This window comes from Undibacterium sp. KW1, assembly GCF_009937955.1.
Taxonomy (GTDB): domain Bacteria; phylum Pseudomonadota; class Gammaproteobacteria; order Burkholderiales; family Burkholderiaceae_D; genus Undibacterium.
On the sequence record NZ_AP018439.1, the window covers coordinates 5,995,088 to 6,456,460 of the forward strand.

Consider the following 461,373-nt stretch of genomic DNA (forward strand, 5'->3'; position numbering starts at 1 on the left):
GTCGGTGCAGGGTCCAGAGCAACATAGGCAGCTTCAAACTGGTTACACAACTCCTGCGCTCTTTCCTGCGCACCAAATATCCCGCCCAGCAATTGGTATAAGGCCAGATTATCGCGTGGCACCAGTGGGTGAGTGACGATGACATGGGGAATGAATTTTGCCAGCGCTTCTACTGTTGGCTTTTCATTTTCATCAATATTGACGATGAGGTGGGTAGGCGCCAGCTTGCGGATTTTTTCTATATTCACATCCTTGGTGCCACCTATCTTGGGAATAGTTTGCACTACAGACTTGGGATGTATGCAAAAACCGGTGCGACCAACCAGATAAGGCGACAGCCCCAGCTCACAAACCAGTTCAGTGATGGAAGGCACCAGGCTGACGATGCGCGGCTCAGCCGCAGCCCCAGCATTGACTACGTATGGCTGATACACCGTACCTAGCGCATCAATCAGCATGCTCATGTCTGGTCTGCGGCACGCGGTTTGCGGCGCGCCCTGGCGAAAACTGCGTCGTACAGCCAGTTAGGCAAGATACGCATTATCTTGGCGACCACACCCATTTGCCAGGGGATCACGCGGTAAGTATTGCCAGCATCAATGGTCCTTAAGGCAGAGGTGCAAAAGGCCTTGACCGGCATCAGGAAAGGCATGGGGTAAGGGTTACCCTTGGTCATGGGCGTATCAATATAGCCCGGTGCAATTGTCACGACGCGTATGCCGCTATCACGTAATTCTACCCGCAGCGATTCGCAATAACTGATGACTGCCGCCTTGGATGCGCAATACGCACCCGCTCCCGGCAAGCCTCGTATGCCGGCCACGCTGCCTATGCCGACCAGACGGCAATCAACATTGTGCGCGTAAGTTTTCATGGCATTGATGAAAGGTGAAAAAGTCGCCACTGTTGCTATCAGATTGGTTTGCAAGACGCTGTCAAACACCTTGATGTCGCCTGCATATTCACTGAGCGTGCCAACTGAAATACCGGCATTGGCGATGACGATATTGACTTGCCCAACGGCTTGCATGAAATCATTGGCAGCCTTTGCCAGGGCCTCATGATCGGTGACATCCACGGCATAGATATGATGCTGGCCGGGATTAGGCAGGCTCTGCCGCAGTTCTTCCAGCACTTCCTGGCGGCGTGCCAGCAAGCCTAGGGTAACGCCTTGCTCGGCATACGCTCTGGCAAGCGCGGCACCTATGCCAGAAGATGCACCAGTGATGAAGACTGTTTTCATGATATCCAATGAAAAAGTCCGCCGGGATGGCGGACTATCTATAACTCTATTGCTACTTATTTCTTTTTGGCTGCTGCCTTGGCTGAAGCCGCTGAACTGGCCGAAGCTGCAGAACTGGCTGAGGCTGCAGCAGGTGCCGCTGCTGGTGCGCCACTCTTCTCTTTTTGTATTTTGGCGATCAGACTATCGAGCACCTGTATGACTGCGTGGTTTTGTATTTCTTCTGTCACCCTGGTCATGGTCGAGACGGCCAGCACTGGTGAAGTCACAAAGCGGCCATCAATGGCAATCGACGGTACACCGTCAATCTGGTAGGCACTTGCCAGCTGGGTCGCGCGGCTGAGCTTGCTGGTGATAGAGAAAGAATTGTAGATATCAGAGAATTTTTGCTTGTCCAGGCCAGACTTGGCAACGAATTCCATGATGTTGGCATCTGTTTGCAAACGGTTGTGATCGACGTGGTAAGCATTGAACGCCTTCATATGGTATTCATCTGCCTTGCCCATTGCTTCCATGGCGAAGTAGAGTTTTTGCTGTGGCACCAGATCGTGGAAATTCACGTGGATGCGCTTGAAGGAAATATTGTCGCCCTGCTTCTTCACCCATTCTGCCAGCAAAGGTTCCAGCGCATAGCAATGCGGGCAAAAATAGCCAAAGAATTCAATGACTTCAATTTTCTTGCCACTATCAACAGGTTGAGGGCGTTTCAAAACCTGATATTCGACACCAGGCTGCGGGGCAGTCGGGCTGGCATTGACGGCACCAACCACGAGAGACAGGCCAGCCAGCATGAACATGCGGCGTTTGATTTGACTGAAGAATTGCATCACGTTTCCTTTATTAATCGCTTTTTGTACGCTTATTGCACGCTCATTGCACGTTGATTATTTACCGGTCTGTTATTTGACTGTGCGAACCACGGCCACATCCACACTATTCTCAGACAAGCGGGAACGGGTACGGTTCATTGTTTCGAGTTGAGTGTATGGGCCAAGGCGCACATGGTACATGGTGCCGGCGTCTGAATTTTTTTCCACAATACGTGCTTCAAAACCAATCAGTGCCAGCTTGGCACGGCTGTTTTCTGCTGCCACCTGTTCCTTGAACGCACCAACCTGCAAAAAGTAGATATATTTTTCGTCAGTATTGTCCGCCTTGGCTGCAGCGGCAGCTTCTGCCCTCTCTGCTTTTTCGGCAGCTTTTTCTGCTGCCGTTTTTTCTGGCGGTTTGACTTCTGCGGGTTTGACTGGCGGCGCTACTGTTTCTGCCGGTTTGCTGGCAGTCAGTTCCTTATTGGCCTCTTTGGCAGCATCCTTGTTGCCATACAGCGGCTTGTTGGGGTCCTGCAATTGCGTCAGGGGAATGTCTGCCTTGTCCGATTTACCATTTTTATTGGTGAATGGCGTCGATGACTTGGTAATCACCATGGCCACGCCCACTGCAATAGCCAGACCGATTACCAGGCCGATGATGATGCCAGTCAGGGTGCTGCCGCGCTGGCTATTCTTTTGTTTTGGGGCGTTCTGTTGAGATTTCATGCGTCTCCGACGTGTTTTATGAGCTTGTTTGATTAGCTGAATATCTACTGACTTACATTTTGTTAGGCGCGGATACACCTATCAATGCCAGACCATTACGCAAGACCTGGCGGGTTGCCAGCATCAGTGCCAACCTGGCCAGTTTGGTTGCTTCGTCATCCACCAATACCCGTTCGGCATTGTAATAACTATGCAATTCACCTGCCAGGTCACGCAGGTAAAAGGCAACCTGATGCGGGCCCAGTTCATCCAGGGCCTTTTCCAAAGCTTCAGGATACTCTGCCAGCTTGGCCAGCAAACTGGCTTCGCGCGGTGCGGTCAATGGTGACAGATCGACATTGGCCAGCGGTGTAAAAGCGGCTTCGTCCGTCGCATATTGCGCCAGTACCGAGCAGATACGGGCATGGGCATACTGTACGTAATACACCGGATTCTCATCTGAACGAGCGAGAGCGACATCGACATCGAACACGAATTCAGTATCCGCCTTGCGCGAAATCAGGAAAAAGCGCACGGCATCACGGCCACGCTGCTCATCGCCACCACCTGACCATTCAATCAGGTCGCGCACGGTCACATAAGAACCGGCACGCTTGGAGATCTTGACCTCGGCACCATCCTTCATGACGGTAACCATCTTGTGCAAGATGTAGTCGGGATAGCCTTGCGGTATGCCTACATTCAAAGCCTGCAGGCCGCCACGTACCCGGGCTATGGTGCCATGATGGTCACTGCCCTGGATATTGATGGCCTTGCGGTAACCACGTTCCCATTTGGTGACGTGATAAGCCACATCCGGCACGAAATAGGTGTAAGTACCATCTGACTTTTTCATGACGCGGTCTTTGTCGTCACCATAGTCGGTCGTACGCAGCCACAGCGCGCCTTCCTGCTCATAGGTTTTGCCTGCGGCCTTCAGGGCGGCAACTGTGGTCTCGACCTTGTTGTCTTTGTACAGCGAAGACTCAAGATAGTAATTATTGAATTTGACGCCAAAGGCCAGCAAGTCTGCATCCTGCTCACGGCGCAGATAGGTCACGCTGAAATGCCGTATGGATTCAATATCATCGACATCACCACTGGCTGTGACAGGTGCACAATCACCGGCAGAAACGGTTTGTTTCGCCAGGAAATCCCTGGCGATATCGGCGATGTAGTCGCCGTTATAGGCAGACTCTGGCCAGCCAGCTTCGCCGGGCGCAGAACCCTTGGCACGCGCCTGTACGGACAGGGCCAGATTATTGATCTGCACACCAGCATCGTTATAGTAAAACTCGCGGCTGACATCGTAGCCTTGTGCATCCAGCAAGGCAGACAGGGCATCGCCCAGAGCACCCTGGCGGCCATGGCCTACATGCAGAGGGCCAGTAGGGTTGGCAGAAACAAATTCAACCACCACTTTTTCACCAGCACCACGCTGGCTTTTGCCGAATTCTGCGCCTTTTTGCAAAACTGTCGTGACCACTGCCTGCTTGGCCGCAGCAGCAAGACGGATATTGATAAAGCCAGGACCAGCGATTTCCACACTGGCAACCAGCGGACTATCTTGTGCTTCTACTGCTGCAACGATGGCCTGTGCCAGTTCGCGCGGATTCTTGCGCAGCGGCTTGGCGATCTGCATGGCGATATTGCAAGCTGCATCGCCATGGGACGGATCACGCGGGCGCTCCAGTGCTATCGTGGGCTTGAGCTCGGAGCCGACCAAGATAGGTTCAACTGCGTTCTGGAATAGTTTCAGTAATTCTTGTTTTTGTTCAGCTAGCATGGCACGCAATTTTTATTGTATTTTGACAATAAATAAAATAAGGACAGGGGACATTATACTGTCTCACCCTGCCCCTGTCTGAGATGCCGCAAGCGAATCTTGCATCTTCTTGTTACGAATTACTACTCATCCTCCTGCTTTTGCCAGACGATTGCGTTTTAAACCGTAGCAGAGCGGGTAAATACTGCGTTGGAAGACATTGCTTGTTTGTACATGATCAGGACACGCAGCATTTTGCCAAGGAACAAACCGTTGAACAGGCCGAACAAGGCAGTGCTGATAACAGCGAACAACATGTTGCTGTGCAGGGCAGGATTCACGTGCAAAGCCACATTGACAACATACTTCATGACAAAGATGGACATCATCATGACCAGCGGACCCCAGCTACCACGGTAAAACACGGTGCCCTTGTCAGCCAGGATGCGGACGTTCTTGTCACTGACCATGTTCCAGGACACTGCCGCACCGGCTGTCATGGTTGCCAGCCATGCTGCCATTACCACAGGATCAGCGCCGAAACCGGACAGTATGCCTTGTACCGACAAGGCCAGCATGACCAGGGGAATGATGACCACTGCCCTGACTGTCAGTTCGCGATCGACGCTGGACTTGATGCCGCGGTAAGCCAGAAAGCCGAGGATTGCCCATACATACATTGGTGTGCCGCTGATGATTTGGTTCAACATGATGATCTCCTTGAATACTGTTTAGTGGGGTTTAGCGTTATTTCGCCGGTTTGTTTTGCTGCGATGGAAGAAGTATTGCAAAGCTGATCTGCTCTGTATGCCAGAAAGCGACGAAGCGTTGGTTCTTGCCGCGAAAGAGGTGTTTTTGGTCGTGAGTGGCCCAGCGCAGACGTGTAGAATGCTAGGTTTTCTTCGTCTGGATACGCTATGTGGTTCAAGAATCTGCAAGTTTTTCGTCTGACAACTCCCTGGAAGATCACTGCCGAGGAGTTGCATGCCCAATTGTCACGCATTGCGTTTTCACAATGCGCCTCGAACGAGATGCAAAGCCAGGGCTGGGCATCGCCTCGCAATAATGACCAACTGGTACATAGCGTCAATCAACAATTCCTGATTTCGCTGGCAACAGAAAAAAAACTGCTGCCTTCCAGTGTCATTAACCAGGTCACCAAGGCCCGAGCGCTGGAAATAGAAGAAGAACAAGGCTTTGCACCTGGCCGCAAAGCCATGAAAGACCTGAAAGAACGCATCACTGAAGAATTGCTGCCACGCGCCTTTGGCGTCAAGCGCAATACCAATGTGTGGATAGACCCTGTGAACCGCTGGCTGGTCATCGATGCTTCGAGCCCATCCAAGGCGGATGAAGTCATCAAGCTCTTGCTGAAGTGCTGCGACAAGCTGCCACTGGAAGGCTTGCGTACCAAGACTTCTCCACAGGCAGCCATGACAGGCTGGTTGGCCGGCAATGAAGCCCCCAAGGGTTTCACGATAGACCAGGATACTGAACTGAAGTCTTCTACCGAAGACAAGGCCACCGTACGCTATGTACGCTACACACTGGAACCGGATGATATCCAGAAGCATATTACCGCTGGCAAACAATGCACCAAGCTGGCGCTGACCTGGGATGACAAAGTCAGCTTTGTCCTGACCGACACATTGACAATCAAGCGCATCAAACCGCTGGATGTACTCGATGAAAGCAAGGATAAGGGTAGTAATGAAGAAGAACGCTTTGATGCAGACTTTGTTCTCATGACTGCCGAACTGGCCAGTTTGCTCAGTGATGTGGTGTTTGCTTTAGATGGTGAAATGGATAGCGCTCAGGCTGCTTGATGAGCTGACGCTTCTTGCCCTACAAAACCCCCGCTCAGGTAATTGGGCGGGGGTTTTGTTTTGTGCGCAGCATTTACTATAGGCCGAAGACCTATCAACACAGAGGTACGGGCGCAGGAAAAACTGCTTGCAAGCAGACTTCGTTACGCAAATGAACGGAAATAGAACGACACGTGCTCTCTGCTCTTACTCTGTTGTTTGGGTTTCTTATTTTATTTCTAGATCGCAGCGCTTCCTCGCTGTAGTAGGGTGCGCCGTGCGCACCGTTTTACCATCGCTCAATCGTTCTCTTAGTCACGCCACACGGTGCATCAACCAACGACTCTAGGCTCCAGCCTGCGCTGGAGCGACGAAGTTTCGGCTAATTCTTTCATAACCTCGACGGCTAGCTACTAGCATTCCCGTTGCTGTTGATGAAGTATTGGAGCAGTAGCTGGAGGCTACCGTGCTGGCGCATACAGCGGTGTTCATGGATCAAGGTAGATGCTTGCCTGGATTGCAGGAAAATGCGGACGAAAAAAAAGACAAGCGATGCTTGTCTTTTTTCTTGAAACTGGCGGAGCGGACGGGGCACTGTAAAAATCTCACCCTCCGAATTTTTCCACCAATAGAATCAAGGACTTAGCAACATTATTAATAAAAGGAAACAGAAAAACTCTTACCATTTCTGTTACCACTGCTAAACGAGGAAGAATTTTAGCAGTGTTTCTACAATTATTGTATCTATCAAATAAAAAATGCACTTACTCACTTTTTCATAGGGCATTCCCTATTGTGCTAAATTTCCAACTCAGCATGATAATTTTGAAGGGTTGTGTGCCTATACTCAATGCTATTAAGAATATTTGAATCAGGCTTCCTTACCGCACTTATGTATTTCTCAACATATTTCTCAAACTTCTGTGCAATATAAGGCTGCTTCGCCACCAGTTTATTATGCTCTTCAGCAGGAATCTTAAATACTTCTGTCGAAATGTAGGCGGGATCTGAAATGAGAAGTGCTTTTGAAAAATCTAACCCTTTGCCATATGGAGGAGCATTACCGACTGAGGGATTTTTTTTTGTTAAGTATGCAGCCTTATGCCTAATATTGCTTCTGAGTGGTATTCCAAAAGTCAAATTTTTTATAGAAATGAGAACTATTCCATACCCTCTAATTTTGCCAGCTTCCCATACTCCACCAATATTATCAAGAACCTGAACCAAATGGGTATGATCTGCATAAAAAGTTGAATCAAGTTTAAGAAGCTGCATGAATATGCTTTCGATAGACCAAAAAAAACCCCTTTCGGGGCATTTTTTGGCAGTTATTTCTGTTTGAATATTTTTACTATTTTACGTGGGGCTATTCTACCGCCACAATAATTCTGTTTGGAGACTTATATATTTTACGTGGGGCGTTCCTACCTCCACAAACTGCAAGAGAACTATGCCACATAAACAAAACATTGTCAAGTCTAATTGGCATACCAAGTTATAACGAACTCTCGAAAAAAAAAGCACTATTGAAAAGTAATGAATTCCTATTATTTTTTGTTCCTTGTAAAAAACCAGTCATTTTGACTGGCTTTTTATTTATATCACATACTTGACAATCTAAAGATTTTCAATATAAATATGATAACAGTTTCCCTACTGGTGATTCAATCATAATTGAAAATCGTAGATTGTCAAGACAGAATAAAGATTAAATTGCCTTAACGAAAATTGTTAAGGCAATTTTTTTATTCGTCAATTAAGTTTCTCGGTTCGGAATATTGCCAATGTAGATGGTGGACAATAGATAGCCCAGGTTAAAAATATTCAGTAAATACTGATAACTGCAAATGGTGAACCTCCACAATAAGCGACATTATTTTTTTAATGAAGTGGCTAGAACGGTAATCAAGCAAAGCCACAGGGAAGTCAATCAGAGGAACCCCGCTTGAGCAGTATTAAGACTGTGAATCCTCGAAACTGGAAAGCTTAATAAATTTCAGTCTGGTGCTATGTGGTTAGCCCCAGTAAAGACCTCAAGTTCAAATTTTTAAAATTTGTCCTTTGGGTAAGTCTTTGCTGGAACCGTGTGATAGCACGGTGAACAGCAAAGACACAAACAAGACCGATAGGTCTTGTTTACAGCATTTATATTATTATTTTTATATTTATTTATATTAATACCATATCAGCAAAGAAGAACTCGTTAGAGATTTACGATAGTAAATAAAAAGGGAACGGCTAAAAAATTACATTATTTTTTGTATTTTTGGGAATTATCAGGGGTTTTACCAAACTTTTTTTCATACCATTTCAAAGTATCAGCAAGGTCCTGAACTCTTTCCCTTTCCTTATCTAATTCTTTATTCAATTCTTCAGTTTTAGCCTTTTGTTCTGTAATCTGGTTACTCACATTCGCAACTCGTTTATCAGCCCATTCCTTCGCTTGTTTTTTATATTCTTCAGCTTTCTTTTTTTCTTTTTCAGCAGATTTTTTAATCTGCTCCAATTCTTCGGTCACTTCAACACTTGGCTTATGCCAAGCAGATAAAACACCCGTCATTACACTACCAATTTTTGAACCGAAACTTAGAGCATTTTTTTCTGCTAATTCTATTATTTCATTCGCTTTATTTTCTGCTTTGGCAATTCCTGCTTTATAACCCTTTTTCATATATTGTTTTGCTACTGCCTTGGCATCTGCAAAAAATCTAGCTTGTGCTTTTTCTGCTTGCCACTCACCGCGAGTTAATCTTCTACGACCTGGGCCTAACCTGGTTAATCCGTGTTTCAATGCTACCTTATTAGAATAATCGTCTTGAATATGTCGCATTGATTCAATATAGGCAAGATTTTGAGCACCAGCATTTTTACCTTCTTTTTTAGCTACATTTTTGGCTTTAATACCTTCGTGTATATCGTCAAATCGTTCCCCAATTCTGGGCACTACTGTGAAATGTAAATGTGGGTGTGATTCGTCCTCATGAACAACAACACTTTTTAATCTGTCACCATATTTATTTTTTAACCATTTCAAAGTATCTTCTGCAAATTCTGGGAAACTATCTTCCATTTCACGAGGAAGACTTGCCACCCCGACCAGAGCAACCATACCGTCTTTTCTTAATTTTCTGCCAATAGAATCGGTTGCACTTTCTGCCCACTCTTCTGCCATAGGCAACACTTCCATAGGTGGAACACCGTAAAGTATTCCTGGTTTTCGTGGTTCTTGGATATGGGGACAAGCTTCTTCTATACGAGCTTGCTCCTCCAGAATTTGACGAAGACTTTTAACTTGTTTTGTTGTGGTTATTTTGTTACCGTTCTTTTTGGTAACTGTTTTAGTTTGCTTTGAACCTTCACGAGCATAAGCATCAAAATGGATAAATTGATAGGACATATTATTATATTTTTGTTATTATTTAATATATCTTTTTCTATCTCCTTGTCAACGAATCGGCTTTTAATTTTGCTTGTATAGTGAACCGACTATACTTATTGCATAAGTGTCGGTCCTGCGGAGCTAAAACCAAATCAAAACCAACAGCCAAACCTTAAGGGTTTCACCCTTAAAATCCCGTTCCGAATAAAAAAATCCAGCTCAAGGCTGGATAATTTTTTAATCGGTTTGAGGTAATTTTTTCATCATTTCACTTTCAGGAATGAGCTTTACCGTTCGCAATAATTTAAGTTGTTGCTGGAGAATAATTTCAGCCAATTTATCCACACTAAATTTATTTGAGTAAGTTGCTACATTCACCGATTCAATTTCGTGCCCAAAAAATTGGCACCGTGGTTCATAAGCAATTTCATTTTTCATAAAATAATCATTCAGAAATTTTCTGAGTGAATGAAAAACCAACTTACCCCGATTAATTTTTAATTCAGCCAAATGTCGAGCAAATTTTTTACCGACTGCATTTCCTGAGCCCTTACCTTCACGACTCACATATCTGAAAATAAAATCCTCTTTTGAATCAAGGTAATTTTTGAAATCATTATCAAAAATCTGACTCGGTAAAGGAATCTCTCTTTTTCCTGCTGAAGTTTTAGAATCGCGAATTACAATAAAATTATTATAGTGTTCCGAAATTTGAAATTGCGATTTTGTCAGTGTCGTTATTTCTGAAATTCTGCACCCAGTAATTAACCCTAACAGCAACACATAATAATAATCAGGGTCAGATTGTTTCTGCTCCTTATAATAATCACTGGTAAAAATCTGTTTAATTTCCTCTACTTCAAAAATCAAATAACCGTCTGACAATTTTTGTCTTTTCGTCATTAATGACATATTTTCAGCAGGATTTTTCTGATTCAAGAGATACCCCTGTTTAATTGCAAAATTTAATAATGCTTTAATGTAGCCAATTTTCCCGTCAATGGTCCGAGGAACATTTCCCTTACTTGCTAAATATTCTTGAAATCGGGTTATATCTCCAACCTGAATTTCAGAGATATAACATTTCAATTTAAAGAAAGCTTCAAATTCTTTTACGGTATTTTTGTGAGCCAATATCGTGGCAGGTTTGACTTTTTTCAGTAAAAAATATTTGTCTAATAATTCCAACAGAGTCAGGGATTTCGTAGAAGGAAATGGACTGGCTCGCCCAGGTCCTTCCGATATATGGGGTTGCTTTTGACTTTGATTTTGACTTTCTCGCATAAATGCCATTGCTTCTAATAATCGCTGGTGGTCTTCAGGACCATCCGATTTAGCAATACCCCTAGACAGGTCCAGTTCGTATTTTTTTATGTTTTTGAAGTCAATATCCATTTGAATGCATTCAAGTAGCCTAGAGGCTCTTATGATAGCAATTTGACGGTCTGCTGTATGTAATGACCGTTTAAATTGCTTACCGTGAATACGGGTATGGAAATAATAAGAAGAATTTCGGAAATAAACTGGCAAATTGAGCATAGATTGCTACCAAATTTGCTACCAGCCCAAAATGAAAAGGTCTTATAACTCATTGAATTATAAGACCTTCTTAATACTGGCGGAGCGGACGGGGCTCGAACCCGCGACCCCCGGCGTGACAGGCCGGTATTCTAACCAACTGAACTACCACTCCGAAACTACTTAACCGTTCTTGCTGTTTATCTGTGGTGGGTGCTGAGAGGCTCGAACTCCCGACCTACGCCTTGTAAGGGCGCCGCTCTACCAACTGAGCTAAGCACCCATATTCTTGCCTAGTCAGATAAACTTGATGTGTGTCACCACATCAACAGAAGCAAAATTATACTTCATCTTTATGCTTCTTGTCTAGTCTTTTTCCTGGCTATTTCACTAAAATCTGCGTAACCGCTTACAAAATCGACTATTCTCACTTAAAAGCAAAACCCCCACACAATAGCTTGTGTGGGGGTATGCGGAATAAAAGCCTGACGATAACCTACTTTCACACTGGTTGCAGCACTATCATTGGCGCGTAATCGTTTCACGGTCCTGTTCGGGATGGGAAGGGGTGGTACCGATTAGCTATGGTCATCAGGCATAACTTGTTGATTCGTTGATCGCTACGTTGTTTTGTAGCTGGCAACAAATCCAATTCAGAAGAAGTTAAGTAGAGTGTGCGATCTTATTCGCACTAATCAAATTTGTTTTGTTACCCCAAGCGAGACCATCGCTTGAGGTAGTGGTTGTGACTGCTGTCGAACTTGCCTGCTGTTTCCACAGCTAGCACATTTCGCAAACGCTTCACAATACTTGTCGTAGCCTATTACCTGCTAAGGTTATAGGGACAAGCCTTACGGGCAATTAGTACTGGTTAGCTTAATGCATTACTGCACTTCCACACCCAGCCTATCAACGTCCTGGTCTCGAACGACCCTTTAAAGAGATCAAGTCTCTGGGAAGTCTCATCTTAAGGCGAGTTTCCCGCTTAGATGCTTTCAGCGGTTATCTCTTCCGAACATAGCTACTCGGCAATGCCACTGGCGTGACAACCGATACACCAGAGGTTCGTCCACTCCGGTCCTCTCGTACTAGGAGCAGCCCCCTTCAAACTTCCAACGCCCACGGCAGATAGGGACCAAACTGTCTCACGACGTTTTAAACCCAGCTCACGTACCACTTTAAATGGCGAACAGCCATACCCTTGGGACCGGCTACAGCCCCAGGATGTGATGAGCCGACATCGAGGTGCCAAACTCCCCCGTCGATATGAACTCTTGGGAGGAATCAGCCTGTTATCCCCAGAGTACCTTTTATCCGTTGAGCGATGGCCCTTCCATACAGAACCACCGGATCACTATGTCCTACTTTCGTACCTGCTCGACTTGTCAGTCTCGCAGTTAAGCACGCTTATGCCATTGCACTATTAGCACGATGTCCGACCGTACCTAGCGTACCTTCGAACTCCTCCGTTACACTTTGGGAGGAGACCGCCCCAGTCAAACTGCCTACCATGCACTGTCCCCGACCCGGATAACGGGCCAAGGTTAGAACCTCAAATAAACCAGGGTGGTATTTCAAGGATGGCTCCACGCAAACTGGCGTCCACGCTTCAAAGCCTCCCACCTATCCTACACAGATCGATTCAAAGTCCAATGCAAAGCTACAGTAAAGGTTCATGGGGTCTTTCCGTCTAGCCGCGGGTAGATTGCATCATCACAAACATTTCAACTTCGCTGAGTCTCGGGAGGAGACAGTGTGGCCATCGTTACGCCATTCGTGCAGGTCGGAACTTACCCGACAAGGAATTTCGCTACCTTAGGACCGTTATAGTTACGGCCGCCGTTTACTGGGACTTCAATCAAGAGCTTGCACCCCATCATTTAATCTTCCAGCACCGGGCAGGCGTCACACCCTATACGTCCACTTTCGTGTTTGCAGAGTGCTGTGTTTTTATTAAACAGTCGCAGCCACCAGTTTATTGCAACCCCTTCGTCCTTCTGCCGCAGGGCAGTCAAACTACAAGGGCGTACCTTATCCCGAAGTTACGGTACCAATTTGCCGAGTTCCTTCTCCCGAGTTCTCTCAAGCGCCTTAGAATACTCATCTCGCCCACCTGTGTCGGTTTGCGGTACGGTCTCGTATGACTGAAGCTTAGAGGCTTTTCTTGGAACCACTTCCGATTGCTTCGTGAATTAATTCACTCGTCTCAACCCCTTGAATTACGCTGCCGGATTTGCCTAACAGCCTTCTCCAGGTTAAAAACCGACTATTCCAACAGTCGGACAACCTTCCGCGATCCGTCCCCCCATCGCATCATACGACGGTGCAGGAATATTAACCTGCTTCCCATCAGCTACGCATCTCTGCCTCGCCTTAGGGGCCGACTCACCCTGCTCCGATGAACGTTGAACAGGAAACCTTGGGCTTACGGCGTGGAGGCTTTTCACCCCCATTATCGCTACTCATGTCAGCATTCGCACTTCTGATACCTCCAGCAACCTTTACAAGTCACCTTCGCAGGCTTACAGAACGCTCTCCTACCATATCCATAAGGATATCCGCAGCTTCGGTGTATAGCTTAGCCCCGTTACATCTTCCGCGCAGGACGACTCGATCAGTGAGCTATTACGCTTTCTTTAAAGGGTGGCTGCTTCTAAGCCAACCTCCTGACTGTTTTAGCCTTCCCACTTCGTTTTCCACTTAGCTATACTTTGGGACCTTAGCTGGCGGTCTGGGTTGTTTCCCTCTTGACACCGGACGTTAGCACCCGATGTCTGTCTCCCAAGCTCGCACTCAACGGTATTCGGAGTTTGCAATGGTTTGGTAAGTCGCGATGACCCCTAGCCATAACAGTGCTCTACCCCCGTCGGTGATACTTGAGGCACTACCTAAATAGTTTTCGGAGAGAACCAGCTATTTCCAAGTTTGTTTAGCCTTTCACCCCTACCCACAGCTCATCCCCTAATTTTTCAACATTAGTGGGTTCGGTCCTCCAGTGCGTGTTACCGCACCTTCAACCTGGCCATGAGTAGATCACTTGGTTTCGGGTCTACACCCAGCGACTGATTCGCCCTATTCGGACTCGATTTCTCTACGGCTTCCCTATGCGGTTAACCTTGCCACTGAATGTAAGTCGCTGACCCATTATACAAAAGGTACGCAGTCACGGAACAAGTCCGCTCCTACTGTTTGTATGCACACGGTTTCAGGTTCTATTTCACTCCCCTCCCGGGGTTCTTTTCGCCTTTCCCTCACGGTACTGGTTCACTATCGGTCGATATCGAGTATTTAGCCTTGGAGGATGGTCCCCCATGTTCAGACAGGATTTCTCGTGTCCCGCCCTACTTGTCGCAAACTTAGTTCCACACCGATGATTTCATATACGGGGCTATCACCCTCTATGGCCGGAGTTTCCAATCCGTTTTATTATCAAAGATGCTAAATCTTGCAGGCTCTTCCCATTTCGCTCGCCACTACTTTGGGAATCTCGGTTGATTTCTTTTCCTGTAGCTACTTAGATGTTTCAGTTCGCCACGTTCGCTTTGCAACCCTATGTATTCAGGTTGCAATGACCTTACGGCCGGGTTTCCCCATTCGGAAATCTGCGGATCAATGTGTGTTTGCTCACTCCCCGCAGCTTATCGCAAGCTACTACGTCCTTCATCGCCTGATATCGCCAAGGCATCCACCATGTGCACTTAGTCACTTGTCCCTATAACGTTAGCTTCTGGTGTCTGTTATCGAATCTCTTCAATCCCAGGTTCATCACCAAAAACCGGTTATAGTTCTTTACTACTTATGAGTATTACTTTAGCGTTTGCCGTATCTCAAGGAATTTGATTTTTTCTAAAACTTGTCTTTCGACAGCTTTTTCAAACTCGCTTTTTAATACTATGTTTGTTCGATACAATCACAACCCTTCCATAAATTCGATTAGCTCGTCATTGCTGACTCACCAACCTCTCTTTACAGAAATAATTTTGATTATTTCTACTTTACTTCTTCTAAATTGTTAAAGAACGAGAACTACTTATTACTATGTCTTTCGCTTTGAAAGTACAAACCTAAATCTCTGTGCTCTATTCTTACTATGCACTGACTTACGTTTGCACTGTCGAGATCTTGTGGTGGGTCTGGTTGGGCTCGAACCAACGACCCCCGCGTTATCAACACGGTGCTCTAACCAACTGAGCTACAGACCCGATTCCTATTACTTCTACCAGAATCTTGGTGGAGGATGACGGGATCGAACCGACGACCCCCTGCTTGCAAAGCAGGTGCTCTCCCAGCTGAGCTAATCCCCCTTTTCGGGAACATGATCTCTTACCTGTGTTCTCTGTTCATTATCATTAACAGTCAATAAGTGTGGACACTTAACTACGCGCTACTCTAGAAAGGAGGTGATCCAGCCGCACCTTCCGATACGGCTACCTTGTTACGACTTCACCCCAGTCACGAACCCTGCCGTGGTAATCGCCCTCCTTGCGGTTAAGCTAACTACTTCTGGCAGAACCCGCTCCCATGGTGTGACGGGCGGTGTGTACAAGACCCGGGAACGTATTCACCGCGACATGCTGATCCGCGATTACTAGCGATTCCAACTTCATGTAGTCGAGTTGCAGACTACAATCCGGACTACGATACACTTTCTGGGATTAGCTCCCCCTCGCGGGTTGGCGGCCCTCTGTATGTACCATTGTATGACGTGTGAAGCCCTACCCATAAGGGCCATGAGGACTTGACGTCATCCCCACCTTCCTCCGGTTTGTCACCGGCAGTCTCATTAGAGTGCCCTTTCGTAGCAACTAATGACAAGGGTTGCGCTCGTTGCGGGACTTAACCCAACATCTCACGACACGAGCTGACGACAGCCATGCAGCACCTGTGTAAAGGTTCTCTTTCGAGCACTCCCAAATCTCTTCGGGATTCCTTCCATGTCAAGGGTAGGTAAGGTTTTTCGCGTTGCATCGAATTAATCCACATCATCCACCGCTTGTGCGGGTCCCCGTCAATTCCTTTGAGTTTTAATCTTGCGACCGTACTCCCCAGGCGGTCTACTTCACGCGTTAGCTGCGTTACCAAGTCAATTAAGACCCGACAACTAGTAGACATCGTTTAGGGCGTGGACTACCAGGGTATCTAATCCTGTTTGCTCCCCACGCTTTCGTGCATGAGCGTCAGTGTTATCCCAGGGGGCTGCCTTCGCCATCGGTATTCCTCCACATATCTACGCATTTCACTGCTACACGTGGAATTCTACCCCCCTCTGACACACTCTAGCCTTACAGTCTCCAATGCAGTTCCCAGGTTGAGCCCGGGGATTTCACATCAGACTTATAAAACCGCCTGCGCACGCTTTACGCCCAGTAATTCCGATTAACGCTTGCACCCTACGTATTACCGCGGCTGCTGGCACGTAGTTAGCCGGTGCTTATTCTTCAGGTACCGTCATTAGCATTCCGTATTAGGAAACACCGTTTCTTCCCTGACAAAAGAGCTTTACAACCCGAGGGCCTTCTTCACTCACGCGGCATTGCTGGATCAGGGTTGCCCCCATTGTCCAAAATTCCCCACTGCTGCCTCCCGTAGGAGTCTGGACCGTGTCTCAGTTCCAGTGTGGCTGGTCGTTCTCTCAAACCAGCTACTGATCGTCGCCTTGGTAGGCTTTTACCCTACCAACTAGCTAATCAGATATCGGCCACTCCATGAGCACGAGGTCTTGCGATCCCCCGCTTTCATCCTTAGATCGTATGCGGTATTAGCGTAACTTTCGCTACGTTATCCCCCACTCTAGGGTATGTTCCGATATATTACTCACCCGTTCGCCACTCGCCGCCAGGTTGCCCCGCGCTGCCGTTCGACTTGCATGTGTAAGGCATGCCGCCAGCGTTCAATCTGAGCCAGGATCAAACTCTTCAGTTTAATCTCTGTTTTGTGTTCATTTCTGAACTGTGTCATGTGACTGACACATCGCTCACTCAAAATACTGACAGTTCAATGACTCATCTCTGAATCATCGTCTTGCTTTGTTATTTCTTGTGAACACTTGCTATATTATTTAAGCATTCCATTCAACCTAGATCGAATGGTGCGCTTCACCAAGTGCCCACATTTATTGACTGTTAATTGTTAAAGAACCTAAATCTTTTCTACCTAACCGGACTACTTATTCATCCAGTTTTGCGTCGCAGCGTTGTGTGCGTCAGCAGCAGAGAAACGAGATTATGAAGCACTTATTCGCCGCTGTCAACACCTGCAACTCATTTCGTTTTGTTTCGTTCTTGCGAACTAGCTAAACTGTTGCAAACTATTCACAGCAACCAGATCTTTCCGCAGCTTTTAACTTCTCCGCTCAATCTCCAGCTTTGCTTCATTTCTCACCCGCTCTTCAGCGGGAGGCGAACTATAGCAAACTTCCCCTCCCCTTTGCAAGACCCTGGCGTAAATTATTTAGGCCGTTTATAGAAAGGCAAAATCAATAGGTGCGCTGCGCGCACCTATTGATTTTTTGAGGGGGGCGTATTGCTTCGTAATGCGCTTTACGGATTAGCACCGGGCGACGCTGGGCTCCTGCTTGCGCAGGAGCGACGGGTTCGAGGGCTATCTATATAGCGTTGATTTCGCTGATCGACCGGAACTCATCCTCACCCTAAGCCCTCCACTGCGCCGCTCACAGGCGGCTTGGATTCTGTCGGCGCAAAGCAGGCTTTGTGAAACCCCGACGCCATCTCCTTGAAAGGGAAGGAGTTTTACGGCTTCGCGACATATCTGCATCGCCTCATGGCTGAAAGAATTTATCGGGACAAACAGCCCTCTATATATGTATCCACCAAAAACAAATTCTGCAAAGGCAAACATTCAGAATACCTGATTGATTATTTGCAGAGAAATCAAGTAAGGTTAGGTTTTTCTCACTTTTAATTATTCTCATGTCTGCGAATTCAGAAGGTTCTACCAAGGCGATTTTTTATGCGCTGGGTGCCAATGGCGGTATTGCCCTGGCTAAGTTTGGCGCGGCCATCTTTACGGCATCGGGGGCCATGCTCGCAGAGGCGATCCATTCCACGGCTGACTGTATCAACCAGATCTTCTTGCTGGTGGGTTTGAAGGAGGCCAAGCGGGCACCAGATGCATCTCACCCCATGGGCTATGGGCGTGTCGTTTATTTCTGGGCAATGATGGTGGCTTTGTTGTTGTTCTTTTTGGGTGGTGCGTTTTCTGTTCTGGAGGGCGTGGAGCGCCTGAAACATCCTGAGCCACTGAAGAACCCTATTGTTGCTCTGGTGGTGCTGGGTATTTCTGTCGCCCTGGAAGCCTTTTCACTGTATGGGGCAATGCTGGAGATACGCAAGATAGCCGGTGGCAAGTCTTTCTTTCGCTGGTTCCGCGAGACCCGTCAGTCTGAATTGATGGTGGTGGCGGGTGAAGATATCGCTGCCCTGGCTGGCCTGGCTGTGGCTTTTGTTGCGGTGGTGCTGTCAGTAGTAACCGGCAACCCGATCTGGGATGCGATAGGCTCTATCGTCGTGGGTGTACTCTTGATGGCGGTGGCATTCTTTGTCATCAGGGAAGTCAAGGCCATGATTACCGGTGAGTCTGCTGCGCCAGAAGTCAATGAGGCAATACGTGCTCATATAGAAAGCCATCCGCATGTTGATCACGTCATCAATTTGATTACCTTGCAATGGGGTGAACAGTTGATGATCGCAGTACAGGCAAAAATGCGCCCCCAGGGTTCTGACCAGGCGTTGATTACTGCCATCAATGAAGTGGAAGACGGCATACAAAGCAACTGGCCGCAGGCGAAGTGGTGTTTCTTTGAGCCGGACATCGATAGTACCGACGACTAAGAACATGTTTGCGATCTTACTGCGCGAGCGTGATCGGGCCTCATGCGCTGCTCTTCAACCCGCTGACGCTCGCTCGCTACAGATCGTAAACACGTTCTAAGCAAAACGATCAGTCTGAAATGTGCGGGTCTTATACCCGCACATTATCAACTTCATCAGCAGATCTGAGCAGTGTGTGGATGGCGCGTTCAAACAAGGGCTCGTCTTCAACAAATCGCAGTCTGGCTGTATCCAGCAATTGACACAGGACGCGTATGCTGAGTACCGCAGGGAAGTCCTCCCCTTTGAGACTCAGCACGACATACATCAGATTCGGATCTACCCAGCGCAAACAGGCTTTGGCATTGAGCTTCTCGGTTTTGATATCGATCAGAGCACCGCAGACTATACGCTCAAGATAGGCTGGATTGAGCTCAGGCTCAGCAGGTGCATCAGCAACAATCGCCGTTTCAGTTGGCAGCTCAGGCCTCTGCACTTCCTTGTCCAGCATCCTGGTATGCAAACCCAGTTCCGCGAACACGCCTTGCTGATAAATCTCCCTGGCAAATTCATAATGATGAACTTCGGAATGCTCTATCGTATCTGGTTGATTGGTAAATTGTTCAAAGCGTTCATGCATGGCAGGCAGGCTCAGACCTTGCGGTTTTTTGCTGTCTGCTGCCGGGCGCAGGGCCTGGGCATGGGCTTCTGCCAGCCAGTTCAATAGCTTTTGTTGCCTGGATTTTTCCAGTTCCATCAGGTCCATGCCATGGCGCAGTGTACCCACCATGGTAGGCAGCATGGACGAGAGCAGGTTGCGGTCGTCGTTATCGAGTTTGGGGGAAACACTCCACAACAAGTCCGGTACCAACAGGCGATAACGCCTGGCCAGCAGAGCATCGGTTCTTTCAGCCGCTTCTATCGCCCTGACCCATTCTTTCCTGAGGAAGCTGCGGAACGACATCTCCACATTCACTTTGGGCATGGCCTTGTTGATCGCCACAGCGATGCAGGCGAAGCGCATGAAACGGATCTCGGCTTCACCCAGGGCTTTTACGGTGCGGTGTATGTGCTGGTTATTGGTACGCAATTCACGGGAAATAAAGGTTTCAAACCTGTTCTGTATGCGTGAAAACAATTCTGGTACATCACTGTCATGCCGCATCAGGGTCTTGATGATGCGGGCAATTTCTTCTGTTACGTGGTTATCGACATCACCGATTTGCTGGGCACTATAGGCGATCGAGCAAATCCGGTTCAATAAAAGACGGGCCGGATGTTTGCCATCACTGAGCAGATTTTTTTCTTTCAGGGCCAGTTGCAGGATCAGGAATTGCAGACGTCCCAGGCTGATACGTATATTAAAGGGCACCAGTTCATCACAGAGCATGACTTCAAACAGCATGGCAACCAGGTCTATGCACATCTGTTCTTCAGTATCCTTGGCCAGACTGTACAAGGCGTCCTTGTGTTCGCGTATCAGATTACGGATTTCGCCCTTTTCATCCTTCATGGCTGAACTGTCAGGCACCATGACCTTGTGCATTTGCCCCAGGACCTTTGACAAACCCATGCTCATTTCTGGCGGCAGGGCTTGTGCTTCCACCCTTTGCTTTAACTGGCTTTCTATATTCTGCAGATGCGAGGCGACCAGGGCAGCTGGCACCTGTATAAGATCATTGCTACGCGGGCCTGCCGAAGCTGCTAAACCAGAATGGGCAAATTGGCCAGTGCGTGCCTGAGCACCTGCCTGGGGTGAACTGCTCTGGGGATTCTCCCTGGCAGTAAACGGAATGGCGCCTTCGCTATGTTTATCCCTGTGCTGGCTGACGGGAGAGACTTCGCCAAAAGCCTGTCTCAATACACCACCCAGTGCCCTGTCGCCACTCAGCCAGGCTGGCCCGGCATTGGCGGGGGGACTGCCTGGCGATGGCATGTCAGCATAGGGATTGGGTACTGCCGCCTGCATGCCGCCTGCATGTTGTGCAAGTACGGGAGTCGCGGCAGGCAGTGACAGCGGTTTGCCGCGTACGGTCTGGAATAATTGCTCAAGGCGCACGCCGGGGCTGGCCATGGATGTTTGTTGCGCCGCTGGGAATGCGCCCTGGTTCTGTACCTGGGCCTGTCCCTGACCTGCCTGCGCACCAGGGAACACACCGGCCTGCATGGTGGAGTAAGCACCTTGCCCGCCCCCAGCTCCGGCACCGCCGGGGCCACCTGTACCACCGTAGCCACCTTGCCCGCCAGCGGCCGGGCTGCGAGTCTGCAGTGATTCAGGTGCCTTGCTGATCTTGAGTGCCAGGTTGGCACTGATACCTTGGCGTTCGAGTGCAGAATTGGCCGCTTCATAGATGCCAGCCATGGTGGAGGCAAAGGTTTCACCGAGCTGCTCGATGAGGATGGCTTCGTTTTCTTGCGATAATTTCTGTTCTTCTACCGCCAGGAAAATACAGCGTGCCAGCAAATAAGGCCGGAAGGGGTTTTCCCTCTCGCGTATGTCATCTTGCCCAAACAAGACCGCAATACGTATATTCAAATCCAGCAAGGCTTGTCCTGCCTTGTCGCGGAAATTCTGCGTCATTTCATTAAAGCGCAGCGTGGTCTCGAAGGTGGAAGAATCGAGCAAGGCCAGCTCAGTCGCTTTGCCCAAGGCAGAGGCGGGCCGGAAAGTGCTATAAGCCGTAGTGATACTGCGATCCAGCAATTGCACCAGATGGACAGGCATGGCACGGGAAATGGCATCCCATTTTTCTGGCAGGATGGCACGTGCATTGACAATGCGGCTTTTGTCAGCCGATGAAGTACCGCTGTAATTCGCCTTGGTCAGCAATGCTTCCAAAGCTTCGGGCAGAATGCCGGGTACTGCATGATTAAATGCATGAGTAAATTCAGCGCGAGCACTGGATAAGGACTCGTTTGCGGCCATGTGCACCCTATATCTAGAAAATCACCTTTTAACAATACGCGAAAATGACGGACTCTGCCAGGAAAGTGCCAGGTCAGGCACTTTCGGCGTGGCACTTACTCTGATTCAGGCAAGATCAAAGTTCAGGCTGCCTTCTTTTTCCTGACTACGGCTTTTTTTGCCGGGGCTGCCTTGGCTTTCACTGCAACTGCGGCTTCTGCATCTGGCTCGGCCTTGGCCTTGGATTTGCCAGCAGCCGGGGCCTTGGCCTTGCGCTCTTCAAATTCAAAACTGACCTTGCCATCCTTGCCGCGCACGAGGAAAGCCTTGAACGGGCGGCGGGTACGTTGTGAAATAAAGCCTGGCAACAAGTCTGTCTTGCCATCATTCAACAATTTACCCATTTGCTCAGGCAGTATCTCTTGTTGCAGGATAATACGGCCACTGCGGAAATCGCAAGCCTTGGGTTTGGCCATGGTTTTTTCACAGACATAGGCCAGGCCCATTTCATAAACTCCGCTACCACATTTTGGACAAGGTCCGAGCGAAGTTTGTTCGGAAAAATCGACCGATTCTCCATCTTCACCTTCGTCCTGGTTTTGGCCAAAATCAAATTCCAGCTTCAAATTACTGTGTTCAGTGTCTGGTACGATCTTCAGGATGGCTGCAAATGGGCGTCCCATCTTGGAACGGAAGCCTTGCAGCGGGCCTATTTCACGCTTGGCCAGTAATTCTTCCACTTCAGCCACTTCAAACTGGCGGCTGCCTGGTGTCTTGCTCATCGAGAATTCGCACTTGGTACAGGCGAAACGACGGTAATTCTCTTTGACCACGCCGCCACAGTTGGGGCAAGGTGTATGCAGGGTCGCATAATCACCAGGGATGGTGTCGTTATCGTATTCCTTGGCGCGCTTGACGATGATCTGGGTCATCTGGGCAATTTCGCGCATGAATTCTTCACGGCTGATCTTGCCTTTTTCCATTTGCGACAATTTATATTCCCACTCGCCGGTCAGTTCAGGCGAGGTCAATTCATCGACCCCCAAACCGCGCAGCAAGGTCATCAACTGGAAGGCTTTGGCGGTAGGCATCATTTCACGGCCTTCGCGCAGCAGATACTTCTCGTTCAGCAAACCCTCGATGATGGCAGCACGAGTGGCTGGTGTGCCCAGGCCCTTGCCTGCCATGGCTTCACGCAAGTCACCATCATCGACCAGTTTGCCAGCGCCTTCCATGGCAGACAACAAAGTCGCCTCGCTATAGCGTGCAGGCGGTTTGGTGACCAGGCCATTCGCAGTAATCTGCTCTGTCAGGACCTTCTCACCTTTGGCCACTGGTACCAAGGTGCCCTTGCTTTCGCCGTCTTTTTCTTCCAGGCCATCCTTGCCGTAAATCGCCAGCCAGCCAGCGCTGGTCATGACCTTGCCTTCAGTCTTGAACTGATGGCCAGATACTTCAGTGATACGGGTCGTTACCTGGAATTCTGCCGCCGGGAAGAACACCGCAAGGAAACGGCGCGTTACCAGGTCATACAGCTTTTGCTCAGGTTCAGACAAATTCTTTGGTGCCAGGCCAGTGGGGATAATCGCAAAGTGATCACTGATCTTGGTATTATCAAAGATGCGTTTGTTCGGCTTGACCCAGTTGTTTTTCAATATCTGCGAAGCGAACTGATGATAATTATTGGTCTCAGAGATGGTGCTCAGAGTCTCTTTCACCGTAGGCAGATAATCTTCTGGCAAATGGCGGGAATCAGTACGCGGGTAAGTCAGTACCTTGTGCTTTTCATACAAGGCCTGGGCCAGACCCAGGGTATTCTTGGCAGAAAAGCCGAAACGGGCATTGGCCTCGCGCTGCAAACTGGTCAGGTCAAACAGGGCTGGCGCGATTTGCGTCGCTGGTTTGGATTCTTCGGTGACACTGCCCTGGCGGTTACGGCAGGCGGCCACAATGGATTCGGCAGCGGCCTTGCTCCACAGGCGCTCAGCCTTTTTCTCAGGATCGTGTTCGTCTTTCTTGAACTGGTGGTCTTGCCAGCGGCCTTCATAAATTCCGGCAGCACAGACAAATTCTGCTTTTACTTCCCAATAATCGCGGGAAACAAATTTTTTGATCTTTTCTTCGCGCTCTACCACGATGGACAAGGTTGGCGTCTGCACGCGGCCAACGGTAGTCAGGTAAAAGCCACCTTCCTTGGAATTGAAGGCCGTCATGGCGCGGGTACCATTGATGCCGATCAGCCAGTCTGCCTCGGAACGGCAACGGGCTGCATCGGCCAGAGGCATCATTTCTGCATCGCTGCGCAATTTCTGGAAGCCATCGCGTATCGCACCAGTGGTCATGGATTGCAGCCACAGACGGCTGATTGGCTGCTTGGCCTTGGCATTCTGGGCAATCAGACGGAAAATCAACTCACCTTCGCGGCCCGCGTCACATGCGTTAATCAGGCCAGTGACATCCTTGCGCTTGATCAGCTTGTTCAATACCTTCAGGCGTGATTCAGTCTTGGCAATCGGGTTCAGGGCAAAATGCGGAGGGATCATCGGCAGATGGGTAAAGCTCCATTTGCCACGCTTGACATCGTATTCTTCTGGGACGGTGATTTCCAGCAAATGGCCTACGGCTGACGACAGTACATAATTGTCTGATTCAAAATAATCATCATGCTTGGTGAAGCCACCCAGCGCTTTCGCTATGTCATTAGCGACAGAGGGTTTTTCGGCAATGATGAGCGTTTTTGTCATTTCGGGATTCTCGAATAGTGTAAAGCGTGGTTGCCAATGTCTAATAGGCAACATTTCGCAAAATAAGCGTAAGACTAACCTAAATTTGCGGGGAATGTTAAACGTGATAGACGAAAAACCGCAATCTATGCGCGATTTTTGTCATAAAAATTCCATTTAGGAAATGATTAGTGCAAAAGCCTGCCTGTGTTGTCGTCATCTGACAACAATAACTCATCAAACATCAGCATGTCAGGCTCGGCGCCCTGGCTCCACAGCATCATCAGTACGATGATGCGCAGCTTATCCAGAGGCAGGGGTGATTCATTGACAACTAATGCCCTCTCAATCACGATTTCGCGTTGATTGGCATTCAGCAGCCCGGCAGATTCAAGAAATTGTATAAAACCCAGGGCTGGCGTACCCAGGGCAACAATTTCTTGCTCGGCATAAATCCTGAAGCCCTTGGAAACGGGGGCAGCCGCAGTTGGCTCTGCCGTATTCACGGCCAGACCAGTGAGCCAGCTCAGGGCTTCGGAAATTTCATCCTCAGGAAAGCCAACAGCGGACAATTTTTTAGTCAGCGCGGCCGTGTCAGGACAGGCATCCGGACGGTAATAGGTTTCGTAGAGGTAAACAAGTATATCAAACATACTGCTACTGTAGCCTTTGCAGCGATTTCAAACAAGCCCCTGCCAATTTGTCATCAAATATCAATCAGGCAAGTCGGCGGTAATAGCCACCCGGCAAAGCTTCCAGCTGTCCGCTTAGTTCCAGCGTTAACAACTCTGTCGTCAGACTGGAAATATCTATACCTGTGCGGCTGGCCAGCATATCCATATGGACAGGATCAAAGCTGATTTCTTTTAAAAGGCCAGTCTCAGATGTATCCATGTGCACAGCGACAGGCTTTGCCAGTGTATGCGGTGCAGGTAATGGCACCGACTGCAATTGCAATTCTTCCAATATATCCTGCGCGGATTCCACCAACTTGGCACCTTGACGGATTAACTGATGGCACCCCCTGGACAAAGGTGAGTGGATAGACCCCGGAATGGCAAATACTTCCCGCCCTTGTTCCGCTGCCATACGGGCAGTGATCAGTGAACCGGATTGCGCAGCAGCCTCAACCACCAATACTCCCTTGGCCAAGCCTGAGATGATACGGTTGCGGCGAGGAAAATTAGGCGCCAATGCCGGTGTGCTAAGTGAGTATTCACTGACGACGCAGCCACCTTCTGCAATCAGGTGTGCCAGATTACGGTTGCGTGCAGGGTAAACAATATCGGCACCTGTACCTATGACTGCAATAGTCGAGCCTGGGCCGCGCAAAGCCCCCTGATGAGCGGCGGCATCAATGCCAGCAGCCAGACCGGAGCTGATACACAGACCAGCATTACTTAAAGATTCGGAAAATTGCTCAGCATTGCGTATGCCTTGCACGGTGGCATTACGGCTACCAACAACGGCGACCGTGGCAGCCTCCAGCAAGGCAGCACGGCCTTTGACGTACAACATCAGTGGTGGATCGGGTATTTCCAGCAAGGCACGTGGATACCCTGCGTCCGCCAGTGTCAATATCAGATTACCTGGCTGTTCTTGCCAAGCCAGGGTCTTGTCCAGTTGCTGCTGAAACTCAGGTGGACTGGCCAGCAGGGCCTTGGCCAGTCTTGGTGTGACTACTTCACTGAGGGCGGCATGACTCGCAGCAAAGATCTGCTCAGGCAGACCAAATACAGCGAGCAAACGGCGTGCGGACTCATTGCCAACTCCTGGCGTTTGTTCCAGCCTTAACCAGGCACTTAAATCCTGGTGTACATCCAAACCAAGCGCCATCAGCAAGCGGAATTATCTTGGCGATTTAGCTGAGTCACCCACTTTGACGATATCTTTCACCTGCATGATAAGGCCGTAGGAGACATTATTGAATACACGGAAAATAAACAAATCACCAATAGGTTCATCTGGCAGTTTGACTGATTTATTGGCATCGGTTTTATCCTGTATCACTCTGCCATAGTTATACAAAGTGAGGACAGTACCTATATTCAAGCCATCATTCTTGCCGCGATTGATAGAAACGATCTGGTTCTGACCTGCCGAACCGACACCGCCATAGACGGATACGATACGGGCATCCACGTCTTCTTTAGGTGGATGTGGTACATAATTCAAAATCGGGGAAGGAGGAATAGGCATCAGACGATCACCCACTGCCATCTCTTGTTTTGACCTGACGACAGAGAAAGTATGCACGTCACTCTCGTCATTGCCTTCGCGTTCAAGCTTGACCGTACCGAGGTACACGGCCTCATAGGCGATGATGGCCTTGGTGACGGGGTCGCGCAAAGGCACGCCCGGACGGAAAACCTGGAACGAGGTGCTGCCATCCAGTTCACCCCGGACATAAGCCTGTTCATTCAGACCCAGGTTGACGCGACCTTCCTTGGTGGCAATAATGCGCGGCGCTACTGCCAGGTCATTATCTTCCAGTATCAGGGGCTGGGACAGGAAAGGCTCAATCACGGAAGCAGGGATAGCCGGGATCGCGTTCTCGCCCAGACCCTGAACACGCGATTTTGGATTCCACTTGACTGTTGGCACACCGCCGGGGTTGCCAAGGCGCAAACGGCCATTGACGCGGTCAAAATAAACGATCTGGCCAGGATAAATCCAGTGCGGGTTCTTGATGTCTTCCTGGTTCATGCCCCAGACTACTGGCCAGCACCAGGGGTTTTTCAGGAACATGCTGGAGATTCCCCACAGCGTATCGCCCTTGACGACGACATGCTTGTCCGGCGCTTCTGCCAAGAATTCGCACTTGGTTTTGCTGGCAACAGCTTGAGCCTGTGCGGTGGTTGCCTGTCCACCAGCAGCAAACGCCCCGGTAGAAATCAGGGGAAGACTGACAGCGAAGATGGAAGCGATTGTGCTAAACTTTTTCATGAATAATATCCGATGCAAAATACTGCAATACCGCAAGTGAAGGCGCGCAGGCAGGCGCAATCTTGCAAAACTTGCCAAATTGAATCAAATTCTGCCCATAAATCCTTGAACTAGCAAGAAAAACTGCGCAATAAGCATCAAAGCTTGTTGTGAAAAGTCTTATGACGATACTAAATATACTGCGCTACCCAGATGCGCGCCTCCATAAAGTGGCAAAACCGGTAACACAATTTGATGAACGCCTGAAAACCCTGGTGGCCGATATGGCAGCCACCATGTATGACGCGCCCGGCGTTGGCCTGGCGGCTTCCCAGGTCGATGTACACGAGCAACTGGTGGTCATCGACGTGTCAGAAACCAATGACCAGCTCCAGGTCTTCATTAATCCTGAAATACTCTGGGAAAGCGAAGAACGCAAGGTGTATGACGAAGGCTGCCTGTCGGTACCTGGCATTTATGATGGCGTAGAGCGCCCGGCCGAAGTCAAGGTGCGCGCCCTGGATGCCGATGGCAAGCCTTTTGAAATCCATGCAACCGACTTGCTGGCAGTCTGCATACAGCATGAAATGGATCACCTCAAGGGCAAGGTATTTGTCGAATACCTGTCGCCCATGAAGCGTAACCGTATCAAGACCAAGATGCTCAAAGAAGAACGCGAAGAGCAACGCAGACGGGCTGAACGTTAATGCGCGTCATCTTCGCCGGTACGCCGGAATTCGCGGCCACTGCCTTGCAAGCCATCCATGCGGCCGGTTTTGAAGTACCACTCGTACTGACACAGCCAGACCGGCCAGCTGGCCGCGGCATGCAATTACATGCTTCTGCTGTCAAGCAATTTGCCCTGCTACACGGTATCCCTGTGGCACAGCCACAATCGCTGCGCCTGGATGGCAAGTATCCCGATGTTGCCAAAGAAGCACACGATTTGCTTAATAACACGCCACACGATGTCATGGTAGTGGCGGCCTATGGCCTGATCCTGCCGCTATCGGTATTAAATATACCGCGCCTGGGCTGCCTGAACATCCACGGCTCACTGTTGCCGCGCTGGCGCGGAGCCGCGCCTATCCACAGGGCGATAGAAGCAGGCGACACTGAGACTGGCATCACCATCATGCAAATGGAAGAAGGCCTCGATACTGGCCCCATGTTGCTGAAGCAAAGTATTGCTATTAAAGACACAGATACCACAGGCATCCTGCATGACAAACTGGCTGCCATGGGTGGTGAAATGATTGTTGCTACATTGCAACAACTAGAAGACGGCAAGCTCTCGCCTGTCGTTCAGCCCGAGGCTGGTGTCAACTACGCATCCAAAATCAGCAAGGAAGAAGCTGCACTGGATTTCAGCTTGCCTGCAGAAGTACTTGCAAGAAAGATACGTGCCTTCAACCCTTTTCCCGGCACCCATGCTCAATATGCGGAAACCACCCTGAAAATCTGGGGGGCGAAGCTGTTTGAAACAACTGGTAACCATAAACCTGGGCAAATACTATCGGCGAATGCAGAGCAAGGTGTTATTGTTGCCTGTGGCCAAGGCTCGCTCAGCTTGACCGAATTGCAAAAACCCGGCGGTAAACGACTTTCGGTAGCAGATTTCCTGCAAGGCCATGCTTTAAATGAAGGAAATTTTTTCAGTTAGCTGAAAAAATGAAGCAAAAAAGCTACAACTTTCCTTAATAAACAGTGGTCTGTGCACGATATCTGCGGGAATAGTTCAATTAATGCCTTGATGCAAGCAAAATCTTTGTTGCCTGCGGCTACTTGTTGTATTCTCTTACACTGAATTATTGCCATTTTCGTTTTCGATAACAAAAACTCTGACTAAGACCTAAAAAAAGGTGAGCTCATGAAGAAATTTCTTCCCATTGCCCTGGCAGCCGCGCTGTTGGCAGGTTGTGCAACTCCATACAGTGAAACGCCATTAGCAGGCAATTTCCCGACGACGACGCAAAATAAATTGCAAGCGGCGTCGCACTGGCTCGTCATCGCAAAAGATGTAGCAGAGCAGATCAAACTCGGAACCGACAAGATAGGCGCACCGGTTTATGTCGTACCACCAGAGAAAGACAGCCAGTTCACCCAGGCTTTCTACACGCAGATCATTACTTCCCTGGTCAATCAGGGCGTTGTCGTACGGAAAATCAATGACGGCACAGCACAGGTGATCAATATTGAAACACAGCTGGTACGTTTTTCTCCTGACCGCCATCAAAACAAACGCTTCACCAGCGTGACTGCGATAGGTGCTGGTATTGCTGCCGTGCATGGCCTGGGCATACCGGTCAAGACAGATGCAGTCCTTGGCGGCCTCGCTCTGGCAGGTGCTTATGACTGGACCAGCTGGGTCAATCAGGAATATGCCAGAGGCCGTACGCCTCAGCACGAGTTGATCGTAACGACATCTTTGGTAAAGAATTCACAATATATCGCCCGTCGTACTGACGCGTACTATGTTTCGGATTACGACTGGACGCTTTACAATAAAGACACTGATTTCAACTTCCGTGTCGTTGGGGGCCAATAATGATGAAAAGTGCAGCTCTCGTTATCGCTTCAGCTATTGCACTCAGTGCTTGTGCCAATCTGGGCTTGGGCAATACGCCGCCGCCAGCAGCAGCATCACCAGTACCAACCTGGAAAGATGCTGAATCCAATGAATTCATTCCGGCCAACCAGCGTGCAGCAGATGCACTGATCAACAATGCTGGTTTGAAGCTTGATCCTTCGCGTCCATTGATTATTGCTACTCTTGCCAATATCAACTTCCTCGAAGAGTCTTCTACCTTTGGCCGCATCATTGCTGAACAACTTTCGGGTCAGTTCACCCGTCGTGACTACAAAATGGTGGAAATGAAATTCCGCGACAAAGTATTCATGAAACAAAATGTTGGTGAATTGCTGTTGACGCGTGAAATCAAGGATGTAGCGCAAAACCACAGTGCCCAGGCAGTCATCGTCGGTACCTACGCTGAAGGCGACAAACTGGTTTATGTGAACCTGAAACTGGTCAGGCCTAGTGATAATACCGTGATCAGCTCTGTTGATTACGCTATTCCTATGGATAAAAACGTCAAGACTCTGCTGGGTCGCCGTTAATCCGGGCAAGCTTCTTCAAGCATAAAAAAACGACAGCATTGCTGTCGTTTTTTTTATTTCCAGCGCATTGCTGTCAACATGGGGTACCTCATTCTTCCCCCATGGCAAACAGGTCAATACGCGCCGCGCGGCTAATTGCCAGTACGGCAGGGTGGGTCAGCTTGCGCTGTACTGAAATGGCATAAAACTGTTCCCTGATTTCATCCGTCTGCCCCAGCAACTGCAGGTCATACTGGCGCATGATCATGTCGGCAACCACGGTTGGTGCGGCAAAAATCCCTGCCCCGGCCTGGCCAAAGGCGCTCATGAGCGCACTGTCATCAAATTCACCGGCTATGCGTGGATGCAAACCCTGCTGATCAAACCATTGCAGCAAACGGGAGCGCAAGGCCGCATCCTCACCCGGCAATAAAAACGGCGCGGCGTCCAGGTTTGCAGGAAAAGCCTGCGGATATTGCAGCAACAAAGTCCCGGTGGCAAAAAAACTGATGCCGCACTCCCCCAATTGATGGCTATAGCCGCGCACATTGGCACTGGCGGGCATGGGGCGGTCTGACATGACGACATCGAGCTTATGAGTAGCCAGGTCGGCCAGCAAGACTTCCAGCTTGCCCTCACGGCAATTGATGCGCAGGGTTTGCTCCAGCTTCAGGGCGGGTTCGAGCAAGCGGTAAGCCAGAGGCTTGGGCAAAGCGTCGGAGACCCCCACCCTTAACTGTACGGTGCGCGCGGTGGGCCTGTGATGCAAAACTTCTTCCAGTTCCTGTCCCAGTGCAAAGATATCATCGGCATAGCTCAAGACCAGTTGCCCGGCCTCGGTCAGTTCCAGATTGCGCCCGCTCTTGCGGAACAAGGCTTCCCCCTGGATTTCTTCAAACAGGCTCAACTGACCACTGATGGTTTGCGGCGTCAGATGTAATTGCTCACTGGCGCGGGAAATACTGCCAGTCTTGGCAACCATCCAGAAATAATGCAAATGCTTGTAGTTGAGCTTGGACATATGAATTCGTTCTTTATGACAATACATCGATTTTTACGAACATATCTTCAATTATATTCGACTTTTCTTGTTTATCAGCAAGACCTACACTATCTCTACCTTCTGTTGAGAAGGTGCAGCCAATTTGCACATATGCATGGCTTCAACATTTCAGGAGAAAAGCATGAAAATCTTGAGTCGCTCTGCCACAGACGCACAAACCGTCGCCTATAGAGACAGTAATGTCAGCTCTGGCCATAAAGTCTTGCGCAACACTTATATGTTGTTGTCCATGACGCTCTTGTTTTCCGCATTGACTGCGGCAGCAACGGTTGCCTTCAATATTCCCGGCCCTGGCATCTTGCTGACACTGGTCGGCTACTTTGGCCTGCTGTTTGCCACGACTAAACTGCAAAACAGTGGCTGGGGTATTGCCTCGGTATTCGCCCTGACAGGCTTTATGGGTTACACCCTTGGCCCTATCCTGACACGTTACCTGGGCATGCCTGGCGGTACCGGTATCGTCATGACGGCGATGGCCATGACAGGTCTGATCTTCATGGGCTTGTCTGCTTACGTACTGATCAGCAAACGTGATTTCAGTTTCATGGCGGGCTTTTTGATGGTGGGTATGCTGGTGGCTTTTGTAGCCAGCCTGGGCGCGATTTTCTTCCAGATCCCTGCCCTGTCGCTGACAATTTCTGCCGTCATGGTCTTGCTGATGTCGGGCATGATCCTGTTTGAAACCAGCAACATCATTCATGGTGGTGAAACCAATTACATCATGGCGACTGTCAGCCTGTACGTCACCATCTTCAACCTGTTCACCAGCCTCTTGCAGTTGCTGGGCTTTATAGAGAAAGAATAAGAAATGATCCATTCCGTCGCTCAGCCCTGGATGTGGGCAGTATTTATCGCTTTTGTTCTACTCATGCTGGCAATTGACGTGTTGGCCCTCGGTGGGTCGCGCGCCCATAAAGTCAGCGTCAGGGAAGCAGCGGCGTGGTCATTGGTCTGGGTCAGCCTGGCCCTGATATTCGATGTTGGTTTGTGGATTTATTTGTCTGACACGGTAGGCCGGGAAGTGGCGACCGCCAAGGCCATGGAATTCCTGACCGGCTATGTCATAGAAAAGTCCCTGTCGGTAGATAATGTGTTCGTCTTCCTGCTGATCTTTGGTCACTTTGCCGTACCGCCGCAGTATCAGCGCAAGGTCTTGCTGTACGGCGTACTGGGTGCCATCGTCATGCGCATCATCATGATACTGGCTGGCAGCTGGGTGGTTACGCAGTTCTCCTGGGTACTGTATCTGTTCGGTATTTTCTTGCTGGTCACAGGTTTTCGTATGCTGGTCGCGGCTGAAAAGGAACCTGACCTGGAAGCCAACCCGGTCTTGCGCCTGGCAAAAAAACTGCTGCCATTTACAAATGAATTTCACAAAGAAAAATTCACGATCAAGGAAAATGGCAAACGCCTGTTCACGCCACTGTTCCTGGTGCTGATCCTGGTAGAAATATCCGACGTCGTGTTCGCAGTGGATTCAATACCGGCGATTTTCGCGGTGACGACAGACCCGTTCATCGTCTTCACCTCAAACATCTTCGCCATCATGGGCTTGCGTGCACTGTACTTCTTGCTGGCAGACATGGCTGACCGCTTCCACCTGCTGAAGTTTGGCCTGGCATTTGTGTTGATGTTTGTCGGTATCAAGATGCTCATCGTGAAGTGGATGCATGTACCGACCAGTGTTTCACTGATTGTTATTGGCACCCTGCTCGGCAGCTCGATTATTGCCAGCCTGCTCACCAGCCGCAAAAAGGCTGACTGAACACTAAACCACTTCACTTAATTACGATTCCCCTTGGCACATCACAGCAAGACCGTGATGTGCTTTTTTTAGTTCATGGCCATATCGATATGCTGCATTTGCTTTGGCTGGCCGATAATGGCAAGTGATATGTGCTCAGGCGTTTCGGCTAAAGTTGCCAGCTTTGTATCATGGGAGGCAAAGGCTGATGTGAAATTGGTCACAAGATAAGGGTTGGAAGAGCTTTCCACCACCTTCCCATTCATGTCAATCATCACGACTGAAACTGAACCACCGTTTCTTACTATGCTTTGCAAATCAACATTATTGGTCGTACCCAGATCAAAATCAACCGTTGTATCGTAGCTTAAGATGTAGTCATCTTTAGCTACAATTTGGCCATTGATTTCGAGGTAAGCCCGGCAACTGGCATATAAATAACCATTGATCGTTGCGCTAACCAATAAATTAGTATTTGAGTTGTTTAGGCTGTTTGCGACAATATTGCCACCAATAGGTTTCAAGCTAATGTTCGTTGCTGGTGTCCCCTCTTTCGAGACTAAATCCATATATATCTGGTAATCGGAGAATTTGCTGATGACCGTATTCCCTGATGAGCTGGTCAAAGCAAGACTCAGGTTACGATTCGTAAAATAGTCGTCATAGACTCGCCTTCCCAGGGGCTGGTCAAAAATGAAATCAAGCATCGTATCGTTGGCGCCGATGTTGGTAATTTTCGCAATGACGGTCCCATTTTCCATCAAGGCTGCGGAGCCACCCGTATTTTGTCCAGATATCATCGAGAACTGGATTTCACTCATACCGACATAACCAGCGTCAATCGTGGTGAATAACTTTCCTCTAGTTGGCAATGCAGGCGTGTCCAGAATAGAATTCAATGTCGCCTTACTACCAAACTGGTTAGGTCCAAGAGTCGCACTATTAATGCTGTCGACCAGCTTGCCATTCATGTCCACCATCGTGACAGAAACCACACCACCCGCATTGACCAGATTGCGCAATTGCTGGCTAGCCAAACTTGAAAGGCTGAAGTCTACCGATATGTCGTTCGCATTGACGGAAGAGTCGACTGCAACAACTTGTCCGTTGATTTTCAAATAGGCCTTTGAGTTGAGGTATTCCATACCATTGATGCTAGCCTTGACAGTCAGTCCATTGCCATCTGCATAGATATTGATATTGGATGCTGGAGTTCCATCCTTATACTTATATACAGCGGGGATCGAGTAATCAATTTTGCTGGTAGTCACATTACCAGCAGCGTCTGTCAAGACCAGGGTGAGATTTTTATCTTTAAAATGGTCGTTATATACCTGTTTGCCAATTTTGGGGTCAATGACAAAATCCAATACGGTATCTTTACTGCCTATGGATGTAATTTTCCCTATTGCTGTACCGTTGTCCAGCAAGGTTGCACTCCCGCCAGCCATTTGGCCCGGAAGAATGGCGTAACGAATATCCCCAAGAACGAAGTCAACATAACCGCCCCCGGTTGGAACCCACCATGTTTCATAAGTAGCATTCGCAGGAGAAATTGGCGGCGTTGTATCCAGCAGAACGGATAATTGCCCCCCTGCCTTGCCGGTATTTCCAAAAATATCACTGACTCGTACACCTATGTTTTTTAAGCCATCTGGCCCCAGGTTTGCACCACTGGGAATATGGATGACAGCCTTGTGGGTAATCACCTCGTCCATTGTCAAAACATGGGTAATGGGTATAGTGAATGGACTATCACCATTCATCAATTCGATTTGAAAACCAGTAGCGGCTTGCATACCTGTCAAATCAACCAGCACGTCCATGCCGGCTGCTTTTTCCAACATATTGATGCCATTACTTGCTGCAGCAATTTTTACTGCCGCAATTGGTTTCAAAGCAGGTAAAGGCCCGGTACCTGTCACGGTTAAAAGTATGCTGCGCATAAGCTCGAAGGTATAGGGGGAGCTATACAGATTGGCTTTTTCTACCGTGTTCAGGCTGGCCGTGAAGTTGGCTGAGAAATTAAGTTTATTCTGTATCGTGATACCGTCAAGACTGTCAGGCGTCGCGCCATTCAGGATGGCCAATGCTGCCGTACCCATATTGACGGCGCGCGTATCAATTTGGGTTGCCCAGTATGTCAGACCAGCCGCATCTGGTGCCCGGCCAAACAGGTTTTTGTACAAGGCAGTGACAACATCTGCAGTGCTTTTCCCGCCATAAGTTGCTACGTACTCGACTTGCTCACTGAATGACTGGGCCAGCCCGGCAAGAGAAATCTTGTTGCCATCCAATTGCCCTTCCCAGTAAGTTAAACCAGCCACATCGGCTGGACGGTTGAAGTAAGCGATATACAGTTTTTGTATGGTGCTGGCATTGATGCCCATGAGACGGCCTTTTCGACAAAAGATAAAAATACGGAAACGTGCTTGTGTCAGTTCCTGAGTGTGTGGTCTCTGGCTTTGCAAGGCGCGCAAAATCCCTGCCGCTTGGTGAATACGGCCAGAACGGAGGCAACAACGGAGAGCCAGGCTATGAACATCAGCCAGGATAGACAATGGCTTTGCCAAGCAGGTAGGACCAAATCAGCAATACCCTACATCTTGTTACTTACATATTGTAACAACTTTTGAAACAGTTGTAAGTAAGTACTCAGTTTTGATCTGGCGTGTATAAGCCAAGGCTGCGGGCGGCCAGTACGGCCTGGGTGCGGTTGACGACATTCAGTACCCGGAATATCGAGGTCACATGCATTTTCACGGTGATTTCTGCCAGATCCAGGCGCAGGCCTATCTCTTTATTGGACAGGCCCTGGCAAAGCAGGATCAGGGTTTCTTGCTGCCTGGGTGTCAAAGCCAGCAGGGGTTCTTCCTTGTTGGCCTGCTTACCACGCAAAGTGATCCAGGGATTATCCAGCACTTCATTGGCCAGTATCTTGCGCACCACTTCTATCATCAGATCCGTGGAGACCGCTTTGGAAATAAAGGCCTTGGCTCCGGCACGCAGAGCGGCATCGACCTCGCGCCTGTCTTCAGATGCGGAAACCACGACGATAGCAGCGTCTGCATAATGTTTACGTAGCGAACAGATGGCTTCTACCCCATTCATGCCTGGCAGACGCAAATCCAGCAAAATCAGGCGCAAGCTGGTGTGAGTGGCCGACTGTGCCAGGGCCTCTTCTGTAGAAGTGACCGCCGCCACTTGTGCTTCCCCCAGCAGGTGACGCATGAATAGCAGCAAGGCATCACGATAAATCGGGTGGTCTTCAATAATCAGGGCAGAAATTTTCATCTGATTTATTGGCAGGAAGGCAAAAAGTAAACATCGTACACAGGTATTACCTTTAATTAATAGTGCAGACAGAATATTGATGCCGTCACTGCAATTCGGCAAGTAAAAACTGTTAGTTCAGATACGGTGTGGCTTGCAGACACGCTTCAATCAGTCGCCAGCCTTGGCCTCCGTGGTCTTTTTACCATCTCAATTGGCTTTTACCGGGTCGTTTGTATTGACAAAAAACCGACAGCGCCATGACCCGCCATACCCAAGCCCTTGATTTGACGTATAATTTACGCTTTCTTGCGCCGATTTGAGATTCAGATTGCGGGCGCGTAATAAGTGCTGCTAAAAGGACGTCGCCCGATCCGCCTGCACACACAAGCTGATCGGGTTTTGTTTTATTGCGAGTAAACATCATGACTACGACCCTGCCTGTATCTGCCCTCGAAACCCGTTTGCGCGAGATTTTGCAAAAGCGCATCCTGATACTCGATGGTGCCATGGGTACCATGATACAACGCTATAAACTGACGGAAGAAGATTATCGTGGCGAGCGTTTCAAGGACTTTACCGGTCCTGAAACCGTGCGTGAACTCTTCGTCAAGGGTAATAATGAATTGCTGTCGCTGACACAGCCGCATGTCATTGCCGAAATCCATGAGCAATACCTGGCTGCCGGTGCCGACCTCATAGAAACGAATACCTTTGGTGCGACGACCGTCGCACAGGACGATTACCACATGGCGCACCTGGCCTATGAGATGAATGTCGCCTCAGCCAAAATTGCGCGCGCTGCCTGCGATAAATATTCAACGCCGGACAAACCACGCTATGTGGCAGGCGCCCTGGGTCCTACGCCCAAGACCGCATCGATTTCACCAGACGTCAATGATCCAGCGGCACGTAATGTCACCTTCGACCAGCTGGTGGCAGCTTACCTCGAGCAAACCCGTGGCCTGGTGGAAGGCGGTGCCGATGTGCTGCTGGTCGAAACCATTTTCGATACGCTGAACTGTAAAGCAGCGCTGTTTGCCATCGACCAGTTTTTCGAAGAAACCGGCACCCGCCTGCCCATCATGATTTCAGGCACGGTAACCGATGCGTCTGGCCGTATCCTGTCGGGCCAGACGGTACCAGCATTCTGGAATTCGGTGCGCCATGCAAAACCGCTGACCATAGGTCTGAATTGTGCACTTGGCGCTGCCCTGATGCGCCCGTATGCAGAAGAATTGTCGAAGATTGCTGACACCTTTGTCTGTATTTACCCGAATGCCGGTTTGCCCAATCCCATGAGTGACACCGGCTTTGATGAATTGCCAGCCGATACCTCAGCCCTGCTGAAAGAATTTGCCGAAGCCGGTTTTATCAATATCGCCGGTGGCTGCTGCGGTACCACGCCTGACCATATCAAGGCGATTGCCGACATCCTGCAAAGCAAAACCCCACGCGTCATCCCGACTGTACCGGCAGCGATGCGCCTGTCTGGCCTGGAGCCGTTCACGATTGATGAAAGCTCATTGTTCGTCAACGTGGGTGAGCGTACCAATGTCACCGGCTCAAAAGCTTTCGCCCGCCTGATCCTGAATGAACAATACGACGAAGCCCTGGCAGTGGCACGTCAACAGGTAGAAAACGGCGCGCAAGTCATCGATATCAATATGGATGAAGCCATGCTGGATTCGCTAGCGGCGATGACACGCTTCCTGAACCTGATTGCATCTGAACCTGATATCGCCCGTGTGCCTATCATGATCGACTCGTCGAAATGGACAGTCATCGAAGCGGGCTTGAAATGCGTGCAGGGCAAGGCTATCGTCAATTCGATTTCCATGAAAGAAGGCGAAGCAGAATTCCTGCGCCAGGCCACATTGTGCAAGCGTTATGGCGCGGCTGTCATCGTCATGGCCTTTGATGAAAAAGGCCAGGCCGATACCTACGCGCGCAAGGTGGAAATTTGCGAACGTGCTTATCGCCTGCTGGTCGATAAGCTGGATTTTGATCCGCAAGACATTATCTTTGACCCGAATATTTTCGCGGTCGCGACAGGCATAGAAGAACACAATAATTATGCTGTCGACTTTATCGAAGCCACGGCCTGGATACACAAGAACCTGCCCGGTGCCAAGATCAGCGGCGGTGTCTCGAACGTGAGTTTCTCTTTCCGCGGCAATGACCCGGCACGTGAAGCAATACACACGGTATTCCTGTACCACGCCATCAAGGCGGGCATGACCATGGGTATCGTCAACGCCGGTATGGTCGGTGTATATAGCGAGCTTGATGCGGAATTGCGCGAGCGTGTCGAAGACGTGGTGCTGAACCGTCGTGAAGACGCGACTGAGCGCATGATAGAATTTGCCGCCACGCTGAAAGCTGGTGGAAAGAAAGAGGAAGCCACGCTGGAATGGCGCAATGACCCGGTAGAAAAACGCCTGGCCCATGCGATGGTGCACGGCATCACCAACTGGATCGTCGAAGATACGGAAGAAGCCCGCGCTGCCATCATGGCCGACGGTGGCCGCCCTATCCAGGTCATCGAAGGCCCGCTGATGGCGGGCATGAATATCGTCGGTGACCTGTTTGGCCAGGGCAAGATGTTCTTGCCGCAGGTGGTCAAATCTGCCCGCGTCATGAAGCAAGCTGTGGCCCATCTTATCCCCTTCATCGAAGAAGAAAAGAAACGCAGCGGTGACAACAAGCCCAAGGGCAAGATCGTCATCGCTACCGTCAAAGGCGATGTGCATGACATAGGCAAGAACATTGTTACCGTGGTCTTGCAGTGTAATAATTTTGAAGTGGTCAACATGGGCGTGATGGTGCCCTGCTCAGAAATCCTGGCGAAAGCCAAAGCAGAAAATGCCGACATCATAGGCCTGTCCGGGCTGATCACACCTTCGCTGGAAGAAATGGCTTACGTCGCCAAAGAGATGCAGCGCGACCCGCATTTCCGCATGCTTAAAATCCCGCTGCTGATCGGTGGTGCGACTACCAGCCGCGCCCATACTGCGGTCAAGATTGCGCCCAACTATGAAGGGCCTGTCGTGTATGTCGCCGATGCTTCACGCTCAGTGTCGGTTGCACAATCGCTGCTGACACCAGAAAGTCGTGACCAGTACATCGCCGAACTCGGTAGCGATTACGACCGCATCCGTACCCAGCATGCGAATAAAAAAGCCACGCCCATGGTCACGTTGGCGCAGGCACGTGCCAACAAGATGAAAGTGGATTTCACGGGCAGCAATGCGCCGGTCAAACCAAAATTCATAGGCCGTCGCCTGTTCAAGAATATTGATCTGGCGACGATTGCCAATTACATAGACTGGGGCCCGTTCTTCCAGACCTGGGACCTGGCTGGTCCTTTCCCGGCAATATTGACTGATGAAGTCGTCGGCGAGGCTGCAACGAAGGTATTTGCCGAAGGCCAGGCCATGTTGAAGAAAATCATCGAAGGCCGCTGGCTGACGGCGAATGGTGTGGTATCCCTGCTGCCTGCCAATACCGTCAATGATGACGACATAGAAATCTATACCGACGACACCCGCAGCCAGGTGGCGCTGACTTACTACGGCACCCGCCAGCAAACCGAGAAACCCATCATTGATGGCGTACAAAGACCCAACCAGTGCCTGTCAGACTTTATCGCGCCAAAAGACAGCGGTATCAAGGACTATATAGGCATGTTTGCTGTGACCGCTGGCCTGGGCATAGAAAAGTATGAAAAACGCTTTGAAGATGCTCATGATGACTACAGCAGCATCATGCTGAAATCACTGGCCGACCGTCTGGCTGAAGCCTTTGCCGAATACCTGCATGAACGCGTGCGTAAAGACCTGTGGGGTTATGTCGCTGATGAAGCCTTGAGCAATGAAGACCTGATCAAGGAAAACTATAAAGGCATACGCCCTGCTCCCGGCTACCCGGCATGCCCGGAACATACGGTCAAGACCGAGATGTTCAGGCAGATGCAGTGTGAAGAAATCGAGATGTACATTACCGAATCATGGGCCATGATACCGGGCGCGGCAGTATCGGGTTTTTACTTTGCCCACCCTGAATCAAAGTATTTTAGCGTGGGCAAGATTGCCGATGATCAGGTCACCGATATGGCAGCACGCCGTGGCGTGCCCAAGGAGGAAGTAGAACGCTGGCTGGCACCGAATTTGTAAGCGCCCGGGGGACCGGGGTCTGGCCCTGATTCCCTCTAGTGAACTGTAGCCTGCTGCAGGATGCTGTATAAAACTTAGCCCATTTCCCTGACGATGATCGTAGTCAGTTCGCTGGCAACCTCGGGGTCAAAGCCCTCTTCCAGCAAGCGCCACTTGAAACTGTTGCCGAGCTGCGCTTTCTTATAGACGTTCAAACGGTGATCCCGTTTAAATTCCAGTACTTTGATTGCCGCCTGCTGCATGACTTTCTGGCGTTTGGCCACGGTCTTGTCTTGCTTTTTTTTGGCCATTTCCAAGGGTATTTCCTTGATGACAAATTCAGCAAGCTGCAGACCGAACGCTTTTTCTTCTTTTGTACTGAACCAACTAAACATGGCGTGCTTTCTACTTGTATCAAAAATCCAGCCCATCCTCACAATGCCATGATGCCTTATCTGCATGTGTGAGCTGACTTACCAGAGACAGATGTCTTAAATGCCCTGATTATACTGAAACTTTGTCAGGCTTAATAAAAAACAGGGGCCTAGGCCCCTGTTCTTATACTACGTCTTGCACTATTGCAGATTATTTGAATACATAACCTACGTTCAGACGGAATGCACGGCCATAAGCATTGTGCAGGCTGTCGTTGTAACCACTGGTTGTGTAGCTGGAGCTTGGATCATAAGGTGCTTTGGAATCCAGGGCATTCAATACACGCAGACCGATAGTCAGGTCTTTGATACCTTTGTAGGTGTAACCCAGATCCACTGTAGTCCAGCTGGCAACTGCGCATTCAGGTACATAAGTCAGGTATTTCGCAACGCCACCCAGGGATGTCGCTGTGGAAGGCTGGCCAGTACCATAGTGGCAATAAGACACTGGGTAAGTTTCAGCAGCATTGGTGTAACGCATCAGGGATACGCCGCCAGTGAAGTTGATTGCACCATTGACTGTGTGCGCTGCCTTGGTCCAGGAAGAAGACAGGCTTGCACGCAGACGTGGAATGTCGCCAACGCTGGTAGAGAAGTTGGAGATGCCGCCACGTGTACCAACCAGGTTAGTTTCTGGATCACCCGGTTTTTCTGCACGACGGAATTCTATTGTGTAGGAAGTACGGAAACGTGTATCCAGTTTGCCATTGTCGCCGAGGTTATTGCGCAATGCCATTTCGACGTCAACACCACTGACTACTGTACTGCCCTGGTTGACGTAGTTACGCAACAGGGAGATCAGCGGGCCAGAGTTAGGAACGACATTGCCGTTCTTGTCTTTGACAAAGTTGACAGGATTGGTATCACGCACCACTGTGCCTGGATATGCATCTTGATTATTCAGGATCAGCGTGGAAGACAGGGCTGCCACTTCATCTTCCTTACGGATGTTGTAGTAGTCAACCAGGATGTCGAAATCACGTGTAGGCGACAGAACCATGCCCAGCGAGAAGCTGCGTGAAGTTTCTGGCTTCAGGTTAGGATTCTGACGGATCAGGGTAGAAATGCTTCTGGAGCAATCTGTATTGTCTGCGCCTGTCAAAGGTGTCTTACCATCCGGGCAACGGATAGGATCAGCCAGGCCGTTCAGGAAAGTCTGCGTGCCGCCTGCTGTAACCTGTACCAGTGCTGGAGCACGGAAACCTTGTGCATAAGTGGAACGGAAAGCCAGAGAATCATTGACTGTCCATTTTGCACCAATTTTTGGTACGAAATTGGTTTTGAAGCTAGGGTATTTATCGATACGGCCAGCAAAGTCCATTTCGAAGTTTTTCAGGAATGGCGTACGTACTTCAACAAAAGCGGAAGTGACGTTGCGTTGCCCCTGGATAAACTGGTTAGCCAGACCCAGAACCTGACCAGAGCTGGTCAGGTTGTCTGGTGTCAGTGTCATTTTTTCCTGACGGAATTCAACACCGGATGCAAAACCAATAGCGCCGCCTGGCAAGTTGCCGAATTCTGTACTTGCCTTGAAATCAGCCTGGGCGATTTCAGCTACGCCAACACTCTTCAGTGGACGGCTCAGGTTAGGCTGTTTGGCAACATCAGCCAGAGACATGTTCTGGTTAATCAGTTTTTGCACTTCTGGCAGCAACAGGAAGCCATTAGCGATATCTGTACGCTCGGAACGGTTCCACAGAACGCCAGTTTCCCAATCCCAGGTCTTGTAAGTGCCTTTCAGGCCAGATGCGAAACGCAGGGCTTCATTGGTGGTATTGCTGCCACCAGCGACGTTTTCAAAGCGGTAAACCACCGCTGCACGGCTGGTCGGGAAAGGATTGTCAGGATGACCTACCGGCAGAATAGCCTGGAATGGCGTACCTGCGCCAGACAGGGCGAATGCTGTAGATGGTGTGCGGCCATCGATAGTACGTGAACCACCTGTGTAGTCACGGTCAGTTTTGGTGTAGGCTACTTCAGCAAAAGCGGACAGCGTGTCATTGATCTGGTAAATACCACGTGACATCGCGCTGATGTCCTGGCCTGCGCCTTGTACTTCAGCAAAGTCGTCGAGGTTGTAGTTACAGAACTGACGGCCATACAGAGCACTTGTCGTAGCGATATTGTATTGGGAACCACCAGTGATCAAACGGGAAGGATCGCAATTGGTACGGTTAACCACGTTGGCGTCATTGGCAGAGAAAAACGTGTTACTGCCTGGTGTACGTTCACGGTAAAAGAATGGCTGGTTACTCGCGAAGCTGGAGTAAGGCGACAGACGGCTGTTGAGTATGCTGTACAGGTTTTTTTCTACGTCGTTGGCATCCTTGATGGCAACGCGGTCACGCTTGGATACTTCAGCACTGACAGTGATGTTGTAACCGTCTTGTGCGTAGTTACCAAAACCGGCAAAACCACTGATGCTTTTTTTCTTGAACTGGTTGTCGTCATTGGCACCAATGCTGGCATTCATTTGTATGCCTTGGTAATCACTCTTGGTGATGAAGTTGATAACACCGGCGATAGCGTCAGAGCCGTAAACTGCAGATGCACCATCCTTGAAGATCTCTACGCGTTCCAGCATGGACAAAGGAATGCTGTTGATATCGTACAGTGTCGATTGACCTTGATTAGGATTGGCATAAGCCGATGGTGTCATGCGACGGCCATTCAACAAAATCAGCGTGGAGCTGGACCCCAGGCCACGCAGGGATGCTGTCGCTACGCCGCGGGAAAAGCCGCCATCAACTGCATCGAATGCGCTGCCGCTGCCCAGGGCAGGGATAGTGCGCAGCAATTCAGCAACAGATGTTGCACCGCTCTGGCTGATATCTTTTGCCGTCAGAGTCTGAATAGGAGAAGTACCTTCTTTATCAATACGCTTGATATGGGAACCAGTGACTTCAATTTTTTGAATTTTTTCTGCTGGCTCTGTCTGCGCGTGAGCATTGACGAGCATACTGCCAGACAACATTGCCAGTGCCAGCTTGACAGCATAAGCACATTTCTTCTCTTGATAAAACATCCAGAATCTCCTTGGTGGAACATGAACAGGTATAGCCTGCAAAGACGGCAACAATCGCTTAAGTCTCTTGAACTGACTTGAGGTTTCGCGGTCGAACCTAAACGTTGCTTAAACAATGTGCATATCGTCTTGTTTTTACGCGACAGGGTTTTGCAAAAAGCCTGTGGTTTTCCACAGTCCGCGCAACACTAGCAATTCGATACACTTTGTTGCATTTCAGAATGATCCCATTACAATTTCATTACCGTCCAATGAGAATTTCACAAAAACGTATATAATTATCGTTATGATTGATACCTTACCCATAGAAAAGTACTTCGCCCGGCAACTCAAGATCAAGCATCTTCGCCTGCTGGTAGAACTGGCTGACAAGCAGACGGTTGCTCAGGTTGCGGCGACTTTGCATGTCAGCCAGCCGGCTGTTTCCAAGATGCTGGGTGAAATGGAAGAAGGAATAGGTGTCAAATTATTTGAGCGTGCTGGCCGTGGTATAAAACCAACACCCTCGGGCGAATGTCTTATCAGACATGCCAGAGAAGTTTTATTTAATTTACAAAAAGCACATCAGGAGATGCGTTCTCTGGCTACCGGCACCGTCGGCAAAGTCACGGTCGGCATCCTGAGTGTGGTCTCAACCACCATTATTCCCAAGGCCGTCAAGATACTCAAGGCCAGCTGGCCAAACGTCACTTTATGCATCATGGACGGTACAGTCGATCAGCTCTTGCATGAACTGCGCGAAGGCAAGATAGATATGGTCATAGGCCGGGTGTTTTCTGAACGTGCGGCAGAACACCTGCAGGAAGAAGTCTTGTATGACGATCCCCTGGTCATCGTCACCTCCAGCAAGAACCCGCTGGCAAGACGCGATAACCTGACCTGGATGGATTTGAATAACCTGCCCTGGATTTTGTCGGTAGAAGAATCACCGACCCACCAGCGCATGATCAACCTGCTGGCCAAGAACGGTTTGAACAAACCTACCGACGTCATTGAATCGGTATCGCGCTCAGTCAACGTGCCTTTGCTGATGGAGCCACCACGCCTGGGCTTGTTGTCGCTGTCAGCGGCCCGTCAACTGGTGGCGGAAGGTGTCTTGCAAATCCTGCCCCTGAACCTGGGCCACCTGCCCAGCCCGGTAGGCATGATATGGAACAAGACCCGGCCTTTGTCACATGCCGCCCTGACCTTCCAGGATTGCATACGCCAAGCTTCGCAATCCTACAAAAACATGCTGGTAGGCTAAGCATGAACATGCTTGGCTGATTTACAATGTGTCCAGTTTCTTCGCCTGGACAGCAAATGCAAACAGATCACTTGTCGTATGGTTCAGATCAGTCGGGGCTGATTTGTGGCTATGTTTTTGCACATGAACAGCCAGGCAAGCTCCTGGACACCAAAGAGGCAGTCGAATGGCTGCAATCGCGGCACAGCAGCCGCGATGATTCTTTCATCTGGCTGCATTTCAATTTATCCAATGTCGCTGCGGAAAAATGGCTGCGCGAACATGCGTCCCTGCCGGACGAGTTTTTCGAAACCCTGCATGAAGGCTCACGTTCTACCCGCATAGAACACGCTGACCATAGCCTGATCGCGGTCGTCAATGATGTCTTGCATGATTTTGCCTTTGAAGCCTCGGACATCGCCACCTTGTGGCTGAATGTCAGCAGCAATGTCATGATCAGCGCCAGGCGCAAACCCCTGAAGTCGGTAGACCGGTTGCGCAATGCGGTGAACCAGGGTGAACATTTCAGCTCACCGACAGAATTACTGACCCATTTATTGCGTGACCAGGCTGATGTGCTGATAGGCATAGTGCGCAATGTCATCAAGAAAATCGATGATATCGAAGATCACCTGCTGGCTGACCGCCTGAATCACAAGCGTGCCAATCTCGGCGAGTTGCGCCGCGTACTGGTGCGCCTGCAAAGATTGCTGGCACCTGAGCCTGCCGCCCTGTTCCGCCTGCTGCAAAGACCACCAGTCTGGGTGGCAGAGCGCGATGTACAGGAGTTGCGGCAATCGACAGAAGAATTTGCCGTGGTCTTGAGCGATATGGCCTCTCTGCAGGAACGCATCAAACTCTTGCAGGAAGAAATTGCTGCCAGCGTCAATGAGCAGAATAACCGCTCGCTGTTCGTGCTGACGATCGTCACCGTACTGGCCCTCCCCATCAATATCATCGCCGGCCTGCTCGGCATGAATGTGGGTGGCGTGCCCTTAGCGCAACATGAAAATGGTTTCTGGATCGTCGTTGCCATCGTGGCGACGTTTACTGCGATTGCCGGTTGGCTGGCATTCAGGAAAAATCGTAACGATTAAAGCTTCGCATCCCTTCCACCAGTATTGCAAGGAAAAGCCATGAGCAAACTGTCATTCAATCAGGGATCGCCACAGTTCATTCAGCTATCAACTTACCAGTCCTACCCTGAAAGCGAAATGCTGGCACGTGCGCAAAGCTTTTACGAGGGCATGAAAAGACGCAAGACCATACGCGAATTTTCTGACCGTCCCGTACCACGCGCAGTCATAGAGACCTGTTTGCTGACAGCAGGTACAGCACCATCAGGTGCCAATCACCAGCCCTGGCATTTTGCCGTGGTCACCGACCCCGCCCTGAAGCACAAGATACGCATAGAGGCAGAGATAGAAGAGCGCGAGTTTTATGACAGACGTGCCCCGCAGGAGTGGAAAGATGCCCTGGCACCACTGGGCACGGACGCGGACAAACCTTTCCTGGAAACTGCCCCTTATCTGATCGCCATCTTTGGGCAAAAAGCCACACTCATGGATGACGGCAGCGCTGTCAAAAATTATTATGTGCCTGAGTCTGTATCGATTGCGACTGGCTTTTTGATTTCAGCCCTGCATCAGGCTGGCCTGGCAACACTGACCCATACCCCCAGCCCCATGGGATTTTTGAACCAGTTGCTGCACAGACCAGACAATGAAAAACCGTATATTTTGCTGGTAGTTGGTTACCCGGCAGAGCATTGCCTGGTGCCGAATATACAAAAGAAGCCACTGGAGCAAATTGCCAGCTTCTTTTAACCCTGTAAGCTGATGTCCATCTGAAGGGATTTCTTATGACTGCCATTTATTCACGCCTGCTGCTGGCCGCTAGTCTGCTTGCCGGCATGATTATCAGCCTGGATACCCATGCCGCTGATGATCATGCAGAACTGGTCAGACAGGTCATGCAAACTGAAGCCGCCTTCGCCAGGACCATGGAAGTACGTGACCACAAGGCTTTCACTGAATTCCTGGCAGATGAAACCATCTTTTTTTCGACCAAAAAAGTCTTGCACGGCAAACAGGAGGTGGCAGCCGCCTGGAAACGCTTTTATGAAGGCCCTGCCGCCCCTTTTTCCTGGGCACCGGAAACAGTAGAAGTGCTGGAATCGGGCAAGCTGGCACTCAGCAGCGGGCCGGTACGTGACCCGCAAGGCAAACTGGTGGCGAGCTTTACTTCCATCTGGCGGCAAGAAAGCCCTGGCGTCTGGCGTATCATTTTCGACAAGGGAAATGATGTCTGTGATTGTGCCAAGCCTTGAACATGGCAAGACCCCTGTTTTTGCATCAAAACCAGCACAATTTGAGCATAAAACCCACATTCAAGCCGGAATTGTAGGCAGACACACAAAAAGGTGATGTAACATGCAGAATAGTGCTGCGCGGAATGCATGCCGCGCCCAGGCAGCATATAGGCTAAAAAACGAGCTCAAGCGTCACATTTCCGGACACCGGTGTCATGACTGATATTCATACACAGTTTATTGAGCTTGGCCAGCTGCGCATAGGCATGTTTGTCTATCTGGACGTGGGCTGGATGGACCATCCCTTCCCGGTTTCGAACTTCAAGATCAGCAATCAGTCGCAAATCGATACCATACGTTCGCTGGGGCTGGAGCGCATACGCTATGCGCCGGACAAGAGCACGCCCGAAGCAAGCAACACTGAGGAACAGCAGCCCGCCCAGCAGGAAATCAAGGCCACCGAAAGTCCGGCGGCCTTTGCCGCCCGGCAAAGAAGGGAATTGCTGGCCAGCCAGCAAGCCAGCCTGCAAGTCTGTGAACGCCAGTTTGCCCATGCGGCGCAAACCTTCAAGCAGGTCACGGACCTGCTCCATTCCAAGCCGTCCCAGGCCAAAGAACTGGCCGAACAATTGATACAAGGTTTCTTGGGCCAGATACTCGGTGAAGATGAGGCAGCAATACGCCTGCTGTCAGAAAAAGCCGGGGAAAAAACCTCGCTGCATTCCATCAATGTGACTGTCATTTCACTCTTGCTGGGACGGGCCCTGCATTTGAGCAAGGCCGAGATGCTGGACCTGGGTGTAGCCACCATCCTGCATGACATAGGCAAGATGGAATTGCCAGACCGCCTGCGCTGGCAGGATGAGCATTTCAATCATGCCGAGCGTGAGCTTTACCACGAGCACGTCGTGCACAGCCTGGCGATGGCGCGCAAGATGGGCTTGTCGGCGAATGTCATGCTGGCCATCGCCCAACATCATGAACATGCTGATGGCACGGGTTACCCCAGCAAGGTACAGGGTGACAAGCTGAGTACCATCAGCCGCATTGTTGCCCTTGTAAATCATTACGATAATCTGTGTAATCCGGCCAACCCGGCATTTGCAGTCACCCCGCATGAAGCCCTGTCGCAGATTTTTACCCAGCACAAGCCGCGCTTTCACGCCCCTACCCTGACCGCCTTCATCCGCATGATGGGCATTTACCCGCCGGGCTCAGTCGTGCAACTGACCGATGAGCGCTATGCCATGGTGGTTTCTGTCAATTCTGCGCGACCCATCAAACCCAAGGTTGTCATCCACAACTCTGCAGTGCCGCGCGAAGAAGCACTGGTCATCAATCTGGAGCATGAAAGCACGCTGTGCATACACCGCAGCTTAAAGCCACTGCAACTGCCTAAGGCGGCTTATGATTATTTGTCACCGCGCAAACGCCTGTGCTATTTCTTTGAACGCGGCCTGGAGGCCGAGGCACGTAGCGAAGACGGGGCAGCCACATGAAAGCCCATCCCTGGCAATCACTGATAGAAGGCTTGCTGGAAGCAGTGATACTGGTCGATCCCATACAGCTACGCATAGTCGCTGCCAACCGGGCCATCCATCAATTGCTGCAAGTCCCGTCTGGCAGCCTGTTTGGCAGGGGTATAGTTGATCTGGCCGCCGCACCTGAAGATGTGTTCTTCTGGGAGGATGTGGCGGCTGGCCTGTCAGAAAACATCCATTCCGAAACCCTGCTGAAACGCGCTGATGGCAGCATAGTCCAGATAGAAAGACGGGTGACCCTGCTCAGGATGGGCCTGGACAGCTCAGTCTATGTGGTCGCCATCAATGACCATTCCAGTCAGCGCCAGGTCGAGAATGAGCTTGAAAAACTGATTGCCGAACTGCGTGCCACACTGGAATCCACGGCAGACGGCATACTGGTCACCGATCTTGATGGCGCCATACGCAGTTACAACCATTTGTTCGCTGAGCTGTGGGGACTGCCGGACGACTTGATGACCCAGCGTAATGACAGAGCCATCTATGCCTGGATGGATAAAAGCATGCTCGATGCCAGGCAGTATGAAGAGCGACTGGGCACCATCACCCGCTCGCCGTTGATGGAAGCGACTGATGTACTGACCCTGCGCTCTGGCAAGATACTGGAGAGAGTGACCTTGCCGCAGTATGCACGGGGACGCCCGATAGGCCGGGTTTATTCTTACCGCGATATCACCCAGCGTCTGGCAGACGAGGCACGCCTGCGCCTTGCCGCCAAGGTATTTGAGTCAAGTACCGATGCAATTTTCATTACCGATGCAGAACAGAAAATAGTCACCACCAACCCCAGTTTCGAGCGCCTCAGCAGTTATACCGAACAGGAAATGCTGGGCAAGACTCCCAGAGAATTTTTTTCCATGGAAGGCAATGCCAGCCAGGTGGAGAACCTGCTCAAGGAGCTGGAAAACCTGGGCTTCTGGGAAGGAGAATTGTGGAACCGCCGCAAGAATGGCAATGCCTATCTGTGCATGATTTCCCTGGTCAGGGTCCCGGATGCCAAGGGTGGTGCGTTGAACTACATAGGCTTTTTCAAGGACAGGACAGAAACCCATACGGCAAAACAAAAGATAGAAGAACTGGCATTTTCTGACGTATTGACAGGCTTGCCCAACCGGCTGCTGCTGGATGAGCGCATACGCCAGGCGATCACGATTTCCAGCCGCAATCATTCGACCTTTTCCCTGCTATTTCTCGACCTTGATCATTTCAAGCAAATCAATGATGCCCTCGGTCATCCCTTTGGCGACCGCGTACTGTTGCAAGTCACTGAGCGTCTGAAGAAATGCATACGCCAGGTGGATACTGCTGCCCGCCTGGGCGGGGATGAATTTGTCTTGCTCCTGCATGAAGCTGATGCCGAAGGTGCAGAGATTTGTGCCAGGAGGGTGCTGGAAGAATTGTCAGCGCCGTTTTCACTCGACAGCATGAATTTCACCGTCACTGCCAGCATAGGCATTGCGCTCTATCCGGCAGACGGACAAAGCATGGCTGACCTGATCAAGAATGCCGACAGTGCCATGTACCATGTCAAGGAACGCGGGCGTTCAGACTTCCGTTTTTACCAGCGCCAGATGAATATCGGCCTGTTGTCACGCATGAAGCTCGACCATGCCATGCGGCAGGCACTGGAACATGAGTTATTCCGCTTGCATTACCAGCCTCAGATAGAGCTGGCTACCGGCAAGTTGCTGGGTGTCGAGGCCTTATTGCGCTGGACAGACAAAGACCTGGGCGAAGTCAGCCCGTCACAATTCATACCGGTGGCCGAAGAATCGGGCGTCATCGTCCCCATAGGTAACTGGGTCATGCAAACGGCGATACGGCAGGCCGCCTTATGGAACCGTGATGGCAAGTCCATGCGGGTGGCGATCAATGTCTCTGCACTGCAATTCCAGCAAACCAATTTTGTCGATAGCATTGCAGCAGCCTTGCAGGAACATAGCTTGCAACCGCAATGCATAGAACTGGAATTGACAGAATCGATACTCATCAAAGATGCCGAAGATGCACTGAGAAAACTGGAAGCCCTGGCAGCCCTTGGCGTCAAACTGGCGATTGACGACTTTGGTACCGGCTATTCCAGCCTCAGCTACCTGAAACGTTTCCCTATCTACAAACTCAAGATAGACCGTTCATTCATTGATGACTTGCCGGGCAATGAAAGTGATATCGCGATAGTCACTGCCATCATCAGCCTGGCCCATGCCCTGAAATTACGCGTGATTGCCGAAGGCGTCGAAACCCGGGAGCAAAGAGATTTTCTGCAGCAACTGCAATGCGAGGAAATGCAGGGCTATCTGTTTGCGCATGCGATGTCGGCACAGGAATTTGAACAACAATATTTGCGCTGAGATTTGCGCTGAAAATAAGCTAAATTGCCGGACACATAGAAAAATGCCGCTAAAAAAATGAGCGGCATTTTTTCATTTGAGCATCAGGGCAAATCAAAGATGCGTTTTCCAATAGCGCGAATCATCGCGAATCTCTGCAATCTGTTCGCTGGTCAGCTCATTGCTGACCAGTTCACGGCTATCCATCGCCATACTGCCAACCTTGACACTGGCTTTCAGCAAATAGCGATAGCCTGTCATCATGTCACGCTCTACCCCATCACCATGCAGGTAGCGCAAGCCCATCTGGAACTGGGCGCTTGACAGGCCCTGCTCGGCCGCCAGCATCTCCCAGTGGGCTGCCTGGACTACATTTTTTTCTACGCCCTCACCTTCCTGCAAAGCCAATGCCAGATGATGTTGGGCACTGGCATTGCCCTGCTGGGCGGCCTGTTGATACCAGAAAACTGCTTCTTCATCGTTTTCTTCTACACCCTTGCCGTTCGCATACATATAACCAAGAGCAAGCTGGGCAGAAGTCAGCCCCTGCAGTGCAGCGCGGCGGAACAGGCGGAAAGCCTGACCCTCATCCGTTTCCACGCCCTCACCGGTCAGGTACATGACACCGAGATTAGCCTGGGCACCGGCATGACCCTGGTCTGCCGCCTGCTCCAGCCAGTAAGCAGCTTCCTGCGCATTTTGCAAGTTATCACTGGGTTCAAGATAGAGCAGGCCCAACATATTCTGTGCCTGGGTGTCCCCTAGCAGGGCCCAGCGCCGGACTTGCATTTCATCATCAAAATCATCATCACCCAAAGCCGAGGCACAGGTCGTCATGATCATGAGCACCATCAGCAGATGCCGCCATTTTTTCATTTTATCCTCACCTGTTTTACTTCATGTACAGAATGCTACGCCTGTCCTGCCTTTTTCGTGTGTCTCGACTGTTGGATTAGGTAACAAAATGTAGCCCCCAGTCAGCAAGTGTAGCCACTCTGAGAGTAAACTATGGGAACAGACAGTTTTCCCACCCGCCATGAAAGCAGATGCCGTGACCTCAGCAAAAAAGCTACGCATAGGATTGATTGCCAACCGATCTCACCAGGACGCCCCCAATTCTGCACTGGTGCAGCTACTACATGGTGGCGGGCCCGCGCTACAGCATCTGCAGGCAGAACTCGTGATAGTCGGACGTACCCTGGATGCCATTATTTCACATGGGTTGCTGGAAAGCTGCCCTGCGGTCGAGCGTTTTCCCTATGGCCGCGAAGGTGGCCTCATGAAACTGGTATCAAGAGTGGTCGATAAAGACCCGGCCAGGGCAGTCGGTGCGGTGATCTACCTGATAGATCCGGTCGATCCTTCTTCGGTTTTCCCGGAAGCCCATGCACTCAAGCGCCAGTGTGTCATACACCGCAAACCTTTTTTGGCGACGCTGGCCAGCGCCAGGGAATGGCTGGAACTCGAAGCCACCGCAAGCGGTGCAGCAACAGACCTCAAACTGAACCCGACTTTTGAATTGCAAAATGAAGGCATCGCCCTGATCGCCCATGATGCGATGAAAGACAGCATGCTGCTCATGGCAGAGAAACACTTTGCGCTGCTCGACAGCTTTGGCCAGCGCTATGCAACCGGCACGACAGGTGGCCTGCTGAACAAGCTGGCACAAAAAATCAAGGGAGAAGAAGCCGGCAAGAATTGGGTCACCCCTTATCTTTCCGGCCCCCTCGGTGGAGACGCACAACTGGCAGAGCTGGTACTCGACAGACAGATACGCCGCATCCTGTTCCTCGAAGACCCGCATGTGGCACGCCAGCATGAAGCGGACATACAGTTACTCGAAAGAGCGGCCCGCACCGTCTGTGACTTTTCACAAGTCATCAGCGAAGTCACTGGCGCAGACCGCTGGCTGACACTACTGACCCAGAGGGTCAGCAGCCAGGCTTAAGCCGCAGTTGCGGTCTGGCTGGAAAGGCGCTTGAGTCTTTCCAGCGTGCTCTCACCTGAAGTATCTGCCTGCGCCACCGATTTGCGGATGGCGTCAATCTCTGCCGCCTGGTCCAGCGGTTTTTGCGCGATATCGGCAACGATGCGCAAACCCGCCGCTTCGTTACTGACTGTCTGTGCGCGGCGTGTCAGGGCATTCAAGGCACTTGAATGGCTGGCCATGCTGGACAGGCTGCTAAGTTGCTCCTGGCGGTCCATGCGCAATTGCTGCAAGTCTTTTTGTGCCTTGGCCGCAGCCAGGCTTTGCAGGGCTTTTTTCGCAGCAGCATCAAAGTCCGCCAGTTGTCTGGAGAAGGCATCGACGATCTTCTGCAATTCATCCATGTATTCTCTGGCATCTGCTTCTTCCTGAATTTCCAGTGGCAGGCGTGCCTTGTTGGCTTCAAGCTCATCACAGAACAGGCTGACGGTTGCTTCAGAAATCTTGCCTGCCGCAAGACGGTCTGCCAGTGTCGCCGAGGCTTTTTCATCGTTCGCAATCAGCTCACGCAGGCGCACCACATCATTATGTTCCTTGTCGAAAGAAGCGCGGGCTGCGGCCAGTTTTTGTGCCGTATCGCGCAAGGCGGCTGCCAGACGATCACGGTCAGCTTCGGTCGCTGTCTCAGGATCAAAATTGGCGATCGCCTCAGATATCTTGTCGCCGAGTGCGCCAAAGTGTTTGGAAATCAAACGTGCGGTCAAGCCCCAGCCATTCATATTGCTCATGGTAATCCTCTCAATGTGTGATGCGGTAATGGTCAAATACAGTATTACGGGTACTACATCAAAACGGTGCTATTGCACCAGCAGCCTTTCCGCTTCCAGGGGTAAGGCAATCATAAAATCAACATGGATGTCGCGCTTGCTGCTGCCATCCTTGCTGCGTAAAATCTCAGTGCTGATCAACAGTAATTCAGACTGCTCACCGGCCTCATTCAAACTCCTGCGGTAAGGCATGAAGACCACATCCTGCTGCAAACCAAGTTTGCCTGCTGCATCATCAATGCGGGTTTCGACACCTTTAAAAGGAGCAACGAATTCCTGCGCCGGGTCACCGGCATCGCGTTCATATTGCAGACTGTCAGCATCAGAAAATACACTGTCAAGGCTGGCCTCATCCCAGCCTATGCTCACCAGTTGCTCGCGCCACAGGCTGTAATTACGGTCACCCAGCCCAGCACCGTTTTCACCGAGAAAGGCTTGCTGGTCTTCGACGGTTTCCGGTATCAGCCTTGTCAGGTGGCTGCAATACAAGAGCTCTTGCAATTCACCGCTGGCATCGCAATACAACTGCAGGAATTTCTCGCCGCCATTGTTACCATCGGCATCGCGGTTCAGGTAATAGCGGTACATCTTGCCGCTGATCGGCAGTTGCATACGGCTGATGGCGACGATGCGGGTCTCCGCTTCATCCGGCATGGCGATCAACGAACCCTGGCTGATGGCGCGTATCAACGGTGTCTTTTGCAGATTGACGACACTGCCTATACGCGCGCCCAGCGGCAGGGAAGCATCCTGCCTGCCACTCTCTGCATGCATGTCATCTGCGACAAGTTCATCCTTGTCGTGCTTGTTGAACAGTTTGCCTACATACTGATATGCATCTTTCCAGGCCATGATATTAATTTCCTCCTAAACTGTAATGAAATGCACTGTCTTGTTTGTTGCGCCTGCTGCGTCTGCTAAGCAGGAATTGCCAGCCTGCCCATGCCAGCGCAGCAAACAGCAAGATGACGAGAACGGTGCGCAGCAATTTAAAATCACCGTTCTCCTGTGCCACTTTGGTCGCTGTTACTGTTGCCGCTGCGTTTTCTGCATCTGAACTGCTCAATGCAGGCGCCTTGTCATCCACTGCGGCAGCGCTGCTTGCGACCTCATCCTTGCTACTGCCTGTCCCTGTATTGGCAATCGGTTCCAGTTGCTGCGACTGACGGTTTTCTGCTGCCTGAGGGTGGCTCATCACACTACCAAGTATCACGCCACCAACGACAGCAGGCAAAATGCCACTACCTCTCTGCGCTACCTGCGGCTGCATCATGACCGGTGCAGATTGCGTCACAGGTGGTGTTGTATATGCTGGCTGGTTGGCAGACTGGTTAGCGGCTTGTTGATTGCCGCTGTTATTAACACCGTTTTTGCCACTGGCACTATTGCCAAAGCCCCGCTGGCTTTGCTGCGCTGTCTGCTGGCGTGCATCCATGCTCTTTTGTGCATTCGCCTGTGCCTGGTTTTTTTCCAGGTCACGGTTCAGTGCAGAATCAGACTTCTTGCTTGTATACGCAGGCTTGCTGGTATTGAAGCTGCCAAATCCTGTCTTTGACGGTGCCGATGGCGCAGGCTTGCTGACACTTCTTTGCGAAGAGAAGCCACCGCGAAAACCGCCGGAAGACCCGGATGAACGCCCGGCAGCATGCGCCAGGCTGGCCGAGAGTGGCAAGACCAGCGCCAGCATGATTGCTATTAATTTGTTATTAAAACTGTTCATGGTTCTCATCTATAGAAATATGGTTAAGCTATCTGTACAATCCCTCAACGCTCAATGGATGTCATCATAGTGAGCAAAAACACAAAGATCATCGGTAATAAATTAGGGAATTCACCATGACACGAAAATATTCAGACATGAACCAGCACGACGCCTTGTACAAGATTGCGCGCGCCTATCCTGGTGGCCTGGAAGCCCTGGCGGGCCGCATGGAAGTCTCGGTGAATGTCTTGCGCAACAAGCTGGCACCGGGCATAGAGTCACACTACCCTTCGTTTGAAGAACTCTCGCTGATCGTTGAGCTCTGTCATGACGCGGGCGTCAAGGATGCCCATCTGCCGCTGCATGCGCTGTTAAGCCGTCATGGCATGGCAGCGTTTGTGATACCTGAGCCTGACCAGGTCAGTGAAGATGATTTGTCGCAAACGGTCTGCCGCGTCATGAGCCGCGTTGGCGATGTGGCAGAGGCAGTATCAACTGCCTTGATCGATGGTGTGATTACGGATGCAGAAGCCGACCTGATAGAAAAAGAATTTCAGAGTGCACTGACCGTGCTGGGTGAATGGCGTGCGCGCATACGCGCACACCATAAACAAAGAGAATCGTGATTTTTCGTGAAGTAAAAAAACTGCTTAATGGAATTTTTTTTCGAGCAAGGCAACTATCCGCGGCCAGCCCATCTTGCGCGCCAGATCCAGTGCTGACTCGCCTTTGGGATTGAGCGCGCCGGGATCAGCACCATGTTTGACCAGCAAACTCACCGGTGCGAGATTACCTGCCAGTGCGTCTCTCTGCAACAGAGTCCAGCCATCTGCATCGACGCTGCGGGCAAATGCCGGTTCGTCCCGCAGACCCTGGTCCATTTTCTCTGCCATGTTTTCACTCATGGGATGTTCAGGCAGATCTTCTGTACTGAGGATAATGGGCTGTTCTTTTTTGCCGAACAAGCCGGATAAAAATCCCTGTTTTTCTTGCGTAGCGGCGGGCACGATCATGACTTCACCGGGCTTGCCAAAATCCAGGCCCCAGGCCTGGTCATGTTCTTCGCGTTCGGCTTTTGACATGTCGCTGCGCATGACATCAATACTGTAACCGCCATATACTTTACCGTTGATGGTGTACATCCAGTCACCGATCTCCGCCAGCGGGACACTGACAGGATCGCCAGCGCCAATGCTGTCCAGCCATTGCGGATTGTTCAACAAGACACCTGAGACGGTGTCGCCATCGAACTGTATTTCATTGATCCACATGTGCTCAACTTCTGGCCCTTCACTATCCGGGTCAGTCGCAAACGCCACTTTGACCGCAGCCAGACCCAGACCGGGAATAATGCGTCGGTACTCCCATGACAGCTCGCGCCAGAAATACTTGAAAGTCTTGCGCGCCTGTTCAGCCGCCGCCTGCATTGCCGAGCTGGCACCTTCAACCATGACTATCTTGTCTTCACTCATGATCTTGACCAGTAAAATAAAAACACTGTAGCGCAAAGCTGGCTGACAATTAAGCATGTGCATGACTTCGTTTCAATTGATACAAGTCCTTACTTTTTATGCATCAGGTGCTTCGCTGGGCATAGCGACATCTGTGGAAATTTGAATAGATGAAATATTTGCCCAGCAGCATTTTCACTCCTGCTTTACAATGTAAGCCTGCCCTATGCCAAGCCGCCAGGCTGCCATCATCATGTCCATAGAACTTACCAGCCAGCGCCCTACCTCCCTTGCGGATTTGTATATTTCATTTACCTTATTGGCATTGCAAGGATTTGGTGGCGTACTCGCGGTTGTACAGCGTGAGCTGGTGGAAAAGAAACGCTGGATGACGATGGAAGAATTCGTCGAAGACTGGGCCGTTGCACAGATTTTGCCGGGGCCGAATGTAGTGAATCTGTCGCTGATGATAGGCCACCGTCATTTCGGTTTTGCCGGTGCCATGACGGCGCTGGCTGGCATGTTGTCAGTCCCCTTGCTGATCGTCGTCATGCTGGCGGTGGTGTATGCGCAATTTTCCCAGTATCCCCAGGTTGTCGGCGCGCTGCGTGGCATGAGTGCGGTGACGGCAGGGCTGATCATTGCGACAGCGCTCAAGCTGGTGCCGGCCCTCAAAAATAATCCTGTTGGCAGGCTTACTGCGCTGATCTTCAGCGCCCTGTGTTTTGCTGGCATCGCTCTCTTGCGCCTGCCGCTGGCCTATGTCTTGTTCACCCTCGGCACCATCACCTGCGCACTGGTTTACCGGAGGCTGAAATAATGCTTGATACTCTGCATGGTGCCCTGCACATCACGATGAACTGGCATGACTGGTTGCAACTGTTCCTGCATTACATGATGCTGTCACTGTTGTCGATAGGCGGAGCGATTTCCACCCTGCCTGACATGCACCGTTACCTGGTGACGCAACAGGGCTGGCTTAGTGACGCACAGTTCAATGCCTCGGTGTCGATTGCCCAGGCTGCACCCGGCCCGAATGTCTTGTTCATTGCGCTCATGGGCTGGAATGTGGGCATGAATGCCGGTGGCATGTGGACAGCATTGATAGGTGTTTTCGTCGCCATGACAGGCATACTCTTGCCCAGCACCACCCTGACTTATGTGGCAGCAAGCTGGGGCCATGCCAACCGTGAACTGCGCAGCGTGCGCGCCTTCAAGCTTGGCATGGCACCGATAGTCATCGGCCTTTTGCTTGCTACCGGCTGGATCATGGCGGCATCGCACGACCAGGCCAGCAGGGACTGGCCTTTATGGCTGATGACCGTAGTCTGCACCGTCGTGGTCTGGCGCACCCGCCTGCATTTGCTATGGCTGCTGGCGGGTGGTGCTGCACTGGGCTGGTTTGGCCTGATCTGAAGACAAAGAAGTTAGAACCTGTTGACAATCTGTAGCGAGCGAGCGTCAGCGGGGTGAAGAGCAGCGCAAAAAGCGGAATGTACTTGTAGTACATGAGCATTTTGAGCAGCGCATGAGGCCCGATCATGCTTGCGCAGTAAGATTGTCAACAGGTTCTCAGACGAAACCAAGGTAGCGCTGACCGGCATCGTAATACTTGAGGTTGGGCAGCAAATCCAGCATGTCCGTATCTGATACACCCAGCCATTTGCCCAGCGTGGCGGCATACTGATCGACCGAAGTGGTCGGCAGCAGGCGCCCCTGCCCTACATCATCATCACTGTCGGTCGCCACCAGCGGTGCGGTACCGTAATAACGCTTGCCGTTGACTGCGCCGCCGAGCATGAAATGCATGCTGCCCCAGCCATGGTCAGAGCCGTCATTATTACCGGTCAGGGTGCGGCCAAAATCAGAAGCAGTGAATGCGGTGACCTTGTTATCGACTTTCAATTCCCTGGTCGCTTCATAAAATGAGTTGAGGGCTTCGGCAACACTGGCCAGCAAACCCGGATGAGTGCTGACCAGGCCATCATGGGTATCAAAGCCACCCATCGAAACAAAAAATACCTGGCGTTTTGCGCCCAGCGCACCTGCACAGGAAATCATGCGCGCCACCATCTTCAATTGCATGGCCAGGTTATTCGCTTCATTGAATGGTGTGTTGATTGCTGGTGCCCCCGCCAGTGAGGTGGTCAGGACATCATTGGCATCTATCGAGCGCTTGCTGACGCGGGTATATTCATTTTCAAACAGATGCGTGCGGGCCTGCGTGACGAGGTTTTGCAAGGCCGTGGAACAAGCCGCAGAACCAAACAGCGGTGCCTGCAAACCTGCGAGTGGCACGGAACCAGTGGTCGAGACCTGGTATTGAACGGCAGTATTGCCAGACAAGTAAACTGCATTGCCGGAGACATTCACGCATGTGAAAGTCGCATTGCCATTTCCCGCCACAAAGCGGTCCCCCATACGCCCACCCCAGCCCGATGTCGCCCCTTCGGCTGCAGATGATTGCCATACCGATTGCTGGTCATTGTGCGAAAACAGCTTGGGCGGCAACATGGCGGTTTTGTTCGTATATTCCAGCTTGGTAGTAGGCCGTATCAGGGTGCCGACATTGAGCATGATGCCCATCTTCCCTGTATTGAAGATAGGCAGCAGCGGTGCCAGCTCAGGTGCCAGCGCATACTGATGGCTGACACCGTTTCTATCGACCGGCACATTCAGGCCCTGCAAGGCAGTCGCATCAAGTTTGTCGCGGCCATAGGCCAGCGTTGGGCGCAGACGCGAATACACGGCGTAGTTGGCGCTGTCGTAAGGCACCAGCGTATTGGCGTAATCATTACCGCCATATAAAAATACACAGACGATGGCTTTGTAATCGTCTGCCGTGGCGGCGGAGGCTTCGGCCATAGCCGCGAGATTCAATGCCCATGGGGTGGCGACGCCGGCGATGGAGAGTGCAGAAGCACGTTGCAAGAATGCGCGGCGTGAGGCATTCATCGTGTTTGAATTTTTCATGATGCTTTCCTGTAGTGATGGCAGCAGATTATTTTTGCAATAGCAAGATTTATTAGGACTTACGCAAAACCGTCCCAGCAAGGCTATCGCTTTGGAAAACATCCCTTGCAGGGGATGTTTGTTTCGCTGGCAGACAACATGTTGTCTGAAACCCCAACTACACCGTAGCGACGAAGACAGTACTTTAGTACGCGGCTCCTAGGAGAGGCGCTGCAACGCAGCTGGGGCGATTTTGCGTATGTCCTCCTCATTTGAGAACGATGAATTCGGGAGCAGCCAGCACCAGAGTCAGCGCCGCATAGATTCTTTGCTTGCGACGGTTGTCATTCCCTTTGGGCATGCTATCGACAGCAGTGCTGAGGTTTTGCAAAGTTGCCGCACTTAACTGCCCGGCTGCCAGCACCAGGTTGATTTCGTCGAGCATGGCTGGCGCGGTGTCTGCCAGCGGCATCAGGCTGCTGTAGTCAGGCACGAGATCACTGATACCGCTACTGATAGCGCGCTGCATGTAATTCACATAGCCAACGACTGAAGATTCATTGGTGATCTGGAACTCGGGCGCGACCAGGCTGGCCGCTGCGATAGCAGTATTGGGCGGCACATAACCGGGACGGAAGTAATTGAACACCGAGGGTGAACGCAAAGGGCTTTGCCCCAGCCTGGTAGCAGGATCACTGGTGTTGCCCAGGTTCCAGACATCATTGATTGCCGTGACATTGTAGGCGCGCGCCCAAGCCAGGAAGCGCAGCATGGGTTCACGCAATTTGCCAAACTGCGGGTCACTGAGATTAGCTGGCTTGCGCGCCTCGTCATCGAGCAAGATGGCTGTCAATACAGCTTTCAGATTGCCTTTCTTGCTGGCTGTGCCGCTGCCATCATCATTGAATACCGTAGCGACCCTGGACACATAAGCGTTTGAGGGATTGCTGGTCACCAGTCTTTGTATGAGCTGGCGGCTGATGAAGGGTGCCACATTGTCATGAGCAAAAATGATGTCGAGTGCGGCACTCAGTGCATCGGCTCCATTGAGCCCTTCGCCTACGGTTTTATCAAGAAAAGTGGAAGGACCGGTTTCATGCCTGACCGGTACCTGTGTCATGGGCCTGTGCAAGAAGTCAGGCTTGTCCGCCTTGCCACCAGCGAGGTCAAAATCCCAGCCTGTGAAGATACGTGCCAGACCTGTGATATCGGTCAGGTCATAGGTTTCTATGTTCTTGCCATCTTGCTGGCGCGGCGTGCCATTGAGCTTGAGTTCCAGCAAACCTATGCTGAACAACTGCATCAGTTCCCGCGCATAGTTTTCATCCGGCATGGCACCGGTTTGCGCATTGTATTTGGCATTGCCACGGAAGGTCAGGTATTGCCCCATAGCAGGACTGGTCGAGACCATTTGCAGCAAGCCGCGGTAATTGCCAAAACAATTTGCTTCCAGCATGTCCAGCCAGGCCGCTGCACCAAATGCCTTCCAGCCACCACCGATGAGGCCATCGATGGAAACCACGATAATTTCTGACAAGGCCAGGGTGAAGCGCTGGCGCAGGGTATCGGGCGAGCTGATCAGTTTGCGCCAGGCGGTAGAATCAAAACCTGCCTGACTGTTGCGGTAGCTGATATCGTTAAAACCCTTGGCTACCAGCCAGTCCCAGCGTGTACCATTGCCAGGCAGGCTCAGTTGTTCATCTATCCAGCCCGCATAACCGAGGGCCTGTACCCTGGCGATCTGGGCGCGGCTGGCACCCATGCTGGCCTGGGCCAGGAAACGCGCCGCCTCAGGGGCAGTAATTGCTGCTGCACTGGGGTCAGGTGCCGGTGCTGGCGGTGCAGCCATTGCTGTATTGCCACCGGTTTCATTTTGCGCCGTCGTATTGCTGCCACCGCAGGCGGCCAGCAAGGCCGTCGATGCCAGTAACGCCGCTGCCTTCAATTCTGCCTGTTGATTGAACGTATCCTGATCCACTGCGGTCTGAGTATTCAAGTCCTCGACGCTTGGCTGGTCTTCCATGTCCTGTCTCCCTAGATTTGGTATGTGATATGAATTGTTCATTCTTGCGACCCAGGCTTGCAGAGTAGGACAGCCATGTAAATTTTTTATTACCTATTTGTAAGCAGTTGTCAGGAGTTAGGCTAATTTTCTATATAGTTTGTTACTTGCAAATGTAAATAGCATTAAAGATTCAAAAACCGGGCGCGTCATTTGTTACACTTTCGTTTTTTATCAGCATGCGCCGGTTTGCCGATTCAGCGACAGACAATCTTTGTTACAGGGAGAGACATAGTTTGAGGTATCCTTGCCACCTTGAAATTCTGCACACCGGTTCATATAGTCCATGAAGTTGAGCATAGAAGCGCCTGAGGATGAAGTTGCCCTGCCGGGCGAGATTCATTTGCATATCCGGTTTCGCCCTGCGAATATGTTCGGCATCTTGCTGGCTTTGCTGGTCCACGGGCTCTTGCTGTACTTCCTGCTGCACATGAATGTGCTCAAGAAGAAGCTTGACAAGGCTGGCTCCAGTGAACCCATGGTCTTTATCATGGACAAGGTGGCGAAAGCCCCCAAACAGGCGACTGCGCCACAAAAGCAAAAAGCTGAATCCAAGCCGGTGCGGGTGCCACCATCCAAAAACGCAATCACCCGGCCCAAGATACCGCCACCGCCAGTAACAGACTCGCCGGTAGCACAACCACCGCCGCCACAAGCCAAAGAGACCCCGCCAGAAATGGACATGATGGCCCTGGCGAATGCTGCGCGTGAACGCCGCCGTGCTGCAGAGCAGGCCGCCGCCCAGGAAAATGACGGTGCGCGTCAGGCAGGCCGCGGCATGACCCCGCAGGAAGTGGCAGAAGCCAATGTCAAACGCAGCATGCAGCAAGCAGCCAACCGTGGTGGTGGCAGCGGTGTGTTTGAACTGGGGACAGTAGGCACGCGGGTAGCCAGCTTCACTTTCCGTGGCTGGAACACCCGTGTGATTGCTTCGAATGGCAAGCAGTCCTTTGAAGTAGATGCCGGCCTTGGTGGTGACGTACGTCTGGCAGTAGTGCGCCGCATGATAGAAATCATACGTATGGAATACAAGGGCGACTTCAACTGGGAATCCCGCCGGCTGGGCCGCGTCATAGTCAAGTCAGCCCGGCCAGAAGATTCTGCCGAACTGGAAAACTTCTTGCTGAAGGAATTTTTCCCTTAATTTCCTTAATGCGGCTGGTGCCCAAGCCAGCCCGCCCGTAACGATTGCCAAGCTTGCACCAGAGCGTGCCGCCAATGTGCAGGTTCTGGTTTTTGCAGCAGAACATCGCTAGCCTGCAGTGCACGTAATTCTACCCAGCCATCATTTGACACCTGATACACACAGCCTGTGTCCAATACCGTGTCCGCCTGCCATGCCAGCCCCTCGACAAATTGCGGCCAGGCGATTAAACGCAGCTTCCCTGTCTTTACAAATAAAGTGCTGCCTGCCGCCAACAGGCAGTACATGCTCTGGTCTTGCCTGATGCTATTGCTATGCATGGTAATGCTCCTGAAAATGATCCAAAAGGAGGTTTGGATACAGGCATCAGGATAGACTTGGCCTGCAGACCTGCACAGGCACAGAAAATACACATCTGTATCGCATCAGACAGCAAATTCATAATCTGTTATTGTATCGTTAGCCCTGAACTGTATCTGTGCAGGCCCTGAGCATCTTTACATCGTCAAGCTATGCAAACCCTACCTCTCTACAGGCAACTGGCCGACCATTATCTGAATGCCATCCGTTGTGGCACGCTCAAGCTCGGTGACCGCATGCCTTCGGTGCGCAAACTCATGCATGTACATGGTGTCAGTCTATCGACGGCCTTGCAGCTCTGTCGCCAGCTGGAAACCGAGGGCTGGCTGGAAGCGCGCCCGCGTTCCGGTTATTTTGTGCGGCAACCACGCCGTGTGCGCCTGATACCGGCGCAGGAGCCAACGATAGGCAAGATCATCGACCCGGCACAATTTGTCGGTATTCATGAAAAAGTGTCTGAAATCATCGCCCAGGGCCAGCGCCAGGTGAAATGCAATCTGGCGCGGGCAACTGGCGGCCCTGCTCTGTACCCGCACCAGCAATTGCGCAGCCTGACCGTCAGCACCTTGCGCCGTTATCCTGAATTGCTGACCAAGGCGATATCGCCGGGTGGCAACCGTGAACTCAAGGCAGCGCTGGCCAAACGTGCGCTTGATTCTGGCATCAGCACCTCGGCTGACCAAGTCATCATCACCAATGGCTGTATCGAAGCCCTGAACCTGGCCTTGCGTGCGGTGGCGCAAGCGGGCGATGTCATCGCCGTCGAATCGCCAACTTTCTATGGCCTATTGCAGGTGCTGGAAAGCCTGGGCATGAAGGCGCTGGAAATACCGACAAGCCCAAGCACCGGCATTTCTGTCGAAGCGCTGGAGCTGGCCATGCAGACCTATGACAATATCAAGGCGGTCGTGGTGGTACCGCATTTGCAAAATCCGCTGGGCAGCATGATGCCTGACCAGCACAAGCAAAAACTGGTGGCACTGTGCGAAAAGCAAGGCATACCGCTGATAGAAGATGACTCATACAGCGCCCTCGCCGATGGCGACAAGATACCAACTGCACTCAAGCAATGGGACCATAGCGGCAACGTAATTTACTGCGCATCAGTACACAAGATACTTGCTCCCGGCATGCGCGTAGGCTGGATACTGGCAGGCCGCTGGCAAGAACGCGTGAACATGCTGAAGTATGCACACACCCGTTATAACGAAGAATTGTCACAGATAGTCACAGCAACTTTTTTGCTGTCATCAGCTTATGACAGGCACCTGCGGAAACTACGTAGCAACCTCGCCGTGCAAAGAGAAAAAATGGCTGAAGCAATTGCCACTTACTTCCCGGAAGGCACGCGCGTGACCATGCCGGCAGGTGGTGTTTCCTTGTGGGTGGAGATGCCAACAGGCACCTCATCGCGCGCTGTTTTTGATGCTGCGCTAGAGGAGAGTATCCTGGTTTCGCCAGGTTTGATGTATTCCAATTCAAATCGTTTTGATCATTTTTTGCGTCTCAATTGCGGCATGCCATATACCCAGGATCTGGATGATGCGATGCGTTTATTAGGTCGCATTATTCAACATCAGGCAACGCATTCTTCTGCATCAAGACAACATATTGCTGCATAAAAATTAGTCACTGTGGAAAGCCACAATTGTGGCTGCCACTGGGATTTTCCATAATGCGTGCACTGAAGGGAAAAAATATCCCTCAACGTGCTCGCCACCGGATTACATGATGTGCGAGACTTTCTACCATCCCAAGGAGACCAAGGATGAAAGCTCAAGCCTTCTACAAATCCCTGTATTTTCAAGTCATCACCGCCATCATTCTGGGTGTGATGCTTGGCCATTTTTATCCTGAATCCGGCGCTGCCATGAAGCCTCTTGGTGACGGTTTCATCAAGCTCATCAAGATGATGATAGCCCCGATTATTTTCTGTACCGTAGTCGTCGGTATCGCCGGCATGGAAGATATGAAAAAAGTCGGCAAGACCGGTGGCATGGCACTGCTGTATTTTGAAGTTGTCAGCACCCTGGCACTGATCATCGGCCTCATCATCGTCAATCTCGTGCAACCTGGTGCTGGCATGCATATCGATGTGCATACGCTCGATACCAAGGGCATCGCTGCCTTTGCCGGTCCTGGCAAAATGCAGACCACGACAGAATTTTTGATGGCCATCATCCCTACTACGTTCACCGATGCTTTTGCCAAGGGTGAGATACTGCAGGTTTTGCTGATCTCTATCTTCTTTGGCTTTGCCCTGCATCGTTTTGGTGGTCGCGGCACGCTGGTATTTGACCTGGTCGAAAAGTTCTCGCACGTGCTGTTTGTCATCGTTGGCTACATCATGAAAGTTGCTCCCATCGGTGCCTTTGGCGCGATGGCTTTCACGATAGGTAAATATGGTGTCGGCTCGCTGGTGCAACTCGGCTTCCTGATGGCGACTTTCTACGCAACCTGCCTGATTTTCATCTTCGGGGTACTTGGTGCTATCGCTAAAGTACATGGTTTCAGCATCTGGAAATTCGTCAAATACATCAAGGAAGAATTACTCATCGTTCTCGGTACTTCTTCTTCAGAATCAGTGTTGCCACGCATGATGGCCAAGCTGGAAAACCTGGGTGTGAAAAAATCCGTGGTTGGCTTGGTGATCCCTACCGGTTACTCTTTCAATCTGGACGGCACGTCTATCTACCTGACCATGGCTGCGGTGTTCATCGCCCAGGCCACAGACACACCGATGACCCTGATGCAGCAAGTCACTTTGCTGGCAGTCCTGTTGCTGACATCCAAAGGCGCGGCAGGTATCACGGGCAGTGGTTTCATCGTACTGGCAGCGACATTGTCTGCGGTTGGCGGCGTACCGGTTGCTGGCCTGGCGCTGATACTCGGCATAGACCGCTTCATGTCTGAAGCACGTGCACTGACGAACCTGATCGGCAACGGTGTCGCCACTGTCGTGGTCGCAAAATGGGGTAATGATGTGGATACCGTCAAGATGCAAAGACGTTTGAATAATGAGACCGTGGAAGAGGCAGAAGACCCAGAACTCTTGATGGATACGGCATCCATGCATACAGCAGTGCGTTAAGCTTAATGCAGGCTGCAGGCTGCAGGCAAAACAAAAAGCGGACCGTGAGTCCGCTTTTTGCATTCCGACTACCACTACTTTTTCAGATGCCGCAGTGCCAGAGTCAGCGCCATCAACTGTATGGTCGCCGCCAAAAAGAAAGGTGCCCCAGCAAGATACTGCCTTTAGGGAAATGACTGACTTGCCCAACGATGGATGTACCTATCAGCGTGGCAAACACGCTCATGATACTGGCCAGCGCTGTCAGCGAACCCATGGCCAGGCCTTGCGAACGCGCATCGACGGCACGTGAAAAAAAGCCTTGCAAGGCAGGCCCGGCAGCAAAGGCCAGCACATTGCACAGTATCAGTACATACATCATCCAGCCCTGGTTCGCCAGGCCATAGCAAGTCAGTGCCAGTGTCGATGAGGCCAGGCCTATCAGGACTGCATTCGCATCCCCCACCCGCTTGATATAAGATCCCAGGAAAACGCCCTGCATGAGTACGCTGGAAACACCAACCATGAACAGTGAAAAACCATTTTGCATGGGTGTCCAGCCAAAGCGCAACTCTGTTGATAAAACCCAGGTGGTTTGCAGCGTGAACTGGGCGAACATGGTCAGGGCATACACCCACACCAGCGCGCCGACGCCACGCAAATGCGCCAGCCCCCGCAAACCGGCAAAGGGATTGGCGGCAGAAATATGAAAGTCCTTGCGGTGATCCGCAGGCAGGGATTCTGGCAGCGAAAAATAGCCATACACCACGTTGCCCAGCGATACAGCGGCAGCCAGATAAAACGGGTAATGGATATGCGCCTCACCCAGCAAGCCGCCAATGACGGGGCCACAGATAAAACCCAGGCCAAACATGGCGCCTATCTTGCCCAGCGCCTTGGCACGGTTTTCCGGGCTGGAGACATCAGCGATATAGGCATTTGCCACGGATAAATTACCTGCGGTAACGCCACCGATAGCACGCACCAGCAGCATCCAGTAAATAGTCGTGACCTGGGTCAGCAAGAGGAAATTCAGGCCCAGGCCAAATACACATATCAGCAAGACCGGGCGGCGGCCATAACGGTCACTAAGTGCGCCTATCATCGGTGCAAAGATGAATTGCATGACGCCATAAATGGCGACTATCGCGCCATACCAGTAAGCCTGGCTGTCTGCCTGCAAGGTATAACTCGCCACCAGCCGTGGCAAGACCGGGATGATGAGACCTATGCCAAGGATGTCGAGGAATACCGTGATCAATACAAAACGTACATTGGTCGGCAGCGGCTTGGCAGCATCTGCCTGTTCAGAACTTGTCATACAAGACATCCTTTTAGCGAAATCTTCAAAGCCTAATAGTATATGATTACTATTAAGTACATTCGCATAGAGGCCATTATGGCTTTGTTTGATCATTTCCTTATCATTGCCTTGCTGGTCGCCATCAGCGCCTTTTTTTCCATGTCAGAGATTTCGCTGGCGGCTGCGCGCAAGGTCAAATTGCAGATACTGCATGCCGAGGGCGAGCAACGTGCAGGCAAGGTACTGGCCTTGCAGCAAGAGCCTGGGCATTTTTTCACAGTGGTACAAATCGCCCTGAATGCGGTGGCCATACTAGGCGGTATCCTCGGTGAACAGGCTTTGACGCCGTATATCCAGAAAGCCCTGGTCGCTGTGTTTGGTCTGGTGAGCTGGGTAGAAACAGTCAGCTTCGTGACATCCTTTTTATTCGTGACCTCGATCTTCATTTTGTTTGCTGACCTGCTGCCGAAGAAGATCGCCATGATTTCGCCAGAAACCGTGGCCATGCTGGTCGTCAGCCCCATACTCTTGTGCGTGCGCCTGTTCAAACCCCTGGTCTGGGTCTTCAATGGACTGGCCAACCTGCTCCTGCGGCTGTTCAATTTGCCAACGACACGTAATGAACAAATCACTTCTGATGAAATTTATGCGATGTTTGATGCAGGTGCCGAAGCCGGGGTAGTGCTGGAAAGCGAGCATCACATGATAGGTAATGTGTTCGAGCTGGAAAGCCGCACCGTGCCATCAGCCATGTCGCAACGCGACAGCATCGTGTATTTCACCCTGCAGGACAGCGATGTGGTGATACGCCAGAAGATCGCCGAGCACCCGCATACCAAGTTCCTGGTATGTGATGGCAATATCGACAATGTGGTCGGCTATGTCGAGTCCAAGGATATCTTGAAGCGCGTGCTGACCAACCAGGCATTTACCAAGGTACAGGAGTTGTCGATACGCACAGCCCTGGCCGTGCCTGATTCGCTGACCCTGTCTGAAATGCTGGAGCAATTCAAGGGCACGCGCGAAGACTTTGCCGTCATCTTCAATGAATATGCGCTGGTCGTAGGTGTCATCACCCTCAATGATGTGCTGAGTACTCTGATGGGCAACCTGGTTCACCCTTTCCTCGAAGACCAGATCGTCCAGCGTGATGCCAATTCCTGGCTGATTGACGGTGCGACAACAATCGAGGATGTCTGCCGTGCGCTCGACATCGATAGCTTGCCTGAGCAGGGAAGCTATGAGACCATTGCCGGTTTCATGATGACGATGCTGAAAAGGATACCCAAGCGCACTGATTTTGTCATGCTGGGGACTTACAAGTTCGAAGTCGTCGATATTGACCACTACCGCATAGATCAATTGCTGGTCGTCAGACTCGATGATGCGGCCGATACCAGCAAATCACCATAATTATTACTGTTTTGCCATCTGGTTTCTTCAGCATCAGGTCTTAACCCATTTTTATCACCTTCGACAGCAGCTTCAGCAAAGCTGCTGGCTTACCCGTTTTTATCAGGATTTTCATGTCGCACGCTTGTGGAGTAGATTTTGGCACCTCGAATTCAACTGTTGGCTGGCACAGGCCGGGCCAGCCTGCGCTGTTAGCGCTGGAAGAGGACAAAGTCACGCTGCCATCGGTAGTATTTTTTGATGTCGAGGATGACCAGGTCAGTTATGGACGGGCGGCACTCGGCAATTACCTGGCTGGCCATGAAGGCCGCCTGATGCGCTCAATGAAGAGCTTGCTGGGCACCAGCCTCATGGATGGCCAGACTGAAGTACAGGGCAAGGCCGTGTCTTTTCGCCATTTGCTGGCGCAATTTATCCGTGAACTCAAAGTACGCGCAGAAAAATCTGCAGGCACACAATTCACCCAGGCTGTCATGGGCCGCCCTGTGCATTTTATCGATGATGACAGCAAGGCCGACAAACTGGCACAAGACACCTTGGAAGAAATTGCCCGTGCTGCCGGTTACAAGGAAGTGCAATTCCAGTATGAACCGATTGCTGCCGCCTTTGATTATGAATCACGCATCAATAAGGAAGAACTGGTACTGATTGCCGACATAGGCGGTGGTACCTCAGACTTTTCACTGGTGCGCCTGGCACCGCAACGTGCTCATAAAATAGACAGGAAAGACGATATCCTCGCCAATGGCGGTGTGCACATAGGTGGTACAGACTTTGACAAATACCTGAGTCTGAACCATGTCATGCCGCTGCTGGGCCTGGGTGGCCGCCTCGGTAGCCAGATCGAAGTACCTTCGAGTTATTATTTCAACCTGGCGACCTGGCACACGATTAACCTGACGTATACCCAAAAAGTCTGGCGTGAATTGCAAGAAGTTTATCGTGATATCAATACGCCGGAATTGCGCCTGCGCTTTGAACGCCTGCTGAAGCTGGTCGAAGAACGCGATGGTCACTGGCTGGCCATCAAGTCAGAAGAAGCCAAGATTTTATTATCAGATCAACAAGGGATAGACTTGCCACTGGAACGTTTGCGCAGCAAACAAGCAAGCCCCGTCTGCCATCTGGTACTGGACCAGCAAGGTTTGCAAGCCTCGATTGCCCACCTGACCAGCAATATCGGTGACACCGTCAATACCGTACTGAACATGGCAAACCTGAAACCGGAACAGGTAGATACTGTGTTTTTCACCGGTGGCTCCAGCGGTGTACGCGGCTTACGCCAGCAAATCGCCAGCATCGTACCGAATGCTACGAAGGTCGAAGGTGATCTTTTTGGCAGCATAGGATCTGGCCTGGGCCTGGATGCCGCCCGCCGCTTTGCATGAAAATTGCCCTTGCAAGGTCGGCGTCAGCTTCGACAAATATATTTCACTTAAAGTCACAATATCGGTGAGCCACGGCTGCGCCCAGCGACAAAACTTAAACTATACTTGTCGCATCAATTAGCAGGCTTTTCTACCCGGAGAAGGCATGTCGAACGAACAAGACGATGATGATGAGCTGTTCCTGGTTGAGGATGCGGAAGAAGAAGCCGCAACTCAGCAAGCTGGGCGCAGCTGGAAAATCGCTATCGTCGATGATGATGAAGACGTACACCGCACCACCTGCTTTGCACTGCAATATGTGCATATCCTGAACCGCCCCCTGGAATTCATCCATACTTACTCCAAGAGTGAAACCCGCAGGGTATTCGCCACTGAAAGCGATATCGCCGTGGTATTGCTTGATGTGGTCATGGAAACCGAGCATGCAGGGCTGGAACTGGTCAGCTTTATCCGCGATGAACTGGGCTGGAGCGATACCCGCATCATCCTGCGTACCGGCCAACCCGGTTATGCGCCGGAAGAAGAAGCCATACGCGACTATGACATCAATGACTATAAAACCAAGAATGAGCTGACCCGCAAAAAGCTGCTGACATCTTTGACGGCAGCCGTACGCTCGTATGAACAGATACGTACCATTGATGCCAGCAGGCGCGGCCTGCATCAGATCATCAGCTCCAGCGCCGCCTTCACTTTCGAGCATGGCATACAGTCCTTTGCCAGCGGCGTGATTACCCAGATCGCCGCCTTGTGTGGCGTACCACCTGAAGGTCTGTTGTGCGCCCAGGGTGAGCTCAATGAGCTTGACGAAGAAATCCCTGAGACCTTCAACGTCATCGCTTCTGCCGGGCATTACAGCAACCTGATGAATTGTCCGATTGATGATATCCACAATGCCCGCGTGCGCGACGCCTTGCGGCATGTGTTGACAAACCGAGAGTCATTATTCACCGATCACAGCATGACGCTGTATTTTTCTGGCCGTGGCAACCGCCCTCTGGCTGCCTTTATCGACTTGCCGTTTTCACTGTCAGAAATCAACCAGCATTTACTCGAAGTATTTTGTTCCAATCTAGGCGTTTGCCTTGATAACCTGAGCCTGGTCAACCAGCTCAAGAACCATGCTTACCGCGACCAGTTGCTGAAATTACCTAACCGCCTGAAGTTCATTGAGCAGATCAGTGCTACCCTGGCCAATGAACTGCCGGGGCAAATGGTGGCGCTCATGGACATTGATGATTTTGCCGAAATCAATGATGTACTCGGTCACCATTATGGCGACCTGATACTCAAGGCCGTGGCCGACAGACTGCGTGAAAAGCTCGGTGCCCCCATCTTCCTGGCGCGCATTTCTGGTGATGTATTTGGTCTGCTCGGCAGCAGGGAATTGCTTGAACCGGAAACCCTGAAGCTGATGTTTGTACAGCCATTCACGATAGCAGAAACTGCCCATGCAGTATCGATGTCGATAGGCATGGTAGCACTCGAAGGTTATATCGGTGATGGTGCCGAACCGCTGAAAGATGCGAGTATCGCCTTGAAGCGTACCAAGATACACCAGCGCGGCAGTTGCACCTTGTTTACCCGCTCGATGGGTATAGAAATACGCGAACGCGCCACCCTGATGCAGCATTTGCACAAGGCCTTTGATGCCGAGCGCCTGTTCCTCATGTATCAGCCGCAAATCGATCTGGAGACTGGCAAATTCACCGGGCTGGAAGCACTGATACGCTGGCGCAATGATGATGGCGTGCTGATACCACCGAATGATTTTATTCCGCTCGCAGAATATTCCGGCCTCATCATCAGCCTCGGTGCCTGGGTATTGCGTACCGCCTGTTTCATGATGGTCAGGCTGCAAAAGGCCGGGATTGCGCCGCAACGCATGGGAGTGAATGTCTCGGTCGTGCAATTCCGCCAGGACGAATTTATCGCCATCGTTGAGTCAGCATTGAAGGATACTGGCTTGCAGCCAGAAAACCTGGAACTGGAAATTACGGAATCAGTCACGATGGCCAGCGCCATCCTGTTTGAAAGCAAACTCGCCAGTTTGAAAAAACTGGGCATCAAAATTGCCATTGACGATTTTGGCACCGGCTTTTCTTCGCTGAGTTACCTGGACAAATTACCGGTCGACAGGCTGAAGATAGACCGCGCCTTCGTCAACCAGATCGACACGCCCGAAGGGCCGCGTATCGCCGAACTGATTACCCAGCTAGGTAAGAAACTCGGCCTGCAAGTGATTGCAGAAGGGGTGGAGCATGAGGCTCACTGGAAGACATTGGCAGCGATGGGTTGCCATGAAGGACAGGGCTTTTACATAGGCCGCCCTATGCTGGAAGAAAATCTCATCAGCTGGATCAATCTCAGAAAATAAAAGGCTGTCACAAAACGGGCAAGATGCTTCACTCCCCGTCTCGCAACAGCCTTCTATCACAACATGTTAGCCAGATACTGCATACGGCATCTGGCTGCATCTGGCTTTTTTACAGCTTACTTCTTGTCCATCATTGCCGGACGATCGCCCATTTTATGCTCAGGGCCATGTTCACCCATGGACTTACCCATGCGTTCACGCATATGCGATGCCATACGGCGGTGGCTTTCATCAAAAATCTTTTGCTGCTCAGGTGTCAGCACGGCATAGAAAGTTTTCAGGGCGGTCAGGCGCGTTTGCATTTTCGCCAGATGCTCTTTCATTTTTTCCAGGCCTTTTTCCATACGCTCTGGCGTCGTCAGTTTTTCCATTTCCTTGCGGTCAGGACGGGCTGGCATGGTGCCTGGATTCATGGCATCAATGAAGGTTTTCCAGGCTGGTTCTTGCGCAGCAGTGATCTTCAATTTGTCATGCAGTTCAGCCTGGTGCTTGGCCATGCGCTCTTTCATTTTTTCTGCCCATTTGGCAGGATCACCAGGTGGCTGGCCATGGCCAGCATGGGCAGAGGCAGGAGCCGGTGCAGAAGATTGCGCCAGGGCGCTGCCTGCACTGACAACACCGAGACTGATTACTGCCAGAGCCATGCAGAATTTTCTTTGTAAGGTTTTCATATTTTTTCTCTTTCTGAACACTAGAACAAGCTCACACATCTGCTACATGCATTCCACAAAATGGTGGGCTAACCTGGCTGATTGCTTTTTTTGGACTTTCATCAAGCCCCGTATTGCTGTCTCAGACATGGGTCGTATCTTGCAGCAGGCTTGTAACGTCGAAATGTCCGTCTGCTCTCGCTTTGTATCGACGTGTAACAGTAGAGAATGATAAGGTGGTATGTTACGGTTTAAGATAACAAGACGATACAAAATCAGAGTTTTTATAGACTGGATCGGGCTCATAATGAAGAACATGGACACACCAAATAAAATTCTCATCGTTGATGATGATCGCGACATCCGCAACTTGTTGGCTGATTATCTGGATAATAATGGCTATAGCACCATCATGGCTGCCGAAGGCAATGCCATGTGGGCTGCGCTGCAAAATCACCAGGTTGATCTGGTCGTACTGGACCTGAACCTGCCCGGTGACGATGGCCTGACGCTCTGTCGCACGCTGCGCAGCAAATCGACTTTGCCGGTCATCATGCTGACTGCGCGTGGCGAGCCGCTGGACCGCATCCTGGGCCTGGAGATGGGCGCAGATGATTACCTGCCCAAGCCTTTTGAGCCACGCGAATTGCTGGCCCGCATACGCAGCGTATTGCGCCGCACCCAGACCAATGCCAACACACATTCTGGTGAGGCCTTGCAAAAACTTAAATTTGCGGGCTGGACCCTGGACCTAACGGCACGCCACCTGATCAGCCCTGACGGCATGGTGGTGTCCTTGTCGGGTGCAGAATTCCGCATGCTGAATATCTTCCTCGAGCACCCCAACCGCGTACTGAACCGTGACCAGTTGCTGAACATGACGCATGGCCGCGATGCCGACCCGTTTGACCGCTCCATTGATATTCAGATCAGCCGCTTGCGGCAAAAACTGCGCGAAGATGCGCGTTCACCTCAGATTATCAAAACCGTCAGGAACGGTGGCTATGTACTGGCCGTGACTGTCGTCGTGGAGCAAGATGCATGAAAATCCTATCGTCGATGTGGGGCAGAGTATTTGCCATCCTGCTGTTAGGCGTCATCGCATCGGCGGTACTGACCTGGTCACTGGCTTTTGGCGAAAGACAGAAAACCATATCGCAATACCGGGATTCTCATGCCGTTGAGCGGGCTGAACAACTGGTGCTGGCGCTCGATGCCCTGCCAGCAGAGAACCGCGAAAAATTCCTGGCGACAGCACCGCGCCTGGGTTTGAAAGTAGCTACCCTGCCTGCCGAAACCACCGACCAGGCCCCCCGTTCAGAATATGCCGCTGCCGTCAGCGAGAGACTGGGCAAGACTTTTCGTGTGATGTCATTGGCACAGGACCCGGCATCCTGCCCGCGCAACCCGCAAAACATACAGACCAACCGCCTGCCCTGCGAGGCTTTGGGCATCACCCTGCATGATGGCACTGCCCTGCGCCTGACGGTCTTGCCACCGCGCAACCCCGCACCACCATTGCGCCCTGACTTTTTGCAATACCTGTTCCTGTTCCTGGCCAGCATCGCTGTACTGGCTTTCCTGATCGCCCGCATGACCATGCGCCCCTTGCGGCAAATGGCGCAGGCTGCCACCGCACTGGGCCAGGATATCAACCGCCCGCCCCTGCCGGAAAAAGGCGCGACAGAAATTTTGCAGGCCACCCGTGCCTTCAATGCCATGCAGGCCAGGATACGCCAGCATATTGCCCAGCGCACCCACATGCTGGCGGCCATTACCCATGACCTGCAAACCCCGCTGACGCGCCTGCGCCTGCGCCTGGAAAAGGTCAGGGATGAAGAATTGCGCGACAAGCTCATTGAAGATTTGTCCGGCATGCAAATGATGATACGCGAAGGCCTGGACCTGGCGCGCAGCATGGACAGTAATGAAGCCCTGAAACCACTGGACCTCGATTCCCTGCTAGACAGCGTCTGCGCCGACGCCGCTGATGCCGGACAGAATGTCAGCTTTGAAGGCAAACCCGGTTTGACCGTCATGGCCAGGCCACAGGCCCTGCGCCGCTGCCTGACCAATCTCATCGACAATGCCGTCAAATATGGTCAGTATGCGACGGTCAGCCTGGTGTCGGGCAAGGACGCCGCCAAGGATGTCTTGCATGTGCTGATACGTGACGGTGGTCATGGCATACCGCCCGAATTTCAAAGCAAGGTGTTTGAACCCTTCTTTCGTATGGAAACTTCGCGCTCGCGGGAGTCTGGCGGCACTGGCCTGGGCCTGACAATAGCGCAGAATATCGCCCAGCAACATGGCGGTAAATTGCAGTTAAGCAATCTGCCCGAAGGTGGCCTGGAAGTGCGCCTGACCCTGCCCCTGCAAACGGCCTGAGTCCTTTTTCCGTTTTCCCCCTCACTGCCCGCAGGCTATGCCAGCCCTGCCGGGCAGTGATGCAGCCTGTTTTGCACAACTCTGCACGATACTGAGCTGCTGTTGTCATCAGCAATATTCAAAAAGTCTGCCACCCCCTGTCCAGGCAAGCCCGCGTCCCTGTAAAATCCGGGGAAAACCTGAGGACTTGCCCATGATTAATCTACAACTAAGTGATGTCAGTCACATCATACAACTCTCTATCGCCCCGGTATTCCTGCTGACCGGCGTCGGTACCACGCTCTCTGTGCTGACCAGCCGCCTGGCACGCATCATAGACCGTTCCAGAGTAGTGGAAGACCTGTTGCACGGCGAGAACAGCCCCGCCGTCAGCCCTCCCGGCGTCGAAGAAGAATTACATGAACTGTATGAGCGTTCGCACCTGATCAACCGCGCCATCACCCTCAGCACCTCTTGTGGTCTGCTGATCTGTTTGGTGATTGCTACCCTGTTCATGGGGGATGCGACCAGCCTGAACCTCGACAAGCTGATCGCCTCGCTGTTTGTAGGTGGGGTGTTTTCCCTGATAGGCAGCTTCATTTATTTCATGCGCGAGATTTTTGTAGCGACCAAGACCCTGACGCGCCAGCGCAAACTGGGCAGACGCAAAATCATAGAACGCGAATAAATCCGTGCATCCAGCAAAAAGCCCCGTTATCTTGTGATACGGGGCTTTTTGCTGGCTGGCTGCTTTATTCCAGGCCGTTATTTCAAGACCTTATTTCAAGCTGTTATTTCAGGATATTACTTAGCTACCGCCGGTGCCTGTACCGTAACAATGACATCAATCGAAGCAGTACCTGGATTGGCCACCGTAATTGGCTGGTAACTGCCCGTAGCACGGAAAATCAGGGTACCCGGTGTGGCTGGCGCGATGAACCCGGCATTGCTGGTACCTGCACCAGCTAATGCAACAGTAGGTCCGGCAATCTGCGTCCAGCTGTAATAGATGATATTGCTGGTGTTCGAGGGTGCATCGACTTTAAGGGTCACGGCACTATTGGTCAGCACTAACTGCACCGGTGTATACGACACCAGCGAGATAGGTGGCAGCGGATCGACATAAAACACCACGTCCAGTTGCACCAGCGGGTCCAGCGAAAAGCCACCGGGCTGGATGACGGAATTGGATGCATTAAGGGTAAATACAAAAGGCGTACGGGTATCGACAAACTTGGGCAGGGCTGCGCTGGCGACACTGCTGAAGGCATTGAAGATTTCTACCGAAGGACCGGATTTTTGCTTCCAGTAATAATAGATAGGCGTGCTGCTATCGACCTTGCCATTCGCATCGTATTTGACTGACTTGCTGCCATCAAGCGTGATAGTGGAACCAGCCGCCACCACACCACCACTGTAAGAGATAGGCACGACTGTAGGTTTGACAATCGGCGTTACTGTCACGGTCTGGGTTGCGGTACCGACTTTTTGCTTGTCATCAGTCACGCGGCACTGGATTTTCAAAGCCGTGGATTCTTTCACCACCGGCGCGGTAAAGCTGGTCGCGGCAGCATCTGTCGGTGCCAGGGTGATAGTGGTACCGGCAGCATCGCTGACTACCCATTGATAAGAGTAGGGCTCGCCTGTTGCCGCTGGTGTGCCGCCACTACCGGCACAACTCAAGCTGACCTTGTCACCTGACGCAGCTGTTGTGTTACCGCTGACCTTGGCTACCGGATTGGCCGTGGCAGAGGCTTCCTGCTTGACCAGCAAAGTTGTGGATGCCTTGACAGTATTGCCTTTGGCATCAACCGCATTGAGCGTGAATTTATAGGTGTAGTCCGCCGTCAACAAGGTAGGCGGCGTCACTTGCAGCACGCAACTCGCGTCCGCCCCTGTGCTGCTCTTGCTGATGGTCTTGCAGTCAGCATTTGTCACCGCTGCCAGCGGGTTGGCCGACAAGGTCAGGTTTTCTACCTGCCAGTACATATTCGTGATGATACCGGCGGTACTGCTGGCCTGACCGTTGAGGCTCAGAGGATTGCCATTGATCACAGTCAGGGCATCTGGGACGGCAATTGCCATGGGATTGGCCGTAGGAGTGCCTGTACCCGCGGTACCACCACTACCGCCACTGCCTCCACCACAGGCCACCATAGCCAGGCTGGAAAAAACGATTAGGGCTGTTTTGATTTGCTGAACCACGCTGACTCCGATGTCTTGCTGAATAGGGGAATGCTTAACATTGTAGCTTCATGCCAGCGTTTGCAATACCTTTCAGCTAAATGTTGACAAAATGTTTCAAGTTTCTGAAAAACTTGAATTTTTTACGAACGACCGTGCAAAAAATAATTAGGTATGGCACTCTAATCAAAAAAATTCCAAACAGCCTGGAGACTGACGATGAATACCCTGCACTATGCCCATTGGCCGCAAGGCTTGCCGCATCACCTGATCGCGCCGGAAGCCAGCGTGTATACAAATCTGCAAGTATCTGCCCTGCGTTACCCGGACAAGGCGGCGATCATCTTTTATGACACCGTCATCACTTACCGCCAACTGCATGAAGAAGTGCTGGCCCTGGCGGGCTATCTGCAAGAAGTATGCGGGGTGCAAAAAGGCGACCGGGTCTTGCTGAACATGCAGAACAGCCCGCAATTTGTCATCGGCTTCTATGCCATCATGCGTGCCGATGCCATGGTCGTGCCGGTCAACCCCATGCTGATGACCGATGAACTCGCGCATTACATCGATGACAGCGGTGCCAAAACCGCCCTGGTCTCACAGGAAATTTTCCCGCGCATGCAACCCCTGCTGGGCCACAGCATCTTGCAACATGCGGTAGTAGCCACTTACTCCGATCATCTGACTGCGGCGACGACGCTGACCATACCCGACTTCGTGAAGGCAGAACGCCAGGTGCCAGAACAAGCTGGTGTCAGCAGCTGGCAAGCCGCCATCACCGCAGGCCATCAGCCGCGTCCCCATGCCGCCGGACCAGATGACCTGGCCTGCATGCCCTATACCTCGGGCACGACCGGCAAACCCAAGGGTTGCATACATAATCACCGCTCGGTCATGTTCAATATCATCGGCAGCCCGACCTGGTCAGGCGCCATCGTCGCCACCCATGTGGCACTGGCAGTACTGCCCTTCTTCCATGTCACCGGCATGCAGTCGGTCATGAATGCCATGATTTATTGCGGCGGTACCCTGGTCATCCTGCCACGCTGGGACCGTGATGCCGCCGGACAACTGATCACCCGTTATGCCGTCAGCAACTGGACCCTGGTGCCATCGATGATGATCGATTTTTTGTCGAATCCACGACTGGCCGAATACGATATTTCCAGGCTGACCCGGGTATCTGGTGGTGGCGCGGCCATGCCCGCCGCGATTGCACAAAAGCTGCTGGAGTTGTCAGGACAGGTGTATATGGAAGGCTATGGCCTGTCAGAAACCATGGCCCCTTCCCACCTGAACCCACCACAACGCATGAAGCAGCAATGCCTGGGCATGCCCTACTTCAACGTCGATTCCCGCATCGTCGATCCAACCACACTGCAAGAAGTCAAACAGGGTGAGACTGGCGAAATCTGGATACACGGCCCACAAGTCTTCCAGGGTTACTGGAATGACCCGCAAAAAACCGCCGACTCTTTTGCTGAACTCGACGGCAAAAAATTCTTCCGCTCAGGCGACCTCGGCTACATGGACCCGGAAGGTTTCTTCTTCTTCACTGACCGCCTGAAACGCATGATCAATGCCAGCGGCTTTAAGGTCTGGCCCGCCGAAGTAGAATCCATGATGTACCAGCACCCGGCAATACAAGAATGCTGCATCATCGCCGCCCACGATGCCTACCGAGGCGAAACCGTCAAAGCCGTGGTCGTCAAAAAACCTGGCAGTGACGTAACTGCCGAAGACATCATGACCTGGGCGCATGAAAAAATGGCCGCTTACAAGGTGCCAAAGTTTGTCGAGTTTGTGGATAGTCTGCCGAAATCAGGGACGGGGAAAGTGATGTGGCGGACACTGCAGGAGAAGGAAGCTGCGAAGAAATAGGTTTAAAAATAGCTAAGCTTCAAGCAATTTTATAATGGTCGTAGGGCTGCTTTTGATTTTGACTTTTGCAGTTCCCATGTGTAGCAGCCATTTGTGCTGTGCAGAAAATGGATTAGAAATGCCCGTGTTTGAGGTGTAGCAGGGGTTTCGTGCAGCATGCTGCACGCCTGCGAAACGGCAATCGCTTGCAAGCGATTGTGCGCCCTGCAAGGGCAGCGAGTTTCGGGCATTTCCCATTTTTTGTACCGCACAAATGGGAACCCCCTTTAGGGGGCGGCTACGCCTGGGTCGCCTTTCTTTGAATTCTTTCTTTGGCGACGCAAAGAAAGAATTTCGGCCGCCGGGCCGAGACCCGGCTTGTGTCCATGAAGGGTAATCGCTTTAATCAAAGTACGACAATGCAACAAACGACGCTAGGCTCCTGCCTGCGCAGGAGCGACGAATCTGAGATTGCCGCGTATCGTATGACTACCGTTCATCGACAGAACCCCATCCTCATCCCAACCTTCTCCACCGCGCCGCTTGCAAGCGGCTTAGAGATTCATGGCACAAAGCTACGCTTTGCGAATTCCCACGAATCTCCTTGAAGGAGAAGGAGCAAAACCGATGCTGCCAATAGAAATTGAACTTGCCTTAATTCAATTAAAGGTTGACCTCGACCAGTGCAATGAGCCTTGGCTCAAGGCAAAGGAAAAATCAAACAGGTCGTCGTTGCATGCGCATAAACCTTCCCCGCCGCATCCACAATACGCCCCTCAGCAGTACCCACCTGCTTGCCCACCTGTATGACCTTGCCCTCAGCACGCACAGGCCCGGTCTTGGCATTCATCGCGCGGATCAGATTCACCTTGATTTCCAGCGTGGTATAACCCACGCCGGCAGGCAGCATTGATTGCACGGCGCAACCAACGGCAGAATCAAGCAGGGTACAGAAATAGCCACCATGCACACTGCCCAGCGGGTTGTAATGCTGCAAACCTGGTGTACCCTGGAACACGATGCGGCCAGCTTCACCCTCTACGGGGATGAAATCCAGGGTCTTGCCTATGTGGGCGACCGGGTATTTTCCTTCGAGGATGCCACGCAAGAAATCGATACCGCTGACTGCTTTCAATTGATCCAGACCCAGCACGCCTGGTTCTGCCATGCGGGCGCGGACTGCGGCTTCCTGTTCCTGCCATTGTTTTAAAATTACAGCTGCGTCATTCTTTGCATCACTCATCATGCATCCTTCCGGGGGAATAAAATCATTTGGGTGCAACGGAACAGGGCAATCGTCTTGCCCTCGTAACTGACTACGGCATCCCAGACCTGAGTCGTGCGGCCCAGGTGCACGGCAGTGGCGACCACGCTGATGGTGCCGACGCGGGCGGTGCCCAGGTGATTGGATTTCAGTTCTATGGTCGTAAAGCTCTGCGCCCCTTCAGGCAGGCTGGCGACGCAACCATAACCACAGGCAGTATCGGCCAGGGTCACGACGCTACCGGCATGCAGATAGCCATTTGGGGCCAGCAGATGTGGCAGCACTGGCAATTCTGCCGTGACTTTGCCTTTTTCTACCGTCAGGATATTGATGCCCAGGTGACCGGGCAAAAATTTGGCACCAAACTGGTTCAGGCGTTGTGCCTGCTCTTCTGCTGCTGCATTAGTCGCAGTATCTGCTGAGGACATCATTTTTCCTTTACTCATATAAACTACTTTCCAGGCTACATTCTAGTTATTGCAGGAAAGCGCTGACAGTGTCAGTATTGACTCTTTTGATGCAGATTACGACAAATGGCACATATCGAAGTCTGGCTTTACCCTCAATGCATGGCATCTGCGGTCACTGGCCCGCTGGATGTGTTTGCGGTCGCCAATGCCATCTGGTCGCTGAAGAATGTCGATGATGTAGACCCGCTGTTCACCTGGAGCACTCATTCCATCGATGGCAAGCCTGTCATGACACCTGCCAGGGTCAGTCTGGGTGCCGATGCCTGCATACGTGCTGACAGCAAGGCTGACATCATTTTATTACCCGGTCTGTACATGGAAAACGGTGTTACCGGCCTGACCAGCAGCATGCATGCGATGCGGGAGCTGTTCCCTATCTTAAGAACCAGACACGCCCAGGGTTGTGTGCTGGCCGCCAATTGCAGCGCCACGTTTTTGCTGGCAGAGGCTGGTTTGCTGGATGGCGGCCATGCAACAACAACCTGGTGGCTGGAAAGGGCATTCAAGACCCGTTATCCTGAAGTCAGCCTGCGCCTGTCCGAGGTGCTGGATGAATATGAAAATATCCTGACCAGCGGTGCAGCCACCAGCTTTTTGAATCTTGCCTATCACCTGGTGGAGCGCTTTGGTGGCCAGGATATCGCCAGCGGTGTCGCCAAGACTTTGCTGATAGATGCCAACCGCACTTCGCAAATGCCGTATATGCAAATGCTGAGCCTGACCCAGCAAGATACCCACCAGCATGAAAACATCCTGGTGCAGCGTGCGCAAAAATGGCTGAGCCTGCATCATCACCTGCCTTTTCGCCTGCCTGCACTGGCCCGGCATCTGGCAGTCAGTGAACGCACTGTGATACGCCACTTCCATCAGACTCTCGACACAACACCAGCCAGCTATGCCCAGCAAGTCAAGATGGACATCGCCAAACGGCTGTTGGAAACTACTACCCTGACACTGGAACAAGTGGCAGAACGCACAGGTTATAGCGACCCCAGCTCATTCCGCCGTCTATTTAAAAAACATTCTGGCCTGTCACCTGCCAGTTATCGCGAGCAATTCAGACCAGCAAGACGCCTGGCAACCAGCACCTGAGAATCAGGCTACAAATTTCATACAAAAAAGTTAAGGAAATTCGCTTTAATTTCCATAGGGAAATTATTACTGAGGCTTTTCTGGATATAATCTTTGCATGCACAAGCTACCCGGAAAAAGAAAAGTCTCATATGGCGCTGAAACGACAGCGCCAGAAGCGCCCGCTTCTTTGAAGGATGCGGCCCCTGAAGCAGGCCTATTGACACCACCCCTGACACCACCCCTGACCGCTCCGGATTTGGCTGATACCATCCTGGTGCAGGATACTCCCCCATCAGAAAACCCGGTCATCTCGGAGACGCTGGCCAAGTTCAATGTCGTCAGAACACAGCTATTACGTTCGCACACCCGCTACCTGGTCAAATGGGAAGTGACGCTGACGCATGAACTGGGCGGTAAAAAACTGAGCTATTACGGCAGGGTCAATGATATTTCCGAGAATGGTCTCAGCATGTTCTGCGACTACAATGTCTTCTTCAACGGGAAAGTGAAGCTGGTCATGACGCTGCCACCGCTGAACGTGGGCATGCAGGCGCAGAAAATAGAAGTCGAGAGCAAGATGGTTTACACCATACTCTCGCAATTCTCATTCCGCATCGGCCTGGAGTTCCTGAACTTCCATGCCGGTGAAAAGAAAATCCTGATGGACAGGCTGGAAAGCAGCAATGCCGCGCTCAGACCCGGCAATGCTTAAATAGCAAAACACAAACGCTAATCGCCTCCACCACCACAACCGCCGCCGCAACCTCCGCTACAGCCCGAACTGTCACCGCCGCTGTCGCCACCACCACTATCTGCATGACTGCCATGGCTGCTGTGATGGCTGGAATCACCAAAATAATAGACCGGGTCGCTGCTACTGCCGCCATCACTGCCTGCATAAAAGTCACCACCGCAATACACCGTGCCATCCCCGTTCTTGCGCAAGGCGCTGCAATCGGGTGCGTAGCGGAAGCCATCGGCGATATTCCACTTGGCATCCAGTGCAAACAGTAGCGGCAAACGTGTCGCCCGGCGCGGGTTGATATTTTCTTCGAGACAGGCAAACCACCAGGTGCGACGCAAGCCTTCGTTACCACGCCGGTTGGCACCCAGAACTGCAGCGGGGGTGTGATGCATGTAGCGGCCAAAAGCTTTGTTACAGAATTGCTCGTAGTTTTTTGTATAAAGTATAAATTCATGCCATAGATCATCGACCACTTGCGATGGCATGGAAATATGCTTGAAACCGGATTTCAGATACACCAGGAAAAACTGTCTCAAGGCACGTGCGACCAGTTGCTGGTCTTTGACGTTCAGATCGGGACGTTGTTTGTGTAGTCTTTCCAACAGTCCGGGCGGAAACATATACGTGCGAATATAGTCAGCCTGCGCTGCCCGGCGCCAGCGCATCCAGACGTAAATCAGACTAGCAGTCAACAACAGTACTACAAGACCTAGTAAGAAGTGCATATTAAGCTTACTCACAATCAATAGAATTTAACAAAATCTTGTACTTTGCGTGCTTTGCGGCAAAGCAATTTTGGCATAGTATGGAATCAAGGGTATACCGTAACTGCCATGTGACCAGCACCGTAGCTTATTCCAAGACAGCTACCAGATACCAGATTTTCTCTTCCCCGGACTCTGATATGTTGTTATATGAAAATGTTTTTTTCTTAGGGGCCAATCTGAAATCTTGCACATCATTTAAATGATCATCTGGAGCGATGCATCAACGTCGCGCAATAAGTTCATGAATAGCGCTGGCATGCAGCTTGCATGTCGTGGCATATCAGGATTGTTGATGTCAGCAAAGCCAGATAAAGATTTCAAATAGGCACCACCTCGTAGTAGCAGAACTTCTTTATGGGAGATTCACTATGAATTTGCGTCACTTGCGCATAGGTACCCGACTCGCTGTGGGCTTTGGTGTGATACTGGCTAGTCTGGTACTCATACTGGTCATTGATGGCATCTTCAGCGCCAATAACCGCAAGGAAATGGTTGCAGGTCTCGAACTCTCTCATAGCAAAAGCGAACTTGCCGCTACCATGAAAAGCAGCATGCTGGAAGGCGGTATCGCAATCCGCAATATAGGCTTGCAAACTGACCTCGGCGAAAGCGACAAACAGAATGTCATCTCGAAAAAGCAGCAAGCCCGCTTTGCTGAAGCCAGGAGCAAACTCATCGCCCTGGGCCTGAGTGCGGAAGAGAAAAAAATCATCGATGCAGTTTCTGAACTCGACAAGCAAATCGATTTCCCTATCAAGGAAGCGATGAAGATGTTGTTGGCCTTCAACGGTGAAGATGCCGTCAAACTGATCGCCACCCAAGTCGATCCATTGCAACAAAAAGCCATTTTGGAAATCAACAAGCTCGTGGAAATCCAGAACAAGGCGGCCTCTGAACTGTCTGCCACGGCAGAGAGCAAGGGCAAGCAACTGACCGTTACCCTGTTCGCCATTGGTGCGGTCATCCTGTTATTTGGTGCAGGCTTTTCCATCTTCATGACACGCAGTATCACCACCCCCTTGCGCGATGCAGTTTCCATCGCCAAGCGTGTGGCTGCAGGCGAACTGTCTTTCCGTGAAGCGGCTGACGGTACCGATGAAATCAGCGAGTTGCTCAATGCCCTGAAAGAAATGAGTGATAACCTGCATAACATCGTCAGTGAAGTCAGGCAGGGTACCGACGCTATCGCCATTGCTGCGGTAGAAATCTCTACTGGCAATTCCGACCTGTCTTCCCGTACGGAAACTCAGGCAGGAGCACTCGAAGAAACCGCCAGCTCCATGGAAGAAATCACGGCCACCGTAAGACACAATGCCGACAATGCCAGGCAGGCGAATGGCCTGGTCACCTCAGCGTCAAACTTTGCCATCAAGGGTGGTGAAGAAGTCGGCAAGGTGGTGCATACCATGAACTCCATCAAGGAAAGCTCACGCAAGATTGTCGATATTATCAGCGTGATTGATGGTATTGCCTTCCAGACCAATATCCTGGCACTGAATGCAGCGGTAGAAGCTGCCCGCGCCGGTGAGCAGGGCCGTGGCTTTGCGGTGGTGGCCTCAGAAGTGCGCAATCTCGCGCAGCGCAGCGCCAGTGCCGCCAAAGAGATCAAGACCCTGATAGGTGACTCGGTAGAAAAAGTTGATGCCGGTGGCAAGCTCGTTGATGCAGCGGGCAAGACCATGAATGAAATCGTCAGCTCGGTCAAACATGTGGCCGACATCATGTCCGAAATCACCGCAGCCGGGCTGGAACAAAGCTCAGGCATAGAAGAAGTCAACCGTGCCATAACCCAGATGGATGAAATGACACAACAGAATGCCGCCCTGGTAGAACAGGCAGCCGCAGCGGCAGAGAGCATGGAAGAACAGGCAAATATCCTTGCCAGGGCAGTATCTGCCTTCAAACTCGATAATTCCAGCAATACCGTGCGCAGGGTACAGCAAGTGCAAGCGACTCCCGTGCGTAACGGCTATACTGAAGACGAACCCTCCTTAATCAAGGCAACTGCTGGTAAACTAGTGAGGGCGCTGGGTTTCAATAAAAATTAGCGGATAGTGGGGAGCAGCGCCCTGCCTGAGGTCTGCTCCAACAAACACATTATGAATAAGACGGCAGCATTAAAGAGTATTGTTGAACAAGCCAGCAAGGGTGACCTGGTCTTCCCGACCAATGTCAACGCCTCTCTAAAGATACAACAGGCTCTGGACGACCCGGACTGCGGTATAGAAACAGCCGCAAAACTGGTCATGACTGAACCCCTGATGTCAGCCCGTGTGGTTGCCATTGCCAATTCTGTAGCCTATAACCGCTTTGGCGGTGGCGTCACGAATATTCGCACTGCCATCACCATTTTAGGTTTCAATACCCTGCGCTCAGTCACCGCTGCGGTCGTCATGCGCCAGCTCAGTGCTGCTGTCTCTGACCCAGCCATCCGCAACAAGATGGAAGCCCTGTGGCGGCATTCTGCCTATGTCGCCGCACTGTCCCACCTGATTGCGCGCAAGGTCAGCAAGGTCGATGCCGAGACGGCCCTGTTTGCTGGCATCGTGCATGAAGTCGGTAGTTTTTACCTGTTGTCACGCGCGCAGGAATTCCCGGCCCTGCTGGAAATCGATCCCAGCCCGCCCCCGTCAGATGCGCTGGCAGAAACAGATGAAACCTTCATAGGCCGCGCTGTGCTGAATAAATTGCTGGTACCCAAACGCGTGGTCTCGGCCGTAGAAGCCCTGTGGTATGGCATGCGCGTCATGCCACCAGAAACCCTGGGCGACACCCTGTTGCTGGCGAATGAACTGGCGGCAGTACCATCACCGCTGGACCCGCGCTCACCTGAGAGCATACGGCAGTCAGCCTCGGAAATTGATTTTGCGGTGGGCGAAGGTACCCTGACTTCCATCCTGTCAGAATCGGCAGAAGAAGTTGATGCACTGACTGCGTCCCTGATCAGCTAGCACTCACTTATCTCCTCATTTTTGGTTTCTAAGAACCTGTTCGAGATCTTATTGTAAACAAAAGGAATATTGCGTAAACTCGGTTAGATGAGAAAAATCTACCCAAGCGACATAAGTCGAGAACAGTTTGCAAAGATAGAAGATATTCTGCTGAGCGCACGCAAGAAAACCAAGCCGCGCCAAGTGGATTTATATGATGTTTTTTGCGCGGTATTGTACGTGTTAAAAAGTGGCTGCCAGTGGGACATGATACCGAGCGACTTTCCTCCTAAAAGTACGGTGTACACGTACTTTAAGCAATGGAAAGAGAAGCCGTTGGGAAGTGAGTTAAGCCTGCTGGAGCAGGCTTTAAAAAAATCAGGTTGGCGCGGCCCGTACCAAACATGGTCGGAACGTACACAGCACCTTTTTGATTGTTGACGCCCAGAGTGTCAAAAACACGGATACGGCAAAACACAAAGGCTACGATGCAGGGAAGAAAATATCAGGAATCAAGCGCCATATTGCCGTTGACACAGAGGGGCTACCTCATGCCATTGCCGTGACAACAGCCGACATCACGGATAGAAAGGGAGCACTGGAAGCGTTTGAGCAGCACAAGCATTCCTTGGGCAAGGTTGCCAGCGTGCTCGTCGATGGTGGTTATACGGGACGCCCTTTTGCTGAGGGTGTCCATCAAATTCTGGGGGCGTCCGTACAAGTTGCCAAGCGCAATGAACTCCACACCTTTAGTGTCATGCCTCAGCGGTGGGTGGTGGAACGCTCTTTTGCCTGGCTTGAGAAATGCCATCGCCTTTGGAAAAACTGTGAGCGACAATTAAATACCAGCTTGCAATTCGTTAATTTGGCATTTCTCACTTTGCTCTTGCGGCGCGGGTGATCAAAAAAGATCTCGAACAGGTTCTAACGAAGTTGGCAGAAATTCGGCATAATAGCTGTCGTATTTGCACTGTCGTCCATCACAGTAGCTGACATGGCGAAATCGCCAGCCTGCTGTATCCTCTGCCATCTTCCAAGGAAAAACCATGCAATTGAAAAATTTGCTCCGTTCCGGCCTGTTCAGTTCTTCCATCCTCGCTGGCATTGCCGTGTTTGGCATTCCCGCCATCAGCGCTCACGCTGCTGCACCGATGGCGAAAACCAGCGCACCCGGCTTTTACCGCACCATGCTCGGTGATTTTGAAGTCACTGTCCTGTCTGATGGCACAGTATCCCTGCCTGTCGATAAGTTGCTGACCAATACTACGCCAGAAAAAGTTGGCAAGGCACTCGCCAAATACCATCAACAGAGCCCACTCGTAACTTCGGTGAATGCATATCTGATCAACACCGGCAGCAAGCTGGTATTGATAGATAGCGGCGCCGGTGTCTTCTTTGGCCCTACCCTGGGTAAACTGCAGTCCAGCCTCAAAGCATCCGGCTACCAGCCTGAGCAAATCGACGAAATTTACATCACCCACATGCACGCCGACCACATCGGTGGCCTCGTAGATGGTGACAAGGCAGCGTTCCCAAATGCTATCGTGCGCATAGACCAGCATGACACCGATTACTGGTTGAGCCAGGCCAACCTGGACAAGGCCACTGGTGATGCCAAGGGTAGCTTTGAAAAGTCCATCGCCATCCTGAAGCCCTATGTGCAGACTGGCAAGCTGAAATCTTTCGAAGGTGACACCGGACTGGTACCCGGCGTCAAGGCAGTAGCCTCCCATGGTCATACCCCTGGCCACAGCATCTACAAGGTAGAGAGCAAAGGCCAGACCCTGGTTTTGTGGGGTGACCTCATGCACGTCGCTGCAGTGCAGTTTGCAGATCCGTCTGTCACCATACAATTCGATAGCGATAGCAAGGCAGCCTATGCGCAAAGACAAAAAGCCTATGCTGATGCAGCGCAGCATGGCTATCTCATCGGTGCCGCTCACCTGTCCTTCCCTGCCCTGGGTTATGTACACAAAGAAGGCAAGGGTTATGCCTGGACACCACTGAATTACGCACCCCTGCCATAATTTGAATTGTCATCTGCCTGATTGACAGTACCCGGCAAATCGGACACAGTGCAAACTCTGTCCTTTGCCGGGATTTTTATGCCTTCTCAGTATCAGAATACCGTCACATCAGCGCCGCTTATCACTGATGATTTTGACCTGCGCCACCTGCCCGCAGACTTTTACCAGAATCCCTATCCGTACTACCATGCCTTGCGTGAACAGACACCCGTGCGCAAGATGCCGGATGACTCTTACCTGCTGACACGCTATGCCGACCTGGTGCATGTCTATAAGGATGCCAAGACTTTCAGTTCAGACAAGAAGCAGGAATTCAAACCCCGCTATGGTGATTCGCTGCTGTATGAACATCACACCAATAGCCTGGTCTTCAATGACCCGCCACTGCACACAAGAGTACGTCGCCTCATCATGGGTGGCCTGACACCTGCAGCCATGGCCGAAACCGAACCCGGCCTCATCAAACTGGTGGATGGCTTGCTGGATAAGATGGAGAACAAAAACGAAGTCGATCTCATCAGAGATTTCGCCTCCGCCATACCGGTAGAAATCATCGGTAATCTGCTGGCCGTGCCGCATGATGAACGCGAACCCTTGCGTGAATGGTCACTCGCCATCCTCGGTGCACTGGAGCCAGCCATCACACCAGAATTTTTTGCCTATGCCAATCAATGTGTCGCTGAATTTTTGGACTATCTAAAACAATTGGTGGCACAACGCCGCCTGCATCCCGGTGACCCCAAAACCGATATGCTGACCCGCCTCATAGAAGGCGAAGCCAATGGTGAGAAACTGACTGAAACCGAGCTCTTGCAAAACTGTGTCTTCCTGCTCAATGCCGGGCATGAAACCACCACCAACCTGATAGGCAATGGCCTGGTGGCCCTGCAGGAATGGCCAGAACAAAAAGCCCGCCTGATCGCCCAGCCAGAAATGATCAACACCGCCATAGAAGAATTCCTGCGCTTTGAAAGTTCCAACCAGTTGGGCAACCGCATGACGACGGTGGATACGCAGATCGGCGATGTCGCTATCGCCGCTGGCAGCCGCATCAGTCTATGCATAGGTGCGGCCAACCGCGATCCCTTGCAATTCCCTGATCCTGACCAGCTCGACCTCAGCCGCAGCCCGAACCGTCATCTGGCTTTCGCCTCCGGCATACACCAGTGCGCGGGCATGTTTTTGGCTCGGCTGGAAGGCAGGGTAGCAATTTCCCGTCTGCTGGCACGCTTCCCGAATTACCAATTAAGCGCAGCACCTGTCAGAGGTGGACGCGCACGCTTCCGCGGTTTTTTATCTGTACCCTGCAAACTATAAAACGACTCACAACAAAAAATACGGAGACAAAATGAAGACAATTACCCTCATCAAAAAAAACCTGCTCGCGACAGCAGCGATCATGCTCTGCGCCAGCCTCAGTATCAATGCCCAGGCACAGATCAAGATAGGCGTCACAATTTCATCGACGGGCCCGGCTGCCTCTCTGGGCATCCCCGAGAAAAATGCGATCGCCATGCTGCCCAAGGAAATCGCGGGTAAAAAAGTCGACTACATCGTCCTCGACGATGCCTCCGATACCACGCAAACCGTGACCAATACCCGCAAGTTGATTTCGGAAGAAAAAGTCGATGCCATCATAGGCTCGACCACCACGCCAAACTCCCTCGCCATGCTCGGTGTCATCGGTGAAGGCAAGACCCCGACCATCAGCCTAGCATCCAGCAACCGCATCATAGAACCTATGGATGCGAATAAATCCTGGATGTTCAAGACTCCACAAACCGACACCATGATGGCGATTGCGATTGCTGAAGACATGAGCAAAAAAGGCGCCAAGACCATGGGCTTCATCGGTTTCTCAGATGCCCTCGGTGAAGCCTTCCTGGTCGAAGTGACGAAGTATGCCGAGCTCAAAAAGATCAAGGTCGTGGCGACAGAACGCTTCAGCCGCAATGACAACAGCGTCGTCGGCCAGGTCTTGAAATTGATGTCCAGTAATCCCGACGCCATCGTCGTCGGCGCCTCCGGCACACCCGCCGCCCTGCCACCAAAAACCCTGGCAGAACGCGGTTACAAAGGCCGCATCTACCACAACCACGGCGTCGCCAACAGCGACTTCCTGCGCGTCTGCGGCAAAGACTGCGACGGCACCTTCCTGCCAACTGGCCCGGTCATGGTCGCCAAACAACTGGCCGACAACAACCCTGTCAAAAAAGCGGCTCTGGATTTCTCCAACAAGTTTGAAACCACCTATGGCGCTGGCAGCCTGGCCGCGTTTGCCTCCTATGCCTGGGACGCTGGCCTGCTGCTACAACAAGCCATCCCCACCGCCTTGAAAAAAGCAGCGCCCGGCACAGCAGAATTCCGCGCAGCCTTGCGCGATGCCCTGGAAGCGACCCAGGGTCTGGCGACTACCAACGGCGTTGTCAACATGAGCAAATCCGATCACCTGGGCCTAGATCAAAGAGCGCGTGTCATGGTGCAGATCAAGGGTGGGAAGTGGGTTTATCAGGCGGAGTAAAGGTTAAGAAATTTGAGTTAGATTAATCAGTAGCAATTACGGCAATAGTCGCACTGACGTTGCGGTTGTTATTGAATTTGACGTTGCTTTTGACGTTTGCAGTTCCCATGTGTAGCCGCCGCTTGTGCGGTACAGAAAATGGAAAAAGAAGAGCCGCTGTTTGAGCGAAGCGAGTTTCGGATCTTCCCATTTTTGTACCGCACAAACGGGAACCCCGCAGGGGCGGCTACGCCTGGGTCGCATTTCTTTGAATACTTTCTTTGGCGACGCAAAGAAAGAATTTCGGCCGCCGGGCCGAGACCCGGCCTGTGTCCACGAAGGGCAATCGTTTTAATAACGACCCAAATACACGACGAACGCCACTGGACTCCAGCCTGCGCTGGAGCGACGTTAATACGGTAGCAATTTGTCGCCCTCAATTCATATAGCGCATCGCAAAAAACCAACCGCAACTAACACAAGCCCCCTCCCCCACTATCCCCCAAACCCATATCCAATATTACCCTCAACCCTCTGAAAAAATACAATCTTCCTCCAAGATAAAACCTCATGCTGACCCCGAAGCCAGCAGAAAAATACCTGGAGGACGACCATGCAAACCCGCATCCGCAACACCACAATCATCAGGGCAGTGCTACTGATGATCACCTTCATGCTCAGCATGACAAACAGCCCAGCCACTGCCGCAGAAGCACAAAAAATCTTCTACGTACGCCCAGCCCCCGACAACGATGACCCTTACCTGCAACAAGGCAGCGATGGCATCAAACAGGCAGCGCAGATGTACCAGATGCAGGCAACTACCCTGGCCAGCCAGGCCGACCGTGCAGGCAGACAAAAGCAGCTGAAAAATGCCATCAGGCTGGGAGCGAATATCGTCGTCATGATAGGGTATGAATTCAGGGAATTGCTTGATACCGTGCCACACACTGCACCTAACGTTCGCTTCGTCATGCTGGAACAGTGCATTGCTAATCCACCACCGAATCTACTTTGCATCAGTTTTCGCGAAAGCGAAGCCAGCTATCTGGCGGGCATGGAGGCAGCGCTGGTATCAGCTAGCGGCAAGATAGGTGTCATAGGTGCAGTGAAAACGCCATTGAAACAAAAGCCTGTTGATGCCTTCATCGCTGGTGCGAAGTCAATCAGGCCGGATGCTGACCTGAACCATGTTGTCTGGATAGAAGGCAACCAGCCCTTCAATGACACAGGGCGTGCCGAAGTGTTGGCGAAGAGCATGCTGGCTGATGGTGTGGATATGATCTATGCCGCTGCTGGTAGCAGCAATAATGGGGTGTTCAAAGCACTTGCTGGCAACAGCAAGGCGCGGGCCATAGGCAATTATGTGAATCAATGCCCGAAGAATGCGGGCAAGGTTATCGACAATATGCAGGTACATGGTGATACGGCCATCAGCCTGGCAGTTGCGGCCATTTTGGGCGGATCAACAGCGACCAGAATTGAATATGGTTTGAAAGAAGGCGCAGTATCTTTGACCGGTATCAGCACCGATGCAGCATATTCCGATTGCGATATCCTGCGCCAGCGGCCTGTGCTGCAAAAACTGCGTGAAGCCAGTCAGGCGATTATCAAGGGCAAGTTGAAAGTGGAATAAGAAGGTGTAGCGCAAAGTGCGTGTGCAAGAGGCGCGGTAGGGTGCGCATGGCGCACCCTACCAAGACTTCTTGACTTGAATTTATTCAGATTCTATTTCTTGTCCGACCACAAAGTCCCGCCAGACGCCCAGTCTTCACGCTTGATTTCCTGAATGATGATATCCACAGCGTCAAGAGAACAACCCAGAGTCTGGGCGCTGGCTTCGGTGACGGCTTTGACGAAAGCACGTTTTTGCTCGAGCGTGCGGCCCTCAAACATTTGCACATTGATGGTGGGCATGGTTTTTCCTTGAAAGGTGTTGAACAATACCCACCATCATAAATCAGTCAGACAAGATTTTCACAACTGACGCTGATGGACCAGTTTGCCAGCTGCATATGTTGCAGCCACTGTCCTGTCATCCCCCAGCAAGGCCAGGGCAAACAGCAATTCATCCAGGCTCTCGGTGTGCCCGGTACGGCGTGCCAGCAAGGGCGTGGCTTGCGGGTCGAGCACAATGAAATCGGCTTCTGCCTCCTTGACGAAATTGCCTATCGTGCCTTCAAGCTGCATGCTGCGTGCACCACCCAGCGTCGCCAGGTAAAACATGCGCAATGCTGGCAGGTAAGTGCCACCTAGGCGTGCCATCTTGTAGGCTTCATTCATGGTGCGCAACATCGAGAATGAAGTGCCGCCACCAACATCGGTAGCCAGTGACAGACTGACTTGCTGGGCGTCGGCACGTTCAAAATTGAACAGGCCACTGCCGAGGAAGAGATTGGAAGTCGGGCACATCGCCACTGCTGATTGCGTTTCTGCCATGCGCGTACGGTCGGCATCGTCAAGCCAGATGCAGTGGCCGTACATGGCACGCGGGCGCAGCATGCCGTACTGGTCATACACATCGAGATAGCTGCGTGCTTTTGGATACAGGGACTTGACCCAGGCCACTTCGTCGATATTTTCTGCGACGTGGGTCTGCAGGAAGGTATCGGGATAAGCCTGCGCCAGTTCGCCTGCCAGCTGCATTTGTGCGTCGCTGGAGGTAGGTGCAAAGCGTGGGGTGATTGCATACAACTGGCGGCCACGTTTATGCCATTTCTTAATCAGGGTTTCGCTGTCGCGTATGCCACCTTCTGCGGTATCGCGCAAGAATTCAGGACAATTCCTGTCCATCAAGACCTTGCCTGCCACCATACGCAGATTGCGTGCTTCACTCTCGGCGAAAAAGGCTTCGACGGATTCAGGATGGACGGTGCAATACACCATGGCTGTGGTCGTGCCTGAGCGCAGCAATTCATCAATGAAGAAATGCGCGACCTGGGCACTGTGGTTGATGTCAGCAAACTGGCGTTCAGTCGGGAAGGTATAAGTCTCCAGCCAGGGCAGCAAACCGGGCGCTGGCGAGGCGATCATGTCGGTCTGGGGGTAGTGGATGTGGGTGTCGATAAAACCCGGCACAATGAGTTTGCCGCGGTAATCGATGACTTCTGTCCCTTCGGGCAGGCCCGCGTGCAATTGTGCATACTCGCCGGCGGCGGCGATCTTGCCGTCTTCAACAATCAACAGGCCGTCTTCATGCCAGGCATAAGCCTGCGCATGAAAAGCAGGGTCTTGCTGGAAATGCAGCACACTGGCGCGGTAGGCTTGCAGCGTGTTTTTACTTGAAATATTGCTCATCGTGGTCTTTCTGAATTCTGTCTTGCAGGCGCAATCAAGCCAGACCACGACTTGTTCATCAAGTCTGCCGGTCTGGCATCACATTCGCATTGATCTGGTGGGTGCTAAGCGCTAACAGCGAGAGTTTAACGCTTAGCCAGCGAGTGCCGTTTGTCTGGGGCCTGTTTTTCTGCATTTGAGCTAAAAACATGCTGACCTGCCTCAGCACCAATACGAGCTAATACGCGGCTAAGTTCTTTTTGCTGATGGATTTCTTGCTCTTCCCAAACCTGCAAGAGCTGGGCTACGACAGAGGCGGCAATCACTGCCGGTTGCTTGCCGTGTATGCCGGGCAAACCTATGGGGCAGACCATGTCATTGAGACGGGTAGCCGGTATGCCACGTTCACGCAGGCGGCGTTCAAACTGCACGCGCTTGGTTTGCGAGCCTATGAGGCCAAACCAGCCCACATCCGGCAGGCGCAAGATATGTTCAGACAGTTTCTGGTCCAGTGCATGACTATGCGTGAGCACCAGGAAGGATGTGCCTGGTGCTGCCTTGGCTATCAGAGCTTCCGGCGTATCAGTCGCTTCTACCGTGACATTCGCGGCCAGCCTGGTGGGGAACATATCTTCGCGTTCATCGACCCAGGTGATACGGCAAGGCAAGTCCGCCATGGCACGGACGATGGCAGCACCGACATGCCCAGCGCCAAACAGCATCAGGTGGGCGCGGTAAGCGAGGCAGGAATCGAGCAGCCAGCGCTGGCCTGCTGCATCAGTCAGGACCTGGCAAGGATTACTGGTATCAATTTGCACTGGCAAACCCGCAGGCCAGGCCGGGCCTGTCAGGTGCGTGCCATTGGCATCGCACAGCGTTGGTGCCGCATTGCTATCGAGCGCCAGCAAACGCCAGCTATCTTGCCCCAGACGCCAGCGCTGGTTCAGGCAATTCAGATAAGCCAGGCTGTCAGCCTGCACACGTTCAAAGGCCAGGTGCACGACACCACCACAGCATTGGCCCAGGCTGGGGCCTAGCGGGAAGCGTTCAAGGCGACGCTGGGCAGCAAGCTGGCTTTCTGGTATGGCCAGCATGCTGCGAGCGATTTCTGTCGCCTTCATTTCGAGATGGCCGCCACCTATCGTGTCGAATAATTCATCTGCCGTGACCAGCATCTTGGCACCCGGCTCACGCGGGCCGGAACCCAATACCGTGGCAACCGTCACCAGTATCTTGGGAACGGATTGTGTGGCAATTGCATTTAACCAAAGCTTCATGATGAACTCGCTTGTCTGACTTTATGTCTGACTTTATGTCTGACTTTATCTTAGCTGGCAGCAGCCATGGCTGCTACGCCATTAATGGCCGACAGGATCGCTTCGCTGGTCGCCGGTGCATTCAGTGGCGGGTTATAGCGGTAATCTGCCACGCTGGCAATCGCATCACGTATCGCAAAGAAAACCGAAAATGGCAGCAGCAGAGGTGGCTCACCCACAGCCTTGGACCTGTGTATGCTGTCTTGTACATTGCGGTTCTTGAACAGGCTGACGCGGAAGTCTTCCGGGCAATCAGAAATCGCTGGTATCTTGTAGGTTGAAGGCGCATGCGTCATCAGCTTGCCGCCCTTGTTCCACCATAATTCTTCTGTCGTCAGCCAGCCCATACCTTGTATGAAAGCACCTTCTACCTGGCCAATATCGATGGCGGGGTTCAAAGAATTACCGGCATCGTAAAGAGCATCGGCACGCAAGAGTTTCCATTCACCAGTCAGGGTATCGACGATGACTTCAGATACCGAGGCGCCGTAAGCATAGTAAGAGAAGGGATTGCCGCTCATGGTTTTCGGGTCCCAGTGCAAACCGGGTGTCGCATAAAAACCGTCAGACCATAATTGCACCCGCGCCAGATAGGCTTTTTGCACCAGGGCTTCAAACGGGATATCCAGGCCATTGATACTGACCAGGCCCGCCGCAAAGCGGATGTCTGCCAATTCGCCACCATAAGTTTTTACTGCAAATTCAGCCAGGCGCTGGCGCAGGGTATGCGCGGCGTTTTGCGCAGCCTTACCGTTTAAATCAGCACCTGTAGAAGCGGCAGTAGCCGAGGTATTGGCAACCTTGCTGGTGTCAGTGGCAGTAGCGCGTACCTTGTCCAGGTTCAGGCCCAGTTCATGCGCAACGACCTGGCAAACCTTGGTATTGACGCCCTGCCCCATTTCACAACCACCGTGATTGACCAGTACCGAGCCATCGGTATAGATGTGCACCAAAGCACCAGCCTGGTTCAGGTGGGTGACGTTAAAGGCGATACCAAATTTAACCGGCGTCAGTGCCAGACCTTTTTTGAGAACGGGGCTGCTGGCATTGAATGCCTTGATGTCAGCACGGCGTTGCTGGTATTCACTACTGGTTTCAAGTTCTGCCACCAGTTCATGGATGACGTTATCGACAACCTTCTGGCCGTACTGTGTAACGTTGCGTCCCTCTTCGTCATTGCGGCCATAGAAATTGATCTTGCGTATCTCAAGCGCATCCTTGTTCAGGTCGCGGGCGATATTATCGACGATGTATTCAATCGCAATCGCTCCTTGCGGGCCACCAAAGCCACGGAAGGCGGTATTCGACTGGGTATTGGTCTTGCCGCACATGGCGCGGATATCGACATCACCAAGGTAGTAGGTATTATCGAAATGGCAGACGGCACGGGTTGCTACCGGGGCTGACAGATCGGCAGAAAAACCGGCACGCGAGACCATCTCTACGCGGGCGGCGATGATGCGGCCTTCATCGTCGTAACCGACTTCATAATCATAATGGAAGCAATGGCGCTTGCCAGTGACCATCATGTCGTCATCACGGTCGGCACGCAGTTTGACCGGGCGCTTCAGATGCACCGCAGAGATCGCTGCCGCGGCTGCCCACAAAGCCGATTGTGACTCCTTGCCACCAAAACCACCACCCATGCGGCGGCATTCAACCACGATGTTGTGGCTGTGTACGCCGAGCGCGTGGGCAACCACATGCTGCATTTCGCTGGGGTGCTGGGTAGAACACAGTACCAGCATGCCACGGTCTTCTTTGGGTATGGCGTAAGAAATCTGGCCTTCGAGGTAGAACTGCTCCTGCCCGCCTACATACAATTCACCCTTGACGCGGCGCGGTGAGCGCTCGAACGCAGCCTGGGCATCGCCGCGCTGCAAGCGCATAGGCGGCAAGACGAAGGACTGGGCTTTTTTTGCTTCTTGCGGTGTCAGTATCGCGGGCAATTCTTCATAGGTAATTTCAGCTTTGCGCACGGCGCGACGTGCATTGTCATGCGTATCGGCAACGACGATGAAGATGGGCTGGCCCACGTATTCAACCAGGCCTTCTGACAGGATAGGGTCATCATGGATGATGGGGCCGCAGTCATTGGTGCCGGGGATATCCTTGGCGGTGTATACAGCCACGACGCCACGCGCGCTTCTTACTGCATCAAAATTCATGGCCACAATATTCGCATGCGCCTTGGACGACAGCCCAAGTGCCGCGTGCAAGGTGCCCTGTACTTCGGGGATATCGTCGGTATAACGCGCCTCACCCAGCACATGCAGGACTGCTGATTCATGCGGATGCGATTTGCCGACCTCTGCCCAGTCTGCATGGTCTTTGGCGAGGTTTTTGTCGGTCAGGAAAGCGTCAGTTTGGGTATTCATGTTTTCTCCTGAGCTCAAGCTGTGACGGTGACGGGGGCAAAGACATTGATGGCTTGCAGTTTGAGCGGAGCATCGGTGCGCGTCTCCAGCCAGAAACGGCGCAAAAGATTTTGTGCTGTCTGCATGCGGTAGGTATTGCTGGCACGCATATCGGTCAGTGGTGTGTAATCCTGTGCCAACAAGGCCATGGCATTTTTCACTGTCGCTTCATTCCATGGCTGGCCGTTCAAGGCTGCTTCTGCCAGAGGTGCGCGGCGTGAGGTAGCGGCCATACCACCGAAGGCGATATGCGCATCACGCACGATTCCTCCGTCTAGGCTGATCGCAAAAGCAGCGCAGACGGCAGAAATGTCCTGGTCATAACGCTTGGCGAGTTTATAGGTGCGGAATTGCTGCCCGGCTTTGGGCAAGGGTATGCGCACGGCAGCGACAAATTCACCGGGCTGCATATCCTTTTTCATATAGTCGAGGTAAAAACTCTCCAGCAACAACACGCGTTGGCCGCGCACGCTGTGCAAGACGATCTCAGCACCCAAGGCAATCATCCACGGTGCTGAATCACCAATCGGCGAGCCATTGGCGACACTGCCACCGAGCGTGCCGGTATTGCGTATGGGTTGCGAAGCAAAGCGCTGCCACATCTCGGTCAGTTCATCCGGGTAATGCTTGCAGACTGCGCCGTAGGCATCATTCAGGGACACGGCAGCACCTATCTCCAGCATGCCATCCACGGTCTTGATATGTTTTAACTCATCAACTTCACGCACATAAATGATATTGCCCAGGTCGCGCATTTGCTTGGTGACCCACAGGCCGACGTCGGTAGAACCTGCCAGTATGGTGGCCTTGGGGTTGGCTTCACGCACTTCAGCCAGTTGTTGCAAGGTGCGCGGTGCATAGAAAGTCTGGTTATATGCCGTATAGCTGAACATCTCTCCACGCTGCAGGTCTTGCAAGCCGCTGATGACAGCCGCACGGTCAAACTCAGCCGCAGGCAATTCACCCATGCGCTTTGCGGCATCGATGATGGGGCGGTAACCTGTACAACGGCAGAGGTTGCCGGACAGGGTTTCGTCTATTTCTTTGCGGCACGGAGGAACGGAATCCCCTTCTTTTTTCAGGTACAGGCTCCACAGGGACATGGCAAACCCCGGGGTGCAAAAGCCGCATTGCGAACCATGGCATTCCACCAGTGCCTGTTGCACAGGATGCAATTCACCATTCTTTTGTTGCAAATCTTCTACCGTAAACACCGCCTTGCCATCGAGGGTGGGCAGGAACTGTATGCAGGAATTAACTGACTGCAATTCCAGCTGACCATGTTTCATTTCACCAACGACGACCGTACATGCCCCGCAATCGCCCTCTGCACAACCCTCCTTGGTGCCGGTGCAATGCAGGTCTTCACGCAGATGCTGCAACAGCGTGCGCGTAGGCGCAGCATTGCTGACTTGCTGGATTTGGCCTTGGTAATAGAAACGTATAGGGTCAGACATGAATGCTCCGGTATGAAATTCTTATGGGGCGAGGTTAGCATCCACGGCGCTGACATCTATATGCATAAAATGATGTAGCTTATCTGCAGCTCAAAATATAAAACACCAGACAAACACCCTCGCAGGCTGCAAAGCCTTGTCAGTATTCAGTATAGACAGTACAGCGGAAAACGCAGGCCAGCGCTTGTATGGGGAATATCACGGTTTTTATATACCGGCTTGAGCAAACGATATGCTTTGCTCTGCGCTTAAGTCCCGACGTCTGGTATAGGCTCCAGCCTTGCCCGGAGCCAAGGTCAATATCCAGACCATGATCAACCATGAATTAAAAGCTCAAAAAAGCTACAAATTTATGTATGATTTGCAACTCATTTAATCAGCCGGGCTTGCACATGTACACCTCTACGTTCACTTTCAAGAAAAAACAGTACGACGATGTTTTTTATGCGCTGGATGAGCAAATTGCCTCTCTGGCGAAAGCCACGCCCGGTTATCTCGGTGAAGAGACCTGGGAAAATGCGGCTACGGGCCAGATTTCCAATGTGTATTACTGGGACAGCCTGGAAGCCTTGCAGGCCCTGATTGCCAATCCCGTACACCAGCAGGCCAAGGCAGCCCAGGCCAACTGGCTGGATGGTTACCAGGTCGTCGTGGCAGAAGTCTTGCGTACCTATGGTGATGGCAAGCTGGAACATCCCTGTGTTGAAATTCACAGGGCGTAAATTGACTAAGCATCCGAGTAAACTCTGATCATTTCTGAAAGCATAAGCATATGAAAACCGGTCTCAGCATAGTTCTGGTTGTCGCGTTATTGAGCAATGCACCAATGGGCAAGGCAAGCAGCCAGGATGAACAGGCATTGATGGCTGGCGTGCAGGGTTTTTATGGCTGGGTGCTGAAGAAAGGCAAACAGGTCTCGGCCTTGCAGCCGCAAATCAAGGATATTGCTGGCAGCAAGAAATTTCAGCTTGATACCAAAAACCTCAAGGCTTTCAGTGGCAAGTTCATGGCTTCCGGCTATTTTGCACCAGACTTTCCGGCAGTGCTGGAGCGTTACTATGGCAAGTACCAGCAGCAATTCAAGGCTTATACCGATGCCGAGTTTGCCCAGATGGCCAAGGATGGCCGTGGGCCGCTGATGGAAACAGAAGATATGGATATTTTCTTTTGCGCCCAGGAATATGAGTACAAGACGTCTTTCATCAAGAAAATCAAGGCCAAGACGATCAAGCTGGGTGGTGACAAAGCCAGCGTCACCGTAGTCTCGCCTTATCAGTGGGAAGCTGAATTCAAGTTCGTCAAAGTCGATCAGCGCTGGCTGATTGCTGGTTACTGTGTGTTCCAATAAGCCTGCGGCCCATGGCTAGGGTCTTCTTGTGCATGCTATATTATGTTTTCTTGCAACTTCCTGAACAGGGCTTATGAGCGGTCCTACCACCGTTTTAACCAGAGCCGATGCGATGCGGGTTTTGCTGTCAGCAGCAGGCATACGTGCTGCCATGGCTGTCAAGCAGGCGCATCAGGATGCCGGCCTATTGCGCACGCAACAGAATGAGCAGCAAGCCATTCTGCAAGAACGCCTGCGTGCTGCAACTGGCTTGAGTCAACAGGCTTTGCAGCAGCAATTGCAAACGACAGAGCAAGACTATGCCGATTTATTGCTATTGGCTGAAAAAATAGGCTACAGTGATCAGGTACAGGCAATTCGTCCGCCGTCTCCACAAGGAGCGGATGAGCAGGAAATCATTACTTACCTGCGTAACTTGCATGCACTGGTGTATGAGCTCAGACCTGTGCTTTTGCAAGAGTCTGCCAGACGGGCCGATTCCCTCTTTGATCAGACAGATTTTGATGTGGCAACGGCCAGCAGTGCAACTCTGCCGCAAGACCGGCTGGCGCGCCTGCTGAAACGCGTCGCCCACCTGCCACAATTACCAGAAGATATCGCAGGGCTGGCAAGAGAGCTGGAAATATCCCTGCCCGGCGAGCGGGCTGATCTGCTTGCCAGCGATTTGCGCCTGCACATCCAGAACCTGCTGGAAGCCGAGAAAAAACGCCAGGTAGGTGAAGCCCAGGCCCTGATACTAGAGCAGACTTTGAAAGACCTTGGCTACCAGGTCGAAGAGATATCCCACACCCTGTTTGTAGAAGGTGGCACCGTTCATTTTCGCCGCAACAGCTGGGACAAGTACATGGTGCGCATGCGCATGGATGCCAAGACCGGGCAAGCCAATTTCAATGTCATCCGTGCCGTCAAACAGGGTGAAAATGAACGCAGCGTACTTGACCATCTGGCAGAAGACCGCTGGTGCAGTGAATTCCCGACTCTGATGGCAGCACTGGAAGCGCGTGGCATACACATGCAGGTGACACGGCTATTGCAGGCAGGTGAACTGCCAGTGCAACTGGTCGTGGAAGACAAACTGCCGCGATTTGCAGAAGAAGAGCAAATCGAAAGCCGCAAACAACAACGTAGCAATAAATTGCCATGAATGTACCTGACATACGCTGGCTGCAAGACTTGCAGCGCCTGCTGCCCATACGATCCCAGTATGTGGTTTCTGGCAGCATACGCGACAGTTTTCTGTTGCCACTTGACGCTGCTTCTGGCAGTGCCACCCTGGTGCCTTTCAACCGTGCCTTGTGGGAGTTTTTAAAAAGCCAGGACTACAGTCTTTTACTTGCGTTTGACCCTGTCGATGGCTTGCGCGTCTATCCTGACGAAGCAGCGCAGCGTGATCTGGCCGCCCGCCTGTTCGATGTGAAGCTGGCAGATGGTTGTCAGCAAATGAGCCTGGAAAGCCTGAGCAAGCTGATGAAAAAAATCAGTGCTGAACGCGAAGTACGTTGCGCTCTGGTGCTGGATTTTGCCTCACGCATCAGCCGCAAGCCTGAGCAGTTGAGTGAGGCTGAACACCGCTTCTTTGTCGCCGCAGAAAAAATCTCGCTGAATGCCTCTGCCATAGTCCCGCGTCAGAAAGGTGGACCACCGCTATACAATCCCATACTGTGGCTGGTGAACCGGGCGCAGGATTTGCCATCCTGGTTCACGCTCGATAGCGAGCGGATTGCGACCCTGCATATCGGCAAACCCGACTTTGAAATGCGCCAGGCTGCGGCACAACAACTGGCACCCTTGTTTGCCGGGTTTGCTGATGCGCAAGCGGATGTCCGCACCCAATTCGTCAAAGCTTTTACTGAAGGAACGGATGGCATGTCCCTGTCTGCCCTGGCAGATATCACTGAGCTGGCGGACCGGCAAAAACTCGCTATCAGTGATATAGATGATGCAGTACGCTGCTATAAAGTTGGGGTGCTGGATAATCCCTGGCGCAAGGAATACCTGCGCGACAAGATACGCGATGCTGAAAATTTTATCGAAGACCGTGTCAAGGGCCAACGCCCTGCGGTCATCAAGACCCTCGATATTCTGAAGCGCTCGGTTATGAGCCTGACAGGGGCGCAAACTCGCTCGGTCGGCAGCAGGCCACGCGGCGTCTTGTTTTTTGCCGGTCCAACCGGTGTGGGTAAGACCGAACTGGCCAAGACCCTGACAAAACTGGTGTTTGGTGATGAAGCGGCTTATTCACGTTTTGACATGAGTGAATTTGCAGAAGAGCATACCAGCGCCAGGTTGCTCGGTGCCCAACTGGGTTTCGTCGATTCTGAAGCTGGTGGCGAACTCACCAACGCCGTCAGGCAAAAACCTTTTTCTGTCGTGCTGTTTGATGAAATCGAAAAAGCCCATCCGCGCATACTCGATAAATTCTTGCAGATACTGGAAGATGGCCGCCTGACCGATGGCCGTGGCGACACCGCGTATTTTTCTGAAACCATTTTGATCTTCACTTCCAACCTGGGTATCTATGTAGAAGACAATCACGGGCAACGCCACGAAAATGTCAAACCAGGTGACAGCTATGAAACCGTGGAATTCAAGGTGCGTGCAGCCATAGGTAATTATTTCAAATTCAATTTGTCACGACCAGAATTATTGAACCGCATCGGTGACAATATCGTGGTCTTTGATTTTATTTCTGCTGAAGTCGCCGCCAAGATTTTTGATGGCATGCTGCGCAATGTCGCGCGTCGTTTGCAGGAAGAACTCAAGCTGCAACTGGCCATGCCAGCGGCAGTGCGCGATGACTTGCTGGCACGTTGCATACGTGACCTCAGCAACGGTGGCCGTGGCATAGGCAACCAGCTGGAATCAAATTTCATCAACCCCTTGTCGCGCGCCTTGTTTGAACAGGAACTGACAGGCAAGCAGCGCCTCACTGTAACGGCGATTACCGAAGCCGATAAAGTCATCAGCCTGAGCCTGCAATTAGCATGAAGATAGCGATCAATAAAGCGCATTTCCCGGTCACTGTACTCGGGCCGGGGAGGCGCATCGGCATCTGGGTACAGGGTTGCAGCATAGGCTGCAAGGGCTGTGTTTCGCAAGATACCTGGGCCAGGGATAGCAGCAAGGAAATGACAGTGGCGGGTTTAGTGAGCTGGTGCCGCGAAGTCAGCGCCGGGCAATTTGATGGCATTACCATTTCAGGTGGTGAACCATTCGAGCAACCCAAGGCCCTGCATGCCTTGCTTGATGGTTTGCATTACTGGCGCAATAGTGCAGGGATGGATTTCGACATCCTTTGCTATAGCGGTTATCCACTCGCAACTCTGCAAAAAAGGCATGCAGACTTGCTGCAGAAACTTGATGCCCTGATCCCTGAGCCTTTTATCGTCAATAAGCCGCTGACCCAGGCCTGGCGTGGCTCAGCCAATCAACCGCTGGTACTCTTGTCAGACCGTGCAAGGGCGCGCATGCAGACTTATGTGGATGCCCCCATCGATGAACAGGACAAACGCATACAAACCATGATAGACGGCCAGCATGTCTGGTATGTAGGCATACCGGCGCGTGGTGACATGCAGGCACTCGAGCAATTATGTGCCAGTCGTGGTCTGAGCTTTGATAGCGTCAGCTGGAGGCCCTGAGTGAGTCAGATTTACATACGCCGCTGCCCCGCCTGTGAAACCGACAACGCGCCTGAAGTCATGCGCTGTGTTTGCGGCACTTTGCTGTCTGGTGTGGACTTGATGGAAAAACGCGAGCAAACAGAACCATCCATTGAGATAACGCAGCCAGCAACCACAGTCACAGCAACAGAATTATTTTGCAGTTATGAGGATTGCGAACAAAGCAATCCGCCAAATAGTGATCTTTGCCTGTATTGCAATCGCCCACTGAGCAAGGAACCAACAACTCAAGATAGCAGCCAAATTCATAGCCTGTTATCGTTGCCGCAAGCCCTGCGCGATCGCTACAAAATACTACATCACCTGCCAACCCTGGGAGCAGAGGCCGAACTGCTAGTGGTAGCAGAAAATACCTCTGCTATACAACGTGTCGCCAAGATTTATCGACATGGCATACATGGCAAATCTGAAGTCAGTGAAAGGCTGCAAGCGGTACCAGCCGAGCACCGCGTCGTCGTGCTGGAAGCTGGCGTATCTGACGGCCATGCCTATGAGCTCATGGAATACTGTGAGCTTGGCTCATTAAAAAAATTCGTACAAGACAGTCGGCCAGATCCTGCCATGCTGGAAAGCATAGTGCGTGAACTGGCAACAGCCATCGCCAGTGTGCATAAAGCCGGACTTATCCACCGCGACCTGAAGCCCGAGAATATTCTGGTGCGCACGCTGCAACCGCTGGATTTAATACTCACTGACTTTGGCATTTCATCTGTGCTGGATGCCACACAAAGGCTGACTGGCACAGCGCGCACCTTGCCGTATGCCTCACCAGAAAGCCTGTCTGGCGTCATCGATGCCAAGGCAGATTACTGGGCGCTGGGCATGATCATGCTGGAACTGGCTATGGGCCAGCATCCATTTGCCGGTTTGTCAGAAGCTGTGATCCTGCACCACCTGACTACGCGCGAGCTGGAACTCAATGCCGTGCCGGATGCCTATCTGCGCAAGCTGCTGCGTGGCCTGCTGTTGCGTGACCCTAAAAAACGCTGGGGTAAGGATCAGATCATGCGCTGGCTGGCGCGTGACACCAGCCTGCCAGAGGCCGTGGAAACCATGGCCATGGGCGGTTTTCGTGAGCCCTATCATATAGGTCAATATCTCTGCCACACCCGCGAACAACTGGCAGTGGCACTGGCCCGTAACTGGGATGATGGCGTCAGGGATATCTCGAATGCGCAATTGCTGGCCTGGTTCCGCGATGTACAAAAAGACCAGAATGCGGTGCGGGTCTTGCTCGATATGCGCCAGGATAAAAAGCTCTCGGTCGATGTACAGCTATTGCGACTGATATTGCATCTGGCACCCGGCATACCACCGGTATGGCGCGGTGAAACCATAGAACTGCCAGCGATACTCGGCTATGCCAATAGCTCATTGAAAGGTGATGAAACCGCCAGCAACTGGCTGAAACAGCTGTACAACTACGGCGTGCTGGAAGCCTATGCCGATGCGGGCAACAAAGAAGTCGCCAGCATAGTGCAAAAATGGCAGGCTTGCTGCAAACAAATCGAGCAGGCCTGGCAAGAAGCTTTTGGTCTCGTGAAAAACTATGCCAGCAAGCAATTGCCGGGAGAACATAGCAATATCGACAAACTCATGTACGGCCTTGAGACAGATGACAGCGCACCGCTGCATAGATTGCATGCACGGGTGCTGGCGCTGGTCTATGATGAACGCTGGCCTGAGCGCCTGCGCAAGCGCCTGCAGGTCGCCTATGCCGGCCTGCAAGCTTATTGCCCCTGGTTATCTGCATTGGGTGAGATAGAAAAAATGCCGGTCGCCTCGCTGCTGGTGCTTGAAGCCCTGTTGCCGGAGGCGCAAAAAGCAGTTGAACGCCAGCAAAAAGCCGATGCCTGGCTGCGCAGCACAGAGCAGGATGCCGCCGCCGCAATAAAGCAGGAAGTCTTGCAAAGTATCAGAAGCTTGCGCACGGCTGCCACTGACAGTCTCTTGCCTGACAGCGCCGTAGAAGACTTGCAAAAGGCGCTGGAAGAGTATTATGTGTTGCTGGAAAAACTGCGCGCCTCAGCCAGCACCGAAGCAGCATGGCAGGAAGCAAAGAAGAGCGCATCGCGGGTAGAACATATTGCCGCAGGAATATCCCGCGAGCTCAATCAACTGCTGGCAAGACGCACAGAAAACCAGGGCTGGGCGGGGCAGGAAATGCAGGTTTTTCTGGCCATTGCCATCATCGTCATACTTATCTTTTTCAGAAAGAGTAATTTTTACTGGATATTGCTGCTGGTCTCAGGCCTTGCCGCCTGGCGCTTCTTGCCTAATTTTTTGAGCATGCGCAAAATCCGCGAGTTGGGTGAGCAACTATAAATTCTGGAGTATCCATGTCTGCCATTTTTAACAAATTGAATTTGAAAGATCAGAGTGAAATACTGGTCTTGCATGCACCCGCATCATTTGAGCCTGAAATCGCGGCCTTGACCAAGGTCAAGGTACACAAGAAATTGTCTGGCATCAAAAAACTGAATTTTGCTTTGGTATTCGTCAGCAAGCAGCAAGAGCTTGATGAAATCTCACTGGCCCTGAGCAAGCTGGTAGAGGGAGATGCCCTACTGTGGTTTGCTTATCCCAAGGGAAGCTCGAAAAAATATCAATGTGAATTCAACCGTGATACTGGCTGGGATGTGATCAAAGCGGCTGGGTTTGATACGGTGAGGATGGTGGCGATTGATGAAGACTGGTCAGCATTACGGTTCAGGCATGGCGACTTTATCAAAAATTCTAGCAGGAAGGCTGCTGGCTGAAGGCCTGATTATTTTACAGATAAATAGAACTCAATTCGGGCTCAATCCAGTTAGCCCTTAGCTGGATTGAGCTTCATAGTAGCCTGGCAAGGCAAGACCTCAAACTTGTCCACTGCCGAACCAGCCCGTCATCTTATCCCTGGCACTCTGCTTCACATCGTCAGTAATATAAAAACTGACGGTCACCAGAGCGCCCGCAATGACACCGAGATCATCACTGTAACCGACCACTGGCAACATATCCGGCACTGCATCCAGCGGGAAAATGAAGTAACCCAATGTACCAAAGATGACAGTCTTGGCCCAGGCTGGTGTCTCCGGCCTCTGAGCCGCATAGTACAGGCACAGCACTTTTTCTATGACTTCACTGCCTGCCGCTTGTGCATATTTCTTGAGCTTGTCCCAAAAACCTTTTTCACTATACGCTTTGCCATGTGACATGACACTGCTCCTCAGTCATTCGCTTTTTTCACGGTGGCCAGCAAACCCGCCGCTGCCACGAATACGCCGCCAGAAAACTGGTTGAACATTTTTGCCTTGCCTTTGGACCGCAGCCAGGGTCCCATGCGTTCGGCAAATACCGCATACAGCATCAGCACACTGAATTCAAAAAATACAAAGGTGCTGCACAGGACTAAAAATTGCGGCAGCTTGGCGGCAGCCGGATTGATGAATTGCGGGAAGAAGGCGGTAAAGAACAGCAAGGCCTTGGGATTGCTGGCGCCGACCAGCATGCCTTTGACATACAGGCGCAGGCGGGTGCCGCGCAACTCGGTTTCTGTCGGCAAGATAAAATCACTGCTCTTGGCACGCAAGCTGCTGATGCCGAGATACAAGAGATAAGCCACACCGAGGTATTTGATGATGGTAAATACCAGCGCCGAGGTCGCCAGAATCGCACCTATGCCTATTGCCGAACAAGTCATGATGGCAATCAGGGAAGTAATATTCCCCAGCGCCGGAAACAGGGTCATGCGCGCACCGAAATTGATGCTGTTGGTGATGCACATCAAAACGGCGGGACCGGGGTGATGGTCAGTACCAATACGGCGATAACATACAGCAACCAGGTTTCTATAGACATACGGGCTCCCCATGAGTTAAATATCCTGTTACAGATATCTTAGTCGATTTCAGGGGCAGCCATCATATTTGCTTTTTTATGCTGGTTTCACCACTTTGCGTGGTGCTAGCGGCGGCGGTGTATAAGCGGCCCATTCTGGTTTTTGCTCTTTACCGCTATCGATGATGACCATATAGCGCCCAGCCCAGGGATTGTCCTGGCGGTTTTTGTCGAGCACCCAAAATTTCTTGCCCTCTGCCACGCCTTGCAAATAGTCCGCATCCAGCACCGAGTAGCGGTCTAGCAAGAGATTCAAAGTACCTGGTATCCGTACACAGCCCTTGGATTGCACTGTGCCCAGACGTGATTCGAGTACGCCAGGGTCAGTCGCATGCATTTGCAGACGCATGTCGGCGATAATTTTATCGCCCCAGCCTTTTTTGGCCTTTTGCCAGCCAAAATCAAAGACGCGCCGGCCTTTGATGCCATAACCGCGTATGCCCTTGCTGTTTTTGCTGCCCTCGGCACGGTAATCCGGATTGGCCAGGCTATGCGCATACACCCCGATAGGGGTTTCAAAATGCTCAAAACCAAGAGAGCGCCCTGTAGAAACAGGTGAAGCACCAATGAACTGGTATTGCCCTTCCTGGTCTAACCAAAACAACATGGCAACCTGGACCTTGGGATTGCGATCGACCAGCATAATATATTGAGAAGGCAGGCTGGTGATGCTGTTAGTGCTGAGGGCGGTAGCCATCTGCTCTATATAAAATTGCAAATCTTCTGGTGGCGGTTGTACCTGCTGCACTACAGTGGTGGCGTAAATGTCCTTAAGACTAAGGGCAGACTCCAGTGCTTGCGAGGGTGCGGCAAAGGCAAGTGCCACCGTGATGGCTATGGCAGGTTTAAGCAGGGATGAAAGCATCTTGAATGAGAAAAAGGAATCTGTAGTCTATGCAATGAGGCCCCGGGGCCTGTCCCTTTCAATATGCCGCAGTTTGATGGTCACAGACAAGTATAAACATCATGCTGGTATGCAAGGTGTTGCAACTTTGACTCATCGCAAACACCTTCATATCACAAATACTATATTGCATGTTTTACACAGGAGGACTCAGCCGTGAAACTTATGAAATTAGCCTCACTCTTGCCCTTGTCGCTATCGCTCTGTCTGAGCATGCCTGCATTGGCCGCGGGCAGCAATTGTTCAAACAAGGATATCGCTTGTGTCACTGGCGGTATAGGCAGTACGGAAAGGGAAGAATTACAACAGCAGGCAGGGCAATACAATCTGTGGCTGCGCACTGCTGCCAATAAATCTGGCGCTTATCTGGCGGATATCAAAGTTATTGTGAGAGACGACAAAACCAAAGCCGTGCTGCTGACAACGACGCTGGATGGTCCCTGGCTATTCTTGAATCTGCCCGAAGGCCGCTATGAAGTGGAGACGCAATACCATGACAAGACTAAACGATCTGATCAGATCGTCAAAAAAATCACCGAGATCAAAAAAGGCAGCCAGCGCCAGATGATGATGTATTTCGAAGCCAGCAATGTCGGTGAACTGAATTACCAGCCTGCTCAATAAAACGCCGGGGCGTCAGTCCAGGTAAATCCTGGGCTTGTACACTTCCATGAAATTGTCCGGTTTGCTCAGTGGAGTAAAACCAAACTTTTCATACAGGCCAGCGGCGGTGCTGGTCGATAGCGTAAAGCGGCGCAGCTTGCTGACTACCGGGTGAGCCATGACTTCTTCCATCAGTAATCTGGAGATGCCCTTGCCGCGCATGTCGGTCACGACAAACACATCGACGAGGTTACCAAAGGTCGCCATGTCGGTGATGATGCGGCAAAAGCCCACCATGCGCTGTTGCTGGAAGATACTGAAACACAGGGAATTGCGCAGAGATTCCTCTACCACAGGTCGTGAAATGCCGGTGGCCCAACCACTTTCGGTCGTCAAGAATTGATGGACGAGGTCGATATCGATCTTGTCCTTGTCTGTCGTGATCCAGTATTCGCCAGCCTGTGTTGCGTTCATGCCGTTCTGTCCTTGTGCTTAGGTGCTAAGGTGATTAGGTGCGTGGTTGCTTGGGAATCTTTCAAAAATGCATTGCCAGGTTCAGACCACAAAGTAGTTTTCAAGTTTATTCAGATGGCTGGGCTACAACGGTGGCCAGGTAATTATTCTTGATACGAACATAGTGCTCTGCCGAGTATTTGAAATAGCTGATTTCTTCTGGGGTCAAGGCGCGGACTTTGACCGCCGGGCGGCCTACATATAAAAAGCCGCTTTCCAGTACCTTGCCCGGTGGCACCAGGCTGCCTGCACCGAGCATGACATGCTTGTGGATAATGACATCATCCATGACGATGCTGCCCATGCCTATCAGGCATTCATCACCGATATTGCAGCCATGCAGGATGACGGAATGGGCTATCGTCACATAATCACCAATAATCAAAGGTGAGCCAGCTGGCTTGCTGGCATTCTTGTGTGAGACATGGCCCATGGCCAGATCCTGGAAATTACTGCTATGGCCTATGCGTATGTGATTGACGTCGCCACGCAAGACGGCATTGCACCAGACCGAACTATCCGGCCCGATTTGTACATCACCGATGATCTGGGCGCTGGGGTGGAGGTAGCAATTTTCAGATATTTCAGGGAAGGTGGTCAGGTAGGGACTGAGTGGCATGGTGCAATCTTTGCGTTCATTGGAAGGTTTGAGCACTGATTTTAACTGATCGACATCATCAAGCACATGTGGACAGATACTTAGATATCCACAGGATCAATTTCCACCGACCACCGGACCCGGCTTTTCATGGCACGCAGATCAGCGATCCAGGCTTTGACAAAGGCTTGCAGAGCTGGGCGTGAAACTGATTCGACCAGCAACTGTGCCCTATCGACGTTAGCCACCCGCGTCATGGTCATGGGGATGGGGTCGTTGATCATGATGCCCTGATGCTCGGTACAGAGCGCGGCTTCTTTCAAAAAGGCGATGGCAGTTTCCAGCTCTTTGGCTTCTGCCCGCAATAAAGCCTGGTACATGAAAGGTGGCATATGGGCTTGCTGGCGTTCATCCAGCAAGTCTTTGGCAAAGTCGGGGTAATTGTGTGACATCAGCGCATGGTAGAGAGGATGATCGGGGTAGCGGGTTTGTACCAGTACCTCGGATGCATTGCCGCCTTCTTTTTGCGCGGCCCGCCCAGCCCGGCCTGCTACCTGCATGAGCTGGGCAAACAGGCGTTCACTGGCGCGGTAATCTTGCGAGAACAGAGCAGCGTCCGGGTTCAGCGCTGCCACCAGGGTCAGGCGTTTGAAGTCATGCCCCTTGGCCACCATTTGGGTGCCAATCAGTATATCGACTTCACCGGCATGCACACGTTCAAAAGCAGCGGCAGCACTGCCTTTGAGACGGGTGGAGTCGGCATCAATGCGGAAAACCCTGGCCTCCGGGAAAAGCAGGGCCAGGCTTTCTTCCATGCGCTGGGTACCGCGACCCAGCGGTTGCAGGTCTATATTGCCGCAAGTAGGGCATGAGCGCGGTATGCGTTGTTCCAGGCCGCAGTGATGACAGCGCAATCTATGGTCACCTTTATGCAAGACCAGATGGGCAGTACAGCGCGTGCAATTGCTGATCCAGCCACAGGCGTCGCAAGCCAGTACCGGTGCATAACCACGCCGATTGAGGAACAGTAGTGATTGCTCACCTTTCTCCAGACGTAGCTTGATTGCGCCTATCAATCTTTGCGTCAGGCCTTCGCTGGGTTTTTCTCTTTCCAGGTTGATGATGCGTATGATGGGCAGGACGGCGTGCTGGACTGCCCGCTCACGCAATTCCAGCAAGCGGTAACGGCCAGTCTGCGCACCCTGCCAGCTTTCCAGCGAGGGCGTGGCTGAACCCAGCAAGATGGGTATCGAGAGCTGGCGCGCCCGCCATACAGCAAGGTCACGGGCAGAGTAACGCAGGCCTTCCTGTTGCTTGTAGGAAGGGTCATGCTCTTCATCGATGATGATCAGCTTCAACCTAGGCAGGGATGCCAGCATGGCCAGGCGTGTACCGAGCACGATGCGGGCACGACCGGTATGCGCAGCCAGCCAGTTCAACATGCGTTCACCTTCTGCCATGCCACTGTGCAGGGTAGATAGCATCAGGCCAGGGAAACGGGCGCGGATATGCGATTCAAGCTGTGGCGTCAGGTTAATTTCTGGCACCAGGATCAGGATCTGGGCATCCGGCGCCTTTGCCAGTATTTTGGCGGCAGTCTGCAAATACACTTCCGTCTTCCCGCTGCCGGTCACACCAAACAAGAGATGCGGCGCATAGCCCTCGGCGTTGGCAACTGCATCCACCGCAGCTTGTTGCTCGGGATTTAATTGCGGTTCGCCTACCGGGCTGACATCAGCCTGCTCAGGCAATTTGGCCAGCTTCTTGATGGAGCGCTGCAAGGATACTGTCTTGATGGCTTTCAGGTTCTTGGGCAAGGCGGGTACAGCCACCTCGCCTATGGGGCGCTGATAATACTCGGCGGCAAACTGGCATAGCGCTAGCCATTCCTTGTTCATGGGTGGCAGCTCATGCCTGACAGCGATTGCGTCGCGCAGCTTGGCGGGTGGGACATCGGTCTCATTCACCACATCCATGATCAGACCGACGACTTCCTGGCGGCCAAAGGGCACAGCAGCCAGTTGCCCGGGTTGAGGCAAGTCGGCAACTGCCCCTCCCTCTTCCTGTGTTGCCCACCGATAATCGAAGGTGCTGTCAAGTGGGGTATCGAGGGCTACGCGTAAATAAACTTGTTTCACGATCTAAGCCTGAACATGAAAATCGGCGCTAACTATTGATTTCATAAGGCTTTTTGACATATCCACAGTTTCTGTGGATAACTTTGTGGAGAAAGGTCTATTGACATCGGTTTTCGCTAGCGTTTACGGGGGTTTCCACAAAATGCCCTGTCTCAGAGCCAAGAATTTAGTCGTTTAAAATCAATGACTTATAAAAAATGCCGGGAGACAAAAAAATATTTTTGAAAATATTTTTTGCCGCCCCGATTTTGTGCATAAGTGACAGAAAATGTGCATAGAAATGCAAAATTTTTCTGCGGCGTATCCATTGGTTTTCCACAGCTTTCAGGCTGGAAAAGCACGCCAGTTCTATGTTTTGCAGAGCAACATGATGCAAAGACAAGCGTCTCAGCCACTTGTTGTTTTGCCAGTGCCTGAATATACATACTTTACCAGCGGCCTGAGCAGAAACACTGGCTGGACCAGCCACACTACTGTCAATCCGTGGCAGAAAATCATGCTTATTTTATAAATAAATACCAGTTTTTATGCAGACTGACGTTGCTGGCGGCTATATTCATGCACCGTTTCGACCAGCACGCTGACCGACTCAACCGGGGTAAATTGCGAAATGCCATGACCAAGGTTAAATACATGGCCATGACCAGCAGCAGGCTTGCCATAACTGTCGAGCGCAGCAATGACTTGCTTGCGGATTTGTTCTGGTTCGGCAAACAGTACTGCCGGATCAAGATTACCCTGCAAGGCGACCTTGTCACCCACTTTGGCGCGTGCCTGACCCAAATTCATGGTCCAGTCCAGTCCCAGGGCATCCGCACCGATATCGGCCAGTTGTTCCAGCCACAGACCACCGCCCTTGGTAAAGACAATGGCAGGAATGCGCTTGCCATCTTTTTCTTTTTGCAGTTGGCTGACGATATCGCGCATATAAGACAGCGAAAACTCTTGATAAGCACCATCTGCCAGCGCCCCACCCCAGCTGTCAAAAATCATCACGGCCTGGGCACCGGCATCGATTTGCGCGTTCAGGTAAGCAGCGACAGCATCGGCATTCGTGCGCAGGATATGGTGCATGAGGTCCGGCCGCTTATACATCATGCTCTTGACGGTATGAAAGTCGCGCGAGCCCTGGCCTTCCACCATATAACAGGCCAGCGTCCATGGGCTGCCGGAAAAACCGATCAGCGGCACACGGCCATCCAATGCCGTGCGGATTTGCGTTACGGCATCAAATACATATTGCAGGCTGCCTGCTTCGGGCACTTTGAGTGCCATGACGTCTTTTTCGTCTTTCAGCGGACGTTCAAACTTGGGGCCTTCGCCTTCTTCAAAATACAGGCCCAGACCCATCGCATCCGGCACGGTCAGAATGTCGGAAAACAGGATCGCAGCATCGAGGCCATAACGGTCTATAGGCTGCAAGGTTACTTCAGTCGCGAAACCAGGGTTCTTGGCCAGGCTCAGAAAAGAACCCGCACCTTTGCGGGTAGCGCGGTATTCTGGCAAATAACGGCCAGCCTGGCGCATCAACCATAAAGGTGTGTAATCAGTTTCCTGGCGCAACAAGGCTCTGAGGAAGGTGTCGTTTTTGAGTGGGGCAAAATTCATGGACATAAGTGCTTTCGGTGACGCTGCGTGCATCTGCTTATCTACTGACATGGTCAAACTACGCAGACTATTGCTGTATAAGCGACATTATCGCCTATGCGCGCAGGATAGGCATCTGATCTGCAGCAAGTGGCGCAATTTTCAGCAAAATTTCCGGTAATAAACTGTGGATAACTTTGTGGATAGAAATGACAGAATGCCAGTTTACTGATTTATTTTAAATTCGGTTAACAGGATTATTCTGTAAGTCATTGATTTTATTGGGAAGGAATACCAGTTTATGAAGAATTCCCATTTTTTAGCATAAATCGCGTGCAAACGAAATTGTGCATAAGTACCAAAGCTTTATTATTTTTCTTGACGATTTTGCAGAAATGTTTTCGCTAATTCTTCTGCCCAAATACTGACGCCAAGTGCTGACGGATGGTAGCCATCTTCGGCCATCTGGCGCGCATCTTGAAGATTTGCGGTAAACGGCAAATGCAAAACCCGGGCCCTGCTCATCGCCATCTCGCGGTTTATTTGATCCAGGGCATGCGCCTTCATGCCCAAAACCTGGCGCAAAGGAGCTGGCAAAGCAAGAAAAACCTGCATGGGAGGTACGCCAGCCAGAACGATAAGACCAGTTGTTTTTAGCATCAACTGCAATTCATCCAGCAGGCTCTGCAACTCTGCCCGGTAACTGTTGGCCGGGCAAAAGCTGGTTGTATCATTGACTCCAAAAGCGACCAGAATGAGATCCCACGCTGGCGATGCATGGCCTTGTGCCTGACGAAATGCTGGCAAAGCTTGCCTGGCCCAGGACAGGCGTGCGCCGTTTTGCCCCAAAGCCTGCCATTCCACAGCAGTATCAAGTTTGCCAGCCAGGGTTTTGGCCATTTGTGCGGTAATGGCTTCTTGATAATTCGCCACGCCCACACCCGCAACCGGTGACTCCCCTATACCCAGCACCCTTAAGTTATCCACAGGCCGACTCGCATGAGTCCACAGCCCATGTGCCTGGTCAATGGCTTCGGGCAGGCGTGGTGTGGCTGCGCGGGTACGCCTCCCCTGCCATGCCAGCAAGGGATACAGCGGTGCTGCCAGCAGCTCAGGCCAGTAGCTAAATTTCATTTACTGAACTTCATGCATTGAGTTTGATGAACTGAGCTTCACTCTACCTTGAGCTTGCTGTAATCAGGATTACCCGGTGGATATGTGAGCTTCAGGCTCAGCATTTTTTCTTGCACGATGCTGGCTATCACGAGGTTGCGCTGGGTCTTGGAGTCTGATGGCACGGCATACCATGGCGCGTGATCGGCATCTGTTGCCTGCAAGGCATCTTCATACGCCTCTTGATACGCGTCCCAGTATTGACGCTCGACCAGATCCTGGGGATCAAACTTCCAGTGTTTTTCAGGATCAGCCAGACGCTCTTCCAGCCTGGCTTTTTGTTCGGCCTTGGAAATGTGCAGGAAGAATTTCAGTATCACGGTGCCAGTTTCGGCCAACATACGTTCAAAATCGCGTATCTGTGCATAGCGGCGCTTGCATTCAGCCTGGTCTATCCACCCATGAACGCGGGTAATCAGCACGTCTTCATAATGGCTGCGGTTGAAGATGGTGACTTCACCCTTGCCTGGCACTTCTTTATGCACGCGCCACAGATAATCATGATTTTTTTCATCAGTACTGGGGGCTTTAAAGGCGACCGTGCGTGCTCCCAGAGGATTGATTTGCCCGAACACGCCGTTGACCGTACCGTCTTTACCGGAAGTATCCATGCCCTGCAGGATGATCAATAGCTTGCGTTCACGACCAGCATACAAGACATTTTGGAGGTTAGAAATTTCTTCTGCCAGCTTTAGTGTCGCCAGTTTGTCGGCGGCCTTGTCTGCATTCTTTTCAGTGGCTGCCGTACCCAGCAGTTTTTTATTGGCATTAGCATCCTTGACCTGAAAACCTTTACCTACCCGAAACAAGTCCGCAACTGTCATTCAAGTCCCCAATCAATATTGTTAGCTTACAAAAAATATATCTCACAATTAGAGATAATGTTTTGATGATAATATGAAAAGTGCAGCATACCCTAGCAAGACTACAAATGTGTTCACCAGAATTGCATTTTTCGGGTGGCATACATCACCAACTCATTGCACATGATACGAAAGAAAACCTATTACCTGGCCGCATTGTTATTGCCCATAGCCCTGAGCTTGCTCAGTGTCGCATGCGCACAATTTGGCGTGCTGCGTGACTTTTCGCGCTTTCTGCTTGGGTCTCTGTTCATTGGTGGCATACCGTATTTACTGACGCTACTGGTGTTCAGCATTGCTTTTTTTCGTCTGGATGAAAACAAGTTTGTTTTCTACTGCCATTTTGCGCCATTCGTCATGGCGCTGGCATTTGGTGTTAGTGCTGCGGTCATTATGATGATCAACGAAAGGCGCATCTATATCGCTGACCTGTTCCATCTGTTTATCATCGGCGGCTTATACAGCCTGCTGGTAGGGTATTTCTATGTATTGCTGGCAGCGATCATTTTCAAACTGCTCCAGTCGATAAAGTTGATTTACGTTGAACCACACCGGGCTTTTTATGAATAATCACCTTACCATGAACATGACTGTTTTTTTTATTCCACATCGAATAATGAGTGTCCGCAAATGGATAGCTGCTTTTGCATTGGCGGCGGCCTTGCCTGCTTGCGCTATGGCTGACGACAAGATTATTACGATTACCACCCATACCAATTTAGTCGCGGACAGTGCCAAGGGAGTGGAATTCTCAGCTGCATCAAATGCATTGAATCTGCTGATCAAGGAGGGCAAATTTGAAGAAGCAGACAGAAAAGCAAAAGAAAATTGCCGGTCTTATGAATCCATCTTTGACAGCAGCAAAAAGCAATTCTCTTTTCAGACGACTCAAGAATTTGAGGAATTCAGCAAATCCAGCAAGCTGAATTTTGAATGGATAGAATGGGGTTATAAAAACTGCCTGCAAGTCCAGGCCTTTGTTGCGGTTGAAAGAAGGGATTTGCAACAGGCCTTGTCCATGCTCAGGAAATTGGAATATCTGGCCCCGGTTTCTGCCGGCACTTCGGTAGAAATTGGCTATGTCTTGAACCAGCTGGCCAAACCCACAGAAGCCTTGCAAACCTATCGTCACGCCCATGAATTGAGCAAACAATATTCCTCACAACGTCCTTACCTGGCGATGTCCCTGCGCGGCATAGGATTTTCTTTGATAGAGCTTAAGCAGCTTGATGAGGCAGAAAGAGCTTTTCAGGAATCCTTGCAAATCGAACCTGAGAATAAACTGGCGCAAAACGAACTTGCCTACATACAGCAATTGCGCTCAGCAAAGCAAACTCAGACACGGTAAAGATGTTCTATCTTGATGCACCTGTCCATCACTACTCTGATGCCTGCTGCCTCTGCCCTGGCGGCAGCTTCTGTATTTACGATGCCTGATTGCATCCATAGATAAGGCACAGCTATTTGTATCGCTTCTTCGACGATGGGCGGAATATCAGCCGCGTTGCGGAAGCAATCGACGATATCGATACGGTGTTCTGCCGCAGCAGTAATCAGATCAGGATAGCAATGCTCGCCCAGTATGATGTTTCCTGCCTCACGCGGGTTGACCGGGATAATGCGATAGCCATGCGCCTGCATATAGGCGGACACTCCGTAACTGGGACGTGAGGTTTTTGAGGACAGGCCGACGACGGCGATGGTTTTACTTTTGCTCAGTATCTCGGCAATCAAGTCTTGTTCCATAGGCATGGGCAGTTCCAGTATTGGTCCAGTTTGACAGCTTGGAAAAACAAAAAGGCAGCCTGAGCTGCCTTTCCATTGTACTGCTTTCGTCGCGAAAAATTTTCGCAGCGAAATTAACGCTTTTGACGCAATTTTTGTATCGCTGCCAATTGGGCGATCGCTGAAGCCAATTCTGCCTGTGCTTGCGCATAGTCAATTTTGGAATCACGATTAACCAAAGCTTGTTCTGCCAGTTTCTTGGCTTCATTGGCTTTGGCTTCGTCCAGGTCGTGACCGCGAATCGCGGTATCGGCCAAAACTGTCACTGCATTCGGTTGCACTTCAAGCAGGCCACCGGCAACGAATACGAATTCGTCTTCCGCTTTGCCTGGAACCTTGATGCGCACCGCACCCGGCTTGATGCGGGTAATCAGTGGTGTATGTTTCGGATAGATACCCAATTCACCAGCCTCACCCGGCAACGCGACGAATTCGGCTTCACCGGAGAAGATCAACTCTTCTGCGGAAACCACGTCAACGTGAATAGTGTGTGCCATGTTGGACCCTTATTATTCGCTCAAAAAAGCTATGGTGCAGTCAATGATTCAACTGCACCGCCAGTGCGCTTGATTAATTAAGCAGCAGCCAGTTTTTTCGCTTTTTCGATTGCTTCATCGATAGTACCTACCATGTAGAACGCTTGTTCTGGCAGGTGATCGAGTTCGCCGGAAGCGATCATTTTGAAACCACGGATCGTTTCTTTCAAGGAAACGTATTTACCTGGGGAACCGGTAAATACTTCAGCAACGTGGAAAGGCTGAGACAGGAAACGCTGCATCTTACGTGCGCGTGCGACCAGCAGTTTGTCTTCAGGAGCCAATTCATCCATACCCAGAATCGCGATAATGTCACGCAATTCTTTGTAGCGCTGCAAAGTACCTTGAACAGCGCGGGCTGTTTCATAGTGCTCTACACCAACCACTTGTGGGTCCAGCTGACGGGATGTTGAATCCAGTGGATCAACCGCAGGGTAGATACCCAGGGAAGCGATGTCACGAGACAGAACAACGGTGGAATCCAAGTGAGCAAATGTGGTTGCTGGAGATGGATCGGTCAAGTCATCCGCTGGAACATATACGGCCTGGATGGACGTAATGGAACCAGTTTTAGTGGAGGTAATACGCTCTTGCAGACGGCCCATTTCTTCAGCCAGAGTAGGTTGATAACCCACGGCGGAAGGCATACGACCCAGCAAAGCGGATACTTCAGTACCGGCCAGTGTGTAACGGTAGATGTTATCCACGAAGAACAGAACGTCTTTGCCTTCGTCACGGAAACCTTCAGCGATAGTCAGACCTGTCAGAGCAACGCGCAGACGGTTACCTGGTGGTTCATTCATCTGACCGTACACCATCGCAACTTTGGAGTTTTCTGGATTTTCCAGATCAACCACTTTTGCGTCAGCCATTTCGTGGTAGAAGTCATTACCCTCACGAGTACGCTCACCAACACCGGCAAACACGGACAAACCGCTGTGTGCCTTGGCGATGTTGTTGATCAGTTCCATCATGTTCACGGTCTTGCCCACACCCGCACCACCGAACAGACCAACCTTACCACCTTTAGCGAATGGGCAAACCAGATCAATAACCTTGATACCGGTTTCCAGCAATTCCTGGGATGGGGACAGTTCGTCGTAGGCAGGGGCTTTACGGTGGATGGATGCTGTCTGCTCGTGGCTGACAGGACCGCATTCATCGATAGGGTTACCCAGTACGTCCATGATGCGGCCCAGCGTTGCTTTGCCGGTTGGTACCATGATAGGGTTGCCAGTGTTGCTGATAGTCATGCCACGACGCAGACCGTCAGAAGTACCCAGCGCAATGGTACGGACGATGCCGTCACCCAATTGCTGCTGAACTTCCAGAGTCAGCTCGGAGCCTTCCATTTTCAAGGCATCGTAAACCTTAGGCATCGCATTGCGTGGAAATTCAACGTCCACAACAGCGCCGATACACTGAACGATTTTGCCATTAGCCATGTTCGTTCCTTCAATAATTTTAAATTCAGTTTAGACCGCTGCCGCGCCGGCGACGATCTCGGAGAGCTCTTTGGTAATGGCAGCCTGACGGGTCTTGTTATAAACCAGTTTCAGTTCGCCAATCACGTTACCTGCGTTATCTGTTGCCGCTTTCATCGCCACCATACGGGCCGATTGTTCAGAAGCCATGTTTTCCGCTACCGCCTGGAAAATCAGTGCTTCTACATAGCGTATCAACAGTTCATCAATGACCGTTGCTGCATCTGGCTCATACAGATAATCCCAGGAATGGGCATTCTTGTCTGTCGTCAGCCTGTCCGCTGTCAGGGGCAACAACTGCTCCATCACCGGCTCTTGCTTCATGGTGTTGATGAACTTGGTATAACTCAGGTAAACCGCGTCCAGCTTGCCTTCCTGATACGCGTCCAGCAAAACTTTGACTGGACCTATCAGTTTGTCGAGGTGAGGAGTGTCGCCCAATTGTGTAACATGGGAAACCACTTGCGCACCTACGCGATTCAGGAAGCCGAGACCTTTATTACCAATTGCGACCGCTTCTATCTTTGAACCCTTGCCTTCGAGTTCACGCATTTTGCTGGTGACCAAACGCAACACGTTCGTGTTGAGACCACCACACAAACCTTTATCTGTCGTTACAACAATCACGCCAACTTTCTTGGACAGATCTTGTTGCACCATAAAAGGATGCGTGTACTCTGGGTTGGCCTGTGACAAGTTAGCCGTAATCGTACGAATCTTTTCACTGTAAGGACGAGCCGCACGCATCCGGTCTTGCGCTTTACGCATTTTGGATGCAGCGACCATTTCCATCGCCTTCGTGATCTTCTTCGTATTTTCTACGCTTTTGATCTTGCCACGTATCTCTTTGCCTGCAGCCATGAGTATTGACTCCTTCTAGCTACAGTAAATTAATAGGAACCGGTTTTTTTGAAATCAGCAATTGCGGCAGCCATGGCAGCTTCACCATCTTTGTCGAGTTGCTTGGTTTCTTCGATTTTCTGCAGCAATGCTGCATGGTTCGTTTTCATGTAGCCATGTACGCCTGCTTCGAATGCCAGCACTTGCTTGACCGCTACATCATCCAGGAAGCCTTTGTTCACGGAGAACAGAGTAACGGCCATCAGGGAGATAGACAGTGGAGCATATTGAGCTTGCTTCAACAATTCAGTCACGCGGGCACCACGATCGAGCTGCTTGCGTGTTACTTCATCGAGGTCAGAAGCGAACTGGGCAAACGCTGCCAGTTCACGGTACTGTGCCAAGTCATTACGGATACCGCCGGACAGGTTTTTGATTACCTTGGTCTGAGCAGCACCACCAACGCGGGAAACCGAGATACCAGCGTTAATCGCTGGACGGATACCTGCATTGAACAAGGATGTTTCCAGGAAGATCTGACCGTCAGTAATCGAAATTACGTTGGTAGGAACGAAAGCGGAAACGTCACCAGCCTGAGTTTCAATGATAGGCAATGCTGTCAAAGAACCTGTTTTACCTTTAACTTCACCTTTGGTGAAAGCTTCAACGTAGTCTGGGTTAACGCGTGCTGCACGTTCCAGCAAACGGCTGTGCAAATAGAATACGTCACCTGGGTAAGCTTCACGGCCTGGTGGGCGGCGCAGCAACAGGGAAACCTGACGGTAAGCAACAGCTTGTTTGGACAGATCATCATAAATGATCAGTGCATCTTGACCGCGGTCACGGAAGTATTCACCCATCGCGCAACCGGAGTATGCGGATACGTATTGCATCGCTGCAGATTCAGCAGCAGTAGCAGCAACAACGATGGTGTATTCCATGGCGCCGTGGGCTTCGAGAGCGCGCACAACGTTTTTAACGGAAGAAGCTTTTTGACCAATCGCTACATAGATACAGGTAACGTTTTGACCTTTTTGATTGATCACGGCATCGATCGCAACAGCTGTTTTACCAGTTTGACGATCGCCAATGATCAATTCGCGCTGACCACGGCCAACCGGTACCATGGAGTCGATAGACTTCAGGCCAGTTTGCATAGGTTCAGAAACGGATTGACGTGCAATAACGCCAGGCGCAATCTTTTCGATAGGCGCGGACAGTTTTGCATTGATAGGACCTTTGCCGTCGATAGGCTGACCCAGCGCGTTAACTACACGACCACGCAGTTCAGGACCGATAGGCACTTCCAGAATACGGCCGGTACATTTGACTGTATCGCCTTCGGAGATGTGTTCGTAGTCACCCAGGATAACGGCACCAACGGAATCACGTTCCAGGTTCAGCGCCAGACCAAATGTATTGCCTGGGAATTCCAGCATCTCGCCTTGCATCGCGTCAGACAGACCGTGAATGCGGCAGATACCGTCGGTAACGGAGATAACCGTACCTTGATTGCGAATCTCAGCTGTGTCGCCAAGGCCTTGAATCCGGCTCTTGATCAGCTCGCTGATTTCAGATGGGTTGAGTTGCATACTAACTCCTAATATTTATTACGTTCTTACGCGGTCAGGGCGACGTGCATTTTCTGCAGCTTCGCGCGTACCGACGTGTCGAGCACCTGATCACCAACCACGATGCGTACACCACCGATCAAAGAGGAATCCACTTTGACTGTAGGGTGCAACTTGCGGCCAAATTTCTTTTCCAATGTCACTGCCAGTTCGCTCAACTGAGCTGCCGTCAATTCAAATGCGCTAGTCACTTCTGCATCTGCTGCGCCTTCGAAGGCGTTTTTCAGAGCATGAAACTGGAAAGCGATTTCCGGCAACAGAGTCAGGCGGTCATAGTCAGCAAGTGTGTTGATGAAGTTTTTCGCTTCAGCAGTCACTGGAGATTTGATCGCAGACAAGAAAATCTCAGCTTTTTGATCAGCCGAGACTTTGGGGTTGTGTGCAAGAGCTTGTACATCGGGATGCGCACCTACCTGTGCCATCTCGGTAACCAGTTCCGACCAGGCGGACAGGTTACCGGTTTGGGCAACACGAAACAGCGCTTCTGCGTAAGGACGAGCGATCGTTGCGATTTCGGCCATGATTACAGCTCGGTTTTCAGTTGGTTCAACAGATCAGCATGAGCAGATGCGTTGACTTCACGTTTCAGAATTTGTTCTGCGCCTTTGACTGCCAGAGTGGCAACCTGGTCGCGCAATTCTTCGCGTGCTTTGGTCACTTGATTTTCAGCATCGGCGTTTGCAGCAGCAAGAATGCGTGCAGCTTCAACAGCGGCTGTGTTTTTGGCTTCGTCAACAATCTTGGCAGCGCGTTGTTCTGCGTTGAGGATCTGTTTTTGGCCTTCTTCACGAGCAGCATTCAATGCGTCTTGAGCCGCTTTGGCACCGTCTTGCAATGTTTTTTGCGCTTTATCGGAGGCAGCCAGTCCGTCTGCGATTTTCTTCGCACGCTCGTCGAGCGCGTTCATCAGTGGCGGCCACACAAATTTCATTGTGAACATTGCCAAGATGAAGAAAACCCCAAACTGAACGAACAATGTTGCGTTTAAGTTCACGGTAATTCCTTATCTAAATGGATCAAGCCGGAAGCAAATGCTCCCGGCAGTAGAAGGAAGAACTGATTATTTAAATGGGTTAGCGAATGCAAACAGCATAGCGATACCAACACCGATCAGGAACGCAGCATCGATCAGACCAGCCAGCAAGAACATCTTAGTTTGCAATGTGTTCATCAATTCTGGTTGACGAGCAGATGCTTCCAGGTATTTACCACCCATGATAGCGATACCGATACAAGCACCGATAGCGCCCAAGCCGATGATCAAACCGCAAGCCAAAGCAACAAAAGATAAATCAGTCATGACATTTCCTTAAAAGTTAAAAATAATAAAAAGCTAAAACCAAAAAACCAAAACTGTTACTACTACAAAAACTTCGCAAAACTTAGTGAGACTCGTGCGCCTGGCCGATATATACCAGTGTCAGCATCATGAAAATGAAGGCTTGCAAGAATACGATCAAAATGTGGAAGATTGCCCAAATGGAACCTGCAACCAAATGACCAAACACGCCAAATACTGTTGCCATCGAACCCAGCAAAGCGATCAACAGGAACAACAATTCACCCGCAAACATGTTACCGAACAGTCGCATACCCAGGGATACAGTTTTTGCAGCAAATTCAATCAATTGCAAGATCAGGTTGAATGGTGCCATCTTAATACCGAAAGGCGCAGAAACCAATTCATGCAGGAAGCCACCCAGACCTTTGATCTTGATACTGTAATACAGCATCAGTGCCAGCACGCCCAGAGATATGCCCAGGGTGCCATTCAAGTCAGCAGTCGGCACTACGCGATGGTGGGTGAATATATGCTCAACACCCAACAATGCAAACAAACCGGAAAACAGATCCACTGGCAGGAAATCCAGTGAGTTCATCAGGGCAACCCAGACAAATACAGTCAAGGCCAACGGAGCGATAAAGCTACGGTCACCGTGGACAATACCCTTGGATTGTTCTTCCACCATTTCTACCAGGATTTCTACAGCCGCCTGGAAGCGGCCTGGAACTCCAGAAGTGGCTTTACGTGCAGCCAGGAACAAAATCAGGCTGCCAAGTACACCTGCAAAAATGGACCAAAAAATGGTATCCATATTGAAGATGGAAAAATCAACGATCTTGTCTTGATGTTTGGTCGAAAAATGTCCAAGGTGATGGACAATATATTCTGACGCGGTTGGGGCGTGCTCGGTTGCGCTCATGGTCGTTGTCTAAATAGTAAAATAAAATAACTTTTCAGCACTACGATGAAGGCGATCAGAAAAGCCGGCCAGTTGACATCGCGGTACCAGAAGACAACTGCAGCCATCAGCGCAATTGTCAATGCAATCTTGATAAATTCACCGATGAAAAAACTCACCGGGTTGGCTCCTCCAGGCTTCCGGGCGCTGATACTCAAGCGCAACGCAAAAAAAGCATTTGGAATCGCACAACACAATCCACCTACCAGGGCAGAAAGTGCGAGGGAAAAACCACCTATGATACCGGCCAGCACGGTCACGACCACGGCTGCCAGCATTTGCAGCAGTACGATACGTGCCATGCTTCCCTCACTATTTAGGACTTACGCAAAATTGCCTCTGGGACATTGCGGCTTGTAATGTATAGCAGCGCTATACGTTGCCGGATAATTTTGCGTAAAGCCTATTTTTACGGTCAGGCATTGAATTTGTTTGTCTTGCCACGATATAACCGGGCAGCGCAAATCCTCGCCTATCAAAACCACGGAATTATACGTGGTTGTGCGTAATAACGTCAAACGTTTGATGTATATCGTCAAACGTTTGGTGCACAGCACCAAAATGCAACATTTTGGTGCTTTTTTATTATTGTACTGGCTTTGCCGTTTTTGTGATTAATGTGTTGAGCCAGTCCTGGCCTTGCTTCCAGCTACCCAGTCCAGAATCGCCATTGATATGGCCTTTCGCACCGATCAGGTGCAGCACCGCCCCCCAGCTTTTCGCCCAGGCTTGTGCAATTGACAGGTCACACCAGGGGTCGTCGCTGGATGCTACCACGACAACCGGAAACGGAAACCGGATCTGCGGCATGGGATTAAATGTGGGTGCGGGGAAATTTTCCCTGCCCACATTTGGTGGAGCCACCAGGAATGCCGCCCTGACTTTGCTTTTATCCACAACGCCGGGCATATCTGACGCCAGCCACCAGGCCGTCAGCGCACAACCCATACTATGCGCAACCAGCACTACTTCGTCAGGCACTGCATTGACAGCCGCTGATAAAGTGGCGACCCACACATCCTTGACTGGATTATCCCAGTCTTGTTGCTCTACTCTTTTTACATTCGGTAATTCGGCTTCCCAGCGTGTTTGCCAGTGGCCGGGGCCGGAGCTATACAGGCCGGGTAAAGTCAGTATCTGCATGGGTCAAATCTTTTTACTGTCCACGTATCTTTAAAATGATGCCATCCAGACTATCAAGGTCGGCAAAATCGATCAGCATTTGCCCCCTGCCCTTGCTGCCTAATTTAAGGGCAACCTGGGTTGCCAGCAAATCAGACAGTTCTTCTTCAAGGCGGGTGATGTCACGGGATTTTTCTGCCTTGTCGCGCGGCTTGCCATTGGCGCTCATCTCAGCCGTGGTCTTGGCGACCAGCTTTTCTGCTTCACGGACAGACATGCGTTTGGCGACGATCTGGTTGGCCAGTTGTATCTGGGTGGCGGCGTCGGTCACCAGCAGCGAACGGGCATGGCCCATGTCGATGTCACCGGCCATCAGCATGGTTTGCACCGGCTTGGCCAGGTTCAGCAGACGCAACAGGTTAGACACTGCACTGCGTGAGCGCCCTACTGCATTGGCTGCCTGCTCATGGGTAAATGAGAAATCCGTGATCAGCCTGTGTATGCCCTGGGCTTCCTCAAGAGGATTCAGGTCTTCACGCTGCATGTTCTCGATGAGAGCCATGGCGGCGGCGGCCTGGTCATCGACATCCTTGACCAGTACCGGCACTTCATCCATGCCTGCCATTTGCGAAGCGCGGAAACGGCGTTCACCGGCAATGATTTCGTAACGGGTTACGCCATTATTTTGTCCTATCGGGCGAACCAGGATGGGTTGCATCAAACCCTGGGCCTTGATGGAGGCTGCCAGCTCGGCCAATGCGCCCTCGTCCATACGGGTACGGGGTTGGTACTTACCAGCTTGCATTTGTGCAACGTTGAGGCTGGTAGGGGCACCAGTGACGGTAGGTACGGCTTCGGCAAAGTCGGCGGCACCGCCGAGCAAGGCGTCCAGGCCACGGCCCAGACCTTTTTGTTTTTTGATCGACATACTTATTTTTCCAGTTGTTTAATTCTTTCCACCATCTCTGCACCAAAGGCGATATAGGCTTGCGCCCCTTTGGATGCAGGATCAAACACCACGCCGGGGATACCGTAAGATGGTGCTTCTGCCAGACGCACATTGCGCGGGATCAGGGTCTTGAAGACCTTGTCGCCAAAATGCTGCTCGAGCTGGTCAGAGACTTGTTGCGACAGCGTCATGCGCGGGTCAAACATCACGCGCAGCAGACCGACTATCTTCAGGTCAGGATTCAGGTTGGCCGAGACTTTCTTGATGGTATTGGCAAGATCGGACAAACCTTCCAGCGCATAGTATTCGCACTGCATGGGGATGATCACGCCATGGGCGGCGCACAGGCCATTCAGAGTCAGCAGCGACAAGGCTGGCGGACAGTCGATGAGAATGAAGTCATAGTCAGCATCGACCTTGGCCAGAGCTTCACGCAGGCGTTTGTCGCGGTTATCCAGCGAGACCATTTCCACTTCTGCACCTGCAAGTTCACGGTTGGCCGGGAGAACATCAAAGCGCCCAGATTCTGAACGCTGCTTGGCGGTCGCAACGTCCGACATACCAAGCAGAACTTCATAGATGGAAGCAGTCAGCTTGGCCTTGTTGATACCAGCGCCCATGGTGGCATTACCCTGGGGGTCGAGATCAACCAGTAAGACACGTTGATCGAGTTTCGCCAGGCCTGCGGCGAGATTGACGGTAGTGGTGGTTTTACCCACGCCACCTTTTTGATTTGCTACACAAAAGATTTTTGCCATAGAGGTTTCCGTGAGATCAGGCCTGGGTTTTCTTGATAAAGACGAGGTGACGTTCTGCCTGTAAACCAGGCACCGTCAAGGCTTGCAACTTATCCACATGCCAGCCAGCAGGCAGGCTATCTATTTCCTGCTTCGGTTCCACGCCTTTCATGGCGATGAACTGGCCACCATCCGCCAGCAGGTGACCGGACCAATTGACGAAATTGGCCAGCTCAGAAAATGCGCGTGAAGTGATGACGTCAAATGCTTCTTTGACCTGCAGAGCTTCTACCCTGCCAGTATGGACGGTGACATTCTTCAAACCCAGCTCAGTCTTGGCCTGGGTCAGGAAGGCAGTCTTTTTACTGACCGTATCTATCATGGACACTTTTGCCTGTGGATAAGTAATGGCCAGCATCATACCGGGCAAACCACCACCGGCACCTACATCCAGTATATTTTTTGCATCCTTGAATGCCGGAGCCGCAGAAAGCGAATCCAGCAAATGTTGCCTGACCATTTCTTTGGGGTCGCGGATAGCCGTCAGGTTATAAACAGAGTTCCATTTTGACAATAATGACAAATAAGCAATCATGTTATCAATTTGATCATTATTTAGATCCAGCGCCAATTCCTCAACACCGCTCTGTAACATCGATCTTAACTGTGCTTGTTCCACGTGAATCATACGGCCCCACCCTCGATTAACTTCTTGTTTTTCATTTCAGTTTTATTTTTCGTTTTAATTTATTGTGCTTGGCAGGCATACTCATGCCAATGCGCTTGCAAAAACACGCCTGCAATCTGATGTTCCACGTGAATCAATCTACTGGGGTGTCAGCAACCGTCTCAGGCATTACATCTGCATTCGCCATGAACTCTTTAAAACCACGCTTCTTCAGATGTACCAAAAGCAGGGAAATCGCGGCAGGCGTCACGCCAGAAATACGGCCACACTGGCCAAGGCTTTCAGGCTGATGCTTGTTCAGTTTTTGCCTGACTTCGATAGAAAGCCCATTGACTTCCATATAGTCAAAGCCAACTGGCATTTTGAGATTTTCAAAATGCGCATGGCGTTCAACCTCTTTGGCCTGCCTGTCGATATAACCGGCATACTTGACCTGTATCTCCACCTGCTCGCGCACATGTGGATCAAGCACACCTGGCCCGGCCAGTTCCTGCCCTTCCACACCTTGCAGACTCATGAGGCTTTCATAAGTCACTTGTGGACGACGCAATAAATCAGCCAGGGAATATTCACGCTCCAAAGCCTTGCCAACGACACGCTCAGCTTCTACATCTGCAAGGATGCGCGGATTGACCCAGGTCGAGCGCAGCCTCTCCATTTCACGTGAAACACTTTCACGCTTTTCTTCAAACTGCTGCCACTGCGCATCGCTGACGCAACCGAGTTGACGTCCTATCTCAGTCAGGCGCATATCGGCATTATCTTCACGCAGACTGAGGCGGAATTCGGCACGGCTGGTGAACATGCGGTAAGGTTCTTGCACGCCCTTGGTAATCAGGTCATCCACCAGCACACCGAGATAAGCTTCATCACGGCGCGGCACCCAGGCTTCTTTACCCTGGGTTTTCAGTGCTGCATTCAAGCCTGCCAACATACCTTGAGCTGCTGCTTCTTCGTAACCTGTCGTGCCGTTAATCTGCCCGGCAAAGAACAAGCCCTCAATTTGGCGAGTCTCCAGCGACGATTTCAAACCACGCGGGTCAAAATAATCATACTCAATCGCATAGCCAGGACGCAGGATGTAAGCGTTTTCCATACCGCGCATGGAACGCACGAGGTCCAGCTGCACATCAAAAGGCAGGCTGGTAGAGATACCATTAGGGTAAAACTCATTGGTCGTCAGGCCTTCAGGCTCCAGGAAAATCTGGTGCGACTCTTTGCTGGCGAAGCGGTGTATTTTGTCTTCTATCGATGGGCAATAGCGTGGCCCTACCCCTTCAATAACCCCCGTGTACATGGGGCTGCGGTCCAGACCGGCCCGGATAATGTCGTGGGTTTTTTCATTGGTATGGGTAATCCAGCATGGCAACTGCCTTGGATGCATGCTGGAATTGCCCATATAAGAGAACACTGGCACAGGATCAAGATCACCCGGCTGTTCTTGCATCAGTGAAAAATCGATGCTGCGACCATCTATACGTGGTGGCGTACCAGTCTTCAAACGACCTTGTGGCAGCGCCAGCTCTTTCAAACGAACAGACAAAGATATCGCTGGCGGGTCACCGGCACGGCCTGCCGAGTAGTTATTCAAGCCCACGTGAATCTTCCCATCAAGGAAAGTACCTGCTGTCAGCACGACGGCGCGGGCGCGGAACCTGATGCCAACCTGGGTCACGGCACCGACAACACGGTTACCTTCGACCAGCAAATCATCGACAGCCTGCTGGAACAACCACAGATTAGGCTGATTTTCCAGGCGACTACGTATCGCCTGCTTGTACAAAATACGGTCCGCCTGGGCACGGGTGGCACGCACTGCTGGGCCTTTGGATGAATTCAGGATACGGAATTGTATGCCTGCCTCATCAGTGGCAATCGCCATGGCACCGCCCATGGCATCGACCTCCTTCACCAGATGACCCTTACCTATCCCACCTATGGATGGGTTGCAAGACATCTGACCCAGGGTCTCGATATTATGGGTCAACAACAGTGTAGATTGCCCCATACGAGCAGAGGCAAGTGCAGCTTCGGTACCGGCGTGACCGCCGCCGACGACGATAACATCGAATTCTTTTGGATAAAACATGGTGGATTTCTGAGAAACTTGGGACGGGAGGCACGATTATAGTTTGTTTTGCGCGTAAACTTTTGCAGAACTAAAGATTCTCTTTTTATTTAGAACCATGTTTCACGTGAAACATGAGCATCTGGACATAAAAAATGGGACCAAAGTCCCATTATCACTAACTGATTGTTTCACGTGAAACACTACTATTTGAGAAAGCCATCGTAAGTCGTCTTGCATATCAGCGCCACCACCACGCCAAGGAACATCTTGCGAACAAACGAGGTACCACGCTTTATTGCCAAATGACTACCTAAAATAGAACCGCCAACACCACATACCGCCATCGTCAAACCCAGCATCCAGAGTACGTGGCCGCTATAACCAAACCAGATAAGTGCCGCAGTATTGCAGGCAACATTCAATACCTTGGCTGCAGCAGAGGCACGCAGGAAGTCATAACCAAAGATACGCACGAACAAAAACATGAAGAAACTGCCTGTACCCGGCCCAAAGAAACCATCGTAAAACCCTATGCCTGCACCCACCAGCATAGCCATATAGGTTTCTTTTGACCCCGAGAATACAGGTCTATTGTCTGCACCAAACTCTTTCTTCATGAAGGTATAGACAGCCACAGCCACCAGGATAAAGGGTAAAGCCTTGCGCAAATAGGTGGGCGGAATATGTGTCACAAGGAAAGCCCCGGCAAAAGAAAACGCAAATGCCATGAATGCGGCTGGTGCCACCATGCTCCAGCGCAGGCTGACTGTCTTCATATAGCGAGTCGCTGCGACTGTCGTTCCCCAGATACCTGCCATCTTATTGGTACCCAGCAAGGTAGCAGGAGCCGTCCCTGGCATGAAAGAGAACAAGGCGGGAACCTGTATCAAACCACCGCCACCGACGATGGAATCAACAAAACCAGCAAAGAAGGCAGCCAGGGCTAAAAGAAAAATATCCATATTGAGCACGTTTGATTTGTAATGAGGGGTCATCATGTTGCCTCAAGAAAACACCTGAAGAAGCAAACATGGCACAAATAACTTATACAGAAGCAAGCTGTGGGCAACAAGGTACAGGCCGTGCCATAACAGTTGCAGCAGTAGCTTGCCTGTTTGACTGGCTGTGACAAATCAGACAAGATGCAAATCCGGTGTAATCAACCTGTCGCTATGTGTCTTTCACAAGGATCAACGCAATGAAGATATCCCTGTCTCTGATGTTTGCAGCATGCATCTTGTTCAGCACCGGCAGTAAGGCGCAAGCAGAAATCGAAATCCCCTTATGGCAAAACGGCGCACCCGGCCTGCAACATCAACAGGCAGAGGCAGCAGAAGACAGGCATGAAACTGGCCGCCTCGACAGATACCTCAGCTATGTCAGCAAACCTACGCTGACCATTTATCCGGCCCCAGCCGACAAGGCCACTGGGACGGCGGTGCTGGTCGTACCAGGCGGTGGCTTCCGTTATGTCTGCATAGACAAGGAAGGCATAGAAGCCGCGCACTGGCTGAATGCCCAGGGGATCACCGCCGCCGTACTCAAATACCGCACCCCGGCACTGGATACCGAGCGCAAATGGAAAGCCATACAGCCTCTGACAGCAGACACCAGCCGCGCCATGCGGGTTCTGCGGCAACATGCAGCAGACTGGAAAATCGACAGCAAGAAGATAGGCGTACTCGGTTTCTCTGCTGGCGGCGTCATGGCCTTGCAACTGTTGATGAATCAGGATTAAGGCGACTCAGGCGCTGCGGACGCCACAGAAAAATTGGGCAACCGCGCAGACTTTATCGCCCTGGTATATACCGGGGTCCCCGGTGGAAAAATCCCAAAGGCCGGCAAGAACACCCCGCCCGTATTCATAGTCCATGCCTCGGACGATCCCAAAGCCCCACCGGTGGTTGCCGCAAAAATCTATCAACAATTACTGGAAGGCGGTGCCCAGGCAGAACTGCATGCCTTCCGCCGTGGCGACCATGGCTTTGGCATGACACCCGCCAGCGGCAGCGTGCGCAACTGGACCAGCCTGTATGCCGACTGGATGCGCGATTTGAAACTGTTGGACAAATAACATTGCTCGCGAAGTCCTTAAGGCCAGCATGTGCTAAGGTAGATATCCCTACAACGAGCTAAGAACCTGTTTACGATCTGTAGCGAGCGTGCGTCAGCGGGGTCAGGGTAACCAAGCGCAGCGCAAAAAGCGGAATGTACTCTAGTACATGAGCATTTTGAGCAGCACATGAGCCCCGCGCAGACTCCGATTGCGCTCGCGCAGTAAGATCGAAAACAGGTTCTAAATGAAAATGAGATAAAGATGAACGACTTTGAATTCAGAACCGTCCCCAGCCTGATCAGCCAAACCGGTGCAGCAACGCGCCTGGGCAAAATCATACGCCAGGAATTTCCAGCGATTAGCCATGTACTGCTGGTGACCGATGCCGGTTTCCTGCGTACCGGCCTGGTCCAACCTGCAATTGACAGCCTGGAAACGGAACAACTCAAAGTCAGCATTTTCTCCGATGTGATTGCCGATCCGCCAGAGTCCATCGTCTTGCAGGCAGTAGCCAATGCCCGTGACCTGCAAGTCGAACTGGTGGTCGGTCTGGGTGGTGGCAGCTCCATGGACGTGGCCAAACTCATCGCCATCCTGGCAGGCAGTGATCAAAGCCTGTCCACCATGTATGGCATAGGCAATGTCAAAGGTAAGCGCCTGCCATTGATACAAATCCCGACCACGGCAGGCACAGGTTCTGAAGTCACCCCTATCTCCATCGTCACCACCGGTGCCACCACCAAGATGGGTGTGGTCGCGCCGCAACTGTATGCCGACATCGCCATCCTCGATGCGCACCTAACGACAGGCTTGCCAGCCAAGGTCACCGCTGCCACCGGCATTGATGCCATGGTGCATGCGATTGAAGCCTACACGACCAAGCACAAAAAGAACCCGCTGTCCGACATGCTGGCGGTACAGGCATTGAAATTACTCTGGAACAACATCGATGAAGCCTGCACCAATGGCGGCAACCTGGCGGCAAGGCAGGCCATGTTGCTGGGTGCCATGCTGGCCGGGCAGTCCTTTGCCAATGCGCCCTGCGCCGCAGTGCATGCGCTGGCCTATCCGGTGGGCGGCATCTTCCATGTGCCGCATGGTTTGTCGAACTCCCTGGTCTTGCCACACGTGCTGCGTTTCAATGCGAGCCACGCGGCTGAACTGTACGCAGAGCTGGCCGCCATCATCGCACCAGCAGCCACAGGAACGGCAGAGCAGCGTTGCCACGCCATGATCAAGGCCATGGAAGACCTGGCAGTGCGGGTAGGGATAGAAACCCGCCTGAGCCAGGTAGGCATCACAGAGAAAGACCTGGACCAGCTCGCCAGCGACGCCATGTTGCAAACGCGCCTGCTGGGTAATAATCCACGTGAAGTAACGAAGGAAGATGCCAGGGCAATTTACGCAGCGGCTTTGTAAGTAGAAGGATAGTAGTTGAGGACGGCGCATGGAGCGGTAGCTATGCACCGTCCTTGCAAGCCTTGGCACATCACATCTCCCCCGCATCACGCACCTCCTCAGTAGCCTGAAGGACGATTCCAGACATGGTGAACTTTGCGCATGAAGTCTCCGGTAATTCCATACTGCCCATCATCATGGCTTGTGCGGCAACCCGCAATGCCGATGACTTCAGCCTGATCGCCCAGGGGATTTTGCGCGAAGTCTTGCCGCATGAAATGATGGTCTGCGGCATAGGCGGCGTGAGCCCGCAGGGCAACTATGTACATAAGCTGCTGCAGTTCAACTGTCCGGTTGAAACATATCAATACTATCAATCCCTGCTAGACAGCAAAGGCCGGGCCAATAGCCCCCTGATGCAAAAATGGCGCGAAACCCAGGAACCAGTTTTCTTCCAGGCCGGACGTGATGATCATGCAGTTCCTGCTGACTGGTTGGCTTCATTCAGGAAGCAGAAAATGCATAACACCGTCGCCCACGGCATGCTGGACCTGAACGGACATTTCTCCAGTTATTTCATCTTTACAAATCTACCCTTTGAAGTCAGCCATCAACACGCATATCTGCTGAGCCTGTTGACACCTCATCTGCACCTGGCACTTGCCCATGCCCTGACAAACGTAGAAGAATTTCCCGTCAAGCCCGGTATCAGCAACAAGACCCTCAGTAAACGGCAAAGAGAAATCCTGCACTGGCTGCATGAAGGCAAAACCAACTGGGAAATCGCCACCATCCTCGGGCTCACCGAAGTCAACGTCAAATACCACATAGACCAGATCTTCGCCAAACTGGATGTACGCAGCCGCGTACATGCCGTCGCCAAAGCCTATGAACTGGGCTTGCTGTTACCAAACCATAAAAACTGACATACACCTCAACTACTATCTGAATGGATAGTGGTGCTCCTGCCGACTTGCTCCTACCCTGTTTTTTCCCGCGAACCAAAGCGCGGGATTACATAAAAAAACCACTGGAGACAACACCATGCAACATCGCACACTCGCCCGGGTGCTCATTGCCATGAGCCTCAGCTTTATCGCCTGCGTCAGCCAGGCCGCCTGCCTCGACAATGTGGTACTGGTACACGGCAATGCCGGTTCACCGTCGGACTGGAATGCCACCGTCAGCACCCTCAAAAGCCAGGGGTATACCGATGCCCAGTTGTACCGCCCCAACTGGGGTTCCAAGACCAACCCCTCCATCAATGACCATAGTGCCGCCAACACCAATCCCGTCAAAACATCCATGCAGGCAGCCAAGGCTGCATCATGCACTGGCAGGATCGACGTCATCAGTCATTCCATGGGCGTGACGCTGGCGATGAAAGCCATCAATGAGCTGGCCTACTCTACGTCCGTGAATTCCTTCATCGGCATCGCCGGTGCTCAGCATGGGCTGGAGTCTTGCGGCGTTTATCCCTTCAATGTCTGGACTCCAACCTGCGGCAGTAATGGCCTGTCCATAGACAGCCCGCTGATACTCTCAGTCAAGAACAAGCGCTACGGTAGCAAGATGTATTCGATCAAAAGCTATATCGATGAAGTGGTCTGTTACGGCAGTTGCTATGTGTATGGTTCGCACACCAGCAATATCGATGGCCAGAATGCGACGTATGACTTTGCCCTTGGCCATTTTGGTTTGAAGGACTATACGACGAATACCCAGGCCAGCCTGGTATTTCAATAAAACAGTATCTTTGAAAAAAGTGCCAGACTCTCGCTCATGGACTAACGCAACAACATCCGTCCATGGGCAGTACTAACCAGGATTAAGACCGTGAAAAAATTCCTGCCTCTGCTTGCCCTGCCCGTCCTGGTTTTACTGGCGACCATGATCATATCGTCCAGTCAGGACAGCGCAGACCAGCCAGCATTGCAAGATGCCGCGTTGACACAAAACCCGCCCGCAGCACCTGCCAAAAACAGCCTCGCCCAATTCACCAGTCTGTGGCGCAATGCAGGCAGCACTGAAGCCGAAAAGAGCGATCCCTTCGATATGCTATGGGCACGCGTCATCGCGGCAACAGACCAAGGCAACACGGGCGACGATGCGGAGGATCAGTTAAGAATACTCATGCAAGAGCGGCCCTATTATCTGAAACGCATCATCAGTCTGTATGAAAAAGAACCGTCAGCTCGGGTCAAAGAAATCATCAGGAATCTGTTGTCAGGCATCCGCAGTCCAGAAGTATTCGCGCTGTCCAGACAACTTGCCAGCAGTGCCGATAGAGAGCAGAGAATCGCTGGCCTGATCATGCTGCGCAACCTGCATATCTATCCCCAGGAAGAGCGATTACTGATCAGCCTGTCACTCAATAATGAACAAGAACCCGCCGTCATCCTGCAGGCACTTTCTGCTTTGAAGCCGCCAGCACCAGCAGCGTCTGATGCACCAGCCAGCAGTGCTGCGGTGGACAACATCGATGCCAAAAGCCACCATGCCATCATCAACCTGCTACAAAGCCTGACGCACAACACCGACCCGGCTGTACGTAGCCAGAGTGTATTGCAACTTGCCTTATGGGATAAAAACGAGAGCAGCCTCAGCTATTTTTCCGCAGCCTTGAATGACCCAGCAGCCAGTGTGCGCCAGACGGCCATCTTTGCCCTTGCCCAGTCAGGCAGCAATGCAGATAACGTGAAACAATTACTGGGTGGTGTCATCAGCAACGAAAACGAAAGTGCCCAGATCAAAGCGAGCGCCAGGCAGGTACTGCAAGCGCTGCATACATCGTGAGCTATCAATCAGGGATAGACATCATGCACAAAACTCAAACCCAGCCCGGCACAGCGCTGCATGAATTGCGGGCTCAGTTCCAGTGCATAATTGCGCTTGCCATAGGAACTCGCTTTCAAATGCAGGCGTGCATTCTGTTCTCTCAGCATCAACAGGAATTGCGCATGCGATGTCAGTTCCTCCATCACTTCTGCCAGAGCATCCTCCAGAATAATATCGGTGGAAAGAGATTCACCTCGCTCAAATGGATCGGCCCACCAATAACTTTCGGCATAAACACCGTCCAATAATTGCCCCTTAGGCGTTTGCCTTTGCGTACCAAACATCCATGAGCGTCTGGGCGTCATACCCAGGCGTTTGGTAATAAAGGAAGGATCGATATTGGGATGCCAGATTTGTAAAGAAAGGGAAAAGGAATAATTTTGCAATACAGGCTTTCCATGAAAAATTTCAACAACAAACAAGTTACTTTGTTACGCAAAGAAACTGAGAACTTTTAAACCGGCTCGCCAAGCTGCAGACCGCATTTGCCATACTTGTTTTCAGAGGTAATAGAACAGCAACAGGCTCAAACCTGAGCCAATGCCAAGCAAAAAAAAGCAGCGCTGATGCTTCTTGATATCGCTTGCCGGGAGATTGCCAGAGCCATCGCTGATGACAAACAGCATTCCCCATAAAGCATAGGCGAGACACAAGACAGCTTCAACAATGATATTCCCAAAGAAAAAGCCCATACAGGCAAAGACTAGCGCCGTATAAGGTATCAGCACCAAATGTGCTTTGTGCGTAAAAGCAAAGATCAACAGGCAGATGACGACGGCATAGGCTGCCCCTGTCAAACCACCAAGCATTGCAAAGGCAATCCTGTCCCATAAACTGGAATCAAGGTTCGGCGTGGCTGGCGTATACGGTGTTTTGGGTTTCATGCAAGCCCGAGAGAGAAATCCCTATATTTTTAATAAAATAATAACTGTACTTGTTGTTATCGCTTTTTATTAAAACTCGCCGTTCTTGCAAAAATTTTAAGCACCTCGTTGGTGCTTTCACACTTTGCAAGTTCGATGGATAGATCATGATCACTTGCCAAAGACTGCGCAACCTGTTTGAGCACTTTAAGATCCATATCACGTAAACTTTCTGCTGCCCCTAAAGTTACCTGTTTGTCTGCCAGACAAAACATGTTGATCAACAAGCTTGCTTCGCGCTCTACAGCGCCATCTCCCAAGATATAGGCGAGCCTCTCTTGCCATTCCATGCTTTGCGAACTCCAAAGGACTGAGAGTTCTTGCCATTCATAATCATCAAATTTTTTCAACTTACGAACAGAAAATTCGAAGCCATGGTCATACCAATAGTCGACGCTATGCCCATCTATAAAACCTGGGTCTATCATAGAAAAGAATATCAATCAAAAAATAATATCTATATCTGCATTCTTGCATAAACTGATTATCTAGCAAAAAATAAAGCCCCGTGAATTTCTTCACGAGGCCTCACTTGAAACAAGCAATTCACAATTTCAACTTGCCCGGGCTTTGCCATTCCTTTCCACATAAGCCATCAACTCACCAACAATACCGCGCCTGAAAGCCAGTACGCAGACAATGAAAATCAGGCCAGTGACGATGGTGACTGAATCGCCTATGGTGCGGAACCATTCTATCGTTGTCACGTTTGCCAGCAGGTTGCCGAGGTCACCCAGTTTGTTTTCCAGCGCGATGATGATGATGGCACCAACTATCGGGCCCACCAGCGTGCCCAAACCGCCCACCAGGGTCATCAACACCACCAGGCCAGACATAGACCAGTGTACGTCCGTCAGCGTCTCAAAACCCAGTACCAGGGTTTTGGTGGCACCGGCCAGGCCAGCCAGGGCAGCTGACAAAACGAAGGCCATGAGCTTGTAGCGATCTACGTCATAACCCAGCGAAATGGCACGTGGCTCGTTTTCCTTGACGGCTTTCAGGACCTGGCCGAACGGTGAATGCACGGTGCGCATGACGATAGCGAATCCAGCAATCGCCACCACCAGCACAAAGTAATACAGCGTCAGGTCAGAACTCAGATCCACCATGCCCAGCAGTTTGCCGCGTGGCACACCTTGCAAACCATCTTCACCGCCGGTGAACTTGGCCTGCAGGAAAACGAAGTAGAGCATTTGCGCCAGCGCCAGCGTAATCATGGTGAAGTAAATACCCTGGCGGCGTATCGCCAGTGCGCCCATCACCAGGCCTATCAGGGCGGCTGCCCCTACTCCCAGCAAAATCCCCAGCTCAGTCGGCAAACCGGCATCACGCAAGGCCCAGCCTGCGATATAACCGGCGGCGCCAAAAAAGGCAGCATGGCCAAAGGACAGCAAGCCGGTAAAGCCGATCAGCAAATTAAAGGCACAGGCAAACAGGGCGAAGCACAAGAGCTTCATCAGGAACACCGGATAGATAATAAACGGTGCCGCCAGTAACAGGGCAAAAGCAATGCCGTAACTGATTTTCTTATTCATGGTGGCTCCGTTCATTTTTCTTTACCGAACAAACCGGCAGGGCGGATCATCAGGACGATGGCCATGACGATGAACACAACAGTCGCCGACAGCTCAGGATAAAACACCCGCGTCAGGCCTTCGATAATGCCCAGGCCCAGACCTGTCAAAATCGAACCCAGAATAGAACCCATGCCACCGATCACCACCACCGCAAACACCGTGATAATCAGATTGGAACCCATCAGCGGCGACACCTGTATGACAGGTGCAGCCAGCACACCGGCAAAGGCGGCCAATGCTACACCGAAGCCGTAAGTCAGGGTCACCATCAGCGGCACGTTGACACCAAAAGCTTCGACCAGTTTGGGGTTTTCAGTACCGGCACGCAGGTAGGCACCGAGCTTGGTTTTTTCGATGACGAACCAGGTGGCAAAGCACACCACCAGTGAAGCTACCACTACCCATGCACGGTAATTAGGCAGGATCATGAAGCCAAGATTGGTCGCCCCTGTCAGTGCTTCCGGCACCTGATAAGGCTGGCCGGATACGCCATAGATGGAACGGAACACCCCTTCCAGCATCAGCGTGATACCAAAGGTCAGCAGCAGGCCATACAGATGATCAAGCTTGTACAGCCAGCGCAGCATGGTCTTTTCTATGATGATGCCAAACAGCCCTACCAGCAAAGGCGCAGCAAGCAACATGACCCAGTAATTGATACCAAAATAATTCATGCCCATCCATGCGAGGAAGGCACCCATCATATACAGGGCACCATGGGCAAAATTGATTACATTGAGCAAGCCAAAAATCACAGCCAGACCCAGAGACAGCATCGCGTAAAACGAGCCGTTGACCAAGCCCAGCAACAGCTGGCTCAGCATCGCTTGCAGCGGAATACCAAATATTTCCATGGCACGCTAAATAAAAAATGGATGGAAAGGGGAAGACCTCTCAACACAGAGGCACGGAGACACAGAGAAAATCAGGAGAAAAGCCGCATCTTTCTGGCTGATCAGTAAGCAATTTTTCTGTGAAAGACTCTGAGAGAAACGGTTTCGTTTTTAACATTGGAAGCATCGCGACGAAGTCCGCGACGCTTCCATTTCAAATTACAGGCACGGCATAAAATTCAATTCCCGGGATGCAGAGCAAGGCGCAAAACACAGCAATACTTTAGTATTGCGAGGCTTTGCAACGCAGCTATGCGCCCGGAAATTGGATTTTATTTCCAGAGGGAGCACTTGGATTCTGATTTAGTCGTGAAGGCTTGTTCACCCGGAATAGTCTGCGCCACCTTGTAATAATCCCAAGGTTCTTTCGACTCAGCGCTGGTCTTTACCTGCATGAGATACATGTCATGGATCATGCTGCCGTCGCCACGGATGTAACCATTTTTCGCATAGATGTCATTGACCTTGGCAGCCTTCAGTTTTTCCATGACCTTGGCTGTGTCATCCGTACCGGCTGCCTTGACGGCATTCAGGTAAGTCAGGGTCGCTGAGTAATCAGCGGCTTGCAGACTGGAGGGCATTTTCTTCATTTTTTCAAAATAGCGGCGCGACCATTTGCGCGCTTCTTCGTTCTGGTTCCAGTACCAGCTATCAGTCAGGTACATACCTTGCGTGGCATTCAGACCCAGCGAGTGGATGTCATTGATAAACATCAGCAAGCCAGCCAGTTTCATGGTCTTGGTAATGCCAAATTCATTCGCCGCTTTTACGGCATTGATGGTATCGCCACCAGCATTTGCCAGGCCCAGGATTTGCGCCTTGGAAGCCTGTGCCTGCAACAGGAAAGAAGAAAAGTCAGATGCTGACAAAGGATGTTTGACCGAGCCCGCCACCGTACCGCCATTGGCTTTGACAACATTGGCAGTGTCGCTTTCCAGTGAAGCACCAAAGGCATAATCGGCAGTCAGGAAATACCAGCTCTTGCCACCCTGTTTGACAACAGCAGAACCCGTGCCCTTGGCCAGTGCCACGGTGTCGTAGGCATAATGGATGGTATTGGCTGTACATTCTTCATTCGTCAGGCGGGCTGTGCCGGCGCCGATGGAAATGAAGATACGTTTCTTTTCAGCAGCCACTTTGGACATGGACAAAGAAGTACCGGAATTGGTACCGCCTATCAGCATATCGACGCCATCGCGGTCAAACCATTCACGGGCACGACTGGCTGCAATATCGGCCTTGTTTTGATGGTCGGCTGTGACCAGTTCGATTTTCTTGCCCAGTACTGTGCCGCCAAAATCGGCAATCGCCATCTTGATAGCTTCTGCACCGCCCTGACCATCGATATCAGAATACAGACCGGAAATATCGGTGATAAAACCTATCTTGACCGTGTCACCAGACACTTGCGCATTTGCATTCAGCGCCAGGCCAGCCAGTGCAGCGGAAACAGCGAGACTTGCTACTTTTAATTTCGTGAATGTTGCTTTCATGCGTCTTCTCCAATCATATTTTTATTCAAACCTGCTTCACCAAGACAGCGAGGCAGTTACTTAACCATGCCAACCAAACACACTTACATTACACGCCCAATAATTCATTCAGGACCGGCATTTTTTCCTGCAATTGCGCAGACGCAAAACTCTCGACGATCTGCCCATGCTCCATGACATAAAACCTGTCCGCCAGCGGAGCAGCAAAGCGGAAATTCTGTTCAACCATGACGATGGTATAACCCTTGGATTTGAGCATCGTGATCATGCGCGCCAAAGCCTGCACGATGACCGGTGCCAGGCCTTCGGAAATTTCATCTAGCAGCAACAGGCGGGCACCCGTGCGCAAGATACGAGCAACTGCCAGCATCTGTTGTTCACCGCCAGACAGGCGTGTGCCCTGGCTGTTTTTACGTTCTGCCAGATTGGGGAACATCTCGTAAATCTCGGCAACCGACATACCCTGGTCATCTTTCGATACCGAGGGTGGCAGCATCAGATTTTCTTCTGTGGATAAGGATGAAAATATCCCCCGCTCTTCCGGGCAATAACCTACGCCCAGATGAGCAACCTTATAAGTTGGCAGGTGGATAGCCTCTTGTCCATTGATCTTGATCGAGCCTTTGCGTGCACCAGTCAGGCCCATGATGGCGCGCATGGTCGTGGTACGCCCGGCACCGTTACGACCGAGTATGGTCACGACTTCGCCCTGGTTCACTTTCAGGTTCACGTCATGCAGGATATGCGATTCACCATACCAGGCTTGCAGGCCGGTAATTTCCAGTGCCGGATTTGTACTCGTATTTTTACTCGTGGCACTCATGCATGCGCCCCTTCCAGCTCGCCGCTGGTACTGCCCATATAGGCTTCCATGACTTTGGGATTGGTGGATACTTCCTTGTACGTGCCTTCAGCCAGCATGGCACCGCGCTGCAAGACCGAGATCTTGTCGCAAATACCTGACACCACGTTCATATTATGTTCCACCATGAGGATGGTGCGGCCCGCCGACACCTTCTTGATCAGCTCGGTCACGCGATGCACATCTTCATGGCCCATGCCTTGCGTGGGTTCATCGAGCAACATCATTTCTGGTTCCATCGCCAGGGTGGTGGCTATTTCCAGCGCACGCTTGCGGCCATAGGGCAGATCGACGGTGACCGTGTCAGCGAACGAAGTCAGATCGACTTCGGCCAGCAATTCCATGGCACGTGCATTGAGCTGGTTCAGCGATTGTTCGCTTTTCCAGAAATGAAAGGATGTGCCGAGTTTTCTTTGCAAGCCTATGCGTACGTTTTCCATGACAGTCAGGTGCGGGAACACTGCTGAAATCTGGAATGAACGTATGATGCCCTGACGCGCAATCTGGGCCGGTTTGGCCGAGGTGATGTCGCGGCCATTGAACAGGATTTGTCCCGAAGTCGGAACAAGAAATTTGGTCAGCAAATTAAAACAGGTCGTCTTGCCGGCACCGTTAGGGCCGATCAGGGCGTGGATATGCCCACGCTGCACCTGCAAATTCACATCGCTTACAGCTGTGAAGCCCTTGAACTCTTTGGTCAAGCGCTTTGTCTCCAGGATGACGTCGGTCATCTCTTCTCCTTATTGTCTGGCTTATGGTTATTACTCCAACGCGACAACACTTCCTTTATTTTTTGGAAGTTTTTTATATTAGCTTTTTATAATACCCAGCAAACCGATTTCTAAACAATACGGTATAACTACCATAAGTAGTACCACGCAAGATTTGGAAGTTTTTATTTTCCCAATATACTCCTTGCCGCCTTCTCTGCAATCATCACAGTAGGTGAGTTGGTATTACCTGAGGTTATAGTCGGCATAATAGAAGCATCAGCCACGCGCAGGCCATTTATGCCTATGACGCGCAAGTTGCTATCGACTACCGCCTGGGCATCGTCTGCACGACCCATCTTGCAGGTACCTACCGGGTGGAAGATTGTTGTACCTATATCCCCTGCTGCTCTGGCCAGTTCTTCTTCCGTCTGGAACTGTACACCAGGCTTCATTTCCTCTGGCTGGTATTTTTGCAGGGAGGGTGCTGCGATGATCTTGCGCGTCAGCTTGAGAGAGTCGGCAGCGATCTTGCGGTCTTCAGGTGTCGTCAGGTAGTTGGGCACTATCTTCGGTGCTGCTGAAGCATCGTTGCTGGCGATGCGCACATGGCCACGCGAAGTAGGGCGCAAGTTACAGACGCTGGCCGTGAACGCCGGGAAATCATGCAGGGGGTCACCAAATTTCTCCAGCGACAAGGGCTGTACATGGTATTGCAGATTGGGTGTCGCCTGGCTGGCATCCGAGCGGGTAAATGCACCCAGTTGCGATGGTGCCATCGACATAGGGCCACTCTGGAACATCGCATATTCCAGCCCTATGCGTGCCTTGCCTATGAGGCTGTTGGCCATCTTGTTGAGTGTTTTGGCACCGGTAATCTTGAATGCAGAACGTATCTGCAAATGGTCTTGCAAGTTGCTGCCAACGCCAGGCAATTCATGCACAACATCAACTCCAGCCTGTTGCAAATGTGCCGCATCACCTATGCCGGATAATTGCAAAATCTGTGGAGAACCTATCGCTCCTGCGGCCAGCACAGTTTCTTTCATGGACTCGGCAAACCAGCTGCGGCCACCACCGATGAATTCCACACCCGTACAACGCTTGCCTTGCTCATCATTCTTGATGACGAGTTTTTGCACCTGGCAACCGGTCATGATGGTCAGGTTCGGCCTGTTTGCTGCCGGTTTCAGGAAAGCCTTGGCAGCGTTCCAGCGCACACCGCGTTTCTGGTTCACATCAAAATAGCCGCAGCCTTCATTATTGCCACGGTTAAAGTCATCACTTTTGGGAATGCCCACTTCGGCTGCTGCATTGCGGAAAGCATCCAGGATTTCCCATGACAGTCTTTGTTTTTCCACCCGCCATTCACCGCCCTTGCCGTGGAATTCTGCATCACCGCCGTGGTGGTCTTCGCTCTTCTTGAACAGTGGCAAGACATGCTCCCAGCGCCAGCTATCGTCACCTGTCAGCTCTGCCCAATGCTGGTAATCCCTTTCCTGGCCACGCATATAAATCATGCCATTGATGGATGAACTGCCACCCAGCACCTTGCCACGCGGATAAATCAGGCTACGGCCATTCAGGCCCGCCTCTGCCTCGGTACGGAACATCCAGTCTGTGCGTGGATTATTGATGCAGTACAGGTAACCAACGGGGATATGTATCCACACATAATCATCCTTGCCACCAGCTTCTATCAGCAAAACCCTGTTATCAGGATTCTTGCTGAGGCGGTTCGCCAATACACAACCTGCAGTACCTGCACCTACAACGATGTAATCAAACTGTCCTGCTGCTTCCATACCGTTTCCTTATTTTAATTTAAGCCTGCATTTCCGCGACCAGCGCAGCCATCAGTTCTGCCACGCTCATATCCCTGGTCGCTGCCATACCCTGCCCGGCCCACATCGACATCAGTTCAGTATTGGCTGCCTTGCCCGCCGCTGCACGTATGGAACCAGTCAGTGCATTCTGTATCGGGTAGGCAGGCACTTTGTCAGCCACGGCATCCATGGTTTGCATGAAATGATTGTCGAGGCCACGTGCAATACGGCCAGAAAAAGCGCGGGTCTGGCGTGTGGTGTCCTTACTACTTTCCAGCAGGCGTTGTTTATAGGCCGGGTGTATCGCTGATTCCTTAGTCGTCAGGAAGGCCGTGCCCATCTGCACCAGTTGCGCGCCCGCCTGCAGCATTTGTTTGATCTGCCTGCCATCCATGATGCCGCCAGCGGCAATGATGGGCACCTGCATATGCGGCTTGCAGGTCTCCAGCAAGACAGACAGGCCCAGGTTCGACTCTTTTTGTGCGCCGATGAAAGTCCCACGGTGACCACCCGCTTCTACCCCTTGCAGGCAGACAGCATCCGCCCCCATGGCTTGCCAGACGATGGCTTCCTGCAAGTTGGTGGCAGTACCCACCACTTTTATTCCCGCGTCATGCAGGCGTTGCAACTGGCTGCCGTGCAGCACATCAAAGGTAAAACTGGCGACCGCAGGGCGGGCTGTGATCAAAGCATCAAGCTGGGCCTCAAAGTCTTCACACCAGCGGGTTGGGGTCGGCAAGTTGTCCCAGCCCAGTTCTGCACAAACTGGCTGCAGCAAGAGCTTGGCCGCTTCCAGGGCGGCGAAATCGACTTGTGGGCGGGTTTGTACGAACAGGTTGATGGCGAAGGGTTTGTCCGTCAGTCTTCTGATGTGTTCAGCCTGCTCTATGATGGCGAGCGGGGTCAGCAAAGGGGCCGCGAGAGAGCCAAGGCCGCCTGCATTGGACACTGCGGCCACCAGTTCCGGGGTGGTGGCGCCACCAGCCATGGGGGCTTGGATGATGGGATGGGGGCAGAGGGTTTGCAGGCTGGGCATTTGGGGCTCCGGGTTTATTTAAGTGAGTTGTTGGAAACAGGTAAATCAGGCTTTCATCAATTTTCGTGTTTGTACGCTAACTCATTTACTTACTTCTGTCACTGTATTGCGATTGCAGGTCGGGGGTAGCCCGACAGCTACTCACTTTTCTTGTCTCGCCAAGAAAAGTAAGCCAAAGAAGGCGACCCAGGCGTAGTCGCCCCCTAAAGGGGGTTCCCATTTGTGCAGTACAAAAAATGGGAAGGCCCGAAACTCGCTTCCCATTTTTTGCTTCGCACAAACGGGCACTCCCGAAGGGAGCGAGTCTGCGGTCGCCTTTCTTTGAATACTTTCTTTGGCGAAGCAAAGAAAGTATTTCGGTCGCCGGGCCGAGACCCGGCTTGTATCCACAGAGAGCGATCGTTTTAATCAAAGTATTGCATGTCACGAACGTCGCTGGGGCCAAGCACAAAATAACAAATACGTACTTGAAAAGCCCAGTGTTGGGCTGATAAAGCGTAGCCCAACCTACGCGACAATATGATGGTCGCTTATCGACAACTCGCAATACCAATTTTCTCCTTGAAGGAGAAGGAGCCCGCTCGCCGTTACTTCGCCACCGGCATCGTAAACTCCGCCCCTTTATCTATGCTATCCGGCCACCTCTGCATGATGGATTTATAACGCGTATAAAACCGTATGCCCTCTTCGCCATAAGCATGCACATCGCCAAATAAAGAGCGCTTCCAGCCGCCAAAAGAATGCCAGGCCATGGGCACAGGAATAGGCACATTGATGCCCACCATGCCGACCTGGATGCGGCGTGAGAATTCGCGCGCGGTGTTTCCATCCGAGGTAAACAAGGACACGCCATTGCCAAATTCATGACGGTTGATCAGTTCAACAGCAGACGCAAAATCAGGGACGCGGACTACGCACAGGACCGGACCAAAAATTTCTTCGCGATGTATTTTCATGCCCTCTTTGGCATGGTCAAACAAACAGCCGCCAAGGAAGAAACCGGACTCATGGCCAGGCACTTTCAGGCCACGACCATCGACCAGCAGTTGTGCGCCTTCGGCTATGCCTTCAGCGATATAAGACTCAATTTTTGCCTTGTGCTGAGCTGTCACTACCGGGCCCATTTCGGCATCAGATTCCATGCCATTTTTGATCTTCAGGGCCTGCACGCGTGGTACTAAAGCTTCGACAAGTTTGTCAGCGACATTGCCAACGGCAACAGCGACCGAGATCGCCATGCAGCGTTCACCGGCAGAGCCGTAAGCTGCACCCATCAGGGCATCGACGGCTTGTTCGAGGTTGGCGTCAGGCATGACGACCAGGTGGTTTTTTGCACCGCCCAAAGCCTGCACGCGCTTGCCCATGCGCGTGCCTTCGCTGTAGATGTATTCAGCAATCGGGGTAGAGCCGACGAAGGAAATCGCCGACACATCTGGGTGCTGCAGTAGTGCATCGACAGCCACTTTATCGCCTTGCACGACGTTGAATACCCCGTCCGGCAAACCGGCTTTTTTGAGCAAGTCGGCAATCAGCAAGGAACAGGAAGGATCACGCTCAGACGGTTTCAAAATGAAGGTATTGCCGGTCGCAATCGCCAGCGGTGCCATCCACATCGGTACCATGAAGGGGAAGTTGAAAGGCGTAATGCCAGCTGTTACACCCAGCGGCTGGCGCAGGTTGTAATTGTCTATGCCGCCGCCGATATTGTCCGAGAATTGTGATTTCAACAGTTGCGGCATGCCGCAGGCGAACTCGACGATTTCTATGCCGCGTGTGACTTCACCCATGGCGTCCGACAAGACCTTGCCATGTTCGCGGGTGATCAGGGTGGCCATTTCCTTGTGATGCTGGTCCAGCAATTCCTTGAACTTGAACATCACACGGGCGCGCTTCAGCGGAGCGGTTTCTGCCCAGGCCGGTGCGGCAGCCTTGGCAGCGGCAATGACGGCATGTACTTCCGCTATGCTGGCGAGGGCAACACTGCCAGTCACTTCGCCAGTAGCAGGGTTGAATACATCTTGCTGGCGGCCGCTGGCAGAAGCATAAGCCTGACCATTCATATAATGCGCGATTGTGGATGTCATAAGTAAACCTTAGGGGTAATGTGAAGTTTTTTCTGCGGTGACACAGAGATTAATTCACTCGCTCTGCTAAATCCAATGAGTTATTATCAATAGCAATATAAGGATTGCTGATAATGGACTTGACACAACTACGTGCCTTTGTCGCCGTGGCGAAAGAAGGCAACCTGACACGGGCGGCAGAGCAATTACATGTAACCCAGCCCGCCGTGAGCCTGCAGATCAAGTCCCTGCAAGATACTCTGCAACTTGCATTATTCACACGCAGCGCCAGCGGCATGCGCCTCACCAACGATGGTGCGAAACTCCTGCCTTATGCCGAAAAAGTCATTGCCAGCATGGGTGAATTTCGCCAGGCCGCCCATAGCATGCACAGCACCATTTCTGGCGAGCTGGCGATAGGCACAATACTGGACCCGGAGTTCACCCGACTGGGGCTATTTTTGAAACGTCTGGTCGAGACTTATCCACAGTTATCCACAAAGTTGCAGCAATGCATGTCAGGCACAGTCTTGCAACAAATCCGTGCCGGTACGCTGGATGTGGGCTTTTATCTGGGGCAGCCGCCTTACGATGGCAAGACACCCTGCCACAGCCAGGTGCTGACGCCATTTACTTACCGGGTAGTGGCACCCAAGGGCTGGAAAAACCGGGTTGCTGGCCAGGACTGGGCCAGCCTGGCCAAATTGCCGTGGTTGTGGACGCCGGCTGAATCCGCACATCACCGGCTGCTCAGCCAGATTTTCTCCGGACTGGGTGTCACCCCCAACAAGGTCGCCCTGGTAGATCAAGAGCCAACCATGCTGGATCTGGTCAAGTCTGGAGTTGGCCTGAGCCTGATACGGGATGCCATCGCCATACGCGAAGCCCATGCCCATGGACTGGTGATTGCCGATGCCGTCAGTGTCACGACGGAACTGAGCTTCATCTGCCAGGAAAAGCGCCAGCATGAAGCCATGATCGCAGCGAGTTTTGTCTTGTTGAAAACGATCTGGGTATAGATGTTTGCAAGAGTGTATCCTCCGCCGCACACCAGAGCTCAAAACCAGAAAATTTCTGCCTTTATTGGAAATTCAGCGGTATATTCGCACCACTTATCTATTTCGGAAAATCGTTCGTGAAACTCCTGTTATCCAGTTTGCTTGTATCTCTGGCCATCGTTCCTGCCATCAGCCAGGCAGAAACGATCAAACTGCTTATTCAGGAATTTGCGCCTTTCACGCACACTGACATTAAAACCGGTGAAATCCAGGGTGCGCTGACCGAAAAGATCGCAGAGATACTCAGGCGTGCAGGCGATAACTACAGCATCAGCAGCACATCCCTCGCACGCGGTTTGAATTCCACGCTCAATGATGACAATACCTGCCTGTTTGGCTTTCGCCGCACGCCCGACAGAGAACATCTTTATAAATGGGTGGGCCCGCTGGTCAACGACAATTGGGTTTTGTATGGCCGCAAAAATGATAGCCGCGTGCTAAAAAGTTTTGAAGATGCCAAAGCTTATTCGATAGGTTCGTACAAAAATGCAGCCACAGGCGTGCAACTCAGCGAACAAGGCTACAAAATAGAGTTTGCGAGCCAGGATGATGACAATCCACGTCTGCTGGTGAATGGCAGGCTGAACTACTGGATAGTCTCAGAGTCACACGGCATGTTCCTTGCCCAGCAGCAAGGCTATGCCAATGATATTGTGCGTGCCATCAAATGGAAAAGCATAGAGCTCAACATGCTGTGCAATGTCCGCATGGACAAGCAACGTATAGAGCTCTACAACAAGATTAATAAAGAACTGGATAATGACGGCACCATGGAAAAAATCATGCGCAAATACGGGATCAAATAATGGCCAGATCGACCAAGGCCGCCCATGCAGTCAACCGCCTGCGTGAACGCAGCAATAATGCTCCCTATTCCATGGTCAGCCTCGCGGATGGCCGGTTTTCCCTGACCCTGGCCAATCTGGAACAGCCAGACGAATTGCCTGTCAGCGTCAGCGATGCCATGGAAATCGATGAATTTGTCGTTTATGTTAACAACCTGCATAAACAGGCTCCCAAAAAAGCCAGCAAACTGGACGTGGCTTTTGAGAAAAAAATCGCGGCAGCCAAACAGAAATAAAAGTCTTCAGAAGTAAATCTATAAGGAAAATTCTATGAAATACCATTGTCTTACTGCCCTGCTCGCCACCAGCCTGTTCACTGGCATCCTGCCCGCCGCATCGGCCCAGGCACAAGCCGCTGACAGCGTGGTCATCAGCAGGCTCACTAAAATCGATGAAAAAGTCGGCAGTGGCAAAGAAGCCCTGCCTGGCAATACCGTGTTTGTCCATTACACAGGCTGGCTGCATGATCCTTTTGCCAGCAGGGAACGTGGCACCAAGTTTGACAGTTCCGTAGGCCAGCAGGCCTTCTCCTTCACCATAGGCTCAGGCCGCGTCATCAAAGGCTGGGAACAAGGTGTAGCAGGGATGAAGGTTGGTGGCAAGCGCACCCTGATCATACCGCCAGAGCTGGGCTATGGTGCCGCAGGTGCAGGCAACGGGATGATACCGCCGAACGCCTATCTGATCTTTGATATTGAATTGCTGGAAGTGAAATAATATCTTGTACTCGCAGGAGACTAGCCTTCAGGGCAACTGACTGGCTTTGATTTCCTGCAAGTCTGTCCAGACAGACTCATAAGAATAAATGGCATAAAAGAATACCGAGATCGCCAGCACCGTTGCCAGGGTTCCTGCATAAAACAGCAGGCTAAGGCCAGCAGGGAAAATATACTGGTACCAGCCCAGCAGGCTGGCAGCGACCATGGCAAAAAAAGACAGGTTGATCAGGCGGCGGCTTTTACGCATGGTGCCAAAAGCAAAAAACACCAGCACCAGTAAAGACAAAGAAAAATTGAGTAAACCCGCCACAGAATTGCCTTTCTTGCTTAATATTAAATCAATAAACTACTATATCAAATTCAATCCTGTTTGCCATTGCAGGAATGGCTAAAATTGTAACCAGACGTCAGCATCAGGCTGAAAATTTTTCATTCTGCATTTTCTGTCTCTCTTCCACAGGGATCAGATACATCAGGAATTTCTATGACATATCTGCTTGCACTAGACCAGGGCACTTCCAGCTCACGCAGCATCATCTTCAATGAAGTAGGTGAATTGATTGCCACCTCTCAGCAGGAATTCCGCCAGATTTTCCCGCAGCCAGGCTGGGTAGAACATGATGCCCAGGAAATCTGGCAAAGCCAGTTTGCCACCTGCAAGCAAGTCATGAGCAAAGCGGGTTTGCAGGCAAAAGACATCGCCGCCATAGGCATTACCAACCAGCGCGAAACCACGGTGTTATGGGAAAGGAAAACTGGCCAGCCGCTATACCATGCCATCGTCTGGCAAGACCGCCGCACAGAAGCCTATTGCGATGAATTACGCCAACAAGGCTATGCCCTACGCATACAGGCCAAGACTGGCCTGATACTTGACCCGTATTTTTCTGCCACCAAACTCAAGTGGCTGCTAGATCATGTTCCCGACGCGCGCCGCCGTGCAAATGCCGGTGAACTGGCTTTTGGTACCGTCGACAGCTGGCTGGCCTGGCAACTCAGCGAAGGAAGCTTGCATGTCACCGATGTCAGCAATGCCTCGCGCACCATGCTGTACAACATCCACGATAACCAGTGGGATGAAGAATTACTGAGCTGGTTTGACATACCCAAAAAACTGCTGCCAGAAGTTTTGCCATCGAGTCACCAATTCGGTCACAGCAAACTGCTGGGCACCGCCATTCCCATCGGCGGTATCGCTGGCGACCAGCAGGCTGCCTTGTTTGGCCAGGCCTGTTTTACACCGGGCATGGCCAAAAATACCTATGGCACGGGTTGCTTCATGCTCATGCATACCGGTGATCAATGTCCAGATTCGCAAAATGGCCTGATCAGCACCGCAGCCTGCCAGACCGATACTCACGCCCAATATGCCCTGGAGGGCAGTGTCTTCATCGGCGGAGCAGTCGTGCAATGGCTCAGGGATGGTCTGAAAGCTATACAGCATTCGACCGATGTAGAACAACTGGCGGCCACCGTGCCAGATTCTGGTGGCGTGGTGTTTGTCCCTTCCTTCACTGGGCTTGGTGCACCTTACTGGGTACCTTCAGCCAAGGGTGCCATCCTCGGTCTGAGCCGTGGTACGACCGTCGCCCATATCGCCCGGGCTGCGTTGGAATCAATCGCCTTTCAAAGTACCGCCCTGCTGCAAGCCATGGTCAGGGACGCCGTTTTCCCTATCAGGGAATTACGTGTCGATGGCGGTGCAGCGGCGAATAATATGTTGTTGCAATTCCAGGCAGATTTGCTGGGCATACCGGTGATACGCCCCAAAGTCACAGAAACCACGGCCCTGGGTGCAGCTTATCTGGCAGGTTTGGGAGCTGGTGTATATAAAAGTATGGAAGAATGCGCGAGCCAGTGGCAAATGGAGACGCAATTTACTCCAGCCATGAGCCGCGATGAAGCCGCCAGCCTCATGCAAAACTGGGAAATCGCCATAGGGAAAGTAAGATAAAACAATTAAGATAAAACAAGTAAAATCGCCCAAAGACGAGATATCCACAGTCTGTTTTACAGTCAGCTTTGTAGTCTATAGCTGGCATTTTTACCAAAAAGAGAGAAAAAATGAAAATCATCAAATGGTCTGCTGGCATACTGATAATTGCCATCGCCCTGATACTGGCAATCGCCTATGCCTTGCCGAATGAATACAAAGTCAGCCGCAGTGTCCAGATACATTCCACCCCGGCCAAGATTTTCCCCCTGATCGCCACACCCAAGGAATGGAAAAACTGGTCCGTCTGGAACCAGCGTGACCCGAATATGAAAATGGAGTTTTCTGGCCCCGAATCAGGCACGAATGCCGCCTGGGAATGGAAAAGTGCTTCACAAGGCAATGGCGGCATGAAACTCAGCCACGCCAGCCCTTTCCGTGAAATTGATTATGAGCTGCATTTTGAAGGCATGGGCAAACCATCGACAGGCAGTTTCCTGCTGGAAGCCCAGCCTGATGGAACTAAAGTCACCTGGAAAATGGAAGGCAGCAGCGAAGGAAATTTCATGATGAAGCTATTTGCCCCATTTATGGATAAAATGGTGGGTCCCGATTTTGAAGCTGGCTTAAGTAATCTTAAAAAGTTCGCTGAGAAAAATTAAAGCCCACCGTAGCTAAAACTACATCGCATTTCGACTGATTGCATCAATGAAACTCAAGTATGTCCTGATACTGGCATTGCAGATGCTGACCGCATTGCCAGCCTCCCCTGTTTTCGCTGCCGCAACTGGCAATACTCCTGCCCCGGCGAGCGCCAAGCCAGGCACGCAGGCGGTATTTGTCGTTGCACCAGAAGATTTGCCCAGGCAAAATACTGGTGTACAGATAGATACACCCAAGCAAGCCTCCATTGAGAAAAGCAATAAACCTGATGTACCTATCCTGGTATGGTCAGGCCCGGTCCCCCTGGCAGGCGGCCTGTGGATACTGGTCGCCTCCATGCCAGTACTGGCCTCCCTGTATTTTGCTTATCAGTTACTCATGTTCATCAAAGCCAGACGGCGGCGTTTATCCACAGAGCGGGGTAGTTGAGCGCTGAATTTAAATAAAAAAAGACTACAAAAGGGGACTTATACAAACTAGTCCCAGCAAGGCCTTGCTGAGGAAAGCATCCTTGCAAGGATGCTTCGTTTCGGCGGCGGACAACATACTGTCCGAAACCCCGCCCACACCGTAGCGACGAAGACAGTACTTTAGTACCTAATTTGCAAACTACCGGAGCTGCAACGCAGCTGGGGCGAGTTTTTATAAGTCCTTATACGTTTTTCACATAATCTTCATCAATCTGTCACCAGCCTGTCACCTCTGCATCCTAAAGTCTTCCTTATCCAAAACATAAGCGGAGACCAGCATGTCCAGCAAAGCCCTGATAGACAGCGCAGTTTTCAATTCCACCACGTCTGGCCGCAAGGGCCTGGCAGACAAACTGTTTGCCCACTGGTTCAGCCGCCTTGTGTATGCGCAGATCTGGGAAGATCCCCAAGCTGACCTGAATGCCCTGCAACTCAAACCAGGCGCGAATATCCTGACCATCTCTTCCGGTGGCTGCAATGCCCTCGCTTATCTGTCCGCTGAACCGGCTGCCGTCCATGCCGTGGATTTGAATGCAGCCCACCTGGCTATGCTCAATATCAAGCAAACTGCCATCAGGCACTTGCCGGACTATGATGCGGTGCTGGCATTTTTGGGTAATGCCGACAAGCCAGATAACCTGAAACGCTACAAGCGTCATATACGCAGTCAATTGTCAGACGATGCCAGCAACTTCTGGGAAAGTCGCTCTTTGTCAGGCAAACCGCGCTACCATTATTTTACCAACCAGGCTTATCAGCATGGCTTGCTGGGTAACTTCATCGGCTTTGCGCATTTCTTTGTGCGCATGATGGGTGGCGACATGAGCAAGCTCATGCAGGCTAACAACCTGCAGGAACAAGCCCAGCTATTTGAACAATATGTCGCCCCGGTATTTGAGACCCGCCTGTTCCGCCTGATCGCCAGTCAGCCGCTGGCCCTGTATAGCCTCGGTATACCACCGTCTCAATTTGCTGAACTGAAGCACGATGCCAAAAACGGCCTGCATCTCTTGTTCAAGGAAAGAATGCGTCACCTGGCCTGTGATTTCCCTCTGGCAGAAAACTGTTTTGCCCAACAGGCATTTGGCCGCCGTTATGACACCAAAAAACAGGCAGCCCTGCCCATGTATCTGCAACAAGAACATTTCCATACCCTGCGCCGCAATATAGACAGGCTGCATCCGCATCATCAAACCCTGACTGATTTTTTGCGTGGACAGCCACGTGCATCCATGGACGCTTATCTCTTTCTTGATGCGCAAGACTGGATGGATCAACAACAATTGACAGGACTCTGGCAAGAAGTAACGCGCACTGCAGCACCTGGAGCCAAGGTAGTATTCCGCACCGGTGGCAGTGAGTCACCGCTGGAAGCCAAGTTACCGGCAGACATACTGGCCACCTGGCATACCGATGTTGACCATAACCGTGCCCTGTATGCAACTGACCGCTCTGCCATCTATGGCGGCATGCACCTGTACACCAAGATGTAATCGCCAAATTGCATACCTCTTTACCACCACGCGTGGTGGCAGATGCCCTTTGGCTGTTGACAGCGCGTTCACGCGGTGGCCAGCACTGGCTGCACAATGCCACTTGCGACATTCAGACCGTAGAAATTGCAGGGCAAAGCCAACCCGTCAGTTTATTGGACGGCAGCAACTGGCAAGAAAGCTATGTCGCCAGTCCACGTTCAACCTGGCTGCGTTATCCGCGCCAGGAGATGCTGCGCGGCGCAAGTCCAGCCAAGGCACAAGCGATCAAACTACTCAGCTGTCCCATTCTCGGTCCTCTTTCTACTCTGTTCAAAGCCAGTAAACTGGACCAGGCAGCGATTATTGCGAATCACCTGGTTTCCACCAATTTGTACGCAGACTGGTCAGCAGGCGAAATCAGTAAGACCACCGACAAGCTGCTAAGCACTTATCCACAGCGCCCGCTGATGATGCGCAATATCTGTCCACAGGTGAACCCCGAACTGGCAGCCAGCCTGCTCGCTACCGGCTGGCAATTACTACCCAGCCGCATGATCTATCTCTGCGATCCACAACAAACCAGCGTCTGGAAACACAATCATGTGAAACAGGATGCCCGCCTGCTCGACCATCCTGAAGTAGAAGTACTGACACATGAACAACTGCAAATGCAAGACATTGCAGCATTGCAACAGCTCTACCGCCAGCTCTTCATCGATAAACACTCTTATCTTAATCCCGACTTCACAGCCGCCTTCTTTGAGCTTTGTCTGGAAACCCAGTTCCTGGAAATGCATGCCCTGCGCTGGCGAGGCCGTCTGGTCGGTGTGCTTGGTATTTATGTACATCATGAGAATGGCTGGCTGACCACACCCCTTATAGGTTATGACACCAGCCTGCCCAAAGAACTGGGTTTATACCGGCGATTGATGGCTTTATTACTCAAAACAGCCAGAGACAAGAAGCTGAAACTGCATTACAGCTCTGGCGCCAGCCAGTTCAAACGTGCACGCGGTGGCATTCCCCAACTGGAATATACCGCCATCCAAAACCGCCACTTATCCACAACTGCAGTACAAAGTACTGCGCTTTTTGCCCGCTTACTCAGGACTTTTGCGCCAGCAATCCTAAAAAAAGCGGACGGGATTTAAATAAAAAATATAAAAACAACTATGTTTTTCCTGTGGATAAGCCTATGCATATCCACAGGACGAACTGTGTAAAACCACAAAAAGCCTGACTGAGGTTTTTCTTATCCCAAAACCGTCCTTTTTTCATACAGGACTTATCAGTGCATCTATACATGAACTAAGTACTTGTTTCTGTGGACAAATTAAGACTTATCCACAAAAAATCGCGACGTTAACTACTATTACTATGTATATATAAACTAATTATTTAATTAAACCCTTTTCGGAAAGCCCTGGAAACTTTTTCTGAAAGACCTGGTTTTGATGCAAATAAAAACGTCTGACTAAAAAATTTGAAATTTGATATTCACAATTAGATCTTTAAAAAAAAGCACCTGATCAGCATCAGACACTTTTCATAAAAAAACGGGCTTCCTAAAACTAGGGCATCACATTTTTTTAATTAAAGAGAAATTCAAGTTTTGAAAACTGCCTTGCGTCAAAAAAAGCTCAGTCCATGACTTTGCAAGAGATCATCAATCTCCTTTTTTTTCTGAAATCCTTCCCTGGAGCGCGATAAATCAGCCTTTTTCTGAAAATTCACGTTGAAAAACAACATTTTTAAAAAAATCTTTGTGGATAAGTCAGCTGATATCCACTGCATCTATTGTGTGTAACTCCAAATTCATTGATCTGCAGGTTTACTGTTCAGATTTTGTCCTGTGGATATACAGACTTTTATCACCGCCTTATCATTTGCCTAAACTCTTGATCCTGTGGATGTTTACCGACTTATCCACAGCAACATGCCTGTGTTAACAACTACTACTATTTTTATATAAAGTTATTCAAATTAAAGGTATCCACAGCTCAAGAAAGGCAAAAAAACAAAAGCAAAAAACTGTCGTAGAATCCGTTACTCATTAAATCCTCAGGGACAAAACACCATGAAACTATGGTCAGGTTTACTATTTTCAGCCGTGCTGGCTTGCTCTGCTGCCCATGCAGAAAAACCGACTGAAGCCTCAGTCAAGGAATTGCTGGTATTGACGAATAGTCAGCAAATACTGAAAAGTACAGAGGCACAGATGGATGTCGTCATGAAAAACATGATGAAAGCTGCCCTGAAAGACCAGACTATCAATGCTGACCAGCAAAAAATCCTGGATAAGTTCCGGGATAAAGTCATAGATATCCACAAGGCAGAAATGACTTGGGACAAACTCGAACCCATTTTTATTGAAATCTATTCAAATTCCCTGACTCAGGAAGAAGTCGATGGGATAGCTGTTTTCTACAGATCCCCGGCAGGTAAAGCTTATGTCAGCAAAATTCCAGTCATCGTTCAGCAAAGCATGGGAGCAATGCAAAAAGTGGTCACTCCCATGATGGACAAAATGATGGAAGCGTCCAAAAAAATGGCAGATGAATTACGTGACCTGGAGAAAAATAAATAAATTGCCGAAAAATTTTTTAGGTTTTAGATATAAATAAGAGAAATTAACGGATTTTAGTAATTTTTATGAAATGTCTCCTGCTTACAGAAATAAAACAGCACGAGCAAGGGCATAATGACTGACACCAAGCATTTCATCTTTTTGGGTATGGGTATGCTTGGGGACATCTTCCCTTTTCTGAGTCTGGCTACTGAAATGCAGAGACGCGGGCACAGAGTCACCATGCTTTTGTCGCCGGTACATGCCAGGCATGCAGAAATGGCCGGGATTGCCTATGAAGTACTGGGCAGGCAAGAAGACTATGACGCTGCCTTGCGTAATCCAGATATGTGGAATACACGGACAGGCATGGCCGTGGTACTTGCCTCATGCAAATGCGTATTTACAGAAATACCTGATTACTTTGCTAACCTGCCACCCGATCAGGATTGCGTATTGATCAGCCATCCTCTGGGTCTGGCAGCAGCAGATCTGGTGCGCAGCTTCCGTCCGGATATTCCCATCGTCGCGGCTTATCTCGCGCCATCTAATTTAAGAACGGTGCATGATCCCCTGGTCATGGGGGATTTATTCATACCGCGCTGGTTACCGGTATGGATGCGTCACTGGCTTTGGACTTATGCAGATAAAAATTTTGTTGATCCGGTAGCTGTACCGATGGTCAATCAGGCCAGGCTGGCCAGGAATCTGCCACCGATTACCAGCCTCGCACCGTATATGTATGCAGTACCAGACCTGAGTATCAGTTTTTTCCCGGCATGGTTTGCCGCAGTACAGCCAGACTGGCCGACAACTATGGCCATGGGAGAATTCCAGCTCTATGACAGCAGCAAGGCTACAGACTTATCCACAGAACTCGAAGGATTTCTGGCCTCAGGGCCTGCACCTGTGATATTTACCCCAGGTTCAGGGAATATACAGGCTCGTCATTATTTTGAATGTGCACAGCAGGCAGTGCAAAAACTGGGTTTGCGGGCGATATTCCTGAGTACTCACCGTGAGCAGATCGCCTCTGCTCTACCGGCTGACATACTCTGGCAAAGTTATCTGCCACTGCGCAGCATCTTGCCGCGTGCATCAGCACTGATACACCATGGGGGCATAGGTACGACAGCAGAAGCGCTAAGAGCGGGCATACCGCAGTTGCTGACGCCACTGGCTTTTGACCAGTTCGACAATGCTGCGCGTGTAAAAAATCTGGGTGCAGGTGATTTTCTACGCATGTCACGTCTGACTGCTGGAAAATTGACGCGCAGCCTGTCACAACTGCTGCGCTCTGCATCCATCAACACCAATTGCGCAATCCTTGCACAGAAATTTAAAAAAACTGGTCATGCAGAATCTTTATGTGATGCGATTGAAGCGGTAGAATTAAAACAGAAACTATAAATTTCGGCCCTAGATTCAATTTTTAAATTGAGTTAAATTTAAATAGCCAAACTTATCCACAGCTTATTATTTTCTCCAGATTCTAATGTAAAAATTATTGATCTGAAGATAATGAGTACTCGCCTCACATTGAATTTTAAGTACAGGCAACACCGTCTGCATTTGCCATTTAAAACGCGAATATTTCGCGTCGCCTGCAAAAAAACAAGTATCCAAAAAAATCGCAAAGCCACGTCCTGCCTGGCTCGCAAGACAGTTTCATGCTCTCCGTATTACGCGACTATTCGCCCAGGACTAAGACTTTTATCATATCCAGCATCAATCACACGATTATGTCTGGAGTTTTTTATGTCTTTATCTTCTCAATCTTCGCCACCATTGTCTGCAGCACCCGCAGCCGCTGGTGGCAGTGTTTTTCTGAAATTGCTGCCGCTGACACTGGCTGTTTTTATCGGCTTTCTGACCATGGGTATGCAACTACCCGTATTGCCCTTATACCTGCATAACAGCCTGGGCATGAGTACCCTGGTCGTAGGACTGGTCATCGGTGCACAATTTACCGTCGCCCTGCTGTCACGCGCCTGGGCTGGCAATTTTGCTGACATGCGTGGTACCAAACGGGCCGTACTCACGGGTGCCGTGACTATTGCCAGCTCAGGCCTGGTGTATCTGGCATCGCTGCCATTTGTTGCTACACCTGTGGTATCGGTGTGGATATTGCTGGCTGGCCGTGTCTTGCTGGCGATAGGTGAGAGCCTGATGGTTACAGGAGCCCTGGGCTGGGGCATAGGCCTGGTCGGGCCACAAAATGCAGGCAAGGTCATGGCCTGGGTAGGCATCGCCATTTATGGAGCATTTGCCTTCGGTGCGCCGGCTGGTGTCGCCATCCATGCACAATTGGGATTTGCCGGTATAGGCATTGCGACTATCTGCATGCCGGTAGTGGCGTTGCTGGTCGCTTTATACATACCTGCCATCGCACCGACAGCTACTACCCGCATGCCTTTTTACAAGGTATTGAGTACCGTCATGATACCTGGCCTGGGCTTGGCTCTGGCCAGTATAGGTTTTGGTGTGATCACGGCTTTTTCTGCCTTGTTGTTTGCAGCAAAAAACTGGGGTAATTCTTCGCTCGCATTTACCTTCTTTGGCGTAGCTTTCATTGGGGCCAGGATATTATTTGGTCATTTGCCAGACAAGCTCGGTGGAGCCAGGGTAGCACTCGTCAATGTGGTAATAGAAGCTGCAGGCCTACTGTTGATCTGGTGGGCTGATACTGCCAGCTTGGCTTATATAGGTGTTGCCCTGACGGGCTTTGGCTATTCACTGGCCTTCCCCGGTTTCGGTGTAGAAGCTACGCGCCGTGCCCCACCGCAAAGCCGCAGCGTCGCCATGGGTGCCTATGTCGCTTTTCTCGACATGTCGCTGGGCATAGTCAGTCCATTGGCAGGTTTTATCGCCGGGCATTGGGGAGTTGATGCTGTTTTTCTGGCAGCCAGCGTGGCAGTTGCTTTGTCTTTACTGGTGGCTGTGCGTTTGCTGGGAAAAGCATCTGCAAGCGTATAAGGTATTTAAATTTTGTAGGGCGCACCATTTGCACCCCACAAAATAGGTACTACATCAATTGATCAGGTTTTCATGAAGCCTGATCAATTTACTTTTTGCTTTTGACGCTGCTCAGGTAAACACAAAACATATCTGCCATGGCATCCGCATAGTCATCTATCCTGTCAGTTGGATAGCCATTTGCCGACACATGTTCACCAGCACTGCTGAGCGTGGTGGAAATCAGTTCTTCAACGATGGAACGTGTCGCTGCTGTTGCCGTGGGCAGCAATTCCTCAATAAATACCTGCACGGTCTGATCCCAGTATTGCCATGCTTCCTGCGCTTCAGGATCATCGTTATACTGCGGGGCGATATCGGTCAGGGCACTACGCATCTGGGCTTCTTCACATTCTGAACGAATGAAAGCATGGACCAGGCTACGTAAGCGCTCCAGCGGTGCCTGCTGGGTATCCTGCAATATCTCGCGCAACATGCCGCCAGTCTGCCGCCATTCATCACTTTGCAGACGGAACAGGATGGCCGCCTTGTTGGGAAAATACTGATACACAGAACCCACGCTAACGCCCGCTCTTTCGGCCACCCGCGCCGTAGTAAATTTTTGTGCGCCTTCACGCTGCAAAACCTGGAGAGCAGCTTCCAATATGGTGGCCACCAGGTCAGCCGAGCGACTTTGCTGGGGCCGCTTTCTTGAAGAAATAAAAGGGGTTTGAGGTTTACTCATGAGTATAAGAAAGGAGATCCAAACCAATACTTGAGATGATACGCGCTATATCTTCCCGCCATGAAAAAAGCTCCTGGCCTCAGGAGCTTTTTTTACTTGCGACAGAACAAAAAACGATCAGGTCGCCAATGTCATCAAACTCGCATTGCCACCTGCAGCGGTGGTATTCACACACAGCGCCCGTTCAGCCATCAGACGCCACAAAGGAATTTCTGCATGGTCCTGGGTTTCGACAACGGAAACAATAGCGTCATCCAGACCCGCAAACAAGAGCTTGTAATGCGACAGCAAGCCACCTTCCACCAGGGCGAGCTGGGCACCACATTGTTCTGCTTCGGCATTAATGATGAGTTTGCTGACTTCGGCTGGCAAACCGGCAGGCAGGATAGCCATGGTTTGTGCTGGCAGTACCGGCAGGTTGCCGGTGGCCAGCGTTGCTGCCAGTTGGTTGATGATGCAGTTGACTGTCGTTGCTGCGCAAAATATACGGCCACGCGGCGCAAACGACAGGGTATTGCGTTCGCCCGTCGGGCCAGGCAAGACCTGGGTTACTTTGTATGGGCTGTTGTGGGCATAATGTTCACCCAGTTCGGCAATTTTTTGATGCCCCTGTTTTTGTGCCCAGACCAGTAAGGCTTCCAGTGCTGGTGGTGACTGGCGTTCATATACGGTATGTCCGCCCAGGCCAGTGACAGGCGTGCGTTGCAGGCGTTTCAGGTACAGCGGGCCGCCAGCTTTGGGGCCGGTACCGGATTTGCCTTCACCACCAAAGGGTTGTACACCCACTACCGCACCAACGATATTGCGGTTCACATAGATATTACCGACATGGGCGCGGGAGATGATGAAATCGATGGTTTCATCAATGCGGGTATGGATACCCAGGGTCAGGCCAAAACCAGTAGCATTGATCTGGTCTATCAATGCAGGCAAGTCATTGCGCTTGTAACGCAAGACATGCAATACCGGGCCGAAGACTTCTTTTTTCAAATCAGCCAGGTTGGCGATTTCCATGACGGTAGGGGCGACAAAAGTACCTGCGCGGCAAGCGGCTGCCAGGTCCAGCGTGTAGAAGGACTTGGCTTTACCACGCATGCCATTGATATGGCTCATCAGATTATTCTGGGCCTCTGCATCGATGACTGGGCCAATATCGATGGATAGGCGGTCAGGCTGGCCTATACGCAATTCCTGCATGGCACCGTGCAGCATTTCTATGGTCTTGTCGGCGATATCTTCTTGCAGGCATAGCACGCGCAGGGCTGAACAGCGCTGGCCCGCACTGTCAAAAGCAGAGGACAAGACATCATTGACGACTTGCTCAGGCAAGGCGCTGCTATCAACGATCATGGCATTCTGGCCACCGGTTTCTGCAATCAGCGGTATATCGATGCCCTCTGCCACAGCGCGTTTTGCCAGCGTGCGGTTGATGATTTGTGCGACTTCAGTTGAGCCAGTAAAAATCACACCCTTGACGCGGTGATCTGCCACCAACTGCGCACCAACGACTTCACCCGTGCCTGGCAAGAATTGCAGGGCACCACGCGGCACGCCCGCTTCATGCATCAGTTGAATGGCGCGATAAGCGATCAGCGGGGTTTGCTCTGCCGGCTTGGCCAGCACGACGTTACCAGCAGCCAGCGCGGCACTGACTTCACCAATGAAGATGGCCAGCGGGAAATTCCATGGGCTGATACAGACGACCGGCCCCAAAGCCTGGGTATTTGCCTGGCTCTCTACCTGGGCGGCGTAATAGCGCAAAAAATCAACCGCTTCGCGCACTTCTGCCAGTGCATTTGGCAGGGATTTACCGGCTTCACGTATTGCCAGCGCCATAAAATCCAGGGTTTGCGTTTCCAGCAAATCAGCGGCTTTCTTCAGAACAGCAGCGCGTTCTACCGGCGCTGTGGTTTGCCAGTCCATCGCATATTGTTCTGCTGCATGCAGGGCGGTTTGCACATCCTGGGCATCGGCTTCGATGACTTCGCCAACGACATCCAACTGGTTTGCCGGGTTATTCACAGGACGGGTTTGCGTGGCAGAGACCTGACCATGCAGGATGGGTGCCGCTGTCAAACTTTGCTGGCTGCTCTCGGCAAAGTGAGCGCTGATTTTTTGCAGTTCCAGCTCATTCGAAAAATCCAGGCCAGCAGAATTTTTTCTTTCCTTGCCAAACAAATCCTTGGGCAAGGCAATGGCTGCATGCGGTGCACCACCGAGCTCACGCGAGACGGCTATCGGGTCGGCCAGCATGGATTCTATCGATACGCTCTCATCAACGATCTGGTTGACGAAGGAGGAGTTCGCGCCATTTTCCAGCAGGCGGCGTACCAGGTAAGCCAGCAAGGTCTGGTGTGAGCCTACCGGGGCATAGATACGGCAAGGTTTGTCCAGCTTGTCTTTACCTACCACCTGGTCATACAGGGTCTCGCCCATGCCATGCAGGCACTGGAATTCATAATCAGTAATACCGGCTTTTTGTGCCCAGGTATAAATGGTCGATAAGGTCAGAGCATTGTGGGTGGCAAACTGTGGATAAATCACATCAGTCGCAGCCAGCAGTTTTTGCGCACAGGTCAGGTAAGACAAATCGGTATACACCTTGCGAGTATAGACCGGGAAACCGCTCATGCCATCGACTTGCGAGCGCTTGATTTCTGCATCCCAGTAAGCCCCCTTGACCAGGCGTATCATGAACTTGCTGCCGCTACGGCGTGCCAGATCGACCAGGTAATCGATGACGAAGGGGCAACGTTTTTGATAGCCCTGCACGACAAAACCTATGCCTTCAAAACCTTTGAGGTCAGCATCAAAAGCCAGCGCTTCCATCAGGTCCAGCGACAATTCCAGTCTGTCGGTTTCTTCTGCATCAATATTCAGGCCTATGTTGTATTGCTTGGCCAGCAACAGCAGTTTTTTCAGCAGCGGCAGCAATTCATTCATCGTGCGCTCACGCTGGGCGCGTGAATAGCGTGGGTGCAGGGCAGACAGTTTGACTGAAATGCCAGGGCCATTCTTGATGCCACGGCCATTCGAGGCCCTGCCTATCGCATGGATCGCAGTCTCATAGGCTTTGTAGTAAAAGGCAGCATCCTTGGCGGTCAGCGCGGCTTCGCCCAGCATGTCATAAGAATAGCGGTAGCCGCGTTTTTCATTGTCCTGGCTGTTTTTCAGCGCTTCTTCTATGGTCTGGCCAGTGACGAACTGGTTGCCCAGCATGCGCATGGCCATATCGACGCCTTTGCGTATCAAGGGCTCACCACCCCTGGCGATCAAACGTGTCAGGGCAGAACCCAGGCTTTGTTCGCTATTCGTGCTGACCAGCTTGCCAGTCACCAGCAAGCCCCATGTGGCGGCATTCACAAACAGCGAAGGTGATTCACCCAGGTGCTTGCGCCAGTCGCCTTTGCTGATCTTGTCGGCAATCAGACGGTCAGCGGTTTGATGATCGGGGATGCGCAGCAGCGCCTCGGCCAGACACATCAGGGCCACACCTTCTTCTGACGACAGTGAAAATTCATGCATCAGGGCATCAACACCAGAAGCGCGGGTGCGTTGCTGGCGTACATTGCTGACCAGGCGGTGTGCCAGTTCTGCAACACTCTTTTGCTGGTCCTCATGGGCATTTACATTGCCGAGCAGCCATTGCACCGCATCTGGCTCGGATCGGCGGTATGCTTCGGTAATGGCAGTTCTGAGAGGGCTGGCAGTGGGAAGTAGCTCTGCTTGCAGGGCAGAAAAAGGCTGGTTATTGGCTGGCACGGTTATCGCAATCATATAAAAATAATCAAAACAAATATGATTTCATTGTATAGATGCTCTTCGATGATTAATTCTGGAAATCAGAACATATATCGAAATTTTCTTTTTTGTGAGAAAATTATGCCGAATATTATTAATCACCACACTGACGATTTTTGACTTCTTATGCTCGACAAAATCAGTAAAAGAATTCTGGCCGAATTGCAAAACGATGGCCGTATCAGTAATGTAGAATTGGCAACAAGGGTAAACCTCTCTCCTGCTGCCTGTCTGGAACGCGTGCGCAAGCTGCAAGAATCCGGCTACATACTTGGATACACAGCCCAGCTCAATCCACATCTGCTAGATGTGGCCCTGTTGGTGTTCATAGAAGTTGTGCTCGACCGCACGACCCCAGACGTGTTCGACGCTTTCCGGCGTGGCGTACAAGCCATCCCTGAAGTGCTGGAATGCCATATGGTGGCGGGTGGTTTTGACTACCTCGTCAAGGCACGTGTCAAAGACATGAATGCCTACCGCGACTTTTTGGGCAAATCCCTGCTGCAATTAAACGGTGTGCGTGAAACGCATACCTATGCAGTGATGGAAGAAGTTAAAAATACCAGTTGCTTGCCGATTAAATAGGCATTTGATTACTGGCGTTTTTCAGGCACTTTGGGATTTATCCAGAGCCTGGCATTCATGCCGCATTTCTCAAGGATGCGGCATGTTTTCATTTGCGCGCCTGATTCCTGATCAATGCTTGCCCGACAGCGCCAGCTTGATACCAAAAGAAACAAACATCAAACCAATGAAGCGGTTCAGCCACAGCGTGACAGCCTGATTGACACGCATGCGCTGTCTCGCAAATGCAGTCGAGATAGCGAGGAAATGGCACCACAGCATGCCATTGAAATTGAAGATGCAACCCAGCACGATCAAGGCTAGTGGCTTGTTGCTGGCATCAGCAGCGATAAATTGCGGCACGAAAGCCAAAAAGAAAATCGCCACTTTCGGGTTCAGGATATTCGTCAAAAACCCCTGCATGAAAATCTTGCGGTGGCTGAGTACCGGCAGGCTGGCTTTGGCCTCGGTATTGATTTCAGCAGATTTTGCCTTGCTAAACAGCATGGATGCACCTATATACAAAAGATAAGCCGCACCAGCCAGTTTAACGATAGTGAAGGCTGTGGCAGAAGTCGCCAGCAAAGCCGACAAACCCAGTGCCGCCGCCATGATATGTACCAGAGTACCCGCACCTATGCCCAGCGCTGCCGCCGAACCCGCACGCCAACCCTGCGTCGCGCTGCGTGTCATGATGAGGATGGAATCGGGGCCGGGGGCGATATTGAGCAAGATACCGGCAATGATGAACTGGACGAGGTCTTGTGTGCCTAACATGGATATTCCTGTATGGGATGGGCGGACAAGGGCTTTATTATAATCGGCAATGAAGACCAGACTGATTTTCTGTATAGCGAATTCATCAAATATCTTTCACTACATTTATGCCTGTTCATCCCAGCGTCAAAAAACTTTTGCTGAATATCATGAGAACATTTCCTGATGTGGCCAGGCACATGATGCTCATTGCAAAGCGACATCGTAGTATCGCCATTTGCACGACAGAGATGATGGGGGAATTCGCCAGGCTAACTACACAGGCCATGCGTGAAGATAACCGGCAAGTCGTGCAGTCGCATCTGTTGCTAATGTCTGAATTGTTGAGAACAGCCGACGAGATAAGCAGGGAATATATTGATGTATATTATGTAGAAGAATTGTTTTATGGCCTGACTCCTAAGCAAAAGAAACATGCCTGGTCATGGCTGCCGGCTAACTTAAAACAACTCTATGTTGCCATGTGGGGTGATATCGCCTGACTTCTATCGCAGGGTGCGGCATGCGCACCGGTTTTTTTATCGTGATCCAAAAGCATGGTGCGCATGGCGCACCCTACTGGTGGAAACTGGAATTGATCATATTTTAAAAGACAGCAATGATGAAAAAGCAGCTTGACTATGACTGGGTTTGCCATGCATGTGTCGCAGAAAACGGCAAATCTTTAAGGCGGTGCCAGGCTTGTGGCTGCGCTGCTTTTGCCAGTGTGAGCGAGATGGAAGTGCATGCAAAGGGCCAGCGTAAAATTGAGTTGCAGATATCGCGTGAACTGGCGATGACCGTGCTGTTTTGGTCTTTTATAGGCGGCATAGTGTTTTTCTTCAAATTGACGGCATAAATTTGAAATGGGTGTTTTGAGCTTAGGCAATAAGCTTTGATCCAAAATGTTGCATAATGACGCTTTTGGTGTGCATTTTCGTTCAAATAGCGAAAAATAAGCGTTTTCACCGGGGCCGGTGAAGGCTGACCGCCAATTTGTTCAATTTCTCAGCATTTCATGTCTACCTCATTGCAAACAGCAACAACTCCCGACTTATCCACAGTACAAACCCTGGCAGAATTATTTGCCTGGCGGGTAGCTAAAACTCCTGATGCCGAAGCCTACCGGCAATTCGATGATGCACAGGGCCTGTGGATATCTTATTCATGGCGACAAACGCAAGAGCGGGTACAGGGTTTTATCAAGGCCTTGTCACCGCTGGCACTCGAGCATGGTTCCCGCATTGCCATCCTGTTGCCAAATGGCTTGCATGCAGTTTGCATGGACCAGGCCGTGCAGGCTTGTGGCTTTGTACCTGTGCCCATGCATGCGCTGGATAACCCGGCCAGTATTGCCTATATCCTTAGTGACAGCGATGCTGCATTTTTAATCGCCGCAAGCGACAGGCAATGGAAAGATATCGCCAGTGCAGGTCTGGAATTGCCAGCACTGCGCCAGGTTGTTGTGCTGGAAAAAGAGCTGGATGCTGCAGCCTTGCCAGCCAATGTCCCGGTCGTACAAATCGACGAATGGCTGGCCAGCGCAGCACATCTGCAAGCCGCGGCAAAAGGCCCGGTAGCCGATGACCTGGCAGCCCTGGTCTATACCTCGGGCACGACAGGCAAACCCAAGGGCGTCATGCTGACGCACACGAATGTGGTGTCCAACGTCAAGGCAGTTGTCCACAGGGTGTCGCCAGTTATTAGCGATGTGTTTTTATCCTTTCTGCCCTTGTCACATACCTTTGAACGTACAGCTGGTTATTACCTTCCGATTGCTGCTGGTGCCTGCGTTGCCTTCTCGCGCTCGGTCAAGCAATTGCCACAAGACTTGCTGGAAGTACGGCCAACGATCCTGATTTCCGTCCCGCGTATTTATGAGCGTGTGTATGGCGTGATCCAGACCAAACTGTCGGCATCCAAACTGCAGGCAAATTTGTTTAATCTGGCGATTGCCACTGGCTGGCGCCGCTTCAGCCGTGAGCAGGGTTTGCTCAAGGGTGATGGCATGGCAGCCTTGTTCGACAGCCTGCGCTGGCTGGTGCTGGAACCTTTGATTGCCAGCAAACTCAAGAACCAGTTTGGTGGCCGCTTGCGGGTGGCGGTCAGTGGTGGTGCGGCACTGTCACAGGCAATTTCACAATGCTTCCTGGGTCTCGGTATCCCTATCGTGCAGGGTTATGGCATGACCGAGACTGCGCCCGTAGTCGCCTTCAATGCGCCCGATGATAATGACCCAGCCACCGTAGGCCGGGCTGTGGAAAAGGTAGAAGTGCGCATAGGTGAAAATGCAGAATTGCAGGTGCGTGGCCCGAATGTCATGCGCGGCTACTGGAAGCGTGAAGAAGATACTGCCAAGACCTTTATCGATGGCTGGCTGCGTACTGGTGACCAGGCCTCGATCGTTGATGGCCGTGTGCGCATTCTTGGTCGCGTCAAGGAAATCATCGTCACCTCTACGGGTGAAAAAATCGCCCCGGTTGATCTGGAACTGGCGATCATGAATGATGCCGTGTTTGAGCAAGCCTATGCCTTTGGCGAAAATGCCCCCTTCATCGCCTGCGCCGTCGTGCTGAGCCGCGCTTACTGGCTGGAGTTGTCCACTTCACTGGGCCTCAATCCTGACGATGCTGCCAGCCTGAAATCAGCGCAGGCACAAAAAGCAGTGGTGCAACGTATCAAGGCGCTGACCAAAGGTTTTCCCTACTATGCACAACCACGCGCCGCGATTTTGACGCTGGAACCATGGACGGTGGAAAACACCCTGATCACACCTACCCTGAAGCTCAAGCGCAATAATTTGCTCGCGCATTTTGCTGCGGATATCGAGGCTGTGTATAAGCGTTGATTTATGCACAGGACTGATGCTGCACGTCTGCAGCATCAGTTGAAAGGAACTTAGCCAAACGGAATGAAATCTATACCGTTCTGTATCTTGGCAACCACCTGTACCTGGTTCTCGGTACTCTCGCTAAAACTGGCGAGTATGTCGGCTCTTGTCATGCCCTTGCTGACCTGTCCATTCCAGTAATCAAAGCCTGCCTGGTCTGGTGTACGGTGCAGCACATTACTGTACAGAGCCGTCAGGAAGGCATTGTCAGAGATATTCGCCCCATACAATTGCTTGAACTCGGCGGAAATGACGAAGCTGGCAGCAACCTGGTTCAGTGTTGATCCCTTGTCCATCTGCCCTATCCAGTATCCCAGGCCTGGCAGATCCGGTGTGCGGTTGAAGGCTGCCTGGTAAATGCGGTAAGCCACTCCAGCGGTGCTATTGATATCCAGCGCGACCGACATATCGGCAAACTGCAGGCGCTCTACCTGGTTCACCGTATCCGTGCCCTCAACCCCGGTTTTATCCTGCACAGTAAAATTGGCACCCGCTGCAGTGATGTTAAAGTCAGCCCGCTTGCCCGCATAAATCGCAGTATCCATGCCTGTGCCGCCATTGATGACGTCATTTCCGGCCAGGCCGTTGAAACTGTCGTTACCTGCCGTCCCATTCAAAGTGTCATTGCCCGCTGTGCCAACAATACCACCGGCGATCACCTTTGCTACCGTGGTGAACGAATAGCTGCTGGTACCAATGAAATTATTACCCGCCATGTCCTTGATTGCGCCAGAAGGTATCGACAGCTTGTAAGTGCTGCCATTGCTCAGGTCATTGGTTGGGTTGATGGTGACCGTATTGCCGCTGATCGTGACATTGCTGCTTTGTGCGATGTTGTAGTTGGCTACCACGCTGCCATCGGCATTCATGAGGCTGATGGTACCACTGCCAGCGGTGACAGTCTCACTGAAGGTCAGCACGATATCGCTATTGGTGGCGACGCTGGTCGCCAGCGTGGCCGGGCTGAAGCTGATGACCGAAGGCGGTGTGGTATCGCCAAAGAAACTCAGCAGGTCCAGCACGTCCTTGCCATTGTTAAAGACCAAACGCTCCATGTTCAGCAGCGTCGCATGCAATTCGCCACTCGCACCAGAGAGGGTATCGACATGCACAGAACCATCTGCCGCCAGCGTGATCTTGTATTCTGAACGCAGCGAAGTACCCAGATTGAGCGTGTCTATGCCACCCTTGCCATCCAGGGTAAACGTCGATGGATTAATGACGGTCCAGGTGTTATTGCCGTCGTCGCCTACTATGGTTGCCATGATGCACTCCTCAAATTCTTGGTTCAGGCCGCAGCCTGAGTATGTACTATGCCCTGCTGGTCTATTGCCAGAAAACGCAATCCGGTTTGCTGCAGATACGCCAGCGCATCAGCCTCTTTCAACATGCCTATCGTCGTGCAACTGCCAGCCAGTGCAGTTAAAGGGGCCAGCACGCTGATGCTGCGCCAGTGCCGCACCGGCATGCCCGTGCGCGGGTTCAGTATATGGCAATAACGCTGTCCGCCTGCTTCAAAATACCTTTCATAATCACCACTGGTGGCCAGCGCGCCTGATGTCAGCGGTATACTGGCCGCGATCTTGTCTTGCTGGCGCGGGTCTTGTATGCCCATGATCCAGGCCTGGCCATCTGGCTTGGGGCCCAGCACCCGTATGTCACCACCTAGGTTCACATAGCCATGTGTGACGTTTGCGGCTTCCAGCACGGCCGCTGCCCGGTCTGCCGCATACTCTTTGCCAAAGCCACCAAAATCGATTTCCATGCCTGCCTGTGGCAGCCTTAGTTTGTTACTGGTTCTTTCCACCTTTGCCCAGCCTATGCGCTGGCACAAGGCCTGTAATTCATCTGCTGCCGGCACACGCTGGCTCTTGAAATCCCAGGCCTGGCGCAAGATGCCTGCCGTGATATCGAACAAACCGTCACTGGCCTGGTACAGGGCCTGGGCATAATCAAACAGGGCCAGGGTCTCGTCATCGCAGACCACGGCATCACTACCCGCCAGGGCATTGATGCGCGAGACTATGCTGTCTGGTCTGTAACGCGAATACTTGACCTCTATCCTGCGCACTTCGGCAATCGCTTCCTGTGCTTTGGCAAACATCGCCTGTTCATCGGTATCCGCGATAACGACTTCACAGGTGCTGGCCATGGCCTTGAAAGGGATACGGTAAATCTGCATAAAACCAAATTCATTCACTAAAACTGACGCGACAAACCAAGCTGTATGGTCTTGGCATCAAACGGCAATAGCCCCGGGCTGCCACTGCCAAACAAACGGTAAGAAGCACGTTGCTGGTATTGCTCAAATTTCACATCGACCTGCCAGTCTTCATTGATCTGTTTGGCCAGCTTGATACCGACGGTGCGTGCGCCATAAGCTGAGACCCGCTGGTCTTCAGAATAATTCTGTGCGCCATCTGGCGGGTTAGGAGCAAACGGATAAATGTCAGGCTGCGCATCGACATAAAAACTCGCTGCGCTCTGGCTGTAAAAACGCACGAGCGGCGTCACGCTCCAGCCCTTGCCAAAAGGCTGGGTATATTCCAGATTGAAGGTATGCGACCTGATCTTCCAGCTATCGCCAAAATAACGGTAGCTGACACGCGCACTGCCGCCTGTGCCATCGAAATGATGGTTCCAGCGTGTCAACAGTGTATAGCTGTTGCGCTCATCCGGGCGCTTGTCAAAAGCCTTGTAAGGGTCAGACAGGTAACCCTTGGCATGCGCTAGGCTGACATTGACCTGCACGATATCATTCATGCTCATGACCTGGGTCAGGCCCAGCAGGGCATCAGTCACCTGTTTGTTTTGAGCTTTGACCCTGCCGGTGGAGGCGCTGACAGTGTCATTGGCAAAACCCAGACCCGCAGTCCAGGTGGTATTTTTATCTTCACTGAACTGGCTGCCCTGCAGTGAGATGCCACGCGAAATATAATCCGATTCGCTCGATGCACTGGCACCCAGGGTCAGGGTATGGTGCGCGAAATAGCGGGTGACTTCAGCATCCAGCGCCCGGCGAAAGTCCCTGAGCTTGACCAGGCCATAGCTATGGAAGGCTGGCGAGGCACCGGAAATACTGTCCGTCACATAAGTCGCGCCGACCGACCATTCGTCGGACAAGGGCGCCATGATCTTCAGCGCGCTGGCTTGCACCTTGACGCGGTCTTCACCGGGCTGGCTGTCTTTGTAATCAAGTAATTTGAGGCTGATGAGACCCTTGTCCGGCGCCGATTCTGCATGCGCTGCCTGCATCATGGGCAAGGCAAGTGCGGCAGCCAGCAGGGTGCTGGCGAGATTGTCTTGAGTCTTGGAGGTCGGCGCTTTCATGCTTGTTTATGCCTTATACTTTAATTGCAACCACAGCCGCCACCACCAACACCTGCACCGCCAAAGGCAGATTCCTTGCTCGAATAGGTGTGTTCGGCGAACTTGATTTCCAGCAGGTCGTGGTCAAACGTCATTTCCTTTTTCGCCAGCTTGCCTTTCTCCCAGGGTTGTACCGCCTGCACAAGTTGCATATTGCCACAGGCGCTGCAGGACAGAACCAGGCCCAGCAAGGCCAGTTTGCCCAGAAATTTCCTGACTATGAATTGTTTCATCATTTACTCCCCAGACTGCTGATGATCGCCTGTTCAATTTTTGCCTTGCTGGCTTCATTAAATCCTGCGTGCTGCGAAATGATCTTGCCATCCCTGTCTATCAATACACTGCTGGGCATGCCCTTGATTTCATACTGGCGCGGCATGATGCCCTTGGGGTCATAGGCTATCTGAAAATTGCCAGGCGTGGATTTCAGGAATTCCTGTGCTTCCTCGGGTTTGCTGTCAAGGTTGATTGCCACTACCTGCAAGCCCTGTGCGCCATATTTGCTTTGCATGGCATTCATCCACGGGAAGGATTGCTTGCACGGCCCGCACCAGGATGCCCAAAAATCAAGATAGACCACTTTGCCGCGATAATCAGCCAGCTGCACATTGCCCTTGCCAGCCTGGGCACTGAATGCCGGCGCGGGTTTGCCTGTTTCCAGTGCCAGCGCTGGCAGACTGGTACCCGTAGCGATAGCTAGTGACGTGGCCGCAGCTGCTATCTTCAGTTTCAACAATGTCATGGAGCTGCCTTGCAGGATAAGTGTTTGCCAGCGCCATCTCAATGTGAGCTCAGCTTGAGATTCGGCTGAGATCAGCTTGAGCGCAGGCAACCGGTGTTTTACATCCATCATAAGCCCAGTGCAGGACAAATAAATCCTGGCTTTGGTAAAGATAGCGGGTTTTCTGTAATGAACTGTAACGGGGAAATGTCCTTAAAACAAGTCTGCTCTCAAACAAGTTGTTAAATTAATATATTGTCTATTGAAAACAATATGACTGCCTAAAAACAACAAACTACATTGCTGTTTTGACCTTACCTACTGATCTGGCTAGCATTCCTTTCATGGAAGATAACAATGGAGTTTACAACAACGATGAACCAGCAAACAGATCAGCAATTTGATGATGGCCTGCAGATACGCAAACAAGTCATGGGTGAGGCCTTTGTCGAAAAGGCATTCAGCAATACCGATGCCTTTACTGCACCGCTACAGGAATTTGTCACCCGCAATGCCTGGGGCACGGTCTGGTGTCGCGATGGCCTGGATTTAAAAACCCGCAGCCTGATCACGCTGTCGATGTTGACAGCCCTGGGACGGGCACACGAGATCAAGGGCCATGTACGCGGTGCTGTCAATAACGGCGCAAGCATGAAAGAAATACAAGAAGTACTATTACATGCCAGCGTATATTGCGGCATGCCGCTGGCTATTGACGCCTACCGTTCTGCGCATGAAGTCTTGCTGGAGATGGGCAAGATAGATATAGCCTAAAAAATAGCCACCTCTATAGCAACCTCAATAGCCACCTGATATTTCCAAGGAAGCCGGTATGACAGAGAAAAGAAAAGCCATCGCACTCACTGAGGACGGGATCACCCGTCCGTTTGCGGTGGACGATGTGCCCTGGGATGAATATTCCCACGGCCAGAGTTTTGGTTCGCGTTACCGCCAGCTAGGCCAATATGGCGGTTGCCAGCATGTAGGCGTCAGCCTGGAAGAACTGTCACCCGGCAAACTTGCCTGCCCCAACCATTATCATTATCTGGAAGAAGAACAAATGATGATGCTCGACGGCAGCCTGACCCTGCGCATGGGTGAGCAGACCTACATCATGAAAGCCGGTGACTACATGGTATTCCCGGCGGGGCAAAAGGTCGGTCACAGCCTGTTCAATCATACCGATGCGGTATGCCGCTACCTGGTCATAGGCGAACGCAATCCGCATGATGTGATTGTTTATCCCGACAGCAACCGCATCAGCGTGGTGCTGGCGGGCGAAGGCTATGACAAGGCAGCCACGCTGGAATACTGGGAACGCGAGAACGATTAATCGCAGGCAGGCATGCACTTAAACGCCTTAAGCGCCCTTAAGTACATTTAAGCTCCTTAATTCCTCATTTGGTGTCATGGCAGTGGCAGTCTGGCAAGAATTGCCGGATACTCCTGTCATAGCATCAGCTTGATGGAAAGGATGACGATGCGCCGCATGTGGCTTTTTTATACCCTGGCATGGATAGCGTATTCCATACTGATTGCGCTCGCGATACAGATTGACGGCTTGTCCAAAGGCCAGTTTGATTTGCAACTGGCGATGTATTCAGAAATCAATACCTTGCCTGCAGCCCTGACCCTGGCGTTGATCTGGCCCATGACCGGCCTGATGGAGCGCAAGGGTTTGCGGCCTCTGAGTATTGTATTTACCCATATCCTGTTGTCACTGGTATTCGGGTTTTTCTGGCACTACGCAGTCAGTGGTTTCATGCAAATGATTGTGCACGTCAGGGAAATCGAAGCAGTCCGGCCCCTGAGTGCCTATATCTGGCCCTTCCTGTACAGCCTCATGATGTATGGCGTGGTCGCAGCGATTTTTCATACCGTGCGTTCCAGCGAAGCACGCCGCATGCAGGCACTGGCTGCGACCCAGGCCCAGGGTTTGCTGGTGGTGGCCGAGCTGGCCAGCCTGCGCAACAAGCTCAATCCGCATTTCCTGTTTAATACCCTGCATTCCATCATCGCCCTCATGCGCAAGGATGGCAAGGCGGCTGAGGCCGCATTGTTTCGCTTCTCCGACATGCTGCGCTATGTGCTCGATACCGAAAAAAACGGCACTACCCATGTCGCACTCGAAGATGAACTCAATTTCGTCCGTGACTACCTGAATCTGGAAGCCCTGCGCCTTGGCCACAGGCTCAATGTCGATTGGCAGCTTGATGAAATGGCGGGTGGCTTTGGCATACCGCCGCTGACCGTGCAGCCGCTGGTAGAAAACAGTATCAAGCATGCCTTCAACCCGCGCAGCCAGCCGGGTAATCTGCTCATCAAGACCAGGCTCAAGGCCTTGCATGGCGAGCTGGAAATCACCATCAGGGATGATGGCCCTGGCGCGGAGCTGGCCGATGTCCATGCCTCCAGCGGCATAGGTGTCAAAACCGTAGAGCGCCGCCTGCAACTGGAATATGGCAAGCGCGCCAGTTTCAGCATAAATACCGCGCCTGGACAAGGTTTTGAAATATGCTTGACCATTCCTATCTCCTCGATGTGACGCTTGAGCGTATCAAATCATGAGTAAAATTAAAACCGCCTTCATTGCAGAAGATGAACCCCTGGCCCGTGAAGTCTTGCGCGATGCCGTCAGCGACAGGCCAGAACTCAGCCTCATCGGTGAAGCTGCGGATGGCGTCACGGCCCTTGCGCAAATCAATTTGCTGAAACCCGACGTCGTCTTCATGGATATACAAATGCCCGAGATGACCGGTCTTGAAGTTTTGCGCCGTCTTAGCCATTTGCCAGAAATCGTCTTCACTACCGCCTACGACCAGTATGCCGTGACCGCCTTTGAACTGCATGCCGTGGATTACCTGCTCAAGCCCTTTACCCGTGAGCGCTTTGATGCGGCCGTAGATCGCCTGCTGGATGCCCCGCCATCGATGCAAGCCATGGAACATGCCTTGAATCTCGCCGCAGGCCGTGAAACCAGCAGACTTGAGCGCATACTGGTGCGCGACCGTGGCCATATTTTCCCGGTCAATGTGAACGACATCGCCTACCTCAAGGCCGATGCCAAATACACCGCCATCATCGTTGGTGACCGTACCCACCTGGTCAGGCTGGGCATCACCGAACTCGAAACCCGCCTCGACCCGGCACGCTTCATACGCATACACCGCTCGCTGCTGGTGAACCTGGATTTTGTCGAATCCATGAAGGCCGACGAGCAATCACAGTTACGCCTGCATATGCGCGATGGCAGTGTTTTGCTGGCGAATCGCGAGGCTTCCAGGATGTTGCGGGATATGTCGATTTGAGTTTTGGTGGCTTTGCTCCTTCCCTTTCACAGGAGATGTAAGCTGTGCGCCAGCGGCGTTAATATCAACGCCACCTAACCCCGTTACAATTCCAGCACGATCAACAACACATATGCTATAAATCGGTATTATCTTTGCATTTCAGAGCCTATGGCCCGTGTTCTCTCTCCACCACAAGACGATGATAAGATCGGCAAGAAGATCGACTACGTCGCCAAGCTATTAGGGCTATCATTGGCACCTCATGGCTACACCAGGAAGGGGCGAGACTTGGTTGCCACCGTTGGTGACGGTTCTGACATGAATTGGCACATCATAAACTTGCAAGGAAACAAGTGGAACGAAGGGGCCTACGGCGCATTCTTTGTTAACCTGTCAGTGCAGTTCCCTTGCGTCTGTCGCGAAGTATCAAAAATTCAAAGCTATGAATGGATCGCCGACTGGGCCGAAAAACCGCACGAGTCTAGTGGTCAGTATCGACAGCGCCTCGAAGGGATTTTACCGAGAAGACTGTTCCACGGGTTCTTTTCTGGAAACAGAATAGTAGAGACCGACTTGGCAAAGCATCGCCAAATCAATATTAAGAGCGGTACTTCGCTGGACTTGGTTGCACTAGAGTTGTCTGAAGCTATCGTCTCGTACGCGTTGCCATGGTTTGAACTCAGGAGCAGCCTGAAGGTATTATGCGATGGCACCCAGTCAGCATTCATTTGCCCGTCCTTTGCCGATCGAATTGCGGCAGCGATATTGCTTAACGACCGGGAGGCCAGTAACCGCGTTATCGCCGAAGTTGGAGGAAAGTTGCCTGTAGCTAAGGCGACTGCGATTCGAAAATGGATAACAGACAATGGTTTCGACCCGTCTGGTATTCCAGCTTCTCCTACTGTGCCTCGGCCATCTGGTGCATAACCGAGTAATACACCCGAGATGCCATACGGTGAACCGTCTGCTTTTGCCAACTGCGACCGGTAGCAACGGGCAAAACTGCGTAACCGATGCCTCTGAGATGTAATCCTCCTGAAAATCACGCCCCTGGCTCACCGCTTACAAGGAAAAGCTTGGGATAGTTCAGCCACGAACAATGAGCCGTATTGCGACGTATTCCCGTCTATATCGACCATTTGTGACTGAAGTCGCTCCTGCAACGCCTATTCTTCCCACCTCCGGCTGCATTTCACGCCCCCTGCCTGCAATTCGCGCCATTTGGGTCTGCCTTCGTCGCATACCCCGGCAAGCCCGCCGCAGGCGCGGCAAGATACGGGTATCGCAAGCGGCGATTCAAACTACAGGAGACAAACCGTGAAACACTATTTTCCATCCATTATTTTCGCGGCACTGGCAATGGCCTCAGTGACAGGCATGGCGCAGGCAGCAGAGCTGACGGTAGAAGTGACAGGCCTGAAGAGCGCCAAAGGCAAGGTCATGGTCGCTGTGTATGACAAGTCAGAAAATTTCATGAAGCAGCCTTACAAGGTAGCAGCTGTCGATGCCCAGGCTGACAAGGTCAAACTGATGATTGCCGGTTTGCCGGCTGGCGATTATGCCCTCAGCGTGTTCCAGGATGAAAACAGCAATGGCAAGCTTGACAGCAATCCCTTAGGCATGCCGGTCGAGCCTTATGGCTTCAGCAATGATGCGGCAGGCAATTACGGCCCTCCCAGCTTTGCCCAGGCGCTGGTGCAAGTGCCGGATGCTGGCAAGCTCATCAGCATCAAACTGCGTTAAGGGAGGGCGAATCATGGACAGGCGTCATTTCCTGCGCGGCGCATTGGCAGCACTGCCAGCCATCGTATTGCCAGCCGGAGCATATGCAGATGAAACCAGGGATGCCTTTCTGGCGAACCTGCCAGCCCACCAGCGCCTGGCCGCGCTCAAAAACCGGGAATCTGACCTATTAGGCGGCGCGGCAGTCATCGAAGGTCGCTGGCCTGCCGGGCTCAAAGGCACTTTCTACCGCAATGGCCCGGCGCGCTTTGAGCTGGGTGATGAGCGCTATCACCACTGGTTTGATGGCGATGGCATGGTACATGCGTGGCAAATGGAGCATGGCCGGGTGCGGCATCAGGCGCATTTCGTGCGTACCAAAAAGTTTGTCGAGGAGTCAGCCGCTGGGCAATTTCTGTATCCCGCCTTTGGTACCGGCTTTAGCCGCCGTCCGGTAGGTAATAATGATACGGTCAATACCGCCAACACCAATGCCGTGCCGCATGCAGGCAAGCTGTATGCCTTGTGGGAAGGCGGCTCGGCCACAGAGCTCAATCCGGCCAGCCTGGCGACCGAGGGTATCAAGACCTGGCGCGATGATCTGGCTGCCATGCCATTTTCTGCCCATCCGAGGATTTCACCAGATGGCGTGCTGTGGAATTTTGGCGTCGCACCGGGTGCCAACAAACTGCTGTTATGGCGCATCGATGCTGATGGCAGCCTGGGCAAGTTCGGCATGGTCAATGTACCGCAATTGCCCATGGTGCATGATTTCGTGTTAACGGCAAAATACATGGTCTTCCTGGTGCCACCGTTTGATCTGCGTAATTCGCCGGACCAGAGCTATCTGGGCTCACATGTCTGGAATGGCCAGCGTCCCATGCGTGCCGTGGTCGTGGATCGTGCAGATTTCAGCCTGCGCCGTATTATAGAAATGCCCGCAGGCATGGTCTTTCACTCCGGTAATGGCTGGGACGAAGGCAATACCATACGCCTGGATGCCAGCATGGCAGCAGACGACAGCAGCCTCAGGGGCCTTGGTAGCATCATGCGTGGCGATGCCGGGAAGCTGCAAAATGCTGATACGCTGCTTATCACCCTGGATCTGAACCAGGGCACGGCACGCAGCGAAAAACTGATGAGCGTGACAGAATTTCCTCGCGTATCACCAGTCGATATGGGTTTGCGCAACCGCCAGCTCTTCGTGACCACCGGCGACAAATCACCAGAATTTGGCATGACAGGCATCGCCAGCATTGATATGGAAACTGGCCGTCACGACATATACAACTATGGCCAGGACTGGGTAGTTGAAGAACACATACCTGTACCCAAGCAGGGTGGCAAGGGCGTGTGGTTGCTCGGTGTGGCTTATGATGTGAAAAAATCGCAGACGGCGCTGAGCGTGTTTGACGGTGCACATTTGGCACAAGGCCCGGTGGCCAGGGCACGCCTGCCCTATGCGGCACCGCTGTGCTTTCATGGTAATTTTTTGGCGGCCTGAGTCTGCCCTCAAGCGGGGGCCAGACTTGCCAGCCCCCGTCCACCTGTTTAGACTGTCATGATGAAACCTATGCCTGCCGAACCGGCCATCCCGGCCAAGCCAGTCAGCACTTCGCCTGGCAAGCAAGGGGCCGATGACCATCCCCTCGCCTTGATAGCCTTTTTTCGTCGCTGGCAGCCGGGCATAGTGCGCGATCTCGTCTATACCTTCATACTGGGTCTGGGCTTTGCCCTGTTCTTTTTTGCCCTGTATGCGTATAACCTGTCGCGTGAACGTTTTTTTTCGCAGCTCTGGAATAATCTGGTGATCGCGATGTCGATTTCGTATTCCATCCATATCCTTTTTGCGCTCAGTTCTTTTTTGCTACGGCCATGGATAGAAAATATACGTGGCTGGAAGTGGGTGGCTTACTACCTCATCGTGCCCAGCGGTGGCGTTTTTGCAGGATATTGCCTGGCAGTGCTGCTCATCAATCCGGCAGCATTGCGCCTGGATTATTTCAAAACCGGTGTCATCCTGAACTTTGCGATTGTCTCTGTGCTGGTTTCCTGCGTACTCGTGTTTGCCTATCTGGTCAGGGAGCGTGAGTTGCGGGACAAAGAGAAAATCGCGACAGAACAGCGACGCGCGCTGGAATCCGAACGGCGAGCGCTTGAGGCGCAGTTACGCATGTTGCAGGCACAGATGGAGCCGCATTTTTTGTATAACACCCTGGCCAATGCGGTAGGCCTGATTCAACCTGATCCGGCACGCGCCCGTCTCTTGCTCGAACGCCTTATTGACTACCTGCGTGCCACCTTGTCGGCCAGCCGTGACAGCGATACCCTGCTGCAGGGCGAGATCGATACGATCAGCGCTTATCTGGAATTGATGAAACTGCGCATGGGCGAACGCCTGCGCTACCGCATAGAAATGTCAGACCAAGCTGCCAGCCTGTCCATCCCGCCCATGCTCTTGCAGCCTGTCGTTGAAAACGCCATCAGCCATGGTCTGGAACCCAAGATAGAGGGTGGCGAAATCCTGTTGAAAGCGCACGTAGAGAAAGATCATTTGCATGTTGTAATCAGCGATACCGGCGTGGGTTTTCAGACAGTTGCCAGCAGCAAGCCAGGTGGCGGGGTAGGCTTGGCTAACTTGCGTGAACGCATAGCAGCACTGTATGGCAAACAAGGCAGCCTGAGCATTACGGAAAATGCCGCAGGCGGCGTCAGTGTGAGCCTGCATCTGCCCTTGCCAGCCCCAACGCACACCTGAATTGACGCGAATACAAAACATGCCTACCGCACTCATAGCAGACGACGAAATCACCCTCGTCAATTTTTTGAAAGCCGAGCTGGCAGTGCTCTGGCCTGAGCTGAAGATTATCGCCGAGGCCTACAACGGTGCAGATGCCTTGCGCCTGATCAACGAACTCTCACCATCCATCGCCTTTCTGGATATCCGCATGCCAGGCATGAGCGGGCTGGAACTGGCAAGCCAATTGCAAGCTGCAAAGGTGGCACCGCTGGTGGTTTTTGTGACCGCTTACCACCAGTATGCGGTAGATGCCTTCGAGCGCGAGGCTGTCGATTATCTGCTCAAGCCACCAACCAGGGAGAGGCTGGGCCGTTGTGTAGAAAAACTCAAGCGCCAGCTAGCTGCGGCAGACGCAGACGGTACAGCACCTGCCGCAGAGGTACTTGCCAGGTTGATGTCTGCCATGACATCCATGACAGCGACGAATCAGGCTGCCACACCGGGCCGCCTGGACTGGATACGCGCCGCACATGGCAATGACATCCGGTTGATTTCTATCGATGAAGTGATTTATTTCGAGGCGAATGACAAATACGTATCGGTCTTCACCGCCACACATGAGTCACTGATACGCATGCCGCTCAGAGAATTGCTGGATGGCCTCGATGCCAGCCGCTTTTGGCAAATACATCGCGGCACGATAGTCGCAGTCAAACACATAGCAGGCACCACGCGTGACTTTCGAGGCCGCACCCTGCTCAAACTCAAAGAGCGGCCAGACGAACTATTGGTCAGCCGTGCTTATCTGCACTTGTTCAAGCAAATGTAGGCAGCGTCCTGATCTCAAACAGCACTCCCAAACCTGTCCCTGAAAAACCCCGGTGTTGTCCCCAGATGCTTCATGAAACTGCGGTGCAGGGTATCCAGACTGTTATAACCTGAATGCTCGGCTACCCTCGCCAGCGGCCAGCTTGTGGTAATCAGCAAATTCCTGGCAAATTCCAGGCGTGCAGCATCGACAAAACGCGCCGGTGTGCTGCCGGTTTCCAGCTGGAAGATACGCGAGAAATTGCGTTCACTCATGTGCACCCTGGCCGCTAGCGCCGGAGTTCGCAAGTCTCCGGTCGGCTGGGCCCGTATCTCGCTGAGCAGTTGCTGCAGGCGCGGGTTGCTTTGGCTTTGTGATGAGACCTGGCTTTGCAGGGTGTGACTGTATTGCGATTGCCCACCGGCGCGGCGCATATACAGCACCAGCTCACGCGCGACCGCCAGGCTCAGTGCCGGGCCACCGTCAGCTTCCAGCAGCGACAGGCACAGGTCTATGCCAGCGGTGACACCTGCCGAGGTATAGATAGGACCATCGGCCGTGAAGATCGCATCAGCATCGAGCCTGACCTCAGGGAAGAGCTTTTGCAGCAGCGCGCAGCTATTCCAGTGGGTGGTAGCGCGGCGACCATTGAGCAGACCGGCAGCAGCCAGCACCAGTGCACCTATGCAGACGCTCGCAATACGACGTGTATTTTTACTGCGTCCTTGCAGCCAGGGCAGCAGTATATTCTCCGCCGCAGCTTCGCGCATGGCGGCCTCACTACCACCGGTGGTGATGATGGTATCTATCTCTGCTGGCAAATCCCTGAGTGCGCATACCCCATGTATTTCCAGCCCGGCATGGGTGGTGATGACACCACCATGCGGGCTGGCGACTATCAGGCGATAGGCTGGCAAGGCTGATGGTTTGTGCTGGTTGGCCACTGCAAACACTTCCATGGGGCCGGAGAGGTCCAGGCTTTGTACGCCATTCAGGGTAATGAAGACGATAGTGCGGGTATTGTTATCCATGGCAGAATTTGCGACAAGATTGGCACTGCGGCCAAGATATTGATGATTATAGTGTGCCTGTGGATAAATCCCCGGTGTACTGATGAAAACAAAAATCCTGCTCTTCCTGTTCCTGACCTTGAGCCTTGCCCTGGCCAGTGCTGATACCTTGCCCACGCCTTTACCTGACTATCAGCCACGTTTTGGCCGCACGCAGCCTGTCGTCGCCGTGGTCGCCGACAATGAAATGACCGAGCTCACCGATTTTGTCGTGCCCTATGCCGTGCTCAAGGCCTCAGGTGCGGCGCAAGTCTTGTCCGTGGCAACCGGCAGCGGCGTGGTCAATCTCTACCCTGCACTCAAGATGCAGGCAGAAACGACGATGGCAGAATTTGACCAGACTTATCCACAAGGGGCGGACTATGTCATCGTCCCGGCCCTGCACAATGTGCAGGCCGCAGTGTTGCAAAACTGGGTCAGGGCACAGGCCGCCAAAGGTGCCACCATCGTTGGTATCTGTGACGGCGTCTGGGTTTTGGCGCATGCGGGTTTGCTGGAACAGCGCCGTGCCGTGGGTTTCTGGTATTCCATGGATGGCCTGCAAAAACAATTTCCAAATACAACCTGGGTGCGCGACCAGCGTTACCTCGCCGACGGCAAGATCATCACCACGACAGGCGTGACCGCATCTCTGCCCGCGTCACTGGCCCTGGTCGCTTCTATTGCAGGTCACGAGCGCGCCACTGCACTGGCCAATGAGCTGGGGATAAAAGATTACTTATCCACACATGACAGCCAGCAATTCAAAATGAGTCTCGCCCATGTCACCACCATCGCAGGCAACAGGCTGCGTTTCTGGTCACATGAAGAAATCGCCCTGCCCCTGAGCGCCGGTATCAATGACATTGCCCTGGCCCTGTATGCCGATGCCTGGTCGCGCACCTACCGCTCACAAGTCAAAACCTATGCCAGCAGTATGCAGGCTGTGAAGTCGCGTTATGGTCTGCAACTGCTGCCGGATGCCGTGGCAGATGCAGCTGTTTTGGACAAGATGAAAAGAGAGCAAAACTGGCTCACTGACATCGCCCCGGCACTGGCGATAGATAAAGCCTTGCTGGAAATAGGCAAGACTTATGGCCTCGCGACCAGGGCATTGGTCAGTACGTTTATGGAATACCCGCAATAGAGGAATCTGGAACCAAGTGATTAGATTTTGGTCAAGTAGTACTATGCTGATGCGAAAGGCTATCCATGCTTACTTACAAAATCAAATTACTTGCTACGATGCTGATGACGGTTGCGCTGACAGGCAATGCCGCCACAGTTTTTCCAGGAGCTGAATGGGACAGCGTTGCCGCGACAAGTGCGCAATGCAAACAGGGCCAGGCCGAGCTTGATGGCTATGTACAAAAACAGGCTACTACAGCCCTGCTCGCCATCAAGGATGGCCGCATCCTGTACAACCGTGGTCCTGTGGAAGTACCGGGCATCATAGAGTCACAACGCAAAAGCATCCTGTCCATGCTGTATGGTAAATACGTCGCCAATGGCACTATCAATCTCGACCAGACTCTGGAGGCCGCAAAGATTGATGATGTCGGTGGCCTTTTGCCCACAGAAAAACAAGCCAGACTGCGCGACCTGCTGACCGCACGCTCGGGCGTTTTCCATGTCGCAGCCAATAGCGGCGATGATCTCGCCAAGGCACCTGCACGCGGCACGCAAACACCGGGCAGCTATTTTCTGTACAACAACTGGGACTTCAATGCAGCCGGCACTGCACTGGAAAACGCTACCCAAAAAAGTGTTTATCAACTGTTTGACGAAGACATCGCACAAACTTTGCAATTCCAGGACTTTAAGCTGAGCGCTCAAAAGAAGTGGGGCGACCGCAGCAAATCCATGCACCTGCCTTATCATTTCCTTTTATCCACCAGGGACATGGCCCGCATAGGCCTGCTCGCCCTGCATGAAGGTAACTGGAATGGCGGGCAGTTGATACCAGCAGACTGGATGCGACCGACCACCAGTGTTTATACACCTTCATCCGACATGCACCCGGCCAGCAAAGCAGCACGCCATGTCGCTTATGGTTATATGTGGTGGGTGCTCGAAGAGCCTGCAGATTCACCGTTGCAAGGAGCCTACATGGCCTGGGGTTTGCATGGGCAATACTTGCTGCTTATCCCCAGGCTGGATATGGTCATCGCCCACCAGAGCCGCGTGCCTGTGGATGGCAAATGGGATGTGCCTAAAGTGGGCAAAAATGCGTTTATCCACATGGCGAAATTGCTGACACAAAATTGTTCATGATATGAATTTAAAACTTGAAGCTTGCACGCTCAATGATGCCGCGCAATTGGCTGAACTGCGCGTCCTCGCCATGCGCCCCAGTCTTGAACGCATAGGTCGCTTTGATGCAAAAAGAGCACGGCAGCGCCTGCTGCAAAATTTTTCAACCGAATACACCAGGCTCATCAAATTGGATGGAATGCTGGCAGGCTTTTTAGTACTGCGTCCGCAGGACAAGGATCTCTTGCTTGACCACTTTTACCTGCATCCAGATTTTCAGCAACGCGGTCTCGGCAGTGCGGTCATTGAACTAGTACTGGCAGAAGCCGACGAACTCGGAAAGATCATCCATGTTGGTGTCTTGCGTGATAGTGATGCCAACCGTTTTTATCTTCGGCATAGCTTTGTTTTACGTGAAGTGGGTGAGTTTGATAATTACTATCTGCGTTATCCACAGGCTGATTCACGTAGATGCGATTAGCTTGCGCATTCGCACGCATGATTCTTAAAGAAGAACATAGACCATATTTGGACTATAATTGGACTTCTTGTCCATTATTCATCTGGAGCGATCATGAAGCTTTCCGAACAAATCAAACCCATTTCCTACTTGAAAGCAAACGCCGCTGAGATCGCCAGGGATTTTAGTGAGAACCATGGTGATCCTCTGATCATCACCCAGAATGGGGAAGCGAAAATGGTTGTCATGGGCATCGACAGCTATCAAAAACAGCAAGAGACCATGGCTTTGCTGAAAATCCTCGCTCTTGGTAATAAGCAAATTGAAGAAGGCAAGTTTCAAGACGCTGACGAATTTTTTGCTGAGATGGAGAAGGAAGATCAGCAATGAGTCACAAAGTCAAAGTCCTTGCTTATGCCAAAGACGACTATCGTGAAATACGTGGGTATGTGAAGAGAAAATTTGGCGATAAAGTGTGGATGACTGTTGAAGCAGATTTTAAAAAACTGCTACTGCAGATCGCCGATATGCCCCTTGCCGGTTTTGTCCCTGAAGAAATTGAAGCGCTTGGCCTTGTCCATTATCGCCAGCGCCTGGTAGGACAAACTAGAGTCATCTATCAGATCAAGGGCGAGGAAATTTTCGTCCATATGTTTGTAGATACGGGCAAGGATTTTGCCAGCGTTCTGTACGACAGATTGATGAGCAAGTAAGTGTCACTGGTGCACGTAAGTGCAGCTTGCGTCTTACGTTTGAGCACCATGGCTTCAAGAAAACCTGCATTATTTTGAGGCTGGACGTGCGTGCGATTACGTTACACTAAACGCACTTACGCGGGCTTGATAGGTATTGATATGCGCCATACAACGGCTTGAGCAAGGTAGTTGTGATAGCTCGCGTGTTCGCATGCATGATTGTAAGAAGACTTTCAAATTTTTAGCCTAGATAAGCTTACATTAAGCAAAAAATACCAAAAGATCTCAAATGACAATTTTAAACAGATTGATAAATTTTCTGACCCCATATGTGAAAGACAATGTACTCGTTGCCGAGTCAGAAATTCGGCAGTTCGTAAAAGAGCACAATATTTTCTTGCGCGATGACCATCTGCACTTTTTGATGAATTTCGCAAGTGAGAGTAATGGGCGAATAAAAATCTTTAAGAATTACGGGGGCGATTTTGAGTTTAAACAATTTGCGAGAGTTTACTTAGAAAACCATCCTGATATGGCCTTACCAGATGGATACACGTACTTTGGATCTGACTTCATCGGCGAGTCATTTTGCATAGAACACATGTCAGGGAAAATTTTTACGTATGACATGGGAGAGAGATACGGTATTGTGCATGAAAGCATAGCTGGTTTTCTCTTAAATTGCCTACTCATGAAAGATTACGAACAAGCCTTCGACAAGGTAACTGTGCAAGACCTGGATTCGGAGAGCTTTGCTGAATTTAGGTTAGAGAATGAAAATACCAAAATAGATGAAGCGACACGCTTTGTGGGGCAACGGGATCAAATACTAGCTGACACTGAATACTATCTGCTTAACGGGAAACTAACCAAGCTATTTTTGCCAGGAAGAATCATGACTACAATGAGTGGTGGCATATTAGATGAGCCGGGCAATTGACACTGTTATCGTCTTTTGTTTTCTTAAATTTCCAAGCGGGTTCTAGTTTGAATAGTTTACGTATTCGCACGCATGATTTTAACAAGTCTGGTATTAATTTCGGGCTAGCTGAATTGGTTGTTCGCGGCTAAAGCCGCTCCTACAAAAAACTATCCACAAATAATCCCTGACCCCCAGATGCTCATCAAGCTTCGCCTGCTCTTTGGCATCCAGTGTCGCCCTTTGGGCGCGTATGGTGTAACCGCCGTGTAGCTTGCCATCGTGGTTGATCATCCAGTCAACAACGGCGTCGTTGGTGATCTGGAAGCTGTCGCCTATTTCATAGTTAGCCAAGGCTGGTGGTAACTCAAATAATTCTGCCAGAAAACCTTCTATATTACTTTCGACCACCAATAGCCATACAAAGATATTGCCATCGGCCAATGTAAATTTGGTCTTGACCAGGGGGTGATATTCTCTTGCAGTGTTGCTGTAGATCAGTTGACGGAATTGCGGCAGGGATAGTTGTGCCTGGGCAAAGGCTTGCTGCATGTCCGCGTCATCGGTATTGCTCATGCTGATCCTGGCACCGGGGTCAAGCTCGGGCTGGCGGCCCATTTTTCTTCTGCACATCTGCCAGTCATACCAGCAGTTTTCCGGGTTTATGTCGTCGTAGCCGCGAGATTCGTCGAGTGCATCTGCATGGGGTTTTTCCATCATCATGACATTCGCGTAATCGCGTATGTTCAGCACTTCCGCACGCGTCAGGGGCTCACCTTTGCTATCTTCTGCATGCACCAGCAGGGCAATCAGGGCGGGAATAAAAACGGTAATTAATTGCTCTTCACTCATGGTTTTCTTTCAGCATGGCTGCAGATTTGCCAATGTAGAAATTCTGCTCTGGCAAACCTGCCCTGACGGGGTCAGACATGTAAAGAAAGAAGACTTGTTGTGACAAATTATTTCTTTGCTTGCGGATTATTTTCTTTGCCTTCTGGAGTACGTGGTGGCCTTTCTGGTTTGGCAAACAGGCCCTTGGGTGAATTGGTGCAAGTCGCAGAAATCTTGCCTTCGCGCGGTGTGGTGATTTGCACTACGGCACCTTCTTTCTTGCCTTTGCAATCTTCATAGGCTTGTGGTGGTGGTTCACGCGGTGGCCTGTCGTCCTTGCCTGCTTCAGGCGGCCTTTTCTGGTCACCGCCAGGTGGCTGGGCATGGACGAACAGGCTGGCACCTAATGCCGCCATGAAGATACTGGCTCGGGCCAGGTTTAGTAAGTTTTTCATCCTGTTTCCTTTCCAGTGCTCACGTAAAACCGCCCCAACTGCGTTGCAGCTCCTAGCCGTACTAAAGTACTGTCTTCGTCGCTGCGCCTTGCTGGGACATTTTTACGTAAGCACTGCTTTCTATGTTGTTGATAACAGGATAGATCTTAAGCAAAAACTATGGAGGAAAAGTGAAGATAGCCGCTTCTTTACATAGCTTTACTTTGTTACGCTCACGCTTATTCTGTCATAGCGCCCATAGGCATCAAAGGCAGTAATATCGTAGCGCCCCGCTTCAGGGAATTCTATGATCTGCGACTGGTTCGCCAGCTTGCTCGATACAAGATGGCCATTCACCATCCAGCTGACTTCTGCCTGCGAGCCACGGATTTCCAGCCTGGCTTTGGGTACTTCCTTACCACTGGCTCTGTGTAGGATTTCGCCATCGCTGAGGCCGACTATCTTGATGCTTTCATCGGCATTGTAGATAGTTGCACATTCTGCCGCCCAGGCTGGTGGCAGGGCGACCTTGCGCAGGCCTGCATCCAGCCAGGGTTCGAGGGCGGATGGCCAGCGTGCCGCCTGCAATTTATCCATGGGGCGTTTGCTGCATTCTGGGGCTACCCGCAAGCCGCTCTGGCTATCGACAAAGTAAGTGAAAATCGGCGAGGCGGTTTTCAGACGGTCGGCAAAGCTTGGGGGGGCTGCGCCGTTCAAAACCCAGGCAGTGCGTTGTAGCGGACAAAGTATTTCTACTTGCTCGCTGGCGCGTGTACCCAACGGCCAGCAGATTTTTTCCTGGCTTACCGTGGCTGGCGGCACATCCGGGCTGGTGTTGCGGCCATCGGGTATGGCGGTGAAAATATCCACCAGCAAAGGCGCTGCCACGTTCGCGCCAAAGAAGCCGGGATTGGGTGTACCATCTGGCCGTCCTACCCAGACGCCTATGGTATAGCGCTTGCTGACGCCGACTGCCCAGGCATCGCGGAAACCAAAGCTGGTGCCGGTCTTCCAGGCGATGCCACGGTAGCTGCCGTTGCCTTCAACGGCACGCGCCACCGGCCCGCCGGTTTCCAGTATGTCGCGCACGATGAAGGCGGCACCTTCACTCATCATCCTTTGTTCCTTACGCGGCGCTGTTGGCGTCATACGCGGTACGGCGGCCATGCCCTTGCGTGCGAGGGAAGAATAGGCACCGACCATGTCTTCGAGCTTGGCGCCTGCGCCACCGAGGATGACGCTGAGGTTGGGTGTCGCGCCACGTGGGAATTCCAGCTTCAAACCACCGCGTCTGAGCATGGAGACAAAGTTGGACGAACCCAGTTGTTCCAGCACTTCAACCGCGGGCACATTCAGGGATTTTACGAGTGCTTCAGACACACTGACCGGGCCGCTGAAATTTTGCTGGAAATTGCCAGGCTGGTAGCCAGAAAAAGATTGCGGTGTATCGGACAATAAAGACTCTGAATGGATCAAACCTTCATCGAGTGCAAATGCATACAGGAAGGGTTTCAGGGCTGAACCTGGCGAACGCGCCGCCCGCACCATATCAACGTCGCTGAAACGCTCACGGTCACTGAAGTCTGCCGAACCGGCATAACCCAGCACTTCAAAAGTGGCATTGTCCATCACCATCGCAGCCATCGACACATGTGGCGGCAGTTGCCGTATGCGGTCGGCCAGCAGGGTCTCCAGCGTTTGCTGGATTGCCGTATCAACCGTGGTCTGGATCACGGTTTGCTGGCTCTTGGTGCGCTTTGCTTGCTGCTTCATGCGCAGCGCCAGCAAGGGTGCTAGCAAGGGTTCACGCACGACCTGGGCGATCACAGGTTCGGTCAGCGCATCGGCAATGATGTCCTTGCTCCAGTTGCCATCCATGCGACGTATCACCTTGTCACGCGCTACTTGCGCACGCTGTGGATAACGGTCTGGCCGCAAGACCGAGGGCAATTGCGGTAGCACCGTCAGCAGTGCTGCCTCGGCATGTGTCAAACGACTGGCAGGCTTGCCGAGATAGGCGCGACTGGCGGCTTCCACACCTTCAAGCACACCACCCATGGGGGCATAGTTGAGGTACAGGGTCAGTATTTCTTTCTTTGAATAATGCGCTTCGAGTTGCAGCGCACGGGCTATCTGCTTGAGCTTGCCGCGCACGGTATGCGGGGTGGGGTCTATGATGCGTGCCACCTGCATGGTGATGGTGGAGCCACCAGATACGATCTTGCCATTGTGCAGCCACTGCCACGCCGCCCGCATCAATGCCAGCGGGTTGACCCCAGGGTGCCACCAGAATGCCCGGTCTTCATACTGCGTCAATGCATCGACATAATAGGGCGAGACTTCCTGCAGGCTGATGGCGTGACGCCAGATGTGGTCTTTGTCAGGGAAGGCGCGTAAAGGCGTGCCGTCGCGGGCCAGGACTACCATGGCGTAGGGGGAATCGCGACCGGGTTTGGGCAGGGGGAAACAGAGGTCGGCGATGATGAAAGTCAGTGCGACGATGATGATTGCTGCGCATTTCTTTTTATGAGTGAGCAGCACTTTACGCAGGGAAGTGAAGTTGGTGTACTTCTTGAGATTGAGCGTCATTCGGCGGAAATTTTCTTATTAATCTCAGATGTGGAAAATTCAAATAAACGGCAAGTGGAGCAATGTGGATGTTGGTCAAATTGATCTTGTTTTTGGTGTTGCTGTTGACTCTGTTTTTGACTTTAATCCGCTCGGGACGAAGCCGTTTGTGTGCTGCAGAAAATGGAAAAAGAAGTGTCCGTTGTTTGAGCGTAGCGAGTTTCGGACACTTCCCATTTTTTGCAGCACATAAACGGGTACTCCCGAAGGGAGCGAGTCTGCGGTCGCCTTTCTTTGAATCCTTTCTTTGGCGAAGCAAAGAAAGGATTTCGGCTGCCGGGCCGAGACCCGGCTTGTATCTACGAAGGGCAATCTTTTTAATAATGACTCAAGCATAGGACGAACGTCGCTGGTGCGCCAGCCCGGTGGTCTCCTGTCTCTGCAGGAATGACTAATTTACGATTGCAGTTCATCAGAAAACCTCTCACGTCTTGCTCAGTTTTTCCTCTGTTACTTCGAGTCTCTGTGGTGAGAGGTTTTAAATCAGGCTTTAATAAACAACTACGTTATTCAGAGGCTGAGCGTTGGGCTGATGAAGCGTAGCCCAACCTACGATGCAACCAACCCACACAATAAACCCTACTTCCCACTCTCCACCACAGTCAACACATCCGTCCCCCCCGTTTGCCCATACAAATCTGGCCTGTACATATCTTCTGCATACAGCGGCGGTATGACGAATTTACCTGGGGTCACTACCCGCACGCGGTAGAACAGGTTCAGCACATTCCAGTCCATGCGCACAGCTGCTACAAACCTGTCATCGCGGAACTCGACATGCTTGATATGTGGGTCTTGCATGGCTTCGGCAGGGTTCAGTTTATCTATCGTGACCACACCCATCTGTTCACCCTGGACGATATTGGTGTTCTCTATTTCCAGGCCAGCCGGGATACGGTCGACGATCATGCCTGTGCCCATGGCGTTGCGGCTGCGGGCTGTGATTCGCATGATGATGGTTTCGCCTACTTTCAAGGCTCGGTTGCCAATTTCAGTGCCATCTGGTGCATACATCTTGCGGCTCAGTTCTATGACGTCGCTTTTCGCAGGTGGCAGTTTGACCGGGTTGCCGTTCATCGACAATTCCACATACAGATTGTCCTTGCTGTTATTGCTCAGTTTGACACCGGATGACAATTCACTGGCCTGCAATTCACGGAACAGCGTGGCCTTGGCTGACAATTCATCGGTCTTGCCAGCAATCGCCAAAGTGCCTGTCCATGGTGTTGTTTCACCCGTGCTGTAAGTACGGCCTACCAGGAACAGGGCGAGTTTTTCCTGTGTGCTGTAGTAGCGATGTTTTTCCATTTCATTGGCGATGACACCGATCAGGTTATCGCGACCATCGAGCTTGATCTGATGGCGATCCAGCAAGGCGTAAGACAGGGCAGCGTCACGCAGGTTACTGCCATAGTCATACCACCAGTAACCATTGTCACGGCCTTTCTTGACACCTTCGGTCAGCGCGACATCGCTGCGCGCCTTGTCACCCATTTGCTTCAAGGCGATGCCCAGTTGTATCAGGGCCAGGCCAGATTGTGCATTGCCACGGGCATCATGCATCTGGCGCAGTGTGGCCAGCGGCGCCTTGTTCTGGCGTGACAGTACATAGGCACCTGCTGCAAGTACACCGAAGTGGCTATTGTCACGCACACGGTTTTCTTCCCACAGGTTACTGGTGCCAGTCGTGGTGGCGGCTATCGGTTTTGGACTCGCAGGCATGCGTGCTACCCCGTCCTGCAAACCGCGCAGGAGGAAATCCAGTGCCTTGTTATACATCGCATCTGGCACACCAAAACCCTGTTCTCGTGCATCCACCAAAAAGCCGGTGACATAGGCAGACAGCCAGTATTCGTACTCCGACACATTGCCCCACAGGCTGAAGCCGCCATTGGGTGCCTGCATGGTGGCCAGGCGGGCGATGGCTTTGTCCAGCATTTCCACTCTTTGCTCGCGTGTATAAGGCTTGAGCCCAAAGCGTTTGGCGCCTTCTTCATCGATGAATACATGCGGGTAAGCAGTACTGGTGGTTTGCTCGGCACAGCCGTAGGGGTAAGTTAGCAAACCCTGGATGGCAGCGCGGATATCGATCGGTGCCTTGTTCGATACCACCATGTGCGCCAGCAGCGATGCCTTGTGCAAGCCTGCCAGATCAGCTTCCTTGATATCCAGCGATTCACCGGCTTTTACGGTAAAGCGTTTGGTGATCTGGGTCTGTGGCGTTGGCGCCTGCACGGTCAGGGCAAAGCTGCGCTCCATCTTGATACCAGAGCCGCTGATGTTGACAGTAATGGTATGTAGACCTGGCACAGGCTTGGCTTCGATAGGGAAGCGCAAAGTTTGTTTTTGCTGGTCTTTGAGGCTGAGACTGCGTTCAGCTTCTGTCAGTTTCAAGGCTTCGCCACCATTGATGCTGACTTTCAGGTTTTGTCCTGCACCCGACAGATTATGCAAATCCAGCGCGACGATGGCGGTGTCACCAAAAGACAGGAAGCGTGGCGTCGCCAACTCCGCTATCAGCGGCGCTGCAACTGTCATCTCGGCATCCTTGGCACCAAAGCGCTCACTACCAGCCACCACAGCCATCAGGCGCAAAGTGCCGTTAAAGTCGGGGATGGCCAATGGTATCTCGGCCTCACCCTGCTCATTGAGTTGTACAGGGCCGCTGAAGATGTCGATGAGTTTGACCTTCTTCGGCAAGCTCTTTGTGGCTTTGGGTGTGTTATCACCACCAAATTTCAGCTTGCCTTTCTGACCCTGCATTTTTTCTATGAGACGGCCATAGATATCATGCTGGTCCGGGCCATAACGCAATTTGGCAAAGAAGAATGCATGTGGATCAGGAGAGACAAACTTGGTGATATTCAAAATGCCCACATCCACTGCTGACAAGGTCACCATGGTTTTTTGGCCCTTGGCTTCTGGCACCTTGATTTTTACCTTGACGGTGCTGTCAGGCAGCACTTTGACTGGTGCTTCCATGGTCACGGCAAATTTGCGGTCTGCCCTGTCCAGCGGGATGTGCGCGACACCCAGTGCACGCGCCGGTGTCACCTTGTCACCTTCATTGCCAGGGCGCAGAACCACGGCAGAGACATACAGGTCGTGGCGTTTCCAGTCCTTGTTGAGCGGGATATCGATAGTCGTAGCATCGGCACCGACAGCCATGCGTTTTATCCACAGGGTCTTGTCGCCTTCTACCGTGATCAGGGCTTCGCCTTTGTGTGGCGGGGTGAATGTCAGACGGGCGGTGTCTCCATCTTTATAGACAGGCTTATCGAGCTTCATAGCGACTTTGTCAGGGCGCACGCCCTGGCTTTCATCTGTGCGGGCGCTCCAGCCCACATAGAAGCGGTACACGGCCTGCATCTTGGTATCCGGGTCCAGCACTTCGAGGCGATAACGTCCATAGCGCACCGGCAGGCGCAATTTGCCACGACCATTGGCGGGCACGGCAACAGCACTGGTTTCTACCAGTTCATCGGTTTCAGTAAAGCCAGACTGCCAGCCGCGCTGGTCTTCAAAGCGCCAGTAGTAATTGCGGTCTTCACGGAACAGACGTACTGGCAAAGTCGGTGATGCCTGCAATTTGCCATCCTTGTCCGAGCGTATAACTTCAAATTCCACAGGGCTGCCTTCAGGCGCATATTCACCAGTGAACATGGGGCGCAGGCCCACCAGCACGGGGGCTGGCCAGACTACGCGTTCCATGCTGCGCACGACTGGGCGGCCACCACTTTCCAGCAGGCTCAGGGTAGTGCGTACTGTGAAGGGGGAGCGACGTTTGGCGATGGGTGAGAGATCAACATCGACGGATGCCTTGCCTTCATCATCAAGCTTGCTTTCTTCCAGTTCCGTACGGGTCTTGGCTTCGTTTTCAGTGACATCGCCAAATTCAAAACCGGGGTATTGCTTGGCCAGCGGATTCTTATTGCGTTCAAACTGTGCCACGCCCAACAAGCGGTTACCAGCTGCCGGTGCGCCGTACAGGTAGCTGCCGACCACATCAACACTGTAGTCACTGTCAGCCGCCAGCGTCGCCAGCTTGCTGGACAGATCGAGCTTCATGCGTTCTGGCAGGAATTCTTCGACACCGAAGCGGAACACCGTGCCCGGCACCTTGTCAGCCGGGTCAGCGCGCAATTCCAGGGTCCAGAAACCGGTAGGAGCATCAGCTGGTAATTCCAGGCGCTTGACGAGGTAACCACCAAAGCGCTGGTCTGGCCGCCAAGTCGCGGTGAACTGGTCTTTGCCATCCGGGCGTTTCAGTCTGGCCTGTATGGCCTTGGCAGGCACGGCGCGGCCATCGGCATCACGTGCCAGCACAGACACATCGAATTGCTCGCCTGGGCGATACAGATTGCGCCCGGAATAGGCAAACAGGCGCGTTGCCTTGTAAGGCGAGCCAGTGATATCGTACTCTGACAAATCGAGCGCAGGTTCCTTCAGCGCCAGTACTGAAATCTGCTCCCCCTTGCGTGCCATCAAGACCTTGGCAGTTTTTGGCTGTTCGGCAAAAACCACATGACCATCACCATCGGTATCGGCCTTGGCCAGTACTTTGCCCGCTTCATCCATCCAGGATACTTCAACACCAGCGACGGCCTTGCCATCAGTCAGAGAACTGACAAAGGCATCAGCTGATTTGTCATACAAACGCGTATGCAGGCCCAGGTCGGACACATAGAAATACGTGGTCTGGTATTCATAGCGGAAACGGCCAGGCTGGCTCATGACGGCGACATACACGCCGGGGTCCTTGAGTTCTTTGATATCTTCTACCGAGATATAAGTGACACTGCGCTTGTTGGCTTTTTGCTCGGTCATGAAGCGGCCCAGATACACGCTCTCTGACATCTTGCGCAATTCATCGAGCTGGTAAACCTGGACAGCGCCTTTCAGACTGCTGCGCCTGTAGTCATAGTTGTAGTCCTCGCCAGCTTCGCCTTCCTCACTATCGGTTTTTGCGGCATCGGCTTTTTTCGGTTTGCCATTGATGACGCTGTCAAGGAAGCGTGGCAACTGGTCATTTTTGACACGCAGGAATTGCACATCGACTTCCGGCACGTTCACAGTAACAACAGGCAAACCGCCATTCTGTTTAGCAGGCAAGACCATGCCATTACTGGCGAAATAATACGAAGGAGAAACTGGCGCCGAGACGATCGAATAGCGTGCTTCACTGCCTAGTGTCTTGCCATTGCGAGCAGGCAGGCCGGTCTGCACCTGGACGACATAGCGGGTCTGTGGCTTAATATGCGGGAAGTACAAAAGGCGCGGGTTTTCACCAACCACCCAGGCACCGGTTACCGGCTTGCCGCCCTTGCTATCAGTGTCTTCTGCTTTGGTGCTGACTGTGCTGACCTTGCCTTTTTTGGACTGGCCATCATCGTCATAGCCATTATCTTCATCGTTGTTATTGGTTTCGGCTTTTTTCAGATCAGCAGCCGAGGGCGGCATCTCGAATACCTGCAAATACTTTTCATAAGTCTTGCTGCTGTCGAGAGGAATACTGAAAGTCAGCGCCAGTGCTGGCGCACCATCAAGGCCACGGTCTGCCGCATCGACCAGGGTCAGCGGCGCATTCGGATCATCCTTGATTTCCAGTGCGCCAACAGCATCAGGTGAGCCCGGGCTTTTGTTCTTGTACCAGTATGCGCCGCCTATGATGGCAATGAATAAGGCGAACAACATCGCCATTTTGAACGATTTGCTTTGCATGGTGCTTCCCTGATTATCTGGATGGATTGCCTAAATTTTGCACAATGATTATGACATGGGCATTGTCAATAATTTCACTTGTTACGATATCTTCCGGTGTTACGATTTCTTCCGTGGGGGTAAATGCAACAAAGTTTCTTATGGGGCGGTTAAGTAAGAATTGCTAGGAAGGATGATAATAAGAGGCTGTTGCAAAATTAACCTGGCGTTGTTGCGCCTAGCCATCTTGATTTTGCAACAGCCTCTAAGGAAAGCAATGAGACCGAACACTTTGGCATATACAAATGCAGAGTTAGAGAATGCTGTATTGGCGGGATTGCTGTCATATCTACCCTGTCCGGCAAAACCAGCGAGTACGACGATACCGACCATGACAACGGTCAAGACGATCAGGAAGAGCATCAAAACCGGTATGGAAATAAGCAAGGCGCGTGCAGGCTGACTCCAACTGACCACACGATCTCTTTTTTGCGATATTGCTGTTGTCCATTTCTACAATGCTGTACCTGTATAAGAAATAAGCCCTGCGCCTGAAGCACAAACTATGCGCAAACTACGCAGCAAAACGCATATTACTGTCTTGACGTATGAGAACATAGCCAACTAAAGTATGTAGCTGGCAAACACATTCTTGATTTACCGATTGTTTGAGCTCACCGGTCCATATAAAAACCTGCACGAAGAAATTAAAATCCAATAAAGCGATACTAATGAATAAGATATGCAAACTTGTCGTGACCAGTCTGTTTCTGTTGAATACCTCCGCATACGCAGAACAAGCTGCCGTAAGTGTCAAACAAATAGGTGCCAGTTTTCTTGAGGCACCACCTGGACGTGAAAAAAACCTGGTTCCTATGGGGAGCATGAATGCACAGGAAAAGGTGGAGACCCATCTCATTGCAACGTTCAAGAACCGGCTGATTACAGACATGCCTTTTTTTAGCAATGATTCAAAAGTCAGTGCTATAGCTATCTTGTCAGATAAATCTACCGTTGAACTTGGACCTGCCGAGGTGTCCAGCTTTCGCAAAGTGAGTGAGGATAGGAAGAAAACCCTGATCTCCGTCAGTGTTTCCCGTTTGCCTGATAAACCTGTCGCTGGTATCCGGTTCAGTGGCAGTGTCAAGGTTCAGGTCGCGATTTCAGAAGTCCGAAAAACCGCGAAATTTGAAGCGAAAGTGGGCAGCAGACCTGAATTGGGCATAGGTCAGATCAGCGTTGCCGTACTTGATGCCAATTCTTTCACGTTGAGCGGCGGCGAGGCTTTAGAGCGTATTTCGGCAATCAAGATCACCAAGGCTGATGGCAGCACACTCACCGGACAGCGTGGAGCACTCTCAAGACAAGGAGAAACCGATGGCGTGCGGGTGCAGACCCAATGGACCTTCCCAGGCCCTGTCAGCTCTGGCAAGTTGGACATCACGATGTATGACGCACTGGAAACTGTCGATGTACCAGTCAGCGTGGTCGTGGCAAAGCCTTATTAACCAGTGTTTAATGTGTGAAAGCAGGGTATGCCCTGCTTTCAATACGGCTCAAAACTGATCTTGTGCTTTTGCAGAACATCAAGCATCAGTTGCTTCCATGGCCCGCTCGGTGTCCAGACCTTGCTGACTGATTCATAGGCAATGGACGGGTCTTCCTTGCCGACCACCACGCGGTACAGAAAGACCATGGTGGATGCACGCATGTTCACCTGGCAGTGCACCAGCACCTTTTTATTTCCCAGGCCCTGCAGTATGGCGGCAAAGGTTTCGTAGTCGCTGACGGCTGGCTTGTTGAAAACGATGGGGATATTCACAAACAACATGTTCTGGCGACCGACGATGATGTTTTCTTCACGCACGGCATCAGAGACATGCGGCGGGGCCAGGTAGATGACAGCTTCATAGCCTTGCGCAGACAAGCTTTCCAGCGCTTTGGCAGTGGGCTGGCCTGAGGTGGTCAGTTGTGCGGTGATCGGGACAACATTCGGGGCATCTATGTTTTGAGCGTTTTGTGTGTTTTGTGCATAGGCATGTGTGGATAAGCTTGTACATAAGGCTGTGGACAAGCCCAGAAAAGCGGTGCATAAGTATGTAGATAAGCTTGTGGACATGCCTGTGAATATCCTGTGGAGCAATGAGTTAAAAGGCTTGCTCATACTCACGCTTAAGACTCATTCTGGGTTTCCAGCGTCAGCAAATTTGCATCACGGCTGATACGCCATTTGCCATCTGCCTGCAAGCGCCAGATACTCAGCACGTTTCCGGCACGTCGCATCTGTGGACCAGCCTGTTTCGGGATGATTTCGACTCGCAGGTAAGACCAGGTATAGGCAAGATCAGCCTGCACGACAATTTCCTGTATCTGGGAGCTGGAAGCGATGTGATGTGTCTGCAAGATATTGCGCAGGTTCTGGGCAAATTGCTCGCGGCCCTTCATCGGCGGATGGCCTGCCACCAGGAAGACCACTTCTTCATCCATCAAATCGAGCAACTTATCCACATCCCCGGCAGCGGTGGCATCCTGCCATAGCCGGATATTGTTCAGTATGCTCGTGGCTGCTGCGCTGGCTTGCTCGGTTCCTTCAATGTGCATGGCGGTCCTTTTTGATGTTTGTGGCTGAAGCAAGCGCAGATACTGCTTATTTGGGCGGTGGCACCTGGCTTTGCAGGATTTGTCCGAGGTCCTTGCCTTGCTGTGCCAGCAGGCTTTCCAGCGCTGGCATCAGTGGCCCCAGGGTTTCTGCCAGCATGTTGCGTACTGTATCGACCACGACTTGGGTGGTTCGTTCAATTTCTATGTTCAGGCTGGCACCGGTTTTTTTCTCAGCAAAGACGGTCATGCGCAGGGTTTCCGGGATCAGCCATACTTCAAACCAGCCTTCCTGGCGGTTGACCTCGGCTATCGTCAGGCTGGCACCATTGATGGCGATATAGCCTTTGGCGAAGATATAGCGCAGCCATTCTGGTGGAACGGCGATGCGTATCACGTAATTGTTTTCCAGCTCGCGTATCTGTGCGATATGGGCTTTGAAGTCGATATGACCAGACAAGGGGTGGCCACCGATCTCGGCACCATCCTTGGCGGCGCGTTCTACATTGACGCGGCCATCCTGTGCATATTCACCCAGCGTGGTAATCGCCAGGCTTTGCTGCATGACATCAAATTCTGCGGCATTGTCGCCATGCAGGGCGGTCACGGTCAGGCAAACGCCATCGACGGCGACGCTGGCACCGATTTCCAGGTCTTTGCAAAAACCGCCAGGGAATTCCAGCTGATAAGTGCGCAAACCGGTCTTGTCATTCAGTGCTGCTATGCGGGCTATGCCCTGTACTATGCCTGTGAACATGTTTTATCTTGTTGGGTACTTGGAATGTCTGTGATTGTAAGCCATTCATGCGCTGGCGATATGTTTATGCCGCCAGCGGCAATTCCACCAGGAAGTTGCAACCATGCCCAGCCACGCTTTCGCAATCGACCTTACCGCCGCAGGCTTCACTAAGCTTTTTGACGATGGACAAGCCCAGGCCGCTGGAATGTTCTCCTGCCGTTGGCAGGCTCGACAATTTGGTGAATTTTTCAAACAGGTGTTGCTGGTCTGCCGCAGACAAGCCCGGCCCTTCATCCCTGACCTGGAACACACCAAATTCTGCTGTACTGCTGACATTGAGCCAGATACGCTTGCCCAGCGGTGAATATTTGACGGCATTTGACAACAGGTTATCAATGATTTGTACACAGGCATCAAAGTCTGCCCTGACCATGACACCTTCCTGTATATCCAGTATGACCTGCAAGTCCTTGGCCTTGAGCATTTCGGTATATTGCTGAGCCACGTCCTGCAATATGCTCGACAAGTCCAGGCTTTGCAGCTTCAGATGCAGGTGGCCAGAATCGAGGGCATTCACATCCAGCAAATTGCTGATGATGCGCATCATGCGCTGGCCGCTGTTGCTGATGCGCTCCAGATAATGCTGGCGCTGGTCTTCCGGCATGTTTTGCTGCAGTTTGCGCAGCAAGTCGCTCATGCCTATGATGCTGGTCAGCGGATTTTTCAAATCATGGGCGGCAATGCCGAGGAAATCATTCTTGTCCTTGTCGAGTTTTTGCAGGCTGGCAACCGCCTCGTCGAGTTCGGCAGTGCGCTGCCTGACCTTGGCATCAAGCTCTTGTTCAGTACGTTGAGATATCTCCAGCAGCTTTGCCTGGGTCTGGGCGTGTTCTTTCTTCATCAGGCTGATGTGATAGGCCTGGGCCAGGGCCAGCAAAATGGCTTCTATGGCTGAACCTAACTGGAAACCATATTCAGTCGCCCAGTTAGGCTCCAGCAAGCCCATATTGCGCAAGGCCACCAGCGACAGGCCGGTGATCCAGGTGGCAGATGCCAGCAAGACGATGTAACCAGGGCGATAACCGCGCAAACCCACCAGCAGGCACACAGGCAGGATCACCAACATCAGGGCAAAGCCGGTTATTTGCATCAGTGGAGCGACCAACTGGTAATAACCGGCCAGCACTGCTAGCGACACGGCTACGCAGATAATCTGGGTGAAGACGAACAGGCTATTAATGCGCGGCATTTTTTCATGCAGGCGCAAAAAGCTGGCGATGAACATGGTAGAGCTCATGACCACCAGTGGCGACAGGAAGCCGGGTAATATATCCGCCAGTTCTGGCCAGTCAGGCAGGATGTACATGGCAACATGGCCGTTCAGGCTCATGCCTGCCAGCAAGGACATGCAAGATAGAAACAGGTAATAGCGCAGCGCTACATCACGGTAAGAAATGGCCAGCAGCAGGTTATATACGATCATGGCCAGCAGCACGCCATAATAAATGCCCATGAACATAGCAACCTGGCTGGAGTGCTCGACAAAGGCATGTGATTCCCACAGGCTGGCGCGCAGGAACACTGCGCTGCTGCTTTGCAGGCGCAGATACAGATGTTGTATTCGGGTATCCGGCAATTGCAGCTGGAACAGCGGGTAATGATGTTTGAGTTCCAGGCTGGAAAAAGGCAGGCGGTCACCGGCACGGTGCGCCGTCATGCTGCCATCCGGGTGGACCTGGTAAAGACGGATATCATCAAGGATGACTGGTGACAATTCCATCAGCCATTGCCGCGCCAAAGCGGCCTGGCTGCCTTGCACATCCAGCTTCAGCCAGAATACAGATTTGGAAAACGATACATTCAAATTGCCGCGCAGTGGCCGGAACTCTGCATTACTGGATGGTTTGAGCAGGTCGGCAATTTCCATGCTGGCGCTTTTATCTTCAAATACCTGGAAGGCAGAGCGCAAGGGAATTTCATTTTTACCATCATCAAGCCTGAGAACTGCTGCATGTGCAAACGTCGCGCAACAGCCCAGGCAAACTGCGAGCAGTAACAGGAAACGTAAGCAAGTATTGCGGACTGCGGTCATATTGATAGCTTAAATCTCATGCACATCTTGCCGCCTGACGCCGGGCCAGCCGGTTTCAGGCAGAGAATTGGTAGCCGCGTGTGCTGGCTGCCACAATAGTAAGCAAATTCCTGTTCTTCTTCCATCCTTGCTTATTGATAATGCTGTTTTATCTGAATCTGGTCTCAGGTGTCGAGTTTTATTTCATGTTCCAGCTCGGTAATCAGGTTCGAGTGCGTCATATCAACCAGATTGCCGCGTATCCACTGGTGCGCAGGGTTGCGGCTATCGCGTTCATGCCACAGCATATCGACGTGCACATCCGGCATAGCGAAAGGTAGTTCTTTCCAGACCAGCCCCCCTGTCATGCCGGTGGCGGCAACCAGATGGCGTGGCAATACCGTCAGCAGATCCGAGTTGGATACGACACGTCCACTGGTAAAGAATTGATTGACTGTTAATACTATGCGTCTTTCCCTGCCCATCTGGGCCAGGGCTTCATCGACGAGGCCGTGGGCACGGCCAGAAAAACTCACCAGCAAATGCCTGGCATTGCAATAATCGTCGAGTGTCAGTTTTTTATTCGCCAGTGGATGACCACGCCGCATGACCACCACATAATGGCCGGAATACAGCCTCTCATGCCGTATCGCGCTATTCGCCGCCCCCTGCCCGCCTGTGAGCTGGGCCACGACGCCAGGGAAGAAGCCGATGGCGATATCAATATCACCACGCATGAGCATGGGGCGCGGTTCACGCGTGGTCAGCGGCACCATGCGCACATTGACGCGCGGTGCTTCTTTTTCCAGCACATTGACGAGGGTAGGCATCCACAGCGCGGCAGTCGCATCTGACATCGCCATCCTGAAGGTGGTTTGTGCCTGTGATACATCAAAGCTGGTCGGGGCAATTGCACTTTCGAGCGCGGACAGGGCCTGGCGTATCGCTGGCCACAATATCTCTGCACGTGGCGTAGGCTTGACGCCATAGGCGGTACGTATCAATAACTCATCACCGAGCGAATGACGCAGGCGTTTCAGTGCATTGGAGACCGCGGGCTGGGTCATGGCCAGCTTGTCTGCCGCACGGGTCAGGTTCTGCTCGATCATGACAGCATCAAACACACGCAGGAGATTCAAATCCAATGTCAGAAAATTCACGTTATTTGCTCCAATTGGTAAATTGCCAATGAGTTACTGACAATTATTCATAAACAGCATAATTGATATGGTAAATCAAAATTAGAATTATATGATGCACTGCAATATTATGTCGTCATTACAAAGAGTTTAAAGAGTGGAGTAAATCATGACTTTCCTGAATATCGCCTTCCCAGTTGCCAGTGCACTGCCAGTTTCCCAAATCGCTATCAGTGCCGTTGTTGGCGCTGCCCGTCCATTGCTGGGCCTGGGCATCCTCGCCACCATGCTGATCGTGTTCAAACCTATGTTGCTGGGCATGTTGCGCGCAGCCTTGCTGGTGATCAGCCCAAAACAATCCCGTGAAGAAAAAACAGCTTCACGCAACCTGCGCAATATGCTGACTATCCGCCGTATCGCCAATGACCTGGACCGCAGCTCGCCTAACATGGCTGCTGAATTGCGTGCCCTGGCTGCACGTGGCTGAGCGCCCCTGGCTAAACATAGCACGATTAAATAAGTAATTGGTATTATGCAACATTCATCTGCTTATTCTTTAGCTGGCGCAACAGCCCAGAGCACTGTAGTGGCACAAACTCAGGTGCGCCAAGCACGTCAGCCTCGTGCAGTAGCTGGTTCCCGCAGTCTGGCTTCGATGTTGCCGACCATGCTGACAACAGGTCTGGTGAGTCTGGTAGCAACCGCAGTCCTGCGCCTGATGTGGATGGGCTACGGGCATGATTTCATGGCTGCCTGGATGGAAGCATGGCTGACTGTATGGCCTATCGCTTTTCCGGCTGCCTATATCAGCAAGCCTCTGGTCAACAAGCTGGCGCGCATGTTGAGCAAGCCAGTCAGCAGCGAATCTGCACTGAGTGCCAGTGATATCATGCAGGCTTCTGACGAGGCTACGGCAAAAAGTGGCTTGAAACGCAAGCCTGCATTATTGCCAGTGCATCGTTGATTGTACTGCTTGCCTTTAAGTAAGGCGTTGCACGAGATAGAAGATTGAAGAGCCGCAGATTAATCAACCTGCGGCTTTTTTGTTTCTGGCGTCGGTCAGGCCTGTGCATTGCTCCATATACTCTTGCATGACTTCTTCCTGTATCTTTCTGATGCTGCCGTCTTTTTCCATATTGCGTAAAACAGCTTCTACCGCAGGAACCAGTTGCTGGTGCCTGACATGCAGGAAGTGATAACCCAGGCGTTTTTCCAGCGATGGCTCTAGTATGCGTATCTCATGCAAATCCAGTTTGCGTACCAGACAAAAGCTGAAACGGGAATCAACAGCGACATCGGTGCGGCCGGCTTCAAGTTTCCTGAACAGGGATTCCAGACCCGGAGCAGTTTCTCTCTGCGGTATATTCTTTAGCCTGTCATCCAGATAGGTAATGCCGCTGACATAGCCCACGATATAGGGTTTCAAGCTGTCGAAACCGTCGACAGTAAAGTTCTTTTTAGTGGCAAATACGACGACTTCTTCAAAAGCAATTGGTACACTGATTTTGATGGAATCTGGCAAACCGCTGTCTATGATCTTGGCTGCAATAGCATCAAGTTTTCCTGCGTTCCACATGTTCAGGGCCCGCGCACCCGGTACTGCAACAAAATTGACCCTGATCCCCAATTGTCCATAAGCCTTTTCCAGGACTCTCTGGGCGGTGGAGGTACTGGGGCGATTGGTATCTGGCAAGGAAATATCCAGGCTGCGCTCAGCGCGACTTTGTGCCAGACCGGGCAAAACCAGCATGCAGCCTGTGAACACTAACAGTATCAGGCGTGGATTGAATGAGCCCATGAGATATCCGAGATGTTGGCCGCCATGGCGTGGCAGGCTCAGTTGGTATTTATACACCTGTTCATCACGTATTTCCAGCATGTGCAAGAAAACAAAAAACGCGACCTTGGTCGCGTTTTTTGTTATTACTTGCTGCTTGACACTCAGGCTGCCAGGCGCTTTTCCAGGGCAACGCGGGTCGCTTCCAGCTCAACTGGCAAATGGTAAGCCAATTTTTCAAACAACTCGGTGTGCAATTTCAACTCTGCTTCCCAGGCGGCCTTGTCAATGGAAGTGATGGTGTCGAACTGCGCTTGCGTGAAGTTCAGGCCTTCCCAGTTCAGGTCGGCAAAGGTAGGCGTAACACCAAAGATGTTTTCCACACCGTTGGCCTGGCCTTCTATGCGTTCCAGCATCCATTTCAACACGCGCATATTATCGCCAAAACCTGGCCAGACAAATTTGCCGCTTTCATCCGTACGGAACCAGTTGACGCAGAAAATAGCTGGCTGTGTTGCGCCCGCTGCTTCTATCTTCTTGCCCATGTCCAGCCAGTGCTGGAAATAGTCGCTCATGTTGTAGCCCATGAAAGGCAACATGGCGAAAGGATCACGGCGTACCACGCCTTGCTGGCCCACGGCAGCAGCCGTGGTTTCAGAACCCATGGTCGCAGCCATGTAGACGCCTTCTACCCAGTTACGGGCTTCTGTCACCAGTGGCACAGTCGTTGAACGGCGGCCACCAAAGATAAAGGCCGAGATAGGCACGCCAGCCGGATCATCCCAGGCTGCATCGATGACCGGGTTTTGTGTTGCTGCCACCGTGAAACGCGCATTCGGATGGGCAGCTTTACGGCCAGTCTCCTTGGCGATTTCTGGTGTCCAGTCCTTGCCTTGCCAGTCTATCAGGTGCGCTGGGGCTTCCTTGCTCATGCCTTCCCACCAGACATCGCCATCATCGGTCAGGCCGACATTGGTGAAGATGGTGTTGGCTGTCAGGGATGCCATGCAGTTGGAATTGGTCGCGGTATTGGTGCCAGGTGCCACGCCAAAATAACCGGCTTCAGGGTTGATGGCATACAAACGGCCATCCGCACCAGGTTTGATCCAGGCGATATCGTCACCAATGGTCGTGACTTTCCAGCCTTTGATAGCAGGAATCAGCATAGCGAAATTGGTCTTGCCGCAGGCAGACGGGAAAGCCGCTGCCACATAATGCTTCTTGCCTTCTGGTGATTCAACGCCCAGGATCAGCATGTGTTCTGCCAGCCAGCCCTGGTCGCGTCCCATGGTGGAGGCAATACGCAGCGCGAAGCATTTCTTGCCCAGCAAGGCATTGCCACCGTAACCGGAACCAAAAGACCAGATTTCGCGGGTCTCTGGATAATGCACGATGTATTTGGTGCTGTTGCAAGGCCATGCAACGTCGGCCTGACCTTCTGCCAATGGTGCGCCTACGGTATGTACGCAAGGCACGAAATCACCATCCGTGCCCAAAACGTCATACACAGCCTGGCCCATGCGCGTCATGATGCGCATATTGACAGCAACGTAAGGCGAATCAGACAATTCCACGCCTATGTGGGCGATGGGTGAGCCCAATGGGCCCATGGAGAAAGGCACGACATACATGGTGCGGCCACGCATGCAACCATCAAACAGCGGGTTCAGGGTGGCGCGCATTTCTGCTGGGGCCATCCAGTTATTGGTCGGGCCTGCATCTTCCTTGTTGGCCGAGCAGATAAAAGTACGGTCTTCGACACGGGCCACGTCCGAAGGATCGGAACAGGCCAGATAACTATTCGGGCGTTTGGCTTCATTGAGCTTTTTCATGGTGCCAGCGGCAACCATTTGTGCGCACAGACGGTCATACTCTTCTTGCGAGCCGTCACACCAATAGATGTTGTCAGGTTTGGTCAAAGCCGCCATTTCGGCGATCCAGTTGATCAATTTCTGATGTTTCACGTAAGCGGGTGCGTTTAATGCAGCCACACCTTTCATGATGGGTTGATTCACGATACTACCTCCAATGCCATTTCAATAAAAAAACCGGTGTAGCGGCACGGCAGGATCGTCGTTAGATTGTGGCGATGCGATCGCAGGAGCGCTCAAGCAAGGCGAACACCATAGCGGCGGTTCTGTCGGATAATACGAAGACAAGAGGGTGTCTTGGCTCCTGGCTTGCGCCCGGCAGGATGGCGCGGGGCGGAAGAATCTAAAAGCTACGTAGGCGGACATTGTACACGCGAGTCTGGCCGGAAGCGAATTTTGCCTCAGTTTCATTATCATTGTTTTACGTTTTATGAAAGTGAAGATTTTTCAACCCAGACTTGAATAAAACCCGGAATAAAGATTTTCCCTTGTTTTAAGCTCAGTTAATAATAATTAAGGATAAAGCCCATGAAGATAGCCATACTTGATGATTACCAGGATGTAGTCCGGCAATTAACCTGTTTCGAATTGTTGAAGGACCATGAAGTCAAGGTCTTCAACAATACTGCCGTGGGTACTGGCCAGTTGGCGATACGCCTGCAGGCTTTTGACGCTGTCGTGCTGATACGTGAACGCACCCGCCTGACACGCGCCCTCCTGCAAAAGTTGCCGAACCTCAAATTGATTTCACAGACAGGCAAAGTCGCAGGCAATATTGATATGGAAGCCGCGGCTGAGCTTGGCATCACCGTGCTGGAAGGCATAGGTGACCCGACCGCGCCGGCTGAGCTGACCTGGGCACTGATCATGGCAGCATCGCGCCGCCTGACTAATTATGTACAGCTCTTGCAGGAGGGGGCCTGGCAAACCTCCTCCCTGAATCCTGCGCATAACCAGTTGGGGCGGGTCCTGAAGAAGCGCACCCTGGGTATCTGGGGTTACGGCAAGATAGGCAAGATGATCGCAGGCTACGCCCAGGCCTTTGGCATGCAGGTCATGGTCTGGGGGCGTGAACCCAGCCGTGCACAGGCTGCCGCAGATGGTTTGCTGGTGGCCGCATCGAAGGAAGAATTCTTTGCCGGGTGCGACATCATCAGCATGCACTTGCGCCTCAATGACGCGACCCGTGGCATCGTCAGCCAGGCTGACCTGGCGCTGATGAAGCCGGATGCCCTGTTCGTCAATACCAGCCGCGCCGAACTGGTGCAGCAAGGCGCACTGGAAGCCGCACTCGATGAAGGCTGCCCCGGTTTTGCGGCGATTGATGTTTTCGAGAGTGAGCCTGTTGCTCCTGATCACCCACTTTTGCACAGGGAAAATGTCCTGGCTACCCCGCATCTGGGGTATGTAGAGCAAAGCAGCTATGAACTGTATTTCCGTATTGCTTTCCAGAATATCGTCGATTTTGCCAATGGCAATCCACAGAATATTTTGCCGGCCGGGTAATTTGAAGGAATGGATTCATGCCGGGTTGCACAAAATCTTGCCCGGCATGATTTGCCTATTTCCCAACATGTGGGAAAATATTTCAAAAATAGCATTGCAAATACTTTAATTTTGTAAAAAATGCACTAAACTCTAGCATCAAAGTCAGGTCAGAGAATAAAGAGCAGGTGCATATACGCGGTATTCAATTTCAGTCATTTTGAATGTTTTGATGACTGCTGCGGACCAATCATTCCTGAACTGCACATTGCCTCTACAACCCCGCGCTTCGTCCATATCCAATGATGTTGGGAGAGCCTTGCGATGAGACTATTGATGCCACATACAGGAATAGTAAAGGGCGTGCTGGGCATGCTTGCCCGGCATGAGCTTGGTGCCCATCAACGCAAACCCCATGTCAGGCAGCTTGTTTATGTGGCCTTGCCAGGTGCGCTGTTACTGGCTTTGGCCAATTATCTGCAGTCCGGCTATCCCCTGCCCGGCATCATCGTTGCCCTTACTGCTGTGCTCATGCTGGGTGCTGCTTTTTTTATGTCCAGCCATGAAAAATTGCTGACCATGGCTGAATCCCTGCTTTTGCTGTTTGCCCTGCTGGCCAGTGTTGCCCTGGGTTTGCTGGGTGGTATTGCTGGCAGCGGCATATTGTGGATTTATGCTTTTCCCTTCCTGGCCTTATGGCTCAAGGGCCAGCGCCAGGGCGCGCAATGGAGCCTGGTATGGCTGCTTGCCATGGCGTTCAGCATGTTGGCGGCCAGCAGCATTTTCCCTTTTGCTTATGCCTATGATGAAAAATTCGTATTGCAGGCCAGTGCTGCGCTGTTGTTTTATTCCGCGATTGCGCTTGCTTATAATTTCAGCCGCAGCCAGCTCGAAGAAAAACTGTATATCAGTGAACAGGGCATGCAGGCCAAGAACCGTGATTATGTCAGCAGGCTGGAGCTGGCAGCCTACCAGGACGGGGTCACCGGCCTGCCGAACCGCCTGCGCCTGCTGGATATCCTGAGCAGGGAAATCGCCAATGCCCAAGAGCGTGGCCACACCCTGCTGGTGGCACATATACGCCTGAAAAAAATGTTCGAGACAGCCAATCTCATAGGGCCAGATGCCAGCGACAAACTGATGCGCTATATCGCCGCGACCATGACGGCTACGGTAGGTTCGCGGGGTATTTTTGCCCGCGTCAGACGCGATGAATTTGTCTGTATCTACCGCAAGCATACTGAAGACATCAATGCCAGCGAGATCATCCGGGACGTACTGGCCTTTCGCCTTGAATACAAGATCAATGACTATGCAGTCCATATCGATCACACCACAGGTGTTGCCAGTTTCCCCAGCCACGCAAGTGATGCAGAAACCTTGTTACGAAAGGCGGCCCAGGCCATGTTGCAGGCGCAATTCACCAACCAGGGTCTGGCTTTTTATGAGGAAAGAATGGAGCTTCAATTCAACCGGCAGCAACTGCTCTTTGTACAATTGCATGAAGCCCTGCACAAAAACGCACTCAGCCTGCATTACCAGGGCCTGATAGATTTGCAAACCGGTGCCGTCATTGGTGCCGAAGCCCTGGCCAGATGGATAGACCCGGTATCCGGGCCCATCGCTCCCGCAGAATTCATACCCATCGCAGAAAAATCTGGCCTCATCAAAGCCTTTACTTTGTGGACCATGCGCGAGGCCTTTGGCCAGCTTGCCAGGTGGCGTGCCGAAGGCCTGGACTTGTTTGTTTCGATCAACCTGTCAGCGCGCTGCATACTCGACCATCAACTGATTGATGATGTGCGTGGCCTGCTCAAAGAATTCAATATACCTGCTGAGGCCATCGTCCTCGAACTGCGCGAAGCCAGCTTTGCCGATACCCCCGAGACCGCATTGCAAAACATGATGAGCCTGCACAAGCTGGGCTTTCGCCTGTCCATAGACGATTTCGGCACCGCGCATACTTCCCTGGCCAGTCTCAAGGACCTGAAGATAGATGAACTCAAGATAGACCAGAGCTTCATGCGCAGCATGGCAACCGATGCCAGCAGCCGTGCCATTGTGCTATCGACGATACAACTTGCACATAACCTCAATCTCAGGGTGGTTGCCGAGGGAGTAGAAAGTGCCAGGGCAGAACAGCAACTGAAAGACATGGGGTGTGACATTGCTCAGGGCTATCATTATTGTAAGCCCATGCCTGCCGATGTCTTCAACCAATGGGCGCGCTCATGGCAAATTAACCGCAGGGCAGTGTTATCAGCCTGAGTGCATCTTTTTGCAATCCCCTGTGAAAAGGCTTAGCATGCGGGTTCGTCCTTATTAATCCCTAGCATCCATGCCTTATTCACTGCAAAAGAAAATCAAACAATTCAGCCTGGGTTTGCTGATCTGCCTCCTGTTCATGGCTGCAGCCATTTCTACCCTGGGTTTGCGTGATCAGATCGTGATGGCGGATGTGGTCGTCGTACCAGGCAATACCGTCAATCCTGATGGCAAGCCATCCGAGCGCTTGCGTGGCCGTCTTGATGTTGCGATGCATTTATTTGCGGCACAAAAATGCAAAGCCATCCTGGTCAGTGGCGGCGTGGGCGAAGAAGGCCATGATGAAGCTGCCATCATGAAAAAATACCTGGTTGATCATGGTGTGCCAGATGCGGCTGTGTTTACCGACAATCAGGGCGTCACCACCTTTGCCACGGCAAAAAATACCGCTGCCCTGATGCGGGAGAAAAACTGGAAAACCACAATGCTGGCCAGCCAGTTTTTTCATATCGCACGTTTCCAACTGGCGATGAAAAAATACGGTGTTGAGACTGTAGGACATGTCCATTCCACGCACTACGAAGTGCGCGATGCCTATTCGCTGGCACGCGAGGTGGTCGCATATTTTGAGTATACGTTCAGTAATCCACAGACGCAGTGAGCCTGTTTTGTGCGGATCAGCAAAGTACTGCATTGACAATGAAACTTTCACATTGGCTGTCTTGAAATAATTTCTGTAAGCAGATGGACCAAGGCGACGACTAATTTATATCTGTCGTATTATTTACGTATAAGCATATACATTTATAGAAAGTCCCTATCGTGAACAAAACAAAATTACTCAGCGTTCTTACTGCAGCCACGCTGGCCGTGGCCAGTTTCTCTGCCTCCGCCCAGGCGGGCAAAGATAGCCAGCAGATGAGTTTTCAAGGGGCTGAGCTGAATGGCAAGAAGCTGGCCATCAACGATTACGCAGGCAAGACCCTGCTGGTCAGTTTTTTTACGGCGGGTTGCAATCTGTGCGCACGCGACTTGAAACTTATGCGTGAGTTTTATGTTGGTAATATGAAACGCAATTTTGTGTTGTTGGCGATTAATATTGATGCAGACAAGAAAGATTTTGATTCTTATGTACAACTGATCAATCTGGCTGTGCCTGCAGAGCAACGCTTTCCCATCATCTGGCGCAATACACCAGGGTATAAAGATAATTTTGGCACTATCGTCAGTCAGCCTACACACTTCGTGATTAATCCCAAAGGCCAGCTGGTCTTGAAGCGCGAAGGCAGTTTCCAGCCGAATGACTGGGATAATTTGTGGGAATCACTGGGCTCATGATTCTTGGCTAAAGAGGGAAACGGCATGGACATGAAATACGAAGTCAGCATAGTTGATACCAGCCATGTAGAAAATATACGTCAGTGCTTCGCCGTATTCAGCTACTTGCGGCCCCACCTGGATGAAGAGGAATTCATCAGCCGGGTGCAAACCCAGGTGTCTGAAGGCTATACCATTGCCTGCATCTACATGGATGACGAGGTAGTTGCCGCTGCCGGTTATCGCGTGCAGCATTATCTGGCCTGGGGCAAGATACTCTACCTTGATGATTTGATCACCCACCCGCAAAAGAAAAACGCAGGTTTGGGATCAGCCCTGATGGAATGGGTAAAGCTGCAGGCAAAGATCTTGAATTGCAGTGAATTGCACCTCGATACTGGTTACCAAAGGCATGATGCACACAGGCTGTATCTGAATAATGGTTTCGACCTGAGCTGTCACCATCTTTCCAGAAAAATAAGCTGAACTCTTTGCCTGAATTCAAACTCAAATTCAAACTCAAAATTCCAGCGGCAAACTCCAACTGGTAGGTATGACATCATGCCTGACCACGGCGCGCTGTTGCTGGCGGCGTTGCAGGCTGTCGGGGCTCCAGGTTTTTTCCCATCCAGGTGGATAGGCCAGGCCCTCACCTTGCCAGTCTGGCAGGCGCTGGCGCACGGCGATCACGGGCAGGTACAGCGGCAAGGGCTGCTCCGGGGTATCTGCTCCAAGGCTATAGGCGTAATTCGGCAACAAGGCATCACACACTGCGGCAAACCAGGCCGTGTGGTCTTCATCCTGGCCCAGTGCATTTGCCAGGCCAGCCGGATCAAAGCGCGCCAGGGCTTCTATCAATTCAGCCGTGCTGGCACCGGGTGCATCACCCCAGCCCATGACGGGGTTGAAATTGTAATCGGCACCTGAACCATACCAGCCTTCGCGCCAGGGTCTTTGCATCCAGTTGCGCGTGCCTGTGAATATCTGCCAGCGCCAGTGCAGGCCAGACGCCTTGGGCCAGCTATACAGATAGAGTTTTTGATAACCGGCAGCATGCAAGTCCCTGACCATGGCCATCAAACGTGCATGCGGCATGCGTTCTGGCGGGGTGCGGCGGAAAAGTATGGGTTCACCATCGGCATGCTGAACTTCGTCTGTCGATAAGTTCAAGTCCAGGGTGCGTTTTTCATCACCAAAACGCGCCGCCACCCAGCCACTCAGCAGGTTCACGGCAGTCAACACGCCATAGCCACGATGGCGGTGAAAAATAACGGTTCCGGGGGCTATCGGTTTCATATATCTCTGGTGTATCTAGAACTCATTTCATAAATAGGGTGAGATGCGTTTGCCTCATAACGTGGGCTGGCAAGGCGGACGAGGCGGTCAATAGCTTTGCCTATTGACAACGAGTCCAACGCAGTCCAGCACGCGTTATGAGGCAAACCCTCCGGGAACTGACGATTTGGGCGCATTGCAGCGTTGTGCCGCTTGCAAAGGCGGACGCCTTAGCTGCGCGTCACGCCTTGCACTGCATCCCAAATCGTCTTGCTCGCACTCATCCTATTTATGAAATGAGTTCTGGTATGTATCAACAAGCTGTATGCGATGAAATGCAACAGCTTAGTGTAGCAGTTTTCACTGGCCCCCTATGCGCGTTACAATGTGTCTAATCTAAAATTTTACAAATCCTTTATCTACAGAGACAAGACCATGACTTTGCGCATCATCGCCACCGGCGGCACTTTTGACAAACATTATGACGAACTGGCAGGCAAACTCAGCTTTGCAGACAGCCACCTGCCTGAAGTGCTGAAGCGTGCGCGCCTGACGATACCCGTAGAGCTGGAAGTCTGCATGCTGGTAGATTCATTGGACATGAACGACAGCCACCGCAATACCGTCTTGCAGGCTTGCCAGCAGTCCGCCGAAAAAGCGATTGTTATCATCCACGGTACCGACACCATGCGTGAAACGGCAGAAGTACTGGGCGCAGCCAATCTCGGCAAGACTATCGTGTTCACTGGTGCCATGATCCCTTACGAAATCGCCAATTCAGATGCCTTCTTCAATCTGGGTTTTGCCTGCAGCGCAGCGCAACTCTTGCCAGCCGGTGTACACGTCGCCATGAATGGCAAGGTCTTTCCCTGGAATGACGTACAAAAGAACCGTGAAGCTGGCGTATTCGTGAATAAGTAAAATCGGTAAGACCGAGTGAGACGAATTGAGACTAAGTGAGACGAACCGAGACCACCATGAAACTGCTGCTCGCGACATTATTGCTGTGTTTTTCCACCCTGACGCAGGCAGCAGAAACGCGTTTTGATTCTGTCTATTTTTTCCAGTCGCAAACTGAGTTGGAAAAAAAAGGCATCAATGTCGATACCTTTGGCCGTTATACACGTGTCTTGCAAACACAGATTTACAAGGCACTCAAAAAAGCCAAGATGCCTGCGAGCGCAGGTTATCTGGTCGTGGCAGTACGCTCAGACGGTGAAGTCACCTGCTGGCTCGACATGACCCCTGCCGTGCATGAATATTACGATAACCAGATTTATGAAATCGTCAAAAAAGTACCACCTGTGAATGTACAAAGCGGCATCCTGGTGTTTGGTATCAAAATGGCGATAGACACTGCCGTGCATACCAAAAAAACCGTACCCGCCCCTGCCGACTGGGCAGAGGCGAAAAAGAAACTGAATGACCCGAATAATATAGAAGAGCTGGTGTTATCCAGATGGCCTGAGTGAGCACTTTTCAGCCTTGTTTTACCAATAGTTTTAAGGCCGCAAGCAGAGCAGTACTTTCATCATCTGTGCCTATGGAAATGCGCAAAAACTCATTTATGCGCGGCAGCTTGAAATGGCGCACGATAATGCCGGACTGACGCAAGCCCAGGGCGATTTCTTCTGCCGCAAAACGAGGGTGACTGGCGAAGATGAAATTCGTCGCCGATGGCAAAACTTCAAAACCCAAATCCCGCATAGTTGCAGCCAGCCTTTCGCGCGTTGCCATCACAGCCTGACAAGTCTGCAAAAAATAATCCTGGTCTTCAAATGCGGCAATCGCGCCCGCTACTGCCAGCCTGTCCAGCGGGTAAGCATTGAAACTGTTTTTGACACGGTTCAAACCTGCAATCAAATCTGCATGCCCTGCCGCAAAACCTACCCGCAAACCAGCCAGTGAGCGGGATTTCGACAGCGTGTGCACCACCAGCAAATTGGGGTAGCGGTCTATCAGCGCAATCGCCGTCTCGCCACCAAAATCAACATAGGCTTCATCAATGACAACGACCGTATCGCGATTGTGTTGCAGCAGGAATTCGATTTTTTCCAGCGGCACGGCACAGCCAGTTGGCGCATTGGGATTGGCGAAAATAATCCCGCCATTTTCTTGCAGATAATCTTCTACATTGAGTTGAAATCGGGCATCCAGTGGCACGCTTTGGTGATTAATTTCATACAGGCCACAATACACAGGATAAAAGCTGTAGCTGATGTCAGGGAAGAGCAAAGGTTGCTGATGTTTGAGCAAAGCCTGAAACACATGGGCCAGCACTTCGTCAGAGCTGTTACCAACAAAAATCTGGTCTGCCTGCAAGCCATGATATTGGGCGATGACTTTGCACAAGTGATCCGAGCCGGGATCAGGGTAGAGGCGCAAATCGCCGTTGGTGGCTTGCTGTATCGCCGTCAGTACACGGGGTGAAGGCGGATAAGGATTTTCATTGGTATTGAGCTTGATGAGTTTGGCAATCTTGGGTTGCTCACCGGGGGTATAAGGACTCAGCTTGTGGACAACATCACTCCAGTATTTACTCATGATCTGACAATTCTATTTAGCGAAAAAATTCTTTATGACCCAGCATCCAGATTGACTTTCACTCTTTGCAATAGCTGCTGCAATTGTTCTTGCTCGCGACTATCCATTCCCTGCAATGCCAGGGTATTTAAGCGTTTGGCTTGCTGACGCAAGACGGTCAACACGCTTTGCCCGTCCGAAGTCAGCGTCAGCCGCACATTGCGCTTGTCGCTTTGATCGGCAACGGCATCGAGCAAGCCACGGTCACGCAAGCCTTTGATCAGCCTCGCCAGTTGCGCCTTGTCGCGGCCACTGTGCTTGGCCAGGTCACTCTGAGTAGCACCGGGGTGATGACCAAAAAAGCCCAATACCTTGCCTTCCATATGGGTAATGTCATGCGGGCCGTCGCGCAGAGCCTGGTATTGCATGGAACGGTATTGATGCATGACCGTATGAATAAGGTCCAACACCCCATCCTCATTATTTCTCAGAGAATGGTTGACATTGTCATTTGTTTTGCGCATTATAGTAGATATTGTCAACTAATTTTATGGGTGAATAAATGAGTATAGCCTCTGCAAGCAACCGCGTACAACGCATACGCCATGAAATCAAACGCCGCAACCTGCAAGTTGTCCGTGTTGAAAGCCCGACGCCGCATTTCCGCCGTATCACCCTCAGTGGTGCTGATCTGCCGGGCTTTATCAGCGCATCTTTTGATGATCACCTCAAATTGATACTTGCCGTCGATAGTGATCATGCTGTGATGCGAGATTACACACCCAGGCATTACGATGCCGCCAAAGGTGAACTGGTACTGGAATTTTCCATACACGGTGACGGGCCTGCGGCTGCCTGGGCCAGCCAGGCTGATGTCGGCCATGGCGTCACTGTCGCCGGGCCGCGTGGCTCTTTAGTCATCCCGGTTGATTATGAATGGCATTTACTGGCTGGCGACGAAACAGCATTGCCAGCGATATCCAGACGCCTGGAAGAATTACCGGCTGGAGTAAGCGCGATGGTTATCCTGCAAGTGCCCCCAACTGAGCGCCGTGAATTGAGCAGTGCAGCAGATATCAGCATTGTCTGGGTAGATAGCGCGCAAGAGTTTCTGGATACCCTGCGCGCCCTGCCTTTGCCAGAGGGCGATGGCTATGCCTGGTGCGCCGGCGAAGCTGCGACCATGGCCGCAACACGCCGCATACTGGCTGAAGAAAAAGGTCACGCTGGAGCTGCCATGCGGGTAGCGGCTTACTGGAAGCAAGGTTTGATCGCGCATCATGAAAACCTGGAAAGCTAATCATTGATGAAATCCGGCTACAGCCGGATTCTCATTTGAACTCTTCCACCAAAAAATCAATCAATGCCCTGACCTTGGCAGGTTGCTGGCGGCGGCTCAGGTAATAGACATACAGGTCAGCCGATGGCAAGGTATAGGCAGGCAAGACGATTTGCAGCCTGCCGCTTTCCAGGTATTTATTCAAATCCCATTCCGAGCGCACCAGGATGCCGTGGCCATCCAGCGCCCAGTTCAGCACCACGTCGCCGTCATTGCTGGACACCGCGCCGCGTACTTTGACCAGTTCCACCTTGCGGCCTTTTTCCAGACGCCAGGTGCCATATACATCATCATTTTGCCTGTGCAGGATGCAGCGGTGATGATGCAGCTCAGCAGGCGTTTGCGGATGCCCGGCCTGTTTCAGATAGGCGGGTGAAGCGCATAAAAAGCGCCGGTTGCTCATGAGTTTGCGGGCACCCAGGCGTGAATCCGGCAATTCGCCAAAGCGTATCGCCAGGTCATACGCCTCTTCCACCAGGCCTATGGGGCGGTCAGTCAGTTGCAATTGCACTTCCACCTGTTCATGCAAATGGGCAAAGCGTGACACCAGCGGTGCAATGTGGGTGCGGCCAAAGCCGGGTGTGGCGTTTACCCGCAGCAAACCTTTGGGGACGCCTCGGCTGCTCGATACCGATTCTTCCATATCGCGGATACTGCCCAGTATCTGCGTTGCCTGCACAAGATAGGATTCGCCTTCGCTGGTCAGACTAAGGCGGCGTGTGGTGCGGTTGACCAGACGTACACCCAGGCGTTGTTCCATCAACATCAGGCGTTTGGTCACCGCAGGCGGGGTGATACCCAGTTCGCGTGCTGTCGCCGACAAACTGCCCAGCTTGGCCAGCAGCACGAAAAAAGTCAGCTCAGGGGCGATATCGATATTCACTTGAAGTAAATAATGGTTTAAATATGAGTGAATTATATAGCTATAAATGAAGAGTAAGCTTTGAGCATACAAAGTTTGCCCTCATCACCTATCAGGATAAAGCCAAATGAAAATCGTAGAAATCCGCGAACAAACCGTTCCCATCAGTTCACCCATACGCAATGCCTATATTGATTTCAGCAAGATGACGCTGAGTCTGGTCGCTGTTGTAACGGACGTGGTCAGAGATGGCAAGCGCGTCATCGGTTACGGTTTCAATTCCAATGGCCGCTATGGGCAAGGTAAACTCATGCGCGAACGCTTCATCCCGCGCGTGCTGGAAGCTGCACCAGAAAGCCTGATCAATGATGCCGGTGATAATCTTGACCCGCACAAGATCTGGAACTGCATGTTCACCAATGAAAAACCCGGCGGCCACGGTGAGCGCTCGGTAGCCATCGGTACCATCGACATGGCAGTCTGGGATGCGGTATCCAAGATAGAAGGCAAGCCATTGTTCCAGTTATTCGCCGAACGCTATGGCAATGACACGCCAGACCGCAATATTTTCGTCTATGCAGCAGGTGGTTACTACTACCCCGGCCAGAACCACGACAAACTCAAGGATGAAATGCGCAGCTATATTGACCGTGGCTATACCGTGGTCAAGAAAAAGATAGGCGGTGCCTCGCTCGATGAAGACTTGCGCCGCATCGACTCCGTCTTGAGCGTCTTGGGTGATGGCCAAAAACTTGCGGTCGATGCGAATGGCCGTTTCGATCTCGACACTGCTATACAGTATGCCAAGGCACTCTCGCAATACGACCTGTTCTGGTATGAAGAACCGGGCGACCCGCTGGATTTTGAATTGCAGGCCACGCTGCGCAATTACTACCCCAATCCCATGGCGACAGGTGAAGACCTGTTCTCGATGCAGGATGCCCGCAATCTCATACGCTATGGCGGCATGCGTGCTGACCGCGACTGGTTGCAATTCGATTGCGCCCTCAGCTATGGCCTCGTCGAATACCTGCGCACGCTGGACATGTTGCGTGGACATGGCTGGTCAGCCAAACGCTGCATCCCCCATGGTGGTCACCAGATGTCATTGAATATTGCTGCTGGCCTGGGCCTTGGTGGCAATGAATCCTATCCCGATCTGTTCCAGCCCTATGGCGGTTTCCCGGATGGTGTGAAGGTAGAAAACGGCCACATCCTGCTGCCAGAATTGCCAGGCATAGGTTTTGAAGGCAAGGCGGATTTGTATGCGCAGATGCGCAAGCTGGCTGAGTAATTGGCTTGCAAAATGATCAGCAATACCAGCGCCAGGCAGCCAGCATCTGACGGGCGTCCGCACTGCCAGCCAGCAATTCGTCCAGATCCAGAGTGACTTGCGCACGTGCGGCGGCTGTCAATTCATAGGTGTCATCAAAAGCCTGTTCATCCAGTTCGCGCATGGTATTTGCGACACAGGCGATGGCGGCAAAGGCTGTCAGCAAGTCTGGTGCAAACAGCTGGAAATCAGGCTTGCCACCCGCGTTCAGTGATAGACCAGTAGGCCCGACTTTTTCATGGACTATTTCACCCCATGGGCCTATCTGTTCATAAAGGCTGGCAACAATCACAGGCAGGGCTACTTCACCCTGCCAGTCACTTGCTGCTTGCGGGCGTAATTCTCCCCAGGGTGACAGCAAGTCACGCAAGACAGCAATAGTGATCGTGCCTATTTTGTCACCCCATCTTCCTTGAACATGGTTTTCAAACCACGCAAGGCCTGGCGTATGCGCGACTCATTTTCAATTAAGGCAAAGCGCACATATTCATCGCCATATTCACCAAAGCCTATGCCGGGTGAGACGCAGAGTTTGGCTTTTTCCAGTACCTGTTTGGAAAATTCCAGCGAACCCAGATGGCGGTAATGCTCTGGGATGTGTGCCCAGATATACATCGAGGCCTTGGGTTTTTCCACCATCCAGCCCAGTTCATGCAAGCCTTTGACGAGTACATCGCGGCGGCGCTGGTACTGGTCGCGTATCTCATTGACGCAAGTCTGGTCGCCCTCGAGTGCAGCAATCGCCGCCACCTGCACGGGTGTGAAGCTGCCATAGTCGTGGTAACTCTTGATACGGGCGAGTGCCGCGACCAGTTCCTTGTTACCGACCATGAAGCCTATGCGCCAGCCGGCCATGTTATAACTCTTGGACATCGTGAAAAATTCCACGGCTACGTCGCGTGCCCCGGGCACCTGCATGATGGACGGGGCTTTCCAGCCGTCGTAGGTGATGTCGGCATAAGCCAGATCATGCACCACCAGAATATTGTGTTCCTTGGCCAGCTTGACCACGCGCTCAAAAAATTCCAGCTCCACGCATTGCGCGGTGGGATTCGATGGAAAGCCAAAGATCATCATCTTCGGTTTGGGATAAGTTTCGCGTATGGCTCTTTCCAGCTCGGCAAAAAAATCCACGCCAGGGCTCATGCGTATCGAACGTATATCGGCACCGGCGATCACCGCGCCATAGATATGGATAGGGTAGCTGGGATTGGGCACCAGCACCGTGTCACCCTTGTCCAGCGTTGCCAGCATCAGATGCGCCAGACCTTCTTTCGAACCTATGGTGACAATGGCTTCGCTATCAGGATTGATATCGACTTCGTAACGGCTCTTGTACCAGTGCGCAATAGCACGGCGTAAACGGGGTATGCCCTTGGAGGCAGAATAACCGTGGGTGTCAGGGCGTTGTGCCACTTCGACCAGTTTTTCTACGATGTGCGCAGGGGTTGCGCCATCGGGATTACCCATGGACATATCGATGATGTCTTCGCCACGACGGCGCGCGGCCATCTTCAGCTCGGCAGTGATATTGAATACGTAAGGGGGAAGGCGGTTGATACGAGCGAAAGAGAACTTTGTTGCAGGCACAGGTGCGCCTTCAACAGTAGAACCCCGGCCCGGCGGAGTAGTTGTATTTGTCATTATCTAAATTGTACGTAGCCCTTGTAGTCCATAAGACTGCAAGAACGGGCGCCCGGAACCGTCCGAGCGACGTTGAAGCGATTTGCTTCGCGTTTGATTGTAGCTAGCAATCTGGATTTCAGCAAGATGCGTTATGCTTGCTAAAACAAATTTGTCGCTATTCAATCAATTCGAAAAAAGTGGAGCCGTAACATGAACTTATTCCAGGAAGGCATATTGCAGGTCGCCCCTGCCCATGCCGTTTATCTCAGTCTGAATATCAAGGCAGGTGCTGATGCCGTAACTGTCAAGAAGGTAATACGCGATCTTGCTGACAAGACTGATGGCCAGAATCTGGTCATCGGTTTCGGTGCCAGCCTCTTGCAGTTATTAGGCAGTGAGATCACAGGCATGAAAGAATTCCACGGCATAGAAGGCAGCCGCATGCGCCTGCCTGCGACACCAGCAGCATTGTGGTGCTGGTTGCGCCAGCATGAACGCGGTGATCTGGTGCGCCAGTTACACCAACTTCTGTCTTTGCTGGCACCGGCATTTGAAGTACAACAACAGGTCGATGCCTTCAAATACAAGGAAGGCCGTGACCTCAGCGGTTATGAAGATGGTACCGAGAATCCGCATGACGATGCTGCCATCGCTGCTGCTTTTGTGGCGGGTGACACGCCCGGTCTGGCAGGTTCAAGCTTCGTCGCCATCCAGCAATGGCTGCACAAGTTTCATCGCTTTGATGCCATGGCAACAGCAGACCAGGACAATGCCATAGGCCGTCGCCGCAGCGATAATGAAGAGCTTGAAGATGCGCCAGAATCTGCCCACGTCAAACGTACTGCACAGGAAGATTTCACACCTGAAGCCTTCATGCTCAGGCGTTCCATGCCCTGGTCTGCACAGGACAAGGCCGGCTTATATTTTGTTGCCTTTGCCAATTCCTTCTACCCGTTTGAAGTGCAGTTGAAACGCATGTCAGGTGCTGAAGATGGTGTCACTGATGCCCTGTTCCAGTTCACCGTGCCGCAGACGGGCAGCTATTTCTGGTGCCCGCCCATGCAGGATGGCAAGCCAGATCTGCGCTTATTGAACCTCGTCTGACTCCGGCGCTTTTAACAAGGCGAGGAAGCCTTCCAGCGGCAAGGGTTTGGAGAAGTAATAACCCTGGAAGGCATAGCAATTATGCGCAATCAAAAATGCTCGCTGGGCACTGGTTTCCACCCCTTCGGCAATCACATTCAAACCCAGGTTAACGCCCAATGAAATAATCGCGCGGACGATGGTCGCATCGTTTTCATCGTGGCTGAGATCACGCACAAAAGACTGGTCTATCTTCAACTGGTTCAGCGGCAGGCGTTGCAAATAGGCCAGTGAAGAATAGCCCGTGCCAAAATCATCCATGGAAAAAGCAATACCGAGCTTTTTCAATTCGTGCATTTTCTCGGTCGTGGCATCGACATTGTCGAGCACGGTACTCTCGGTGAGTTCTATCTTCAGGCGGGTTGGGTCTATCTTGTGACGCCGTATGATTTCGCTGAGGGTATCAACAAAATCGACTTGCTGGAATTGTTTGGCACTGACGTTGACCGCCAGGGTCAGGTGGCGGGTGTCCTTGCTGCCTTCCCATTGCTTGATCTGGGCACAGGCGGTTTCCAGTACCCATAAGCCGATAGGAATAATCAGGCCGGTTTCTTCTGCCAGCGGGATAAAGTCTGCTGGTGAAATAAAGCCACGGTCAGGATGTATCCAGCGCAGCAGGGCTTCTGCACCGATGAGTTTGCCTTCGGAATTCACTTGTACCTGGTAATACAACTGGAATTGATTATTCGCCAGTGCCACGCGCAAATTCGATTCCAGCAGCATGCGCACTACGAGTATGGCTTGCATGGCCGGGTCAAAAAAGCGCACCGCATTGCGGCCTGCCGTCTTGGCTTCATACATGGCCGTATCGGCGCGCTTGAACAAATCCTTGACCGTGATATCGCCACCCTGGAACAGGCAGACACCTATACTGCTGGAACCATGATGTTCAAAGTCGGTGATCTGGTAAGGCTGGCTAAGTAGCTGGCGTATCTTCTCGGCTATCCTGTCAGCCTGGCGCAAGGCTTCTTCTTTTTCTACACTCAGTTCTTCGAGCACCACGACAAATTCATCGCCACCGAGCCGTGCCACGGTGTCACTGTCGCGCACACAGGTTTGCAGGCGGCTGGCAGTTTCTATCAACAGCAGGTCACCCGCATCATGACCACGGGTATCGTTGAGGGTCTTGAAATTATCGAGGTCGATAAACAGGATGGCGCTATGATTGTCCTTGCGGTTGCTGACCGAGATCAGGTGTTGCAACCTGTCCATCAGCAAACGGCGGTTCGGTAATTGCGTCAGCGGATCATAAAAAGCCAGATTGCGTATCTCTGCTTCATAACCTTTGTGGCGGCTGATGTCATTGAAAGAACCTATGTAATTGCTGACTTCGCCACGGCTATCGGTGATCGCTGTCAGGGTCACCATTTGCGGATAAATTTCACCATTCTTGCGGCGGCTCCACAATTCGCCGTGCCAGTAGCGGTGTTCTGCCAGTGAGAGATTGATCTGCTCAAAAAAATCCCTGTCCTGCTGTTTGGTCTTGTGCAGGGGCGGGCGTTTGCCTATCAGGTCTTCTGTCGTATAGCCAGAAATGCGGGTGAACGCCTGATTCAGTCTCAGCATGATCCAGTTGGCGTCGGTGACGAAGATACCTTCCTGTGATTCAAAGGTGCAGGCAGCAATGCGCAAATCCTGTTCAGCCTGTTTGCGTTCGGTAATGTCGGTGATAAAGCAATGCCATAACATCGAGCCGCCGGGCTCAGGTTCTGGCAAGCCATCGAGATACAGCCAGCGTACCGTACCGTCCTTGCGATGCATGCGAAACTCACTTTGCCAGGGAGCCAGGTTGCGCATGGCATCGCGTATCAGTTCGGTGCCCTTTTCTATATCCTGCGGGTCTATGCGATTAAACAAATGCAGGGCATCGTCCCTGACTTCTTCATGCGTGACTTCAAGCATCTGCACAATGGCATCACTGGCAAAAGGGATGCTCGCACTATGGTCAGGTCGTATGCGGTATTGCAAGACCAGGCCGGGCAAGCGTGAGGCAACCTTGTTGATGCGTTGATAAGCTTCTTCTATTTGCCGGGTGGCGTCTATGCTTTCTGACTGCAGGGCAGTGATGATCAGGGTGATCAGCACCATGGTCGTCATATACGCCCACAATATCAGCAGGTTGGCCTGGCCACCGTCATAAAACGGCCCCATGCTGTGCGATGTTGCCCAGGCCGAGAACAAAGACGTGATCAGCACTGCGCAAGAGGCACCAGTAATGCCAAAGCGCATGGCTGCCCAGATCATGATGCCCACCATGATGAAGGTCAGGTGCAGGTGGCTGTAGGGGGACGCAAAGATCAGCCAGTTGGCCAGTGCAAACAAGAGCAGAAAGCCAAAGATTTCCTTCCTGCGTCTGGAAAAGCCAGACAAGGATTTCAGTGAAAAAGACAACAACAGTGGTGCTGCCAGCAAGGCACCTACAGTGTCCCCTGCCCACCAGGTCAGCCAGACCGCCGCCGGATCAGCGTTCAGGCCATGCAGCCACAGCGTCAGCGTACCACCGGTCGCCGAGATGCACATGCCCAGCATGACAGCCACGCCAAAGCCGATAACGTCACGCCGTCTTGAAAAATTACGCCTGAAACCCTGTTTGCGCAATAACCATTTACTGAGCAGAGGCCCCAGCGTATTCCCTATCGCCAGACTGCCAGCCACCAGCACACTGAAACCGGCCGACATTTCCAGCAGCCAGGCCGCGATGAACACCGCTGCCGAGGCCAGCTTGCCATAGCGCAGCAAGCCCGTGATGGCAATGCCGGTTGGCAGCCAGATCAGGCTGACATTCGGGTTGACGTAGGGGATGGACAAACCTATGCGACCGGCACCAAAGTAGGCCAGCATGATCAATAGAAAATGCCCCAGCCTCAGTTCCTGGCGAAAGTTTCTTGTATTGGCAAATTGCTCTGATTTATGCATGGACGAGGACTATAAATGGCTTGAGCAATTATGCGGCAAAGGCAGGGATGCATTGGTTAACTTTTGATAAGTCAACATTCCGTATCAACAAGTCGCGGGCTGGCAAAACCCCATACAGCAGCTTTTGCTTAACTTTAGATCAATATCCATCGTTCTTCCAGGCTGAGATGGAAAACGCCCACCCTGGCAAATTTTTACATCTTGTTTACGCCACCCATTTAAGTCTTTACGAAGTTTTTACATGCTTCTGGCTATGCTTCAACGTGTAAAAACGAGGAGCGAAGCATGGAATATCTGATGGAATTTTTATATCTCGCAGGCATGGGAATGTTCTTCCTGCTGATCTGGGCTTTGGTGCTGGCCTGCGACACTTTGGGAGCAAAAGCATGAATCCCTTCTACATCGTGGGCACGGTGGTGGCTGCCGCCCTGTTCGTTTATCTGATCGCAGCCTTGTTGAATGCCGAGGAGCTGTGATGACTACGCAAGCAATTGTTTTATTGGTATTGTTTCTTGGTGTGCTACTGCTCTTGTCTTATCCTTTGGGTCGCTACATCGCCAGGATAGCGGATGACAAGGCCACAGTACCTGGCATGGGCTGGTTGCGCTGGCTGGAAAAAGGCTTGTACCGTGTCGCAGGCGTTAAAGCAGAAGCAGGCATGGGCTGGAAGCAATTTGCTGTCGCCTTGCTGGTGTTTAATACCCTGGGCGCATTGCTGGTGTATGCAGTGCAACGCCTGCAAGTCTGGCTGCCTTTGAATCCGCAAAACATGGCGAATGTCAGCATGGATTCATCCTTCAATACCGCGGTCAGCTTTGTCGCCAATACCAACTGGCAAGGCTATGCCGGTGAATCCACCATGAGTTACCTGACACAGATGCTGGTGCTGGCCGGACAAAACTTCTTTTCCGCAGCGACCGGCATAGCAGTCGTGTTTGCGCTGATACGCGGTTTTTCCCGTCATTCAGCCACGTCCATAGGTAATTTCTGGACTGATATCACTCGTTCTACCCTGTACCTGCTGTTGCCATTGTCGGTGATATTTGCCGTCTTCCTCATGGGCCAGGGCGTGATCCAGAATTTCTCTGGCTATAAAGACGTGCAACTGATTGACCCGGTCACTTACAGCCAGCCCAAGCTCGGCCCTGACGCGCAAGCTTTGAAAGATGACAAGGGTGCACCCATCATGGAAACCCTGACGGCGACTACCCAAACCCTGCCCATGGGCCCGGTGGCTTCGCAAGAAGCGATCAAGATGCTGGGCACCAATGGTGGCGGCTTTTTCAATGCCAATTCGGCACATCCTTATGAAAACCCCAGCTACCTGAGCAATTTCATGCAGATGATCGCCATCTTCCTGATACCTGCTGCGCTGTGTTTTGCTTTTGGCCACATGGTCGGTGATATGCGCCAGGGTTGGGCGGTATTGACGGCAATGACGGTCTTGTTCGTGGCAATGACGCTGACAGTGATGTTGTCTGAACAGCAGACTCACCCGGTGCTTGCTTCCATGAATATCGACCAGGCTACTTCAGCCCTGCAAGCCGGTGGCAATATGGAAGGCAAGGAAACCCGCTTCGGCATCAGCGCCTCCAGCCTGTTTGTGGCCGTGACGACGGCAGCCTCCTGCGGTGCAGTGAACGCCATGCATGATTCCCTCATGCCTATCGGCGGCCTGGTACCTATCGTCCTCATGCAGTTTGGTGAAGTGGTGTTTGGTGGCGTAGGCAGTGGCCTGTACGGCATGTTGATCTTCGCGATATTGGCCGTGTTTATTGCTGGCCTGATGATAGGCCGCACTCCAGAATACCTGGGCAAGAAAATCCAGGCATTTGAAATGAAGATGACTTCCATCGCCATCCTGGTAACACCGGTATTGGTGCTGGCTGGCACAGCCATCGCAGTCATGTCGGAGGCAGGCAAGGCCGGTATTCTGAATCCCGGTGCCCATGGTTTTTCTGAAGTGCTGTATGCCTTCACCTCTGCTGCCAACAACAATGGCAGCGCCTTTGCCGGCTTGAGTGCGAATACGCCCTTCTACAACATCATGCTGGCGATAGCCATGTGGTTTGGCCGCTTTGCCATGATCGTGCCTGTGCTGGCGATAGCCGGTTCACTGGCAAGCAAGAAAAGGCTGGAAGCCAATGCCGGCACCATGCCCACCCATGGCCCCATGTTCATTGCCTTGCTGGTTGGTACGGTGGTGCTCATCAGTGTGCTCAATTATGTGCCTGCCCTGGCCTTGGGACCAGTGGTTGAACATCTGCAACTGATCGCGAAATAACGCACGAATTAATTTAAGCAGTCTGAGTGACAGCCGCATCTGGAATGCGCTTTCATTCAGACCCGCCAGTAGTTTAAGGGGATTAACATGTCTAGTACCAGTGTACAAAAGTCGATAGACAGCAAAGTCAATACAGCCGCCAAACCTGGCGCTGGACAAGCTGGCGACACCACAGCCAGCGGCAAGCCACGCCTGTCGCTATTTGACAGCAGCCTGCTCATGCCTGCCGTCATCGATTCATTCAAAAAGCTCAGCCCACGCACACAATTGCGCAGCCCGGTGATGTTTGTCGTGTATGTAGGCAGCATCATCACCAGCATGCTGTTCGTGCAATCCCTGATGGGTGAAGGGGAAGCCAGCCCTGGCTTTATCCTCGCCATTTCCATCTGGTTATGGTTCACCGTCCTGTTTGCCAATTTTGCCGAAGCACTGGCAGAAGGCCGCAGCAAGGCCCAGGCCGCTTCCCTGCGCGCCTTGAAGCAAACCGTCATGGCCAAAAAACTGGCGATACCAAAACACGGCACCACCTGGCTGCCAGCCCAGGCCAATGACTTGCGCAAGGGTGACGTGGTACTGGTGGAAGCCAATGACGTTATCCCCATCGATGGTGAAGTCATAGAAGGCGTGGCAACGGTCGATGAAAGCGCCATCACTGGTGAATCCGCCCCTGTGATACGTGAATCTGGCGGTGACTTTTCTGCCGTCACTGGTGGTACCCGCGTCTTGTCTGACTGGCTGGTGATGCGCGTGACCTCCAACCCCGGTGAAGCCTTCATCGACCGCATGATTGCCATGGTAGAAGGCGCGAAACGCCAGAAGACCCCGAATGAAGTTGCCCTGACCATTTTGCTGGTGGCCCTGACCATCATCTTCCTGGTGGTGACTGTCACCCTGCTGCCATTCTCGCTATTCAGTGTTGATGCTGCCAAGGCCGCGGGTTTTGCTTCTGCGCCTATCTCCATCACGGTGTTGATCGCTTTGCTGGTTTGCCTGATTCCCACCACCATAGGCGGCTTGCTGTCTGCGATTGGTGTGGCTGGCATGAGCCGCATGATGCAGGCGAATGTCATCGCCACATCTGGCCGTGCGGTTGAGGCTGCTGGTGACGTCGATGTATTGATGCTGGATAAGACTGGCACCATCACCCTGGGTAACCGCCAGGCGTCTGACTTTTTCCCAGCCCCTGGCATAACCCTGCCGCAACTGGCTGACTCTGCCCAACTGGCTTCCCTCGCCGATGAGACACCAGAAGGCCGCAGCATCGTCATCTTCGCCAAGCAAAAATATAATTTGCGTGAACGTGAGATGGCCAGCCTGAATGCGACTTTCGTGCAATTCACGGCCCAAACCCGCATGAGTGGTGTCGATATTGGCAACCGCCAGATACGCAAAGGCGCAGCAGATTCAGTCAAGAAATTCGTTGAATCCCTTGGCCGCCCCTTCCCTGCTGAACTCAGCAAAACTGTTGATGACATTTCACGCCGTGGCAGCACGCCATTGGTGGTCGTCGATGATGGCAAGGTCATGGGTGCGATAGAGCTCAAAGACATCGTCAAGGGCGGCATCAAGGAAAGGTTTGCCGAGCTGCGCCGCATGGGTATCAAGACCATCATGATTACCGGTGACAACAAGCTGACTGCAGCGGCGATTGCTGCCGAGGCCGGTGTCGATGACTTTTTGGCAGAAGCCACGCCAGAAGACAAGCTCAAGCTGATACGCAGTTACCAGGCTGAAGGCCGCCTGGTTGCCATGACGGGTGACGGTACCAATGATGCACCAGCACTGGCGCAGGCTGACGTGGCAGTCGCCATGGCATCCGGCACGCAGGCTGCAAAAGAGGCCGGCAATATGGTCGATCTGGATTCCAACCCTACCAAGCTGCTGGAAATCGTTGAAATAGGCAAACAGATGCTGATGACACGCGGTTCGTTGACGACGTTCTCGATTGCGAATGATATCGCCAAGTATTTTGCGATTATCCCGGCTGCCTTTATCGCCACTTATCCACAGCTCAAGGCGCTGGATATCATGCACCTGAGCAGCCCTTCATCGGCCATCATGTCTGCGGTGATCTTCAATGCCCTGATCATCGTTTTCCTGATCCCACTGGCTTTGAAGGGGGTGAAATACCGTGCCATCGGTGCATCGCTGCTGTTGCGTCGCAACCTGCTGATCTATGGCCTGGGTGGCATCATCTTGCCTTTTGTTGGCATCAAGCTGATTGATGTCATCCTGGCTGTGTTGCATCTTGCCTGAATTTATATCGCTCAATAAGGAATCATCATGAGTACTATTACAAACAATGACGCTGGTAGTTCAATTTTTCGTCCCGCCATCGTCCTGCTCGCCGGGCTGACACTGGTGGTTGGCGTCGTCTATCCCTTTGCCATGACAGGCCTGGGTAAAGTTATTTTTAGCAATCAGGCAGAAGGCAGCCTGATTGTACAGGATGGCAAGACTGTTGGCTCTTCCCTGATAGGTCAGGCTTTTTCTTCACCAAAATATTTTTGGGGCAGGCCATCTGCCACTGGCCCTATGCCAAATAATGCGGGCGGATCCAGCGGCTCCAATTTTGGCCCTACCAATGTGGCGCAAATTGATGCCATCAAAGGCAGGGTTGAGGCATTGAAAGCGGCTGACCCTGGCAATACTGCAAAAATCCCTGTTGATTTGGTGACGGCATCGGCCAGTGGCCTCGATCCTGAAATCAGCCTGGCGGCTGCCAACTACCAACTGGCCAGGGTGGCACGCGAACGCAAGGTGCAAGAGTCGCAAGTCAAGGCTATCATAGACCAACTGGCGCAACAGCCCACGCTGGGTTTGCTGGGTGAGGCCAGGGTCAATGTGCTGGCTTTGAATCTGGCACTGGACAAGCTCGGCAAGTAGTTTAAAAATAAGATCAATATGGCCACCAATAGCGAACAACGCCCTGACCCTGATGTCTTGCTTGCCCACGTGCAGGAGCAAGAACGCAGGGCCACGCGTGGCAAGCTGCGTATCTATTTCGGTGCATCTGCTGGCGTGGGCAAGACCTACGCCATGCTGACTGCCGCCCGCAAGCTGGTGGCTGAGGGCCAGCAGGTATTAGTCGGCGTCATAGAAACCCATGGCCGTGACGAAACCGCAGCCCTGGTCGAAGGACTGGAAGTCTTGCCACCCAAGGCGATAGCCTACCGTGACAAGACCCTCAGTGAATTTGACATCGACACCGCGCTGGAGCGTCATCCACCCTTGATACTGATGGATGAACTGGCACATTCGAATGCTGCCGGTTCCCGCCACCCCAAGCGCTGGCAAGATGTGGATGAATTGCTGAGTGCCGGTATCGATGTGTACACCACCGTCAATGTCCAGCATCTGGAAAGCCTGAATGATGTGGTCGGCGGCATCACCGGCATACGCGTCAATGAAACTCTGCCCGACAAGGTGTTTGATGAAGCCGATGAAGTCGTACTGGTGGATATCCCGGCTGACGAGTTACTGGCAAGGCTCAAGTCTGGCCGCGTCTATAAGCTGCAACAGGCAGAACGCGCTGCCAAGAATTTTTTCCGTAAAGGCAATCTGATCGCCCTGCGTGAGCTGGCCCTGCGCCGCACCGCCGACAGGGTAGAAGATGATGTACAAGCCTATCGCATAGAAAAGTCCATAGGTACGATCTGGAAGACTGATGCCGCCCTGCTGGCCTGCATAGGCCCGCATGGCGATGCCGACCACCTGGTACGCAGTGCCGCCCGCCTGGCCAGCCAGATGAATGCAGAATGGCATGCCGTGTATGTAGAGACGCCGCAATTGCAAAGGCTGCCATCGGCGCAGCGTGAACGCATTTTGAAAACCCTGAAGCTGGCACAAGACCTGGGTGCGGTAACCGCCGTGTTGACGGGCAAGGATATTGCCCTGGCTATCGTGGATTATGCGCATAGCCATAATTTTTCACGCATCGTCCTGGGACGGAGTAAAGCAAGCAAATGGCGATTTGCATGGCATCAAACGACGCATCTGAATGATATCGCCGCCTATGCACCAGACCTGGACTTGATCGAAGTTGGCAACAGCCGGGCTGCAGCGACAGATAATGAGAATGAAAAAAATGCGGTATCTGGCAGCACCAGCGAGTTGCCCAGTCCACGCGTACCCGCACGGCATTGGCGTTATGTGTATGCTGTATTGGCCAGTATTACGACCGGCCTGATTGCTACGCCCTTATTTGAGGTGTTCAATCTGGTCAATATCGCCATGTTGTTTTTATTGACGGTGGTACTGGTTGCCGTGAAACTTGGGCGTGGCCCCTCGGTACTTTCCACCATAGTTGGTATCGCTGTATTCGATTTCTTTTTTGTGCCACCGCGTTTTTCTTTTGCGGTCAGCGATTTGCAGTATTTGATGACCTTTGCCGTCATGCTGCTGGTGGGGTTGATTACTGGTCACCTGACTGCTGATTTGCGTTACCAGGCCAGAGTAGCATCCCACAGGGAGTCGCGTGCGCGTGCGCTGTATGAATTCGCCCGCGACTTGTCAGGCGTGTTACTGGCAGAGCAAATTTCAGAAACCACACAGATCATCATACAAAGAGCCTTCCGTGCCCAGGCAACCCTGTTATTACCTGATGATACCGGTCGTTTGCTGCCACCCAGCAACACAGTGAGTGGTCTGGACATGGGTATCGCGCAGTGGGCGTTCGACAAGGTAGAGGCAGCAGGCATAGGCACAGACACCTTGCCTGCCAGTAACTTTTTTTACTTACCGCTGGTGGCTCCCATGCGTACCCGTGGCTTGCTGGCTATACAGCCAGAGAACCGTCGCTGGATCATGATCCCTGAGCAAAGGCAGCAACTTGATACCTTCGCCGCCCTCGCAGCCATTGCGCTGGAACGTGTGCACTATATCGAGGTCGCGCAAGATGCCTTGATCCACATGGAATCTGAGCGCCTGCGCAATTCGCTGCTGGCTGCGCTGTCGCATGACTTGCGCACGCCGTTGACTTCGCTGGTGGGTATCTCAGAATCACTGGCCATGTCCAAACCCGCGCTGGCAGATGCACAACTGCATATGGCGCAAGCCCTTCGTGACGAGACCCTGCGCCTCAGCGCACTGGTGACTAACTTGCTCGACATGGCAAGAATAGAAAGTGGTGAAGTCAAACTGAATTTGCAATGGCAGACTTTTGAAGAAGTGGTCGGTACCTCCCTGCGCATCTGTAGTGCACAATTGCAAACACATAAAGTGGAGACCAGACTGGAAGCCGCTTTGCCGCTCGTCAATTTTGATGCGGTGCTGATCGAGCGGGTATTGTGTAATTTATTGGAAAATGCCTGTAAATATACGCCAGCAAATTCTCTCATCACTATCTCGGCAGAACTGAATGGCAGCATGCTGGAAGCCAAGGTGTATGACAATGGGCCGGGTTTGCCAGCCGGGCGTGAAGAAGCCGTATTTGAAAAATTTACCCGTGGTGAACGCGAATCTGCCCTGCCCGGTGTTGGCTTGGGGCTGGCAATTTGCCGCGCCATTATCACGGCCCACAAGGGCAGCATGCATGCGGCGAAGTCACCCAATGGCGGAGCCTGCTTCATCTTTACCCTGCCTTTAGGCACGCCACCGGCGATGCCTGATCTTGAAGAATAAGTACACGATGACTAATGCTACTCAAACAACACCAGTCGCCTTGCTGGTTGAAGATGAGCCACAAATCCGCCGCTTCGTCCGCAATGCGCTGGAAGAGGAGGAATGGCAAGTCCATGAATCTGTCAACCTGCAACGCGGCCTGGTGGATGCCGGTACACGCCAGCCTGATCTCATCATTCTTGACCTGGGTTTGCCAGATGGCGACGGCATCGATTTCATCCTGGATGTTCGCAAATGGTCTAACGTACCCATCATCGTCTTGTCTGCCCGCGTCAGTGAACAAGACAAGATCAAGGCACTGGATGCCGGTGCTGACGATTATCTCAGCAAGCCTTTTGGTGTCGGTGAGTTACTGGCACGGGTACGCGCGACTTTCCGGCGTCAGCGTCAGCCGGGTGTCAATCTGGATGGCATAGTCCAGTTCGGTGATGTCAAGGTCGATATGAAAGCCCGCCTCGTCACCAAGGCCGGGGCGATGGTGAAGCTGACACCGACAGAATTCCGGCTGCTGATGGTGCTGGTCACCAATGTCGGCCGGGTTGTCACCAACCCGCAATTACTGCGCGAAGTATGGGGACCGAGCCATTCAGAAAGCGGCCATTACTTGCGCATCTACATGGGGCATTTGCGACAGAAACTCGAAGATGACCCGGCGCAGCCGCGTTATCTTTTGACGGAGACAGCCATAGGCTATCGATTGCTGTTACCCACTTAATTTAAAAATTTTATGTTTATCAACTGGCAGCCTGCAAAGCTCGCCAGTGGGATTTTTGCATCCTTTAATTATTGCATCAACGATTTTCATGTGCCTACTTTGATCTGTAGTGAAGTAAATTCTGCAGCAAAATCCGCATCAACCAGAACGACATTGTCGTTATTTTTGTAAGGAAGTAGTATGAAAAAATTTTTTATGGCAGCTGCGATCAGCACAGTTTTTTTTGCGGGCTATGCCAGCGCAGAAGATGCCAAGCCTGAGAATGAAGTCAGCTTTAATGCGGCAGTGACTTCTGATTATCGTTATCGCGGCATTTCACAAACACGCCTGCAGGCAGCATTGCAGGGTGGCGCTGACTATACCCATAACCCCAGCGGCTTTTATGCAGGTACATGGGCATCGACCATTAAATGGACCAAGGATGCCGGTGGTGGTGGCGATGTAGAAATTGATCTGTACGCCGGCAAGCGCGGGGAAATTGCCAAGGACATCAGCTATGACGTTGGTGTACTCAGCTATGTCTATCCATCCAATGGCCTGGCTGTAAGTGCCAACACCACAGAAATTTATGGCCAGCTTTCTTACGGCCCGGCTTATGCCAAATATTCACACTCTGTGACCAACCTGTTCGGTTTTGCCGACAGTAAGAACAGTGGCTATCTGGACCTGGGTGCGAATGTGGAAATGGCCACTGGTCTGACACTGAACCTGCATGCCGGTCACCAGCAAGTCAAGAACAATGGCGCTTACAGTTATACAGACTGGAAGCTGGGCCTGACAAAAGACTTTGGTATCGTCACAGGTGCAGTAGCCGTCATCGGCACCAATGCCGGTGAAGTGGCTTATGCTTCACCAGCCAATGGCAAGTTCCTGGGCAAGACAGCGCTGGTAGTTACAGTCAGCAAGACGTTCTGAATAGGTACTGATTAAATTTGTAGGGTGCGCCATGCGCACCGTTTCCCTTGTCAAAAATGGTGCGCATGGTGCACCCTACAAAACTCAGGCCTCGTTTTTCAACTAGCTTTATTTTTGAATATGGAACAAGGCAATCACGGTAAATAGATCGCCCTGTAAAGCTGTGTCCTCGGCATATCATTTGCTGCATCGAGGTAAATAAATTTGATCTGCGAAAGGTGCTGCGACAACTGGCTGACAAATTTCTGACTCTGCATGCAAGCGATTTTATCTATCGTGATCAACACTGGTAAATGCTTATTTTTACTGCGTGCCAGTCTGATGCATTTATAGAGTTTCGTCTGTTTTTCTTTATTCCATGTATCCAGTTCTGTATGGCATATCAACAGATCACAGCAGGATAAAGCAGTGGCTGCATCTGCATAAAATGGCTTGGGAATATCCATCACAATATCGTTAAAGTCCGCATCTCCATGCATCAGCTCTGTAGCCATGGCATCAGAAGAAAGTGAGCTGGGTCTTGCGCCAGACTTGATCTCCAGGCGCGACCATGCAATATTTTTAGCTTCTTTCCGGTACTGGTTAAGCTGTTTTCTTTCGCAATTTTGTTTTAGCAGTAACACGTTTCTGCCTGCATATGCCCGGCGCTCGGCCAGCCTGGCGGCTGAGCTTGCAGTCGCTGATGCAAAATCTGCAGTGACTATCGCCAGTATCATGGCAGGAGCAATCCTGACAGATTACTGACATGGAGAGAGGCTGTGGAAAATTGAGTATGTACACCAGACAGCAGGTCTTGTACTGCCAGCATGACCAATATCAAGGCCATCAACTTCTGCAAACTGATGAAGAGCAGTACATAGTCTTTTTGACGAGCCCACTGCAGTGCCGGAAGTGCAATTAATATCTGTATTAAGCTTATAAAGATAAGCATCAGTATGCATTCCATCAGCCAGCCATTTATGCTGGCCTGATATAGCATGAGTGAAGACAGCGACGCCGCAGCCACTAAACAAATAGAGATGTTAAAACCCTGTTCAGTTTCTTTATTCGCTGGCTTGATTCCCATGAATATGCAGATGGCAAATACCAGCAGTGCCAGTCCAGAAATCATTTGCAATCTCAGGCCTTCTATCTGCATATAGGCAAGCACAGCAAAGCCAGACAAAGTCATACTGCTGTATAAAGCCAGTGCAATTAACAGGCGTTTCATTGCATTCAGTGGCTGGCAAAAACCTTGCTGGATAATGCCTGCATGGCCTTGATCGTCATGGGATGGGCTGCAGGATATTCACAGACTGACAAGCCATCCTGATACGCCTGATGAAAACTGCCACCGCAAAATAAGGGATAGGGAAATAATTCTGCAGCGTCCAGCTTATTGACAAAATCCTTTACCCTGTTCACTTTATCGACGGTAGCCTGTACGTCGCTGCAACTCATGACGACCAGGGTGCGCATGCGCGGGTTTTCTGCCTGAGCAGATTTTATGCGCGTGCTCAATTCATGTTCTTGCAATTGCTCCAGTTGATCAAGGGCTATGACCAGTATGGTGACATTGGCTGCCTGCAATGCACTGCGGCTACCCATGCAGTCGCGTGCTTCTGCATCAATGACGATATCCTGATAATGAAAGCCCAGATTTTCCAGTTCAGCCTGCATGCCTTTGCCGCTGACTCTGCGCACGGTTACTGGCGTGCAGTCTGCCGTACGGCGGCGGGCGCGGTTCCAGTCCAGTGATGAATGACGGGCGTCGTTATCAAGCAAGATGAGTTTGCTACCTGACAGTGTACGCAAGGTAGCGAGATTGTCGGCCACGATGGATTTGGCGCAGTCTCCCGCGCCATGTGCAATAGTGATGATCATAGATAATTTCTTTGTGCTTAGCGCACCATGCGCAGTGTACGGACATTATTGATAACAGGGCCGGGCAAGCTCCTGGCTTTGACAGGCAAAGGCAAATCTGCCAATCTTTCCAGCTCATGTGCGAGTTTGATTTTCCCGGCGAGGGACATGGCTGTCATGGGCAAACGCAGTTCTTCCTGTATCAAACCCTGCATCGCCAGTGCTGCCTTGACGGGTGCAGGATTGGATTCAGAAAACAGCAGGCGTATGAGATTCTGCATTTCAGCAAACAGAGCCTGTGCTTCGGGAAAATAATCAGCGCGCATGAGTTCATACAATTGCACGAACAGATCAGGTCGCACATGTGCCGCAGCAGAAATCGCGCCCTGGCCGCCCATGCTCAGTGTATCGAGCAACATGGCATCATCACCGCATAATACTTTCAGGTGGCTGCAATTTACCAGGCCCATCATTTGCGTCAGGTTGCCACTGCTTTCCTTGATGGCGACGATATTTTTTTGCTTTTCCAGCGCGATAACGGTACTCAGGTCTATGTTCACCCCCGTCCTGGCGGGGACGTTATACAGGACGATATCTTTTTCAGTCGCCCTGGCGATAGTCTCAACATGCAGACGCACGCCTTCTTGCGAAGGTCGCAAATAAGATGGCGCGCTGACCAGAAACCCCTGCAGATGCTGGTCATCATATGTTTGTACTCTTTCTGCCAGCGAGCGTGTATCACTACCGCTGATACCTATCAACACAGGGCAAGAATTTTTCGTCACTTCCAGCACGGCAGTCAGCAACTGATTTTGCTCACGCTCATTCAGTGTCGCCGCCTCGCCGGTCGTGCCACAGACCACCAGACCATGTATGCCTGCAGCCATCAATTGTGTGGCTAGTTGCTGTATTTTATCGAGCTCAGGCTTGCCATTTTTAAATGGCGTGACGAGTGGAACCCAGATGCCTTCGTGGATAGACATAGTGATCTCTTTAAAGAAGTTGAAGTTGTCGGCGTGTCCAAAAATTAGCTTGCCAGTAGCGGTGTGATTTTCCCGAATTCAGCTTGCGGCAAGGCGCGCATGATGTGGCTGATGATGATATCGACCGAGGACTTGCTCAGGCATAACCATACCTTCATCTTACTGGCATGGTCTATCGGTTTGACGCGCATGAACAGGACCAGTTCGCCGCAGGATTTGAGTATCAGATGACGCAATTCAGTGATGCTGGCAGTATCAACCGTGATACGCATGACGAAATCATTTTGTATCAATTTCGCGGGTGTCTTGTAGGTGACCAGGGGTTGCTTTAGCGCATAGGCGCTTTTGCGTTGGCGATGATTCTCAAATAAAAAATTCTCGCGTTTACAGGATTTTAATACGTCTGAATAATTTTCAGAGGTGTGACCGGGATGATGATTCATCGTAATCTCGTGTTGTTTGACACAAAACAAGATTAGCAGCCACGGCGTAAAAATTCTCTAAAAAACTGGGGTGCAAATCGTAAACAGCATGTAAATTCTTTGCACCCGTATCTTATTATTTTTTATTACTCTTTCGTCTCGCTCAGTAATTGCTTGAGGTTCATATGCAGGTTTTCTGCCTGTATGGGCTTGTGCATCAGTGTCAATGCAGCGGCCTTGGCGGCTTCTGACAATTGTGGCGAGATATTGCCTGTGATGAGTATGGCGGGTATTTGCAGATTGAATTCTTCACGCAGCTTGGCAACCAGGTCTATGCCGTTTTCATTGGAACCAAGACGGTAATCACAGATCAGCAAATCAGGAATCTTGATTTCTTCACTGCATAGTGCCATCGCCTCTTTGCCGGACGTGGCGGTAATGACGCGGGCATCCCAGAGTTCCAGCAAGGCACGCATGGCTGTTAATATGCTCTCGTCATCATCAATGACGACGATCAGTGCTTGCAGCAGGGAAGCGCTGTTGCTGGCCTTGCTGCGGCCATGTTTGTCTGTTACATCCTGACTGGCAGCCAGAGGCAGGCTGATGGCAAATGTCGAGCCCTGCCCAGGCTGTGATTGCAATTTGATGGGAATGTGCAAGAGTCGTACCAGTCTTTGTACGATGGCCAGGCCCAGCCCCATGCCTGCGGTGTTGCGTCGGGATTCAGATGCTGACTCTACCTGGAAGAATTCTTCAAAAATGGTTTCCTGGTCATGTTTCGAAATACCTATGCCGGTATCTTCCACGGCGATCTGCAACTGCTGGTCAAACTCCAGGCACTTGACCACGACCTGGCCTTTTGGGGTGTAACGCAGGGCGTTCGCAATCAGGTTGCGCAGTATCTGTTCGACCAGGTCGGCATCGCTATTGACAATGGCCATGCTGTGGTGGATTTCAAAATGCAGGCCCTTGGCGATTGCCTGGGGCGTGAATTCCACATCGAGTTTTCCTAGTACTTCGGCAATCGCAAATTCCTGTAATTGCGGTTCGACGATTTGCGCATCCAGGCGTGACAGGTCGAGCAGATTTGCAAACATGTCATCCATGGTGCGTGCACAGTTTCTGAGGTTGTTCACGACAGGGCGCACAGCGGCTGGCAGTTCAAAACTGAACAGTGCACCGAGATAGAGATTCAGCGCATGCATGGGCTGGCGCAGATCATGGCTGGCAACGGCCAGAAAGCGTGTCAGTTCGCTTTGTTGCGCTTCTTGCCGTTTATTCACTTTCAGCAAAGTCTGGTTGATTTTTTCGAGTTCTTCTTTTTGCGCCTGTATTTCCGCAGTCCTGAGCCTGATTTCAGTTTCCAGTACCCGCTTCTGCCGTTTCAGGGCGCGCACATGCCAGGTATAAGCCGCAGTAATGATAGCCAGTGCCACCAGGGTCAGCGTCAGCCAGAACCAGATGTCTTGCCCGTGGGGTGATGTCAGGCCAGCGGCAGGCGCGGCTGCTCCGGCCACTTGCCAGGGATAAGCCAGCATGGCAAAGACTGTCAGCAGGCAGTTGCGGAAATTAGCCATCTTGAGGGCATGCGAGGCAAATAAGATGAAATAAGGCTTCAGTATACAGCCTGGAGCAAAATTCCAGCCCTGAATGCAAAAAAGCCCCACATTGTTGTCCAATGCGGGGCTATCTTCGGCTATGAACGGTTTTTAATACAGCCAGAGCTTGTCGGCATCAAGTTGCAGATAATACTCACCCGGATTCAGCTTGAATGGAGAGTATGCACGCAAGCCATCTTCGGCGTGACCGAACAGGCATTCCCAGCGGTCACCAAGATACATGCAGGTCGTCAGGGGCAGTTTGATGGCGTTGTCGCTCTGGCTGTCAGTGATCTTGACTTTTTCCAGACGGATGATGGCAGTCGCTTCTTCGCCTACATTCTTGCCACGCACAGTCGCTTTCAATTGCGCGCCATTGACACTGATGGTCGCGGTGTCGCCATTGCGCTGCACTACCTTGCCTTTGAGCTTGTTATTGCTGCCCATGAATTCAGCTGTGAACAAGGTGTCCGGCGTTTCATACATGCTTTGTGGTGTGCCCTGTTGTTCTATGACACCGTTGTTCAATAACAGGATACGGTCAGAGATTGCCATCGCCTCACCCTGGTCATGCGTGACCATCAGAGCCGACAGATTCAACCTGACGATCAGTTCACGCAAAAAGGCACGTGCTTCTTCACGCAGTTTGGCATCAAGGTTGGACAGGGGTTCATCCAGCAGGATGACGGGCGGGTTATATACCAGTGCCCGCGCAATCGCCACGCGCTGTTGCTGGCCGCCTGACAATTGATGCGGGAAACGCTCACCCAGATGACCCAGGCCCAGTTGGCCCAGTACATCCTTGACCTTGTCATTGATTTCGCTGGTGCCCAGCTTGCGCAGCTTCAGGCCATAGGCGACATTGTCGAATACGGTCTTGTGTGGCCACAGGGCATAGGACTGAAATACCAGGCCCAGGTTGCGCTGTTCTGCAGGTACTTCCAGGCCTTTGCTGCCGTCAAAAATGGCGCGTTCACCCAGGGTGATGGTGCCGGTCTTCGGTGACTCCAGCCCTGCTACGGCGCGCAGCAGTGTGGTTTTGCCGCTACCCGAAGGGCCCAGCAGGGCGACCACTTCGCCACGCTGCAAATTCATCGACACCCCTTTGAGGATGGGGTTGGCAGTCGCACCGGAACCATATTCCAGGGTCAGATCTTTTACGCTTAATTCAGACATAGTGTGCTCTCGTATAATTTTTTAGGGCTATGTAATGTTTTTGTTCTTGCCGCGCTATCAATGGCTGGTTTAGTGGCTGGCTCAGTGACTCAGTTTCACGCCAAAGCGCAGGGCCAGACCCAGACCTATGGCAACCAGAGTGATATTGATGAAGGACAGCGCCGCCACCAGATCGACAGAACCACCCGCCCACAACGAAACGATAAGTGCGCCTATGACCTCAGTACCCGGTGACAGCAGATACACGCCAGTTGAATATTCACGCTCAAAAATCAGGAAGACCATGAGCCAGGCACCGAGCAGACCAAACTTGACCAATGGCAGGGTTACATCCCGTGTGACCTGGCCACGGCTGGCACCAACAGCACGCGCCGCTTCTTCGAGTTCAGGGCCAACTTGCAGCAAAGCGGTGGAAATCAAGCGCAAGCCATAGGCCATCCATACGACGGAATAGGCTATCCATACCGAGAAGATGGTCGAACGCAGGGCGCGCATTTGCGGGATTACATTTTCTATGAGCCAGACGCAGAAGGCATTATCGAATCCCTTAAGACCACCTTCGAGCCAGCTAGGCACGAACAGGAACACCCACAGGAAAGACAGGCCAGCCAGCAGACCGGGGACTGCACGTGGCACCAGTACGCTATAGTCAAGCAGGCGGGTAATGCCATCCGGTTTGCGGTGCATGGCCAGGGCGATACCGGCATAGCAAATCACGGCCAGCGCACCACCGATGATACCGATCAGCACAGTATTGAAAATACCGCGCATCAGCGAAGGTTGCTCCAGGATGTCCCTGAAATGCTGCAGCGTGATCACGTCAGCCAGTTTGACACCTTCCCCCCAGTAAGAGACAAAGGCACGCAGGACGATGCCGGACAAGGGCAGCACGATAGTAAAGATCAGCCAGGCAGCCAATACAGCAAAGGCCAGCCATTTCCATTTACCCAGTGGCAGCGGTTTTTGGCGTGAGCCCTTGCCCTTGATCGATACATATTTATTTGCTGACTTCAACAACCAGCGCTGTACCATCACCAGCGGCATGGTCACCGCCACCAGGCAGACAGCCGCTGCCGCCATCAGGTGATATGAAGGTGTGCCCAGTTTATTGGTCAGCTTGTACAGATAGGTCGCCAGTACCAGATGCCCTTCAGGGTCACCGAGCACCAGCACCAGGCCGAATACTTCGAAACCAAGGAAGAACACCAGCACGGCAGCAAAGGCCAGCGCAGGCATGATCATGGGCAGGGACACATGCATCGCAACCTGGAAAGGCGAGGCACCGGCGACACGCGCCGCTTCTTCCACATCCGAGCCCAGGCTCTTCAGCGCAGCGGATGAATACAGATAGACGTGAGGCACATGCGTCAGGCCAGCGATCAGGACTATGCTGAAGAAGGAATAAATATTCCAGGGTTCAACACCTGTCAATTGTTTGACCCACAGGGTATAAAAGCCTACCGGCCCCATGGAGACGACATAGCCAAAACCCATGACCATGGGAGAGACAAAGATAGGCACCAGCAGCATCGGCTCTATCCAGCTACGGCCTGGCAAGTCAGTGCGTATCATCAGAAATGCCAGCAAGCCACCGAGAGGAACGGCGATGCCAGCGAGACCGGAGGCAAGGATAAGGCCATTCCAGAAGGCCTGACGGAAATCAGGATCGTCAAAGATGAAGCGATAAGAATCGAGTCCCAGTTCTTTTACCGGAGAAAAGAAGGGAGCGTTCAGAAAACTCTGGAACAGTATCAATGACAGCGGCGTAAAAATCGCCAGCAGCGTCAGGGTCACAACCAGGCCACGCGGCCAGTTGAATTGCGACCACCGGCTGCGCGGAGGTAGACTCAGGGTACTCATGCTTAGCCCAATATCAAGGGTTGAGATTCAATCAGAATGCGATTCGCCATACAGGCATTGCGGGGAAAATATCCCGCAGGAAGAGCCGTTTGGCACCGTACAGCTTAAAACCGGCACGGTGCCCGCAGGCTTATTTTTTGCCTGCTGTTTCTTTCCATTGTTTCAGGAAAGCGAGGCGTTTGTTTTGATCAAGATACTGCAACAACATGGGATTGACTGGCAAAGGTTTGAGGCCGATACCGATGAGTTTTGCCAGATCGGAATAAGTGGTTTCACCCTTGACGTCGGCACGTATGGCATACAGCTTGGCTTCATTCGCAATCATGGTCTGGCCGCGTTTGGACAGGGTGTAATCCAGCCACAGTTTGGCCGCATTCGGGTGCTTGGCTGTCTTGCTGATGAACATCACGCGTGACAGCACCAGGGTGTAATCTTTAGGGATTTGCACACCTATGGATGGATCCTTGGCAGCACGTACCAGGGCATAAGAGCCGAGGATGTTATAACCGAGCAGGTTCTCGCCGGAAGACAGGCGTTCCAGCATGGTGCCGGTAGATGATTGCACGCGCACGCTGGCATTGCCAAAGGCTTTCGCCAGGTCCCAGAATTCCTTGTTTTCACGGCTGTCCTGGGTGATGAACATGAAACCTACGCCAGATTTTTCGATGTCGTAAGTAGTGACCTTGTTCTTGAATTTATCCAGCTTGCTGTTGATGAGCTTGGCAAATTCGGCATGGGTTTTTGGTACTTCATCGGCTGTTACCAGGCGCTTGTTATAGACGAAGACCGCTGGTTCAAAAGTTGTGCCGTAAGCGGAATTGTTCCAGATCGCCCATTGCGGTATGCCGCTGATTTCTGGTGATGCATATTGCAGGCCATAACCGTCAGATACCAGCTTGGTCTGCAAATCCATGGCAGATGACCACATCAGGTCGGCGCTGTTGCCGCCTGCGGCCATTTCCGAGATATAGCGGTTATACACTTCGGTGGAATTCATGTCATTGTATTCAACCTGCACGTCCGGGTACATGCTGCGGAAATCCTTGATCAGCGGTTCCACGGCTTTGGTGTCGGTCGCGCTATAGATGACCAGTTTGCCTTCTTTTTTGGCTCCATCGACGATCTTGCTGTAGTCAGCGGGGTAACCGGCAGGTGCCTGTGCTTGCGCCGCAGTTTGGGCACTCAGCAGCACGCTGCCCGTAGCCAGCGCGAGCATACTCTTGACGAAAAGTCTTTTTGTTTGCATTTGTCTTCTCCTGTTATTGTTTGTACTTTAGTACCAAGTGATAAGGGTTATAGGGTTTACTCATGACAGGGCACTAACGCACCATGCCAAATTCTTTTGCCTGCAGACGGTAATTATTGACGGCTTTCTGTATGTAATCGGTCAGCTCCTTGCCTGTCATGGCGAAAGGAAACAGGCCGTGAATTTTTCTTTGTTCATCAAAGGCTGGGGTGTTCATCGCCTGCTGGAAATGCTCCACCCATTTCTGGTAATCGCGGTCGCTGACCTGCGGGCCCATATAGACGCCGCGTATGATGGGCCAGGTCACGTCGAAACCCTGTTCACGCGCAGTAGGCACATTCGCCAACGGGCCGGGCAGGCGGGCATCGGACAGCACCGCCAGCACACGTATCTTGTCATCCCGCGCATGCAGGCTGGCTTCCGATGCATCGCCTGATACTGCCTGTACATGGTCTGCCAGCAGGGCTGTGAAAGATTCGCCACCGCCTTCAAAGGCCACCAGGCGCATGCTCTTGGGGTCTATGCCTGCCTGTTTGCCGACCTGGGCCATTTTCAGCCAGTCCTGGCTGCCAACAGTGCCACCGGCACCGATGGCGATATTTGCGGGCTTGCTCTTGATCGCATCCATCAGTTCGCGCAGGTTCTTGTAGGGTGAATCCTTGCGCACCGCGATCATGCCGTAATCGGTACCGATAGCTGCGACCCAGCGCACATGGCTGGCGTCCGATTTGCCAAACTTGCCCTCTGCCAGGTTCAGCAGCGAGCCGCCGGAATACGCAACCAGGGTATTCGCCTCGGCTTTTCTTTGGGTAATGATGGTGGTCCAGGCGATAGCGCCGACGCCGCCAGGCAGGTAATTGATCTGCATGGGCTGGCTCACGGTTGCCTGCTGTGCCAGCTTGCAGGTCAGGTCCATGCCACCACCGGGTTTGGCCGGGACTATGCAGGTGGCTGCTTCATGCTTTTCTGCTGCTTCCGGCCTGGCGGCAAACGCCTGCAGGCTGGCCAGCAGGCTGCAGAGCAGGAAAGTCAGTTGGGCAGGCCGGATATGCATGTTAAGACCATAGGCTAAGGGTTACATGGATCATACCGAAGTGAAACTTTCAGTAGGCTTTCACGAAATACTGGCATAGCTTATCTTAATATGATGCCATTTTTGCCAACAATGGTCAGCTCTACAAAATGTGAGCCATCATGGTCCTTGGGACCATAGCTGACTTCTACCCCGCCCAGATCGACATTGCGCATGTTCTCCAGCGCCTGCAGCAGCTTTTTGGAATCTGGATTATTGCCAGCACGGCGCAAGGCTTCTGCCATTAATTTTGCAGCAACATAACCTTCCAGTACAGCATAGGACAAAGGCGGCGGATTTTTGGCCGATTTCAGTACTTTTTGCAGTTCTTTGACCACGGGTATACCTATGTCACGCGGATAAGGCATGACCTGCATGACGCCTATGCCACGTCCCTCTGCCCCCAGGGATTTGAAGAAATCATCAGAATTAACATTCGACAGCATCAGAAATTGTGGTCTTTGCCCCAGTTTCTGCATTTGCCGTATGAAGTCGGCGCAGGCGGCTGGGGTACAGGCCATTAACACCGCCTGTGGCGATGCTGCCGCGATACTGACAACGGCGGCATCGACTTTCATTTCTTTCCTGTCATATTTGGCGATGACGGCGGCACGCATGCCGCGTTTTTCCAGGTTGCTGACAAAACCGTTCAGGCCATCTTTGCCAAAGCTGTCATCCTGGTGCAGGATGGCCAGTTTGCTGAGCTTGAGTTCCGCCAGCGAAGCCACCATCTTGGCCGCCTCATCCTGATAGCTGGCACGCAGGTTGAATACGTGGGCATGCAGCGGCTGGTGCAGGCTTTGCGCACCGGAGAAAGGCGCAATCAGCGGGATCGCATGCTTTTCCAGCAGCGGCAGTATGGCTTCTATGGTAGGTGTACTGCGGTAGCCAAACAGGGCTATCGCATGGTCTTCATTGATGAGTTTCAGGGTATTTTCTTTGGTTAGCGCCGGATCGCGTTTGTCGTCATAGCTGATGAATTCTATGCTTTTTCCATGGATGCCACCCTGGCCGTTCAGCGCATCAAAATACAGTTGCGCCCCTTCGCGGTTCTCTTTTCCGGTGGCCTGGCCGGATAATTCTACCGACTGGCCGATGACGATTTTACCGTCTGCACTGGCGAGGGCGGGACAGATCAAACAGGCGAGCAGGAAGAAACTGAGGCGTAAGGGCATCATGATGGTAGTCTCCGGAATTTTTTTTGTAAGGGAGCATAGAGCCGGGGAGCTTTCAGTTTGCTTGCAGTGAAGGGGCTTTTGGGAGATTTGTGATGCGAGAATATTCAAGCGTTGTGTGCATTGGGATAATCTTATTAATGTCATTCCTGCGTGCTTTTGGCAGGAATCTAGTGGCGTTCATCGTATGCCGTATTGCTCGTTACATGACGTACTTTGACAAAAACGTTTGCCCTCCGTAGATACAAGCCGGGTCTCGGCCCGGCAGCCGAAATACTTTCTTTGCGTCGCCAAAGTAAGTATTCAAAGAAAGGCGACCCAGGCGTCGTCGCCCCCTAGAGGGGGTTCCCGTTTGTGCAGTACACGTGGGAACTGCTAACGTCAAAAACAACATCAACCCCAAAGTCAAACCCAACAGCAACAGCAACGCCATTACGTCCACTCTTTAGAAAATTACCTAAAAACAATCTCACCAATACAAACAGCATTGTTATTTTGACCTTTCATTCCCACATAGACCGTCCTTTTCTTGTCATAAATAGTCACACAGATAGTGACGCCTTTGAGTCAGGCTGGTAGCCTAGCGTGTATCCGGAGCAAACAGGCTGTGTATGCGCATACTATTAGTTGAAGACCATATCGAGTTGTCCCACTGGCTGGCCAAGGCGCTGCGGGACGCCCACCTGACCGTGGAAACCGCCATGAACGGGGCAGATGCCGATGCGCTCCTGCATACCCAGGAATATGCGCTGGTCATTTTGGATCTGAGCTTGCCAAAAATGGATGGCATGGAGGTGTTGAAGCGCATGCGCGCGCGTGGCAGCAAGACGCCAGTGCTCATTTTGACAGCCCGTGGTGGCCTCAATGACAGGGTGCAGGGTTTGAATTCAGGTGCAGATGATTATCTGCCCAAACCTTTTGAGCTGGCTGAACTCGAAGCGCGCGTCAAAGCCCTGTTGCGGCGTGCCCAGGGTAATGAAGCGGTGACCCTGACTTGTGGTGCCCTGAGTTTTGATACCGTCATACGGCAGTTTCACTATGAAGGTCAGCCCTTGTCGCTGACGCCGCGAGAATATGCGGTGCTGGAAACCCTGATCAGCCGCCCTGGTCAGGCAGTATCCAAGGACAAGCTGTTCGATGAAGTGTTTGCCCTTGATGATGACGCCAATCTCGATGCTATAGAAATTTATATCCACCGCCTGCGGAAGAAACTGGATACCGTCAGCACCGGCAAGGTTGTCATCGTTACCCTGCGTGGCATAGGTTATCTGCTGGAAGCACGCTGATGGAGCGGCCTTACCGACTGGGGAGTTTGCGCGGCCAGTTCTTGCGCTGGCTCTTGATACCCCTGGTCTTGCTGGTAGCGCTGAATGCATTCTCGGTTTACCGCAATGCCCTTGATGCAGCTGATCTGGCTTACGACCGCTCTTTGCTGTCGTCGGCCAGGGCGCTGGCAGAAAGGGTGCAGATTGTCGATGGCAAGGTCGTTGCGAACGTACCCTATGTGGCGTTGGACAGTTTTGAAACCGATACCCTGGGGCGTTTGTATTACAAGGTCACCGGCGTCAATGGCGAGTTTGTTTCTGGCTATGAAGACTTGCCGGATTTGCCGAAGAATGTACCGCGTTCAGAGATCTACCCTGCCCTCGTGCATTTCTTCCATGCGGATTACCAGGATCAGCCTGTGCGCATCGCCGCCCTGCACCAGCCTGTGTATGACGACCAGATGCGTGGCATTGCCCTCATCGAAGTCGGTGAAACCCTGGACGCACGGCGCGGCCTGTCCCGCAAAATCCTCATTGATACCCTGCTGCGCCAGGCTGCGCTGGTGTTGGCGGTGGCACTCATGGTCTGGGTGGCTTTGCGCTTTGTCCTGGCCCCCATCATGCAATTGCGTGCCGACGTGGAGGCGCGTGAGCCGACTGATTTATCAGGCTTTGACCCGAATGTCGTGCACAAGGAAATACGCCCGCTGGTGAATGCCATGAATGCCTATATGGAAAGGCTGCAGACCCTGATCAACGGGCAAAAACGCTTCATCGCCGATGCCTCGCACCAGTTGCGCACACCACTGACGGTATTGAAAACCCAGGCCGAGCTGGCGCTGCGTGAAAACGATGTAGCCGCCATGCGCCAGATCGTCGCCAGCATTGCCCAGACTACCGATGCCACCGTCCATCTGGCAAACCGCCTGCTGACACTGGCGCGTACGGGCCATGGTGCGGCAGCGGCAGAGCTGGATGACATCTTGCTCAACCAGCTCGCGCAAGAGGTCTGCCTGGAACTGGCTATGCCTGCCGTGCGCAAGCAACTGGATCTGGCGCTGGAGGCTGATCAGGCTGTGCCTTACCGTGGCAATACGCTGTTGCTGCATGAAATGCTCAGCAACCTGCTCGACAATGCCATACGCTATACGCCAGAAGGTGGCCGCATCGTGCTGCATGTATACCAGCAGGATGGCCAGGCGCATATTGATATCCAGGATACAGGGCCGGGCATCACAGAGGCCGAGCGTGAAAAAGTATTCGAACCCTTTTACCGCGCCTCTGCCAGCTCGCTTGCCAATCCCGGCGGCACCGGCCTGGGGCTGTGCATAGTGCACGACATCGTCAAGCTGCATGGAGGCGAGATCAGCCTCGACGATGCCAGCCTGAATACACTAGCCACATCTGAAGCACCGGGCCTGCGTGTGCATATCCGTTTCCCGCTGCCAGCCTGACTGGTGTAGCATACTCGGTAGTAGTATAAAAAGAATACGCAGAGACTTCATCAACATCGCGAAGGAGCATTTTCATGGCAGATACTCCCCCACTGAAGATAGTGCAAGGCACGGCTTTGAACGATCAGCAGAAAAAAGACCTGCTGCATCGTCTGGCCAGGGTGGAAGGGCAATTGCGCGGCGTGCAAAAACTCATCGCCAAGGCAGCCGTACCGGCTGATTGCGAGGCAGTAGCGCAACAGATGTCCGCCGCCCGCAAGGCGCTCGACCGTTCTTTTGTGACCTTGCTGACCAGTGCGGTTGTCACCCATGCAGAAAAGGCAGAGACGACCGAAGAAGCCGTCGCCAGCACCCGGCGCCTGGCGTCCTTGCTGGAAAAATTCGCCTGATGCCGGACTAAACCTGCATCAGTCACCACATGTCCATCCTGGCAAAAGTAGCAGCGGGCAAGTATATGTGCGGGCTCTGGCAGCCTGTGCGGCTGGGTGTGCGTTTGCTGTTCTTGTCTTCTGTCTTGTTGATTGTCACTCCTGGCTCAGCGACAGAAGCAGCAAAGCAGGACAAACTGGTCTTGCTGATACGTGAGTTGCGTAATGAAGCCGGTGACATCGTTCCGATACGCGATGAAATCCGGCAGTTGCTGAATTATTTTGAGCATCACCTGCAAATCAAATTTGAAATTCGCCGTTACCCGTGGACGCGCCTGCTGGTGAATGCCAAAAACGGCGAAGGCATTATCTTTGGTCTTTCAAAAAACCGTGAACGCCTGCAGACCTACCAGTTCTCTGAAGCCATCTATGCAAACTATGTCTGGCTGGTCACGCGCAGTGATTCCAGCTTTAGCTATAACAGCATGCTGGACCTGAAAGGCAAGACCGTCGGTGTCATACGCGGCACCAGCTACGGTGATGAATTTGACAGCCAGCGCAATGTCTTGTTCCAGGTTGAAGAAGATGTCGGTTCACATGGCGCGCGCCTCAAAAAACTCATCAATAAAAGAATGGATGTCATGATCTTCGGTGATCGCCGCGCCCAGGCAGACGAGATCGAACAATTATTGATACGCATACTGCGCAAAGAATCCAGCAGCGGTGACCAGACCCTGGAGCACGGCTTCAAGGTCTTGCCCAAGCCCATGCTGGTCGATGAATTACATTTCGCTGCGGTTGGTGCGCAGTATGAAGAATGGATACGCAAGCTCAATGCCGCAATACTGGCAGGCAGAAAATCTGGCGAGATCAGCCGTATCCTGATCAGTGACAAGTGAGTGCATGCACGCACCTGCAAAATGCCGAATACAAATGCCAACTACAGGGAAGACGTCACATTAGTCATGTTTGAAAATATCTCTCGCAACCTGCCAGGCAATCCGCATTGGGAGGGCAGTTTTTATGAGCAGCTCACCGAGTACGGTATATGGGATAAGAAAGAGTTTTGCTTGCTGCGCAGCGACCTGATCCTGGCCGCCAATCAATTCAAAGGCAGTGCAGCTATAGATAAGCAAGTCGCTTGCGCAATCGTCAGGTTACAGTCAAATGTCAGCAGATTATTTGCTGCGCATTTTGATGAGAATGATGTTTTCAACATTCTTGATTTGAGCAATGATGAATTGCACGTCTATAAGGAAAGACTGGATGCGGCAGTAGTCAATGTATTCTCTGGCGAACTTCTTACTGAAGATGCATTTGAGCTGGCCGATCCAGTACGTTAACCACTAAGCTGAGTATTCGCCAGCAATCAGACTGAAATTACGCATTAAGCCGCCAGATGCCGAGCCTGCCTCTGTGGCAAAGCCTTTGCCACTACTTCTTTCGCAGCCTCTTTTCTGGTCTGTCTTTGTGGTGCAGATGGATCGGCTTTGTTGCCTTGCTTGTGCATGGCTTGCCCGGCATAGTCCTGCGATGCCGCAGCTTGCACTGCTTCACTGCTTACGCCATGTACCTCCAGCAACCACTTGTTGACGAGTGCGGCCAGTTTATCGAGGGCAATGCGGTGCGTTGCATCTGTATTGACGAACAGCCAGTCTGACAAGGCCATGAAGTTTTCAAAGGCAGTATCTGCCAGTATCAGAGGCAGGCTGTGCGAAAAACGCCCTGAATTGGCAATCATGTCCCAGTATCGGGCAAAGCGTATCAGCCTTTGCATGTCGCCAAAGGCAATGTCCTTGTTGGCCAGGATGGTGTAAGGCGGTTGCGGGTCAAAAGCCAGTTGGTAGGCTTCTGTGTGGCGGATAATCGGTGTGCCGCGCAGGCGTTTCAAGATGCCGAACTGTATCTCATGCGGGCCCAGGGCCACCAGCTTGTTAAATCCTGCGGCAAAACTCTCCATGGTTTCACCCGGCAAGCCAGCGATCAAGTCCACATGCAAATGCGCGTGTGAATGTTCGCACAGCCAGCGTATGTTCTCGGCTGCTTTGTCATTATTTTGCTTGCGGCTGATGAGAGCCTGCACGTCAGTATTAAAACTTTGTATGCCTATCTCAAATTGCAGGCTGCCTTCAGGGAATTTTTGTATGCCCTCTTTCAAGGCATCCGGTAAATGATCAGGCACCACTTCAAAATGGGCGAATACCGGGTCATGCGGTGCTGCTTCGAGTTTATCGAGAAAGAACTGCATGATCTTCAAGCTGGTTTTGATATTCAGGTTGAACGTACGATCGACAAATTTGAACAGGCGTGCACCACGCTGATACAGCACTTCCATCTCTTGCAGGAACTGGTCTATATCAAACGGCCAGGCCGTCTTGTCGAGCGCGGACAGGCAGAATTCGCATTTGAAAGGGCAGCCGCGTGAAGCCTCGACATACAGGGTGCGGTGACGGATGTCCTGATCGCTATACAGATGGTAAGGCAATTGTATGTCGGCCATTGCTGGTTGCAGGCCCGCATGCACTTTCATCAGTGGTTGCGGACCGTGCAGGATTTGCTGGCACAGCGCAGGGAAGCTGACATCGCCCCACCCGGTAATCACATAGTCAGCCAGGCGTATGATTTCCTGGTCGCCAGTTTCGTGCGATACCTCGGGGCCGCCGAGTATCACCACGACATCAGGTGCGACGCGTTTCAGGACAGCGACGATCTGCGTGGTCTCAACGACATTCCAGATATACACACCAAAGCCGACGATGAATTTTTCACCGGGCTGGCGCAAGGCCAAAATTCTTTCGACGATATCCGTACTGCGTGCACCGGTGACAAATTCCTGTATCCGCGTGACTGGCTGCAGCTCGCCCATATTTGCAAGCAAATAGCGCAAGCCCAGTGAAGCATGGGTATAGCGGGCGTTCAGGGTGGTCAGCAGGATGGTCATGGTGCGAAAAGGCGGGAGCAGCTAAAAGTAGCTATTGTACGCCTCAACGGCAGGCATCCTGCCATGATTACTGTGCATCGCTGCATTCTTGCAAAGCCAGACGGTCGCGCATGCTGGTGAAGAAACTTACTTATCTGGCACTGTATGCCTCAGACCTGATTCAGCTATAAATTCGGTCTGTAAATTCAGCCTGTATAGATACTACTTGTGTGCAATTACTAATTACTACTGATGACAGCATCAGACTCAGTCAGTCAGGGCAGCAGTCAACATCACGATAGTTGCCAGTATTTGAGCAAAAACGATAGCGGTGATCATGTTTATTTCCTTGGTTGATTAAAAACAAGTTCATGATACTGGCTGGAAACTTGTTAATCCAATCACATGATCAGATGTCTGTTATATGAAATGTGAATGTCATTGTTAAGTCATATTTCCAATTCACATGGATGTAATATAAGATCCTTAGCTCGCGGCAAAGCGCATAGTCGTCTGTATCGCCTCTAACTATAGATTTGCATTCTGATTTTTCCATCCTTGTCTCATCGCTTTCGCATGTCGTGCAGGATAGTGCCAGCACTTGTCCAGGCTACCTAAGTCATCCAGTCAGCCCTCTTACACGCCGTTTTCGACATCAAATTCTCCGACGAAAAAAACGTTGAAGAGGTGTTTTTGACACTTCAATCTCCGTTTCCTGCATTTCGTCGCATGCCCCTGGCGGATTGACAGCACAAGCTCTAAAGTACACACATCAACCAACCACAAAGAGGAAAACGAAATGAAAAACACCATCAACAACACATTCAAATCTGGCCTGATTCTTTCTACAGCATTGCTGACAGGTGCACTGGCAATCACAGCTGCTTTTACTCAAAGCAAAGCAGAAGCAAGCATGAATGTTGCCAGCGTCACGATCTCTGCAAAACGTATGACTGAAGAGCAAAAAATGGCGTATGACGCCACACAAAACGCAATGCAAACTGTGTTGATCAGCGCCAAAAGAATGACTGATGAAGAAAAACTGGCGATGGATGAAGCTGAAAAATTCCAGCGTCAGCAAGTGGCACAAAAAGCCGCTCGCAAAAATATCCAGGGCTGATCAGCATGTGTTTTTTGCGCGATAACAATCGCCAGAAACGCGCGGGATGCCAGAGTCTGCAAGCGGTTTTTTATTGACGACAGCCCGTTTTTAAAACAAAGATTTTCGACTGCAGTACCGATCTTCAGGAAGTTTTTGTTTTGAAAATGGGCCAGGAAAATAAGTTCTAGGCCTCATCCTTTTCCTGTACATGCAGCGCCGTAAAACAGCGCTGCATTTCTGCGTCTGCAGCCAGATGCAGGTCTTCATCGTCGTCACTGATGACAGCGGCATTCACCAGCAATCTTATTTTGCTGATGTCGCCCGCCTGCTTCAACACCAGGCCCAGATCCTGTAATGGACCATCATGGCTGACCTGGTCTTTCAGAGCTTGCATGACAGCATCAGGAAAATCCCATTCTTTGGCGATGCGGTAAGACAGGATATGTGCCATGTGTAAAAAGCGCAGGCGAAATTCCGTCGCCAGCGGCATGACCGGTGCCACCATGATCTGATCGAGGCTGCGAAAGGCAATGATCAGGCCGATGTTTTGCACCAGACCGGCCAGGTAGGCATGAAAGCCATCAAGCCCGCGTTCCTGCGCCAGCAGGCGGCAAGCCTGCGCACATTTTTCTGACTGTTCCCAGATCAGCGGTGCAACCACGCAAGTGATACGGCCAGACTGCAGTTGTATCAACGGGCGGAAAGCCGTGCGCGCCACCAGCAGGCGCAGGCCGTTGATGCCGAGCAGGCGTATCGCATTGTCGAGGCTGCTGATCTTGTCTGCCGGGCTGTAATAAGAGCTGTTGACTTCAGAGATGATCTCGGCGACCAGGCTCACATCCCTGCCAATATGGCTGGCCAGTTCATCACCAGAGACATTTTCATTGCGCAGGCTCTTCAACAACTGCGGCAGCACGCTGGGCACGCGCGGGATATGGCGGGCATCGCTAAAGTCTGCCCTGACCAGGCGTTCCAGTGCAATCAGCAGTGGTTTATCTGCGCCATGCTGTACCTGCTTGCCATAAGCACCGAGCAGCCACGGGTAAAACCGTGAATCGACATCAAAGCCAGCTTGCCAGGCCCCTTCTTCGGCGACGATATCTTCAGGTGCGCTGAAGACAGTGGCTGCCTGCAGTGCTTCTGCATCAGCAGCAGAACCTATGCCCAGCCGCCGCCATAAACTGCGCAGCAAGCCTAGCACCCTGCCTCCTGCTGGCAGTGGCAAACTAAAACGAAGGGGGACAGCAAGACAGTCGCCATCATGTCTGAAGCACTCCTGTAGTGGTTGCCTGCTATATTCGCATAAACCCGGTCTTGCATGCACGCCTGCAACACGTACTTGCCCCGATAATGTTACTTTGCTTTACAAGTTGTTGCATAAATAGACTAGTGCAACAAGCGCCGGATTTTCTAAGATAAGGGCTTATGCTGGTCCCGCCATAATGTTACGGAGTTTCATGATGCCCAAGCCTGCCGATATGACCACCCTGCCCCGCTATGCCCTGCGAGCGACAGCCGTTTGCCTGGGTTTTTTGCTCGTCATGCCCCTTATTGCTTCCAATGCTGCCAACGCTGGCACCCTGCGCGATAAAATCATGGAAAGACGTCAGGAAAGAAAAGAGCAACGGGCTGAGCAGGTGGCTGAAAAAAATGAGATGACTGAGGCAGAAACCACAGACCTGGCACCGCAAGGCCTGCCAGCCGGCACCAAAGTCCTGCGTGATATCGCCTATGGCAGTGACAAGCGCCAGACCATGGATGTTTATTTGCCAGCGAATGCAACTAATCTGAAATCCATGCCTGTCATTTTCATGGTACATGGCGGTGCCTGGAAGATAGGCAGCAAAACCGCGCGTGGCGTGGTCGAGAACAAGGCAGCACACTGGCTGCCCCAGGGCTATATATTCGTCTCCGTCAATTACCGCATGTTGCCCGACATTAAACCGCTGGAACAGGCTGACGATGTCGCCAAAGCCCTGGCAACAGCGCAAAACAAGGCGGCAGAATGGGGTGGATCTGGCAAGCGCTTCATCATCATGGGCCATTCCGCCGGGGCGCACCTGGTTGCCCTGCTGGCCAGCAACCCGTCCATCGCCGCCAGGGCAGGTGCCTCTGCCTGGCTGGCGAGCATTGCGCTGGACAGTGCTGCTTACGACATCGACAAGATCATGGGACAAAAGCATTACCGCTTTTATGATGAAGCCTTTGGTTCTGATCCCGCTTACTGGCAGGCCAGCTCACCCACCCTGCAATTGAAACAATCCGCAGCCCCGTTCGTGGCCGTGTGCTCCAGCGTCAGACCAGACAAACCCTGCGCCCAGGCTGCTGTGTTCATCGACAAGGCCAGGTCACTGGGCATGCAGGCCATGCTGTTGCCACAAAGCCTGAGTCATGCTGACATCAATAAAAATCTCGGGCTGGATAGTGCGTATACCACCGCTGTAGATAATTTCATCAAGCCGCTCGTTGCGGCGCAGGTCAATCCATGACAAGCAAGATCAAGCGCGGTGACATTTACTGGGCCAGCCCTGATGAAGAACGCAGTACCGTCGCTGGCCTGGCGCACCCGCATGTGGTCGTACAGGATGATGTCTTCAATCAGTCGCGCATCACCTCTACCGTCATATGCGCCCTGACCAGCAATCTGAAGCGCGTGACCGAACCGGGTAATGTCATGCTGGAACTGGGCGAAGCAGCTCTGGATAAACAAAGTGTGGTCGTGGTATCGCAGATATCTTCCATACCTAAAAATCAGCTCGGCGAGTTCATAGGTCATTTGTCTGATGAGCGGGTCATGCAGATACTGGCGGGTATCAGGTTTCAGCAAAAGACTTTTTTTGAAGCCTGATTCTGAACTTGGTGCAAAAAAATAAAAGGCTCAGCAATGGCTTATGACCTCGTAGTTGGCAAAAGCAGCAAAGTAAAAGACGCACCGGATATCGTAGGTGGGATCGAGTTTGATGAATTGCCGCAGATCGCCCGTTTATTGAAAAGGGCAGATATTTCTTTTTTACACCGCATTTCCAATCTCTTCGAAGACCAGGCATTTTCTGAAGATGAAATAGAACAGGCTTTCAGCTCGCTGTTGCCTTTGCTGCTACTCGACCTGCAAGCAGGTGAAAGGCAATTCCTTCAAAAACTGATTTCTGTCCTGACTTATGCAAAATGGAAGCAATCATGTCTGTATTGCGTTGCAGATTGATTTTCTTGCCTTATTAGGACTGGTATCGTCCTAATTGCAAGATATGCTGACTCCATCGTATTTACACACATTCGTAGTCATGGAGAACAGCAATGCTTACCTCATCAGATACTACAAGTCTGGACAAGCCCATTATGGCCGCTGAGTGCTGCAATATCGTGGAATTGCGCCAGTATGTGACTTACCCAGGCAAACGGGATGCACTGATCTCACTGTTTGAGAAGCACTTCATAGAAAGCCAGGAAGAAACCGGCATACGTGTGCTCGGTCAGTTTCGCGATATCAACGATCCCTATCGTTATACCTGGTTGCGTGGCTTTCCCAATATGGCAGCACGCAAGCAGGCGCTGACGGATTTTTATTCAGGCAAGGCCTGGCAGGCATACCGCAATGAAGCCAATGCAACTTTGTATGATAACGACGATGTGTTATTGCTGCGCCCTGCCTCTGCTGGCAGTGGTTTCAAATTGGGTTCGCGTACCAGGCCTGCGCCGGATAGAATTGCCCCACGTAGCGGCTTCGTCGTGACAACGGTTTACCATTTTGCGCAGGAAGTCAGCTCTGACTTTATCAGCAAATTCAATGAACGTTTGATGCCCATGTTTGAGCGCCATGGGGCGCATATCATGGGACGTTTTGTCACGAAAAAGAACCGCAATACTTTTGAACGCCTGCCCGTACGTGAGAATGTGAATGTGTTTGTCTGGTTTGCTTCCTACACTGACCGTGCAGGCTATGAAGCCTGTCTGACAAAATTAGCCGGGGACGCGCTGTGGCGGGATCAGGCATTTGCTGACCTGTATAAGTCATTGCAAGGCTGGCCTGAGATCATTATGCTGGAACCTGCATCACGTTCGCTTTTGCCTTGAGGCCTGATTTTTGCAAATTTGCACATAGCTGGATAATATGTGCGAATTCTTATTTTCAGCGGCATATTGTGATGGTCTTTCTTGCACTTACACGTCAGGGTCTTGATGAATTGATCGCGTTAAATAACGCATCTGCGGTATCTGTCTGGTGTGGCAGTAATGTTCTGACAGAAGCAGAATACGATGACATGTCAGGCATGAATATTTCCTGCTTCGTCTATCCATTGGCAAGCCCTGCAGATGCAAACTTTTCAAGCGCACTGGAAACGATTGCAGATCATCATCCTGAAGAAAAAATCTGGATAGAGAATCTGCAATAAGTTTCAATTACTGGGGCTACTGGTAATGCACCCCACCCGCCAGATCAACGTCTGCTGTTTTTTCGTGCAGGTTCCTGTATAAGCTGCGCAAGAGACTGCCCTCGGCATCATCCTGCCCCAGGTGCCAGAACATGGCTCCGGCCAGTTTGTATTTCTTCAGGTAGGCGACTTTGTAAGCGAATGATTGTTCATCGTCATAGCTGATAAAGATTTTCTTGTCCGCGTTATAAATCCACGGCACCTTGGTCTCTTTACTGAAATAGGATTTGTAACCGAGATTGGCAGCCAGCAGTTTTTTGATTTCAGCATAGCCAGGCGTGCGTGGGTCCTTGCGGGCCGTACAGGCATCGCAGCCTGTGAGTAGCGTCGGGTCGCCTGTATAGACATCGCCTGCCAGTGTCTGATGGCTTTGATACAGGCCATGGTTTTCTCCGGCTTCCACCGCAAAATAGGCGCGGCCATAAAATGGCAGACCCAGCACAAGTTTGCTGGCAGGTACGCCAGCACGCAGGTATTGCTGCACCGTCGCATCCACCGTCAGAGCCATAGTTGCAGGGAAGCGTCTTTCCAGTTCTGTCAGCGATAACGCTGGTTTGAATGCCAGCTTGCGCAAGGGGTTGTCATAGTTATGCTCAGGTGCGTCACCAAACAGGTGGGCATTATGGTTGGTCTGCTTTTCCCACGCACCATTGAAGTCATAACTCATGAGATTGACGTAATCAACCTGCGCTGCAATCTGTGGTAGTTGCAGATAAGTCCGCGCCATACTGAAAGCACCACCGGCCACGGCGATGGAAAGTTGATTACTCTGTCTGGCGCGCTTCAGTTGCAGGCGCATTTCCTTGAGCAGGGCGACAAAATTCTGCGCATCTTCTGCACGTGGATATTCCCAGTCCAGGTCCAGGCCATCGAAGCCATATTCACGCATGAAAGCCACGCAGGATTGCGCGAGTTTCTTGCGGCCTTCAACTGTCGCAGCGGCCTGGCGGTAACGCGCTACCGTGGGGCTGTCATCATTGGTATAAGCCCAGCCACCTATGGAAAATTGCAAGCGCAAATTAGGATTATATTTTTTGATGCCTTGCAATTCGCGAAATATCTTGCCCGCTGCCTGCAGGTTGGTTCCTTCTTCCAGCGCACATTTGCCATCTTCGCTGAGCGTCAGGAACGAAAAATTCAAATGCGTGAACATGCGTGCTTTTTCTGGCGTGATCGCAGCAACAGGGAATACGGTTTTACCCTCGTCATAATGATTGATGTCATCTTTGCCGAGTGCGTAATAAGCCATGACCACAGGCTTGCCTGCATCCTTTGCCTGGACGGCAGGCGCGGAACATAAGACCAGTATGCCTGACAGGCATGACAATAAGAGACTTGAGGGGAGCTTGGTGATTTTCATGCACATAGCATGCAAGCAGGGGCAAAGCTGGTCAACAGGTTTTTATGCGATATCGAATTGGAACATACCACTTGCACGCTCAGCTTCTCAGACAGACATACCAGTCCACAAAAATACCAGACTGGTATGGCATACTGTAGCCCTGATTTCAAAGAAAGCCGCATCATGACGACAGAAGAAAGACTCATAGACCTGGAAATACGCCTGACCCGTCAGGATGATCTGGTCGATACTCTGAATACCCAGGTATATCGCCAGCAAAAGAAAATCGATGAACTTGAAGCGCTGTGCGCAGCGATGGCTGCCCGTTTAAGGGAAGTGGCAGTGGCTGCCAGCCAGCGAACTGCCGTGGTGGATGAAAGACCGCCGCATTATTGATAATAAGCGCCAAAGCCTTTTAGCTTTGCTCCACCAGTAGTTCACCAGCAGCTAAGAGATGCGGGGTGTATTGCAGTGCCATGTAGGTAGTCCATGCACTTTGTCTTGCAATACTCCCCTATGCATGGAAAGAGTTTATTTAAAACTGATCGCCTTGTTCAATTTTGCCATCACCTCCTCAGGCACATTCTTGCTGCAAATAAGATATCTTTCACCGCCGTCAGGCATATCGCTTGCCTTGAACTGGCTGAACTTATCCTTCGCCATATTGGATTGCTCGATCAAGTAATTTGCTTCTTCTGGTGCTGCAAACATCAGGTCGGCAGATTTGCTGGCAACCAGTTGCAGCATCTGGGTGTTGGTGCCATTGGAAACTACCGTCTGTGGTTTGATCTTTCCCAGTGCCGCATCTATGTAATGGCCGTAAGAAAATTTTTCCTTGATGAGTACCTTGATGCCCGGCATGGTCAATACTTCTTCCAGTTTGGCATTGTCCTTGATCTTGAAACTGCTATTGACAATCATGACGGCAGGTTTGTCGCGGTACAAGGCTTTACTGAACTTGGCAAAGCCTTCACGTTCTTCGGTTTTATACCAGCCTATGGCACAGGTTTTTTGTGTGTTTTCCTGCACCATGGCAAGTTGGCGGTTGGGAGGCGCCTTGGCCCAGGTGAATGCCACGCCAGCACTTTTGAAGGCATTAGCTGCCGGGCTTGCCGTCAAGCCTGATGCAGAACCATCAGGCTCTTCGACAATATACGGTGGCCGCACATTGTAGTTAAGAACGATCTTGTCGTCAGCCTGGCTGGTCGTAGCAACAGCCAGCATGGCTAGCGTACAGAATTGAAAAAGAGTTTTGTTGTTCGCTTTGTTGTTCATCTTGGTCTCTCAAATATGATTTCATTAAAAGTTGCCCGAACAGCTTTTCAATACCTACAAACATCTTCTACATCCTAGCCGACAAAGCCGGATAAATCCATGCGCGTCCTTGTTATTTTATTGCAGCAAATCCGCCAGACTACGTGCAATGACCTTGGTGGCTTTACGTAAATCTTCCAGATTCAAACGCTCATCTGCACGTTTGGCATGTGACTCCAGCACAGTACGCGGCCCTGCGCCATAGATAACGCCAGGTATGCCCACTTCCGAGAACAAACGCACATCGGTATACAAAGGCGTACCCAGTGCAGGAATCGCTTCACCAAAGACCTCACCACCATGTTTTTGTATCGCATCAACAAGAGGCGTATTACCCGGCAATGGACGCATGGAATTCGCCAGCAAGATACGTTTGACATCAACGCTGATGCCTGGCAGTTCAGCCGTGGTATCGCTAATGACTTTGCGCAAAGTCGCTTCGACTTCTGCCGGATTTTCTTCCGGTATCATGCGGCGGTCGAGTTTGAAAGTGACACGGCCAGGGATGACATTGGTATTGGTACCACCTTCTATGGTTCCCACATTCAGGTAAGGGTGGGTGATGCCTTCGACTTTGGAGGTGACTTGTTTGTAGAGAGTGTTTTGCGCATACAGAGCATTCAGGATTTTCACTGCTGCCTGCAAAGCATCGACACCTGAGTCAGGGATTGCTGCATGCGCCATCTTGCCATGTACCGTCACTTCCATCTGCAGGCAACCGTTATGCGCGGTGATGACCTGGTAAGAAAAACCTGCAGCTATCATCAGGTCAGGCTTGATGAGATTATGCTTCAACATCCAGCCGGGGCCAACTTCGCCACCAAATTCTTCATCATAGGTAAATAATAACTCCAGCGTACCCGCCTTTGGTTTGGCAACCGCTTCGAGGGCGCGCAAGGCAAAAGTGTAAGTCGAAAAATCGCATTTGCTGACAGCCGTGGCGCGACCATAGATGTTGCCGTTTTCTATTTCACCACCGTAAGGGTTTTTGGTCCAGCCTTCGCCTGGTGGTACTACGTCACCATGCGCATTCAGCAGCACGGTCTTGCCAGGGCCATACTGGCGGCGCACCAGCAGGTTCGTGATGCTTTGCAGGCCAGCTTCCTTGACTTCACTATCCGGCACAGCATGTTTTTCTGCGCTGATACCCATGTCTTGCAGCAGGTCGGCGGTGCGTTCTGCATGGGGAGCATTATTGCCGGGTGGGGTATCGGTAGGCACACGTATCAGTTCTTGCAGGAACTTTACCTGCTCGTCAAAGTGCGTGTCTATCCAGGCGTCGAGTTGTTCGTAATTGTTCATGTCTTGTACTTTCTTGATTTTTATTGGATTACTTGGCACCAGCCTGGAACCAGGCGCCGACGACTGCACGTTCTTCTTCCGTCATTTGCGTCATATTCCCTATAGGCATGGCCTTGAGTTGCACGGCCTGCATATTGACCTTTACCGCATTCTGTCTGATCAGTTCTGGTGTATCGAGCTTGATACCGGCAGGTGCTGTGGCAAAGCCAGGCTGGCTAGGTGTGGCCGCATGGCAGGACACGCAACGCTGGTTGATGATGCCCTGTACTTTAGTGAACTGAGCCTTTTCTGCTTCTGCCGCCGACAGGGCTGGGTCAGGTGCCGCCACCTTGGCCGGCGGTTTTGGTGCAATCGCAATTGCCACTGCCAGCAATAAAGTCACGCCCGCCGCAGGATAAGCCCAGTTGGTAATGCCCTTGTGACGCAGATTGAAAAAGTGACGTATCAATACACCCGCCGCCATAATGACAGCCAGCACCAGCCAGTTGTATTCATGGTTATAGGTCATTGCATAATGGTTGCTGATCATGATGAACAGCACAGGCAGGGTGAAGTAATTATTGTGTACGCTGCGCTGCTTGGCTTTTTGGCCGTGGATAGGGTCAGGCGATTTACCCTGCTGCATGGCTTCGACGAGTTTGCGCTGGCCGGGGATGATGAGCATCAACACATTACCCACCATCATCGTGCCTATCATGGCACCGACGTGGATATAGGCAGCGCGGCCACTGAGGAACTTTGACAACACAAACGCCGTCGCCACGATGAACACGAACATGATGATGCCCAACAGGCCTTCACGCTTGCCCAGCGGTGAACGGCACAGCAAGTCATACACAGTCCAGCCCACCAGCAAGGTGCCCAGGCCTATGCCTATGGCTTGCCAGCTCGTCAGGTCCGCGACGGACTTGTCTATCATCATCGCAGAGGCATTGAAGTAATACACGATGAACAACATCGCAAAGCCAGACAGCCAGGTGGCATAGGCTTCCCATTTGAACCAGTGCAGTTCTTCGGGCAGTTCCTTGGGGGCGATCAGGTATTTTTGCGGGTTATAGAAGCCGCCGCCATGCACGGCCCACAATTCACCAGACACACCCTTGTTGGCCAGTTCAGAACCAGGTTTGGGCGGGCGGATATTATTGTCGAGCCAGACGAAGTAGAAGGATGCACCTATCCAGGCGATGCCGGTAATCAGGTGCAGCCAGCGGACGATCAGGTTCAGCCACTCAGTGCCATACGCAAGTAAAAAAGCTTCCATGTTTTCTCTCATGTTAGAAGCTCGTCTGCCTCCGCGGGCTCTTCAGACGAGAGGGATATACAAAATCCCAAATCGGTCGCGAACCGAAGCTCCGCTGCGACCAGTTTAATAAGCTCCAAAAACATCATTCTCGGGCGCATTACTGCGTTGCAAATACTCGCAATACCGACGTATTGCTGCGTTTTGCGCCTTGTACTGCATCCCGATAATTTCGTTTTTGAAGCTTATTTTAAAACCAATTCAGTGCTAAAAAACCACAACCTGTATCTATCTGCTGCAAATGTCTCCTATTGTCGCAGTTAGACCAAGGGCAGGTATTGCCTATAGCAAAAAACTTGGTGAAGTCTGCCAACGATAAACTTTTTCCCTACAAACTTCATTGAAAACGAAGTATATTAAAAATACAGATTTCGATATACGTTTGAAGACAGGCATCAGCATGGCACAACTACCCAATCATCTCGACCTGCATCTGATACGCATTTTGTATCTTTTGCTCAGTGAGAAAAACGTTTCCCGCGTGGCTTTGAAGCTGAACCAGCCCCAGCCTTCGATTTCTGCCTCACTACGCAAATTGCGCGAGTTGACTGGCGATCAATTGCTGGTACGCGGTGGCCGTGGCATGGTGCCTACCCCCCATGGTGAAACCCTGCTCAAGCCTGCCAAGCGCATACTCGATGAAACTGAGTTGTTGTTTGAGCGCAAAGTACCTTTCGTCGCCCAGCAAGAAAGCAAGACCTTCCACATCGCCGCCCCAGATTCCCTGCATGTGCAATTTCTGCCCAGCGTGGTGGAGCGCCTGCGCCGTGAATCACCCAAAAGCCGCATTGTCATCCATGGCCTGGGGGCTGAAGTTGATTATGTACGCCATTTGTCTGATGGTGACCTTGACCTCGTCATCGCCAACTGGGATGAACCGCCGCAGCACCTGCACCTTTCTAAACTGTTTGAAGACCCCATCGTCTGCGCCATGCGTGCAGACAGCCCTTATGCCAAGCGCACCGGTACTGACGACATGACGCTGGAAGACTACCTGAGCCTGCCGCACGTCGCGCCTTCGCAACTCTTGTCTGGCTATCATGGTGTCATCGATGCCCATCTGGAACGCCAGCACCTGCGCCGCAATGTCGTGGTCGAATCCGCCTACTTTGGCCTCATGCCGCATATGCTGACACAGTCCGACATGGTGCTGACGACAGGCAAGCAATACCTGAGCTTTTATGAAAAAAGCCTGCAACTCAAGACTTTTTCCATCCCCATCAAATTCCCGCCACTGCGCTTTTACCAGCTCTGGCATGAGCGCGTTCATCATTCACCAGAACACAGATGGCTGCGTGAGCAGATCGCCCAGGCAGCCAAGTCTTTGATGTCCAAATAATCCTGAGTTATGCAGGGGTTTAGCTACCCCTGTAAGTCGAGTACGCCCATGGCGACACTACCAGCGGCACATGGTAATTCTGGCTGGCATCGGCCACCCCAAAAGCCAGGGTCACGCGGTCTATGAATTTGGGGCTGGGCAGATCCACGCCCTGCTTGTCGAAATAATCACCTGCTGCAAATACCAGCTCATACAGGCCAACCTTGAGACTGTCACCTTCCAGCAGGGGCGCATTGCAGCGGCCATCATGGTTGGTGGTCTCGGTCTTCAGCAGGGTTTTCTCGCCTGCATTGACTGTATATAACTCCACCTGCACACCCACGCCGGGTTTGCCAACGGTGATATCCAGCACATGTGTACTGAGCTTTCCCATACTGATCTCCTATATTAATGACTTGAAATGCGCTATCAGCCAAATCTTATACTGCCAGCAGTCTATCAATATACTATCGAAGATATACAGATCATGAAGACAGCAGCACATTGCAGGCCAGAATTGGGCTTAAGCTTCATCATCATGCCGGGACAATACCGGTCACATTAAAGCATAGGCACAATAATAGGCACATTGCCTGACCAATTATGACGACAACTCTGGACCACCTGAACCGCTGTAGCACGCAAGACTTTGTGCATACCCTGCATGGTATCTATGAACATTCACCCTGGATACCTGAGCGGGCCGCCGCCAGCCGCCCCTTTGCCAGCGTCACTGCCCTCAAGCTGGCCTTGCAAACCGTGGTCAGCCAGGCGGCAGAGGCAGAACAACTCGGCCTGATCCGTGCCCACCCCGAGCTGGCAGGCAAGGCCGCCATCGCCGGAGAATTGACGGCAGAATCCACCGGTGAACAAGCCAAGGCAGGCCTGACCAATTGCAGCCCTGAAGAATTCGCGATACTGCACAAGCTCAATGCCGACTACAACAGTAAATTTGGTTTCCCCTTCATCCTCGCCGTCAAAGGGCCGGATGGCAAGGGTTTTACGCGGGAAGCCATCATCGCCACCTTCCAGCGCCGTTTTAAAAACCAGCGCGCAGATGAACTGGCAGAATGCCTGCGCCAGATAGGCCGCATCGCCGAACTGCGCCTGAACGACTTGCTTGAACACACTCTGCAATTTGGCAACACCATCATGCAATGGTCTGAAACTCTGGCCGCCTGGAGCGATGATGAAGACGGCCTGACCTGTGCCTATATGACACCTGCGCACCAAAAAACCGCAGAGCAACTGGCCGCCTGGATGCGCGAAGCTGGCATGCATGTGCATATCGATGCAGTCGGCAATGTGGTAGGCCGCTACCTGTCTGATGCAACCGATGCCAAGACCTTGCTCACCGGCTCCCACTATGACACCGTCTGCAATGGCGGCAAATACGATGGCCGTGAAGGCATCCTGCTACCCATCGCCATCGTCAAGCACCTGAACGACAGAAATGAAAAACTGCCTTTCAACTTCGAGATCATAGGCTTTTCTGAAGAAGAAGGTGTGCGCTACAAAAGCACTTTCCTGGGCAGCAATGCCGTCATCGGCCAGTTTGACCTGACCTTGCTGGACAAGACAGATGCAGACGGCATCAGCATGCGTGAGGCACTGACTGCCGCCGGGTATGATGTCAAACACATCCCCGCCATCGCACGTGACCCTGCACAGATACTGGGCTATGTAGAAGTGCATATAGAACAGGGCCCGGTCTTGCTGGGCCGTGACTTGCCAGTGGGCATCGTCACTTCCATTGCTGGCAGTTGTCGCTATCAGGTGCAACTCAAGGGTGTTGCCAGCCATGCTGGCACCACACCCATGAGCATGCGCAAAGATGCTGCCGCTGCTGCAGCAGAAATCATTTTGTATGTAGAACAGCGTTGCGCCAATGGCACATCCCTGGTTGGTACTGTAGGCCAGTTACAGGTGCCGCATGGCTCGGTGAATGTCATACCCGGCTCCTGCAATCTGTCACTGGATATCCGCGCTGCTGACGATGCGACACGTGATGCGGCAGTGAATGACATTCTGGCAAAGATAGAGACTGTATGCGAGCGCCGTAATATTGAAGTGAATGTGGTCAAAGCCGTTTCTGCCCCGGCAGCCCCTTGCGCCCCATGGCTGATGCAACAACTGGCAGCGGCCACGCAAAGAGCAGGTTTGCCCGCCTTTGAATTGCCATCAGGCGCAGGCCATGATGCCATGGCAATAGCCAAAATGACCGACGTGGCCATGCTGTTCACCCGCTGCGGCAACGGCGGCATCAGCCACAACCCGCTGGAAACCATGAGCGCTGACGACGCAGAAGTCTCGGCACAAATCTTGCTCGATTTTTTAAGGAATTTTAGAGAAAAACTTTAAGACCGAAAAGCTCACCACAGAGACACAGAGTCACAGAGAAAAGCAAGAGGAAGATCAAGGGAATTTTTTTGAAGGCTAATGGATTCTTTAAGATTTTCTCTGTGCATCTCTGTGTCTCCGTGCCTCTGTGTTGAGAGGTCTTGCTTTTAAGTTTCAACATTTTATTACCAGGATTTCTGGCGCCACTTTCAGTATTGCCTGCTTCAGCTTCGCAATGAAGACCTGATACAGAACCAGGACTGAGCTTGAGCCTGCTGCCATGTTTGCGGTGCTTACCGCTGCATGGTTTGAGGCGACGCAAGAACATGCTTTCACCGGCATTTTTTTACGACGCAGATCAATCCTGACGAGATGTCTTCTTCCAGTTCGTGGAGGATGCGCCTCGTCAGGCAGCAGTAAAAAGCGCAGTCGGACTATATGTTTCGGCTGTATTTGTAGCCGCTTTTCCTGACGACACCATCGTCAGGAAGGCAAACCAGGAGTCCAGCACACGATGCACGCTTCCCTCATTTCGATTACCAATCGCTTCAATCTTTAGCAGCTCAGTATGTGCATTTTCAGCCATCACTGACAAAAATTCCGTCAGAGAACCCAGCAGTGATGTGGCAAACAACCAAACCATCAAGCAAGGAAGAGACGATGCAAACAGCGATACACCCGGTAGATGAAAAGCTACCAGCAGCAAAATTATTCACTCTGGGCATACAGCACGTGCTGGTGATGTATGCTGGGGCGATAGCCGTGCCTCTCATTATCGGCGGTGCCCTGCACCTACCCAAAGACCAGATAGCTTTCCTCATCAATGCCGATTTATTCTGTTGCGGCCTGGTGACCCTGATACAGGCACTGGGCATCTGGAAGTTTGGCATACGCATGCCTGTCATGATGGGCGTCACCTTTGCGGCAGTAGGCCCCATGGTGGCAATGGCGGGTAACCCCAGCCTGGGCATACTCAGTATCTATGGGGCGGTCATCGCCTCCGGTATTTTTGGTCTCATCATTACTCCCTTCATGAGCCGGGCTGTCAGGTTTTTCCCGCCTGTTGTTACCGGCACCATCATCACCGTCATTGGCATTACCCTCATGCGCGTGGGTATCAACTGGGCAGCGGGCGGGCAACCGATGATTTTTGATGCGGCCAGCAAATCCATGCAGCCCAATCCCAATTATGGTGCGCCTGAAAACCTGGCGATTGCCTTCTTCGTGCTGGTCTCCATCATGCTCATGACACGTTATTTGCGCGGCTTTTTGGGCAATATCTCGGTCTTGCTGGGCATGGTGCTGGGTTTTGTCGTCTCGCTGGTATTGGGCAAGGTCAGTTTTGATGGTCTGGGTGAGGCTGGCTGGTTTGCCTTCATTATGCCCTTCCAGTATGGCATGCCGACCTTTGACCTGGGTGCCATCATAGGTATGTGCCTGGTCATGATAGTCACCATGGTGGAATCAACGGGCATGTTCCTCGCCCTGTCTGAACTTACCGGCAAGCGCATCAGCAATGAAGAACTGGCGAATGGTTTGCGGGCCGACAGCCTGGGTACGGTCATCGGTGGCGTCTTCAATACTTTTCCCTACACCTCGTTTTCACAGAACATAGGCCTGGTTGGTGTTACTGGTGTGCGCAGCCGTTATGTCTGCGCGGCTGCAGGTGTGATCCTGGTGGCGTTTGGCATGTTCCCCAAAATGGCGCATGTGGCAGCATCAATACCCGTGTATGTACTTGGCGGCGCAGGCATAGTCATGTTTGGCATGGTGGCGGCCACCGGTATCAAGATACTCGGCAATGCGGGTCTTAATCACCAGCGTCATAACCTGTTCATCGTTGCCGTCAGCATAGGGGCGGGCATGATCCCTCTGGTGGCACCGCAGTTCTTTTCACACTTGCCACACTGGCTGGGCACGATAGTCGATAGCGGCATCTTGCTGGCCACCATTGCGGCAGTGACGCTCAATCTGTTTTTCAACGGTCAGGGTGCTGAGTCTGAAGCCAAGGCATTTGCCATGGCTGCGGCCCACAGCTCCGACCATTAATTTTTATTTGCTATTTTATTTTTTATGACCAGCAGCTTACTTATCAAAAATGCCCGCGTTGTCGTCACCATGGATGACACGCGCCGTGAAATCAGCAATGGTGCGGTATACATCATCGACAATGTCATCGCTGAGGTGGGCCTCAGTGCAGACTTGCCGCAAACCGCGGATGAAGTCATTGATGCGGCTGACCATGTCGTCATGCCTGGTCTCATCAATACCCATCACCATATGTACCAGAGCCTGACGCGCGTCATACCCGCGGCACAAAATGGTGAGCTGTTCAACTGGCTGACCAATCTCTACCCTATCTGGGCCAACCTGACACCAGAAATGGTGCAGGTATCGACTCAGGCCGCGATGGCAGAGCTGATCCTGTCTGGCTGCACCACCAGCAGCGACCATCTCTATATCTATCCAAATGGCTGCCAGCTTGATCACAGCCTGCAGGCAGCGCAAGAGATAGGCATGCGTTTTCATGCAGCACGTGGTTCCATGAGCGTGGGCCAGTCAAAAGGTGGCCTGCCACCAGACCGTGTGGTGGAAGACGAGGCCAGTATACTGCGCGATACTCAGCGCCTGATAGAGACTTATCACGACAGCAGCCGCCATGCCATGCAACGCATAGTCGTTGCACCCTGCTCACCATTTTCTGTCTCACGCGATCTCATGCGTGAATCAGCAACACTGGCGCGCAGCTATGAAGTATCGCTGCATACCCATCTGGCAGAAAATGCCAATGACATCGCCTATAGCCGCGAAAAATTCAATATGACCCCGGCACAATATGCCGAAGACTGCGGCTGGGTAGGTCATGATGTCTGGCATGCCCACTGTGTGCAGTTGGACGATGATGGCATCTACATGTTCGCTCGCACAGGCACTGGCATTGCGCATTGCCCCTGCTCGAATATGCGCCTGGCGTCTGGCATCGCACCGATACGCAAGATGCTCGATGCCGGTGTCAGTGTCGGCCTCGGTGTGGACGGTTGCGCCTCGAATGATTCAGGCCACATGCTGGGCGAAGTCAGGCAAGCCATGCTACTGCAACGCGTAGGCTTCGGCCCCGATGCCATGACAGCCAGACAGGCGCTGGAAGTCGCGACCCTGGGTGGTGCCAGGGTACTCAACCGCGACGATATAGGCGCACTCAAACCCGGCATGTCTGCGGACATTGTCATGTTCAACCTGAAACAGACAGGCTATGCCGGTGCCTGGCATGACCCTGTTGCTGCCCTGGTTTTTTGCACGCCTTCAGATGTGGCTTACAGCATCATCAATGGTCGTGTTGTGGTACGTGATGGTCAAATTACGTCCATAGATTTACCAGTAGTGATGGAAAGACATAATCGTCTTGCCCATCAATTGGCTGAGGCAGCACGTTGAACTGATCTTGCGCTCTTCAGATGCTGACAGTGGTATAAAAAGTACCGATGCCAGCATCAATTTTCGTATTTCCAGAACTTGCTGATATGCTTGAGTCATTGACTTTAATAACTCATGCATGAAAAAACATATTCCATTAAATCCAGCTGAAATTATAGAACTGAAAAAACAGTTTCTCCATTCCCTGAACCTGGGAACAGGAAGGGCGATGCTGCTCATGAAGGCGTATCCTCAACTGGATTTTTCCAAAGAACTCATTGCGGCATCCGTCAGGAATCTCGCAAATGATGCTCAATCTGAAGGCAGCAGAGCCGATTATTTGTACTCAATGATCAGGCGGGCTAAGAATAGAGACTTGATCGAAAAATCGATACTTCAAAAACTTAAAAATAAGAAATCTGAAATATTTGATTTGAGTCAAATGTGTGATCTTGCTCTGCATTTCTATCAGGATGGGAATCTTCATGCCAGGGAAGTTTTTCTTGAACGCTTCGACAAATCTTTCCATGACGATTATGAATTTTGTGGGGAAGAACAAATTTTAAAGATGGATGGATTACAGGGTTTGTTCAAGCTGGCTGACAAGATAGGCAGACTTCCCGAAGAAGATTGGTTTTCCTATGAATATCGTTGGTATATAGATGATTTTCAAAAGGCCAATCCTGAACTGGATGTGTTTGCAGAATTTGAAAATGCAGCTAAAGAGAATACCTACATCCAGAATTATTTCAAATTAATATCTTCAACTACACCCTTCAAGCGTATTCGCAGAAAAATACCTTCAGCTTATACGGTGAACGATGTAGAAGAGCTTATCAATCGTCCAAGCAAGCGCGTCAGGTTTAACCGTGATCGCACGCGGAGGATGAAGCAACAGGAGATAATTGCCGTTGCCAGGAACTTTCTTGACGAAAAGGACAAGCTCAGAAAATTCAGATACCTGCGATTTTTTTATGCGACCAGATTTCCTTTTGATTATGCGCCTTTGCTAAAAATTGCGAGCGGTAAAAAAAATCATCAGACTATGGCAGTGAATAATGCAGTGCTCGCGCTTAGCCATTTTTCTGGTGCTGACATACGTGCCCTGGCTTTGAAGAAAATACAGGAAGAGCGTATCCCTTGTGAGTACCTGCATCTGCTCGTCAGTAACTATCAGGCCGGGGATGCTGAAATGTTGGTGGAAATAATAGGGCGAGCAAAGAATTTTGATGAAGTGCATTTGTTGGTACAAGGCATCATCGCCATATTCAAGGCCAATCCCGTGGCTGATAGCAAGGCACCGCTTGAAGCCATGTATTACAACATGAATTGTGGAATACACAGACGGGACTTGGTAGAACTGCTGAACGACAATCAAGTGCTGTCCGATGAAATTTTGGAAGAACTGCCCTATGACTCGAATGACGATGTGCGAAAATTATCCCGAAAAATAAAACGCCAGCGCAGTGCTGTTGTGATGAATCAGGATAAGACGGTTTGATCCCGGTTTGCATGCATATCCAAAATGCATGCAAACCCAGTTTAGTTCGCTAACTCAAGCTGCGATAGCTGCTCTGAGTGCGCTTCTTTCCTGCTCAGTAAAGTCAAGTGCCGTCAGATCATCATTGAGCAGGACGATATGTGGTGTGCCAGTGAGCCTGACTGCCAGCGCCATATCTTCTTGATGTGGCAGGAACAGAGGACTTTCTTTTTTGCGCATGATATGACGGAGTTTTTTCTTTACGCCATCTATATCGGTTTCAAAAAATACCGTGCGTTGGTTTTGTATGTCTTTGACTTTGACCATCACCGGTAGCAAGCCCGGTTTTGATTGTATCAGGCGATTAAAGAGATGGCTTAACCAGGCCGCGTACAGGCAGCCGAAAGATATGAAACCGAACAGCAGGGTAAAAGTCAGTATCATGAAAAAACGGTTGGTGATATGTTCGGTTGCCATGGTCGTTGTGATCATGCCGGGATTGGATCGAGACCTGACGGCTTCGGTGGACATCGACGGTTGAAAACTGACAAACCAGAAGCTGTGTTTGATCTCTTTTGCTACGGTATCTTGTGGTGTTGGCAGGTAGCGAATTTTGACGTCGCAGTCGATAAAGATGACTTTGCGGCTCTTGCAGCTACCGTGGATTTCTGCGCGTTCATCCACGACAGGGTCTTTGGATACCTTGTAGTCATACAGAAAATCCGGCACCGTCATATAGACCAGGCCGACCAGGAAAAGCAGCCCGGCCATGGACAGGCCTATCAACTTCAGCACCCCCTGTTTTCCGGTTGCGAGTATCTGCATGCGGCGCTTGGGGAATGCAGCGTTGATGGATGCAAGTTGTGCTTCCGCAGTTGTGCCGCGTGTTTGAAATTGTGTCTGGGACATGTCTGGTTTTCCTGGCAGTATAAAGATACTTCTGTATGTATCTTTGACAAGCGGGCAGTATCTGAAAACCAGACAAACAGGGGTAGGATTATTTCAATTTTTTACACTCAGGTTCCTGGCCTGAAATTGCGATTATCATTCGGCAGCCCCCTTGTTTGCCTGTGGGCAAATGGAAAAGTGTCAGTGTGATCAAGCTGCTCCTGAAAAGGGCAGTTTTTGCCCGAATGTTTTTTGAGGCAATGGAGAAAATCAGCCTGACGCCGCTCACATGCAAGAAAATTTTTCCATTGTTAACTGACCGTCATTGCTCTGACCAGGCCGTTTGAACGGTTGATTTCCACCAGCCGTCCTGCGCGGTCAAACAGCATGATGTAATCACGCTGCACATGTACCCCAGGATGATCAGCAGAGGGCAAGGCCAGTTTTAACAGGGTTTTCCCCTGTGCCAGTTGCCTTATCTCCCATATGGTCATACCGTCATTGCTTGATGCAACAAAAATCATGCCCTCTTCGAGGTGAACTTCAGGGGCTTGTGCTGCGGCACCTGTATTCACTTCGAAAGAGGCAACCATGCTGGACTTGGCCAGCAGTACGGCATTGCTGGTTTCATTGCTTTTCAAATAGAGCCTGGCGGGTTCGTCGGCGTTCTCGACCGGCAGGATGCGCCATACATCTGAGTCTGGCAGGGCCCAGGAATCACGCTGGTTGAGGCGACGGCTGGGCAGCAGGTAGCGCCATTGCTCAATGCCGTCGTGCGCACCTATCAACAGGGTTTGTGCCTGGGCGCTTTCTGAATAGGCAAAAATTTGTCCTGGCAGGTCAGCAATTTGCCAGACTACCTGTAATTTATCGACGCTGGTATCAATGGCCAGCAGGCGGTTATGCATGACCACATTCCAGTGTATGCCATCATAACGGCGTGACCAGAATGAGACTGGCAGGGTCAGCCAGTCAGCAACACTACGGCTGGCCAGGTCTATGCGGCTGATGCGCATGGTGTTATCCCTTTTAGCCAGCACCAGTGCCCTTTGACCATTGTCTGACAAGACCAGATGATGTGCCGGTACGGGATAGTGTGCCAGTTGCTTGCCGACCTGGTTGACTATACTGACACCACTCTCACCCAGGGCCAGCAGGTAATGCGCATCTGGCAGGCGACAGGCATCATGGATGCGCATGAGACCACGCTCCTCAAACAACATTTCAAGCGGAGTCGATCTGGCATTGAAAGGCGCGAGATACACATCATGAGGCAGATTCAGTGCAGGCAGATCAGTGCGCATGACGGCGGCATCGGCAAATTCAATCAGACGCGTGATATCCTGCTTCTGTAATTGATTCAGGCCTGCCGAACGCTCCGTCAGTACATGACGCAATACTTCTGCCGCAAGCCTGGTGCTGGCAGGTGAACGCTGCTTCAGTGTCAGCAATTCCTGCGCCAGCCGGGCGCGCAGTTGTGCTCCCGGTTCTCCGGCCATATTCAGTATGTGCCTGATGCTGGCTTCACTCTGTTTCAAGTCCGAGACTTGTAGCGACAGCTTCCTCGTCAATGCGCGTACACCCAGTATACCGCCCGCACGCTCAGCCTGGGATAGCCAGGACAGGGCTTGCTCACGTTCTTCTTCCAGCGGCCAGAGAATTTCAGCGGCATCCGCCAGGTCACCCCTTGTTGCCACCGCGTGTGCCCAATGCTTGCGTAATTCCCGCCCTTCTGCCGCGTGCTTCTTTTCCAGTAAATGCACTGCTTCTGCAAAGCTGTTAAACAGGCGCGCAAGCTTTGCTGCCCGTAAAAAGTCACCTGCCAGCCACCATAGCCTTACTCTGATTTCCGGTGATAATTCCAGGGTATCGGCCAGTTCAGCGGCTTGCTTTATCCTGTCTTTGCTTTCCAGATAATTGACCGCTTCTGTGCCTGATTTCAGCAATTCTGCCAGGACAAATACTGCTTCATCGATTTTTCCTTCACGGTCCAGGCGTTCAAAAGTACGGCGATACAATTGCCGCAAATGCTCTTGCACATCGCTGGCAACGTGGATGCTTGATCCCAGTCCGCTACTATTGCTGATGTTGAGATTGTCGCGCCTCCTGGGTGTGCCAAATGCCTGCCGGGTATTCTTTTTTTGCAAGGAATCCAGGGGCACGGCGTGGCGCAATGCTTCGTTCAAATCGCCACGTTCAAACATCTCCATCATTTCGCGCAGGAATCTGGCCTGGCGTTCGCCCAGCAATTTTGACATCCTCGTCATATTCGCAATTTTTGCGGCAAAATTGGCGAGTTTTTGCGCCAGAGGGGAGAGCTTTTCCGGAGCACCTGAGTTACCCCATGCGTGTTCTTTGGCCGGTCTGCGAAAATCAATCAGATTGCTGAGCCAGCTGGCCATCAAACCCAGGGCGCCAAGCGCAACAGGCCCTGCTCTTTGCGACCAGGATTTTTTCTGAGCAGCGTCATCAGGCAGCTTGCCTCCTTCAATGAGCGCTGCAGTTTCATCAAGAAAGGCTTTTTGTTTGTCGCTGGCTTGCGGAATGGCGTCGCCCAGTATGTCACGTATATCTTTGCCTGGCGCAGGTTCATCTATTCCGGATGTTCCTCCCGCTGTGGGGAATTTCAAGGGCTTGCGCAAGCTGATTGCGCTCAGGTCCAGCCATGCCGATGGATCAATTCTGTCAGACTGTGTCAGCCTTGCCGTCAGGATTTGAGCACCGGCTACCAGGCAAAAGCTATTACCCGAAATGGCCGCCAATTCGTCCTCGTGCAAAGGTGCACTGCTCAAGATGCCATTGATTTCTGCGATGGCCAGGCCATCCAGCCCAGCGCAATGCAGGTATTTTTTTTCAGGAAATTCAAGAAAATATCCTTTGAGCACCTGGTACAGGCGTGAACCTGGACGCCAGTGGTGCAGGATGCGTGACCGTGCCTGGCTCTCACCGATGAGCTCAGGGTCGAACCAGATGCCGCGCAATTCGCGCATGCCATCAAACAAGGGGCGTCGTACAGTTGGCATCATGCTGACACTCCATCTGCAGTGACTTTAAGTAACAGGGCTTCTTCATCCAGACCCCGTACCTTGATATCCAGGGTATTTTGCAAGATCCAGGCCAGACGGCTGCTGACAGAATCCATGCTGATTTTCGCGATGGGTTCTGCTGAACGGTGAATTTCTATCTGTTTTGCCTGCCCTATGAATTGTATGCTGTGCCTGTCTGCGCTCAATACGACCAGGCCAAATTCGTCTTCACCGTATTGCCGCCTGTTGGTAACGCCCAGGACTTTTACAGAAGCAGGGACAGTTTTTTTTATATACGACTTTGAAGTGCCTATCCACCATTCATGCTCACCGATTTGCAATGCCAGCAGCCCGTGCTCAAAATTGTTGACATGAGTCCAGGATATTTCATTGCCAAAGAAAATAGCCTGGCCAGCATGGGAAATGTTTGCAACAGCCAGAGGCGCATTTTCGTGTGCATGCCAGCGGAAAATTTTTGTACTACCATTTTCACTGACTGCGTATAACAGGCGCTGTCCAAAAAAATCTGAACCTATGACATTGCTGGCAATGGGTTTAAAGTGTGGTTCTGAGGGTTCCGGCCTTGCGCTTGTTGGCTTGCCTGCCGTCTGTGGTAATTCCAGACTTGATTCCCAGCAAACCAGGTGCTGGTCTATGTCCTGCACGATGACCCTGGCCAGGCTGCGTGCGTTTTTTCTGACTTCCATGAAGTAAGCCGGCAGCCAGCGCGTACCACCGGTCGGTGCCCTGAAATACTTCATTTCAGGTCTTTGCACGACGACTTTTTTACAAGAAAAATGCTGGCTGGGGAAGCCATGAAAACTCAGGTCCAGCCCATCGGCTGAAATATAAGCGAGGTTCTTGCCCATCACCGCTGCAGCCAGGATACTGCCTTTTGTTGGCTGCCTGATCGTGCGGAATTTGCCTGGCGCAGCCCGCACGGATTGAGGTACGTTGTAGATGATGATATTGCCATCCAGTTGTGGTACTGCCAGCCAATAGCCCTTGCTGGCAAAGCGTGGTGCCTGCTTCAGTGAAGGGCGGTTTTTTGTATTGCGCACATGGGCCAGGCCATCGATACGTTTGAATTGCTCACGCAAGATGCGTATCGCCACATCTTCCGCAGGCAAATCAAGTGTGACATCGCGCTGGTTGCTGCGCTGGCTTAACTGCAGGTGCAGGCGGCGGTTCTGCTCATCACTGAATAAATCAACATGACTGGTAATCTGGCTGGTGGCGCGCTGCAGGCGTGCCGTGTGCGTCCCTGAAATTTGCCAACAGTCACAGGTGTTCTTGTCCTGCTGTTTTAGCAGGGTATCCCAGCTATCCAGTTCAACCGTCGTGGCGTTGCGCAAGCTCTTGCTGTTCAGCAGAGCTTTCATTGCTTCGCGTCCCAGGGTTTCATGCAAGACACCTGGGTGTTGCAATATCCCCCACTTGAAATGGGCACCCGCTTCTTCTGCACGGCGGGATAGCAGGATGAACAGCACGATATGGGCTAGGCGCGGTTCACCCAATTGCATGGGGCCTGCATCAAACAGGGCGATACACAATTGCGAACGCAGACGTATGTCAGGCTCCGTGCCCAAAAACAAGAGTTCGTTGCTGGCAGCGCGCCGTATGAATTCATCCGGCTCGGCCTCGGCGTACAGCCACTCTGTCATGAGCAGTCTATCGTAGTTCCCACGTTGCACGATATTGCCTATGCCTACGGGTTCATCATTGATCCTGTGGGATGCAAACTTCAGGCGACCAACCAGAGGGTCAAGCCGCAACAGCATCTGCCCTATGGCATCTGTCAATTCAGGTGGGAACAGGGTCAGCCAGTCACGCCAGGCTTCCAGTGCCTGCGGTAGTGCTCGCGGTGATGACTGTGCTACTGACTGCGGTACAGGCTGTGTTATTGGCTGTGTTAGTGGCAAACTTTGTGACGTCATTCCAGCTCCTGCAGTAACCAGAGCAACAGATCTGCGGACAGATAAGCAGCGTCAGCGAGCGGGATGATTTGTTCCGGCTCATTCAACAAGAGCAAGGCTTGTGTACCCAGCCGCCGTGCCAGCGCAGCCTGCACCAGATCACAGGAGAGAGCCGGACCAGTATGGGTAGGCAACCAGAGATCACGCGCCTGCGGATGTGGGGCGCAATATTGCACGCCATCCAGCCATGGCAAAAGCTCAGGCGGTCCCATGAGCACCAGCAAGTCACGGCTGGCGACCACTGACAGATGGCTCAACTCATCGGCTGCCAAAGTCTGCAGTTTGTGCAGCAATTGCCTGGCGATACCGGCGCTGGCAATCAGGCCCGCCGGTGAGGGCGCATGCTCATTGGCCCGCCATTCCAATACGGTCATCAGTCTGTTTCCAGGGCGGCGATCAGTTGCGTGCGGCGTTCTTCCAGCTCGGCTGGCAATTCTGCCTTGACAAAATTGGCATCAATCTCGCGCAACAGGGCTTCTGCTGATTTCTGAAAGTCTTCGCTTTCAGTGTTCGTCAGTAAACTGTCTGCCGTTTCTGCCAGTCGTGTTATACGGGCCAGCGGCTGTTGTACGGCTTCTTCCACCACAGCCTGTAATAAGGGATGACGGGCCTGTGCCAGCAAGTCGCGCAATACTTCACGGGCATTGCGCTGGCCAGCTGCGGTGGGAATGACATACACCAGTGGCCATAAGTCTGCCCTGCTCGCGACCTGACGGCCAGCCAGCACGGTTGCAGCGGCGATCAATTGTTGCGCCTTGACGATGCGGCGGTCGGATAATAAGACATTCGCCTGGCGCAATTGGCGTATTGCCTGGGCCAGGTCGCCGCGCACTTCTGCCATATTTACCAGCGGCACTGCACGGTTCAAAATGTCCAGGCTGGACAGGTCTGCCCTGGCTGCCACGGGACGGTGATTGACTTGCCAGCCACCTTCCAGCAAATCTTCCAGGCGCGGGTCTGGTACCGGTTCTACAAATACATGCAGCAAGAAACGGTCGGCAAAAGCTGCCAGGCCTTCATCTTCAGGCAAGCCATTGGCTGCGCCTACACAAATACGCAAGGGGCATTTGACGCGTGTATGGCCGCGCTTGAACTGACGTTCATTGAGCACACCCAACAGTGTGTTAAGAATGGCTGTTGAACCAAGAAAGACTTCATCCAGAAAAGCAATCTCTGCTTCCGGCAGCATGCCTGCGATATCGGTTTCTACCGAGCCTTCACGCAGTTTTGTCAGATTGACAGGGCCAAACAATTCTGAAGGTTCTGTAAAACGGCCCAGCAGGTATTCAAAATACTGCCCGCCCAGACTTTGTGCAACCCGTCGTACAACGGCACTCTTTGCCGTACCCGGTGGCCCAACTACCAGCAAATGTTCTTGTGCCACTGCTCCGAGTATCATGAGTTCTGCAAGTTGGTCGCGGTCTATCAAACCCGTAGTGGCTTCGCGGATGGCATCTCTGATGCGTGACGAAGCCTCCTGCGTTGCTTCACGTATTCTTTCCTTCAGACTTGCTGTTGACTCTTGCATGGGTAGATCTACTTTGCTAAGGGATTGGCTGACGCCAGGGATGACTGATTATAAACCTTGCAGTACCGGAGCTTTGACTGTCAGGTACGCGCTGACGGAGTACCAGCCTACATTTGCTGGAACAAATGCGTGTGGTTACGGCTGACTTCGAGTTTTTCTGCATGGCCTTTCAGGCCTATCAACTGGCGGCCACGGAAATCACGCGTGACTTCGGCAATCGCAGAGACGCGCACCAGGGTAGAGCGGTGTATGCGCCAGAATTCTTTGGGGTCGAGTTCGTCTTCGAGTTCTTTCAGTGATTTGCGTATCAGGTACTCTGCCTGCTCTGTCTGTACCAGCGTATATTTTTCATCAGAGCGGAAAAATAAAACCTCTTTGGTGCTGACCATGCGCAGGCTGGTGCCTACGCTGGCCTGTATCCAGCGCAGGTATTCACGCTTCTGGCTTTGCTGTTGCATTAATTGCGTCAGCATTTGTTCCACCTGTCTGGCCTGGTCGCTGGCGGCGTTGTTGGCATTGGTGGCATTGGCGGGTGCGGTTTTTTCCTGCTGGCGCTGTTTCAATCTCTCCTGCAGGCGCTGGCAGGTGCTTGCCAGCCTTTCGGCTTCTACCGGTTTCAACAGATAGTCCATGGCACCGCGCTCGAAAGCCTGTATCGCATATTCATCATAGGCAGTCACAAACACTACCAGTGCCTGCTTGGCCAGTATGCTTGCAGCTTCTATGCCGTTCTTGCCCGGCATGCGTATATCGAGAAAGATAATATCGGGGTGCAGTTCTTCTGCCTGTTCTATGGCGACTATGCCATTCGCAGCTTCAGCAATGATGGACAAGTCTGGCCATGCTTGTTGCAGGCGTGCGCGTAGCTGATCGCGCATCGGGCTCTCATCATCGACTATCATTGCCGTTGCTGCTGTTGCTAGTGCTGGCATGCTGTTCCCTGATACGTGATTGTGGAATAAGCAATAAGAATAATGTTCTTATTGTTTTGTGTCTATAGGCACCAGTATGCCGACCACTGCACCACCAGCCTGAGGTGCTTCAATGACCAGCTGTGCCTTGCCTGAATACAGCACTTTCAGACGCTCACGTATATTCGTCAGGCCCATGCCATCATCTGCATGCATGTCAAAACCCATGCCGTTGTCGCTGACTTCAACCAGCAATTGCCCATCGACTTTCTTTGCCGTGATGCGGATATGCCCGCCTGTGGTCTTGGGTTCCAGTCCATGCTTGATGGAATTCTCCACCAGGGTTTGTATCATCATCGATGGGAAGGGCAAAAATTCCAGCTCCGATGGCAAGTCTATATCGTAAGTCAAACGCTCCTGCATGCGTGCCTGCATGATGTTCAGGTAGGCACGGCACATGTCCATTTGCAGACCCAGTTTGCCATTGCCCTTGTCACGCATTTGTGGCATGGCCGAACGCAGGTATTTGATCAGGTGCTGATGCACCACAGTTGCCTGTGCCGGATTGGTTTCGATGAGCTGACCTATCAGCGCCAGGGTATTGAACAAGAAATGCGGCTCTATCTGTGCCTGCAGTGCTGCCATTTCGGCTTCCAGCAAGCGGCGTTCCAGTGCTTCAACATCGGCACGGGTTGCGGCGGCTGTGGCGGCGATCTCTGCACTACGCTTGCCACCTGCCAGGCTCTTGATAATGAAAGAGGCGAATACCAGTGCGGGCATCAGTCCACCCAGGCCCAGGGCGCCACCTACTATCATGGCGACCAGCGAGATGCCCAGTAAAGAGGACCAGGGCACTACCGCCAGCCAGTCAAAGAACTTCCACCAGACCACGGTCACCGTGTCGGTGATATCCATGATCAGGTCGAGTACCTTGTTATCGTCGCGATGTTTCATACCATTTCCATTCGCCGCCAGTTTTGCCAGGCCGCTTATTCAGTTTGTGGGTTGCTTGCTGTCTTGTCTTTATCAGCAAATATTTTGGCAATGATAGCGCCAAACACCAGGCCATTTGCCAGCGATGATAAGTGCAGTATGCCGCCAGTGATCAAAGTCAGCAAAGCAGTCAGCAAGAGTTTCTTCCATGATGCCTGCAATATCCAGTCAAGAGCATGGCGGCCTGCATAGACCAGCGTGTCTGCCAGGTTTTTGGCAAAGTCCAGAACGGGGTTGTGGTTTGTGTTGTTCATGTTATCGCTCCTGTTAGTTGTTGTTGCAACGGTGATCAAAGTATTTTCTGTTTGAGTATGCATTTTTCTCTCCTGTCTGCCGGATGATTTTCTTCATCCATGTACGCAGAATAGCAGGCACTTTTACAGGCCAATAGCCTGTTGCGACTAACAGTAACTTGGCAGGGTTCAACGGTTATTTGAGTGGATGAGTGGAGGGCGTGTAGAGATACTGAAATGAAGGCAAGCCAAGTTTATGGCAAATATTTACTGTTAAAAGCATTTTTTTCTTTTTCCATTGCATGGCTTTGGTTGCTTCGAGGACAAGAGTTTTGTTTACTTAATAGCCGCGTATCACAGACTCATATTGAGCGACGCAATTCGGCTATCAGAAAAATTTTGTGACTTAAGAAAATTCATTCTGTTACGTCTAATTACAACTTTTCAAAACATTATTCTTTCCAATCAATAGCTTACAGCACTAAAATTCCGCCCTGCTTAACAAATACCCAATTTTCTGGTTTTGTTAAAAATGATCTAGATATTTATAAAATATATTACTAATATATTTAAACCAAGTCATAAGCAAATTTAGTAAATGCGATTTGGTTAATGCAGTATCCGGCGCTATTGAATAGGGAGCTGACGGATATTGCTAAAAGGGAAGCAGAAGCAGCGGCATGCAGATGCATGTCTGCTGCTTCTACATATATGGGGGCTGGTAAAGACCTTCTTCGAATTATTCGGGCGACGACAGCTTGCAAGCTGGCGGATGAAAAAGCCTGAAGGGGATGGTATTGCCCAAAACCCTACAATCATCAGGGAGACGTATTACATGTTATATCCACATAAAATAGCAAGCATGGCGGGGTTGATGGTCCTTAGCTTCACAGGTCTGGTTCAGATGGTGCATGCGGCGGATGCCGAAGACCATACACGTCTGAAGCAAGCGCCTATGCCACATCAAAGGCAAAGTTTGCCGCCAACGGCAGAACAAAAGAAATTCAATCTGCCACCAACCAATGCGACGCGCCTGGATCTGGGCATCATCAACAAGCAAAAAAATCTGATGGCACCACCACCGTCAGATGATTGCAAAAACATGGCGACGCTGGCGAATTACAGCGGCGATGCACTGGCGACTTACATCGTCAACCTGCCCAGCTATGAATGTCATTACGGTCTGTTTTCATTGAATGCGACTGATGCAGCAAAGGTGTATTCACCAGCCAATTTCACTGCCGTCGTCAATCGCTTTGCGCAAGAGGCGACCAACTACAACGCCACCAATATGGCATTGGTCAACCTCATCATTTACCTGCGCGCCGGTTATTACCTGGCAGGCAGCAATACCATACCTGCACCATCGGCAAATTACCTGACCAGCATGCGTGGGCCCATCAAGCAACTGGTCGATGGCAATCAGTTGTTCAAGACCAACAACGTTGGCCCAAGCACAGCAGCTGAGACCTTGAAACTGGTGACCAACCTGCATGATGAAGCATACTACCTGAGCAGCGTCAAAAACATTATCACGCGCTACACGAATACTTCATCCAATCCAGCGGCAACAGATGCATTGAAGTCTTCCACTGTTGCTGACGCTTACACGGCTGCATTGACCATCCTGTTCTACGGCCATTCACGTCCAGATGCCTTGCCAATCTTGCGTAACGATATATCCTACGCAACTGCACTGAACAATTTTGTTGTCAACAACAAGGCAGCATTGCTGGGCACCAGCCTCGAATACCAACTCAGCGATACCGAGAATGAAGCCTTCCGCTTCATGCAGTATGCCAATCTGCAACCTACAGTCAAACCCATGGTCAAGTACCAGCTCAGCCATTCCACCATGACAGGCAATGACAGCATGTTGTGGCTGAATGCAGCATCTGCTGTGAAGTACTATGACAATGCCAATTGCGCAGAATACGGCACTTGCAATTACGAAACCACGCTGGCCAATAACATTCTCAAAAACAACTACACTTGCAGCCCCAGTCTGAAAATCCGTGCCCAGGACATGACTACAGCACAGATGCAGGATTCCTGCTCCATGCTGGCAACCGAGGAAAATTATTTCCATAAGATGCTGCAAAGCAAGCGTCAGCCAGTAGCAGGCGACAACAATACTGCGCTCGAAGTAGTCGTGTTTGATGACTATACCAACTACAGCAAATATGCCTCCATCCTGTACGGTATCGACACCAATAATGGCGGCATGTATCTGGAAGGTGACCCTAGTGCTGCTGGCAACCAGGCCCGTTTCGTCGCACATGAGGCATCCTGGCTGCGCCCTGCTTTCCAGGTCTGGAATTTGCAACATGAATACGTCCATTACCTCGATGGCCGCTTCGACATGAAAGGTGATTTCGGTGCAGGCACTGCCAAGCCTACCGTCTGGTGGATAGAAGGCATAGCCGAATACCTGTCGCTGAAAAACAATAACCAGAAAGCCATAGACGTAGCAAAAACCGGCACCTACAAGTTGAGCCAGATTTTTGGCAATACTTATTCCATGGCTGACTATGTGACACGCGCCTATAGCTGGGGTTATATGGCGACCCGCTTCATGATGGAAAAACACCGCAGTGATGTAGATGCAGTCATCGCCAAGTTCCGCGTTGGTGATTATGAGGGCTACCAAACCTATATGGCCAATATAGGCACACGTTACGACAATGAGTTCACAGTCTGGGCTGCTGCCGCAACTACAGCTGGCGAGCCACCAATGCCAGTCGATAACAGCCTGCCTGATTGCCCTGCTGGTAGCTATCTGGCCAAAAACTGCGTGAAGCGTAATTTTGCTTCCAGCACCCAGGCCTATACCTACATCATGGTTCCAGCCGGTGCGAAGAATCTGAAACTGACAACCAGTGGTGGTACCGGTGATGTAGATCTGTATGTCTCTATGGATAAATATCCAAGTACCGGTATTTACGACTACGGTTCAGTCAAGACCGGTAATGATGAAAGCGTGACCATCGCCAACCCGGTTGCCAATCGCTGGTACTACATCATGCTCAACGCCAGACAGAGTTTCTCTGGTGTGAGTGTGTCTGCGACTTACGACTGATATCAGCAAACTGAAATCTCGCAAACAAGGCTTACACAAAACGGAAAGCCACCTAAAAAAGCAATTGAGTGTTGGGACAGACATCTTGGATGTCTGTCCCATTTTTGTTCTTTCCAGAAGGCACACCAACCAGTCCGGTCAACAAGCTGTTTTTTGCTATCCTTTATGCGTGTCTGAATTCGATCAGGCGAACCGAATAAACAAGTCACAGGAGATCAAGATGCATAAAAGTCGATTGGCATGCTTTGTGATTGATTGCCAGGTGGATGATATTGAGCCTGGAACCAATTTCTGGGCCGGGGCCTTGGGTTATCCTGCGGGAGATGCGGATGAGAAATACGCGGTACTGGATGCCACCCCTACCGGCCCGAAAATGCTGGTGCAAAAGGTTGAGCACCCCAGCCGCATACACCTCGACATAGAAACCGACAATAAGGAAGCGGAGGTACAGCGTCTGGAAAAACTCGGTGCTAAAGTCGTCAAGATCATGGAACGCTGGATCGTCATGGAAGCACCAACCGGACACCGGTTTTGCGTCGTCAATCCCCAGCGCCCCGATTTTCATACGGCCAGCGATGTCAATATCTGGGAGTAAGCTTAGACTTGGATCAGGGCTGCGGCCAGATCTCGGCTATCCGCAATAGATTGGTGGAGCCGGGCTGGCCAAAAGGCACGCCAGCGGTAATCGCGATCTGTTCACCGACTTGTGCCAGGCCTTCTTGCCAGGCGGTGTTGCAGGCTGTGGCGACCAGCATGTTTTCATCCGGTACAGCATCGCTGACGGTGGAATGCACTCCCCAGACCAGGGCCAGACGGCGTGCCGTGGCGGGTTTGGGAGTGATACTCAGTATCGGTGCCATCGGCCTTTCGCGCGCGGCGCGCAGGCTGGTGTGGCCGGAACTGGTATAAGTGACCGTGGCAACCGCGCCAACTATCTGTGTAACTTCACGCAAGGCAGCGCAGATGGCATCGCCCTTGTTGTTTTGCGGTGACTCATGTTGGGCCGCGATCATGTTCTTGTACAACGGGTCGCGCTCTACTTCACAGATAATGCGGTTCATGATCTCAACTGCAGCAACCGGGTAGGCACCACTGGCTGATTCTGCCGACAGCATGACCGCATCGGCCCCGTCATAAATTGCGCTGGCAACATCCGAGGCTTCAGCCCGCGTGGGAATTGGCGCGGCAATCATGGATTCCAGCATCTGGGTGGCGATGACGATGGGTTTGCCGTGGCTGCGGCAAACACGCAAGATGCGCTTTTGCACACCAGGTACGCGTTCTGGTGGCAACTCCACACCAAGATCACCGCGCGCCACCATGATGGCGTCTGATACGGCGACGATTTCTTCCAGCCGGTCCAGCCCTGTCGGCTTTTCGAGTTTGGACAATACTCCGGCACGCCCTGCTACCAGTGCCTTTGCTTCTGTCACATCTTCCGGCCTTTGTACAAAAGACAGGGCGATCCAGTCTGCGCCCATATCCAGCGCGAAAGCCAGATCACGCCTGTCTTTCTCAGTCAGTGCCGGTATGGGTAATACCGCATCTGGCACGTTCACGCCTTTACGGTCAGACAGACTGCCACCGACAATCACACGTGTGCGTATGGTGTGACCATCGCTGTCCAGGACTTGCAGGCGCAGCTTGCCATCGTCCATCAGTAGCGACTGCCCGGCAGTGATGACGGCAAACAATTCAGGGTGAGGCAGGCAGACACGGTTGACGTCTCCAGGAGTGCTGTCACTATCAAGTACAAACTCCTGCCCAGCGGTGAGTATCACCCTGCCATTGCTGAACTGGCCTACGCGCAGTTTGGGCCCTTGCAGATCGGCCAGGATGGCGATAGGGCGGCCCAGCTCGGCTTCGACTTCACGCACGATATTGCAACGCAACTGGTGGTCAGCATGGCTGCCGTGGCTGAAGTTGAAACGGAATACATCGGCACCGGCTTCAAACAATGCCTTGATGACTTCTTTGCTATTGCTGGCAGGGCCCAGGGTAGCGACGATTTTGGCTTTGCGGCTGCGGTTCATGGCTTGCTTTCATTTGTTATAGACGACAGCCATCCCGGCGCGTTGCGCCGTGATTCTTGCTGTCTTTGAATATTTGGGTGAGATCTACAGTATTAGAATGGCGCGGAAGTCGTTGACATTGGTGCGCGTAGGGCCGCTGACGACCAGGTCATCGAGTGCGCTGAAAAATCCGTAGCCGTCATTGTTTTCCAGCAGGCTGCGCGCACGTAACTGTTTCGCTGCGGCGCGTGCGATGGAGTCTGGTGCATACAGTGCCCCGGCATTGTCTTCCGAGCCATCTATGCCATCAGTATCACAGGCGATGGCGTGGATATCTGTGTGACCGTCGAGCGCGACTGCCAGGCTCAGCAAAAATTCTGCATTGCGGCCACCACGACCTTTGCCGCGTACGGTGACGGTGGTTTCACCGCCAGAAATCAGCACGCAAGGCTTCTGGAATGGCTGGCCATGCTTTGCCACCTGCTTGGCCATTGCTGCATGCACCAGGGCGACATCACGGGCTTCGCCTTCTATGCCATCGGACAAGATATATGGCGTGATACCTGCCGCACGTGCTGTCGCTGCTGCGGCTTCCAATGCCTCCTGAGCCGTGGCAATTACATGATGGCTGTGGCCTTGAAAACGTACATCATCAGGTTTGGGTGTTTCGCCCTTGCCGCTTTCCAGATGCTGCAATATTTCTGCTGGGATGGCGATGTCGTATTTGCGCAAAATCGCCAGCGCTTCTGTACAAGTCGTGGCATCGGGCAAAGTAGGGCCGCTGGCGATGATGCCGGGTTCATCACCAGGTACATCGGAGATCAGCAAGGTCACCACGCGTGCCGGGGCACAGGCCAGTGCCAGACGCCCGCCCTTGATGGCCGACAAATGCTTGCGCACGCAATTCATTTCAGAGATCGCGGCACCGCTTTTCAACAAAGCCTTGTTGATTGCCTGCTTCTGTTCGAGGCTGATACCGTCTGCAGGCAAGGCCAGCAAGGCAGATCCACCGCCAGAGATCAGGCAGAGCACCAGATCATCCTTGCTCAGCCCCTGCACCATGTTCAGTATGCGCGCTGCAGCCTGCTTGCCTGCTTCATCTGGTACAGGGTGAGCGGCTTCCACCACTTCTATCTTGCGGCAATCCGCCCCGTGGCCGTAGCGGGTAACGACCAGACCTGAGAGTTCACCCTGCCAGTGATCTTCCACTACCTTGGCCATGGCTGCAGCGCCTTTACCTGCACCGATGACCAATGTTCTGCCTTTTGCTGGTGGTGCTGGCAGAAAGGCGGGCAGGCATTTCTCAGCACTGACGGCGGCGACGGCGCTGGTGTAGAGGTCGAGCAAGAACTGGCGTGGGGCTAGGGTGGTCATTGAGAGCTTTCTTGAAAAACTATTTGTTGCTTCGTAAATCGTAGGTTGGGCCTGGTCTCGTAGATTGGGCTACGTTTCATCGGCCCAACACTCGGCGGTTCAATGACGTACGTGTTAATCCAAGGCCCAGTGTTGGGCTGGTAAACCGTAGCCCAACCTACAAGATAACTTCAAATCCAAGTATGCCTTCAAACAGCTTATCGCCAGGTGAAATTTTTTCGTGCATCCAATGTTGAAGGCTAACAAGGATCAAGCCTTGGCAATCTCATGATTCGACATGATCTCTATCGCCCGGCACAGGGCTGAGTGATCAAGGCCGCGCATACCATTGGCCGAGCAGGCATTCATCAATTCCTGCGCGGTTGCCGTGTTTGGCAAAGAGACACCCAGAGCTTTTGCCCCTTGCAAAGCCAGGTTCAAGTCTTTTTGATGTAGTTCTATCCTGAAGCCGGGGTTGAAAGTGCGCTTGACCATGCGTTCACCATGCACTTCCAGTATGCGCGATGCTGCAAAACCACCCATCAGTGCCTGCCTGACCCTGGCTGGATCAGCACCGGCCTTGGATGCAAACAATAAGGCCTCAGCCACAGCCTGTATATTCAAGGCAACGATGATCTGGTTGGCGACCTTGGTGGTCTGGCCATCGCCATTGCCACCGACCAGGGTGATGTTCTTGCCCATCAGTTCGAACAGGGGTTTGACTGTGTCAAACGCAGATTCCGCGCCACCGACCATGATGGTCAGGCTTGCTGCCTTGGCACCTACTTCACCACCGGATACTGGCGCATCAAGGTAATCACATTTCAGGGCATTGATTTTCTTGGCGAAGTCCTTGGTGGCAATCGGTGAGATGGAACTCATATCGACCACGATCTTGCCAGCTTCGAGGCCTGCAGCAACGCCGTTTTCACCAAACAGCGCAGCTTCTACATGCGGTGTATCCGGGACCATGATGATGATGATGTCTGCACGTCTGGCGACTTCTTCACCCGAAGTGCAGACGGTGGCACCGCGTTCTATCAATTCAAACGGCGGGTTCTTGATGTCGTGCAAATACAGCTTGTGCCCACCCGTCTGCAAATGCCCGGCCATAGGTGCACCCATGATACCCAAACCTATAAATCCAATTTTAGCCATGATAGTTCCTGATAGTTTCGTTGTTGTTTGATGAAGACCATTAACCACAGAGGCACAGAGACACAGAGGAAAAACAAAAGAGAGAATTCGTTTTTTAGAGATGGTATGAAAAGAATAAAGTTTTTCTCATGCCTTTCTCTGTGTCTCCGTGTCTCTGTGTTGAGAGGTCTTAGGGTCTTAAAAATTAAAGGTCGTGCGATTTAATCCAGCCCAAACCAGCGACAGTGCCGTTCTGCGGTTTGTATTCGCAGCCTACCCAGCCCTGGTAGCCCATGTAGGCCAGTGCGGCGAAGATGTTGTGGTAATTGATTTCGCCTGTGCCTGGTTCAAAGCGGCCTGGGTTGTCGGCCAGCTGTATATGTCTGATCTTTCCCAGATTGTTCTTGATGGTATTGATCAGTTCACCTTCTATGCGTTGCATGTGATAGATGTCGTATTGGACAAAGATATTGTCTGAACCGGTAGCGCGTATCAGGTCCAGTGCCTGCTGGGTGCCGGATAAAAAGAAGCCAGGTATGTCGTAGGTATTGATGGCTTCGATGAGCAGGCTGATATTCGCAGCTTTCAGTTTGTCAGCCGCATAACGCAGGTTGGCAACCAGGGTTTGCTCTGCTTCTTCTTTACTGACATTTGCCGGACGTATACCGACCAGGCAATTCAGTTGCGAGACGTTCAAGGCTTTTGCATAAGCGATGGCTATATCGACACCCTGGCGAAATTCTTCCACGCGATCAGGATGGCAGGCGATACCGCGTTCTCCGGCTTCCCAGTTGCCAGCGGGCAGGTTGTGCAACACCAGTTGCAAATTATTTTCCTGCAGTTTTGCTGCGATCTGTTTCACTTCCAATGCATACGGGAATAAAAATTCCACAGCCTTGAAGCCTGCCTGTGCGGCAGCGGCAAAGCGGTCTAGGAATGCATGTTCGGTAAACAACATGCTGAGATTGGCGGCCAGTCTGGTCATCGCATATCCTTGTAGATGAGTGACCGTAAGCCTCCCGCAGGCATGCTGCGGGAGTTCACGGGGTGCCAGGCGGGGAGGCCCGGCACCTGAAAATTTTTCGCTAATTGTTTAATCGAGCAGGGCGATAGCCGTTGGCGCATGAGCATCTTCCGTCGCCAGCTCTTCAAATTCATTGATATTGCTGATCTCGGTGCCCATGGCGATATTAGTCACGCGCTCCAGTATGATTTCAACGACAACTGGCACGCGGAACTCCTGCATCCAGCGCTGTGCCTGGGCAAAGGCATCGGCAATGGCGCTAGGCTCAGTCACACGTATGGCCTTGCAACCCAGTCCCTCGACCACGGCGATGTGATCGACGCCATAGCCATTCAGCTCTGGCGCATTGATGTTTTCAAAAGCCAGTTGCACGCAATAATCCATGTCAAAACCACGTTGCGACTGGCGTATCAAACCAAGGTAAGAATTGTTGACGACCACATGCAGGTAGGGCAGTTTGAATTGCGCACCGGCGGCCAGTTCTTCTATCATGAACTGGAAATCATAATCGCCAGAGATGGCAACCACCTGGCGTTGCGGATCAGCCGCGCAAACACCGAGGGCTGCCGGTATGGTCCAGCCCAGAGGACCGGCCTGGCCGCAGTTGATCCAGTGACGCGGGTAATACACATGCAGGAATTGTGCGGCAGCGATTTGCGACAGGCCTATGGTGCTGACATAGCAGGTTTCGCGACCAAAGGCCTTGTTCATTTCTTCATACACGCGTTGCGGCTTCACTGGCACGTTATCAAAATGCGTACGGCGCAACATCGTGCGTTTGCGTTGCTGGCAATCGGCTACCCAGGCAGAGCGGTCCTTGAGTTTGCCTGCGGCTTTCCATTCTTTGGCAACTTCGATGAAAAGTTTTAATGCTGCACCAGCATCAGAGACGATGCCAAAATCAGGGCCAAACACACGGCCAATTTGCGTGGGTTCTATGTCGATGTGGACAAATTTTCTGTCTTTGGTAAACACATCAATGGAACCAGTGTGACGATTCGCCCAGCGATTACCTATCCCCAGCGCAAAGTCAGATGCCAGCATGGTGGCGTTGCCATAGCGGTGGCTGGTTTGCAAGCCGACCATGCCTACCATCAAAGGGTGGTCATCTGCTATTGCACCCCAGGCCATCAGGGTAGGTATGACAGGCACGCCAGTCAGTTCGGCAAATTCCACCAGCAAGGCTGAGGCATTGGCATTGACGATGCCGCCACCAGCGGTGATCAGCGGGCGCTCTGCATCATTGAGCATGGTGAGCGCTTTTTCTATCTGCGCGCGGGTGGCCTTGGGCTTATACACTTCCAGCGGTTGATAGGTGTCAGGGTCAAATTCTATCTCGGCCATCTGCACATCAAATGGCAAATCAATCAATACCGGGCCAGGGCGGCCAGAGCGCATGATATGAAAAGCTTGCTGGAACACCATGGGCACCAGTGCCGGTTCACGCACCGTTACCGCCCACTTGGTGACAGGCTTGGCAATGGATTCTATATCGACTGCCTGGAAGTCTTCCTTGTACAACCTTGCCCTGGGTGCCTGGCCAGTAATGCAGAGTATGGGTATGGAATCCGCCTGGGCAGAATACAGGCCGGTAATCATGTCCGTACCCGCCGGACCGGATGTGCCTATGCAGACGCCAATATTGCCAGCCTGGGCGCGGGTATAGCCTTCGGCCATGTGGGAAGCCCCCTCAACATGGCGCGCCAGGATGTGTTTGATGGTGCCCTGCTTCTTCAAAGCCCCATAAAACGGGTTGATCGCCGCACCCGGCACACCAAATGCCTGATGCACGCCTTCTTTTTCCAACACATAAGCCGCCGCTTGCGCAGCCGTCATCTTTGCCATTTTGCTCTCCAGTTTTGCTATTAGTCGTGTGTATGCAGATGTTGAAACACATGCTAAAGGCAAAAGGGATGGCTGATAAGACGACAAATTCTCGCTGTATTCGATACCTGAAGTATGGAATAATGACTCTTCAAAGATTTTCTCCGTGTCCCCTCTGTGGTGTAACAGGGAATTCATGCGGCATGCCGCATGCCTGCGGAACGAAGACTTCTTGCAAGAAGTCTTTCCTTCCTCTGTGCCTCTGTGGTGAGGGGTTTTTGGCAATCAACCCGCGATAGATCATGGACAAACTCACCCAAATCGAAGCCTTCGTCGATGTCGTTGAAAAAGGCAGCCTGGCCCGCGCCGCGCTGGGCCAGAACATCACCCCTGTCATGCTGGGCCGCCGCATCGATGCGCTGGAAAAACGCCTGGGCGTCAAGCTCATGCATCGCAGTACCCGTCATCTGACGCTGACCGAGCAGGGTACGGTCTATCTCGATCATTGCCGCAAATTGCTGGCTGACCTGGGTTATGCCGATCAACTGGTATCCGAGGGACGGCACAAGGCCACCGGTCATCTCATCGTATCAGCCCCCGCCGCCTTCGGGCGCAAGCATGTGGCACCGCATGCGCCGCAATTTGTGAAAGCCAACCCTGCCGTGCAGATTTCCTTCAACCTGACAGATAGAGTGGTCGATCTGATACGTGAGGGTTATGACCTGGGCATACGCATAGGAGGCAATATTGATCCCAATTTCGTTGCGGTGAAGCTGGCCAGCAACCGCCGTGTGGTTTGCGGTACTCCAGCCTATTTTGAGCGACATGGCATACCGCGCACGCTGGAAGACCTGGCCCAGCACAATTGCCTCGCGTTTAACTTGCAGGGCGGGCAACAGCGCGGCTGGTATTTCCAGCAAAACGGCAAGCCTGTGACCATCAAGGTGGCTGGCAATCTGGATTGCAATGATGGTGAATTGCTACACCGCTGGGCTTGTGAAGACCTGGGCCTGGCCTGGCGTTCTTCGTGGGAGATACAGTCGCAACTGATCTCTGGCGAGTTGATTACCGTGCTCGATGATTATGCCTTGCCACAATACGACATCGTCGCTGTATATCCGCAACAACGGCATTTACCGGTGAAGACGCGCTTTTTTATCGATACCCTGAAAGCCATCTATGCACAGCCAGATTATTGGTTAAAGAATTAATAAAAACTTCCACATATTCAAATTCAAATAGCATCTATAGATATTCGACGGGCTTGATATCGAAATAATTGCGCTATCGTCTTTTCACAAATTCTAATTATTCAATTGGTATATCCAAAATTGAGGAGACAAACGTGTTAACTTCCGAGCAAATTCCGGCTGCACAAGATAGCAACAGGCCTGTCAATCACAGTCCTGCGCGGCTTTCCTTTCTCGACAAATTTTTCAAGCTAAGAGAAAACGGTACCGATGTACGTACAGAATTACTGGCAGGTCTGACGACTTTCCTGACCATGGCGTATATCATTTTCGTCAACCCATCTATCCTCGGTGATGCTGGCATGCCCAAGGATTCTGTCTTTGTCGCCACCTGCCTGGCTGCATCGATAGGGACCATGATCATGGGTCTGTATGCCAACTACCCCATGGCGCTGGCACCAGGCATGGGTTTGAATGCCTACTTCACTTATGCAGTCGTCAAGGGTATGGGCATACCGTGGGAAGCAGCACTGGGCGCAGTCTTCATTTCCGGCTGCCTGTTTGTTGCCGTCAGTGTATTTAAATTACGCGAGATGATCGTCAACGGCATACCACAATCGATACGTACTGCCATCACAGTGGGCATAGGTCTTTTCCTTGGACTGATCTCGCTGAAGAATGCCGGTATTGTCGTCGCCAATCCTGCCACCATGGTAGGCATAGGTGATATACACAAGGCTCCTCCCATTTTGGCGGCGCTGGGTTTTTTTTTGATTGTCACGCTGGATAAATTCAAGGTGCGTGGTTCCATCCTCATTGGTATTTTGACGGTGACGGTGTTGAGTTTTTTCTTTGGTGGCAACACCTTCCATGGCGTGGTATCCATGCCACCTTCTCTCGATCCTACGCTGTTTAAACTCGACATCATGGGAGCCTTGTCAGTAGGTATCCTGAACGTGGTACTGGTGTTTTTTTTGGTGGAGCTGTTTGATGCAACCGGCACGCTGATGGGTGTCGCCAACCGTGCGGGCTTGCTGGTGAATGGCAAGATGGAAAGACTGAACCGCGCTCTGCTGGCCGACAGTACTGCAATTGTTGCTGGCTCATTCCTTGGTACCTCCAGCACCACTGCTTACATAGAAAGTGCTGCCGGTGTACAAGCTGGTGGCCGCACAGGTCTGACAGCTGTGGCAGTTGGTCTGTTGTTCCTGGCTTGCCTGTTCATTGCACCACTGGCTGGCGTTGTGCCTGCTTATGCGACAGCGCCAGCCTTGTTCTACGTCGCCTGCCTGATGTTGCGTGAACTGGTAGAGATCGACTGGAGTGATACCTCTGAAAGCATACCTGCAGGTATCACTGCCCTGTTCATGCCGTTCACCTACTCGATTGCACACGGCGTAGCGTTTGGTTTTATTTCTTATGCGACACTGAAGTTATTTACAGGTCGTGCCAAAGAAGTGAAAGTGATAGTCTGGGCGATAGCTGCGGTGTTCTTGTTCAAATTTATTTATCTGGGTGCTGGCTGAATTATTGTTTCAAAAATCCATGTAGAAAGCGGTGCAAGAAATTGCACTGCTTTTTGCATTCTGAACCCAGAAGTATGATCCAGATAACATATATGTCCAAGTCAACTCTCATGCAAATTTCATGTCTCACCCCATCTGTGGCATCATCCTGAACATGGCGAAATTCAGGGGAATTCATGTTGGTCGTAAGAAATGCACAGCAAGCTGATCATGTACGGATACGCAACATAGTACTAACCTCACTCAGTGATTTTGGTATCGAAGTCGAATTTGATGGGTTGGATGCCGCAATTGGTTCAGCAGGTTTAGCCGACACAAAAAATGCCATAGAACTGGTGGCGGAATTTGATGGGCATATCTGCGGCTGCATCGCGTTGGAAGCCATGCATGATCAGCAAGGGAAAGTGTTTGGTTTTCATGTCGATAAAGGCCTTCGTGGCAAAGGCATAGGCCGCGCGTTGATGGTGCAACTGGTCGAGCGCGCCAAACAATGTGATTTGAAAATCTTGCATCTGGATACCTGGGACACGATGTACAGCGCGGTAAGGCTGTACACGTCACTGGGGTGGGTGGCCGCACCAGACCCATTACCAGAGTCAGGTGCAAATCGATCTTTCCGTCTGGAAATAGGCTGATCTGTTTTTCAATATTCCTGATCGTTCGCTCATTATGTTCACTTTCCTCTTTGCACCCGCGTGGTGGTTTGCATTTCATCCATTTGCCTGTGGTTTTGTGGCCCTGCTGATGAGCTTCACAGCGTGCCTTAATAACTACCGCAAGAGCAGCCGCCTGTTGTTTGCTGTCACTGCTTTTTTCTGGTGGATTTTTACATACACCGAAGCGACGTTCACTGTGCATGCCATGCGAGTTGATTTGGTATTCATGGCACCGGTTTACCAGATTCTTGCGCTTTGGAGCTGCTGGAAAATATATACAGATCCTGCCGACCGACATGTAGCCGAAAAACAAACAGATCAGGACGAGTAGATGTGTGAAGTTGGCGACCTTGCTTGCGCGGCAGCCGCTATGAAAATGTTATAGATGCGGTTCAGTTGAAGCAGCACAAAAGGTGCAAACAACAAGAATCTCTATCATTAAATTTTTATATATTTGACCGCCCATTATCTTTGCGTAAGGCCTCAACGGTTTCGCATTTGCTGGCTAAATGTGGTAGCGCGTCATTGTGAGTAATAGAGCAATTATTTTCTGGCAGTGTTGCTACATGAAGCGAGTGATTGATTTGCCGGTTATGCAGGAAAAACGTCAGAAATGTGTTGCTCGCGCCGGAAATGCGACTGTGCATCCAAATCGTCAGTTCGCGGATGTTTCGTCCCATCACTGACATCAGTTTGCCTTTCTCGTATCGAGTACCAATATGTACTGAAATTCTGTTAAAAAGAATTTGGCCTGGACAGGATTTGCGCTAAAGTAACTGGCGTTATTAACTTGAACTGTACATGAAGAAGATGTCAATGCGATTGCAAATATACGCACTATTTTTTGCCACAATTCTTTGTAGCCCGATAGCTGCAAGTGCCAGCACTGAAGCGCGTTGGGTGCACGGTTCATGGGTGAATGTCAGGGAAAAACCAGAGGCCAACGCGCAAGTGGTGGCGCATCTGGTGACTAATACTCCGGTACAGCTTGATACATCAGCGTCTAATGGAAAATTTTGTGCAATTACCTGGGGTCAGGGACAGCAGGGTTTTCTTGCCTGTAATTTATTGGGTGAAAAGGCTTTGCGACTAGAAGACTTTGTCGATAGCTATCATCGCAGCAGTGAAAGCACGAATTACTTCCCGGCACGTGCTTTCTGGATGGCGCCCAGCTTCAGACGTTTACAAGATGCCGGTTCCTATTTCCAGGAAACCATGCTGAGTCCACAACAAAAAGCGCTGGAAACGGTAGACAGTAATTTTGTGTGGGAAAAACGGCCAGCGCTCAAGCGCTACCCTATCCCTGAATTTGAAGCCATGAAGCAGCGCATGATGGCCGGTATCATCGAGCCAGCTTCACCTTATTTCCAGCCTCCGGCTCCATGGGAAGAATTATCGAAGCTGGCAAAGTCTGAGGAATTACCAGGCAAAAAGACCACTGAGGCTACTGCCCGTTTGCATTCATCCCTGTTCTATCCCAGCGTGCTGGTGATGTTGCGGCAACTGGATTTACCTGCGGCAGCACCCTCGTACTTCAAATCACTGGATGAACTGGGCAGGCCTTCTGCGGGTCCTGAAGAAATCTCCAGGCAATATCAGATACCGTATGCGATCAAGCCTGTTAGTGGCCCTTATTGGGATAACTATGAGCCTTCAGGCATCAATGTGATTGGTTGGTGGGATTTGGGTAAGGTCGATGTATTTCTGCAAAAACCGGTGATCAAAAACCTGCTCATGTTGGATGGCCGCGTCAAATCAAAAAACTCAGATTTAAAATACAGCCTCGGTGTGGATAACTGCCAACAGGGTTTTCGTTTTATAGAATCTGAAGATCAGCCTGAGCCTGTAAAGAGTCTGGCACAAAGGAGGCTGGAAAGTTTGCAACCCAAGGCCAAAGATGAAGCGATTTTGTATTTCTATACTCGCACCGAACTGTCAGCATTGCATGGTTCAGCAAAAGTGACGACACAAGCACCAGTCAAACTGCAATACGATAGTAAGGCAAAATCGAATACCTTCGAGCATTTTTCTCAGGCCAGCATCACCAGCATAGATATAGACAAGGATGGCATCGCTGATTTTTCCATTGCTGAAGCCTGGCATCGTGGAGCCATGCTGGAAAGCGCTACCCACCAGCCCGCTTACAGAGTGATATTTGTGAATGCAGGCGGACGCTGGTATTTATTCGACATCGATCAGTACCTGATGTGTGGTTGCTAAAACCTGTGTTGCAATAAACCTTCTGCCAGAAAATCAAACACGGTCCTGATACGCTTGCTGGACTTGAGTTCGCGATGCGTGGTCAGCCATACAGGCAGGGACGGCAATTCCTGTTCTACCAGCACCTGTTCCAGGTCAGGATTTCGCTCTGCCAGCCATTGCATCGCGATGCCTATCCCCAGGCCTTGCTGTATTGCCTGCCAGTTGACCAGATAGTTATCGCAACGGAAGTCGAAGAAGCTGCGGTCTATCTGTATGCCCGCCGCGCGAAAGCCAGCGATAAACTGGTCAGACTGATCCAGCCCCAGCCAACGGAATTTTTGCATCAAGGCCAGTGTGGCTGCCTGGTTGTTTGAAGGCAGTGCAGGCAGGCCTGCCAGATAATCCTTGTGACCATACATGCCTATGGGCCAGTCTGTCAGGTGACGGGCAATCAGGGCAGATTGTGCTGGCCGTATCATGCGTATGGCGATATCGGCTTCACGTTCGAGCAAATTGCTGACCTGGTTACTGGCGACCAGTTCTATCTGGATTTCTGGATGTAACTGCGCCAGCTCGCGCAGCAGCGCTGGCAAGACAAAGCCGGACACCATCTCGCTGGCAGTGATCCTGACCGTGCCGCGCAAGCCATTATCCTGGGTCGCTGCCGCCATGCCCAGTGAGCGCGCCGCTGCCATCATGTAACGGGCAGGCTCGACCAGGTTTTCACCAGTGCTGGTCAATTTCAGACCACGCGCCACCCTTTCAAACAAGGCCGCACCTATGCTGCCCTCCAGCTCAGCGATCTGGCGCGATAGCGTGGGCTGGCTCAGCCCCAGAACTTCAGCCGCACGCGTCAGCGAACCTTGTTCTACGACCGCGACAAAGCTGCGAATCAGGTTCCAGTCAGTCTGGCAGGGGTCGAAAGTGAGCTTGGACATGTGATTCCATCATGAAGACAGGCTAAAGATACACAAAAACCGATGAAAAAATACAAGCCAAGGCATTCAAATTTGAATAGGACTTATGTATTTATGTCGATTGTAAATACATCCTGCCAGATTGAGAATGCCTGCATTACTTATTTTTTCTGCCTAGCCCACTACCGGAGCTCCTCATGAATCTTGCATCCAAAGCGCGCAATGCTCAATCACCCTCAGTGCTGGTACTTGGTGCCAAAGGCCGCTTGGGGCAGGCTGCGGTGGAGGCCTTTGCCGCAGCAGGCTGGCGCGTGATTGCCCAGGCACGTTCAGTTGGCTATGACAGGCCGGAGCAAAATATAGAGTTCCTGCAATGCGATGTACTTGATACTGCCCGCATACTGGCTGCAGTACCCAGGGTGGATGTGGTGGTGCATGCGGTAAATCCCGACTATACCCGCTGGGATACCCTATTGCCGCCGACTACCGAAGCTGTCATACGCATCGCTAGCGCCAGCCAGGCTTTGCTGATGGTGCCCGGCAATGTGTATAACTTCGGTGCAGATTTACCTCCGGTGCTGGCAGAAGACACGCCTTTTGTCGCCAATACAACCAGGGCGGCACAACGCATAGCCATGGAAGAAAGCCTGGCGGTTGCTACCCAGCAGGGCTTACGCTGTATGATTTTACGCGCCGGTGATTTCATTGGCGGCACCGGCACCTGGCTGGACATGGCGATCACCAAGTCACTCGCCAAAGGTGTGGTCACCCATATGGGGCCAGATGATTTGCCGCATGCCTGGGCTTATCTGCCCGATCTGGCCAGGATATTCGTGCGCGTTGCTGAGCAGCGTCATCGTTTGCCTGCTTTTGAGGTCATGCATTACCCTGGCATTACAGCCAGCGGCAAGGAAGTGCATGCCGCACTGGAGCAATTGAGTGGCCGCCCGCTCAAAGCCAAAGCCATGCCCTGGTTGCTGATGCAGGCCATAGGCCTGTTTTCTCCCATGCTGCGCGCCGCGATCAAAATGCGCTACCTGTGGCAGCGTCCGCATCAATTGCAAGGTGAAAAACTGGAAAAATTACTTGGCAAGATATCGACCAGCAGTCTGCAGGATGCCTTGCGTAGCTATGTGAAGAAACCGCAAGCAGGCGAAGACTTCTTGATCGAGACCGGTACGGGCAAGCGAAGCGGATTTTGACGGGGGCAGGCAGCTTGCTCGCTTATTTTCTGCGGAGGGCTGCTCTGCAAGAATTGCTATAGCGGAGTATATTCAGGTTTCTTTCTTGTTGATTGTGTATCGCAACCATGCCTGAAACCCGTACTGTTATTTTCGTTGGCAGTTCCAGAAGTACAGGTAATACTGCTGAACTCGCTAGCTCCGTTGCCAGCAAACTCAAAGCCAGTGTCATCGATCTTAATCAATACCGGATCGCTCCTTTTGATTATGAGTTCAGGAACCGCGACGATGATTTTCTGACGCTGATGAATCAGGTACTCAGCTTCGACCGCATCATACTTGCAACCCCGATGTACTGGTACTCTCCCAGCGCCATCATGAAAATTTTCATGGACAGGATTTCTGACTTGCTGAAAGTCGAAAAAGACCTGGGGCGGCAGTTGCGTACAAAGAAGGCCGCCCTGCTGGGCACGGGTTACGATGCCATACCCGCCGCCTGCTTTGAGCAAGTGTTCCAGCATACTTTTGACTATCTCGGCATGGGATATGAAGGCATGCTATATGCAAGCTGTCAGGATGATTTCATTCATGCCGAGCATGCACTTGCGATAGAGAAATTCACGGAGGCCCTGCATGCTGAATGAAGCACAACTTGATGCTTATCTGCACAGGCTCGCTTACCGTGGGCCACGCAATGCTGATCTGGCGACACTGACAGCCCTGCATCAGGCGCATCTGCAAAAGATCGCTTTTGAAAACCTGGACATCAGTCTCGGCAACAAGCTGGATTTATCGACGGATGCCTTGCTAGATAAATTATTGCGGCAGGGGCGCGGTGGTTTTTGTTATGAACTGAACCAGGCCTTTGCACTACTGCTGGAAACCCTGGGTTTTGGCGTCAGCCGCTTGTCTGCCCGAGTGCATAATGGCAAGGACTATGGGCCGGACTTTGATCACATGCTCTTGCTGGTGCGTGTAGATGGGCAGAATTATCTGGCTGATGTCGGTTTTGGCGATTGCTTCCGTACACCTTTGCAATTAGGTGGTGAAGGCGTACATGAACTGGGCTTGCATTATTATCTGGCAGCGGATGGTGAGCAACATTATGTGCTCATGCAGGCCAGGGATGCTGGTGCAGGGCATGCACAATACCGCTTCAGTTTGCAGGCTTATGCCATCGCTGCTTTTTTTAAGATGTGTACCTATCAGCAGACTTCGCCAGCATCGCATTTTACGCAAAAGTCGATATGCTCTATTGCCACCGCCAAGGGTCGCATCAGCATATCCAACAATAAATGCATCATCACCGATGAGCATGGGCGGCATGTGCATAGCATCCGTGATGAAGATGAATACCGCAGCTTGCTGTTGGAGCATTTTGGGATGAAATTGGCGGGGGATGTGGATGTTGGGAAGTTATTGGTGAGGCAGGCGTAGGAAGTAATTTCTTAGCCCACTTACAATCTTATTTACTTCATTCCTGCGTCGGCAGGAATCTACCGGGCTGGCGCTCCAGCAACGTTCGGAGCATACTTTAACGTAAACTAATTTCAGATACATCATAATTGCATATCTGATTTTAATGCCCCTATACGTTATTTAAGAGTGCCGGCCGGGGGTAGCCCGGCAGCTACTCACCTTTTTTGCTTCGCCAAAAAAGGTAAGCGAAAAAAGGCGACCCAGGCGTAGCCGCCCCTGCGGGGTTCCCGTTTATGCAGTACAAAAAATGGGAAGATCCGAAACTCGCCTTTGGCTCAAACAGCGGCTCTTCTCTTTCCATTTTCTGTACCGCACAAACGGCGTCTACACATGGGAACTGCGAAAAGTCAAAAGCAACCCCAAAGTCAAAAGCAACCCCAAAGTCAAAAGCAACCCCAAAGTCAAAAGCAACCCCAAAGTCAAAAGCAACCCCAAAGTCAAAAGCAACCCCAAAGTCAAAAGCAACCCCAAAGTCAAAAGCAACCCCAAAGTCAAAAGCAACCCAACAGCACCATCAATCCAACTGCTGTTGATATTTCATGATGCTGCAATCAATCAACAATCCGCATCCTGAATTGCCTGCCCTTGATATTGGTACGGCTCAGCCTATCTACCGTTTTTTCTGCAACCTGCCTATCTATGGCGACGTAGGTGACAAATTCCGAGACATTGATTTTGCCTACCTGTTCTTTTTTCAAGCCCAGATCAGCAGTCAGTGCGCCGAGCAGATCACCGGGGCGGAGTTTGTCTTTTTTGCCGCCCATGATGCAGATGGTCATCATCGGGGCTTGCAGGTCTCTTTCCGGGCCGGCTTCAATCGCGTGGATATCACCCCAACTGACGGATTCACCCTGATACTCTTCTATCAGTTTGACCCACTTCTTTTCACCCGGTGTGGCAAGGCTCAGGGCCAGGCCTTTTTCACCGGCACGGCCTGTGCGGCCTATGCGGTGGATGTGGACTTCGGTGTCTTTGGAGACGTCGACATTGATGACGGCACCCAGGGTTTGTATGTCCAGGCCGCGGGCGGCGACGTCGGTGGCGACGAGGACTGAGCAGCTTTGATTGGCGAAACGTATCAAGACCTCGTCGCGGTCGCGTTGTTCAAGGTCGCCATGCAAGGCCAGGGCGCTGATGCCCTGGGCGTGCAATTCTTCTGTCAGTTCGCGGCAGTGTATCTTGGTATTGCAAAAGGCAATGGTGGATGTCGGCTGGTAATGATGCAGCAGCGTGGCGACAGCGGTATTGCGTCCTTCAGGTGTGACCAGATAAAACACTTGTTCGATATGATTGGCGGCATGCTGGGATTCAACCTTGATCTCCACCGGGTCGCGCAGCAATTGTTCGCTGGCCTGGCGTATATCATCCGGGTAGGTTGCCGAGAACAGCAGGGTTTGTCTGCGCGTGGGCGTGGCGGCGACGATGTCGTAGATATCATCATAAAAGCCCATGTCGACCATGCGGTCGGCTTCATCCAGCACCAGGGTTTGTACGGTTTTCAGGTTGATGGTGTCACGACTGATATGGTCGATCAGGCGGCCAGGTGTGCCGACCACGATGTGGGCACCATATTCGAGCGAGGCAATCTGCGGGCGCATGGCCGTGCCACCGCACAGGGTGACGATCTTGACGTTTGGCATGGTCCTGGCCAGACGGCGCAATTCATTGGCGACCTGGTCAGCCAGCTCACGCGTCGGGCAAATCACCAGGCCCTGGACGGCAAAATAAGTGGGATTGAGCTTGGCCAGCATGCCTATGCCAAAAGCAGCGGTCTTGCCGCTACCGGTCTTGGCCTGGGCGATCAGGTCTTGCTGCTGCAGGATAATGGGCAGGCTGGCTGCCTGTATGGCTGTCATTTCCTTGTAGCCCATGCTCTCCAGATTGGCGAGCATGGGGGCGGATAGCGGCAGGGTATTGAAGGCGGTGGATTCTGACATGGAAGGTATTTTGTATGAAGACGACGACAGCAGGCTGCTCTTTCATGAGCAGCCCGGCGGATATGTCGTCATTGTAGGGTAAGCTGCCGCCAGCGTGGCGGGCTTTGAGGTATGAAAGACTGAAAGTGGCTATTACTGCGTGTTTATGCAGGCCAGACCAGGTATTCAATGCCATTTTGTATAGAACCTATGACCAGAGCCTGGTTTTCGGCGCTTTCACAAAAGCTGGCGAGGGCACCGGCGGCAGTGATTTTATTGGTGTTGAGCTGATCCAGCCAGTAATTGAAGCCAGCCTGGTCTGGTGTACGGTGCAAGACATTCTGGTAGAAATTGGTGACCAGCACGGTATTCGTGGGTTTAGTGCCATACAGTTTCTGGAATTCAGCCGACAACATGAAGCCCGCCGCTACCGTTGTCAGACTGGAACCCTGGTCCATATCATTGATCCAGTAACCCAGGCCTTTCAAGTCTGGCTTGCGGTCAAAGGCCGCCTGGTACAGGCGGTAAGCCTGCCCGGCAATGCCATTGATATCAAGGGCGATGTTTTCATCGGTGAAATGCAGGCGTTCTACGTTGACTAGGGTATCCGTGCCTTCAGTACCAGTTTTAGCAGCGACTACCGCAGTGCCCCCTTTGACGCTGACACTGTAATTTGTGTGCAGACCGTTGTAGATGGCGGTATCGAGGCCCAGGTCACCATCAATTGCATCGTTGCCGCCATTGCCTGTAAAACTGTTGTTGAGCTTGTTGCCATACAAAGTGTCATTGCCAGCACCGCCTATCGCATTCTCTATATAGGCACCATAGGCGATGCCGAGATTTTGCCTGCCATCGTAAGTTGGTACCGTGCCACCGGTATAGCCAGGCGGATTGGGCGCAGACACCATGCGTATGTCAGAATAACTACCGGGGCTGAGGTCGATCATGCAACCCAGAGTAAAGTTGGCGACAGAAATTGTGTCATTACCACCAGCATCCCAGATGGTTTTCAGGAAAGGGGTATTCGGGTCGAAAGTATACACGTCGTTGCCCGTCCGGTAACTATTGTTGGCACCATACGCATATTGCATGGCAGCGATATCCAGCACCATCGGTGTTTCTGGCACGATGTACTTGAAACTGAATGAAGGCTTGCCTGAGGCATCGTAAGTGATGGTCCTGAACATGTCATTGGCTTGTTCCGTGTAAGACATGATGGAATATTGTGCCGTATCAAAGGCCGTAGGCAAGACCACATCACCCTCGAAAGGGTGCTTGAGCCCGAGCGCATGACCAAGCTCATGTATCAATGATGAATAATTGAATGAACCCACGCTCCAGTTGGTATTGGTTTTATTGCCATTGCCAGACAGCCAGATGTCCCCGCCAGAAGGGCTGACACTGCTTGGTCTGTATGCCCAGCCCCAGGCCTTATCGCCTGTTGATGTGGTGTCTGCGAATGAAGTCCAGGCAACGCGGATATTTCCTGCACTGTTGTTGTTGTCAGCAACCTGTACAAACTGTATGTCAGCGACATTGGCCCAGGCCTGCATGGCAGCCTTGGTGGCGGTTTGCTGTTCCAGGCTGAGCGCCATGTGGCTGGCACCCGGTTCATTGTCCGAGGTGTAGCTGCTGGAACTGTTGCGCCCATAAAAATAGGATTCGCCCGCAGTCCATGGGAAGCTGTAAGTCACAACTGCACCATTCAGGCCACCCCATTTGATCCCATGGAGCAGCGCATCAATCAGCGTGACGCCGGTTAGCGTAAAGTTGGTGGTCTGGCCTGCATCGCTCGGTAATGGCATAGGAATATGGATAAATTAATGGAGAATGGCCTTAGTATAGCCAGTTTGTTGCCTGAAAAACAGCAAGCGCTGGTCCTGGATTTCACTTTGACAGTAAATTTTGTAAGCAAAATATACTAGGGCTTGCATGCAATGCTGGTAAATAGGCCTCAGGCAAATTAAGCTATTAGCTTAACATTGAGGAGACGTCTCATGATCATTGCCATTGTCGTGCTTTTGTTCGCTGCCTTCTTATTGTATGTCGCCAGCTTGCCGGATCATTTTCGTGTCGAGCGATCTCTCGCATTCCAGGCCAGGCCTGAACAGATTTCCCCCCTGATTAATGACTTTCACGAATGGGAAGCCTGGTCTCCCTGGGAAAAGGCCGACCCGGCTGTGCAGCGCACCTATAGCGGTGCTGCGCAGGGGCAGGGAGCGGTTTATGCGTGGAAGGGGAACAAAGACCTTGGCGAAGGCAAGATGGAAATCCTGGAAACCCGGCCTCATGATTACCTGCGCCTGCAAATCAATTTCTACAAGCCATTTGCTGCGCAAAATACCATAGAGTTCCGTCTTGAAGAAAAAGATGGCGGCACGGTCGTCAGTCATGCCATGTTTGGTCCTTGCAACTTCATGTCCAAACTCATGAGTCTGTTTTTCAGCATGGATAAAATGGTGGGTGGCAAATTTGATGAGGGTCTGCATAGCATCAATAATATCGTCGAAAAAAACTGAACAGACTTACCGTAAGAGCAGCAATTTTGAAAGGACAGCACATGGCAAGACAGCGAAAATTCTATACCTGGTTATGCCAGCATAGTCTTGCCAGTTTTTTGCTGCTGACCCTGAGCTTCGTTGTGTTTGGCAAACTGTCTTTCGACATTGTCCACCTGTTCAGTGCCAATGCTGAGTATCTGCTCGACAATGGCTGGATAGGCCTGGTCGAAGGTGGCTTGCAACAATTGCTCGAACTTATCTTGTCAGCCTGCGCTGCCATGGCTGCCTACATGCTATTCAAACTCTGTGAACAGGCTTTGCTGGAACGCTTGCGCCACCGGCATGACTGACGCAGAAAGACAGAACTGAGCAAGAACTATCATGCAGCATCGCTGGAGGCTGTTTATTCTGCAGTCTGTCAGGGAGAAATCATTGAGTGAATCCAATTACCAACAGCGCATGCTGCGTGTGTTGCAGTACATCGATACCCATCTGGATGAAGACTTATCGGTGGAGCGTTTAAGTGCAGTTGCGGCTTTCTCAAAATTTCATTTTCACCGGCAGTTTTCTGAATATTTTGGTCTGGCGGCATTTCGCTATGTGCAGCTATTGAGACTTAAAAAAGCCATGTATGAACTGGCATTCCGTAGCCATAAACAGGTGATTCATATCGCGCTGGATAATGGCTATGAAAGCAGTGAAGCTTTTTCCCGTGCTTTTAAAAAAAGCCTGGGACTGAGCCCGGTGCAATTCAGGAAACAGCCTCAGTGGGACAACTGGCAAGACAGCAATTCAACCTTGATCCAATTGAGAGAACAGCATATGCCCATGACTTATCAACACGGCGATGTACGCATCGTCGCCTTCCCTGAAACCCGTATCGCCGTGCTGGAACATCGCGGCGCGCCCGGCTTGCTGCCCAACAGCATCCAGCGCTTCATTGCCTGGCGCAAGCTTAACAAACTGCCGCCCAGCGTCAGCGCGACATTTAATCTTATCTATGACGACCCTGAGCAAACGCCCGCTGCCGATTTTCGCTTTGACCTCGCAGCGGCAGTCACTGCGCCAGTAGCAGAGAACGAGCATGGCATCGTCAACAAGACTATCCCCGCTGGAGAATGTGCGGTAATAAGGCATACTGGCAGTGATGCTGAGCTCGGAAATGTCGTGCGCTTTTTGTATAACAGCTGGCTGCCACAAAGCGAGCGCAATTTGCGCGACTTTCCCCTGTTCTTCCAGCGCATCAGCTTCTTCCCTGATGTGCCTGAACACCTGATGGTGACGGACATCTTCCTGTCTTTGCAATAATAGCTTTACAGATCAAGCACCAGTTCACCCGCTTGTGCACGCGAGACACAGATGCAGATGCGGTCTTTTTGCTCTGCTTCTGTCAACACCGCATCCCTGTGCAGTGCCTGCCCGCCCAGCAATTTTACTGCGCAAGTGCCGCAATTACCGGTTTCGCATTCTGCCTGTGCTACTACCCCATGGGCGCGCACGGCTTGCAGAATGGTCTGATCAGCGCGGACATGGATGACTTTTTTACTGCGTGCCAGCTCCACCCGTATCTCTTCGTCCTTATTTGATTTTTGTACCGCAAATCTTTCATAGCGTACTCTTTGCGGGTCTATGCCCAAAGCCGCCGCAGTACTTTGCGCGGCAGCGATCATGCTGGTTGGGCCGCAGATATAGAACAGGCTGTCCTGACCGGCTTCTTCCATGATGTTGTGTATATCCATGCGTTGCTGCAGATCTGCCGCATACAGATGCAATGAGGCACCCAGTTGCATTTGCAACTCTGCACGATAGGCCATCGCATTGAGCGTGCGGCCAGCATAGTGCAAAGTGCATGGCCGCCCCTGCGCTGACAATTGTCCAGCCATGGGTTTGATAGCGGTGATACCTATGCCTCCGGCGATCAGCACGGCTGGTGCCGCATGCGCATGCAATGAAAAGTCATTACGTGGCAAATCACAATGCAGGTGCATGCCCAGCGCATAAAGATCGTGGACTGCTATGGAGCCTCCGCGGCCCTCGGGTGCGGCAAGCACGGCAATTTCGTAACAGTCAGCTGGTCCACCAGCAGAACTGATGGAGTATTGACGTGTAGCCGCCTGCCCGTCTGCCAGCAAGACGGGTACCCGCAAATGTGCGCCTGCGCTCACCGCAGGCAAATCCTTGCCTGCAGGGTCACGCAGTTCATAAGCGCGTATGCGTGGACTGAGTTGGCGTACGCCTGTGATCACCAGTTCCAGTGGGCCATTACCAAGGCTGCTGGGTTTTGCCGGTGCAGTCTTTTGTGTTAACTGTTCTTCCAGTTGGTGCTTCTCAGTCAGCAGCTTCGCCAGCATGCCCTGCACTTCCTTTTCGCTAAACCTGGGCGTGATATGTTGCGGGCAATTCCACTCTACGGCTTCTACCGTGATGACAATGGCACGCTCGACACGGGCGCGGTAGCCAGGCATTTCCAGCCTGGCGATCAGGCGCACATCATCCTCTTCATGAACGATTTTGGCATGGCCCCATATCTTCATGCGGCGGCGGCGGGCATAGTCCATGAGTATCAAGGATACCCTGTCGCTGGCAAGCAGATTGCCCACGCTAAGGTACTGGGCATTACCAGAAAAATCTGCATAAGCGATGGTCTTGTTATCGAGGATTTTAAGGAAACCGGCTGGGCCACCGCGGTGTTGCACGTAGGGCCAGCCGTTTTCTGAAATCGTCGCCTGGTAAAAGCTGTCGCGGGCAGCGATGAATTCCATGTCCTGCGCCAGCAGGGAATCGCGTTTTTCTTCCACCAGTTCAAAACCACGATTGGCTTCGCGGCTGCCATACAGGCTTTGTGCGGCTTTGACGCTTGGGGTAAAACTGATATCGGCAAATGCGCGTGACATGATGATCTCCTCGCTGTGACGGGACAGATTTCTGGACTTAGAGGCTGACTTTAGGGAAGTCGATTTCCAGACGAGTGGCCTTGCCCAGGATATTCGTCAGGATATTCATGCCCACATGGGTGATGACTTCGATAATGTCGGCATCGCTGTAACCGTGGTCGCGCATTTCCAGAATTTCTGTCGTGCTCACTTCACCTGCATGTTCGACCAGTGAGCGCGCAAATTTCACGGCAACCGCGGCTTTCGCGTCCTGGCTGCTGCCTGCACGGTTGGCAGCCATTTCTTCATTGTCCAGGCCAGTGCCACGGCCTATGGCAGTATGGGCAGAGACGCAATATTCACAGGAATTTTTTTGCGCGACTGCCAGGGCAATACGCTCGCGGGTTTGCGGGTCCAGGCTGCCTTCACCGGTGATGCCATGCAAGCCCAGAAATGCGCGCAAGGCGGCAGGGGAATTGGCAAAGGCTTTCAAAAAATTCGGAACCATGCCCAGTTTGGTTTGTATCGCTTCCAGCAGGGCCAGTTGCTCAGCATTGGCAGTTTCTTTGGTGACGAGATTGATGCGGCTCATGATATTTCCATTCAATTGAGGTTGAGGTAACGGTATTGATATGCAATGGCATGAACCACAGTTTGTATGTTTCATGGAAATATAGGAATAGACTAAATCCTAAATTAATTATTCCGGTAAATGGAATAATTTAAAGTTTGCCATCTTCCCTTCGAGAAATGCAGGAACTATTTCAGCTAAGATATGTCTGTATTTGCGCCTAATTGCTTGTATTTCATGGTAATTAGTCAATTTGCTATGAATCGTTTTGTTATGAAGCAATTAGCAAATCATGCGTATGACTTAAGAATTTAATTTGGAGTGTATTTTGTTTAAAACCCTTGCTCTTCCGCTGGCCCTGGCTGGTGTTGTTTCCTCTGCTTATGCTGACGAAGGTCAGTGGCAACCCTACCAGTTGCCACAACTAAAATCTGAACTGAAGCGCATAGGCATCAATGTGCCTGCAGAAAAACTGGCGGATTTGCAAAAACACCCGATGTCAGCGATGGTATCGCTCGGCGGTTGCTCGGCTTCTTTTGTATCGAATACCGGCCTGGTGGTAACCAATCATCATTGCGCTTATGGTGCCGTACAAAGAAATTCGACAGCAGAAAAAAATTATATTGCAAATGGTTTTCTGGCCAAGACACTGGCAGATGAATTGCCCGCAGGCCCCGATGCGCGCATGTATATCACTGAAAAAGTCGAGAATGTCACTGAGCAGATCAACAAGGGGCTGACCGCCGCCATGTCTGGCCGCGCCAGGGCTGAGCATGTGGAAAACCGTATCAAGGCGCTGATTGCTGAATGTGAGCAAGACAAGGCCTACCGTTGCTCGGTACCGAGTTTCCATCGTGGTCTTGAGTATTACCGCATACGCCAGATCATGATACGTGACGTGCGCCTGGTATATGCACCGTCAGACAAGATAGGCAATTTTGGTGGCGAGGTCGATAATTTTGAATGGCCGCGTCATACCGGTGACTATGCCTTTCTGCGTGCCTATGTAGGAAGGAATGGCCGCCCTGCCGATCTGTCTGTCGAGAACGTGCCGTATCAGTCAAAAGACTTTCTCGTCGTATCTGCCCAGGGTTTGAAGAATGGTGACCCTATCTTGCTGGCAGGTTACCCGGGCCGCACCAGCCGCTACAAACTGCCGGCAGAAATACGCTATGCCCGTGATGTCAGCTACCCTGCCAAAGTGGCAGAAACCAAAGCTGATCTCGCCGTCATTGCCGCTGCAACTTCAGGCAATGCTGGTGCTGGTGTACGTTATGCCAGCGTAGCCAAAGGCCTCAACAATGGTTTGAAGAAAACAGAGGGCTTGCTGGAAGGCTTTGCCCGCAAGGACATCGCTGCCATCAAGGATGGCCAGGATGCAGAGTTTCGCCGCTGGTATGCCCAGCATGGCAGCAACAAGGATTTGTTGAAAGAGCTTGATACCGTCATCGCTGCCGACATGGCGATGTCAGAAGAAGAATTTGCCTGGTCAGTTGCCAGCACCAGCGAAATGCTGAAGAGTGCACGCACGCTCTACCGCCTGGCGGTGGAAAGCACAAAACCGGATGCAGAGCGCCAGCCCGGTTACCAGCAGCGCGACATGAATATCATCGCTGGCAAACTCAGCCGCCTGGAACAATCCTATCTGCAAAATGTCGATCAGGCCAGGTTCACTGCAGCGCTGCAAAGATATAGTAAATTACCAGCAGCATCCCATCCAAAGGGTCTGGATGTATTGTTGCCGACACCAGAGAGTGTGGCCAGCCTGTATCAGCAAAGCGGCCTGGGTGAAACCTCCAAACGACTGGCCTGGATGGGCAAGGACCGCAAGGCTTTTGAACAATCCGACGATGCTTTTGTGCGTCTGGCCGTGAAACTGCATGACACTGCCATGTCACTCGAAGACCGCCGCAAAGAGCTCGATGGCAATCTGGAACGGGTGATTCCGCAATACATGCAAGCCGTCATAGAATGGAAAAAATCCCAGGGCAAGCCAGTCTATCCAGATGCCAACTCCACCCTGCGCGTGACCTATGGCACGGTAGCACCTTATTCACCGCGTGATGGCGTCATCAAAGGCCCGTTCACGACAGTCGAAGGCATAGTAGAAAAACACACGGGCAAAGCGCCGTTCAATATGCAGGAAAATTTATTGACAGCCGTGAAGGAAAAACGCTACGGCGTATTCAAGGACAATGTCCTGCAAACCGTGCCTGTCAATTTCCTGTCCAGTGCTGATACAACCGGTGGCAATTCCGGCTCTGCTGTCTTGAATAAAAATGGTGAACTGGTGGGTTTGAATTTTGATTCGACCTATGAATCGATTACCAAGGACTGGTACTTCGACACTGCCATCACCCGCGCCATTCATGTCGACATCCGTTACATGTTATGGGTCATGAAAGAAGTTGATCATGCCGATAATCTGTTGAAGGAAATGACGATCAGGTATCCGGCGAAGTAAGCTGCTTGACTCATGTAAAAAGCGTGTTCCTGAAAGTGGGACACGCTTTTTTTATCTCTCAGGATTTGCGTGGCATTTGCTCAAAATGCCTGCAGCTGTCAGAAGTCTCTAGCCAGGATAATTTATTCTCACAATAAATATCCATGCGCGGGGCCAGGCTTTCATGTTGATTGACTGTGCCCAGATACAGCATGCTGAGACCTGCATACGTTTCATGATTCGAGTTGTACAGGGGCGTGCCGCAATCAGTACAAAAATGGCGCTGGGTACGCGATGTGACGGTATAGCTTTTCAGCAGTTCCTGACCCTGGGTGAATGCCAGCTCAGCTTCCTTGACCACGACATAAGATGATAATGCTGCTCCTGTCATGCGGCGGCACAGGCCGCAATGGCAGGCGACGATTTGCAATGCGGGGGCCGGGTAGTGATAGGCAATTTTTCCGCAACTGCATTGACCGCTGATTGTTTGCATGGTGTCTCCAATTTATTATTTATTCGAGCTCAGGCACCTTCCCATTCCAGGCCTTTGCCATGTCCCCAGATCAGCGGGGCGACATAGCTGTCTGCCCAGGCCTCGACCTGGCCCGCTGGCATGGGGCGGGCGACGCCGTAACCTTGCGCCAGTTCGCAACCCAGGCGCATGAGGGCTACGCCATGTTCGGCACTTTCCACGCCTTCTGCAATCACGCCACGGTTAAAGGCGCGTGCCAGGCCGATGACGGCGCTGATGACGGCCAGGTCGTCTTTGTCTTCCAGCATATCACGGACAAAGCTCTGGTCGATTTTCAGGGTATCGGCGGGCAGGCGTTTCAGGTATGACAATGAAGAATAACCGGTACCAAAATCATCAAGTGCAAAGCTGACACCGATTTGCTGGCAGGCCAGCATGACTTCGCGTACATGCTGTATATCCTTGATGGCAGCAGATTCGAGTATTTCTATTTCCAGGCGTTCGGGGGCGACATCCGGGTAGGCTGCCAGCACCGCACGCAGGCGCTCGACAAAGTCCTTGCACTGGAAATGGCGCGCCGCGATATTCACACTGATGACCCAGTCCACATGCTGATGTGTCCATGCGCGCAATTGTTCCATGGCCTGTTGCAAGACAAAATCACCAACATCGATGATCAGGTCAGTATGTTCTATCAACGGCAAGAAATTCAAAGGCCCAACGATGCCCTGCTCAGGATGTTGCCAGCGCAACAGCGCTTCCATGCCGATGATGCGGCCCTGGCGCATATTGACCTTGGGCTGGAAATACAAGCGCATCTCGCCTTGTTGCAAAGCCTGGCGCACGCGGGCGCGCTGGTTGTGGTGGGTACGCAATTGCTGGTCTTGCTCGGCGTCGAATAAATGGAATTGATTGCGTCCGTTCAGCTTGGCCTGGTACATGGCCTGGTCGGCACAACGCAACAGGGTATCGGCATTCACATCATCACGCGGATAAATTGCCACGCCTATGCTGGCCGACAGGCTGATGCCTTGCTGTTCTATTTCGTAAGGTTGCGCCAGTACTGCCAGCAATAATGCCAGGTTCAGTTCGACACCAGCGATGTCACGCTGGTTTTGCAGCAGTACGACAAACTCGTCACCACCCAGGCGCGCCACATGATGTTCGCTGCCTGCATTGTCTTCCAGGCGGCGTGCAACCTGCTGCAATAATTTGTTGGCAAATTCCTGGCCATGGCTTTCATTGATGGCCTGGAAGTGGTCAAGGTCGAGCAGGCAAACTGCCAGCCATGTTTCCTGGTCGTGGGCAGTTTGTATCGCCGTGCTGAAGCGTTCTGCCAGCGCCGCACGGTTTTCCAGGCCGGTCAGGATATCGTGCCCTGCCTGCCAGTTCAGTTGTTGCATCAACTGGCGTTTTTCACTGACATCGCGGAATACCAGGACACAGCCTGTGACCGTGCCGTCTCTTTGCCTGATCGGCGCTGCCGTGTAATCAACTTCAAACTGTTGACCGCTGCGTGCGGTCAACAATTGATTATTCGCTTGCAGGATTTCGCTGCTCTGGCAAATCTGCTGCAAAAATTCTCTCAGCTTGTCGCGCTGCAGTACATCGCTTAAAGCAAACACATCGGCCAGTTCATGCGCCTGTGCTTCCTTGCGGTTCCACCCACAAATTTGCTGCGCTACCTTGTTGAGCATCAGTATGCGTCCATCGACATCCGTACTGATGACGGCGTCACCGATAGATGCCAGGGTAGTTTCCACTCTTTCATTTGCCGCCGCCAGCGTGGCCTGTGCCTGGTTGCGTTCACTGATGTCAATCAGGGCACCTATGCTGCCTGTGGCTTCGCCATCGACATTGGTGAAACTGGCCTGGTAATAAATTACATCCAGTATCTGACCGGCAGCCTGTATCTGGATTTCCCTGACCAGCTTGCCATGTTCATTTTGCAGGGATGGCGCGGCGTCATTGCCCAGTGCCAGCACAGGCATGGGGCGGCCCACGACATCGGCAGCATTCAGGGCAAACAATTCTTCCCAGGCGCGGTTGATGCGCTGACAGATACCGTACTGGTCCTGAAAAAATATAGGGATGGGCAAGGCATGCAGCAATTGCCAGGTGAAATGCAATTGCTCGCTATTGGCGCGCTGGCTGCGTTGCAGGGTCGTGAGCAGGGTCTGTACCTCGTTGGCCATGCCATTGAAGGTGGTTGCCAGTGCGCGCGCTTCTGCCGTGCCGGTGACCGACATGCGTATCGAATGCTGGCCTTTCTTGAATTTGTCCGTAGCATCTGCCAGCCTGCGCAGGGTGTTGACGTTCGAGCGCAGGATCAGGCCCAGCAAAAAATATATAGTGAAAATAATGGCCAGTGAAATCTTGCCCTGGCTCATGACTTTTTGCCAGATGTGGCTATTTTCACTGGCGATGCTGGTTTCCAGGCTCAGCGTACCGATGTCGCCATTTGCCAGCCTGACTTGCCGGGCCATGCTTTCTGTATGCAGGGACAACAGGCGGTTAAACCAGGCTGGTGAGCTTGCCGCAGGTGCGGTCTGGTCCTGACCCTGAATTTGTTTCTGTATCTGCCCTTGTTTATATTGCCAGGTGATACGCCACAGTACCGGGCTGGATTCTACTTCCTGTGCCAGGAGCTGGCGCATGGACTCAGTATCGCTACGTTCAGACAGGCTGCTCAGTGCAGGGATGAGGAAGTGGCTGCTATGCCTTAGTTCTGTCGCTATTCTTTGTCTGGCATCGGCGACTTCGCTGTTGATCATCAGGTAGTAGCGCAGGGCGCTGACGGCGATGATCAGGAAAAAAAGGGGCAGGAATAAACGGGTATACACTCCTCGCTGTTGCCATCGCTGTAAAAATTTTTGTAATGTTTGCACAAATTCAACAAATTTCAGTGAAGTAAACCAGTTTGATTGAGGAGGCTTGCAGAAAGCTAATTGTGAGTAATTGTAACCTGAAGATTAATATTGCCGTATTGAAAAAAAGTGATACATGGCAAATATGTGTTGCCACTTTTTTGCGCAGACCCGGCCAGGCAGGCGTCATCGAATATAATGTGCCTCACTTATGATCCCGCAGTTTGGAGTGCACTCTTCATGAAACTCTACCGTTACCTGACCGGCCCGGACGACAAGAACTTTTGCCTGCGTGTCACAGCGGCCTTGAACCAGGGCTGGATCCTGTATGGCGGCCCTACGCTGAGTTTTAATGGTCAGCAAACCATCGCCGGACAAGCCATCATCAAGGAAGTGGATGGTGAATTTTCACAAGATATGGACCTGTCCAGCCTCTAGGTGCAGCCTGGATTTATACGCTACAGCAATGAATCAAAAGCATGAGAATTTTCCGACTGCCCTGGAAGCCTTCTTCCTGATCGTTTTTCTGCTCGGAGCCGAGGTCTTGCTGAATATGCTGGTACACGACAGCATGTTCTTCACGGGTGTCAGCATGGAAGAAGTCGATGGTGTCATTATGGTATTGGCGAATGCCATACTGTTTACGGCGGTGCTGCATTACAAGGGCATGAGCTATAGCGAGCTATTCCATTCCGCCGCAGCGGTCACGCCTGCCCGTCTCTGCCTGATCATGGTGCCGGTCATGCTGTTGATACCGGGGCTGGAATTGTCCTTGAGTTTCATCGGCGGCATGCTGGAGGAATGGCAACCTGTGCCCGCTGGCCAGCAAAGAATATTCGATGAGATGATGAGCAATGGTGTGCATTCCATCATCATTGCCTGCCTGGTTGCGCCTGTACTGGAAGAAATGCTGTTCCGTGGCCTGGTCTTGCGCAGTTTTTTGCAGCAATATTCGCGCAAGCTGGCTTTTCTGGCTTCAGCGCTGCTGTTTGGCATGGCCCACATGAATATCTATCAATTCCTGTGTGCTTCGCTGCTGGGCCTGGTCTGTGCCTGGCTATATGATAAAACGCGCTCCTTGTGGCCGGGCATTGCTTTGCATGCAGGTTCGAATGGCGTTGCCCTCTATGCCTACAGATGGGCAGCGGCGCGAGGTATCAGCGGCAGCTGGCATCCATCGACAGCGCTTTGTATTACGGCCCTGGTATCTACCAGCATAGGTATTTACCTGTTAAGGCGCATGCTGGTCGTGAAAGACCTGAGCTAGAACTTGCTACAGGCACAGCAGCCTGTCCGGCTGCTGTGCAGATAAGCAAGATCAACAAAATACCGGGGCAGGTGGTGTGAAAATCAGACTGGCTGCATTTCACGCTTCAGGCGGCGTGGTACTTCCCAGTCAAGTTCGGTTTCACGCTTTTTTTCCAGCGCATCGATATGCTTGAGTTTTTTGCCTTCAACGAATTGGCCGGATAAGAGCAGGCGTGGTTTGCTGACCGCAGACACCATGCCATGCGTGGCCCAGCGTGAGCGTGGCAGGCTGGTGGCAGCCAGGATGCCATAGTCAGCGCCGCAACTGATGCCTTTTTCAGCAACCAGGGATTCGCCAGTCTTGATGTATTTGGCGGCATAGATGCTGCCCTTGGTAGCAATCCAGCGGCCACTGTGGATTTCACCGCGCAGGCTGCTGACTTCGCCAGTGGCGCGCAGATAACCCCAGGTACTGATATCGCCCTGGCTATGGATACTGGCAACATCAAGGTTACCCTGACATATCAGATTCGCGGCAAACAGCGCTCCCTCAACCTGGATATCAGTTTCACTGAACAACTCACCCTGGCAATTACAATCACCTGCAACGTGGATGGCAGCTGCCGACAAATGGCCGCCAACAAACTGGATTTCACCAACTTCCAGCACATCATCCAGCTGTACATTGCCATGGCAATCGAGGTCGGCACAGGCGACATAACCGAGCGCCTGAATATCGCCAAAACCGCCAAAGGCATCATGATGATCATAGCGCTTCAAGATGGCAGGGTGCACCAGAATGTCCATATAGCTGCTGCCATCGGCGGCTGGTTTGCGCTGGTCGAGTTCCAGCATGCGTGCCATCCAGTCGGCGCTGCAACCGGTTTTGATGAGGTATTCAACATCGATATTGCCACCGGCATCCAGCGCATGGCCCACATACAGGGATTGCACGCGGATATCACCCGTAACCGTCAGCTTGCCGAGGCAAAACACCTCTTCTGCCTCCAAATCTCCATCAATCAGGCAATCACCGCCAACGATGAACTGGGTGGCAATCACTGCATCACCCTGGATATGCACGTCACCCGTGCTGGCAAATTGCTTGCGTTTCAAACGTGTGGTTTGTACCGGGGCAGGCAAGTCCAGAGCAGCCAGGACAGGCTTCTTTGTTGCAGGAGTAGTGCGCTTGGTCATGGGAACCTTGGAATAGTTGATAGATGGGTTAAATCAGGAATGGGATGAATGAGACGAATGAGATTATAGAGCCGCATTATCCCCGAAATGCTGGTGGCTCAGCAATCCATCACATGTTGTCAGGACGGCAGAGCATCCAGCCGTCCGCTTTCTGCCAGTTCGCGGATGATGCGTACAGTTTCGACGTCAGCTTCCTGATAGGCCGATTTGCGGTATTCGTTATACATTTTCGCTTCAGCATCTTCTGCTTCAGCACTGCCACTGTCATAGGCGAAACGGACAAACAGCGCATCTGGTTGTGGTTCTTCTATGCTCATGCGTAACGAAGATTGCGGGATGTCTTTCTGCGCTGCGACATCATAATGCACATGCTCAAGATGGACGAGGCTGACGTGGTCGGTGATTTCCAGCGTGCCATATTTGAGGGTACGCGTCATGCTGGCTTCATTGCGGTCCATGATGCTGGCGTCATCGAGATAAGAGACAAACAACCTTGGCATTTCTGCCCGCAAGACCAGGCCACGCCATAATTGTTCGCGAGTGATCACCTCTACCGCAGGATTGCCGAGGTCATTGATTTCTACTAAATGTTCAAATTTCATGGAGCACCTTTTTTCTGATGCCGCCAGTTTACTCCAGCTTGCCCTTGCCTGCTCTTGCTTTCCCTGGTCCATGAACGTGGATTCAGGCCTTGAGTATGGAATCAACCAGAGTTAAAAATGCCTGGTAGCGTATCGGTTTTGCCATATAGGCATCACAGCCAGCAGCGCGGAAGCGTTCTTCATCACCACTCATGGCAAAGGCAGTCAGGGCGACTATCTTGATATGGGCAGTCGCTGCGGCAGCCTTGAGCTGCCGGGTGGCAGTCATTCCGTCTATGCCTGGCAATTGCATGTCCATCAGTATCAGGTCGGGCAGTTCTATTCTGGCAACTTGCAAACCGGCTTCGGCATCGACCGCCTGCAGCACTTCATAACCGGCATTTTGCAACAGGAATGCCGCCAGCTTCATATTGACCGGGTTGTCTTCAATGATCAGTACACGCGCCATCTCACTTACCCCTGCCTGCCATGGCCCGCCTTACTTCACCAATGAAACGACCGTGATTGAAATCAGATTTTTCCATGACTTTTTTGACATCACCATTCAGGCGTATCCTGTCGTCTGCCGTAATTTGCTTGGCGGTCAGGACAATAATCGGAATACTTGCAGTGACTGTATCACTTTTCAGCGCTTCCACCACATCAAAACCATTAATTTCAGGCATCATCAAGTCCAGCACAATCAGGTCTGGCTTGTATTGCCTTGCCATGTTGATGCCATCCTGTCCTCCCAGGGCCGCCAGGGTTTTATAACCAAAGGAATCCAGTTGCGCAGTGACCAGTTTCACTGCCTTGGGATCATCATCGACGACCAGGGCAGTTTTTTGTATTGCCGACGGGTCATTGCAAAATCCCAGCACACTCAGGGCGGTGGTCAGGTTTTCTCTTGCTATCGGTTTTTGCATGACATGGGCTGCTCCCAGAGACAGACCACGGCCACGATCAGCCACGATGGAGATGATGACCACAGGGGTAGAGGCAAATAGCGGATGTTGTTTGAAATGCTCAAGAAATTCCCAGCCATCCATGCCTGGCAATAAAATATCCAGGGTAATCAGGTCGGGGTGCTCTTTGCCTGCCATCGCCAGTGCAGCTTCTGCGGTACTGGCACGGACGATGCGAAAGCCTTCGCTTTCCAGCTGTACCCGCAAGACTTCTGCGGCCTGGTCATCATCCTCTATGATCAGGGCCAGCAACTCGCCATTGGAGTGGTGATGGCTGCTGTCGGTAGTTTTTTCGGCAACATGGGCATGAGAATTCCCGGTGATGCCGCTGTCGGTATTGCTTGCCGTCCTGAGCTTGCCGGGCAGGTTGGCGGTACGCCAGGGTAGCAGCACAGTGAAGGTGGAACCCTTGTCAGTGATGCTGTTCAGGCTGACACTGCCCTCATGCAGCTCTGCCATGCGTTTGACCATGGCCAGCCCCAGGCCGGTGCCCTGATGCTTGCGTGACAGGCTATTATCTATCTGGGTAAAGGGCTTGAAGAGCTCAGCCTGAGCTTCTTCCGGTATGCCTATGCCGCTGTCAGAAACCATGATTTCCAGGTAGTGTTCAAAGCGCCCTCCGGTGACCTGGTAGCCTTCGATCTTGCGTACTGAGATATGCACGCGGCCACCTGCCGGGGTGAATTTGACGGCATTTGACAAAAGGTTATAAATGATTTGCTTGACCTTGACTTCATCAAGCCAGATGTCACCGAGGTTTTCCTGGATTTTGGCCGACACCTGCAAGTTTTGCAGGCTCGCCTGTTCACGCACTACCTGCATGCTCGATTGCACCAGTGCGTTGATATTGGTGGGTTCCAGGTTGATCTGCATCTTGCCTGCTTCTATCTTGGACAGGTCAAGGATGTCATTGATCAGCGCCAGCAAGTGCTTTCCGCTATTGAAGATATCGACCGAGGCGTCTTTCTGCTGGCTCGATAAACTGCCCATCAGGCCATCCTTGAGTATCTCTGAAAAACCGACGATGGCATTGAGTGGTGTGCGCAATTCATGGGACATATTGGCCAGGAACTCAGACTTCATGCGGCTGGCCTGTTCCAGTTGCTGGTTCTTGGCAGCGATCTCTTCACTGCTGCTGCGTAATTGCTCTGCCAGCAGTTTCAGGTCATTGTATTGACGCAGATTATGCAGGGCAACGCCGAGCTGGTTGGCCAGTCTTTCCAGAAAAGCCTGTTCACCAGTAATCACATTATTGGTCGTGGCCAGCACCATCACGGCCAGCCGGTGTTCCTGGTAAAGCACAGGTATCATCAGTACATGCTTGGGACTGAAGTTTGCCAGTCCAGTCTGCAGACTCAGGCGGCTGGCATCAAGTGAATTGCTTTTGCCGGTCAGGGCAACCTGGCCCAGCAAACCTTCGCCCAGTTCAAATTCACGTGGTATATCGTGGCCCAGGCCATAACTGGCATCACAACGGAAGCGTGCATACCATTCATCGTAGCTGTAAAGCGCCGACATCAGGTAGCCATGCCGTTCTGCCAGTAAAGTCAGCAAACCATCGAAAATCTTGTGCCGTTCAAAACTAGCGGCAAACAGGTTTTGTGCCTTGACCTGGGTTTCATCATAGTGCGCAGCAGTCCTCAGTTTGCGCTCGGTCAGGGTGAATTCGGTAACATCGACATTGACTGACACACCGCCGACCAGTTGCCCATTATTGTCGTGCAAGGGGGCCGTGTTATTCGAAATGGTTTTGCGGCTGCCATCAAAACAGCGTATATCTGCCAGCTCATTGAGTATGGTTTCACCGGATTTCAGGGTGCGGGCCAGGCCCCATTCGTCAGCCTCTATGCGCTTGCCTGTGTCTGGCCACCAGCCTGCATATTCACCATACTGTTCCAGGTTGACCATGCGTGAACCGCCCCAGATCGCCTTGGCGCCCGGGTTGATCTTGGTCAATGAACCATTGCGGTCACAGATAAAAACACCTACCGGCAAGATATCCAGCACCTGTTTGAGCAGGGCTTCGCTGTCACGTACGGCGGCTTCTGCGCTGGTACGCTGATCGACATCGCGCTTGAATTGCCACCACAGCAAGGCACCGCCTGCCAGTGTAATGAATAAAACCAGTAGGCCTATATTGCGTGCCTGGACAAAATTGTTTTCGACCTGGGTCTTGCGTTGTTGCAGCAAGACACGCTCTTCCTCTTCCATGTTGTTGATCTGCATCAGCAAGGCTTCCATGATGATGCGCGGTGTACCGCTGATCAGATGTTTGCGTACTGCTGGATAACCTTCGGTCTGATAGACCTGCAGAGTCTTGTCCAGGGCACTCAAGCGTTCTTCCAGTTTTTGTGCAAGGTTTTTATACAGCAGGTGTTGACGCGGATTATCCGTAATCAGTTCGGCCAGTTTTTTTGATGCCTGGCTTATCTGTGCTGATTTGCTGTCACGCTGGCCGGTGAAAACATCTTCGCCAGTGATGAAATACAGGCGCTGTATGCTCTCCAGTTCCAGTACACCTGACCTGACGTCATTTAATTGATCCAGCACCTGATAGGTATGGGTTACCCATAATGAGTTTTCACGATAATCCTGCAGTGAACGGTATAGTTGCCAGCCAGCCGACAAGAGCAGTAGCAGCCCGAACATAAGCCCTGCGAGCAGTCTGAATTCGGTGCTGAGTTTTTTCATGGTGCATTTTCCGTGGTAAACACATGCGTGGCAAAACTACCGGTGAACTTTCTTGCAAACAAAGCTGTACTGAAATTTATAAAGTGCTTCACTGCAGGCTTTAATGATCAGGTGGCCTGCCCAGCCTGGGCTCCGGTGCAAATGCGATCAGGGTACCAACGCTCAGGTCCAGCACAAAATAATCTAGTCGCTGTTGCTCATCAAGACGGGTTTGCACCCGCCGTTTGCGTGCTGCACCGTAGGCCTCCTGCAATACGGGCGCTAATCCTGAGACCGGCATTCCTGTGCTGGGTAATGCCTGGGCGAGATCCCCAAGTATGCGCAGTGCCGTGCGGTTAAAACGGCTGACCACACCATCTGCCAGCAGGCAGGCACCCATGGGAAGATTATCTATGGCTTCTGCAACCATGTCTTTGTGTATCGAATGCATGAGCGCATCCAGTGTGCGAAAGGCATGGGCAGTCTCTGCATTGCTGAGAATACCGTTGTATTCTTTTAACAGGCGCTCACGCTCGCGGTTCGCCAGATACTGTGTCAGTGCCAGATTAACGGTTGTCAGCAATTCTTCATTGAGCCAGGGTTTGACCAGCAACTTGAACGGATGGGCCTGGTTGACCGCCCTCAGTACACTGTCGAGGTCAGGATAGCCCGTCAATATCAGGCGCACGATGTCAGGATATTTTTCCCTGGCAGTGATCAAAAAAGCAGCAGCAAGTTGGTTACGCGGCTCGCATATCAATACCCCAACATGGTGTTCCGCAATAATGGCCTGCGCTTCGCTGGCATCTCTGGCGCTCACTAAGGGGTGTTGCAAAGGTCTCAGCAATCGTGACAGGGCTTGTAGCAGACCGACATCATCGTCGATCAGCAGGATGGCTGGACGTTGGGTTTCAGGCATCGGCATGCTGGTCGAAAATAGCTGCAAAGCGCCCCGCCTCCGCAACAAAGCAGGACAATACTGCAGGATCGAAATGTTCAGGTTGTGTGCGGCTATCACCTTCGATGATGATATTCATGCTGCGTTCATGATCCAGCGCAGGCTTGTAAGGACGACGACTGCGCAGGGCGTCATATACGTCGCAAATCTGCATGACTCTGGCAGCGATAGGAATGGCATCGCCCTTGAGCCCATTTGGATAGCCGCTGCCATCCCAGCGTTCATGATGGTTCAGGGCGATTTCTGCGCCCATTTCGGTATACGGCGAGGTGCCACTGGAGAGTATGCTGGCACCCAGCGCACAGTGGGTGCGCATGATATTCCACTCGTCATGATTGAAGCTGCCGGGTTTTAACAGCACATGATCGGGTATGCCTATCTTGCCTATGTCATGCATGGGGCTGGCCTGGAAGATCGCATCATGAAACTCGCCGGGCAAATCCATGGCTTCTGCCAGTGCACGGCAGTAGTAACTGATGCGCCGCACATGATGGCCGGTTTCTTCATCCTTGTGCTCGGCAGCACGTACCAGGGTGAATACTGTATCGCGATAGGCATCTTCCAGTTGTGCCGTACGCTGTACGACCTGGCTTTCCAGTATGCGGTTATGGTCAGTCAGGAAATCGCCATATTCCTTGAGACGCAAGAGATTGCGTACCCGTACGCTGAGATCAGCCCGGTCTATGGGCTTGGTCAAAAATTCCTCGGCACCAGCTTCCAGGGCGCGCAGCTTGGAATTGCGGTCATCCAGCGCGGTCAGCATGATGACAGGTACAGGCTGGGTCAGGGGATTGGCCTTAAGTTCTGCCACTGTGGCAAAACCATCCATGGCCGGCATCATGATGTCGAGCAGTATGAGGTCAGGTTGCGCAAAAGCCGCGACTTTGAGCGCATCGCGCCCATTATTGGCGCTCAGGGTAGAATAACCTTCGGCATGCAAGAGTACTTCCAGCAAGCGTATATTTCTTTCTTCGTCGTCCACCAGCAGGATACGAGCAGATTTAAGGTCTTTCATAAAAGGCACCCTCCTGAGTGAAAGAATAGTCTGAGCTTATCCAATTGTCTAGCCTTTATTTCTATCTTTTTGGCAACAAAATTCCGGCTCTTATGATCTGCTTATGTGATCGATAGTCGCAGGGTATGGTGAGTTTATCTGTGCGGACTCTCACTTATTAGCCCGCTGGCGAAGGTTACCTGCCTATTGCAGGCTACAATAGCGCCTGCAAGTTTGTGCGGATCAAACCGTCGCCCCTTATTGTTTCCCCATATTTTCACCCCCTATGTCGCATGGCCTGAACACCCCCCAACGTAATGCAGTCAACTATATGGACGGCCCCTGCCTGGTGCTGGCCGGGGCTGGCTCGGGCAAGACGCGCGTGATTACCCAGAAGATCGTCAACCTCATCGAACTGCATGGCTATGATCCAAAGCATATTGCCGCCCTGACCTTCACTAACAAGGCCGCGCTGGAAATGCAGGAGCGCATAGGCAAACTGCTGGCCGAGCCGCGCCAGGCAAAGCAGTTGACGGTCTCCACCTTCCATTCGCTGGGTGTCAAGATACTCAGGCAGGAAGCCCAGGCCCTGGGCCTGAAAGACCGTTTTTCCATCATGGACAGCGATGACTGTTTTTCTCTGGTGCAGGATCTGGCGATTACCACTGACAAACAATTGATACGCCGCATACAGACAGCCATGTCCTTGTGGAAGAATGGCCTGGTTGACCCTGAGCTCGCCTTGCAACAGGCGAAAGACGAGGACGAGGCGATTGCCGCCCGGGTCTATCGCAGCTATGTTGCCACCCTGTCAGCTTATCAGGCGGTGGATTTTGATGACCTGATACGCCTGCCGGTAGAACTGTTCCGCAGCAATGAACAGGTGCGCGACAAATGGCAGCGCCGCCTGCATTATCTGCTCGTCGATGAATACCAGGACACCAATACCTGCCAGTATGAGCTGGTCAAACTGCTGGTCACAGGCATAGGCAAAAAACCGATGTTTACTGCCGTCGGTGATGATGATCAGGCCATCTATGCCTGGCGTGGTGCGACCATAGAAAACCTGACGACCCTGCAGGTGGATTTCCCCAATCTGGAAATCATCAAGCTGGAACAAAATTACCGTTCCAGCACCCGTATCCTGCAGGCTGCCAATTCCGTCATCGGCAATAATCCCAAGCTGTTTGAAAAATCGCTGTGGTCTGAACATGGCCTCGGTGATCCGGTCAAGGTACTGGGCATGCAGGATGATGAACAAGAGGCCGAGCAAGTCGCCATCATGATTTCTGCGCATCGCTTCGAGCGCCAGGCCAAGTATTCGGATTACGCGATTTTGTACCGTGGCAATCACCAGGCACGCGTGATTGAGCAGGCTTTGCGACGCGAACGTATTCCCTACTCCATCTCCGGTGGCCAGAGTTTCTTTGACCGCGCCGAGATCAAGGACATCATCGCCTATCTGCGCCTGATTGCCAATGAAGATGATGACCCGGCTTTCATCCGTGCCATCACTACGCCCAAACGCGGTGTAGGCCAGGCCACGCTGGAAGTGCTGGGGGCCTTTGCCGGGCAATGGCAATGCTCGCTATTTGCCGCCGTCTTCAAAGGTGGCATAGAAGCTAAGTTGCCTGACAAACAGTTACGGCCCCTGCGAAATTTTTGTACCTTCATCAACCAGGTTGAAGCGCATGCCCACAGGGAAGGGCATGCCAGCGAATTGCTGGACGACTTGATGAAAGAAATTAATTACGAAGGCTATCTCTACGACAGCTTTGAAGACCGTGCTGCGCAAAACAAATGGCAGAATGTGCTCGACTTTACCCAGTGGCTGAAAACCAAGGGCAGCGGGGGCAAGGATGGTACGGACGATCACCGTAGCCTGCTCGACCTGACCCAGATGGTGGCCCTGATGACCATGATGGAAGGCAAGGACGAAGAACCGGATGCCGTGCGCATGTCCACGCTGCATGCATCCAAGGGGCTTGAGTATCCACATGTGTTTCTGGTTGGCGTCGAAGAGGGTATCTTGCCGCACAAGGGCGACCCTGATGCGCCGCCCGAGACCTATGCCGCCCGCATAGAAGAAGAACGCCGCCTGATGTATGTGGGCATTACCCGTGCCCAGCGCAGCCTGCACATCACCTGGTGCAAAAAACGCAAACGTGCAGGCGTGCAGGTGCATTGCGACCCTTCACGCTTCATCAAGGAAATGAAACTCGATGAGGGAGATGCCCCGCCCACCGAAGCAGAAGTCATGACACCCAAAGAAAGGTTGGCAGGCTTGAAAGCCTTGTTGAACAAACCCAGGGAGTAAATGCACTGTCCGGGGTAAATGGCTACTAAGGGGTACTAAATTGGTGCATATTGAGCCTCTGGGTGGGCAAAAATGCTAATATTGCTGCAGGGGCATGTATCTTCAGTGCCCCGACAGTCATGCCAGGATACCCTGATGGCCAGATATTTTGCAAAAGGGATTTATGCGCCGTTTGCTTGCCTTGCTCATTGCCATGCTCTGCACTATGTTCGTGCTGCCCGCACAGGCTGGCAGCACTTGTGAGCGCGTCATAGTGTCGGCAGATCCTGCTTACCCTCCCCTGCATTGGTATGATGGCAAGCAGTTTCGCGGTGCCAGTATCGCCATCATTACCCGTATCCTTGATGAGATTGGTTTGCCTTATGAGCTGCGCTACCTTGGGCCGTGGAAGCGGGTATTGCATGCTGCCCAGAATGGCAGCATAGACATCATCACCACTCTCAAAAGTACCCCTGAGCGCCGCAGTTTTTTATTGTTCAGTGAACTGGTGATGAACAATCCTGTGGCTGCCTTTGTAAAAAAAGACCGTCCTATGCCCTATGCAAAATGGGACGATCTCACGGGTTTGCGTGGCGGCATTGCGCGCGGCAACCGTTTTGGTTCTGCATTTGATGAATACATGGACAGCCGCCTGCATGTCAGCGAGACAGACAACCTGGAAACCGCCTTCACGATGTTGCTGGCAAACCGTTTTGACTATGTGATCACGGGTTACCATGTTGGCCAGGCTTACATGGCATCGGCGAATATCGATGACAAACTCGTTCCCTTGCAACCCTTTTTGATCGAATCGCAAAACCTGTTTGGTTTTGTTGCGCAAAGCCCATGTGCCGTTCACCTGCCTGCATTCAACAGGCAACTGGAGAAACTGCATAAAGAAGGTTTCATTGAACGTGTTTTGCTGCAGGCCCGCGCCGACTGGCGCAAAGCACCCGTCATAGGAAAAAACTGATTTCATGCCGAACTCACCATCAATATCATCATCACCCACGTCCCACCTGATCACCACGAGCGAACAACTGCAAGCCTTGTTTGATGCCGTTGGTGCGGCATCCATCAAAAAGGAAGTGCCATATATTCACCCTCATTATCAGGCCATGATAGTAGCCTCACCCTTTGCGGTATTGGCGACACGTGGCCCTGATGGACTGGACGCTTCACCCCGTGGAGATGCACCTGGTTTCATCGTGGTTGAAGATGAAAAAACCTTGTTATTGCCTGAGCGTCGTGGCAATAACCGCGTTGATAGCCTGCGCAATATCCTGTTTGACCCACAGGTCGCGCTATTGTTTTTAATTCCCGGTGTGGGCGAGACTTTGCGCGTCAACGGCAAGGCCAGCATTTCTGTTGAGCCTGCTTTACTGGACAGGTTTGCCGTTGATGGCAAAGCACCCAAATGCGTGCTGCGCATCGCTGTTGATACCGTTTACTTTCAATGCGCACGCGCGATTATCCGCTCACACTTGTGGCAAAGTGCCGGTGAAAAAACGCCCGGCTTACCCAGCCCGGGCACAATACTGGCTGCACTGAGCAATGCTGAAGTTGATGGCGATAAATATGATAGGGAGCTGCCTGCAAGGCAGCGTGCCACTTTGTATTAAGCCGGACTTACGCAAAACCGCCCCAGCTGCGTTGCAGCTCCTTGCCGTACTAAAGTACTGTCTTCGTCGCTGACGGTGTAGTCGGGTTTCAGACAACATGTTGTCTGCCGACGAAATGAACCTCCCCTGCAAGGGAGGTTTCCTAAAAGTGATAACCTTGCTGGGACAATTTTGCGTAACTCCTTTCCAGTAATCGATTGAGTTTAAAATCGTGTTTATTAGTAGTGCGCAAGCTTTCTGGTATCCTGTGCCGCCTGGCGCAATATCGTCACCAGCTCAGAACCAGCTCAGGGCCAGACCAAATAATTACATGGAACTTATGATAATGAAATTCAAGCCTACGCTTACTCAGTTAATGCTCAAATGCCTGACCGCATGTGGGCTGGCGATTGCCGCCAGCAGTGCCTTTGCCCAGGCAGAGACGCCTGCCAAAGGTGTTTTCTGGGAAGTGAAATCCGACAAAAATACCGCCTATCTGTTTGGTTCCATCCACCTAGCCAAAGCCAGTTTCTATCCCTTGCCAGAGGCTGTCGATGCCGCCTATAAGCAGGCCGACACTCTGGTCGTGGAAGTTGATACGACTGATACCAAGGCAGCAGAGAAAGCAATGCCTTTCTTTACCTATGCAGCACCAGACAAACTGGAAAACCATATCAGGAAGAGCACCTTTGAAAGCCTGCAATCCATGGTCGGCCCGGCGGCTGCGCAGTTCCAGAGCCTGAAACCCACGATAGTCGCCACTGCACTGAGCATAGGCGTATTCAGGCAGCAAGGCTATGACGCTTCCAAAGGGGTCGATCTGCATTATGTCTTGCGTGCCAAGCAGGACAAGAAAAATATCATCGAACTCGAAAGCACGGCATTTCAAGCCAGTGTGCTGGGTGGTCTCTCCGATGAAGATGCAGACGCCATGCTGGCACAAACCCTGGAGGGCTTGAAAAGTGGCGATACCCTGCGTGAAACTGCGGGCATGATCGCCGCCTGGAAAAGTGGCGATGCAGAAGGTCTGGCAAAAATCCTGCAAGAGGCAGCCAGCAAGGATGTCGGTTCGAAAAAACTCATGAAATTATTGCTCGATGACCGCAATCAGGGCATGGCAAAAAAAATCCTGGGCTTGCTGGAAGAAGGCAAGAAACTCTTTATCGTGGTCGGCGCAGGGCATTTGTCAGGTGCCAACAGCATTATCGAATTGCTGGAAAAGCAGGGCCTGGAAGTGAAGCAGATCAAATAAACTGCTACATCCAATTTGCAAAAGGCGCAGGGCGTGAGCTCTGCGCCTTTTGTTTTTATAGGTGTGTTGTTAGCCCAGCCACAAATTATATTCTATGCCGTTTTGTATGGAGCCCAGCACCTGTGCCTTGTTCTCTGCACTTTCACAAAAGCTCGCGAGTGCACTGGCAGGAGTGCTGACGCCGGAACTGAGTTCCTTATTCCAGTAATCAAAGCCAGCCTGGTCAGGTGCCCTGTGCAATACATTCTGGTAAAAATTTGTAATCAGCGTCGTTGTGGACGGGGTTGCACCATACAGCTTTTGAAATTCCGGTGACTGGAAGAACCCGGCAGCCACCGTCAGCAGGCTGGAACCCTTGTCCATGTCCGCTATCCAGTAACCCAGACCTGCCGCATCGGGTTTGCGGTCAAACGCTGCCTGATACAGCCGGTACATCTGTCCGGCGACACCTTCAATATCAAATGCAATCATCTTGTCGTTCAGTTGCACTCTTTCCACATTCAAGATAGAGGTGATGTCGCTGCTTACCATGTTGCGCAAGCTGATGTCCGTCGCATTTTTCTGTATCGTGAAGTTGGCGCGGTTGTCCTTGATGACGAGCAGGTCAAAACCTGCACCCCCATCCACGGTATCACCACCGCCATTGCTTTCAAACCTGTTGTTCGCGCTATTACCTGTCATGACATCGCTGAAACGTGTGCCAACCACGTTTTCAATGACTGTATCGAAGGCAATCGACAAATTGTTTTGCGATACCGTATCGCTGGCCAGCCTGCCCACCGAGCTGCTGGAGCCGGGTGTGAGATTGATCGTCGCCGCAACCGTCAGGGCCGATAAATTGATGGTATCCACGCCACCAGTATCGTTGATGATTTTGAGCAGTATGCCGTCGGCGTCAGTCAGATTATAGGTAGTTGCATCAGCGTTATAAGCCTTGCCGCCATACAGGTATTTCAGGGCGAGGTAATCAAACTTGCCAAAGAAATCCCTCTCCTGGCCTTGTGGTGCTTTCACATAAGACATCACAGTATTGGCTTCGCTGTCTTCTGCCGCCGCCAGGAAATTGTCTGCTGTGGTTGACGCTGGTTCACCCGCATTGTAGTTACCAGGATGCTTGAGTCCGATTGCGTGGCCTATTTCATGTACCAGCGTGGCCCAGCTATTGGTGCCGGGAACGATATTACTGAGATTGTCGCTGACTTCATTATTGAGATAAATGTCGCCGCTGGCCTTGGTATCTGCAGTATCTGGGTAAGTCGCATAACCGGCACTGGTAGAACCCTGGGCATTATTGCCCAGCCTGATGAAACCATAGCTGCTGTTGGTATCCGTCACCTCCTTGAAGGTGATGCCAAATTGCTGGGAAATCAAATCAAAGATTTTGCGGGTAGCGACTTTCTGTTCATCGGTGAAAGTGCTGAAACCCTTCTTGTCAGAGTCTTGCGCATAATCCGGGGCGGTACTCATGAAGCTGTAACTGACTTCAACTGCCGTGCCCACCGGGCTGCCATTATTCCAGCGCGCCGTCGCTGAAGGCAGCAGCACATCTATCCTGTAGTCGCCGCTGTAGGGATTGACGATGACGGTATTTACTTGTGTTGAGACGGTGCCAGCCATGATGTTATTCCTTATAGTTGGGATAAAAAATCATCGTTGCGGTCAGGTCGTGCACCTTTTTCTCACTGTGACCTGGTGCCAAAATCTGGGTAAGTCTGGAGTCTGCAGCTTTGAGCAGGCGTCGCCTGACGCCACTATGCAGAATAGTTCAACGACCTGAAAATGAAAGCGCAAAGGATGTTAAAAAAAGTGACTTTATCGCATCAGCGTAAGTGCTTCGTAAGAGCAGTTTTTTGAAGAAAAGGGAAAATAAATACTACAGCGCGCGAGAAGTCTGTACAACATCCAGCCGGGTATAAAAAATGAAAAAAGTGAGGAAAATGTGTATCTGTTACAAAAAATATGAAAAATATTTTACTGGGATCAAATAAATTTATTTGCACCAGCATGAAGAGAAAACGCAATATTGGCGGGCTTTTCGGCAGAATTTGCACAAGCGTGGAGAATTTCGGTAGCAAATCAAACCAGCTTGCTGCACTAAATAAATGCGTCATGAGCATTATGTTTTTTGGAAATAATGCCTATACGAATTATTGATTTTTTAGCGAAGTGCTGGCGACGTATATTGCATCCATCTGCCCATGATCAGCTCAATTCAGCGATGCACACATCGTAGTGAAAACGCAGCAAATATCATGATGCAGTTGCAAATTCATTCATAACCTGAGGAGTTTATTATGTCCCCACATTTCCGCCTGTATGCCTTCGTCACTACCCTGGCTTTTGCCCTGGTCACCTTGCCTGCCTTTGCCATGGAAGCCAATGAGGCGTTTGCCGCATCTGGTTGCGAGGCACCGAGCTACGATCAACGTGCATTGAATGATGAAGAGCAGGGCCTGGTCAAGCTCAACTACCTGCTCAACGACAAGGGTGCTGTGATCGATGCAAAAATTATTGACTCCAGCGGTTTTCGCAAACTCGACAAGGCATCCTTGCGTGCGCTGAAGGCATGCCGCTTCCAGGTCGGTGCAACACCAGGCTGGAACACCCTGGCATTCGCCTGGACGCTGAAATAATTGCATTCATTGCCTGAGAGCTTGCGCAGGGCTTCATTGCTTCATTGGCTTGCGCAAGCGTACCCTTGCTGTTGATGAAATCAGTTGCGGGTATTTGTGTCAGAATGCTGTTTCAGCCTCATGGCATGGAAACGAATACAGCAAAATGATGTTAAATGACAAGCAGCAATCTGATCTGGCGCAAGATTTGCCAGAGCATCCGTGGGTATCTCTTGAAACTGCACTGGATGTTGACGCCTGGATGGATTTGCAGCACCGCGAATTACAGCAGGCCTTGGGTGACAAGCCAACTACTGGCCAAGGCATCTGCCTGACGCTGCTACATGGCGGCGAACTCTACCTGCATACCAATTCTGACGGCGATGTCATGCTGGATCTGACAGAAGAAGCACAATGGATAACGCCGGTGCTGACAGCCGTGACCCGCAGTACGCCACCGAATGGACAAGTCTGGGGTTTGCCAGGACATGTACTGATACAACTGATATTGGGTTTGAATAGCCTGATCTCCAGCAGCCGTCTGGTATTACGCCATCAATACAAGGGTGCCCGCATAGCCTGAGAGCACCCACTTCTGCACTCATCTCCGCACTCACCTTGGTGTATAAATACGTGCCAGTTCACCACTCTGGCGACCCTGCATGATGGCCTTGTCGATTTTTTGCAGCAGGCTGGCGTTACCATCAGCTCGCATGGCAATATGGATATCTACCGATGACACTGGTCTCGGCAATATGCAAAACAACTTGCCGTTTTCTTTGCTGTTTATTTTTTTGTCACCATATTCTGCCGCGTATTGCTGGTTGATATGGTTTTCCAGCCTGCCTATATTGCCACTTGCGCTATACAGCAAGAAGGCATCCATGCGGTGCATGCTCAGTTTCCTGAAACGCCCCAGGTTATTGCTGGTGTCATCCTCGACCTTGAACAAGTCATTGCTGAGGCGGTCAAATTCTTCTCCATAGCTGGTGCCACGTACTATGCCTATGGTCTTGCCTTTCAGGTCGTTGATAGAATTAAAAGTAAACCTGGCATTGCAGAGTGTCACCAGCAGCGCCTGGTCGCTAAAGATGGGCGCGCTGAACTTGAAGTTGCGCTGGCGTTCACGGGTTTTGGACATACCAAAGATCAGGCCTTCACCCATTGCCGCATTTTCCACTGCTCTTTTCCAGGGGTAGCGCCGCACTTCAAATTTGAGCCTGGTATGTTGCTCAAGGTAGCGCAGCAATTCCACAACCTCTGCAGAAAGCGGAATGACATTGCCTTTGCCATCCAGTTCTTCGCTCATCAATAACACCACGCCAGACTTTGTTTGTGCATGTGCCACACTGAGCCAGCCAGAGCAAACCAGCAAGAGGCAACACAATAAGCGTGTATAACTTGGCATGATCGACAGGGCTTTAAAGCATACGCTTTATCTTAGCGCAAATTATCTGCTTTGACTGTTGGCGGCTGTGCGCAAAAGCCGGTCGGGAGTGTAAAGCTTGTTAAATATGGCAAATCATTGTTGCGCCTCCAAAAACAAAAAAAGGGTCCATGCCATGCATGAACCCCTTTTGAACTCAGGTCAGTTTGTTTAATTCGCTACGCCATTCCTGTCTATCTTGACGATGCGTGAGCCACCTGCTTTCTTGACATTCACTTCAGCCTCGCCTGGGCCGGTGACCTTGATACTGGCACTGTCGAGCAATAAATCACGGGCATGCAAGTCACCACTGCCAGTCAGTCTGGCGCTCAGGCTTTTGGCTGTGCCTTTCAGGCGGGTTTCACCCGGGCCGTTCATCATGACTTCCAGCGCGGCTTCCGATTGCAATTCCACATCAAAATCACCAGAACCGGAATTTTCCAGCTTGAATATGCCTGTAATGCCGCGATAACTCTGGTTCGACGGACCATTGTTGATGATCTGTAAATCCCTGATTTTCAAATGATCTGCATTGACATCGCCAGAGCCGCTGCTGGTCAGGGTCAGGACAGTAATCTCACCACTCAGACTCAGCTCACCCGGGCCATTGCTGCGTATGCTGGCCTGTTCTGCCCTGATGTCCTCGATCTGGATATCGCCAGAGCCAGACATGTCCAGTTCCAGCGCCTTGATCGTTCCTCCCAGTTTCACGTCAGCAGAACCATGCTGCACGAGCTTGACGGGAACAGATTGCAGATTATCAACACTTAAGCCGCCGCTGCCGTTGATGCTGGCATCCAGTGACTGGCTCACAATATTCATGTGCGTATCACCAGAACCATGGAATTCGACCTCAGCCTTGCCGGCCTGCAGTTGCTGCAAATCCATGTCGCCACTGCCGTTGGACATCAATTTCAGGGCATTCACCTTGCCGGTGATCTTCAGGTCGCCGGAGCCGTTCAGGTTCACGGCCAGGCTGTCTGCCTGCAGGTCACGTACCTCTATATCACCGCTGCCATTATTATTGATACGGTTCAGGCCACTGGCAGTGACCCTGATCGTGCCGGGTCGGTTGGTCCAGGTAAAACTATAGGATTTACGCTTGCTGCGTATGATCAGGACCTTGTTTTCCACCACGGTTTCAATTTCCGGCACCAGATTGTCGTCACCGCTGACTTCCAGCGACGGGGTAGAACCATTTGTGACCACCACATCAAAAAAACCGGAATTTTCTATGGCGCTGAACTCAGTCACCGCACGCTTCTCGGTAAGCTGTTTGCCACTACCCTTGATGGCATCGCCATTGACCCTGACTTCGCAGCCGCCGAGCAAGACTGTCAACAGCGCCAGACATCCTAAAGATTTGATCATGATATCGTTTTGTAATAAGAGTTATTGGATGCTTCTAGTGTAATGTTGTTTTGTATGGAGATCACAAGGCAAAAAGACAGAATGCAAATTCTGTGTGACCAAGCGTAAATTTGCCGGATAAACCGCAGGGCTTTGATTATTATGGCGATATACACTAAGCTGGTTTTTATTTTATCAATCCTGAAATCATAGAATGACGTTAACGCGCCGCCAATTACTAAAGAATGGGCTCTTGCTCGGCAGTACCGCATTAGCTGGTCCGCATGCCATCCTGCATGCGGCTGACATTACCAACGCTGGCACTGAAAAACATGCGCAACCAACTCCACCGCCTGATCTGTTTGACTCACAGGCGCTGGACATAGAATTCTGGGTCAAGCCCCGCACCATGGACCTGATACGCCCTGCCACAGGCGAGCGCAGCAAGATACTGTACTGGAAAGACGGCGAAGTGCTGGAATCCGCCTACCAGCAACTGTGCCACATCCTGCGCGACGTCAATGGCAAGGAGACTGCACCCATAGACCCCAAACTGCTGGAAACCCTGTGGGCCACCCAGGCTTATATCGCCCGTTTTGGCATGACCAGACCGCTGGAAATCCTGTCTGGCTACCGTACCCAGGCTTCGAATACCCGTCTCATAGAGCAAGGCGTGCCCGCAGCCCGCAAATCCCTGCACATGGAAGGCAAGGCCGCCGACATCCGCATCCCCCAGCTACATGAAGAAATCCTGGGTGAACTGATACAAAGCTTCCGCCAGGGCGGCGTCGGCTTTTATTACCGCCAGACCGCCCAGGGTGGCTGGATACATACTGACACTGGCCTGCAAAGAAGCTGGAAGGGCTGAGCTGCCATCCTTCTGTCAAACCGGAAATCTGGCATTTCCGGTTTGATGAAAAAACAAAATTATTTCGCCACAGCCGCCTTGGCCTTGGCTTCGTCCGCAGCAATAAAGACACTCATTTTGGCCGGGTCTATATACCGGCGGAAGGCATCGTTCACCTGTTCCAGTGTCAGCGCCTGTATCTTGTCGTCCATGGCTTGTGACCAGGCCCAGGTGCGCTTCAGGTACAGATTGCTGTTCCAGCCGCTGGCTACTGCACCATCGCTGCTGCGCCCTTGTACTCTTTGCTGCAAGAGCCCGGATTTGGCTTTGGCCAGTTCATCGGCAGTGAAGCCTTCTTTGAGGGCGCGTGCCAGTTCTTCCTTGACGGCGATTTCCAGTTTTTCCAAATTCTGTGGTGCCGCCGTGGCGTTGATACTGAAGCTACCGACCGGATCAATTTCCCCGGCAGTCAGGCTGGAACCGCCGCCATAAGACAGACCATCTTTTTGACGTATGCGCTCCATGACGCGCGAGTTCATGCCGGCACCGCCACCAAAAATATAATTGGCCACACGCAGAGCAGGGAAGTCGGCATCGTCTTCACGCAAAGTCAGGTTCATGCGGCTGGAATAAACGCCATTTTCCTTGTCAGGTGTATTGAAGGTTTGGCGCACCACACTGACCTCCTGACGCTTGCTGGCCAGGCGGGTGTAAGGAGACTTGCTGGTCCAGCCATCAAACACTTTGGCAACCGTCTGTTTCGTGCTATCTACATCAAAATCACCGACGATGGACAATTCACCCTTGGATACGCCATAGAAATCCTTATGGAAAGCCTTGATGTCTTCCAGCTTGAGATCGCGTATGGCTTTCAGCGATTCATCCAGTGTCATGGATGCACGTACATCGCCTTTTGGATAGGTATTGAAATGCTGGGCCAGGGCGCGGCTCGCGACCGCAGATGGCTCATTGCGGGATGCCTCTATGCCGACCAGGGCTTTTTCTTTCAATTGTTTGAATTCGCTTTCCGGGAAATTGGCTTCCTTCAGGACATGCGCCACCAGTTCCAGTGCCGCAGGCAAATTTGCCTTGGTGGTCTGGAATGAATACAGGCCGCCACTCATTTTCAGCTTGGACATCTCATCAGACAGTTGTGCGCGGGAATATTTGCTGGTGCCTGTGCTCAACAAACCACCGGTAAAGCCCAAGACACTGGCTTTACCGAACAGGGTTTTTTCATCACCCCAATGCAAACTCAGCGAGACATTTACGGTTTCGCCCCTGGTCTTTTTAGGTAATAGGGCTACCTGCAGATTGCCTATGTTGCTCACTTGCGTGCGCTTGTCGATATTCGCCGGGGATGGGTCAAATACTTCTGCCGTCAGTGTTGCTTCTTTGGGTTTAAAGTCTTTCATGACTTCAGCAATACCAGGAGCCGTCGGTATTTCGGCACGCTGTGGATTATCTTCCGGGATAAAGCTGCCTACGGTACGGTTGTCACGCACCAGATATTTTTTCACGGCAGCAGTGACTTCTTCGGCAGTGACTTTGCCTGCATCATCCCTGTCCTTGAACAGATAGCGCCAGTCACCCATGGCGATATATTCAGACATGCTGATCCCTATGGATTCGTGGTTGTTCAGCAGTTTTTCATAGTAGTTGGCATTATCGCGTTTGATGCGTTCCAGCTCTTCCCTGGTCGGTGGATTATTCTTGAACTCTTCTATACCTGCCAGCAGCATATCTCTCGCCGCATCGACGGATTCGCCTTTCTTGACCACGGCACCAATGATCTTCAGGCCAGGCTCTACATGGCCCATGCTGCTGGAAAATACTTGTACCAGCTTGCCGGTTTCCACCAGTTGTTTATGCAGGCGGCCATGTGGTGCGCCAGCCAGTATGCTGCCTGCATAACTCAGGGCATCACGGTCATGGTGCAGGCCAGCCGGTACTTTATAGGCGATCATGACCATCTGGCTGTCACCCTTGCGGCGCACGACAAAGCTGCGTTCGCCATCCTGAGTTGGTTCTGTAGTCCAGAACTGTGGCAGGCTGCGCGTTGGTTTGGCGATCTTGCCAAAGGAGGCATTGATCCATTGCAGGGCTTTTTCAGCTTCAAACTTACCGGCTACCAGCAGCACGGCATTGTCTGGCTGGTAGTAGTTGCGATAAAAGGCTTGCAGGTTTTCTATCTTGACGTTTTCTATATCGCTGCGGTTACCTATGGTCGAATTGCCATAGTTATGCCAGTCAAAGGCCACGCTTTGCATGCGTTTCATGAGTACAGCTCCGGGTGAGTTCTCACCGCGTTCATATTCATTGCGCACGACCGTCATCTCGGTGTCGAGGTCTTTTCTGGCAATATTGGAATTGACCATGCGGTCAGCTTCCATCTCCAGTGCCCATTTCAGGTTGTCATCACTGGCCTGGAACAGTTCAAAATAATTGGTGCGGTCCAGTGAGGTGGTGCCATTGATGCGCATGCCACGCTTATTGAAATCTTCCGTAATTTTAGGATTGGTAGGTGTGCCCTTGAACATCAGATGTTCCAGCAAATGCGCCATGCCGGTTTCGCCATAGTTTTCATGGCGTGAACCAACCAGATAGGTGACATTCACCGTCACTGTCGGTTTGGATGCATCTGGCATCAGCAATACGCGCAGGCCATTGGGCAGACGGTATTCCGTGATTCCCTCAACACTGGTCACCTGGCTGACACCTTTGGGCAGAGTGTCTGCCAGGGTGACCGGGGCGGTAAACAGGATAGCGCCGCCCAGTACCAAAGCGCGCAAGACGGGTTTGAGAGTAAGCTGCATGCCAGAGCGTAGTTGTTGCATAAAATCCTTCTATGATTTCAGGGTACAAAAATAATAAATCCGCCGGGCGGATTACACCTGACGGATATGATTTATGAAAATAGGTAAAGTTGCAGCTATTTTGTAATAAAGATAGACGACATTTGCCGACCAGCACTAAATGACTCTACACTAGTCGAATTGTAACTATGTGTTAAATATAGTCATTTGTCAATTGTGTGCTGGATTGTGCGTGGACTTCACTTCCAGCGTCTGGCTGCCACTCCAGCTATCACCTGGTGCCAGCATGATGGGGCGTAATATCGTCGCTGCCTCCACACACAGCATATTGTTTTCACCGCCAGCATGCAGGTCATTGATCTTGGCAGCGCCTGCACCGGGATTCCAGACCACGGCATCAGCAAAACCGCTGCTGCGTATAAGGGTGCTTTGTTGTGGCTGACGCAATTCAAGCTGGGCCGGGACCTGACCATAGATGCGGTCGGTTTCGCGGGTGATGTGCAGGCTGGGCTCCGCTTCCAGGCAATGATCTGCCCCTGTAACGGTATCGCGGTAATACAGACCCTGCAGGCCATGCAGGCTGACATCCGCAATGTCCTGCACCGCCAGGTAGGTATGCAGAGCCGTGCTGAAGCTGAAATTGGTGTCGCCCGTGTTGTGTATGTCCAACACGATTTGCAGGCTATTGCCCAGTATGCTGACCCGCAATTCTGCGCGAAAGACATAAGGCCAGATAGTCAGTCGGGCGATGTTTTCTTTGAGCTCATAGACGGCCTGGGCCGCACCGCTTTCCAGCAAGCCAGACTGCAAGAGCTTCCATTCAGAAGTGCGGGCAAAACCATGCTTGGGTAAAGTACCTTGATTGGAAAACTGCGGGAACACCACCGGCACACCACCACGGATGGCGACACCATCCTGAAAGGCCGAGGTCTGGCTCATGAATAATTGCTCAACCCCGCCCGCAGGTATCCAGGAACACAGATGCGCGCCCTGGCTGGCAATTTTTGCGGTGGCACCGTCTTGGGATGTGAGGCTGAGGAAATTCATGCAGGTTTTCTTTCAGTAAATGTTGACATGCATCAGTGTAATGGATAGTTGCGCAAATGGTATGAGTTTGCCATCTTCCAATACAGGACTTATGCAAAATTGTCCCAACGAGGCTAACGCATTTAGGAAACCGCCCTTGCAAGGGCGGTTCGTTTCGTTGGCATACAGCATGCTGTATGAAACTCCAACTACACCGCAGCGACGACGACAGTACTTTAGTACGGCTAGGAGCTGCAACGCGGTTGAGGCGGTTTTGCATACGTCCTGACACGACAAAAAAAGCTGGCTTTCGGTTAGTATGGCAGACACAAAAATCTACCACGGAAACCAGACCCACCATGTCCATCAACTATCTCGCCATTAAACACCTGCATCTGACTTGTGTGGGATTGAGCGGCAGCTTGTTCCTGCTACGCGGCATCTGGAAAATGCGTGACTCTGCGATGCTGGATAAGCGCTGGGTAAAAGTGTTGCCGCATGTGATAGATACGCTCTTGCTGGCCAGCGCCCTGACGCTGGCAGTATTGAGCGGGCAATATCCCTTCCAGCAAAACTGGCTGACCGCAAAATTATTTGCCCTGATACTGTATATCGTTCTTGGCACAGTCGCCTTGAAACGTGGCAAGACACCCGCCATACGCACTGCTGCTTTCATCGCTGCCGTCCTGGTTTTTGCTTATATCATCAGCGTTGCCCTGAGCAAGCAAGTCATACCATTCTGATCAATGAGACGTAAGAGATATTTTTCATGAGCATCTATTTTTGCAAACCAAAGTTCAGTCTCAGCCTGCTTGCTGCTCTGCCCCTGCTATATGGTCAGCAAGTCTTTGCCAGCGAGACCCTGCATGAACTGGCGCAAGATTTGCAGGCCGGTAAAACCACGGCACAGCAGATTTTTGATAGCTATGATGCGCGCATACAAATATATAACCAGGGCATACAGGCGGTGACCACACGTAATCCGCAAGCCCGGGCAGACGCATTGGCAGTAGATCTGCAAAAAACACCACGTGGCAGCCTGGCGGGTTTGCCCTTGCTTTTGAAAGATAATATCGCCGCGCGCGGCATGGTGACCACCGCCGGTTCACTGGCGCTGGCAGACAATCTGGCAGTGCAGGATGCACCTGTGGTAGCCCGTTTGCGCGCCGCCGGAGCCATCATTCTTGGCAAGGCCAATCTCAGTGAATGGGCGAATCTGCGTTCATCCCAATCAACCAGTGGCTGGAGCAGTGCCGGCGGACAAACCCGCAACCCCTATGCACCTGAGCGTAGCCCCTGCGGTTCCAGCGCTGGTTCAGGTGCTGCGGTAGCTGCGCGTTTGATCCCTGCTGCCATCGGTACAGAAACCGATGGTTCCATCGTTTGCCCGGCATCGGTGAATGGTCTGGTCGGTTTGAAACCCACCATAGGCCTGGTCAGCCGCACCGGCATCGTCCCGCTCAGCCATAGCCAGGATACGGCTGGCCCCATGACCCTGAACGTGCGCGATGCGGCGATGTTATTGAATGTCATGGCTGGCAGCGATGCGCAAGACCCGGCCACCCGCGCTGCCAACCGCCACCGCAGCAAGGACTATACCGCAGGCTTGCACACCAGCGCCTTGCAAGGCAAGCGCCTGGGCATAGTACGCAAACTGGTAGATGGTTATGACACCGCGACCAAGATGTTGTTCGACCAGACCCTGGTCACCCTGATTGCGCAAGGCGCTACCGTCGTAGATCAGATAGACCTGCCTTATCTCGAAGAACTGGATAAAGATGAATTGACGGTCTTGCTGTATGAATTCAAGGCAGACCTGAACGCCTACCTGGCTAAAACCCCAGCCACCGTCAAAACTCGCAGCATGGAAGACGTAATTGCCTTCAATAAACAACATGCAGACACCGTAATGCCCTATTTCGCGCAGGAACTGATGGAGCAGGCTCAAGCCAAAGGCAAGCTCAGTGATGCCGCCTATCGCCAGGCCAGTGCCCGCATCAAGCTGCGCGCTGGCAAGCAGGGCATAGATGCCGTACTCAAAAAATACAAGCTCGATGCCCTGATTGCGCCAACGACCGGTACCGCCTGGCTCATCGACTACAAGGCCGGTGACGTGCTCGAAGGCAGTGCCAGCAGCCCGGCAGCAATCGCCGGTTACCCACACCTGACCGTACCCATGGGGACAGTCAGGGGTTTGCCGGTTGGCTTGTCACTGTTTGCCGGTGCCTGGTCAGAAGCAAAATTGCTGAACATGGGCTATGCCTTTGAGCAGGCCAGACCAGCCCTGCCCGCGCCCAGCCTGGCAACTACAGCAACGGCTGCAAATAAATAGCCTGCCTTTTTTGACTACAAGGCAGCCCTGATCATATCCGCCGCCTTTTCCCCTATCATCATGGTAGGGGCATTGGTATTGCCGCCGATCAGGGTGGGCATGATGGACGCATCAACGACGCGCAAACCTGTCATGCCATGTACGCGCAATTGCGGATCGACCACGGCCATCGCATCCACACCCATCTTGCAAGTGCCTATGGGGTGATACACGGTATCGCTGGTCTGGCGAAGGACTGCACGTATCTCATCATCAGTATGCACATTCGCCGTCTGGAAGTCACTGGTGCGGGCTGCTACCAGAGCCGGTGCATCCATGAGTTTGCGCGTCAGTTTAAAGCCCTTGACCATGTTTTCTATATCATCCGGATGCTCCAGGAAGCGTGGGTTGATCAGCGGCGCAGCCATGGGGTCTTTGCTGTCTAGCGTCACTTCACCGACACTCTTAGGGCGTAACAGGCACATATGACAGGAATAGCCATGACCCAGATGCAATTTGCGTGCATGGTCATCCAGCATGGCGAGCACAAAATGCAGTTGTATGTCAGGCGCGCTCAGACTGGGATCAGTCTTCAAAAAGCCACCGCCTTCAGCTCCGTTTGAAGTCAGCAAGCCACGTCGTTGGCTTTGATAGCGGCGGAACTCTTTCACCATACGCAGGCTGCCGCCAGCGGATACACCGAGCAAGTCCAGGCTTTTGGCGCGGTATTTAAAAACGAAATCCGGGTGATCCTGCAAATTCTGGCCGACGCCAGGCAAGTCATGTACCACGGGTATCCCCAGCGCTTGCAAGGACTTGCCATCACCCACGCCAGACAGCATCAGCAATTGTGGCGTCTGGAAAGCACCTGCCGCCAGCAAGACTTCCTTGCCTGCCTTCAGGGTCTTGGTCTGTCCGCCTTGCCGGTATTCCACACCAACGGCACGTTTTCCTTCAAACAATATGCGCGTCACATGGCAGCCGGTTTCCACTTGCAGATTACTGCGCTTGCCCATGTGCGGATGCAGGTAGCCACGTGCCGCAGTCCAACGTTCCCCATTATGCTGGGTGACCTGGTAGATGCCCACGCCTTCCTGCTCTTCACCGTTGAAATCCGTATTGATATTGAAGCCAGCCTGGCGGGCCGCTTCGAGATAAATTTGCTGGTAGGGATTATCGCTGCGCAGTTCACTGACATGCAGCGGGCCAGACTGACCATGGTAATGGCCGCCATGGGTTTCATTGTTTTCTGATTTTTTGAAGTAGGGCAAGACTTCATCATAAGACCAGCCAGTATTGCCGAGCGCTGCCCACTGGTCATAATCCTGCTTGTGACCACGGATATACACCATGGCATTGATGCCCGACGAGCCACCAAGCATCTTGCCGCGTGGCTGGTAACCACGCCTGCCATTCAGGCCGGGTTGTGGCACGGTTTCAAAGGCCCAGTTATTCAACTTGGTCGGCAGCATCGCCACTACACCCGTCGGGGTATTGACTACCCAGCTATCCCCCTTGCCACCGGATTCGAGGATGGTCACATGCAGATTCGGGTCTTCCGTCAGGCGGCCAGCCACGGCACAAGCGCCGGAGCCGCCACCGACGACGATGTAGTCGGGTGTAGTAGTTGTCATATTGTCTCTTAATATTATTGTGGTTCACACTATATTGCCGAAATCTGAGTTCCGGTGTAGCTTAGGATATTAAATCTTCAGACTCCAGAACGTAAGGACAAATCCTGCCAGCTTGCAGCGAATGCGCAGATGAACAACAAAGTGCTCTCAGTACAGGACGCAGTATTTCCGGCTCACCCGTTTTCGGGTCTGCTGGCGATAGGCCGTGAGCGTGACTGGCGTTTGCAGGACATGTTCCCGGCGCTGGGCCTCAATGCAGAAGGCCGCCCGCCTGAGGATGTACGCATCAGCTATGCGCAAGCCAGGGAGAGTTTGCTGCAGGCACGGCATCATGGTGGCGCAGATCTGGGAATATTATCCGGTGCCCGCAAGTCCCTGCCAGCACTCGGTGCGATGGCGAGCGGCATGCTGGCACAAGCGACATTGTCAGAGGCCATGCATTTTGGCCTGGAGTACCAGTTGATCGCCGGTGCCATGGTGCAATTGCAACTGGAGCCTGGTGAACACACATCGGTATTGACAGCGCAACCCCTGTTTGATGATAGCGAGTTACAGGATTTCCTGGATGCAGATCACCTGGCAACCGCCATCAACGTCAGCCGTGCCCTGTGTGGCGCGGCCCTGCACATCGACAGAGTGGAGTTGCGTGGTAACAGGCAAGCCAGTCGTTCTGTTGCCGAAGGTTTCTTTGGATGTCCCGTCGTCTATGGTGCCGATGTCAGCCGTGTCATCGTCAGCAACAAGGTACTCGATACCTTCTTGATCAACCCTGACCCTGGCCTCGCCGCCAACAGCAAAATGCGCTGCGATGCAGAGCTGGCCGCAGTCGGCCTGACAGGCAGGCAAAGCCTTTTGCACAAACTGGTCAGCCTGCAATGTGATTACCGCAGTGTGCCGGAACTGGCGAGCGCATTGGGCATTAGCGAGCGTTCCCTGCATAGATTGCTGGCGCGTGAAGGCTGCTCTTACTTCCAGATCGCAGAAAGCCTGCGCATGGAAAAAGCCAGGCATTATTTGCGTAACACCGACATGAGCCTGGACGACATCGCCGCACAATTACATTATTCAGACAGCCGCAGTTTTCGCCGCGCTTTTAAGCGGGCAGTAAATCTGACGCCTTCAGAATTCAGACTGAATAATCTTATCTAATCAACGATACACATCAAACTCAAACCAGAACGTTGAGCCCTGACCCGCTGTGCTGACAAAGCCGATTTGTCCGTGCATTTTTTCCAGCATGGCTTTGGTGATGGACAGGCCCAGACCTGTGCCGCCTTTTTGCCGGGTGTCGGTACCATCGGCCTGGGTGAATGGTTCGAACAGGTGTTCCTGGAATTCCGGGGCGATGCCTACGCCTCTGTCCCGGACTTCAACACGGTAACGCGGGCCTTTGCCAAACACACGCAATAACACTGTTTCACCTTCACGGGAAAACTTGGCGGCATTGGAAATCAGGTTGGCCATGACTTGCATGAGCCTGTCATGGTCAGCCAGTATCCAGGCTTGTTGCGGGTGGTGGTCGAGTACCAGGTTGACCTTGAGTGAGCTGGCATACGATGTATGCAGTTCCAGCGCATTTTGTACCAGTGCAACGAGGTCCAGTGCTTCTGAGCGGAAGATCATTTTGCCGCTGGCCAGCTTGTCCATGTCCAGGATGTCATTGACCAGGGTGATCAGGCGTTTGCTGTTATTGTGGGCGATGCGTATCAGGTGCTCGGCCTGTTTGGGCAAGACGCCGCTGACGCCGGATTCCAGCAAACTCAGGGACCCACGTATCGAAGTCAGCGGGGTGCGCAATTCATGGCTGACGACGGAAATGAATTCCGTCTTCAAACGGTTCATGCGCAGCCTGTCACTGATATCCATCGCAAAGGCGACCCAGCCACGCTCAGAATTTTCCAGATGGCTGAGACCGACCAGGATGGGTACGCCGGTATTCCCGCTTTGCAGCAGCATGATTTCGAAAGGGGCGGTGGTGCCGGTATGTATCAGGTCTTTATAGGCTTGCTGGCAGATCTTCAAATCCTGTGGTGACAACAGGGTTGCCCAGGCGCTGTCCTGGGTCAGCAGGTAATCCCTGTCATAGCCGCTGAACTGGGTAAATACATCATTCACCTCCAGTATCTGGCCTGCTTCGTTACCCTGGATAATGCCGATCAGGCTGGAATTCATCAACCTTTGCAGGCGCTGTTCGCTGGTGCGCAAGGCGTCCAGAGTTGCCCTTTGTTCAGTCACATCTTCTATCATCCACACGGCACCGCGCACATAGCTCTCGGTCGGCAGGGCACGTCCGGCCACGCGGCCAGTGAAAGATTCGCCATTGAAGCGGCGCAAATGCCATTCAAGTTCCACCAGCTCATCAGCCAGCAAGCCAGGCGTGACCTGGGCACTGAAGGCTTGATAATCCTCTGGCCCCTGATACAGGAAAGTGGTTTTGACACCTATCATGGCTTGGGCATCAGGGAAGCGGCATAGCTCTGCCAGTGCCTTGTTGGCCCTGACGATGACACCATCGCTGACAAACATGATGCCCACCGGGGCATTGGTGATGAGGATTTCCAGTTCCCTGGCAAGTTCCTTATAACGGTTTTTGTTGGACTCGAGCAGCTCCTGGTTTTGCCTCAGCATTTCCTCGGTCTGTTTGCGCTCGGTGATATCGATGTGGGTGCCAACCATGCGCAAGGGCTTGCCCTTGCTGTCCCACTCAACAATGCTGCCTAGAGACATGATCCAGCGCCATTCGCCCGCCTTGTTTTTTTGCCTGAACTCGGCGTGATAGTCTGCCCCGCCTTGTGCCGCTGCATGGGCTTTGTAAGCGTGTTTGAGATTCGCGACATCATCGGGATGGACGCCCGTACCCCAGAAATAATCCCAGAACTGTTGTGGATGGCTAAAGTCGCCAGGTTCATAGCCCAGCATCTGCAAATATTCAGGGCTGAAGCTGCCTTCGCCGGTTTGCAGGTTGATGTCATACAAACCCTGGTTCGAGGCTTTCATGACCAGGCTGCGCTGGCGCTCTGCGGCCAGCAGTCTTTGCTCGGTCAGTTTGCGTTCGGTATTGTCACTCAGGAAGCCATGCCAGAGTACACTGCCATCAGGCAGGCGTTCCGGTGTGGCGTCGCCTACTACCCAGCGATCGGGTTGGCCATCTGCAATGATGCGGTATTCCTGGTGCCAGGGGCTGAGTTCGACAAAGGACTTGCGCACGGCCGCGATCATCTTTGGCAAGTCATCGGGATGGATTTTGGCAAACATGAAGCTGGCATCTTCACGCAATTGCTCAGCCTTGACACCAAAAAAAGTTTCTACCGCTTCACTGGCATAGGGCAGGCAAAAGCGGGCGTCCGGATAGCGGCGGAATTGATAAAACATGCCCGGCAGGCAGCGCGAGAAATTGGACAGCAAGGCGTGGCTGCGTTGCAATGCCGCCAGCTCGGTTTCTTCTGGTGCAAGCTCGGCTGACATTGCAGGTAACTCAGACATGTCCGGTAGTCTTTTCCATATCTGTCTACGCTATTCAGCGGTAAAGGGCAGTGATTTCGTCAAAAAAATCATACACGCCCTGTTCACTCATCTTGCGTGCATTCGACAATTCGCCACCTTTGGAGGCGAACAGTACGCTATTGTCCGGCCTCAGCAAGACAGCAGCGGGTATGCCTTTCTTGGTAGGATTGCCATAGAAATCCACCAGCTCTTTGTTCTTGTCAAACTGGCCCACGTTCACTTTAACGGTGATGAACTTGGTGGCCAGCAGAGGCTCATTCTTGCCATGCATGGATTTGTCGAGCTCCAGGCAATCCTTGCACCAGTTGGCACCAAAGATGACAAGGACTTTTTTATCGACTTTTTTGGCTTCTGCCAGGGCCTTGTTGATCGCTGCCTGGGCGTCGGCAGTTTCATCATAAGCCTGAGGTGGGGCAGCACTGGCCGGGCTGACAGCCAGTACCAGACTGAATGCAAAAAGCAGGGAAAGCAGTTTTTTCATCATTAATCCATTAGAAAACGCAGGAAAAAGCGACAAATGCAGGATGAGTCTATCTTAGCTTAAACAGTATGTGGCTGTAATTCTCTGTTTGATGAAAAATCGGGTTTTGCTGTATGGATGTTCAGTTATTTGCGCAATTCAGGATAAAATAGCTTGTTCCTGTTTTAATCCAGTTTTTGATCTTGCTTTTCATTTTATTAATTCTTTAAGTGGCGCCGTTCTTGAAAATGTTTATACAGTGTGACGTTCTTGCTACCCAGTGGCAGCTAATGATCAGTCGCACGACGCAGACCATGATGCATTGCAAGGCAATGCTTGATTGCCATGAATACTAAACCACGCAGGATTGCCCATCTGGACATGGATGCTTTTTATGCATCTGTGGAATTGTTGCGTTATCCAGAACTCAAAGGCCAGGCTGTACTCATAGGCGGCGGTTCTTCACATCGTCCGATTCCCAAAGGGGATGGCACGCATGAGTTTTCGCGCATCAAAGACTATGTAGGGCGCGGTGTCGCTACTACCTCGACCTATGCAGCACGGGCGCTCGGTATATTTTCTGCGATGGGTATCATGAAAGCAGCAAAGCTGGCACCGGATGTGTATTTGCTGCCGACAGATTTTGATTCCTATCGTCATTATTCCCGGCTGTTTAAAGAAGCGGTCGGCAAGATTGCACCCAAAATTGAAAATCGCGGCATAGATGAAATCTATATTGACCTGAGCGACCATCCGCAAGAAACGCGCGAACTGGCAAATAGCCTGAAGCGGGCCGTTGCTGAGGCAACCGGTCTGACCTGCTCAATTTGTGTCGCTCCTAACAAGCTGTTGGCAAAGATAGGCTCTGACCTGGACAAACCTGACGGTCTTACCATATTGAATATGGAAGACGTGCCAACTCGGATATGGCCCTTACCGGTAAAAAAAGTGAATGGCATAGGGCCAAAAGCAACCGAGCGCCTGGCAAGCCTGGGTATTAACACCGTGGGCGAACTGTTCAATGCGGACCTTGGGTTGCTGCAAACGACTTTTGGCAGTAATTATGCTGGCTGGCTATATAACGCCGCGCGTGGCATTGATGACAGGGAGATTTCTACAGAGTCAGAGCCCAAGGTCATCAGCAGGGAAACCACCTTTGACCGCGACTTGCATGCCGTGCATGACAGGGCGGTATTGACCGAGATTTTTACTGATCTCTGCACGCGCCTGGCGAGGGATTTAACAAAAAAGGGTTACCGCTGCAAAACCGTTGGTATCAAGATTCGTTATACCGATTTTCGTATCTCTACGCGTGACATCACCATTCCTGTTGCAACGGCTGATCCTGCTGTCATACGCAGGACGGCCGGGGAATGCCTGCGCCGGGTGGCGCTGGAACACCGCTTTCGCCTGTTAGGCGTCAGGGCCAGTGCCCTGGTCAGAGAGGCCGATGTCAGCAATGAGCGACAAGTCAGCCAGGGCATGCTGTTTGATGATCTCTGATATTTGTGAACGGTAATTCGGGGTGGGACAATGTTAAGAGCCAGTTACATACCTGCTGCGTTCCAGTCTGTCACTGCCCCAGCGGCTATGGTTTCAAATGCGTCGTCAAGCGTGGTGAAAATATCCCAGTGATCGACTTGCTTTTGTAGTGCGATAGCCTGTATCAGTTTCATTTCGAGCTCAGCCTCGCGCTTGCCCTTCCATAACTTGTCTGCTGTAGCGACGGCTAATTCTTCCAGGCTCAAGCCTTCTCCCTGCCATTGTGCGTGAGTTACACAGCAGCGGGCGACGATACTCTGCACGCCTTGTTCCAGCAGCATTTTTTCACCAGCAGGCTCATGCTGTGAGCCAGGGCCATCCAGCTCATGGGGATGCAGGATTTTCCCGGCGTCATGGATGGCGGCACCTAGACGTATCAGATTTGCATCGAATGTCAGGTCCATGTCTTCAAATTGTGCGATCAGCAAATCTGCCGCTTCACCGACCAGTTTGACATGGGTAAGCAGGCGTTCTGTTGCGCCAAGTTTTGACAGCAACTGGTAAGCGTCAGTGGTGGTGTTGAGCATGATGAGCAGTGAGGATGGGTAGAACTCATTTCATAAATAGGGATGAGTGCGAACAAGGCGATTTGGGATGCAGTGCAAGGTGTGGCCTTTGCTAAGGCTCATGCCTTAGCAAAGGACGCAACGCAGCAATGCACCCAAATCGTCAGTTCCCGAAGGGTTCGCCTCATAACACGTATCAGACAACATTGGATTTATTAAAAATAGTGCCACAATTGACAACCACAAACGTGTTACCGGTCCGTGTTATGAGGCAAACGCATCTCATTCATATTTATGAAATGAGTTCTAATAAAAAAGGCTTGCACAGAATCACGTGCAAGCCCACTTTTTAAAAACTACTAAAACTGATTATTTAAAATCACCCGCAAACACGCGCACGGTTTTTTCATATCCTAGGTGTCTGGCCATGGCTTCTTTTACCTGTGTCACGGTCAATGCCTGTATTTTTTTCTCTACTTCAGCACGGTATTGCATATTGCGGCCCAGGTAGAGATTGTTCGCCAGTGTTGGTGCCAGCGCGGCGTCCTGGCTGCGTTCGAGTTGATATTGCTGGATCAGGCTCTTCTTGCCATCTTCCAGTTCTGCCTGTGTGTAGCCTTCAGTCAGTACCCGGTTGATTTCTTCGCGTATGCCGGTTTCCAGCTTGGCACGGTTTTGCGGTGCATAAATAGCGCCTACGGAAAAAGTAGCCACTTCATCGAGGGCAGAAGCATTGAAACCAGAACCACCACCATAGCTGACACCATCTTTTTGACGGATACGGTTCAAAATACGTGAGTTAGCGCTGCCACCCAGCAGGTAGTTACCCAAAACCAGCGCAGGATAATCAGGGTGCTTGATGCCCAGCGGCAGTTGCATGCCAGCATAGAAGAAGGCGTTTGCCTTGTCCGGTGTGATGATTTGTTTATCATCTGCCTTGGTGGCCTGATAAGTTCGGGCAACTCGGGTGAATTTTTTCTGCGTATTCCAGTCGCCAAAGGCAGTTTGCAATTCTGCTTTTACTTTGTTGGCATCAAACTCACCCACGACGGCAATTTGCGCCTGGCCTGGATGATTGGCACCATAGAACTCTTTCCAGAATGCCTTGGCATCGGCCAGTTTGGCCGTTTTCAGGTAGGCAATCTGTTCATCGATGCTGCGATAGTAGCGCGGGTCATCGCTGGAATAAATGTTTTGGGCTTTTTTACCGGCATCAACAGCGACTGACTGCGGTTCTTTGCGGGACTCTTCCAGTTGTGCCAGTTGCGAATTCAGCAGTTGCGTGAATTCAGCTTCATTGAAAGCAGGCTGGCGCAGGGCATCGCGCACCAGTTCCAGTACGCGTGGCAGATTGTCGCGTATGGTTTCTACCTGGACATTAACCATTGTCGCATTGCCATTGATTTGCAGCTTGGCCTTGAGCTTGTCGAGTTCTTCGGTAAATTGCTGATGACTCAGTTTTTCTGTACCACGGCTGAGCATGGCCGCAGCCAGCTCGGCGGCACCGGCTTTGCCCTTCAAACTATTTTCATCACCCAGGTTGATATGCATGGACAGCACGACAGTATTACCGCGTGTGGTCTTAGGCAACAGCGCATACTTCAAGCCATTGCTAAGTGCGCCTGTCACAGTACGTTTATCGATATTGTCGGCAGAGGCGACAAAGTTTTCTGCCTGGGCGATTGCTACGCCGGGTTTGAATTGCTTGATCTGCTCATCCACTGCAACCTTGGCAGGCGCTGGAGAGCGGTCAGGTTTCTCGGTAGGAATAAAACTGCCCGAGGTGCGGTTGCTGGATTTGAGCCAGGTAGTGGCAACGCGTTGCACATCGTCCACTTTAAGTGCCTTGACGCGGTCACGGAACAGGAAGAACAAGCGCCAGTCGCCAGAGGCGATGTTTTCAGACAGGGATACTGCAAATTTTTCAGGATCATTGAAGACCTGGGCAATGTCTGAATCCAGCTTGGCTTTTGCCCTTGCCAGTTCTGCTTCAGTGACTGGTGACTTGTCGAAGCTTTCTATGGTTTCCAGCAAGATCTTCTTGGCTTCTGGCAGGTTTTGCTCGGTACGCAAGTTTGCCCCCAACATCAAAAAGCCTGGTTCTTCGAGATTGGCTGCCCAGGGGAAGACATCCGCAGTTTTCTTGGTTTCAACCAGGGCTTTATACAGACGGCCATTCGGTGTGTCACCGAGGATCAGGGCCAGCGCTTCTGTCGCGGCATAATCTGGGTGGGCTGCAGGCACGGTGTGATACAGCGCGGCGATCACTTGTGAATCACCGACGCGGCGCACGATGACATCGCGTTCGCCATCCTGCACAGGGTCTAATGTATACGTGGTTTCCAGCGCACGTTTTGGCTTAGGTATTTTGCCAAACTGGGTGGCAATCAATTGCAGCGCCTGTTTGGCATCAAAGGCACCCGCCACGATCAGGGTGGCATTGTCAGGTTGGTAGTATTTACGCCAGAAGGCTTGCAGGTGCGGGATATTGACATTCTCGACGTCAGTGCGCGCGCCTATGGTGTCCTTGCCATAGTTATGCCATTGATGGGCGGCTGACATGATGCGCTGCATGAGGATGCCGACGCCGGAATTCTCATTCTTTTCCATTTCATTGCGAACGACCGAGAATTCTGTCTTCAAGTCTTCACCAGAAATGCGGGAATTGACCATGCGGTCAGCTTCCATGCTGATGGCCCAGGCCAGGGTTTCAGGCTTGGCCGCAAAGGTTTCATAGTAATTAGTGCGGTCCAGCCAGGTTGTACCATTGAATTGCACGCCGCGTTGCGACATTTCTTCCCATAGGCGGGGATGGGCCTTGCTGCCTTTGAACATCAGATGTTCGAGCAAATGCGCCATGCCGGTTTCGCCATAATTCTCATGGCGCGAGCCAACGCGGTAGGTAATGTTAACGGTCGTGGTTGGTTTGCTGGCGTCCTGTACCAGCAAGACACGCATGCCATTCGCCAACTGGTATTCATCTATGCCCTCAACCTGACGCACAAACTGCACTCCTGCTGGCAGCGCGGCTTTGGCCGTTGCCGCGTTTTCTGCCGCGATGGCGGGCGGGATATGCACCAGGGTAGTGAAAGCCAGTGCCAGGGACAGACTCAAGCTGCTGAGTTGCATGCGCGATGATTTCATGTAGTGACCTTTATGATGAACATAGTAAATACCAGGTAAGGACGATGCCGGAGTTCAGACCACCAAATCAGGCCTGGCTCAAACCCAAAGCAGTCAAGCTTAGTACAAATATATCAAGAAAAGCAACTGGGACGTGCAAAGATGCCGGGTACAGGGCGGGGAAATGAGAGAGAAATGATGGCGCGCCAGACACGAATCGAACGTGCGACCCCAGCCTTCGGAGGGCTGTACTCTATCCAACTGAGCTACTGGCGCGTAAATTATGCATGGATATGCACAAGTGATACAGGGTGATGCAAGGGCAACATTCTAACCCAAATTGAGCCAGACCTTGCGTATCAAAGCAGGGAAATTGTCGTTAAAGCAGCCAGATTTTCCCGAATCTTGACTGGTACAGGCTGCTTTTCATTCCAAACACGATGCTTTCGCACTATAATCCCAAGCTTTGGCATCTGCGGTTTAACTTGCCTGCCAGCATAGGCAAACAGATTTTCTGTATCTAATTTATTTGCATTGAGGAAACCATGAGCGACGCGCACGACGAACACGAATCAGCGATCAAGACCCCTAAGCAACTCATCGTTGCAGTTCTTGCCGGATTCCTGGTCCCCATTATCGCCATTGTCTTGCTGGTACAGTATGTATCGAATGACAAAAAAGTCGGCGCAGGTTCGTCTGCACTGACGCCAGAGGCTGTTGCTGCCCGTATCGCCCCAGTGGCTGACCAGGGTTTCAATTTCAAGGATGCCAATGGTCCTAAAACTCTGCAATCTGGCGAAACCGTCTATAAAACGATTTGCGCTGCATGCCATGACAGCGGTGCCGCTGGCGCTCCGAAATTTGGCGATGCTGCTGCCTGGGGCCCACGCATTGCCCAGGGTTATGACAAGGTAGTTGCCAATGCTTTGGGTGGCCTGCGTGCCATGCCGGCCAAAGGCGGTAATCCTGACCTGGATGATATTGAAGTTGCCCGTGCCGTTGTTCATCTGGCCAATGCCGGTGGTGCCAAGTTCAAGGAACCTGAAGTCAAGGCAGCTGCTCCAGCAGCAGCTTCTGCAGAAGCCTCGGCAAAATAAGTTTTCCGTATTCGCCGGTAGCTCAGGCAAACAAAAAACCCCGGTGCGCCGGGGTTTTTTGTTTGTATTTCCTGTATTGAGCAGTCGTTTAGATGAGAAAGTTGCAGGAATTTCAGTTAAATATAGTCAAAATAAACTATTCAGTGGTACAAACTGTTTTATTTTGATACATTTTGGTGCAAAATTTTCCCTGATTATTCCCATTCCAAAAAGGATGGGATATTCGGAAAATATTTCTTTGGCGGCAATGTTTCCATTGATCACTATTAATTTAAAAATTTCAGCTTTCTGTGGAACTTCCCTCTGTTTCCATAGTCAAAAGCAGACGCTGCGCTATGTCTGTAGCTTGTCATATTTCCATATTGTTGTTTTTTTGCTGCATGCATTCTATCAATATTGACAATGGAATCTCTTAGATGTTCTCATGCTGAGGCAAATTTTTTGAAAGTAATTTCTCAGAATTTCCCACGCGTAAAAAAAAATTTCCATATTATTTGGTAATTTTGCAATCTGGCAAAGTTTGTTTGGTTTTTGCCGGATTTTGTTTAGAACATATAAAGAACGGAGCGCAATAGTGATAAAAGAAAAAACAATTTCAAGATCGGTAAGACTGATCTGTTCCAGTGGTTTGTTGTTGAGCATGGGTATGATGGCTCAGCCAACTTTCGCACAAGAAGGCGTACAGAAAGTTGAAATTACCGGTTCCAGTATTAAACGTACTGAAACAGAAGGTGTTGCAACGACTCAAATCCTGAGCCGCAAAGACATCGAACAAACAGGCAAAACTTCTATCGCTGATGTGGTCCGCAGTATCTCTGCCGACAATAACGGTAGTATCAGTGGCTCTTTCACTAACGGTTTCGCTGGTAGTGCTTCCGGTGTTTCCCTGCGTGGTCTGAGCGTCAGCTCCACTCTGGTGCTGATCAATGGCCGCCGCACAGCACCGTATGGTTTCGGTGATGACGGTCAACGCAGCTTCGTCGATCTGAACTCTATCCCTCTGGATGCAGTTGATCGTATCGAGATCCTGAAAGATGGCGCATCCGCGATTTACGGTTCTGACGCTATCGCTGGCGTGGTTAACGTGATCCTGCGTCAAAACTACGTTGGTCAATCTGTTGCCGCCAATATCGGCCAGTCTTCCCGTGGCGATGGCCGCAACCTGAGCGCTTCCGCTGCGATCGGTTTCGGTAATCTGCAACAAGACAAGTACAACGTCTTCATGACGATTGATGCGAAGAAACAAGAAAAAATCTGGCAAAAAGACCGCAGTGACTACATCGGCCAGGCTGATGCACGTCCATGGGGTGGCCGTGATCAACGCGGTGGCTTCATCACTTCCGGTAATGCCGGTGGTAGCAATATGCTGGGTACAGTGCGTCCTGTAAATGCTGCTGGCGGTACTATCGCTGGCCGTGGCGTTCAGCAATTGCCAGGTACTTGCTCTGCTACAAACCTGGATCCAGTCGGCGGCACGTCCCTGGATAATGCTGGCGGCGGTTGCTTGTTTGATCCAGTTGCCTACCAGACTATTCAGCCAGAAACACAAAACCTGAATCTGTACGCACGCGGTACTTTTGCCATCAATGACAAAACTACAGCTTACACAGAACTCGGTTTGTTCAATAGCAAGGCAAAAACACAGACTACACCATCTGGCCTGACTGGTGCTGGTTTCGATCTGGTCAATGCACGTGTCAACAATACTGGTACAGGTCCTGACCAGTTGTTGCTGCCTATCGGCCATCCAGACAATCCATTTGCTGATGCGCGCGCACGTCCACGCTGGATTGACGCTGCACGTCCACGTACTGCCGATCTGGAAACAACTGTTACCCGTTTCCTGGCTGGCGTAAAAGGCACCGTTGCTGAGTGGGATTATGATGCAGGCTTCCTGTATGCTGAAAGCAAAACAGACAAGACTCAAAATGGTTACTACCGTCAATCTGCTTTGAAAGCAGCCGTGGCGAATGGTACTTTCCGTATTGGTCAAGGCCGTGTCAATACACCTGAAGTACTGGCACTGGTTTCTCCAACGTTGAAAAACTCTGGTGTGACGAAGAGCACTTCTGTCGATTTCAAGGCAACCCGTGAACTGACACAACTGCCAGGCGGTCCATTGGCGATTGCGGTAGGTGCTGAGTACCGTAAAGAAGAAACCAACAGCGAAGCAACACCATTCACTAACACGAATGACATCGCTGGTCTGGGTTACTCTGCTGCCAAAGGTTCACGCAACGTTAGCGCGATCTACACAGAATTGGCGATCCCGGTATTGAAATCCCTGGAATTCCAACTGGCTGCCCGTTCAGACAAGTACTCTGACTATGGCCGCTCCACTACACCTAAAGCTGGTTTCAAATTCACGCCTACCAATACCATTGCATTCCGTGGTACGTATGCTGAAGGTTTCCGTGCTCCTAGCGCGGCAGAGAATGGTGATTCCGCTGTAGCTGCATTTACCAACATCGCCAGCGATCCTATCCGTTGCGCGGTAACTAAATTGCCAGCTGATTGCTCATCACAACAAGTTGGTGCTATCACAATCGGCAACAAAAACATCAAGCCTGAAACATCCAAGAGCTATAGCCTTGGCTTTGTTGTAGAACCAGTCAAGAACTTCAGTATCTCTCTGGACTGGTGGAAAATTGTTCGTGATGGCGAAATTGGCGGTTCTGACCCAGGTGCGATTGTTAACAATCCAGCTGGCTATCCAGATGCACAAATTGTCCGTGGCGAACCAACTACCAACTTCCCTGGCCTGGTTGGTCCTATCCTGATGGTGAAAGCGCCTTACCTGAATGCTGGTAAGACACAAACTTCCGGTCTGGATCTGGATATGCGTGCGAAGTACGACATGGGCAGCAATGGCAAGTTGAATGCTGGTATGGTTGTTACTTACATGAACGAGTTCAAGAGAACTGATGCCGATGGTACTACGCATGAATTTGCTGGTACTCACGGTGACGTGAACTTGTCTGGTGACGGCGGTACTCCACGTACTAAAGTCAGCGTCAGCCTGGGTTGGGAACGTGGTCCTTGGACATTGTCCGGTAACGTCAACCATGTGTCCAGTATCAGCGACACCAATGAAATCGGTGGTGACTGCCTCGACGTTGATGCCAATGGTAAGCCTTACCTCGGTTGCCGTATTGCTTCCTTCACGACAGTTGACGTGTTCGGTAAATGGAAATATTCCAAAAACCTGGAATTCACAGCATCCATCACCAACCTGTTCGACAAGATGGCACCGTTGGACGTCCAGACTTATGGCCGTATCAACTACAACCCATCCCTGCATCAGTCCGGCGCAGTTGGCCGTTACTGGAACATCGGTGGACGTTACACATTCTAATGTTGACGTAACTGACAGCATGGCCTGAGTTCAGGCATCACCAGTTTGCACTGATGATGCCAGTACCAAGGCAGGTTGAAAGACAAAACCCCCACAAGCTTGCTTGTGGGGGTTTTTGTTTATGACCTGCGGCATGCGTATGTGTATATGTATATGCAGTCCAGCCTGGCTGGCGACTGCTGCTCAGCGACATGGGTCTCAACCCCGATCACTTGTTGCGTCTGGCGCAGTTGCCGGCAGCCCAGTATTTCGGCTTGTGGCAAGCCATAGAGGCCTCGGCTGGAGCAGCATCACTGCCGCTGCTGGTTGGCGCGGCCATCTCGGTTGAAGCATTTGACCCACCGATTTTCGCGAGCTTGTGCAGCCCCAACCTGAATGTCGCCATGCAGCGCTTGTCTGCATTCAAGAAGCTGGTCGGGCCAATGACACTGAACGTGCAGGCCGGGCAGGCCAAGACTGTCATAACGCTGGAATGCTATGGCAATGAAGGCCATATTCCCAAGAGCCTGGCGATGACAGAACGGGTCTTTCTGACGCAACTCATCCGCTTGGGCACACGCTACCGTGTCATTCCACTGGAGGTGATGCTGCCGGAAGTTCCTGCAAACCTGGACGACTATGCCGCATACTTTGGCCTCCCGCCAAAAAAAGGGGCGCTCATACGGCTGACATTTTCTGCCCGGGATGCAGCCAGACCCTTCCTGACTGCCAATGAAGCCATGTGGGATATTTCGAGCCGGGTTTGCGCAAGCGGCTATCTACACTGGATGCGACGGCAAAGATCAGTGAACGTGTCAGGGCCGTATTGCTCGAGGGCTTGCCGGCAGGCGAGTATTCGATAGAGGGCTGTCGCCAGACATCTGGCCCTCAGCAAGCGTAGCCTGCAGCGGCAACTGAGTGAGGAATCCACCAGTTTCAAGGACGTACTCAACGCCACCCGCCAGCAACTGGCGCAGCATTACCTGAGTACCGCCTCTGTCTCACAGGTAGAAATTGCTTACCTCCTGGGATTTCAGGAAGTGAATTCCTTTATCAGGGCATTTAAGGACTGGACCGGTAATACCCCTGCAGCCTACCGGCATGACTTGAATGACCTGGTCAACACCGCGCATTGAGTTTGCAATGCAATAGTACCGGTTGATTGACAAATCTGCCCGGAGTATCAAACGCTCCCATCGACTTGCCGCCTCCACAATTGCTGAGGCAGGCACATATTGTTGACTAAGCATGTGCGGGATTTGCTGGCTTTTTGGTGACTTATTGCCAGTTTAAGCACGCGTATTCCAATTTGATGACGGTGACTAGGGAAAGAAAGTTGTTACTAAAACACATAACATTTCATGCCTGAAGCATAACGTGTTGTCATTAAGAGACAGCTCAAGTCATTGAATGAAGCTCTCTATAGTACTTGTCGGAAAGATTGTTCCCTTTCTCAAATTGCTGAAATCAGTCGAAATTGTACATACAAATTTCAGATGATGAAAAAAGCAAGGGCATTTTAAGTCCAAAATGGTGCAAGGTCTATAAACGCCCATTTTTTATCCTGTCATTTCAGCTTTTAGCCGCGTGCAAATTCTTGGATATGAATAATTGGCTAAATTAAATATAAATATCGCAGGCCGACGTTATTACACAACAGTTGATCTTGCGTAAATTTATGACATGTACATTTTTAACAATTCCACTTAAAGGCAAGAAAATTTACGTTTTCCAAACGAAATGAGCGGTCTTGACATCAAAGTTTTCAAATGGTTCCATGACAAGGAGATTTTTTTTCGGAAAATGCGGCGGTAATTGAAACAGACAAATGATGAACAAATTGCGACGAATTGCTTTTGATCATTTTCCGGCAGAAAAAATCTAAAAAAGAAATCTGGCTGCTTTGGGCAAATAGGGGGTTCTGGTTACCAACCGGGATCTTGTCCAGGCAGCCTCGCTCATTAGTTACATTTTTGGGGGTTTAGTCATGGTAGAAAAAATGTTGGCCCGATCAGTACGCCTGATGTTCCTGGGTGGTGTCGCGGTCGGTGCAGGTTTGCTGGCACAACCAGCGATGTCGCAAGACGTACAAAAAGTGGAAATCACTGGTTCCTCGATCAAACGGATAGCACAAGAAGGCGCATTGCCTGTACAAACACTGAGCCGTAAAGATATCGAACAAAGTGGCGCCAATAATGTTGCCGACCTCGTCGCTGCCCTCCCTGCCATGCAGGGCTTTATCACTGCATCCACTTCCGTCAATGGTGGTGGTGCCGGTCGTCAATCCGCCTCCATCCACGCGATTGGTACTGACTACACCCTGGTATTGTTGAATGGCCGCCGCATGGCACCGTATGGCACAGGCAGTGCCGTCAACCTTGGCAGTATTCCTTTGTCTGCAGTAGAACGCGTCGAGATCCTGACTGACGGTGCTTCCACATTGTATGGCTCTGATGCGATTGCCGGTGTCGTCAACTTCATCCTGAAAAAGAACCAGACTGACCTGAATGTAGAAGCCACCCTGACCAGCCCGCAACAAAGCGGTGGCCGTAGCGGTAACTTCTCTATTTCCAAAGGTTTTGGCGATCCTGAAAAAGACGGCTTCAATGTCTTGTTTGCGTATAGCCATGATGAACAAAAACCGTTGGAAGCAACACAGCGCAGCTTCGCCAATTCCGGCGTCCAGAAGTTCATGAAGGATGGCAAGATGTACGCCACCTGGCAGACCAGTATCAACTCGATACCTGCGAATGCCGATATCTATGATTCCAAGGGCAATAACGCAACCTTCTCGGTTGATCTGGTGAACACAGGCAAATGTAATGGCCCTAACACTTTCGAGCGCGGTGGTGTTTGCCGCTATGACTACGCCTCTACCGTGCAATTGCTGCCAGAACTGAAACGTGACAGTTTCTTCGCTTCCGGTAACCTGAAGATAGGCAAGGACACTACCCTGTTCGGTGAACTGGTCATGTCCAACTTCTCCAACAAGGCACGCTATGCAGCGCCAGCCCAGCCTTTAACGACTTTCAGTACAGATCCGGTTACAGGCCAGAAGGTCATCAACCCGAACTACATCGGTGCCTATAATAAGTCTGTCGTGCCACTGCTGGCCGGACAAGGTATCAATCCTGCTGATGTGACGGATGCATTCTTTTATTTCCGTGCGCGCGATGCAGGTGGCCGTGCCGACGAATATAAAACTGAAGCACGTCATCTGGTTCTGGGCATAGACAGCAATTACCTGGGCTGGGATTTGAGCGCCAGCTATACGCATTCCGAAAATACAGAGAAAGATGACGCTGTTTCCGGTTACATGAGTGCTAACCGTTTTGATGCTCTGGTCAAATCCGGTGCTTACAATCCTTACATCGTCAATGCCAATGCTTCTGCCATCCTGGCACCGGCAGTGTTGAACGAAAACCTCAGTGTCACCAAATCCAAGATTGATGTCCTGAGCGCTCACGCCTCCAAAGAACTCTTTGATATGAGTGGCGGCAAGGCACAACTGGGTCTGGGTGCAGACACAACCAAGCAGTCATTCAATGATGCGCCTACTGAACTGGTACAAGGTCCTGGTCCTCAGCATCCTGCCTGGACAGACGTCATCATTGGTGGTGCTACCGGTTCCCAAGGTCTGGTTGCGTCCCGCAAGAGCTGGGGTACCTTCGGCGAATTGCTGATGCCTGTCATCAAAAACATGGACCTGACAGCTGCTGTGCGTTATGACAGCTATGATGCTGTCAAGAAAGACAATGTCAGCTATGACGTCAATGGTAATGCTTCACAGCCTGGTACTCAGGGTGTGTCCGTTTCCAAGGCAACTTACAAATTGTCAGCACGTTATCAGCCTATCCAAAGCCTGATGCTGCGCGGTTCTTATGGCACAGGCTTCAAGGCACCAACGCTGAATGATATTTCTGATCCATTGAAAAATGATGGTTCTTCAAATTTCTTCCCTTGCCCTATTACCAAAGCAACTGACCCACGCTTCCCATATTGCCGTGGTACCTCTGAATACGGCTTGTTGAAAAAAGGTAATCCAAGTACAGGTGCAGATGCACTGAAAGCAGAAGAGTCCAAACAGGCAGCATTCGGCTTCCGCCTTGAACCAACCAGCAACCTGTCCCTGGGGCTGGACTGGTGGGATGTGAAACTGAAAAACCAGATCCAGAAATTGTCTCAGGATTTGATTTTCACGACACCTTCATTGGCTGATCAATACATCTCCCTGTATTACGATCCTATCCAGAAATCCAAAGTTCTGGTGGCTAACCGTAGCCCTGTGAATCTGGCCAGCTCCCGTTATTCCGGTGTGGATTGGGACGCGACACTCAAATCAGCAACACCTATCGGCAAGCTGAACGTGAACTGGTCTGGTACTTATATGCTCACAGCAGAAAAAGATGTGCCAGGTGCCAAGAAAGAAAGCAGCATAGGTCGTTTTGACTCTTATGATGACGTGACTTTCCGTATCATTTCCAGGCTGGTTGCTTCTCTGAAAGTGTCGGATCAGTACACACATAGCCTGACCATGAACTACCGTTCTGGTTACCATGACAAAGTCGCCTCTGCTGATGATGGCTATGTCCGTTCCGTCAATGCTGATGGCAGCGTAGGTGGCTATGTAGATATGAACCGTGATGTCAGCAACTACACCACTTTTGATTACCAGTTGCAAGCCAAGGTCATCAAAAACCTGACCATCACTGGCGGTATCCGCAACCTGTTCAATGTTGATCCTCCATTCACTATCCGCAATACTGGTGGTGGTAATCAAGTTGGTTACGATGGACGCTATACTGACCCTCTGGGCCGTACCTTCTATGTAACAGCTCAATACAAATATTGATTGAGATATTGATCAAGATACTGATTGTATTGATATTTGCAGATGAACAAAAAACCCGGATGCGTCCGGGTTTTTTTTCAAAAAAATTTCAGATTTCCACAAAATTTGAAAATATATTTTCTTGACTGTCATATAAGACCACTGGTTATTCTGGCAAGAGAGTCATTTGCCAACAAAACGATATTGCCATGGGGAAAGCGGGAAAAACGTGAACAAAATTTAGTCAGTTGCAGGAGCTGGCAAGTATAGTTAATCTGCATAAAAAATAAGCAAATTTTTATTGCTGCATAAATGTAAATAAATTCGCCTGAATTTGGTTTCCACAGAGGATGAATACCAGTAAAAAGCCCTTGCTAGTGAGCAAAATTCGAGTATATTTCTAACTTTGTCGTTTGCTTTTCCCTTGATTGAACATCGTTTTTTCAATAAATGCAGGCTTCGTCAGGTATTTGTAAAAAAAAGTGTCCTGACGGCAATTTTGTTAGCAAATGTAAGCATTCAGAGTAGTATTTCATAACACTTGTGTTCCCACCTTCCTCAACCATTTTTCACACCAGCCAAGCAAATGAATTTATCAAAAATGACAGTAAGTAGGCGTCTGGGACTGGGCTTTGCTCTGGTTTTGACGTTTTTAATTGCCGTGACCCTCGTCGGCATTTCAAGAATGTCGCAGATTCAGGGGCGGCTGGAAAAAATAGTGAACGTCAGCAATGCCGAGACCCGTCTGGCACTGGACATGCGTGCGATCGTGTATGACCGCATGGTTTCTCTGCGAAATCTGACCCTGCTCAATGATGCTGGCGATATGGAGCCAGAACTGAAAAAGATTGCCGAGCAATCCAAACAATATGCAACGGCTGATGAAAAATTAAGCAAGATGGCTGCTGAAGAAGGCAACGTCTCTGCAGAGAAAAAAACCTTGCTGGCCAAGTTGAAAGAGGCAGAAACCGCTGCTGCTGCCCTGCCTGCCAAAGCGCAGGAACTGGGCCTGGCAAATAATGCCGAGGCTGCGACGATCACCCTGATCAAGAAACTGCGTCCGGTACAGAAAAAATGGCTGGATACGCTGGATGAACTCGTTACGCTGGAAGATAAACTCAATACCCAGACCGCAGAAGAGGCAAGTTCAGCCTTTAAAGCCGCGACCAGCATGATGACAATACTGGGTGTGCTGGCAGTTGCTGCCGGTGTTTTTGCAGCCTTTGTGATTAGCCGCAGCCTGCTCAGGCAACTTGGTGGCGAGCCAGATTATGCTGCCACTATCGCTGGCCAGATTGCTGCTGGTGACTTGACTGCGCCGATTGAATTGAAGCATGGTGACGATGCCAGCCTGCTGTATGAAATGAAAAACATGCGCGATAGCCTGGTGAATATCGTCGCCCAGGTACGCAATGGTACTGACACTATCGCCACGGCATCGAGTGAAATCACGACCGGTAACCTGGATTTGTCTTCCCGTACTGAGCAGCAGGCCAGCTCGCTGGAAAAAACCACGTCGTCGATGAAAGAACTGACGACCACGGTCAAACAAAATGCCGACAATGCACGTGAAGCAAATCAACTGGCTGCCTCTGCATCTGAAGTAGCGCGCCAGGGTGGTGTAGTAGTTGCCCAGGTGGTGGATACCATGGGTTCCATCAATGAGTCTTCGAAGAAAATTGTCGATATCATCAGCGTCATTGATGGCATTGCATTCCAGACCAATATCCTGGCCTTGAATGCGGCGGTAGAAGCCGCACGCGCCGGTGAACAAGGCCGTGGTTTTGCCGTGGTTGCGGCAGAAGTGCGTAACCTGGCACAACGCAGCGCTGCAGCCGCCAAAGAGATCAAAACCCTGATCGGTACCTCGGTGGAGAAAGTCGAAATTGGTACCAAGCTGGTGGGCCAGGCAGGCGTTACGATAGACCAGGTAGTCTCCAGTGTTAAACATGTGACAGACATCATTGCCGAAATCAGTGCAGCGAGCCAGGAACAAAGCGTGGGTATTGAGCACGTTAATCACGCCATCATAGAAATGGACGGCATGACCCAGCAAAATGCCGCCCTTGTTGAACAAGCTGCAGCAGCTGCCCAGAGCTTGCAGGATCAGGCTTCTGAACTGGCGAAAGTGGTCAGTGTCTTCAAACTGCAGGCAGGTGAACGCAGCCAGTATATTGCTCCGTCGATGGCACAAGCGCCGTTACGCCGTGTCGAACCTGTGGCCTCGATCAAAACCAAATCAAGAAGCAACGCTGTCAAATCATTGCCTGCCGCTAAAACGGTAATCAAAGCTTCACCCAAGGCAACTCCTAAAAAGGCGGCTTCTGCAAGCGCTGATGAATGGGAAGAATTCTGATGTTGCCGGTTTTCAGTGATGAGGAGATCAATCCATGTCACTGAAAACCTCAATTGTTGCGAATAGTGTCTGGCCTTGAAATCTGTTGGAAGTTTTTTATACTGAATAGAAAATGCATAAGAAGAGTCCTATGAAACCACAAATATCCTTACTCATCTCATCCTTGTTGCTATGCGCCAGTGCCTCCGTCATGGCCGCAGAAACTGCTCCAGTCATGGACAGCAAGTCATGCGAACCACCCAAGTATCCAAAAGCAGCATTGATGAATGAAGAAACCGGCACTGTTACCATGGGTTTCCTGATTGCGGCAGATGGCAAGGTCGTTGAATCCAAAGTAGAAAAGTCCAGCGGCTCCAAGAGCCTGGACAAGGCTGCACTGACGGCATTGAGTCAATGCAAATTCAAACCAGGCACCAAGGATGGCAAAGCTGATCAATTATGGGCCAAGGTCGATTTTGTCTGGAAGCTTGAGTAATCAGTTTGAAGTTCAGTATCTTGATTAACTGAACAGCAAACCAGAATATACAAACAGGAAGGGGACACATGATCGTGTCCCCTTCCTGTTTTATGAATCAAGCTTATGAATCAAAATTTGAGATGCACTCTGGCTGACAAATAAAACCGATTCTGAGGCTCTACGAACTGGCAGGTTTTGAAACCGCAAGTCTGTTCACACCTATCAGACTCGCCGTACCTCCCTGGGTAACAGCGCAGCCACCACGCCCAGTAGCGGCAGGTAGGCTATGGTCTGATAGACAAAGGCAATGCTGGTACGGTCAGCGAAGATACCCAGCACCGCAGCACCCAGCCCCCCCATGCCGAAGGCAAAACCGAAGAACAGGCCAGACACCATGCCTACCTTGCCAGGCATGAGTTCCTGCGCATACACCAGGATAGCGGAGAACGCTGAAGACAGCACCAGTCCGATCACGATGGTCAGCGCCGTTGTCCAGAACAGATTGGCATACGGCAGCATCAGCGCGAACGGCGCCACTCCCAGTATCGACACCCAGATAACGGGCTTGCGGCCTATGCGGTCACCAACAGGCCCACCCAGCACCGTACCAAGCGCAGAGGCAAACAGGAAGAAAAAAAGATGCAACTGCGCATTTTGTACCGTCAGGCCAAAACGTTCCATCAGATAGAAGGTGTAAAAACTGCTGATGCCTGCAACGTAGAAATACTTTGAAAAAATCAGTATCAGCAAGATTGCGATGGCGCCAATAACCACCTTGCGGGAATACGGTGCCACGTTGACAGGTTTCTTGCTGCCAGCAGAGGCAATGTGGTGTGCTGCATACCAGCGGCTCACCTGTAGCAGCAGTCCTATGCCCAGTATGGCGGCCAGTCCGAACCAGGCCACACTGCGCTGACCATAAGGTACGATAACGATGGCCGCCAGCAATGGCCCTATCGCCGTGCCCATATTGCCGCCAACCTGGAATACCGACTGCGCAAACCCATGCTGCCCGCCCGAAGCCAGCCGTGCAATGCGCGAAGACTCGGGATGGAAGATGGATGATCCTATGCCGACAAAGGCGGCGGCCAGCAGCACGAAGCCAAAGCTGGGGGCAAACGCCAGCAGTATCAACCCGATCAGCGTCGACGTCATGCCGAAAGGCAGTGAATATCGTTGTGGCCGGCGGTCGGTAAAAACACCCACCAGCGGTTGCAGCAGCGAGGCCGTCAGTTGATAGGTCAGGGTAATCAGCCCCACCTGGCTGAAGCTCAGCGAGAACTCACCCTTCAAGATAGGATACATCGCCAGTATCAGCGATTGCATCATGTCGTTGATCATGTGCGCACTGCTGATGGCACCCAGGATGCCGAACGCAGGTTTGCTCTTTGCAGGGGGCGCGGTGGGTTTGCCAGTGTCAGATGTTGTTGCGGAAATTGTCATGGAGATGGCTTTCACTTTAGAATGGGATCAGGCTGCCGATAGTAAAACTGACTATCTGCACTGCTGCCTTGGTACCGGTATGGCAGAATTATCCCCCGTACTGGATAGCCTGTCTCGCGCCAATCCGCCAACAACCCTTGAGAAAAGGACATGGATACATCCCGCAAGCCCAAGGCCCTGGCTCAAGCGCTCAAAGAGATTGATGAGCTGCCTTCACCTGTCAGTGGCAGGGCTACTGACTATCCAGCCAACTGGCACATTGCGCCGCATCTGCATGCCAGGCATCAACTGATTTATGCGGTACGTGGTGTGATGGTGGTGCAGACGGAAGTCGGTCGCTGGGTGGTGCCGCCTACCCGTGCCATCTGGATGGTGGCTGGCATGACGCATGAGATACGCTGTATAGGCGAAGTGCACATGCGCAGCGTGACTGTGGCGACGGATGCAGCCTCCGGTTTACCCGGCTTTACCCAGGCAGTCGGTATCTCTCCCTTATTGCGCGAGCTGATCCGCGCTGCGATGGAATTAAGTCAGCCCGATTTGCCCTATATACCCGATAGCCGCGATGGCCGTGTCATGCGATTGATACTTGATGAAATACGTGCCCTGCCTGTGCTGCCCTTGCATCTGCAAATGCCATCCGACCCGCGTTTGTTGAGGATTTGCGGGCTGCTCCAGCAGCAACTCGATGATTCCTCTACGATGGCGGACTGGGCGCGACGCCTGGCCGTGGATGTGAAGACCATACAGCGCCTGTTCGTGAAAGAAACCGGCATGACCTTTGGTCAATGGCGGCAACAGGCCCGCTTGCTGCGGGCGCTGGAATTGCTGGCGACGGGTGAGAAAATCATCGACGTCGCCCTGGCACTGGGCTATGACAGCCCCAGTGCCTTCTCTACCATGTTCCGCAAACAGTTTGACCAGACACCCAGCCAGTTCTTTGCTGAAAACTGACCGGGCTCGTCAGCGAGAAAAACCAGCGCTTATTCATCACTGAACGAGCACTGCCTACACTGCTTATTTAGAGCCTGATTGCAAGCCGCGACGTATCAGCAATGGTTCTATCTTTGGTTCGCGTCCACGGAAATTACGGAAAGACTCCAGCGGGTCCATGCTGCCACCCTTGGACAATAATTGCTGGCGGAACCAGTCACCATTCTTGCGGTTCAGGCCGCCGTTTTCCTTGAACCATTCCACGCTCTCGGCGTCCAGCACTTCACTCCACAGATAAGCGTAGTAACCGGCTGAATAGCCACCACCAAAGATGTGCGAGAAATAAGTACTGCGGTAACGCGGTGGCACGGGTGCAAAATCGACACCCGCCTGTTTCAATGCATCAGCTTCAAAGGCCAGCGCATCTTTTGGTATCTGCGCAGGTGTCAATTGATGCCAGCGTTGGTCCAGCAGCGATGCTGCCAGATATTCCGTGGTTGCAAAACCCTGATTGAATTTATTGGCTGCCGTGATTTTATCCACCAGGGTCTGCGGTATCACTTCGCCATTTTGATAGTGTCTGGCATAGTTTTTTAATACCTCAGGCCAGGTTGCCCACATCTCGTTAACCTGGGATGGATATTCGACAAAGTCACGCGGTACATTGGTGCCAGAAAAACGCGGGTATTTCACATTCGAGAATAGCCCGTGCAAGGCATGACCAAATTCATGGAAAGCGGTGCGCACTTCATCAAAGGTCAGCAGGGTAGGCTGGCCTGCTGGTGGTTGCGGGATATTGAGATGGTTGGCAAGCACAGGGTGGGTACCAAACAGCGTGGATTGCTCCACATAGGCATTCATCCAGGCACCACCGCGCTTGGTGTCGCGCGCATACATGTCGGCGATGAACAAGGCCATTCTCTTGCCATCTGCATCAAATATCTCATACACCTTGACGCTGGGGTGATACACCGGCAAGTCAGTGCGTTCTTTGAAAGTGATGCCATACAGTTTGGTGGCAGCAAAGAAGACACCGTTTTCCAGCACATTCTTCAATTCAAAATAAGGGCGTAACTGGCTGTCGTCAAAGCTGTATTTTGCCTTGCGTAATTGCTCGGTATAAAACGCCCAGTCCCATGCCGCCAGTTTGAAATTGCCTTGCTGTGCATCGATGATTTTTTGCAGCTCTGCGCCTTCGGCTTTTGCGTTATTGACTGCTGCCGGTGCCAGCTCGCCCAGCATCTTGTTGACTGCGGTGGTAGTCTTGGCAGTTTCATCTTCCAGGCCATAGGCGGCATGGTTGGCATAACCCAGCAGGGCCGCACGTTCAGCACGCAGGCGTGCCAGGTCGATGGCTACCTGACGGTTATCAAACTCACCACCATGGCTGCCACGGTTGACCGATGCTTCATGCAGGCGCTGGCGCAGGGCGCGGTTTGCCAGGCTGGCCTCGAATGGCTGGCCGGTGGTATTCATGAGCGGTATTACGAATTTGTCTTTCAGGCCGCGTGTTTTGGCTGCTTCAGCCGCGCTGGCGATTTCTTCTTCAGACAAACCTTGCAGCTCGGCCTTGCTATCAACAATGATGGCCGAGGCATTGGTTTCTTTCAGTACATTCTGGCTGAACTTGGTCGCCAGGCTGGCCAGTTGCGCATTCAGACTCTTGAGTTTTTGTTTATCCTTGTCACCCAGCTTGGCACCTGCGCGTACAAAGTCTGTGTAATAGCGTTCCAGCAAGCGCCCGGATTCTGCATCCAGGTTCAATGCCTGACGTGCTTCATATAATTTGCTGATGCGCTGGAACAGGCGCGCATTCAGGAAAATCTGGTCCTGATGGGCCGCCAGCTTGGGTGCCAGGTCGCGTGACAGCGCTTCCAGCGTAGGGTTGGTATTCGCACCAGTCAGACTGAAAAAGACGATGGAAACCCGGTTCAGCATCTGGCCCGCACGTTCCATGGCGACTACGGTATTGTCAAAAGTAGGTGCGGCATGGCTGCCCGCGATGAGCGCGATTTCGGCAGCATGCTGGCGCATGCCCTCGGTGAAGGCAGGACCGTAGTGTTCATTCTTGATCTGGTCAAAAGCCGGATAGTGGTAAGGCAGTTTGCTGGCACTGGCAAAGGGATTGCTCGCCAGTTTGCCAGCGGTCTTCTTCGGCGTGAAGCTGGCAGAATCAGCTGGTGCGGCTGTGACATAAGTGGCAGGACTGGCCAGGGCAGTACCCAGCAAAATGAGCAGTAGATGTTTGTTCATGTAGTTTTACCAAAATCTTTGATCAAAAGGAAACACAGTGTAGCAGACCGTAAAGCTAGAACTCATTTCATCAATAGGATGAGTGCGAACAAGGCGATTTGGGATGCAGTGCAAGGCGTGGCGCGCAGCTAAGGCGTCCGCCTTAGCAAGCGGCACAACGCAGCAATGCGCCCAAATCGTCAGTTCCCGAAGGGTTTGTCTCATAACGCGTGCTTGACTGCGTTGGATTCGTTAACAATAGCACCGATATTGACCGCCTCGCCCGCCTTGCCAAGTTACGTTATGAGGCAAACGCATCTCACCCTATTGATGAAATGAGTTCTACCATATCGTTCACGCCAGGCAAAAAAATAGCGCCCCGAGGCGCTAAAAGTGCGTAGCAAAAATGGGTCTTCAACACATGACAAAACGATTCGCCAGGTCAAGTACAAAAGACGGACGCAGATAGGCGATAAACACCAGGGCCAGCACCACAACGATGATGCTGCCCCACAGTAACCGCAATAATCTGCGTGATAATTGTTTGATCATGAGTTATTCGACTTTGTTCAGGCCATAGCTTCACCCGCGCGGGCTATCGGTTTTTCGCTGATAGGCAAATTCACGAGTGCGGCAAAGATACCCAGTCCCAGGACTATGCCCCAGACCATGTTGTAGCTGCCGGTCTTGGTGTAAATATAGCCACCCAGCCAGACACCGATAAAACTGCCGACCTGATGCGAGAAAAACACAAAGCCTGACAGCATCGACAAATACTTGACGCCAAAAATCCCGGCAATGACGCCATTCGTCAGCGGCACGGTAGATAACCATAACAAGCCCAGCGCTGCGGCAAAAAGATACACAGAATACGGTGACAGCGGCGCCAGCAAGAACAGGGCGATGACCAGGCTACGCGCCAGATAGATACCCGATAACAGATAAGGTTTGGGGAACATGCCGCCCAGCTTGCCGGCATAGTAAGAACCAAAGATATTGAACAGGCCAATCAGCGCCAGCGCATACACTGCCACGCTGGGGTCCATGACACCTTTGTCTTTCAGATAAGCAGGCATGTGTACGCCGATGAAAACCAGCTGGAAGCCGCAGACGAAATAGCCAGCTACCAGCAGCAAAAAGGGTTTGTAGGCAAAGGCTTCACGTATCGCTTCGCTGATACTTTGCTGCGGGCCTGTAACTTGTTGCAGTGCCGGTTCACGCAGCTTCATCGCCATAGGCACCATCAGCAAAATGACCAGGGCCGCCAGCACATAGAAGGCATTTTGCCAGCCTGCACGGTCTATCAATTGCTGCTCTATCGGCATCATGACGAACTGGCCAAAGGAGCCTGCGGCAGAAGAAATACCAAAGGCCCAGGAACGTTTTTCCAGCGGTGCCGTGCGGCCTATGATGCCGCTGACTGCGCCAAACGAAGTACAGGCCAGTGCTGCACCTATCAGTATCCCGGTGCCGACTATGAACAGCACAGGCTGGTCTATCAGCGCCATCCATAACAAACCGGCGGCATACAAAAATGCACCCAGCACCATCATTTTTGTTGTGCCTACCTTGTCTATCACCATGCCTGCAAGTGGGCCAAACACGCCCCACATCAGGTTTTGCATGGCCATCGCCATAGAGAAGGTTTCTCTGGTCCAGCCGTGTTGTTGTGAGATGGGTTGCATCCAGAAACCAAAACCATGCCTGACACCCATGGACAAGGTGATCACAATACCGCTGGCCAGCAGCACGGTTTTCAGGTCGGGAGCGCGTTGAGTTGTCATGGCGATATCTGTTTTGCTCATTAGAAAATGAGTTCTAGTGTATGCCAATCCAGAAAATCATGTGGACTGCCCAAAACACCATGACGGTATGGTGTCTTGCAGCAGTCAGGGTACCTGGATGGGGTTCAGGAATTCAGGGATTCAGAGGCAGGTTCAAGGTAAACCGCGTGCCCATGCCGGGTGCGCTATCGACAGCGATGCTGCCATGCATGATGGTGGTCACCAGGTTGTGGACTATGCTGAGCCCCAGCCCGCTGCCACCCTGGCCCAGCTTGGTGGTGAAGAAGGGGTCGAAAATCCTGCGCAAATCCTGAGCCTCTATGCCCTTGCCATTGTCACTGAAGATGACCTGCACCTGATTGTCTGGCGTCTTGTGGGCGCGCAACAGCATCTTGCCATTTTCGCGGTTTTCAAAGGCGTGCAGGATGGCATTGTTGATGAAATTAGTCAGCACCTGTCCATAAGGACCGGGAAAGCTGTTGAACTCTATGTCATCGGGGATATCAATTTCCAGCGTATGGCCGCGCTTGTGTATCAGGTTGTGCAGGGTGCGTATGACTTCCAGGGTAGTCTTGCGCAAGTTGAACAGCCTGCGCTTCTGGCTGGTTTGGTCTACCGAGACTTGCTTGAAACTGCTGACCAGGTCACTCGCGCTCATCAGGTTGCGCAGCAATAATTCATTGGCATTATGGATGGTGGCCGTAAACTGGTTCAGGTCAGAACGCTTCACGGTATTTTCTGTCAGCTTGCGCAAAAAAATGACAGACTGTTCTTGCAGCGTAGTGGCAGTCAGCAGGCTGTTGCCTATGGGGGTATTCAGTTCATGGGCGATACCCGCCACCAGTGAACCCAGTGCCGCCAGTTTTTCTTGCGAAATCAGGATTTGCTGGGCTTTGAGCAATTGCTGATAAGTCTCGGCATTCTCCACCGCAATCGCGGTATAGGCGGCCAGCATCATGGCAATATCCAGATGCATGCGCTGGAAGGCATTTTTTTGTGTACTCTGTATGGCGATCAAGCCTATGGTGCGGCCCTTGATCATCAGCGGCACATAGATGTGCGAGATGGGGATGATTTTTTCCAGACCGGCAAAATAGGCGCTATCGACGGTCAGCTTGCTCAGGCCTGCTGCACTGATGTAGTTCAGGTATTCGCCATAGATATCGCTGATAAAGATGGGTTGCTGATGTGTGACACACCATACTGATAATAGATCCTCGTCCCTGATATCGCGTATATACGGCAACATGCGCTGGCCGCGCAGGATATTGCAGGGAAACTCTATGGTTTCCTGCTCTGGCCGGTACAGGCCTACGGCGAATACTTCTGCCCCCATCTGCTCATGTACGTGGCGATAGACGATCTCCATGATGGTATCGCGGTCCAGGCTGGACGTGACTTCTCTGCCTATCTCGCTGAGCCGGTAAATATGCTTGTGTGCCTGTTGTAATTGCTCGGTCTGCAATTGCAGGCTGGCGGTGCGCTCCAGCACCCTGGCTTCGAGTTGCTTCTGGGTCTGGGCATGTTCGGCATGGCTGAGTACCTGTTGTACCAGGTTACCCAGGTGGCGGCCAAACAGCACATCTTCACGCGACCAGTTCCTGCTGCCGCTGGTATGGGCGAAACAGATCAGGCCTACGCTTTTACCATGCAGGCGCAGAGAGATTTTCAAGGCCGAATGCAATTCTTCCTGCCCCAGCAAAGCACGCATTTCATTTGCTACCACGTGCAAACGCATATCATGCCCAACCAGTGGCACTTCATCCTGCTGCAGTATGTGCATCAGTAATGGCAGGTTCTGGCAAGGCATTTCTGCCCTGATCAGGCCATGCTTGCTGCCAGCCCTGGCGTGACAATGCAGACCTACTCCATTGCCATCAATCAGGAAGATGGCTGCCAGCTCGGTATTCAGGATGGCCAGCGAGGTATCGGTAATCAGTTGCAATACTTCAGCTTGCGGGCCTTCTTCCAGCAAGCGGTTTGATGACAGTTCCAGCAAAATTTCTACCGGCGGCTTGTGAGACAAATCATAGGCCCGCAATTCATGGAGCCTGTCCATCGTCCCCAGTTCACTGAGCTCGCTGGTGGTTTGCTGATGCAGGCGGGCAAAATGCAGGGCCTGTTGCCAGTTGCCCTGTTGTTCATGGATTTCAGACAGTGCTGCCAGGCTGCGTACTTTTTGCCTGCGTGAAGCGACTTTATCTGAATAGCTCAGAGCCTTGCCATAGACATCCAGCGCCTCATCGAATTGCCCTGCTGCACGCAGGATGTCGGCCAGGGTATCCTGCACGGCGCCTTTGAGCCACACATAATTGCAGGCATCGGCGAGTTCCAGTGCGGTGCGGATATGGGTCTCAGCGATCTCCAGTTGCGTATTCCTGCCGGCGACCTGACCCAGGTACCAGTAAGTCTCAGCCAGGTATTCATGGATGGCATGTTGCTCAGCCAATACTTTCGCTTTCAGAAAGCAATCCTGGGCTGCCTGCAATTCACCAGTATGGAGTTCATTGACACCCAGGTTGATGATTTGCTTGCACAGCAGGTAAGGCTCGTTCAGTTGCTCCAGCAGGCTACCGGCATCGGTATGAAAACGCGCCGCAGTTTTGCCATCACCGAGGGCATCATAAATCTGCCCCAGCCCTATATGCGCTTCGACCAGTGTTACCTGGTCGCGGTTGAACTTGCTCAGATCAACGCAGCGCGTCCAGTACATCAGGGCGTCACGGTAGGCACCCTGGGTATAACAGATACGGCCAAGGGCCAGCAACATCAGCCCGGCAGGGCGTGTCAGTTGCTGTTGTTCAGCGATGTGCAAGCCTTGTTCGAGTTCGCTTTGCATGGAATGCGCCTGCCCCAGCCTCTCCAGTATCAGATAGCGCTGGTAACAGGCGTCAAGCTGTAAGCCGGTTTGCCCGGCTGTAGCTGCCTGCACGCTCAATTGCCCGAGTAAGCAAGTCGCCAGCCGCGGATGTCTGCGCGCGGTCTTGACGATGCGGAGTAAATTGCGATTCAAATTCAGCGCCTGGCGCATGGTTCTCGATTTGTTTGTCCGAAAATGGCTAGAAGAGTGGCTGGCACTCGCGTATAACTATTCCTGAAGATAGTAATGCAGTTTGCAAATTGGGTACATAATTTTAACTATCCCGGAATTGATTACGCACAAGAAAGTGGCGGCTATGGAACAGCAGATACCTACCATGCAGGGCAAAGCTCAGGCGGCAGTGCCGCCCGATGCGACCAGCCTGATGCTGACTGAGGCCAGTGAGGGTTTGACGCAAAAGCAATGTTATTACCGTGCCCTCGCCGCCAAGGACAGCCGTTTCGATGGGGTGTTTTTTACCGGCGTTAAAACCACCGGTGTGTATTGCCGCCCGGTGTGTGGCGTCAAGACGCCGCGTGAATCGTCCTGCGAGTTTTTCAGCAGCGCAGCAGCGGCAGAGGCTGCCGGTTTTCGCCCCTGCCTGCGTTGCCGCCCTGAGCTGGCACCGTATGCGATACAGCAAAATCTTGCCCATGCGATCTGGCAAAGAATCGCTGATGGTGCCCTGAATGAAACCGATATAGAAAGCTTCTCTGAACAGATTGGCCTGTCTTCACGCCAGTTGCGCCGCGTCATGCTGCAAGAGTTTGGCGTGACACCGGTAGAACTAGCCCAGACCCAGCGCCTGTTGTTTGCCAAAAAACTGTTGCAAGAGACTCAGCTAGGCATGGCAGAGATCGCCTTTGCTGCCGGTTTTGGCAGTGTCAGGCGTTTCAATGCCCTGTTTTCAGAACGCTATCAAATGGCCCCGGGATCAATACGGCGTGCTGCCGACAGCGCAGGCGAAGGTGTTTGCCTGAAGCTGGCTTACCGCCCACCCTATGCATGGGACGCAGTGATCACTTACCTTGCCGGGCGCGCCATGCCGGGGCTGGAAGCCGTCATCGATGAAAAAGGCGGGAAGGCCTATGTACGCAGCGTACAGATGGAAGGGCTGGAAGGCTGGCTCAAAGTCGCCCATCTGCCCTCCAAACAGCAACTCAGCCTGCAAGTCTCACCTTCACTGGCACCGGTACTCATGCCACTCATGGCGAGAGTCAGGCAGCAATTTGATCTGGAGGCCAATCCCGCCGTCATCCAGAGCCATTTGCAATCAGACAGCCTGCTGGCCGGGCAAATCCTGCGCACGCCCGGCATGCGTGTGCCCGGTGCCTTCAACAGTTTTGAGCTGGCCATCCGTGCCGTGCTGGGCCAGCAAGTCAGCGTGGCCGGCGCTACCACGGTAGCGGGCAGGCTGGTGACCCGCTTTGGTCAGCCAGTGCTTACCCCGTTTGCTACTGTCACCCATCATTTCCCCAGCCCGCAAACCATTGTTGGCTTGTCGATAGACCAACTGGCGGGCATAGGCATACCCGGTGCCCGCGCTGCCACACTGCAAAACATTGCCCGGTTTGCCCTTGAAGGTGGCTTGCAAAGGCAGTTGGCGGCCAGCTCGGACGAGATGGTAGCCAGGCTCAAGACCGTCAAAGGCATAGGTGAGTGGACCGCACAATATATTGCCATGCGCGCCCTGCGTTTTTCGGATGCCTTTCCGGCAGGTGACCTGGGTCTGCAAAAAGCTGCCGCAATACTGGCAACCCCGGCAAGCCCGACGACACCAACAACACCAGCAAGCGAGCGCCTGACTGAAAAACAATTACTGGCTGTCGCCCAGCCCTGGGCACCGTGGCGGGCTTATGCGGCACTGCTGTTATGGCAATCATTAAGTCAACAATAAGGAAAGATCATGAAATACCTGAACTACAACAGCCAGATAGGGCAATTACTGTTAGCCGCCAGTGAGCGTGGCCTCAGTGGTGTGTATTTTGAAAATCACAAACACTTCAAAGGCAGCGCAGGCTGGCAGGAGGATGAATCTGATCCCATCCTGAACCAGGCACGTCAGCAACTGCAGGAATACTTCGCCGGGCAGCGCCAGGATTTTGATTTGCCGCTGGACTTATCGGCAGGCACGGACTTTCAGCAAGAAGTATGGGCAGCCTTGCGTCGCATCCCGTTTGCCCAGACCAGCAGTTATCTGGCACTGGCACAGGGTATAGCCAGACCCAGGGCGGTGCGCGCAGTGGGGGCGGCGAATGGGCGTAATCCTTTATCCATCATCGTTCCCTGCCACAGGGTCATCGCCAGCAATGGCGCATTGACCGGTTATGCGGGTGGCTTACAGAATAAAGAGGCCTTATTGATGCTGGAGAGAAAATTTTCAAAATAGCAATATTGGTGGGTCGCGTCCATGTCAGGTGGATGCCTAAAGAGTAAGCAGGGTGAGTAATGACAGGAAAAGCAGATAGATATCTGAAAATATCATTTAGCTAATTTTGGTGCGATGCACAAAAAGTGCTTGACGTTTTAAATTCTAAGTGTAAAATCGTATTTGTTGCGGTGCACCATTCAATAATTCGTGGAAAGCGCTGCCGATCATTAACGCTGTTAAGCCACTTAATTCCATTTACCGGAGAATGTTATGACTACCAATACACCAGAACAATTTATCGCTACGACGAAAGCTAACCTGGAAGCGCAATTCGCTTCCCTGACTTCCCTGAACAAAAAAGCATTTGAAGGTCTGGAGCAGTTGTTTGCCCTGAACGTCAATGCTGCTAAAGCCAGCCTGGAAGAAGGTACTGCTGCTGCCAAGCAATTGCTGAGCGCCAAAGACCCACAAGAATTTTTCACTTTGTCTGCAGCACAAGCTCAGCCAAACGCTGAAAAAGCACTGGCTTATGGCCGTCACCTGGCAAGCATCACTACAGCAACTCAGCAAGAATTCACTAAAGCTGTTGAAGCGCACATCGCTGAAACAAACACTAAAGTGATTTCCCTGATCGACGAAGTAACTAAAAATGCACCAGCTGGTTCCGAACAAGCTGTTACAGCCTTGAAATCTGTTGTTGGCAACATCAACGCAGGCTACGAGCAACTGTCCAAAACAACCAAGCAAGCTGTACAAACTCTGGAAGAAAACCTGACCAAGGCTACCCAGCAGTTCACACAAGCGGCTGAAAAAGCAACTGCTAAAAAGAAATAATTTAGCAATTGCAGATTCAGACTCAATGTAAATTGAGTTGCAGTAAAAAATCCCCTGATGTTCGCATGAGGGGATTTTTTCATGGGTAGCTGGAATTCAGGTTGACGCTTGCTGATTCGGTTGTTTACCCAATAAATAAATCAAATACAGCACCACGCAAGCACCATCAAAAAAAGCGGCAGTGTGCAGACCCTGCAAGGCTGGCTCTGCCCAGTTGATGGCGACCATGATCACCAGCCCCAGTTTCTCAACTGCTGCTGCCAATAAAATCGCCCTTCTTGCCTGCGTTTGTCTAACCGCATAGATAATCAGCGCACCCAACACTAAAGCCATCAAACCCCAGTGCCGTGCAAAGAACAGGCCAGTCACATCACCTACCTGCATGCCTGATGCCTGCAGGAACAACGTGGGCGCGATAAACTGCACGCCCGCCAGCATGGTGACAGTGCCGCTGACATACAGGATCTTGCGTATTATTTTTTCTTGCATGGTCTCCCCTACTTATTGGCTTTTTATTAGCTTTCTCTCTGTTGATATAAAAATGCAGGCCCTGGTAATTCCCTGCCCAGATCATCTCCCACTTCAGTACTGATCAATGTATTCAATCTCTGATTCAAGTCCAGCAGCAAATCCTTGTGCTGCTCAGGGCTGGCGGCCAGGTTGGTGATTTCATTCGGGTCGGTTTGCGTATCATAAAGCTCTAGCTGGTTACGTGTCCTCAGATTTTGCCAGTCACGTGGCTGGTGATGATCGGCAGGTTTGAAATAACGGGCAAATTTATAACGGCCATCATGGATGCCGCGGAACAGGGCCGGGTTTTCCAGACTAGGTAAAAACTGGCCGCTTTCAAAACCGATGAAAAGCGAGTTCAGCTTGTTATATATCTTGCCGGTTTTTGCCCCCTTGCGTGAAAATTCCGGGTCCATATACAGAGGGACGCCGTAGTTGAACAAGATACCTTTTTTATCGCGCTCTGTGGTCGCGCCAGTTGTGCTGATGGCGGCACTGATATCGACACCCTTCAGATAAGGATATTTTTCTGCAAGTGCATGCGCATCTACGCCAGCCATGCCAAGGATGGTGGGCACTAAGTCCATATGTGAACCCAGTGCATTCGTCATCTTGCCACCCGCCACATCAGGGTGGCGCACGATGAAGGGCAGGCGCATGTTTTCCTTATACATGAAGGGCCCCTTCTGGCGCAGCTTGTGGGCACCTGCCATTTCTCCATGGTCCGATGTATAGATGACGATGGTGTCCTTATCCATGCCCAGCTTTTTCAGTGCCTGCAATACCGTCAGGGCATGGCTATCAACATCGCGTACGCAATTGAAGTAATAACTTTGATAGGCGCGCCAGGCCGCTTCATCGTTGGGGTCTATATGGCCGTATAGCCAGTTACACATTTCTATGTAAGAGCTGGTGGCCCAGGGTTTGCCGATCAATTTATCCTGGTAATAACTGTCTGGCAAAGGCAGATCCCAGTATTTGTCGTAAACACCGCCTGTGGGTGGGGTCGATAAGGGCGACAACATATTGCGCTGCTGCCGGCTGGCCACTTGTGCATCGCCAGTGCTGACATACATGACATCATGTGGATTCACAAAATTCACCGCCAGAAACCAGGGCTGCTTGCCGCGCATGGCGCGCCCTTTCGTGCTCAACCACTGTACCGCATTGCTGGCGATTTGCCCGTCATAGCGGTAGCCGGTCCAGGTAGAACCATGGGGATCGCCATCGGCGTTGTAGTCAGAAAAACCGTAGGGTTCAAGCGCATTTTCTGTCGTTGGATAAGGTCCATACACCAGGCCAGAATCAGGGCGTACATGGCTTAAATGCCATTTACCCTTGTAGGCGGTGTAATAAGCCTGGGCCCTCAACAAATGCCCGAGGCTGGGCAAGTCATCTGCCAGTTTGGGAAAAGAAGGTGGCGCATCGACATTTGCCGTCATCAGGGTGTGCTGGGTATGTTGGCCAAAATACATATTCGAGCGTGAAGGCGAACAAGGCGTGGTATTTGCATGGAAATTCATCATGCCTGTGCCTTGTTCCAGCAGCATTTCATGGGCAGACAAGCCCAGGCCAGACGGCAAGTCTTGCCAGTGGCGTAACTGATCATTCACGATCAGCAGGATATTCGGCCGCCGCTGGCGCAAGCCTTGGGCTGTCATTGCTCCCGGCACCTTGGGTATGCTGCTCGGCCTGTGTTGCCGGTCGGCCACGTCGCCAAAGGCTGCCGCCAGGCCTGTGCCCGCCATCGCGGCCAGTACTTTTCTGCGGCTGATATTACCTGACCGATTGTCTGACTGATCTGCCATATCTCCCCCCCTCTTAACCGGCTCGTGATCGGCTCGTGATACTGAGCAGTGTCGGACACTTAAGCCCATACGTCCAGTGCATTATAATCATCGCGTTGATGCCTTAAAGGTATGGTCTGCTGATGAACCTGAAAAAACTCCGACATGTCGTCGTACTTGCAGAGCAAGGCAATTTTGCCCGTGCCGCTGACAAGCTCAATCTTAGCCAGCCGGCATTGAGCCGTAGTATTTCGGGTCTCGAAGATGAGCTGGGCATGCGCCTGTTTGACCGTGACCAGGCTGGTGCCACGGCCACTGCTGCTGGCAGGCAACTGATTACGCGCGCCCGTGATTTGCTGTATGCGGCAAATAACCTCAAACAGGAAATGGCACAACTGCGCGATGGTGAAAGTGGCCAGATCATTTTTGGGGCCGGGCCTTTTCCTGCCGCCAGTTTTTTGCCAGCGGTACTGACTGAACTGGCTAGTAACTACCCACGCATGCGTACCGTGCTCGAAGTCAATAATAGCGACACCCTGATGGAACATCTGCTGGCAGAAAAGCTGGAATTTTTTATCGCCGACACCCGCAGCCTGAGACCGGACAAGCATATACAGCTCAGGCCTCTTACCCGGCAAACCGGTGGTCTGTATTGCCGCCGTGAGCACCCACTGACCTTGAAAGCGAAATTGAGCCTGCAAGACTTGCAAAGCGCCAGTTATGCCAGCGTGTATCTGGCAGATATTTTCATGCCTGCCATGCGCAAGGCGTTTGGCCTGGAGTCCGGCCAGGACCTGCCACTGGTGACGACTTGCGACAATATCTATGTACTCAAACATGTGGTCAGACATAGCGACGCAATACTCCTGTGTACTCAGGCAGCGGTGGCAGAAGAACTCGGTTCCGGTGAGCTGATTGAGCTCAAGGCCGATGGCTGGCAAACCATGCAGGCAGAAATTGGTGTGGTCAGCCTGGCAAGACGTAGCCTGTCACCAATGGCAGAACTGGTATTGGCCAGGGTCGCAGCGCATGTATAAAGCGCATGTATAAAGCGCATGGTTTTGAGCAGGATCAAGAACCACACATGGCAAAACACTATCTTTTTTAAAGCCCGTAAACTCAGCCGGGCGCGAGCAGTGGTAAGCTAGAGCATGTATTCTATATGCAGGACTTAGTACAGAATTAAGCAGCATTTATTTGACCATCCCCTGAACTCAGGGACAAAACCAGGAGAATTCACATGCAAGACGTGGTAATCGTAGCTGCAGGCCGTACTGCAGTAGGCAAATTTGGTGGCTCTTTGGCAAAAACCGCTGCTTCCGACCTGGGCTCCCATGTCATCAAGGCCTTGCTGGCAAAAACCGGCCTGAGCGGCGATCTGATCAGTGAAGTCATCCTGGGTCAGGTACTGACCGCCGGCGTAGGCCAGAATGCCGCCCGCCAGGCTGTCATCCGTGCCGGTTTGCCAGACATGGTACCGGCTTTCACCATCAACAAGGTATGCGGCAGCGGCCTCAAAGCGACTCATCTGGCAGCACAAGCCATCAAGGCTGGCGATGCTGACATCATCATCGCCGGCGGTCAGGAAAACATGAGCGCTTCTCCACATGTATTGAATGGCTCGCGTGATGGCTTCCGCATGGGCGACGCCAAGCTGGTCGATACCATGATCGTTGACGGCCTGTGGGATGTGTATAACCAATACCACATGGGTATCACGGCAGAAAACGTCGCCAAGAAATACGGTGTGACGCGTGAAGAGCAAGACCTGTTTGCCCTGGCATCCCAAAACAAGGCAGAAGCCGCGCAAAAAGCCGGCAAGTTCAAGGATGAAATCATACCTTTTGAACTGGTCAGCAAAAAAGGCACGACAGTGTTTGATACTGATGAATTCATCAAGCATGGCACCACGCTGGAATCTTTGGCATCCCTGCGCCCGGCATTTGACAAGAATGGTACCGTCACTGCAGGTAATGCATCTGGCCTCAATGATGGTGCTGCTGCAGTCATCATGATGACTGCACAAAGAGCCGAGCAACTGGGTTTGCCAGTGCTGGCCCGTATCAAGGCCTACTCTTCTGCCGGTGTCGATCCTACCATCATGGGCATGGGCCCGGTACCCGCCGCCCAGCTCTGCCTCAAAAAAGCAGGCTGGACACATCAGGACCTGGATTTGATGGAAATCAATGAAGCCTTTGCCGCACAGGCAATCGGCGTCAATAAAGAAATGGGCTGGGACACCAGCAAGATCAATGTCAATGGCGGTGCGATTGCGATTGGTCACCCTATCGGCGCATCAGGTGCCCGCATCCTGGTCAGCCTGATCCATGAAATGATACGACGCGATGCCAAAAAAGGCCTGGCGAGCTTGTGTATCGGTGGTGGCATGGGTGTGGCGCTGGCGATAGAACGTTAATCGATTGAGCAAAGCAGCTCAGTAAAAATACTGAGCTGTGCTTTATTGACCCCAATATTTCAAAACAACTATCCTGTGATTTTTTAATGTTATTGCTAATTTCAATAAAAAAGTGCTCTGTAAATAGCAATTAAGCTATCACTGATATTCCATCTTGTTCATCTTTTATAAGCTGATCTATTGCGTCAAGAAAGGGTGAAATAGGACATGCTGTAATAATATGTGATTCAGGAAACCATCCGCTTTGCATAGCCACTAATTTGACGCCAAATTTACCATCTTCGTTTTTATAAAGACCGAATATAGGTCCACCGCTCATTCCATCCAGATCAATAACCTCGCTATTAGGCACTTTTGATAGCGCAAGTTTTCCAAATAGTGAGTGAACGTTTTTATCTTTTTCTAGATTAGTCGGTCTGGCAGTGGGTGTGGCTTCCACAAAAAAATGTTTTTGTTTAATTCTTGTGCCATCTTTTTGCAAAAATTGAGATGGAAATCCAGTTACGACCCATTTGTCAGCAGTTTTTGCATCACCAATCATTTCACGATTTATTGCCCTTACCCCACTTTGGCTCATGTTCTTGATGGCTAACTCTTCGACTTGAATCAAACAATAATCTAATCCAAGATCGTCGTTTCGTATTCTTAACTGATTTCGTTTAGTAATGTCGAACGGATATGCGAAGGAGTTTTCATTTTTAGAAAAAACGTCATTAATATGCCATTTTGAAAGTGAGATTCCTTTGGCTGATAGTTTTTCGATGTCATCCAGAATATGAGCTGCAGTGCACATTACCCAAACGCCGTTAATTATTAAGAAAAAGCAAGAACAAGAAATTATCCGAGGCGGGTCTTGATCGTGAACTGCAAATCCGAAACTAGTGACAATTGATTCAATTGCCTTCTTAAATTCTTCTGAATCTACAAGATTAGAAGTTTGGGTATCGTGTTTCATATATATTGCCTTAGCAATTTTTGATTTTTCATCATATCAAAGATGCGATTAAAAAAAATAGGCATTTAAATGAAATTGCAAGTTTATTGTTATCTAAAAATAAAAAAATCCCAGCTGGAGTAAGCTGGGATTTCATACAAAAATCATCGATACTAATAATATTTATTTCTTCAGGCATTTTTCCAGGAACTGATCCTGTTCCCACAACAAATGCATAATGTTTTCCCTGGCTGCATAACTATGGCTTTCCTTCGGTAGTATCACCATGCGTACCGGTGCGCCCAGGCCTTTCAGGGCCTGGAAATAGCGCTCGGTCTGCAGGGTAAATGTACCGGGATTATTATCGGCTTCGCCATGTACCAGCAACAGTGGCGTCTTCATTTTGTCTGCATTCATGAATGGTGACATCTTGGTATACACCTCAGGGCTTTCCCAGTAATTGCGTTGCTCACTCTGGAAGCCAAATGGCGTCAGCGTACGGTTATAAGCACCACTGCGTGCAATACCGCAGGCAAACAGTTTTGAATGCGTCAACAGGTTTGCTGTCATGAAGGCACCATAAGAATGGCCGCCAACGGCAACACGCTTGCGGTCTATATAACCCAGAGCATCCACAGCATCAATCGCCGCTTCGGCATTATCGACCAGTTGCGGGATGAAGTTATCGTTCGGCTCGGTCTTGCCCTCGCCGATGATGGGGAAGGCCGCGTCATCGAGTACTGCATAGCCGCGTGCTACCCAATAGATGAATGATGCGTAGCTGGGGAAGGTGAACAGGTTTTCATTATGCTTGCTTTGTCCTGCAGAATTCTTGTCCTTGAATTCTGCCGGGTAGGCCCAGATCAGCAAAGGCAGTTTGTCTTTCTTGCTCTTGTCGTAATTGGCAGGCAGGTACAGGGTGCCAGACAATTCCACGCCGTCCTTGCGCTTGTATTTGATGACTTCTTTCGAGACATCCTTCAAGCCCATGAATGGGTTCTTGAATTGCGTTACGGGTGTGAGTTGATTGCCGCCCTTGATATTACGGAAGTAATAATTCGGGTATTCAGTCTTCGACTGTATCTGCACCAGCACATCGCCTTTTTTGACATCTTCTATCGAGACGATGTTTTCTACCTTGTCGGTATAAGTCGATTGATACAGGCGGTTCTTTTTCAGGCTGGCCAGATCGAGTTCATCGATGAAAGGGAACTGACCTTTTTTGGTATGACCAGCGCCCAGCAGATAGGCCTTGTTATCTTCTATCGCCAGCACACGGCGGTGATACTGGTTGTATTTGGTTTCAAAGCGGCCAGGATCAGAATAGATATCCTGCATGTTACGGTCAGAGATCAGGCGTGGTGCTTCTGCCGGATTGGACGGGTTGAACAGATAGGCCTTGGTATTGCGTGTGTCATACCAGCCATCACTGACAACCGCCAAATTGTCATTACCCCAGACGATGCCGTTATAACGCTGCGCGACTTTTACCAGCGAGATAGCTGGCTTGTCGAAAGGCGCATCCCAGGAAAACACTTCATCGCGGAACTCTGTCTTATTGGCCGGGTCACCGCCATCAAGCGCCTGTACATAAGTCAGGCTGGCTGCCTTGTCTGCGCGCCAGTCCAGCTGCCGTTTGCCAACTGCAACAGCACTAAAACCCTTGGGGATGATTTCATGCAAAGGTGATTCATCAACGACCTTGATCTGCTTGCCAGCCAAATCGCTGACGATGGTTTTTGATGGGAAACGATCAAGCGGAACCACGTAAGAGAAAGGTTTTTGTATGGTACTGATCTGCAGGTATTTGCCGTCAGGAGAAAAGCTGACTCCAGCAAACATATCAGCCTTCTTGAATAAACTGCTCTTGCCATTCAGGCTGACTTTATGCAGCTCAGAAGTTGTCAGGTTGACGAAATTGCTTTCGTCATTCTGGTTCTTCAACAGATCAGCATAAGTGCGGTTCTGCGATGCCGCACCGCTGGATGTGGAGATGATAGGGCCGCTTGGCAAATCCTTGCTGGCATCCAGCAAGGCCGGGCGGTTCTTGGGCAAGACCTTGATGAGCAGGCCGTCACTATCCCTGTACCAGTCAAACGGCGCGCCCAGATTGGCATTCAGGTTGGCTTCTGTCAGTTTTTTTGCTGTTGCTGTTTCCACATCGATGACCCACAGCTCTACACCTTTGGCTGCTGTATTGGTGAAGGCAATCTTCTTTTCATTCGGCGACCATTTGACATGGCTGATCAGCGGGTTTTGTGGCAAACCTTTGACCTGTATTTCTTCTGTCGCATCGACTTTACGTAGCTTCAGATTATTGACATACGTTAGCGTACTGGAGATGTTGGTAACCGGGTTGATGCGCAAACCGGCCAGACGCATTTCAGTCTGGCTCAGATCATTCAGTGATTTATAAGTATTGCGATAACTGAGCAGCAGCATCTTTCTGTGACTATCCATGCTCACGACAGGTGCGCGCTGGAAGTCAGCCAGCTCCAGTATCGCTTGCGGCGGTTTTTGATAGTTCAGATTTTCCTGCGCACCCGCATTGGCACCCAGCGCAGCCAGCAAGAGCAGACTCAGTTTGCTTTTCATTAATATCCCCGGTTGAATTTATATGCACCAGCCCTGGCAATCAACCAGAGTCAGAAGCTTTATTCTAGCACCGCAATATATTTAAAATATGCTGTTTTCTACTGCACTCATAACCATATCGGTATAAATAGAAAACAGCCGGGGACAGGTCTGTAGTTAAGATGAAATCAGACGCATGTTGAAGGCACGCTCGATGAACCACAGCAGCGCAATCAGGATGATCAGCACTGAACCCACCTGCACGATGGCGCGCTGATGCAGCCAGTGGCGGCGCAGCAGATAAGCCAGCGGTAAAAAGCCTGCAACGATGGTCAGTTGCCCTATTTCCACACCCAGGTTAAAGCCAACCAATGCCAGCATCAGTGCCGATTGCGGCAAGCCAAGGTCAGCCAGCACGCTGGCAAAACCAAAGCCGTGGATAAGACCAAAAGTAAATGCCACCAGCCAGCGCCTGCCCTGGAACAGCGGCAACAAATTATTCAGCGCTGCCAAAATGACGGATGCGGCAATCGCGGATTCCACCAGCCGTGATGGCAACGCCAGTACATTCAGCGCAGCCAGTGTCAGGGTAATCGAGTGGGCAACAGTAAATGCCGTGACTATCTTCAAGACATCGATGGCGGCTGCTTTAAAGCTGCTGGCAGCTTGCCATTTACCTGCCTGCAGTACCAGTACCGCAGGCAATAACAAGGACAATAAAAACAGGATGTGATCAAAACCTATCCAGATATGCCAGATACCATGAAAAATATAATCGCTGAATTGCTGCCACTTGTTGACCTCTGCCGCGACAAATTCCTGGCTGGCCTGTTCGGGGCTGAAGATCGCGGTGCTTGTTACATCCTTCTGGTTCACCAGACGCAGCAAGCCTTTGTGCTGGGTATCGAGGTCAAAAAATAACTGGTACTGCACTTTGATTTTTTCAGCAATGCAGGTGCTGTCAAACATCAATACGGTATAAGCACCATCGCTATGCTGGTCTATCAATTGTTGGCCTGCTGTCAACGGGCATGGCTGCTCACCCGCAGTGATCTTCAGCCTGGCGAGTGCATAGGCGGCGATGTCTGCATGCTTGCTGCGTACTTCATCCCAGGTAAGCTCGCCATTGCCGTCTTCATCCAGGCCTATGGCAAAGTCGAGGTCGCGCAAGGCGATATCCCATTGACCATGGATACCAGTCTGGTCGGCACGCAAGGTCAGGTAACTGTCGCTGGGCTTGTGGGCATGGGCAGGCAAGCTGAACATACTGAACAGCAGTGCCAGAATAAAACTGCGTGCAAGCAAGCGCTTGGTGATGAATGTCATGAGTTGGCTCCCAGTCTGGCGAGCACAGGTTTAAGCGTCAGGTCTTGCAGTTTATTTTGCTTCAGCCATGCCAGTGCTGGTGCAGCAGCCTGAGGTTCATGTGCAGCGGCGGCTTCCAGCAAGATACGCAAGTCTGCGGTTTCTTTTTGTATGGCCCAATTCAGTTGCGCCAGTTTCAGGGCGATGGCCGGGTGGTTTTTTAAATGTAATTCATAGCGCGCCTGCTCGCGCTGGTGCACAGTGTCGCCGCGCAGCATGGCGGCTTCAAAACGCTGATCGAGCAAGCTGATTTGCCCGGCTGCAAGCGGCGATTTTTGTACTTTCAAGGCCAGCGCATAGCGCAGCAATAATGCATCGACCCTGGTTTTTTCTTTCAACAGCTTGACGACTTCAGCAGGTCTTTGTTGATCCAGTAAAAAGTCGGCATAAGAACCCAGCAGATAGCTGTCTGGTGATGCCAGTGTCAGGGCTGTCTGATACCAGGCTTCGGCTGCAATGACATCGCCCAGTCTGGCAGCCATTTCTGCCAGCAGTGTCGTGACCCAGATTTTTGTCCCTGCATCGCTATCTGCATTTTTTTCATATTTTTTGTAGGCTGTAGCAAGCGTTGCATAACTGTTGGTAGCGTCGCCATTCAGGCTGCCGACATTATGCAGGCAGGTCAGCGTGACCACTTCAGGTGCCAGAGGATAAAGGTGCATGCAACTGGCTTTGGCCTGGGCAAACTGGCCCTGTACTTGCAAGACCGTGGCACGCGTTAGCCAGGCCTGGGCATTGTCCCTGTCCTGCTTCAAGACATTGTTCAGGTCTAGCAGGGCTTCAGGAAATTGGTGTGTACTTTGCAGTATGGTGGCACGCAACACCAACACGCTGATGGGTGGATTTGGCAAACTCCACCAGGGTTTCAATACTGCCTGTGCATAGCCTAGATAACGCGGGTCACCGTCATTGCGGGCAGCATTGATATAAGTTTGTGCCAGTTCGCTTGTAACGGCGGGGTTGTTTGGGTTTGCTGCCAGACGTTTGCGCAATTCGGCAAAGGCACGTTGCGCCGGGTCTGTGCGGGATGGCAATTGTTCCAGCACCTGCTTGCCATTGCTCGGAATAAATGGCGTTGCTTGCGCATCAAAGGCAAGGCTGACAAGGCTGAACATGATCAACAGCGCAGAAAAGAATCGAGGCAGGTGCATATTTTTTGCATCTCAAAATTCATGGGCGGACTCAAGACATGCAGAAAATAACATGTCCTGAGCCCGCAACTTCAGTTGGCTACCACGGTCTGTCTAGTTGACACTGACAGGTTCAGTTGCTTCCGGCGCTGTGACTACCACTGCATCGATGGATTGCGGTTCTGCCGTATCCGCTGCACCGAACAGGTTCAGCACATACTGCGTGAAGGTATCGATGACCGTAGGTGTGGTCGTCCCTGTTCCGGTGCCAGTACCGGGCGTCGTGGTACTGGTTGCGGGGCTGGAACTACCGCCACAGCCTGCCAGCATGAGCGTCAGCACTGTGCTGGCGATCAGATAAGTATGTCTTGCTTTCATGATTACTCCTTGAGTATGGTGTGCAAAATGAACCGAAACGTTTAGCGTTTCAGTGCGCCAGCCACAGGGGTTTTCAGGTAAGGGAAGGCATTGTCGATGAAGCTGCTATCCAGATAGGCGCCATCAGTGAAATCGATGCTGCCGGCTGGGGCATCAGCTGGTACGCAACCTATGCTGAGTGTGCACAAGCGACCCATGACTACACGCAAGGCGATATCTACCACGTCATCGCCTGGACGGCGGCCATTAGGGAAACCCGCACTGTCACCAGCGATGACACCCAGGCGATTTTGCGTTGCACTGACAGGCGTTGTGGTATTCAGACGCAGCATTTCAGATGGTGTGACTGTTGCTGGCTGATTGACACCCTTGATACCTGTCAGGAAAGCGGCGACCAGATCATTACGCGGGAAGTTGGTTGGTGCCTTGACACCAGCGCTGCCAAACAATACTTCTACCAATGCAGGCAGGGTAGGGTTGGTCACATAGTTGATGAACTGTGCATCGCCACTAGGTTTGCTATGGTTGAATTGATCCTTCTCCTTGAGACCAATCACGACTTCATTCACCAGTGGCATGCCCAGACGTGATACCTGCGTCCATGCGCCACCTTCCTTCGATGCCGCACCTGTGCTGCTTGGGGTCGGGTTAATCGCACGGCCCTGGCGCAAGCTGGCTGTCGTCCAGCCACCGATGACGGCTTCCTTGCCATTGGTCAGGCAACTGGTGGGTACTTCCATTTCTATCGCAGTGACGTTCTTCATGGCGAGGTCATCATGGCCAGCTTTTTCTGCATTTGGATCAAATGCAGTGGCAGGAGCCTTGATGTTGATCAAGTCAAAAGTTTCACCCAGGTTGACCACGAAGGGGTCTTTACGCTGGCCGACAAACACTTTACCCGGTGTCGTACAACCAGGAATATTGACGGAAAACACATGCTTGGCTGCATAGCTGGCGTAGTCAGGAATCGATTTATTACCGATGTAATCAACTGGTTTGTCAAAGGTGCTGGAGCCAGTGGTGGCATTGGTCACCGCCTGGCGGGTGCCAGTGCGGCGGTCGCCTGTCACCATGGTGACGGTATAGGTTTCACGTACATTCAAACCAGCAGGGTTCACACCGTCAATGGCACCGCCATTGATGACCAGCGGGATAGAAACTTTCTTGCCGCCAACAGTAAACTGCGCATCATTATTGGTATTGGTGAAGCGGAACTGGAAAGTCAGATGTTCTTTGCCATCACCGACATTGTCGATGTGGATTTCATACAGCGCGTCCGGGTCCATGGAGAAATAGTTCGGGCCGCCATAAGAATCTTGCAAGGGGGAGTAATTGGCAATCAGGGTAGTAAAGGCTGCGCGGTTGGCCTCATAGCTACGGAACATATAGAAGTCGGCAGCATCGACTTTGGGGTGGCGCGTAATAAACGGTGCTTCGCGGTGGCTGGAAGCCTGCGCTGGCAGCGAGGCAATGCCATTCAGACTACCTGCCGTGACCAGGGCGAGCAGGATTTTTTGATTGAACTTCGATGTTACTTGTCTCATGACCAACTCCTGAAGTGTAGGAAAAATGACCGTCGAAATTTAAAAAACTTTACGGGCACTGTTCTTACGCAGGAGATTTGGTTTTGGATGCAATTATTTAAAAATAATGTTTATTCCAGTTTGTCACCCGGCAAAGGGCTCAGCGCTGCCTGGCTTTGCAGCCAGTTGCAAAACAGGTCCAGTTTTTTATCTTGCTTACGGCTGCGCCGGGCGACATAGCGATAAGTGCTGGCACTGAAACCCAGTGGCGCGATCAGTCTGCCGCTGCGTATATCGTCTATTACCAGATGCCAGGGAGCAATGCAGACACCCAGACCGGCAATGGCGGCCTCCAGGGTAAAGTAATAGTGCTCGAATTCCCTGCCCTCTGCCGCAGGTGCCGCGCAACCAGCCGCCAGCCCCCACATTTGCCAGGCATTTGCCCTGGTGCGTGTATGCAATAGAGTTTTTCCGTTAAGGTCATTTGCTGCCGCTATCCTGATGCTGGCAGCCAGCGTGGGTGCAAGTACCGGCCCCAGCCATTCCTGAAACAGTGGCAAGATCCTGTCACTATCATCTGATTCTTCACCCGTTTCATCGACAATGATCACCAGGTCATAGCGCTCATGTTCAGTGTCTGTTGTGGCGTAGGGGCGACGGTCAGTGGAACTGAGCCTGACATCAATATCCGGATACCTGGAATTGAAATCATACAAACGTGGTATCAGCCATTTCACCGTGAAAGTGTTGAAACAGCAAACATCCAGCGTACCTCTATTGTCACTGCGCACCGCATTCACGGCAACATCGATCTGGTCAAAAGCAGCAGTCAGCGCGGGCAGCAATTGCCTGCCCATGGCACTCAGTTGCGGGCGGTTCTTGGAGCCTTCAAACAAGACCGTACCCAGGCTTTGTTCCAGTTGCTGGACCTGGCGGCTGATGGCGCCGGGTGTCACCGCCAGCTCATCGGCAGCGGTCGTCATGCGCCCCAGCCTGGCGGCGGCTTCAAAGGCGCGGAGTGCATTCAAGGGTGGCAGGCGACGTTTCATTATGTGAGTTTATCGCACATACGGGCGAGTGAATATCGATTTTCTTTCAGATTACTTTGTCTGAAAATGCTCTTTGTTGCCTTAACTTTCCATCCTATCAATTACAGGAAATATCACATGCCATTCATCCGCACCCATGTCAGCAAAAGTACCAGCCAGGAACAACGCCAGGCTATCGTCGAAGGCATACACCAGGCACTGGTCAGCAGCATAGGCATGCCGCAAGACGAATTATTCAATCTTGTCAGCAGTTATGAGGCCGAAGATTTTTTCTATAGCCGCAGCTTCAACGGCGTTACGCGTTCAGACAGGCTGGTGGTCATCGACATCAGCCTCAGGCGCGGTCGTAGCGATGCCATGAAGCGTGATCTGTATGCCCATATTGCAGAAAACCTCGTTGCCAATGCGGGTGTGGCAAAGGGTGATGTTTTCATTTTCATGCATGAAAACGATTATTCTGACTGGTCCACAGGCAATGGCAAATTCGCCATGGCGCTGGTGCAGCAGGTGGCCGCTGGCTGAAAAGCAGGGAATGCTGGCAAGAGACATTCCCCTGACAAATTGTTTGCAGATGCAGCAATTTTAGTTATACTAAAAATCTCCCTCTTGGCGCTGCTGCTAGAGGTACAAATGCCCCCGAATCGCCGGAGGCGCACCTGTACTTCAAATTTTGGTAGCAGCTATGACTTCTATTTCACGTTTACAATCTGCCCTGCAAAGACAGGGCATACGCGTTGAACATGCCAATGGCATTTTTCAACTTCATCATGAACATGCGCAGGCCACTGTCTTATTGCCTGAAAGTCTTCCTCTGGAAGAAAAGGCAGTAAAACAGTTAATGGCATTTGCCGCAGTCAAATCGGCGGACGGGCATCATGCGGTGTGCAAGGCTTGTGCAACGCCAGACTTTCATCCTGGCAGTATTGCGCCGGTAGGTTCCATCGTTGCCACCGATGCTGGCTTTGTGATTCCCGCAGCGATAGGTACGGATATCAATTGCGGCATGCGCTTGTTGACTACAGGCTTTAATTTGTCCCAGGCTAGCCAGCACAAGCCTGCACTGATACGTCAGTTGCAACGTGTCTTGCTGGAAAATGGCCGGGATGTGCCTGCCCATGCCAAGGCCTTTGCCGCACTCAGCGATGCGGGTCCATCGGCTTTTCTCGACAGCTTGCCTGACGGCGGCATCTGGGCCACAGCCGACCGCAACCGCCTGCAACAAGAACTTGCTGCCTGCATAGGCTTGCAGGAATTTGCAGGTGCCAGCCGCTATGCACCTGAGGCCTGGTTCAATCGCGATGGCATCGTACGCGACCCTAGCCTGGGTACGCCAGGCGGTGGTAATCACTTTGTTGAATTGCAGATTGTCGATGCCGTCTTTGACCGCCACTTGGCTTATCGTGCAGGCCTGGCCAAGGACGATATCGTCGTCATGATACATAGTGGCTCACGCGATGTGGGCTTCTATGTCGGCCAGCGCTGGATGGACAGGGCCAGGGCAGAATGGCCTGCCGGTCTCAAGCATCCAGACACTGCCCTGTATGGACTCAGCGGAGTGCTGGCTGAGGAATACCTGCAAGCCATGGGCGTGGCAGCCCGTTATGCCTGGGCCAACCGCATGGTATTGGCAGAACTGGTCAGGCAGCAATTGCAAGCAGTGCTGGGGGATGCCAAATCGTCCCTGATCGTCGATGTGCCACACAATGTCATCTTGCGTGAGCATGGCATGAACATCCACAGGAAAGGCGCAACTCCGGCGCGCGAGGGTGACCTGGCCCTGATCCCCGGCTCCATGGGCGATGCCAGTTACCTGGTAGAAGGTCTTGGTAATCCGGACTGGTTATGGTCATGCAGCCATGGTGCAGGCCGCCGTGTGCGCAGGCAGGATGTACGGCGTCTGCGACATGACAACAGCGAAGCCAACTGGCAATGCGTGAGCCTGCGCGAAGAGCGCAAGGTGGAAGAAGCGCCGCAAGCCTATAAACCCATAGGCCCGGTCATAGAAGCGCAAGAAACAGCTGGCCTGATCAAGGCAGCAGTCAGGCTGAAACCCTGGGTGACATTCAAGGCGTAAATAGCATGAGCATAAAAAATCCCCGCGCAATATGAATTGGGCGGGGATTTTTTTATGCAGCGAACAGCTTAGTGGATGCCGTGCATTTTCTTTTTCATCCAATTATTCAGCAACATCAGGACAATACCTGCACCTATCGGTATCAGAGTGAAGATCAGGAAGAAGATTGACAATGAATATTGTTTCGAGATTGCTCCGATATAACTGCCGCTGTAACCAGCCAGTTTATTTGCAATCGCCGTATTGAGGAACCACACGCCAAACATCAGGCCCAGCAAACGTGGTGGTGCCAGTTTACTGATGTAAGACAGGCCGACCGGAGAAATGCACAGCTCGCCCATGGTATGGAAAAAGTAAGCAGCGATCAGGAAAATCATGCTGACGCCTGCAGTTTTCGCACCGGCAGGGATGCTGGCAGCACCGTAGGACAGGGCAGCAAAACCCAGGCCCAGCAAGATCAGGCCAACGCCGAATTTGATAGGGCCGCTAGGGTTCCAGTGTTTTTCCCACATCTTGGAAAACATTGGTGCCAGGATCACCAGGAAGAAAGAGTTCAATACACCAAACCAACTGGCGGGAACATTAGATTGCTCAAGCGCAAACTCACGTTGCAACATCCAGACTACCAGCACCCAGATTGCGCCTATGCAGGTGACCAACAGCGCATTTGAAAGCAGATAACGCTTGGCCGTGCCGGCGAATAATTTGATTAACAGCCATGACAGAATGACGGTAGGTATGATAGTCATCAGGCTATTGATGATCTTGAACACCATGCCGCTGGTGCCGACCAGGGTGCGGTCAGTAAATTTATCCGCAAAAATGGTCATGGAACCACCAGCTTGTTCAAATGCGAACCAGAAAAAGATGGTGAAGAAAGAAAATACGCAAATCGCCAACAGACGGTCGGCTACGATATGTGGTTCTGCTTCTTCAACTGCGACGACTTCGGTCGTTTGCTGGGACTTTGCCAGGCCGATATCACCAAAGATACCCTGGCCAAAATAGAACTGGATTGCGCCCAATAACATGAAGGCACCGGCCAGGCCAAAGCCCATGGGCCAGGAGATATTTTCGCCGATATAACCGCACAGCAGGATGCCAAAGAAAGCGCCAGAGTTCACGCCCATGTAGAACAGGGTATAGCCGCCGTCACGGCCGGCTTCATTTTCCTTGTTATACAACTGGCCTACGATGGCAGAGATATTTGGTTTGAACAAACCCGTACCTGCAACTACCAGGCCGAGACCTATGTAAAAGGTAGTTGGCGTATCAAACAGCAGACATGCATGACCAGCTGCGATGATGAAACCTCCAAGTACGACAGAACGCCTGCTGCCCAGTATCTTGTCGGCAATATAACCACCCAGGATAGGCGTCAGATAGACCAGACCGGTATACCAGCCATACAAGGACAGAGCTTCTTCGTCGCTCCATCCCCAACCGCCATCTATGAGTTTGCTGGTCAGGAACAGTACGATCAAGGCGCGCATGCCGTAATAAGAAAACCGTTCCCACATTTCTGTAAAGAACAGGACGAACAAGCTATCCGGGTGTCCCAGAATAGTGTGTGCACCTGGCGTTTGAATTTGGTTCAAAGTGCTCTCCAATAATTATTTTGTGTAAAAGTCGCAGCTGGCCGCAAAATTTTTTTCAATGCGTACCTGGAAATGATATGAATTGAGTCAATTCGGCGCGTAGCTTACCACGACAAAAACCTCATATAAAAAGACATATGCTGCATTGCAGCAAAAACTGCTGCGCCTATTTCCCATGGGTGCTTAACAGGTACTTTAGTGGAGTTGCAGATATTTCACCTGTGAAGCAGGCGATTTTTGCAACAAAATAAGTAATAAAAAAGCAAATTTTCTGTGCAAGTGCAATAGTTAAATACTGTTAATCCAAATATATTTGATGGTATTATTTTGTCGAATTAGTAATTTGCAAAAAAGCATGAGCCAGCTTGGGAAGACAAAATCTGTGAACTTGCTGGCAGACGGGAATTATTCAGGTTTTGTTCAGGTTTAAAAACCGGCATTTGATCTGGGGGCGAATGTTACGGGGTTGTTCTGTTTCCCCATCACTCAATAAATCAGGAGAATTCGATGCTCAAATCAACAACGAAAAAATTAATTGCACTTGCATTGGCAATTGGCTGCAGCGCTGCGTTTGCCTACCCTCCTCCATTCTATTTCTGCAATAAAGAATGCATCAAGCAAGGCCCACGTGGCTCTGAGGCTTGGGCTGCCTGTATGGAAGAATGCCTGAACGGGTATCCGGAATAAGGATTTTTCAGGGATAAAGCCCTGGCCACTGTGCTTATGAGCCGCTGGCCTGGCGTATCTGTCCCACAGCAGTGACCAGTAACAGCCTGGTCACTGCCTGTGAGAAAATCTAGTTCATCACCTCTTGTTGAATGAAAGCCAGTATGAAAACAGCCAGGACGATCCTGACCTATGTCGCCATCATCGCCGTTGGCCTGCTGATAGGCTATGTCTTGCCACGCCTGAGTGTATGGATGAAACCCGCTTACCAGGAAGCCGATTATTCTGCTCATTTGAGCGAGGCAAAAACCCAGGTAGTGATGTATGGCACAGCCAGCTGTAGTTTTTGCAATATGACTCGTGCTTATTTTAAAGAAAACAAGATCAGCTACGCTGACCTGGATGTAGAAAAATCACCTGCCGCTGCCAGCAGGCATGCAGAACTGGGTAGTGGTGGCGTCCCCGTCATCATCATAGGCAAGCGCATGATACGGGGCTATCAGCCTGAGGTATTCAATGACGCCTTGCAGGTGCTGGCAAAGACGCAGACTGCGGCGAAATAGCGGCAAGTTGAAGAATGAAAAATGGACATCGGACACGGGTCTTGATGTCCATTTGTTTTTTACCCGACTGTAGCTTGTGATTAATGCACCTTGAACACCAGCAGTGCCTGCCACAATTTTTGCGCTTCTTCTTTCAGTGAAGCTGCCGCCGCTGCTGACTCTTCCACCAGCGCCGCATTTTGCTGGGTAGTTTGGTCCATCAGACCTATCTCATTCGTGATCTGGGCGATGCCATGACTCTGTTCGGCAGAGGCACTGGAGATTTCATTGAGTATCGTCGAGAGACCTTCAACTGATGCCAGTATCTCGGTCATGGTCTTGCCTGCATGGCCCACGACCTCGGAACCCATATCGACTTTGGCAATCGAGGTTTCTATCAGTGACTTGATTTCTTTCGAAGCGATGGCGCTGCGCTGGGCCAAATTGCGTACTTCTGACGCGACCACGGCAAAGCCCCTGCCCTGTTCACCCGCCCTGGCCGCCTCGACTGCCGCATTCAGTGCCAGGATATTGGTCTGGAAGGCGATGCCCTCAATGGCGGCGATGATGTCAAACATCTTCTTCGACTCAGCCGAGATGCCCGCCATGGTATTGACCACTTTATCTACCTGGGTGCTGCCGCGTTGCGCCGTCTGCGCTGCCGAGACGGCGAGCTGGCGCGCCTGCTCGGCGTTGCCGGCATTTTGCCTGACTGTCTGGTTCAGGCTTTCCACGCTATTGGCAGTTTGTGCGAGTGATGATGCCTGGTTCTCTGTCCTTTGCGACAGATCAATATTGCCCATGGCGATTTCGCCTGATGCATTCGAGACAAACTCGCTGCTGTCGCGGATATGCGTGACCATGGACGTCAGTTGTTGTTGCATGCCCTGCAGGGCGTACAGCATGCTGCTGTTGTCGCCGGTTTTTAATGTTACCACCGTGGTCAGGTCTCCTTCAGCCACACTCCTGGCTATCTTGACGGCAACATCCGGCTCGCCACCCAGCGGCGCGATGACCAGCCTGTTAATCACGAATGTCAGGATGGCCGATACCACCAGCACGCTGAAGATACCGATCAGGATGGCGGTATTGCGCAGGTAATGCACGTCAGCCAGGATTTTGTTTTCTGGCACGCTGATAACAAAAGACCATGGCGTTGTGGTTGCCCCTATCTGTATGGGCACGTAGATGCGGTTCACCGTAGTCTGCATGCCGCTGTGCTCAACAGTATCGCTATATGTCTGGCCGGTCTTGATGGCTGCCTTGGCGGCTTTTGCAGCAGCACCATCACCGATATTCTGTCCCACGTTTTTTGCATCGGCATCACCGATATAGATACCGTTATTCGATATCAGGCTGGCATAGCCGGTTTCATAAGGGTGGATTTTGCTGACATCTTCCTGGAAACCCGCTACCGGCAAATCCACCGTCACCGCACCTATGACCTGGCCCTTGGCCTTGACCGGAACGGTGACCGTGGTCATGAATACATCCTTGCCAGCGATTTTGTACATATAGGGTTCGAGCAAGACTTCATTGCCGCTTTTTTTGGCCAGCAGATAATAGTCACCTGCACCTTCTTTCTCATAATCAGTCAGCGCTTCGACCTGGGTCTTGCCGCTGCCGCGGTTCCAGTAGGGCAGGTAGCGGCCAGTCGCATCATGGCCCTCTTTGCCAGCGTATTCGCTGTCTTTGCCATCGAAGGCATTGGCTTCCCATATCGTGCCTACGCCAGTAAATTCAGGGTGGCCTTCCAGCACACTTTTCAGTAACAGATCAGCATTGGCGCGGTCTGCCTTGCCGTTGGTCTGCATCGCAGCCAGCTCAAACGCCAGGCTGCGTGCCGCATGCAGGGCGAGGTTGATGCGCTCTGCCACTTTGCCAGCGTTGTTGATAGCGAGCTGTTTCGCATATTGCTGGGCCGATTCCTGCTGCATGCTGCCAGCCTGTCTGGTCAGCAGGCTGATGGTGACGGCAAAACCGGCCAGCACCATGGCCAGCACAGCGAAGAGCATTTTTGCCCGCAAACCAAAGCGGGCAGGGGAAGGAGTGGATATCATCGTGTCGAACCTTGCATTTTTCTGCGCAGGAATGCCTGCAATGTTATGAATGATATGACGGATTATGACAATCTTGCCGCAGTGAATAACGCAGTGCATAAGTTACGTAGCGCAATCGTGATTATTTGCAACGATTTGTGCAACGATTTTGCTTGCCAGTATGACAAATTCAGGTTTAGATTCATCAGTCTTTATATATCCAGAATATTTTTGATCCGAACTACAAGCAGTTTTAATTGTCGTAGCTCAGGGATCAGCACCCGCAACCATTAAATAAACAAATACGCATACAAGGGAGAAAATGCAATGAAGTGGAAAACCATGGCTGCTGTCGGCGGTCTGTATCTGGGCATGATGGCGGGGACGGCCCAGGCTGTCACGGCTGAGCAGGTGAAAACCTTTACCCTGCCAAATGGCATGAAGTTCCTGGTACTGGAAAACAGCACGATACCCAATGCGAACATGTACACCTACTGGAAAGTCGGGTCGCGTAATGAAGTACCGGGCATCACCGGCCTCTCACATTTCTTTGAACACATGATGTTCAATGGCTCGAAAAAATTCGGCCCCAAGCAATTTGACCGCACCATGGAAGCCAATGGCGGCGCCAATAATGCCTATACCAGTAATGATTTGACGGTGTATCAGGACTGGTTCCCGGCCACCGCCCTGCCGACCATTTTTGATCTCGAAAGCGATCGTATCGCCAATCTCAGCATAGACCCAAAGATGGTTGAGAGCGAGCGCGGCGTAGTCTTGTCCGAGCGCAGCACTGGCCTGGAGAACTCGAACCTGCGTGCGCTGTGGGGGGAAGTCTATGCTTCGGCCTTCCGCGCCCATCCTTATTCCATTCCTACTATCGGCCATGAGTCCGACATCAAGGCCTGGACGCAAGATGATTTGCAGCGTTATTTCAATGTCTATTATTCCCCGAATAATGCGGTGGCCGTCATTGTTGGTGATGTCAAGGCCACAGAAGTAAAACGCCTGGCCGAACAGTATTTTGCCAATGTGCCACAGCGCGCCCTGCCACCTGTCGTGCGTACGGTAGAGCCTGAACAAAAAGGCGAACGCCGGGTGTTTGTCCGCAAGGAGTCTGCGACTGCTGCTAATCTCATGGTCTCTTACAAGATGCCAGCGACCAGCAACCCTGACTACTATGCCCTGAGTGTCATCGCCAGCATACTCACCGATGGCAAGACTTCACGCATGTATCAGGCCCTGGTGGATCAACGTCTGGCAACCCAGGTTGGTGCCGATCATGGCAAGAATTTTGACCCCGGCCTGTTCAATTTCTTTGCCGTTGCTGCCAACAAGGTGCCTGCCGCCAAGGTTGAGGCTGCCTTGCTGGCCGAGATAGACAGGCTGGTCAAGGATGGTGTCACGGCAGATGAATTGCAAAAAGTAAAAAACCAGAAACTCCTGAATTTTTACCGCACCCAGGAAACCATCAATGGCAAGGCCGCCCAGCTGGGTGAATATGAAATGTTCTTTGGCGATTACAAGAAACTGTTTGACGCACCGGATGCCTATCGCAAATTGACTCCTGCCGATATCCAGAACGTTGCTGCCAAATACTTTAAAAAATCACAAAGAACAGTAGGCGTGCTCGCTGCTGTGGAGGAATAAGATGATGACTCAGAAAATGATCAGTAAGAAAACTCTGGCCTGCAGTTTGGTCGGGCTGGCCAGCCTGAGCTTGCTGGCTGCAAATAGCCAGGCTGCCGAATTCCGCCTGCCTGCCTTTGAAACCACCAAGCTGCCTAATGGCCTGACCGTATATTTGATGGAGCGCCACGATGTGCCCCTGATTGCCGTGCGCGCTGTCGTCAAGGCGGGTGCCGTCAGTGATGCTGACAAAGCAGGTCTGGCCAACCTGACTGGCGACGCCTTGCTGTTAGGCAGCAGCAAGTTTGATAAAAAGACCCTGGACCAGAGCTTTGATTTTCGAGGTGGACGCATAGCCAGCAGCACCTCGACAGAAGCCACTTCCCTGAACGCGGATTTTGCCAGCGCCGATGTGGATGTACTTTTGCCCATCTTTGCTGACGCGGTATTGCACCCTACGTTTGAAGCAGAAGAATTTGGCAAGCTGCGTTCACGTACTGTAGATGGCCTGAAGCAAGCCAAAGAAAGCCCACGCAATGTCGTGCAAACCTATTACCGCAGCATGCTGTTCGGTAATGGCGCTTATGCCAATCCCGTCACTGGCACGGTCAACAGCGTGACAGCGCTGCAGGTTCAGGATGCAAAAAAATTCCATGCAAGTTATTACAGGCCAGAAAATGCAGCCCTGGTAATCGTCGGTGATTTCAAGCCCAGCGTCATGCGCGCCCAGTTGGCCAGCTTGTTCGGTGCATGGAAAGCCACCACCGCCGTGCCTGCAACTGTCGCCAACGGCAAGGTCGAGGCAGACAAGGCCCGCGTCTGGCTGGTCAATAAGTCAGACGCTGTCGAAACCACCTTCCTGTTCGGTGGCAAGGGCATAGCACGCAATGACCCTGACTATGTACCGCTGCAAGTCATCAATACCATTCTGGGTGGGCGTTTTACTTCCTGGCTCAATGATGAATTGCGTGTCAATTCTGGCCTGACCTATGGCGCGGGCAGTAGTTTCAGCCCGCTGGCTGAAACAGGCAGCTTTGCTGTTTCCAGCTTTACCGCCACTCCCAAGACCGAGGCCGCACTGGCACTGGCAGCCAAGACTTACCAGCGCCTTTGGGACAAGGGCATCGATGCCGCGACCCTGGAATCAGCCAAGGCCTATGTCAAAGGGCAATTCCCGCCACGTTTTGAAACCAACCAGCAACTCTCTGGCTTGCTGGCTGACATGTTTGTTGCCAAGGTAGGGCGTGAACAAATTGATCATTTCATGCGCGATGTGGATGGCCTCAACGTAGAGAAAGCCAAGCAACTAGTCGATAAACACTTCCCGCGCGACAAGCTGCAAATGGTCTTGATAGGCAAGGCAGAAAGCATACGTGGCATTGCTGCCAATTATGGCGAAATGACCGAACTCGACATTACTGGCAACGGCTTTGCACCCGGTGCAAAATAAGTGATACGCCATCATGAGACCTTAACTAAGCTGTAAAAAGCCTGTAAAGCGCTTACAATGCAATAAAAAACTCCGCCCCTTAGTTGCAAATAAGGGGCGTTAGTTTTTTATAGGGCACAAAAAATTATCAAATTAGCCCTGAAATTATTGTCAAGTTGTACATCGGGATGCTCTGTTAATGATACGTATCAAACCCTTGTTCGCCGCCGCTGCACTCGTTCTGTCAGCGTCGGCAAGTTACCAGATCCAGGCTGGCAATGTAGCAGAATCCGGCTACCAGCTGCCACCTGCAGAATTACAGGCTGTGGTCGATGCACCGAGGGGGCCATTGTTCCGCCTGGGGCCGCAACGCAAGACAGCATTGCTGCTGACCCTGCCTGGCCTGCCCAGTATTGCCGATGTCTCGCAGCCAGAGCTGCGCCTCGCAGGTTTGCGCATCAATCCACGTACCCGCGCCGCCAGCCATTTTGATTTTGGCAATGGCATGAGTTTGCTGGATGTCGCTACCGGCAAAGCGCGTGAAGTCAAGGGCTTGCCAGCCAGGCTCAAGATAGCCGAAACCGCCTGGTCGCCTGATGAACAGTGGCTGGCTTTCAGCCTGTGGGTAGATGGCGGTGTCGAATTGTGGTTGCTGGATATCAAAAAAGGCACGGCTCGCCGCCTGATGGCCGACAAACTGAATGCCGTAACCGGCCCCGGTTTTTCATGGATAGAAGGTTCAGAAAAAATACTGGTCAGGCTGACACCCCTGCATCAAAAGGAATTGCCACCCATGCCTGCAGTACCCGTCGGGCCGAATATGCAAGAGACCAAGGGCGGCAAAATGCTGCAAAACCGCATTTATCCCGACATGCTGAGGACAGCGCGTGATAGCGACACCCTGGACTGGTATCTGCAGACTCAACTCGGCATCGTCAACCTGAACGGTGAGTTGCGCCGTATCTCACGCCCCATGACGCTGATCAAATCCCTGGCTTCACCAGATGGCAAGCTGATACTGACCACGCAATTGCGCCGCCCTTATTCCACCATGTTGCCGGTAGATCGTTTTGGCCAGTTGATTGAGCTCTGGGATATTCAGGGCAAAAAAGTCAAGACGGTGGCTGAGCGCCCGCTGCGTGAACGCATCCCCACAGGCAATGATGCCGTGCAGGCCGGGCCACGCGACTTTGGCTGGCGCACCGACAAACCTGCGACCCTGTACTGGCTGGAAGCGCAGGCAGGTGGCGACCCTGAAGTGAATAGCAAGATCCATGATGCCCTGTTCCAGCAAGCGGCCCCGTTTGATGCTCCGGCACAAAAAATCATGGACCTCGGCTGGCGTTTTGGCAATGTACAGTGGGGCAATGATTATCTTGCTGTGGTCACCGAGAACTGGGTCAAGACCCGCGATACCCGCACCTGGCGCATACAGCCTGGCGTACCTGACAGCAAGCCCGAGCTCATGTTTGCCCGCAAGTCAGAAGACCAGTACAGCAATCCTGGCAACCCGGTCATGACCCAGAATGCCCAGGGTCGCCTGGTCTTGCGCATCAGCCCTGACGGCAAGGCCATTTTTTTCACCGGCACCGGTGCCAGTGCCGAGGGTGACCGTCCCTTCCTCGATAAATTTGACCTGACCAACAAACAGATCACCCGTCTGTGGCGCTCACAAGCCCCGTATTATGAAGAGATACTGGCTTTGCTGAATGACAAGGGCAACAGCTTTATCACCAGCCGTGAGTCAGTCGAAGAAAGGCCAAACTTCTATTTCTATGACTTGCAAGCCAGTGCCTCGCCTCGCGCATTGACGCAATTCCCGCATCCCATGCCGCAGTTCAAGGGCATCAAGAAACAGCAAATTCGTTATGAACGTGAAGATGGGGTTGACCTGACCGCCACTTTGTATCTGCCACCTGGATATGACCCCAAGCGCGATGGTCCGCGCCCTGTGCTGATGTGGGCTTATCCGCGTGAATTCAAATCAGCAGAAGCGGCTGGCCAGGTACTGGGTTCACCCTACAAGTTCAACCGCATTTCCTATAATGGCCCGCTGCCCATGCTGGCCCGTGGCTATGTCGTGCTGGATGGCCCTACCATGCCCATCATCGGTGAAGGCAAGAAAGAACCAAACGATACCTATCTGGAACAACTGAAGATGGATGCCGAAGCTGCCGTCGATGAAGTCGTGCGTCTGGGCGTGGGAGACCGCAACCGTATCGCTATCGGTGGTCATAGCTATGGTGCTTTCATGACGGCCAACCTGCTCGCGCACACCCGCTTTTTCCGCGCGGGGATTGCCCGTTCGGGTGCTTATAACCGCAGCTTGACGCCTTTCGGCTTTCAGTCTGAAGACAGGAATTACTGGAAAGCCAACAAGGTCTATCAGGAAATGTCGCCCTTCAATTTCGCTCACCAGTTCAAGGACCCGATCCTGTTCATTCATGGCGAGCAAGACAATAACTCTGGCACCTTCCCCATGCAGAGCGAACGCATGTACCAGGCCATACAGGGTCTGGGTGGGGCCACCAGATTGTCGATGCTGCCAAATGAAAGCCATAGCTACCGCGCCCGCGAATCGATATTGCACATGCTGTGGGAGCAAGACCGCTGGCTGGAGATGTATGTCAAGAATGCCAAGCCGGACGGTAACCGGGAATAAGATATACGCAAAATAAATAATAGTGATGGAAAGGCGGTAGATCAGAACTCATTTCATCGATAGGGATGAGTGCGAACAAGACGATTTGGGATGCAGTGCAAGGCCTCAGGTATGTACCCTGTGCAGCTAAGGCGTCCGCCTTAGCAAGAGGCACAACGCAGCAATGCGCCCAAATCGTCAGTTCCCGAAGGGTTTGTTTCATAATCTGTGCTGGCGTGCAGGTGTTGACAATTTGCCTGTTGCCATTTGGCAACGTTATTGACAGCCTCGTCCGCCATACCAGCACAGGTTATGAGACAAACGCATCTCATTCCTATTGATGAAATGAGTTCTACATATCTGCCGCCTTTTTTACATGAACTTAAAGTTTTGCATTAATATGCAAATTGAATCTTTTTCTACTTGCAGCCATGCTAAAAGCCGTCATTCTGGATGCCAATGCTGTTGCCCGCAATTTGTTGACCTCTGTTCTGATGAATGGGGGGCATGAAGTCGTGGGAGATGCCAATCTGGCTCCCGCCAGCCTGGCCCGCGTGATCAAGCTCAAGCCGCAGATCGTTTGTGTCGATATCGGCGAAACCGATGAAGAAGGCCTGGCCTTGCTCGACAAGATCAGGGCAGACTTGCCCAAGGCATTATTATTCCTGGTGTCATCAAAAATCGATGCGACCGTATTGCAGACGGCTCAGGAGCGCGGTGTTCACGGCTTCATCGTCAAACCTTTCAATTCTGTTGCCGTGCTGACTTCCATACGCAATACCATCATACGCATTGCCAAACAGCAAAGAGCAAGCACGGCTGAAGCGGCCCGAGAAGCTGGCGGCGAAACGGCGGCGGAATAATTCGTCGCTGCAAAATCGCGTTTCATCGACTGCCAGCCAGTTTTATCGCATTCTTCCTTTCTCTTTACGACTTTCCTTAGACTAGCTACAACCATATAAGGAAACGCCATGCCAGCCACCAATCCTATGCGCACAGCTTTACATACTTCAGAACAGTTATTGCCATCCGAAGTGACGGCAAGGAGCGAGACCTGGCTGACCCGCGCCCGCAACTACCCGGTGTTTTCACGTACCTGGTTCCGTTACCGGGCGCAGGCCTGGATAGGTTTGTTCATCATTGTTGACTTGCTGGTCATCGCGACAGGTCTGGTAGCAGATACAGATCTGCGCAAACTGGCAGTGGCTTTTGTTCCCCTGACCATCGGTGGCACGGCCCTGCATCTGATTGGCCCTGCAATGGCAGTATGGGTCAGGAACCAGGCTTATGCCAGCAAGAAAGAAGCCATATTGCTGATCACGGCATTACTGGTTGGCGCAGGTATCAGTTATGGCATTATTTCCGGGACTAACTACGCCACCAAATACCTGGCTTATGGCGCTGAAAATATGGAGTTTGCCGTCGGCGGCAGCATCACCGCCACCAGTGCGTCAACACCTAAAACCGACAAACCGACGGCAGGTATCACGGTGCGCCCAGTCGAGGAAAGTGATAAGGACAAGAGCATCAGCAAGATTGAGCATTCACCTGCCTTGAAAATGTTGCTACAAGGTTTTTCTTTCATGCTGGTGTTTGGGCTCGTCACCTATACTGCAGGTGCAGTTGATCTCTGGTATTTCTTCCGCCAGAAAAAACGCCTGCTGGAAGTCATGCGCCAGCGTGAACTCAGCCTCGCCCAAGAGGCACGCCGTGAAGCTGAATTGCGTTTGTCGGTACTGGCAGCGCAGGTGGAGCCGCACTTCCTGTTCAATACCCTGGCTGGTGTACGTTCTGCCATCCTCACGGAACCTGAAAGAGCCACTGCTATCGTTGATCATCTCGTCGATTATTTGCGTGCCACCATACCGCAAATGCGCAATGACGGCAGTTCTGCCCAGGCCAGGCTCAGGCAACAGCTGGAAGCTGCCAGCGCTTACCTGGGTCTGATGCAGGCACGCATACCGCGCCTCAGTTATAGCGTTGATAGTGAAGTGACAGATGCCGCATTGCCTCCACTGATGCTGATTTCGCTGGTCGAGAATGCCGTCAAACATGGTGTGGAACCCAAGGTAGGTGCGGTGCATATTGCAGTCCATGCGAAGAAAATCAATCGTTACGGCGAAGACCTGCTGGAACTGACAGTCGCTGACAATGGCGTTGGCTTTGCAGGCAGCAGTTCTGGTACTGGCATAGGTCTGGCAAATATCCACGAAAGGCTGGAATCCACCTATGGAATACGCGCCAGCCTGGTGTTGAAAGCAAGAGCTGAAGGCGGTGTTGCCGCGACCATATTGCTGCCTCTGGAAGCCTGATAGAAATAACGAAAGTAAAGACATGACCACAGCCATCATCGCCGACGACGAAGATTTACCACGTAAAGAATTACGCCGCATGCTCAATAAAGTCTGGCCAGAACTGGAGATACTGGCTGAATGCGAACACGGTGCCGAAGCGCTGGAAGCCATACACCAGGAAGAACCGGATATCGCTTTTCTGGACATACGCATGCCAGGCATGACGGGCCTCGATGTGGCCCATGCCGTAAAAGGGCGCTGCCATGCCGTCTTCACCACAGCTTATGACAGCCATGCACTGGATGCCTTTGCCGCTGGTGCCGTTGATTATCTGCTCAAACCTGTGTCTGAAATCAGGTTACAGGAAGCCGTCACCAGATTGAAAGAACGCATCGCCAGCAAACAACCGGTGGCAGATGTCAGCCAGCTCATGTCTGAACTCGACAAGCGTCTGAAGAATACGACTGCAGAACGCATACGCTGGATCAGTGCCAGTGTGGGCGATACCATCAAGATGTTCCCGGTAGAAAAAATCCTGTTCTTCAGTTCAGATGAAAAATACACGCGTGTAGTCTGTGCCGATGATGAAGCCCACGTGCGCAAGCCTTTGAAAGAAATCATGGATGGTCTTGACCCGGACATCTTCTGGCAAGTGCATCGCGGCACTGTGGTGCGCGCTGATGCGATTACCCGTGCACACAGGGATGAACTGGGCAAGTACACGGTGGAACTGCGGGGTTTGCAAGAAAAGCTCAAGGTTAGTCAGGCGTATGCCTGGCGCTTCAAACCCATGTAATGGCCTCACGGTATGCCAAATCCCACAATTACGAAACGAAACGCTTGATGTTTTCATTCAAGTCGCATTAAGATGGCGCTGACGTTGAAACCAGCGTCATCTTTTTAAAAATAAGATTTGGACCTATCCAGACTATTCCCTCGCAGTTTCTGCTTCTGAATACCCTCAGTTTTATCTGTATTGTTTACTGAGCGGCTAGTAATCCAAATAATAAAAACAACAGGAAATTTATACCATGCTACAAAAACCTGCACTGATAGATATCGGTGCGAACCTCAGCAACCATCGTTTTCACAATGACCTTGATGCCGTCATCTCACGCGCAAAACAGGCAGGTATTGAACACATCATTGTCACCGGCACATCCGAGCGTGCCAGCCATGATGCGCATGCGCTGACACAAACTTATTCCGGTTATTTAAGCAGCACCGCAGGCGTCCATCCGCATGAAGCAAAGAACTGGAATGCGCAATGTGCAAACGCCATAGAAAAACTTGCGGCCAGCGATACTGTGGTGGCCGTTGGCGAATGCGGTCTCGACTATAACCGCATGTTTTCGACTGAAGTACAGCAACGCGCCTGCTTTGAAGCGCAACTGCAATTGGCCGTAGGTTTGCAAAAACCGGTGTTCCTGCATGAACGTGATGCGCACGATGATTTTTTCGCTCTGTTGAGGCAATACCGTCCACAGCTCAAAGGTGCGGTGGTGCACTGCTTCACTGGTAATACTGAAGAGTTGCGTGCCTATCTTGACCTCGATTGCCACATCGGTATTACCGGCTGGATCTGTGATGAAAGGCGTGGGGATGATTTGCGCAAGGCGGTCAAATTTTTGCCCAAAGACAAGCTCATGATAGAAACCGATGCGCCGTTTTTATTGCCACGCAATTTGTCTGTACGCCCGCAGGATAACCGCAATGAGCCCATGCACTTGCCAGTTGTGCTGGAAGCAGTCGCTGCTATTTTGCGGATATCGCCCGTGACACTGGCACAGCAAACCCGAAAAAATACCATGCAGTTTTTTGGCTTGCCCTTGGCTGGCTAATACCAGCGCTTATACTACTTGATCAGTGCTTTCAATGACATCGGCAGCTATCGGTGTTGCCACTGCCGTTGGTTTTTGCAAGCCACGCGACCAACGCAACAGGCCAACTGCATAACTGATGTAATACGCAGCCAGCATGCCAAACAGGAACAGAGTCAGCGGGCTGCTGGAAAAATCACCAGGTGGCGCAGCGAAGGACTGCGTAGTGAAATAAATGCTGCCCATGCGCCAGGCGATGCGGCCTATCATCAACAATGACAGCGCTATGCCCAGGTGGGCATTTGGCGTATAGAATTTCCCGGCAGGGCTGTTATCAAATTTGGTCAGGCGCAAGCCATACATGCCCAGGCCACTGCCAACGATCAGGCCTGCCAGCATGAACAGCAGGTTGCCCTCATGTTTCATGGCGCCCAAAGCCACCAGCGTTATCAGGACAGGGAAAATAACTACTGTCATCATCGCACGCACACCAGAGTATTTCTGCCTGCCCACCATGCGCCGTATGCGCGAGATGATACGCCAGACGATGAAGGCACCCACAGCGGCAGCTATCGTCCGGGAAGTGGGGTTGCAGTTGCCATGGAAAACTTTCTGCATAGCGTGTAGAAAAGTTTTGCAAGCTTATCATCTGCAAAATCCCCGTCAGTACAGGAATGTATCAAGTCATTTCAAATTACCATGTCAGGATTTTTTGCATGCCTGCATGAAACCCTGTATCGTTTGCAGCTATTGTGTATCCTGTACTTTTATGTCCTCATGAAAATAACAACCACCCTCGCGCTGCTCTTGCCCGCATTGTCCCTGGTCGCCTGTGCCAATTACACTCCGCGCCTGAAGCCGGATGAAAAACTGACCGAAACGGACAGTTTTATATATGGCAGTTTTCAGATCAAGACTGAAAAAATACTGGTCTCGGCAGATGGGCATGTCAGCATGGGGCTTAATCTCACATGTCAGGATGGTAGCAAGTATCTGCTGCGTTTTTACCGTGAAAATCCTGTGCATGTAGTCAAGATCAAGCCATCCATTTGTGATATCGATGAGATTGTGTATACAGACGCAGATGGCAACGTCAGGGAGGTTGGTAGCTTTCGTAATCCCATACGCAATCTGGTATTCAAACCCGGCAAGGCATATTATCTCGGCGATTTTTCTGCCACTGCGCACACCGACATAGGCCTGAAGACGAATAATATAAAATGGTCGATGCGAAATCCTGTCGACAGGTTTGCCTACACCACAGAACTGGTGCATAGCCTGTATCCGAATACCGTAGGCATAAGCAAAGTCAACATGGGGCTGGCGAAGTAGGAGTGCAAATGCATGGAGCCTGAAGTGAAATGAAACGTCTCATTTTGTTTGGCACAAGTTGCTTCTTGCTGAATGTTGCAAATGCCCAGGAATTATCTACTGCCAGGTACGTCGGTGCCATGGAAGGTGCAGTGCAGGCATGCATCTCAGCCTTCCCGGAAAAAGCCGCCATCTACAGCGATACACTGTACCGTTCGGTGAAATGCCATTTTACCGAGTCTGAATTTCATCAGTGGCACGATAAACTGCGCAATCAGATGCCGCACCGCGAACTATATAGCAAAGGCTATGCCGAAGGAAAGAAGAGCCTCAGCGATTATCCCGCGAACAGGAAGCGCGAGTGTGCCAGTCTTGAAGCCATCGCTTGCGACCCCAATGGTGATCCTCGCCGTGACCGGGATTTTGATACGTAGGAAGTTCCTGATCCAGATGCTTGTGATCTCCTGTTTTTAGTCGCTCATCCCTCGCATGTCCGAAAGCTGCCAGCAGCTTCTCACTTAGTTTGTTAAGCTGCTGTCCTGGTCTGGATACTCATGGAGTGCTTAATGCGCAGTGCTGATTTATTACGTTTGATTTCCCTGGCCGCCATCTGGGGTGCATCCTTCCTGTTCATGCGGGTACTGGCGCCCGTGGTCGGGGTATTGTGGAGTGCTGAGGTCAGGGTGGGACTGGCAGGTATCGCCTTGCTGACACTGATGTATGTGACCAATCGTGCGATGAATTTCCGTACAAACTGGAAGTCATTTTTAATCCTCGGCACGATTAATTCAGCCCTGCCGTTTGCCCTGTATTCTTATGCGGCACTGAGCATACCGGCTGGTTACTCGGCCATCGTGAATGCCACCAGCCCGCTCTGGGGTGCGGTGATGGGGGCGGCATTCCTTGGTGAGCGGCTGACCCTGCGCAAGATGGCGGGCATGGCGATAGGAGTACTTGGCGTTGCCTTCCTGGTGCGCCTGGGTCCGGTGGAATTCAACAGCAAGCTGGTACTCGCAGTGCTGGCCTGCGTGGGTGCAACCTTGTGCTATGCGATAGTCGGTATCTATACCAAGAAAAAACTCACAGGCATCACACCCATGCAAATGGCGACTGGTTCACAGGTGGGTGCCGCATTTGTATTGCTGCCTTTCCTGCCGCTGGCACCAGTGCAGGGTGAAATCACGGCAACTATTGCGATGGTGGCCGTGGCACTTGCTTTGTTATGCAGTGCAGTGGCTTACCTGATTTACTTCCGCCTGATGGCAGACCTGGGGCCAACCAAGGCTTTGACGGTGACTTTCCTGATTCCGCTGTTTGCCTTGCTGTGGGGCTATCTGTTCCTCAATGAACATATCACCATGAATACCGTCATAGGCTGCGCAGGTGTGGTACTGGCGACCTGGCTGGTGGTGTTCCAGCCAGCTCAAAAACCAGCTTAAAGATTGACCTTAAAAAATGCCGCTGACTCTATATGGGGCAGCGGCATTTTTTTATTCATCTAGTGCTGGCAAGACCTTGACATGGAGGGCACTTGGTTGCTGGCTACCAAAATAAACTTTATGTGTAGCCTTGATGAAATCACTGTCCTTGGCTTCGTAAATGTTAGGCACAAAGGATTGTGGGTTACGGTCTATGAAGGGGAACCAGCTGGATTGCACCTGCACCATGATACGATGGCCGCGCTGGAAGGTGTGGAAGACATCATTGATGGCAAACTTCACCTTGGTCATCTGGTTCGGTACCATAGGCTTGGCTGTTTCGAATCCATCGCGGAAGCGGGCGCGGAAAGGTTCGCCGCGTACCAGGGTTTGCTGGTTGCCACGATTGGTTTGCGCATCAATTTCAAGGTTGGCGGGATTGACATCAATGAGCTTGACGACAAAATCAGCATCGCTGCCAGTGACGCTGACAAACAAATCTGCACTTAGCGGGCCGGCGAGTGTCACGTCTTTTTCCAGCACTTCACTTTGCCAGCTCACTACATCCGGGCGGCTGGTGGCAAAGCGCTGGTCGGCTGCTATGTATTGCTTGCTCCAGCGCGTTTCTATCTCGGTGGTATAGGGCACAGGTTTGGCCGGGTCGCTGATGTATTCTGCAAATTGCGCATCCTGATTTGCCGGTGCGCTAAAGCTCAGCTTGCCATTCGCCTGGAAGTACAGGGCCTTGTCCTTGCCCTCTTTCGGTGGCCAGGCATCAAAACCGCGCCAGCGGTTGGCGCCGGTTTCAAACATCCAGGCTTCGGCCAGCGTGGGCTTGTCGCCGGTTTTCAGATAATGCTTGAAGAAGGCAAATTCCACCGGCTGATACGTCTGCACCGTCTTGTAGCCAAAGTTGGCATCACCCACTTTGTCGCCATCACTACGGAACCAGCCGCCATGCGTCCATGGGCCGATGACGATAGTGTTTTGTATGCCAGGGTTTTGTTTTTCTATGGCCTTGTAGGTATTGAGCGGGCCATATAAATCTTCTGTGTCATACCAGCCACCCACAGTCAGGACAGCGGCCTTGATGTTCTTCAGATGCGGCAGGATATTGCGGCTTTGCCAGAAGCTGTCGTAATTTGGATGTGCCGTGATATCGTTCCAGAAAGGGATGCCGTTCTTGAAGTAACGGCTATTCGCATTGGCGACCGAACCCAGGTCCAGGAAGAACTGGTAACCATCCGGTGTACCAAAGTTAAAGGTTTTCCAGCCAGCACCTGTGGTCGGCTGCGGACGTGGCTGGCCAAAACTGTGGAAGAAGCCAAAGGCCATCTGCAGGTTGAAAGCGCCATTCCTGTGCATGTCGTCACCACGGAACCAGTCAGCAATTGGTGCCTGCGGTGACACCGCTTTCAATGCCGGGTGGCTGTCAATGGCACCAGCCGATGTATAAAAACCGGGGTAGGAATTACCCCACTGGCCGACCTTGCCATTATTGTGTGGCAGATGCTTGATCATCCATTCTATGCTGTCATAGGTATCGCTGCTTTCATCGACATCGGTTTTGGATTTTTTGTCGTCTATGTGCGGGCGCATGTTGACGAACTCGCCTTCCGACATATAGGTGCCACGCACATCCTGGTAGACAAAGATAAAGCCATCTTTCTCATACTCGGCAGTTGGCCCCAGCATGGTTTTATATTGATCGCTGCCATAAGGCCCTACCGAATAAGGCGTGCGGCTCATCAGGATGGGATAACGCTTGCTGGCGCTGGCATCGTTCGGTACATAGACAGAGGTGAACAGGAGCTTGCCGTCGCGCATGGGGATGCGGTATTCGAATTTGGCATAGTTTTTACGGATGTACTCGGCACGCAACCTGGCAGCGTCAGCCTTGTCGTCAGTGACCGTGCTGCTGGCGCTGGTGATGTTGCTGCTCAAGGCCAGTGCTGGTGTGGCGATGCTGGTCAGGATTGCGCCCAGCATGATGGATAGCGCAGGCAGGGCCTGTCGCAACTGCGGTGTTCTCATGATGTTCCCCGAATATTTTTTTGTGTGCTTAGGGCCAGCCAGGCTCAGACAGATACATCGGTTTGATGCCTGCTGGCATTACTTGGTCTGCAAAGAGCCTGACAAGTTCCCTGAAAAGTTCTCTTAATCTTCAGCATTCGGGTCGTAATCCGGCAAAGGGGGCTCAATTTCCACTATGCTGTCCGCGCCCTTGCTACGGGCTGTCTGCAGGGCGCTATTAACGCGCTTGAGCATGCTGTCTGCACTGTCCTTGTGGGCATTTGTCGTCAGGCCGGTTGCAAAAGTCACTTTCAGGCCGGGGGAGATGGACTCCCAATCGACTTCTGCGATGCGCAACTTGAGGCGGGCGATGGCCTTGAGACTGGCTTCCAGCCAGGTCGTTGGCATGACGATCGCAAATTCATTGGCGGCAACACGACCGAATGAATCCAGGGTGCGCAGCATGGTCAGGGCTTCTTTGGCGACTTGCTGCAAAACCTGGCGTGCCACGGCCTGGCCATGCTGTTCCAGTATTTGCTCAAGTCCATCGACGGCGATGGCAGCCAGCGTAAAGGTATGGCCAGTACGGAAGGAGCGTGCCAGTTCACCATCCAGCATCGCCGCCAGGGTACGGCGGTTCAGGGCGCCAGTCAGATGATCGGTCCTGGTCATGCTGTCTAGCTGGGTCAGCACGGTTTCCAGCGTGGGCAAGAGGTTTTCCTGCTGGCCTTCGTTTTTGATTTGCTTGATCAATTGATCAATTTGTTGTCTTGCCTCTAACAAGGGCTGATTAAAATCTGGTGGCATGTACTCTCCGGCGATGCACTAGGTCTGCGTCCAGTGAATGGCACCAGGCGCTACAATGTCACTTTACCATTGCCAGCCGCATTTCTGCCACGATGTTATTCACGAACCAGACTTCCCCTTGTCAACAAGTTATCAGCCAGCTTTTTCCTGGCATGGATTTGTGGATGAAACGCGACGACATGCTGCACCCTCAGGTATCTGGCAACAAGTTTCGTAAATTGAAATATCCCCTTCAAGCCTTGCAGGGGCAGACCACACACGTGGTTTCCATGGGGGGCATCTGGTCTAACCATATCCATGCACTGGCCCATGCGGCAAAGATGCTGGGTCTGCCAGTTACTGCGCTGATACGCGGGGCAGAGGGCATGCATAGTGCTATGTTGGATGATGTCAGGGCTCTGGGCATGCAGGTACAGTTTGTAAACCGTGAGGCTTACCGCGAATTAAGGGACGATGATTCTGCCTGGCGCAAGCATGTGGGCCCGGATGCCGCAGAAGCGCTTTGGTTACCTGAGGGTGGTAGTGCGCCGCTGGCTTTGCGTGGTGTGGCAGAGTTAATCCCCGAAATGCCCTTTATCCCCGATTACCTGGTGGTGGCCTGTGGCACCGGGGCGACGCTCGCAGGTTTGTTGGCTGGCCTGGCTGGACGCTGCAAAGTCATAGGCATTGCCGCCATTAGCAAAGGCGACTATCTGCGCACAGAAATCAGCCGCTTGCTGGTGCAGGCGGGTTACCCTGATTACCAGAATTATGAATTGTTGACTGAATGTTATCATGGCGGCTATGGCAAGACCAGCCCGGCACTGACTGCTTTTTGCCATGAATTTCAACAAGAGACTGGTATTGCGCTTGAACCGGTATATACAGGCAAAATGATGTTTGCTTTACGCGAGTTGTGGCATGATGGATATCTCGCAAAAGATGCCAGGGTAATTGCTGTTCATACCGGCGGTTTGCAGGGAGCACGTGGGTTTGCGCCCATGTAGTCTGTGATGGGACAGTATTCATCGGGCTGGATGCCAATATGAAAAGACAGCGCGCAAGTTGTAGCACCGATTCCAGTGGACTGGCTGTCCTGGTCTTGTGCTGCGTCTTTACTTCAGTGAGTTTCGCAGCTGAATCACAGCAGCCGCAACTGCCGCAATTACGTGTGGCAGTCTATGAAAATCTCGATTACCCCCTGAATATTTTTGACAAGAATCACCAACTGGTCGGTGGTTTGCAAAAAGATTTTACTGACCAGCTGGCAAGAAAACTCTCGACACAAGTCAGTTATGCCGCTTATTCCCGCCGGCGTATAGAAAGCGTGGTGATACAGGGCGATGCTGACATCATGTGTTATTCCAGCCCCGGCTGGTTTGACCTGCCCAAGGAAGTCAGCTGGACAATCGCTACCTTTCCACAGGTAGAAAGAGTGGTCGTCATGGCAGACAAGACCAGCCTGGAAATACTGCCGCAACAACTCGAAGGCAAAAAACTCGTCTTGCAACTTGGTTACCATTATCCGCAAATCGCCAGCCAGCTGGCAGAAGGTAAGATCAAGCGCGTTGATCTGACCGATGTACCCGGCATGTTCCGTCTGCTTGCCCTTGGTGGTGCCGATGCCTTCGTCAGTTCAGATGGTGAGATAGAAGGCTATTTCAAAAACTTTCCGGAAAAACGCAGTCTCTACAAAGTCTCCAAGACCCCATTCACAGTGGTGCAGACCCAATGCGCGCTGTCGCATAAATCACCATGGAAGCTGGAACAGATCAATAGCGCAATACAGTTTTTGCAAGAAACTGGCGAGATGGACAGAATTATGCGCAAATATGGTTTGTCCATGCGTTAGATATGCGTTTGATACCAGTGTTAACTGCTATCCTCCTGGCTTTATTCTTTTCCCCGTCCTGAGATGAAATCTTCCCTGACTGCTGTGCTGACGGCATTGCTCTGCAGCCTGAGCCTGCCTGCAATGGCGGCGGCTGATCCGAACAAGGTCTTGCATCTGTCCTTTGAAGCTGCCGATGATGGCTTTGATGCCATGCGTACCAATAGCGCCTATTCCAACTGGGTGTCTGATGCGATTTTTGAAGGTCTGGTCACTTACGATTATCTGGCGCGTCCGGCCAAACTGGTACCGAATACCATAGAGGCCATGCCCGCCATCAGTGACGACGGCAAGACCCTGACCTTCCGTCTGAAGAAGGGGATTTATTTTTCTCCCGATCCGGCATTTAAGGGCCAGCGCCGCGAATTGCAGTCTAGTGATTATGCCTATACCTTCAAGCGCCTGGTCGATCCAAACAACCGGTCAGTACAGGCCAGCATATTGGAAGGCAAGATCGTCGGTCTGGATGAACTGATTGCCGCCGCCAAAAAAACAGGCAAGTTTGACTATGACAAAGCAATTGCCGGACTGGAAACACCAGACCCCTATACCTTGATTTTGCGCATGAAGGCGCAACACCCTGGCCTGATTTACTATCTCGCCAAGCCCCTGGGAGGCGCGGTAGCACGTGAAGTGGTTGAGCATTATGGCGAAGCCGTCAACCAGCACCCGGTAGGCACAGGTGCCTATATGCTCAAGCAATATGTACCACGCAGTAAAATCATCCTCGAAGCCAATCCTGAATACCGTGGTTTTGTCTGGGATTTTCAAGGCACAGGCACGGACTGGGACAAGCAGATCATCAAGGACATGAAGGGCAAGCAAATGCCCCAGGTCGGTCGGGTAGAGATTGCCATCATAGAAGAAGAGCAGTCACGCTGGCTGGCCTTTGATTCTGGCCAGCTCGATTTTGAAATGCTGGTACCGGCAGCCTCAGTCAAATTGCTGGATCAGGGCAAGCTCAAGCCAGAATTTGCCGCCAAGGGTTTGCGGCTTTACCGCACTGTTGATCCCGGCGTGACCCGTACCTTCTTCAATTTCCAGGACACTACGGTTGGTGGTTACAGCAAGGACAAAATTGCCCTGCGCCGGGCGATTGCCCTGTCCTTCAATCATCAGGAAGAGATAGACCAGGTCTGGTTCGGGCAAGCCATCAAGGCCCAGTCCATGGTGCCGCCAGATGTGACCGGGCATGACACCAGCTATCGCAACAGCAATGCCTACGACCCCAAACTCGCCAACAAGCTGCTCGACAAATTTGGCTACAAGCGCGGTGAAGATGGTTTCCGTACCATGCCCGACGGTTCGCCACTGAAGCTGCGCATTCATTCTGCCCCCAAGACCAAGGACTATGCCCGCATGGAAGTCTGGAAGCGTTCTCTCGACAAGATAGGCATACGCGCAGAATTTCCGGTCGCCGGTTTTGCTGATAACCTGAAATCGGCTTACCAGTGCAAGCTCATGATGTTTGGCATGGGTTACATCGCCGACATCCCTGACGGCATGGATTTCATGGAACTATATTATGGCAAGAATGCTTACCGCGGCAATCATGGTTGCTACAAATCTGATGCCTTCGATGCAGCCTATGAAAAGGCACGCCTGATGCCCAACGGGCCGGAACGTATCAAGTTATTCAATACCATGGAACGCATCCTTGAAGCCGACACCGTGCACAGCATGGAACTCTGGCGCGTGCGCAACTGGCTGATACAACCCTGGGTCAAGGGTTATAAGACTCACCCTATCTTGCGTGGTGACTGGCGCTTCCTGGATGTGGAAAAAACCAAGTGAGCATACTTCCCGGACTTGATCAGGACAAAAAATGAACCTGGCACGCAGTGTGTATCATGTATTGACAGAGCCCAGACAAGAGTGGCAAAGAATTGCACAAGATAGCCGCAGCAGCCAGCATGTATTCGTGCTGACTGTTATACCCGTGACGGCTTTCTTTCTTGTGCTGGGTCTGGTGTCTGCCTTGCTGCTCAGGCATTTTGGTCCCGCAACAGAGATTGAAACACTGTCACGTGATTACCTGCGCATGCTCATCGTGACTACTGTTCGTGCCTATGGCATGGCACTGGTATTCATCTATATCATTGCCCGCATCATGCAGGGGCTGAGCCGCAGGCTTGGTGGCTCGTATAGTTTGCCGCAGGCATTGAAGCTGAGCATCTTTAGCATAGTGCCGCTGCTGATCGTCAGGTCGTTGCACATACTGCCTTTCTTTCGCAATGACAGAGTCACAGAAAATCTGATCGCGATGGCCGCGATCAATTTCCTGGCAAGCATCTACAGCATTTACCTGCTGTATCTGGGCTCGCCGGTCTTGCTTGAAGTGCCACCAGAAAAATGCGCTAAATTCACCGCGATCAGTGCTGCGGTGTTAATGCTGCTTACCTGGCTGCCCATCGTTCTGGTCGTCTTCATGGCGAACCTGATGGGGAGTCTGGACTAGTTCACTATTAGCTCATCACCGGCCTGAAAAAACTTCTCTCATAGCTGACGATGCACTTGTGTTCTTCAGCATATCGGAACGCTGCCTGGCATTCTGCATCATCCATCATCTGTATGCGGTATTGTTCATACGCCGCCAGGCTGGGGAAGGTAAACAGTGCCAGCGCCACATTATTCGCACCCTCAGAGGGCAGGAAATAACCGTGGTGCTGGCCGCCAAATTTGTTTACCAGCGGTATCCAGAGTTTGCCGTAATGTTCAAACTCTTTGAGTTTGGCGGGATCGATGATGTAGCGCAGATAGCAAGTAACCATGATGTTGATCTGAGAGTGTAAGAGCCGCTATCTTACCTGCATATCCGCGCAGGCATCAAACCTGGATCAGACCGCCATCTGCTACCAGTTCCACACCATTCACATAGCTGGCTGTGGCTGATGCCAGAAACAGTACTGCAGCCGCGATTTCCTCTGGCCTCGCCATACGGCCTGCCGGTGCGGCATCGACCAGATAGGCAGAGAAGTTGGCGATATCTGCTTCTTTCATGTTCAGGCCATTTTCCATGATCGGTGTCCTGGTGACACCGGGGCTGACGACATTCACGCGTATCTTCCTGTCCTTGAGATCATTCGCCCAGCTGCGTGCAAATGAGCGCACTGCTGCTTTTGAGGCATTGTAGAGACTCAGGTTGGGCATGCCCTTGCTGGCCGCGATAGAGGCATTCAGGACTATCGCAGAAGCTGGCTTCATTAAAGGTAGCAGGCTTTGCACCGTGAAGAACAGGCCTTTGACATTGGTGTCGAAGGTGGTGGCAAATTCAGCCTCTGTCGTGTTGCCAAACTGGTTGTGGATGGCGATACCGGCATTGGCGAACAATACATCGATTTGCTCACCACTTGCGGCAATTTTGTCATGCAGGGCTTGCAGGTCACTGGTACTGGCAGCATCCGCCGTCACCGGGATAGCCTTGCTGCCGAGGATTTCGCGCGCTTGTTCAAGTTTGGCTGTTGAACGGCCAGTGATATACACACGTTTGGCACCAGCGTTGATAAAGGACTGGGCACTGGCCAGGCCTATGCCTGAGGAGCCGCCAGTGATGACGATGATCTGGTCTTTGAATTCGTTGGTAGTTGCTGACATTTCGGTTTTCCTGTGCAAGGGGGATAGGAAATGGCAGTATGGTAGATATGAATTGGTGAAACAATCCATGTTTTGTTCATGAGATTGGTGATTAAATTTCAGTAATTGGAAGTTATATTTTTGCGCCAAGTACCGTGTTCCGGCATCTAACCTAGCTGATCAGACTTTGAACTTGGAATTTTTTATTGACGTCATTCCAGCGTGCTCTTGGCTGGAATCCACCGGGCTGGCGCTCCAGAGACGTTCTTTGCATGCCGCGCAATGCGCTAAATTTAAATTCGTAGACTCACGAGTTAGATTTCTAGATACCCGCACACGTCATTCACGATTGCCGGTCGGGGGGCGACTGCTACATACCTTCCTTGCGTCGCCAAGAAAGGTATGTCAAAGAAGGCGAACCAGGCGTAGCCGCCCCTTCGGGGTTCCCGTTTGTGCGGTACAAAAAAATGGGAAATGCCCGAAACTCGCTGCCCTTGCAGGGCGCACAATCGCTTGCAAGCGATTGCCGTTACGCAGGCGAAGTGCATGCACTTTGAAACCCATGCTACACCTCAAACGCGGGCATTCCTTAATCCATTTTCTGTACCGCACAAACGGCGACTACACATGGGAACTACAAAAGTCAAAATCAGCCCCAACGTCTACACGACCACCAGTCAAATTTATTCAATCTTGATGGATCGACTATAGACTGCTTAATCCTTAGTCGGACGATACTGCCCAGCCCAACCTGCAAATGCGCCAACGCTGCGTGTCTGTATCCACAGCTTGCCTTCACCCTTGAAGCGGCAGACGAAGCCTTCGCCAGAGAAGAATAAAGACTTGTAGCCGCCAACTTTGCTGATGCTGTATTCCAGGCCTTCGGTGAAGGCGACGATGTTGCCGGTATCAACGACGTAGCCATCTTTGACATCGATTTCTATGATGGCACCATAGCTGTTGAGCCACAAATCACCTTCGCCGGAGGCGCGGATCAGGAACAGGCTTTCGCCAGAAAAGAAGCCTTTGGTAAAGCCCTGCCATTTAGTTTCTATATTGATGCCAGGGGTACTGGCAACAAAGGCGCCGCTTTGCAAATACAGGGTTTCGCCGCGCATGTAGCGGTGGATCAGGTCGCCTGGTGTTGCTGGGGCGATACCGATTTCGCCGGGGCCGTTTTCAGCAGTGAATTCATTGAGAAAGAGATTTTCACCCGACAGCATGCGCGAGATGCCGCCTTTCATCTTGGTTTTCATGACCAGATTGGTGTCCATCGTTGCCATGGCGCTGGCTTCCACTTTCAACATTTGTCCGGGTGGTAGCTGGACGGTGAGGAAGCCAAAGTCAGGGCTGCCATCGATCCTGAATTTCAGACCGGCGAAATCGGTTGCTGCAACTGGCTGCGCTGGAGCCAGCGCTGTAGCAGTTGTACTGACCGCAGTTTCCTGTCTGGCGATTGCTGGTGCAGCTTCAACGGGAGCTTGAGCCACAACTGCTGACGTAACTGCAGTTGCGGGTACAGCGGCTGTTTCGGGAGCCAGGACTTCACTTTTCGCCGCAGTATCCGCATCACCTTGCAGGCGCACCTTCAGGCCATTTTTTTCTATGGTCAGGCGGTATTTTTCTGCGGTCTCGCTATCAAGCCCGCGCTTGATGACGCGTGGTGCGGTTTCCAGCAATTGCCTGGCTTGTTCTGCCGGGAGCTTGAACAGTTTTTCGACTGTAGCGCAAGCCTGTTCAAAACTGATGCCTTCAGCCAGTTCACCGGTGAGGACGACATCTATCATCGTGTTATTCATTTGTTTTTGTCCTTATCCGCGCACTTTGAGCTCAGGGCCCAGTAATTGGCCAAAGCTGCTTTCATTATGGGACTGGCACCAGACCGTGCCACGGCCAGAGAATTTGCAGACCATGCCTTCGCCACCAAGTATGGATTGCAACCAGCTCATGCCCGCCTTGGTGATGGAGAATTGCAGGGTTTCGCTAAAGGCGACGATGTGGCCGGTATCGACGATGTAATCACCATCGACTTCTATAGGATAAATAGCACCGAAGGAAGACAGGACTGCCGTGCCTTTGCCCTTGAGCTTGAGCCAGAAAATGCGTTCGCCAGACAAGAGGGATTTAAAGCCCTGCCAGCCCAGATCGACTTCTATGCCTTCATCGCATGCCAGAAAAGAACCACCCTGCACGATGAGGTTGTCGTTGTTTAATGGCAGCACCAGCATGTCACCGGCGAGATCAGTACCCAGCCAGACTTCGCCTGGTGTGTTTTGTGGTTCAAAATGATTCAGGAATAATGATTCACCGCCGAGCAAACGCTTGGCTGCCTTCAGTAATGAGCCTCCCTGTTTTTTATGGGTGGTCGTGGTGATTTGCATATTGCTGCTCATGGCCAGCATGGCACCGGATTCTGCAGTGCAGACTTCACCAGGACGCAGGCTGACTTTGGCTGCGGTATTACCAGGCTGATTGACTAATTCTACGTGCATGATGCGTCCTTACAATTTTGGATTGAGCCAGCCAGCCAGGCTGGAAATGCTGCGCGTCTGTATGATGATCTTGCCTTTGCCGCTGACACGCGTGACCAGGCCCTCACCACCAAAGAAGCTGGAAAACAAACCACCTGCGAGTTGCAGATTCAGGCGCAGCGATGGGTCGTAAGCCACCAGGTGACTGGTATCGACGATGTATTCACCATTGACTTCTTTTTCCAGCAATGCGCCATAAGCACCAAACCAGACCTTGCCATGACCGCTGACCTTGATGCGGAACAGGCCCTCACGCGCGATCCAGGAGGCGAAACCGGCAAAGCCCAGACCTATCTTGACGCTTTCTTCACAAGCCAGAAAAGCGCCGGGCTGCATGAAATACACTTCATCATTCAGTTCCTTGCACAGGATTTCACCCGGCGTAGGCTGAACGATAGTCATGCTGCGTGGTGTCGAAGTCGCATTGTGAAAGCGGCTGATGAACAGGGATTCGCCACCCAGGTATTTGCGCAGCAAACCCTTGATGAGGCCACCATTGAAACGTGCCGTCAGGTCAAGGCTGGCATCCATGCTGGACATGGCATCGGGCTCGGTCATGATGCTCTCACCGGGTGCGAGTTCTACCTCGACGTAGGAGAAGGCATGGCCCCCTTTGATATTTGCTTTCACTGATTACTCCTTTTTGTGTTTCAGGATTGTGGTGTTGAGGACGGGCCTGCTGGCTTGTCTTTGGACTCGGTAGTTACTGGCTTGGCGACAAATTTTTTGACGGCTTCCTGCAAATCCTTGAAGGCAGCCTCTTGATTAATGTATGACCCTTCAGGTTTACCGATAAGTTCACGTAAATGCGCCATGCGTTTTTCGCTGGTGGGGTGAGTGCTCAGCAAACCCATGGCTTGCTTGTAGGCTTCACGCGCCTGTTTGTTGTCGATTTTTTCGAGAGCAGCCTTTTCTTCTGCAATCATGCGCTCGAAAAAAACTGGCAAGCCTGCCGGATTGATGTTGGCACGTTTTAATAACAGCACGCCTTTTTCATCCGCATCGGTTTCAAAGCGTCGTGAATATTGCTGGCTCAGCAGCATGGGCGCGGCATTGCTAAAGACTGCCAGCAAGCCGCTGACGTCGCCAAACACGGCACTGGCAACCAGGTAAATCCCGGCATTGCCGATGACATTGCGTGTGCCATGACGTTCTTCCACATGGCTGATCTCATGCGCCAGCACGCCCAGTAATTCTTCTGCACTGCCTGCCTTCAGGATCAGGCCAGAATGGATGGCAACATAGCCACCAGGCAGGGCATAGGCATTGGTGCTGCTGTCATTGACGATAGAAATAGAGTAGCGATACGGCGAATTCGGCAAGGCTTGCAACAGCGGACTGGTGAGTGGCTTCAACACCACGTCAGCCTCGGCTTTAGGCATGCGGCGATTTTTCAGGTCATCCTGGGCGGCCACGCTGGCACCGAGTTTTTCTTCCCATTCTACCGGCACCTGTTTGGCGGCATAGGAAGACATGGTGTCCATTTGCCACATCAGGCCTAGCGGCACTGCTATCAGCAAGAGGCTGAAACCTATTAATGCTCCCCAGCCATAGGCACGCTTGCGGCCCGCCGCAGCGATCTGGCGTGAGCATTCAGGGTGAGCAAGCAATACCGGGTTTTTCAAGATGCTGAGGTCGCTGGTGTACAGCACCAGGTCAGGCTTGTGGGCATGCTTGATGAACACCAGTTTATTCGCTGCACCACCCAGTGTCAGTTCCAGTTGCGCAAATGGCAGAGTGCCCAGCAAAGAGGCCACCTGATAACTGACCCCCAGTTGCGACAGGCTCAGTTCACCAGTATCCCGGCCACCGGGCAGGGATGCGTGAAAAGCGTGGCAAGGGTATTTGCTGGAAGCAAGCTCCATGTTGATCCTGAAGTAATATAAAAAGCTGTCTATGCTTGCTGAAGAAGCAGGCAAATTTAGTCAGAGCGTCAGAATTATAAAGCAGCGATCCGTATTTTTTGTTTAAGTTTTCAAACCTGACAAAACATGGTATTGACGCAATAGATTGTGGCTGTTAGCACATCACCTGCAAGTATTATGTTTCCCTGTGTCGATATAATGCTTTCGTTATTGAAAGAACTCCTGCCCATGTCACCAGACTTGAATGATTTACTGGCTTTCGCCCGCGTTGCCGAATGCCGCAGTTTCCGCCAGGCTGCGCAAGAATTGCAGCTCACGGCTTCTGCACTGAGCCATACCATGACCAGGATGGAGAAAAAACTGGGCATGCGCCTGCTGCAAAGAACTACCCGCAGCGTCAGCCTGACACCGGCGGGTGAACGCCTGCTGCAGAGCCTGCAACCGGCGTTGCAAGAAATCCAGGGCGCTCTCGAAAGTCTGAATGAACTCAGGGACAAGCCAGTTGGCCGCTTGCGCCTGAATGTGCCGCGCCCGGCGGCGCAACTCACGCTGGCCCCGGTCATGGCCGCCTGGCATGCGGCCTACCCTGAAGTCGAACTTGAAGTCGTCAGCAGTGATGCCCTCATCGATATCGTAGAACAGGGCTTTGATGCCGGCCTGCGTTTTGGTGAAAGCCTGCAGCAGGACATGGTGGCTATCCCGGTGGGGCGCGAAATCCGTTTTGTCGTCTGTGCCTCTCCTGCCTATTTGCAAAAACACGGTGTACCTGAAACGCCACATGAGCTGTTGCAGCATCAATGCATACAATTCCGTTTCCCCAGCGGGCAAAGATATCGCTGGGAATTCCAGCGCGGGCAGGAAAAAATGGAAGTTGCCACCACCGGCGCCCTGGTGTTTGATGATTTCTATGTGGCGACGCGGGTCGCTTGCGATGGTGCCGGGATTTGCTACACCTATTGTGGCTATGCTGATGAGCTGGTGAAGCAGGGGAAATTGCAATACGTGCTGGAAGACTGGTGGCCAGCGCCTGAGCGCAGCTATTTATACTACCCCAGCCGCCGTCATCAGTCGGCGGCTTTGCGGGCTTTCATCGATTTTATGAAGTGAGTCATTAGCATATTTCGGCGTCATTTATTTGGGAATGGTCGTAACTTCCCAGGAAAAACTGCCGCCTTTTGATCTAACCGTTTCATACAAGGCACTAACCTGCTTGTCTGCATTGTTGCCCTGAGCGGCGACTTTGTTACTGATTTGTAGTTTCCATTTTTTTGTTGTGGCTTTATCGCTGGCTGCAGAGAAGCTATACACCAATTCGTAGCGCAGCCCCAGATCGTCAGCAACCTTACGAAATGTGTCTATGTCTGCCTGGTCTTTAGTCTCATACGAGATTTTCAACAGCACATCGACCTGGGGATTTTTTGCGTACAAACGAATAGCGTCAGAGGGCAGGTCAACAGCGCTGGCAGTACTGGGGGTGAAGGCCATGCCTGCAAGACAGATAAAGGCGTATGCCACTACGAGGTATTTTTTCATTGTGGACAGGTTTCCTGAGTCTGGTTATTCAGTTTAAGTCAGTTTTAATTTGGATTACACATCATATAAAGTGGCAAACTGATATCTGATAATATCAAAAATATAATTTAAAAGTAAGTAAAAATAAATAAGATTTTTATTTTTTGTCAAGCATCATCGGCAGGTATTTCCCCTGACTTACCCACAGAAGAGTAAACTATAGGGATAACCATCTTGTCGCATCCTGCGATACGAGCGAACGAGCGAGCATCGCCATGTCAGAAAACAAACCTCCGATTACTTTTGAAGACCTGCAATTGAGTGCGCCCATCATGCGCGCCTTGCAGGATGTAGGTTATGAAACACCATCGCCGATACAGGCGGCCACCATCCCGATTTTGCTGTCCAACCGTGACGTCCTAGGCCAGGCCCAGACCGGTACCGGTAAAACTGCTGCCTTTGCCCTGCCCATACTGTCACGCCTTGATGTGCGTCAGACCACGCCGCAGGCGCTGGTGCTGGCTCCAACGCGTGAGCTGGCAATACAGGTGGCAGAAGCCTTCCAGACTTATGCACGCCATATCCCTGGTTTCCATGTCCTGCCTATCTACGGCGGCCAAAGCTATGGCCCGCAACTCTCGGCCCTGCGCCGCGGTGTGCATGTCGTGGTTGGTACGCCTGGCCGTGTCATCGACCATCTGGACAAGGGCACGCTGGATTTGTCCGCCCTGAAAACCCTGGTGCTGGATGAAGCCGATGAAATGCTGCGCATGGGCTTTATCGATGACGTAGAACGCATCCTGCAAGAAACACCGGAAGGCCGCCAGACTGCCTTGTTCTCGGCCACCATGCCTTCAGCCATCAAGCGCATCGCCCAGACTTATCTGAACAAACCGGCAGAAGTCACAGTCGCTGCAAAAACCGGCACAGCCGACAATATCCGCCAGCGTTACTGGCTGGTCAGTGGCATGCACAAGCTCGATGCCCTGACACGCATACTGGAAGCCGAGAGTTTCGACGGCATGATCATTTTCGCCCGTACCAAACTCGGTACCGAAGAACTGGCAGCCAGGCTTGATGCAAGAGGCTTCTCGGTTGCCGCCATCAATGGCGACATCAACCAGCAACAGCGTGAACGCACTATCCAGCAACTGAAAGACGGCAAGATTGATATCCTGGTCGCGACTGATGTGGCTGCGCGTGGTCTGGACGTAGAGCGCATCAGTCACGTCATCAACTATGACGTACCGTATGACCCTGAAAGCTACACTCACCGCATAGGCCGTACCGGCCGCGCCGGTCGTAGTGGTGAAGCCATTCTGTTTATCACACCACGCGAAAAGAACTTGTTGAAAGCGATTGAAAGAGCAACGCGTCAGCCAGTGTCACCACTGGAATTGCCGACCATACAGACCGTTAACAATGTCCGTATCGCCCGCTTCAAGGACCAGATTTCTGCCACGCTGGCGCAAGGCGGACTGGAAGAATTCACATCCCTGATCGAAGATTTTGAGCGTGAGCAAAATATCCCGGCAGTGGAAATTGCTGCGGCGCTGGCCAAAATGGCGCGTGGCGATGAGCCTTTGCTGCTCGATAAAAACCGTAAAGAAACCAAGAACGACGATAGCTGGCGCGATGAGCGTCCTGCCCGCGCCGAGCGTGGTGACAGAGCCGATCGTGGCGACCGCGGTGACCGTTTTGAACGCGCACCGCGTGAAGACCGTGGCCCGCGCCGAGAACACAGCCCGCGCACACCAGAGCCAGGCATGCAGACTTTCCGCATCGCTGTAGGTCATGATCATGGCGTCAAGCCCGGCAATATCGTTGGTGCAATTGCCAATGAAGCCAATATAGAATCCAAGTTCATCGGTCGTATCGATATCTATGATGACTACACCATCCTCGATCTGCCAGACAATCTGCCTGGCGACATGATGGAACACCTGAGTTCAGTACGTGTGGCTGGTCAGGCCCTGCGCATTAGCGCAGAAAAAGGCCAGGGCAGCAGCGCGCCAGCATCCCGTCCTGCACCACGTGCAGCGCGCGAAGAAGCGCCCCGCGAACGTGCTCCACGTATAGCTGAATCCGCACCTGGCAGCAAGCTGAATCAGGTCGTCGATCGTGCTGCCCGCGCGCCCTTTGAAGAAGAGCGCCCGGCCAAACCTAAAAAAGACAAGGCTGATGGCAAAGGCAAGGTCGGCATCCCCATGCTGACTTACCGTATCGAAGTCGGCAAGGCTGATGCGGTAACGCCTAGCAATATCGTTGGTGCGATTGCCAATGAAGCCGGTCTGGAAGCCAAGCACATAGGCCGCATCGATATTTTTGACGACTACAGTACGCTGGATTTGCCAGATGGCATGCCCAAGGAATTGCTGAAGCAATTGAAAGGCGTCTGGGTCGCAGGCAAGCAAATCCAGATCAGCCCGGTCGGTGATGACCATGTGCGCAAGCCTCTGCCAGTCAACCAGCCATCACCTTTCGGCCCCAAGAAAGCAGGCGGTGATCGCCGCGTGACAGAAAAAGCCAAGGGTTATGGCGCGGGCAAACCGGCAGCAGCCAAGCCACATCGCAAAGGCCCTAAAGCCTGATTGGCCTGACTGTGCCATGATGGTGCCAGTTCGTCACATCTGAAACACTAGCTTGAATACCCCCGCGCTTGCGGGGGTATTTGTTTGTGTGGGCGGTTTTATCTTTGCTCAGGCAGCAACGCGTTCTGCATCTGGCCTGCGGCGCAGCCTGACCTGAGTAATTGCTGGTGGGTTGTAGGCTGCGTGCAAAGGGCCGACGTCAGTTCCCGGTGCAACGATCTGGTCTATGTTATCCAGCACTTCATCACTGAGCGTGACACCGGCACCTGCCAGCAGGTCATCCAGTTGTGCCATCGTGCGCGGCCCCAGGTTGGCCGAGGTCACGCCTGGATGGGCAATTGCGAAAGCCATCGCCATGTGTGTCAGTGATAATCCTGCTTCCTGCGCGACGATGATCAGTTGTTCAACAGCGTCCAGTTTACCTGCATCCGTCATATAGCCGGGATTGAAACGCACGCGTGCGCTATCGGTTTGCTGGCCCTTGCGATATCTGCCGGTCAGCAAACCCATGGACAAGGGGCTCCATACCATCACGCCCATGCCATACTTTTCGCAAGTCGGTAACACTTCCCTTTCTATGCTGCGGTTGAGTATCGAATAAGAAGGTTGCTCGCAACGGAAGCGTGCCAGTCCGCGCCTTTCGGCCATCCATTGCGCTTCCACGATGTCAGACACCGGGAAGGTGGATGATCCTATGGCACGTATTTTCCCTGCGCGCACCAGGTCGGTCAGTGCCGACAGGGTTTCTTCTATGTCGGTGTCCGGTGCTGGCCGGTGTATCTGGAACAGGTCTATGTAATCGGTCTGCAGGCGGCGCAGGGAATCTTCCACTGCGCGCACCAGCCAGCGCCGTGAATTGCCTTGCTGGTTGGGGTCAGTACCCATGGGTAGATTGGCCTTGGTCGCCAGCACGATATGATCGCGCCTGCCCTTGAGCGCCTTGCCAACGATCTCTTCCGACTCGCCACGGCTATAGAAATCTGCCGTGTCGATAAAGTTGATACCAGCGTCGAGTGCCTTGTGGATGATGCGGATAGAATCTTCATGGTCAGCATTGCCGACCGCGCCAAACATCATCGCGCCCAAGCAGTAAGGGCTGACCTTGATGCCGGTTTTTCCTAGCGTACGGTATTCCATATTATTTATTCCTGTAGTTGAGAGAATTAAATGAATCAATTAAATGAGTTCTGATGACCGTCGACGAAATCAGCGTGCTGAAAGGTAAAATGGAACATCGTTCCGGATTAATCGGATCAATGTTCCGCATTTCAAGGAAAGAACAAAATTGGAAATAAAAATGGAAGTCAAAAGTGGAAATGAATAAGTTGGCTCCAAGTGTAGGCAGTGAAAGCGGCTGGAATGAAGAGCGAAATCCCAGGCGCGTGCGTGCTGACGCACAACGCAGTACAGATGCCTTGCTCGAAGCTGCCCTGGAAGTGTTTGCCACTTCCGGTGTGGACGCGCCGGTGCGCGAGATTGCCCAGCGGGCAGGCGTGGGTGTCGGCACCCTGTATCGCCGCTTCCCGCAGCGCTCAGACCTGGTTACTGCGGTGTTTCGTCATGAAGTGGATGCCTGTGCCGACGCTGCACCCGTGCTGGCGGCTCAATATGCGCCTGGTGAGGCGGTCGCGCAATGGATGCTGCGCTATGTAGATTTCATCGCCGCCAAGCGCGGGCTGGCGGCAGCGCTGCATTCGGGTGACCCGGCATTCGCGATATTGCCAGCCTACTTCCAGCAGCGCCTTGAGCCAGCGCTCAGCGGTTTGCTTGAGGCAGCAGCAGCGGCAGGCGACATGCGCGCAGATATAGCGCCCTATGATTTGCTGCGGGCAGTCGCCAATTTATCAACAACTACCCAGGAAGGCGGACCAGAACATGCGCGACGCATGCTGGCTTTGCTGGTCGACGGCTTGCGTTATGGCGCCAAGCCCGCCACTGGTACAAGCAAAGTGTAGATAATAAAATAATCAGGATGTGTATTTTAACTACATTTAAATATCTGTTTGAACATCCTGTTTTTGATAGTCATGATATTGTTTCCAAGAAAATTTCAGAGTGTGATCATTGATTCTTGAGAAGACTGATTAGGTATTTTCATCTTTCTTTTTCTTGATGTGCATTTTTTATTAATGTATCTTAACTACATAAATTAAATAATGAGACAAGATCATGAAGACACTAGCTGCCCTGACCCTGCTGGGATTAATATCCCTGCCTGTGCTTGCACAAACCACCAGCACGGTAAAACACCCGGTGTGGAGCAAGAATGCCGCGATTTATGAAGCAAATATCCGCCAGCATTCACCAGAGGGAAGTTTCAAACGTTTTCAGGAATACTTGCCTGAACTGAAAAAGATGGGAGTAGGCATTATCTGGATCATGCCCATCAATCCCATAGGTAAAAAAAACCGCAAGGGGACTCTGGGCAGTTATTATGCCGTGCGTGATTACAAGGGCGTGAATCCTGAATTTGGTACACCGGCTGATTTCAAAAATCTTGTCGATGCCGCCCACGCGCAAGGCATGAAGGTCATCATAGACTGGGTCGCCAATCACACTGCCTGGGACCATCCCTGGGCCACATCCCATCCCGAGTATTACCTGAAGAATGAAAAAGGCGAATTCGTCCCGCCTGTGCCGGACTGGCAGGATGTCATCAAGCTCAATTATGCGAACAAACAGTTGCGCGCAGAAATGATAGATGCGCTGAAGTTCTGGCTGACTGAATATGGCATCGATGGTTACCGTTGTGATGTTGCCGAGATGGTACCGACTGATTTCTGGAACGAAGCGCGGGCAGCGCTGGACAAAGTAAAACCAGTTTTCATGCTGGCAGAAGCAGAGGCTACAGACTTGCATGAAAAAGCCTTTGATATGACTTATGCCTGGCAACTCAAGGACTTGTTTGGCGAGATTGCCAAAGGCAAGAAAAATGCGAACGACCTGGCAACCTATATGGCAGGACCAGAAAAGAAATTCCACCCAAATGCCTACCGCATGCTGCATACCTCCAACCATGATCTGAATTCGTGGGAGGGCACAGAATTTGAACGCCTTGGTGATGGTGCAGAAAACTTCCTGGTCTTGTCGAACCTGCTGAAAGGCATGCCCTTATTGTATTCAGGCCAGGAGGCTGGCAATACCAAACGCCTGGAATTCTTTGAGCGTGACCCCATCAAGTGGCAAGATCATCCTTACAAGGCTATCTACACCACGCTGTTCCATTTGAAGAAAACCAATCAGGCTTTGTGGAACGGTACTGAGGGTGCAGAGCAGGTGCGTATAGCCACATCGAATGATGCATCCATCTATGCGTTTTCACGCAGCAAGGCAGCAAATCAGGTCGTGGGTATTTTTAATCTGAGCGGGCAGGCACAAAGCTTTAGCCTGAACCAGCCAGTTGCGGCTGGACTCAGCAATTTGTTTAGCGGCAAGAAGGAAACGCTTAAATCAGGCCAGAAAATTGAACTCAAACCCTGGGAATACAAGGTCTTGGTCAAGTAAAAAAATGGCAAGCCGCAGCACACAATCGCCACGGCTTGTGCAAGTTTAATAATCAAGATCCAGCACAGGTGCAGGCAAGGCATCTGTTGTTGCCAGACCGAGGATGCGCGCCAGGGTTTGTGCGACCACATTCACGTCATTATCAAAGCTGCCATGGGCAAGCGGGATCAAGCGCTTGCCGCAATTGACGTGACTAGCATCGATGATGTGCAAATTGCTGCTTTGCTCTGCCGTCAGCCCCTTGCCATCTTCAGCAAAATCGCGGGGCAATTTTTTGCCCCAGTAAAATTTATTCCAGCTCTTCAAGGTGGCGAGGCTGGATACATTCCATTGTTCCTCTGCCAGTTTGTCACCGTTGAAGTAGGCTGCATCAAGGCTGGCAGCCATACCCAGCAAGGGTGTTTTATGGCGGGTTTCAAAAGCGCGGGCCACGAGGTAGAGCAGGGATTTGCGATACACCAGATAGACATTGTCATTGCGCTCGCGCCGGTCTGACATCAGATGCAGGTGAAAATTCTCGCGTGCCAGTATGCCGCTTTCCATCGCAGGGCGGTAAGTGCTTTCTGCAAACTCCAGACTACAGGCCGGTGCATACAGACTGCATGTGCTGACTGCCAGTTTGCGTGCGGCCAGCAAGCCCAGTAAATGGCCCAGAGCAATGGAACCTGCTGAGTGGCCTATCAGATGGATTTCCAGCTTGCCCTTGCCCAGCTCCCTGCTTAATTGTTTCAGGCGTTCGGCGATTGCCAGCAGGCCGCGTGGCGGATCACCATCTTCTGTAGCCAGTGCTGCATTTTGCTTCATCTGCATCCACTGCGATTTGCCACCTATGCTGGCTGCAAGGTTTTCTATCGTGCGGTCCATTACATCAACGGCTGTATTCTTGAGCTGCTCCAGCCAGTCGCTGGAGACTACAGAGCCTGTCAGGTAATCCCGCAATTTATCCTTGAGCACGTCCCCCATGGTTTCTGTGAGTCCGGTTTTCCAGGTGATGAAGACCGGGTATATACCGTTTGCCAGAAAACTGGGTGCCATGGCGGCAATGCGCTTGAGTGACTCAGCTTCACTATGAAGGCCACCATGAGCATACAGGGCAAGTTTCAAGACCTTGTTTTTGCTGTGTTGTTTGAGCCAGGCTTGTGGTGCCTGCACCAGGACTTTTTCTACCGTCGCTGACGCATCGGCAACTTCGAGCAATCTTTGTATCAGACCACCATCGTTGCCCATGACCACGGTCAGGCTATACGCCTGGTCCATGCTGAGTACCGCCTGACCAGGCTTGCCTGCGGGATGGGCACCGCTGGGCAGCAGGGCTGATCCACTGGCCTTGAAGGCAGCAACAGGCGGGATATTCGCCTGAGGGGACAGCTGCTTCTCAGCACGAGTGCGGTTCACCGCATCAACATAGCGCACGGGTACGCCCAGGGATACGGTCCAGGCATCTGTGCCATTTACCAGCCAGTCGTCATAGGTGATGATGGCGAAACCCTGCAGGCCCCAATCTGCGCCCCAGGAGTTTTGCACGACAAAACCCTGGTCGGTATAACCGAGCAAGGCAAAGGCATGGCCACCGGCCTTGACCTCGCTAAAGTTGACTACAGGCAGTTGCTCCAGCTTGCTGAAGCTGCTTGCTTTTGATGTCGGTACCTCGGACCAGCCCTGATGCAGCTTGCATGAGACATAGATGGCACCAATCTCCAGGATGGCCGCCTGCATGTCGGTGATCGATGTTTTATCTATGCGGTAATACACACCCAGGGCGCGGCTCAGTGCGTCTTTTTCCCAGCCCGGTTTTGGCGCTTCAAAGGCTGGTACCTGGTCATTTTTATTGACCGTATAGGGCCACAGCGCACGGCTGCAGACACCATGCTTGTGCCAGCCCTTGAGAGCACCGCGACAGCTGGAGCCCAGATAATCTTCACCCGGCCATTCGTCATACAGCTGAGCGAGATGGTAGATCATGCGTGGGCTGCTTTCCTTGTTGCTGGTGTCGCGCAGCCAGAACAGGTAATTGATGACCGCGGCCAGACCAAAGCCAGTACAGGCACCATCCGAGCCCTGGTTCAAAATCATGCCTGCCTTGATGTAGCTGGCGAGCTGGTTCTTGATGAAGCTGCTATCAGGGTAGGATACTGGCAGGTTCAGCACGCGGGGCGTGTAGATGCGGTCGCGGATATCAAGGCGGTCAGGACGCGCATCCAGGGCCAGGTCGCTGCCGTTAAAGGGTATGGTCTGGGCTGGCATGCAGGCCTCCTGGGTCAGTATGAAGGATTTCTATGGGAATGTTGCTTGAAATATTGGCAACAATAGTGTCTCAGGATTTATTTGGCTTGGCAATAGCACAAAGAATTGCACGATGAAGCCGGAACATCCTGCAAAACGTGCGCATAAAGAAAAAGGCCGCCAAGACTAGCTTGACGGCCTCTTGCCCTGCAATTGCCAGGACTTATTTTTTCGCTGCGTCAGCAGAAGCGGATGCTGCTGCAGATGCTGCCGGTACTACGGTAGGTGTTACTGACAAAGGCGCACCTGATGCTGCTGGTGCAGAAGCTGCGGCTGGTGCTTCCTTGATTTCTATCTTGGCTTTAGCCTTGATGTCATCCAGCATTTTCTTCAGGTTCTTTTGCTGCAATTGCTGGCTCAGACCGGACTTGACTTCTTCCAGCGGAGGAATAGTCACAGGACGGGAATCGTCGAGGATGATGACGTGGTAACCAAACTGGGATTTGACTGGCTCTTCAGTAAATTTGCCTTTTTCCAGTTTAGCGACTGCTGCGCCAAATTCCGGCACCATGCCGCGTGGGTTGAACCAGCCCAGGTCACCACCATTGGCTTTGGAGCCAGGATCTTGTGATTTGGCTTTGGCCAGGCCTTCGAAAGACTTCACGTCTTTCTTGATCTTGGCGATGATGTCCTTGGCTTCGTCTTCAGTTTTTACCAGAATATGACGGGCCTTGTATTCATTGCCACCATTGCTTTTCTTGAATTCTTCGTATTCAGCTTTCAGGGCGTCGTCCGAGACCGTTGCTGTCTTGATGTAATCCTTGACATAGGCATTAGCCAGGATGGATTGACGCGTCATTTCGATCTGATCGGCCACTTCTGGCTTTTTATCCAGACCTTTGTTGACAGCTTCTTTGGCTACAACGATTTGCATGGCCAGATTGTCGATGACCATCTTGCGTGTTTCAGCCGTATCAGGCATGCCTTGGGCGGCCTGTTGCTGCATGATCTGGTCCAGTTGTTTCTTGCTGATAGGTGTGCCATCGACAGTGGCTGCGACTTCGCTACTTGCAGCAGCCGACGCAGAAGCGGAAGCAGAGGCTGACGCAGCCTTGTCTGCATTCTTATCATTACAGGCGCTGAGTACCAACAAGGCAAGAGCGCTACCCAGGACGACACGGGACTTAATTGACATACACATTCCTTCAATATTGAGCTGACTTTGCAGCAGATATCATGCCTGTCGGCATACGACGATTTAAAAAATGACGCTGAATTCTACTCGTGATTGTACCTGTCATGCTAGTTATTCACTTTTACTTACCAAATTTCAGTGAAAATATCTGCCGTCGGTTCCTGTCAGAGCCAGCCGTCAATGCCCTGACTGATGCTGGCATAAATAACATGCCCCTGCATGCTCATCGTTATTTCGATGACAAATTTGGATTCCGGCAAATTCGTCAGGTATTTCTGTTAAAAATGAGGAATATTTCTTAAATGCACGGAAGTCAGGGAACAAATTTTGACTTGCTCACTCCAAGCAGGAGGTTTTATCCGGTATAAGAATGACAATCAAGACCCATACCGGCAATTAAAAAGCATCGTACAGGGAGCTTTGGCCAATCCGGCCAGAAATTTCGATAGAAGAATCCAAACAGGAGACATGAATGCGTATTTTGCAGGTTTTATGTGGCACAGCCCTCATCGCCACCAGCTTTAGCGGCCAGTTTGCGCTTGCCGCCAGCGAAGAAAAAATCGACCTCGACCTGATTACCAAATTGCGTGACGAGGCCATGAACCGCTCCAAGGCGCAAGAAATACTGGGCACACTCACAGATGAGATAGGCCCGCGCCTGACCGGTTCGCCCGCACTTCGCAAGGCTGGTGACTGGACCCGCAGCAAATTTGGTGAATGGGGCCTGCAAAATATTCATAGCGAAAGCTTTGCCCCCTTTGGCCGTGGCTGGACGCTGGAAAAAACCACCCTGCGCATGGTTGCGCCTTCGCAAGTCGATCTGTATGCGATCCCCAAGGCATGGACGCCAGGCACAAATGGACTGCAGCGTGGCAAGCTGATCATCGCAAAAATGGTAGCAGATGAAGATCTGCCAAAATGGAAAGGCAAGCTGGCCGGTGCCATCGTCCTGCTCGATGAACCACTGCCGATCAAACCGCATGTGAAGGCAGATGCGCACAGGTATACACATGAAGAACTGAGTGAGCTCAGTAAGATCGATTTCGAGCCGTCAGCCTCCCGCCGTGGCGATATACAGACTTACCTGAAGCGCTTTGCATTCGCCAAAAAACTGCGCACCTTCCTGGCAGAAGAAAAAGCCCTGGCCGCCCTGAATGTGACCCGTGGTGAAGATGGCACCATCTTTGTACAGGAAGGCGGTTCATACAAGAAAGATGAAGTGACCGGCCCGCCTACCCTGGTCGTTGCCAGCGAAACCTATAACCGTCTGTATCGCCTGGTCGAAAAGAAAAAAGATGTGGAACTGGAAATTGATGTCAAAGCCACGTTCAGCGACGAAGACCCGGAAGCTGCCATCAATGTACTGGCAGAAATCCCCGGCACAGATAAAAAAGACGAGATCGTCATGCTCGGTGCCCATCTGGATTCCTGGCATGGTGGCACAGGCGCGACCGACAATGCCGCCGGCGTTGCCATGGCAATGGAAGCTGTGCGACTCTTGAAGGCGACTGGTTTCAAGCCGCGTCGCACCATACGCATCGCCCTGTGGGGTGGTGAAGAGCAGGGTTTGCTGGGTTCACGTGCCTATGTCAATAAATGGATAGCGTCCCGCCCTGAGCCGACTGATCCAAAAGAGCTTGAGCTACCGACTTTTGCACGCAAACCGACCGGGCCGCTCAGCATCAAACCCATGCACAGCAAGATTTCTGCCTACTTCAATCTCGATAATGGCGGCGGTAAAATCCGTGGCATCTATGCAGAAAACAATGCGACCTTAAAGCCGATATTTGATGCCTGGCTCGCACCATTCAATGATGTCGGTGCCACGACGACGACGCTGCGCAACACTGGCAGCACCGACCATGTGAGCTTCGACCGCGTTGGCGTGCCTGGTTTCCAGTTCGTGCAGGATGATATGGACTACTTCAGCCGCACCCATCACTCCAGCATGGATGTGTATGACAAGGTACAAAAGAGCGACCTGACCCAGGCTTCGATGATACTGGCGAGCTTCGTTGCCCATGCTGCCAACCGCAATGAGATGCTGCCGCGCAAACCTATGCCTAAAGATCCACCGCCGGACGAGAAGAAAGACGACAAGGCAACTGAAGAGAAAGCGGTCAAATAAATAATACAGATACTTTATTCTTTCAAAAAGGCCATTTGCGCTTAGTCTTCCCGAACAGGAATACAATGCGCCTGTGGCCTTTTTTGATTGAGACAAGAGATGAGTGAAGTTAGCCTGACCAGCGTGGAAGATATTCCCGATAACCTGGCAGAGATATTGCCAGTCGGCATGATCGCGGGTGGAGGCGTGGCAGCACTTGCCATGGCGGCAGTAGCAAACCGCAAGTTTCTGGCGGCCCAGCCTGCAGAACAGCAAAACAGTGGCTGGCAGGCTTTCCACTATGAGCGCATTTCTGCAAGCGAATTTGAAATCACAGGCGGCATCGCCGACCCAAGTTCAGGCGGTAAAAAGTTTCATGGTGCGCATGACACTGTCATCATTACCGAGGCCGACGTTCTGGCTGAAATGCTGTTGATGCTGCCGCCAGCAGCAACGACAGCTTTAGCGAATGCCACTACGGCTCTGGCTCAACCCGTCGCCACCATACAAGGCACAAATGCAGCGAATGTACTCAAGGTGATTTTTACTTTGCCGGACGATGAGTTGGGGCGCCAGAGGGTCTTGCGCGCTTTTCAATTACAGGCCGATTTTTTTGGCGCAAAAGTTCAGGCTTGCTCATTACATGATGTCAGCGCGTTGAAGTTGGATTAAGCTGGATTAAATTGGATCAAGCACCTTGACAACGCGTACTTTTTTAAAATGGCTGATGACATTCAGCCTTTGTCTTTTGCTATACGCGATATGGAGGCGTGACGTACTGCCACCTCCGGCCGAATTGAACAATGTGCTGTTGAATGAACCGGTACAAACCAAGACAGAGCAAACCGCATTTGCAGTCAGCAGAGGTGGTGTCGATTACAAGGTGCAGCCCTTGTATGACTATGACCTGGTTGGCCTGGTCGTCAGCAGGCATGATACCAGCACAGGCTGGGATTACCTGCATCGTGAATGGAATGACCATTTAAATGTCATGGATATCTGCGTCATCTGGGGTAATAATGCACGCAATGGTTCTTACAACGACATCAGTTTTTCCAGTGGCCAGTTCACCTGCAATTTCCGGGCGTCGACAGCAGAAGCGTTTGCTGCATTTGACCAGACTGCCATTTCAAACAACCATCTGCTAACCGACCAGCCCAGCATTGCCAAGATCATGCAAAAAGTCGAAGTGGGCGACCAGATACACTTGCGTGGCCGACTCTCTGAATATTCACACAACCATGGTTTCGCTTTCAAGCGCGGCACCAGCATCGTCCGCACCGATACCGGCAATGGCGCCTGCGAAACCATTTTTGTTGATAGTTTCGAGATAATGAAAAGTAGTGGTCAGGCATGGCGCAAGCTGGTGTGGCTTGCGGCCTTTATGCTGGTCGCCAGTATCGTGGGCTGGTTTATGCAACCAGTTCGTTTCAACCATTAGCGTGATTAAATACAACCAGCTAATGCGATCATGCTGCGCTGCACATAAGCATTCATAAGCGTTCTTACTTGAAATTTGTATCCTCTTATTTGGATGAACTTGAGAAAAAGCAAAAAAGCTTCATTTAGCCTGGGCTCGATGTTCTCGCATTTTGTAGGCATTTTTGTGTAAGTAAGCAACACTTGTTCAGAACTGCCTGCAGTCAATACCAGTTGTGTGGTCTGGCAATCAATTTTCCGTACGCTCGTAAGGGAAATCCCGTTTGTTTCCATCCGCATAATGGAGGATACTTGCACAATATGGTGCACAGACTTGCACCTTTATCTCTCGTTATCTTCCAACAGAAGGAGAACGTATGACCTCTTCCCACTTCGCTGAGCTGATTGCTTATGCGCAAGCGCACACCGGCCCTGCATCTGAACGCCAGGGTTCTTTTATTACCACCTATTTTGAAAACACTGACCCGGATGAAATTATCAGCCGCGGCCCAGCTACCTTGTTCGCCCAGGCCAATGCCCACTGGCGTTTGCTGGATGCTCCACGGACTGCGCACACGCCCAAGATAAGGGTGTTCAACCCCACGCTGGCAGAAGATGGTTTTGTCAGTGATCATACGGTCGTGCAGATTGTGAATGACAATATGCCTTTCCTGGTGGATTCAGTGACGATGGCGATCAACCGCAGTGGCCGTACTGCACACTGGATAGTACATCCCTTGATGAGTGTGGCGCGTGATGCGAATGGTAGTGTGACAGCAGTCAGCACCGTGGCAGCGGCAAAGGCTGCCGGCAGCACTGATCCGGTTGAATCCCTGATTCTGGTTGAATGTGACCGCATCGTCGATCAGGCGGCCCAGCAGGCGCTGGTAGAAGATTTGAAAAGTGTCTTGTCTGATGTACGTGGTGCTGTGGTTGATTGGCAACCCATGCTGGCGCGTGCGCGTGAAGTGCGTGCCGCTTGTGAAAGAGCTACCCAGGCACCAGAAAAACGAGATGAAGCAATTGCCTTCCTGGCCTGGCTGGAAGACCGCCATTTCACCTTCCTCGGTGTGCGCGACTATGACCTGAAACGCGATGGCGACAATGTCAGCCTGGTCGCGATTGCTGATTCTGGTCTGGGTATTTTACGTGGCCCGGTCAAAACCCCGGAAACCCGTTTGCCGCCAGAAGTCGTGGCCCTGATGGATTCGACAGAAATGGTCATGGTCACCAAGGCCATGACACGCGCCACTGTGCACAGGCCAGCCTGGCTGGACTATATTGCCGTCAAGCGTTTTGATGATGCAGGCAATGTCATTGGTGAATCGCGCTTCCTGGGCTTATATACCTCAACAGCTTATTCTGAACCGGTAGGCAATATCCCCCTGGTACGTCAGCGCGTAACGAATGTCATGAATACTTCTGGCGTCGTGCCCGAGAGCCATGCCGCCAAGTCGCTGCAAGCCATTCTCGATGACTATCCGCGTGATGAATTGTTCCAGATAGATGGCAATACTCTGGCCGATCATGCGATTGGTATCCTGCGCCTGCAAGAGCGCCAGCGCACCCGTTTGTTCTTGCGTCGTGACCCTTTTGGCCGCTTTACTTCTGCCCAGGTTTTCGTGCCGCGTGATCGCTATAACACTGAGTTGCGCGTCAAGATAGGCAATGAATTGATGATGGCACTGAATGGCCAGTCGATAGAATTTACACCGATGCTGACCGATAGCCCATTGGCGCGTATTCATTATCTGGTCAGGGCCAAGGATGTCGCACCACAGAACGTCAACCTGGCGATTCTGGAAGCCCGCATTGCCAAACTCGCACAACGCTGGGAAGATGATTGCACAGCAGAGTTGCTGCGCTCGCATGGTGAAGGCAATGGCCTGAGCCTGGCAAACCGTTTCGCCAATGCCTTCCCTACTGCTTACCGTGAAGATTTTTCTGCCCTGGTGGGTGCAGAAGATGCCGACATGCTGGCCAGCCTGAACACCGGCGCACCGATGATGGTCAAACTCTACCGTCCACTCGATGCGGGTCCTGGCATACTGCGCTTCAAGATTTATAACACTGCCAAGGTGGCACTATCCGATTCCCTGCCCGTGCTGGAACACATGGGGGCCAGGGTACTCGACGAACATCCGTATGCCATCGTCAGCGGTGCAGAGACTTTGTGGATACATGACCTTGGCTTGCAATTACCTGCCAACACAGATTTGTCATCAGTTAAAGTGCGCTTTGAAAACCTGTTCTCGCAAGCCTGGGGTGGCGAGGTTGAAAGTGATGACCTGAATCGCCTGGTACTCAATACTACGCTGGATGCCCGCTCTATCGCTGTCTTGCGCGCTTGCTCGCGTTACTTCAAGCAACTCGGTTTTGCCTATAGCCAAAACTATATAGAAGCAGCACTCAACAAGAACGCGCCTATCACGCAATTGATTGCAGAGCTGTTTGGTGCGCGCTTCAAGCCTGATTATGTTGGTGACCGCGAACAGGCACAAAAGCATATACGCGAACAGCTGGAAGCGCAGATGAGCAATGTAGCGAGTCTGGATGAAGACCGTATCCTGCGCCAGTTCATCGCAACCATTGTTGCGACCTTGCGCACCAATCTGTGGCAAACAACTGCGAGCGGCGCATTCAAGCCCTACATGAGCTTCAAGCTCAACCCGCGTGAAGTGCCGGGCGTGCCTGAACCCAAACCCCTGTTTGAAATCTGGGTATATTCCCCACGTGTTGAAGGCGTGCATCTGCGTGGCGGCAAGGTCGCCCGTGGTGGCTTGCGCTGGTCTGACAGACGTGAAGACTTCCGTACTGAAATCCTGGGCCTGGTAAAAGCCCAGCAAGTCAAGAATACGGTCATCGTACCGGTTGGTTCCAAAGGTGGTTTTGTCCTCAAGAATGCACCACCAGCGACAGACCGCGAAGCCTATCAGGCCGAAGGCGTGGCTTGCTACAAAATCTTCCTGTCCGGCTTGCTGGACCTGACTGACAATATCGTCAAAGGAGCGGTAGTGCCGCCTAAACTGGTGATACGCCATGATGTCGATGATCCCTACCTGGTGGTCGCGGCTGACAAGGGCACGGCTACTTTCTCGGATATCGCCAATGGTGTCTCTGCTGACTACGGTTTCTGGCTCGGTGATGCATTTGCGTCTGGTGGCTCGGTAGGTTACGACCACAAGAAAATGGGAATTACCGCACGCGGTGCATGGGAATCGGTCAAGCGCCATTTCCGCTCATTGGGTGTGAATACGCAGGATACGGCTTTCACTGTCGCCGGTATTGGTGACATGTCGGGCGACGTGTTCGGGAATGGTATGTTGCTGTCCGAGCATATCAAACTGGTAGCCGCCTTTGACCATCGTCATATTTTCATCGACCCATCACCTGATGTGGCAACGTCATTTGCCGAACGCCAGCGCCTGTTCAACCTGCCGCGTTCCAGCTGGGATGATTACGACAAGAGCCTGATTTCTGCGGGCGGCGGGGTATTCCCACGCACCGCTAAATCCATCAGCCTGAGCCCGGAAGCCCGTGCCGTACTAGGTATAGAAACTGCTGAACTCGCACCGGTAGAATTGCTACGCGCCATTTTGCAAGCCCCTGTTGATTTGCTATACAACGGTGGCATAGGCACCTATGTCAAGGCCAAATATGAAACCCATGCCCAGGTCGGTGACAAGGCTGGTGATGCCTTCCGTGTCAACGGTAATGACTTGCGCTGCAAGGTGCTGGCCGAAGGTGGTAATTTGGGTTGTACACAAAATGGCCGTATAGAATTCGCGCAAAAAGGTGGCCGTATCTATACCGATGCGATAGACAATTCTGCCGGTGTCGATTGCTCTGACCATGAAGTCAATATCAAGATTTTGTTGGGCAGCATCGTCGAAGCTGGTGACCTGACACTCAAGCAACGCAATGATTTGCTGGCTTCAATGACAGATGAAGTTGGCCACCTGGTCCTGACCGATAATTATTATCAAAGCCAGGCACTGGATATTGCCGCGCATCGTCCACTGTATGTACTTGATGGCCAGCAAAGACTGATGCAGTCTTTGGAAAAACAGGGCCGCCTGAACCGTGCCATTGAATATCTGCCCAGCGATGATGAAATCTTCCACCGCAAGGCCTTGAAGCAGGGCCTGACTGCACCAGAAGGTGCGGTCGTGCTGGCCTATGCCAAGATGTCAGTGTTTGATGAACTGGTCGCCAGCAATTTGCCGGATGACCCTTTCTTCAGCCGTGCATTGAAAGCTTACTTCCCGCAAGTCTTGTCTGAACGTTTTGCTGAAGCAATCTCGAATCATCCTTTGAAACGCGAAATCATCGCCACCTTCATCACCAATACCGTGGTGAATCGTGCCGGTGCAACCTTCGTCAACTTCATTGCTTCTGAAGCAGGGGCGACCGCGGCTGACGTGATCCGTGCCTTCACTCTGGCCCGCGAGATTTTCGACCTGGAAGTATTGTGGGATCAGATCGATGCACTGGATTACAAGGTTGATTCAAAACTGCAACTCGACCTCTTGTCCAAGCTGATCGCGATTGCCCAAAGAGCCTCGCGCTGGATGTTACGCATACGTTCGCAAAGCACTGATCTGCCAACGCTGATCCAGCGTTACCAGCCAGCCGCCCGCGAACTGCGCTGGCAACTCGATGACTGGCTGCCAGCCAATGCCCACGCCAGCTGGCAAAAAGAAGCCGAGGCACTGACACAGGCCGGGGTAGAGGCCACGCTGGCACAAAACCTGACGGCGCTGGAATATATCTTCCCGGCGCTTGATCTGGTTGATCTGGCGCAAAGCACCAGCAGCACGCTGGAACTGGCAGCGCGCGCTTATTTTGGCATTGATGATGAATTGGGGCTGACTGGCTGGCGTAATCAGATCAACCGCCTGCCCACAGACACTTTGTGGCAGACCCAGGCGCGTGGCAGCGCGAGGGATGATGTGTATTCCATCGCCAGTCAGATCACCCGCGGTCTGTTGTCACGCCAGGACGAAGTCAGCAACTGGCATGCGCAGCATGCGCCAGCCATAGAAAGGCTGACTGCCTTGCTGACCACCATCAGTGCACAGGGACCGGACCTGGCGCCGGTATCTGTCGCTTTGCGCGAGTTGCGTCACCTGGCTTGAGGCGTAATCTGATTTAAGCTTGTATTAAGCTTTGAACTAATGCCAGATTGAACCGGCCTGTTGTTTTCAACGGGCCGGTTTTTTTACAAGCATTTATTGCTGGCCGGATTTGACGACTGGTTTACAGCTTGCATCCAGCACATACTGCTTTGTTTGTTGGCCTTTCTTTTGTTTCTCCATGCTTTGTACACTGATTGTGTTGCCTGCGATTTTCCATCTTGAAGCAGTTACATCCAGCTCATGCAGCTTGGTACAGTCGGCTGTTTTGTAAAACATCAAAAAATCATTAGAACCACTGTATTCGTGAGTGACCAATACTTGTTCATCCTGGGTCAGGTAAATATCTTTCCTGACCCAGATGCCGCCGTCGACTTCACATTGAGTATTGCTGGCGAGTTGCAAGACCTGCAAAGGTGGCTCGGGAAAGGCATCGACTTCAGGATCATTAGCGTCGCTATGAAAGCGTAGTTCCAGAGATTTGGCTTTTGCGTGGAATGTCTCATACTGTCCTGGCTTGAGTGGGGTGACCGGAATATTTTCCAGCCTGCAACTGGCAGCGTGTACTTGCGTTGCCAGGATGCAGCTTAGTGTCATGACGAAGGTGGTGATGTTGAGTGACATGTTTAATTAAGGGGCGGGACTATAATTTATAGGGAATTTTATGCGCAGATGTTGAACGTATTCTGATTTTCTTGCTCTAAACAGACTGTTTTATTCTTTCATCTGGTTTCGAATAATAATGAAAAAACATTCCACATACTATTTATCTTCTGCTTTACTGGCCTTGGCGCTGGGATTGCCGGCATATGGCTTTGCACAAACGCAGCCAGGCAAGGTAAATGAAACCACCTTGCGCGCCCATCTGGCCTTCTTGTCTTCTGACCTGTTTGAAGGCCGTGGCACAGGCCAGCGCGGCGGTGACCTGACGGTAGGCTATCTGGAAACTCAGGCCGCAGTAGCGGGTCTGTTGCCCGCCAATGGCAAAAGCTACAGGCAGGCAGTCAGCATCAATGGCATCAAGTCTTTACCATTGGAAAGCTCTGTCAATATACGTCTTGCCAGGTCACTCAACCTGACTTTTGGTGAAGACTGGATCTGGAGTGCGGGTGATGCCGTGAGTTCGCACCAGTTTGATCATGAATTGCTGTTCGTCGGTTACGGCATCAACGCGCCAGAAGAGCAATGGGATGATTTCAAGGGTGTCGATTGCAAAGGCAAGATACTGGTCGTCATGGTCAATGATCCGCAGCCTACCGCAGAGCAGCCAGACCGCTTTGGCGGCAAGGCTTTGACTTATTATGGCCGCCGTACTTACAAGACTGAAGAAGCCCTGCGCCGTGGTGCTGCCGGGGTTTTGCTGATACATACCGATGCGTCAGCAAATATAGGCTGGGATGTCTTGAAAAATGGCGGCATGGGCGAGCAATTCCAGCTGGCCAATAAAGATGCCAAAGGCCTGGCGATACAAGGCTGGATCACCGATGCTGCGGCAAAGACATTGTTCAGTGCATCAGGGCTGGATTTGCAAGCTCTGCGTCAGGCTGCCGAAGGCAAGGATTTCAAACCAGTCGCCATCAAGGCCAGGCTCAAGGGTGAGGCAAAATCGCAAATACGCCAGTTGGAACAATTCAATATCGCAGGAATCGTACCTGGCACTGATCCGCAATTGAAAAACGAACTGGTGATCTACAGCGCCCATTGGGATCATTTGGGCAAGCAGGAAGGTAGTGGCGACGTCATTTATAACGGTGCCGTCGATAATGGTTCAGGCACGGCAGCCTTGCTGGCGATGGCAAAAGCAGCCGTTGCACAACCAGCCAAACGCAGCCAGATGTTCTTGTGGGTGGCGGCAGAAGAACAGGGCCTGCTGGGCAGCGCCTGGTATGCGGCGCACCCGCTCTGGGCCCTGAACAAGACGGCGGCAGCCCTGAATCTTGATACCCTGAATTTTGTAGGCCGAACCAGGGATATCAGCGCCTTTGGTGCTGACCGCAGTGATCTCATCGTTGCTGCCAACAAGGTCGCGCAAGGAATGAACATGGCAGTTGCGCCGCCGCGTGTGGATGTGGCCGGTGGTTATTTCCGCAGCGACCATTTCAGCTTTGCCAAGGCCGGTGTACCGGCATTTTCCATAGGCAGTGGCCGTGACTATATCAATGATCCGCAAGCCTCGCAGGAAAAGGCGCGTGGCTATGGCAAGCGTTATCATCAGGTCACAGACGAGTATGACCCGAGCTGGGATCTGTCCGGCATGACCGAGCAGGCGCAGTTCACCCTGAACCTGGGGCGCGAAATTGCTGATGCCGCAAAAATGCCGGTCTGGAAGGAAAATGATGCGTTTGCGAAAGTAAGGAAGTGAAATAATAAAAAGATGCTTGAACTTGTCCTGAAAAATGATTTCCAAGCCTGTGCTGTCTGTCCTTAGACAAATCTCTACAAGAATTTATAAGAAAGAAAATAATGAACCAGACAATATTTAAATTAAAGCCCATCGCCAGCGTCTGCCTGCAAGTCATGCTGAGCATGCCTTTGTTGCACAGCATGGCACATGCTGCCGACGCTCCTGTCTCAAAAAACGTTGCACCGGCAAAAAAAGATAGTGGCATGGATACCGCAGTTGCCCCCGGTGACGACTTTAACCGCTATGCCAACGGCGGCTGGGAAAAAACTGCCGTCATCCCTGACGACAAAGTCGCAGTTGGCATTTTTGATGTCCTGAAAGAAGAGTCTGATGCCAAGGTCTTGAAAATCATAGAGCAATCGACCAAGGCAGAAGCGGGCAGTGCCGTGCGCAAGATCGGTGACTTCTACACTTCTTACCTCAATACCGATGTCATCAACAAACGTGGCCTGGCACCGCTGCAAGGCGAGATGCAAAGCATCGCTGACCTGAAGGACAAGGCCGCCCTGGCGACTTACCTGGGCAAGCATTTGCGTGCCGACGTTGATCCTATCAACGCCACTAATGTGTTTACTGAAAACCTGTTTGGCCTGTGGGTGTCGCAAGGTTTCCATGACCATACGAAGTACATGCCTTACCTGCTGCAAGGTGGCCTGGGCTTGCCTGACCGTGAATACTATCTGTCGGCCAGCCCGAGGATGGCAGAGATCAGGAAAAACTATCTGGCCCACATCGCCGCGACATTCAAGCTGGCGAATGTGCCGGATGCCGAGCAAGCCGCCAAGCGTGTCTTTGATCTGGAAATGCTGATCGCCAAAGGCCATGCGAATCGTGAAGACACCTCTGATGTCTTGAAGGCGGACAATACCTGGACCCTGGCTGATTTCAACAAAAAAGCTGCCGGTCTCGATTGGGCAGCCTATTTCAAAGCGGCAGGTCTGGATGGACAAAGCAAATTCATCATCTGGCATCCCACTGCGTTGAAAGCATCGTCAGCACTGGTAGCAAAAACGCCGCTGGCAAGCTGGCAGGATTATTTGCGCTTCCATGCCATCAATACGCGTTCTACGGTATTACCGCAGGCTTTCTTTGACCAGCGTTTCAAGTTTTACAGCGCACTCAGCGGTGCCAAAGCACCGCAACCACGCTGGAAATATGCAGTGGCAGCAACCAATAATGCGGTCGGTGAAGAAGTCGGTAAATTGTATGTGGCCGAGAATTTCTCACCTGAATCCAAAACCCGCATCAATGGCATGGTCAGCAATATTCTTGCTGCCTTTGGCGAACGCGTACAGGCCTTGAAATGGATGACGCCAGCCACCAAACAAGAGGCATTGGCAAAAATCAAATCGACCTATGTTGGTGTTGGTTACCCGGATAAGTGGCGCGACTATTCTGGCCTGGTGGTCGATGCAAATGATGCCTATGGTAACCGCGAGCGTTCGCAGGAATTTGAATACAAGCGCGCCTTGGCAAAATTTGGCCAGCCTGTCGATGTCACTGAATGGTGCATGAATGCGCAACTGGTGAATGCCGTCAACATGCCGCTACAAAATGCCATCAATTTCCCGGCGGCGTATTTGCAATCCCCGAACTTTGACCTGGCTGCCAGCGACGCCACCAATTACGGCGCTCTGGGTGCCACCATAGGCCATGAAATCAGTCACAGCTTTGATAATTCCGGCGCCATGTTTGATGCAAAAGGCGAATTGCGCAACTGGTGGAGCAAGGCCGATCTGGCGCATTTCAAGACTTCGTCCAAAGCCCTGATCGCCCAGTTTAATCAATACAAAGCCTTCCCCGACCTGTCCGTGAATGGTGCGCAGACTCTCGGTGAAAACATTGCCGATCTGGCCGGTTTGATGGCCGCTTATGACGCCTATCGTGCGTCGATGAAACAAAAAGGCCAGGCCATTACCAAGGATGATGAACAGGAATTTTTCCTCGCCTATGCCCGCAGTTGGCGCGGCAAGATGCGTGATGAAACCTTGCGCACTGCCATCATTACCAATGAACACGCACCAGGACAATACCGCGTCCTGACCGTGCGTAACCTGGATGCCTGGTACGATGCCTTTGCCGTGCAGCCCGGCCAGAAACTTTATCTGGCACCCAAGGACAGGGTCAAGGTCTGGTAAAAAACCTGCTTACGATCTTACTGCGCGAGCGTGATCGGGACTCATGTGCTGCTCAAAATGCTCATGTACTAGAGTACATTCCGCTTTTTGCGCTGCTCTTCACCCCGCTGACGCACGCTCGCTACAGATCGTAAACAGGTTTTAAGAAAAAAGATGTCAGGCCGGTCGCAAGCCATCATGCATGCGTCGCCTGACCTCGGCAACATAGCGCTCGCTGACCGGGACTTTATCCCGGTTGGCGAGTATCAGTTGATAGACGCCGTCACCCAATACCTCAAGCTGACTGAGCTGGTCACAACGCACGATGGCACTGCGGTGTACGCGCATGAACTGCGCCGGGTCCAGATGTTTTTCGAGCTGACTCAGTGCCACCCTGTGCAATACCTGTCTCTGCACCATATGCAACTGCATGTAGTTTCCTGCCGCTTCTATCCATAAGACATCTGCCAGCTGTATGCACTCTATACGCCCTACTGAGCGCACACTGACTTGTTGCCAGTAAGCTGGCTGTTCTTTTTTTGACTCATCCTCAGCTTTGACATACTGGCTCATGGCTTGCGCATAACTGGCTTGCTGGCGCTGCGTGAGCATGGCCGCAGCACGTTCCAGCGATAGTGCCAGACGCTCATCGTCAAAAGGTTTCAGCAGGTAATCGAGTGCGTGCAGGTCAAAGGCTTCTATCGCATGGGCGTTGAAGGCGGTGACAAAAATCACCAGCGGTGGTGTTGTCTTAGTACTCAGTTCACGTGCCAGTATCAGGCCGGTTTCGCGTGGCATTTGTATGTCGAGAAAAATGACATCGACAGCACAGGCATCCAGTGCTTCACGCGCCGTAGCGACATTTGCGCATTCAGCGACGATGCTCCAGGCCGGGTGATCCTGCAAGGCATAACGCAAGTTGGTCCGACCGGGTTCTTCGTCATCGACAATCAGTGCACGTATGGTATTCATGTTGTGGCGCTCTCAGGCATCAGTAAAGGCATGCGGATTTCCACTTCATAGCGCTGTTGACCCTCATCTTGTATGCGGCCACTATGCATGCTGGCGCGTCCGGCATACATCAGTTCCAGCCTTGCACGGGTTTGTGGCAAGCCCAGCCCCAGGCCGGGGTTGGCAGCAGTGCCATCGGTAACGGAATTACTGACTTTGATGCTGAGTTCTTTACCATCCAGCTTGAATTGCATGCGGATATCGCTGCTGCCTTCGTGGCAATCGAGATCATGGCGCAAGGCGTTTTCCAGCAGGGGTTGCAGCAGCAAGGGTGGGCAGTCAACTGTCAGCACATCTGCTGTATCACCGGTGATGCTGATTTGCAGGCGTGCTCCGTAGCGCAGTCTTTGCAATTCCAGGTAATCGCGTATGAAGGTCATTTCAGCTTCAAGGCTTACCCAGTCCCTGCTGCTGGCCGTCAAAGCATAACGCAGCAAATCACTGAGGCGGTTCAAGCCGGTAAGGGCGATGCGCTTGTCATCACTCCTGACGAGGGCGCTGATGGCATTGAGGCAATTGAAGATGAAATGCGGCTCCAGTTGCCCGCGCAAGGCATCCAGCCTTTGCTGTTCGAGGTCCAGCCGCAGATGTAGTACATCGTTCATGGATTGCTGCAGGGCGCGTTCACGCACACGCGCCTGCCGCCAGGTACAGATTGCCAGTACCGCAATGAAAGTACCTGTGGACCAGGCAAATTCGAGGAAAATCGTAAAGTTACGCATATTGAAAGCCGTACTGACGATGTCTTGCAAACCAAAACCGGGTTTGTCCTTGAGCAGATCAAGAATGGCGATATACATCACTTCCAGCGGCAGAAAGCCCAGCAACATGATTGCATAGGCCAGCGCTATGCCCTTCGCCTTGCTGAGAAATCGTTCGTACCGCATGAAAATCAGGTAGAGACAGGTACTGAAAACCATCATCAGCAGATGGCTGCTGACCCAGAACCAAAGTATCTCGCTAAAGCTGCGCTGGGTGGTCCCGTACTTGACCAGGTCACCATAATTGCCAAGCGCACCAATGGCGCACAGGCTGGTCCATACCACAATATTGCTCAGCAAGAGCTTGAGCAAGCTGATCGCCGTGAGGGGTGGAACCTGGTTCAGGACGGGAGTATCTGGGCGGGCATTTTCCATAGCAGCAGTATAGCAGTCTGCATGACCATATTTGCTTGCGCAGGGAGGTAGCAGAGACAGGGTTTCGGGGTTTCGTCACAAGCTTTGCCATGACAGTTTATCGCTGCCAGATAATCAATTTCTGAAATTAAATTGCCAAGGCAAAGGGAAGCACATGGATGTGAAACTCAAAGTGAATGGACAGGTACGCACATGCCAGGCAGATGGCGATACTCCCCTGCTCTGGATACTGCGTGAAGACCTGGGCCTGACAGGCACCAAGTTTGGCTGCGGTGCCGGCCTGTGCGGTGCCTGTACCGTGCATCTGGATGGTCAGGCTCTACGCAGTTGCCTCGTGCCGGTGGAGGGCCTGAATGGGCGCAACATCACCACGATAGAAGGCCTGTCGCCCGACCGCAGCCATGTCCTGCAACAAGCCTGGATAGAGCATCAAGTGCCGCAATGCGGGTATTGCCAGTCAGGCATGCTGATGGCGGCGGCCGCCTTGTTGAAAACCACACCACGTCCGAGTGACAAGCAAATCGATGCTGTCATGACCAATTTGTGCCGTTGCGGTACTTATCCGCGTGTCAGGGCCGCCATACATACTGCTGCTGCGAAGCTCAAACCATTGGCAGGCAAGAAAGGGATAAAAGCATGACTACCCTGGCTTCGCCTGCGCGCAGGAATTTCCTTAAATCTTCTCTGGTGGCCGGTGCATGGGTATTGGGCAGCAGCACCATACCCATGCTTGATAGCCTGGCAGCGGATGAAACAAGCAAGGCAGGGTCGCCCTTGAATTCGCCCTTTGATTTCTGGCTCAGCATGGACGGCACAGGTGTGGTGACTGCTTACACTACCGTCACCAATCTGGGGCAGGGCACACATGCGGCGATTGCCCAGATCGTCGCAGAAGAACTGGAAATGTCCATCGCAAATGTACGCATAGAACATGCACCCGTCGTCAAGCAATTCCACCGGGAATGGCCACCCGGCATCACGACTTTTGGCAGCGCTGGTTTTAATACTGCAATGGTAACGATAGCACCAGCCTGCGCAGCGGCAAGGCAAATGTTGTTGCAGGCGGCAGCCTTGCAATGGCAAGTCGATGTCAAAGACTGCATGGCGATTCAAGCGCAAGTGAACCATGCTGCCACAGGCCGCAGCTTGCCCTATACCGCCTTGATCAAGGCGGCAGCAATGCTGACACCGCCAGAAAAACCGATAATCAAGCCACCCAAGGACTGGAAGGTGCTGGGGCAGTCCGCACCACGCCCCGACATCCCGGCGCGGGTAGATGGCAGTGCCGTGTTTGGCATTGATGTGCAAAGACCGGGCATGCTGATGGCAGCTGTCCTGCATGCGCCGCGCTTTGGCAGCAGCTTGCAAAGCGTCGATGATAACCCTGCACTGGCTGTGAAAGGAGTACGCAAGGTCGTGCATCTGCCGAATGCCGTAGCGGTAGTAGCGGAGCGTTACTGGATAGCTCACAAGGCAGTGCAATTGTTGAAGCCTGTATGGCAGGATGGCGCGCATGCCAGCATCAACACCGCAGAGATGCGCACCAGCCTGCTGAGGGCAGTTGCTGCTGGCGATGGCAAGCTCTCCCCTCGTCCAAAAAAACAAAAAGAAGGTGCTGCAGAGACCGCAATGAGCGAAGCAAGCAGCATTATCGACACCAGCTTTGATGTACCCTTCCTGGCCCATGCAACGATGGAACCCCTGAATGCTACCGTTGAAGTGACTGCTACAGGCGCACAAGTCTGGCTCTCCACCCAAAGCCAGACGGACACACAAAATGGCGTCGCCAAGGCACTGGGTTTTCAGCCTGAGCAGGTACAGATATATACCCAGCACGTAGGTGGCGGTTTTGGCCGCAGGCTGGAACATGATTTTGCTATCGAGGCCGCCTTGATCGCCAAAGCTGCCGGTGCCATCGTAAAAACCATCTGGTCGCGTGAGAACGATATGCGCTCTGGCTATTACCGCCCCATCACCGCTGCCCGCGTGCAACTGGCACTGGATAAAGATTATCTGCCCATGGTTTTACGGCTCGATACTGCGGGGCCCTCACTACTCGAATATACGCAGGTCACGAATAGCCCGGCCAGGGATGGTCTGGACTGGACCTATATCATGGGCTGGTTCGGCAGCAGTTATAAATTTCCATTATTCGATACGCGCTGGACACGCGTAGATTTTGGCGTTCCCTGTTCTTACTGGCGCTCGGTAGGCAATTCGCAAAATTGTTTTTTTCTTGAACATACACTGGAACAGGCCGCCCGCAAGGCGGGCATGGATAGTCTGGAATACCGTCGTCGTCTGTTACAACATAATCCCAAAGCCCTTGCCTTTGTGAATGCGCTGGCAGAACACGCAGGCTGGAGCAAGCCCTTGCCCAAGGGCCATTATCGTGGTTTTGCCATGAACGGCAATAGCGCCCTGTTCAGTGCGCATATTGTTGAAATTGCGGTCAGCAAACCGGGGCAATTCCGTCTGGTAAAAATTACCGCTGGCATCAATCCGGGAATCGTTGCCAATCCCAAAGCAGTTGAGGCGCAGATGATGGGTGGTACCTTGTTTGGTTTGTCTGCTGCGTTGTTTGGCGAAATCAGTTTCAAGGATGGCCAGGTAGAGCAGGGCAATTTTGATAGCTATCGCCTGGTCACGCTGGCGCAGACACCAGTACTGGACGTCATGGTCATGAGTACGGGTGACAAGCCGGAAGGCGTGGGCGAAGAAGGCCCGCCATCGATAGGCCCGGCCATTGCCAATGCCTTGCTGGCAGCCAGTGGCAAACCAATCACACGCCTGCCTGTGACGCAGGCTGGATGGACGCTGGTGGCGTAAAAATATTTACTGCAGCTTGCTGTGACTGCTGGTATCGTGCAATTCTCAAATCTGAATTTACACTATTCCAGGAGATAAAAATGACGATAGCAAACTGGTGCGTATTGGCAGCCTGCCTGTTACCGGTAGTGACAGTTGGCCTGGCCAAGGGCGGCTCAGCCAAAGTCCCGCGTGAAGCAGGCAGGTATGACAATGATAATCCCAGAGAGTGGGCCAAAAACCTGAGTGGCTGGCGGCAGCGTGCCAATGCGGCGCAGCAAAACGGCTTTGAAGCCCTGCCGCTGTTTATTGCTGCGGTTGTTCTTGCACAGCAAGCCCATGCTGACCAGACACGTATAGATCAGCTGGCAGTGTTGTTCATTGCCATCCGTATTGTTTATATCATCGTCTATCTGATGAACCAGGGGACTTTGCGTACCCTGGTCTGGGCAGGTGGCGTGGCAACCAGCATCGCCATCTTGTTGATGGCTCAGGCTTAGGTTTTGATCATGACCAGGATATGGGCGGGTACATCTTCGCCCTTGTCCTGACGTGCAATTTCCTGGCTGGATTCGACTATCTTGAAGCCATGTGTATGCGCCAGCCTCTGCAGGTAGGCATAGCTATGGGCGTAGCGCTGGGATGAGCGCAAAATGTAGTCTGTGTTTTCGTCTGTTTTTTCAACTGAGGCTTCGACTGAAAATCCCAGCACTGCACCAGCCCGCATGACACGGCTGGCCGCAGCAAATACGGTATCTAATGCGCCAATATAGACAAACACATCGGCTGCCATGATGAGGTCAAAATCCTGGTCTTGTACTTGCAGCCAGTCGCTGATTTCTGCACAATGCAGTTCATCATAAAAACCTGTCTTTCTGGCCTGACCCAGCATTTTTTCTGACAAGTCTATGCCTGTCAGTTTGCTGGCATTTGGCCGCAGATAAGTGGCGCACAAGCCTGTGCCGCAACCGAGGTCCAGGTAATTGCCGGGCCCGGCTTTGACATGTTTGCTGACTGCCTTACTGAGCAAAGCGGGAATTTGATAACGCAAGACTTTCAGCAAATGCTCATCAAAATGCATCGCGTACTGATCAAACAAATCTGCGATGTAGGTGGGTGGTGAAATTGCGGGTGCATCCATCACTCCCAATGCTGCCAGCGCATAATTGATGTGTGCCAGCTCTGTGTCATCTTCGCAGTACTTTGCTGCCGTCTGGTAGGCCGCAATGGCAGCAGCGTCTTGCCCCATCTGGCGTAAAGTATTGCCGTATTGCAGATGCGCCTTGACGTAATTCGGTTTGAGTTTTATTGCCTGTTCAAAACTGTCTGCAGCGGCTGCTAGCTGCTGTATTTTTTGCAGACAGATACCCCGGTTGCACAGTGCTTGTATGTGCTCAGGCTGCAAGTGCAGGACATCTTCATAACCGGCAATCGCATCTTCTTCCAGCCGCAAACATTGCAGGCTGAAGGCGCGGGCAAAATGGATGGCGGCATCTTGCGGTTTTAATGTCAGGGCTTCATCAAAGTCCTGCAAGGCTTGCTGGTGCTCTTCCATTTCCTGCAGGGCGATACCGCGGTTTAATAACGCTTCTGTATAGCGGGGATTCAGGCGCAGGGCCTTGTCATAATTATGCAGGGCTGCTACCAGCTTGCCCATGCTGCGCAGCGTATTGCCACGGTTATTCCAGGCCATGGCATAGTCGGGCTTCAATTGCAGCGCCCGGTCATAACTGAGCAAAGCCTCTTCTGGCAAACCCAGGTCTTGCAAGGCAGCCCCCAGGTTGCCATGCGCAATCGCCTGCTGTGCATCGATAGCAATCGCTTCGCGCAGGCGTGTTACTGCCAGCCCGGCATCGCCACGTTGTTTTGCTATGACGCCCAGCAGTTGCAAGGCATCAAAATACTCAGGCTGGTTTTGTAAAACCTGCAGGTAGAGTGCTTCTGCTGCACCCAGCTTGCCTTGCTGGTGCAGTGCGACTGCCTGTTGCAATATTGCGCTGATCTGTTTGCTCATTCTACTGTTCAATTTCCTGTACTATCTGGACTATCTTATCAAGGATTAATGCTATGGATGAACAGGAATTGTTGGCCCTGTTATGGAGCCTGTTGCCTTCCCGCGCCTACCTGATTGCCGCCTTCGTTTTTGGCTTGCTCGGTATGGCCGCGTTTTACTATGGCAGGAAAAGAACCAACAAGCGTGTCACATGGTTGGCCGTGGGACTGATGTTTTATCCCTACGTCATAGGCAGCGATATACGTTTGCTATACGGCGTAGGCATCGCTTTTTGCATCGCCATCGCCGTCAGTATTTATTATCCTCAGGAGCCTAAAACCTAGTCCAGGTTTTTTTCCATCTCTTCAAACTGCAGGTTTTCTACCAGCATCTGTTCCTTGCCATTATCAGATGGGAAGGGTTTGAAGCGACCTGTACGTATATAGCCACGGCGTTCATAGTAAGCAATCAGTTCTTTCCTGACACTGATGACGGTCATCCATATCTTGTTGATGCCCCATAATTCCTGCGCATGCTTTTCAGCAGTCTGCATGAAGTGTTTGCCTATACCATTTCCCTGTAGCACAGGACGTACGACAAACATGCCCAGGTAGGCGGCACCTTCGGTTTTTTCCAGATTCACGCAACCGATGATGTCTTCGCCCTGCAGACACAACAGGATCACGGAATCGGGATTGGCGATGAGGTCGCGCACTTCGGGCGGGAATATGCGTGAGCCCTGTAACAAATCGGCTTCCGTAGTCCATCCCGCGCGGCTGCTGTCGCCACGGTAGGCACTGTTCACCAGTGCCGCGATAGTGTCGGCGTCGGCATCAATGGCGGGGCGGAAATGGATGTCTGAGGTATTGCTGCTGGTGTTTGCTGTCATGACTGTTTATGTAAGATGAATTCTGGCTAGCAATGGGCTGAAATAATAACATGTGTTTCTTGCTCCAGAATCTGGCTTTGCGTACGCCAGACAGCGTGTTAACATGTCAATAGCAATAGAAAAATTTATCGTTTTGTTAAATTCCTGCATTAAATCCCTGATCTGGCAATGAAAACTTCTGCTACCAAGGCTGTCCTGTTTGTCTGCATGGGCAATATTTGCCGTTCACCCAGTGCCGAGGGTGTATTCCGCGCCCACGCCGGGGCAGCAGGGCTGGATTTGCATATAGATTCTGCCGGTACTCATGCCTATCACATAGGCGAGGCACCTGATCCGCGCTCTCAACAATTTGCGGCGCGCCGTGGCATAGACTTGTCGCAGCAAAGGGCGCGCAAACTCACTGTAGATGATTTTGAAAGTTTCGACCTGTTGCTGGCCATGGATAAAGACAATCTGGCACGCATGAAAGCTGCCTGCCCACCTCAACATCTGCACAAGCTCAAACTCATGATGGATTATGCGAGCCAGAGTAACAGCGAGATCGTGCCTGACCCCTACTATGGCGGGCCGGATGGCTTTGACCTGGTGCTGGATTATATCGAGGATGCCAGCGCTGGCCTCATACGCACCATACAACAGGAAGCTGACCGGAGGGACGCATGATGCAGGACCAGGAACTGGAATTTGCCAGGAGTGCGATACGCAGTTACCTGCAGACACGGCCAGCCAGCGCCGATACCGCCGAAGGCATACATCAGTTCTGGATACGGTGGCCAGATGCGACCCCGCCTTTGTCCCTGGTATTGAAAGTACTGGAAGGCATGCGCGATGCCGGTGAAGTTGAGAGTGTCAATGTCGGTGGCTGTACCATCTGGCGTGCTGCGCGCTGAGGCAAATGTTGATGTCAGCGCACAAACTACTCTTTCTTCTGCCAGTTTTCCTGGTCACTCCCCTCTGCCTGGCTGAGCCAATACAGGCACGCAATGATCCCGTAAAAATCGAAACTGTCAAAGGTGTCTCATCGAACACCTTGCTGGCGACCAATACCAGCCGCATGCCGGTGACGGTGACGCTGCAACTCAGCAATTTCAGCAACCTGACGTCGAGTAAACCCTGGCCGATACAGGCGCAAATGGCGGGCGGCCAAACCATGGAACTGGTAGAGATCGCCGCCGCCAACAGGCAATTTGGCTACACCATGGATTACAGTAGCCATATAGTGCAGGGTGACCCCAGGGCCAGGCACGATGCCAGCATCAGTTATCAGATTCCTTTTGTTGCTCCTCAAGGTTTTCAGGTTTTGCAGGCTGCAGACGGCCCGCAGTTTACCCATCATACGGTTGCTACCCGCTATGCGGTTGATATCGATATGCCCATGGGTACGACAGTCGTGGCAGCGCGTGCCGGGCAAGTGGTGGAAGTGGTCAGCCAGTTCGCCGATGATGGCAGGGTAGAGCCAGCTTATATCGACAGGGCCAATTATGTGCGCATCCTGCATGACGATGGCAGTTGGGCAGACTATTTCCATCTCATGCAAAACTCTGCCCAGGTACAACCCGGCATGCGTGTCGCAGCCGGACAGGTAGTGGGGTTGTCTGGGAATAGCGGCTATTCTTCCACGCCGCATTTGCATTTTCATGTGCAGGTAAACCAGAATGGCACCGTCATATCGCTGCCCTTTCACTTCATTAATTCTCACGACGGCATCTTCACACCACGTTATCAAAGCTGGTTGATACCAGATGCCCCATCCCTGAATGCCGGCAAGCCTAAAGCCAAGAAAGCGACACGTGAATGTTTGCCTGCCGGTAAAGCGCTGAATGAACTGACAATACGCTGTTTATCGAGTTCCTGAACGGGGCAGTGTGACGAAAATAATGTCTGTAGTGACAGAACACCTCTGGCAGGAAATTTCCATCTGATCACGCTGCTATACTGCAAGACATGAATACCAGCAGCCTTCATACATCTACAAATGCATTGCCGCCACCTGCGCCACAGACCTGGCAGGCGGCAGGTAAGGTATTGCTGCTGAATATAGTCCTGTGGAGCACGCTGAGCCTGATCGGTGCGCTGACTTCTCTTAATGATGATTTGCGCGAGGGCAATCAGGGCGATTTCTGGCTGATCTTTCAAAGCTGGGGCAGGAGCGCCATCGCATTGGCCGTTCTCGGTTATCTCCTCATGTATTGCTTCCGGCGCTGGCCGTGGCTTTATGCCCGCGCCCGAAATATTGCTGTCGGCTATGGATTGTTACTGCTGCTGGTGTTGCCGGGGCAATTACTGTATGTAGGCAAGCTGTTTACCCTGGATGGTCCGCATGATGTGAACTGGGGGCAGATACAGGCAGAGTTACAGGTGTTTGACAAGCTGGCAGCGCTGTTACGGCTGTCATCCATCAGTGCGGTGTATTTTGCCGTGGTGGCCATCAAAATCTGGCAGCAAAGCCAGCAAAGAAACCGTGCCTGGGCGCAAGAGAGGGAAGATACCCTGGCCCTGCGGCTGGAGCTGGAACAGCAAAAATCCCTGGCCCTGCGGGCGCAGTTGGAACCGCATTTCATGTTCAATGCCTTGAATGCCATCAGTGCCCTGGTAATTTCTGACAACAAGGATGTTGCCCTGCGTGGCATACAGGGCCTCAGTGAACTGTTGCGCTACGCACTGGCGGCGGGCGATAAAAACTGGGTCAGGTTTGCAGAAGAACTGGCTTTTGTGCAGGATTACCTGGCCCTGCAGGCCCTGCGCTATGGTGAACGCCTGCATGTCGCCATCGTCGGGGTAGATGAACAGGTACTGGCCTGTGATTGTCCACCCTTGTTATTGCAGCCGTTGATAGAAAATGCACTCAGGCATGACCTCGATTGTCATGAAGAAGCCAGTGACATCCTGTGCAGTTTTGAATGCCGGGAGGGTAATCTGCTGATACGCATCAGCAACCCCGTCTATGCCGAAGCTGCTGCCAACCCCGGCGTTGGCCTGGGTTTGCGCAATACCATGGCACGCCTGCAGCTGGCCTATGGTGATGCCGCTTCCTTGCAGACAGGGATAGACGCAGGCCGTTTCCAGGTCACGATCAGGCTGCCTGTTAACACTGCTGGCAGCCTGGTATGAATATGGCTATCCGCAGCATCATTGTCGATGATGAAGAGCATGCCCGCATCACCCTGGGTTATGCCCTGGGTAAATATGCTGAATGGCAGGTGTTGGCCGTGCTTAAAAATGCGGCAGCAGCGCGTGAGTTTCTCGCGCAAAATACGGTCGATGTGGTGTTCCTTGATATACAAATGCCCAGGGAATCAGGGCTGGAATTGGCCCGCAGTCTGGCAGCGCAGTCAAGACCGCCGCTGATCATCTTTGTGACTGCTTACAATGTACATGCGATAGATGCCTTTGAGCTACATGCACTGGATTACCTGCTCAAGCCTTTCAGCCAGGACAGATTTGCCAAAACCCTGCAGCGTGCCCGGGAAATGCTGAGCCTGACCCAGCAGCCCGCGTATGCCCAGGCTGTGGCAGCCTGCCTGGTTGCCAGCCAGCATAAGCCTGCTGAGTCAGGTAAATCAGGTGAGTTGCAGCCCGTTTATCTGCAGCAAGTCACGGTCAGGTCTGTGGGCGAGATGGAGTGCATACGGCTCGCTGACGTGCACTGGATAGGGGCGGCAGGTAATTATGTAGAGCTGCACCTGGGCCAGCGCGTAGTCTTGCACAGAGTGGCGCTAAGCAAGCTGGAAGAATATCTCGACCCCCGCCAGTTCATCCGGGTACACCGCGGTGCCATCGTCAGGACTGACCAGCCCGTCCATTTGCAGGTAATGGGGAACGGCGGCTATCAACTCAGCTTGCGTAACGGTAGCGAAGTCGCCGTCAGCAAGAATTATATCGATGCCCTGCGCCAGCTCATGCTGGAGCCGGCCCTGCCCCGAATTTCAGCACGCTCCTGAACTTATCCCCGCTTATTGGGTCTGATTCCCGGTAATTCAAGCAAGTCTGTTTGCATTTCAGTACGCCAAATCAGCATTTCATCCATAAAAAAGCGCACTTCAAAACCAAGGCGATTGAACTGGACAAGACTACAGGGAATACTCTCTCATCCAATTTCCCCACACTAATAGCGACAGGGACCATCATGTTACGTAAAACTCTACTTGTTCTTGCCATAGCCTCAGCGCTGGCAGCTTGCAGCAAAGACAAAGCTGCAGAAAAAGCAGACGCGAGCTCCAGTGCCAGCTCAAGTGCCAGCGCCAGTGCAGTGGCCGGCAAAGGTGGTGCAAATGACAAAAAAGACAAAGCCCCCGTCAAGCTCGTCATTGCGCCGGAAGACGTAATGACAGTGCAGAGCAATGCGATGGCATCTGGCCCGGTAGTGACAGGCTCAATACAGCCAGAGCGCAAGGCTGACCTGCGTGCAGAGGTGAGCGCAGTAGTCTTGCAGGTATTAAAAGAAAACGGTGATGTCGTCAAGCGCGGCGATATCCTCGTCAAGCTTGATGAAACCTCTATCCGCGACAACCTCAATTCAGCAGAAGATGCAGCCCGTAATGCGGCCTTGGCACTGGACCAGTCAGACCGTGCCCTGCAAAGGCTGAAAACCCTGCGTGCATCCGGCATGACATCCCTGCAGGCACTGGATGATGCAGAAGTACGCCGTAACAGCGCCCAGAGTGAGCTATCGGCAGCCAAAGCCCGCGCCGTGACGGCACGCCAGCAATTGCAGCGCACTGTCGTGCGGGCACCATTTGATGGCGTTGTCAGCGAACGCAAGGTATCGGCTGGCGATACTGCCGCCATAGGCAAGGAACTGGTCAAAGTCATCGACCCGACCAGCATGCGCTTTGCCGGACGCGTATCGACCGACAAGATCGCCATGGTCAAGGTCGGCCAGCCGGTAGGTTTCCGTATCAATGGCTATGCCGGGCAAGAGTTCCGTGGCAAGGTCACCCGGGTTGATCCGGCAGCGAACGATGTTACCCGTCAGGTTGAAGTGTTGGTGGCCTTTGCGGACAGCAAGCAACCCAGTGTGTCTGGCCTGTATGCCGAAGGCAATATAGAAGCAGCAACCGTCAGCGCCCTGATGTTGCCTGAAGCTGCCGTCGTCAAATCTGGCGACAAGGCCTACGCCTGGAAAGTGGCAGGCAAGACCCTCAGCAAGGTTGATCTGCAAATTGGCAAGCGCGACCAGCGCACCGGCAATTATGAAGTCCGCAGTGGCCTTGCCGCAGGCGATGTCGTCATGCGCAGCCCAAGCTCCAGTTTCAAGGATGGCCAGAACATAGAGCTGGCTGCTGCCAAAGTGGCAGTGGCTGACGCGACCCCAGCACAAGGGAAATAATCATGTTCTTATCTGACTTCAGTATCAAAAAGCCGACGGCGACCATCGTCCTGATCGTCGCCCTCATGGCTTTGGGTTTGCTGGCTCTCAGCAAGCTCAGGGTGAACCAGAACCCTGACGTCGAAGTACCGGGCTTGTCAGTCGTGATTGCCTATCCTGGTGCATCACCGGATACGGTAGAGCGCGAAGTCATCAACCGCCTCGAGAAATCCCTGCAAGCAGTAGCCGGTGTCGAAGAAGTCTGGGC

The 461,373-nt window shown here is 51.9% G+C and carries 395 protein-coding genes, 5 tRNA genes, 3 rRNA genes and 1 other RNA gene (2 of these 404 only partly in view); 203 read left to right on the plus strand and 201 right to left on the minus strand.

All coding sequences use genetic code 11. From position 1 onward, the window contains the following. The 6 genes from UNDKW_RS27110 to UNDKW_RS27135 form a co-directional block, all read right to left on the minus strand. A protein-coding gene (locus UNDKW_RS27110) for a helical backbone metal receptor (RefSeq protein WP_370529060.1) crosses the window boundary here: on the minus strand, positions 1–464 show its 5' portion. Its footprint begins 343 nt before the window's first position; 464 of the gene's 807 nt are visible here — the first part of the coding sequence; the start codon lies at positions 462–464; its stop codon lies off the left edge, out of view. After that, a complete protein-coding gene (locus UNDKW_RS27115) occupies positions 461–1,243 on the minus strand; it encodes an SDR family oxidoreductase (RefSeq protein WP_162061307.1) in 783 nt (260 codons plus the stop codon). The genes UNDKW_RS27110 and UNDKW_RS27115 overlap by 4 nt, the downstream gene beginning before the upstream one ends. A gap of 56 nt (positions 1,244–1,299) precedes the next feature. After that, positions 1,300–2,070, minus strand: coding sequence for a thiol:disulfide interchange protein DsbA/DsbL (locus UNDKW_RS27120; RefSeq protein ID WP_162061308.1), 771 nt, complete (start codon positions 2,068–2,070; stop codon positions 1,300–1,302). Positions 2,071–2,142: 72 nt separating this feature from the next. After that, positions 2,143–2,781, minus strand: coding sequence for an SPOR domain-containing protein (locus UNDKW_RS27125; protein ID WP_162061309.1), 639 nt, complete (start codon positions 2,779–2,781; stop codon positions 2,143–2,145). A 52-nt stretch (positions 2,782–2,833) separates the two neighbouring features. Then, on the minus strand, positions 2,834–4,546 hold the full coding sequence (gene argS / locus UNDKW_RS27130; RefSeq protein WP_162061310.1) for an arginine--tRNA ligase: 1,713 nt from the start codon (positions 4,544–4,546) through the stop codon (positions 2,834–2,836). A gap of 158 nt (positions 4,547–4,704) precedes the next feature. Continuing rightward, a complete protein-coding gene (locus UNDKW_RS27135; RefSeq protein WP_162061311.1) occupies positions 4,705–5,235 on the minus strand; it encodes a DUF6622 family protein in 531 nt (176 codons plus the stop codon). A 207-nt stretch (positions 5,236–5,442) separates the two neighbouring features. On the opposite strand from UNDKW_RS27135, the gene UNDKW_RS27140 reads away from it, so the two are divergent. Then, on the plus strand, positions 5,443–6,351 hold the full coding sequence (locus tag UNDKW_RS27140; RefSeq protein WP_162061312.1) for a recombination-associated protein RdgC: 909 nt from the start codon (positions 5,443–5,445) through the stop codon (positions 6,349–6,351). 777 nt (positions 6,352–7,128) lie between these two features. Here UNDKW_RS27140 and tenpIN read toward each other — a convergent pair. The 10 genes from tenpIN to UNDKW_RS27190 all read right to left on the minus strand — a co-directional run bounded on the left by tenpIN (position 7,129) and on the right by UNDKW_RS27190 (position 17,149). Continuing rightward, a complete protein-coding gene (tenpIN, locus tag UNDKW_RS27145) occupies positions 7,129–7,605 on the minus strand; it encodes a type III toxin-antitoxin system TenpIN family toxin (RefSeq protein ID WP_162061313.1) in 477 nt (158 codons plus the stop codon). A gap of 976 nt (positions 7,606–8,581) precedes the next feature. Next, positions 8,582–9,727, minus strand: coding sequence for a plasmid recombination protein (locus UNDKW_RS27150; protein ID WP_162061314.1), 1,146 nt, complete (start codon positions 9,725–9,727; stop codon positions 8,582–8,584). A 219-nt stretch (positions 9,728–9,946) separates the two neighbouring features. Then, positions 9,947–11,248, minus strand: a complete 1,302-nt coding sequence (locus tag UNDKW_RS27155) for a phage integrase SAM-like domain-containing protein (protein ID WP_232063140.1) — start codon at positions 11,246–11,248, stop codon at positions 9,947–9,949. A gap of 77 nt (positions 11,249–11,325) precedes the next feature. Continuing rightward, positions 11,326–11,402: transfer RNA gene (locus UNDKW_RS27160), tRNA-Asp, on the minus strand. Positions 11,403–11,434: 32 nt separating this feature from the next. Next, positions 11,435–11,510 (minus strand) — tRNA-Val (locus UNDKW_RS27165). A 200-nt stretch (positions 11,511–11,710) separates the two neighbouring features. Further along, a 5S ribosomal RNA gene (gene rrf, locus UNDKW_RS27170) occupies positions 11,711–11,823 on the minus strand. A 244-nt stretch (positions 11,824–12,067) separates the two neighbouring features. Further along, positions 12,068–14,939: ribosomal RNA gene (locus UNDKW_RS27175) — 23S ribosomal RNA — on the minus strand. Between the two features lie 413 nt (positions 14,940–15,352). Beyond that, positions 15,353–15,429, minus strand: a tRNA-Ile gene (locus UNDKW_RS27180). A 26-nt stretch (positions 15,430–15,455) separates the two neighbouring features. Then, positions 15,456–15,531, minus strand: a tRNA-Ala gene (locus UNDKW_RS27185). 89 nt (positions 15,532–15,620) lie between these two features. After that, a 16S ribosomal RNA gene (locus UNDKW_RS27190) occupies positions 15,621–17,149 on the minus strand. The 16S, 23S and 5S rRNA genes sit together here with 4 tRNA genes alongside, the layout of an rRNA operon. A gap of 1,007 nt (positions 17,150–18,156) precedes the next feature. Here UNDKW_RS27190 and UNDKW_RS27195 point away from each other — a divergent pair. Then, a complete protein-coding gene (locus tag UNDKW_RS27195) occupies positions 18,157–19,077 on the plus strand; it encodes a cation diffusion facilitator family transporter (protein ID WP_162061316.1) in 921 nt (306 codons plus the stop codon). Positions 19,078–19,207: 130 nt separating this feature from the next. Here the strand turns inward: UNDKW_RS27195 and UNDKW_RS27200 are convergent, their stop codons facing one another. From UNDKW_RS27200 to UNDKW_RS27220, 5 genes are all read right to left on the minus strand, one after another. Continuing rightward, on the minus strand, positions 19,208–21,982 hold the full coding sequence (locus tag UNDKW_RS27200) for a DUF1631 family protein (RefSeq protein WP_162061317.1): 2,775 nt from the start codon (positions 21,980–21,982) through the stop codon (positions 19,208–19,210). A 122-nt stretch (positions 21,983–22,104) separates the two neighbouring features. Beyond that, on the minus strand, positions 22,105–24,705 hold the full coding sequence (locus UNDKW_RS27205) for a DNA topoisomerase III (RefSeq protein WP_162061318.1): 2,601 nt from the start codon (positions 24,703–24,705) through the stop codon (positions 22,105–22,107). 167 nt (positions 24,706–24,872) lie between these two features. Further along, entirely contained in the window at positions 24,873–25,337 is a 465-nt protein-coding gene (locus UNDKW_RS27210; RefSeq protein WP_162061319.1) for a DUF494 family protein, read from the minus strand. Between the two features lie 64 nt (positions 25,338–25,401). Next, entirely contained in the window at positions 25,402–26,520 is a 1,119-nt protein-coding gene (dprA, locus tag UNDKW_RS27215) for a DNA-processing protein DprA (RefSeq protein ID WP_162061320.1), read from the minus strand. Positions 26,521–26,532: 12 nt separating this feature from the next. Further along, on the minus strand, positions 26,533–27,630 hold the full coding sequence (locus UNDKW_RS27220; RefSeq protein WP_162061321.1) for a LysM peptidoglycan-binding domain-containing protein: 1,098 nt from the start codon (positions 27,628–27,630) through the stop codon (positions 26,533–26,535). A gap of 161 nt (positions 27,631–27,791) precedes the next feature. Here UNDKW_RS27220 and def point away from each other — a divergent pair, with 161 nt between their 5' ends. The 4 genes from def (at position 27,792) to UNDKW_RS27240 (ending at position 30,729) form a co-directional block, all read left to right on the plus strand. After that, complete coding sequence (gene def, locus UNDKW_RS27225; protein WP_162061322.1) at positions 27,792–28,316, plus strand: peptide deformylase; 525 nt, start codon at positions 27,792–27,794, stop codon at positions 28,314–28,316. Continuing rightward, positions 28,316–29,272, plus strand: coding sequence for a methionyl-tRNA formyltransferase (gene fmt, locus UNDKW_RS27230; RefSeq protein WP_162061323.1), 957 nt, complete (start codon positions 28,316–28,318; stop codon positions 29,270–29,272). The genes def and fmt overlap by 1 nt, the downstream gene beginning before the upstream one ends. Positions 29,273–29,479: 207 nt before the next feature. Then, the gene (locus UNDKW_RS27235) at positions 29,480–30,157 is read left to right on the plus strand and encodes a hypothetical protein (protein WP_162043941.1); all 678 of its coding nucleotides are present in this window, start codon (positions 29,480–29,482) and stop codon (positions 30,155–30,157) included. Beyond that, positions 30,157–30,729 (plus strand): FlgO family outer membrane protein, encoded by a 573-nt coding sequence (locus UNDKW_RS27240; RefSeq protein ID WP_162043942.1) that lies wholly within the window; start codon positions 30,157–30,159, stop codon positions 30,727–30,729. The genes UNDKW_RS27235 and UNDKW_RS27240 overlap by 1 nt, the downstream gene beginning before the upstream one ends. Positions 30,730–30,817: 88 nt before the next feature. Here the strand turns inward: UNDKW_RS27240 and nhaR are convergent, their stop codons facing one another. Continuing rightward, complete coding sequence (gene nhaR / locus UNDKW_RS27245) at positions 30,818–31,729, minus strand: transcriptional activator NhaR (protein ID WP_162061324.1); 912 nt, start codon at positions 31,727–31,729, stop codon at positions 30,818–30,820. 163 nt (positions 31,730–31,892) lie between these two features. Between nhaR and UNDKW_RS27250 the strand changes: the two genes are divergently transcribed. Together UNDKW_RS27250 and UNDKW_RS27255 are read left to right on the plus strand one after the other, a co-directional pair. Further along, positions 31,893–32,576, plus strand: a complete 684-nt coding sequence (locus UNDKW_RS27250; protein ID WP_162061325.1) for a Bax inhibitor-1/YccA family protein — start codon at positions 31,893–31,895, stop codon at positions 32,574–32,576. Between the two features lie 3 nt (positions 32,577–32,579). Further along, on the plus strand, positions 32,580–33,536 hold the full coding sequence (locus UNDKW_RS27255; protein ID WP_304941439.1) for a TerC family protein: 957 nt from the start codon (positions 32,580–32,582) through the stop codon (positions 33,534–33,536). 68 nt (positions 33,537–33,604) lie between these two features. Here the strand turns inward: UNDKW_RS27255 and UNDKW_RS27260 are convergent, their stop codons facing one another. Next, on the minus strand, positions 33,605–36,076 hold the full coding sequence (locus UNDKW_RS27260; protein WP_162061326.1) for a DUF4214 domain-containing protein: 2,472 nt from the start codon (positions 36,074–36,076) through the stop codon (positions 33,605–33,607). A gap of 94 nt (positions 36,077–36,170) precedes the next feature. Further along, positions 36,171–36,809, minus strand: a complete 639-nt coding sequence (locus UNDKW_RS27265) for a response regulator transcription factor (RefSeq protein ID WP_162061327.1) — start codon at positions 36,807–36,809, stop codon at positions 36,171–36,173. A 404-nt stretch (positions 36,810–37,213) separates the two neighbouring features. On the opposite strand from UNDKW_RS27265, the gene metH reads away from it, so the two are divergent. Beyond that, positions 37,214–40,963 carry a methionine synthase gene (metH, locus tag UNDKW_RS27270; protein WP_162061328.1) on the plus strand — a complete coding sequence of 1,250 codons (3,750 nt, stop codon included), beginning with the start codon at positions 37,214–37,216 and terminating at the stop codon, positions 40,961–40,963. Positions 40,964–41,037: 74 nt separating this feature from the next. Here metH and UNDKW_RS27275 read toward each other — a convergent pair whose 3' ends face one another. Both UNDKW_RS27275 and UNDKW_RS27280 read right to left on the minus strand, forming a co-directional pair. Beyond that, positions 41,038–41,337 carry a hypothetical protein gene (locus UNDKW_RS27275; RefSeq protein WP_162061329.1) on the minus strand — a complete coding sequence of 100 codons (300 nt, stop codon included), beginning with the start codon at positions 41,335–41,337 and terminating at the stop codon, positions 41,038–41,040. 190 nt (positions 41,338–41,527) lie between these two features. Then, positions 41,528–44,401, minus strand: coding sequence for a TonB-dependent siderophore receptor (locus tag UNDKW_RS27280; RefSeq protein WP_162061330.1), 2,874 nt, complete (start codon positions 44,399–44,401; stop codon positions 41,528–41,530). A 286-nt stretch (positions 44,402–44,687) separates the two neighbouring features. Here UNDKW_RS27280 and UNDKW_RS27285 point away from each other — a divergent pair, with 286 nt between their 5' ends. The 6 genes from UNDKW_RS27285 to UNDKW_RS27310 all read left to right on the plus strand — a co-directional run bounded on the left by UNDKW_RS27285 (position 44,688) and on the right by UNDKW_RS27310 (position 51,829). Then, positions 44,688–45,647 carry a LysR family transcriptional regulator gene (locus tag UNDKW_RS27285; protein WP_162043950.1) on the plus strand — a complete coding sequence of 320 codons (960 nt, stop codon included), beginning with the start codon at positions 44,688–44,690 and terminating at the stop codon, positions 45,645–45,647. Positions 45,648–45,703: 56 nt separating this feature from the next. Further along, a complete protein-coding gene (locus UNDKW_RS27290) occupies positions 45,704–46,723 on the plus strand; it encodes a transporter (protein WP_162061331.1) in 1,020 nt (339 codons plus the stop codon). A 39-nt stretch (positions 46,724–46,762) separates the two neighbouring features. Next, the gene (locus UNDKW_RS27295) at positions 46,763–47,452 is read left to right on the plus strand and encodes a nitroreductase family protein (RefSeq protein ID WP_162061332.1); all 690 of its coding nucleotides are present in this window, start codon (positions 46,763–46,765) and stop codon (positions 47,450–47,452) included. A gap of 35 nt (positions 47,453–47,487) precedes the next feature. Beyond that, on the plus strand, positions 47,488–47,955 hold the full coding sequence (locus tag UNDKW_RS27300) for a DUF4440 domain-containing protein (RefSeq protein ID WP_232063141.1): 468 nt from the start codon (positions 47,488–47,490) through the stop codon (positions 47,953–47,955). A gap of 197 nt (positions 47,956–48,152) precedes the next feature. Further along, a complete protein-coding gene (locus UNDKW_RS27305; protein ID WP_162061333.1) occupies positions 48,153–49,436 on the plus strand; it encodes an HD-GYP domain-containing protein in 1,284 nt (427 codons plus the stop codon). Beyond that, complete coding sequence (locus UNDKW_RS27310) at positions 49,433–51,829, plus strand: bifunctional diguanylate cyclase/phosphodiesterase (protein WP_162061334.1); 2,397 nt, start codon at positions 49,433–49,435, stop codon at positions 51,827–51,829. The genes UNDKW_RS27305 and UNDKW_RS27310 overlap by 4 nt, the downstream gene beginning before the upstream one ends. A gap of 93 nt (positions 51,830–51,922) precedes the next feature. On the opposite strand, the gene UNDKW_RS27315 is transcribed toward UNDKW_RS27310, so the two are convergent. Further along, on the minus strand, positions 51,923–52,684 hold the full coding sequence (locus UNDKW_RS27315) for a tetratricopeptide repeat protein (RefSeq protein ID WP_162043955.1): 762 nt from the start codon (positions 52,682–52,684) through the stop codon (positions 51,923–51,925). Between the two features lie 160 nt (positions 52,685–52,844). Between UNDKW_RS27315 and UNDKW_RS27320 the strand changes: the two genes are divergently transcribed. Further along, positions 52,845–53,756 (plus strand): methylglyoxal synthase, encoded by a 912-nt coding sequence (locus UNDKW_RS27320; protein WP_162061335.1) that lies wholly within the window; start codon positions 52,845–52,847, stop codon positions 53,754–53,756. On the opposite strand, the gene UNDKW_RS27325 is transcribed toward UNDKW_RS27320, so the two are convergent. The 3 genes from UNDKW_RS27325 to UNDKW_RS27335 form a co-directional block, all read right to left on the minus strand. Further along, positions 53,753–54,523 (minus strand): hypothetical protein, encoded by a 771-nt coding sequence (locus tag UNDKW_RS27325; RefSeq protein ID WP_162061336.1) that lies wholly within the window; start codon positions 54,521–54,523, stop codon positions 53,753–53,755. The two genes, UNDKW_RS27320 and UNDKW_RS27325, sit on opposite strands and share 4 nt — an antisense overlap. 69 nt (positions 54,524–54,592) lie before the next feature. Next, on the minus strand, positions 54,593–55,414 hold the full coding sequence (locus tag UNDKW_RS27330; RefSeq protein ID WP_232063143.1) for a DUF2491 family protein: 822 nt from the start codon (positions 55,412–55,414) through the stop codon (positions 54,593–54,595). 4 nt (positions 55,415–55,418) lie between these two features. Continuing rightward, positions 55,419–56,282: a hypothetical protein gene (locus UNDKW_RS27335; RefSeq protein ID WP_162061337.1), complete on the minus strand. Its 864-nt coding sequence runs from the start codon at positions 56,280–56,282 to the stop codon at positions 55,419–55,421. 116 nt (positions 56,283–56,398) lie between these two features. Here UNDKW_RS27335 and UNDKW_RS27340 point away from each other — a divergent pair, with 116 nt between their 5' ends. Then, complete coding sequence (locus UNDKW_RS27340; RefSeq protein WP_162043959.1) at positions 56,399–56,890, plus strand: phage regulatory CII family protein; 492 nt, start codon at positions 56,399–56,401, stop codon at positions 56,888–56,890. A 24-nt stretch (positions 56,891–56,914) separates the two neighbouring features. On the opposite strand, the gene UNDKW_RS27345 is transcribed toward UNDKW_RS27340, so the two are convergent. Beyond that, positions 56,915–57,799 (minus strand): DUF2314 domain-containing protein, encoded by an 885-nt coding sequence (locus UNDKW_RS27345; RefSeq protein ID WP_197893031.1) that lies wholly within the window; start codon positions 57,797–57,799, stop codon positions 56,915–56,917. A gap of 142 nt (positions 57,800–57,941) precedes the next feature. Between UNDKW_RS27345 and UNDKW_RS27350 the strand changes: the two genes are divergently transcribed. Then, complete coding sequence (locus UNDKW_RS27350; protein WP_232063144.1) at positions 57,942–58,535, plus strand: chromate transporter; 594 nt, start codon at positions 57,942–57,944, stop codon at positions 58,533–58,535. Further along, positions 58,535–59,131, plus strand: a complete 597-nt coding sequence (locus UNDKW_RS27355) for a chromate transporter (protein WP_232063145.1) — start codon at positions 58,535–58,537, stop codon at positions 59,129–59,131. The genes UNDKW_RS27350 and UNDKW_RS27355 overlap by 1 nt, the downstream gene beginning before the upstream one ends. A 19-nt stretch (positions 59,132–59,150) precedes the next feature. Here UNDKW_RS27355 and UNDKW_RS27360 read toward each other — a convergent pair. From UNDKW_RS27360 to UNDKW_RS27370, 3 genes are all read right to left on the minus strand, one after another. After that, positions 59,151–59,225, minus strand: a non-coding RNA gene (locus tag UNDKW_RS27360) — sX9 sRNA. A 62-nt stretch (positions 59,226–59,287) separates the two neighbouring features. After that, positions 59,288–60,688, minus strand: coding sequence for a DUF1501 domain-containing protein (locus UNDKW_RS27365; protein ID WP_174247618.1), 1,401 nt, complete (start codon positions 60,686–60,688; stop codon positions 59,288–59,290). Between the two features lie 247 nt (positions 60,689–60,935). Next, entirely contained in the window at positions 60,936–62,690 is a 1,755-nt protein-coding gene (locus tag UNDKW_RS27370; RefSeq protein WP_232063146.1) for a DUF1800 family protein, read from the minus strand. 325 nt (positions 62,691–63,015) lie between these two features. On the opposite strand from UNDKW_RS27370, the gene UNDKW_RS30720 reads away from it, so the two are divergent. Next, positions 63,016–63,873 carry a hypothetical protein gene (locus UNDKW_RS30720; protein WP_162043962.1) on the plus strand — a complete coding sequence of 286 codons (858 nt, stop codon included), beginning with the start codon at positions 63,016–63,018 and terminating at the stop codon, positions 63,871–63,873. 5 nt (positions 63,874–63,878) lie between these two features. Here UNDKW_RS30720 and UNDKW_RS27380 read toward each other — a convergent pair whose 3' ends face one another. Continuing rightward, positions 63,879–64,193, minus strand: coding sequence for a hypothetical protein (locus tag UNDKW_RS27380; protein ID WP_162061338.1), 315 nt, complete (start codon positions 64,191–64,193; stop codon positions 63,879–63,881). A gap of 192 nt (positions 64,194–64,385) precedes the next feature. Here UNDKW_RS27380 and UNDKW_RS27385 point away from each other — a divergent pair, with 192 nt between their 5' ends. Next, positions 64,386–65,855: a PLP-dependent aminotransferase family protein gene (locus UNDKW_RS27385; RefSeq protein WP_162061339.1), complete on the plus strand. Its 1,470-nt coding sequence runs from the start codon at positions 64,386–64,388 to the stop codon at positions 65,853–65,855. Positions 65,856–66,001: 146 nt separating this feature from the next. After that, positions 66,002–67,324 (plus strand): dicarboxylate/amino acid:cation symporter, encoded by a 1,323-nt coding sequence (locus tag UNDKW_RS27390; RefSeq protein ID WP_162061340.1) that lies wholly within the window; start codon positions 66,002–66,004, stop codon positions 67,322–67,324. Positions 67,325–67,436: 112 nt separating this feature from the next. Here UNDKW_RS27390 and UNDKW_RS27395 read toward each other — a convergent pair whose 3' ends face one another. After that, complete coding sequence (locus UNDKW_RS27395; RefSeq protein ID WP_197893033.1) at positions 67,437–68,624, minus strand: MFS transporter; 1,188 nt, start codon at positions 68,622–68,624, stop codon at positions 67,437–67,439. Positions 68,625–68,666: 42 nt separating this feature from the next. On the opposite strand from UNDKW_RS27395, the gene UNDKW_RS27400 reads away from it, so the two are divergent. From UNDKW_RS27400 to UNDKW_RS27410, 3 genes are all read left to right on the plus strand, one after another. Further along, complete coding sequence (locus UNDKW_RS27400; protein WP_255431527.1) at positions 68,667–70,019, plus strand: hemolysin family protein; 1,353 nt, start codon at positions 68,667–68,669, stop codon at positions 70,017–70,019. Between the two features lie 113 nt (positions 70,020–70,132). After that, complete coding sequence (locus UNDKW_RS27405) at positions 70,133–71,407, plus strand: Hsp70 family protein (protein ID WP_162061341.1); 1,275 nt, start codon at positions 70,133–70,135, stop codon at positions 71,405–71,407. Positions 71,408–71,552: 145 nt separating this feature from the next. Beyond that, complete coding sequence (locus UNDKW_RS27410; protein WP_162061342.1) at positions 71,553–73,784, plus strand: EAL domain-containing protein; 2,232 nt, start codon at positions 71,553–71,555, stop codon at positions 73,782–73,784. 116 nt (positions 73,785–73,900) lie between these two features. Here the strand turns inward: UNDKW_RS27410 and UNDKW_RS27415 are convergent, their stop codons facing one another. After that, a complete protein-coding gene (locus UNDKW_RS27415) occupies positions 73,901–74,455 on the minus strand; it encodes a Spy/CpxP family protein refolding chaperone (protein ID WP_162061343.1) in 555 nt (184 codons plus the stop codon). A 295-nt stretch (positions 74,456–74,750) separates the two neighbouring features. On the opposite strand from UNDKW_RS27415, the gene UNDKW_RS27420 reads away from it, so the two are divergent. The 3 genes from UNDKW_RS27420 (at position 74,751) to UNDKW_RS27430 (ending at position 77,489) form a co-directional block, all read left to right on the plus strand. Then, positions 74,751–75,479: a response regulator gene (locus UNDKW_RS27420; protein WP_174244970.1), complete on the plus strand. Its 729-nt coding sequence runs from the start codon at positions 74,751–74,753 to the stop codon at positions 75,477–75,479. Next, positions 75,476–76,822 (plus strand): ATP-binding protein, encoded by a 1,347-nt coding sequence (locus UNDKW_RS27425; protein ID WP_162061344.1) that lies wholly within the window; start codon positions 75,476–75,478, stop codon positions 76,820–76,822. The genes UNDKW_RS27420 and UNDKW_RS27425 overlap by 4 nt, the downstream gene beginning before the upstream one ends. 196 nt (positions 76,823–77,018) lie before the next feature. Continuing rightward, positions 77,019–77,489: a DUF2721 domain-containing protein gene (locus UNDKW_RS27430; protein WP_162062136.1), complete on the plus strand. Its 471-nt coding sequence runs from the start codon at positions 77,019–77,021 to the stop codon at positions 77,487–77,489. 116 nt (positions 77,490–77,605) lie between these two features. Here UNDKW_RS27430 and UNDKW_RS27435 read toward each other — a convergent pair whose 3' ends face one another. Next, positions 77,606–79,006 carry a hypothetical protein gene (locus UNDKW_RS27435; RefSeq protein WP_162061345.1) on the minus strand — a complete coding sequence of 467 codons (1,401 nt, stop codon included), beginning with the start codon at positions 79,004–79,006 and terminating at the stop codon, positions 77,606–77,608. Between the two features lie 198 nt (positions 79,007–79,204). On the opposite strand from UNDKW_RS27435, the gene UNDKW_RS27440 reads away from it, so the two are divergent. Then, positions 79,205–80,866 (plus strand): long-chain fatty acid--CoA ligase, encoded by a 1,662-nt coding sequence (locus UNDKW_RS27440; RefSeq protein ID WP_162061346.1) that lies wholly within the window; start codon positions 79,205–79,207, stop codon positions 80,864–80,866. Positions 80,867–81,545: 679 nt separating this feature from the next. Here the strand turns inward: UNDKW_RS27440 and UNDKW_RS27445 are convergent. After that, the gene (locus UNDKW_RS27445) at positions 81,546–82,088 is read right to left on the minus strand and encodes a PaaI family thioesterase (protein ID WP_162061347.1); all 543 of its coding nucleotides are present in this window, start codon (positions 82,086–82,088) and stop codon (positions 81,546–81,548) included. Beyond that, positions 82,088–82,537 (minus strand): PaaI family thioesterase, encoded by a 450-nt coding sequence (locus UNDKW_RS27450; protein WP_162061348.1) that lies wholly within the window; start codon positions 82,535–82,537, stop codon positions 82,088–82,090. The genes UNDKW_RS27445 and UNDKW_RS27450 overlap by 1 nt, the downstream gene beginning before the upstream one ends. A gap of 105 nt (positions 82,538–82,642) precedes the next feature. On the opposite strand from UNDKW_RS27450, the gene UNDKW_RS27455 reads away from it, so the two are divergent. Together UNDKW_RS27455 and UNDKW_RS27460 are read left to right on the plus strand one after the other, a co-directional pair. Continuing rightward, positions 82,643–83,671, plus strand: coding sequence for a GlxA family transcriptional regulator (locus UNDKW_RS27455; protein WP_162061349.1), 1,029 nt, complete (start codon positions 82,643–82,645; stop codon positions 83,669–83,671). 97 nt (positions 83,672–83,768) lie between these two features. Then, positions 83,769–84,365 carry a PilZ domain-containing protein gene (locus tag UNDKW_RS27460; protein ID WP_162061350.1) on the plus strand — a complete coding sequence of 199 codons (597 nt, stop codon included), beginning with the start codon at positions 83,769–83,771 and terminating at the stop codon, positions 84,363–84,365. A gap of 17 nt (positions 84,366–84,382) precedes the next feature. Here UNDKW_RS27460 and UNDKW_RS27465 read toward each other — a convergent pair whose 3' ends face one another. Further along, the gene (locus tag UNDKW_RS27465; protein WP_162061351.1) at positions 84,383–85,123 is read right to left on the minus strand and encodes a hypothetical protein; all 741 of its coding nucleotides are present in this window, start codon (positions 85,121–85,123) and stop codon (positions 84,383–84,385) included. Positions 85,124–85,533: 410 nt separating this feature from the next. Here UNDKW_RS27465 and UNDKW_RS31010 point away from each other — a divergent pair, with 410 nt between their 5' ends. The 7 genes from UNDKW_RS31010 to UNDKW_RS27500 all read left to right on the plus strand — a co-directional run bounded on the left by UNDKW_RS31010 (position 85,534) and on the right by UNDKW_RS27500 (position 94,258). Then, positions 85,534–87,213: a methyl-accepting chemotaxis protein gene (locus UNDKW_RS31010; RefSeq protein ID WP_162061352.1), complete on the plus strand. Its 1,680-nt coding sequence runs from the start codon at positions 85,534–85,536 to the stop codon at positions 87,211–87,213. A 51-nt stretch (positions 87,214–87,264) separates the two neighbouring features. Next, positions 87,265–88,116 carry an HDOD domain-containing protein gene (locus UNDKW_RS27475; RefSeq protein ID WP_162061353.1) on the plus strand — a complete coding sequence of 284 codons (852 nt, stop codon included), beginning with the start codon at positions 87,265–87,267 and terminating at the stop codon, positions 88,114–88,116. An 87-nt stretch (positions 88,117–88,203) separates the two neighbouring features. Beyond that, a protein-coding gene (locus UNDKW_RS27480) for an IS5 family transposase (RefSeq protein ID WP_162059447.1) occupies positions 88,204–88,996 on the plus strand; the annotation gives its coding sequence in 2 pieces (ribosomal slippage) (positions 88,204–88,469 and positions 88,468–88,996; 795 coding nt in all). Positions 88,997–89,141: 145 nt separating this feature from the next. Further along, positions 89,142–90,122, plus strand: coding sequence for an MBL fold metallo-hydrolase (locus UNDKW_RS27485; protein WP_162061354.1), 981 nt, complete (start codon positions 89,142–89,144; stop codon positions 90,120–90,122). Between the two features lie 78 nt (positions 90,123–90,200). Then, positions 90,201–91,439: a cytochrome P450 gene (locus UNDKW_RS27490; RefSeq protein ID WP_162061355.1), complete on the plus strand. Its 1,239-nt coding sequence runs from the start codon at positions 90,201–90,203 to the stop codon at positions 91,437–91,439. A gap of 31 nt (positions 91,440–91,470) precedes the next feature. Continuing rightward, complete coding sequence (locus tag UNDKW_RS27495) at positions 91,471–92,643, plus strand: ABC transporter substrate-binding protein (RefSeq protein WP_162061356.1); 1,173 nt, start codon at positions 91,471–91,473, stop codon at positions 92,641–92,643. A gap of 592 nt (positions 92,644–93,235) precedes the next feature. Further along, entirely contained in the window at positions 93,236–94,258 is a 1,023-nt protein-coding gene (locus UNDKW_RS27500; protein WP_162061357.1) for a BMP family ABC transporter substrate-binding protein, read from the plus strand. A gap of 92 nt (positions 94,259–94,350) precedes the next feature. On the opposite strand, the gene UNDKW_RS27505 is transcribed toward UNDKW_RS27500, so the two are convergent. The 5 genes from UNDKW_RS27505 to xdhA all read right to left on the minus strand — a co-directional run bounded on the left by UNDKW_RS27505 (position 94,351) and on the right by xdhA (position 101,088). Beyond that, positions 94,351–94,539, minus strand: a complete 189-nt coding sequence (locus UNDKW_RS27505; RefSeq protein WP_110254338.1) for a 4-oxalocrotonate tautomerase — start codon at positions 94,537–94,539, stop codon at positions 94,351–94,353. A 60-nt stretch (positions 94,540–94,599) separates the two neighbouring features. Further along, the gene (gene guaD / locus UNDKW_RS27510; RefSeq protein ID WP_162061358.1) at positions 94,600–95,919 is read right to left on the minus strand and encodes a guanine deaminase; all 1,320 of its coding nucleotides are present in this window, start codon (positions 95,917–95,919) and stop codon (positions 94,600–94,602) included. A gap of 125 nt (positions 95,920–96,044) precedes the next feature. Next, on the minus strand, positions 96,045–97,175 hold the full coding sequence (xdhC, locus tag UNDKW_RS27515) for a xanthine dehydrogenase accessory protein XdhC (RefSeq protein WP_162061359.1): 1,131 nt from the start codon (positions 97,173–97,175) through the stop codon (positions 96,045–96,047). Between the two features lie 50 nt (positions 97,176–97,225). Beyond that, positions 97,226–99,592, minus strand: a complete 2,367-nt coding sequence (gene xdhB, locus UNDKW_RS27520) for a xanthine dehydrogenase molybdopterin binding subunit (protein ID WP_162061360.1) — start codon at positions 99,590–99,592, stop codon at positions 97,226–97,228. A 14-nt stretch (positions 99,593–99,606) separates the two neighbouring features. Continuing rightward, positions 99,607–101,088, minus strand: coding sequence for a xanthine dehydrogenase small subunit (xdhA, locus tag UNDKW_RS27525; RefSeq protein WP_162061361.1), 1,482 nt, complete (start codon positions 101,086–101,088; stop codon positions 99,607–99,609). Positions 101,089–101,480: 392 nt separating this feature from the next. Here xdhA and UNDKW_RS27530 point away from each other — a divergent pair, with 392 nt between their 5' ends. From UNDKW_RS27530 to UNDKW_RS27560, 7 genes are all read left to right on the plus strand, one after another. Then, positions 101,481–101,810 carry an antibiotic biosynthesis monooxygenase gene (locus UNDKW_RS27530; protein WP_162061362.1) on the plus strand — a complete coding sequence of 110 codons (330 nt, stop codon included), beginning with the start codon at positions 101,481–101,483 and terminating at the stop codon, positions 101,808–101,810. 50 nt (positions 101,811–101,860) lie between these two features. Next, positions 101,861–102,436, plus strand: coding sequence for a hypothetical protein (locus UNDKW_RS27535; RefSeq protein ID WP_162061363.1), 576 nt, complete (start codon positions 101,861–101,863; stop codon positions 102,434–102,436). A gap of 73 nt (positions 102,437–102,509) precedes the next feature. Beyond that, positions 102,510–103,580, plus strand: coding sequence for a hypothetical protein (locus UNDKW_RS27540; protein WP_162061364.1), 1,071 nt, complete (start codon positions 102,510–102,512; stop codon positions 103,578–103,580). Next, positions 103,577–105,424: an AAA family ATPase gene (locus tag UNDKW_RS27545; RefSeq protein WP_162061365.1), complete on the plus strand. Its 1,848-nt coding sequence runs from the start codon at positions 103,577–103,579 to the stop codon at positions 105,422–105,424. The genes UNDKW_RS27540 and UNDKW_RS27545 overlap by 4 nt, the downstream gene beginning before the upstream one ends. Further along, complete coding sequence (locus UNDKW_RS27550) at positions 105,421–106,077, plus strand: 4Fe-4S single cluster domain-containing protein (protein WP_162061366.1); 657 nt, start codon at positions 105,421–105,423, stop codon at positions 106,075–106,077. The genes UNDKW_RS27545 and UNDKW_RS27550 overlap by 4 nt, the downstream gene beginning before the upstream one ends. Then, the gene (locus tag UNDKW_RS27555; protein WP_162061367.1) at positions 106,078–108,444 is read left to right on the plus strand and encodes a protein kinase; all 2,367 of its coding nucleotides are present in this window, start codon (positions 106,078–106,080) and stop codon (positions 108,442–108,444) included. Positions 108,445–108,458: 14 nt separating this feature from the next. Further along, complete coding sequence (locus UNDKW_RS27560; protein WP_162061368.1) at positions 108,459–108,878, plus strand: hypothetical protein; 420 nt, start codon at positions 108,459–108,461, stop codon at positions 108,876–108,878. A gap of 99 nt (positions 108,879–108,977) precedes the next feature. Here UNDKW_RS27560 and UNDKW_RS27565 read toward each other — a convergent pair whose 3' ends face one another. From UNDKW_RS27565 to UNDKW_RS27575, 3 genes are all read right to left on the minus strand, one after another. Next, positions 108,978–109,319, minus strand: a complete 342-nt coding sequence (locus UNDKW_RS27565) for a YkvA family protein (protein WP_162061369.1) — start codon at positions 109,317–109,319, stop codon at positions 108,978–108,980. An 11-nt stretch (positions 109,320–109,330) separates the two neighbouring features. After that, positions 109,331–109,975 carry a LysE family translocator gene (locus UNDKW_RS27570; protein WP_162061370.1) on the minus strand — a complete coding sequence of 215 codons (645 nt, stop codon included), beginning with the start codon at positions 109,973–109,975 and terminating at the stop codon, positions 109,331–109,333. Positions 109,976–110,038: 63 nt separating this feature from the next. Continuing rightward, complete coding sequence (locus UNDKW_RS27575; RefSeq protein ID WP_162061371.1) at positions 110,039–110,866, minus strand: L,D-transpeptidase; 828 nt, start codon at positions 110,864–110,866, stop codon at positions 110,039–110,041. A 195-nt stretch (positions 110,867–111,061) separates the two neighbouring features. On the opposite strand from UNDKW_RS27575, the gene UNDKW_RS27580 reads away from it, so the two are divergent. Beyond that, a complete protein-coding gene (locus UNDKW_RS27580) occupies positions 111,062–111,529 on the plus strand; it encodes a hypothetical protein (protein ID WP_162061372.1) in 468 nt (155 codons plus the stop codon). Between the two features lie 12 nt (positions 111,530–111,541). Here the strand turns inward: UNDKW_RS27580 and UNDKW_RS27585 are convergent, their stop codons facing one another. The 7 genes from UNDKW_RS27585 to UNDKW_RS27615 form a co-directional block, all read right to left on the minus strand. Next, a complete protein-coding gene (locus UNDKW_RS27585) occupies positions 111,542–111,982 on the minus strand; it encodes a GNAT family N-acetyltransferase (RefSeq protein ID WP_162061373.1) in 441 nt (146 codons plus the stop codon). A gap of 106 nt (positions 111,983–112,088) precedes the next feature. Continuing rightward, complete coding sequence (locus tag UNDKW_RS27590) at positions 112,089–112,640, minus strand: gamma carbonic anhydrase family protein (RefSeq protein ID WP_162061374.1); 552 nt, start codon at positions 112,638–112,640, stop codon at positions 112,089–112,091. Between the two features lie 80 nt (positions 112,641–112,720). Continuing rightward, positions 112,721–114,757 carry a primosomal protein N' gene (locus UNDKW_RS27595; RefSeq protein ID WP_162061375.1) on the minus strand — a complete coding sequence of 679 codons (2,037 nt, stop codon included), beginning with the start codon at positions 114,755–114,757 and terminating at the stop codon, positions 112,721–112,723. A gap of 188 nt (positions 114,758–114,945) precedes the next feature. Continuing rightward, positions 114,946–115,182, minus strand: coding sequence for a hypothetical protein (locus UNDKW_RS27600; protein WP_162061376.1), 237 nt, complete (start codon positions 115,180–115,182; stop codon positions 114,946–114,948). 100 nt (positions 115,183–115,282) lie between these two features. Continuing rightward, positions 115,283–116,371 (minus strand): uroporphyrinogen decarboxylase, encoded by a 1,089-nt coding sequence (hemE, locus tag UNDKW_RS27605; protein ID WP_162061377.1) that lies wholly within the window; start codon positions 116,369–116,371, stop codon positions 115,283–115,285. Positions 116,372–116,713: 342 nt separating this feature from the next. Then, positions 116,714–117,478: an SGNH/GDSL hydrolase family protein gene (locus UNDKW_RS27610; protein WP_162061378.1), complete on the minus strand. Its 765-nt coding sequence runs from the start codon at positions 117,476–117,478 to the stop codon at positions 116,714–116,716. Between the two features lie 38 nt (positions 117,479–117,516). Further along, on the minus strand, positions 117,517–118,341 hold the full coding sequence (locus UNDKW_RS27615) for a PPK2 family polyphosphate kinase (protein WP_162061379.1): 825 nt from the start codon (positions 118,339–118,341) through the stop codon (positions 117,517–117,519). 162 nt (positions 118,342–118,503) lie between these two features. On the opposite strand from UNDKW_RS27615, the gene UNDKW_RS27620 reads away from it, so the two are divergent. Continuing rightward, positions 118,504–118,950, plus strand: a complete 447-nt coding sequence (locus UNDKW_RS27620; protein ID WP_162061380.1) for a hypothetical protein — start codon at positions 118,504–118,506, stop codon at positions 118,948–118,950. A 46-nt stretch (positions 118,951–118,996) separates the two neighbouring features. Beyond that, entirely contained in the window at positions 118,997–119,728 is a 732-nt protein-coding gene (locus UNDKW_RS27625) for a tetratricopeptide repeat protein (protein ID WP_162061381.1), read from the plus strand. Here UNDKW_RS27625 and UNDKW_RS27630 read toward each other — a convergent pair. From UNDKW_RS27630 to UNDKW_RS27705, 16 genes are all read right to left on the minus strand, one after another. Then, entirely contained in the window at positions 119,716–120,132 is a 417-nt protein-coding gene (locus UNDKW_RS27630) for a CoA-binding protein (RefSeq protein ID WP_162061382.1), read from the minus strand. The genes UNDKW_RS27625 and UNDKW_RS27630 overlap by 13 nt on opposite strands. Positions 120,133–120,239: 107 nt before the next feature. Next, positions 120,240–120,662, minus strand: a complete 423-nt coding sequence (locus UNDKW_RS27635; protein WP_162044013.1) for a F0F1 ATP synthase subunit epsilon — start codon at positions 120,660–120,662, stop codon at positions 120,240–120,242. A 77-nt stretch (positions 120,663–120,739) separates the two neighbouring features. Next, on the minus strand, positions 120,740–122,146 hold the full coding sequence (gene atpD / locus UNDKW_RS27640) for a F0F1 ATP synthase subunit beta (RefSeq protein WP_162044014.1): 1,407 nt from the start codon (positions 122,144–122,146) through the stop codon (positions 120,740–120,742). Positions 122,147–122,176: 30 nt separating this feature from the next. Then, positions 122,177–123,046 (minus strand): F0F1 ATP synthase subunit gamma, encoded by an 870-nt coding sequence (gene atpG, locus UNDKW_RS27645; protein WP_162061383.1) that lies wholly within the window; start codon positions 123,044–123,046, stop codon positions 122,177–122,179. Between the two features lie 29 nt (positions 123,047–123,075). After that, on the minus strand, positions 123,076–124,617 hold the full coding sequence (gene atpA, locus UNDKW_RS27650; RefSeq protein WP_162061384.1) for a F0F1 ATP synthase subunit alpha: 1,542 nt from the start codon (positions 124,615–124,617) through the stop codon (positions 123,076–123,078). A gap of 26 nt (positions 124,618–124,643) precedes the next feature. Beyond that, on the minus strand, positions 124,644–125,177 hold the full coding sequence (locus UNDKW_RS27655; protein WP_162061385.1) for a F0F1 ATP synthase subunit delta: 534 nt from the start codon (positions 125,175–125,177) through the stop codon (positions 124,644–124,646). A gap of 2 nt (positions 125,178–125,179) precedes the next feature. After that, positions 125,180–125,650, minus strand: coding sequence for a F0F1 ATP synthase subunit B (locus UNDKW_RS27660; protein ID WP_162061386.1), 471 nt, complete (start codon positions 125,648–125,650; stop codon positions 125,180–125,182). A 66-nt stretch (positions 125,651–125,716) separates the two neighbouring features. Then, positions 125,717–125,956 carry a F0F1 ATP synthase subunit C gene (atpE, locus tag UNDKW_RS27665; protein WP_162019491.1) on the minus strand — a complete coding sequence of 80 codons (240 nt, stop codon included), beginning with the start codon at positions 125,954–125,956 and terminating at the stop codon, positions 125,717–125,719. Positions 125,957–126,038: 82 nt separating this feature from the next. Next, positions 126,039–126,860 carry a F0F1 ATP synthase subunit A gene (gene atpB, locus UNDKW_RS27670; protein ID WP_162061387.1) on the minus strand — a complete coding sequence of 274 codons (822 nt, stop codon included), beginning with the start codon at positions 126,858–126,860 and terminating at the stop codon, positions 126,039–126,041. After that, complete coding sequence (locus UNDKW_RS27675) at positions 126,857–127,201, minus strand: ATP synthase subunit I (protein ID WP_162061388.1); 345 nt, start codon at positions 127,199–127,201, stop codon at positions 126,857–126,859. Before UNDKW_RS27675 ends, atpB begins: the two co-directional genes overlap by 4 nt. 283 nt (positions 127,202–127,484) lie before the next feature. Beyond that, on the minus strand, positions 127,485–128,042 hold the full coding sequence (locus tag UNDKW_RS27680) for an alpha/beta hydrolase (RefSeq protein ID WP_162061389.1): 558 nt from the start codon (positions 128,040–128,042) through the stop codon (positions 127,485–127,487). Positions 128,043–128,055: 13 nt separating this feature from the next. Beyond that, positions 128,056–128,949: a ParB/RepB/Spo0J family partition protein gene (locus UNDKW_RS27685; protein ID WP_174244971.1), complete on the minus strand. Its 894-nt coding sequence runs from the start codon at positions 128,947–128,949 to the stop codon at positions 128,056–128,058. 2 nt (positions 128,950–128,951) lie between these two features. Then, the gene (locus tag UNDKW_RS27690) at positions 128,952–129,728 is read right to left on the minus strand and encodes a ParA family protein (protein ID WP_162061390.1); all 777 of its coding nucleotides are present in this window, start codon (positions 129,726–129,728) and stop codon (positions 128,952–128,954) included. 16 nt (positions 129,729–129,744) lie between these two features. Then, positions 129,745–130,395 (minus strand): 16S rRNA (guanine(527)-N(7))-methyltransferase RsmG, encoded by a 651-nt coding sequence (gene rsmG, locus UNDKW_RS27695; RefSeq protein WP_162061391.1) that lies wholly within the window; start codon positions 130,393–130,395, stop codon positions 129,745–129,747. A gap of 133 nt (positions 130,396–130,528) precedes the next feature. Further along, a complete protein-coding gene (mnmG, locus tag UNDKW_RS27700) occupies positions 130,529–132,484 on the minus strand; it encodes a tRNA uridine-5-carboxymethylaminomethyl(34) synthesis enzyme MnmG (RefSeq protein WP_162061392.1) in 1,956 nt (651 codons plus the stop codon). A 185-nt stretch (positions 132,485–132,669) separates the two neighbouring features. Beyond that, positions 132,670–133,464 carry a TSUP family transporter gene (locus UNDKW_RS27705; protein WP_232063147.1) on the minus strand — a complete coding sequence of 265 codons (795 nt, stop codon included), beginning with the start codon at positions 133,462–133,464 and terminating at the stop codon, positions 132,670–132,672. Positions 133,465–133,664: 200 nt separating this feature from the next. Between UNDKW_RS27705 and UNDKW_RS27710 the strand changes: the two genes are divergently transcribed. From UNDKW_RS27710 to UNDKW_RS27735, 6 genes are all read left to right on the plus strand, one after another. Further along, positions 133,665–134,204: an alpha/beta hydrolase gene (locus UNDKW_RS27710; RefSeq protein ID WP_162061393.1), complete on the plus strand. Its 540-nt coding sequence runs from the start codon at positions 133,665–133,667 to the stop codon at positions 134,202–134,204. Positions 134,205–134,237: 33 nt separating this feature from the next. Continuing rightward, positions 134,238–134,540 (plus strand): prolyl oligopeptidase family serine peptidase, encoded by a 303-nt coding sequence (locus UNDKW_RS27715; protein ID WP_162061394.1) that lies wholly within the window; start codon positions 134,238–134,240, stop codon positions 134,538–134,540. 243 nt (positions 134,541–134,783) lie between these two features. Continuing rightward, complete coding sequence (locus tag UNDKW_RS27720; RefSeq protein WP_162061395.1) at positions 134,784–135,941, plus strand: iron-containing alcohol dehydrogenase; 1,158 nt, start codon at positions 134,784–134,786, stop codon at positions 135,939–135,941. 125 nt (positions 135,942–136,066) lie between these two features. Next, entirely contained in the window at positions 136,067–136,846 is a 780-nt protein-coding gene (locus UNDKW_RS27725) for a helix-turn-helix transcriptional regulator (RefSeq protein ID WP_232063148.1), read from the plus strand. A gap of 118 nt (positions 136,847–136,964) precedes the next feature. Further along, complete coding sequence (locus UNDKW_RS27730) at positions 136,965–137,666, plus strand: lipase (protein WP_174247619.1); 702 nt, start codon at positions 136,965–136,967, stop codon at positions 137,664–137,666. Between the two features lie 90 nt (positions 137,667–137,756). Next, positions 137,757–138,716 (plus strand): HEAT repeat domain-containing protein, encoded by a 960-nt coding sequence (locus UNDKW_RS27735; protein ID WP_162061397.1) that lies wholly within the window; start codon positions 137,757–137,759, stop codon positions 138,714–138,716. A gap of 8 nt (positions 138,717–138,724) precedes the next feature. On the opposite strand, the gene UNDKW_RS27740 is transcribed toward UNDKW_RS27735, so the two are convergent. The 11 genes from UNDKW_RS27740 to UNDKW_RS27790 all read right to left on the minus strand — a co-directional run bounded on the left by UNDKW_RS27740 (position 138,725) and on the right by UNDKW_RS27790 (position 150,162). After that, the gene (locus UNDKW_RS27740; RefSeq protein WP_162061398.1) at positions 138,725–139,144 is read right to left on the minus strand and encodes a DUF4279 domain-containing protein; all 420 of its coding nucleotides are present in this window, start codon (positions 139,142–139,144) and stop codon (positions 138,725–138,727) included. A gap of 114 nt (positions 139,145–139,258) precedes the next feature. After that, on the minus strand, positions 139,259–139,642 hold the full coding sequence (locus UNDKW_RS27745; RefSeq protein ID WP_162061399.1) for a hypothetical protein: 384 nt from the start codon (positions 139,640–139,642) through the stop codon (positions 139,259–139,261). 56 nt (positions 139,643–139,698) lie between these two features. Further along, a complete protein-coding gene (locus UNDKW_RS27750) occupies positions 139,699–140,109 on the minus strand; it encodes a hypothetical protein (RefSeq protein ID WP_162061400.1) in 411 nt (136 codons plus the stop codon). Between the two features lie 126 nt (positions 140,110–140,235). Beyond that, a complete protein-coding gene (locus UNDKW_RS27755; RefSeq protein ID WP_162061401.1) occupies positions 140,236–141,216 on the minus strand; it encodes a branched-chain amino acid ABC transporter permease in 981 nt (326 codons plus the stop codon). 11 nt (positions 141,217–141,227) lie between these two features. After that, positions 141,228–142,112 (minus strand): branched-chain amino acid ABC transporter permease, encoded by an 885-nt coding sequence (locus UNDKW_RS27760; protein WP_162061402.1) that lies wholly within the window; start codon positions 142,110–142,112, stop codon positions 141,228–141,230. Positions 142,113–142,423: 311 nt separating this feature from the next. Further along, complete coding sequence (locus UNDKW_RS27765) at positions 142,424–143,644, minus strand: ABC transporter substrate-binding protein (RefSeq protein ID WP_162061403.1); 1,221 nt, start codon at positions 143,642–143,644, stop codon at positions 142,424–142,426. A gap of 88 nt (positions 143,645–143,732) precedes the next feature. Continuing rightward, positions 143,733–144,467, minus strand: coding sequence for an ABC transporter ATP-binding protein (locus tag UNDKW_RS27770; RefSeq protein WP_162061404.1), 735 nt, complete (start codon positions 144,465–144,467; stop codon positions 143,733–143,735). Next, positions 144,464–145,237 carry an ABC transporter ATP-binding protein gene (locus UNDKW_RS27775; RefSeq protein ID WP_110254387.1) on the minus strand — a complete coding sequence of 258 codons (774 nt, stop codon included), beginning with the start codon at positions 145,235–145,237 and terminating at the stop codon, positions 144,464–144,466. The genes UNDKW_RS27770 and UNDKW_RS27775 overlap by 4 nt, the downstream gene beginning before the upstream one ends. 164 nt (positions 145,238–145,401) lie before the next feature. After that, positions 145,402–147,021 carry a GMC family oxidoreductase gene (locus tag UNDKW_RS27780; RefSeq protein WP_162061405.1) on the minus strand — a complete coding sequence of 540 codons (1,620 nt, stop codon included), beginning with the start codon at positions 147,019–147,021 and terminating at the stop codon, positions 145,402–145,404. 19 nt (positions 147,022–147,040) lie between these two features. Further along, positions 147,041–148,078, minus strand: a complete 1,038-nt coding sequence (locus tag UNDKW_RS27785) for a nitronate monooxygenase family protein (RefSeq protein WP_162061406.1) — start codon at positions 148,076–148,078, stop codon at positions 147,041–147,043. 587 nt (positions 148,079–148,665) lie between these two features. Further along, positions 148,666–150,162, minus strand: a complete 1,497-nt coding sequence (locus UNDKW_RS27790; protein ID WP_162061407.1) for a CoA-acylating methylmalonate-semialdehyde dehydrogenase — start codon at positions 150,160–150,162, stop codon at positions 148,666–148,668. 113 nt (positions 150,163–150,275) lie between these two features. Here UNDKW_RS27790 and UNDKW_RS27795 point away from each other — a divergent pair, with 113 nt between their 5' ends. The 4 genes from UNDKW_RS27795 to UNDKW_RS27810 all read left to right on the plus strand — a co-directional run bounded on the left by UNDKW_RS27795 (position 150,276) and on the right by UNDKW_RS27810 (position 152,761). After that, positions 150,276–151,160, plus strand: coding sequence for a LysR family transcriptional regulator (locus tag UNDKW_RS27795; protein WP_162061408.1), 885 nt, complete (start codon positions 150,276–150,278; stop codon positions 151,158–151,160). Between the two features lie 116 nt (positions 151,161–151,276). Further along, positions 151,277–152,005: an ABC transporter substrate-binding protein gene (locus UNDKW_RS27800; protein WP_162061409.1), complete on the plus strand. Its 729-nt coding sequence runs from the start codon at positions 151,277–151,279 to the stop codon at positions 152,003–152,005. After that, positions 152,005–152,280, plus strand: a complete 276-nt coding sequence (locus tag UNDKW_RS27805; protein WP_162061410.1) for a hypothetical protein — start codon at positions 152,005–152,007, stop codon at positions 152,278–152,280. The genes UNDKW_RS27800 and UNDKW_RS27805 overlap by 1 nt, the downstream gene beginning before the upstream one ends. Before the next feature lie 34 nt (positions 152,281–152,314). Further along, positions 152,315–152,761 carry an FKBP-type peptidyl-prolyl cis-trans isomerase gene (locus UNDKW_RS27810; RefSeq protein ID WP_162061411.1) on the plus strand — a complete coding sequence of 149 codons (447 nt, stop codon included), beginning with the start codon at positions 152,315–152,317 and terminating at the stop codon, positions 152,759–152,761. Positions 152,762–152,788: 27 nt separating this feature from the next. On the opposite strand, the gene UNDKW_RS27815 is transcribed toward UNDKW_RS27810, so the two are convergent. Next, positions 152,789–153,073, minus strand: a complete 285-nt coding sequence (locus UNDKW_RS27815; protein WP_162061412.1) for a hypothetical protein — start codon at positions 153,071–153,073, stop codon at positions 152,789–152,791. 174 nt (positions 153,074–153,247) lie between these two features. Here UNDKW_RS27815 and glpK point away from each other — a divergent pair, with 174 nt between their 5' ends. The 8 genes from glpK (at position 153,248) to UNDKW_RS27855 (ending at position 162,846) form a co-directional block, all read left to right on the plus strand. Next, the gene (glpK, locus tag UNDKW_RS27820) at positions 153,248–154,717 is read left to right on the plus strand and encodes a glycerol kinase GlpK (protein ID WP_162061413.1); all 1,470 of its coding nucleotides are present in this window, start codon (positions 153,248–153,250) and stop codon (positions 154,715–154,717) included. Between the two features lie 110 nt (positions 154,718–154,827). After that, complete coding sequence (locus tag UNDKW_RS27825) at positions 154,828–155,358, plus strand: SRPBCC family protein (protein ID WP_162061414.1); 531 nt, start codon at positions 154,828–154,830, stop codon at positions 155,356–155,358. 46 nt (positions 155,359–155,404) lie between these two features. After that, a complete protein-coding gene (locus tag UNDKW_RS27830) occupies positions 155,405–155,788 on the plus strand; it encodes a hypothetical protein (RefSeq protein ID WP_162061415.1) in 384 nt (127 codons plus the stop codon). A gap of 319 nt (positions 155,789–156,107) precedes the next feature. Beyond that, the gene (locus tag UNDKW_RS27835) at positions 156,108–157,322 is read left to right on the plus strand and encodes a DUF3419 family protein (RefSeq protein ID WP_162061416.1); all 1,215 of its coding nucleotides are present in this window, start codon (positions 156,108–156,110) and stop codon (positions 157,320–157,322) included. An 8-nt stretch (positions 157,323–157,330) separates the two neighbouring features. After that, positions 157,331–158,455 carry a GNAT family N-acetyltransferase gene (locus UNDKW_RS27840; protein ID WP_162061417.1) on the plus strand — a complete coding sequence of 375 codons (1,125 nt, stop codon included), beginning with the start codon at positions 157,331–157,333 and terminating at the stop codon, positions 158,453–158,455. A 926-nt stretch (positions 158,456–159,381) separates the two neighbouring features. Next, positions 159,382–159,891, plus strand: a complete 510-nt coding sequence (locus UNDKW_RS27845; protein WP_162061418.1) for a DUF2059 domain-containing protein — start codon at positions 159,382–159,384, stop codon at positions 159,889–159,891. A 114-nt stretch (positions 159,892–160,005) separates the two neighbouring features. Continuing rightward, positions 160,006–161,280, plus strand: coding sequence for a glycosyltransferase (locus tag UNDKW_RS27850; RefSeq protein ID WP_162061419.1), 1,275 nt, complete (start codon positions 160,006–160,008; stop codon positions 161,278–161,280). Positions 161,281–161,628: 348 nt separating this feature from the next. Continuing rightward, positions 161,629–162,846: an arabinose transporter gene (locus tag UNDKW_RS27855; protein WP_162061420.1), complete on the plus strand. Its 1,218-nt coding sequence runs from the start codon at positions 161,629–161,631 to the stop codon at positions 162,844–162,846. Positions 162,847–162,934: 88 nt separating this feature from the next. Here UNDKW_RS27855 and UNDKW_RS27860 read toward each other — a convergent pair whose 3' ends face one another. Both UNDKW_RS27860 and putA read right to left on the minus strand, forming a co-directional pair. Next, positions 162,935–163,570, minus strand: a complete 636-nt coding sequence (locus UNDKW_RS27860; protein WP_162061421.1) for a TetR family transcriptional regulator — start codon at positions 163,568–163,570, stop codon at positions 162,935–162,937. 117 nt (positions 163,571–163,687) lie between these two features. Continuing rightward, the gene (gene putA / locus UNDKW_RS27865) at positions 163,688–167,347 is read right to left on the minus strand and encodes a trifunctional transcriptional regulator/proline dehydrogenase/L-glutamate gamma-semialdehyde dehydrogenase (RefSeq protein ID WP_162061422.1); all 3,660 of its coding nucleotides are present in this window, start codon (positions 167,345–167,347) and stop codon (positions 163,688–163,690) included. Between the two features lie 150 nt (positions 167,348–167,497). On the opposite strand from putA, the gene UNDKW_RS27870 reads away from it, so the two are divergent. After that, positions 167,498–167,956 carry an Lrp/AsnC ligand binding domain-containing protein gene (locus tag UNDKW_RS27870; RefSeq protein WP_110254407.1) on the plus strand — a complete coding sequence of 153 codons (459 nt, stop codon included), beginning with the start codon at positions 167,498–167,500 and terminating at the stop codon, positions 167,954–167,956. A 111-nt stretch (positions 167,957–168,067) separates the two neighbouring features. Here the strand turns inward: UNDKW_RS27870 and UNDKW_RS27875 are convergent, their stop codons facing one another. Next, positions 168,068–168,712, minus strand: coding sequence for a LysE family translocator (locus tag UNDKW_RS27875; protein WP_162061423.1), 645 nt, complete (start codon positions 168,710–168,712; stop codon positions 168,068–168,070). 149 nt (positions 168,713–168,861) lie between these two features. On the opposite strand from UNDKW_RS27875, the gene UNDKW_RS27880 reads away from it, so the two are divergent. The 3 genes from UNDKW_RS27880 to UNDKW_RS27890 all read left to right on the plus strand — a co-directional run bounded on the left by UNDKW_RS27880 (position 168,862) and on the right by UNDKW_RS27890 (position 171,539). Beyond that, complete coding sequence (locus UNDKW_RS27880; protein WP_162061424.1) at positions 168,862–169,194, plus strand: hypothetical protein; 333 nt, start codon at positions 168,862–168,864, stop codon at positions 169,192–169,194. Positions 169,195–169,310: 116 nt separating this feature from the next. Beyond that, positions 169,311–169,550: a hypothetical protein gene (locus UNDKW_RS27885; protein ID WP_232063149.1), complete on the plus strand. Its 240-nt coding sequence runs from the start codon at positions 169,311–169,313 to the stop codon at positions 169,548–169,550. Between the two features lie 159 nt (positions 169,551–169,709). Next, positions 169,710–171,539: a long-chain fatty acid--CoA ligase gene (locus tag UNDKW_RS27890; RefSeq protein ID WP_162061426.1), complete on the plus strand. Its 1,830-nt coding sequence runs from the start codon at positions 169,710–169,712 to the stop codon at positions 171,537–171,539. A gap of 50 nt (positions 171,540–171,589) precedes the next feature. On the opposite strand, the gene UNDKW_RS27895 is transcribed toward UNDKW_RS27890, so the two are convergent. The 5 genes from UNDKW_RS27895 to UNDKW_RS27915 are packed head-to-tail and all read right to left on the minus strand — an operon-like array spanning position 171,590 to position 175,692. Beyond that, positions 171,590–172,846: a DUF4214 domain-containing protein gene (locus UNDKW_RS27895; RefSeq protein WP_162061427.1), complete on the minus strand. Its 1,257-nt coding sequence runs from the start codon at positions 172,844–172,846 to the stop codon at positions 171,590–171,592. Positions 172,847–172,869: 23 nt separating this feature from the next. After that, positions 172,870–173,763 (minus strand): FAD:protein FMN transferase, encoded by an 894-nt coding sequence (locus tag UNDKW_RS27900; RefSeq protein ID WP_162061428.1) that lies wholly within the window; start codon positions 173,761–173,763, stop codon positions 172,870–172,872. Between the two features lie 17 nt (positions 173,764–173,780). Beyond that, positions 173,781–174,911 (minus strand): DUF3570 domain-containing protein, encoded by a 1,131-nt coding sequence (locus UNDKW_RS27905; protein WP_162061429.1) that lies wholly within the window; start codon positions 174,909–174,911, stop codon positions 173,781–173,783. Between the two features lie 20 nt (positions 174,912–174,931). Then, positions 174,932–175,183, minus strand: coding sequence for a DUF4266 domain-containing protein (locus UNDKW_RS27910; RefSeq protein ID WP_232063150.1), 252 nt, complete (start codon positions 175,181–175,183; stop codon positions 174,932–174,934). Then, complete coding sequence (locus tag UNDKW_RS27915; RefSeq protein ID WP_162061431.1) at positions 175,183–175,692, minus strand: TlpA disulfide reductase family protein; 510 nt, start codon at positions 175,690–175,692, stop codon at positions 175,183–175,185. The genes UNDKW_RS27910 and UNDKW_RS27915 overlap by 1 nt, the downstream gene beginning before the upstream one ends. 336 nt (positions 175,693–176,028) lie before the next feature. On the opposite strand from UNDKW_RS27915, the gene UNDKW_RS27920 reads away from it, so the two are divergent. The 9 genes from UNDKW_RS27920 to UNDKW_RS27960 all read left to right on the plus strand — a co-directional run bounded on the left by UNDKW_RS27920 (position 176,029) and on the right by UNDKW_RS27960 (position 184,252). After that, positions 176,029–176,445 (plus strand): carboxymuconolactone decarboxylase family protein, encoded by a 417-nt coding sequence (locus UNDKW_RS27920; protein ID WP_370529061.1) that lies wholly within the window; start codon positions 176,029–176,031, stop codon positions 176,443–176,445. A gap of 58 nt (positions 176,446–176,503) precedes the next feature. Continuing rightward, on the plus strand, positions 176,504–177,004 hold the full coding sequence (locus UNDKW_RS27925; RefSeq protein WP_162061432.1) for a cupin domain-containing protein: 501 nt from the start codon (positions 176,504–176,506) through the stop codon (positions 177,002–177,004). Positions 177,005–177,136: 132 nt separating this feature from the next. Further along, a complete protein-coding gene (locus UNDKW_RS27930) occupies positions 177,137–178,216 on the plus strand; it encodes a sensor histidine kinase (RefSeq protein WP_232063151.1) in 1,080 nt (359 codons plus the stop codon). 19 nt (positions 178,217–178,235) lie between these two features. Continuing rightward, a complete protein-coding gene (locus tag UNDKW_RS27935; protein WP_162044066.1) occupies positions 178,236–178,979 on the plus strand; it encodes a LytTR family DNA-binding domain-containing protein in 744 nt (247 codons plus the stop codon). Between the two features lie 150 nt (positions 178,980–179,129). After that, on the plus strand, positions 179,130–179,888 hold the full coding sequence (locus UNDKW_RS27940; protein WP_162061433.1) for a DUF4304 domain-containing protein: 759 nt from the start codon (positions 179,130–179,132) through the stop codon (positions 179,886–179,888). A 390-nt stretch (positions 179,889–180,278) separates the two neighbouring features. Next, positions 180,279–180,704, plus strand: coding sequence for a DUF2141 domain-containing protein (locus UNDKW_RS27945; protein WP_162061434.1), 426 nt, complete (start codon positions 180,279–180,281; stop codon positions 180,702–180,704). 13 nt (positions 180,705–180,717) lie between these two features. Next, a complete protein-coding gene (locus UNDKW_RS27950; RefSeq protein WP_162061435.1) occupies positions 180,718–182,187 on the plus strand; it encodes a carotenoid oxygenase family protein in 1,470 nt (489 codons plus the stop codon). Positions 182,188–182,244: 57 nt separating this feature from the next. After that, positions 182,245–183,441, plus strand: coding sequence for a sensor histidine kinase (locus tag UNDKW_RS27955; RefSeq protein ID WP_162061436.1), 1,197 nt, complete (start codon positions 182,245–182,247; stop codon positions 183,439–183,441). A gap of 19 nt (positions 183,442–183,460) precedes the next feature. Next, positions 183,461–184,252: a LytTR family DNA-binding domain-containing protein gene (locus UNDKW_RS27960; protein WP_162061437.1), complete on the plus strand. Its 792-nt coding sequence runs from the start codon at positions 183,461–183,463 to the stop codon at positions 184,250–184,252. Between the two features lie 14 nt (positions 184,253–184,266). Here UNDKW_RS27960 and UNDKW_RS27965 read toward each other — a convergent pair whose 3' ends face one another. Further along, complete coding sequence (locus tag UNDKW_RS27965) at positions 184,267–185,262, minus strand: GlxA family transcriptional regulator (RefSeq protein ID WP_162061438.1); 996 nt, start codon at positions 185,260–185,262, stop codon at positions 184,267–184,269. Between the two features lie 82 nt (positions 185,263–185,344). Between UNDKW_RS27965 and UNDKW_RS27970 the strand changes: the two genes are divergently transcribed. The 6 genes from UNDKW_RS27970 (at position 185,345) to UNDKW_RS27995 (ending at position 189,628) form a co-directional block, all read left to right on the plus strand. Continuing rightward, positions 185,345–186,427 carry a DJ-1/PfpI family protein gene (locus UNDKW_RS27970; protein ID WP_162061439.1) on the plus strand — a complete coding sequence of 361 codons (1,083 nt, stop codon included), beginning with the start codon at positions 185,345–185,347 and terminating at the stop codon, positions 186,425–186,427. A gap of 65 nt (positions 186,428–186,492) precedes the next feature. Then, positions 186,493–187,554 (plus strand): serine hydrolase, encoded by a 1,062-nt coding sequence (locus UNDKW_RS27975; protein ID WP_162061440.1) that lies wholly within the window; start codon positions 186,493–186,495, stop codon positions 187,552–187,554. A gap of 1 nt (position 187,555) precedes the next feature. After that, entirely contained in the window at positions 187,556–188,014 is a 459-nt protein-coding gene (locus UNDKW_RS27980) for an N-acetyltransferase (RefSeq protein WP_162061441.1), read from the plus strand. Between the two features lie 93 nt (positions 188,015–188,107). Further along, on the plus strand, positions 188,108–188,383 hold the full coding sequence (locus UNDKW_RS27985) for a type II toxin-antitoxin system Phd/YefM family antitoxin (protein ID WP_162061442.1): 276 nt from the start codon (positions 188,108–188,110) through the stop codon (positions 188,381–188,383). Further along, positions 188,380–188,706 carry a type II toxin-antitoxin system RelE/ParE family toxin gene (locus tag UNDKW_RS27990; protein WP_162061443.1) on the plus strand — a complete coding sequence of 109 codons (327 nt, stop codon included), beginning with the start codon at positions 188,380–188,382 and terminating at the stop codon, positions 188,704–188,706. Before UNDKW_RS27985 ends, UNDKW_RS27990 begins: the two co-directional genes overlap by 4 nt. 271 nt (positions 188,707–188,977) lie before the next feature. Then, entirely contained in the window at positions 188,978–189,628 is a 651-nt protein-coding gene (locus UNDKW_RS27995) for a hypothetical protein (protein ID WP_162061444.1), read from the plus strand. A 93-nt stretch (positions 189,629–189,721) separates the two neighbouring features. Here the strand turns inward: UNDKW_RS27995 and UNDKW_RS28000 are convergent, their stop codons facing one another. The 4 genes from UNDKW_RS28000 to UNDKW_RS28015 form a co-directional block, all read right to left on the minus strand. Next, entirely contained in the window at positions 189,722–190,459 is a 738-nt protein-coding gene (locus tag UNDKW_RS28000) for a DUF2314 domain-containing protein (RefSeq protein ID WP_162061445.1), read from the minus strand. 107 nt (positions 190,460–190,566) lie between these two features. Continuing rightward, positions 190,567–190,893 (minus strand): hypothetical protein, encoded by a 327-nt coding sequence (locus UNDKW_RS28005; RefSeq protein WP_162061446.1) that lies wholly within the window; start codon positions 190,891–190,893, stop codon positions 190,567–190,569. Positions 190,894–191,091: 198 nt separating this feature from the next. Next, entirely contained in the window at positions 191,092–193,461 is a 2,370-nt protein-coding gene (gene pbpC, locus UNDKW_RS28010; protein ID WP_162061447.1) for a penicillin-binding protein 1C, read from the minus strand. A 618-nt stretch (positions 193,462–194,079) separates the two neighbouring features. After that, positions 194,080–199,221, minus strand: a complete 5,142-nt coding sequence (locus UNDKW_RS28015) for an alpha-2-macroglobulin (protein ID WP_197893035.1) — start codon at positions 199,219–199,221, stop codon at positions 194,080–194,082. 256 nt (positions 199,222–199,477) lie between these two features. On the opposite strand from UNDKW_RS28015, the gene UNDKW_RS28020 reads away from it, so the two are divergent. Further along, positions 199,478–199,663: a hypothetical protein gene (locus UNDKW_RS28020; protein WP_162061448.1), complete on the plus strand. Its 186-nt coding sequence runs from the start codon at positions 199,478–199,480 to the stop codon at positions 199,661–199,663. A 268-nt stretch (positions 199,664–199,931) separates the two neighbouring features. After that, the gene (locus tag UNDKW_RS28025; protein ID WP_162061449.1) at positions 199,932–200,708 is read left to right on the plus strand and encodes a hypothetical protein; all 777 of its coding nucleotides are present in this window, start codon (positions 199,932–199,934) and stop codon (positions 200,706–200,708) included. Between the two features lie 38 nt (positions 200,709–200,746). Here the strand turns inward: UNDKW_RS28025 and UNDKW_RS28030 are convergent, their stop codons facing one another. The 5 genes from UNDKW_RS28030 to UNDKW_RS28050 all read right to left on the minus strand — a co-directional run bounded on the left by UNDKW_RS28030 (position 200,747) and on the right by UNDKW_RS28050 (position 205,768). Then, on the minus strand, positions 200,747–201,319 hold the full coding sequence (locus UNDKW_RS28030) for a protein tyrosine phosphatase family protein (RefSeq protein ID WP_162061450.1): 573 nt from the start codon (positions 201,317–201,319) through the stop codon (positions 200,747–200,749). Between the two features lie 53 nt (positions 201,320–201,372). After that, the gene (locus UNDKW_RS28035) at positions 201,373–201,801 is read right to left on the minus strand and encodes an SgcJ/EcaC family oxidoreductase (protein WP_162061451.1); all 429 of its coding nucleotides are present in this window, start codon (positions 201,799–201,801) and stop codon (positions 201,373–201,375) included. A gap of 46 nt (positions 201,802–201,847) precedes the next feature. Continuing rightward, on the minus strand, positions 201,848–202,555 hold the full coding sequence (locus tag UNDKW_RS28040; RefSeq protein WP_162061452.1) for a riboflavin synthase subunit alpha: 708 nt from the start codon (positions 202,553–202,555) through the stop codon (positions 201,848–201,850). A 64-nt stretch (positions 202,556–202,619) separates the two neighbouring features. Continuing rightward, the gene (locus tag UNDKW_RS28045; RefSeq protein WP_162061453.1) at positions 202,620–204,629 is read right to left on the minus strand and encodes a sensor histidine kinase; all 2,010 of its coding nucleotides are present in this window, start codon (positions 204,627–204,629) and stop codon (positions 202,620–202,622) included. 164 nt (positions 204,630–204,793) lie between these two features. Beyond that, positions 204,794–205,768: a LysR family transcriptional regulator gene (locus tag UNDKW_RS28050; protein WP_162044085.1), complete on the minus strand. Its 975-nt coding sequence runs from the start codon at positions 205,766–205,768 to the stop codon at positions 204,794–204,796. Positions 205,769–205,916: 148 nt separating this feature from the next. Between UNDKW_RS28050 and UNDKW_RS28055 the strand changes: the two genes are divergently transcribed. Then, positions 205,917–206,234, plus strand: a complete 318-nt coding sequence (locus UNDKW_RS28055; protein ID WP_162061454.1) for a hypothetical protein — start codon at positions 205,917–205,919, stop codon at positions 206,232–206,234. Between the two features lie 45 nt (positions 206,235–206,279). Further along, complete coding sequence (locus UNDKW_RS28060) at positions 206,280–206,711, plus strand: DUF2798 domain-containing protein (RefSeq protein ID WP_162061455.1); 432 nt, start codon at positions 206,280–206,282, stop codon at positions 206,709–206,711. A 63-nt stretch (positions 206,712–206,774) separates the two neighbouring features. On the opposite strand, the gene UNDKW_RS28065 is transcribed toward UNDKW_RS28060, so the two are convergent. Beyond that, positions 206,775–207,626 carry an ABC transporter substrate-binding protein gene (locus UNDKW_RS28065; protein WP_162061456.1) on the minus strand — a complete coding sequence of 284 codons (852 nt, stop codon included), beginning with the start codon at positions 207,624–207,626 and terminating at the stop codon, positions 206,775–206,777. 62 nt (positions 207,627–207,688) lie between these two features. Continuing rightward, the gene (locus UNDKW_RS28070) at positions 207,689–209,539 is read right to left on the minus strand and encodes a phosphoenolpyruvate carboxykinase (GTP) (RefSeq protein ID WP_162061457.1); all 1,851 of its coding nucleotides are present in this window, start codon (positions 209,537–209,539) and stop codon (positions 207,689–207,691) included. A gap of 384 nt (positions 209,540–209,923) precedes the next feature. Here UNDKW_RS28070 and UNDKW_RS28075 point away from each other — a divergent pair, with 384 nt between their 5' ends. The 5 genes from UNDKW_RS28075 to UNDKW_RS28095 all read left to right on the plus strand — a co-directional run bounded on the left by UNDKW_RS28075 (position 209,924) and on the right by UNDKW_RS28095 (position 214,948). Beyond that, positions 209,924–210,901: a D-2-hydroxyacid dehydrogenase family protein gene (locus UNDKW_RS28075; protein ID WP_162061458.1), complete on the plus strand. Its 978-nt coding sequence runs from the start codon at positions 209,924–209,926 to the stop codon at positions 210,899–210,901. A gap of 315 nt (positions 210,902–211,216) precedes the next feature. Further along, on the plus strand, positions 211,217–213,148 hold the full coding sequence (locus tag UNDKW_RS28080; protein ID WP_162061459.1) for a bifunctional diguanylate cyclase/phosphodiesterase: 1,932 nt from the start codon (positions 211,217–211,219) through the stop codon (positions 213,146–213,148). 70 nt (positions 213,149–213,218) lie between these two features. Beyond that, positions 213,219–213,806, plus strand: coding sequence for a YdcF family protein (locus UNDKW_RS28085; RefSeq protein ID WP_162061460.1), 588 nt, complete (start codon positions 213,219–213,221; stop codon positions 213,804–213,806). Between the two features lie 161 nt (positions 213,807–213,967). Then, positions 213,968–214,483 carry a redoxin domain-containing protein gene (locus UNDKW_RS28090; protein ID WP_162061461.1) on the plus strand — a complete coding sequence of 172 codons (516 nt, stop codon included), beginning with the start codon at positions 213,968–213,970 and terminating at the stop codon, positions 214,481–214,483. A gap of 24 nt (positions 214,484–214,507) precedes the next feature. Further along, positions 214,508–214,948 carry a GNAT family N-acetyltransferase gene (locus tag UNDKW_RS28095; protein ID WP_197893037.1) on the plus strand — a complete coding sequence of 147 codons (441 nt, stop codon included), beginning with the start codon at positions 214,508–214,510 and terminating at the stop codon, positions 214,946–214,948. Between the two features lie 33 nt (positions 214,949–214,981). On the opposite strand, the gene UNDKW_RS28100 is transcribed toward UNDKW_RS28095, so the two are convergent. Further along, entirely contained in the window at positions 214,982–215,758 is a 777-nt protein-coding gene (locus UNDKW_RS28100) for an L-asparaginase (RefSeq protein ID WP_232063152.1), read from the minus strand. A gap of 414 nt (positions 215,759–216,172) precedes the next feature. On the opposite strand from UNDKW_RS28100, the gene UNDKW_RS28105 reads away from it, so the two are divergent. After that, entirely contained in the window at positions 216,173–216,658 is a 486-nt protein-coding gene (locus tag UNDKW_RS28105; protein ID WP_110254445.1) for an asparaginase domain-containing protein, read from the plus strand. A gap of 56 nt (positions 216,659–216,714) precedes the next feature. Next, positions 216,715–217,209: a hypothetical protein gene (locus UNDKW_RS28110; protein ID WP_162061462.1), complete on the plus strand. Its 495-nt coding sequence runs from the start codon at positions 216,715–216,717 to the stop codon at positions 217,207–217,209. A gap of 7 nt (positions 217,210–217,216) precedes the next feature. On the opposite strand, the gene hisC is transcribed toward UNDKW_RS28110, so the two are convergent. Then, positions 217,217–218,281: a histidinol-phosphate transaminase gene (gene hisC, locus UNDKW_RS28115; RefSeq protein WP_162061463.1), complete on the minus strand. Its 1,065-nt coding sequence runs from the start codon at positions 218,279–218,281 to the stop codon at positions 217,217–217,219. Between the two features lie 32 nt (positions 218,282–218,313). After that, positions 218,314–218,730, minus strand: a complete 417-nt coding sequence (locus UNDKW_RS28120; protein WP_370529062.1) for a MarR family winged helix-turn-helix transcriptional regulator — start codon at positions 218,728–218,730, stop codon at positions 218,314–218,316. Positions 218,731–218,822: 92 nt separating this feature from the next. Between UNDKW_RS28120 and UNDKW_RS28125 the strand changes: the two genes are divergently transcribed. After that, a complete protein-coding gene (locus tag UNDKW_RS28125; protein ID WP_162061464.1) occupies positions 218,823–219,560 on the plus strand; it encodes a siderophore-interacting protein in 738 nt (245 codons plus the stop codon). Between the two features lie 31 nt (positions 219,561–219,591). Here UNDKW_RS28125 and UNDKW_RS28130 read toward each other — a convergent pair whose 3' ends face one another. Continuing rightward, positions 219,592–220,482 (minus strand): LysR family transcriptional regulator, encoded by an 891-nt coding sequence (locus UNDKW_RS28130; protein ID WP_162061465.1) that lies wholly within the window; start codon positions 220,480–220,482, stop codon positions 219,592–219,594. 106 nt (positions 220,483–220,588) lie between these two features. Between UNDKW_RS28130 and UNDKW_RS28135 the strand changes: the two genes are divergently transcribed. Then, positions 220,589–221,755 (plus strand): mandelate racemase/muconate lactonizing enzyme family protein, encoded by a 1,167-nt coding sequence (locus UNDKW_RS28135; protein ID WP_162061466.1) that lies wholly within the window; start codon positions 220,589–220,591, stop codon positions 221,753–221,755. 16 nt (positions 221,756–221,771) lie between these two features. On the opposite strand, the gene UNDKW_RS28140 is transcribed toward UNDKW_RS28135, so the two are convergent. Together UNDKW_RS28140 and alaC are read right to left on the minus strand one after the other, a co-directional pair. Next, positions 221,772–222,164, minus strand: a complete 393-nt coding sequence (locus UNDKW_RS28140; RefSeq protein WP_162061467.1) for a hypothetical protein — start codon at positions 222,162–222,164, stop codon at positions 221,772–221,774. A gap of 20 nt (positions 222,165–222,184) precedes the next feature. Then, a complete protein-coding gene (alaC, locus tag UNDKW_RS28145) occupies positions 222,185–223,438 on the minus strand; it encodes an alanine transaminase (RefSeq protein ID WP_232063153.1) in 1,254 nt (417 codons plus the stop codon). 192 nt (positions 223,439–223,630) lie between these two features. On the opposite strand from alaC, the gene UNDKW_RS28150 reads away from it, so the two are divergent. Then, positions 223,631–224,524: a Dyp-type peroxidase gene (locus UNDKW_RS28150; RefSeq protein ID WP_162061468.1), complete on the plus strand. Its 894-nt coding sequence runs from the start codon at positions 223,631–223,633 to the stop codon at positions 224,522–224,524. Here the strand turns inward: UNDKW_RS28150 and UNDKW_RS28155 are convergent. Beyond that, positions 224,507–227,479, minus strand: a complete 2,973-nt coding sequence (locus UNDKW_RS28155) for an EAL domain-containing protein (protein WP_162061469.1) — start codon at positions 227,477–227,479, stop codon at positions 224,507–224,509. The two genes, UNDKW_RS28150 and UNDKW_RS28155, sit on opposite strands and share 18 nt — an antisense overlap. Before the next feature lie 386 nt (positions 227,480–227,865). On the opposite strand from UNDKW_RS28155, the gene kdpF reads away from it, so the two are divergent. From kdpF to UNDKW_RS28190, 7 genes are all read left to right on the plus strand, one after another. Then, positions 227,866–227,955, plus strand: coding sequence for a K(+)-transporting ATPase subunit F (gene kdpF / locus UNDKW_RS28160; protein WP_162061470.1), 90 nt, complete (start codon positions 227,866–227,868; stop codon positions 227,953–227,955). Beyond that, complete coding sequence (gene kdpA / locus UNDKW_RS28165) at positions 227,955–229,763, plus strand: potassium-transporting ATPase subunit KdpA (protein WP_162061471.1); 1,809 nt, start codon at positions 227,955–227,957, stop codon at positions 229,761–229,763. The genes kdpF and kdpA overlap by 1 nt, the downstream gene beginning before the upstream one ends. A 219-nt stretch (positions 229,764–229,982) precedes the next feature. After that, complete coding sequence (kdpB, locus tag UNDKW_RS28170; protein WP_232063462.1) at positions 229,983–232,019, plus strand: potassium-transporting ATPase subunit KdpB; 2,037 nt, start codon at positions 229,983–229,985, stop codon at positions 232,017–232,019. 27 nt (positions 232,020–232,046) lie between these two features. Beyond that, complete coding sequence (gene kdpC / locus UNDKW_RS28175) at positions 232,047–232,649, plus strand: potassium-transporting ATPase subunit KdpC (RefSeq protein ID WP_162061473.1); 603 nt, start codon at positions 232,047–232,049, stop codon at positions 232,647–232,649. A gap of 18 nt (positions 232,650–232,667) precedes the next feature. Then, positions 232,668–235,385, plus strand: coding sequence for a two-component system sensor histidine kinase KdpD (gene kdpD / locus UNDKW_RS28180; RefSeq protein WP_162061474.1), 2,718 nt, complete (start codon positions 232,668–232,670; stop codon positions 235,383–235,385). Between the two features lie 7 nt (positions 235,386–235,392). Next, the gene (gene kdpE, locus UNDKW_RS28185) at positions 235,393–236,100 is read left to right on the plus strand and encodes a two-component system response regulator KdpE (RefSeq protein WP_162061475.1); all 708 of its coding nucleotides are present in this window, start codon (positions 235,393–235,395) and stop codon (positions 236,098–236,100) included. A gap of 180 nt (positions 236,101–236,280) precedes the next feature. Next, positions 236,281–237,015: a TorF family putative porin gene (locus UNDKW_RS28190; protein ID WP_162061476.1), complete on the plus strand. Its 735-nt coding sequence runs from the start codon at positions 236,281–236,283 to the stop codon at positions 237,013–237,015. Positions 237,016–237,149: 134 nt separating this feature from the next. Here the strand turns inward: UNDKW_RS28190 and UNDKW_RS28195 are convergent, their stop codons facing one another. The 11 genes from UNDKW_RS28195 to UNDKW_RS28245 form a co-directional block, all read right to left on the minus strand. Next, positions 237,150–237,731 (minus strand): hypothetical protein, encoded by a 582-nt coding sequence (locus UNDKW_RS28195; RefSeq protein ID WP_162061477.1) that lies wholly within the window; start codon positions 237,729–237,731, stop codon positions 237,150–237,152. Next, entirely contained in the window at positions 237,728–238,225 is a 498-nt protein-coding gene (locus UNDKW_RS28200) for a hypothetical protein (RefSeq protein ID WP_162061478.1), read from the minus strand. Before UNDKW_RS28200 ends, UNDKW_RS28195 begins: the two co-directional genes overlap by 4 nt. Positions 238,226–238,230: 5 nt before the next feature. Then, complete coding sequence (locus tag UNDKW_RS28205; RefSeq protein WP_162061479.1) at positions 238,231–238,878, minus strand: hypothetical protein; 648 nt, start codon at positions 238,876–238,878, stop codon at positions 238,231–238,233. A 17-nt stretch (positions 238,879–238,895) separates the two neighbouring features. Then, positions 238,896–239,840 (minus strand): 4-hydroxy-tetrahydrodipicolinate synthase, encoded by a 945-nt coding sequence (gene dapA / locus UNDKW_RS28210; protein ID WP_162061480.1) that lies wholly within the window; start codon positions 239,838–239,840, stop codon positions 238,896–238,898. A gap of 44 nt (positions 239,841–239,884) precedes the next feature. Beyond that, positions 239,885–240,283, minus strand: coding sequence for a hypothetical protein (locus tag UNDKW_RS30735; protein WP_232063154.1), 399 nt, complete (start codon positions 240,281–240,283; stop codon positions 239,885–239,887). Between the two features lie 125 nt (positions 240,284–240,408). Next, positions 240,409–241,839, minus strand: a complete 1,431-nt coding sequence (locus tag UNDKW_RS28220) for a hybrid sensor histidine kinase/response regulator (RefSeq protein ID WP_162061481.1) — start codon at positions 241,837–241,839, stop codon at positions 240,409–240,411. Positions 241,840–241,971: 132 nt separating this feature from the next. Beyond that, on the minus strand, positions 241,972–243,036 hold the full coding sequence (locus UNDKW_RS28225) for an ABC transporter ATP-binding protein (RefSeq protein ID WP_162061482.1): 1,065 nt from the start codon (positions 243,034–243,036) through the stop codon (positions 241,972–241,974). An 81-nt stretch (positions 243,037–243,117) separates the two neighbouring features. Continuing rightward, positions 243,118–244,896 (minus strand): iron ABC transporter permease, encoded by a 1,779-nt coding sequence (locus UNDKW_RS28230; protein WP_162061483.1) that lies wholly within the window; start codon positions 244,894–244,896, stop codon positions 243,118–243,120. Between the two features lie 130 nt (positions 244,897–245,026). Then, positions 245,027–246,142 (minus strand): ABC transporter substrate-binding protein, encoded by a 1,116-nt coding sequence (locus tag UNDKW_RS28235; protein ID WP_162061484.1) that lies wholly within the window; start codon positions 246,140–246,142, stop codon positions 245,027–245,029. Between the two features lie 73 nt (positions 246,143–246,215). Then, positions 246,216–247,196 (minus strand): tripartite tricarboxylate transporter substrate binding protein, encoded by a 981-nt coding sequence (locus UNDKW_RS28240; RefSeq protein WP_162061485.1) that lies wholly within the window; start codon positions 247,194–247,196, stop codon positions 246,216–246,218. Positions 247,197–247,276: 80 nt separating this feature from the next. After that, entirely contained in the window at positions 247,277–248,392 is a 1,116-nt protein-coding gene (locus UNDKW_RS28245) for an ABC transporter substrate-binding protein (RefSeq protein ID WP_162061486.1), read from the minus strand. A gap of 608 nt (positions 248,393–249,000) precedes the next feature. Here UNDKW_RS28245 and UNDKW_RS28250 point away from each other — a divergent pair. The 5 genes from UNDKW_RS28250 to UNDKW_RS28270 all read left to right on the plus strand — a co-directional run bounded on the left by UNDKW_RS28250 (position 249,001) and on the right by UNDKW_RS28270 (position 252,819). Beyond that, the gene (locus UNDKW_RS28250; RefSeq protein WP_162044124.1) at positions 249,001–249,675 is read left to right on the plus strand and encodes a response regulator; all 675 of its coding nucleotides are present in this window, start codon (positions 249,001–249,003) and stop codon (positions 249,673–249,675) included. Further along, positions 249,675–251,108 carry a sensor histidine kinase gene (locus UNDKW_RS28255; RefSeq protein WP_162061487.1) on the plus strand — a complete coding sequence of 478 codons (1,434 nt, stop codon included), beginning with the start codon at positions 249,675–249,677 and terminating at the stop codon, positions 251,106–251,108. The genes UNDKW_RS28250 and UNDKW_RS28255 overlap by 1 nt, the downstream gene beginning before the upstream one ends. Before the next feature lie 74 nt (positions 251,109–251,182). Further along, positions 251,183–251,497, plus strand: a complete 315-nt coding sequence (locus UNDKW_RS28260) for a metal-sensitive transcriptional regulator (RefSeq protein ID WP_162044126.1) — start codon at positions 251,183–251,185, stop codon at positions 251,495–251,497. 29 nt (positions 251,498–251,526) lie between these two features. Beyond that, positions 251,527–252,375 carry an ABC transporter substrate-binding protein gene (locus UNDKW_RS28265; protein ID WP_162061488.1) on the plus strand — a complete coding sequence of 283 codons (849 nt, stop codon included), beginning with the start codon at positions 251,527–251,529 and terminating at the stop codon, positions 252,373–252,375. A 21-nt stretch (positions 252,376–252,396) separates the two neighbouring features. Beyond that, entirely contained in the window at positions 252,397–252,819 is a 423-nt protein-coding gene (locus tag UNDKW_RS28270) for an Imm41 family immunity protein (RefSeq protein ID WP_162061489.1), read from the plus strand. A gap of 44 nt (positions 252,820–252,863) precedes the next feature. On the opposite strand, the gene UNDKW_RS28275 is transcribed toward UNDKW_RS28270, so the two are convergent. Then, the gene (locus UNDKW_RS28275) at positions 252,864–254,417 is read right to left on the minus strand and encodes a B12-binding domain-containing radical SAM protein (protein ID WP_162061490.1); all 1,554 of its coding nucleotides are present in this window, start codon (positions 254,415–254,417) and stop codon (positions 252,864–252,866) included. A 778-nt stretch (positions 254,418–255,195) separates the two neighbouring features. Between UNDKW_RS28275 and UNDKW_RS28280 the strand changes: the two genes are divergently transcribed. Next, positions 255,196–255,516: a hypothetical protein gene (locus tag UNDKW_RS28280; protein WP_162061491.1), complete on the plus strand. Its 321-nt coding sequence runs from the start codon at positions 255,196–255,198 to the stop codon at positions 255,514–255,516. Between the two features lie 166 nt (positions 255,517–255,682). On the opposite strand, the gene UNDKW_RS28285 is transcribed toward UNDKW_RS28280, so the two are convergent. Then, the gene (locus UNDKW_RS28285; protein WP_162061492.1) at positions 255,683–256,699 is read right to left on the minus strand and encodes an HDOD domain-containing protein; all 1,017 of its coding nucleotides are present in this window, start codon (positions 256,697–256,699) and stop codon (positions 255,683–255,685) included. A gap of 256 nt (positions 256,700–256,955) precedes the next feature. On the opposite strand from UNDKW_RS28285, the gene UNDKW_RS28290 reads away from it, so the two are divergent. The 5 genes from UNDKW_RS28290 to UNDKW_RS28310 all read left to right on the plus strand — a co-directional run bounded on the left by UNDKW_RS28290 (position 256,956) and on the right by UNDKW_RS28310 (position 259,889). Then, positions 256,956–257,987, plus strand: a complete 1,032-nt coding sequence (locus UNDKW_RS28290) for an alpha/beta hydrolase (RefSeq protein WP_232063155.1) — start codon at positions 256,956–256,958, stop codon at positions 257,985–257,987. Next, the gene (locus UNDKW_RS28295; protein ID WP_162061493.1) at positions 257,984–258,346 is read left to right on the plus strand and encodes a type II toxin-antitoxin system PemK/MazF family toxin; all 363 of its coding nucleotides are present in this window, start codon (positions 257,984–257,986) and stop codon (positions 258,344–258,346) included. The genes UNDKW_RS28290 and UNDKW_RS28295 overlap by 4 nt, the downstream gene beginning before the upstream one ends. 36 nt (positions 258,347–258,382) lie before the next feature. Further along, positions 258,383–258,700 carry a hypothetical protein gene (locus UNDKW_RS28300; protein ID WP_162061494.1) on the plus strand — a complete coding sequence of 106 codons (318 nt, stop codon included), beginning with the start codon at positions 258,383–258,385 and terminating at the stop codon, positions 258,698–258,700. Positions 258,701–258,792: 92 nt separating this feature from the next. Then, positions 258,793–259,569, plus strand: a complete 777-nt coding sequence (locus UNDKW_RS28305) for an NIPSNAP family protein (RefSeq protein ID WP_162061495.1) — start codon at positions 258,793–258,795, stop codon at positions 259,567–259,569. Between the two features lie 71 nt (positions 259,570–259,640). Further along, positions 259,641–259,889, plus strand: coding sequence for a hypothetical protein (locus UNDKW_RS28310; protein WP_162061496.1), 249 nt, complete (start codon positions 259,641–259,643; stop codon positions 259,887–259,889). A 16-nt stretch (positions 259,890–259,905) separates the two neighbouring features. On the opposite strand, the gene UNDKW_RS28315 is transcribed toward UNDKW_RS28310, so the two are convergent. After that, positions 259,906–261,288, minus strand: coding sequence for a glycoside hydrolase family 18 protein (locus tag UNDKW_RS28315; RefSeq protein ID WP_162061497.1), 1,383 nt, complete (start codon positions 261,286–261,288; stop codon positions 259,906–259,908). Between the two features lie 9 nt (positions 261,289–261,297). On the opposite strand from UNDKW_RS28315, the gene UNDKW_RS31245 reads away from it, so the two are divergent. Continuing rightward, complete coding sequence (locus UNDKW_RS31245; protein WP_370529063.1) at positions 261,298–261,666, plus strand: SlyX family protein; 369 nt, start codon at positions 261,298–261,300, stop codon at positions 261,664–261,666. A 135-nt stretch (positions 261,667–261,801) separates the two neighbouring features. Here the strand turns inward: UNDKW_RS31245 and UNDKW_RS28325 are convergent, their stop codons facing one another. The 3 genes from UNDKW_RS28325 to UNDKW_RS28335 all read right to left on the minus strand — a co-directional run bounded on the left by UNDKW_RS28325 (position 261,802) and on the right by UNDKW_RS28335 (position 265,147). Beyond that, positions 261,802–262,545: an ABC transporter substrate-binding protein gene (locus tag UNDKW_RS28325; RefSeq protein ID WP_162061498.1), complete on the minus strand. Its 744-nt coding sequence runs from the start codon at positions 262,543–262,545 to the stop codon at positions 261,802–261,804. A gap of 117 nt (positions 262,546–262,662) precedes the next feature. After that, a complete protein-coding gene (locus UNDKW_RS28330) occupies positions 262,663–263,886 on the minus strand; it encodes a M20/M25/M40 family metallo-hydrolase (protein WP_162061499.1) in 1,224 nt (407 codons plus the stop codon). A gap of 28 nt (positions 263,887–263,914) precedes the next feature. Then, positions 263,915–265,147 carry a urate hydroxylase PuuD gene (locus tag UNDKW_RS28335; protein ID WP_162061500.1) on the minus strand — a complete coding sequence of 411 codons (1,233 nt, stop codon included), beginning with the start codon at positions 265,145–265,147 and terminating at the stop codon, positions 263,915–263,917. A 439-nt stretch (positions 265,148–265,586) separates the two neighbouring features. Here UNDKW_RS28335 and UNDKW_RS28340 point away from each other — a divergent pair, with 439 nt between their 5' ends. Then, positions 265,587–266,525 (plus strand): LysR family transcriptional regulator, encoded by a 939-nt coding sequence (locus UNDKW_RS28340; protein ID WP_110254977.1) that lies wholly within the window; start codon positions 265,587–265,589, stop codon positions 266,523–266,525. 19 nt (positions 266,526–266,544) lie between these two features. Here UNDKW_RS28340 and uraH read toward each other — a convergent pair whose 3' ends face one another. Next, positions 266,545–266,898 (minus strand): hydroxyisourate hydrolase, encoded by a 354-nt coding sequence (gene uraH / locus UNDKW_RS28345; RefSeq protein WP_162061501.1) that lies wholly within the window; start codon positions 266,896–266,898, stop codon positions 266,545–266,547. A 209-nt stretch (positions 266,899–267,107) separates the two neighbouring features. Here uraH and UNDKW_RS28350 point away from each other — a divergent pair, with 209 nt between their 5' ends. Continuing rightward, entirely contained in the window at positions 267,108–268,865 is a 1,758-nt protein-coding gene (locus UNDKW_RS28350; protein WP_162061502.1) for an allantoate amidohydrolase, read from the plus strand. A gap of 385 nt (positions 268,866–269,250) precedes the next feature. Here UNDKW_RS28350 and UNDKW_RS28355 read toward each other — a convergent pair whose 3' ends face one another. Further along, positions 269,251–269,430 (minus strand): hypothetical protein, encoded by a 180-nt coding sequence (locus UNDKW_RS28355; protein ID WP_232063156.1) that lies wholly within the window; start codon positions 269,428–269,430, stop codon positions 269,251–269,253. 74 nt (positions 269,431–269,504) lie between these two features. Here UNDKW_RS28355 and UNDKW_RS28360 point away from each other — a divergent pair, with 74 nt between their 5' ends. The 3 genes from UNDKW_RS28360 to UNDKW_RS28370 all read left to right on the plus strand — a co-directional run bounded on the left by UNDKW_RS28360 (position 269,505) and on the right by UNDKW_RS28370 (position 273,759). Beyond that, complete coding sequence (locus UNDKW_RS28360; RefSeq protein WP_162061504.1) at positions 269,505–270,893, plus strand: nucleobase:cation symporter-2 family protein; 1,389 nt, start codon at positions 269,505–269,507, stop codon at positions 270,891–270,893. Positions 270,894–270,917: 24 nt separating this feature from the next. Continuing rightward, on the plus strand, positions 270,918–272,279 hold the full coding sequence (locus UNDKW_RS28365) for an 8-oxoguanine deaminase (RefSeq protein ID WP_162061505.1): 1,362 nt from the start codon (positions 270,918–270,920) through the stop codon (positions 272,277–272,279). Positions 272,280–272,397: 118 nt separating this feature from the next. Next, positions 272,398–273,759 carry a hypothetical protein gene (locus UNDKW_RS28370; RefSeq protein WP_162061506.1) on the plus strand — a complete coding sequence of 454 codons (1,362 nt, stop codon included), beginning with the start codon at positions 272,398–272,400 and terminating at the stop codon, positions 273,757–273,759. A 54-nt stretch (positions 273,760–273,813) separates the two neighbouring features. On the opposite strand, the gene UNDKW_RS28375 is transcribed toward UNDKW_RS28370, so the two are convergent. The 8 genes from UNDKW_RS28375 to UNDKW_RS28410 form a co-directional block, all read right to left on the minus strand. After that, positions 273,814–274,647, minus strand: a complete 834-nt coding sequence (locus UNDKW_RS28375) for a hypothetical protein (protein ID WP_162061507.1) — start codon at positions 274,645–274,647, stop codon at positions 273,814–273,816. Positions 274,648–274,937: 290 nt separating this feature from the next. Next, positions 274,938–277,652 (minus strand): bpX6 domain-containing protein, encoded by a 2,715-nt coding sequence (locus tag UNDKW_RS28380; protein ID WP_162061508.1) that lies wholly within the window; start codon positions 277,650–277,652, stop codon positions 274,938–274,940. After that, positions 277,649–279,589, minus strand: coding sequence for a hypothetical protein (locus UNDKW_RS28385; RefSeq protein ID WP_162061509.1), 1,941 nt, complete (start codon positions 279,587–279,589; stop codon positions 277,649–277,651). Before UNDKW_RS28385 ends, UNDKW_RS28380 begins: the two co-directional genes overlap by 4 nt. Continuing rightward, on the minus strand, positions 279,586–280,002 hold the full coding sequence (locus UNDKW_RS28390) for a hypothetical protein (protein ID WP_162061510.1): 417 nt from the start codon (positions 280,000–280,002) through the stop codon (positions 279,586–279,588). The genes UNDKW_RS28385 and UNDKW_RS28390 overlap by 4 nt, the downstream gene beginning before the upstream one ends. Further along, entirely contained in the window at positions 280,002–281,156 is a 1,155-nt protein-coding gene (locus UNDKW_RS28395; protein ID WP_162061511.1) for an AAA family ATPase, read from the minus strand. The genes UNDKW_RS28390 and UNDKW_RS28395 overlap by 1 nt, the downstream gene beginning before the upstream one ends. Before the next feature lie 107 nt (positions 281,157–281,263). Next, on the minus strand, positions 281,264–282,088 hold the full coding sequence (locus UNDKW_RS28400) for a LytTR family DNA-binding domain-containing protein (protein ID WP_162061512.1): 825 nt from the start codon (positions 282,086–282,088) through the stop codon (positions 281,264–281,266). A 48-nt stretch (positions 282,089–282,136) separates the two neighbouring features. Continuing rightward, a complete protein-coding gene (locus UNDKW_RS28405) occupies positions 282,137–283,021 on the minus strand; it encodes a sensor histidine kinase (protein ID WP_162061513.1) in 885 nt (294 codons plus the stop codon). 35 nt (positions 283,022–283,056) lie between these two features. Then, a complete protein-coding gene (locus UNDKW_RS28410; protein ID WP_162044154.1) occupies positions 283,057–283,314 on the minus strand; it encodes a hypothetical protein in 258 nt (85 codons plus the stop codon). Positions 283,315–284,128: 814 nt separating this feature from the next. On the opposite strand from UNDKW_RS28410, the gene UNDKW_RS28415 reads away from it, so the two are divergent. Both UNDKW_RS28415 and UNDKW_RS28420 read left to right on the plus strand, forming a co-directional pair. Then, entirely contained in the window at positions 284,129–286,372 is a 2,244-nt protein-coding gene (locus UNDKW_RS28415; protein ID WP_197893041.1) for a M9 family metallopeptidase, read from the plus strand. A gap of 220 nt (positions 286,373–286,592) precedes the next feature. Further along, positions 286,593–286,967: a VOC family protein gene (locus UNDKW_RS28420; RefSeq protein WP_162061514.1), complete on the plus strand. Its 375-nt coding sequence runs from the start codon at positions 286,593–286,595 to the stop codon at positions 286,965–286,967. A 13-nt stretch (positions 286,968–286,980) separates the two neighbouring features. Here the strand turns inward: UNDKW_RS28420 and pyk are convergent, their stop codons facing one another. The 5 genes from pyk to gcl all read right to left on the minus strand — a co-directional run bounded on the left by pyk (position 286,981) and on the right by gcl (position 293,743). Beyond that, on the minus strand, positions 286,981–288,405 hold the full coding sequence (gene pyk / locus UNDKW_RS28425; protein ID WP_162061515.1) for a pyruvate kinase: 1,425 nt from the start codon (positions 288,403–288,405) through the stop codon (positions 286,981–286,983). A gap of 84 nt (positions 288,406–288,489) precedes the next feature. Further along, positions 288,490–289,758, minus strand: a complete 1,269-nt coding sequence (locus UNDKW_RS28430) for a glycerate kinase (RefSeq protein WP_162061516.1) — start codon at positions 289,756–289,758, stop codon at positions 288,490–288,492. Between the two features lie 249 nt (positions 289,759–290,007). After that, positions 290,008–290,895: a 2-hydroxy-3-oxopropionate reductase gene (gene glxR / locus UNDKW_RS28435; RefSeq protein WP_162061517.1), complete on the minus strand. Its 888-nt coding sequence runs from the start codon at positions 290,893–290,895 to the stop codon at positions 290,008–290,010. Between the two features lie 184 nt (positions 290,896–291,079). Further along, positions 291,080–291,859, minus strand: coding sequence for a hydroxypyruvate isomerase (hyi, locus tag UNDKW_RS28440; RefSeq protein ID WP_162061518.1), 780 nt, complete (start codon positions 291,857–291,859; stop codon positions 291,080–291,082). A 108-nt stretch (positions 291,860–291,967) separates the two neighbouring features. Further along, positions 291,968–293,743 (minus strand): glyoxylate carboligase, encoded by a 1,776-nt coding sequence (gene gcl, locus UNDKW_RS28445; protein WP_162061519.1) that lies wholly within the window; start codon positions 293,741–293,743, stop codon positions 291,968–291,970. A 281-nt stretch (positions 293,744–294,024) separates the two neighbouring features. Between gcl and UNDKW_RS28450 the strand changes: the two genes are divergently transcribed. The 5 genes from UNDKW_RS28450 (at position 294,025) to UNDKW_RS28470 (ending at position 299,314) form a co-directional block, all read left to right on the plus strand. Beyond that, complete coding sequence (locus tag UNDKW_RS28450) at positions 294,025–294,933, plus strand: LysR family transcriptional regulator (RefSeq protein WP_162061520.1); 909 nt, start codon at positions 294,025–294,027, stop codon at positions 294,931–294,933. Between the two features lie 266 nt (positions 294,934–295,199). Next, positions 295,200–296,438 carry an NCS2 family permease gene (locus UNDKW_RS28455; protein ID WP_370529151.1) on the plus strand — a complete coding sequence of 413 codons (1,239 nt, stop codon included), beginning with the start codon at positions 295,200–295,202 and terminating at the stop codon, positions 296,436–296,438. 176 nt (positions 296,439–296,614) lie between these two features. After that, positions 296,615–297,073, plus strand: coding sequence for a GNAT family N-acetyltransferase (locus UNDKW_RS28460; RefSeq protein WP_162061521.1), 459 nt, complete (start codon positions 296,615–296,617; stop codon positions 297,071–297,073). Between the two features lie 34 nt (positions 297,074–297,107). After that, positions 297,108–297,425: a hypothetical protein gene (locus UNDKW_RS28465; protein ID WP_162061522.1), complete on the plus strand. Its 318-nt coding sequence runs from the start codon at positions 297,108–297,110 to the stop codon at positions 297,423–297,425. Between the two features lie 485 nt (positions 297,426–297,910). After that, entirely contained in the window at positions 297,911–299,314 is a 1,404-nt protein-coding gene (locus UNDKW_RS28470; protein ID WP_162061523.1) for a hypothetical protein, read from the plus strand. Here UNDKW_RS28470 and UNDKW_RS28475 read toward each other — a convergent pair. Next, positions 299,311–300,234 (minus strand): LysR family transcriptional regulator, encoded by a 924-nt coding sequence (locus UNDKW_RS28475; RefSeq protein ID WP_162061524.1) that lies wholly within the window; start codon positions 300,232–300,234, stop codon positions 299,311–299,313. The two genes, UNDKW_RS28470 and UNDKW_RS28475, sit on opposite strands and share 4 nt — an antisense overlap. Before the next feature lie 176 nt (positions 300,235–300,410). On the opposite strand from UNDKW_RS28475, the gene UNDKW_RS28480 reads away from it, so the two are divergent. The 4 genes from UNDKW_RS28480 (at position 300,411) to UNDKW_RS28495 (ending at position 303,416) form a co-directional block, all read left to right on the plus strand. Next, positions 300,411–301,415, plus strand: a complete 1,005-nt coding sequence (locus UNDKW_RS28480) for an NAD-dependent epimerase/dehydratase family protein (RefSeq protein WP_162061525.1) — start codon at positions 300,411–300,413, stop codon at positions 301,413–301,415. 107 nt (positions 301,416–301,522) lie between these two features. Continuing rightward, positions 301,523–302,038, plus strand: coding sequence for a flavodoxin family protein (locus tag UNDKW_RS28485; RefSeq protein ID WP_162061526.1), 516 nt, complete (start codon positions 301,523–301,525; stop codon positions 302,036–302,038). Beyond that, complete coding sequence (locus UNDKW_RS28490; protein WP_162061527.1) at positions 302,028–302,831, plus strand: arylamine N-acetyltransferase; 804 nt, start codon at positions 302,028–302,030, stop codon at positions 302,829–302,831. Before UNDKW_RS28485 ends, UNDKW_RS28490 begins: the two co-directional genes overlap by 11 nt. A gap of 372 nt (positions 302,832–303,203) precedes the next feature. Further along, a complete protein-coding gene (locus UNDKW_RS28495; RefSeq protein ID WP_162061528.1) occupies positions 303,204–303,416 on the plus strand; it encodes a hypothetical protein in 213 nt (70 codons plus the stop codon). A gap of 8 nt (positions 303,417–303,424) precedes the next feature. Here UNDKW_RS28495 and dbpA read toward each other — a convergent pair whose 3' ends face one another. Together dbpA and UNDKW_RS28505 are read right to left on the minus strand one after the other, a co-directional pair. After that, positions 303,425–304,810: an ATP-dependent RNA helicase DbpA gene (gene dbpA, locus UNDKW_RS28500; RefSeq protein WP_162061529.1), complete on the minus strand. Its 1,386-nt coding sequence runs from the start codon at positions 304,808–304,810 to the stop codon at positions 303,425–303,427. A gap of 143 nt (positions 304,811–304,953) precedes the next feature. Continuing rightward, positions 304,954–306,594 carry a DUF4214 domain-containing protein gene (locus UNDKW_RS28505; RefSeq protein ID WP_162061530.1) on the minus strand — a complete coding sequence of 547 codons (1,641 nt, stop codon included), beginning with the start codon at positions 306,592–306,594 and terminating at the stop codon, positions 304,954–304,956. A gap of 192 nt (positions 306,595–306,786) precedes the next feature. Here UNDKW_RS28505 and UNDKW_RS28510 point away from each other — a divergent pair, with 192 nt between their 5' ends. The 3 genes from UNDKW_RS28510 to UNDKW_RS28520 are packed head-to-tail and all read left to right on the plus strand — an operon-like array spanning position 306,787 to position 308,598. Then, on the plus strand, positions 306,787–307,308 hold the full coding sequence (locus UNDKW_RS28510) for an SRPBCC family protein (RefSeq protein ID WP_162061531.1): 522 nt from the start codon (positions 306,787–306,789) through the stop codon (positions 307,306–307,308). Positions 307,309–307,349: 41 nt separating this feature from the next. After that, positions 307,350–307,640: a hypothetical protein gene (locus UNDKW_RS28515; protein ID WP_162044176.1), complete on the plus strand. Its 291-nt coding sequence runs from the start codon at positions 307,350–307,352 to the stop codon at positions 307,638–307,640. A gap of 31 nt (positions 307,641–307,671) precedes the next feature. Further along, on the plus strand, positions 307,672–308,598 hold the full coding sequence (locus UNDKW_RS28520) for a GyrI-like domain-containing protein (protein WP_162061532.1): 927 nt from the start codon (positions 307,672–307,674) through the stop codon (positions 308,596–308,598). A 5-nt stretch (positions 308,599–308,603) separates the two neighbouring features. On the opposite strand, the gene UNDKW_RS28525 is transcribed toward UNDKW_RS28520, so the two are convergent. Both UNDKW_RS28525 and UNDKW_RS28530 read right to left on the minus strand, forming a co-directional pair. After that, a complete protein-coding gene (locus tag UNDKW_RS28525) occupies positions 308,604–310,184 on the minus strand; it encodes a pyridoxamine 5'-phosphate oxidase family protein (protein ID WP_162061533.1) in 1,581 nt (526 codons plus the stop codon). A gap of 37 nt (positions 310,185–310,221) precedes the next feature. Further along, entirely contained in the window at positions 310,222–310,755 is a 534-nt protein-coding gene (locus tag UNDKW_RS28530) for a carboxymuconolactone decarboxylase family protein (protein ID WP_162061534.1), read from the minus strand. Between the two features lie 307 nt (positions 310,756–311,062). Here UNDKW_RS28530 and UNDKW_RS28535 point away from each other — a divergent pair, with 307 nt between their 5' ends. Further along, complete coding sequence (locus tag UNDKW_RS28535; RefSeq protein ID WP_162061535.1) at positions 311,063–313,198, plus strand: S46 family peptidase; 2,136 nt, start codon at positions 311,063–311,065, stop codon at positions 313,196–313,198. A gap of 58 nt (positions 313,199–313,256) precedes the next feature. Here the strand turns inward: UNDKW_RS28535 and UNDKW_RS28540 are convergent, their stop codons facing one another. After that, positions 313,257–313,670, minus strand: a complete 414-nt coding sequence (locus UNDKW_RS28540; RefSeq protein WP_162061536.1) for a GFA family protein — start codon at positions 313,668–313,670, stop codon at positions 313,257–313,259. 29 nt (positions 313,671–313,699) lie between these two features. Continuing rightward, positions 313,700–316,492 carry an EAL domain-containing protein gene (locus UNDKW_RS28545; protein WP_162061537.1) on the minus strand — a complete coding sequence of 931 codons (2,793 nt, stop codon included), beginning with the start codon at positions 316,490–316,492 and terminating at the stop codon, positions 313,700–313,702. Positions 316,493–316,756: 264 nt separating this feature from the next. Here UNDKW_RS28545 and UNDKW_RS28550 point away from each other — a divergent pair, with 264 nt between their 5' ends. Next, positions 316,757–316,954: a DUF1737 domain-containing protein gene (locus tag UNDKW_RS28550; RefSeq protein WP_162061538.1), complete on the plus strand. Its 198-nt coding sequence runs from the start codon at positions 316,757–316,759 to the stop codon at positions 316,952–316,954. Between the two features lie 28 nt (positions 316,955–316,982). Further along, positions 316,983–317,783, plus strand: a complete 801-nt coding sequence (locus UNDKW_RS28555; protein WP_162061539.1) for a CPBP family intramembrane glutamic endopeptidase — start codon at positions 316,983–316,985, stop codon at positions 317,781–317,783. A gap of 83 nt (positions 317,784–317,866) precedes the next feature. Here the strand turns inward: UNDKW_RS28555 and UNDKW_RS28560 are convergent, their stop codons facing one another. The 6 genes from UNDKW_RS28560 to UNDKW_RS28585 form a co-directional block, all read right to left on the minus strand. Further along, positions 317,867–318,961 (minus strand): DUF342 domain-containing protein, encoded by a 1,095-nt coding sequence (locus tag UNDKW_RS28560; RefSeq protein ID WP_162061540.1) that lies wholly within the window; start codon positions 318,959–318,961, stop codon positions 317,867–317,869. A 119-nt stretch (positions 318,962–319,080) separates the two neighbouring features. Continuing rightward, positions 319,081–319,563 (minus strand): SRPBCC family protein, encoded by a 483-nt coding sequence (locus tag UNDKW_RS28565; RefSeq protein WP_162061541.1) that lies wholly within the window; start codon positions 319,561–319,563, stop codon positions 319,081–319,083. 82 nt (positions 319,564–319,645) lie between these two features. Further along, positions 319,646–320,011 (minus strand): response regulator, encoded by a 366-nt coding sequence (locus tag UNDKW_RS28570; protein WP_162061542.1) that lies wholly within the window; start codon positions 320,009–320,011, stop codon positions 319,646–319,648. 1 nt (position 320,012) lies between these two features. Beyond that, on the minus strand, positions 320,013–323,198 hold the full coding sequence (locus UNDKW_RS28575) for a response regulator (protein ID WP_162061543.1): 3,186 nt from the start codon (positions 323,196–323,198) through the stop codon (positions 320,013–320,015). 100 nt (positions 323,199–323,298) lie between these two features. Next, on the minus strand, positions 323,299–324,096 hold the full coding sequence (locus UNDKW_RS28580) for a hypothetical protein (protein ID WP_232063157.1): 798 nt from the start codon (positions 324,094–324,096) through the stop codon (positions 323,299–323,301). Continuing rightward, the gene (locus UNDKW_RS28585; RefSeq protein WP_162061545.1) at positions 324,089–325,150 is read right to left on the minus strand and encodes a two-component system response regulator; all 1,062 of its coding nucleotides are present in this window, start codon (positions 325,148–325,150) and stop codon (positions 324,089–324,091) included. Before UNDKW_RS28585 ends, UNDKW_RS28580 begins: the two co-directional genes overlap by 8 nt. A 265-nt stretch (positions 325,151–325,415) precedes the next feature. Between UNDKW_RS28585 and UNDKW_RS28590 the strand changes: the two genes are divergently transcribed. From UNDKW_RS28590 to UNDKW_RS28605, 4 genes are all read left to right on the plus strand, one after another. Further along, a complete protein-coding gene (locus tag UNDKW_RS28590) occupies positions 325,416–327,446 on the plus strand; it encodes a UvrD-helicase domain-containing protein (RefSeq protein ID WP_162061546.1) in 2,031 nt (676 codons plus the stop codon). 163 nt (positions 327,447–327,609) lie between these two features. Beyond that, positions 327,610–328,398 (plus strand): ABC transporter substrate-binding protein, encoded by a 789-nt coding sequence (locus UNDKW_RS28595; protein WP_162061547.1) that lies wholly within the window; start codon positions 327,610–327,612, stop codon positions 328,396–328,398. Positions 328,399–328,420: 22 nt separating this feature from the next. Next, positions 328,421–329,047, plus strand: a complete 627-nt coding sequence (locus tag UNDKW_RS28600) for a pyridoxamine 5'-phosphate oxidase family protein (protein WP_174247653.1) — start codon at positions 328,421–328,423, stop codon at positions 329,045–329,047. Between the two features lie 325 nt (positions 329,048–329,372). Then, complete coding sequence (locus UNDKW_RS28605; protein ID WP_162061549.1) at positions 329,373–330,278, plus strand: TraB/GumN family protein; 906 nt, start codon at positions 329,373–329,375, stop codon at positions 330,276–330,278. A 69-nt stretch (positions 330,279–330,347) separates the two neighbouring features. On the opposite strand, the gene UNDKW_RS28610 is transcribed toward UNDKW_RS28605, so the two are convergent. After that, positions 330,348–331,895, minus strand: coding sequence for a DUF4214 domain-containing protein (locus UNDKW_RS28610; protein WP_162061550.1), 1,548 nt, complete (start codon positions 331,893–331,895; stop codon positions 330,348–330,350). A 677-nt stretch (positions 331,896–332,572) separates the two neighbouring features. Between UNDKW_RS28610 and UNDKW_RS28615 the strand changes: the two genes are divergently transcribed. Beyond that, positions 332,573–332,911 (plus strand): TonB family protein, encoded by a 339-nt coding sequence (locus UNDKW_RS28615; protein WP_162061551.1) that lies wholly within the window; start codon positions 332,573–332,575, stop codon positions 332,909–332,911. Between the two features lie 148 nt (positions 332,912–333,059). Beyond that, entirely contained in the window at positions 333,060–333,473 is a 414-nt protein-coding gene (locus UNDKW_RS28620; RefSeq protein ID WP_162061552.1) for a hypothetical protein, read from the plus strand. A gap of 30 nt (positions 333,474–333,503) precedes the next feature. Here UNDKW_RS28620 and UNDKW_RS28625 read toward each other — a convergent pair whose 3' ends face one another. Then, a complete protein-coding gene (locus UNDKW_RS28625; RefSeq protein ID WP_162061553.1) occupies positions 333,504–334,298 on the minus strand; it encodes an ABC transporter substrate-binding protein in 795 nt (264 codons plus the stop codon). Positions 334,299–334,487: 189 nt separating this feature from the next. After that, a complete protein-coding gene (locus tag UNDKW_RS28630) occupies positions 334,488–335,687 on the minus strand; it encodes a GIN domain-containing protein (protein ID WP_162061554.1) in 1,200 nt (399 codons plus the stop codon). Between the two features lie 193 nt (positions 335,688–335,880). Here UNDKW_RS28630 and UNDKW_RS28635 point away from each other — a divergent pair, with 193 nt between their 5' ends. Next, positions 335,881–336,534, plus strand: coding sequence for a DUF882 domain-containing protein (locus tag UNDKW_RS28635; protein ID WP_162061555.1), 654 nt, complete (start codon positions 335,881–335,883; stop codon positions 336,532–336,534). 59 nt (positions 336,535–336,593) lie between these two features. Here the strand turns inward: UNDKW_RS28635 and UNDKW_RS28640 are convergent, their stop codons facing one another. After that, positions 336,594–339,350 (minus strand): pitrilysin family protein, encoded by a 2,757-nt coding sequence (locus tag UNDKW_RS28640; protein WP_232063158.1) that lies wholly within the window; start codon positions 339,348–339,350, stop codon positions 336,594–336,596. A gap of 189 nt (positions 339,351–339,539) precedes the next feature. Further along, a complete protein-coding gene (locus tag UNDKW_RS28645; RefSeq protein WP_162061556.1) occupies positions 339,540–340,376 on the minus strand; it encodes a D-hexose-6-phosphate mutarotase in 837 nt (278 codons plus the stop codon). A gap of 338 nt (positions 340,377–340,714) precedes the next feature. On the opposite strand from UNDKW_RS28645, the gene UNDKW_RS28650 reads away from it, so the two are divergent. Together UNDKW_RS28650 and UNDKW_RS28655 are read left to right on the plus strand one after the other, a co-directional pair. Beyond that, positions 340,715–341,098, plus strand: coding sequence for a SirB2 family protein (locus tag UNDKW_RS28650; RefSeq protein WP_370529064.1), 384 nt, complete (start codon positions 340,715–340,717; stop codon positions 341,096–341,098). Positions 341,099–341,124: 26 nt separating this feature from the next. Then, positions 341,125–342,687: an amidase gene (locus UNDKW_RS28655; protein ID WP_162061557.1), complete on the plus strand. Its 1,563-nt coding sequence runs from the start codon at positions 341,125–341,127 to the stop codon at positions 342,685–342,687. Positions 342,688–342,701: 14 nt separating this feature from the next. On the opposite strand, the gene UNDKW_RS28660 is transcribed toward UNDKW_RS28655, so the two are convergent. Continuing rightward, positions 342,702–344,300, minus strand: a complete 1,599-nt coding sequence (locus UNDKW_RS28660) for a GMC family oxidoreductase (protein ID WP_162061558.1) — start codon at positions 344,298–344,300, stop codon at positions 342,702–342,704. 129 nt (positions 344,301–344,429) lie between these two features. Between UNDKW_RS28660 and UNDKW_RS28665 the strand changes: the two genes are divergently transcribed. Next, positions 344,430–345,449, plus strand: coding sequence for an AraC family transcriptional regulator (locus tag UNDKW_RS28665; protein ID WP_162061559.1), 1,020 nt, complete (start codon positions 344,430–344,432; stop codon positions 345,447–345,449). Here UNDKW_RS28665 and UNDKW_RS28670 read toward each other — a convergent pair whose 3' ends face one another. Together UNDKW_RS28670 and UNDKW_RS28675 are read right to left on the minus strand one after the other, a co-directional pair. Further along, a complete protein-coding gene (locus UNDKW_RS28670; RefSeq protein ID WP_162061560.1) occupies positions 345,450–347,783 on the minus strand; it encodes a PAS domain-containing sensor histidine kinase in 2,334 nt (777 codons plus the stop codon). A 34-nt stretch (positions 347,784–347,817) separates the two neighbouring features. Further along, the gene (locus UNDKW_RS28675) at positions 347,818–348,285 is read right to left on the minus strand and encodes a thioredoxin family protein (RefSeq protein WP_162061561.1); all 468 of its coding nucleotides are present in this window, start codon (positions 348,283–348,285) and stop codon (positions 347,818–347,820) included. Between the two features lie 324 nt (positions 348,286–348,609). Here UNDKW_RS28675 and UNDKW_RS28680 point away from each other — a divergent pair, with 324 nt between their 5' ends. Continuing rightward, positions 348,610–349,767 carry a DNA polymerase IV gene (locus UNDKW_RS28680; protein ID WP_162061562.1) on the plus strand — a complete coding sequence of 386 codons (1,158 nt, stop codon included), beginning with the start codon at positions 348,610–348,612 and terminating at the stop codon, positions 349,765–349,767. 44 nt (positions 349,768–349,811) lie between these two features. On the opposite strand, the gene UNDKW_RS28685 is transcribed toward UNDKW_RS28680, so the two are convergent. The 3 genes from UNDKW_RS28685 to UNDKW_RS28695 all read right to left on the minus strand — a co-directional run bounded on the left by UNDKW_RS28685 (position 349,812) and on the right by UNDKW_RS28695 (position 353,711). Then, complete coding sequence (locus tag UNDKW_RS28685; protein ID WP_162061563.1) at positions 349,812–350,333, minus strand: HD domain-containing protein; 522 nt, start codon at positions 350,331–350,333, stop codon at positions 349,812–349,814. Between the two features lie 348 nt (positions 350,334–350,681). Then, positions 350,682–353,456 (minus strand): pitrilysin family protein, encoded by a 2,775-nt coding sequence (locus UNDKW_RS28690; RefSeq protein ID WP_162061564.1) that lies wholly within the window; start codon positions 353,454–353,456, stop codon positions 350,682–350,684. A 178-nt stretch (positions 353,457–353,634) separates the two neighbouring features. Beyond that, a tRNA-Arg gene (locus UNDKW_RS28695) sits at positions 353,635–353,711 on the minus strand. A gap of 269 nt (positions 353,712–353,980) precedes the next feature. On the opposite strand from UNDKW_RS28695, the gene UNDKW_RS28700 reads away from it, so the two are divergent. From UNDKW_RS28700 to UNDKW_RS28725, 7 genes are all read left to right on the plus strand, one after another. Further along, positions 353,981–354,532: a cytochrome c5 family protein gene (locus UNDKW_RS28700; RefSeq protein WP_162061565.1), complete on the plus strand. Its 552-nt coding sequence runs from the start codon at positions 353,981–353,983 to the stop codon at positions 354,530–354,532. A 574-nt stretch (positions 354,533–355,106) separates the two neighbouring features. Further along, complete coding sequence (locus UNDKW_RS28705; protein ID WP_232063159.1) at positions 355,107–357,887, plus strand: TonB-dependent receptor; 2,781 nt, start codon at positions 355,107–355,109, stop codon at positions 357,885–357,887. A 191-nt stretch (positions 357,888–358,078) separates the two neighbouring features. Continuing rightward, complete coding sequence (locus UNDKW_RS28710; protein ID WP_197893045.1) at positions 358,079–358,729, plus strand: AraC family transcriptional regulator ligand-binding domain-containing protein; 651 nt, start codon at positions 358,079–358,081, stop codon at positions 358,727–358,729. Positions 358,730–358,747: 18 nt separating this feature from the next. Further along, the gene (locus UNDKW_RS31250; RefSeq protein ID WP_197893232.1) at positions 358,748–359,002 is read left to right on the plus strand and encodes a helix-turn-helix transcriptional regulator; all 255 of its coding nucleotides are present in this window, start codon (positions 358,748–358,750) and stop codon (positions 359,000–359,002) included. An 863-nt stretch (positions 359,003–359,865) separates the two neighbouring features. Beyond that, a complete protein-coding gene (locus UNDKW_RS28715) occupies positions 359,866–362,718 on the plus strand; it encodes a TonB-dependent receptor domain-containing protein (protein ID WP_232063160.1) in 2,853 nt (950 codons plus the stop codon). Positions 362,719–363,298: 580 nt separating this feature from the next. Beyond that, the gene (locus UNDKW_RS28720; RefSeq protein WP_162061567.1) at positions 363,299–365,053 is read left to right on the plus strand and encodes a methyl-accepting chemotaxis protein; all 1,755 of its coding nucleotides are present in this window, start codon (positions 363,299–363,301) and stop codon (positions 365,051–365,053) included. 190 nt (positions 365,054–365,243) lie between these two features. Then, positions 365,244–365,528: an energy transducer TonB gene (locus tag UNDKW_RS28725; RefSeq protein WP_370529152.1), complete on the plus strand. Its 285-nt coding sequence runs from the start codon at positions 365,244–365,246 to the stop codon at positions 365,526–365,528. A 204-nt stretch (positions 365,529–365,732) separates the two neighbouring features. Here the strand turns inward: UNDKW_RS28725 and UNDKW_RS28730 are convergent, their stop codons facing one another. Then, on the minus strand, positions 365,733–366,953 hold the full coding sequence (locus UNDKW_RS28730) for an MFS transporter (protein WP_162061568.1): 1,221 nt from the start codon (positions 366,951–366,953) through the stop codon (positions 365,733–365,735). 150 nt (positions 366,954–367,103) lie between these two features. On the opposite strand from UNDKW_RS28730, the gene UNDKW_RS28735 reads away from it, so the two are divergent. Further along, positions 367,104–367,907, plus strand: a complete 804-nt coding sequence (locus UNDKW_RS28735) for a helix-turn-helix domain-containing protein (protein ID WP_162061569.1) — start codon at positions 367,104–367,106, stop codon at positions 367,905–367,907. Between the two features lie 63 nt (positions 367,908–367,970). On the opposite strand, the gene UNDKW_RS28740 is transcribed toward UNDKW_RS28735, so the two are convergent. The 4 genes from UNDKW_RS28740 to UNDKW_RS28750 all read right to left on the minus strand — a co-directional run bounded on the left by UNDKW_RS28740 (position 367,971) and on the right by UNDKW_RS28750 (position 374,933). Continuing rightward, entirely contained in the window at positions 367,971–370,139 is a 2,169-nt protein-coding gene (locus tag UNDKW_RS28740) for a M3 family metallopeptidase (RefSeq protein ID WP_162061570.1), read from the minus strand. A gap of 393 nt (positions 370,140–370,532) precedes the next feature. Continuing rightward, positions 370,533–370,670 carry a hypothetical protein gene (locus UNDKW_RS30035; protein ID WP_174247621.1) on the minus strand — a complete coding sequence of 46 codons (138 nt, stop codon included), beginning with the start codon at positions 370,668–370,670 and terminating at the stop codon, positions 370,533–370,535. Positions 370,671–370,687: 17 nt separating this feature from the next. After that, a complete protein-coding gene (locus UNDKW_RS28745) occupies positions 370,688–371,902 on the minus strand; it encodes an MFS transporter (RefSeq protein WP_162061571.1) in 1,215 nt (404 codons plus the stop codon). 133 nt (positions 371,903–372,035) lie between these two features. Further along, the gene (locus tag UNDKW_RS28750; protein ID WP_162061572.1) at positions 372,036–374,933 is read right to left on the minus strand and encodes an ATP-binding protein; all 2,898 of its coding nucleotides are present in this window, start codon (positions 374,931–374,933) and stop codon (positions 372,036–372,038) included. 145 nt (positions 374,934–375,078) lie between these two features. Between UNDKW_RS28750 and UNDKW_RS28755 the strand changes: the two genes are divergently transcribed. From UNDKW_RS28755 to UNDKW_RS28765, 3 genes are all read left to right on the plus strand, one after another. Beyond that, entirely contained in the window at positions 375,079–376,659 is a 1,581-nt protein-coding gene (locus tag UNDKW_RS28755; RefSeq protein ID WP_232063161.1) for a DNA-3-methyladenine glycosylase 2 family protein, read from the plus strand. Between the two features lie 9 nt (positions 376,660–376,668). Further along, on the plus strand, positions 376,669–377,151 hold the full coding sequence (locus tag UNDKW_RS28760) for a methylated-DNA--[protein]-cysteine S-methyltransferase (protein ID WP_162061573.1): 483 nt from the start codon (positions 376,669–376,671) through the stop codon (positions 377,149–377,151). Between the two features lie 252 nt (positions 377,152–377,403). Further along, positions 377,404–377,967, plus strand: coding sequence for a phasin family protein (locus UNDKW_RS28765; protein ID WP_162044231.1), 564 nt, complete (start codon positions 377,404–377,406; stop codon positions 377,965–377,967). A gap of 96 nt (positions 377,968–378,063) precedes the next feature. Here the strand turns inward: UNDKW_RS28765 and UNDKW_RS28770 are convergent, their stop codons facing one another. Both UNDKW_RS28770 and UNDKW_RS28775 read right to left on the minus strand, forming a co-directional pair. After that, positions 378,064–378,456 carry a hypothetical protein gene (locus UNDKW_RS28770; RefSeq protein WP_162061574.1) on the minus strand — a complete coding sequence of 131 codons (393 nt, stop codon included), beginning with the start codon at positions 378,454–378,456 and terminating at the stop codon, positions 378,064–378,066. Positions 378,457–378,482: 26 nt separating this feature from the next. Further along, positions 378,483–380,285, minus strand: coding sequence for a sulfatase-like hydrolase/transferase (locus UNDKW_RS28775; protein WP_162061575.1), 1,803 nt, complete (start codon positions 380,283–380,285; stop codon positions 378,483–378,485). 122 nt (positions 380,286–380,407) lie between these two features. Here UNDKW_RS28775 and UNDKW_RS28780 point away from each other — a divergent pair, with 122 nt between their 5' ends. Together UNDKW_RS28780 and UNDKW_RS28785 are read left to right on the plus strand one after the other, a co-directional pair. Continuing rightward, positions 380,408–381,301: a LysR family transcriptional regulator gene (locus UNDKW_RS28780; RefSeq protein WP_162061576.1), complete on the plus strand. Its 894-nt coding sequence runs from the start codon at positions 380,408–380,410 to the stop codon at positions 381,299–381,301. A 203-nt stretch (positions 381,302–381,504) separates the two neighbouring features. Beyond that, positions 381,505–382,680: an acetyl-CoA C-acetyltransferase gene (locus UNDKW_RS28785; RefSeq protein ID WP_162061577.1), complete on the plus strand. Its 1,176-nt coding sequence runs from the start codon at positions 381,505–381,507 to the stop codon at positions 382,678–382,680. Positions 382,681–382,810: 130 nt separating this feature from the next. Here the strand turns inward: UNDKW_RS28785 and UNDKW_RS28790 are convergent, their stop codons facing one another. From UNDKW_RS28790 to UNDKW_RS28820, 7 genes are all read right to left on the minus strand, one after another. Continuing rightward, entirely contained in the window at positions 382,811–383,635 is an 825-nt protein-coding gene (locus UNDKW_RS28790; protein WP_162061578.1) for a hypothetical protein, read from the minus strand. Between the two features lie 162 nt (positions 383,636–383,797). Beyond that, positions 383,798–386,209, minus strand: coding sequence for a S9 family peptidase (locus UNDKW_RS28795; protein ID WP_162061579.1), 2,412 nt, complete (start codon positions 386,207–386,209; stop codon positions 383,798–383,800). 156 nt (positions 386,210–386,365) lie between these two features. Further along, complete coding sequence (locus UNDKW_RS28800; protein WP_162061580.1) at positions 386,366–387,514, minus strand: HupE/UreJ family protein; 1,149 nt, start codon at positions 387,512–387,514, stop codon at positions 386,366–386,368. Then, positions 387,511–388,704, minus strand: coding sequence for a lipopolysaccharide assembly protein LapB (locus UNDKW_RS28805; RefSeq protein WP_232063162.1), 1,194 nt, complete (start codon positions 388,702–388,704; stop codon positions 387,511–387,513). Before UNDKW_RS28805 ends, UNDKW_RS28800 begins: the two co-directional genes overlap by 4 nt. Positions 388,705–388,797: 93 nt before the next feature. After that, positions 388,798–389,061, minus strand: coding sequence for a hypothetical protein (locus UNDKW_RS28810; RefSeq protein WP_162061581.1), 264 nt, complete (start codon positions 389,059–389,061; stop codon positions 388,798–388,800). A gap of 41 nt (positions 389,062–389,102) precedes the next feature. Beyond that, positions 389,103–390,605: a DUF4331 domain-containing protein gene (locus tag UNDKW_RS28815; RefSeq protein WP_162061582.1), complete on the minus strand. Its 1,503-nt coding sequence runs from the start codon at positions 390,603–390,605 to the stop codon at positions 389,103–389,105. Positions 390,606–390,715: 110 nt separating this feature from the next. After that, the gene (locus UNDKW_RS28820; RefSeq protein ID WP_162061583.1) at positions 390,716–391,633 is read right to left on the minus strand and encodes a LysR substrate-binding domain-containing protein; all 918 of its coding nucleotides are present in this window, start codon (positions 391,631–391,633) and stop codon (positions 390,716–390,718) included. 117 nt (positions 391,634–391,750) lie between these two features. Here UNDKW_RS28820 and UNDKW_RS28825 point away from each other — a divergent pair, with 117 nt between their 5' ends. Beyond that, a complete protein-coding gene (locus tag UNDKW_RS28825; RefSeq protein ID WP_162061584.1) occupies positions 391,751–392,155 on the plus strand; it encodes a tautomerase family protein in 405 nt (134 codons plus the stop codon). Positions 392,156–392,315: 160 nt separating this feature from the next. Next, positions 392,316–393,707 carry an RtcB family protein gene (locus tag UNDKW_RS28830; RefSeq protein ID WP_162061585.1) on the plus strand — a complete coding sequence of 464 codons (1,392 nt, stop codon included), beginning with the start codon at positions 392,316–392,318 and terminating at the stop codon, positions 393,705–393,707. A gap of 68 nt (positions 393,708–393,775) precedes the next feature. Here UNDKW_RS28830 and UNDKW_RS28835 read toward each other — a convergent pair whose 3' ends face one another. After that, positions 393,776–395,305 (minus strand): peptide MFS transporter, encoded by a 1,530-nt coding sequence (locus UNDKW_RS28835; RefSeq protein WP_162061586.1) that lies wholly within the window; start codon positions 395,303–395,305, stop codon positions 393,776–393,778. Between the two features lie 507 nt (positions 395,306–395,812). Between UNDKW_RS28835 and UNDKW_RS28840 the strand changes: the two genes are divergently transcribed. Together UNDKW_RS28840 and UNDKW_RS28845 are read left to right on the plus strand one after the other, a co-directional pair. After that, positions 395,813–395,992, plus strand: a complete 180-nt coding sequence (locus UNDKW_RS28840; protein WP_162061587.1) for a hypothetical protein — start codon at positions 395,813–395,815, stop codon at positions 395,990–395,992. A gap of 143 nt (positions 395,993–396,135) precedes the next feature. After that, positions 396,136–396,534 carry a glutaredoxin domain-containing protein gene (locus UNDKW_RS28845; RefSeq protein WP_162061588.1) on the plus strand — a complete coding sequence of 133 codons (399 nt, stop codon included), beginning with the start codon at positions 396,136–396,138 and terminating at the stop codon, positions 396,532–396,534. Positions 396,535–396,614: 80 nt separating this feature from the next. On the opposite strand, the gene UNDKW_RS28850 is transcribed toward UNDKW_RS28845, so the two are convergent. Next, positions 396,615–398,573, minus strand: coding sequence for a methyl-accepting chemotaxis protein (locus UNDKW_RS28850; RefSeq protein WP_162061589.1), 1,959 nt, complete (start codon positions 398,571–398,573; stop codon positions 396,615–396,617). 306 nt (positions 398,574–398,879) lie between these two features. Between UNDKW_RS28850 and UNDKW_RS28855 the strand changes: the two genes are divergently transcribed. The 7 genes from UNDKW_RS28855 to UNDKW_RS28885 all read left to right on the plus strand — a co-directional run bounded on the left by UNDKW_RS28855 (position 398,880) and on the right by UNDKW_RS28885 (position 408,386). Further along, positions 398,880–400,202, plus strand: coding sequence for a pitrilysin family protein (locus tag UNDKW_RS28855; protein WP_162061590.1), 1,323 nt, complete (start codon positions 398,880–398,882; stop codon positions 400,200–400,202). 1 nt (position 400,203) lies between these two features. Beyond that, positions 400,204–401,631: a pitrilysin family protein gene (locus UNDKW_RS28860; RefSeq protein WP_232063163.1), complete on the plus strand. Its 1,428-nt coding sequence runs from the start codon at positions 400,204–400,206 to the stop codon at positions 401,629–401,631. Between the two features lie 178 nt (positions 401,632–401,809). After that, positions 401,810–404,272, plus strand: a complete 2,463-nt coding sequence (locus tag UNDKW_RS28865; protein ID WP_162061591.1) for a prolyl oligopeptidase family serine peptidase — start codon at positions 401,810–401,812, stop codon at positions 404,270–404,272. Between the two features lie 410 nt (positions 404,273–404,682). Continuing rightward, the gene (locus tag UNDKW_RS28870) at positions 404,683–405,114 is read left to right on the plus strand and encodes an ANTAR domain-containing response regulator (protein ID WP_162061592.1); all 432 of its coding nucleotides are present in this window, start codon (positions 404,683–404,685) and stop codon (positions 405,112–405,114) included. 108 nt (positions 405,115–405,222) lie between these two features. After that, positions 405,223–406,563, plus strand: a complete 1,341-nt coding sequence (locus tag UNDKW_RS28875; protein ID WP_162061593.1) for a sensor histidine kinase — start codon at positions 405,223–405,225, stop codon at positions 406,561–406,563. 22 nt (positions 406,564–406,585) lie between these two features. Beyond that, positions 406,586–407,341, plus strand: a complete 756-nt coding sequence (locus UNDKW_RS28880) for a LytTR family DNA-binding domain-containing protein (RefSeq protein WP_162044253.1) — start codon at positions 406,586–406,588, stop codon at positions 407,339–407,341. A gap of 235 nt (positions 407,342–407,576) precedes the next feature. Beyond that, a complete protein-coding gene (locus UNDKW_RS28885; protein WP_162061594.1) occupies positions 407,577–408,386 on the plus strand; it encodes a TatD family hydrolase in 810 nt (269 codons plus the stop codon). A gap of 9 nt (positions 408,387–408,395) precedes the next feature. On the opposite strand, the gene UNDKW_RS28890 is transcribed toward UNDKW_RS28885, so the two are convergent. Then, the gene (locus UNDKW_RS28890) at positions 408,396–408,983 is read right to left on the minus strand and encodes a hypothetical protein (RefSeq protein ID WP_197893047.1); all 588 of its coding nucleotides are present in this window, start codon (positions 408,981–408,983) and stop codon (positions 408,396–408,398) included. 81 nt (positions 408,984–409,064) lie between these two features. Between UNDKW_RS28890 and UNDKW_RS28895 the strand changes: the two genes are divergently transcribed. The 3 genes from UNDKW_RS28895 to UNDKW_RS28905 all read left to right on the plus strand — a co-directional run bounded on the left by UNDKW_RS28895 (position 409,065) and on the right by UNDKW_RS28905 (position 411,115). Next, complete coding sequence (locus tag UNDKW_RS28895) at positions 409,065–409,697, plus strand: hypothetical protein (RefSeq protein WP_162044256.1); 633 nt, start codon at positions 409,065–409,067, stop codon at positions 409,695–409,697. 29 nt (positions 409,698–409,726) lie between these two features. After that, positions 409,727–410,110 (plus strand): hypothetical protein, encoded by a 384-nt coding sequence (locus UNDKW_RS28900; RefSeq protein ID WP_162061595.1) that lies wholly within the window; start codon positions 409,727–409,729, stop codon positions 410,108–410,110. A gap of 132 nt (positions 410,111–410,242) precedes the next feature. Further along, positions 410,243–411,115, plus strand: coding sequence for a DMT family transporter (locus UNDKW_RS28905; RefSeq protein ID WP_162061596.1), 873 nt, complete (start codon positions 410,243–410,245; stop codon positions 411,113–411,115). Between the two features lie 51 nt (positions 411,116–411,166). Here the strand turns inward: UNDKW_RS28905 and UNDKW_RS28910 are convergent, their stop codons facing one another. Then, positions 411,167–413,128, minus strand: a complete 1,962-nt coding sequence (locus UNDKW_RS28910) for a CocE/NonD family hydrolase (protein WP_197893049.1) — start codon at positions 413,126–413,128, stop codon at positions 411,167–411,169. Positions 413,129–413,251: 123 nt separating this feature from the next. Further along, positions 413,252–413,914, minus strand: a complete 663-nt coding sequence (locus UNDKW_RS28915) for a GGDEF domain-containing protein (RefSeq protein ID WP_162061597.1) — start codon at positions 413,912–413,914, stop codon at positions 413,252–413,254. A gap of 152 nt (positions 413,915–414,066) precedes the next feature. Between UNDKW_RS28915 and UNDKW_RS28920 the strand changes: the two genes are divergently transcribed. From UNDKW_RS28920 to UNDKW_RS28935, 4 genes are all read left to right on the plus strand, one after another. Next, positions 414,067–414,900 (plus strand): 1-aminocyclopropane-1-carboxylate deaminase/D-cysteine desulfhydrase, encoded by an 834-nt coding sequence (locus UNDKW_RS28920; RefSeq protein WP_255431528.1) that lies wholly within the window; start codon positions 414,067–414,069, stop codon positions 414,898–414,900. 38 nt (positions 414,901–414,938) lie between these two features. Further along, the gene (locus tag UNDKW_RS28925; RefSeq protein WP_162061599.1) at positions 414,939–415,745 is read left to right on the plus strand and encodes an ABC transporter substrate-binding protein; all 807 of its coding nucleotides are present in this window, start codon (positions 414,939–414,941) and stop codon (positions 415,743–415,745) included. A 63-nt stretch (positions 415,746–415,808) separates the two neighbouring features. Then, positions 415,809–417,578, plus strand: coding sequence for an ABC transporter substrate-binding protein (locus tag UNDKW_RS28930; protein ID WP_162061600.1), 1,770 nt, complete (start codon positions 415,809–415,811; stop codon positions 417,576–417,578). Between the two features lie 31 nt (positions 417,579–417,609). Beyond that, complete coding sequence (locus tag UNDKW_RS28935; protein WP_162061601.1) at positions 417,610–418,242, plus strand: Yip1 family protein; 633 nt, start codon at positions 417,610–417,612, stop codon at positions 418,240–418,242. Positions 418,243–418,249: 7 nt separating this feature from the next. On the opposite strand, the gene UNDKW_RS28940 is transcribed toward UNDKW_RS28935, so the two are convergent. The 6 genes from UNDKW_RS28940 to UNDKW_RS28965 form a co-directional block, all read right to left on the minus strand. Further along, on the minus strand, positions 418,250–418,555 hold the full coding sequence (locus UNDKW_RS28940; RefSeq protein WP_162044262.1) for an NIPSNAP family protein: 306 nt from the start codon (positions 418,553–418,555) through the stop codon (positions 418,250–418,252). 55 nt (positions 418,556–418,610) lie between these two features. Beyond that, entirely contained in the window at positions 418,611–419,378 is a 768-nt protein-coding gene (locus tag UNDKW_RS28945) for an SDR family oxidoreductase (RefSeq protein WP_162061602.1), read from the minus strand. Between the two features lie 695 nt (positions 419,379–420,073). Further along, complete coding sequence (locus UNDKW_RS28950; RefSeq protein WP_162061603.1) at positions 420,074–421,156, minus strand: TIGR00266 family protein; 1,083 nt, start codon at positions 421,154–421,156, stop codon at positions 420,074–420,076. A 12-nt stretch (positions 421,157–421,168) separates the two neighbouring features. Then, positions 421,169–421,849, minus strand: a complete 681-nt coding sequence (locus tag UNDKW_RS28955) for a TIGR00266 family protein (RefSeq protein WP_162061604.1) — start codon at positions 421,847–421,849, stop codon at positions 421,169–421,171. 9 nt (positions 421,850–421,858) lie between these two features. Continuing rightward, positions 421,859–422,518, minus strand: a complete 660-nt coding sequence (locus tag UNDKW_RS28960; protein ID WP_162061605.1) for a TIGR00266 family protein — start codon at positions 422,516–422,518, stop codon at positions 421,859–421,861. 20 nt (positions 422,519–422,538) lie between these two features. Continuing rightward, positions 422,539–423,753, minus strand: coding sequence for a M48 family metallopeptidase (locus UNDKW_RS28965; RefSeq protein ID WP_162061606.1), 1,215 nt, complete (start codon positions 423,751–423,753; stop codon positions 422,539–422,541). A 228-nt stretch (positions 423,754–423,981) separates the two neighbouring features. Between UNDKW_RS28965 and UNDKW_RS28970 the strand changes: the two genes are divergently transcribed. Next, positions 423,982–424,860: a LysR family transcriptional regulator gene (locus UNDKW_RS28970; RefSeq protein WP_162062156.1), complete on the plus strand. Its 879-nt coding sequence runs from the start codon at positions 423,982–423,984 to the stop codon at positions 424,858–424,860. 24 nt (positions 424,861–424,884) lie between these two features. Here UNDKW_RS28970 and UNDKW_RS28975 read toward each other — a convergent pair whose 3' ends face one another. Continuing rightward, positions 424,885–425,286, minus strand: a complete 402-nt coding sequence (locus UNDKW_RS28975; protein WP_162061607.1) for a hypothetical protein — start codon at positions 425,284–425,286, stop codon at positions 424,885–424,887. Between the two features lie 254 nt (positions 425,287–425,540). On the opposite strand from UNDKW_RS28975, the gene UNDKW_RS28980 reads away from it, so the two are divergent. Beyond that, positions 425,541–427,856: a DEAD/DEAH box helicase gene (locus tag UNDKW_RS28980; RefSeq protein ID WP_162061608.1), complete on the plus strand. Its 2,316-nt coding sequence runs from the start codon at positions 425,541–425,543 to the stop codon at positions 427,854–427,856. Between the two features lie 108 nt (positions 427,857–427,964). Here the strand turns inward: UNDKW_RS28980 and UNDKW_RS28985 are convergent, their stop codons facing one another. Next, complete coding sequence (locus UNDKW_RS28985) at positions 427,965–428,993, minus strand: aldo/keto reductase (RefSeq protein ID WP_162061609.1); 1,029 nt, start codon at positions 428,991–428,993, stop codon at positions 427,965–427,967. A gap of 179 nt (positions 428,994–429,172) precedes the next feature. Between UNDKW_RS28985 and UNDKW_RS28990 the strand changes: the two genes are divergently transcribed. Together UNDKW_RS28990 and UNDKW_RS28995 are read left to right on the plus strand one after the other, a co-directional pair. Further along, on the plus strand, positions 429,173–429,811 hold the full coding sequence (locus UNDKW_RS28990) for a TetR/AcrR family transcriptional regulator (protein WP_162061610.1): 639 nt from the start codon (positions 429,173–429,175) through the stop codon (positions 429,809–429,811). Between the two features lie 214 nt (positions 429,812–430,025). Beyond that, positions 430,026–431,360 carry an alpha-amylase family glycosyl hydrolase gene (locus UNDKW_RS28995; RefSeq protein WP_162061611.1) on the plus strand — a complete coding sequence of 445 codons (1,335 nt, stop codon included), beginning with the start codon at positions 430,026–430,028 and terminating at the stop codon, positions 431,358–431,360. A 45-nt stretch (positions 431,361–431,405) separates the two neighbouring features. Here the strand turns inward: UNDKW_RS28995 and UNDKW_RS29000 are convergent, their stop codons facing one another. Both UNDKW_RS29000 and UNDKW_RS29005 read right to left on the minus strand, forming a co-directional pair. After that, on the minus strand, positions 431,406–433,604 hold the full coding sequence (locus UNDKW_RS29000) for a C1 family peptidase (protein ID WP_162061612.1): 2,199 nt from the start codon (positions 433,602–433,604) through the stop codon (positions 431,406–431,408). A gap of 202 nt (positions 433,605–433,806) precedes the next feature. Next, complete coding sequence (locus UNDKW_RS29005; RefSeq protein WP_162061613.1) at positions 433,807–434,778, minus strand: peptidylprolyl isomerase; 972 nt, start codon at positions 434,776–434,778, stop codon at positions 433,807–433,809. Between the two features lie 472 nt (positions 434,779–435,250). Here UNDKW_RS29005 and UNDKW_RS29010 point away from each other — a divergent pair, with 472 nt between their 5' ends. The 4 genes from UNDKW_RS29010 (at position 435,251) to UNDKW_RS29025 (ending at position 443,442) form a co-directional block, all read left to right on the plus strand. After that, positions 435,251–436,906: a M20/M25/M40 family metallo-hydrolase gene (locus tag UNDKW_RS29010; RefSeq protein WP_162061614.1), complete on the plus strand. Its 1,656-nt coding sequence runs from the start codon at positions 435,251–435,253 to the stop codon at positions 436,904–436,906. Positions 436,907–437,005: 99 nt separating this feature from the next. Then, positions 437,006–437,557 carry a hypothetical protein gene (locus UNDKW_RS29015; protein ID WP_162061615.1) on the plus strand — a complete coding sequence of 184 codons (552 nt, stop codon included), beginning with the start codon at positions 437,006–437,008 and terminating at the stop codon, positions 437,555–437,557. Between the two features lie 25 nt (positions 437,558–437,582). Further along, the gene (locus UNDKW_RS29020; protein WP_162061616.1) at positions 437,583–438,326 is read left to right on the plus strand and encodes a hypothetical protein; all 744 of its coding nucleotides are present in this window, start codon (positions 437,583–437,585) and stop codon (positions 438,324–438,326) included. Between the two features lie 355 nt (positions 438,327–438,681). Next, positions 438,682–443,442, plus strand: a complete 4,761-nt coding sequence (locus UNDKW_RS29025) for an NAD-glutamate dehydrogenase (RefSeq protein ID WP_162061617.1) — start codon at positions 438,682–438,684, stop codon at positions 443,440–443,442. Between the two features lie 93 nt (positions 443,443–443,535). Here the strand turns inward: UNDKW_RS29025 and UNDKW_RS29030 are convergent, their stop codons facing one another. After that, complete coding sequence (locus tag UNDKW_RS29030) at positions 443,536–444,063, minus strand: hypothetical protein (RefSeq protein ID WP_162061618.1); 528 nt, start codon at positions 444,061–444,063, stop codon at positions 443,536–443,538. A gap of 118 nt (positions 444,064–444,181) precedes the next feature. On the opposite strand from UNDKW_RS29030, the gene UNDKW_RS29035 reads away from it, so the two are divergent. Both UNDKW_RS29035 and UNDKW_RS29040 read left to right on the plus strand, forming a co-directional pair. Next, positions 444,182–445,801 carry a M28 family peptidase gene (locus tag UNDKW_RS29035; protein ID WP_162061619.1) on the plus strand — a complete coding sequence of 540 codons (1,620 nt, stop codon included), beginning with the start codon at positions 444,182–444,184 and terminating at the stop codon, positions 445,799–445,801. A gap of 101 nt (positions 445,802–445,902) precedes the next feature. Further along, positions 445,903–447,981 (plus strand): M13 family metallopeptidase, encoded by a 2,079-nt coding sequence (locus tag UNDKW_RS29040; protein ID WP_162061620.1) that lies wholly within the window; start codon positions 445,903–445,905, stop codon positions 447,979–447,981. A gap of 156 nt (positions 447,982–448,137) precedes the next feature. Here UNDKW_RS29040 and UNDKW_RS29045 read toward each other — a convergent pair whose 3' ends face one another. Continuing rightward, positions 448,138–448,932 carry a LytTR family DNA-binding domain-containing protein gene (locus UNDKW_RS29045; RefSeq protein WP_162061621.1) on the minus strand — a complete coding sequence of 265 codons (795 nt, stop codon included), beginning with the start codon at positions 448,930–448,932 and terminating at the stop codon, positions 448,138–448,140. Next, a complete protein-coding gene (locus UNDKW_RS29050) occupies positions 448,929–450,107 on the minus strand; it encodes a sensor histidine kinase (protein ID WP_162061622.1) in 1,179 nt (392 codons plus the stop codon). The genes UNDKW_RS29045 and UNDKW_RS29050 overlap by 4 nt, the downstream gene beginning before the upstream one ends. A gap of 160 nt (positions 450,108–450,267) precedes the next feature. On the opposite strand from UNDKW_RS29050, the gene UNDKW_RS29055 reads away from it, so the two are divergent. The 3 genes from UNDKW_RS29055 (at position 450,268) to UNDKW_RS29065 (ending at position 453,415) form a co-directional block, all read left to right on the plus strand. Beyond that, the gene (locus UNDKW_RS29055; protein ID WP_370529153.1) at positions 450,268–450,747 is read left to right on the plus strand and encodes a (2Fe-2S)-binding protein; all 480 of its coding nucleotides are present in this window, start codon (positions 450,268–450,270) and stop codon (positions 450,745–450,747) included. Beyond that, positions 450,744–452,936, plus strand: coding sequence for a molybdopterin cofactor-binding domain-containing protein (locus tag UNDKW_RS29060; RefSeq protein WP_162061624.1), 2,193 nt, complete (start codon positions 450,744–450,746; stop codon positions 452,934–452,936). The genes UNDKW_RS29055 and UNDKW_RS29060 overlap by 4 nt, the downstream gene beginning before the upstream one ends. Positions 452,937–453,016: 80 nt before the next feature. Continuing rightward, positions 453,017–453,415 carry an MAPEG family protein gene (locus tag UNDKW_RS29065; RefSeq protein WP_162061625.1) on the plus strand — a complete coding sequence of 133 codons (399 nt, stop codon included), beginning with the start codon at positions 453,017–453,019 and terminating at the stop codon, positions 453,413–453,415. Here the strand turns inward: UNDKW_RS29065 and UNDKW_RS29070 are convergent. Beyond that, positions 453,412–454,929 (minus strand): tetratricopeptide repeat protein, encoded by a 1,518-nt coding sequence (locus UNDKW_RS29070; protein WP_162061626.1) that lies wholly within the window; start codon positions 454,927–454,929, stop codon positions 453,412–453,414. The two genes, UNDKW_RS29065 and UNDKW_RS29070, sit on opposite strands and share 4 nt — an antisense overlap. Positions 454,930–454,982: 53 nt before the next feature. On the opposite strand from UNDKW_RS29070, the gene UNDKW_RS29075 reads away from it, so the two are divergent. Continuing rightward, complete coding sequence (locus UNDKW_RS29075; protein WP_162061627.1) at positions 454,983–455,252, plus strand: hypothetical protein; 270 nt, start codon at positions 454,983–454,985, stop codon at positions 455,250–455,252. On the opposite strand, the gene UNDKW_RS29080 is transcribed toward UNDKW_RS29075, so the two are convergent. Continuing rightward, positions 455,249–455,797, minus strand: a complete 549-nt coding sequence (locus UNDKW_RS29080; protein WP_162061628.1) for a GNAT family N-acetyltransferase — start codon at positions 455,795–455,797, stop codon at positions 455,249–455,251. The two genes, UNDKW_RS29075 and UNDKW_RS29080, sit on opposite strands and share 4 nt — an antisense overlap. A 168-nt stretch (positions 455,798–455,965) precedes the next feature. Here UNDKW_RS29080 and UNDKW_RS29085 point away from each other — a divergent pair, with 168 nt between their 5' ends. From UNDKW_RS29085 to UNDKW_RS29115, 7 genes are all read left to right on the plus strand, one after another. Further along, positions 455,966–456,460 (plus strand): low molecular weight protein-tyrosine-phosphatase, encoded by a 495-nt coding sequence (locus UNDKW_RS29085; RefSeq protein WP_162061629.1) that lies wholly within the window; start codon positions 455,966–455,968, stop codon positions 456,458–456,460. Beyond that, a complete protein-coding gene (locus tag UNDKW_RS29090) occupies positions 456,457–456,687 on the plus strand; it encodes a hypothetical protein (protein WP_162061630.1) in 231 nt (76 codons plus the stop codon). Before UNDKW_RS29085 ends, UNDKW_RS29090 begins: the two co-directional genes overlap by 4 nt. Positions 456,688–456,698: 11 nt before the next feature. Continuing rightward, complete coding sequence (locus tag UNDKW_RS29095) at positions 456,699–457,652, plus strand: M23 family metallopeptidase (RefSeq protein WP_162061631.1); 954 nt, start codon at positions 456,699–456,701, stop codon at positions 457,650–457,652. A gap of 89 nt (positions 457,653–457,741) precedes the next feature. After that, positions 457,742–458,908 carry a sensor histidine kinase gene (locus UNDKW_RS29100; RefSeq protein ID WP_162061632.1) on the plus strand — a complete coding sequence of 389 codons (1,167 nt, stop codon included), beginning with the start codon at positions 457,742–457,744 and terminating at the stop codon, positions 458,906–458,908. After that, positions 458,905–459,738, plus strand: coding sequence for a LytTR family DNA-binding domain-containing protein (locus UNDKW_RS29105; RefSeq protein WP_232063164.1), 834 nt, complete (start codon positions 458,905–458,907; stop codon positions 459,736–459,738). Before UNDKW_RS29100 ends, UNDKW_RS29105 begins: the two co-directional genes overlap by 4 nt. A 185-nt stretch (positions 459,739–459,923) precedes the next feature. Beyond that, complete coding sequence (locus UNDKW_RS29110) at positions 459,924–461,126, plus strand: efflux RND transporter periplasmic adaptor subunit (RefSeq protein WP_162061633.1); 1,203 nt, start codon at positions 459,924–459,926, stop codon at positions 461,124–461,126. 2 nt (positions 461,127–461,128) lie between these two features. Further along, positions 461,129–461,373, plus strand: partial view of an efflux RND transporter permease subunit gene (locus tag UNDKW_RS29115; RefSeq protein ID WP_162061634.1) — the start only. Its footprint extends 2,995 nt past the window's final position; 245 of the gene's 3,240 nt are visible here — the first part of the coding sequence; it begins with the start codon at positions 461,129–461,131; its stop codon lies beyond the right edge, outside the window.

Excerpts from the sequence above, each read along its gene's own strand:
- UNDKW_RS27115 (WP_162061307.1), bottom strand. The coding sequence starts at position 1,243 with ATGAAAACAGTCTTCATCACTGGTGCATCTTCTGGCATAGGTGCCGCG.
- UNDKW_RS27120 (WP_162061308.1), bottom strand. The coding sequence starts at position 2,070 with ATGCAATTCTTCAGTCAAATCAAACGCCGCATGTTCATGCTGGCTGGC.
- UNDKW_RS27125 (WP_162061309.1), bottom strand. The coding sequence starts at position 2,781 with ATGAAATCTCAACAGAACGCCCCAAAACAAAAGAATAGCCAGCGCGGC.
- argS (WP_162061310.1), bottom strand. The coding sequence starts at position 4,546 with ATGCTAGCTGAACAAAAACAAGAATTACTGAAACTATTCCAGAACGCA.
- UNDKW_RS27135 (WP_162061311.1), bottom strand. The coding sequence starts at position 5,235 with ATGTTGAACCAAATCATCAGCGGCACACCAATGTATGTATGGGCAATC.
- UNDKW_RS27140 (WP_162061312.1), top strand. The coding sequence starts at position 5,443 with ATGTGGTTCAAGAATCTGCAAGTTTTTCGTCTGACAACTCCCTGGAAG.
- tenpIN (WP_162061313.1), bottom strand. The coding sequence starts at position 7,605 with ATGCAGCTTCTTAAACTTGATTCAACTTTTTATGCAGATCATACCCAT.
- UNDKW_RS27150 (WP_162061314.1), bottom strand. The coding sequence starts at position 9,727 with ATGTCCTATCAATTTATCCATTTTGATGCTTATGCTCGTGAAGGTTCA.
- UNDKW_RS27155 (WP_232063140.1), bottom strand. The coding sequence starts at position 11,248 with ATGCTCAATTTGCCAGTTTATTTCCGAAATTCTTCTTATTATTTCCAT.
- UNDKW_RS27195 (WP_162061316.1), top strand. The coding sequence starts at position 18,157 with ATGTCTGCGAATTCAGAAGGTTCTACCAAGGCGATTTTTTATGCGCTG.
- UNDKW_RS27200 (WP_162061317.1), bottom strand. The coding sequence starts at position 21,982 with ATGGCCGCAAACGAGTCCTTATCCAGTGCTCGCGCTGAATTTACTCAT.
- UNDKW_RS27205 (WP_162061318.1), bottom strand. The coding sequence starts at position 24,705 with ATGACAAAAACGCTCATCATTGCCGAAAAACCCTCTGTCGCTAATGAC.
- UNDKW_RS27210 (WP_162061319.1), bottom strand. The coding sequence starts at position 25,337 with ATGTTTGATATACTTGTTTACCTCTACGAAACCTATTACCGTCCGGAT.
- dprA (WP_162061320.1), bottom strand. The coding sequence starts at position 26,520 with ATGGCGCTTGGTTTGGATGTACACCAGGATTTAAGTGCCTGGTTAAGG.
- UNDKW_RS27220 (WP_162061321.1), bottom strand. The coding sequence starts at position 27,630 with ATGAAAAAGTTTAGCACAATCGCTTCCATCTTCGCTGTCAGTCTTCCC.
- def (WP_162061322.1), top strand. The coding sequence starts at position 27,792 with ATGACGATACTAAATATACTGCGCTACCCAGATGCGCGCCTCCATAAA.
- fmt (WP_162061323.1), top strand. The coding sequence starts at position 28,316 with ATGCGCGTCATCTTCGCCGGTACGCCGGAATTCGCGGCCACTGCCTTG.
- UNDKW_RS27235 (WP_162043941.1), top strand. The coding sequence starts at position 29,480 with ATGAAGAAATTTCTTCCCATTGCCCTGGCAGCCGCGCTGTTGGCAGGT.
- UNDKW_RS27240 (WP_162043942.1), top strand. The coding sequence starts at position 30,157 with ATGATGAAAAGTGCAGCTCTCGTTATCGCTTCAGCTATTGCACTCAGT.
- nhaR (WP_162061324.1), bottom strand. The coding sequence starts at position 31,729 with ATGTCCAAGCTCAACTACAAGCATTTGCATTATTTCTGGATGGTTGCC.
- UNDKW_RS27250 (WP_162061325.1), top strand. The coding sequence starts at position 31,893 with ATGAAAATCTTGAGTCGCTCTGCCACAGACGCACAAACCGTCGCCTAT.
- UNDKW_RS27255 (WP_304941439.1), top strand. The coding sequence starts at position 32,580 with ATGATCCATTCCGTCGCTCAGCCCTGGATGTGGGCAGTATTTATCGCT.
- UNDKW_RS27265 (WP_162061327.1), bottom strand. The coding sequence starts at position 36,809 with ATGAAAATTTCTGCCCTGATTATTGAAGACCACCCGATTTATCGTGAT.
- metH (WP_162061328.1), top strand. The coding sequence starts at position 37,214 with ATGACTACGACCCTGCCTGTATCTGCCCTCGAAACCCGTTTGCGCGAG.
- UNDKW_RS27275 (WP_162061329.1), bottom strand. The coding sequence starts at position 41,337 with ATGTTTAGTTGGTTCAGTACAAAAGAAGAAAAAGCGTTCGGTCTGCAG.
- UNDKW_RS27280 (WP_162061330.1), bottom strand. The coding sequence starts at position 44,401 with ATGTTTTATCAAGAGAAGAAATGTGCTTATGCTGTCAAGCTGGCACTG.
- UNDKW_RS27285 (WP_162043950.1), top strand. The coding sequence starts at position 44,688 with ATGATTGATACCTTACCCATAGAAAAGTACTTCGCCCGGCAACTCAAG.
- UNDKW_RS27290 (WP_162061331.1), top strand. The coding sequence starts at position 45,704 with ATGCAAACAGATCACTTGTCGTATGGTTCAGATCAGTCGGGGCTGATT.
- UNDKW_RS27295 (WP_162061332.1), top strand. The coding sequence starts at position 46,763 with ATGAGCAAACTGTCATTCAATCAGGGATCGCCACAGTTCATTCAGCTA.
- UNDKW_RS27300 (WP_232063141.1), top strand. The coding sequence starts at position 47,488 with ATGACTGCCATTTATTCACGCCTGCTGCTGGCCGCTAGTCTGCTTGCC.
- UNDKW_RS27305 (WP_162061333.1), top strand. The coding sequence starts at position 48,153 with ATGACTGATATTCATACACAGTTTATTGAGCTTGGCCAGCTGCGCATA.
- UNDKW_RS27310 (WP_162061334.1), top strand. The coding sequence starts at position 49,433 with ATGAAAGCCCATCCCTGGCAATCACTGATAGAAGGCTTGCTGGAAGCA.
- UNDKW_RS27315 (WP_162043955.1), bottom strand. The coding sequence starts at position 52,684 with ATGAAAAAATGGCGGCATCTGCTGATGGTGCTCATGATCATGACGACC.
- UNDKW_RS27320 (WP_162061335.1), top strand. The coding sequence starts at position 52,845 with ATGAAAGCAGATGCCGTGACCTCAGCAAAAAAGCTACGCATAGGATTG.
- UNDKW_RS27325 (WP_162061336.1), bottom strand. The coding sequence starts at position 54,523 with ATGAGCAATATGAATGGCTGGGGCTTGACCGCACGTTTGATTTCCAAA.
- UNDKW_RS27330 (WP_232063143.1), bottom strand. The coding sequence starts at position 55,414 with ATGGCCTGGAAAGATGCATATCAGTATGTAGGCAAACTGTTCAACAAG.
- UNDKW_RS27335 (WP_162061337.1), bottom strand. The coding sequence starts at position 56,282 with ATGAACAGTTTTAATAACAAATTAATAGCAATCATGCTGGCGCTGGTC.
- UNDKW_RS27340 (WP_162043959.1), top strand. The coding sequence starts at position 56,399 with ATGACACGAAAATATTCAGACATGAACCAGCACGACGCCTTGTACAAG.
- UNDKW_RS27345 (WP_197893031.1), bottom strand. The coding sequence starts at position 57,799 with ATGCACATGCTTAATTGTCAGCCAGCTTTGCGCTACAGTGTTTTTATT.
- UNDKW_RS27350 (WP_232063144.1), top strand. The coding sequence starts at position 57,942 with ATGCCAAGCCGCCAGGCTGCCATCATCATGTCCATAGAACTTACCAGC.
- UNDKW_RS27355 (WP_232063145.1), top strand. The coding sequence starts at position 58,535 with ATGCTTGATACTCTGCATGGTGCCCTGCACATCACGATGAACTGGCAT.
- UNDKW_RS27365 (WP_174247618.1), bottom strand. The coding sequence starts at position 60,688 with ATGAAAAATTCAAACACGATGAATGCCTCACGCCGCGCATTCTTGCAA.
- UNDKW_RS27370 (WP_232063146.1), bottom strand. The coding sequence starts at position 62,690 with ATGGAAGACCAGCCAAGCGTCGAGGACTTGAATACTCAGACCGCAGTG.
- UNDKW_RS30720 (WP_162043962.1), top strand. The coding sequence starts at position 63,016 with ATGAAGTTGAGCATAGAAGCGCCTGAGGATGAAGTTGCCCTGCCGGGC.
- UNDKW_RS27380 (WP_162061338.1), bottom strand. The coding sequence starts at position 64,193 with ATGCATAGCAATAGCATCAGGCAAGACCAGAGCATGTACTGCCTGTTG.
- UNDKW_RS27385 (WP_162061339.1), top strand. The coding sequence starts at position 64,386 with ATGCAAACCCTACCTCTCTACAGGCAACTGGCCGACCATTATCTGAAT.
- UNDKW_RS27390 (WP_162061340.1), top strand. The coding sequence starts at position 66,002 with ATGAAAGCTCAAGCCTTCTACAAATCCCTGTATTTTCAAGTCATCACC.
- UNDKW_RS27395 (WP_197893033.1), bottom strand. The coding sequence starts at position 68,624 with ATGACAAGTTCTGAACAGGCAGATGCTGCCAAGCCGCTGCCGACCAAT.
- UNDKW_RS27400 (WP_255431527.1), top strand. The coding sequence starts at position 68,667 with ATGATTACTATTAAGTACATTCGCATAGAGGCCATTATGGCTTTGTTT.
- UNDKW_RS27405 (WP_162061341.1), top strand. The coding sequence starts at position 70,133 with ATGTCGCACGCTTGTGGAGTAGATTTTGGCACCTCGAATTCAACTGTT.
- UNDKW_RS27410 (WP_162061342.1), top strand. The coding sequence starts at position 71,553 with ATGTCGAACGAACAAGACGATGATGATGAGCTGTTCCTGGTTGAGGAT.
- UNDKW_RS27415 (WP_162061343.1), bottom strand. The coding sequence starts at position 74,455 with ATGAAAACCTTACAAAGAAAATTCTGCATGGCTCTGGCAGTAATCAGT.
- UNDKW_RS27420 (WP_174244970.1), top strand. The coding sequence starts at position 74,751 with ATGGACACACCAAATAAAATTCTCATCGTTGATGATGATCGCGACATC.
- UNDKW_RS27425 (WP_162061344.1), top strand. The coding sequence starts at position 75,476 with ATGAAAATCCTATCGTCGATGTGGGGCAGAGTATTTGCCATCCTGCTG.
- UNDKW_RS27440 (WP_162061346.1), top strand. The coding sequence starts at position 79,205 with ATGAATACCCTGCACTATGCCCATTGGCCGCAAGGCTTGCCGCATCAC.
- UNDKW_RS27445 (WP_162061347.1), bottom strand. The coding sequence starts at position 82,088 with ATGAGTGATGCAAAGAATGACGCAGCTGTAATTTTAAAACAATGGCAG.
- UNDKW_RS27450 (WP_162061348.1), bottom strand. The coding sequence starts at position 82,537 with ATGTCCTCAGCAGATACTGCGACTAATGCAGCAGCAGAAGAGCAGGCA.
- UNDKW_RS27455 (WP_162061349.1), top strand. The coding sequence starts at position 82,643 with ATGGCACATATCGAAGTCTGGCTTTACCCTCAATGCATGGCATCTGCG.
- UNDKW_RS27460 (WP_162061350.1), top strand. The coding sequence starts at position 83,769 with ATGCACAAGCTACCCGGAAAAAGAAAAGTCTCATATGGCGCTGAAACG.
- UNDKW_RS27465 (WP_162061351.1), bottom strand. The coding sequence starts at position 85,123 with ATGCACTTCTTACTAGGTCTTGTAGTACTGTTGTTGACTGCTAGTCTG.
- UNDKW_RS31010 (WP_162061352.1), top strand. The coding sequence starts at position 85,534 with ATGAATTTGCGTCACTTGCGCATAGGTACCCGACTCGCTGTGGGCTTT.
- UNDKW_RS27475 (WP_162061353.1), top strand. The coding sequence starts at position 87,265 with ATGAATAAGACGGCAGCATTAAAGAGTATTGTTGAACAAGCCAGCAAG.
- UNDKW_RS27485 (WP_162061354.1), top strand. The coding sequence starts at position 89,142 with ATGCAATTGAAAAATTTGCTCCGTTCCGGCCTGTTCAGTTCTTCCATC.
- UNDKW_RS27490 (WP_162061355.1), top strand. The coding sequence starts at position 90,201 with ATGCCTTCTCAGTATCAGAATACCGTCACATCAGCGCCGCTTATCACT.
- UNDKW_RS27495 (WP_162061356.1), top strand. The coding sequence starts at position 91,471 with ATGAAGACAATTACCCTCATCAAAAAAAACCTGCTCGCGACAGCAGCG.
- UNDKW_RS27500 (WP_162061357.1), top strand. The coding sequence starts at position 93,236 with ATGCAAACCCGCATCCGCAACACCACAATCATCAGGGCAGTGCTACTG.
- UNDKW_RS27505 (WP_110254338.1), bottom strand. The coding sequence starts at position 94,539 with ATGCCCACCATCAATGTGCAAATGTTTGAGGGCCGCACGCTCGAGCAA.
- guaD (WP_162061358.1), bottom strand. The coding sequence starts at position 95,919 with ATGAGCAATATTTCAAGTAAAAACACGCTGCAAGCCTACCGCGCCAGT.
- xdhC (WP_162061359.1), bottom strand. The coding sequence starts at position 97,175 with ATGAAGCTTTGGTTAAATGCAATTGCCACACAATCCGTTCCCAAGATA.
- xdhB (WP_162061360.1), bottom strand. The coding sequence starts at position 99,592 with ATGAATACCCAAACTGACGCTTTCCTGACCGACAAAAACCTCGCCAAA.
- xdhA (WP_162061361.1), bottom strand. The coding sequence starts at position 101,088 with ATGTCTGACCCTATACGTTTCTATTACCAAGGCCAAATCCAGCAAGTC.
- UNDKW_RS27530 (WP_162061362.1), top strand. The coding sequence starts at position 101,481 with ATGTACACCTCTACGTTCACTTTCAAGAAAAAACAGTACGACGATGTT.
- UNDKW_RS27535 (WP_162061363.1), top strand. The coding sequence starts at position 101,861 with ATGAAAACCGGTCTCAGCATAGTTCTGGTTGTCGCGTTATTGAGCAAT.
- UNDKW_RS27540 (WP_162061364.1), top strand. The coding sequence starts at position 102,510 with ATGAGCGGTCCTACCACCGTTTTAACCAGAGCCGATGCGATGCGGGTT.
- UNDKW_RS27545 (WP_162061365.1), top strand. The coding sequence starts at position 103,577 with ATGAATGTACCTGACATACGCTGGCTGCAAGACTTGCAGCGCCTGCTG.
- UNDKW_RS27550 (WP_162061366.1), top strand. The coding sequence starts at position 105,421 with ATGAAGATAGCGATCAATAAAGCGCATTTCCCGGTCACTGTACTCGGG.
- UNDKW_RS27560 (WP_162061368.1), top strand. The coding sequence starts at position 108,459 with ATGTCTGCCATTTTTAACAAATTGAATTTGAAAGATCAGAGTGAAATA.
- UNDKW_RS27565 (WP_162061369.1), bottom strand. The coding sequence starts at position 109,319 with ATGTCACATGGCAAAGCGTATAGTGAAAAAGGTTTTTGGGACAAGCTC.
- UNDKW_RS27570 (WP_162061370.1), bottom strand. The coding sequence starts at position 109,975 with ATGGGGAGCCCGTATGTCTATAGAAACCTGGTTGCTGTATGTTATCGC.
- UNDKW_RS27575 (WP_162061371.1), bottom strand. The coding sequence starts at position 110,866 with ATGCTTTCATCCCTGCTTAAACCTGCCATAGCCATCACGGTGGCACTT.
- UNDKW_RS27585 (WP_162061373.1), bottom strand. The coding sequence starts at position 111,982 with ATGAACGCAACACAGGCTGGCGAATACTGGATCACGACAGACAAGGAC.
- UNDKW_RS27590 (WP_162061374.1), bottom strand. The coding sequence starts at position 112,640 with ATGCCACTCAGTCCCTACCTGACCACCTTCCCTGAAATATCTGAAAAT.
- UNDKW_RS27600 (WP_162061376.1), bottom strand. The coding sequence starts at position 115,182 with ATGTATATTCAGGCACTGGCAAAACAACAAGTGGCTGAGACGCTTGTC.
- hemE (WP_162061377.1), bottom strand. The coding sequence starts at position 116,371 with ATGTCCATGAATTTTGCCCCACTCAAAAACGACACCTTCCTCAGAGCC.
- UNDKW_RS27610 (WP_162061378.1), bottom strand. The coding sequence starts at position 117,478 with ATGAAATTTAGCTACTGGCCTGAGCTGCTGGCAGCACCGCTGTATCCC.
- UNDKW_RS27615 (WP_162061379.1), bottom strand. The coding sequence starts at position 118,341 with ATGACAGTTGCGGACTTGTTTCGGGTAGGTAAAGGTTTTCAGGTCAAG.
- UNDKW_RS27620 (WP_162061380.1), top strand. The coding sequence starts at position 118,504 with ATGATACGAAAGAAAACCTATTACCTGGCCGCATTGTTATTGCCCATA.
- UNDKW_RS27625 (WP_162061381.1), top strand. The coding sequence starts at position 118,997 with ATGAGTGTCCGCAAATGGATAGCTGCTTTTGCATTGGCGGCGGCCTTG.
- UNDKW_RS27630 (WP_162061382.1), bottom strand. The coding sequence starts at position 120,132 with ATGCCTATGGAACAAGACTTGATTGCCGAGATACTGAGCAAAAGTAAA.
- UNDKW_RS27635 (WP_162044013.1), bottom strand. The coding sequence starts at position 120,662 with ATGGCACACACTATTCACGTTGACGTGGTTTCCGCAGAAGAGTTGATC.
- atpD (WP_162044014.1), bottom strand. The coding sequence starts at position 122,146 with ATGGCTAATGGCAAAATCGTTCAGTGTATCGGCGCTGTTGTGGACGTT.
- atpG (WP_162061383.1), bottom strand. The coding sequence starts at position 123,046 with ATGGCTGCAGGCAAAGAGATACGTGGCAAGATCAAAAGCGTAGAAAAT.
- atpA (WP_162061384.1), bottom strand. The coding sequence starts at position 124,617 with ATGCAACTCAACCCATCTGAAATCAGCGAGCTGATCAAGAGCCGGATT.
- UNDKW_RS27655 (WP_162061385.1), bottom strand. The coding sequence starts at position 125,177 with ATGGCCGAAATCGCAACGATCGCTCGTCCTTACGCAGAAGCGCTGTTT.
- atpE (WP_162019491.1), bottom strand. The coding sequence starts at position 125,956 with ATGACTGATTTATCTTTTGTTGCTTTGGCTTGCGGTTTGATCATCGGC.
- atpB (WP_162061387.1), bottom strand. The coding sequence starts at position 126,860 with ATGAGCGCAACCGAGCACGCCCCAACCGCGTCAGAATATATTGTCCAT.
- UNDKW_RS27675 (WP_162061388.1), bottom strand. The coding sequence starts at position 127,201 with ATGGCACGTATCGTACTGCTGCAAATGCTGGCAGCCGTGGTCGTGACC.
- UNDKW_RS27680 (WP_162061389.1), bottom strand. The coding sequence starts at position 128,042 with ATGCAGATACTGACTTTACCCGGCCTGTATAGCTCCGGCCCCGGCCAC.
- UNDKW_RS27685 (WP_174244971.1), bottom strand. The coding sequence starts at position 128,949 with ATGTCGATCAAAAAACAAAAAGGTCTGGGCCGTGGCCTGGACGCCTTG.
- UNDKW_RS27690 (WP_162061390.1), bottom strand. The coding sequence starts at position 129,728 with ATGGCAAAAATCTTTTGTGTAGCAAATCAAAAAGGTGGCGTGGGTAAA.
- rsmG (WP_162061391.1), bottom strand. The coding sequence starts at position 130,395 with ATGATTCACGTGGAACAAGCACAGTTAAGATCGATGTTACAGAGCGGT.
- mnmG (WP_162061392.1), bottom strand. The coding sequence starts at position 132,484 with ATGTTTTATCCAAAAGAATTCGATGTTATCGTCGTCGGCGGCGGTCAC.
- UNDKW_RS27705 (WP_232063147.1), bottom strand. The coding sequence starts at position 133,464 with ATGATGACCCCTCATTACAAATCAAACGTGCTCAATATGGATATTTTT.
- UNDKW_RS27710 (WP_162061393.1), top strand. The coding sequence starts at position 133,665 with ATGAAGATATCCCTGTCTCTGATGTTTGCAGCATGCATCTTGTTCAGC.
- UNDKW_RS27720 (WP_162061395.1), top strand. The coding sequence starts at position 134,784 with ATGAACGACTTTGAATTCAGAACCGTCCCCAGCCTGATCAGCCAAACC.
- UNDKW_RS27725 (WP_232063148.1), top strand. The coding sequence starts at position 136,067 with ATGGTGAACTTTGCGCATGAAGTCTCCGGTAATTCCATACTGCCCATC.
- UNDKW_RS27730 (WP_174247619.1), top strand. The coding sequence starts at position 136,965 with ATGCAACATCGCACACTCGCCCGGGTGCTCATTGCCATGAGCCTCAGC.
- UNDKW_RS27745 (WP_162061399.1), bottom strand. The coding sequence starts at position 139,642 with ATGAAACCCAAAACACCGTATACGCCAGCCACGCCGAACCTTGATTCC.
- UNDKW_RS27750 (WP_162061400.1), bottom strand. The coding sequence starts at position 140,109 with ATGATAGACCCAGGTTTTATAGATGGGCATAGCGTCGACTATTGGTAT.
- UNDKW_RS27755 (WP_162061401.1), bottom strand. The coding sequence starts at position 141,216 with ATGAATAAGAAAATCAGTTACGGCATTGCTTTTGCCCTGTTACTGGCG.
- UNDKW_RS27760 (WP_162061402.1), bottom strand. The coding sequence starts at position 142,112 with ATGGAAATATTTGGTATTCCGCTGCAAGCGATGCTGAGCCAGCTGTTG.
- UNDKW_RS27765 (WP_162061403.1), bottom strand. The coding sequence starts at position 143,644 with ATGAAAGCAACATTCACGAAATTAAAAGTAGCAAGTCTCGCTGTTTCC.
- UNDKW_RS27770 (WP_162061404.1), bottom strand. The coding sequence starts at position 144,467 with ATGAGTGCCACGAGTAAAAATACGAGTACAAATCCGGCACTGGAAATT.
- UNDKW_RS27775 (WP_110254387.1), bottom strand. The coding sequence starts at position 145,237 with ATGACCGACGTCATCCTGGAGACAAAGCGCTTGACCAAAGAGTTCAAG.
- UNDKW_RS27780 (WP_162061405.1), bottom strand. The coding sequence starts at position 147,021 with ATGGAAGCAGCAGGACAGTTTGATTACATCGTTGTAGGTGCAGGTACT.
- UNDKW_RS27785 (WP_162061406.1), bottom strand. The coding sequence starts at position 148,078 with ATGCCCAGCCTGCAAACCCTCTGCCCCCATCCCATCATCCAAGCCCCC.
- UNDKW_RS27790 (WP_162061407.1), bottom strand. The coding sequence starts at position 150,162 with ATGACATCCACAATCGCGCATTATATGAATGGTCAGGCTTATGCTTCT.
- UNDKW_RS27795 (WP_162061408.1), top strand. The coding sequence starts at position 150,276 with ATGGACTTGACACAACTACGTGCCTTTGTCGCCGTGGCGAAAGAAGGC.
- UNDKW_RS27805 (WP_162061410.1), top strand. The coding sequence starts at position 152,005 with ATGGCCAGATCGACCAAGGCCGCCCATGCAGTCAACCGCCTGCGTGAA.
- UNDKW_RS27810 (WP_162061411.1), top strand. The coding sequence starts at position 152,315 with ATGAAATACCATTGTCTTACTGCCCTGCTCGCCACCAGCCTGTTCACT.
- glpK (WP_162061413.1), top strand. The coding sequence starts at position 153,248 with ATGACATATCTGCTTGCACTAGACCAGGGCACTTCCAGCTCACGCAGC.
- UNDKW_RS27825 (WP_162061414.1), top strand. The coding sequence starts at position 154,828 with ATGAAAATCATCAAATGGTCTGCTGGCATACTGATAATTGCCATCGCC.
- UNDKW_RS27830 (WP_162061415.1), top strand. The coding sequence starts at position 155,405 with ATGAAACTCAAGTATGTCCTGATACTGGCATTGCAGATGCTGACCGCA.
- UNDKW_RS27835 (WP_162061416.1), top strand. The coding sequence starts at position 156,108 with ATGTCCAGCAAAGCCCTGATAGACAGCGCAGTTTTCAATTCCACCACG.
- UNDKW_RS27845 (WP_162061418.1), top strand. The coding sequence starts at position 159,382 with ATGAAACTATGGTCAGGTTTACTATTTTCAGCCGTGCTGGCTTGCTCT.
- UNDKW_RS27850 (WP_162061419.1), top strand. The coding sequence starts at position 160,006 with ATGACTGACACCAAGCATTTCATCTTTTTGGGTATGGGTATGCTTGGG.
- UNDKW_RS27855 (WP_162061420.1), top strand. The coding sequence starts at position 161,629 with ATGTCTTTATCTTCTCAATCTTCGCCACCATTGTCTGCAGCACCCGCA.
- UNDKW_RS27860 (WP_162061421.1), bottom strand. The coding sequence starts at position 163,570 with ATGAGTAAACCTCAAACCCCTTTTATTTCTTCAAGAAAGCGGCCCCAG.
- putA (WP_162061422.1), bottom strand. The coding sequence starts at position 167,347 with ATGATTGCGATAACCGTGCCAGCCAATAACCAGCCTTTTTCTGCCCTG.
- UNDKW_RS27870 (WP_110254407.1), top strand. The coding sequence starts at position 167,498 with ATGCTCGACAAAATCAGTAAAAGAATTCTGGCCGAATTGCAAAACGAT.
- UNDKW_RS27875 (WP_162061423.1), bottom strand. The coding sequence starts at position 168,712 with ATGTTAGGCACACAAGACCTCGTCCAGTTCATCATTGCCGGTATCTTG.
- UNDKW_RS27880 (WP_162061424.1), top strand. The coding sequence starts at position 168,862 with ATGAGAACATTTCCTGATGTGGCCAGGCACATGATGCTCATTGCAAAG.
- UNDKW_RS27885 (WP_232063149.1), top strand. The coding sequence starts at position 169,311 with ATGATGAAAAAGCAGCTTGACTATGACTGGGTTTGCCATGCATGTGTC.
- UNDKW_RS27890 (WP_162061426.1), top strand. The coding sequence starts at position 169,710 with ATGTCTACCTCATTGCAAACAGCAACAACTCCCGACTTATCCACAGTA.
- UNDKW_RS27895 (WP_162061427.1), bottom strand. The coding sequence starts at position 172,846 with ATGGCAACCATAGTAGGCGACGACGGCAATAACACCTGGACCGTCATT.
- UNDKW_RS27900 (WP_162061428.1), bottom strand. The coding sequence starts at position 173,763 with ATGCAGATTTACCGTATCCCTTTCAAGGCCATGGCCAGCACCTGTGAA.
- UNDKW_RS27905 (WP_162061429.1), bottom strand. The coding sequence starts at position 174,911 with ATGAAAGCGCCGACCTCCAAGACTCAAGACAATCTCGCCAGCACCCTG.
- UNDKW_RS27910 (WP_232063150.1), bottom strand. The coding sequence starts at position 175,183 with ATGAAACAATTCATAGTCAGGAAATTTCTGGGCAAACTGGCCTTGCTG.
- UNDKW_RS27915 (WP_162061431.1), bottom strand. The coding sequence starts at position 175,692 with ATGACATTGTTGAAACTGAAGATAGCAGCTGCGGCCACGTCACTAGCT.
- UNDKW_RS27920 (WP_370529061.1), top strand. The coding sequence starts at position 176,029 with ATGGAGTTTACAACAACGATGAACCAGCAAACAGATCAGCAATTTGAT.
- UNDKW_RS27925 (WP_162061432.1), top strand. The coding sequence starts at position 176,504 with ATGACAGAGAAAAGAAAAGCCATCGCACTCACTGAGGACGGGATCACC.
- UNDKW_RS27930 (WP_232063151.1), top strand. The coding sequence starts at position 177,137 with ATGGAAAGGATGACGATGCGCCGCATGTGGCTTTTTTATACCCTGGCA.
- UNDKW_RS27935 (WP_162044066.1), top strand. The coding sequence starts at position 178,236 with ATGAGTAAAATTAAAACCGCCTTCATTGCAGAAGATGAACCCCTGGCC.
- UNDKW_RS27940 (WP_162061433.1), top strand. The coding sequence starts at position 179,130 with ATGGCCCGTGTTCTCTCTCCACCACAAGACGATGATAAGATCGGCAAG.
- UNDKW_RS27950 (WP_162061435.1), top strand. The coding sequence starts at position 180,718 with ATGGACAGGCGTCATTTCCTGCGCGGCGCATTGGCAGCACTGCCAGCC.
- UNDKW_RS27955 (WP_162061436.1), top strand. The coding sequence starts at position 182,245 with ATGATGAAACCTATGCCTGCCGAACCGGCCATCCCGGCCAAGCCAGTC.
- UNDKW_RS27960 (WP_162061437.1), top strand. The coding sequence starts at position 183,461 with ATGCCTACCGCACTCATAGCAGACGACGAAATCACCCTCGTCAATTTT.
- UNDKW_RS27965 (WP_162061438.1), bottom strand. The coding sequence starts at position 185,262 with ATGGATAACAATACCCGCACTATCGTCTTCATTACCCTGAATGGCGTA.
- UNDKW_RS27970 (WP_162061439.1), top strand. The coding sequence starts at position 185,345 with ATGAAAACAAAAATCCTGCTCTTCCTGTTCCTGACCTTGAGCCTTGCC.
- UNDKW_RS27975 (WP_162061440.1), top strand. The coding sequence starts at position 186,493 with ATGCTTACTTACAAAATCAAATTACTTGCTACGATGCTGATGACGGTT.
- UNDKW_RS27980 (WP_162061441.1), top strand. The coding sequence starts at position 187,556 with ATGAATTTAAAACTTGAAGCTTGCACGCTCAATGATGCCGCGCAATTG.
- UNDKW_RS27985 (WP_162061442.1), top strand. The coding sequence starts at position 188,108 with ATGAAGCTTTCCGAACAAATCAAACCCATTTCCTACTTGAAAGCAAAC.
- UNDKW_RS27990 (WP_162061443.1), top strand. The coding sequence starts at position 188,380 with ATGAGTCACAAAGTCAAAGTCCTTGCTTATGCCAAAGACGACTATCGT.
- UNDKW_RS27995 (WP_162061444.1), top strand. The coding sequence starts at position 188,978 with ATGACAATTTTAAACAGATTGATAAATTTTCTGACCCCATATGTGAAA.
- UNDKW_RS28000 (WP_162061445.1), bottom strand. The coding sequence starts at position 190,459 with ATGAGTGAAGAGCAATTAATTACCGTTTTTATTCCCGCCCTGATTGCC.
- UNDKW_RS28005 (WP_162061446.1), bottom strand. The coding sequence starts at position 190,893 with ATGAAAAACTTACTAAACCTGGCCCGAGCCAGTATCTTCATGGCGGCA.
- pbpC (WP_162061447.1), bottom strand. The coding sequence starts at position 193,461 with ATGACGCTCAATCTCAAGAAGTACACCAACTTCACTTCCCTGCGTAAA.
- UNDKW_RS28015 (WP_197893035.1), bottom strand. The coding sequence starts at position 199,221 with ATGCAAAGCAAATCGTTCAAAATGGCGATGTTGTTCGCCTTATTCATT.
- UNDKW_RS28020 (WP_162061448.1), top strand. The coding sequence starts at position 199,478 with ATGAGACCGAACACTTTGGCATATACAAATGCAGAGTTAGAGAATGCT.
- UNDKW_RS28025 (WP_162061449.1), top strand. The coding sequence starts at position 199,932 with ATGAATAAGATATGCAAACTTGTCGTGACCAGTCTGTTTCTGTTGAAT.
- UNDKW_RS28030 (WP_162061450.1), bottom strand. The coding sequence starts at position 201,319 with ATGTCCACAAGCTTATCTACATACTTATGCACCGCTTTTCTGGGCTTG.
- UNDKW_RS28035 (WP_162061451.1), bottom strand. The coding sequence starts at position 201,801 with ATGCACATTGAAGGAACCGAGCAAGCCAGCGCAGCAGCCACGAGCATA.
- UNDKW_RS28040 (WP_162061452.1), bottom strand. The coding sequence starts at position 202,555 with ATGTTCACAGGCATAGTACAGGGCATAGCCCGCATAGCAGCACTGAAT.
- UNDKW_RS28045 (WP_162061453.1), bottom strand. The coding sequence starts at position 204,629 with ATGACCGCAGTCCGCAATACTTGCTTACGTTTCCTGTTACTGCTCGCA.
- UNDKW_RS28055 (WP_162061454.1), top strand. The coding sequence starts at position 205,917 with ATGACTTTCCTGAATATCGCCTTCCCAGTTGCCAGTGCACTGCCAGTT.
- UNDKW_RS28060 (WP_162061455.1), top strand. The coding sequence starts at position 206,280 with ATGCAACATTCATCTGCTTATTCTTTAGCTGGCGCAACAGCCCAGAGC.
- UNDKW_RS28065 (WP_162061456.1), bottom strand. The coding sequence starts at position 207,626 with ATGCTGGAAATACGTGATGAACAGGTGTATAAATACCAACTGAGCCTG.
- UNDKW_RS28075 (WP_162061458.1), top strand. The coding sequence starts at position 209,924 with ATGAAGATAGCCATACTTGATGATTACCAGGATGTAGTCCGGCAATTA.
- UNDKW_RS28080 (WP_162061459.1), top strand. The coding sequence starts at position 211,217 with ATGCCACATACAGGAATAGTAAAGGGCGTGCTGGGCATGCTTGCCCGG.
- UNDKW_RS28085 (WP_162061460.1), top strand. The coding sequence starts at position 213,219 with ATGCCTTATTCACTGCAAAAGAAAATCAAACAATTCAGCCTGGGTTTG.
- UNDKW_RS28095 (WP_197893037.1), top strand. The coding sequence starts at position 214,508 with ATGGACATGAAATACGAAGTCAGCATAGTTGATACCAGCCATGTAGAA.
- UNDKW_RS28100 (WP_232063152.1), bottom strand. The coding sequence starts at position 215,758 with ATGAAACCGATAGCCCCCGGAACCGTTATTTTTCACCGCCATCGTGGC.
- UNDKW_RS28105 (WP_110254445.1), top strand. The coding sequence starts at position 216,173 with ATGACTTTGCGCATCATCGCCACCGGCGGCACTTTTGACAAACATTAT.
- UNDKW_RS28110 (WP_162061462.1), top strand. The coding sequence starts at position 216,715 with ATGAAACTGCTGCTCGCGACATTATTGCTGTGTTTTTCCACCCTGACG.
- hisC (WP_162061463.1), bottom strand. The coding sequence starts at position 218,281 with ATGAGTAAATACTGGAGTGATGTTGTCCACAAGCTGAGTCCTTATACC.
- UNDKW_RS28125 (WP_162061464.1), top strand. The coding sequence starts at position 218,823 with ATGAGTATAGCCTCTGCAAGCAACCGCGTACAACGCATACGCCATGAA.
- UNDKW_RS28135 (WP_162061466.1), top strand. The coding sequence starts at position 220,589 with ATGAAAATCGTAGAAATCCGCGAACAAACCGTTCCCATCAGTTCACCC.
- alaC (WP_232063153.1), bottom strand. The coding sequence starts at position 223,438 with ATGACAAATACAACTACTCCGCCGGGCCGGGGTTCTACTGTTGAAGGC.
- UNDKW_RS28150 (WP_162061468.1), top strand. The coding sequence starts at position 223,631 with ATGAACTTATTCCAGGAAGGCATATTGCAGGTCGCCCCTGCCCATGCC.
- UNDKW_RS28155 (WP_162061469.1), bottom strand. The coding sequence starts at position 227,479 with ATGCATAAATCAGAGCAATTTGCCAATACAAGAAACTTTCGCCAGGAA.
- kdpF (WP_162061470.1), top strand. The coding sequence starts at position 227,866 with ATGAATCCCTTCTACATCGTGGGCACGGTGGTGGCTGCCGCCCTGTTC.
- kdpA (WP_162061471.1), top strand. The coding sequence starts at position 227,955 with ATGACTACGCAAGCAATTGTTTTATTGGTATTGTTTCTTGGTGTGCTA.
- kdpB (WP_232063462.1), top strand. The coding sequence starts at position 229,983 with ATGCCTGCCGTCATCGATTCATTCAAAAAGCTCAGCCCACGCACACAA.
- kdpC (WP_162061473.1), top strand. The coding sequence starts at position 232,047 with ATGAGTACTATTACAAACAATGACGCTGGTAGTTCAATTTTTCGTCCC.
- kdpD (WP_162061474.1), top strand. The coding sequence starts at position 232,668 with ATGGCCACCAATAGCGAACAACGCCCTGACCCTGATGTCTTGCTTGCC.
- kdpE (WP_162061475.1), top strand. The coding sequence starts at position 235,393 with ATGACTAATGCTACTCAAACAACACCAGTCGCCTTGCTGGTTGAAGAT.
- UNDKW_RS28190 (WP_162061476.1), top strand. The coding sequence starts at position 236,281 with ATGAAAAAATTTTTTATGGCAGCTGCGATCAGCACAGTTTTTTTTGCG.
- UNDKW_RS28195 (WP_162061477.1), bottom strand. The coding sequence starts at position 237,731 with ATGATACTGGCGATAGTCACTGCAGATTTTGCATCAGCGACTGCAAGC.
- UNDKW_RS28200 (WP_162061478.1), bottom strand. The coding sequence starts at position 238,225 with ATGAAACGCCTGTTAATTGCACTGGCTTTATACAGCAGTATGACTTTG.
- UNDKW_RS28205 (WP_162061479.1), bottom strand. The coding sequence starts at position 238,878 with ATGATCATCACTATTGCACATGGCGCGGGAGACTGCGCCAAATCCATC.
- dapA (WP_162061480.1), bottom strand. The coding sequence starts at position 239,840 with ATGTCTATCCACGAAGGCATCTGGGTTCCACTCGTCACGCCATTTAAA.
- UNDKW_RS30735 (WP_232063154.1), bottom strand. The coding sequence starts at position 240,283 with ATGAATCATCATCCCGGTCACACCTCTGAAAATTATTCAGACGTATTA.
- UNDKW_RS28220 (WP_162061481.1), bottom strand. The coding sequence starts at position 241,839 with ATGGCTAATTTCCGCAACTGCCTGCTGACAGTCTTTGCCATGCTGGCT.
- UNDKW_RS28225 (WP_162061482.1), bottom strand. The coding sequence starts at position 243,036 with ATGTCTGAATTAAGCGTAAAAGATCTGACCCTGGAATATGGTTCCGGT.
- UNDKW_RS28230 (WP_162061483.1), bottom strand. The coding sequence starts at position 244,896 with ATGAGTACCCTGAGTCTACCTCCGCGCAGCCGGTGGTCGCAATTCAAC.
- UNDKW_RS28235 (WP_162061484.1), bottom strand. The coding sequence starts at position 246,142 with ATGCAAACAAAAAGACTTTTCGTCAAGAGTATGCTCGCGCTGGCTACG.
- UNDKW_RS28240 (WP_162061485.1), bottom strand. The coding sequence starts at position 247,196 with ATGCATATCCGGCCTGCCCAACTGACTTTCCTGCTCTGCAGCCTGCTG.
- UNDKW_RS28245 (WP_162061486.1), bottom strand. The coding sequence starts at position 248,392 with ATGATGCCCTTACGCCTCAGTTTCTTCCTGCTCGCCTGTTTGATCTGT.
- UNDKW_RS28250 (WP_162044124.1), top strand. The coding sequence starts at position 249,001 with ATGCGCATACTATTAGTTGAAGACCATATCGAGTTGTCCCACTGGCTG.
- UNDKW_RS28255 (WP_162061487.1), top strand. The coding sequence starts at position 249,675 with ATGGAGCGGCCTTACCGACTGGGGAGTTTGCGCGGCCAGTTCTTGCGC.
- UNDKW_RS28260 (WP_162044126.1), top strand. The coding sequence starts at position 251,183 with ATGGCAGATACTCCCCCACTGAAGATAGTGCAAGGCACGGCTTTGAAC.
- UNDKW_RS28265 (WP_162061488.1), top strand. The coding sequence starts at position 251,527 with ATGTCCATCCTGGCAAAAGTAGCAGCGGGCAAGTATATGTGCGGGCTC.
- UNDKW_RS28270 (WP_162061489.1), top strand. The coding sequence starts at position 252,397 with ATGCCGAATACAAATGCCAACTACAGGGAAGACGTCACATTAGTCATG.
- UNDKW_RS28275 (WP_162061490.1), bottom strand. The coding sequence starts at position 254,417 with ATGACCATCCTGCTGACCACCCTGAACGCCCGCTATACCCATGCTTCA.
- UNDKW_RS28280 (WP_162061491.1), top strand. The coding sequence starts at position 255,196 with ATGAAAAACACCATCAACAACACATTCAAATCTGGCCTGATTCTTTCT.
- UNDKW_RS28290 (WP_232063155.1), top strand. The coding sequence starts at position 256,956 with ATGATGCCCAAGCCTGCCGATATGACCACCCTGCCCCGCTATGCCCTG.
- UNDKW_RS28295 (WP_162061493.1), top strand. The coding sequence starts at position 257,984 with ATGACAAGCAAGATCAAGCGCGGTGACATTTACTGGGCCAGCCCTGAT.
- UNDKW_RS28300 (WP_162061494.1), top strand. The coding sequence starts at position 258,383 with ATGGCTTATGACCTCGTAGTTGGCAAAAGCAGCAAAGTAAAAGACGCA.
- UNDKW_RS28305 (WP_162061495.1), top strand. The coding sequence starts at position 258,793 with ATGCTTACCTCATCAGATACTACAAGTCTGGACAAGCCCATTATGGCC.
- UNDKW_RS28310 (WP_162061496.1), top strand. The coding sequence starts at position 259,641 with ATGGTCTTTCTTGCACTTACACGTCAGGGTCTTGATGAATTGATCGCG.
- UNDKW_RS28315 (WP_162061497.1), bottom strand. The coding sequence starts at position 261,288 with ATGAAAATCACCAAGCTCCCCTCAAGTCTCTTATTGTCATGCCTGTCA.
- UNDKW_RS31245 (WP_370529063.1), top strand. The coding sequence starts at position 261,298 with ATGCAAGCAGGGGCAAAGCTGGTCAACAGGTTTTTATGCGATATCGAA.
- UNDKW_RS28325 (WP_162061498.1), bottom strand. The coding sequence starts at position 262,545 with ATGAACAACAAAGCGAACAACAAAACTCTTTTTCAATTCTGTACGCTA.
- UNDKW_RS28330 (WP_162061499.1), bottom strand. The coding sequence starts at position 263,886 with ATGAACAATTACGAACAACTCGACGCCTGGATAGACACGCACTTTGAC.
- UNDKW_RS28335 (WP_162061500.1), bottom strand. The coding sequence starts at position 265,147 with ATGGAAGCTTTTTTACTTGCGTATGGCACTGAGTGGCTGAACCTGATC.
- UNDKW_RS28340 (WP_110254977.1), top strand. The coding sequence starts at position 265,587 with ATGGCACAACTACCCAATCATCTCGACCTGCATCTGATACGCATTTTG.
- uraH (WP_162061501.1), bottom strand. The coding sequence starts at position 266,898 with ATGGGAAAGCTCAGTACACATGTGCTGGATATCACCGTTGGCAAACCC.
- UNDKW_RS28350 (WP_162061502.1), top strand. The coding sequence starts at position 267,108 with ATGACGACAACTCTGGACCACCTGAACCGCTGTAGCACGCAAGACTTT.
- UNDKW_RS28355 (WP_232063156.1), bottom strand. The coding sequence starts at position 269,430 with ATGGCTGAAAATGCACATACTGAGCTGCTAAAGATTGAAGCGATTGGT.
- UNDKW_RS28360 (WP_162061504.1), top strand. The coding sequence starts at position 269,505 with ATGCAAACAGCGATACACCCGGTAGATGAAAAGCTACCAGCAGCAAAA.
- UNDKW_RS28365 (WP_162061505.1), top strand. The coding sequence starts at position 270,918 with ATGACCAGCAGCTTACTTATCAAAAATGCCCGCGTTGTCGTCACCATG.
- UNDKW_RS28370 (WP_162061506.1), top strand. The coding sequence starts at position 272,398 with ATGAAAAAACATATTCCATTAAATCCAGCTGAAATTATAGAACTGAAA.
- UNDKW_RS28375 (WP_162061507.1), bottom strand. The coding sequence starts at position 274,647 with ATGTCCCAGACACAATTTCAAACACGCGGCACAACTGCGGAAGCACAA.
- UNDKW_RS28380 (WP_162061508.1), bottom strand. The coding sequence starts at position 277,652 with ATGATGCCAACTGTACGACGCCCCTTGTTTGATGGCATGCGCGAATTG.
- UNDKW_RS28385 (WP_162061509.1), bottom strand. The coding sequence starts at position 279,589 with ATGACGTCACAAAGTTTGCCACTAACACAGCCAATAACACAGCCTGTA.
- UNDKW_RS28390 (WP_162061510.1), bottom strand. The coding sequence starts at position 280,002 with ATGACCGTATTGGAATGGCGGGCCAATGAGCATGCGCCCTCACCGGCG.
- UNDKW_RS28395 (WP_162061511.1), bottom strand. The coding sequence starts at position 281,156 with ATGCAAGAGTCAACAGCAAGTCTGAAGGAAAGAATACGTGAAGCAACG.
- UNDKW_RS28400 (WP_162061512.1), bottom strand. The coding sequence starts at position 282,088 with ATGCCAGCACTAGCAACAGCAGCAACGGCAATGATAGTCGATGATGAG.
- UNDKW_RS28405 (WP_162061513.1), bottom strand. The coding sequence starts at position 283,021 with ATGAAACATCGCGACGATAACAAGGTACTCGACCTGATCATGGATATC.
- UNDKW_RS28410 (WP_162044154.1), bottom strand. The coding sequence starts at position 283,314 with ATGAACAACACAAACCACAACCCCGTTCTGGACTTTGCCAAAAACCTG.
- UNDKW_RS28415 (WP_197893041.1), top strand. The coding sequence starts at position 284,129 with ATGTTATATCCACATAAAATAGCAAGCATGGCGGGGTTGATGGTCCTT.
- UNDKW_RS28420 (WP_162061514.1), top strand. The coding sequence starts at position 286,593 with ATGCATAAAAGTCGATTGGCATGCTTTGTGATTGATTGCCAGGTGGAT.
- pyk (WP_162061515.1), bottom strand. The coding sequence starts at position 288,405 with ATGAACCGCAGCCGCAAAGCCAAAATCGTCGCTACCCTGGGCCCTGCC.
- UNDKW_RS28430 (WP_162061516.1), bottom strand. The coding sequence starts at position 289,758 with ATGACCACCCTAGCCCCACGCCAGTTCTTGCTCGACCTCTACACCAGC.
- glxR (WP_162061517.1), bottom strand. The coding sequence starts at position 290,895 with ATGGCTAAAATTGGATTTATAGGTTTGGGTATCATGGGTGCACCTATG.
- hyi (WP_162061518.1), bottom strand. The coding sequence starts at position 291,859 with ATGACCAGACTGGCCGCCAATCTCAGCATGTTGTTTACCGAACATGCA.
- gcl (WP_162061519.1), bottom strand. The coding sequence starts at position 293,743 with ATGGCAAAGATGACGGCTGCGCAAGCGGCGGCTTATGTGTTGGAAAAA.
- UNDKW_RS28450 (WP_162061520.1), top strand. The coding sequence starts at position 294,025 with ATGGACAAACTCACCCAAATCGAAGCCTTCGTCGATGTCGTTGAAAAA.
- UNDKW_RS28460 (WP_162061521.1), top strand. The coding sequence starts at position 296,615 with ATGTTGGTCGTAAGAAATGCACAGCAAGCTGATCATGTACGGATACGC.
- UNDKW_RS28465 (WP_162061522.1), top strand. The coding sequence starts at position 297,108 with ATGTTCACTTTCCTCTTTGCACCCGCGTGGTGGTTTGCATTTCATCCA.
- UNDKW_RS28470 (WP_162061523.1), top strand. The coding sequence starts at position 297,911 with ATGCGATTGCAAATATACGCACTATTTTTTGCCACAATTCTTTGTAGC.
- UNDKW_RS28475 (WP_162061524.1), bottom strand. The coding sequence starts at position 300,234 with ATGTCCAAGCTCACTTTCGACCCCTGCCAGACTGACTGGAACCTGATT.
- UNDKW_RS28480 (WP_162061525.1), top strand. The coding sequence starts at position 300,411 with ATGAATCTTGCATCCAAAGCGCGCAATGCTCAATCACCCTCAGTGCTG.
- UNDKW_RS28485 (WP_162061526.1), top strand. The coding sequence starts at position 301,523 with ATGCCTGAAACCCGTACTGTTATTTTCGTTGGCAGTTCCAGAAGTACA.
- UNDKW_RS28490 (WP_162061527.1), top strand. The coding sequence starts at position 302,028 with ATGCTGAATGAAGCACAACTTGATGCTTATCTGCACAGGCTCGCTTAC.
- UNDKW_RS28495 (WP_162061528.1), top strand. The coding sequence starts at position 303,204 with ATGGGAACTGCGAAAAGTCAAAAGCAACCCCAAAGTCAAAAGCAACCC.
- dbpA (WP_162061529.1), bottom strand. The coding sequence starts at position 304,810 with ATGTCAGAATCCACCGCCTTCAATACCCTGCCGCTATCCGCCCCCATG.
- UNDKW_RS28505 (WP_162061530.1), bottom strand. The coding sequence starts at position 306,594 with ATGCCATTACCGAGCGATGCAGGCCAGACCACCAACTTTACGCTAACC.
- UNDKW_RS28510 (WP_162061531.1), top strand. The coding sequence starts at position 306,787 with ATGATCATTGCCATTGTCGTGCTTTTGTTCGCTGCCTTCTTATTGTAT.
- UNDKW_RS28515 (WP_162044176.1), top strand. The coding sequence starts at position 307,350 with ATGGCAAGACAGCGAAAATTCTATACCTGGTTATGCCAGCATAGTCTT.
- UNDKW_RS28520 (WP_162061532.1), top strand. The coding sequence starts at position 307,672 with ATGCAGCATCGCTGGAGGCTGTTTATTCTGCAGTCTGTCAGGGAGAAA.
- UNDKW_RS28525 (WP_162061533.1), bottom strand. The coding sequence starts at position 310,184 with ATGTCACGCGCATTTGCCGATATCAGTTTTACCCCAAGCGTCAAAGCC.
- UNDKW_RS28530 (WP_162061534.1), bottom strand. The coding sequence starts at position 310,755 with ATGAGCCGCATCAATCTCGTCACCAAAGAAACTGCCAATGCTGAGCAA.
- UNDKW_RS28540 (WP_162061536.1), bottom strand. The coding sequence starts at position 313,670 with ATGCAAACAATCAGCGGTCAATGCAGTTGCGGAAAAATTGCCTATCAC.
- UNDKW_RS28550 (WP_162061538.1), top strand. The coding sequence starts at position 316,757 with ATGAAACTCTACCGTTACCTGACCGGCCCGGACGACAAGAACTTTTGC.
- UNDKW_RS28555 (WP_162061539.1), top strand. The coding sequence starts at position 316,983 with ATGAATCAAAAGCATGAGAATTTTCCGACTGCCCTGGAAGCCTTCTTC.
- UNDKW_RS28560 (WP_162061540.1), bottom strand. The coding sequence starts at position 318,961 with ATGACCAAGCGCACTACTCCTGCAACAAAGAAGCCTGTCCTGGCTGCT.
- UNDKW_RS28565 (WP_162061541.1), bottom strand. The coding sequence starts at position 319,563 with ATGAAATTTGAACATTTAGTAGAAATCAATGACCTCGGCAATCCTGCG.
- UNDKW_RS28570 (WP_162061542.1), bottom strand. The coding sequence starts at position 320,011 with ATGGCGCGTGTACTGATCATTGAAGACAACCCGGTCAATATGAAGCTG.
- UNDKW_RS28575 (WP_162061543.1), bottom strand. The coding sequence starts at position 323,198 with ATGAAAAAACTCAGCACCGAATTCAGACTGCTCGCAGGGCTTATGTTC.
- UNDKW_RS28580 (WP_232063157.1), bottom strand. The coding sequence starts at position 324,096 with ATGCCTGAAACCCAACGTCCAGCCATCCTGCTGATCGACGATGATGTC.
- UNDKW_RS28585 (WP_162061545.1), bottom strand. The coding sequence starts at position 325,150 with ATGAAAGACCTTAAATCTGCTCGTATCCTGCTGGTGGACGACGAAGAA.
- UNDKW_RS28590 (WP_162061546.1), top strand. The coding sequence starts at position 325,416 with ATGTCGCATGGCCTGAACACCCCCCAACGTAATGCAGTCAACTATATG.
- UNDKW_RS28595 (WP_162061547.1), top strand. The coding sequence starts at position 327,610 with ATGCGCCGTTTGCTTGCCTTGCTCATTGCCATGCTCTGCACTATGTTC.
- UNDKW_RS28605 (WP_162061549.1), top strand. The coding sequence starts at position 329,373 with ATGAAATTCAAGCCTACGCTTACTCAGTTAATGCTCAAATGCCTGACC.
- UNDKW_RS28610 (WP_162061550.1), bottom strand. The coding sequence starts at position 331,895 with ATGGCTGGCACCGTCTCAACACAAGTAAATACCGTCATCGTCAATCCC.
- UNDKW_RS28615 (WP_162061551.1), top strand. The coding sequence starts at position 332,573 with ATGTCCCCACATTTCCGCCTGTATGCCTTCGTCACTACCCTGGCTTTT.
- UNDKW_RS28620 (WP_162061552.1), top strand. The coding sequence starts at position 333,060 with ATGTTAAATGACAAGCAGCAATCTGATCTGGCGCAAGATTTGCCAGAG.
- UNDKW_RS28625 (WP_162061553.1), bottom strand. The coding sequence starts at position 334,298 with ATGCCAAGTTATACACGCTTATTGTGTTGCCTCTTGCTGGTTTGCTCT.
- UNDKW_RS28630 (WP_162061554.1), bottom strand. The coding sequence starts at position 335,687 with ATGATCAAATCTTTAGGATGTCTGGCGCTGTTGACAGTCTTGCTCGGC.
- UNDKW_RS28635 (WP_162061555.1), top strand. The coding sequence starts at position 335,881 with ATGACGTTAACGCGCCGCCAATTACTAAAGAATGGGCTCTTGCTCGGC.
- UNDKW_RS28640 (WP_232063158.1), bottom strand. The coding sequence starts at position 339,350 with ATGCAACAACTACGCTCTGGCATGCAGCTTACTCTCAAACCCGTCTTG.
- UNDKW_RS28645 (WP_162061556.1), bottom strand. The coding sequence starts at position 340,376 with ATGAATTTCCTCAGCCTCACATCCCAAGACGGTGCCACCGCAAAAATT.
- UNDKW_RS28650 (WP_370529064.1), top strand. The coding sequence starts at position 340,715 with ATGTCCATCAACTATCTCGCCATTAAACACCTGCATCTGACTTGTGTG.
- UNDKW_RS28655 (WP_162061557.1), top strand. The coding sequence starts at position 341,125 with ATGAGCATCTATTTTTGCAAACCAAAGTTCAGTCTCAGCCTGCTTGCT.
- UNDKW_RS28660 (WP_162061558.1), bottom strand. The coding sequence starts at position 344,300 with ATGACAACTACTACACCCGACTACATCGTCGTCGGTGGCGGCTCCGGC.
- UNDKW_RS28665 (WP_162061559.1), top strand. The coding sequence starts at position 344,430 with ATGAACAACAAAGTGCTCTCAGTACAGGACGCAGTATTTCCGGCTCAC.
- UNDKW_RS28670 (WP_162061560.1), bottom strand. The coding sequence starts at position 347,783 with ATGTCTGAGTTACCTGCAATGTCAGCCGAGCTTGCACCAGAAGAAACC.
- UNDKW_RS28675 (WP_162061561.1), bottom strand. The coding sequence starts at position 348,285 with ATGAAAAAACTGCTTTCCCTGCTTTTTGCATTCAGTCTGGTACTGGCT.
- UNDKW_RS28680 (WP_162061562.1), top strand. The coding sequence starts at position 348,610 with ATGAATACTAAACCACGCAGGATTGCCCATCTGGACATGGATGCTTTT.
- UNDKW_RS28685 (WP_162061563.1), bottom strand. The coding sequence starts at position 350,333 with ATGCTCAACACCACCACTGACGCTTACCAGTTGCTGTCAAAACTTGGC.
- UNDKW_RS28690 (WP_162061564.1), bottom strand. The coding sequence starts at position 353,456 with ATGAAATCATCGCGCATGCAACTCAGCAGCTTGAGTCTGTCCCTGGCA.
- UNDKW_RS28700 (WP_162061565.1), top strand. The coding sequence starts at position 353,981 with ATGAGCGACGCGCACGACGAACACGAATCAGCGATCAAGACCCCTAAG.
- UNDKW_RS28710 (WP_197893045.1), top strand. The coding sequence starts at position 358,079 with ATGGGTCTCAACCCCGATCACTTGTTGCGTCTGGCGCAGTTGCCGGCA.
- UNDKW_RS28715 (WP_232063160.1), top strand. The coding sequence starts at position 359,866 with ATGTTGGCCCGATCAGTACGCCTGATGTTCCTGGGTGGTGTCGCGGTC.
- UNDKW_RS28720 (WP_162061567.1), top strand. The coding sequence starts at position 363,299 with ATGACAGTAAGTAGGCGTCTGGGACTGGGCTTTGCTCTGGTTTTGACG.
- UNDKW_RS28725 (WP_370529152.1), top strand. The coding sequence starts at position 365,244 with ATGGCCGCAGAAACTGCTCCAGTCATGGACAGCAAGTCATGCGAACCA.
- UNDKW_RS28730 (WP_162061568.1), bottom strand. The coding sequence starts at position 366,953 with ATGACAATTTCCGCAACAACATCTGACACTGGCAAACCCACCGCGCCC.
- UNDKW_RS28735 (WP_162061569.1), top strand. The coding sequence starts at position 367,104 with ATGGATACATCCCGCAAGCCCAAGGCCCTGGCTCAAGCGCTCAAAGAG.
- UNDKW_RS28740 (WP_162061570.1), bottom strand. The coding sequence starts at position 370,139 with ATGAACAAACATCTACTGCTCATTTTGCTGGGTACTGCCCTGGCCAGT.
- UNDKW_RS30035 (WP_174247621.1), bottom strand. The coding sequence starts at position 370,670 with ATGATCAAACAATTATCACGCAGATTATTGCGGTTACTGTGGGGCAGC.
- UNDKW_RS28745 (WP_162061571.1), bottom strand. The coding sequence starts at position 371,902 with ATGACAACTCAACGCGCTCCCGACCTGAAAACCGTGCTGCTGGCCAGC.
- UNDKW_RS28750 (WP_162061572.1), bottom strand. The coding sequence starts at position 374,933 with ATGCGCCAGGCGCTGAATTTGAATCGCAATTTACTCCGCATCGTCAAG.
- UNDKW_RS28755 (WP_232063161.1), top strand. The coding sequence starts at position 375,079 with ATGGAACAGCAGATACCTACCATGCAGGGCAAAGCTCAGGCGGCAGTG.
- UNDKW_RS28760 (WP_162061573.1), top strand. The coding sequence starts at position 376,669 with ATGAAATACCTGAACTACAACAGCCAGATAGGGCAATTACTGTTAGCC.
- UNDKW_RS28765 (WP_162044231.1), top strand. The coding sequence starts at position 377,404 with ATGACTACCAATACACCAGAACAATTTATCGCTACGACGAAAGCTAAC.
- UNDKW_RS28770 (WP_162061574.1), bottom strand. The coding sequence starts at position 378,456 with ATGCAAGAAAAAATAATACGCAAGATCCTGTATGTCAGCGGCACTGTC.
- UNDKW_RS28775 (WP_162061575.1), bottom strand. The coding sequence starts at position 380,285 with ATGGCAGATCAGTCAGACAATCGGTCAGGTAATATCAGCCGCAGAAAA.
- UNDKW_RS28780 (WP_162061576.1), top strand. The coding sequence starts at position 380,408 with ATGAACCTGAAAAAACTCCGACATGTCGTCGTACTTGCAGAGCAAGGC.
- UNDKW_RS28785 (WP_162061577.1), top strand. The coding sequence starts at position 381,505 with ATGCAAGACGTGGTAATCGTAGCTGCAGGCCGTACTGCAGTAGGCAAA.
- UNDKW_RS28790 (WP_162061578.1), bottom strand. The coding sequence starts at position 383,635 with ATGAAACACGATACCCAAACTTCTAATCTTGTAGATTCAGAAGAATTT.
- UNDKW_RS28795 (WP_162061579.1), bottom strand. The coding sequence starts at position 386,209 with ATGAAAAGCAAACTGAGTCTGCTCTTGCTGGCTGCGCTGGGTGCCAAT.
- UNDKW_RS28800 (WP_162061580.1), bottom strand. The coding sequence starts at position 387,514 with ATGACATTCATCACCAAGCGCTTGCTTGCACGCAGTTTTATTCTGGCA.
- UNDKW_RS28805 (WP_232063162.1), bottom strand. The coding sequence starts at position 388,704 with ATGCACCTGCCTCGATTCTTTTCTGCGCTGTTGATCATGTTCAGCCTT.
- UNDKW_RS28810 (WP_162061581.1), bottom strand. The coding sequence starts at position 389,061 with ATGAAAGCAAGACATACTTATCTGATCGCCAGCACAGTGCTGACGCTC.
- UNDKW_RS28815 (WP_162061582.1), bottom strand. The coding sequence starts at position 390,605 with ATGAGACAAGTAACATCGAAGTTCAATCAAAAAATCCTGCTCGCCCTG.
- UNDKW_RS28820 (WP_162061583.1), bottom strand. The coding sequence starts at position 391,633 with ATGAAACGTCGCCTGCCACCCTTGAATGCACTCCGCGCCTTTGAAGCC.
- UNDKW_RS28825 (WP_162061584.1), top strand. The coding sequence starts at position 391,751 with ATGCCATTCATCCGCACCCATGTCAGCAAAAGTACCAGCCAGGAACAA.
- UNDKW_RS28830 (WP_162061585.1), top strand. The coding sequence starts at position 392,316 with ATGACTTCTATTTCACGTTTACAATCTGCCCTGCAAAGACAGGGCATA.
- UNDKW_RS28840 (WP_162061587.1), top strand. The coding sequence starts at position 395,813 with ATGCTCAAATCAACAACGAAAAAATTAATTGCACTTGCATTGGCAATT.
- UNDKW_RS28845 (WP_162061588.1), top strand. The coding sequence starts at position 396,136 with ATGAAAACAGCCAGGACGATCCTGACCTATGTCGCCATCATCGCCGTT.
- UNDKW_RS28850 (WP_162061589.1), bottom strand. The coding sequence starts at position 398,573 with ATGATATCCACTCCTTCCCCTGCCCGCTTTGGTTTGCGGGCAAAAATG.
- UNDKW_RS28855 (WP_162061590.1), top strand. The coding sequence starts at position 398,880 with ATGAAGTGGAAAACCATGGCTGCTGTCGGCGGTCTGTATCTGGGCATG.
- UNDKW_RS28860 (WP_232063163.1), top strand. The coding sequence starts at position 400,204 with ATGATGACTCAGAAAATGATCAGTAAGAAAACTCTGGCCTGCAGTTTG.
- UNDKW_RS28865 (WP_162061591.1), top strand. The coding sequence starts at position 401,810 with ATGATACGTATCAAACCCTTGTTCGCCGCCGCTGCACTCGTTCTGTCA.
- UNDKW_RS28870 (WP_162061592.1), top strand. The coding sequence starts at position 404,683 with ATGCTAAAAGCCGTCATTCTGGATGCCAATGCTGTTGCCCGCAATTTG.
- UNDKW_RS28875 (WP_162061593.1), top strand. The coding sequence starts at position 405,223 with ATGCCAGCCACCAATCCTATGCGCACAGCTTTACATACTTCAGAACAG.
- UNDKW_RS28880 (WP_162044253.1), top strand. The coding sequence starts at position 406,586 with ATGACCACAGCCATCATCGCCGACGACGAAGATTTACCACGTAAAGAA.
- UNDKW_RS28885 (WP_162061594.1), top strand. The coding sequence starts at position 407,577 with ATGCTACAAAAACCTGCACTGATAGATATCGGTGCGAACCTCAGCAAC.
- UNDKW_RS28890 (WP_197893047.1), bottom strand. The coding sequence starts at position 408,983 with ATGCAGAAAGTTTTCCATGGCAACTGCAACCCCACTTCCCGGACGATA.
- UNDKW_RS28895 (WP_162044256.1), top strand. The coding sequence starts at position 409,065 with ATGTCAGGATTTTTTGCATGCCTGCATGAAACCCTGTATCGTTTGCAG.
- UNDKW_RS28900 (WP_162061595.1), top strand. The coding sequence starts at position 409,727 with ATGAAACGTCTCATTTTGTTTGGCACAAGTTGCTTCTTGCTGAATGTT.
- UNDKW_RS28905 (WP_162061596.1), top strand. The coding sequence starts at position 410,243 with ATGCGCAGTGCTGATTTATTACGTTTGATTTCCCTGGCCGCCATCTGG.
- UNDKW_RS28910 (WP_197893049.1), bottom strand. The coding sequence starts at position 413,128 with ATGAGAACACCGCAGTTGCGACAGGCCCTGCCTGCGCTATCCATCATG.
- UNDKW_RS28915 (WP_162061597.1), bottom strand. The coding sequence starts at position 413,914 with ATGCCACCAGATTTTAATCAGCCCTTGTTAGAGGCAAGACAACAAATT.
- UNDKW_RS28920 (WP_255431528.1), top strand. The coding sequence starts at position 414,067 with ATGGATTTGTGGATGAAACGCGACGACATGCTGCACCCTCAGGTATCT.
- UNDKW_RS28925 (WP_162061599.1), top strand. The coding sequence starts at position 414,939 with ATGAAAAGACAGCGCGCAAGTTGTAGCACCGATTCCAGTGGACTGGCT.
- UNDKW_RS28930 (WP_162061600.1), top strand. The coding sequence starts at position 415,809 with ATGAAATCTTCCCTGACTGCTGTGCTGACGGCATTGCTCTGCAGCCTG.
- UNDKW_RS28935 (WP_162061601.1), top strand. The coding sequence starts at position 417,610 with ATGAACCTGGCACGCAGTGTGTATCATGTATTGACAGAGCCCAGACAA.
- UNDKW_RS28940 (WP_162044262.1), bottom strand. The coding sequence starts at position 418,555 with ATGGTTACTTGCTATCTGCGCTACATCATCGATCCCGCCAAACTCAAA.
- UNDKW_RS28945 (WP_162061602.1), bottom strand. The coding sequence starts at position 419,378 with ATGTCAGCAACTACCAACGAATTCAAAGACCAGATCATCGTCATCACT.
- UNDKW_RS28950 (WP_162061603.1), bottom strand. The coding sequence starts at position 421,156 with ATGAATAACACGATGATAGATGTCGTCCTCACCGGTGAACTGGCTGAA.
- UNDKW_RS28955 (WP_162061604.1), bottom strand. The coding sequence starts at position 421,849 with ATGCACGTAGAATTAGTCAATCAGCCTGGTAATACCGCAGCCAAAGTC.
- UNDKW_RS28965 (WP_162061606.1), bottom strand. The coding sequence starts at position 423,753 with ATGGAGCTTGCTTCCAGCAAATACCCTTGCCACGCTTTTCACGCATCC.
- UNDKW_RS28970 (WP_162062156.1), top strand. The coding sequence starts at position 423,982 with ATGTCACCAGACTTGAATGATTTACTGGCTTTCGCCCGCGTTGCCGAA.
- UNDKW_RS28975 (WP_162061607.1), bottom strand. The coding sequence starts at position 425,286 with ATGAAAAAATACCTCGTAGTGGCATACGCCTTTATCTGTCTTGCAGGC.
- UNDKW_RS28980 (WP_162061608.1), top strand. The coding sequence starts at position 425,541 with ATGTCAGAAAACAAACCTCCGATTACTTTTGAAGACCTGCAATTGAGT.
- UNDKW_RS28985 (WP_162061609.1), bottom strand. The coding sequence starts at position 428,993 with ATGGAATACCGTACGCTAGGAAAAACCGGCATCAAGGTCAGCCCTTAC.
- UNDKW_RS28990 (WP_162061610.1), top strand. The coding sequence starts at position 429,173 with ATGAATAAGTTGGCTCCAAGTGTAGGCAGTGAAAGCGGCTGGAATGAA.
- UNDKW_RS28995 (WP_162061611.1), top strand. The coding sequence starts at position 430,026 with ATGAAGACACTAGCTGCCCTGACCCTGCTGGGATTAATATCCCTGCCT.
- UNDKW_RS29000 (WP_162061612.1), bottom strand. The coding sequence starts at position 433,604 with ATGCCAGCCCAGACCATACCCTTTAACGGCAGCGACCTGGCCCTGGAT.
- UNDKW_RS29005 (WP_162061613.1), bottom strand. The coding sequence starts at position 434,778 with ATGTCAATTAAGTCCCGTGTCGTCCTGGGTAGCGCTCTTGCCTTGTTG.
- UNDKW_RS29010 (WP_162061614.1), top strand. The coding sequence starts at position 435,251 with ATGCGTATTTTGCAGGTTTTATGTGGCACAGCCCTCATCGCCACCAGC.
- UNDKW_RS29015 (WP_162061615.1), top strand. The coding sequence starts at position 437,006 with ATGAGTGAAGTTAGCCTGACCAGCGTGGAAGATATTCCCGATAACCTG.
- UNDKW_RS29025 (WP_162061617.1), top strand. The coding sequence starts at position 438,682 with ATGACCTCTTCCCACTTCGCTGAGCTGATTGCTTATGCGCAAGCGCAC.
- UNDKW_RS29030 (WP_162061618.1), bottom strand. The coding sequence starts at position 444,063 with ATGTCACTCAACATCACCACCTTCGTCATGACACTAAGCTGCATCCTG.
- UNDKW_RS29035 (WP_162061619.1), top strand. The coding sequence starts at position 444,182 with ATGAAAAAACATTCCACATACTATTTATCTTCTGCTTTACTGGCCTTG.
- UNDKW_RS29040 (WP_162061620.1), top strand. The coding sequence starts at position 445,903 with ATGAACCAGACAATATTTAAATTAAAGCCCATCGCCAGCGTCTGCCTG.
- UNDKW_RS29045 (WP_162061621.1), bottom strand. The coding sequence starts at position 448,932 with ATGAATACCATACGTGCACTGATTGTCGATGACGAAGAACCCGGTCGG.
- UNDKW_RS29050 (WP_162061622.1), bottom strand. The coding sequence starts at position 450,107 with ATGGAAAATGCCCGCCCAGATACTCCCGTCCTGAACCAGGTTCCACCC.
- UNDKW_RS29060 (WP_162061624.1), top strand. The coding sequence starts at position 450,744 with ATGACTACCCTGGCTTCGCCTGCGCGCAGGAATTTCCTTAAATCTTCT.
- UNDKW_RS29065 (WP_162061625.1), top strand. The coding sequence starts at position 453,017 with ATGACGATAGCAAACTGGTGCGTATTGGCAGCCTGCCTGTTACCGGTA.
- UNDKW_RS29070 (WP_162061626.1), bottom strand. The coding sequence starts at position 454,929 with ATGAGCAAACAGATCAGCGCAATATTGCAACAGGCAGTCGCACTGCAC.
- UNDKW_RS29075 (WP_162061627.1), top strand. The coding sequence starts at position 454,983 with ATGGATGAACAGGAATTGTTGGCCCTGTTATGGAGCCTGTTGCCTTCC.
- UNDKW_RS29080 (WP_162061628.1), bottom strand. The coding sequence starts at position 455,797 with ATGACAGCAAACACCAGCAGCAATACCTCAGACATCCATTTCCGCCCC.
- UNDKW_RS29085 (WP_162061629.1), top strand. The coding sequence starts at position 455,966 with ATGAAAACTTCTGCTACCAAGGCTGTCCTGTTTGTCTGCATGGGCAAT.
- UNDKW_RS29090 (WP_162061630.1), top strand. The coding sequence starts at position 456,457 with ATGATGCAGGACCAGGAACTGGAATTTGCCAGGAGTGCGATACGCAGT.
- UNDKW_RS29095 (WP_162061631.1), top strand. The coding sequence starts at position 456,699 with ATGTCAGCGCACAAACTACTCTTTCTTCTGCCAGTTTTCCTGGTCACT.
- UNDKW_RS29100 (WP_162061632.1), top strand. The coding sequence starts at position 457,742 with ATGAATACCAGCAGCCTTCATACATCTACAAATGCATTGCCGCCACCT.
- UNDKW_RS29105 (WP_232063164.1), top strand. The coding sequence starts at position 458,905 with ATGAATATGGCTATCCGCAGCATCATTGTCGATGATGAAGAGCATGCC.
- UNDKW_RS29110 (WP_162061633.1), top strand. The coding sequence starts at position 459,924 with ATGTTACGTAAAACTCTACTTGTTCTTGCCATAGCCTCAGCGCTGGCA.